General features: G+C 60.3%; 372 protein-coding genes, 9 tRNA genes, 1 other RNA gene, 5 pseudogenes and 2 riboswitches (1 of these 389 cut by a window edge). Of the genes and pseudogenes, 136 read left to right on the forward strand and 251 right to left on the reverse strand.

What is annotated here, in order from left to right; all coding sequences use genetic code 11:
• Positions 1 to 919 carry the 3' portion of an NAD(P)/FAD-dependent oxidoreductase gene (locus tag C8D92_RS03150; RefSeq protein WP_095612344.1) on the forward strand. It extends 53 nt beyond the left edge of the window, so only the last 919 of its 972 coding nucleotides appear in the window; the start codon falls outside the window, past its left edge; the stop codon is at positions 917 to 919.
• 322 nt (positions 920 to 1,241) lie between these two features.
• Here C8D92_RS03150 and C8D92_RS03155 read toward each other — a convergent pair whose 3' ends face one another.
• Complete coding sequence (locus C8D92_RS03155; RefSeq protein WP_095612019.1) at positions 1,242 to 2,717, reverse strand: HD domain-containing protein; 1,476 nt, start codon at positions 2,715 to 2,717, stop codon at positions 1,242 to 1,244.
• A 202-nt stretch (positions 2,718 to 2,919) separates the two neighbouring features.
• On the opposite strand from C8D92_RS03155, the gene C8D92_RS03160 reads away from it, so the two are divergent.
• Genes C8D92_RS03160 through C8D92_RS03175 form a run of 4 tightly spaced genes read left to right on the forward strand, consistent with a single transcriptional unit; the run spans position 2,920 to position 6,159 of the window.
• The gene (locus tag C8D92_RS03160) at positions 2,920 to 4,116 is read left to right on the forward strand and encodes a PP2C family protein-serine/threonine phosphatase (RefSeq protein ID WP_095612018.1); all 1,197 of its coding nucleotides are present in this window, start codon (positions 2,920 to 2,922) and stop codon (positions 4,114 to 4,116) included.
• Entirely contained in the window at positions 4,109 to 4,597 is a 489-nt protein-coding gene (locus C8D92_RS03165) for an STAS domain-containing protein (protein WP_095612017.1), read from the forward strand. The genes C8D92_RS03160 and C8D92_RS03165 overlap by 8 nt, the downstream gene beginning before the upstream one ends.
• A gap of 8 nt (positions 4,598 to 4,605) precedes the next feature.
• A complete protein-coding gene (locus tag C8D92_RS03170) occupies positions 4,606 to 5,688 on the forward strand; it encodes an NAD(P)H-dependent glycerol-3-phosphate dehydrogenase (protein WP_095612016.1) in 1,083 nt (360 codons plus the stop codon).
• An 18-nt stretch (positions 5,689 to 5,706) separates the two neighbouring features.
• Positions 5,707 to 6,159 carry a SixA phosphatase family protein gene (locus C8D92_RS03175; RefSeq protein ID WP_095612015.1) on the forward strand — a complete coding sequence of 151 codons (453 nt, stop codon included), beginning with the start codon at positions 5,707 to 5,709 and terminating at the stop codon, positions 6,157 to 6,159.
• Positions 6,160 to 6,183: 24 nt separating this feature from the next.
• Here C8D92_RS03175 and C8D92_RS03180 read toward each other — a convergent pair whose 3' ends face one another.
• On the reverse strand, positions 6,184 to 7,314 hold the full coding sequence (locus C8D92_RS03180) for an aminotransferase class V-fold PLP-dependent enzyme (protein ID WP_095612014.1): 1,131 nt from the start codon (positions 7,312 to 7,314) through the stop codon (positions 6,184 to 6,186).
• A gap of 133 nt (positions 7,315 to 7,447) precedes the next feature.
• Here C8D92_RS03180 and C8D92_RS03185 point away from each other — a divergent pair, with 133 nt between their 5' ends.
• Together C8D92_RS03185 and C8D92_RS03190 are read left to right on the forward strand one after the other, a co-directional pair.
• Positions 7,448 to 8,020 carry a DUF1285 domain-containing protein gene (locus C8D92_RS03185; protein ID WP_095612013.1) on the forward strand — a complete coding sequence of 191 codons (573 nt, stop codon included), beginning with the start codon at positions 7,448 to 7,450 and terminating at the stop codon, positions 8,018 to 8,020.
• Positions 8,021 to 8,245: 225 nt separating this feature from the next.
• Positions 8,246 to 8,707, forward strand: a complete 462-nt coding sequence (locus C8D92_RS03190) for an FKBP-type peptidyl-prolyl cis-trans isomerase (protein WP_095612012.1) — start codon at positions 8,246 to 8,248, stop codon at positions 8,705 to 8,707.
• Positions 8,708 to 8,737: 30 nt separating this feature from the next.
• On the opposite strand, the gene C8D92_RS03195 is transcribed toward C8D92_RS03190, so the two are convergent.
• Positions 8,738 to 9,838: a mechanosensitive ion channel family protein gene (locus C8D92_RS03195; protein WP_423837063.1), complete on the reverse strand. Its 1,101-nt coding sequence runs from the start codon at positions 9,836 to 9,838 to the stop codon at positions 8,738 to 8,740.
• Between the two features lie 223 nt (positions 9,839 to 10,061).
• Here C8D92_RS03195 and C8D92_RS03200 point away from each other — a divergent pair, with 223 nt between their 5' ends.
• The 4 genes from C8D92_RS03200 to C8D92_RS03215 all read left to right on the forward strand — a co-directional run bounded on the left by C8D92_RS03200 (position 10,062) and on the right by C8D92_RS03215 (position 13,373).
• On the forward strand, positions 10,062 to 10,700 hold the full coding sequence (locus tag C8D92_RS03200; protein WP_095612011.1) for an SDR family oxidoreductase: 639 nt from the start codon (positions 10,062 to 10,064) through the stop codon (positions 10,698 to 10,700).
• A 39-nt stretch (positions 10,701 to 10,739) separates the two neighbouring features.
• Positions 10,740 to 10,988, forward strand: a complete 249-nt coding sequence (locus tag C8D92_RS03205) for a 5'-nucleotidase (protein WP_228151282.1) — start codon at positions 10,740 to 10,742, stop codon at positions 10,986 to 10,988.
• A gap of 128 nt (positions 10,989 to 11,116) precedes the next feature.
• Entirely contained in the window at positions 11,117 to 11,860 is a 744-nt protein-coding gene (locus tag C8D92_RS03210; RefSeq protein WP_095612009.1) for a substrate-binding periplasmic protein, read from the forward strand.
• Positions 11,861 to 11,898: 38 nt separating this feature from the next.
• A riboswitch (TPP riboswitch) is annotated at positions 11,899 to 12,010 on the forward strand.
• On the forward strand, positions 12,000 to 13,373 hold the full coding sequence (locus C8D92_RS03215) for an SLC5/6 family protein (protein WP_116918386.1): 1,374 nt from the start codon (positions 12,000 to 12,002) through the stop codon (positions 13,371 to 13,373). Its footprint overlaps the riboswitch before it by 11 nt.
• A gap of 170 nt (positions 13,374 to 13,543) precedes the next feature.
• Here C8D92_RS03215 and C8D92_RS03220 read toward each other — a convergent pair whose 3' ends face one another.
• Complete coding sequence (locus C8D92_RS03220) at positions 13,544 to 15,196, reverse strand: electron transfer flavoprotein-ubiquinone oxidoreductase (protein ID WP_095612020.1); 1,653 nt, start codon at positions 15,194 to 15,196, stop codon at positions 13,544 to 13,546.
• A 433-nt stretch (positions 15,197 to 15,629) separates the two neighbouring features.
• Between C8D92_RS03220 and C8D92_RS03225 the strand changes: the two genes are divergently transcribed.
• From C8D92_RS03225 to C8D92_RS03235, 3 genes are all read left to right on the forward strand, one after another.
• Positions 15,630 to 16,379, forward strand: a complete 750-nt coding sequence (locus tag C8D92_RS03225; RefSeq protein ID WP_095612007.1) for an electron transfer flavoprotein subunit beta/FixA family protein — start codon at positions 15,630 to 15,632, stop codon at positions 16,377 to 16,379.
• The gene (locus C8D92_RS03230; RefSeq protein ID WP_095612006.1) at positions 16,380 to 17,321 is read left to right on the forward strand and encodes an electron transfer flavoprotein subunit alpha/FixB family protein; all 942 of its coding nucleotides are present in this window, start codon (positions 16,380 to 16,382) and stop codon (positions 17,319 to 17,321) included.
• A gap of 645 nt (positions 17,322 to 17,966) precedes the next feature.
• Positions 17,967 to 19,175, forward strand: coding sequence for an ammonium transporter (locus C8D92_RS03235; RefSeq protein WP_095611341.1), 1,209 nt, complete (start codon positions 17,967 to 17,969; stop codon positions 19,173 to 19,175).
• A gap of 77 nt (positions 19,176 to 19,252) precedes the next feature.
• On the opposite strand, the gene C8D92_RS03240 is transcribed toward C8D92_RS03235, so the two are convergent.
• The 13 genes from C8D92_RS03240 to C8D92_RS03300 form a co-directional block, all read right to left on the reverse strand.
• Positions 19,253 to 20,785, reverse strand: a complete 1,533-nt coding sequence (locus tag C8D92_RS03240; protein ID WP_095611311.1) for an acyl CoA:acetate/3-ketoacid CoA transferase — start codon at positions 20,783 to 20,785, stop codon at positions 19,253 to 19,255.
• Between the two features lie 10 nt (positions 20,786 to 20,795).
• Entirely contained in the window at positions 20,796 to 22,154 is a 1,359-nt protein-coding gene (locus tag C8D92_RS03245; protein WP_095611312.1) for a TRAP transporter large permease, read from the reverse strand.
• Positions 22,144 to 22,734: a TRAP transporter small permease subunit gene (locus C8D92_RS03250; protein WP_095611313.1), complete on the reverse strand. Its 591-nt coding sequence runs from the start codon at positions 22,732 to 22,734 to the stop codon at positions 22,144 to 22,146. Before C8D92_RS03250 ends, C8D92_RS03245 begins: the two co-directional genes overlap by 11 nt.
• 87 nt (positions 22,735 to 22,821) lie before the next feature.
• Positions 22,822 to 23,883 carry a TRAP transporter substrate-binding protein gene (locus tag C8D92_RS03255; protein ID WP_095611314.1) on the reverse strand — a complete coding sequence of 354 codons (1,062 nt, stop codon included), beginning with the start codon at positions 23,881 to 23,883 and terminating at the stop codon, positions 22,822 to 22,824.
• Positions 23,884 to 24,133: 250 nt separating this feature from the next.
• Positions 24,134 to 25,537, reverse strand: coding sequence for a sigma-54 interaction domain-containing protein (locus C8D92_RS03260; protein WP_095611315.1), 1,404 nt, complete (start codon positions 25,535 to 25,537; stop codon positions 24,134 to 24,136).
• An 8-nt stretch (positions 25,538 to 25,545) separates the two neighbouring features.
• Positions 25,546 to 27,519 (reverse strand): acetoacetate--CoA ligase, encoded by a 1,974-nt coding sequence (locus C8D92_RS03265; protein ID WP_095611316.1) that lies wholly within the window; start codon positions 27,517 to 27,519, stop codon positions 25,546 to 25,548.
• 33 nt (positions 27,520 to 27,552) lie between these two features.
• Positions 27,553 to 28,452, reverse strand: coding sequence for a hydroxymethylglutaryl-CoA lyase (locus C8D92_RS03270; protein WP_095611317.1), 900 nt, complete (start codon positions 28,450 to 28,452; stop codon positions 27,553 to 27,555).
• On the reverse strand, positions 28,449 to 30,452 hold the full coding sequence (locus C8D92_RS03275; protein ID WP_095611318.1) for an acetyl/propionyl/methylcrotonyl-CoA carboxylase subunit alpha: 2,004 nt from the start codon (positions 30,450 to 30,452) through the stop codon (positions 28,449 to 28,451). The genes C8D92_RS03270 and C8D92_RS03275 overlap by 4 nt, the downstream gene beginning before the upstream one ends.
• Positions 30,445 to 31,248, reverse strand: a complete 804-nt coding sequence (locus tag C8D92_RS03280; protein ID WP_095611319.1) for an enoyl-CoA hydratase-related protein — start codon at positions 31,246 to 31,248, stop codon at positions 30,445 to 30,447. Before C8D92_RS03280 ends, C8D92_RS03275 begins: the two co-directional genes overlap by 8 nt.
• Positions 31,249 to 31,250: 2 nt before the next feature.
• Positions 31,251 to 32,858: a carboxyl transferase domain-containing protein gene (locus tag C8D92_RS03285; RefSeq protein ID WP_095611320.1), complete on the reverse strand. Its 1,608-nt coding sequence runs from the start codon at positions 32,856 to 32,858 to the stop codon at positions 31,251 to 31,253.
• The gene (locus tag C8D92_RS03290; RefSeq protein ID WP_095611321.1) at positions 32,855 to 34,024 is read right to left on the reverse strand and encodes an isovaleryl-CoA dehydrogenase; all 1,170 of its coding nucleotides are present in this window, start codon (positions 34,022 to 34,024) and stop codon (positions 32,855 to 32,857) included. The genes C8D92_RS03285 and C8D92_RS03290 overlap by 4 nt, the downstream gene beginning before the upstream one ends.
• A gap of 35 nt (positions 34,025 to 34,059) precedes the next feature.
• Entirely contained in the window at positions 34,060 to 34,500 is a 441-nt protein-coding gene (locus tag C8D92_RS03295) for a MerR family transcriptional regulator (RefSeq protein ID WP_095611322.1), read from the reverse strand.
• 153 nt (positions 34,501 to 34,653) lie between these two features.
• Positions 34,654 to 35,289 (reverse strand): type II secretion system protein N, encoded by a 636-nt coding sequence (locus C8D92_RS03300; protein ID WP_095611323.1) that lies wholly within the window; start codon positions 35,287 to 35,289, stop codon positions 34,654 to 34,656.
• A gap of 182 nt (positions 35,290 to 35,471) precedes the next feature.
• Between C8D92_RS03300 and gspE the strand changes: the two genes are divergently transcribed.
• From gspE to gorA, 11 genes are all read left to right on the forward strand, one after another.
• The gene (gene gspE, locus C8D92_RS03305; RefSeq protein ID WP_095611324.1) at positions 35,472 to 36,992 is read left to right on the forward strand and encodes a type II secretion system ATPase GspE; all 1,521 of its coding nucleotides are present in this window, start codon (positions 35,472 to 35,474) and stop codon (positions 36,990 to 36,992) included.
• Between the two features lie 5 nt (positions 36,993 to 36,997).
• Positions 36,998 to 38,221 (forward strand): type II secretion system inner membrane protein GspF, encoded by a 1,224-nt coding sequence (gspF, locus tag C8D92_RS03310; protein WP_095611325.1) that lies wholly within the window; start codon positions 36,998 to 37,000, stop codon positions 38,219 to 38,221.
• A 45-nt stretch (positions 38,222 to 38,266) separates the two neighbouring features.
• On the forward strand, positions 38,267 to 38,716 hold the full coding sequence (gene gspG, locus C8D92_RS03315; protein ID WP_095611342.1) for a type II secretion system major pseudopilin GspG: 450 nt from the start codon (positions 38,267 to 38,269) through the stop codon (positions 38,714 to 38,716).
• An 18-nt stretch (positions 38,717 to 38,734) separates the two neighbouring features.
• Positions 38,735 to 39,283, forward strand: a complete 549-nt coding sequence (gspH, locus tag C8D92_RS03320) for a type II secretion system minor pseudopilin GspH (RefSeq protein WP_228151186.1) — start codon at positions 38,735 to 38,737, stop codon at positions 39,281 to 39,283.
• A 4-nt stretch (positions 39,284 to 39,287) separates the two neighbouring features.
• Positions 39,288 to 39,674, forward strand: coding sequence for a type II secretion system minor pseudopilin GspI (gene gspI / locus C8D92_RS03325; RefSeq protein WP_116918387.1), 387 nt, complete (start codon positions 39,288 to 39,290; stop codon positions 39,672 to 39,674).
• Positions 39,675 to 39,690: 16 nt separating this feature from the next.
• The gene (gspJ, locus tag C8D92_RS03330) at positions 39,691 to 40,425 is read left to right on the forward strand and encodes a type II secretion system minor pseudopilin GspJ (RefSeq protein ID WP_279338311.1); all 735 of its coding nucleotides are present in this window, start codon (positions 39,691 to 39,693) and stop codon (positions 40,423 to 40,425) included.
• A complete protein-coding gene (gene gspK / locus C8D92_RS03335; protein WP_165819223.1) occupies positions 40,412 to 41,407 on the forward strand; it encodes a type II secretion system minor pseudopilin GspK in 996 nt (331 codons plus the stop codon). Before gspJ ends, gspK begins: the two co-directional genes overlap by 14 nt.
• Before the next feature lie 69 nt (positions 41,408 to 41,476).
• A complete protein-coding gene (gene gspL / locus C8D92_RS03340) occupies positions 41,477 to 42,781 on the forward strand; it encodes a type II secretion system protein GspL (RefSeq protein WP_095611328.1) in 1,305 nt (434 codons plus the stop codon).
• A gap of 2 nt (positions 42,782 to 42,783) precedes the next feature.
• Positions 42,784 to 43,308 (forward strand): type II secretion system protein GspM, encoded by a 525-nt coding sequence (gspM, locus tag C8D92_RS03345; protein ID WP_095611329.1) that lies wholly within the window; start codon positions 42,784 to 42,786, stop codon positions 43,306 to 43,308.
• A 4-nt stretch (positions 43,309 to 43,312) separates the two neighbouring features.
• Positions 43,313 to 43,972 (forward strand): GNAT family N-acetyltransferase, encoded by a 660-nt coding sequence (locus C8D92_RS03350; protein WP_116918389.1) that lies wholly within the window; start codon positions 43,313 to 43,315, stop codon positions 43,970 to 43,972.
• Between the two features lie 46 nt (positions 43,973 to 44,018).
• The gene (gene gorA, locus C8D92_RS03355; protein WP_116918390.1) at positions 44,019 to 45,386 is read left to right on the forward strand and encodes a glutathione-disulfide reductase; all 1,368 of its coding nucleotides are present in this window, start codon (positions 44,019 to 44,021) and stop codon (positions 45,384 to 45,386) included.
• Positions 45,387 to 45,446: 60 nt separating this feature from the next.
• Here gorA and C8D92_RS03360 read toward each other — a convergent pair whose 3' ends face one another.
• Genes C8D92_RS03360 through C8D92_RS03370 form a run of 3 tightly spaced genes read right to left on the reverse strand, consistent with a single transcriptional unit; the run spans position 45,447 to position 50,519 of the window.
• Positions 45,447 to 47,396 (reverse strand): ATP-binding protein, encoded by a 1,950-nt coding sequence (locus C8D92_RS03360; RefSeq protein WP_095611332.1) that lies wholly within the window; start codon positions 47,394 to 47,396, stop codon positions 45,447 to 45,449.
• A complete protein-coding gene (locus C8D92_RS03365; RefSeq protein ID WP_133243099.1) occupies positions 47,389 to 48,381 on the reverse strand; it encodes an ABC transporter substrate-binding protein in 993 nt (330 codons plus the stop codon). Before C8D92_RS03365 ends, C8D92_RS03360 begins: the two co-directional genes overlap by 8 nt.
• 11 nt (positions 48,382 to 48,392) lie before the next feature.
• On the reverse strand, positions 48,393 to 50,519 hold the full coding sequence (locus tag C8D92_RS03370; RefSeq protein WP_116918391.1) for a TonB-dependent receptor plug domain-containing protein: 2,127 nt from the start codon (positions 50,517 to 50,519) through the stop codon (positions 48,393 to 48,395).
• A gap of 173 nt (positions 50,520 to 50,692) precedes the next feature.
• Between C8D92_RS03370 and C8D92_RS03375 the strand changes: the two genes are divergently transcribed.
• On the forward strand, positions 50,693 to 51,370 hold the full coding sequence (locus C8D92_RS03375) for a J domain-containing protein (RefSeq protein WP_116918392.1): 678 nt from the start codon (positions 50,693 to 50,695) through the stop codon (positions 51,368 to 51,370).
• A 59-nt stretch (positions 51,371 to 51,429) separates the two neighbouring features.
• Positions 51,430 to 52,332 (forward strand): cation diffusion facilitator family transporter, encoded by a 903-nt coding sequence (locus tag C8D92_RS03380; protein WP_116918393.1) that lies wholly within the window; start codon positions 51,430 to 51,432, stop codon positions 52,330 to 52,332.
• A 1-nt stretch (position 52,333) separates the two neighbouring features.
• On the opposite strand, the gene C8D92_RS03385 is transcribed toward C8D92_RS03380, so the two are convergent.
• From C8D92_RS03385 to C8D92_RS03430, 10 genes are all read right to left on the reverse strand, one after another.
• A complete protein-coding gene (locus C8D92_RS03385; protein ID WP_116918394.1) occupies positions 52,334 to 53,188 on the reverse strand; it encodes a heme ABC transporter ATP-binding protein in 855 nt (284 codons plus the stop codon).
• Between the two features lies 1 nt (position 53,189).
• Positions 53,190 to 54,227 (reverse strand): FecCD family ABC transporter permease, encoded by a 1,038-nt coding sequence (locus tag C8D92_RS03390; RefSeq protein WP_095611338.1) that lies wholly within the window; start codon positions 54,225 to 54,227, stop codon positions 53,190 to 53,192.
• Positions 54,217 to 55,071, reverse strand: coding sequence for a heme/hemin ABC transporter substrate-binding protein (locus C8D92_RS03395; protein WP_116918395.1), 855 nt, complete (start codon positions 55,069 to 55,071; stop codon positions 54,217 to 54,219). The genes C8D92_RS03390 and C8D92_RS03395 overlap by 11 nt, the downstream gene beginning before the upstream one ends.
• The gene (locus tag C8D92_RS03400) at positions 55,062 to 56,150 is read right to left on the reverse strand and encodes a hemin-degrading factor (RefSeq protein ID WP_243402334.1); all 1,089 of its coding nucleotides are present in this window, start codon (positions 56,148 to 56,150) and stop codon (positions 55,062 to 55,064) included. Before C8D92_RS03400 ends, C8D92_RS03395 begins: the two co-directional genes overlap by 10 nt.
• A gap of 2 nt (positions 56,151 to 56,152) precedes the next feature.
• Positions 56,153 to 57,334, reverse strand: a complete 1,182-nt coding sequence (locus C8D92_RS03405; protein WP_243402335.1) for an HmuY family protein — start codon at positions 57,332 to 57,334, stop codon at positions 56,153 to 56,155.
• A gap of 27 nt (positions 57,335 to 57,361) precedes the next feature.
• Positions 57,362 to 59,392: a TonB-dependent receptor plug domain-containing protein gene (locus C8D92_RS03410; RefSeq protein ID WP_116918396.1), complete on the reverse strand. Its 2,031-nt coding sequence runs from the start codon at positions 59,390 to 59,392 to the stop codon at positions 57,362 to 57,364.
• Between the two features lie 167 nt (positions 59,393 to 59,559).
• Entirely contained in the window at positions 59,560 to 60,762 is a 1,203-nt protein-coding gene (locus C8D92_RS03415; RefSeq protein WP_243402336.1) for an MFS transporter, read from the reverse strand.
• A gap of 116 nt (positions 60,763 to 60,878) precedes the next feature.
• A complete protein-coding gene (locus tag C8D92_RS03420; RefSeq protein WP_116918397.1) occupies positions 60,879 to 61,817 on the reverse strand; it encodes a patatin-like phospholipase family protein in 939 nt (312 codons plus the stop codon).
• Positions 61,814 to 63,301: a flavin-containing monooxygenase gene (locus C8D92_RS03425; RefSeq protein WP_116918398.1), complete on the reverse strand. Its 1,488-nt coding sequence runs from the start codon at positions 63,299 to 63,301 to the stop codon at positions 61,814 to 61,816. The genes C8D92_RS03420 and C8D92_RS03425 overlap by 4 nt, the downstream gene beginning before the upstream one ends.
• Positions 63,298 to 63,915, reverse strand: a complete 618-nt coding sequence (locus C8D92_RS03430; RefSeq protein WP_116918399.1) for a TetR/AcrR family transcriptional regulator — start codon at positions 63,913 to 63,915, stop codon at positions 63,298 to 63,300. The genes C8D92_RS03425 and C8D92_RS03430 overlap by 4 nt, the downstream gene beginning before the upstream one ends.
• 259 nt (positions 63,916 to 64,174) lie before the next feature.
• Here C8D92_RS03430 and C8D92_RS03435 point away from each other — a divergent pair, with 259 nt between their 5' ends.
• The 8 genes from C8D92_RS03435 to C8D92_RS03470 all read left to right on the forward strand — a co-directional run bounded on the left by C8D92_RS03435 (position 64,175) and on the right by C8D92_RS03470 (position 79,016).
• Positions 64,175 to 64,990, forward strand: a complete 816-nt coding sequence (locus C8D92_RS03435; RefSeq protein ID WP_116918400.1) for an SDR family NAD(P)-dependent oxidoreductase — start codon at positions 64,175 to 64,177, stop codon at positions 64,988 to 64,990.
• A gap of 146 nt (positions 64,991 to 65,136) precedes the next feature.
• Complete coding sequence (locus tag C8D92_RS03440) at positions 65,137 to 66,723, forward strand: aldehyde dehydrogenase family protein (protein ID WP_116918401.1); 1,587 nt, start codon at positions 65,137 to 65,139, stop codon at positions 66,721 to 66,723.
• 190 nt (positions 66,724 to 66,913) lie between these two features.
• Positions 66,914 to 68,320, forward strand: a complete 1,407-nt coding sequence (locus C8D92_RS03445; protein ID WP_116918402.1) for an aminotransferase-like domain-containing protein — start codon at positions 66,914 to 66,916, stop codon at positions 68,318 to 68,320.
• A 190-nt stretch (positions 68,321 to 68,510) separates the two neighbouring features.
• Positions 68,511 to 69,911, forward strand: coding sequence for a cytochrome c oxidase accessory protein CcoG (gene ccoG / locus C8D92_RS03450; protein WP_116918403.1), 1,401 nt, complete (start codon positions 68,511 to 68,513; stop codon positions 69,909 to 69,911).
• A gap of 169 nt (positions 69,912 to 70,080) precedes the next feature.
• Positions 70,081 to 71,538, forward strand: coding sequence for a malate:quinone oxidoreductase (locus tag C8D92_RS03455; protein WP_116918404.1), 1,458 nt, complete (start codon positions 70,081 to 70,083; stop codon positions 71,536 to 71,538).
• A gap of 991 nt (positions 71,539 to 72,529) precedes the next feature.
• Positions 72,530 to 76,267 carry an ExeM/NucH family extracellular endonuclease gene (locus C8D92_RS03460; protein ID WP_116918405.1) on the forward strand — a complete coding sequence of 1,246 codons (3,738 nt, stop codon included), beginning with the start codon at positions 72,530 to 72,532 and terminating at the stop codon, positions 76,265 to 76,267.
• Positions 76,268 to 76,331: 64 nt separating this feature from the next.
• Positions 76,332 to 76,895, forward strand: a complete 564-nt coding sequence (locus C8D92_RS03465) for a PEP-CTERM sorting domain-containing protein (protein WP_116918406.1) — start codon at positions 76,332 to 76,334, stop codon at positions 76,893 to 76,895.
• A 66-nt stretch (positions 76,896 to 76,961) separates the two neighbouring features.
• Positions 76,962 to 79,016: a bifunctional metallophosphatase/5'-nucleotidase gene (locus C8D92_RS03470; RefSeq protein ID WP_243402337.1), complete on the forward strand. Its 2,055-nt coding sequence runs from the start codon at positions 76,962 to 76,964 to the stop codon at positions 79,014 to 79,016.
• Between the two features lie 204 nt (positions 79,017 to 79,220).
• Here the strand turns inward: C8D92_RS03470 and C8D92_RS03475 are convergent, their stop codons facing one another.
• The 8 genes from C8D92_RS03475 to C8D92_RS03510 all read right to left on the reverse strand — a co-directional run bounded on the left by C8D92_RS03475 (position 79,221) and on the right by C8D92_RS03510 (position 86,601).
• The gene (locus tag C8D92_RS03475) at positions 79,221 to 80,153 is read right to left on the reverse strand and encodes an NAD-dependent epimerase/dehydratase family protein (protein WP_116918408.1); all 933 of its coding nucleotides are present in this window, start codon (positions 80,151 to 80,153) and stop codon (positions 79,221 to 79,223) included.
• Positions 80,154 to 80,328: 175 nt separating this feature from the next.
• Positions 80,329 to 80,577 carry a hypothetical protein gene (locus C8D92_RS03480; RefSeq protein WP_095610595.1) on the reverse strand — a complete coding sequence of 83 codons (249 nt, stop codon included), beginning with the start codon at positions 80,575 to 80,577 and terminating at the stop codon, positions 80,329 to 80,331.
• Between the two features lie 406 nt (positions 80,578 to 80,983).
• Entirely contained in the window at positions 80,984 to 81,457 is a 474-nt protein-coding gene (locus C8D92_RS03485; RefSeq protein ID WP_116918409.1) for a hypothetical protein, read from the reverse strand.
• A 39-nt stretch (positions 81,458 to 81,496) separates the two neighbouring features.
• Positions 81,497 to 81,955 (reverse strand): ATPase, encoded by a 459-nt coding sequence (locus C8D92_RS03490; RefSeq protein ID WP_116918410.1) that lies wholly within the window; start codon positions 81,953 to 81,955, stop codon positions 81,497 to 81,499.
• A 157-nt stretch (positions 81,956 to 82,112) separates the two neighbouring features.
• Positions 82,113 to 83,459, reverse strand: a complete 1,347-nt coding sequence (locus tag C8D92_RS03495; protein WP_116918411.1) for an APC family permease — start codon at positions 83,457 to 83,459, stop codon at positions 82,113 to 82,115.
• Positions 83,460 to 83,564: 105 nt separating this feature from the next.
• The gene (locus C8D92_RS03500; RefSeq protein WP_116918412.1) at positions 83,565 to 84,314 is read right to left on the reverse strand and encodes a copper resistance protein B; all 750 of its coding nucleotides are present in this window, start codon (positions 84,312 to 84,314) and stop codon (positions 83,565 to 83,567) included.
• On the reverse strand, positions 84,311 to 86,044 hold the full coding sequence (locus C8D92_RS03505; RefSeq protein WP_116918413.1) for a copper resistance system multicopper oxidase: 1,734 nt from the start codon (positions 86,042 to 86,044) through the stop codon (positions 84,311 to 84,313). Before C8D92_RS03505 ends, C8D92_RS03500 begins: the two co-directional genes overlap by 4 nt.
• 26 nt (positions 86,045 to 86,070) lie before the next feature.
• Positions 86,071 to 86,601 (reverse strand): cupredoxin domain-containing protein, encoded by a 531-nt coding sequence (locus C8D92_RS03510; RefSeq protein ID WP_243402338.1) that lies wholly within the window; start codon positions 86,599 to 86,601, stop codon positions 86,071 to 86,073.
• A gap of 267 nt (positions 86,602 to 86,868) precedes the next feature.
• Between C8D92_RS03510 and C8D92_RS03515 the strand changes: the two genes are divergently transcribed.
• Both C8D92_RS03515 and C8D92_RS03520 read left to right on the forward strand, forming a co-directional pair.
• Positions 86,869 to 87,531 carry a response regulator transcription factor gene (locus tag C8D92_RS03515; protein WP_116918414.1) on the forward strand — a complete coding sequence of 221 codons (663 nt, stop codon included), beginning with the start codon at positions 86,869 to 86,871 and terminating at the stop codon, positions 87,529 to 87,531.
• Positions 87,518 to 88,858, forward strand: coding sequence for an ATP-binding protein (locus tag C8D92_RS03520; protein ID WP_165819225.1), 1,341 nt, complete (start codon positions 87,518 to 87,520; stop codon positions 88,856 to 88,858). Before C8D92_RS03515 ends, C8D92_RS03520 begins: the two co-directional genes overlap by 14 nt.
• A gap of 4 nt (positions 88,859 to 88,862) precedes the next feature.
• On the opposite strand, the gene C8D92_RS03525 is transcribed toward C8D92_RS03520, so the two are convergent.
• Positions 88,863 to 89,438, reverse strand: coding sequence for an acyl carrier protein phosphodiesterase (locus C8D92_RS03525; protein ID WP_095610588.1), 576 nt, complete (start codon positions 89,436 to 89,438; stop codon positions 88,863 to 88,865).
• Between the two features lie 76 nt (positions 89,439 to 89,514).
• On the opposite strand from C8D92_RS03525, the gene C8D92_RS03530 reads away from it, so the two are divergent.
• Together C8D92_RS03530 and C8D92_RS03535 are read left to right on the forward strand one after the other, a co-directional pair.
• Positions 89,515 to 90,378, forward strand: coding sequence for a cytochrome c oxidase assembly protein (locus C8D92_RS03530; RefSeq protein ID WP_095610587.1), 864 nt, complete (start codon positions 89,515 to 89,517; stop codon positions 90,376 to 90,378).
• Between the two features lie 149 nt (positions 90,379 to 90,527).
• A complete protein-coding gene (locus tag C8D92_RS03535) occupies positions 90,528 to 91,019 on the forward strand; it encodes an SCO family protein (RefSeq protein WP_243402339.1) in 492 nt (163 codons plus the stop codon).
• 170 nt (positions 91,020 to 91,189) lie between these two features.
• Here C8D92_RS03535 and C8D92_RS03540 read toward each other — a convergent pair whose 3' ends face one another.
• Positions 91,190 to 91,852, reverse strand: a complete 663-nt coding sequence (locus tag C8D92_RS03540) for an alpha/beta hydrolase (RefSeq protein ID WP_095610585.1) — start codon at positions 91,850 to 91,852, stop codon at positions 91,190 to 91,192.
• A gap of 2 nt (positions 91,853 to 91,854) precedes the next feature.
• Positions 91,855 to 93,039, reverse strand: a complete 1,185-nt coding sequence (locus C8D92_RS03545) for a lysophospholipid acyltransferase family protein (protein WP_095610584.1) — start codon at positions 93,037 to 93,039, stop codon at positions 91,855 to 91,857.
• A gap of 140 nt (positions 93,040 to 93,179) precedes the next feature.
• Here C8D92_RS03545 and recQ point away from each other — a divergent pair, with 140 nt between their 5' ends.
• Positions 93,180 to 95,033 (forward strand): DNA helicase RecQ, encoded by a 1,854-nt coding sequence (gene recQ, locus C8D92_RS03550; RefSeq protein WP_116918415.1) that lies wholly within the window; start codon positions 93,180 to 93,182, stop codon positions 95,031 to 95,033.
• Here the strand turns inward: recQ and C8D92_RS03555 are convergent, their stop codons facing one another.
• Positions 95,034 to 95,588 carry a DUF4442 domain-containing protein gene (locus tag C8D92_RS03555; protein WP_095610582.1) on the reverse strand — a complete coding sequence of 185 codons (555 nt, stop codon included), beginning with the start codon at positions 95,586 to 95,588 and terminating at the stop codon, positions 95,034 to 95,036.
• Positions 95,589 to 95,864: 276 nt separating this feature from the next.
• Here C8D92_RS03555 and C8D92_RS03560 point away from each other — a divergent pair, with 276 nt between their 5' ends.
• Positions 95,865 to 96,773, forward strand: a complete 909-nt coding sequence (locus C8D92_RS03560) for a hypothetical protein (RefSeq protein WP_095610581.1) — start codon at positions 95,865 to 95,867, stop codon at positions 96,771 to 96,773.
• A gap of 24 nt (positions 96,774 to 96,797) precedes the next feature.
• Here C8D92_RS03560 and C8D92_RS03565 read toward each other — a convergent pair whose 3' ends face one another.
• On the reverse strand, positions 96,798 to 98,687 hold the full coding sequence (locus C8D92_RS03565; protein WP_095610580.1) for a methyl-accepting chemotaxis protein: 1,890 nt from the start codon (positions 98,685 to 98,687) through the stop codon (positions 96,798 to 96,800).
• A gap of 211 nt (positions 98,688 to 98,898) precedes the next feature.
• Between C8D92_RS03565 and C8D92_RS03570 the strand changes: the two genes are divergently transcribed.
• From C8D92_RS03570 to selD, 4 genes are all read left to right on the forward strand, one after another.
• Positions 98,899 to 100,443, forward strand: coding sequence for a bifunctional GNAT family N-acetyltransferase/carbon-nitrogen hydrolase family protein (locus C8D92_RS03570; RefSeq protein WP_095610579.1), 1,545 nt, complete (start codon positions 98,899 to 98,901; stop codon positions 100,441 to 100,443).
• A gap of 199 nt (positions 100,444 to 100,642) precedes the next feature.
• Positions 100,643 to 101,089, forward strand: a complete 447-nt coding sequence (locus C8D92_RS03575; protein WP_243402340.1) for a hypothetical protein — start codon at positions 100,643 to 100,645, stop codon at positions 101,087 to 101,089.
• Between the two features lie 28 nt (positions 101,090 to 101,117).
• Positions 101,118 to 101,915 (forward strand): helix-hairpin-helix domain-containing protein, encoded by a 798-nt coding sequence (locus C8D92_RS03580; protein WP_116918416.1) that lies wholly within the window; start codon positions 101,118 to 101,120, stop codon positions 101,913 to 101,915.
• Between the two features lie 8 nt (positions 101,916 to 101,923).
• A complete protein-coding gene (gene selD / locus C8D92_RS03585) occupies positions 101,924 to 104,194 on the forward strand; it encodes a selenide, water dikinase SelD (RefSeq protein WP_116918417.1) in 2,271 nt (756 codons plus the stop codon).
• Here selD and senB read toward each other — a convergent pair.
• A complete protein-coding gene (gene senB / locus C8D92_RS03590) occupies positions 104,155 to 105,138 on the reverse strand; it encodes a selenoneine biosynthesis selenosugar synthase SenB (protein WP_095610576.1) in 984 nt (327 codons plus the stop codon). The two genes, selD and senB, sit on opposite strands and share 40 nt — an antisense overlap.
• A gap of 111 nt (positions 105,139 to 105,249) precedes the next feature.
• On the opposite strand from senB, the gene C8D92_RS03595 reads away from it, so the two are divergent.
• The 4 genes from C8D92_RS03595 to C8D92_RS03610 all read left to right on the forward strand — a co-directional run bounded on the left by C8D92_RS03595 (position 105,250) and on the right by C8D92_RS03610 (position 108,972).
• The gene (locus C8D92_RS03595) at positions 105,250 to 106,107 is read left to right on the forward strand and encodes a putative selenate ABC transporter substrate-binding protein (protein ID WP_116918616.1); all 858 of its coding nucleotides are present in this window, start codon (positions 105,250 to 105,252) and stop codon (positions 106,105 to 106,107) included.
• Positions 106,107 to 106,757, forward strand: a complete 651-nt coding sequence (locus tag C8D92_RS03600) for an ATP-binding cassette domain-containing protein (RefSeq protein ID WP_095610575.1) — start codon at positions 106,107 to 106,109, stop codon at positions 106,755 to 106,757. The genes C8D92_RS03595 and C8D92_RS03600 overlap by 1 nt, the downstream gene beginning before the upstream one ends.
• A gap of 1 nt (position 106,758) precedes the next feature.
• On the forward strand, positions 106,759 to 108,234 hold the full coding sequence (locus C8D92_RS03605) for a PhnE/PtxC family ABC transporter permease (protein ID WP_116918418.1): 1,476 nt from the start codon (positions 106,759 to 106,761) through the stop codon (positions 108,232 to 108,234).
• 129 nt (positions 108,235 to 108,363) lie between these two features.
• Positions 108,364 to 108,972 (forward strand): hypothetical protein, encoded by a 609-nt coding sequence (locus C8D92_RS03610; RefSeq protein ID WP_116918419.1) that lies wholly within the window; start codon positions 108,364 to 108,366, stop codon positions 108,970 to 108,972.
• A 20-nt stretch (positions 108,973 to 108,992) separates the two neighbouring features.
• Here the strand turns inward: C8D92_RS03610 and C8D92_RS03615 are convergent, their stop codons facing one another.
• Positions 108,993 to 109,370 (reverse strand): PilZ domain-containing protein, encoded by a 378-nt coding sequence (locus C8D92_RS03615; RefSeq protein ID WP_165819226.1) that lies wholly within the window; start codon positions 109,368 to 109,370, stop codon positions 108,993 to 108,995.
• A 210-nt stretch (positions 109,371 to 109,580) separates the two neighbouring features.
• Between C8D92_RS03615 and C8D92_RS03620 the strand changes: the two genes are divergently transcribed.
• From C8D92_RS03620 to C8D92_RS03635, 4 genes are all read left to right on the forward strand, one after another.
• Complete coding sequence (locus tag C8D92_RS03620; protein WP_207775108.1) at positions 109,581 to 110,507, forward strand: ABC transporter ATP-binding protein; 927 nt, start codon at positions 109,581 to 109,583, stop codon at positions 110,505 to 110,507.
• Positions 110,504 to 111,265 (forward strand): ABC transporter permease, encoded by a 762-nt coding sequence (locus tag C8D92_RS03625; protein WP_095610570.1) that lies wholly within the window; start codon positions 110,504 to 110,506, stop codon positions 111,263 to 111,265. The genes C8D92_RS03620 and C8D92_RS03625 overlap by 4 nt, the downstream gene beginning before the upstream one ends.
• A gap of 110 nt (positions 111,266 to 111,375) precedes the next feature.
• The gene (locus C8D92_RS03630) at positions 111,376 to 111,798 is read left to right on the forward strand and encodes a DUF192 domain-containing protein (protein WP_243402342.1); all 423 of its coding nucleotides are present in this window, start codon (positions 111,376 to 111,378) and stop codon (positions 111,796 to 111,798) included.
• A 421-nt stretch (positions 111,799 to 112,219) separates the two neighbouring features.
• Positions 112,220 to 113,539: a methyl-accepting chemotaxis protein gene (locus C8D92_RS03635; protein WP_243402343.1), complete on the forward strand. Its 1,320-nt coding sequence runs from the start codon at positions 112,220 to 112,222 to the stop codon at positions 113,537 to 113,539.
• Positions 113,540 to 113,814: 275 nt separating this feature from the next.
• On the opposite strand, the gene C8D92_RS03640 is transcribed toward C8D92_RS03635, so the two are convergent.
• Together C8D92_RS03640 and C8D92_RS03645 are read right to left on the reverse strand one after the other, a co-directional pair.
• A tRNA-Leu gene (locus C8D92_RS03640) sits at positions 113,815 to 113,899 on the reverse strand.
• A 56-nt stretch (positions 113,900 to 113,955) separates the two neighbouring features.
• Positions 113,956 to 114,579, reverse strand: coding sequence for a class I SAM-dependent methyltransferase (locus C8D92_RS03645; RefSeq protein ID WP_116918423.1), 624 nt, complete (start codon positions 114,577 to 114,579; stop codon positions 113,956 to 113,958).
• Between the two features lie 270 nt (positions 114,580 to 114,849).
• Here C8D92_RS03645 and C8D92_RS03650 point away from each other — a divergent pair, with 270 nt between their 5' ends.
• Genes C8D92_RS03650 through cydC form a run of 4 tightly spaced genes read left to right on the forward strand, consistent with a single transcriptional unit; the run spans position 114,850 to position 120,589 of the window.
• Positions 114,850 to 116,292 carry a cytochrome ubiquinol oxidase subunit I gene (locus C8D92_RS03650; protein WP_095610566.1) on the forward strand — a complete coding sequence of 481 codons (1,443 nt, stop codon included), beginning with the start codon at positions 114,850 to 114,852 and terminating at the stop codon, positions 116,290 to 116,292.
• 2 nt (positions 116,293 to 116,294) lie between these two features.
• Positions 116,295 to 117,296, forward strand: coding sequence for a cytochrome d ubiquinol oxidase subunit II (gene cydB, locus C8D92_RS03655; protein WP_116918424.1), 1,002 nt, complete (start codon positions 116,295 to 116,297; stop codon positions 117,294 to 117,296).
• Positions 117,229 to 118,968 carry a thiol reductant ABC exporter subunit CydD gene (cydD, locus tag C8D92_RS03660; RefSeq protein WP_423837064.1) on the forward strand — a complete coding sequence of 580 codons (1,740 nt, stop codon included), beginning with the start codon at positions 117,229 to 117,231 and terminating at the stop codon, positions 118,966 to 118,968. Before cydB ends, cydD begins: the two co-directional genes overlap by 68 nt.
• A complete protein-coding gene (gene cydC, locus C8D92_RS03665) occupies positions 118,961 to 120,589 on the forward strand; it encodes a thiol reductant ABC exporter subunit CydC (RefSeq protein WP_116918425.1) in 1,629 nt (542 codons plus the stop codon). Before cydD ends, cydC begins: the two co-directional genes overlap by 8 nt.
• Positions 120,590 to 120,606: 17 nt before the next feature.
• On the opposite strand, the gene C8D92_RS03670 is transcribed toward cydC, so the two are convergent.
• Together C8D92_RS03670 and C8D92_RS03675 are read right to left on the reverse strand one after the other, a co-directional pair.
• A complete protein-coding gene (locus C8D92_RS03670; protein ID WP_116918426.1) occupies positions 120,607 to 121,842 on the reverse strand; it encodes a saccharopine dehydrogenase family protein in 1,236 nt (411 codons plus the stop codon).
• 55 nt (positions 121,843 to 121,897) lie between these two features.
• On the reverse strand, positions 121,898 to 122,311 hold the full coding sequence (locus tag C8D92_RS03675) for a hypothetical protein (protein ID WP_116918427.1): 414 nt from the start codon (positions 122,309 to 122,311) through the stop codon (positions 121,898 to 121,900).
• Positions 122,312 to 122,502: 191 nt separating this feature from the next.
• Between C8D92_RS03675 and C8D92_RS03680 the strand changes: the two genes are divergently transcribed.
• The 4 genes from C8D92_RS03680 (at position 122,503) to C8D92_RS03695 (ending at position 123,619) form a co-directional block, all read left to right on the forward strand.
• Positions 122,503 to 122,844: a hypothetical protein gene (locus tag C8D92_RS03680; protein ID WP_116918428.1), complete on the forward strand. Its 342-nt coding sequence runs from the start codon at positions 122,503 to 122,505 to the stop codon at positions 122,842 to 122,844.
• Between the two features lie 7 nt (positions 122,845 to 122,851).
• Positions 122,852 to 123,274 (forward strand): hypothetical protein, encoded by a 423-nt coding sequence (locus tag C8D92_RS03685; RefSeq protein WP_095610561.1) that lies wholly within the window; start codon positions 122,852 to 122,854, stop codon positions 123,272 to 123,274.
• A gap of 126 nt (positions 123,275 to 123,400) precedes the next feature.
• A tRNA-Gly gene (locus C8D92_RS03690) sits at positions 123,401 to 123,475 on the forward strand.
• Positions 123,476 to 123,545: 70 nt separating this feature from the next.
• A tRNA-Cys gene (locus tag C8D92_RS03695) sits at positions 123,546 to 123,619 on the forward strand.
• 445 nt (positions 123,620 to 124,064) lie between these two features.
• Here C8D92_RS03695 and pgsA read toward each other — a convergent pair.
• Genes pgsA through uvrY form a run of 3 tightly spaced genes read right to left on the reverse strand, consistent with a single transcriptional unit; the run spans position 124,065 to position 127,122 of the window.
• The gene (pgsA, locus tag C8D92_RS03700) at positions 124,065 to 124,622 is read right to left on the reverse strand and encodes a CDP-diacylglycerol--glycerol-3-phosphate 3-phosphatidyltransferase (protein ID WP_095610601.1); all 558 of its coding nucleotides are present in this window, start codon (positions 124,620 to 124,622) and stop codon (positions 124,065 to 124,067) included.
• Positions 124,623 to 124,628: 6 nt separating this feature from the next.
• Entirely contained in the window at positions 124,629 to 126,482 is a 1,854-nt protein-coding gene (gene uvrC / locus C8D92_RS03705; RefSeq protein ID WP_116918429.1) for an excinuclease ABC subunit UvrC, read from the reverse strand.
• Complete coding sequence (gene uvrY, locus C8D92_RS03710) at positions 126,466 to 127,122, reverse strand: UvrY/SirA/GacA family response regulator transcription factor (protein WP_095610559.1); 657 nt, start codon at positions 127,120 to 127,122, stop codon at positions 126,466 to 126,468. The genes uvrC and uvrY overlap by 17 nt, the downstream gene beginning before the upstream one ends.
• Before the next feature lie 297 nt (positions 127,123 to 127,419).
• Here uvrY and C8D92_RS03715 point away from each other — a divergent pair.
• The 3 genes from C8D92_RS03715 (at position 127,420) to C8D92_RS15640 (ending at position 128,570) form a co-directional block, all read left to right on the forward strand.
• Positions 127,420 to 127,510, forward strand: a tRNA-Ser gene (locus tag C8D92_RS03715).
• A gap of 149 nt (positions 127,511 to 127,659) precedes the next feature.
• Positions 127,660 to 128,397 (forward strand): hypothetical protein, encoded by a 738-nt coding sequence (locus tag C8D92_RS15750; protein ID WP_207775109.1) that lies wholly within the window; start codon positions 127,660 to 127,662, stop codon positions 128,395 to 128,397.
• A complete protein-coding gene (locus tag C8D92_RS15640; RefSeq protein WP_158222380.1) occupies positions 128,394 to 128,570 on the forward strand; it encodes a hypothetical protein in 177 nt (58 codons plus the stop codon). Before C8D92_RS15750 ends, C8D92_RS15640 begins: the two co-directional genes overlap by 4 nt.
• A 55-nt stretch (positions 128,571 to 128,625) precedes the next feature.
• On the opposite strand, the gene C8D92_RS03725 is transcribed toward C8D92_RS15640, so the two are convergent.
• The 11 genes from C8D92_RS03725 to C8D92_RS03770 all read right to left on the reverse strand — a co-directional run bounded on the left by C8D92_RS03725 (position 128,626) and on the right by C8D92_RS03770 (position 138,471).
• Positions 128,626 to 129,123 (reverse strand): terminase small subunit, encoded by a 498-nt coding sequence (locus tag C8D92_RS03725; RefSeq protein ID WP_095611736.1) that lies wholly within the window; start codon positions 129,121 to 129,123, stop codon positions 128,626 to 128,628.
• Positions 129,124 to 129,210: 87 nt separating this feature from the next.
• A complete protein-coding gene (locus C8D92_RS03730; RefSeq protein WP_116918430.1) occupies positions 129,211 to 129,438 on the reverse strand; it encodes a hypothetical protein in 228 nt (75 codons plus the stop codon).
• 232 nt (positions 129,439 to 129,670) lie between these two features.
• Positions 129,671 to 132,433: a phage tail tape measure protein gene (locus tag C8D92_RS03735; protein ID WP_116918431.1), complete on the reverse strand. Its 2,763-nt coding sequence runs from the start codon at positions 132,431 to 132,433 to the stop codon at positions 129,671 to 129,673.
• Between the two features lie 66 nt (positions 132,434 to 132,499).
• Entirely contained in the window at positions 132,500 to 134,371 is a 1,872-nt protein-coding gene (locus C8D92_RS03740; protein WP_158222381.1) for a head maturation protease, ClpP-related, read from the reverse strand.
• Between the two features lie 85 nt (positions 134,372 to 134,456).
• The gene (locus C8D92_RS15645; protein WP_158222382.1) at positions 134,457 to 134,903 is read right to left on the reverse strand and encodes a hypothetical protein; all 447 of its coding nucleotides are present in this window, start codon (positions 134,901 to 134,903) and stop codon (positions 134,457 to 134,459) included.
• 360 nt (positions 134,904 to 135,263) lie between these two features.
• Positions 135,264 to 135,665 carry a helix-turn-helix domain-containing protein gene (locus C8D92_RS03745; RefSeq protein WP_095611740.1) on the reverse strand — a complete coding sequence of 134 codons (402 nt, stop codon included), beginning with the start codon at positions 135,663 to 135,665 and terminating at the stop codon, positions 135,264 to 135,266.
• Between the two features lie 3 nt (positions 135,666 to 135,668).
• Positions 135,669 to 136,019, reverse strand: a complete 351-nt coding sequence (locus tag C8D92_RS03750; RefSeq protein WP_116918432.1) for a hypothetical protein — start codon at positions 136,017 to 136,019, stop codon at positions 135,669 to 135,671.
• Positions 136,016 to 136,234 carry a hypothetical protein gene (locus C8D92_RS03755; protein WP_116918433.1) on the reverse strand — a complete coding sequence of 73 codons (219 nt, stop codon included), beginning with the start codon at positions 136,232 to 136,234 and terminating at the stop codon, positions 136,016 to 136,018. Before C8D92_RS03755 ends, C8D92_RS03750 begins: the two co-directional genes overlap by 4 nt.
• Positions 136,231 to 136,425, reverse strand: a complete 195-nt coding sequence (locus C8D92_RS03760; RefSeq protein ID WP_116918434.1) for a helix-turn-helix transcriptional regulator — start codon at positions 136,423 to 136,425, stop codon at positions 136,231 to 136,233. The genes C8D92_RS03755 and C8D92_RS03760 overlap by 4 nt, the downstream gene beginning before the upstream one ends.
• A 121-nt stretch (positions 136,426 to 136,546) precedes the next feature.
• Positions 136,547 to 137,176, reverse strand: coding sequence for a hypothetical protein (locus C8D92_RS03765; RefSeq protein WP_116918435.1), 630 nt, complete (start codon positions 137,174 to 137,176; stop codon positions 136,547 to 136,549).
• Positions 137,173 to 138,471: a tyrosine-type recombinase/integrase gene (locus tag C8D92_RS03770; RefSeq protein ID WP_116918436.1), complete on the reverse strand. Its 1,299-nt coding sequence runs from the start codon at positions 138,469 to 138,471 to the stop codon at positions 137,173 to 137,175. Before C8D92_RS03770 ends, C8D92_RS03765 begins: the two co-directional genes overlap by 4 nt.
• A 399-nt stretch (positions 138,472 to 138,870) precedes the next feature.
• On the opposite strand from C8D92_RS03770, the gene C8D92_RS03775 reads away from it, so the two are divergent.
• The 6 genes from C8D92_RS03775 to C8D92_RS03800 all read left to right on the forward strand — a co-directional run bounded on the left by C8D92_RS03775 (position 138,871) and on the right by C8D92_RS03800 (position 142,139).
• On the forward strand, positions 138,871 to 139,596 hold the full coding sequence (locus C8D92_RS03775) for a Bax inhibitor-1/YccA family protein (RefSeq protein ID WP_095610558.1): 726 nt from the start codon (positions 138,871 to 138,873) through the stop codon (positions 139,594 to 139,596).
• A gap of 79 nt (positions 139,597 to 139,675) precedes the next feature.
• Complete coding sequence (gene tusD, locus C8D92_RS03780; RefSeq protein ID WP_116918437.1) at positions 139,676 to 140,098, forward strand: sulfurtransferase complex subunit TusD; 423 nt, start codon at positions 139,676 to 139,678, stop codon at positions 140,096 to 140,098.
• A complete protein-coding gene (locus tag C8D92_RS03785) occupies positions 140,098 to 140,445 on the forward strand; it encodes a DsrE family protein (protein WP_095610556.1) in 348 nt (115 codons plus the stop codon). Before tusD ends, C8D92_RS03785 begins: the two co-directional genes overlap by 1 nt.
• Positions 140,445 to 140,729 carry a sulfurtransferase complex subunit TusB gene (tusB, locus tag C8D92_RS03790; protein WP_116918438.1) on the forward strand — a complete coding sequence of 95 codons (285 nt, stop codon included), beginning with the start codon at positions 140,445 to 140,447 and terminating at the stop codon, positions 140,727 to 140,729. Before C8D92_RS03785 ends, tusB begins: the two co-directional genes overlap by 1 nt.
• On the forward strand, positions 140,729 to 141,052 hold the full coding sequence (locus tag C8D92_RS03795; RefSeq protein ID WP_116918439.1) for a TusE/DsrC/DsvC family sulfur relay protein: 324 nt from the start codon (positions 140,729 to 140,731) through the stop codon (positions 141,050 to 141,052). The genes tusB and C8D92_RS03795 overlap by 1 nt, the downstream gene beginning before the upstream one ends.
• Before the next feature lie 34 nt (positions 141,053 to 141,086).
• The gene (locus tag C8D92_RS03800; RefSeq protein ID WP_095610553.1) at positions 141,087 to 142,139 is read left to right on the forward strand and encodes a glycosyl transferase family protein; all 1,053 of its coding nucleotides are present in this window, start codon (positions 141,087 to 141,089) and stop codon (positions 142,137 to 142,139) included.
• Here C8D92_RS03800 and C8D92_RS03805 read toward each other — a convergent pair.
• The 3 genes from C8D92_RS03805 to nfuA all read right to left on the reverse strand — a co-directional run bounded on the left by C8D92_RS03805 (position 142,119) and on the right by nfuA (position 144,420).
• Positions 142,119 to 142,454, reverse strand: coding sequence for a hypothetical protein (locus C8D92_RS03805; RefSeq protein WP_095610552.1), 336 nt, complete (start codon positions 142,452 to 142,454; stop codon positions 142,119 to 142,121). The two genes, C8D92_RS03800 and C8D92_RS03805, sit on opposite strands and share 21 nt — an antisense overlap.
• Before the next feature lie 28 nt (positions 142,455 to 142,482).
• Positions 142,483 to 143,679 (reverse strand): DUF445 domain-containing protein, encoded by a 1,197-nt coding sequence (locus C8D92_RS03810; RefSeq protein WP_116918440.1) that lies wholly within the window; start codon positions 143,677 to 143,679, stop codon positions 142,483 to 142,485.
• 153 nt (positions 143,680 to 143,832) lie between these two features.
• Positions 143,833 to 144,420 (reverse strand): Fe-S biogenesis protein NfuA, encoded by a 588-nt coding sequence (gene nfuA, locus C8D92_RS03815; RefSeq protein ID WP_095610550.1) that lies wholly within the window; start codon positions 144,418 to 144,420, stop codon positions 143,833 to 143,835.
• 179 nt (positions 144,421 to 144,599) lie between these two features.
• Here nfuA and metH point away from each other — a divergent pair, with 179 nt between their 5' ends.
• From metH to C8D92_RS03835, 4 genes are all read left to right on the forward strand, one after another.
• Positions 144,600 to 148,295: a methionine synthase gene (gene metH, locus C8D92_RS03820; RefSeq protein ID WP_116918441.1), complete on the forward strand. Its 3,696-nt coding sequence runs from the start codon at positions 144,600 to 144,602 to the stop codon at positions 148,293 to 148,295.
• Positions 148,296 to 148,311: 16 nt separating this feature from the next.
• A complete protein-coding gene (locus C8D92_RS03825) occupies positions 148,312 to 148,542 on the forward strand; it encodes a DUF2970 domain-containing protein (protein WP_095610548.1) in 231 nt (76 codons plus the stop codon).
• A 425-nt stretch (positions 148,543 to 148,967) separates the two neighbouring features.
• A complete protein-coding gene (locus C8D92_RS03830; protein ID WP_116918442.1) occupies positions 148,968 to 150,620 on the forward strand; it encodes a nitrite/sulfite reductase in 1,653 nt (550 codons plus the stop codon).
• Positions 150,613 to 151,116, forward strand: a complete 504-nt coding sequence (locus C8D92_RS03835; protein ID WP_116918443.1) for a DUF934 domain-containing protein — start codon at positions 150,613 to 150,615, stop codon at positions 151,114 to 151,116. The genes C8D92_RS03830 and C8D92_RS03835 overlap by 8 nt, the downstream gene beginning before the upstream one ends.
• Before the next feature lie 98 nt (positions 151,117 to 151,214).
• On the opposite strand, the gene C8D92_RS03840 is transcribed toward C8D92_RS03835, so the two are convergent.
• Together C8D92_RS03840 and sohB are read right to left on the reverse strand one after the other, a co-directional pair.
• The gene (locus C8D92_RS03840) at positions 151,215 to 152,207 is read right to left on the reverse strand and encodes a YhdH/YhfP family quinone oxidoreductase (RefSeq protein WP_116918444.1); all 993 of its coding nucleotides are present in this window, start codon (positions 152,205 to 152,207) and stop codon (positions 151,215 to 151,217) included.
• A gap of 60 nt (positions 152,208 to 152,267) precedes the next feature.
• Positions 152,268 to 153,332 carry a protease SohB gene (sohB, locus tag C8D92_RS03845; protein ID WP_116918445.1) on the reverse strand — a complete coding sequence of 355 codons (1,065 nt, stop codon included), beginning with the start codon at positions 153,330 to 153,332 and terminating at the stop codon, positions 152,268 to 152,270.
• A 230-nt stretch (positions 153,333 to 153,562) separates the two neighbouring features.
• Here sohB and C8D92_RS03850 point away from each other — a divergent pair, with 230 nt between their 5' ends.
• Positions 153,563 to 153,877 (forward strand): SCP2 sterol-binding domain-containing protein, encoded by a 315-nt coding sequence (locus C8D92_RS03850; protein WP_095610543.1) that lies wholly within the window; start codon positions 153,563 to 153,565, stop codon positions 153,875 to 153,877.
• An 86-nt stretch (positions 153,878 to 153,963) separates the two neighbouring features.
• Here the strand turns inward: C8D92_RS03850 and C8D92_RS03855 are convergent, their stop codons facing one another.
• From C8D92_RS03855 to C8D92_RS03875, 5 genes are all read right to left on the reverse strand, one after another.
• The gene (locus C8D92_RS03855) at positions 153,964 to 154,641 is read right to left on the reverse strand and encodes a multidrug transporter (protein ID WP_116918446.1); all 678 of its coding nucleotides are present in this window, start codon (positions 154,639 to 154,641) and stop codon (positions 153,964 to 153,966) included.
• Between the two features lie 40 nt (positions 154,642 to 154,681).
• A complete protein-coding gene (locus C8D92_RS03860; protein ID WP_116918447.1) occupies positions 154,682 to 156,385 on the reverse strand; it encodes a FimL-related protein in 1,704 nt (567 codons plus the stop codon).
• Positions 156,386 to 156,567: 182 nt separating this feature from the next.
• Positions 156,568 to 157,275: a DNA polymerase III subunit epsilon gene (gene dnaQ, locus C8D92_RS03865; RefSeq protein WP_116918448.1), complete on the reverse strand. Its 708-nt coding sequence runs from the start codon at positions 157,273 to 157,275 to the stop codon at positions 156,568 to 156,570.
• Positions 157,276 to 157,331: 56 nt separating this feature from the next.
• Positions 157,332 to 157,781, reverse strand: a complete 450-nt coding sequence (rnhA, locus tag C8D92_RS03870; protein ID WP_095610539.1) for a ribonuclease HI — start codon at positions 157,779 to 157,781, stop codon at positions 157,332 to 157,334.
• Positions 157,778 to 158,584 (reverse strand): class I SAM-dependent methyltransferase, encoded by an 807-nt coding sequence (locus C8D92_RS03875; RefSeq protein WP_243402345.1) that lies wholly within the window; start codon positions 158,582 to 158,584, stop codon positions 157,778 to 157,780. The genes rnhA and C8D92_RS03875 overlap by 4 nt, the downstream gene beginning before the upstream one ends.
• A 91-nt stretch (positions 158,585 to 158,675) precedes the next feature.
• Here C8D92_RS03875 and gloB point away from each other — a divergent pair, with 91 nt between their 5' ends.
• The 8 genes from gloB to C8D92_RS03915 all read left to right on the forward strand — a co-directional run bounded on the left by gloB (position 158,676) and on the right by C8D92_RS03915 (position 169,028).
• On the forward strand, positions 158,676 to 159,452 hold the full coding sequence (gene gloB, locus C8D92_RS03880) for a hydroxyacylglutathione hydrolase (protein ID WP_116918450.1): 777 nt from the start codon (positions 158,676 to 158,678) through the stop codon (positions 159,450 to 159,452).
• A 170-nt stretch (positions 159,453 to 159,622) separates the two neighbouring features.
• A complete protein-coding gene (locus C8D92_RS03885) occupies positions 159,623 to 161,350 on the forward strand; it encodes a LysM peptidoglycan-binding domain-containing protein (protein WP_116918451.1) in 1,728 nt (575 codons plus the stop codon).
• 74 nt (positions 161,351 to 161,424) lie between these two features.
• The gene (locus C8D92_RS03890; protein WP_228151129.1) at positions 161,425 to 163,230 is read left to right on the forward strand and encodes an extracellular solute-binding protein; all 1,806 of its coding nucleotides are present in this window, start codon (positions 161,425 to 161,427) and stop codon (positions 163,228 to 163,230) included.
• Positions 163,231 to 163,277: 47 nt separating this feature from the next.
• Positions 163,278 to 164,366, forward strand: a complete 1,089-nt coding sequence (locus tag C8D92_RS03895; protein WP_116918452.1) for a microcin C ABC transporter permease YejB — start codon at positions 163,278 to 163,280, stop codon at positions 164,364 to 164,366.
• A gap of 10 nt (positions 164,367 to 164,376) precedes the next feature.
• The gene (locus C8D92_RS03900; protein WP_116918617.1) at positions 164,377 to 165,396 is read left to right on the forward strand and encodes an ABC transporter permease; all 1,020 of its coding nucleotides are present in this window, start codon (positions 164,377 to 164,379) and stop codon (positions 165,394 to 165,396) included.
• 1 nt (position 165,397) lies between these two features.
• Positions 165,398 to 166,993, forward strand: coding sequence for an ABC transporter ATP-binding protein (locus C8D92_RS03905; protein WP_116918453.1), 1,596 nt, complete (start codon positions 165,398 to 165,400; stop codon positions 166,991 to 166,993).
• Between the two features lie 87 nt (positions 166,994 to 167,080).
• Positions 167,081 to 167,872 carry an enoyl-ACP reductase FabI gene (locus C8D92_RS03910; protein WP_116918454.1) on the forward strand — a complete coding sequence of 264 codons (792 nt, stop codon included), beginning with the start codon at positions 167,081 to 167,083 and terminating at the stop codon, positions 167,870 to 167,872.
• 115 nt (positions 167,873 to 167,987) lie between these two features.
• Complete coding sequence (locus tag C8D92_RS03915; protein ID WP_116918455.1) at positions 167,988 to 169,028, forward strand: alpha/beta fold hydrolase; 1,041 nt, start codon at positions 167,988 to 167,990, stop codon at positions 169,026 to 169,028.
• Positions 169,029 to 169,058: 30 nt separating this feature from the next.
• On the opposite strand, the gene C8D92_RS03920 is transcribed toward C8D92_RS03915, so the two are convergent.
• Positions 169,059 to 169,460, reverse strand: coding sequence for a PilZ domain-containing protein (locus C8D92_RS03920; protein ID WP_095612035.1), 402 nt, complete (start codon positions 169,458 to 169,460; stop codon positions 169,059 to 169,061).
• Positions 169,460 to 171,307, reverse strand: coding sequence for a DUF1631 family protein (locus C8D92_RS03925; protein ID WP_243402346.1), 1,848 nt, complete (start codon positions 171,305 to 171,307; stop codon positions 169,460 to 169,462). Before C8D92_RS03925 ends, C8D92_RS03920 begins: the two co-directional genes overlap by 1 nt.
• Positions 171,308 to 171,528: 221 nt before the next feature.
• Between C8D92_RS03925 and C8D92_RS03930 the strand changes: the two genes are divergently transcribed.
• Positions 171,529 to 172,602: a 3-deoxy-7-phosphoheptulonate synthase gene (locus C8D92_RS03930; RefSeq protein WP_095612034.1), complete on the forward strand. Its 1,074-nt coding sequence runs from the start codon at positions 171,529 to 171,531 to the stop codon at positions 172,600 to 172,602.
• 43 nt (positions 172,603 to 172,645) lie between these two features.
• On the opposite strand, the pseudogene cobA reads toward C8D92_RS03930, so the two are convergent.
• From cobA to leuC, 21 genes and pseudogenes are all read right to left on the reverse strand, one after another.
• Positions 172,646 to 173,386 (reverse strand): annotated as a pseudogene (cobA, locus tag C8D92_RS03935) (uroporphyrinogen-III C-methyltransferase); the annotation flags it as partial.
• A 26-nt stretch (positions 173,387 to 173,412) separates the two neighbouring features.
• Positions 173,413 to 174,696 carry a serine--tRNA ligase gene (serS, locus tag C8D92_RS03940; protein WP_116918457.1) on the reverse strand — a complete coding sequence of 428 codons (1,284 nt, stop codon included), beginning with the start codon at positions 174,694 to 174,696 and terminating at the stop codon, positions 173,413 to 173,415.
• Positions 174,697 to 174,924: 228 nt separating this feature from the next.
• Positions 174,925 to 176,283 (reverse strand): replication-associated recombination protein A, encoded by a 1,359-nt coding sequence (locus C8D92_RS03945; RefSeq protein WP_116918458.1) that lies wholly within the window; start codon positions 176,281 to 176,283, stop codon positions 174,925 to 174,927.
• 1 nt (position 176,284) lies between these two features.
• The gene (gene lolA / locus C8D92_RS03950) at positions 176,285 to 176,926 is read right to left on the reverse strand and encodes an outer membrane lipoprotein periplasmic chaperone LolA (RefSeq protein WP_116918459.1); all 642 of its coding nucleotides are present in this window, start codon (positions 176,924 to 176,926) and stop codon (positions 176,285 to 176,287) included.
• A gap of 11 nt (positions 176,927 to 176,937) precedes the next feature.
• Positions 176,938 to 178,443: pseudogene (locus tag C8D92_RS16010) on the reverse strand (DNA translocase FtsK); the annotation flags it as partial.
• Between the two features lie 495 nt (positions 178,444 to 178,938).
• A pseudogene (locus C8D92_RS16015) lies at positions 178,939 to 179,469 on the reverse strand (DNA translocase FtsK 4TM domain-containing protein); the annotation flags it as partial.
• Between the two features lie 41 nt (positions 179,470 to 179,510).
• The gene (locus C8D92_RS03960) at positions 179,511 to 180,734 is read right to left on the reverse strand and encodes an O-succinylhomoserine sulfhydrylase (RefSeq protein ID WP_116918461.1); all 1,224 of its coding nucleotides are present in this window, start codon (positions 180,732 to 180,734) and stop codon (positions 179,511 to 179,513) included.
• Between the two features lie 39 nt (positions 180,735 to 180,773).
• Positions 180,774 to 182,297, reverse strand: a complete 1,524-nt coding sequence (gene purF / locus C8D92_RS03965; RefSeq protein ID WP_116918462.1) for an amidophosphoribosyltransferase — start codon at positions 182,295 to 182,297, stop codon at positions 180,774 to 180,776.
• Between the two features lie 56 nt (positions 182,298 to 182,353).
• Positions 182,354 to 182,899 (reverse strand): CvpA family protein, encoded by a 546-nt coding sequence (locus tag C8D92_RS03970; protein WP_116918463.1) that lies wholly within the window; start codon positions 182,897 to 182,899, stop codon positions 182,354 to 182,356.
• Positions 182,900 to 182,987: 88 nt separating this feature from the next.
• The gene (locus tag C8D92_RS03975; RefSeq protein ID WP_243402347.1) at positions 182,988 to 183,638 is read right to left on the reverse strand and encodes an SPOR domain-containing protein; all 651 of its coding nucleotides are present in this window, start codon (positions 183,636 to 183,638) and stop codon (positions 182,988 to 182,990) included.
• Positions 183,639 to 183,762: 124 nt separating this feature from the next.
• The gene (gene folC / locus C8D92_RS03980) at positions 183,763 to 185,022 is read right to left on the reverse strand and encodes a bifunctional tetrahydrofolate synthase/dihydrofolate synthase (protein ID WP_243402348.1); all 1,260 of its coding nucleotides are present in this window, start codon (positions 185,020 to 185,022) and stop codon (positions 183,763 to 183,765) included.
• Entirely contained in the window at positions 185,012 to 185,947 is a 936-nt protein-coding gene (accD, locus tag C8D92_RS03985; protein ID WP_116918466.1) for an acetyl-CoA carboxylase, carboxyltransferase subunit beta, read from the reverse strand. Before accD ends, folC begins: the two co-directional genes overlap by 11 nt.
• A 24-nt stretch (positions 185,948 to 185,971) precedes the next feature.
• Entirely contained in the window at positions 185,972 to 186,787 is an 816-nt protein-coding gene (gene trpA / locus C8D92_RS03990; RefSeq protein ID WP_095612288.1) for a tryptophan synthase subunit alpha, read from the reverse strand.
• Between the two features lie 21 nt (positions 186,788 to 186,808).
• A complete protein-coding gene (gene trpB / locus C8D92_RS03995) occupies positions 186,809 to 188,017 on the reverse strand; it encodes a tryptophan synthase subunit beta (RefSeq protein ID WP_423837067.1) in 1,209 nt (402 codons plus the stop codon).
• Positions 187,995 to 188,642: a phosphoribosylanthranilate isomerase gene (locus tag C8D92_RS04000; protein ID WP_116918468.1), complete on the reverse strand. Its 648-nt coding sequence runs from the start codon at positions 188,640 to 188,642 to the stop codon at positions 187,995 to 187,997. The genes trpB and C8D92_RS04000 overlap by 23 nt, the downstream gene beginning before the upstream one ends.
• 20 nt (positions 188,643 to 188,662) lie before the next feature.
• Positions 188,663 to 189,511, reverse strand: coding sequence for a tRNA pseudouridine(38-40) synthase TruA (gene truA / locus C8D92_RS04005; RefSeq protein WP_116918469.1), 849 nt, complete (start codon positions 189,509 to 189,511; stop codon positions 188,663 to 188,665).
• Positions 189,512 to 189,605: 94 nt separating this feature from the next.
• A complete protein-coding gene (locus C8D92_RS04010; RefSeq protein ID WP_116918470.1) occupies positions 189,606 to 192,914 on the reverse strand; it encodes a FimV/HubP family polar landmark protein in 3,309 nt (1,102 codons plus the stop codon).
• Between the two features lie 323 nt (positions 192,915 to 193,237).
• Positions 193,238 to 194,353: an aspartate-semialdehyde dehydrogenase gene (asd, locus tag C8D92_RS04015; protein WP_116918619.1), complete on the reverse strand. Its 1,116-nt coding sequence runs from the start codon at positions 194,351 to 194,353 to the stop codon at positions 193,238 to 193,240.
• A 100-nt stretch (positions 194,354 to 194,453) separates the two neighbouring features.
• Positions 194,454 to 195,527: a 3-isopropylmalate dehydrogenase gene (leuB, locus tag C8D92_RS04020; protein ID WP_116918471.1), complete on the reverse strand. Its 1,074-nt coding sequence runs from the start codon at positions 195,525 to 195,527 to the stop codon at positions 194,454 to 194,456.
• A 32-nt stretch (positions 195,528 to 195,559) separates the two neighbouring features.
• Positions 195,560 to 196,213 carry a 3-isopropylmalate dehydratase small subunit gene (gene leuD / locus C8D92_RS04025; protein WP_116918472.1) on the reverse strand — a complete coding sequence of 218 codons (654 nt, stop codon included), beginning with the start codon at positions 196,211 to 196,213 and terminating at the stop codon, positions 195,560 to 195,562.
• 12 nt (positions 196,214 to 196,225) lie between these two features.
• Positions 196,226 to 197,644: a 3-isopropylmalate dehydratase large subunit gene (gene leuC, locus C8D92_RS04030; protein ID WP_095612282.1), complete on the reverse strand. Its 1,419-nt coding sequence runs from the start codon at positions 197,642 to 197,644 to the stop codon at positions 196,226 to 196,228.
• A gap of 157 nt (positions 197,645 to 197,801) precedes the next feature.
• On the opposite strand from leuC, the gene C8D92_RS04035 reads away from it, so the two are divergent.
• Positions 197,802 to 198,671, forward strand: coding sequence for a LysR family transcriptional regulator (locus C8D92_RS04035; RefSeq protein ID WP_116918473.1), 870 nt, complete (start codon positions 197,802 to 197,804; stop codon positions 198,669 to 198,671).
• Positions 198,672 to 198,681: 10 nt separating this feature from the next.
• Here the strand turns inward: C8D92_RS04035 and C8D92_RS04040 are convergent, their stop codons facing one another.
• The 10 genes from C8D92_RS04040 to C8D92_RS04085 form a co-directional block, all read right to left on the reverse strand.
• On the reverse strand, positions 198,682 to 199,893 hold the full coding sequence (locus tag C8D92_RS04040; protein ID WP_116918474.1) for an MFS transporter: 1,212 nt from the start codon (positions 199,891 to 199,893) through the stop codon (positions 198,682 to 198,684).
• Complete coding sequence (gene aroC, locus C8D92_RS04045) at positions 199,847 to 200,944, reverse strand: chorismate synthase (RefSeq protein ID WP_116918475.1); 1,098 nt, start codon at positions 200,942 to 200,944, stop codon at positions 199,847 to 199,849. Before aroC ends, C8D92_RS04040 begins: the two co-directional genes overlap by 47 nt.
• A gap of 10 nt (positions 200,945 to 200,954) precedes the next feature.
• A complete protein-coding gene (prmB, locus tag C8D92_RS04050) occupies positions 200,955 to 201,863 on the reverse strand; it encodes a 50S ribosomal protein L3 N(5)-glutamine methyltransferase (RefSeq protein WP_116918476.1) in 909 nt (302 codons plus the stop codon).
• A gap of 72 nt (positions 201,864 to 201,935) precedes the next feature.
• Positions 201,936 to 203,015 (reverse strand): patatin-like phospholipase family protein, encoded by a 1,080-nt coding sequence (locus tag C8D92_RS04055; protein ID WP_243402368.1) that lies wholly within the window; start codon positions 203,013 to 203,015, stop codon positions 201,936 to 201,938.
• 26 nt (positions 203,016 to 203,041) lie between these two features.
• The gene (locus tag C8D92_RS04060; protein WP_095612276.1) at positions 203,042 to 203,986 is read right to left on the reverse strand and encodes a DUF4892 domain-containing protein; all 945 of its coding nucleotides are present in this window, start codon (positions 203,984 to 203,986) and stop codon (positions 203,042 to 203,044) included.
• Complete coding sequence (locus C8D92_RS04065; protein WP_243402349.1) at positions 203,967 to 204,896, reverse strand: alpha/beta fold hydrolase; 930 nt, start codon at positions 204,894 to 204,896, stop codon at positions 203,967 to 203,969. Before C8D92_RS04065 ends, C8D92_RS04060 begins: the two co-directional genes overlap by 20 nt.
• A gap of 8 nt (positions 204,897 to 204,904) precedes the next feature.
• Complete coding sequence (locus C8D92_RS04070) at positions 204,905 to 205,255, reverse strand: PilZ domain-containing protein (protein WP_095612275.1); 351 nt, start codon at positions 205,253 to 205,255, stop codon at positions 204,905 to 204,907.
• A gap of 39 nt (positions 205,256 to 205,294) precedes the next feature.
• A complete protein-coding gene (holB, locus tag C8D92_RS04075) occupies positions 205,295 to 206,320 on the reverse strand; it encodes a DNA polymerase III subunit delta' (RefSeq protein WP_116918478.1) in 1,026 nt (341 codons plus the stop codon).
• Positions 206,317 to 208,317, reverse strand: coding sequence for a transglutaminase TgpA family protein (locus tag C8D92_RS04080; RefSeq protein ID WP_116918479.1), 2,001 nt, complete (start codon positions 208,315 to 208,317; stop codon positions 206,317 to 206,319). The genes holB and C8D92_RS04080 overlap by 4 nt, the downstream gene beginning before the upstream one ends.
• On the reverse strand, positions 208,314 to 209,195 hold the full coding sequence (locus tag C8D92_RS04085; RefSeq protein WP_243402350.1) for a DUF58 domain-containing protein: 882 nt from the start codon (positions 209,193 to 209,195) through the stop codon (positions 208,314 to 208,316). The genes C8D92_RS04080 and C8D92_RS04085 overlap by 4 nt, the downstream gene beginning before the upstream one ends.
• A 243-nt stretch (positions 209,196 to 209,438) precedes the next feature.
• Between C8D92_RS04085 and C8D92_RS04090 the strand changes: the two genes are divergently transcribed.
• Positions 209,439 to 210,053, forward strand: a complete 615-nt coding sequence (locus C8D92_RS04090) for a hypothetical protein (protein ID WP_116918481.1) — start codon at positions 209,439 to 209,441, stop codon at positions 210,051 to 210,053.
• Between the two features lie 119 nt (positions 210,054 to 210,172).
• On the opposite strand, the gene C8D92_RS04095 is transcribed toward C8D92_RS04090, so the two are convergent.
• The 3 genes from C8D92_RS04095 to C8D92_RS04105 all read right to left on the reverse strand — a co-directional run bounded on the left by C8D92_RS04095 (position 210,173) and on the right by C8D92_RS04105 (position 212,774).
• Complete coding sequence (locus C8D92_RS04095) at positions 210,173 to 211,009, reverse strand: DUF6160 family protein (protein ID WP_116918482.1); 837 nt, start codon at positions 211,007 to 211,009, stop codon at positions 210,173 to 210,175.
• Positions 211,010 to 211,222: 213 nt separating this feature from the next.
• A complete protein-coding gene (locus C8D92_RS04100) occupies positions 211,223 to 212,077 on the reverse strand; it encodes a DUF6160 family protein (protein ID WP_116918483.1) in 855 nt (284 codons plus the stop codon).
• Positions 212,078 to 212,213: 136 nt separating this feature from the next.
• The gene (locus C8D92_RS04105; protein WP_116918484.1) at positions 212,214 to 212,774 is read right to left on the reverse strand and encodes a hypothetical protein; all 561 of its coding nucleotides are present in this window, start codon (positions 212,772 to 212,774) and stop codon (positions 212,214 to 212,216) included.
• 102 nt (positions 212,775 to 212,876) lie between these two features.
• Here C8D92_RS04105 and pabB point away from each other — a divergent pair, with 102 nt between their 5' ends.
• Positions 212,877 to 214,190 carry an aminodeoxychorismate synthase component I gene (gene pabB, locus C8D92_RS04110; RefSeq protein WP_165819228.1) on the forward strand — a complete coding sequence of 438 codons (1,314 nt, stop codon included), beginning with the start codon at positions 212,877 to 212,879 and terminating at the stop codon, positions 214,188 to 214,190.
• 164 nt (positions 214,191 to 214,354) lie between these two features.
• Here the strand turns inward: pabB and thrH are convergent, their stop codons facing one another.
• Entirely contained in the window at positions 214,355 to 214,963 is a 609-nt protein-coding gene (gene thrH, locus C8D92_RS04115) for a bifunctional phosphoserine phosphatase/homoserine phosphotransferase ThrH (protein WP_116918486.1), read from the reverse strand.
• A gap of 228 nt (positions 214,964 to 215,191) precedes the next feature.
• Here thrH and C8D92_RS04120 point away from each other — a divergent pair, with 228 nt between their 5' ends.
• A complete protein-coding gene (locus tag C8D92_RS04120; RefSeq protein ID WP_095612233.1) occupies positions 215,192 to 215,917 on the forward strand; it encodes a phosphoadenylyl-sulfate reductase in 726 nt (241 codons plus the stop codon).
• Between the two features lie 250 nt (positions 215,918 to 216,167).
• On the opposite strand, the gene cysB is transcribed toward C8D92_RS04120, so the two are convergent.
• Positions 216,168 to 217,142, reverse strand: a complete 975-nt coding sequence (cysB, locus tag C8D92_RS04125) for an HTH-type transcriptional regulator CysB (protein ID WP_116918487.1) — start codon at positions 217,140 to 217,142, stop codon at positions 216,168 to 216,170.
• A gap of 232 nt (positions 217,143 to 217,374) precedes the next feature.
• On the opposite strand from cysB, the gene C8D92_RS04130 reads away from it, so the two are divergent.
• Both C8D92_RS04130 and C8D92_RS04135 read left to right on the forward strand, forming a co-directional pair.
• The gene (locus tag C8D92_RS04130) at positions 217,375 to 218,151 is read left to right on the forward strand and encodes a sulfite exporter TauE/SafE family protein (RefSeq protein WP_116918488.1); all 777 of its coding nucleotides are present in this window, start codon (positions 217,375 to 217,377) and stop codon (positions 218,149 to 218,151) included.
• 144 nt (positions 218,152 to 218,295) lie between these two features.
• Positions 218,296 to 220,995: a winged helix-turn-helix domain-containing protein gene (locus tag C8D92_RS04135; protein ID WP_116918489.1), complete on the forward strand. Its 2,700-nt coding sequence runs from the start codon at positions 218,296 to 218,298 to the stop codon at positions 220,993 to 220,995.
• A 285-nt stretch (positions 220,996 to 221,280) separates the two neighbouring features.
• On the opposite strand, the gene dinG is transcribed toward C8D92_RS04135, so the two are convergent.
• From dinG to C8D92_RS04155, 4 genes are all read right to left on the reverse strand, one after another.
• The gene (dinG, locus tag C8D92_RS04140) at positions 221,281 to 223,422 is read right to left on the reverse strand and encodes an ATP-dependent DNA helicase DinG (protein WP_116918490.1); all 2,142 of its coding nucleotides are present in this window, start codon (positions 223,420 to 223,422) and stop codon (positions 221,281 to 221,283) included.
• Positions 223,419 to 224,189 (reverse strand): general secretion pathway protein GspB, encoded by a 771-nt coding sequence (locus C8D92_RS04145; RefSeq protein WP_116918491.1) that lies wholly within the window; start codon positions 224,187 to 224,189, stop codon positions 223,419 to 223,421. The genes dinG and C8D92_RS04145 overlap by 4 nt, the downstream gene beginning before the upstream one ends.
• 1 nt (position 224,190) lies before the next feature.
• Entirely contained in the window at positions 224,191 to 225,924 is a 1,734-nt protein-coding gene (locus C8D92_RS04150; RefSeq protein ID WP_116918492.1) for an ExeA family protein, read from the reverse strand.
• Positions 225,925 to 226,081: 157 nt separating this feature from the next.
• Complete coding sequence (locus tag C8D92_RS04155; protein ID WP_095609866.1) at positions 226,082 to 226,819, reverse strand: MlaA family lipoprotein; 738 nt, start codon at positions 226,817 to 226,819, stop codon at positions 226,082 to 226,084.
• Positions 226,820 to 226,913: 94 nt separating this feature from the next.
• Here C8D92_RS04155 and C8D92_RS04160 point away from each other — a divergent pair, with 94 nt between their 5' ends.
• Positions 226,914 to 227,321 (forward strand): acyl-CoA thioesterase, encoded by a 408-nt coding sequence (locus C8D92_RS04160; protein WP_116918621.1) that lies wholly within the window; start codon positions 226,914 to 226,916, stop codon positions 227,319 to 227,321.
• A 173-nt stretch (positions 227,322 to 227,494) separates the two neighbouring features.
• Here C8D92_RS04160 and C8D92_RS04165 read toward each other — a convergent pair whose 3' ends face one another.
• The 3 genes from C8D92_RS04165 to C8D92_RS04175 form a co-directional block, all read right to left on the reverse strand.
• The gene (locus C8D92_RS04165; protein WP_116918622.1) at positions 227,495 to 228,616 is read right to left on the reverse strand and encodes a beta-ketoacyl-ACP synthase III; all 1,122 of its coding nucleotides are present in this window, start codon (positions 228,614 to 228,616) and stop codon (positions 227,495 to 227,497) included.
• Between the two features lie 86 nt (positions 228,617 to 228,702).
• Positions 228,703 to 232,623: an ATP-dependent RNA helicase HrpA gene (gene hrpA / locus C8D92_RS04170; protein WP_423837068.1), complete on the reverse strand. Its 3,921-nt coding sequence runs from the start codon at positions 232,621 to 232,623 to the stop codon at positions 228,703 to 228,705.
• A gap of 85 nt (positions 232,624 to 232,708) precedes the next feature.
• Entirely contained in the window at positions 232,709 to 234,391 is a 1,683-nt protein-coding gene (locus C8D92_RS04175; RefSeq protein WP_095609868.1) for an AMP-binding protein, read from the reverse strand.
• Between the two features lie 567 nt (positions 234,392 to 234,958).
• Here C8D92_RS04175 and C8D92_RS04180 point away from each other — a divergent pair.
• A complete protein-coding gene (locus tag C8D92_RS04180) occupies positions 234,959 to 235,441 on the forward strand; it encodes a MaoC/PaaZ C-terminal domain-containing protein (protein ID WP_207775111.1) in 483 nt (160 codons plus the stop codon).
• A gap of 17 nt (positions 235,442 to 235,458) precedes the next feature.
• Here C8D92_RS04180 and C8D92_RS04185 read toward each other — a convergent pair whose 3' ends face one another.
• The 21 genes from C8D92_RS04185 to C8D92_RS04285 form a co-directional block, all read right to left on the reverse strand.
• Complete coding sequence (locus C8D92_RS04185; protein WP_243402351.1) at positions 235,459 to 236,442, reverse strand: AgmX/PglI C-terminal domain-containing protein; 984 nt, start codon at positions 236,440 to 236,442, stop codon at positions 235,459 to 235,461.
• Positions 236,435 to 236,938, reverse strand: a complete 504-nt coding sequence (locus C8D92_RS04190; RefSeq protein ID WP_095609870.1) for an ExbD/TolR family protein — start codon at positions 236,936 to 236,938, stop codon at positions 236,435 to 236,437. The genes C8D92_RS04185 and C8D92_RS04190 overlap by 8 nt, the downstream gene beginning before the upstream one ends.
• Positions 236,935 to 237,453, reverse strand: coding sequence for an ExbD/TolR family protein (locus C8D92_RS04195; protein WP_116918495.1), 519 nt, complete (start codon positions 237,451 to 237,453; stop codon positions 236,935 to 236,937). The genes C8D92_RS04190 and C8D92_RS04195 overlap by 4 nt, the downstream gene beginning before the upstream one ends.
• 21 nt (positions 237,454 to 237,474) lie before the next feature.
• The gene (locus C8D92_RS04200) at positions 237,475 to 238,116 is read right to left on the reverse strand and encodes a MotA/TolQ/ExbB proton channel family protein (protein ID WP_095609872.1); all 642 of its coding nucleotides are present in this window, start codon (positions 238,114 to 238,116) and stop codon (positions 237,475 to 237,477) included.
• A gap of 75 nt (positions 238,117 to 238,191) precedes the next feature.
• A complete protein-coding gene (locus C8D92_RS04205) occupies positions 238,192 to 238,560 on the reverse strand; it encodes a hypothetical protein (protein ID WP_116918496.1) in 369 nt (122 codons plus the stop codon).
• Positions 238,561 to 238,568: 8 nt separating this feature from the next.
• Positions 238,569 to 239,177, reverse strand: a complete 609-nt coding sequence (locus tag C8D92_RS04210; protein ID WP_116918497.1) for a tetratricopeptide repeat protein — start codon at positions 239,175 to 239,177, stop codon at positions 238,569 to 238,571.
• The gene (locus C8D92_RS04215) at positions 239,167 to 241,953 is read right to left on the reverse strand and encodes a tetratricopeptide repeat protein (RefSeq protein ID WP_116918498.1); all 2,787 of its coding nucleotides are present in this window, start codon (positions 241,951 to 241,953) and stop codon (positions 239,167 to 239,169) included. The genes C8D92_RS04210 and C8D92_RS04215 overlap by 11 nt, the downstream gene beginning before the upstream one ends.
• Positions 241,950 to 243,764: a tetratricopeptide repeat protein gene (locus C8D92_RS04220; protein WP_116918499.1), complete on the reverse strand. Its 1,815-nt coding sequence runs from the start codon at positions 243,762 to 243,764 to the stop codon at positions 241,950 to 241,952. Before C8D92_RS04220 ends, C8D92_RS04215 begins: the two co-directional genes overlap by 4 nt.
• Before the next feature lie 5 nt (positions 243,765 to 243,769).
• Positions 243,770 to 244,276, reverse strand: coding sequence for an AraC family transcriptional regulator (locus C8D92_RS04225; RefSeq protein WP_116918500.1), 507 nt, complete (start codon positions 244,274 to 244,276; stop codon positions 243,770 to 243,772).
• Positions 244,277 to 244,495: 219 nt separating this feature from the next.
• The gene (locus C8D92_RS04230; protein WP_116918501.1) at positions 244,496 to 245,674 is read right to left on the reverse strand and encodes a vWA domain-containing protein; all 1,179 of its coding nucleotides are present in this window, start codon (positions 245,672 to 245,674) and stop codon (positions 244,496 to 244,498) included.
• Between the two features lie 23 nt (positions 245,675 to 245,697).
• On the reverse strand, positions 245,698 to 246,540 hold the full coding sequence (locus C8D92_RS04235; protein WP_095609879.1) for an AAA family ATPase: 843 nt from the start codon (positions 246,538 to 246,540) through the stop codon (positions 245,698 to 245,700).
• An 89-nt stretch (positions 246,541 to 246,629) separates the two neighbouring features.
• Entirely contained in the window at positions 246,630 to 249,332 is a 2,703-nt protein-coding gene (locus C8D92_RS04240) for a VWA domain-containing protein (protein WP_116918502.1), read from the reverse strand.
• 40 nt (positions 249,333 to 249,372) lie between these two features.
• Positions 249,373 to 249,753, reverse strand: coding sequence for a hypothetical protein (locus C8D92_RS04245; RefSeq protein ID WP_116918503.1), 381 nt, complete (start codon positions 249,751 to 249,753; stop codon positions 249,373 to 249,375).
• Between the two features lie 3 nt (positions 249,754 to 249,756).
• Positions 249,757 to 250,203: a YcgN family cysteine cluster protein gene (locus C8D92_RS04250; RefSeq protein WP_095609882.1), complete on the reverse strand. Its 447-nt coding sequence runs from the start codon at positions 250,201 to 250,203 to the stop codon at positions 249,757 to 249,759.
• A gap of 4 nt (positions 250,204 to 250,207) precedes the next feature.
• Positions 250,208 to 250,492, reverse strand: a complete 285-nt coding sequence (locus C8D92_RS04255; RefSeq protein WP_116918504.1) for a YcgL domain-containing protein — start codon at positions 250,490 to 250,492, stop codon at positions 250,208 to 250,210.
• Complete coding sequence (locus C8D92_RS04260) at positions 250,489 to 251,616, reverse strand: ribonuclease D (protein WP_116918505.1); 1,128 nt, start codon at positions 251,614 to 251,616, stop codon at positions 250,489 to 250,491. The genes C8D92_RS04255 and C8D92_RS04260 overlap by 4 nt, the downstream gene beginning before the upstream one ends.
• Before the next feature lie 33 nt (positions 251,617 to 251,649).
• Positions 251,650 to 252,252 carry a recombination mediator RecR gene (gene recR / locus C8D92_RS04265; RefSeq protein ID WP_116918506.1) on the reverse strand — a complete coding sequence of 201 codons (603 nt, stop codon included), beginning with the start codon at positions 252,250 to 252,252 and terminating at the stop codon, positions 251,650 to 251,652.
• A 2-nt stretch (positions 252,253 to 252,254) separates the two neighbouring features.
• Positions 252,255 to 252,578, reverse strand: coding sequence for a YbaB/EbfC family nucleoid-associated protein (locus tag C8D92_RS04270; RefSeq protein WP_095609886.1), 324 nt, complete (start codon positions 252,576 to 252,578; stop codon positions 252,255 to 252,257).
• A gap of 63 nt (positions 252,579 to 252,641) precedes the next feature.
• Positions 252,642 to 254,492 carry a DNA polymerase III subunit gamma/tau gene (dnaX, locus tag C8D92_RS04275; RefSeq protein WP_116918507.1) on the reverse strand — a complete coding sequence of 617 codons (1,851 nt, stop codon included), beginning with the start codon at positions 254,490 to 254,492 and terminating at the stop codon, positions 252,642 to 252,644.
• A 169-nt stretch (positions 254,493 to 254,661) separates the two neighbouring features.
• Positions 254,662 to 254,758: signal recognition particle sRNA small type (gene ffs, locus C8D92_RS04280), an RNA gene on the reverse strand.
• Positions 254,759 to 254,878: 120 nt separating this feature from the next.
• Positions 254,879 to 257,368, reverse strand: a complete 2,490-nt coding sequence (locus tag C8D92_RS04285) for an acyl-CoA dehydrogenase (protein WP_116918508.1) — start codon at positions 257,366 to 257,368, stop codon at positions 254,879 to 254,881.
• A 278-nt stretch (positions 257,369 to 257,646) separates the two neighbouring features.
• Here C8D92_RS04285 and C8D92_RS04290 point away from each other — a divergent pair, with 278 nt between their 5' ends.
• The 9 genes from C8D92_RS04290 (at position 257,647) to C8D92_RS04330 (ending at position 271,802) form a co-directional block, all read left to right on the forward strand.
• On the forward strand, positions 257,647 to 258,462 hold the full coding sequence (locus C8D92_RS04290; protein ID WP_095609889.1) for a lysophospholipid acyltransferase family protein: 816 nt from the start codon (positions 257,647 to 257,649) through the stop codon (positions 258,460 to 258,462).
• Complete coding sequence (locus C8D92_RS04295; protein ID WP_116918509.1) at positions 258,462 to 259,409, forward strand: SDR family oxidoreductase; 948 nt, start codon at positions 258,462 to 258,464, stop codon at positions 259,407 to 259,409. Before C8D92_RS04290 ends, C8D92_RS04295 begins: the two co-directional genes overlap by 1 nt.
• Positions 259,410 to 259,614: 205 nt before the next feature.
• Positions 259,615 to 261,729 carry an XrtA/PEP-CTERM system histidine kinase PrsK gene (gene prsK / locus C8D92_RS04300; RefSeq protein ID WP_116918510.1) on the forward strand — a complete coding sequence of 705 codons (2,115 nt, stop codon included), beginning with the start codon at positions 259,615 to 259,617 and terminating at the stop codon, positions 261,727 to 261,729.
• 147 nt (positions 261,730 to 261,876) lie between these two features.
• Positions 261,877 to 263,253 (forward strand): PEP-CTERM-box response regulator transcription factor, encoded by a 1,377-nt coding sequence (gene prsR, locus C8D92_RS04305; protein ID WP_116918511.1) that lies wholly within the window; start codon positions 261,877 to 261,879, stop codon positions 263,251 to 263,253.
• 32 nt (positions 263,254 to 263,285) lie between these two features.
• Positions 263,286 to 265,967, forward strand: a complete 2,682-nt coding sequence (locus C8D92_RS04310) for a tetratricopeptide repeat protein (protein WP_116918512.1) — start codon at positions 263,286 to 263,288, stop codon at positions 265,965 to 265,967.
• Positions 265,968 to 268,610: an RIFT barrel domain-containing protein gene (locus C8D92_RS04315; RefSeq protein ID WP_116918513.1), complete on the forward strand. Its 2,643-nt coding sequence runs from the start codon at positions 265,968 to 265,970 to the stop codon at positions 268,608 to 268,610.
• Complete coding sequence (locus tag C8D92_RS04320; RefSeq protein ID WP_243402352.1) at positions 268,577 to 269,197, forward strand: acyltransferase; 621 nt, start codon at positions 268,577 to 268,579, stop codon at positions 269,195 to 269,197. Before C8D92_RS04315 ends, C8D92_RS04320 begins: the two co-directional genes overlap by 34 nt.
• A 19-nt stretch (positions 269,198 to 269,216) precedes the next feature.
• Positions 269,217 to 270,575: a phenylacetate--CoA ligase family protein gene (locus tag C8D92_RS04325; protein WP_116918514.1), complete on the forward strand. Its 1,359-nt coding sequence runs from the start codon at positions 269,217 to 269,219 to the stop codon at positions 270,573 to 270,575.
• 282 nt (positions 270,576 to 270,857) lie between these two features.
• On the forward strand, positions 270,858 to 271,802 hold the full coding sequence (locus tag C8D92_RS04330; RefSeq protein WP_165819229.1) for a glycosyltransferase family 2 protein: 945 nt from the start codon (positions 270,858 to 270,860) through the stop codon (positions 271,800 to 271,802).
• Positions 271,803 to 271,970: 168 nt separating this feature from the next.
• Here the strand turns inward: C8D92_RS04330 and C8D92_RS04335 are convergent, their stop codons facing one another.
• Together C8D92_RS04335 and C8D92_RS04340 are read right to left on the reverse strand one after the other, a co-directional pair.
• Positions 271,971 to 273,167 (reverse strand): hypothetical protein, encoded by a 1,197-nt coding sequence (locus C8D92_RS04335; protein WP_116918516.1) that lies wholly within the window; start codon positions 273,165 to 273,167, stop codon positions 271,971 to 271,973.
• Between the two features lie 168 nt (positions 273,168 to 273,335).
• Entirely contained in the window at positions 273,336 to 274,244 is a 909-nt protein-coding gene (locus tag C8D92_RS04340; RefSeq protein ID WP_116918517.1) for a sulfotransferase family 2 domain-containing protein, read from the reverse strand.
• 228 nt (positions 274,245 to 274,472) lie between these two features.
• On the opposite strand from C8D92_RS04340, the gene C8D92_RS04345 reads away from it, so the two are divergent.
• The 3 genes from C8D92_RS04345 to C8D92_RS15570 all read left to right on the forward strand — a co-directional run bounded on the left by C8D92_RS04345 (position 274,473) and on the right by C8D92_RS15570 (position 277,971).
• Positions 274,473 to 275,396, forward strand: coding sequence for a sulfotransferase family protein (locus C8D92_RS04345; protein ID WP_116918518.1), 924 nt, complete (start codon positions 274,473 to 274,475; stop codon positions 275,394 to 275,396).
• 54 nt (positions 275,397 to 275,450) lie between these two features.
• Entirely contained in the window at positions 275,451 to 277,034 is a 1,584-nt protein-coding gene (locus tag C8D92_RS04350; RefSeq protein WP_116918519.1) for a capsular polysaccharide export protein, LipB/KpsS family, read from the forward strand.
• A gap of 223 nt (positions 277,035 to 277,257) precedes the next feature.
• A complete protein-coding gene (locus tag C8D92_RS15570; RefSeq protein ID WP_133243102.1) occupies positions 277,258 to 277,971 on the forward strand; it encodes a hypothetical protein in 714 nt (237 codons plus the stop codon).
• Here the strand turns inward: C8D92_RS15570 and C8D92_RS04360 are convergent.
• The 18 genes from C8D92_RS04360 to C8D92_RS04445 all read right to left on the reverse strand — a co-directional run bounded on the left by C8D92_RS04360 (position 277,968) and on the right by C8D92_RS04445 (position 300,590).
• Positions 277,968 to 279,407: an oligosaccharide flippase family protein gene (locus C8D92_RS04360; protein WP_116918521.1), complete on the reverse strand. Its 1,440-nt coding sequence runs from the start codon at positions 279,405 to 279,407 to the stop codon at positions 277,968 to 277,970. The genes C8D92_RS15570 and C8D92_RS04360 overlap by 4 nt on opposite strands.
• A 5-nt stretch (positions 279,408 to 279,412) precedes the next feature.
• Positions 279,413 to 280,558: a glycosyltransferase gene (locus C8D92_RS04365; RefSeq protein WP_243402353.1), complete on the reverse strand. Its 1,146-nt coding sequence runs from the start codon at positions 280,556 to 280,558 to the stop codon at positions 279,413 to 279,415.
• Between the two features lie 3 nt (positions 280,559 to 280,561).
• Positions 280,562 to 281,416: a hypothetical protein gene (locus C8D92_RS04370; protein ID WP_116918522.1), complete on the reverse strand. Its 855-nt coding sequence runs from the start codon at positions 281,414 to 281,416 to the stop codon at positions 280,562 to 280,564.
• A 2-nt stretch (positions 281,417 to 281,418) separates the two neighbouring features.
• Positions 281,419 to 283,308: an asparagine synthase (glutamine-hydrolyzing) gene (asnB, locus tag C8D92_RS04375; protein ID WP_116918523.1), complete on the reverse strand. Its 1,890-nt coding sequence runs from the start codon at positions 283,306 to 283,308 to the stop codon at positions 281,419 to 281,421.
• Position 283,309: 1 nt separating this feature from the next.
• Positions 283,310 to 284,473 carry a glycosyltransferase gene (locus C8D92_RS04380; protein ID WP_116918524.1) on the reverse strand — a complete coding sequence of 388 codons (1,164 nt, stop codon included), beginning with the start codon at positions 284,471 to 284,473 and terminating at the stop codon, positions 283,310 to 283,312.
• A complete protein-coding gene (locus C8D92_RS04385; protein WP_116918525.1) occupies positions 284,470 to 285,825 on the reverse strand; it encodes an O-antigen ligase family protein in 1,356 nt (451 codons plus the stop codon). The genes C8D92_RS04380 and C8D92_RS04385 overlap by 4 nt, the downstream gene beginning before the upstream one ends.
• Complete coding sequence (locus C8D92_RS04390; RefSeq protein ID WP_116918526.1) at positions 285,818 to 287,080, reverse strand: glycosyltransferase family 2 protein; 1,263 nt, start codon at positions 287,078 to 287,080, stop codon at positions 285,818 to 285,820. Before C8D92_RS04390 ends, C8D92_RS04385 begins: the two co-directional genes overlap by 8 nt.
• Positions 287,077 to 288,198: a FemAB family XrtA/PEP-CTERM system-associated protein gene (locus C8D92_RS04395; RefSeq protein WP_243402354.1), complete on the reverse strand. Its 1,122-nt coding sequence runs from the start codon at positions 288,196 to 288,198 to the stop codon at positions 287,077 to 287,079. Before C8D92_RS04395 ends, C8D92_RS04390 begins: the two co-directional genes overlap by 4 nt.
• Complete coding sequence (locus C8D92_RS04400; RefSeq protein ID WP_116918528.1) at positions 288,195 to 289,322, reverse strand: GNAT family N-acetyltransferase; 1,128 nt, start codon at positions 289,320 to 289,322, stop codon at positions 288,195 to 288,197. The genes C8D92_RS04395 and C8D92_RS04400 overlap by 4 nt, the downstream gene beginning before the upstream one ends.
• A gap of 20 nt (positions 289,323 to 289,342) precedes the next feature.
• On the reverse strand, positions 289,343 to 291,169 hold the full coding sequence (locus tag C8D92_RS04405) for a carbamoyltransferase family protein (RefSeq protein ID WP_116918529.1): 1,827 nt from the start codon (positions 291,167 to 291,169) through the stop codon (positions 289,343 to 289,345).
• Positions 291,166 to 292,158, reverse strand: a complete 993-nt coding sequence (locus C8D92_RS04410; protein ID WP_116918530.1) for a polysaccharide deacetylase family protein — start codon at positions 292,156 to 292,158, stop codon at positions 291,166 to 291,168. The genes C8D92_RS04405 and C8D92_RS04410 overlap by 4 nt, the downstream gene beginning before the upstream one ends.
• A 63-nt stretch (positions 292,159 to 292,221) precedes the next feature.
• Positions 292,222 to 293,760, reverse strand: a complete 1,539-nt coding sequence (locus C8D92_RS04415; protein ID WP_165819230.1) for an exosortase/archaeosortase family protein — start codon at positions 293,758 to 293,760, stop codon at positions 292,222 to 292,224.
• Positions 293,761 to 293,780: 20 nt separating this feature from the next.
• Positions 293,781 to 294,635 carry an XrtA system polysaccharide deacetylase gene (locus tag C8D92_RS04420; RefSeq protein ID WP_116918532.1) on the reverse strand — a complete coding sequence of 285 codons (855 nt, stop codon included), beginning with the start codon at positions 294,633 to 294,635 and terminating at the stop codon, positions 293,781 to 293,783.
• Positions 294,636 to 294,664: 29 nt separating this feature from the next.
• A complete protein-coding gene (locus C8D92_RS04425; RefSeq protein WP_165819231.1) occupies positions 294,665 to 295,912 on the reverse strand; it encodes an outer membrane beta-barrel protein in 1,248 nt (415 codons plus the stop codon).
• Between the two features lie 49 nt (positions 295,913 to 295,961).
• Positions 295,962 to 296,870 (reverse strand): P-loop NTPase family protein, encoded by a 909-nt coding sequence (locus C8D92_RS04430; RefSeq protein ID WP_243402355.1) that lies wholly within the window; start codon positions 296,868 to 296,870, stop codon positions 295,962 to 295,964.
• A complete protein-coding gene (locus C8D92_RS04435; protein ID WP_095609915.1) occupies positions 296,870 to 298,393 on the reverse strand; it encodes an XrtA system polysaccharide chain length determinant in 1,524 nt (507 codons plus the stop codon). The genes C8D92_RS04430 and C8D92_RS04435 overlap by 1 nt, the downstream gene beginning before the upstream one ends.
• A gap of 130 nt (positions 298,394 to 298,523) precedes the next feature.
• Positions 298,524 to 299,168 carry an XrtA/PEP-CTERM system exopolysaccharide export protein gene (locus tag C8D92_RS04440; protein WP_095609916.1) on the reverse strand — a complete coding sequence of 215 codons (645 nt, stop codon included), beginning with the start codon at positions 299,166 to 299,168 and terminating at the stop codon, positions 298,524 to 298,526.
• Between the two features lie 9 nt (positions 299,169 to 299,177).
• Positions 299,178 to 300,590 (reverse strand): TIGR03013 family XrtA/PEP-CTERM system glycosyltransferase, encoded by a 1,413-nt coding sequence (locus C8D92_RS04445; RefSeq protein ID WP_116918534.1) that lies wholly within the window; start codon positions 300,588 to 300,590, stop codon positions 299,178 to 299,180.
• A gap of 342 nt (positions 300,591 to 300,932) precedes the next feature.
• Positions 300,933 to 301,014: riboswitch (cyclic di-GMP riboswitch) on the forward strand.
• A 29-nt stretch (positions 301,015 to 301,043) separates the two neighbouring features.
• On the opposite strand from C8D92_RS04445, the gene C8D92_RS04450 reads away from it, so the two are divergent.
• On the forward strand, positions 301,044 to 301,769 hold the full coding sequence (locus C8D92_RS04450) for a PEP-CTERM sorting domain-containing protein (protein WP_116918535.1): 726 nt from the start codon (positions 301,044 to 301,046) through the stop codon (positions 301,767 to 301,769).
• 109 nt (positions 301,770 to 301,878) lie between these two features.
• Here C8D92_RS04450 and prpD read toward each other — a convergent pair whose 3' ends face one another.
• The 6 genes from prpD to C8D92_RS04480 form a co-directional block, all read right to left on the reverse strand.
• Positions 301,879 to 303,363: a 2-methylcitrate dehydratase gene (prpD, locus tag C8D92_RS04455; RefSeq protein WP_116918536.1), complete on the reverse strand. Its 1,485-nt coding sequence runs from the start codon at positions 303,361 to 303,363 to the stop codon at positions 301,879 to 301,881.
• A gap of 127 nt (positions 303,364 to 303,490) precedes the next feature.
• Positions 303,491 to 304,666, reverse strand: a complete 1,176-nt coding sequence (gene prpF / locus C8D92_RS04460) for a 2-methylaconitate cis-trans isomerase PrpF (RefSeq protein ID WP_116918537.1) — start codon at positions 304,664 to 304,666, stop codon at positions 303,491 to 303,493.
• A gap of 16 nt (positions 304,667 to 304,682) precedes the next feature.
• On the reverse strand, positions 304,683 to 307,280 hold the full coding sequence (gene acnD, locus C8D92_RS04465; RefSeq protein WP_116918538.1) for a Fe/S-dependent 2-methylisocitrate dehydratase AcnD: 2,598 nt from the start codon (positions 307,278 to 307,280) through the stop codon (positions 304,683 to 304,685).
• An 80-nt stretch (positions 307,281 to 307,360) separates the two neighbouring features.
• Entirely contained in the window at positions 307,361 to 308,485 is a 1,125-nt protein-coding gene (gene prpC, locus C8D92_RS04470) for a bifunctional 2-methylcitrate synthase/citrate synthase (protein WP_116918539.1), read from the reverse strand.
• Positions 308,486 to 308,527: 42 nt separating this feature from the next.
• Positions 308,528 to 309,412 carry a methylisocitrate lyase gene (gene prpB / locus C8D92_RS04475; protein WP_116918540.1) on the reverse strand — a complete coding sequence of 295 codons (885 nt, stop codon included), beginning with the start codon at positions 309,410 to 309,412 and terminating at the stop codon, positions 308,528 to 308,530.
• A 66-nt stretch (positions 309,413 to 309,478) separates the two neighbouring features.
• On the reverse strand, positions 309,479 to 310,159 hold the full coding sequence (locus tag C8D92_RS04480) for a GntR family transcriptional regulator (RefSeq protein WP_116918541.1): 681 nt from the start codon (positions 310,157 to 310,159) through the stop codon (positions 309,479 to 309,481).
• A gap of 433 nt (positions 310,160 to 310,592) precedes the next feature.
• Here C8D92_RS04480 and galU point away from each other — a divergent pair, with 433 nt between their 5' ends.
• A complete protein-coding gene (galU, locus tag C8D92_RS04485) occupies positions 310,593 to 311,432 on the forward strand; it encodes a UTP--glucose-1-phosphate uridylyltransferase GalU (protein ID WP_116918542.1) in 840 nt (279 codons plus the stop codon).
• 201 nt (positions 311,433 to 311,633) lie between these two features.
• On the opposite strand, the gene C8D92_RS04490 is transcribed toward galU, so the two are convergent.
• Both C8D92_RS04490 and C8D92_RS04495 read right to left on the reverse strand, forming a co-directional pair.
• The gene (locus C8D92_RS04490) at positions 311,634 to 312,071 is read right to left on the reverse strand and encodes a helix-turn-helix transcriptional regulator (protein WP_095612115.1); all 438 of its coding nucleotides are present in this window, start codon (positions 312,069 to 312,071) and stop codon (positions 311,634 to 311,636) included.
• A gap of 76 nt (positions 312,072 to 312,147) precedes the next feature.
• A complete protein-coding gene (locus C8D92_RS04495; protein ID WP_165819232.1) occupies positions 312,148 to 312,873 on the reverse strand; it encodes an enoyl-CoA hydratase/isomerase family protein in 726 nt (241 codons plus the stop codon).
• Between the two features lie 263 nt (positions 312,874 to 313,136).
• Here C8D92_RS04495 and C8D92_RS04500 point away from each other — a divergent pair, with 263 nt between their 5' ends.
• The gene (locus tag C8D92_RS04500) at positions 313,137 to 313,367 is read left to right on the forward strand and encodes a hypothetical protein (RefSeq protein ID WP_228151289.1); all 231 of its coding nucleotides are present in this window, start codon (positions 313,137 to 313,139) and stop codon (positions 313,365 to 313,367) included.
• A 56-nt stretch (positions 313,368 to 313,423) separates the two neighbouring features.
• On the opposite strand, the gene C8D92_RS04505 is transcribed toward C8D92_RS04500, so the two are convergent.
• The 8 genes from C8D92_RS04505 to C8D92_RS04540 form a co-directional block, all read right to left on the reverse strand.
• Positions 313,424 to 313,500: transfer RNA gene (locus C8D92_RS04505), tRNA-Val, on the reverse strand.
• 117 nt (positions 313,501 to 313,617) lie between these two features.
• The gene (locus C8D92_RS04510) at positions 313,618 to 314,625 is read right to left on the reverse strand and encodes an NAD-dependent epimerase (protein ID WP_095612117.1); all 1,008 of its coding nucleotides are present in this window, start codon (positions 314,623 to 314,625) and stop codon (positions 313,618 to 313,620) included.
• 19 nt (positions 314,626 to 314,644) lie between these two features.
• On the reverse strand, positions 314,645 to 315,394 hold the full coding sequence (locus C8D92_RS04515; protein WP_341477024.1) for a TIGR04219 family outer membrane beta-barrel protein: 750 nt from the start codon (positions 315,392 to 315,394) through the stop codon (positions 314,645 to 314,647).
• A gap of 81 nt (positions 315,395 to 315,475) precedes the next feature.
• Complete coding sequence (gene purC, locus C8D92_RS04520; RefSeq protein ID WP_095612118.1) at positions 315,476 to 316,192, reverse strand: phosphoribosylaminoimidazolesuccinocarboxamide synthase; 717 nt, start codon at positions 316,190 to 316,192, stop codon at positions 315,476 to 315,478.
• Positions 316,193 to 316,262: 70 nt separating this feature from the next.
• Complete coding sequence (gene bamC, locus C8D92_RS04525) at positions 316,263 to 317,342, reverse strand: outer membrane protein assembly factor BamC (RefSeq protein WP_243402356.1); 1,080 nt, start codon at positions 317,340 to 317,342, stop codon at positions 316,263 to 316,265.
• Positions 317,342 to 318,217, reverse strand: a complete 876-nt coding sequence (gene dapA, locus C8D92_RS04530) for a 4-hydroxy-tetrahydrodipicolinate synthase (protein ID WP_095612119.1) — start codon at positions 318,215 to 318,217, stop codon at positions 317,342 to 317,344. The genes bamC and dapA overlap by 1 nt, the downstream gene beginning before the upstream one ends.
• 156 nt (positions 318,218 to 318,373) lie before the next feature.
• Positions 318,374 to 319,456 carry an AI-2E family transporter gene (locus C8D92_RS04535; RefSeq protein WP_095612120.1) on the reverse strand — a complete coding sequence of 361 codons (1,083 nt, stop codon included), beginning with the start codon at positions 319,454 to 319,456 and terminating at the stop codon, positions 318,374 to 318,376.
• The gene (locus tag C8D92_RS04540) at positions 319,457 to 319,711 is read right to left on the reverse strand and encodes a sulfurtransferase TusA family protein (protein ID WP_116918544.1); all 255 of its coding nucleotides are present in this window, start codon (positions 319,709 to 319,711) and stop codon (positions 319,457 to 319,459) included.
• 178 nt (positions 319,712 to 319,889) lie between these two features.
• Here C8D92_RS04540 and C8D92_RS04545 point away from each other — a divergent pair, with 178 nt between their 5' ends.
• Positions 319,890 to 321,356 (forward strand): M48 family metalloprotease, encoded by a 1,467-nt coding sequence (locus C8D92_RS04545; protein WP_116918545.1) that lies wholly within the window; start codon positions 319,890 to 319,892, stop codon positions 321,354 to 321,356.
• Between the two features lie 31 nt (positions 321,357 to 321,387).
• On the opposite strand, the gene nadA is transcribed toward C8D92_RS04545, so the two are convergent.
• The 15 genes from nadA to aspS all read right to left on the reverse strand — a co-directional run bounded on the left by nadA (position 321,388) and on the right by aspS (position 333,279).
• Positions 321,388 to 322,449 carry a quinolinate synthase NadA gene (nadA, locus tag C8D92_RS04550; RefSeq protein ID WP_116918546.1) on the reverse strand — a complete coding sequence of 354 codons (1,062 nt, stop codon included), beginning with the start codon at positions 322,447 to 322,449 and terminating at the stop codon, positions 321,388 to 321,390.
• A gap of 268 nt (positions 322,450 to 322,717) precedes the next feature.
• Positions 322,718 to 322,793 (reverse strand) — tRNA-Lys (locus C8D92_RS04555).
• 58 nt (positions 322,794 to 322,851) lie between these two features.
• Positions 322,852 to 322,927: transfer RNA gene (locus tag C8D92_RS04560), tRNA-Lys, on the reverse strand.
• 125 nt (positions 322,928 to 323,052) lie between these two features.
• Positions 323,053 to 323,844, reverse strand: a complete 792-nt coding sequence (ybgF, locus tag C8D92_RS04565; RefSeq protein WP_095609973.1) for a tol-pal system protein YbgF — start codon at positions 323,842 to 323,844, stop codon at positions 323,053 to 323,055.
• A 10-nt stretch (positions 323,845 to 323,854) separates the two neighbouring features.
• On the reverse strand, positions 323,855 to 324,448 hold the full coding sequence (gene pal, locus C8D92_RS04570) for a peptidoglycan-associated lipoprotein Pal (RefSeq protein ID WP_095609974.1): 594 nt from the start codon (positions 324,446 to 324,448) through the stop codon (positions 323,855 to 323,857).
• 62 nt (positions 324,449 to 324,510) lie between these two features.
• Positions 324,511 to 325,839 (reverse strand): Tol-Pal system beta propeller repeat protein TolB, encoded by a 1,329-nt coding sequence (tolB, locus tag C8D92_RS04575; RefSeq protein WP_095609975.1) that lies wholly within the window; start codon positions 325,837 to 325,839, stop codon positions 324,511 to 324,513.
• Entirely contained in the window at positions 325,836 to 326,786 is a 951-nt protein-coding gene (gene tolA / locus C8D92_RS04580) for a cell envelope integrity protein TolA (protein WP_243402358.1), read from the reverse strand. Before tolA ends, tolB begins: the two co-directional genes overlap by 4 nt.
• Entirely contained in the window at positions 326,783 to 327,226 is a 444-nt protein-coding gene (gene tolR / locus C8D92_RS04585; RefSeq protein WP_095609976.1) for a protein TolR, read from the reverse strand. The genes tolA and tolR overlap by 4 nt, the downstream gene beginning before the upstream one ends.
• Before the next feature lie 17 nt (positions 327,227 to 327,243).
• Positions 327,244 to 327,936, reverse strand: coding sequence for a protein TolQ (tolQ, locus tag C8D92_RS04590; protein ID WP_095609977.1), 693 nt, complete (start codon positions 327,934 to 327,936; stop codon positions 327,244 to 327,246).
• A gap of 22 nt (positions 327,937 to 327,958) precedes the next feature.
• Positions 327,959 to 328,411, reverse strand: coding sequence for a YbgC/FadM family acyl-CoA thioesterase (locus C8D92_RS04595; protein ID WP_095609978.1), 453 nt, complete (start codon positions 328,409 to 328,411; stop codon positions 327,959 to 327,961).
• Positions 328,408 to 329,430 carry a Holliday junction branch migration DNA helicase RuvB gene (gene ruvB, locus C8D92_RS04600; protein ID WP_095609979.1) on the reverse strand — a complete coding sequence of 341 codons (1,023 nt, stop codon included), beginning with the start codon at positions 329,428 to 329,430 and terminating at the stop codon, positions 328,408 to 328,410. The genes C8D92_RS04595 and ruvB overlap by 4 nt, the downstream gene beginning before the upstream one ends.
• Before the next feature lie 83 nt (positions 329,431 to 329,513).
• On the reverse strand, positions 329,514 to 330,131 hold the full coding sequence (gene ruvA, locus C8D92_RS04605; RefSeq protein ID WP_095609980.1) for a Holliday junction branch migration protein RuvA: 618 nt from the start codon (positions 330,129 to 330,131) through the stop codon (positions 329,514 to 329,516).
• Between the two features lie 14 nt (positions 330,132 to 330,145).
• Entirely contained in the window at positions 330,146 to 330,667 is a 522-nt protein-coding gene (ruvC, locus tag C8D92_RS04610) for a crossover junction endodeoxyribonuclease RuvC (RefSeq protein WP_095609981.1), read from the reverse strand.
• A 7-nt stretch (positions 330,668 to 330,674) separates the two neighbouring features.
• The gene (locus C8D92_RS04615) at positions 330,675 to 331,424 is read right to left on the reverse strand and encodes a YebC/PmpR family DNA-binding transcriptional regulator (RefSeq protein WP_095609982.1); all 750 of its coding nucleotides are present in this window, start codon (positions 331,422 to 331,424) and stop codon (positions 330,675 to 330,677) included.
• A 49-nt stretch (positions 331,425 to 331,473) separates the two neighbouring features.
• Positions 331,474 to 333,279: an aspartate--tRNA ligase gene (gene aspS, locus C8D92_RS04620; protein ID WP_116918547.1), complete on the reverse strand. Its 1,806-nt coding sequence runs from the start codon at positions 333,277 to 333,279 to the stop codon at positions 331,474 to 331,476.
• 171 nt (positions 333,280 to 333,450) lie between these two features.
• Here aspS and fabR point away from each other — a divergent pair, with 171 nt between their 5' ends.
• Complete coding sequence (gene fabR, locus C8D92_RS04625; RefSeq protein ID WP_116918548.1) at positions 333,451 to 334,080, forward strand: HTH-type transcriptional repressor FabR; 630 nt, start codon at positions 333,451 to 333,453, stop codon at positions 334,078 to 334,080.
• A 3-nt stretch (positions 334,081 to 334,083) separates the two neighbouring features.
• On the opposite strand, the gene C8D92_RS04630 is transcribed toward fabR, so the two are convergent.
• From C8D92_RS04630 to guaB, 6 genes are all read right to left on the reverse strand, one after another.
• The gene (locus C8D92_RS04630; RefSeq protein WP_116918549.1) at positions 334,084 to 334,524 is read right to left on the reverse strand and encodes an HIT domain-containing protein; all 441 of its coding nucleotides are present in this window, start codon (positions 334,522 to 334,524) and stop codon (positions 334,084 to 334,086) included.
• Entirely contained in the window at positions 334,524 to 335,870 is a 1,347-nt protein-coding gene (locus C8D92_RS04635) for a UDP-glucose dehydrogenase family protein (RefSeq protein WP_116918550.1), read from the reverse strand. Before C8D92_RS04635 ends, C8D92_RS04630 begins: the two co-directional genes overlap by 1 nt.
• 24 nt (positions 335,871 to 335,894) lie before the next feature.
• A complete protein-coding gene (gene galE / locus C8D92_RS04640; protein WP_116918551.1) occupies positions 335,895 to 336,878 on the reverse strand; it encodes a UDP-glucose 4-epimerase GalE in 984 nt (327 codons plus the stop codon).
• 35 nt (positions 336,879 to 336,913) lie between these two features.
• A complete protein-coding gene (gene tadA / locus C8D92_RS04645) occupies positions 336,914 to 337,423 on the reverse strand; it encodes a tRNA adenosine(34) deaminase TadA (RefSeq protein ID WP_095609988.1) in 510 nt (169 codons plus the stop codon).
• A gap of 12 nt (positions 337,424 to 337,435) precedes the next feature.
• Complete coding sequence (gene guaA, locus C8D92_RS04650) at positions 337,436 to 339,013, reverse strand: glutamine-hydrolyzing GMP synthase (RefSeq protein ID WP_095609989.1); 1,578 nt, start codon at positions 339,011 to 339,013, stop codon at positions 337,436 to 337,438.
• Between the two features lie 116 nt (positions 339,014 to 339,129).
• Positions 339,130 to 340,593, reverse strand: a complete 1,464-nt coding sequence (gene guaB / locus C8D92_RS04655) for an IMP dehydrogenase (RefSeq protein WP_116918552.1) — start codon at positions 340,591 to 340,593, stop codon at positions 339,130 to 339,132.
• Between the two features lie 170 nt (positions 340,594 to 340,763).
• Here guaB and xseA point away from each other — a divergent pair, with 170 nt between their 5' ends.
• The 3 genes from xseA (at position 340,764) to C8D92_RS04670 (ending at position 344,619) form a co-directional block, all read left to right on the forward strand.
• The gene (gene xseA / locus C8D92_RS04660; RefSeq protein WP_095609991.1) at positions 340,764 to 342,140 is read left to right on the forward strand and encodes an exodeoxyribonuclease VII large subunit; all 1,377 of its coding nucleotides are present in this window, start codon (positions 340,764 to 340,766) and stop codon (positions 342,138 to 342,140) included.
• A gap of 121 nt (positions 342,141 to 342,261) precedes the next feature.
• Complete coding sequence (locus C8D92_RS04665) at positions 342,262 to 344,136, forward strand: propionyl-CoA synthetase (protein ID WP_116918553.1); 1,875 nt, start codon at positions 342,262 to 342,264, stop codon at positions 344,134 to 344,136.
• 273 nt (positions 344,137 to 344,409) lie between these two features.
• Entirely contained in the window at positions 344,410 to 344,619 is a 210-nt protein-coding gene (locus C8D92_RS04670) for a cold shock domain-containing protein (protein ID WP_095609993.1), read from the forward strand.
• A gap of 72 nt (positions 344,620 to 344,691) precedes the next feature.
• On the opposite strand, the gene C8D92_RS04675 is transcribed toward C8D92_RS04670, so the two are convergent.
• Complete coding sequence (locus C8D92_RS04675) at positions 344,692 to 346,374, reverse strand: 2-isopropylmalate synthase (RefSeq protein WP_095609994.1); 1,683 nt, start codon at positions 346,372 to 346,374, stop codon at positions 344,692 to 344,694.
• A 245-nt stretch (positions 346,375 to 346,619) separates the two neighbouring features.
• Here C8D92_RS04675 and C8D92_RS04680 point away from each other — a divergent pair, with 245 nt between their 5' ends.
• Complete coding sequence (locus C8D92_RS04680; RefSeq protein ID WP_095609995.1) at positions 346,620 to 347,108, forward strand: Lrp/AsnC family transcriptional regulator; 489 nt, start codon at positions 346,620 to 346,622, stop codon at positions 347,106 to 347,108.
• Between the two features lie 33 nt (positions 347,109 to 347,141).
• Here C8D92_RS04680 and C8D92_RS04685 read toward each other — a convergent pair whose 3' ends face one another.
• On the reverse strand, positions 347,142 to 347,756 hold the full coding sequence (locus C8D92_RS04685; RefSeq protein WP_095609996.1) for a TetR/AcrR family transcriptional regulator: 615 nt from the start codon (positions 347,754 to 347,756) through the stop codon (positions 347,142 to 347,144).
• Positions 347,757 to 347,783: 27 nt separating this feature from the next.
• The gene (locus C8D92_RS04690) at positions 347,784 to 348,197 is read right to left on the reverse strand and encodes a PaaI family thioesterase (RefSeq protein ID WP_228151100.1); all 414 of its coding nucleotides are present in this window, start codon (positions 348,195 to 348,197) and stop codon (positions 347,784 to 347,786) included.
• 194 nt (positions 348,198 to 348,391) lie between these two features.
• On the opposite strand from C8D92_RS04690, the gene C8D92_RS04695 reads away from it, so the two are divergent.
• Both C8D92_RS04695 and C8D92_RS04700 read left to right on the forward strand, forming a co-directional pair.
• Positions 348,392 to 350,113 (forward strand): proline--tRNA ligase, encoded by a 1,722-nt coding sequence (locus C8D92_RS04695; protein ID WP_116918554.1) that lies wholly within the window; start codon positions 348,392 to 348,394, stop codon positions 350,111 to 350,113.
• A gap of 32 nt (positions 350,114 to 350,145) precedes the next feature.
• On the forward strand, positions 350,146 to 350,724 hold the full coding sequence (locus tag C8D92_RS04700) for a lytic transglycosylase domain-containing protein (RefSeq protein ID WP_207775112.1): 579 nt from the start codon (positions 350,146 to 350,148) through the stop codon (positions 350,722 to 350,724).
• Between the two features lie 74 nt (positions 350,725 to 350,798).
• On the opposite strand, the gene C8D92_RS04705 is transcribed toward C8D92_RS04700, so the two are convergent.
• The 5 genes from C8D92_RS04705 to C8D92_RS04725 all read right to left on the reverse strand — a co-directional run bounded on the left by C8D92_RS04705 (position 350,799) and on the right by C8D92_RS04725 (position 355,195).
• Entirely contained in the window at positions 350,799 to 351,776 is a 978-nt protein-coding gene (locus C8D92_RS04705; RefSeq protein ID WP_116918556.1) for a tRNA dihydrouridine synthase, read from the reverse strand.
• Between the two features lie 256 nt (positions 351,777 to 352,032).
• Positions 352,033 to 352,251: a DUF2835 domain-containing protein gene (locus C8D92_RS04710; RefSeq protein WP_095610001.1), complete on the reverse strand. Its 219-nt coding sequence runs from the start codon at positions 352,249 to 352,251 to the stop codon at positions 352,033 to 352,035.
• A 4-nt stretch (positions 352,252 to 352,255) separates the two neighbouring features.
• Entirely contained in the window at positions 352,256 to 354,172 is a 1,917-nt protein-coding gene (gene htpG / locus C8D92_RS04715) for a molecular chaperone HtpG (RefSeq protein WP_095610002.1), read from the reverse strand.
• A gap of 118 nt (positions 354,173 to 354,290) precedes the next feature.
• On the reverse strand, positions 354,291 to 354,725 hold the full coding sequence (locus tag C8D92_RS04720) for a PaaI family thioesterase (RefSeq protein ID WP_116918557.1): 435 nt from the start codon (positions 354,723 to 354,725) through the stop codon (positions 354,291 to 354,293).
• Complete coding sequence (locus C8D92_RS04725; protein WP_095610004.1) at positions 354,722 to 355,195, reverse strand: PaaI family thioesterase; 474 nt, start codon at positions 355,193 to 355,195, stop codon at positions 354,722 to 354,724. Before C8D92_RS04725 ends, C8D92_RS04720 begins: the two co-directional genes overlap by 4 nt.
• Positions 355,196 to 355,307: 112 nt before the next feature.
• Here C8D92_RS04725 and C8D92_RS04730 point away from each other — a divergent pair, with 112 nt between their 5' ends.
• The 4 genes from C8D92_RS04730 to C8D92_RS04745 all read left to right on the forward strand — a co-directional run bounded on the left by C8D92_RS04730 (position 355,308) and on the right by C8D92_RS04745 (position 359,768).
• On the forward strand, positions 355,308 to 356,600 hold the full coding sequence (locus tag C8D92_RS04730) for a M48 family metallopeptidase (RefSeq protein ID WP_116918558.1): 1,293 nt from the start codon (positions 355,308 to 355,310) through the stop codon (positions 356,598 to 356,600).
• A 157-nt stretch (positions 356,601 to 356,757) separates the two neighbouring features.
• Entirely contained in the window at positions 356,758 to 357,306 is a 549-nt protein-coding gene (locus C8D92_RS04735) for a hypothetical protein (RefSeq protein WP_116918559.1), read from the forward strand.
• Positions 357,303 to 358,490, forward strand: coding sequence for an iron-containing alcohol dehydrogenase (locus tag C8D92_RS04740; protein ID WP_116918560.1), 1,188 nt, complete (start codon positions 357,303 to 357,305; stop codon positions 358,488 to 358,490). The genes C8D92_RS04735 and C8D92_RS04740 overlap by 4 nt, the downstream gene beginning before the upstream one ends.
• Positions 358,491 to 358,853: 363 nt before the next feature.
• Positions 358,854 to 359,768, forward strand: a complete 915-nt coding sequence (locus C8D92_RS04745) for a substrate-binding periplasmic protein (protein ID WP_116918561.1) — start codon at positions 358,854 to 358,856, stop codon at positions 359,766 to 359,768.
• 126 nt (positions 359,769 to 359,894) lie between these two features.
• Here C8D92_RS04745 and C8D92_RS04750 read toward each other — a convergent pair whose 3' ends face one another.
• Positions 359,895 to 362,387: an ABC transporter permease gene (locus C8D92_RS04750; RefSeq protein ID WP_116918562.1), complete on the reverse strand. Its 2,493-nt coding sequence runs from the start codon at positions 362,385 to 362,387 to the stop codon at positions 359,895 to 359,897.
• The gene (locus C8D92_RS04755) at positions 362,384 to 363,094 is read right to left on the reverse strand and encodes an ABC transporter ATP-binding protein (protein WP_243402359.1); all 711 of its coding nucleotides are present in this window, start codon (positions 363,092 to 363,094) and stop codon (positions 362,384 to 362,386) included. Before C8D92_RS04755 ends, C8D92_RS04750 begins: the two co-directional genes overlap by 4 nt.
• A gap of 97 nt (positions 363,095 to 363,191) precedes the next feature.
• Between C8D92_RS04755 and C8D92_RS04760 the strand changes: the two genes are divergently transcribed.
• The gene (locus tag C8D92_RS04760; protein WP_116918564.1) at positions 363,192 to 363,866 is read left to right on the forward strand and encodes an arylesterase; all 675 of its coding nucleotides are present in this window, start codon (positions 363,192 to 363,194) and stop codon (positions 363,864 to 363,866) included.
• On the opposite strand, the gene C8D92_RS04765 is transcribed toward C8D92_RS04760, so the two are convergent.
• Positions 363,818 to 364,816: a YheT family hydrolase gene (locus tag C8D92_RS04765; protein ID WP_116918628.1), complete on the reverse strand. Its 999-nt coding sequence runs from the start codon at positions 364,814 to 364,816 to the stop codon at positions 363,818 to 363,820. The genes C8D92_RS04760 and C8D92_RS04765 overlap by 49 nt on opposite strands.
• Positions 364,817 to 364,887: 71 nt before the next feature.
• On the opposite strand from C8D92_RS04765, the gene C8D92_RS04770 reads away from it, so the two are divergent.
• Positions 364,888 to 364,963 (forward strand) — tRNA-Asn (locus C8D92_RS04770).
• A gap of 49 nt (positions 364,964 to 365,012) precedes the next feature.
• On the opposite strand, the gene C8D92_RS04775 is transcribed toward C8D92_RS04770, so the two are convergent.
• Complete coding sequence (locus C8D92_RS04775) at positions 365,013 to 366,311, reverse strand: M18 family aminopeptidase (RefSeq protein WP_095610013.1); 1,299 nt, start codon at positions 366,309 to 366,311, stop codon at positions 365,013 to 365,015.
• Positions 366,312 to 366,453: 142 nt separating this feature from the next.
• On the opposite strand from C8D92_RS04775, the gene C8D92_RS04780 reads away from it, so the two are divergent.
• A complete protein-coding gene (locus tag C8D92_RS04780; protein WP_116918565.1) occupies positions 366,454 to 366,954 on the forward strand; it encodes a hypothetical protein in 501 nt (166 codons plus the stop codon).
• 76 nt (positions 366,955 to 367,030) lie between these two features.
• Positions 367,031 to 367,660 carry an outer membrane beta-barrel protein gene (locus C8D92_RS04785; RefSeq protein ID WP_158222329.1) on the forward strand — a complete coding sequence of 210 codons (630 nt, stop codon included), beginning with the start codon at positions 367,031 to 367,033 and terminating at the stop codon, positions 367,658 to 367,660.
• 45 nt (positions 367,661 to 367,705) lie between these two features.
• Here the strand turns inward: C8D92_RS04785 and rlmKL are convergent, their stop codons facing one another.
• A complete protein-coding gene (gene rlmKL, locus C8D92_RS04790) occupies positions 367,706 to 369,880 on the reverse strand; it encodes a bifunctional 23S rRNA (guanine(2069)-N(7))-methyltransferase RlmK/23S rRNA (guanine(2445)-N(2))-methyltransferase RlmL (RefSeq protein ID WP_116918566.1) in 2,175 nt (724 codons plus the stop codon).
• A gap of 264 nt (positions 369,881 to 370,144) precedes the next feature.
• Here rlmKL and rmf point away from each other — a divergent pair, with 264 nt between their 5' ends.
• Complete coding sequence (gene rmf / locus C8D92_RS04795) at positions 370,145 to 370,354, forward strand: ribosome modulation factor (RefSeq protein ID WP_095610022.1); 210 nt, start codon at positions 370,145 to 370,147, stop codon at positions 370,352 to 370,354.
• A gap of 211 nt (positions 370,355 to 370,565) precedes the next feature.
• On the opposite strand, the gene C8D92_RS04800 is transcribed toward rmf, so the two are convergent.
• Positions 370,566 to 371,600, reverse strand: coding sequence for a quinone-dependent dihydroorotate dehydrogenase (locus C8D92_RS04800; protein WP_116918567.1), 1,035 nt, complete (start codon positions 371,598 to 371,600; stop codon positions 370,566 to 370,568).
• A 393-nt stretch (positions 371,601 to 371,993) separates the two neighbouring features.
• Here C8D92_RS04800 and C8D92_RS04805 point away from each other — a divergent pair, with 393 nt between their 5' ends.
• Positions 371,994 to 373,184, forward strand: a complete 1,191-nt coding sequence (locus C8D92_RS04805) for a cation diffusion facilitator family transporter (protein WP_116918568.1) — start codon at positions 371,994 to 371,996, stop codon at positions 373,182 to 373,184.
• On the opposite strand, the gene uvrB is transcribed toward C8D92_RS04805, so the two are convergent.
• Positions 373,167 to 375,182, reverse strand: a complete 2,016-nt coding sequence (gene uvrB, locus C8D92_RS04810) for an excinuclease ABC subunit UvrB (RefSeq protein ID WP_095610019.1) — start codon at positions 375,180 to 375,182, stop codon at positions 373,167 to 373,169. The two genes, C8D92_RS04805 and uvrB, sit on opposite strands and share 18 nt — an antisense overlap.
• Before the next feature lie 216 nt (positions 375,183 to 375,398).
• Here uvrB and C8D92_RS04815 point away from each other — a divergent pair, with 216 nt between their 5' ends.
• Together C8D92_RS04815 and C8D92_RS04820 are read left to right on the forward strand one after the other, a co-directional pair.
• A complete protein-coding gene (locus tag C8D92_RS04815; protein ID WP_116918569.1) occupies positions 375,399 to 376,583 on the forward strand; it encodes a pyridoxal phosphate-dependent aminotransferase in 1,185 nt (394 codons plus the stop codon).
• An 83-nt stretch (positions 376,584 to 376,666) separates the two neighbouring features.
• Positions 376,667 to 376,742: transfer RNA gene (locus tag C8D92_RS04820), tRNA-Asn, on the forward strand.
• A gap of 189 nt (positions 376,743 to 376,931) precedes the next feature.
• On the opposite strand, the gene pyrF is transcribed toward C8D92_RS04820, so the two are convergent.
• From pyrF to C8D92_RS04905, 17 genes and pseudogenes are all read right to left on the reverse strand, one after another.
• On the reverse strand, positions 376,932 to 377,657 hold the full coding sequence (gene pyrF, locus C8D92_RS04825) for an orotidine-5'-phosphate decarboxylase (RefSeq protein ID WP_116918570.1): 726 nt from the start codon (positions 377,655 to 377,657) through the stop codon (positions 376,932 to 376,934).
• A 32-nt stretch (positions 377,658 to 377,689) separates the two neighbouring features.
• A complete protein-coding gene (gene lapB, locus C8D92_RS04830; protein ID WP_116918571.1) occupies positions 377,690 to 378,859 on the reverse strand; it encodes a lipopolysaccharide assembly protein LapB in 1,170 nt (389 codons plus the stop codon).
• Complete coding sequence (locus C8D92_RS04835) at positions 378,859 to 379,161, reverse strand: LapA family protein (RefSeq protein ID WP_116918572.1); 303 nt, start codon at positions 379,159 to 379,161, stop codon at positions 378,859 to 378,861. The genes lapB and C8D92_RS04835 overlap by 1 nt, the downstream gene beginning before the upstream one ends.
• Positions 379,162 to 379,282: 121 nt before the next feature.
• Positions 379,283 to 379,582 (reverse strand): annotated as a pseudogene (locus tag C8D92_RS04840) (integration host factor subunit beta); the annotation flags it as partial.
• A gap of 135 nt (positions 379,583 to 379,717) precedes the next feature.
• Positions 379,718 to 381,406 (reverse strand): 30S ribosomal protein S1, encoded by a 1,689-nt coding sequence (gene rpsA / locus C8D92_RS04845; protein ID WP_095610276.1) that lies wholly within the window; start codon positions 381,404 to 381,406, stop codon positions 379,718 to 379,720.
• Positions 381,407 to 381,534: 128 nt separating this feature from the next.
• On the reverse strand, positions 381,535 to 382,218 hold the full coding sequence (gene cmk, locus C8D92_RS04850; protein WP_116918573.1) for a (d)CMP kinase: 684 nt from the start codon (positions 382,216 to 382,218) through the stop codon (positions 381,535 to 381,537).
• Positions 382,215 to 384,455: a bifunctional prephenate dehydrogenase/3-phosphoshikimate 1-carboxyvinyltransferase gene (locus tag C8D92_RS04855; RefSeq protein WP_423837065.1), complete on the reverse strand. Its 2,241-nt coding sequence runs from the start codon at positions 384,453 to 384,455 to the stop codon at positions 382,215 to 382,217. The genes cmk and C8D92_RS04855 overlap by 4 nt, the downstream gene beginning before the upstream one ends.
• Complete coding sequence (hisC, locus tag C8D92_RS04860) at positions 384,452 to 385,567, reverse strand: histidinol-phosphate transaminase (RefSeq protein ID WP_116918574.1); 1,116 nt, start codon at positions 385,565 to 385,567, stop codon at positions 384,452 to 384,454. Before hisC ends, C8D92_RS04855 begins: the two co-directional genes overlap by 4 nt.
• Before the next feature lie 39 nt (positions 385,568 to 385,606).
• Positions 385,607 to 386,704 (reverse strand): prephenate dehydratase, encoded by a 1,098-nt coding sequence (gene pheA, locus C8D92_RS04865; RefSeq protein WP_116918575.1) that lies wholly within the window; start codon positions 386,702 to 386,704, stop codon positions 385,607 to 385,609.
• A 2-nt stretch (positions 386,705 to 386,706) separates the two neighbouring features.
• Positions 386,707 to 387,789, reverse strand: coding sequence for a 3-phosphoserine/phosphohydroxythreonine transaminase (gene serC / locus C8D92_RS04870; protein ID WP_116918576.1), 1,083 nt, complete (start codon positions 387,787 to 387,789; stop codon positions 386,707 to 386,709).
• Positions 387,790 to 387,822: 33 nt separating this feature from the next.
• A complete protein-coding gene (gyrA, locus tag C8D92_RS04875) occupies positions 387,823 to 390,390 on the reverse strand; it encodes a DNA gyrase subunit A (protein WP_116918577.1) in 2,568 nt (855 codons plus the stop codon).
• Positions 390,391 to 390,515: 125 nt separating this feature from the next.
• Positions 390,516 to 391,370, reverse strand: coding sequence for a formyltetrahydrofolate deformylase (gene purU / locus C8D92_RS04880; RefSeq protein WP_095610282.1), 855 nt, complete (start codon positions 391,368 to 391,370; stop codon positions 390,516 to 390,518).
• Between the two features lie 175 nt (positions 391,371 to 391,545).
• Entirely contained in the window at positions 391,546 to 392,370 is an 825-nt protein-coding gene (locus tag C8D92_RS04885) for a DUF6160 family protein (RefSeq protein ID WP_116918578.1), read from the reverse strand.
• Positions 392,371 to 392,474: 104 nt separating this feature from the next.
• Complete coding sequence (locus C8D92_RS04890) at positions 392,475 to 394,286, reverse strand: choice-of-anchor D domain-containing protein (RefSeq protein WP_243402360.1); 1,812 nt, start codon at positions 394,284 to 394,286, stop codon at positions 392,475 to 392,477.
• A gap of 284 nt (positions 394,287 to 394,570) precedes the next feature.
• Positions 394,571 to 395,584, reverse strand: a complete 1,014-nt coding sequence (locus C8D92_RS04895) for an AraC family transcriptional regulator (protein WP_116918579.1) — start codon at positions 395,582 to 395,584, stop codon at positions 394,571 to 394,573.
• Between the two features lie 251 nt (positions 395,585 to 395,835).
• Positions 395,836 to 396,249, reverse strand: a complete 414-nt coding sequence (arfB, locus tag C8D92_RS04900) for an alternative ribosome rescue aminoacyl-tRNA hydrolase ArfB (protein ID WP_116918580.1) — start codon at positions 396,247 to 396,249, stop codon at positions 395,836 to 395,838.
• Positions 396,246 to 396,761, reverse strand: a complete 516-nt coding sequence (locus C8D92_RS04905) for a GNAT family N-acetyltransferase (protein WP_243402361.1) — start codon at positions 396,759 to 396,761, stop codon at positions 396,246 to 396,248. Before C8D92_RS04905 ends, arfB begins: the two co-directional genes overlap by 4 nt.
• A gap of 87 nt (positions 396,762 to 396,848) precedes the next feature.
• Here C8D92_RS04905 and C8D92_RS04910 point away from each other — a divergent pair, with 87 nt between their 5' ends.
• Entirely contained in the window at positions 396,849 to 398,528 is a 1,680-nt protein-coding gene (locus tag C8D92_RS04910) for an AMP-binding protein (protein ID WP_116918582.1), read from the forward strand.
• A gap of 30 nt (positions 398,529 to 398,558) precedes the next feature.
• Here C8D92_RS04910 and C8D92_RS04915 read toward each other — a convergent pair whose 3' ends face one another.
• Positions 398,559 to 399,425, reverse strand: a complete 867-nt coding sequence (locus tag C8D92_RS04915; RefSeq protein WP_116918583.1) for a LysR substrate-binding domain-containing protein — start codon at positions 399,423 to 399,425, stop codon at positions 398,559 to 398,561.
• 108 nt (positions 399,426 to 399,533) lie between these two features.
• On the opposite strand from C8D92_RS04915, the gene C8D92_RS04920 reads away from it, so the two are divergent.
• Positions 399,534 to 400,469 (forward strand): DMT family transporter, encoded by a 936-nt coding sequence (locus tag C8D92_RS04920; RefSeq protein ID WP_116918584.1) that lies wholly within the window; start codon positions 399,534 to 399,536, stop codon positions 400,467 to 400,469.
• 22 nt (positions 400,470 to 400,491) lie between these two features.
• Here C8D92_RS04920 and C8D92_RS04925 read toward each other — a convergent pair whose 3' ends face one another.
• From C8D92_RS04925 to C8D92_RS04945, 5 genes are all read right to left on the reverse strand, one after another.
• The gene (locus C8D92_RS04925) at positions 400,492 to 401,472 is read right to left on the reverse strand and encodes an aspartyl/asparaginyl beta-hydroxylase domain-containing protein (RefSeq protein ID WP_207775113.1); all 981 of its coding nucleotides are present in this window, start codon (positions 401,470 to 401,472) and stop codon (positions 400,492 to 400,494) included.
• 132 nt (positions 401,473 to 401,604) lie between these two features.
• Complete coding sequence (locus tag C8D92_RS04930) at positions 401,605 to 401,901, reverse strand: hypothetical protein (protein ID WP_095610291.1); 297 nt, start codon at positions 401,899 to 401,901, stop codon at positions 401,605 to 401,607.
• 53 nt (positions 401,902 to 401,954) lie between these two features.
• Positions 401,955 to 402,863 (reverse strand): NAD-dependent protein deacetylase, encoded by a 909-nt coding sequence (locus tag C8D92_RS04935; RefSeq protein WP_116918586.1) that lies wholly within the window; start codon positions 402,861 to 402,863, stop codon positions 401,955 to 401,957.
• Positions 402,864 to 403,024: 161 nt separating this feature from the next.
• A complete protein-coding gene (locus tag C8D92_RS04940; RefSeq protein ID WP_116918587.1) occupies positions 403,025 to 405,118 on the reverse strand; it encodes a TonB-dependent siderophore receptor in 2,094 nt (697 codons plus the stop codon).
• 117 nt (positions 405,119 to 405,235) lie between these two features.
• Positions 405,236 to 406,225: a helix-turn-helix transcriptional regulator gene (locus C8D92_RS04945; protein ID WP_133243103.1), complete on the reverse strand. Its 990-nt coding sequence runs from the start codon at positions 406,223 to 406,225 to the stop codon at positions 405,236 to 405,238.
• Positions 406,226 to 406,503: 278 nt separating this feature from the next.
• Here C8D92_RS04945 and C8D92_RS04950 point away from each other — a divergent pair, with 278 nt between their 5' ends.
• Genes C8D92_RS04950 through C8D92_RS04960 form a run of 3 tightly spaced genes read left to right on the forward strand, consistent with a single transcriptional unit; the run spans position 406,504 to position 412,272 of the window.
• Entirely contained in the window at positions 406,504 to 407,934 is a 1,431-nt protein-coding gene (locus tag C8D92_RS04950) for an efflux transporter outer membrane subunit (protein ID WP_116918589.1), read from the forward strand.
• Positions 407,918 to 409,126, forward strand: a complete 1,209-nt coding sequence (locus C8D92_RS04955; protein ID WP_116918590.1) for an efflux RND transporter periplasmic adaptor subunit — start codon at positions 407,918 to 407,920, stop codon at positions 409,124 to 409,126. The genes C8D92_RS04950 and C8D92_RS04955 overlap by 17 nt, the downstream gene beginning before the upstream one ends.
• On the forward strand, positions 409,123 to 412,272 hold the full coding sequence (locus C8D92_RS04960) for an efflux RND transporter permease subunit (RefSeq protein ID WP_116918591.1): 3,150 nt from the start codon (positions 409,123 to 409,125) through the stop codon (positions 412,270 to 412,272). The genes C8D92_RS04955 and C8D92_RS04960 overlap by 4 nt, the downstream gene beginning before the upstream one ends.
• Positions 412,273 to 412,319: 47 nt before the next feature.
• Here the strand turns inward: C8D92_RS04960 and C8D92_RS04965 are convergent, their stop codons facing one another.
• The 4 genes from C8D92_RS04965 to C8D92_RS04980 all read right to left on the reverse strand — a co-directional run bounded on the left by C8D92_RS04965 (position 412,320) and on the right by C8D92_RS04980 (position 418,520).
• A complete protein-coding gene (locus C8D92_RS04965; RefSeq protein ID WP_116918592.1) occupies positions 412,320 to 413,066 on the reverse strand; it encodes a substrate-binding periplasmic protein in 747 nt (248 codons plus the stop codon).
• A gap of 280 nt (positions 413,067 to 413,346) precedes the next feature.
• Positions 413,347 to 415,521 (reverse strand): catalase/peroxidase HPI, encoded by a 2,175-nt coding sequence (katG, locus tag C8D92_RS04970; RefSeq protein ID WP_116918593.1) that lies wholly within the window; start codon positions 415,519 to 415,521, stop codon positions 413,347 to 413,349.
• 354 nt (positions 415,522 to 415,875) lie between these two features.
• Entirely contained in the window at positions 415,876 to 416,856 is a 981-nt protein-coding gene (locus C8D92_RS04975) for a universal stress protein (RefSeq protein ID WP_095612334.1), read from the reverse strand.
• Entirely contained in the window at positions 416,853 to 418,520 is a 1,668-nt protein-coding gene (locus tag C8D92_RS04980) for a cation:proton antiporter (RefSeq protein WP_116918594.1), read from the reverse strand. Before C8D92_RS04980 ends, C8D92_RS04975 begins: the two co-directional genes overlap by 4 nt.
• Before the next feature lie 163 nt (positions 418,521 to 418,683).
• On the opposite strand from C8D92_RS04980, the gene C8D92_RS04985 reads away from it, so the two are divergent.
• On the forward strand, positions 418,684 to 419,070 hold the full coding sequence (locus tag C8D92_RS04985) for a DUF2750 domain-containing protein (RefSeq protein WP_116918595.1): 387 nt from the start codon (positions 418,684 to 418,686) through the stop codon (positions 419,068 to 419,070).
• Between the two features lie 18 nt (positions 419,071 to 419,088).
• Here the strand turns inward: C8D92_RS04985 and C8D92_RS04990 are convergent, their stop codons facing one another.
• From C8D92_RS04990 to C8D92_RS05015, 6 genes are all read right to left on the reverse strand, one after another.
• A complete protein-coding gene (locus C8D92_RS04990) occupies positions 419,089 to 419,787 on the reverse strand; it encodes an aspartate/glutamate racemase family protein (RefSeq protein WP_116918596.1) in 699 nt (232 codons plus the stop codon).
• Positions 419,788 to 419,819: 32 nt separating this feature from the next.
• Positions 419,820 to 420,308 carry a hypothetical protein gene (locus C8D92_RS04995; protein ID WP_095612338.1) on the reverse strand — a complete coding sequence of 163 codons (489 nt, stop codon included), beginning with the start codon at positions 420,306 to 420,308 and terminating at the stop codon, positions 419,820 to 419,822.
• A 304-nt stretch (positions 420,309 to 420,612) separates the two neighbouring features.
• Entirely contained in the window at positions 420,613 to 420,984 is a 372-nt protein-coding gene (locus C8D92_RS05000) for a putative zinc-binding metallopeptidase (RefSeq protein ID WP_116918597.1), read from the reverse strand.
• 103 nt (positions 420,985 to 421,087) lie between these two features.
• Positions 421,088 to 421,705 (reverse strand): TPM domain-containing protein, encoded by a 618-nt coding sequence (locus C8D92_RS05005; protein ID WP_116918598.1) that lies wholly within the window; start codon positions 421,703 to 421,705, stop codon positions 421,088 to 421,090.
• Positions 421,706 to 421,755: 50 nt separating this feature from the next.
• Positions 421,756 to 422,517, reverse strand: coding sequence for a TPM domain-containing protein (locus C8D92_RS05010; RefSeq protein ID WP_116918599.1), 762 nt, complete (start codon positions 422,515 to 422,517; stop codon positions 421,756 to 421,758).
• Positions 422,517 to 423,134 (reverse strand): LemA family protein, encoded by a 618-nt coding sequence (locus C8D92_RS05015; RefSeq protein ID WP_116918600.1) that lies wholly within the window; start codon positions 423,132 to 423,134, stop codon positions 422,517 to 422,519. Before C8D92_RS05015 ends, C8D92_RS05010 begins: the two co-directional genes overlap by 1 nt.
• A 483-nt stretch (positions 423,135 to 423,617) precedes the next feature.
• Here C8D92_RS05015 and C8D92_RS05020 point away from each other — a divergent pair, with 483 nt between their 5' ends.
• On the forward strand, positions 423,618 to 424,979 hold the full coding sequence (locus C8D92_RS05020; RefSeq protein ID WP_116918601.1) for a metal-dependent hydrolase family protein: 1,362 nt from the start codon (positions 423,618 to 423,620) through the stop codon (positions 424,977 to 424,979).
• 136 nt (positions 424,980 to 425,115) lie between these two features.
• Here C8D92_RS05020 and C8D92_RS15830 read toward each other — a convergent pair.
• The 4 genes and pseudogenes from C8D92_RS15830 to brnA form a co-directional block, all read right to left on the reverse strand.
• A pseudogene (locus C8D92_RS15830) lies at positions 425,116 to 425,271 on the reverse strand (antibiotic biosynthesis monooxygenase family protein); the annotation flags it as partial.
• Between the two features lie 289 nt (positions 425,272 to 425,560).
• Positions 425,561 to 425,824: a Txe/YoeB family addiction module toxin gene (locus C8D92_RS05030; protein ID WP_116918602.1), complete on the reverse strand. Its 264-nt coding sequence runs from the start codon at positions 425,822 to 425,824 to the stop codon at positions 425,561 to 425,563.
• Positions 425,821 to 426,063, reverse strand: coding sequence for a type II toxin-antitoxin system Phd/YefM family antitoxin (locus C8D92_RS05035; protein WP_095611664.1), 243 nt, complete (start codon positions 426,061 to 426,063; stop codon positions 425,821 to 425,823). Before C8D92_RS05035 ends, C8D92_RS05030 begins: the two co-directional genes overlap by 4 nt.
• Before the next feature lie 85 nt (positions 426,064 to 426,148).
• A complete protein-coding gene (gene brnA, locus C8D92_RS16020) occupies positions 426,149 to 426,415 on the reverse strand; it encodes a type II toxin-antitoxin system BrnA family antitoxin (RefSeq protein WP_116918603.1) in 267 nt (88 codons plus the stop codon).
• 62 nt (positions 426,416 to 426,477) lie between these two features.
• On the opposite strand from brnA, the gene C8D92_RS05045 reads away from it, so the two are divergent.
• Together C8D92_RS05045 and C8D92_RS05050 are read left to right on the forward strand one after the other, a co-directional pair.
• Positions 426,478 to 426,729: a type II toxin-antitoxin system Phd/YefM family antitoxin gene (locus C8D92_RS05045; protein ID WP_095611662.1), complete on the forward strand. Its 252-nt coding sequence runs from the start codon at positions 426,478 to 426,480 to the stop codon at positions 426,727 to 426,729.
• Positions 426,726 to 426,980 carry a Txe/YoeB family addiction module toxin gene (locus C8D92_RS05050; protein ID WP_116918604.1) on the forward strand — a complete coding sequence of 85 codons (255 nt, stop codon included), beginning with the start codon at positions 426,726 to 426,728 and terminating at the stop codon, positions 426,978 to 426,980. The genes C8D92_RS05045 and C8D92_RS05050 overlap by 4 nt, the downstream gene beginning before the upstream one ends.
• A 102-nt stretch (positions 426,981 to 427,082) precedes the next feature.
• Here C8D92_RS05050 and C8D92_RS05055 read toward each other — a convergent pair whose 3' ends face one another.
• The 3 genes from C8D92_RS05055 to C8D92_RS05065 all read right to left on the reverse strand — a co-directional run bounded on the left by C8D92_RS05055 (position 427,083) and on the right by C8D92_RS05065 (position 428,873).
• Positions 427,083 to 427,487: a VOC family protein gene (locus C8D92_RS05055; protein ID WP_116918605.1), complete on the reverse strand. Its 405-nt coding sequence runs from the start codon at positions 427,485 to 427,487 to the stop codon at positions 427,083 to 427,085.
• A 115-nt stretch (positions 427,488 to 427,602) separates the two neighbouring features.
• Positions 427,603 to 428,472 (reverse strand): PDDEXK family nuclease, encoded by an 870-nt coding sequence (locus C8D92_RS05060; protein ID WP_133243104.1) that lies wholly within the window; start codon positions 428,470 to 428,472, stop codon positions 427,603 to 427,605.
• A 224-nt stretch (positions 428,473 to 428,696) separates the two neighbouring features.
• A complete protein-coding gene (locus tag C8D92_RS05065; protein WP_423837066.1) occupies positions 428,697 to 428,873 on the reverse strand; it encodes an integrase core domain-containing protein in 177 nt (58 codons plus the stop codon).
• Positions 428,874 to 428,919 lie beyond the last annotated feature (46 nt).

Consider the following 428,919-nt stretch of genomic DNA (forward strand, 5'->3'; position numbering starts at 1 on the left):
CGTTTTCGAAAAAAGCCGCGGTCCGGGCGGTCGCCTGGCATCGAAGCGGGTTGACGGTGGGAGCCTGGATATCGGTGCCCAGTACTTCACAGTCCGCGACCCCGGTTTTCGTGCGTTCCTTGACCACCATACCGGTCCGGGCCAGTACGGGGCATGGCAGGCCCGTCTGTCCTATGAACGCCCGGACGGGCACTGGGAGTCGTTCCATGAGGCCGAACGTTGGGTGGGAATGCCGCGGATGACGGCGATATCGAGAGCGTTGTCGCAGGGGCTGGACTGTTGTTTTGAGACCCGGATTCACTCGATTGTCCGGCGCAAGGACGGTGCCTGGTGCCTGATCGGCCCGGATGGCGAGCAGCAGGGCGATTTTGATGCGGTTCTGGTCACGGCACCGCCGGAACAGGCCCGCGGGTTGCTGTCCGAGAGCAACCTGTGGCTGGCGGACGATCCCGTCTTCCATGAGCGCCCGCTGGCACCGTGCTGGGCGGTTGGCGTGCACTTCCCGGTGCCGACAGGCCTAGGGATGGATGGTATGTCGACACAGCACCATGCGCTCCAGTGGGCTGCCAACAATTCCAGTAAACCCGACCGGGATGAAGCAGGGGAGTGGTGGGTTCTTCACGGGCGCGCCGAATGGTCGGAGGCGAACCGGGCGAGCGATCCGGACACTGTGATCGAAACGTTGCTGGAGGCATTCACCGAAAAGACGGGTTTCCGCGGGGTGCCGGATGAGGTTCTGGCGCACCGCTGGCTTTACGCCCGGGAAACGGCCCGGGACGACGGGCCGCTGTACAAATGGTTTGACGATCACGGGATCGGGGTTTGCGGTGACTGGCTGTCTTCCGGCCGGGTTGAAGGGGCGTGGGCCAGTGCGAGTGCGCTGGTTGATCGAATCCTGAAGACAGCGACCAACGGGTAAGGCGCATCGCGAATCCAACGTAGCCGAACATTTTGAGGGTGTTGTCAAAGGCGCCGCCCAGCGGTTACTCCGTTGTCTGATCGGGATCGGCTGGTGGTCATTGCCGGAGGAGCGACAGGGATGTCGCGGTCGCATTTGGCGTCAGGGACGACCATCAAATGCAGCGTAGGCAATGACCGCCAGCCGGTCCCAGGCACCGTGTTTGCGAACAGAGATCGGTCGCCCTGGCGGGCGACTCCGAAGTTGGAGACATCGGCCACATTGGTTTGGCAACACCCTCTGAATATCCGTCGACGTTGCCTTACGGAACGCCCCTGGCACGTTATTCCGGATCCACACCCGGCGCTTCTGGCGGCAGACGGTAGAAATGGGTGATCGTGCCGTCCCCGAACTTGGTGAAAAACGCGCTCACGTCGGTGATTCGGCGGGGCGTCCGGCGTCGGGTGACCGGTTCCCGTTGCAGGACCTTGATCCCGTCGAAGTGATCGCGGATGTTGGAGAATTTGGTGCGCATGGTGCAGGTCACGACATTGTCCGGCGCCTCCCCCAACGCATCGGCGAGATAGAGACGGTGATCTTCCTGCTCCTGCGCGCTCAGATCCTCGCGCGTGTCGATGTGTCTGAGTCGGACGCGATCCACGATACAGCGTGAAAAGCTGTGTCGGGACTGGCGGGCCTTTCGCCTGAACGCCTCCCAGAAGAAACTGTCCGTCAGCTCCGTGAAGTGCGTCATATCACTCAGGCACAGGTCCACCCATTCGAACGTGTCCGGGTCTTCGAGGACTTCATCGATCGCCTTGCGGAGTAACCAGTCAAACCCGAGGGCCGTCTTGTGTGCGTATACCTTGCGGTACATCTGGTGGCGGCTGTAGACGAAATCTTCCAGCGCGCCGAGGCCTTTCTGGGTCACGGCCAGCCCGAGCCAGGGCTCTTCCACGTCCCATCCAAACCGCAGGTTGCTGAGCAGGTGGTCGAGATTGAAACCGCCGATGGTAACGGACGAGTGGAAGCCGTCCCGGAGCATGTAGTCGGCCCGGTCCGCATCAATCTCACCGGAAACGATCGAGGAAAGCAGATCCATCACCAGACGCGGTGTCGACGTCTCCCCAAGGGCACCGGTCTCGGCATCGCGACCGGCAATGAAAGACCAGAAGGTTTCAGCATGACGACAGAAGGCGTCCGAAGGCTGGACGGATGTGGTCTCCATGATGCCCAGAACGTCTTCCATGTTCAGGCCGGCGTCTTCCAGGTCGACGGCTTTCAGGACATCGTAGGCCACCCGCACGGAATAATGCTCGTGTTCGAGTGATTCAGGTACGTTCTCAAAAAACTGACGGAAGTCGATGTTTTTCCAAAGATCCTGAAAACGATCCGGACGGGCCATCAACTCCTGTATCCGGCGTGTCTGCGTGAACTGATGGGAGAAGCTGGAGTGACCGCTGTCATGCAGCAGGCAGGCCAGGCGGATGGTCTTCGCCAGGTAGTCGATGGCGTCGAGCTGCTCGAGGGTCATCGACACCTCGCTGCTCAGTTGCCGTTCCCGCAGGTAGGCGTTGACCATCGAGCGGAACATCCGGGTACCGACGTGCATGACACCGATGCTGTGCAGAAACCGCGAATGGGTGGCGCCGGGGAAGACCAGACTCAGAATGTCGTTCTGGCAGATGTTGCGCAGTCGCTGGTAGAGCGGGTGGTCGATCACCTGTATTTCGTGACGGAACAACGGAATGCCGCCGTGGACCGGGTCCATGATCAGTTTGTCGTAGGCGCCCAGCAGGTCATCAATCGCTCGTCTCATCGTCGGTTGTGCTCCGCGTTGTCGGGTGATTCAGGATGTGACCGGTGCCCCGGTGAGGTATCGCGGTTCCTTATACCATGACACCATGCCAGAATACCTGATGAAGTGTTGAATCCGCCCCCGGGGCCCCACTGTTGATTCGATGCTTTATCGGCATGCCAGATGGTGTTGGTTGGCGTGGTTGTCAAGGCAGGGCGATTGAATGAGTTCCCGCATCGAGCGGATATTGATAATCGATTCGGACGAGCGTGCGCGACAGGAACTGGACCGGTTTCTCGAGTCGCGCGGCTTCTATGTGAGCAGTTACAGCGACACTGGCCAGGCGCGGCCGTTGTTCGAGGATCAGCCACCGGATGCGATTTTTGCCGATCTGGGGAATGATCAGGTCCGGGAACTTGTGGACCGCTTGAAAGTGGAAGAGCGTGTCGTGCCGGTGATTATGTGCCACGCCGCGAGCACGGCCGGTGAGGTCGTGGAAGGCCTGCGGGCCGGGGCGTCGGATTATCTGATGAAACCCTACCGTGATAAAGCGGCGATGGATGATGTGCTGTCCCGGCTGCTGGACAGGGTGCGGGTCGGGCGACTCAATCACGTATACCGCCAGGAGCTTGAGGAGGCCAACCGGGATCTTCGTAACGGCATCAATGAGCTTCAGGCGGACCAGCGTGCCGGGCGCAAAGTCCAGATGAAAATGCTGCCCGATGAGCACCGGGACCTGGACTGGCTGGCTCTGGACCACATGATCAAACCGTCGCTTTTCCTGTCCGGCGACTTCCTCGATTACTTTCCCCTGAACGATGACCAGACGCTGGTATACATCGCGGATGTTTCCGGGCATGGGGCCAGCTCCGCCTTTGTGACGGTGCTCCTGAAAAACCTGACCAACCGGCTTCAGCGTAATCTGCGACGTCAGTCCAGCGACGATATCCTGTATCCGGACCGGTTTCTTGAACGCATCAATTCAGAGTTGCTGGATACGGGCCTCGGAAAACACCTCACGGTGTTTGCCGGCATCGTGTCCAAACGGGACAGAACGTTGACCTACGCCGTCGGGGCCCACTTTCCCATGCCGATCCTGGCGGATGATCAGGGACACTGTCGGTTTCTGGAAGGCTCGGGTCTACCGATCGGCCTGTTTGAAAAACCCGACTGGCAGGTCTATACGGTGCCCTTAGAGGGCCGTTTCCGGTTAATCCTCTTCTCTGACGGCATTCTGGAGGTCATTCCGGCGAAAAGCCTGGATGAGAAGGAACAGCGGTTACTTGAACTCGTATCAACGGGTCGTCACACTATCGGCGCCTTGAGCGAGGCTCTTGGTCTCGAGGCGATTTCCGAACTACCGGACGATATCGCGATCGTGACAGTGACGGATGATGTCGTAGCGAACCAAAATGCCTGACTACAAGATTCTGCAAGCCGAGCAACAGGGCGTTTACGTCCTGAAGTTCATTGGCGAGATCCGTCTCAACCTGTGCTCGACTCTGGATAATCTGGTGGAAACCATCACCAACAATCCCGAGTTCAAGACGGTCATGATCGATCTGACCGAAACCGACGTGATCGATAGTACCACCCTGGGCCTGCTGGCGAAGATTGCCATGGCGGCTGAAAAGCGCAGTCATTTCCTGCCCACCCTGATTTCCACCAACCCGGACATCACCCGCATTATTACTTCAATGGGATTCGACCGCATATTTATCATTGTGCGTGAACCGGCGTCCCGGATTGAGGAACTGGAGGAGATTCCCGTGCTGCGGGCCAGTGAACAACAGGTGCGGGACAAAGTCCTGGATGCGCATCGCGTCCTGATGGGGCTGAATAACCGGAACCGGGAAGAGTTCCGGAATCTCGTCAGGGCGTTGGAGTGCGAAGAACCCTGAGACACCGCATGACACAAGAAAGAACAACCCCCAAACCCAGCCCAACCGACCGCAAGGACACGTCCGAATGCCGTAACGTCGCCGTTCTTGGTGGCGGCAGCTTTGGCACCGCCATGACCAAGGTGCTGGCGGAAAACGGCCATTGTGTGCGCTTCTGGATGCGTGATGAGGCTCAGGCCCGCGATGTGCGTGACAAAGGCGTCAACGACCGCTACATGCCGGATGTCAAGCTCGAGGGCAACATTGACCCAACCACCGATCTGGCCGCGGCGATCCGCGGTGCCGAGGCGGTCTTTGTGGCGATTCCGAGTAAGGCGTTTCGGTCGGTGATCCGCGAGCACGCCGAAGACTTTGAAGCCGATCAGGCGGTGGTCAGCCTGACCAAAGGCATTGAGCGTGATGGCTTCCGGTTGATGAGTGAGATTCTGCAGGAAGAGATTCCCCGTTGCCGGACCGGCGTTCTGAGCGGTCCGAACCTAGCTGGGGAAATCGTTAACCGAGACCTGACGGCGACGGTCATTGCCGCCAAGGACCCGGATGTCCGGCGCACCGTGCAGTGTCTTCTCGGTTGTGAGTACTTCCGCGTCTACGCAAATGTGGATGTGTACGGCGTTGAACTGGCCGGCGCCCTCAAGAACATCTATGCGATTGTGGCGGGGATGGCGGCCGCGATGGACCTCGGCGAAAACGCCAAATCCATGCTGATCACCCGCAGCCTGGCCGAAATGAGCCGGTTTGCCGTCAGCCTGGGTGCCAACCCGATGACCTTCATGGGGCTGGCGGGCATTGGGGATTTGATTGTCACCTGTACGTCATCCCGCAGCCGTAACTTCCGTATCGGATACGCGGTTGGGAAAGGCCGCGCGCTGGATGAAGCGGCTGCCGAAATTGGCCAGGTCGCCGAAGGGGTGCACACGTTGTTGCTGGTCAAGGAAAAGGCAGACGATGTGGGCGTCTACATGCCGCTGGTTCGGGGCCTGTATGACATTCTGTACGGCAATGCGTCGATCAGCGCCGTAATCAATGGCCTGATGATGGCGGTGCAGAACTCTGACGTTGAGTTCATCCTGCCACGAACGGTGGCTCAGTAAGCGGAACGGGGGCGTGCCGTGCATCTGCTCATTATGCGACATGGCGAGGCCGGCTGGCACAGCCGGGATCATGATCGGGAGCTGACCGACGCCGGACGGCTCGCCTCCGGCCGGGTCGCCCGTGATATCGCCGAGTCCCGCTGGCGCCCGGAGGTCATCTGGAGCAGCCCGCTGGTCCGGGCGCAACAAACGGCGGCTTTGGTTTCTGAGGCCCTCAATGTGCCGGTACAGGAAAAGGCCTTTCTCCGGCCCGACGATGACCCGGGTGAGTGCCTGGATGCGTTACTGACCGGGAATCTTCCGGAGGCAGTATTGATTGTCTCGCATATGCCGTTCGTTGGGGCGCTGTCGACACTGATGGTGGATGCGCACCGCAACGGCATCCCGTTCATGACCGGTCAGGCGGTGGTGATTGATCTGCCCGTGGTCGGGCCTGGATGTGGGGATCTCCGGGCACAGTTTCTACCTTAAAAAGATGCGATAAGATGTTGATTCTCAGGTAATCAACTCGTCGAGCCGTTTGAGTGCCAGCTCCAGAGAAGCCCAGGGTGTGTAGAAATGCGGTGAGAACCGCACGCCGCCACCACGACCGGCACAGATCACATGTTGATCCATCAGGGCGCGATAGAGACGTTGTGAGTCCTGTCCGTCCATCCGGAACGTCAGGATACCGGAGCGACGACCGGGAGCCATGCTGGTGATCAGGTTCACTCCGGGGCGCTTGTGCAACTCCGCTGCCAGCCACTGTATCCGCTCGTCGATGGCCTGTTGTACGGCGCTCATTCCCACCTCCAGCAGCAAGCCGGTACTGGCCTCCAGAGCATGGGCGGCAAGGAGATTGGGGCTGCCACACTCGAAACGGGTAGCGTCCGGTGACAGTGTCCAGTCCTTCTGATCGAAGTCGCCCCGGTTGGCCACCATGTGCCAGCCATGCTCAATGACGCGGAGCCGATCCCGCAGATCAGGGCGCACATAGAACACGCCGAGCCCTTCGGGCCCGAGCAGCCATTTGTGCCCGTCTGCCATGGTGAAATCGATGGCCATACCCTGAACGTCCAGCGGCTGGGCGCCGAGGCTCTGGATGGCATCGACACAGAAGAGAATACCGCGCTCGCGGCACTGCGCACCGAGTTTGTACAGATCCAGTGTGAGCCCGGTCCCGTACTGAACCGAACTCACGGCCAGCAGGCGTGTCCGCTCCGTCATGGCCTCCGCCAGACGCTGTTCTGCGCCTTCCGCCGGCGTCATGGGGACGGTCCGGACCGCCACGCCCCGATCGGCCAGCGCTTCCCAGACGATTCGGTTGGAGGGAAACTCCTGATCGGTTGTGACGATCTCGTCGCCGGCCTTCCAGTCAAGGCCCTGTGCCACGAACGACAGGGCCTCTGAGGTATTTTTCACCAGGGCAATGTCCTCGACGGAGGGGGCATTCAGCAGGGCGGCCAGGTTGCGGCGCAGGGACTGCTCGACCGTCAGCCACCGGGGATAGGCGCTGGCGCCCTGGGTGGCGTTCTCCCGGGCAAAGGCGGCAACCCGCTCGGCGGCCCGCTCGGGCCAGGGGGCGACGGCCGCATGGTTGAGATAGGCCAGATCCGGGTCCTGGGGAAACTCCCGCTCCAGTTCCATGACGATGATTCCTTTGCCGTGATTGAAATCGGCGCTGTGAACGCCACAATAAAGGCATCATAACAGCGGCCAACAGGTTTCTGCTGCAACAGGCGCAGAGGCGGGCCGCAGCGCAACAGGGCAGTCAGAATTGATGACCGATAACACCAAACGCATTGCCGAGCAGATTGAAGAGGCCCGTCGGAGTTTCGATGGCCGACCGCCGATTCATCAGTGGCATCCCGAGTTGTCCGGCGAGATCGACATTGTGATCAAACGCAGCGGCCAGTGGGTTTACCAGGGGCGGCCGATCGAGCGCCAGGGGCTGGTCAAGCTGTTTGCGTCGATTCTTCGCCGCGAGCACGACGGGGCGTACTACCTGGTGACACCGGTCGAAAAATGGCGGCTTCAGGTCGAGGACACGGCGTTGCTCGCCCATTCGGTGTCGGCCACAGGCAACGACCGGGATCAGACACTCACGCTGACGCTGAACACCGGCGAAACGCTGGTGGTCGGTCCGGACCACCCGCTGTCTGTCAGTCATTATCCGAACAGCGATGAGCCGCGCCCGGTCGTGCGTGTGACGCACGGCGTGGATGCGCGACTGGTGACCAATGCGTTCTATGACCTTGCCGGGCTCGCCGTAGAGGAAGATCGTGACGGCCTGACTCGACTTGGGGTGTGGAGCGACCGAATGTTCTTTCCGCTGGATGATGACCCGGTCTGAAGAAAATCATTGGGCGGTGGGGTTGAAATCAGGTCCCCTCGTTACAAAGTCTGGTGGAACGCGCTCGTTCACGTTTGTTAGTGTGTGGAGACCTGAATCGCTGACAGGCAGCGCCTGGCAAACGAGGATGCGGGGTCGTCAGTCCCTCTGTGCAGTCCGGCTGTTCATGACCACTTTCGAGCCCTTTCAAAAACTCACAGTCATTGCGACATGCAAGGAGATTTCATGGCTCAACCTCGCGTTGTAACCATCCATTACACCCTGACGAACGATCAGGGTGAGCAGCTCGACTCGTCTCGCGAAGAGGGCCGCGAGCCGCTTTCCTACGTTGAAGGCGCCCAGAACATCATCGGTGGCCTGGAAAACGCCCTGAACGACAAGGACGCGGGTGACAAGGTCAATGTGGCCGTCACGCCGGAAGAGGGCTATGGCGAAGTCAACGAAGAACTGGTCCAGCCGGTTCCGCGCTCTGCATTCGAAGGCGTCGATCAGATCGAGCCGGGTATGCAGTTCCAGGCCCAGACTCCGGGCGGTCCGCAGATCGTTCGTGTCGTGGAAGTTGGCGAAGAGGAAGTGACCATTGACGCCAACCATCCGCTGGCGGGTCAGAACCTGAATTTCGACGTGGAAGTCGTCGAAACTCGGGAAGCGACCGATGAAGAGCAGGAGCACGGCCACGTTCACTGAACGGCGCCAGGCTTTTGTGACCGAGGGGCCTCACTCAGTGAGGCCCTTCTTGTTGGCGCCTGGAAAACCATTGGCGTCGTCCTCAGTCCGGCCGACCACCTGGGCCCTCAGCCTGGGCAGGCAATCGGCATGATACCGTTGAACAAATGTGACCATCCCTTCGCGGATCAGGCATCTCAGATCCCAGCTCCGACTTGAGTCCTGCGCACTCATCAGGAAGCGTACCTGCATCGCGCGCTCATCGGAGTCCGTCACCTGAACGCGCTCCAATTGACCATCCCAGAGTTCCGTTGTGCGCAGCAGACGGCTGAACTCGTCGCGCAGAGGCTCGATGGGCATGGCGTAGTCCACCCAAAGGAACACAGTACCGAGCATATCGGCATTATTCCGGGACCAATTCTGGAACGGATTTTCGATGAACCACTGCAGCGGCATGACCAGTCGTCTCAGGTCCCAGACCCGTAAAACGACGTAGGTTGCCGTCACCTCTTCCACCCAACACCACTCTCCCTGGACGTTGAGCACATCGTCGATCCGGAAAGGCTGTGTCAAAGCGATCTGCATCCCCGCGAGAAGGTTTCCCAGAACCGGACGGGCGGCGAACCCGAGGATGATGCCGCCGATACCGGCGGAGGCCAGCAGGCTCGTACCCAACTGCTGGACGGAATTGAACGTCATCAGTGCGGAACCTAGGCCAATGATCACGATCAGAACATTGAGTCCCCGAACCAGAAAACGGGTCTGGGTCTCGACCTTGCGAGCACGGCGCCATTCACCCTCCTGGACCGGGTTGAGGGTCACGATCACGTCACCGATCGCGGCCGTGCACCGCACAGCAGCCCAGGTTAGCGAGAGAATCAGCAGCGGTGTCGCGATGTGCAGAAACAGGCCCAGCATTGGGAGGTCTTGGGGCACCGCTCTCAGAACCCCGTGGAGTACCATGAGGCAGAGTGACACGCCGAGGGGTTTGGCCGCCGAGTCGAGAAACATGCGACCGATGGCCTTTGAGCGGGTCAGTCGACGCACAATGCGCAGAAGGATGTGATAAACCAGTACTGTGACCGCAACGGCAGCGAATGCCAGCAGCGTGGGTGTCAGCCAGTCCATGAGGTCGCCCGAGAGGGTGTCCATGCGTCATACCCTGGATAATGAATGTCAGAGTCAGTGTAGATAGCATGTCCCCAAGAAACAGCCCACCAGGCCGGAAAGTGTTGCTGCTGTCCGGTACGACGAAACGCATCGGGCTTCGGCGGGATCGGCGTGACGGTGGACGCCGCTTGTGGCACCGTCGTTTGAGTGCAACGGCGTTACCACCTCACCCAGAGTGAGTGAGCATGCGAACAAAGGAGTCAGAATGAGCAAGACACTGGTTATCGGTGCCAACGGACAAATCGGGCAGAAGCTGGTCAAGCGCCTGGTTGAGCGGGGTCATCCGGTTCGGGCGATGGTGCGCAATACCGAACAGGAGCGGGCGCTCTCGGCCCTGGGGGCTGAGGTTGTGACGGGGGACCTGGAGGGCGACTTTGAATCGACCCTGGATGATTGCGATGCGCTGGTCTTCACAGCCGGTTCCGGCCCGAAAACGGGGCTGGATAAGACCCTGCTTGTGGACGCCTGGGGCGCCGCGAAAACGATCAACGCCGCCGTCGATAAGGGCATCAGACGGTACGTTATGGTCAGCTCCCGCGGCGCCGCCAACCCCGACTTCGGTCCTGAGGCGATCAAGCCCTACTGTGTTGCCAAACACATGGCGGACCACTATCTGACCACCAGCATCCTCGATTACACCATCCTGCGCCCGGGTCGGCTGCTGGATGAGCCGGCCACGGGTCGGTTCCGGACCCAGCGCCCCGAGGCGAAGGATGAGCAGGTGATCACCAGGGAGGACACGGCCGATGCGATCGTCTACTGCCTCGAGCGTGAGCACACGATTCATCAGATCTACGAGCTCTATCAGGGACATGAGGGGCTGGAAGAGGCGCTTGGGGAGTAACCGATACCGCCATGCCGTTTCCCCATTGAACAGAAGCTCGTGATTGGGGTCGCTTCCAGCGCGCTCTTCGATCTGGAGCGCCCGTCCCATGAGCGCGCGATCAATAGGCTGGAGCAGTGGGGCGTCAGCGCCAGTGAAACCTTCTTTCTTGGCGGGATGCGCAAGGAGCGCATTCTCCAGGTGCTCCAGCCTCCCATGTGTTTTGACGATCAGCGGACCCACCTGACCGCCCATGCAGCGGGTATCCCAATGGCCCATATACCGTTTGGCATTGCCAATATACCCTGAATTCCGTACCACTCGTTCTGAGTGTTGTGAATATGTAACCGAATCGACCGCCGGTCTGTCGTATTGAATATCCGTTCAGTACCATTCCGGCCCTCAATTCGACATGGTTCTTTGAATGGAGTGCAATCATGCTGCGCAAATCCGGTCTGCTACTGACCCTGTTCCTGATGGCGGGGTGCGCTACGGCTACCGAAAAGCTGCGGATCTATACTGAACAGTATCCGCCGTACAATATGACGACGAATGGCCAGCCCTTTGCCCACAAGGCCAGAGACGTCACAGGCCTGTGTACGGACGTGATGAAAGCACTGCTTGATGGTACCGATCTTGAGTACAGCATTAAGCTGCGTGATCTGAGCTATGGGCTGAAACGAACGAAACAGCACCCGAATCACGGCATCTATTGCGTGTCCAAAACGGAGGAACGCAAGCCGTTCTTTAAGTGGATCGGCCCGCTTTCGACCATTGAATGGACCCTCTTCGCAAAACCCGGGTCGTCCATTGAGCTGGAAAATCTTCAGGATGCGCGGGACTATCAGATCGGCGGTTACCGGGGTGACGTCATGACCGGCTACCTGGCGGATAAGGGGTTTGATGTATCGGCGATCAGCAACAACGGGCTGAATGCCCAGCGGCTGGTGCAGGATCAGATTGACCTCTGGGTGGCGGACGGTCTGGCTGGTCCCTACCTGGCGGCGGATGCCTCGGATGTGACCGACCTCAAGCGGGTACTGGTATTCCGGGAAACCCCCATGTATCTTGCCGTTCACAAGGACACGGACCCGGTAATCCTGAAGGCCTTGCGTGAGGGCTACCAGAGGCTGGTACAGTCCGGCGAGAAGGAGACCATCACTCGATCTTACGGCCTTTAATGCGGATCAGGACCGTACGAGCGGTGCTGATCCGATCCAATCGTCGCCAGGGGAGTCCCGACTGTCCGTGCCGGGGCTGAGAGTGTCTCTGACAGACCCTGGAACCTGAACCGGTCCATACCGGCGGAGGAAGTGCGACATGATGATGACCCACCTTGCCGCCATCGTGGCGGCATTGTGCCTCTTTGGTTGGCTGGGCTTGCGAGCCCGAAAGACGGCCAACGGCATTGACGACTACATGACCGCCCGCAACAGCCAGGGGGCTGGCACCATTGGCCTGTCATTTCTCGCCTCTGGAATGGGGGCCTGGATTCTGTTTGCGCCGCCGGAAGTCGGCGCCTTCGTCGGCCCCGTTGCGTTAGCGGGCTACGCGTTTGGGGCGGCGTTGCCGTTTATCGTCTTTGCGGCGCTCGGGCCTTTGATCCGAAAACGCCTACCGGAAGGCCGCAGTATCAGTGAGTTTGCCGACGCCCGCTTTGGTCCCGGAGTACGGCGGTGGGTGTCTCTGGTGTCTGTGCTCTATATGCTGTGCTTCCTTGCCGCGGAGCTCACGGCCATCGGCTCGATCACCGGGCTCCTGTCCGACCTGAACGGGCAGGTCGTGGTCATCGCGGTCGCCCTGACGACCCTCCTGTACACCACCTGGGGCGGGTTGCGCGCAAGCCTCGCGACCGACCGCTGGCAGGCTTTGCTGCTCATGGCGCTTCTGGCGGCGGTCCTTTTCGTGGACTGGAAGCACCTGCCCACAACGGCGGATTCTGCGGAAATGCCTGGCATACCGTTCTGGAGTGCCGTCAGTGTTGCCGTCACGCTGGTGCTGGCAGTCACGGCGGCCAACCTGTTCCATCAGGGGTACTGGCAGCGGGTCTGGGCCGCACGGGATAATGGCGCGCTCTGGCGCGGCGCGATTCTCGGCGGTGGTACCACAATCGTCGTGGTGGCGGTGGTGGGTGCCCTTGGCATGAGCGCGGCCATGGCGGGACTCAATCTGGGCCAGCCTCCCATTCCATTCTTTGCGCTGCTGAGCGAGGCACCTCAATGGCTGGGGGCGGTCGCCCTGGTTCTGGCCGTGACGCTGGTGGCCTCTTCGGTCGACACCCTCCAGAACGGTATCGCGTCGCTGGCCGTGGCGGAAAAGGACGGTCTGACCCTGCCCGTGGCGCGCTGGATAACCGTGGCTTTGATGATTCCGGTCGTTCTCGTCGCGTTGCAGGGGGCTTCGGTGCTGCGGCTGTTCCTGATTGCGGATCTGTTGTGCGCGACCGCCATCATCCCTGTCCTGATGGGGCTCTGGCCCCGTGTCACGACGGTTGCCGCACTGGGCGGTGCGTTGGCGGGTCTGCTTGGGGCGATTCTCCCAAACTGGGTAATGACCGGGAGTCTCGCTGAAGCGTTGCTCATCGCCAGCTTTCCCGGCGGAGCGCCGACGCTGGCGCCGTTTGCGGGGGCGTTGCTGGCGTCCGGGGCTGTCACACTCTTAATAACCGTCGCATCCCGTCCCAGGTTGGGCTGATCCAGGACGACCGACACCTCCGGCATCCGCTGGATTGGATGGCGGGCGATGTGCTGTGTTGGGCTTCCTGCGCCAAGCCGCAATCTGCGGTCGTTTCAATCGGTTGTTTGCATAAAAAAAACGGCTCCCGCGGGAGCCGTTTCTATTTGCCTTTGTGTCGGTGGTGCCGATCACATGTTCGGGTAGTTCGGCCCACCCCCGCCTTCCGGCGTGACCCAGGTGATGTTCTGGGCCGGGTCCTTGATGTCGCAGGTCTTGCAGTGAACGCAGTTCTGGGCATTGATCTGGAATGCCTTGCCACTGCCATCGTCCTTTTCGACCACCTCGTAAACGCCGGCCGGGCAGTACCGCTGTGCCGGTTCGTTGAACTTCGGCAGGTTCTGCTCCAGAGGAATGTCTGGATCGCTCAGTTTGAGATGAACCGGTTGGTCTTCTTCGTGGTTGGTGTTCGAGAGGAACACCGACGACAGCTTGTCGAACGTCAGCGTGTTGTCCGGCTTCGGATAGTCGATCTTCTTCGCCTCGGAAGCCGGCTTGAGTGTGGCATAGTCCGGCGTGGTGTCGTGGAATGTGAACGGCAGGCTCCGGCGCAGGATGTTCTGCTCCAGGAACGCGATACCACCACCAACGAAGTTGCCAAACTTGTGCATGGCCGGGCCGAAGTTGCGCTCATCGAACAGCTCCTTGTAGAGCCAGCTGTTCTCGAAGCGCTCGGTGTAGTCGGTCAGCTCCTCACCCTCGCGACCCGCCTTGATGGCGTCGTAGACGGACTCGCCGCCCAGGATGCCGGACTTCATGGCAGTGTGGGAGCCCTTGATCTTGGAGCTGTTCAGCGTGCCGGCATCACAGCCCAGCAGCAGGCCGCCGGGGAAGGTCATCTTGGGCAGGCTGTTGTAACCACCCTTGGTGATGGCCCGGGCGCCGTAGGACACCCGCTTGCCCCCTTCGAGGTGCTTGCGGATTTCTGGATGCAACTTGAGGCGCTGGAACTCATCGAACGGACTGACGTGTGGATTGCTGTACGACAGGTCCGTAATCAGACCCACATACACCTGGCCGTTCTCGAGGTGGTACAGGAACGAGCCGCCCGTGGTACCGCTCTCCTTAAGGGGCCAGCCCGTGGTGTGGATGACCAGGCCCGGCTCGTGTTTCTCCGGATCGATGTCCCAGAGCTCCTTGATGCCGATGCCGTAGTGTTGCGGGTCCTTGCCGTCATCCAGGTTGAAGTCGTTAATGAGCTGCTTGCCCAGATGACCGCGACAGCCTTCGGAGAACAGCGTGTACTTTGCGCGTAGCTCCATGCCCGGCATGTAAGCGTCTTTCTCGCTGCCGTCGCTGGCAACACCCATGTCGCCTGTGATGATGCCCTTGACCTGGCCTTCCTCGATAATGGTCTCCGCAGCAGGGAAGCCGGGGTAGATTTCGACGCCCAGCGCTTCGGCCTGCTCGGCAAGCCAGCGGCACAGGTTGCCCAGGCTGATGATGTAGTTGCCGTGGTTGTGCATGTTTTTCGGCACAAAGGCATTCGGAACCTTGCGACCGTTTTCCTGATCTTTAAGCAGGAAGATATCGTCGCGTGTCACCGGCGTGTTGAGAGGAGCGCCGCGCTCTTTCCAGTCCGGGAAAAGTTCATTGAGCGCGGTCGGCTCGAATACGGTCCCGGCCAGGATGTGGGCACCGACTTCCGAGCCTTTCTCGACCACGCAGACGGTCAGTTCGTCGCCGGACTCCTGTGCTTTCTGCATGATACGGCACGCTGCGGAAAGCCCGGCGGGGCCGGCGCCGACGATCAGAACATCAAATTCCATCGATTCGCGTTCCACAATGGTCTCCTCAAGGTTCATAATTGTTTCGGCCGCCATGATAGCGAAACAGGCGGCTCACGACGACACTGATGCCTCGTGGCCTGGTTCCGAACGGGACCGTGTGGCCCCCAAGGATAACCGAACCACTAATTCAAACAAACGTTTGTTTGAAAATTGTCCGGGGCGGTGGCATTGTAGTCAACCGTTCATCCTGAAACGCGGCATAGTCGGCAGCTGCGGCGTGTCAGCGGGGCTATTGACCCTCCTGATTATTCTCGTCAGTATTATGGCGCTTTTGAAGACGGCAGGGCATTCGCCCGCACGGGCCAGTGCGCGCAAGCCGGGCCCGGGCGAACCGATGCGACAGGAATCACGAGCGTGGCATGTCACAGTCGATGTGGGCGCTTCTGATTGCGAGTCATTAAACCCATCGTAGAAGAACGAGGAATCTATGAAGGTTCTGGTCGCTGTAAAACGAGTCATCGACTACAACGTGAAGGTTCGGGTCAAGCCGGACAACACCGGCGTTGACCTCGCGAACGTCAAAATGGCAATGAACCCTTTCTGTGAAATCGCGGTTGAAGAAGCGGTTCGCCTGAAAGAAAAGGGTATCGCGAGCGAGATCGTTGTGGTCTCCATCGGTCCGAAGGCTTCCCAGGAGCAGATCCGGACGGCACTGGCGCTCGGCGCCGATCGTGGCATCCACGTTGAAACGGACGAAGAAGTCCAGTCCCTGGAGGCGGCGAAGCTGCTGAAAGGCGTCGTGGAAAAAGAAGAGCCGAAAATGGTCATCATGGGCAAGCAGTCCATTGATACCGACAACAACCAGACGGGTCAGATGCTGGCAGCACTGATGGGCTGGGGTCAGGGCACCTTCGCTTCTGAAGTGGCCGTTGACGGTGAAAAGGTCAACGTGACGCGGGAAGTCGATGGCGGTCTGATGACGGTGGGCCTGAAGCTGCCGGCGGTCGTGACCACAGACCTTCGTCTGAACGAGCCACGCTACGCCTCGCTTCCGAACATCATGAAGGCCAAGAAAAAGCCGCTGGAAAGCGTCGCTCCGGCCGACCTGGGTGTTGAAGTGGCTCCGCGCCTGTCCACACTGAAAGTGGAAGCACCGAAGCAGCGCGAAGCCGGTGTGAAAGTGGAAGACGTGGCTGAGCTGGTCGACAAACTGAAGAACGAAGCGAAGGTGATCTAAATGAGCATCCTGGTAATTGCTGAGCACGACAACAGTAGTCTGGATCAGGCCACGCTGAACGTTGTGGCTGCTGCCAAGGCTGCCGGTAGTGATATCGACGTTCTGGTCGCCGGCGAGAACTGTGGCGCCGTTGGTGAAGAAGCCGCCAAGATTGATGGCGTGAATAAGGTGCTGGTCGCGGACAACGCCGCATACGGGCACTTCCTCGCCGAAAACGTGTCCGCGCTGGTGGCGGAAGTCGGCAAGGACTATGGCCACATCTTCGCCTCTGCCGGTACCAACGGAAAAGACACCATGCCGCGTGTCGCCGCGCTGCTGGACGTGGCGCAGGTTTCCGACATCATTCGTGTCGAGTCTGAAGACACCTTCGTTCGTCCGATCTATGCCGGTAACGCCATTGCAACGGTGAAGAGCGCTGACAGCACGAAGGTCATCACGGTTCGGACCACGTCGTTCGATCCGGTGGCGGCCGAAGGTGGTTCCGCGTCTGTCGAAAACATCGACTCTGCGCATGACGCGGGCGTTTCCGAGTTCGTCAGTGAAGACAAGGCTGAGTCTGATCGCCCGGATCTGGGTTCTGCAGACATTGTCATCTCCGGTGGCCGTGGTATGCAGAATGGCGAGAACTTCAAGATTCTCGAACAGGTCGCTGATCTGCTGGGCGCTGCGGTCGGCGCATCCCGTGCCGCCGTCGACGCCGGCTTCGTTCCGAACGACATGCAGGTCGGTCAGACCGGCAAGATCGTCGCTCCGCAGTTGTACATTGCTGTGGGCATTTCCGGTGCTATCCAGCACCTGGCGGGCATGGGCGATTCCAAGGTGATCGTGGCGATCAACAAGGACGAAGAAGCCCCGATCTTCCAGGTTGCCGATTACGGCCTCGTTGCCGACCTCTTCGAGGCGGTGCCTGAGCTTGAATCAAAGCTTAAGGAAGTCGTCTGATCTCATTGATCAGTCAGGAAAAAGGGTGCCTCCGGGCACCCTTTTTTTGTGTCCTTCGCAGATCGGTGTGAAAGCGGAGCGAAGCGGCAGGTCGTCATATTAACAGTGCCGGACCTGTAGCCGATGTCTCCGACTTCGGAGCAGGCCGTCAGGCCTGCCGGGTCCACAGGACTGACCGAGCCAGTCGGAGCTTGCTTGCAGGCAATCAATCTGCTGCGCATACTCTGGTCGCGAGCAAGTTTGCTCATACAGGACGGTCGTTGACCTGAATTTGCCTGCAAGTTCTGTCGTCCTGCGGAGGACTCCGACGTCGGAGACATCGGCTACAGGTACCAGCGCGGTTTTCACGCTAATCCGCGATGAACCTTTTTGTCCTTGGGCCCCATTGATCCGGAACGCCACACAGGAGGCGAACCAATATTGTGCGTGATTGCTTTTGGAGCACTATCGTGGTGCTTAAACCCTTCCTGAAGCGGCTAGAACCAGCCTTTAACCCCCTTTAATCCCTCTCTATCTGCCTGCCATTACGTAGAACGCCCTAAAACGGAACACTGTTTGCTTGAGCTGCTCGCGAATAATGCACGGGGCACGCCGACGCGCGTGAACGCCCGTCACAGCAGTTATCAGACAGGAGAGACATCACTCGTGGATATTTCCAGTGCGATTCAAGAGCTCACGCAGAGCGCGAACACGTTTTTTATCCTGCTTGGTGCCATTATGGTGCTGGCGATGCACGCCGGCTTTGCCTTTCTCGAGGTGGGCACGGTGCGGCACAAGAACCAGGTGAATGCGCTCGTGAAAATCATGGCGGATTTCGGCGTGTCCGCTGTCGCCTATTTTTTCGTCGGATATTACCTGGCCTATGGGCAGCACTTCTTTGAGGGCGCGGCGGTGCTGACGTCCGGGCAGGGCTATGAACTGGTGAAGTTCTTCTTCCTGCTGACGTTCGCGGCCGCGATCCCCGCCATCGTCTCGGGGGGTGTGGCCGAACGCGCCAGGTTCTACCCGCTACTGATCGCGTCAGCACTGATCGTGGCCGTGATTTACCCGCTCTTCGAGGGCATGGTCTGGAACGGCAACTTCGGTTTCCAGGCCTGGCTGGAGAACCAGTTTGGTGCAGGCTTTCACGACTTTGCCGGCTCCGTCGTGGTGCATGGCGTTGGGGGTTGGATCGCTCTGGCGGCGGTCCTGATTCTCGGTGCACGGAATGGGCGCTATCGTCAGGGCCGTGTTGTGGCATTCGCGCCGTCCAACATACCGTTCCTTGCCCTCGGCGCCTGGATCCTGACAGTGGGTTGGTTCGGGTTCAACGTGATGTCGGCGCAGACGCTCGACGGCATCAGTGGCCTGGTTGCCGTCAATAGCCTGATGGCGATGGTGGGTGGCGTTCTGGTGTCCATGCTGGTCGGTGGCCGGGACCCAGGCTTCATCCATAACGGTCCCTTGGCGGGCCTGGTTGCCATCTGTGCCGGTTCCGATCTGATGCACCCGGTGGGTGCACTGATTACCGGCGGTATCGCCGGCGCGATCTTTGTCTTCCTGTTCGAGTGGGCCCAGAACCGGATCGAGCGTCTGGATGATGTGCTGGGTGTCTGGCCTCTTCACGGCGTGTGCGGTCTGTGGGGTGGCATTGCGGCCGGTATCTTTGGTCAGGCTGGTCTGGGCGGTCTTGGGGGCGTGAGCCTGATGTCCCAGATCATTGGGTCCGTCGCGGGTATGCTGATCGCCTTTGTGGGCGGCCTGATCGTCTATGGTCTGGTTCAGTTGGTCTCCGGTCTGAGGCTGTCCGAGGAGGACGAGTTCAATGGCGCGGATGTGAGCATCCATCGCATCGGCGCCACCTCCTTCGAGTAAACGGGAAAGGCCCTGTCCCGGCTGGGGCAGGGCCTGCTTCTTTCCGATCCTTCCTTTTCAGGTCCCGGTCGTCTTGTTCAGACGGATCGATACAGGGCGGTGTCTGTCACCTGTAACCGGCTTGAGATGACGGGTCGGAAGTCCATGTGTGCCAGGATGTCCCGGTCCAGATCCAGGCCGGGGGCGATCTCGATCAACGTCAGCCCTTCCTCTGTGAGCTGGAACACACAGCGTTCGGTGATGTAGAAAACACGCTGGCCCCGCTCAAGGGCAAATTGCCCATTGAAGGTCAGGTGTTCCACGTCGCTGACGAACTTGCGTCCCTTGCCGGGCTCCTCCACAGTCAGCCCTGTGTCCTCAATATGGACTTTTGAGCCGCCCGCCTGGAAGGTGCCCATGAAGAACACTTCCCGGGCGTTCTGACTGATGTTGATGAAGCCGCCGGCGCCGGCCATACGGTTACCGAACCGGCTGACGTTGACGTTGCCGTGCCGGTCCACCTGCGCCATGCCCAGGTACGCCTGATCGAGGCCCCCGCCATCGTAGAAGTCGAACTGGGCGGGTTGATCGATGACCGCCTCGGCGTTGGCGGCGGCGCCAAAGCTCAGCCCGCCGGCCGGCCGGCCACCGATGGCGCCCGGTTCGATGGTGAGCGTGATCCGGTCCAGCCAGTTGTCTTCGGCCGCGACTTCGGCGACAAGCTCGGGCATGCCGATACCCAGATTGACGATGGCATTGTCGACCAGATGTTGCGCTGCCCGACGCCCGATCAGCTTGCGTACAGAGAGGTCACTGCCGCCCTGCAGCGCAGGGAGAGTGATCTCGCCGGTGTAGGCCGGATTGTACGGCTCCGCGAACGTCTGCTGATGCTCGCCGGGGTCGGCCAGAACGATGTGGTCCACAATGATGCCGGGGACATGGACCCGTTCGGGATGCAGTCGATGCTGCTCCGTCAGGCGCTCGACCTGAACAATGACGGTTCCCCCGGAATTGTGAACCGCCTGCGCGATGGCGAGGCTTTCCAGAGGGAGCGCTTCCCGCTCCATCGTGATGTTGCCCCGGGCGTCGGCAGTGGTGCCGCGGAGGAAGGCCACATGAATGGGGAATGTCTGATAGAACAGGTATTCCTGATCATCGATGGTCATCAGACGGACCAGGTCCTCGGGGGTCCGGTCGTTCATACGACCACCACCATGACGGGGGTCGACAAAGGATCTAAGGCCCACATGAGTGAGCATCCCCGGTTTTCCGGCGGCAATGTCCCGGTAGAGCTGGGCAATCACGCCCTGTGGCAGATTGTAGGCCTCGATGCGATTGTCGCAGGCCAACGCCCCGAGCCCGGGGACCAGCCCCCAATGACCGCCGATGACCCGTCGCACCAGCCCCTCATAGGCGAAGTGATTCAGGCCGCGGGCCGCGCCATCGCCCTGACCCGCGGCATAGACCAGTGTCAGGTCACTCGGCCCGTCACCATCCTGGAAGCGGGTTTCCAGGGCAACGGCGAGGCTTTCGGGAAAACCGATGCCTACGAACCCGCCCGTGGCCAGAGTGGCGCCCGCCGGAACCAGGCGGGCGGCGTCCGATGAAGAAATCAGTTTCGGATGGGTCATGGTCCGCCTCCTAGTGTCCGGTGTAGGCCTGATCCGGTAACCAGGTTACCAGCTCCGGCCAGAGGAAGATCAGGGTCAGGACGCTGGCCTGCAGCAGGATGAAGGGCAGCACACCGCGATAGAGTGTGCCGACGGTGATCGATGGCGGCGCCACCCCCTTGCAGTAGAACAGTGAGAAACCCACGGGAGGCGTCAGGAACGACGTCTGCAGACAGACGGCGAACAGCACCGTGAACCACACCAGATCAAAGCCCAGTGACTGAACCACCGGAGCGACCAGAGGCAGCATGATGAGCGTGATCTCAATCCAGTCCAGGACGAATCCAAGCAGGAAGGTGATCAGCAGTATGCAGATCACGATGCCGGCCGGGCCGAATGGCAGACTCGACAGCAGTTCCTCGATCATGCCGTCTCCGCCCAGACCACGCAGCACCAGTGAGAAGGCGGTGGCGCCCACCAGAAGGGCGAAAATGAATGCCGTGGTCTGACTGGTTTCCCGGCAGACGTCTTTGAGAACGGACAGGCTCAGACGTCGGTTGGACAGCGCCAGCAACGTCGCACCAAAGGCCCCCACGCCGGACGCCTCAGTGGGTGTGGCGAGACCGGCGAAGATGCTGCCCAGCACGGCCAGAATCAGCATGGCCGGCGGCAGAATCGATTTGAAGGCGTCGAATACCACACCGAACGTGACCGGCTCGGCATCATCGCCTGCCGGGGCGGCGGATGGCTGGAACCAGCCACGGACCACGATGTAGATGACAAAGGCGACGCCGAGCAGGGCGCTCGGGAAAACGGCGCCCATGAACAGGTCACCAACCGACATGGCGAGCTGGTCCGCCATCATGACGAGCATGATGGATGGCGGCATGAGAATGCCCAGGGTGCCGACCGCGCACACGGTGCCGACAGCCAGATCCGGGTTGTAGTCCCGCTTGAGCATGACCGGAACCGCCAGCAGGGTCAGCAGTGCCACGGAGGCGCCGACGATGCCGGTGGAGGCCGCCAGCAGCAGGCCGATGATGACCACGGCGATGGCGATGCCGCCGTTGAGCCGGCCGAACAGGCGGGAGACGTTCAGCATCAGCTTCTCGGCGATGCCGGAACGGTCGAGCATCTGGCCCATAAACACGAACATGGGAATGGCGACCAGCACCCAGCTGCTCATCGTGCCCCAGATACGCTCAACGGACAGCGAGAAGTAACCCCAGTCCATGGCAATGAACGTGTCCAGATACATATCCGACAGCATGGCGAGCCCGGTGAACGCCAACGCGATACCGCCCAGTACCCAGGCAATGGGGAAGCCGGTGAAAATCAGCAGGATGAACAGCACGAACATCCCGATTGCGAGCATCTCGTTAATGGGCACGGCGCACCTCCCCACGAGTCAGGAACGCGATCAGCCGTGTCAGCCGGGAAAGGCCGGCCAGCAGAAGCAGGCCCATGCCGAGCAACAGGGAACTTTTTACGATCCAGCGGTGGGAGAGTCCGCCCGCTGAACGTGAGCTTTCGCCAACCTCCCAGGCCTCGACGACCCAGGGCCAGGCGTAGTACATCAGCAGTGCGGCGAACGGCATCAGCAGCAGGACCATGCCGAGCAACTCGATCACTGCCTGGGTTTTCAGGCTGAACCGCTCACGCAACAGGTCCACACGCACATGGCTGTCTCCGAGAACCGCCCAGGACAGCGCGACCAGAAAACCGAATGAGTAGATGTGCCACTGGAGCTCCTCCAACTGGATGAGCCCTTCACTGAATACATATCGGGATACCACATTGATGATGATGACCATCATCAGTACCGGCCATAGCCAGCCACTGAGCTGGCCGAACCGTTCGATCAGCCCGTCAATCGGGCGAGAGATCACCGTGTGAGGCAGGTGGGCATCGCCCAGTCCCTCAGGCCCATGGGCGGGCACCTCGGACAGCGAATCACGGGAATCCGTCATGAGTGTCTCCGGAAAGGAAATCGGGTCAAGATCCCCCGGTCCGGGCGGACCGGGGGTGTGGTTCAGAGGGGGTATCGAATCAGGACGTCAGAAGTCCCGCGGGAGATACCCGAGGTCCTGCCAGCGCTGATACTGGTCCATGAAGTCCTTCTGGCTTTCATAGACGCGGGCAAAGTCCTCGTTCTGGGAGGCTTCGCGCTCCAGAACCGTCTCGGCGACCTCTTCCAGTTCCTTCAGGACCGAATCCGGCAGCTTCCGGGTCTTGGCACCCTGATCTTCAAGGTACTCGATCGCTTCGCCCTGGGTGGCCTCCGCCTGGGCGAGGTTGCGTGTCACGCCAGCCTGACAGCTCATGTTGATGAGCTTCTTGTCGACGTCGCTGATGGCATCCCACTTCTCCTTGTTGACGGTCAGGTGGAATGCCGCAAATGGCTGGTGCCAGCCTGGGAAGTAGTTGTACTCGGCGACTTTGAAGAATCCCAGTTGCTTGTCGACAGTGGGCAGGGAGAACTCAGAGGCATCAATCGCGCCTTTTTCGAGTGCCTGAAAGATCTCTCCGCCCGCCAGGGTGGTGACCGACGCGCCCACTTCCTGGAGGATCTTGCCGCCGATGCCCGGATAGCGGATTTTCAGGCCTTCCATGTCCTGGATACTGTTGATTTCCTTGTTGAACCAACCGCCTGTTTCCGGGCCGGTCAGGCCGCACAGAACGGGGTGGATGTTCTGATCGTGGTAGATGTCCTCGGCCAGTTGCTGGCCGCCGCCTTCATACCACCATGCCATGTACTCCCATGGTTCCATGCCAAAGGGCACGGCGGAGAACAGGATGGAGGAGGGCACTTTGCCCTGATCGTAACCGATCCAGGTGAAGCCGGAGGCGATCTTGCCGGAGCGGACCGCGTCCATGATCTCCAGCGTGCCGACCAGTTTGTTGGGTTCGTAATGCTTGATGTACAGCCGGTTGTCCGTGACGTCGCGAAGGTCTTTCAGGACGGAGGGAATGGTGTCACCCAGGGCGGGCAGGTTGGTGCCGTAGGCCGCCTGCATCTTCCAGCGGACATTGTCGGCCGCCTGAACCGGAGCGGTGGCGATTGCAGCCGCAAGACCGCATGCAGACAGGACGGAAAGTCGTTTTGTCGTTGCTCGCATTATAATCACCTGTTTGTTGTTGTAAGGCAGTTTTTGTGTTCTGCGCCCGCTCCCCAATCAAAGACCATGCCGGAAACGTTAAGTCATTTAAAAACAGAAAGTTATATTGTTGTAGGCTGGGACAAAAAAGCGAGTGTCCGGAATTCCGGACACCCGGAGCCGGAAAGCATCGCTGTCAGCGCGATCGGGCGAGAAACGAGGTGTCTGGAAAAACAGACGGTGTCTGAACTTGCAGACAGTCGGTGACCGCTCAGGTCATACCCAGGCGGGTCATCTTCTCGTAGAGGTTGGCGCGGGAGATGCCAAGGGCCTTTGCCGCCTGTGATCGGTTGTTCCCCGTCGCGTTCAGGGCCTGGATGATCGCTTCCCGTTCGGCCCGGGCTACGGCGTCAGACAGCGGTTCGATCGTGGGTGCGACCGAACTTGATGAGGTGTCTTCCGGCGAGGGTGGAAGGAAATCGTCGGCCTTAAGGGTCGAGCCCTGGGCGAAGATGAATGTCCGTTCCAGCGTGTTCTGAAGCTCTCGCACGTTGCCCGGCCAGTGCCAGGATTTCAGGTAATCGACAGCATCGGCCGACAGCCATTTTCGAGACATGCCCAGTCCGTGAGCGATCCGGCGGATCATCGAATCGGCCAACAGCTCCAGATCTTCGATGTGGTCCCTCAGAGGCGGCACCTGAATGGGCAGAACGTTGAGCCGGTAATAGAGGTCAGCCCGAAAATCGCCGGCGTCCACCATGGCTTTGAGATCCCGGCTGGTGGCCGCCAGGATGCGCACGTCCACCTGGACGACTTCATTGGAACCCAGGCGTTCAAACTCCTGTTCCTGAAGCACCCGCAGCAGTTTGCTCTGGAGGTTGTGGGGCAGGTCGCCGACTTCGTCCAGAAACAGCGTGCCCTTGTCAGCAAGGTGAATCTTGCCCTTGCGCCCTTTCCGGTCGGCACCGGTGTAGGCGCCCGGGGCCACACCGAAAAATTCCGCTTCCATCAGGTTGTCCGGAACGGCGGCCATGTTGATGCTCACAAACGGCTCGTCGGTGCGGACCGACGCATGGTGAATCGCGTGCGCGAGTACTTCCTTGCCGGTGCCGGTCTCGCCCAGCAGCAGCACTGTGGTGTCGAGCTCCGCCGCCCGTCGGGCACGCTGAAGCAGCCGTTCGACGGGTTCACTCTGGCCGATAAAGTCCGCGAAGGTGTACTTGGTATCCCGGAGGCTGACCGCCTGCTGTTCGGCGCTGGTGGGCCGCCCGCTGAGCCGGCCATACTTCTCGACGAAGCCTTTGAGGTAATCCATGTCTTTGTAGAACACGAAACCAATGCCGCCGATGACCTGGTCGAACTGATCCCGAATGGGAATACGGGTGACCACCATCCAGGTCTCGTGGGCGCGGAGCAGGTCCAGCAGCATGGGCTGTCCGCTGCGCACGATCTGACGCATCATGCTGTTGGGGATCAGTTCCTCCACCGGCATACCCCTTACGTCGAGTTGTGGGTCCACGCCCAATACCGATCGGTATTTGTCGCTGATCCAGAGGATTCGCGCGTGATCATCGACGATCAGGCTGCCCTCGCAGATGTGATCCAGGAGAGTCAGCAGGGGACTGTCCGAGAGATCCGACAGATCCTTGAGTGTGAAACCGGCCGCGTTCGACACGATGTGCTTCAGTCCTTCAGTTCAGGGCGGTCCCGGAAGTGAGACAACGCTTCGGGATTGGCGAGGGCGTCCTGGTTCTTAACCGGTTCGCCATGGACCACCTTGCGTACGGCCAGCTCCACAATCTTACCGCTGAGCGTACGCGGAATGTCAGGCACCTGAATGATCTTCGCCGGAACATGGCGTGGTGTCGTGTTCTGCCGGACCGTCTGGCGGATCTGCTGGCAGAGATCGTCGTCCAGCGTCACATCGTCACGGAGGCGTACGAAGAGCACAACGCGCACGTCATCCTGCCATTGCTGGCCGATGGCGAGGGATTCCAGCACCTCGTCGACCTTCTCCACCTGGCGATAGATTTCCGCGGTACCGATGCGCACGCCCCCGGGGTTGAGTACCGCGTCCGAGCGCCCGTGAATGATCACGCCGGTCTGAGCGGGCGCGCTGTCGGTGTGCTCGTGTGGCACCAGCTCGCCATAGTCGCCGTGGGCCCAGACGCCGGGAAAGCGGCTGAAGTAGGCCTTGCGGAAGCGCACGTTGTCCGGATCGTTCCAGAACCCGACCGGCATGGACGGGAAGGCGTTGCGGCAGATCAGTTCGCCTTTGCCGGTGGGGAGGGGCTGGCCTTCGTCATCCGCAAACGCCACGTCCATGCCCAGTCCGAGACACTGCAACTCGCCCCGATAGACAGGCAGTGTGGGATTGCCCAGTGCAAAGCAGGAGACGATGTCGGTGCCGCCGGAAATGCTGGAGACACACACGTCTTCCTTCACGTCCCGGTAGAGATAGTCAAAGCTTTCGTGGGAGAGCGGACTGCCGGTGGAGAGCAGGGCATCGAGATGGGCCAGGTCGTGGCTTTCCCGAGGCGTGAGCCCGGCCTTTTCGCAGGCCGCATAGTATTTGGCACTGACGCCGAAAATCCGGATCTGTTCCCGCTCGGCCATGTCCCATAGCACGGAAGGCCCGGGTGAGAAGGGCGAACCGTCGAACAGCACCACCGTCGCTCCCAGGGCAAGACTGCTCACTACCCAGTTCCACATCATCCAGCCACAGGTGGTGTAGTAGAAGACCCGGTCCCGTGGGCGGATGTCCGTGTGCAGGCCCAGTTCCTTGAGGTGCTGTAACAGGGTGCCGCCGATGCCATGCACAATGCACTTGGGCGCGCCGGTGGTGCCGGACGAATACAGAATGTACAGCGGTGCGTTGAAGGGCATCCGTGTGTAATGGGTTTCCGGCGCGGTATCGAAGACATCATCCCAGTCAGCGCCCGGCGCATCGTCCCGCCAGGGAAGGCCATCGAGGTTGTCGACCCGGATCAGGCGGCGCAATGTTGGCAGCTCATCGCAGATGGCATCGACCCGTTCGCGGGTGTCGATCGGTTTGCCGTTGTACTGGTAGCCGTTGATGGCAATGAGGACTTTGGGTTCGGTCTGACCGAACCGGTCGATCACGCCATGCAGACCGAAGTCGGGCGAGCAGGACGTCCAGACGCCGCCGAGCTGACTCGTGGCCAGCATGCCGACAATCGCCTCAATCCCGTTGGGCACGAAACCGGCGACCCGGTCACCGGGCTGAACCCCTTCCTGTTTGAGAAAACCGGTCAGCAACTGGGACTGACGCCGCAGTTCCCGGAAGGTCAGGGTCCGGCGTCGACCGTCCTCCCGGTGCTCAATCAGGGCCGTGTCCTCCGGGTTGCCGGCGGCCAGCAGATTCTCCGCAAAATTGATTCGAGTCTCGGGGAAAAACCGTTCCCCGACGACTGGCGCTTCCGTCTCGGTCACCGGGCCGTCCCACGACGCCTGAACATTGAAATAGCGCGCAATGGCCGCCCAGAACTCTGAGTGGTTGTCGACGGTCCAGCGGTGGAACGTGTCGTAGTCGGCCTCGACCGGTGCCTGCTCTGTGGCCAGTTGACGCCGGAAGTCCATCAGCCGGCTGTTATCGATCCGGTTCTGGTCGGGTTGCCAGAGAATACGGTCGCTCATGGTCGTCAGTCGTGCTCCAGTCTCGGTAGTCGTTCAGGGGGATGGGGCCAGGGCGCGCCCCACGCGTGAGGGGTTGGCGCGGTTCAGCCGGTTGCAGATGTCATTTCCCAGCGCCGCAACGGCGTTCAGATCAACGCCGGTTTCCAGGCCTTCACCCGCCAGCAAGTAAAGCACATCCTCGGTCGCCACGTTGCCGGTTGCCCCGTGGGCATAGGGGCAGCCGCCAAGGCCGGCGACGGCGCTGTCGAAGGTCCGGATGCCGCGTTCCAGTGCGGCGTGGATGTTGGCGATGGCCTGCCCGCGGGTGTCGTGGCAGTGCAGGGCCAGCCGATCCGTCGCAACGAGGGGCATGACGGCATCCAGCAGCCGGTGGATCTCGCGCGGACGGGCCACGCCGATGGTATCCCCGAGGGACACTTCGTCGACCCCCAGGGCCATCAGTTGCTCGACAACGTCCGCGACCTGCCCCGGTTGAATCGGTCCTTCATAAGGGCAGCCCACAACGCAGGAGACATACGCCCGGACGGGCTTGCCTGCCGAGCGGGCGCCGGCGACAACGGGCCGGAAGCGTTCGATGCTCTGCTCAATGGAGCAGTTGATGTTCTTCCGGTTGAAGCTCTCAGAGGCCGCCGTGAAGACGGAAATCACATCGGCGCCATTTTCGAGCGAGAGATGGAGTCCCTGATCGTTGGGAACCAGTACTTCCGCTGTCACACCGTCCCGACGACGGATCGCGCCCAGCACCTGATCGGTGTTGGCCATCTGGGGTACCCACTTCGGGGAGACAAAACTGCCCGCTTCGATCCGGCGCAGCCCGGCGTCTACCAGCCGATTGAACCAGTTCGCCCGGCGGTCCGGTGCGACGGGAGAGGGCTCGTTCTGGAGCCCGTCCCGCAGGCCGACTTCGACGATCTCGACGCGGTCATTACTCATTCGCTTGTCTCCTGATCCGGCTCGAAAGCCACCAGTTCCTGGCCGGCGCCGACCGAATCGCCCATCCCGCAATGGATGGCCGCCACGGTACCGTTAGCCGGCGCACGCAGGGTGTGCTCCATTTTCATGGCCTCCATGACCACAAGCGCGGTACCCGCTTCCACCCAGACGTTGGCCGTACCGGGCACATCGGTAATTCGCCCGTGCATCGGCGCATGCAGCGCGTTGTCCTGGCCGTCGGATTCTTTCTGTTCCTCCGGGTGGTTGACCAGGGCCGTCCAGTGGTTGGCGTTCGCGAACACGCCCAACTGTTCGCCATGGGCACACGATGCCAGAACCACGTCGCGTCCGCCCAGTGAGACGATTGTCTCATCGGCATTGGCCCCTGGCCGCCACCGGATCGTCTGTACCGGCCGGTCAGCGTCGAGATGCAGGACCGCCCGGCCCGGCGCCTGCAGCTCGTAGTTCAGCCGCCTGTCTGTCTGACCGATGCTCAACTCGCAGGGCTGCTCCCGTGGACCGCCGAGTCGGAAGGCGTCGGCGAAGGACCACGGATCCGCATCGGGCGTTGCGGCTGTCCGCTGATACCACGCGAGCCAGGTCAGGGCCTGTTGCTCGTCGTCCGTGAAGGGTGTCGCGTGTAACGAGTCTTCATACTGCTCGATAAAATGCGTGGTCAGGTCGGCGCGGGCAAAGGCCGAATGCGACAGTACCCGGTGCACGAACCCGGTGTTCAGGGTCACGCCCTGAGCCCGGTAACGGATCAGCGCGTCTGAAAGACGCCGACGGGCCGTCTCCCGGTCCGGCCCCCAGGCGATGACCTTCGCGAGCATCGGGTCGTACCAAGGGGTGATGGACAGTCCTTCGGCGACGCCCGAATCCACACGCAGCCAATCCGTCTCCTGCGGTTCCTGGAGCCGGTACAGTGTCCCGGTTGCCGGCAGAAAACCGTTGTCAGGGTCCTCGGCGTAGACCCGCGCCTCCATGGCGTGGCCATCCCGTGACAGGTCCGCCTGCGCCCAGGGCAATGGTTCGTTGGCCGCCACGCGGAGTTGCCATTCCACCAGATCCAGTCCGGTAATCATCTCCGTGACCGGGTGTTCCACCTGAAGCCGGGTGTTCATCTCCATGAAGTAGAAGTGCCCACCAGGTTCGTAGAGAAATTCCACGGTGCCTGCGCCGGTATAGCCAATGGCTACGCCGCACCGGATCGCGGCTTCACCCATCGCCTGACGTACGGAGTCGGACAGACCGGGCGCGGGCGCTTCCTCGATGATCTTCTGGTGGCGGCGCTGCACCGAGCAGTCCCGGTCAAACAGATAACGACCGGCGCCGTGGCGATCAAACAGGACCTGGACTTCGACGTGCCGGGGATTTTCAAGGTAACGCTCAAGCAGGAGGTGAGGGTCGCCAAACCCGGATTCGGCCTCGCGTCGTGCCGAGGCGATGGCTTCGTCCAGCTCGTCCGGCCCTCGCACAACGCGCATGCCCTTGCCGCCGCCACCCGCGCTCGCTTTGATGAGCAGCGGGTAGCCGGTGTTGTCCGCCTCGGCCCGTAAACGCTCGTCGCTTTGTTCATCGCCATGGTAGCCGGGCACCAGTGGTACATCGGCCTCGGCCACCAGCGCCTTGGCGGCGCTTTTGGAACCCATGGCCCGGATCGCTGAGGCGGGCGGGCCGATAAAGTGGATGCCATGGTTGGCACAGGCGGCCGCCAGATCGGTGTTTTCCGACAGGAAGCCATAGCCAGGGTGAATGGCGTCGGCGCCGGTATCGCGGGCGGCCTTGATTATGGCATCCACGTTCAGGTAACTCTGGCTGGCCTCCGCGGGACCGATGCGAACCGCCTCGTCCGCCGCCAGCACGAACGGCGCATCGTGATCAGGGTCGGAAAAGACAGCGACCGTGTGAACGCCCATTCGGCGAGCGGTCCGCATGATGCGGTGGGCAATCTCGCCGCGGTTGGCGACCAGCAGGGTGCGGATGGGCGTCTCAGTCATACTGGCTCTCCTTTACCCAGCGGGCAGGGCGCTTGTCGAAAAAGGCGGACAGCCCCTCCTGGGCTTCATCACCGGTTCGCAGTCGGGCGATCTGGCGTGCCGTGAAGTCCATCAGATCGTCGTCGGGCTGATCCTGCCCGATGCAAGCGATCAGCGTCTTGCAGGCAGCCAGCGCTTCAGGGCCGTTCTTCAGTAGCCGATCCAGCATGGCATCGATAGCGTCGTCCAGATCGTCGTCGGGAATCACCTGATGCACGAGATTGAGATCAACGGCCCGCTCCACATCAATTTCCTCGGCGCTGAGGAAATAGCGCCGTGCCTGACGGAGCCCCATAGCGCGAACCACATAGGGGCCGATGGTGGAGGGGGCCAGCCCCAGTCGTGTTTCGCTGAGGCAGAAGCGAGTATTCTCCGCGGCCAGGACGATGTCGCAGCAGCTCACGAGCCCTAGTGCACCGCCAAACGCCGCGCCCTGGACGCGGGCGATGGTGGGGGCAGGGAACCGATCAAGCGTATCCATGAGCCGGGCGAGGGTGCGTGCGTCGTCAATGTTCTCCGCTTCGGAGAGCTGGGCGCTCTGTTTCATGTAGCCCAGGTCCGCACCGGCGGAGAAGTGTCGGCCTTCGCCGGCGAGCACGAGTGCCCGGCATTCCGGCGCGTCCCTGGCCTGGTCCAGGGCGTCAATGAGCGCGGCAATGATTGGCCCACCGAAGGCGTTGCGTTTATCGGGGCGGTTGAGCGTGACCCAGGCCACGCCGCGATCATCCATTTCGTAGAGAACGGTTTCGTCGGTCATGGTCACATCCGGAAAATGCCGTAGTGAGTGTCTTCAGGGGGCGCATTGAGCGCAGCCGAAAGGCTCAGGCCCAGTACCCGCCGGGTGTCTGCCGGGTCGATGACGCCGTCATCCCACAGCCTGGCGCTAGCGTATTGCGGCGTTGACTGGCGTTCGAACTGCTCGACGTAGGGTTGTTTGAACGCCGCTTCTTCGGCGTCCGTCCATTCCTTCCCTTTGCGTTTCAGCCCGGCCCGTTTGACGTCGGCCAGTACGCCGGCGGCCTGCTCGCCACCCATCACCGCGATGCGGGCATTGGGCCACATCCACAGGAAACGGGGTTTGTAGGCGCGCCCGCACATGCCGTAGTTCCCCGCGCCGTAACTGCCACCGATGATGACGGTGAGGCGTGGGACACGGGAGCAGGCAACGGCTGTCACCATCTTGGCGCCGTGCTTGGCAATGCCGCCGTGCTCGGCCTCCTTGCCGACCATGAAGCCGGTGATGTTCTGGAGGAAGATCAGCGGGATCTTCCGCTGGTTGCACAGCTCAATGAAGTGCGCGCCTTTCTGGGCGGATTCAGAGAACAGGATGCCGTTGTTGGCGACAATCCCCACCGGCATGCCGTACAGATGCGCAAATCCGCACACCAGCGTCGTCCCGAAAGAAGCTTTGAACTCGTCGAACTCCGAGCCATCCACCAGCCGGGCGATCACTTCGTGCACGTCATAGGGCGTCCGCAGATCCGTCGGAACCACACCGTAAAGCTCTTCCGCCGGATAGAGCGGTTCCTCCGGTGTCTTCATGGTGAGGCTCGCCGGTTTGCGATGGTTGAGGTTGGCGATGCAGTGCCGTGCCCGTTCCAGCGCTTCGGTTTCCGAATCGGCCACATGATCGGCCACGCCGGAAATGCCGCAGTGCACGTCCGCACCGCCCAGTTCTTCGGCGCTCACGGATTCGCCCGTAGCCGCTTTCACCAGTGGCGGTCCGGCGAGAAAAATGGAACTCTGACCCCGCACCATAATGCTTTCATCGGCCATGGCGGGTACGTAGGCGCCGCCGGCGGTGCACAGGCCCAGCACAACCGCAATCTGGGGGATGCCTTTGGCCGAGAGATTGGCCTGGCGGTAGAAGATGTGGCCGAAGTCGTCCTCGTCCGGGAACACCTCGTCCTGCCGCGCCAGGTTGGCGCCGCCGGAATCCACCAGATAAATGCAGGGCAGGCGGTTCTCTTCCGCAATCGTCTGCGCCCGCAGGTGTTTCTTGACCGTCAGCGGATAGTAGGTGCCCCCTTTCACGGTCGGGTCGTTGGCGACGATCATGCACTCGACGCCTTCCACACGACCAATGCCGGCAACCGCACCGGCCGCCGGCACCTCTTCTTCGTAAACGCCCTCGGCGGCGAACGCACCGACTTCCAGGAAGGGAGAGCCGGGGTCCAGCAACCGCGCGATGCGCTCGCGGGGCGGCAGCTTCCCCTTGTCCCGCTGGCGCTGTTGCGCCTGCTCACCACCGCCGAGCGCGATGCGTTCGCGCTGTTCGCCCAGCTCGGTAACGAGGGCGGTCATGTCGGCGTGTCGGTCGCGGAATTCCGCGCCGTCGCGGTCAACTTGTGTGTGAAGCACGCTCATGATGATTCCTTGAACAGTTCCCGGCCGATGAGCATCCGGCGGATTTCCTGGGTGCCGGCGCCGATCTCATAGAGCTTGGCGTCCCGTAGCAGACGGCCCGTCGGGTATTCGTTGATGTAGCCATTGCCGCCGAGGATCTGGATGGCTTCCAGGGCCATCTTCGTGGCACGTTCGGAGGTATACAGGATGGCACCGGCGGCGTCCTTGCGGGTGGTTTCACCCCGGTCGCAGGCCTGCGCAACGGCGTACAGGTAGGATCGCGAGGCGGCCAACTCGGTGTACATGTCCGCCAGTTTGGCCTGGATCATCTGGAACTCGCCGATCGGCTGGTCGAACTGTTTGCGTTCGTGAACGTAGGGCACGACCTCGTCGAGGCAGGCTTGCATGATGCCGACGGGGCCACCCGAGAGCACCACGCGCTCATAATCGAGACCGGACATCAGCACCTTCACACCCTGGTTTTCGCCACCCAGGATGTTCTCTTCCGGAATCTCAACGTCCTCGAAGATCAGCTCGCAGGTGTTGGAGCCGCGCATGCCCAGCTTGTCGAGTTTCGGCCCCCGGGAGAAACCGGGCCTGTCGCGTTCGACAATAAAGGCGGTGATGCCGTGGGGCCCCTTGTCGGCATCCGTCTTGGCGTAGATCACGTAAGTGTCGGCGTCCGGGCCGTTGGTGATCCACATCTTGCTGCCATTGAGGATGAAGCGGTCCCCCTTGCGGTCGGCACGCAGTTTCATGCTGACCACGTCCGAGCCAGCGTTGGGCTCGCTCATGGCCAGGGCACCGACATTCTCGCCGGAAACCAGCTTGGGCAGGTACCGGGCGCGTTGCTCGTCCGTGCCGTTGCGGAAGATCTGGTTGACGCAGAGGTTGGAGTGGGCGCCATAGCTCAGGCCGATACTGGCGGAGGCGCGACTGATCTCCTCCATGGCGATCACGTGGGCGAGATACCCCATGTTGCTGCCGCCGTATTCCTCGCTGACGGTCATGCCCAGCAGCCCCATCTCGCCGAGGCGAGGCCAGAGGTCGTTCGGGAAGGCATTCTCCTGATCGGTTTTCTCGGCAATCGGTGCGATCAGGTCGGTGGCGAACTGGTTGACCTGGTCACGGAGCATGTCCGTGGTTTCGCCCAGTCCGAAGTTGAGGGATGTGTATTGGCTTTTCATGATGGCCTCGACTCTTGTGGTTATTGGATGGCGCCTTACTGATCGACGGCCTGGGCCAGTCTTTGCGGCGCGGGTGCCTCGTCATTGCGGTGATCACTGCCGCGGAGGGCTTCCAGGCAGCGTTCTTCGGCCGCGTCCAGCTCATTCTGCATGTCCTGGATGTCCAGCAGCTGCTGCTGAAGTGCCTCGCGACGGTTCAGAATTTTCTCCCGCAGAGCGAGCAACTGATGGATGTTGTCCGACGTCGGGTCGTACATCTCGATCAATTCACGGGATTCGGCGAGACTGAACCCGAGACGCTTGCCCCGCAGAATCAGCTTGAGCTTGACCCGGTCGCGGTCGGTATAGAGACGGGTCTGCCCCTCCCGTTGGGGGTGAAGCAGGTCGCCTTCCTCGTAGAAACGGATCGTCCGGCTGGTGACGTCAAACTCCCGGGCCAGATCCCGGATGGTGTAGATCGCTTTCTTCTCGCCCATGTTGTGATGTTCCTCTGACGTTTACGTAAACGTAAACCCGAGGGCGGGGAATGCGCAAGCATTCTTTTCGGTTCGCAGAGGAAAGTCGTAGGAACGGGGGAGAGACCGGCCACTCTGTTGCCGATGTCCGAGTCTTTCCGCGGATTCCGTGGCTTAATTGGAGTTCTGACGCAGCCGCTCGCGAAGTTCCTCCAGCCGTTGGCGTACCTGTTCCCGGCGTGGATCGGAGCGGCGTTGGGCGTTGGTGCGGCTCTGGGAGGCAGAGGGCGTGGTGGGAGTGGTCCGGCTGGCCGTCTGCACCGAAGCGCCTTGCTCATCCTCTTGCGGGAACGTCAGCGTCTCCAGTTGACCGCGACGTTCAATGACAATGCGGCGGGGGTGGATGGCGCGAAGAGTGGCCTCTCCGGGCAGGGTGTCTCCGAGTGTGTAGGCTTCCGTCTGACCGCGTGAGTCTTCAACCAGAGCGCTGGCGGGCGCTTTCTCGTCGCCGGCCATGGCGCCCCGCAGAGTGAGTCGGAGATTGGTTTCCGGCAGATCGTCGGTTTCGACCGGCTCCGGATCGCTGTTGTCGCCTGCCTTGCCAAAGAGGTTGACCGACGTCAGTGGTGGGAGCTCCGCCTGCCCGGTTTCTGCCTTCAAGGGCTGTCCGCCGGCGTCGGGCTCGGACCCGATCGCCGCCTCGGACCTCAGTTGCATGAAGGCCCATCCCTGCCAGCCCAGTGAGGCCAACATACCGGCGGTCAGCAGGGCCGTCAGAAGCCAGGGCAGTCGTTGGGTCCATTCATTCATCGGTCAGTGGTGACTCCGTTCAGAGGTCAGCCCGGCGTTTCCGGGATGCCCGCAGTGATTGAGTGCCGTATAGTGGCGGTTTTGGGAACCAGTGAACAAGTCTGCAATACAACGGTCCAAGAAGTCTGTTAAGGGTTCCATATCCCTATGATAATCTTTGCGACCGGGTTGGAACGGATCAAATGGACGATAGATTGACTCAACACGAAGAACAACCACCCATGCAGGACGCGCCGGTGGCCCGTTTGCCATTTGCTTTCGCCCGACGGCATGGCGTCATCCTGACCTGCGACGACCACGGAGCGGCCACGATCCTCGTTCGTCCGGGGGCGTCCACAGCCGCGTTGGCGGAAGCCAACCGCATCAGTCAGGGCCAGGCACGTTTCCAGACAATTGATCCGGACTCCTTCGATGAAGCGCTGAACGAGGCTTACCAGAACGACTCCAATGAAGCCATGCAGATGGTGGAGGGGATTGGCGATGACATGGATCTGGCGAGCCTCGCGGACTCCGTGCCGGAGACCGAGGATCTTCTGGAGCAGGAAGACGACGCGCCGATCATTCGTCTGATCAACGCCATCCTCACCGAGGCTGTTAAGACCAATGCCTCGGACGTCCACATCGAAACGTACGAAAAACGGCTGGTGGTGCGCTTTCGCGTCGATGGTGTCCTCCGCGAAGTGGTTCAGCCCAAACGGGCCCTCGCACCGTTGCTGGTGTCGCGGATCAAGGTTATGGCGAAACTCGACATCGCCGAGAAACGCGTCCCTCAGGACGGCCGCATCTCGCTGCGGGTGGCCGGCCGGGAAGTGGATATCCGGGTCTCCACCATGCCCGCATCCAACGGCGAACGCATCGTGCTGCGTCTGCTGGACAAGCAGGCGGCCATGCTGAATCTCGAGTCACTGGGCATGATGCCCCGTGACCTCGAACTGATGAAACGCCTCATTCACCAGCCTTACGGCATCCTGCTGGTGACCGGGCCGACCGGTTCGGGTAAATCCACATCGCTCTACGCTGCCCTGACCGAGATCAACGACCGCAGCCGCAACATCCTGACGGTGGAGGACCCGATTGAATACAACCTTTCGGGCATCGGTCAGACCCAGGTCAACACCAAGGTGGACATGACGTTTGCCCGGGGCCTGAGGGCGATCCTGCGCCAGGACCCCGATGTGGTAATGATCGGTGAGATCCGGGATCTGGAGACCGCGGAGATCGCCGTCCAGGCCAGTCTGACCGGCCACCTGGTGATGTCGACGTTGCACACCAACACGGCGGTGGGCGCGATCACCCGGCTGATCGACATGGGCATTGAGCCGTTCCTGATTTCCTCCAGTCTGGTGGGCATCCTGGCCCAGCGTCTTGTTCGGGTTCTGTGTTCGGAATGCCGTGAGCCCCACAAGGCGGATGAAGAGGAGTGCGAATTCCTGCAGCAGGATCCCGACAATCCGCCGACCATCTACCGGGCCACCGGTTGTCCGGAGTGCAATCAGCTGGGGTATCGCGGTCGGCTGGGGATTTACGAACTGGTTGAAGTGGGGGAATCGCTGCGCAACCTGATTCACCGGAATGCCGGCGAGCTCGATCTTGAGTACGAGGCCCGGCACCATGGGCCGAGCATCCACGCTGACGGCGTTGCCAAGGTTCTGGATGGGCGGACGACAATCGAAGAAGTCCTGCGCGTTACACATCGGAGCTGATTACCATGCCAGCGTTTGATTACAGCGCGCTGGATTCGCGCGGGAAACAGAAAAGCGGCGTATTGGAAGCGGACAGTGCCCGCGCGGTTCGCCAGCAGTTGCGGGAAAAGGGGTTGACGCCGCTGTCGGTGGACGCTTCCAGCCGCTCGCGGAACGGGGGCAGGAGCCAGATCAGCTTTGGCCGTGGTGGCAGCAGTCTCAGCGCGGCGGATCTCGCGCTGGTCACGCGCCAGATCGCCACACTGATCCAGTCCGGGATTCCGGTTGAGCAGGCGCTGTCCGCAGCGGCCCAGCAGTCTGAGAAACAGAAGCTTGAGAGCATGTTGGTGGCCATCCGGGCGAAGGTGATGGAAGGGCACACGCTGGCGGACAGTCTGGCGGAGTTTCCCCGGGCATTCCCGCGGCTGTTCCGGTCCACCGTTGCCGCAGGGGAGCATGCCGGTCACCTCGATCTGGTCCTGAACCGGCTGGCGGATTACACCGAGGCCCGGCAGGAGGCCCGTCAGAAGATTCAGCTGGCGGCGATCTATCCCATCATACTGACGTTTGTGGCGCTGGCCATCGTGGTCTTCCTGCTGACCTACGTGGTGCCGGACATCATCGAGGTGTTTGTCCGTCAGGGGCAGGAGCTACCGACTCTGACGCAGGCATTGCTGGCGATGTCGGACTTCCTGGCGGGGTACGGCCTATATCTGCTGCTGCTACTGGTGGTGGCATTCATCGGGTTCCGTATGGCATTGCGCCAGGAACGGTATCGATTGCGTTACCACCGCATGTTGCTGCATCTGCCCGGCCTGTCCGGGATGACCCGTGGCGTCAACACCGCCCGGTATGCCAGTACGCTGGCCATCCTGACCACCAGTGGGGTGCCGCTGGTTGAGGCCATGCGGATTGCGGGGGAAGTGCTGTCAAACGATTATCTGCGGCAGCGTCTTTCGGAGGCGGCCCAGACGGTCAGTGAGGGCGGTAGCCTGCAGAAGGCGCTGGACAACACCGGCTATTTCCCACCGATGATGCTGCACATGATCGCCAGCGGGGAATCCAGTGGGGAGCTGGACAACATGCTCGAACGCACCGCCCGCATGCAGGAGAATACCCTGCAATCAAAGATTCAGACGATGGTGTCACTGTTCGAACCGCTGATGCTGCTGGTGATGGGGGGTGTGGTGCTGATCATCGTGTTGGCAATTATGTTGCCCATTCTGAATATGAGTAATCTGGTGGGCTGAGGACGGGTGTCCATAGCGACCAAACCCATTGCAAACAACCAAGGGATGAAGAAAACGATGCGTCGATCCGACGGTTTTACGCTGATTGAAATCATGGTGGTGATGGTGATTCTGGGCCTCCTGGTTGCCATCGTTGCGCCCAACATCATGGGCCGCAGTGACGAGGCGCGGGTGACCGTGGCGAAGACACAGATGGGCAACATCGCCAATGCCCTGGACCTGTATCGACTGGACAACAGTCACTATCCGTCCACGCAGCAGGGCTTGCAGGCGTTGGTAACGCGCCCGTCGGGCAGCCCCGAGCCCAGCAACTGGAATCCGGAAGGGTATCTCAACAGCGTGCCGATTGACCCCTGGGACAACGAGTACCAGTACATCAGTCCGGGTACGGAAGGCCCTTATGATCTGTATTCCTACGGTGCCGACGGCCAGGAAGGTGGCCAGGGGATCAACGCGGACATCAGTGTCTGGGATACCGAACAGCAACAGCAATAAGGTCTGGCCGGAGCGGGTGTGAGACGTCGGAACGCGGGGTTTACGCTGATTGAAATCATGGTGGTACTGGTCGTTGTCGGCCTGCTTGCCGTGATCGCAGTCGTGAATCTTGGCTCCGGCGGGCAGCGTCAGGCGCTGGAGAATGACATCCGGGAACTGTTCCTGCTCATGCAGACCGCCTCCGAGGAAGCGGTCTTCAATAATCAGGAGCTGGGTGTGCGCGTGACGGATGAGGGCTACCGGTTTCTCGCGCTCGATCCGCTCGAAGAATCCTGGGAGCCGCTCGGCGAGCGACTTTTCGAGCCACGGCAGTGGTCCGAGGGTGTGGTGGTGACGCTGGATGTGGACACCTCGTTACCGGGCCTCGCCTCGGGAGAGGACGATGGCGGAGAGGAGGAGGCGCTCCAACCCGACATCGTGTTCTTCTCGAGCGGCGAAAGTACCGCTTTTGAGTTGGTTTTCAGCCCGCGTGGTCGGGACGAAGTCCGCCACCGCCTGGAGACCGACGGTCTCGAGCCGATTGAGTGGCTTCGCCCCGGCGAGTCCGATGACTGGGAAGAGGAGTAACGCCATGGGTTCGGCAACGGCACCATCCGCCCAGCATGGCTTTACCCTGATTGAGGTACTTGTCGCGGTACTCATCTTCGGGCTGATTGCCACAACCGTCTCTGAGGTCGCCTCCAACTACATCGGCAGTTTTGAACGGGTCCGGGACAAGACCCGCGCGAGCTGGATTGCCCAGAATCGTATGGCGGAGCTGCACCTTGCCGAGAACTATCCGTCGGTGTCGGAGAAGACCGATGAGCTGACCTTCGGCAATACTGACTGGGAAATCGATCAGGTCGTGAGTGCCACCCAGGAACCACGCATTCGGCGTATTGAATTGACCGTCTACCGCCTGACGTCGGGGGATCGGTGGCAGGAGCTGACGTTAACGGGGTTTGTCGGTGATTTCTAACGGCTCCCCGCGCCATGTGACGGGCGTAGCCCGGCAGAACGGTTTTACCTTGATGGAGATGCTGATCGCTGTCGGTATTACGGCGTTGATCGGCATCGGCGTCTGGCAGATGGTCAATGGCGTCATCACGTCGCGGGACCGGGTGGATGCGGCGGCCGGCCAATTTGAAAGGCTGCAGAAAACCATGCTGCTGCTGGAACGGGATATTGGCCAGGTAGTGAACCGACCGGTGCGGGATATCTATGGCGACTGGCAGCCCGCCTTCAGTAGCCGGGAAGAGGCCTGGGAACTGGTCGTCACCCGACAGGGCTGGCGAAACCCGACCGGAGCGCGCCGCAGTCGGCTGCAGAGAGCCGCCTGGGAGTTCACGGGGGACGAGCTTCGCCGCCGCTACTGGCCCATGCTGGACCGGGGCCAGGACACCGAGGGCCGTGATCAGCTTTTGCTGGAAGGGGTCACGGATCTGGCAATCCGGTTCATGGATCGTCAGCGGAACTGGCGTGAGAACTGGCCTGCCGATCAGCGGACCGCTTCGGGTCAGTCCGGGGATGCGCCGGCCGACGCGCTGCCGCTGGGCGTCGAAGTGACGCTGACGCACGAGGATTTCGGTGAGATACGCCGTGTGTTCGTGCTGCCCGACTTTGACCGGAGTTCGGTTCAGTCGGCCATCGACATCGAGGCGGCGGCCCAGGCCGGGTCCGGTGAGGCGGCCAACCGCGGGAACACGGAGTCTGGCAATGGCGGCTCCTAATCAGCGTGGCGTTGCGCTTATCATGGTCCTGCTGGCCATGGCGCTGGTGGTGACACTGGTCGGTGGCATGACCCACCACCAGGCGCTGCGTGTCTATAAGGCCACTCACCAGATGGCGCGGATACAGGGTCAGGGCATCGCGTACGGGGCGGAAGCGTTTGCCAAGCAGATCCTGCGCCAGGACTATGACGAGGATCAGGAAGAAAACCTGTTCGTCGATAGTGCAGAGGAAGTCTGGGCCCAGTATTCCGCCGTCGTTCCGGTCGAGCAGGGCCGGGGTGTGGTTGAGGTCCAGATCAATGATCTCGGCGGTCGCCTGAATCTGAACAACCTGGTGGCGGCGACCGGTGAGGTCAACGAGCAGGCCCGGCAGCGGCTGGACCGGTTACTGACGCTGCTCGAGATTCAGAGCGTCCGCCCGGCAGGTGTGATCGACTGGATCGACAGCAACCGTCAAACGGTCAATGCATACGGGGCGGAAGACGGCGACTATCTGGTCATGGACCCGCCGTACCGGGCGGCGAACCAGCCGTTTGCCGATGTCTCGGAGCTGCGACTGATCGAGGGGATGACCGAGAAGGCCTATCAGGCGCTGGCCCCGTATGTGACGGCATTGCCGGTTTCCGGTACCGGCATTAATGTTAATATGGCGGCGCCTTTGCTGATTCAGTCATTGCACCCGAATCTGACGGCGTCCCAGGCAGAGTCGGTGGTCCAACAACGGGCGGATTCACCGTTCGAGAATATTGAAGAATTCATGGCACTGCCGGAATTCGCGGGGCTGGGGCTGAAGGCCGACGGGCTGGCCGTCCGCACCCGGTTTTTCGACGTCGCGTCCCGCGTGACGTACAACGACAACACGTATCGGCTGGTGACCCGGATGTATCGGGCTCAGGATGGCAGCTTTTCCGTTCTGGGACGTGATGAGGGGCAGCGGAATCTGATCACCAAAGAGCGCTTCTCCGTGTCCGGGGAGGGCTAGCGGGATCACCGGAACCGACTTCGCTCGTCCGGGTTGCGCCGGGGGAGTCTGACAAGGGATTTACCACGCATGTCATACCATCTGTTTGTCCGGCTCACATCCCGGGATCCGGAGGCCTTTCCAGACCCGGGCGACCGGCTCTACGACTGGGAGCTGGTCGATGCCTCCGGAGACAGCCAGCTGAACGGGGCCGGCGACACGCAACAGGCGATCGAGGATGAACTCGCCCGTAACAACCTGGACCAGGTCCGGCTGGTCGGACTCGTTCCCGGCGATGACGTCCTGCTGTGTTACGCCGATATTCCCGCCAAGCAGAGCCGCTTCATCCGTCAGGCATTGCCTTATGCGGTGGAGGAACAGTTGGCCCAGGACGTGGATAGCATGCACCTGGCGCTTGGCGGTCATACCGAACACGGCTACCGCGTTGCCGCAATCGACCACTCGCGAATGGCCGCTTGGCATACCCTTTTCAACGGTTGGGACGGTGCCCGCCTGGCCGCCATCTTTCCCGAACCGGCACTGCTTCCGCTGGGCGATCACGACTGGTGCCTGTGCCTGGACGGGAATCGGGTGCTGGCGCTGAGTCGTGAGGGACAGTGGTTTTCAATGGCGGTGGAAAACCTGCCGGTGCTGGCTCAGACGCTTGCGGTGCCCGATGAAGAACAGGTCAGCAGTACCGTATCGATTCGGTTGATTGGCATGGACGCGGCTCTGGCCGAGCATGATGCCAACGTCCGCGACCTGGAAGGCAATGACCGTCTGGCCATACAGAAGGAGGCCACCAGCGTTCCGCCGCTCCGCCTCATGGCCCAATCCTGGCTGGCGCACCATGGTGATGTAATCGATCTCTGCCAGGGTTCGTTTTCCAGTCGAGGAGGCTCACGGTCGCAGTGGCGTGTCTGGCGCCCAGCCGCCGTAATCGCGGCCGTCTGGTTCATCGCTCAGGTCGGCGTGGAGGTGGGTATGGGCTATTACCACCAGCAGCAGGCCGATCGACTCAACCAGCAGGCCATGGCCATCTATCGTGACGCCTTTCCCCAGGACCGTCGTGCGACACCGAACAATGTCCGGCGCATCCTGAAAGGTCAGTTCCGCCAGGCCGAGCAGAGTAGCGGTGGCACCGCTTTTCTGCCACTGCTTCGCCAGGCCGGTGCCGAATACGACCAGCTCGGTGGCGCCGAGGCGTTGCATTTTGGGTCGCTGAACTACAGCCGCCAGCGGGGTGAGTTGGTCATTGAGCTACGCGCGTCGAATTACGATCGCATGAGTCAGTTACGCAGCGCCCTCGCTCAGAAAGGGCTTAGCGCTGACATCGGTTCGGTGGTGAATGAAGACGACGGTACCCGTGGTCGTCTGACGGTGTCTGGAGGATGAGCATGCAGAAACTCAGTGAGCAACCACTGGTGCGGCACGCGGTGGCCCGGTTCGATCAGCTGCCAAAGCGGGATCAGCGGGCGCTTCAGGTGCTGGGTCTGGCTCTGGCGGTGTTTCTGGTCTATTTTCTGGTCTGGCGTCCTGCCGCGGCCTATCATGAGCAAGCCATCTCAAGTCGCGAGGCGGCAACCGAGCTACTGCGCTGGATGCGTGAGAATCGCGGTGAGATACAGGCGCTGGCCGCCTCTGGCGGGGGCGATGCTGCGTCTTCCGGGATCAGTGGCACCCGCGATCTGATGTCGACCGTCACCCGGAGTGCCGAACAGACCGGTCTGGCCCTGCAGCGCTTCGAGCCCAGTGGCGAAGGCCAGATGCGGGTGTGGCTGGAAGACGCCGATTTCAATCAGGTGGCCCGTTGGCTGGAAACGCTGAGTGCCGAATATGGCATTGTCATTGACCAGGCGGCAGTCGACCGGAACGATCAACCAGGGCTGGTCAGCGTGCGTCTGACCCTGACAACCGGATAATACGATGAAGGCAGAAGCCGATAACAGTGTGGCTGCCACACCCGAGGATGCGGTCGTGGTCCGGCTGGACCGCACGGCACTGAATGAGGCGAAAAGCGTTCTCTATCACGCCTATAGGCAGGAACCGACCTTTCAGTACCTGTTCGAGGACCGCCGTCCGGGTTACGATCAGCGCGTTCGCGCGACCATTCGGGAGCTGATCAGCCTGTACTTCGATCTCGATCAGGACGCCATTGGGCTGATGCGGGACGAAACGCTGGTGGCCGTAGCATTCGTCGGCGAGCCGGATCTGCGGCTTGATCTGGCGCACCGGTTTGCGTGGCGGCTTCGAATGATATTGACGGCCGGCTTTGCCTCGACCCGCCGGTACATTGATTACCATGAGCAGATCCGGGCCCGGCTTCCGGACCAGATGGTGCACCACCTCCCGCTGATGGGCGTCCACCCCAAGTACCAGAACCTGGGGTATGGTCGACTCATGCTCAAGGCGGTTGAGCGCCTGTGCGCGGACAATCCCAGAGGGCAGGGACTGGTGCTGGATACCGGCAACAGTCGCTATCTGCCTTTTTATGAATCTCTTGGGTTCGAGAGTCTGGGGGAAATCCAGCTCGGGAGCCTTCGTGAGTTCCTGCTTTACCGGGAAAATCTCAGCCCGATTGATTGACGGGCGTCTCCCGGCGACATCGATACCAAGCCATTAAGGAGTGATTGTGGCGGAAACATTCGATTTTGATCTGGTAGTGATTGGTGCCGGATCCGGAGGCGTGCGTCTGGCACGGCAATCCTCCCAGCGCGGCGCCCGTGTGGCAGTTGTTGAATCGCGCTATCTCGGCGGCACCTGCGTGAATGTGGGCTGTGTCCCGAAGAAACTGTTCGTCTACGGCTCCCATGTGGGCGAGGACATTGAAGACGGCGCCGGCTACGGCTGGTCCGTGCCCCAGGATCAGGTCCGGTTCGACTGGCCGACGCTGGTGGCCAACAAGAACGCGGAAATCCACCGTCTCAACGGCATCTATGGCAGGCTGCTGGAGAATGCCGGCGTGACGGTTTTCGAGGGAACCGCCTCCCTGGAGGACCCCCACACGATCCGGGTCGGGTCAAAGACGGTGACGAGCAAACACATCACCGTTGCAACCGGGACCTGGCCGGACATCCCGGACATTCCGGGCCGGGAGTGCGTCCTCAACTCGAACGATATGTTCTACCTGCCGCAGCTGCCGAAAGAAGCCGTGGTCTGGGGCGGTGGCTATATCGCCGTGGAGTTCGCCGGTATTCTGGCCGGTCTGGGGGTGAAAACCACACTCCTGTATCGCGGGGATCTGTTCCTGCGCGGGTTTGACCAGGACATCCGTGAATTCGTCGCCCAGGAAATGGCGAAGAAAGGCGTTGACCTGCGCTTCAACACCAACATTGAATCGGTCGAACCGGATGGCGCCCATTACAATGTGCGACTGACCGACGGCAGTGCCCTGAATACCGGTCTCGTGCTCGGTGCGACTGGGCGTAAGGCGCTGGTGGATGGCCTCGGTCTTGAGAATACCCGGGTTGCGTTCACAGACAGTGGCTTTATCCGGACGGATGACCACTTCCAGACGGATGAGCCATCCATTACCGCGCTGGGGGACGTGATCGGTACGCCGCAGCTGACCCCTGTGGCACTGAATCAGGCGATGGTGCTCTCACGCCGGCTGTTTGGCGACGGGCAAGGGGATATGGATTACAACGCGATTCCGACAGCGGTGTTCTGCCAGCCCAATATCGGTACAGTCGGACCGACCGAGGAAGCCGCCCGCGAACAGTATGGCCGCCTGCGGATCTACCGCACCGGGTTCCGGCCGATGAAGCACACCCTGTCCGGCCGGGATGAGCGGGCGATGATGAAGCTGATTGTTGACGATGCGTCGGATCGTGTTGTCGCGGCGCATTTCGTCGGCCCGGAAGTGGGCGAGATGCTGCAGGGCGTCGCTGTTGCTATCAAAAGCGGCGCCACCAAGGCCGACTTTGATGGCACGATCGGCATCCACCCCACCTCGGCGGAAGAGTTCGTCACCATGCGCGAGCCGGAAAGCGTCGGCTGACGCCGGTCCCTACCATCGAGCGGCAATGCCGGGGTCTTCGGCGTTGCTGCTCGACATCCCTCACTCCTCGACAAGCCAGCGGTCCACCATGGCCCGAAGACGGTCCTTGCGCACCGGTTTGGCCAGGTAATCGTTCATTCCCGCATGGCGGCACGCATTTTCGGTGCCCGGCAGGGCATCCGCCGTCAGGGCGATGATTGGCAATGGGTCGCGTTTCTGGGCGGTCTCCCAGGCACGGATGTAGCGTGTTGCTTCGTAGCCATCCATGACGGGCATATGGCAGTCCATGAGGACCAGGGAAAACTCGTGGGGGCTCTCCGTCACCATCGACACCGCGCGTTTACCATCGCCGGCACTGACCGTTTCAAAGCCGAGTTTTTTCAGCAGCGCTGAGGCCACCCGCTGATTCACCTCGTTGTCTTCGACGACCAGTGCCGTGAGACTGCGGTTGGAAGCCCGCTGTTGAGAGGGCTGATGGGTCGTGTCCCGGTCGTCTTCGGTGCCGCCGTCGGACCGCTCGAACGGAACTTCGAAGTAAAAGGCCGATCCGGTACCCGGCTCGCTGCTGACCTCCACGTGACCGCCCATCAGCTCAATGAGTCGCTGGACCAGTGCCAGCCCGATACCCGCACCGCCGAATGGCCGTGTTCCCGACGTATCCATCTGGGCAAAGCTATTGAAGATCTGGCCCACCTGCTCGGCGGGAATGCCGTCGCCGGAGTCCTGAATGCTGCATCCGAGCGCGAGTGCGGAATCGCTGATGGGGTGGTTGGTACAACGAACCCTGATCGCCCCGGCCTGGGTAAATTTGATGGCATTGTCCAACAAGCTGGAAATGATCTGTCGCAACCGGGCGGCGTCGCCGCGGACCTGATCGGAGTTGGGCCAGTCATCGGCAAACTCGACGTGGATCTCGAGCGCTTTCTGTTCGCACTCATGGCGATGGCTGGCAACGCAGTTGTTCACCAGCTCAGAGAGACGGAACGTCTGATGGCTCAGTGTCAGGGTGCCCCGGTCCGCCCGGGAGAAATCGAGGATGTTGTTGATCAGCGTCAGCAAGTCCTCGGTGGCCCGATGCGCGGTGATCATCTGCTCATGCTGACGATGGGAGAGGCTTTCCTCATTCATCAGCTGCAGCATCCCCAGAACCGCATTCAGCGGTGTGCGCAGCTCGTGACTCATCATGGCGAGAAACTGGGATTTGGCCTGGTTGGCCTGCTCGGCGCGCTCTCGCGCCTGTTCTGAACTGTCGAGCATCTTCTCGCGCGAATCCCTCAACTGCTGAAGGTGATAGGCAAGGGCGCCAATGTTCTGGTCCAGTTCCCGAATCTCCCACGATGAGTTCCCGCGTTCCAGCGGTCGAAGCTGGTACTGACCCTGGATCAACTCCCGGACGTTCTGGCTGAGCGTCCGGATGGGGTCGGAGATCCGCTGGGCGACGTGATGGATGATGAGCAGCGTCAGCAGGAGCACGGAGGTTGCGACCACCAGGGAGGTCAGGATGATCTCCAACCGCTGATCCACAAGGATCTGTTCTGAGACGGCGACAGTCACCTGGCCGACACGGACCGCCCCGGTGTCTGAGGCAAACCCGGTGCGGAACCAGTCGGCCTCGGGCCCTTCGCCATCGGAACCGACATCCAGCGGCCGCTGCAGCACATCGGCATGAAACAGGTAGTGCCCCTCGGGCGTTGTGGGTCGCCCGTCCTTGGACTCCCTGCCAAGCAGACGGTCTTCGTTGTCGGAGACCTGTACCCAGGCAATACGGTCATTGGTGAGCGTCCGCTCAAGAATGCGCTGAAGGGCATCGCGGTTTCCGGACACCACCGAGTACTCGACCGCGGGCGCCAGGTGATCGGCAATGACCTGCGTCGTGGAGAACAGGTCCCGGCGTGCGTCCTCAATCCGCGCTGAGGTAAAGAAGATGAGCAGGATCAGGAACATGACGACCGCTGGCACCATGCCGAGCCAGAGCAGTTGCCGGTTCAGTGTGGGTGGGCGCTTACTCATCGTCCACCGCCGTCGTCTGCGTCTGGCGAAGCGCTTTGATCACATCCGCCTTTTCCGGCAGGGGAATATTGAGCGAGCGCGCGACCTGCCGGTTATAGCGAATCAGAAAATCGTCCGGGTAGTCGGAGTCCCCCATACCCCCTTGCGCCCCCCATTCTCGAAGTCGTGTTGCAGCGATTCGGGCGTAGGTTTTCATGGAGGTATAAGTAGAGGCCAGTGCCCCGGCCCGCACGAAGGCCTTCTCCGGGCCAATCAGAATGCGGCTGTTGCGGTAGGTCGTCAGCAGTATTGGCTTGATCGTCTGGCGATTGTAGATCGCCGGGTCGGTGGTTCCGAGCAGAAAATCGCCGTACTGGAGTGCCCGGTTCAGAGTGGCGACGAGTCGGTCGGGCCCGCTAACGGTGAACACTTCCGCTTCCATGTCGTAGTGCCTGAGGCGTTCGAGGAGCCCTTCATACTGTCCGGCCCGGCCGCTCTGTGCCAGAACCGCAACGCGTGAACTCTGGGGCAGGATTTCACGGCCGAGCAGGGCCTGCCGGATGAGCGGCGGATTGCCGAAGATGGCGGTGAGCGGTCGGTCGGTCGTCTGGGCACGGCGCTCAAACTGTCGCCTGGTAAGCATCAGTGCGAGAACCGGGGCACTGGACGAGTGATCCAGGACGCGATCCAGTGCGTTTGCGTCCAGTGTCACGACCGGTTGGGCCGGAGAGTCGCTGGTCTGGTCCTCATCATACGGCCGGACCTCAAACCGCGTGCCAAGTCGCTGCTCCAGCAGCTTGAGGAAATACTGATTGAACGGTTCGTTGTCCGTGCCGACAAGATACACCGTGTGTGGCGCATTCGTTCCGGCATCGTCCATCGATTGCGCGACCGCCGGCCGAATGACTGCCGTTATCAGCAGAATGACCAGCAGTAGGGCGAGAATGGGATGCGCCCGGTCGATGTACCACAACAAGGCGTCATTGCCTCTGCGAGTGAAAACCATAATCCCTGTCTTCAGAACCGGAGACCAACCTCCGCAAAGAACTGGTTCCTGCCCCGGACGTTATTGTTCAGGCTCTGGGGCGGGCTGTCATGAATCTGGTGTTGCATGAGCAACGCCACATCAACGGTCTGATCCGGCCAGCGAAAGGTCTTTGACAGGCGGCCGTCGATTCTCTGGTAATCGCCGTTCCGGAACCGGTCCGTCATATAATAGGTGACTGCCGAGGAGATATCGAAGTCATAGCGTTGGATCCAGGCCAGTGACCCGGAGTGCTGGGCGGTCAGTCGACTCTCCTGTTCCACTGTACGTTGTGGATCAATCCCTGGACCGGTGTCACCAACAAACCGCCCATCCTGATCCATGTAGGCGTAAGTCAACCGGAACTTGGAATCCCGGAACTCAAGCGAGTTCTCAAGCTCAATCCCCTTCTGGTCGAGATCGACGCTGTTGTCGAGTGTCCACTCGTCCACGTTCAGTGTGCCGCTCAGCAGATTCCTCAGATCGTCATCAAAAAAACGGACCTCGGTCGAGAGCAGGCCTTCGCCCAGGCGGAACTGACCGAAGTAACTGATTTCACGGGACACGATCCGCTCTTCCCCGAGATTGCCGGCAGAGACATGCTCCGGGCCGAGCCGGGTCCCTTCGAGAGAGGAAAGTGCCGCTGGTTCCACATCATGGGCCCGATATCCCCAATCGGCATTCTGCTCAAAGGCATCAGGCGTTCGGACCGCTCTGGAATAGACAAAGCGCAGTGTCTGATTTCGCGCGATCTGGAGGTTAGCGGCCACTCTTGGAGAAAAGAAGGTGTCGTCAAGCACGCTGGTTCGCTCAAGGCTGCCACCGCTGTTGACCGTCAGCCAGGAAACGGGGGAATGCTCCAGATTGAAAAACAATCGTCCCTGGTACGTTCTTCCGCCGCCGTTGAAGAAGGTGTCGGATTCGTAGCCATCTTCCCGATACGTCCCTCCCGATACCAGACGGGTGTCGGGGGTAAAGGCGTAGGTGTCTTGGATCTGATATTCCGCACGGGATTCAGTTCGGTTCTGATCCGTGGTCGCTCTCAGAGCGAATTGAGGCGGCTCTATTGGTTTGTCGCAGATCTGTGAGCCGCTGGGGGCTGATGGATCGATGCACTGCTCGACCCGGACGCTCTGGAGTCGTTTATGGCGTTGATAGTTGACCTGGACATGGACCTGGTGTCGGGCACTGAATTCATGAGTCCATTTTGTCTGAAGATAATAGTCATCAACCTGAGTGTCGGGATCGGTAATGGCTCCGAATTCTTCGCCGATAATGTCTTTGTCTTCCTGATCGGTGCCATCAGTGACGCCTGCCCAGAACTCAACGGAATTGGAGGGGGTGACCCACCATACGGAGTCAAAGCTGGCGAACTGGTACCGATAACTGTCATGGAAGTCCGATGGCCCCGGGGGTTCGGCCTCGTAATCAAACCCGTCGTCATCGCGCCGCTGAAAGCTGAGGTGGTACTGGAAATCACCGCGGCCGGCGCCGACTGAGGCGTAGATATCCCGGTGATTATCGGACCCGTACCCAACGTTGACGTGTGCGCCCTGAGCGGAGTCGGGGCTCTTGGTGATGATATTGATCGTGCCAAGAAACGCGTTGATGCCGTAGGCGGCGGCATTCGGGCCGCGGCTGATTTCGATGCGCTGGATGTCTTCCAGGGCGACTGGCATCGCATGCCAGTCCACGTCGGCGAGGCTGGGCTTATAGGCCGTCCGGCCATCAATGAGGACCTGCAGCCGCCGTTGGTCGTAGGCGACCGTCCCATGATAGCTGACCACCGGTTTGTTGCTCCCGACATAGCCCACCGTCATGCCCGGAACAAGACGGAAGATCTCCCATAGATCCACCACGCCGAGCTGACGAATCAGGTCGCCCTGTATGACCGTCGTGGCCCCTGGGACGCGGGATTTGGGTTGCCGGAGCCGTGCGGTGGATAACACTTCCGGCATGGGCCGCTCCATCACGAATTCCCCCTCCGTGCCAGCCACGGATGACGGCGCAGGTGGAAGCGTGTCGGTCGGGTCGTCGGGGGGAGCGGTGGCTGCGTGAGTGGCAGTGACAGCGAAGAGCAGGCTGGTGGTGACGGTGTACGGGAAGCAGTCTTTCATCATCGTCAGTTATACTGTGGGATAGTGGAGCCTCAGGTTCTGGAACGATGTCCAGCGATCTGAGCGCTTCGTCGGACTGGCCCTTATCCGGGTAACGCGCCACATTCTATGAAAGCGTGGCAAAAAAATCCTGTCCCCGCGAACCGACAGCGGGGTGAAACGGAGACGAGCACGATATGACCTGTTGGGAGGTTCTGGGCATCGACCCCACGAACGACCGTACCGCCATCGACCAAGCCTACCAGTCCCAGAAGAAATTCGCCTCCGGTGACGACCTGGAAAGACTGGATGCGGCTTATCGGGAAGCCACAGGTGAGGGCAGCCGTTCCGAGCCGGGCCCGTCCGCCGCACCGGATACCGCGGCCTCGCAGGCATCTGAACGGCGTCCGGCCACGCCGGCCGGCCTGGATGCCCGTGAGGCTCAGGTCAAGCGGGAAGTGGTTCTGCAACTGGAGGCGATGCTCAATGACCGCGTTCGCATGCAGGATGTCGGTATCTGGCGAGCGATCCTGACAGACCCGCCCGCTGACCGGGATGCGATCCGGGAAGCACTTAGCAACGAACTCTACCCACGACTCTATCCACTGATTGAAAAGCGTGAGTTAGCGCCGCCTGTTCTTCATTTCCTGTCGGAATGGTTTGGCTGGGAAGAGCTTGAACAGGCCGCCGGCGAGGAACGGCGGGGCGTTCCGGACCCGATGGCAGGCCCCTCTGGATACCGTGACGTCTCGCCGGAGGAAGACTCAGACGAGTCGCAACGGCCGACATTGCCGAGCTTCTGGCCGGCCATTGTTGGCTGGATTGTTGGTCTGATCGTTCTCACCAGCCTGTTCAGTCAGATTACCGGCTCTTGACCCTGTAACGATTGCAGGGTTTACAACCTGCGGAAACGGATCGTTACGGAGGGTTGTTCATGAGTCATTCCCATACCCATCACCACCATCATCACAGCCCGGTGGAGGGCAACCGGAACCGGGCCTTTGCGATCGGCATTGTCCTGAACACGGCATTCGTGGTGGTGGAAGTGGTGTATGGCATCCTGGCCGACTCCATGGCACTGCTGGCCGATGCCGGGCACAACCTGAGTGATGTGCTCGGACTGGTCCTGGCGTGGGGCGCGGCCTGGCTGGCAGGCCGCCAGGCGACCAAGTACCGCACCTATGGCATGCGCAAGACCACGATTCTGGCAGCCCTGCTGAACGCACTGATCCTGATGGTGGCCATCGGCGGGATTGGCTGGGAATCGGTCCGGCGCCTTATGGACCCGGCGCCCGTGGCCGGTCAGACCGTCATTATCGTGGCACTGATCGGCACGGCCATTAACGCGGCGACGATGATGCTGTTCATGGCGGGCCAGAAGGAGGACCTCAATATCCGGGGGGCATTCCTTCACATGGCAGCGGACGCCGGCGTGTCACTCGGTGTGGCGGTTGGCGGCGCGCTCATCCTCTGGACGGGCTGGCTCTGGATTGACCCGATTCTGAGCCTTGTGATCGTTCTGGTGATCTTCATGGGGACCTGGGGGCTGTTCCGCGAATCCCTCAACCTGAGCCTGGATGGGGTGCCCAGTGGCATCGACCCGGATGACGTCAAGGCGCATCTGGAGGGCATGACGGGAGTGGAGGGGGTTCACCATCTCCACATCTGGGCTATGAGCACCACGGAAAACGCACTGACGGCCCATGTGGTCAAGCCCGACCCGGACGATGATGATGCCTTCGCGCAGACCATCCACGACCGCATGCGGCGCGAGTTTGGCATCGGGCATGTCACCATCCAGTGGGAGCGCGATACCCGGCAGTGCCCCGATGTCTGACTCAACCGGTCGGCATTGATCTCAGCCGGCCGGGCGCATTGGCCCGGGACTCGGACTCGGGAGTTGGAATCACCATCGGATAGCCTTCGGGGAGTGCTTCGACACGGCAGGTCAGTCCATAGACGTCCCTCAGCGTGTCAGGCACGAGGACCTCGCCTGGCGTCCCTTCAGCAACGACCCGCCCGGACTGGAGCAGCATCAAACGGTCGGCAAACTGCGACGCCAGATTCAGGTCGTGAACGGCCACGAGCAATGCCACTCCAGGGGCGGCAAGCTGCTTCAGCTCCCTGAAAATAAGCTGTTGATGCGCCGGGTCCAGAGCCGATGAGCATTCGTCCAGCAACAGAAGGTGCGGGGCAGGGCGCTCCCAGATCTGGGCCAGGACCCGCGCCAGCTGAACGCGCTGTTGTTCGCCGCCCGAGAGCGTGGGAACGAGACGGTCGGCAAACCGGGCGATGTCCAGTCGTGCCATCAGCTCACCGATGATCCGCTGACGGTTTTCGGCGCTTTCCCGGGGGCGACCCAGTGCGATCACCTCCCGGGTGGTCATGGGAAACTGCAGGTCCACCTTCTGGGGCATGACGGCGCGATGCCTGGCTATGTCTGCCCGGCGCCAGTCTCTCATCGCCCGCCCCGCGAAACGGACCCGGTCCGGTGGCACATCGATCTCGCCGGCGAGGGCCCGGATCAGCGTTGACTTTCCAGCACCATTCGGGCCGAGGAGGGCAACCAGCTCACCCGGTCGAAGCGTGAATGACAGGTCTTCGACGATCGGGTGCCCCCCAAGGCAAATGGCGATACTGTGCGTTTCGAGAATCGCGGGCTGCGGTTGCAGTGGTGTCAGGTTGTCAGGCATATCATGCAAACCGATGACGCATCAGGAGGAACAGGAAAAAGGGTCCGCCGAGCAGTGCCATCACCAGACCGATCGGCAGCTCCGCCGGGGCGACAACCACTCTTGCCAGGCAGTCCGCAAGAACAAGGAGCGCGCTTCCGCCCAGCGCACACGCCGGGAGCAGCAACCGATGTCCGGCGCCAAACAGCTGTCGAAGCAGGTGCGGCACGACGAGCCCGACAAACCCGATCAGACCAGTCACCGCCACAGCAGCGCCGACGCCCAGGGCCGCCAGCAAAACGGCACCCCGTTTGACCCAGTTGGTGGAGTAGCCCAAGTGTCCGGCAACGGGCTCGCCCATGAGAAAGGCATCCAACGGCCGAGCCAGCAGCGGCGCGATCAACAATGTTGCCACCATCCAGGGGCCCGCCACCCAGAGGTCCGCCCAACGGGCGTGGGCGAGACTGCCCATGCTCCAGAAGGTCAGTGAGCGCAGGGCGCTGTCGTCCGCGTAGTAGGTCAGCAGGCCGGTACCCGCGCCGGCAATGGCATTGATTGCGATTCCGGCCAGTAGCAGCAGCGCGACGCTGGTCTGCCCCTGTTGATGGGCGATCTTCCAGGCAATCAGCGTCGTCATGGTGCCCCCGGCAAACGCGGCGAGTGGCAGCGCCCATTGCCCGGCAAACTGAGACCAGCCCGCCAGCCCCGACCCGCCGAGGACGATCACGGCAACAGCGGCGAGCGCCGCGCCGCTGGAGACGCCGATGAGTCCCGGGTCCGCGAGCGGATTGCGGAACAGCCCCTGCAGCAGCGCGCCGGACACCGCAAGAACGGCACCGGTGAGCGCGCCAAGAAGCAGGCGGGGGACACGAACATCAAGAACCACAAAGCGTGCTGTCGTGTCGTCGGAGAAGCCCCGCAGGGCCATATCAATGATCTGCCCAACGGCGACGGGATAGGCGCCGCTCGACAATGACAGTATTGACGCGACGACGAGCGCGATCGCCAGCCCGCCATAACCCACCGGGGGTGAGAGTCGCGTCACGCTGTCAGTGTGCATGGGCCGTTGCCTCCCGTTCCGGCACAACCGACGCCAATGCCGCCATCGCATCCGCCAGTCGCGGCCCGAATCCAAGCAGGAACATGGCGTTTTCCGTCAGGTGCTGCCCTGACTGCCACGCGGGCAGGCGCGTCAGCGCCGGCCATTCCTTCGGTTTGAATTGCCCCGGGCTTGCTTCGGCAATGATCACCGCATCCGGCGCCGCGGCCAGAAAGGACTCACGGCTCGCCGGTTTGTAACCGCTGACATGGTCGAGGGCGTTTGTCAGACCGAGTGATTCCAACAATGCATTGGCCGCTGTGTTCTTGCCCGCCAGCATGACGCCGTGATTACCAGCCGCAAGCAGTACCAGCACGCGGGCCGACTGCTTTGAGGCCATCTGGTTGCGAATCCGTTGGATGTCCTCAGAAAGGCGCTGCGCCAGAGTGGCGGCCTGATCGGACCGGTCGACCAGCGCACCAACCCGTCGGATGCGCCGGATCGTCTGCTTTGGCGTTCGGGCCACAGGCAGTTGAGTCACATCCACCCCGGCCTTTTCGACGCGCTCGAGGGTCTTCTCTGGCCCGGCCTCTTCGGTCGTGATCAGGTGGGTCGGTTCCAGTGACAGGATTCCCTCGAGTGGCAGGGCGCGGAGATAGCCCACCCTTGGCAGATCATCGACAACATCCGGCGGATGGTGGCTTGTCGTATCGACGCCAACGAGTTGCTCCGATGCCCCCAGCGCCACAATGGTTTCTGTGATCGCGCCATCCGCGCTGATCACCCGAGGCGCCGTCTGCGCCACCGTTGCGATTGCCCAGAGAATGAGCAGGGCAGTGGTGCGGTGGATTCGATTCAGACGCATGGCGAATCCTCCAGTGCCGACAGTTGCTGTTGCCAAAGCGGATCTTCCGGCTGGCCGGGCTTGCGGGCACCGAAGACGGTCAGCACCAGAACACCGTCAGCATCATAGGCTTCGAGCGAGGAGACGGCCCCATCGCTGGTTGGCCGCCGGACCCGCCACCATTGTGTGATCCCGGACAGGTCCACGTGCAGGTTGAAACCGGGGTCGAGGATGTTGATCCAGTCCCCCATCGGAACCACGTGCTCCACCGGTCCGGTGTGAATCTGAACGATGCCCCGGTTGCCGACAAACGTCATGATCGGGCAGGCCGCTTCACAGACCTGGTGCAGCAATTGGGTCAGCGGGGATTCGCCTTCAGCGGAGTGGTCCAGTCGCAGGGCGTGCTCATCCCCCATCAGCTCCAGTGCGGTCAGTCGGTCACAGTCGTGTCGCTTGAGCATCGCGTTGAAGTGATGGACATCCTTGAGCGTACGCCATTCGGTGCGGAGCGATTCCGCATCGACCACCCCGGCGTCCGCCCGTTTCAGGCGTTCCGGCGCCGTAGCGATCGGGGTGGGGGACGTCTCCGGGGCGGTAAACCGACCCACCAGTGAGTCCCAGGCGTCACCGTTCGTGCGACCGGTCCGGTAGATCTTCTGGATGGCGACGCCATAGGCGTCGAAGAACTGCAGGCTCTCCCGGCGTCCGGATCGGACATGCTCAATCACCCGATAGCCGAACTGCCAGTGGCGGAAGAACACCCGGACATCGATCTCGCCTACCGCAAGTCCCATGGCGCCAGAGCCGCTTGTGCGAAACTCCCCAAAGGTTCCGGTCACTTCATGCACGACCGCATCGTTGCGGGCGAGGATCATGACCTCGCCAACGGTGTGCATCTCTGCCATCAATGCCGGGAAATCCGGTCGCAGTGGCTGAGCGGGCTCCACGGGCCGGGCCCGGACCAACGCCAACTCGCTGACGCCGAGCTGCCGGGCGGCCTCGCGAATACGCAGCCGCGGTTGAGACTCGAGAAGGCGCGACCAGTCCTGAAGAAGATCGGTCCCGCCTTTCGGCGGGACCTGTTGCATTGCCTCTGACATGGTCACTGCTCCGCCCCCAGGTCCACTTCCACCCACCGGACACGGGGATGACCGCTGGTGCCGGCATCGTTGTAGTAACTGATGACCTGCAGGGCGTAGACCGTTGACTGGTCATCCGTTGTGTCCGTGTCAATCAGGTAGACGCGGTAGTTCGGCCAAAGCTGATGCTGGCCCTGAAGGTTGTAGGCGTACCAGGACGAATCCGAAAAAACGCCGCCCGTTGTGTCCGCGCTGTAGTGCGTGGAGATATCGCCGCCTCCCGGAGTGGTGGTCGCGCTCGTGTAGGTGCTGATCTCGCTCCATGCCATGGGGCCGAATACACCGCCGTCGCCATCGCCGGAAACGCCGCTGTTACTACGCAGATAGAGACTGCGGCCCTGGACGCCGACCTTAAGGTCCCAGTTGGCCGTGTCGCAGCCCGTTGTGCTCTTTCCGTTGAAATCAAAGCAGACTTCGCCGCCGCTGGCCGGAATGTTGCCAGCGAAAGAGGCTGACTGTGTGAACTGGCTTGCGCCGGACGGCTGCACGTCAAAGTCGATGGCAAAATCCACATCGCCGTCGGCGGATGGGTAATCAAACTGGTTGACCCGCATTCGCGCGTAACTATCGCTCTCGCCGGCCCGAAGCAGCCAGCCGTTGTCTGAGTTGGCCGATACCGTATGCGTCTGGAAATCGTAGGTGTACCAGGCGTCACCGAACTCGGTGACCACCGCATCACTGGTCCATGACGACGGTTCGCTCATGGAGGCCATAAGGTGCTCGCTCTCGGAGTCGGCCGTTGCGTTCAAAAAGACGCTGGCGTTTGCCGATCCGTCGTCGTTATAGAAGTCCGCCTGTTCCGCCGCCACGGCACCGGCGACATTTCCGGGTCCGGTGTTGCCGCCATTGAGCTTGATGTCGTTCCGCTGGAACGCAAGATGCCAGTCGGTTGATGCTGACGCTTCGGCGGCGGTCAGGTTCAGCGTGCTGCCTGTGTTCAGGTTCAAGTAGATCGATTCGTTGTGATCGCTGGCATCCACCTGCTGACTGGAAACCTCGCGCTGTTGCTGATCGCCGCTGTTGTTTCCGTCTCCGGAGGCGTTGGTGTTGCCGTCATCGTTGGAGACCGTATTGTCGCTGCCGCCACCGCAACCGGCGAGAAGCAGGGCTGAAATGGCAATTGAAAGGGTGGTTCGGGTCATCATGAGAAAGTCCTTCTTTCTTGGGTGATGTCAGGGGGTCGGACCGAAGCTCAGCGTCAGGCCGGCATAGAAGAACCGACCGGACACCGGGCCAAAGTCGTTGTTGTCGTTGAAGTTGCGCTGCTCATCAGTGAGGTTGTCGACCCCAGTGAAAAGGGTGAGGTGATCGCCAATCGATTGATTGAGCTTGATATCGGCGGTGGTGAAGCCCGGCGACTCCGCGCCACTCTCCTGATCGACAAGCTCCGAGCTCTGAGCGCGCATCCGCGCCAGCCAGGAGAGGCCGGGAACCGGGGTCCCGCCGGTCAGTGAGAGGGTGCCATGATGCCGGGGGCGCCTGGTTAACCGCTGACCGGAGTCCAGATCCTCCGTCTCCAGGTAGGTGTAACCGGCGGACAGTTTCCAGTCCCCGCTGAACTGCCAGCCCATTGTGGTTTCAACGCCGCGGGTACGGGCACGGTCGACATTGGCGTACTCAAAGACCTGGACACCGTTCTCGGTGGCGGAGGGATCGCTTTCGGTCTGGATGAGCTGATCGATGTTGTTAAGAAAGGCGTTGACCTCGAACCAGGCTTCCTTGCGGTAGTTCAGCCCCCACCCAAGTTGGTAGCTGTCCGATTCCTCCGGTTGCAGGTCCGGGTTGCCCCGAACGACATACCCCAGCTCACTGTGGTCAAACCGGTAATGGCGTTCCTTGAGGTTTGGTACGCGATAACCGACGCCCCATCCGCCCCGCAGATAAACGCCAATATCCGGGCCATCAACCAGTTCATAGCGACCATTCAGCTTTGGCGCGACGTGATTGCCGAAATCCGAGTCCCGCTGCGCGCGAACGCCAGCGACCAACTCGCTGTGCTCGGTGGCGAACCAGGTGGCCTGAAGCCAGCCCTCCCGGGTGTTGCGGGTAAATGTGCCGTCTCCTGACAGCTCACTCACGCCATCCTTGTACTGCTCAAGACTGGCGCGGGACAGGTCGGTTCCAATCTGGACCTGGTGGCGGTCGAAGGGCTGGAACTGGGTCCAGCCTGACGCCCGTGAGACGGTATGGGTCGACTCACGATGGTCGAATCGACCGAGCGGCGTGAACTTGCTGGTCGTGTCGTCCAGTGTTTCGTGAACCAGGCGCCAGTGCCATTGCGGACCGCTTTCCGGCTGATGGTCACCGAGCAGGGTGCCACGCCAGCGTTCGGCCAGTTCGTCCTTGCCGGCATTCACCGGGTTGCCGGGCCGGGCCAGGACATACCGTGATCCCGCCTCCTCGCGGAAGTAACGGAGCTGGGCCGTCACCTGATGGCCATCACCGGGATGCCATTCAAGGCGGTTGGTGAGATGTGACCGCTCCACGGCGTCACCGGGGCGGGCCCAGTTGTCGGGCTCCGGGTCGATCCCATCCGTCTCCTGCCGCGCCGCCGAGAGCCGCCAGCGCCAGTGACTTCCGCCCAGCGATACCGCGGCGCGCGCATTGCGTTTTGCAACATCGTTGGGATCGCCACTGGGGTTCTGATCACGGTAGGTGCCGCCGTCGAGCGTCAGCGATCCCACCACGCCTTCGGGGATCGGGCGGGTAATGATATTCACGACCCCACCCATGCCCGCACTGCCGTACTGGGCCGATACCGCGCCCTTAACGATCTCGATGCGTTCGATTGCCAGCGTGTTCAGTTGGCTGACATCCATGGATGACCCGGTCGTTGCGGTCATCGGCAGGCCATCGATCAGCACCAGTACGCGGTCCGCGTTCAGGCCCTGGAGCCAGATTTCGTAACCGGATTTCCCGTGAACCCGTCGAAGGAGGAGGCCAGGGACATTCTCAAGGGCCTCTTTGACGGTCTTGGCGTGGGTTTTCCGAATCTCCTCGCCGGAGACGACTTCGGTGCGGACCGGCGTATCGCTGACCTTTCTTGGCGTGCGTGTTCCGGTCACCACGAGTTCATCGAGGGGGAGGCTGGCCTGTTGTTGCTGGGAGGGCTGAGACGGGGCGGCGGCACTGAGGGGGCTCAGGGACAATACCAACAGAACCGTACCAGCACCGACGATCAGATTTTGGCCCGATGGCGTCATCGGAATCTCCCTTCCACCCAATACGAATGCGAGAGATTATCATTCCAGTTCGCTCTGAAGTCAACAGGGCCGAAAAAAGGGGTTATGCGGACCACAGAGTGATAAAAGAGGAGGAAATGAAAAAGCCAGCCCGGATGAGCGGCCTTTGGGGTAGTGACTTGGGGTGATCAGGGCGCCAGAGACACCTGGGATGCTCTCTCCCGATAGGCCATGAAAAAGATCAGCAGCCCGGCGACCGCCGTCGCCGCGCCGACATAACCGGTAAACTGCCAGCCCAGCCCGGCGGTGATCGCCATGCCGCCTAGCCAGGGGCCGATCGCATTGGCGACGTTGAACGCGGCGTGATGGGAGGCGGCGGCGAGGGTCTGGGCGTCATTGGCCACGTCCATCAGCCGGGTCTGGAGTGCCGGTCCAAGCGCAACCATCTGGGCGATCAGAAAGCAGATAATCAGCGTGGTCCAGATGGACTCGGTTGCGAAGGGGAACAGGGCGAGCATCACGGCGGCCCAGAGCAGTAACAGTCCGACGCTGCGGAACTGGAAGCGATCGAAGAGCCAGCCGCCCAGGATGTTGCCGAAGAACCCGCCCAGGCCAAACACCGCCATCGCGATGGGGATCCAGCTCGGATTGACTTCAGTCTTGTTCAAAAGAGTCGGCGCCAGATAGCTGAGAATACAGAACATTCCGGAGAATCCGATGGCGCCGATCGCGAGCGCATACCAGACCTGGGACCGATTGAACGCTTTCAGCTCCCGGAGCGGACTGTTACGGGGCTCGTCCCGGTTCAGCGGCAGAAAAACGACGATCAACGCGACCGTCACCAACGCCACGACGCCGACAAACCCGAAGGAATAGCGCCAGTCGAGAGACTGACCGAGGACTGTGGCGAGCGGGTTGCCGATCATGAGCGCCAGCGTCAGCCCGATCATGACCCGACTGACGGCCTTGCCCCGCTGATGGGGCGGCACCAGTGACGCGGCGACAAGAGCGGCCACGCCGAAATAGGCGCCGTGGGGCAGGCCGGCGATGAAGCGGAATACGAGCAGGCTGTCATAGCCCGGAGCCAACGCGCTGGCGAGATTGCCGACGGCGTAGAAGCCCATCAGCAGTATCAACAGGTGTCGCCGGAAGAAACGGGCACCGAGCACGGCCAGAATCGGCGCGCCCACCACCACGCCCAGGGCATAGGCGCTGATCAGGTGCCCGACCTGGGGTTCGGAGACGCCGAGGTCGCGCGAGACGTTCGGCATCAGGCCCATGATCGCGAATTCGCCGGTGCCGATGCCGAATCCGCCCATGGCCAGGGCGAATTCGATCAAGAGAATCCGAAATCGGGACAGTTGAGACACGGACGATGTGCCGGGCGACATAGACAAGCGCACTCCCTGATCGCTTTCGTTAGCGTGCGACATTAACGAGTGCCGGCCGACGCTGAAAATAGGCGATTCTGCTCATGGCCAACCGGAATACCGGAGGGTGGCCCGGCTCAACGAAGCGCGGAAGAGACGGTCCCCGGCGATGTCCTCAACGCCGTGTTGAGAACGCGATGGCGTCGGCCCGGGTCCATCATGTTAAAGCCAAAAGCCCGCAGATCGGCCGGCCCCGGCTCAAGGCGGATTACCCGTTTGCCGGCACGTTCCAGCAGTGCCACTTCCCGGTCGACGATCGCCGTCATATACCGGCGGACGCCGCGCTCGATCTGAATCAGCGGTGACGCGGACCGGTCCAGTGTCCTGGATGCCATCGGCGCGAGGATGATGACGTCCTCCACGTCGGCGTCCACCAGAATATCGGCGGAGGTCGGGGACGCCACGCCACCGTCGATGTAGCGTCGCCCGTTCAGGGTCAGGGGTGGGCACCAGGCGGGCACGCCGTAAGACGCACACACCGCATCGCTCATCGGGATGGATGGCGCGTCGGGATGACCGAATGCCACCCGGTTTCCGCGATCGGTATCCACCGCCATGAGCCAGGTGGCCGGATGGGTTACCCAGCGCTCGCCGTTTGTGGCGCGGTCAATCAGACGTCGAAACGGCGTCATGTCGAGACGACCGCGCGGCATCAACCCGCTCAGTGCCGTGAGTGGTGACACCTGACGACGGAGGCCTTTGCGCACCAGACCAGGGCCCGTCGTGCCAATGCCGGGTAACGGCGGCAGGGCGCCGCCACTGTCCCGGTCGTGATCCCACCCGCAGCGGGTCCGGTGCTCCTGACAGGCGAGCAGTTGGTCCACTCGCGTGCCACTGCCCAGCAGAGCCGCGAGAACCGCGCCGGCAGAGGTGCCAATGAGAACGTCCGCATCACGGGCATCCCAGTCCAGTTGGCGTTCCAGTTGGTGGAGTGTGGCAATGGACCAGGCGGCACCAGCGACGCCACCACAGCCCAGAACCAATGCCCGGCGGGGTGTTTGTTTATCAGACATCATGAGAAGACCGGTTCGGTGGCCGGGGTCAGGGTGTAGTTGGCGGCGTCGAAACGCTTGAGCATCCGCTTCATTTCGAGGGTGCTCCAGGGGAAGCCCACGCTGTTGACGCCGTTCCGGTCCAGGTAGTAACTGGAGCAGCCACCGGTATTCCAGACGGTGCCCTGGAGATCTTTCTGGACCTTTCGGTTGTAGCGCGTCTGGGCGTTCGCCGTCACTTCCACCCGTTGGAGCTGCTGGTCACGCATGGTTCTGAGGGTACTGAGGATGTAGTCGATCTGTGCTTCGATCACGATAAAGGCGGAGTTGTGACCGATACCGAGATTAGGCCCGAGTACCATGAACGCGTTGGGCAACCCGTGGATGGTGGTGCCGCGGTAGGCTTCCATCCGGTTCTGCCACATCTGGCTAAGTGACTGCCCCTGATCATTGAAAATGCGCTCGGCAATGGGGGGTTCGGTGACAAAAAAACCGGTTCCGAGGATAATCGTGTCCGCCTCGCATTCGCTGCCATCCTGCCCGACAAGGGTGTTGCCGTGCACCGCCTTCAGCCCGGTATTCAACAGGGCCACATTGTCTTCGTTGAGGGCGGGATAGTAGTGGTTGCTCATCAGCACCCGCTTGCAGCCCAGGGTATAGTCCGGGGTCAGCTTGCGGCGCAGGGCCGGGTCCTTGATGGTCAGGCGGATATGGGCCTCGCCCAGCTTCTGGATCTGCCGGAGCAGGGCTGGACGACGAAAGCCCACGCCAAAGCTCTCAAAGCCGCCGTAGAGCATGTGGCGCCATGCATTGAGGGTGAAGGGCAGCTTAAAAAAGCGTTCCTCGACCTTGGGGATCGGGTGGTCTGGCTTGGGCAGCACCCACTGGGGCGTGCGCTGGAAAAGGGTCAGCTTTGAAACACGGGGCTGAATCTCCGGAACGAACTGAATCGCGGAGGCGCCGGTGCCCACCACGGCGACGCGCTCACCCGACAGGTCATGGTGATGATCCCAGCGTGAGGAGTGGAAGAGCGTGCCGTTGAATTCGTCCAGACCGGGGATATCGGGCACGACCGGTTCATGGAGATACCCCGAGCAGGCCACGATTGTCCGCGCAAGGTAGAGCCGGTCGCCGGTCCGCACCTCCCATCGCTTCTGCGCTTCGACCCACTGTGCCTTTTCGACGGCTTCGTTGAACCGGATATAACCAGGAATGCCACGGCTTTCTGCCACCTCGCGGACATACGACAGAATCTCGTCCTGACCCGCAAACGCCCGGCTCCAGTCCGGCTTCTGGGCGAAGGAGTAGGAATACAGGGCAGACGGCACGTCACAGGCACATCCCGGATAGGTGTTGTCCCGCCAGGTACCGCCCAGATCGCCCGCTTTCTCCAGGATGGTAAAGTTGGTGATGCCCGCTTCCTGAAGGCGAATACCCAGTCCAATGCCGCTGATTCCGGCGCCAATCACGAGGACATCGTAAAGGTGGGGGGTGCGGTGTGCTGTCATTGTGTGATCCCTTCGCTTTTGGGGTGATGTCTGATCGCCTGCCAGCAGGCATCCCGGGCGGTCAGCAGGTCCGAATCACCAATCGTGAGATAGCCCTGGGCCTCGGCTTTGAAAATGCCAACAAAACCTCCCCAGAAGAGGGCGATGGCAATGTCTGCGCGAAGCTGGGGGTTGAGGAGCCCGTTCTGCTGGCCCTGAAGAATCATCATGCCCATGGGCACGAGCAGTGATCGCTCGATCTGCCAGCTGTCGTTGTCCAGGTAGGCATGGTGGTCCTGCATTTCCAGAAACCGGAATGCGGCCGGGTTCTGTCGGGCAAAGCCGGTGAGACGATCCCAGAGTTCATTGAAGAGGGCCCGGGACGGCTCATTCAGGTCGACGCCGTCTGTCAGGTGATCCTTCAGGCGCTGTTTGGTATCGCGAAAGACAGCGTTCACCAGCGCTTCCTTGTTCTCGAAATAGCGATAGAGCGTGCCGACCCCGACGCCTGCCTTGCGGGCAATCGGCGGCACCGGCGTCCCGTGCAGACCATGTTCCGCGAACACCTCAAGCGCCGCCTTAATGATTCGGTCCGGTTTGTTGTCTTCGTTCCTCAGGTGCTGCGGCGCCGGCATAAAACGACTCGGGTCCGGAATGAATGTTCATTCAGGTTGCCGCAGCCCAACCCCGGGAGGAATGTCATAACGGGTCAGTATGAGTGAGGAGGCGCGGATTGGCCGTCAGGACGCCGTACCGGCGTCACTTGGCAAAGGACGGCTCAACGGCGCCTTCCTATACTGAAGCGGCTATGGCCCGATGTTCGGATGATTGAACAGTCCGGTTCGCGGTTTGAAATGAGGTGCAACAACAGTTGCCCGCAATAGGAGTTGGCTCATGCCCGTTGATCCCCGAGGCAAAACGATTGTTCTGACCGGAGCGTCTTCCGGTATCGGCGAGGTGGCGGCACACCAGCTTGCGAGACAGGGCGCAAGGTTATGTCTGGTGGCCCGTCGCGAGACGGAATTGAGGCGCGTGCGGCAATCCATCCGGAAAGAGGGCGGCGAGGTCTGGACCTATCCGGCGGACCTGACTGACGAGGACAGTCTCAACGCCTGCGCCGATGCGATCCTGGCCGATCACGACCGGGTTGACGTACTGGTCAACAATGCCGCTCATTCGATCCGTCGGCCGATTACCAAAGCCCTGGACCGCCTCCACGATTACCAGCGCACCATCAACATCAACTACATCGCGGCCGTTGGTCTGACGCTTCGGCTGCTGCCTCGCATGCTGGAGCAGGGCGATGGTCAGGTGGTGAACATCTCCACCCTGTCGTCCCAGGTTCCGATCCCGCTGTTTTCCGCCTACCTGGGGAGCAAAGCGGCGCTGGAGTCTTTCTCCCGCTCGCTGCTGGCCGAAACGGCCCACCGTGGCATCGCCGTCAGCATTGTCTATTACCCGATGGTGCGTACGCCCATGTCCTCCCGTACGAGCATTTATCAGCACATGCCCATGATGAACGTGGCGTCGGCCGCGGGGTGGATCGTCAAGGCCATTCGTACCCGGCAGGCCCGTGTGGGAAGCCCGCTGGGGGTGGCCGGGAGCATCGCACTATCGGCCGCGCCGGGGCCAATCACCCGCCTGACTCAGCCGTTGTTCCGTCAGATGGACAAGCGGTTGGCACGTCGCCAGTCCCGCTCGGATCGTTGAGGTTCTGATAGGCTTCAGAAGCGTTTGCCCACAGTTATTGGCGTCAATGTCGCGGTCAGCCACCCGGCGTATGATTGAGACAGACAAGAGTGCCTGTGATGGCCGAACAACAGACGCCACAACAACGTGACGCAAGGAGTCTGACGATGAACAACGTTGCATCCCTGCCAGCCGCCGGCGAAACGGTGGCCGTCAATCCGTCGAAACGGACCCAGATGGATACGGTGCCCAATACGCCGCTGGAACAGGTTCCGGCGATCTTTGAGCAAGCCAGAAAAGCGCAGGCGGTCTGGGCAAGCAAGTCGTTTTCCGAGCGCGAAAAGCACGTCCGGAAAATGCGCGACTACATCCGGGACAATGCCGACGAGCTGGCGCGTATTGTCAGCGATGGCAATGGCAAGACGCGCTTCGATGCGCTGGCGACCGAAGTGCTGCCGTGCATGCTGGCCTGCAGCTGGTATGGCAAGAACGCGGCTCGTGTTCTGAAGACCGAAACGCGGGAGCCGTCCAGTCTGCTGTGGATCGGTAAGCGCACCGAAATCCGCCACGAACCACTCGGCGTGGTCGGCATCATCAGCCCCTGGAACTACCCGCTGTCCATCCCCTTCGGTGAGATCGTAATGGGCCTGATGGCCGGTAACGCGGTTCTGCTGAAAGTCGCGGCGGCGACGCCGCTTGTGGGTCAGGCCATCGAGCGGATTGTCGCGGCTGGCGATCTGCCGGACGGGCTGTTTCACCACATCGTTGGCTCCGGCGGTCAGGTGTCCACGGCCATGTTCGAGAACGGCGTGGATAAGCTGTTCTTCACCGGCTCGGTTCCGGCCGGCAAGAAGCTGATGGCGCAGGCTGCCGAGACGCTCACTCCCGTCTCTCTGGAGCTGGGCGGTAAGGACCCGATGATCGTCCTTGAAGACGCGGACATCGAACGGGCGGTCAATGGCGCCGCCTGGGCCGGCTATCAGAACGCGGGCCAGTCCTGCGGCGGCGTGGAGCGGGTCTACGTTCATGAATCGATCTATCAACAGTTCGTGGACCGGATGGCCGAGAAAACCCGCCAGTTGCGCCATGGTGCTCCGGACGACCAGTGCGGTGTCGACCTGGGCTCCATGACGACGGCCAAGCAACGCGAAGCGGTCGCCCGTCACCTTGAGGATGCGATTGCCAACGGCGCCAAAATCGTCGCCCAGTCCCAGCCGGTGGGCGATCAGGACGGTGAATTCCACCCGGCCACGCTGCTGACGGACGTCCATCACGACATGACCTTCATGCGGGAGGAAACCTTCGGTCCTCTGGTTCCGATCATGCCGTTCAAGACCGAAGACGAAGCCGTGGCACTCGCCAACGACTGCACCATGGCGCTGACCGCCTCCATCTGGACCCGCAACATCCGGCGCGGCAGGCAGCTCGCCGAACGCGTGAAGGGCGGCGTCGTGGCGATCAACGACCATCTGTACACCCACGGCATGTCCGACCTCCCCTGGGGCGGGCCGGAGGAGTCCGGCATCGGCCGCACCCACGGCCCCGAGGGCCTGATGGAGATGACCAAGCCCAAGGCGGTGAACTGGGACTGGCTGCGTGCCAAGCGCAACCTGTGGTGGTATCCGCAGGACCGTGAGAGCTACAACGCCATCCGCAACGCCATGCACATGGTGGCACCACGCTCACCGGGTGACTTCCTGCGCTCGGCCGGGAAGGTGGTACCGGCGATGGTGAAGAAGATGTACCTCCAGTAGGGCAATCTTGCCTGGCCCGGTTTCTACCGCGCAAAGTCCTGGATGGCGGCGGGCCTATCGGGCTGTTACGGCCGCTATCCAGGAGTCGGCGACTGCGCAAGGCTGGTGGCTGACTCTGCAAAACCTGCGTTTACTTTTATCGAGTTCGGGTGTAGAAACCGGTGCTTGAAAGGGAACGCGGGGGCCTGGCATGGAATCGGGATATCGCTATCAGGCATTGGAACGTTGGTTGTCGCAAGGCATTTGCGACCGACGCTGGCGAGTGGGGGAGCGACTGCCATCGGTCCGCGCACTCTGCCATCAACATCGCGTCTCCAAGGCGACGGTCCAGCACGCGTTACGTCGGCTTGAAGCCCAAGGGCTGGTGGAGGCCCGCCATCGCTCGGGCTATTTTGTCGCGTTGCAACTGGGCGACATAGAGAAGCCCCAACCCGGCGACCTCATCGATGGCCCCCGCTCAGTCAGCGTCAATGACCTGCTTCTGGACATTATGCGCCGGAGCGCGGCATTTGATCTGTTGCCGCATCACGGCTCTGGCGACCTGCCGCCCGGGATCGTGTCGCTGAATCGATCCATCGGGCGGTCTTTGAGACGCCAACGAGGCGAGACCCAGCACTATTACGATGAGCCCGCCGGCGTCCCCGCCCTCAGAGAGCAGTTGGCCCTGCACCACTCACGACGTGGCTGGTCGGCCTCAGCCGATGAACTGTGTATCACATCCGGGTGCCAGCATGCGCTGTTTCTCGCGCTGATGGCCTGTTGCGATCGCGGCGATGTGGTGGCCGTTGAATCGCCGGGATTCTATGGCGTGCTTCAACTGGCCGAGCAACTCGGGCTCCAGGTGATCGAAATGCCGGCCTCAATGGAAAGCGGGTTGGATATCGATGCGCTCGATAAGGCACTGGCACGCTGGGACGTCAGGGCCTGCGTTGTTTCGCCAGCCTTCGCCACGCCGGGCGGGGCGGTTATGCCGGAACCTGCCAAACACCGGCTACTACAGCTCGGGAAGCAGCATGATCTGGCGATCATCGAGGACGATATATACGCCGACACCGCGTTCGAGAGCCCACCGGATCCCCTGAAAGCCCTGGACACGGACAACCGCGTCATACTGTGCAGTTCGTTCTCCAAGAGTCTGTCCCGGGATCTGCGTCTGGGCTGGGTGTCCGGCGCTCGCTGGCATGATCGAATTGTTCACCTGAAACTCGTTACCCAGCTGGCGGGAAGTCGTTACGTCCAACAGGGCGTGGCGTCGTTCATGGCCGACGGGAGTCTGAGCGCGCATCTGCGCAGGCAGCGTCAAGCGCTTCGCGCCAACCGCGACCACCTGATTGGCAAACTGCAGGACTGGCCTTGCGACGTGCGCGTCTGTGTTCCCCGTGGCGGGTTGTCGGTCTGGGTTGCGCTTCCTCACCATGTGGACACCCTCAAAGCCTACCGACCCGCGCTCGCCGAAGGCGTTGTCATCACGCCGGGCCCTCTGTTCTCCATATCCGACCAGTACCGCAATTGCCTGCGTATCAGCTATGCGCATCCCTGGGATGCACCGAGAGCCCGAGCGCTTGAAGGGCTCCCCCGGTTGTTACTCAGGAATTGATCAGCACTTCCTTACTGTCTCGTCTGGTTAATTCGACGACTTACTGAGCCCACTCCCTTCAACGCGACACCACCACGCTGGATCTCGCCTGAGATATCTGTACCGATTATTTCTAGAAAATCTGAGCCTGTATCGATACCCGACCAGTGAGTACGCTCTCTGCCATAGCCGTACCAGGGGAGGGAGCCTGATGAGCGAAACAATTCCTGTTCGAACGATTGAGACACCCCCAAAGAAAAAGCACGACGCAGGACGGATTCACCCGAGGAGTTTTCGTGGGCTCTATCGCCGCCTGCGAATCGCGGGCGGCTCAGCCCTGTTTGCCCTGTTTTTCGGCACCGTCTGGCTCCAGTGGGGCGATCGTCAGGCGGTGCTATGGGACCTTTCCACCAAGCAGTTCCATGTGTTCGGCAGCTCGTTCTGGCCTCAGGATCTGCTTTTGCTCTCTGCAATCCTGATTATCTGCGCGTTCGGGCTGTTTTTCATGACGGTTTGGGCCGGGCGAATCTGGTGTGGTTACACCTGCCCGCAAAGCGTCTGGATGTGGCTGTTCATGTGGGTGGAAAAGCAGGCGGAGGGGGATCGGAATCAGCGCATCAAACTGGACCGCTCACCGACAACGCTTTCCAAACTCTACAAGCGCGCCAAAAAACACGGAGGCTGGCTGTTAATCAGCCTCGTCACGGCGGTCACCTTCGTTGGTTATTTCACACCGATTCGGGCGTTGTTGCCGGATCTGCTTCAACTTAAAGCGGATGCCTCAGCGGCCTTCTGGGTGATGGCGTTTACGACCGCGACGTACATCAATGCTGGCTGGTTGCGTGAAAAAGTCTGCGTTCACATGTGTCCATACGGCCGTTTTCAGTCGTCCATGCTGGACAGCGATTCGTTAGTGATCAGCTACGATGTTGCCCGCGGGGAGCCCAGAGGGCACCGCAAGCCCGGCGCGGATTACCACTCTGCCGGTCTTGGTGACTGCGTGGATTGTCAGATGTGCGTTCAGGTATGCCCTACTGGTATTGATATCCGGGAGGGTCTTCAGATCGACTGCATTGGATGCGCCGCCTGCATCGATGCCTGCGACACGGTGATGGATAAACTCGGGTACGAAACCGGCCTGATCCGTTACGCCAGCGAGCGGGAGCTGGCCGGAGGACGGCGTCGTATTCTTCGGCCCCGGCTGGTGGGTTATGGCGCCGCCCTGATCGTGATGGTGGCCCTTCTGGCGTGGGCGATCGCTACCCGTTCACTGGTCTCGCTGGATGTGGAAAAAGATCGGTCCCTGTATCGTTTCAATCATCAGGGACAGATCGAAAACAGTTACGTCGTGAGCGTGTTGAATAAAAGCCATCAGGATCGGACCTTCCGGCTCCACGTTCGTGGTCTTGATGGCTTACACCTTGTGAACGCCGCCCCATTCGTCGTCGGGGGCGGAGAACGGGTTGCGGTTCCCGTGGCCGTTGCGGTCAGTCCGGAGGCTCTGCCGAGCGACGTGCTTGATGTCGAGTTCGAGTTGGAAGCGCTCGATGGGTCGTCACGCACGTGGCAGGAGACCACGCGCTTTACCGGTGAAACGCAGTCACCGCGATGACTTGATCCATGCGCCAATTGTCGACAAAGTAGCTGTTCCTGGTGGGAGCCTCTGGTGACGGCATCACCCGCGTATGGCAGGTGCCTCGGTGAATCCGTGAAATTGGGCGTAACGTACGTATACCCACCCGGCCCAAGACAAGCGAACTGGAAGCGAGCGAGTCGATAGTATGAAGGTAGTGATCATCGGTGCAGGGATCATGGGGACCACCTACGCCACGCTGGTGAAGGAGCTGGCCCCGGAACTGGAGGTGACCGTTCTGGAGCGTTTAGAGCGGGCCGGAGCGGGCAACTCCTGGGTCTTCAACAATGCGGGGACCGGGCACGAAGCCAACTGCGAGCTGAACTATACCCCAGTGGATGAGGAAGTCATCTCCGTCGAGAAAGCGCTAAAGATCCATGCCCAGTTCAATGTGGCGAAGCAGTTCTGGGCCTACCTGGTGGAGCAGGGCGCGATCAAGGACCCGACCACATTCATCAACCAGACCAAGCACTGCACCATCGTCTCCGAGTCGGCCATTGAGGTGCTGAGACTGCGCTACCGCGAGATGTCGGCCCACCACTTCTTCGAGCAGATGCGGTTTTCGGAGGATTTCGATGAAATCCAGGGCTGGATTCCGTACCTGATGGAAGGCCGGTCCCGCCAGGAAAAGATGGCGGCCACCGTAATCGAAACCGGCACCGATGTGAACTTTGGCCGGCTTACGGAGCACCTTTCGGCGTATGCCGAGAGTCTCGGCGTGCAGTTTGAGTACGGCACCCACGTCAAACGGGTCCACCGCAGCCCGGCCGGAAGCTGGCTGATTGAGGCGGTGCACAACGGCGTCGCGAAGCAGCACAAGGCCGACACGCTGTTTGTTGGGGCCGGTGGCGGCGCCTTCCCGATCCTCAAGAAAAGCCACCTGCCGTTCAGCCGCCGGTTTACCGGGTTCCCGGTGGGTGGTCGCTTCCTGCAGGCCCCGATCACTGCCGAACAGGCCGAGCACTACCGGGCCAAGACCTATGGTAAGGCGAAAGTCGGAGCGCCGCCCATGTCCGTCCCGCATCTGGATCTGAGGGTGGCCGACGGTCAGCACTACCTGCTGTTCGGCCCGTTCGCCTCGTTCAAACCGCTGCTGGAGAAAGGCCGCACCTTCTTTGACTACCTCCGCGCCATGCGCCTGCATGACATTCCCGGCCTGCTGAACGTCGCCCGGGAGCACTTTCCGCTGGTCCAGTATCTCGTCTCTGAAACCTTCAAGGGCGAGAAAAGCATGTTCGAGGAGCTGGAGACCTTCGCACCCGGAATGAGCAAAAAGTTCGACTGGAAAGCCGTGGAAGCCGGCCAGCGTGTGCAGATCATCAAGGACGGCGATCTGCAGATGGGCACCGAGATCCTCGTCTCCAGCGATAAAACCTATGGCACTCTGCTCGGCGCGTCCCCCGGCGCTTCCGTGTCACCAGAGGTCATGCTGCGCGCACTGGAGCAGATGCTGCCCTCAGTGTTCACGAAAGAGAACGCCCGGGAGAAACTGAAAACAATGTTCCCCGAGGACAATCTGGAGACGCTGAGCACCAACGCCGATCGCTATCGGGAGATCCGGGATTCGGTGAACAAAACGCTGGGGATTACGCAGAGCGGGGCGTAAACGACAGCGCGGAGGCAGGGCGCGGGGCGTCCTGTTTTCCAACGGCTTGACATTGCGGGTGTCGCCAGGGGTCCAAAACCTGGTACACCGAAATCGGCGAGCCTTACAGGCCACCATTAACCTGCCAACAAAGGAACCCACCGCCTCCTGCACTCTGTATTGGGGCTGTCATAAAGCGATCAGCGCATGCGCCGAGACCGTGCCAAGCTTTAATGCACTGAATGGGTGAGCGCTCAGATACGACTCTGGCACCTGATCGGTCACTCCAGAATGCGCTCCTGAGTTGGCCGGCCTCGGGGCAAGGTACCGATGATCGTTACCTGAGGAAGAGCCCAATGAAACCCACAATCAGTCTTCGTCGAAGACAAACGCCAGCCCATTCATGTTAAGGAATTGATCAGCACCTCCTTAATGCCCCAATGCCGAATTGAACCCGCCGCTCTCCACCGATACTGACTCGTGCAATCCAAGTCTGACTAAAACCTTCATTTTCCTGTCACCGTTTCTTCACAACTTTCTGCATTGCCTTCAAATCGATGCCGGTAAAGGCATTCAACGAAACTGCATGGGCGCAAACGTCAGCGGTTTTTACAGCGTCATAGTGCCGTTTCGGGCTGCCGCCTCATGCGCCCACAGAATGCTTTCAAACAGTCGTCAATTCATTGAATTTGCAATGAAGAATGCGTGACAGAAAGCCTGGTTTATTTACGTCGCAAAACAGGGTGAAGACACTCCCTTGAACTTTCTGTGTCAGATGAATTTTTTGTGCCGATTCGATGACACGTAGTGCATGCAAGTGTCGGTTATAAATACAAAAAACCACTTCCTGTCCAAGCGTCAAAGTTCTCTGAAGCCCGCTATTTGGGCCGTTGCCGCCTGTTGGTCCCGCCTTTGCTAAGCCGCACGTCGTCATGGCCTGGGGTGACGCCTTCTATCGCCCCTCGGCATGGGACACCAAAAAATGGTTTGCCCCAATCAAGGAGTTCGGCATATGCAAGGTTCGAAGTATCGGGCGTTGGCAACCTTTGGGTTGCTGGCAGCTTCTCCGGCCTGGGCGACGACGCTCTGGCAGGAAGACTTCTCCGACCCCACGCTAGCGGGAAAAGGCGCGACGGGTCCTGGTGCGGTGATGGATATGACCGGCGTCAGTAACTGGTCGATTGATGTCAGCGAAGCCAGTCTGAGTGCAGACAGTGACTGGTTCCGGGTTGAAGGGAGTGGCCTGGAGGGACGCGACCTTGACGGCCCTGCTGTATGGCTCAGCGCACCCATCGATATTAACGGACACGGAGCGACCAACCTGCGGGTCTCGCTCACCGAGGACGGTGACCACGAGACAACCGATATCATTGACCTCGCCTACGCCATCGACGGCGGCGCCTTCGTGACCGTCACCAACTGGGACAACCGCGGTGACGCAGACCACACGCTGGTTGGCGACCAGCCGGACGACGGTGACTGGCTATCGGCCGAGGTGGAGCAAACGCTGCCCAAAGGCAGCTCAGTGCAGGTTCGGATCACCTTCGATAACAACGCCGGGTCCGAACGCTTGCGCCTGGAAGAGGTTCGCGTTTCCAGCGGTAGTGAGAGTCCTTCCACAGCAGCACCCGATGTGGTCATCAATGAAGCGCTGCTCAGCCACACCGGCGCCGACAACACCGAATTCTTCGAACTGTTTGGCGCGCCCGGTACACCGTTGTCAGGTTTGAGCCTGATTGCTGTTGAAGGCGAGGGTAGCGGTGCTGACACAATTGATGAGCGCATCGATTTTGCGCCAACGGACCGCATCGGTGCCAATGGCTACTTTCTTGCCGGTAACGCCACCGGCCTCAACGACAATTATGGCGTCAGCCCCAACCTCGACCTCGACCCCAACTTTGAGAATGGCGGCGTTACCCTGGCATTGGTTGAAACCGCCAGTCTGGTGGGCGGCGTCGGCAATGGGTTGAGCGGCTCGGAATCGGTTGTCGATGCCGTGGCCGTCAAAGAAGACAACAGCGAAACCTTCTATTTCGACGCCCCGGTGGTTGGCCCGGACGGTCCTTACTTTCCGGCCGGCGTTCGTCGCGTGCAGGACGGTGCGGACAATGACGTGGCCGGCGACTGGCTGTTCGCTGACTTTGGCCTGGGCAATGACAACACGCCGAAGCCGGGCTTCGACCTGGTGATCAATGAAATCCTTGCCAGCCATTCAGGCGCCGACAATACGGAGTTCGTGGAGCTGTACGGTACTCCGGCTGCCGGTTTAGCCGGTATCAGCCTCATCGTCGTGGAAGGTGACGGCGCGTCCGCCGGTGCCATCGAGCGCCGGATCGACTTCGATGGCACCCAAAGACTTGGCGCTGGCGGCCATTTTCTCGTTGGTAACTCGGACGGATTGAGCGCCCAGTACGCCATAACGCCGGACCTGGCCATCAACAGCAATTTCTTCGAGAACAGCAGCCTGACCGTTGCGCTGGTAAAGACCAGCTCGCTGGCCGGCGATAGCGTTACTGGCGATGAATTGGTGATTGATGCCCTGGCGCTGAACGACGGTGATAGCGGTGACAGCTTCTTTTTTGACGCGCCGGTCATCGGACCGGACGGTCCCTACTTCCCGGCCGGTGCCAGCCGCAATGTTGACGGTCTGGACAGCGACAGCGTTTCCGACTTTTCCATTGCGAGTTTCAGCCTCGACGGCAGTCATTCCCCAATGTCCTCGGGCACCGATGGTGGTGATGGCGAAGGCGGCGGTTCCGTCGCTTCTTGTGGCGATCCGGCCGAAGCAATCTGGGCTATCCAGGGCAGCGGTGCGACCAGTCCACAGGAAGGCCAGGCCCGCACCGTCGAGGGCATTGTCGTCGGTGATTTCCAGAGCACCACCGACGGCCTGAAAGGCTTTTTCATTCAGGAGGAGGATGCCCAGGCCGATGGCGACCCAACCACCTCCGATGGCCTCTTTGTGTACGACAACGGATTTGGAGTCGATGTAGCGGAAGGTGATCTTGTACGCGTGAGCGGCACCGTCACGGAATACTATGGCCTGACTCAGCTGGCCAGTGTCGCCAGCGTTGAGGTGTGCGCGACCAACGCGGCCAGTGCGACGCCCGCACCGCTCACGCTGCCCGAATCCGTCAATGGCGAACTGGAGCGCTATGAGGGGATGCAGGTCGCGCTACAGCACCCCATGACCGTCTCCCAGAACTACTTCCTGGGTCGTTACGGCCAGCTCACTCTGTCGTCTCCGGACGACAGTGGCCAGGCCGGGCGCCTGTTCAAACCGACCAATCAGTACCCGGCAGGTACGCCAGAGGCCGTAACGCTGGCAGAGGCGAACGCCCGACGGCTGCTGATACTGGATGACGGCATGGATATTGGCGCCTTCGGAGACAACCCCGAGCCTGTGCCGTACCTGGGCCCGGTACCCCCGATGACACTGCGTGCCGGTGACACCGTCGGCAACCTGGTGGGTGTCATCGACTTCGGTCGCATCAATTCCGCGCCACCCGGGGAGGAAGCTCGCGATTACCGGTTACATCCGACGCAGGCTCCGGTCTTCAGCGAGGGTAACCCGCGCAAGGCAGCGCCGGAAACGGTCAACGGTGACCTGACGGTCGCCAGCTTCAACGTCCTCAACTACTTCAACGGCGATGGCCTGGGTGGCGGGTTCCCCACGGCCCGTGGCGCCGATACACCCGAGGAGCTTGAGCGACAGGAGCGCAAGATTGTCCAGGCACTGGTCGCGATGGACGCTGATGTGGTCGGGCTGATGGAAATCGAGAACGACGGCTATGGCCCCAACAGCGCGATTGCCAACCTGGTTGACGCGGTAAACGGTGCCCTTGGTGACACGGTATATGACTACGTGGATCCAGGCACCAGCGCCTGGGGTGGCGACGCCATCGCCGTGGGACTGATCTACAAGCCGGCCCGGGTCGATCTGGCTGGGGGCACCTCTGTCGTTGGGCTCGAAACCGGTGAGTTTACACAGGGACCCGACCAACGCCACCGCAAGCCGATGGTGGCGACCTTTGAAGAAAAGGGGGCTGGTGAGCGTTTCACCGTCGTCGTCAATCACTTCAAGTCCAAGGGGAGCCTGACCGGCATTCCCGGTGACGAGGCACAAGGAGACGGGCAGGGCAACAATAACCTGTCCCGGACCAACGCCGCCAACGCACTCGCCGATTGGCTGACCACAGCACCCACGGGTAGTGACGACCCCGACATCCTCGTCATTGGCGACCTCAACGCTTACGCCGAGGAAGATCCCATCCTGGCCCTGGAAGCGGCAGGCTATAGCGACCAGATCGAGGCATTCGCCGGAAAGGCGGGTTATTCCTACATCTTTGACGGAGAGGCGGGCTATCTGGACCACGCACTGGTCAGCGAAACCCTGGTGGATCGGGTAACCGGCGCCACCGAATGGCATATCAATACCGACGAGCCCGCCGTCATCGACTACGACCAGAACTTCAACCCGGCTGGCTATTACGACGGCAACACGCCGTATCGCGCTTCGGATCACGATCCGGTTCTGGTTGGACTGGATCTGGGTGGCGTTGCCCCGCTGGAAGGAGACGTCAATGGTGACGGTACCGTCGATTACGGTGACTTCTCTGCACTGTCAGGGGCGCTTGGCTCTGTAGCCGGAGACGTCACTTACCTCGAAAGCGCCGATATCGACGGTGATGGCGACGTCGACTTCATTGATTACCAGGCCTGGTACCCGCTCTACCAGGCCCGGGATTAACCAACCATCCCGGGGGCCACACGAGGCCTCCGGGACCATCACATAGTTGTAACCGAGGAACTCGATGATGTTTTCAAACGCGAAGAGAGCTATTGCAGGACTGTTTCTGACGCTGGGTATCGCCCAGAGCGCGACCGCCGGACTGATCTTGAAGGTGGTACCCGAGACGACCACCGTACAGACCGGTGAGTCTTTCCAGGTGGACCTTTGGGCGTCCATCCCCGATGCCGAGCCGGTTCTGGCCTGGGGGCTGGACCTGGAAATGAATGCTCAGTTGTTGGGGCTGAACAATGTGCTGGTTGACTCGACGTGGCTGCCTCTGGGTGGACCGGGCGACGGTGACGGCCTTGGTGGTGCGGCATTGCCACCCCAGACCGGGGAAGCGCGGCTGGCAACACTGAGCTTTTCCGCACTGAACGCCGGATCGGCGGAAATTGGCCTGTCACACACACTGACCGATTTTTCCGAAGGCTTTGCGCTGGCGGCGGGTGGCTTTGCGGACTATGAGGTGGCGTCTGCCGAGGTTGAGATCGCCGATGTGGCAGAGCCCGGAACCTTGGGTCTGCTTGCTGTGAGTTTGTTGGGGTTGGGTTTGGCACGCCGCAGCAAGGGTGATGAGTTGCACTGAAAAACCAACTCCGATCTTTCTTCCAATCTCCAGGATTCCAAAAACACATTCCCTTACAGGAGTCACATGATGAAAACCCTTATAAACAAACTCGCCCCGGTGATGCTCGGCAGCTTATTGGTGTTGCCGATGGCTGGCTGCGAGCTGAACGACGATGATGACACTCAAAGCAGCCCAGACAATTCCCAGGGTCAACAAAGCAGCTCAAACAATTTCCAGATGCAACTGCTCCATTTTGCCGATATTGACGGCCAGGGTGGGGCAGCCGACGTCCGTCATTTTTCCGCGTTAGTGGACGGTTTTCGAGCCGAATACCCCGAGAAGACATTACTGGTCAGCTCCGGTGACAACCTGATCCCGGGCCCCGAGTTCTTCGCGGCAGGCGATGACAGCATGGCGGACGTCCTGGGCGAGCCGGGTAACGGCCGCGCGAACATCGCCTGGTTGAACGCCATGGGCGTGCAGGCCTCCGTGGTCGGGAACCATGATCTGGATGCCGGTACCGAAGCGTTCGCCGAACTGATCGGTGAGGAAGGCGAATGGCCGGGTGCACAATTTCCCTACCTGGCCGCCAACATTGATTTCACCGCGGACAGCACGACGGCGCCGCTATTGGTGGATGCGGGACAATCGGCCCAGGCCAACAGTGTTGCGGCCAGTGCAACAGTCACGGTCAATGGCGAGACGATTGGGTTGTTGGGCGCCAGTGTTCCGACACTGCCAAGCATCACCAGCACCGGTGGCCTGACCATCACGCCGGATGAGTTCGACAGCAGCGTTGAGGCGGACCTGGATGCCCTGGCCGCGGAGCTGCAGCCCAAGGTGGATGAACTGGTGGATGCAGGCGTGAACAAGATTGTGATGCTGGCGCACATGCAGCAGATCGACATCGAGAAAGCCCTGGCCACGCGCTTGACCGACGTGGACATCATCGTAGCCGGCGGGTCCAACACGCTCCTGGCCGACGGTAATGACACCCTGCGAGCCGGCGACACGCCAGCCGACCATTATCCCCTGTCGTATTCCTCGCCGCAGGACGAGCCGGTGCTGGTCGTCAACACCGACGGTGATCTGCAATACCTGGGGCGCCTTATCGTCGAGTTCGACGAACAGGGTGTGCTGCAGACCGATGCGCTGGACCCGGCCGTCAACGGCGCGTACGCGACCGATATCGTCACCCAACCCTTTGACCCCAACGAGCGAGTCGTCGACATCACCGATACTCTGGATAGCGTTATCGAAGCCAAGGACGGCAATGTGCTGGGACTCACCGAAGTCTACCTGGACGGCCGTCGCAGCCAGGTTCGGACCGAAGAGACGAATCTGGGCAACCTGACCGCGGATGCCAACCTCTGGCTCGCAAAGCAGGAAGATCCCTCGGTTCAGGTATCCCTCAAGAATGGCGGGGGTATACGCAGTGATATCGGCCAGGCGTTGCAGCCGCCGGGCAGCAATGATCCGTCCGAAATCGAATTCCTGCCGCCGGCGGAAAACACCGCGATTGGCAAGCCGGAAGGGGCCATTTCCCAACTGGATCTGGAAACCAGCCTGCGCTTCAACAATGGTCTGACACTGCTCACCGTTTCCGCCGCCGAGCTTGCCGACATCATGGAGCATGCTTTCGCGGCGACCGAAGACGGCGCGACTCCCGGCCAGTTCCCTCAGATCGCCGGGCTCCAGGCCACGTTCGATCCCACTCAGGCCGCGCGGTCTGCCAACGACACCAATCAGGCAGAGGTCAACATCAACGGTGACCGCCTGCGTGAGCTGGAGATCGTTGACAGCAATGGGGCGGTGGTGGATGACATCGTCACCAACGGTGTGGTTCAAGGCTCGGCAACGCGTGAGATCCGCCTGGTCATCCTCGACTTCATCGCCAAGTGTGTTGGCGCCGTGGGCGAGTCCTGTGGTGACGCCTACCCGCTGAACGGCCTGACCAACCCTAATCGCGTGGATGTATCCTTTGATCCAGGCCAACAGGACTTCGCAGACCCGGGCAGTGAGCAGGACGCCCTGGCGGAGTACCTCAACGACCAGTTCCCGGTGAGCGGCGGCACAGGCTACAACAAGGCAGAGACCGCCCCGGGCTCCGACACCAGGATCGTGGACGACTCGTTGTAAGCATGCTGTAAAACCGCATAATCAGGTGCTGGGAATAAGCCCGCTACGCTGTCTGTTAGCGGGCTTTTTTTGTTCAGCACCCGGTGCTCAAGCAAATATTCTCAGGTTTGCACCGCCTATCAACCCATATCAGGACCTGACATAACGGCGGAGCTAGCAAGTGAAGTCCGGTCAGGGAGATTGGTCCATTTATCCGGGCTGCACTCACCGGTCCGCTTGTTCGTCCCGGATCGCGGTGAGACCCTCCTGGTAGCTCGTAACTCGGAAATCGGGAAAACGCGTCTTGAACTTGTCCGAGACAAAGACGTTGTCTGTTTTGTACCGCGGCAGCAATTCCTCCGTCTCTCGAATCGTCGGGTTGAAGCGCGACGCCAGCCAGTGTTGCCAACGCTTCAGCACGGTGTGGTGTCCGGCCACTCCGAAAACCTCCGCGGCCAGCTGGATGAACTGCCGGTAGGTGAGGCGGTTATCGTCACAGGGCAGGTGCCAGGTCTGTCCATAGGCGTCCGGCGTATTGCCCAGCAATGCCATGGCGCGGCTGGCATCGGGTGTGAAGATCAGGGTTCGCAACGTGTCGTCACGCAGGAAGACCTTGGCGGTTTTTCCGGCCAGCAGGTTGTCGATAACCGTTGAGTTGGTAATGCTCTTCGTCTTGCCCGTGCCGTAGAACTCCGGCGCGCGGCAGATCACCGCCTCCACGCGGCCTTGCGCCATGGCGCCCAGCAGCATCCGTGTGATCATTTCGCGAGCACGGCCTTTCGGGCCATTGGGCGAGAAGGGCGCTTCCTCATGTTGGGGCTCGCTGGTCTGGGGATACATGTAGGTGTTATCGAAATACACCAGCCGCGCGCCGTGGGCCTCGCAGGCGTCGATCACATTGCGCATCATCACCGGCCAGCGCTCCGTCCAGATCTGACTGTCGATCGGCAAGCCAGCGGTCATGTAAACGATCTCTGAGCCTTCCACCGACGCCTGGGTCTGAGACGCATCCATCAGGTCGGCGCTGACCAGCTCGTCCGTGTCATTGATCGTTTCAGGGTTGCGGCTGACCAGCCGGATCTCGCTCGTGAAATCCCGCTTCAGGCTCCGCGCGAGTTCGCGTCCGATCTGCCCGCTGGCTCCCAGTATGGTTTGCATGAGTCGGCTCCCAGGTCGGCATGAGGGCCCATTGACCATGTATTGTGAAGCCTATCGTATGCTTGAAGTGAACGTCAGGGTCAACACGAAATGCGACGGGGACGTGGCCGCACTGACCGCTGGGGGGCAGAATAGGCTTGTGAGCTATCCATGGCTGCGGCGCGCATGCAGCGGTTTAAGGTGACTGAAGTTTGCTCAGCCAGTCGTTAAAAATACGTTGGCGCAACTGGACATCCATCTTGGCAAACTGACTGGCCAATCCACCATAACCAACGTGCATGATGGACTCAGGAACGTGCTCATCAAAAACCGCAGAGAAAGCGTTCAAGGCTGTTTCCAGATCGTCTGATTGTTTGGCGAGCCGCATGAAGCTCAGATCATCCATCTGAACGGCTTTTTCGATGATCTTTTCGTATTGCTCCATTTGGAGTCAGCCCTCAATCACTTGTCTGGCGTCAGGTCGTCTTGATGCTGTGTGGTAACCGGTATGGGATGGTAGCAATCGGTTCCTTTCTTTGGCTAATTCCGTAGACGAACAGATAAGTGCGATGGCTCCAGATAGGTATCTTAAGTGGAGAGAGTGAATTGGGCGGTCTCTCCATGACTGCGCATAATATATATTATGTTAAATAGAGTGTGTGAGCGACGCACCGTAAATGACGCACCAACAGAATTGATGCCCTTCCTCGGTTTGCCGAATGCTGATAACGGTTGGGACGGAGGATTGCGCGTTGCACGCTGAAGAGGCGTCGGTGGCCTCCAACAGTCTGTGAATGTGACTGGCGTATGTGAGGCCGCCGACGTGTATTGGGCGAGTGTCGCCGAAATGGTTATTTGTTGGTGATCTGTTTCTGGTGCTCCAGCATCTGCTCCATCATGAGCTGCATCTGGTCCATTCGCTGCTGCATCATCTCGATGCGCTTATCCACGCTCTGAGTTCGACGCTTGTCTTTTGACTGGCTCTGGCCATTCATGCCTTCGCCCATTCCATCTCCCATCATGCCCTGATGCCCCTGCATCATGCCGGGCCCCATCATTCCCCGGTGCATGAGCTCCATCTGGTTATCCATCGCTTCCCAGTGCTCCTGCATTATTTTCCGCCTCTCAGCGGCGGAATCCGCGTCAGGTATGCGCTGCATCATGCCGTGCATGCGGGACCAGTTTTGATTCATTTGCTGCATGTGGTCTGATTCCATCATACCGGGGCCGTGGCCCTGCCAGGTGCCCTGCTCACCGTGTGCGAATGCCCACACCGGGGCGGCGCCAAGAATGGCGCAGACGACGATCTGTTTCATGGTATTCATGGCGATTCTCTCCTTCACGTTCTGCGGTGCGCTGTCCGGCTACAGGTCGTCCATTCGTCCCACTTGGCTTGCCAGACGTTTCGCCTCATTCGTTTCCATGGTCAGTAAGGACTCAAGCAGATCCCTCGCCTCAGGAATTTCCGCCCGCTCAGAGAGGTTCTGAAACAGCGTCATGATCTGATCATGAAATTCCATGACTTGCTGATAGATGGCGTCAAAGTTGAGTTGTGCGTAGTGCGGATCGCAGGACTCGTGGGAATGGACCGTTTGGTGCTTGAGGTAATCGTAAATTCGGGTTGAGAGCGTGTTTTTGGCGCTCTGGTGTTCAAATTCGTCGACAATGCGGGAAAGCTCGTTTTCGTGCGAAGCAAGGTACGTCAAAAGGGCTTTCGCGCGGTCGTCATCATGATGGGCGGCGCAATGCCTTAGACAAGTCGCCAGATTCTGGTGAAGATCGCGTGTCCAGTCGATCAATTCACCGAAGGTTTTAATATCCATACCGGGGTCCCTTTCTGCTGCGGCCGTGGCGCCTACGTTCTCACTGGACGTGCAAGACCAAAGAGTTTCTGACGATATAGCGAGTTCACCACACTCACCTTAATTCTAGCTGAATGTATCGCCTCTGCGATCCGACCGACTTGATATGTCTCTTGGATTATTGGTGACGGTGTCCGTGGTTGTCCTGCGTATCATTGAGCGCCGAACGTTTCAGAAACACATGCTCAACGCCGGCTATGACAATCATTGTTAGGACGGCCAAGACGATGACGAAGGGGTCGGTGTGCAATTTGACCCACACGAAACCGCTCAGCGCGAGTGCATCAAGCAGAATGGCGGCGACGGGCACCCAGACTCTTGCGCCGACATCGGTCCGCAGATAGCGCAGAACCCCCCAATGGATGGCGATGTCCATAATGAGATAGAACACGATTCCCAGCGCCGCAATTCGGGAAAGATCGAAAAACGCCGTGAGTATCAGGCCGAGAACCACGGTGTAGACCAGCGTATGCTTCTGGATGCTGCCGGGCATGCCGAAATGGCTGTGGGGAACCAGTTTCATTTCAGTCAGCATCGCGAGCATTCTGGAAACGGCGAAGATGCTCGCCAGAATGCCTCCCGCAGTTGCCATCATAGCGATGGCAACAGTAAACCAGACGCCGTATTGGCCCAGAGCCGGTCCCGCGGCTGCCGCAAGCGAGTAATTCCGCGTTTCGATGATTTCCGGTAGTGACAGATTGCTGGCTACCGCGAATCCAACCAGCGTGTAGATGAGAACGCATGCGGCAATCGAAATAATGATTGCACGCCCAACGTTGCGGTGCGGATCTTTGACCTCAGAGCCGCTGTTGGTAATCGTTGTGAAGCCCTTGAACGCGAGTACCCCGAGCGCGGTTGCCCCAAGGAACTGTCCGAAATCCCCGGCCTGCTCGGAGGACTGTAGATCGATGGAAACGCTATCAGCGATCCACACACCCACTAGGCCGAATACCAGGATTCCCCCGATTTTCAGGACTCCAATAAGAGAGGCCACGCCCTGAACAAAACGATTGCCAAGGAGATTAATTATAAATGCGACAAGGATCAGTGATACGCCCAGCACCGGAACCATACGACCACTCTCATCACCTCCGAAAAGCTGCATGGTGTATGAGCCAAATGTGCGCGCGAGAAAGCTTTGGGCAATCACCATCGAGAAGTACATCAGAAGTGCATTGAATGCCGTTGGCAACCGGTTGCCGTAGGCTTTATGGAGATACATGCCGATTCCACCGGCGGAGGGCCAAGTGTTGGAGATCTTAATGTAAGAGTAGGCACTGAAGCTCATGATAATAGCCGCCGCCAGAAAGGCGAGCGGAAACAGTGAGCCCGTCATTTCGGCCATCTGGCCTGTTAGAGCAAAGATCCCCGCACCGATCATCACGCCGGTTCCGAGCATCACCGTACCGGAAAGATTGAGGCTGCCCTCCCGATAGTGGGTGCTCCTGTCCTCCTCGCGGCTCATTCAACCTCCTTTATCCGCCATTAAGCCATCATGGCCACTCATATCCTTCAGTGAGTGCGCGTGGGGCTGGAGAGAGCGTTTCGCCCTCACCCAGCCCCGCTCCAATCAGAACACCATTCGCATACCGATGACGGCAAACCAGTTCTCGGGGTCACCGCCCCCGGCTTCGGTCAGGTCGGCGGTGTTGCCATATTGACGCTCATGAACGACGCCAACGTAGGGAGAAATGGTCCGATCTATCAGGTCATAGCTTGCTCTTAAGCCGGTCTCGGTTGAAACCAGGCCGGTGCCAACACCAATTTCGCGGTCGTCACTGAACGCGATCGTACCGTCCAGCGTAGCGGAGAGGATCCAGTAGTTTGTCAGAAGCAGCTCGTACTCCGCATCCACCTCAGCGGAAGCGTCGCCCTCATCGCTGATGTACAGGCTGCCATCAATTTCGAACCACTGCGGCGCTAGTCCGGCAATGCCCAAGACCGCGTAGGTCCGGTCCTGACCTTCCGGGGTATCGATTCGGATACCCGCCCTTGCATCGAAAAACCGTGAGATCGGCGTCTGGGCGACGAACTGGTTCTCCAGTGTTTCGTAGGCCTGTTCGTTGATCGCGTATTCGCCAGTGGTCAGCCAGCGGGCCTTGAGCTCGTCCGTCCCATAAAAGAGGTCCCCATTCCAGACAACGAGTTCCTCATCCGCGTCACTGTAGCGATACTCGAATTCCTCGAACTGCACCCCCCAGGTGGTAAGCGCCTGTTTCCTCGGTGTGGTGTCTTCAATCATGCTCTGCGCGGTGACAGTGGCAGGGCTCAGGAAAAGACCTGTGAGGGTCGCCAAGCTCGTTAAGCTCAATCGGTTCATGCGTCACCTCCGAGGCCTGTTTCAGCGTCTGCCTGGGATGAAGGCGCGCCTTCGACAAAGACCTTGCGGAACATACCGGCAGCGGCGTGGTACGAAAGGTGGCAATGGAAGGCCCACTGCCCTGGCGCATCGACCTCCGTTTCCATGTAGACGGTTGTGCCTGGCTGGACGTTGACGGTGTGCTTCACCGGGTTCCACTTGCCCTCACCGACATCGAGAATGGACCACATACCATGAAGATGCATGGGGTGCGTCATCATGGTTTCGTTGACGAACTTGAATCGGACACGTTCGCCATACTGCAGCCTGATTGGGTCGGCGTCTTCGTACTTGACGCCGTTGATGCTCCAGGTGTAACGCTCCATGTTCCCGGTCAGCCGGAGTTCGATCTCCCGCGTCGGTTCCCGGTCCTCATAAAGAGGCTTCTGGGCCCTGAGATCAGCGTATGACAGAAAGCGTCCGCCGTTGGCTGCATTCGGCGTGAGGCCGCTGCCTTTGGCGTAGAAACGGTCACCGGCCGTCTTGTGTGGACTGCCGTCATCGCCCATTCCGGCCATTTGCGAATGATCCATATCCGATGTCGCCATGTCGTCGTGATTCATGGCGCCCTCGCTTTCACCAGCGCTATCGGCGTTGGCATCGTCCATGGACATATCCCCGTGGTCCATATCCATCCCGGGCATGCCGCCCATGTCGGCCATGGTCAGACGAGCCGGGGCACGAAGCTCTGGGACAGAAGCCTCCATCCCCTGCTTCGCAGCGAGCGTAGCTCGTGCGTAACCTGAGCGGCCCATGGATTCGGCGAAAATGGTGTAAGCCTTATCGTCCGTTGGACGGACAAGGACATCATAGGTCTCGGCGACTCCGATACGGAGTTCATCCACCGGAACGGGCTGGACGTTATTGCCATCGGCCTGAACCACGGTCATTTCCAGACCCGGTATCCTCACATCAAAAAAGGTCATCGCAGAGGAGTTGATGATGCGCAAACGAATCCGCTCGCCCGGTTCGAAAAGTCCCGTCCAGTTCTGCTCCGGGCCTTTGCCGTTGATAAGGCCTGCGAAGCCCTGAACATCTTCAACATCGGCTTTCATCATGCGCATACCACCCCATGCGAGGCGGTCGCGGAGGCTGTTCATCAGGCCGTTTTCCGAGGCGTCCGACAGGAACTCGCCCACCGTCTGCTGTTCCCGATTGTAGTAATCCGGCATCATTTTCAGATTCCGCATCACGCGCTCGCCGGAGTGGGGGTGTTTGTCCGTAAGTTGAACCACATATTCCCGATCGTAGCGGAACGGCTCCCTCTCTTTCGGCTCGATAATGATCGCGCCATACGCGCCGTCCGGCTCCTGGAAGCCGGAGTGGCTGTGGTACCAGTAGGTGCCCGCCTGTGTGGTGGGGAATTGGTAGGTGAATGTTTCCCCGGGCGCGATCCCCTCAAAGCTGATGCCGGGAACACCGTCCATCTGGAACGGCAGGATTAGACCATGCCAGTGGATGGATGTCGGCGAGTCGAGGCGATTGGTGACGTTGATGGTCACGTCCTCCCCCTCTTCGAAACGTAATACGGGACCAGGCGAACCCCCGTTGTAGCCGATGCCTTCCTTCTTGAAGTCGCCCGTGTCGATGGTGACGCGGTCGACCGTCAGGTTGTACTCACCTGCACTGACGGACAGGGGGAGGAGCAGGGCCAGTAACAGCCCTGCTCCCTTCATTCGGGTGTGGATCATGGAAGTGGCTCTCGTGTAGTGATTGGTTACTGGACGTTGATGCTGCCGTGCATGCCGGACTGATAGTGCCCGGGAACGTTGCACGCGAATTGCAGATTGGTGTCTTTCGAGAAATGCCAGATCATTTCCCGGCTCTGTCCCGGTTCGAGCAGGACACTGTTCGGGTCGTCGTGTTTCATGCCATGACCCTCCATACCCATCCGGTCGCGGTGGAGTGTGCCGCCCTCGATGATGCCGTTCTGTACCATTGACATCATTTCACCCCGATGGGCCTTATGCATTGAAGGGGTGCCGATGTTGAATTCGTGCACGAGGCTCCCGGCATTTCGGACTTTGAATCGGATGGTTTCGCCCTGCTCGATTTTCAGACTCTTGGGTTCGTAGTAGTTATCCATCATGCGGATCTGGACGGTCCGGTCTACCGAGCGCTCTTTTCCCGGTTTTCCGATACTGGCGCCATGATGGCCGCCCTCGTGGGCGCCCGCGGCTAGCGCCGAGCTGGACGAGGCAAAGGCCATCGCGGTCATGGCAGCGGTAACAAACGTCTTTTTCACCATTATGCGGACTCCTTTCGTTTGGTCGCGTATGCAAGCGGCGATATCGCCACGTTGCTGGTATTTCCGTCGGCAACGATGCCACTTATGATGTGAGCTCAAACTGAATCCTTTCTGAACCGGGAGCGGGTCATACCGTTCAGCTTCAGTTAAGTCTGTGCTGGCAATCTCCCTGATTCGGAACGGACAGCGACGGGCTGTTTATTCCTTTTCCGGGCGGCCGCGCCCGGTGACGAATGTCCGTGCCCCTGAAACAAGTGTGGATGACTGATGCGACTGTTACTCGTCGAGGACGATGCAATGCTCGTTCAGAGCTTGAGGCCTCACCTCACAAGAGCCGGTTTTGCAGTGGATTGTTTTCACAACGCGAAACAGGCACTCGCCGTGGGTCACCGAGAGGACTACAAGGCGGCGATTCTGGACATCGGCCTGCCGGACGGGAACGGCCTTGATATTCTCCGTAAATGGCGTCAGCAAGGGGTACTGTTGCCGATCCTGCTCCTCACAGCCCGGGGAGACTGGCAGGACAAGGTCAGCGGCCTGAAGGCGGGCGCGGATGATTATCTGGCCAAACCCTTTCATGTGGAGGAACTGATTGCACGCCTGAATGCCTTGGTTCGTCGCAGTGAGGGGCATGCCAACCCCATCCTGACGGTGGGCCGCTACAAGCTGGATCAGGATCGTCAGCAGGTGTGCTGTGCGGACAGTCAGTGGCAGAACCTCACGGGAATGGAATACCGGATGCTGCGCTATTTCATGACGCACCCCGAACGCATTCTCTCGAAGGATGATCTTCTGGAGCAGCTTTACAATCTTGATGCCGAGCCAAGCCATAACCTGATTGAAGCGTATGTACGTCGCCTGAGGGTTTTGCTGGGCCGCAACGTCATTCAGACCCGCCGTGGACAGGGGTATGTCTTTGATCCGCAGTAGACTGCATCGTTACTCAATCCGGGCCGCGTTGTTGCTTCTGTTACTTCCTTTGGCGCTGGCCTTTATGGGGGTTGCCTGGGTCGTCCACGGCGCCTTGCTGGAAAGAATGTCGCGCGACTTTTTCGAGTTCCGGCTTGAACAGGAATCCGCGCTGATCCGTCAGCAACTGGAGGCGAGTTACCCGGAAGTCGAGTTTCATCGGCTGCACCACACGCTCTCCCTGCAGAGATTTCATCATACGTTCGCGATCCGTATGGGAGATCGGACGTGGTCAGCGAGCGAACCGATGCGCGTGGCTCTTTTCGAGGCGACCGACGGCCGTGTCCGTGAGTTGGTCACTCTCGAATCCGGGGGCGATCAGCTTCTCGCGTACCGGGCGGAGTTCACAGTCCAGGGCGAAGCGGTCGTCGTCGTGGTGGCCGAGGACTATGGCGCGCTCGCCGCTGCTCAGGGCGAGCTTCACCTCTGGGTCGGAGTGGTGTCGTTCGTTCTTCTGCTGCTGCTGATTATTCTGATTGTTCTTGCTGTGCAATTCGCGATGCGGCCCGTCCAGCGCTTGCGCGGCGAACTTGTGTCCCTCCGTCAGGGCGAACAAAGTCGGTTGTCCGAGCGGGTCCCCAGTGAATTCGTGGAGTTGATCCGTCAGCTCAATGCTGTCCTTGATACACTGGATCAGCGCCTCGAAACCTCCCGCCAATCCATTGCAAACCTCTCGCACAGTGTCAAAACGCCGGTTTCCGTACTCATGCAGTGGCTGGAAGATCCTGGCAAGCAGTTTGACCCAACAGATCGTCAACAGATGATCCGCCGTCTGCGCGACCTGGATGAGTATCTCAACGCCCAGATGCGCCGGAGTCGCCTGTCCGGTCCTCAGGTGGGGCAGGCCGCTCTACCTGTCGATCAGACTCGCGATATGCTTTGGATGATGGGGCGTCTGCACATCGACAAGCAATTTGACTTCGAGGCCCGTTTTGCTCCTGACACGCGATGGCCGGTTGAAGAACAGGACTTCAATGAGCTGCTTGGAAATCTTGTCGAAAATGCTGGCAAATGGGCCGATCGTCTCGTTGCGGTCTGGTTATCGATGAATGGTGAACATCTGATCATCGAGGTTGAAGATGATGGTCCTGGCGTGCCTCCAGAACAGAGAGAGCAGCTCGGAACCCGTGGTTTAAGGCTTGATGAGCAAACGGAGGGGCACGGTCTCGGACTGTCGATCGTCCGGGATATTGTGAATCGCTACCACGGTGAGCTTTGTTTCGGCGACGGTCGGTACCTCTGTGGGCTGCGGGTGCGAATCATGCTGCCCTATGGATATGTGGATTGAGGCGTTATGAAGGAGGATTAAAATTCGCCTCAAGGTCGCTGAAAAAACATAGAAACCGAGCCTCAAGAACGTCGTCATGCACCCGGATTTCCTCGATGATCCCGGAGAACCGGTTTGAAAACCGAATCCGCCCCGCGATTCGATCCAGAGCCGCCCCGATATTATCGAGATCCTCATACGAACCGAACCAGTCGTGGCGGATCATATGCTGTGTTGTGCGCTGCATGGGTTCGGGCATCAGGGGTTGGCCCCTTGCCAGGTCTTGGTAAAGCGACTCGATGAACGGGCGTTTTGGGGTGTCCGTGAACTCTTCCCAATGCCTTAGCAGGTAGTGATCAAACAGGACGTCCAGGGCGACGCCGGCGAAGCGTCGTCGCTGGCGGGAAAACAGTGTCTTGCAGGCCTGAACGTCCGGGTGGGCGTCCGTGTATCGATCCACGGCCCGATGGTTCATGAGGCCGGCGCGGACATCGTTTGGTAGCGCGTCTGGATCGATCCCCTGTGCAAAATCGCCGAGCAGGTTGCCGACACGGGATTCCACGGTCGGTCGGGATAGGTAAAGGTGAGCCAGGTGATTCATGATGGGCGTCGTTTTCGCTTTCCTGGGATTGTGGCAGACTGATCGCCATTCTGTCGCTCAGGGAGCTCTCTAACCCATGGCATTCGATGCCGCGTTCCTGCTGCCGTACGATTTCTCACCACTGACCATTTTGGCCTACATGGCCGTCCTGGCGCTTTACGGCATCGCGATACTCAAGCTTGGCCCCGGTGAGCGGCCCGGTGTTGTCCGGATCATCGCATTCCTTCTCGGTGTGCTGCTGTGTTACGCGGTGATGCAGACCCGGTACGATTACTACGCGCAGTACATGTTCTTTATCCATCGTGGGCAGCATCTGATTCTGCACCATCTCGGCCCGGTACTGATTGCGCTGTCGAATCCGCTGCCCGTCATCCGATTCTGGCATGCGCGCTTACCCTCGTCTGCTGCCCTGCTCCTGGCACCACTCAACATGATTTACAGGGTGTTGCAGCAACCCGTGATCGCTGCCGTGCTGTTCGTTGGTTTGATTTACTTCTGGTTGTGGCCGGCCGTCCACTTCGACGCCATGTTAAGCCGGAACCTGTATTGGGTGATGAACTGGAGCATGCTGATTGACGGGCTGCTGTTCTGGTGGCTGATTCTGGACCCACGTCGGCCGCAGAAAGGCCGGACCCTGAGCTATGGCATGCGAAACCTGATGCTCGTACTGGTCGCGATTCCGCAGATTGCACTCGGGGCCTGGATCGCGTTCTCCCGGGGCACGATCTATGACGTTTACGCGGTCTGCGGCCGGGCCTGGCCCATGGCAGCGGAGACGGATCAGTTCATCGGGGGCGTCCTGACCTGGGTGCCGCCGGCCATGATGAGCATTATTGGTATTTTGCTGGTGCTGCGATTCATGGCGGTTCACAGTCGGGCGGACGATCACTATCGTGCGGTGGCGGGTCATCAGCCAGACGCCACGAATCCGGTGACCTGATCAGATCGCATAACGGACATTAAGAGAGGCACGTAATGCGTTGTCAAAAGAGGTTTTTTGCGGCGGCTTCTGCTGCGCTCGCCGTCACCCTGCTTTCGGGATGCGGTTCGTCCGAGCCGAGCTTCCATGCGAAGGACATCAGTGGGCTGATGCCCGAGCTGTCGTATTCACTGACGAACTCGAAGGGCGAGCCGGCCAGCGCCTCGGACTACGAGGGGCAGGTTCGTGCGATGTTTTTCGGATTTACCAATTGCCCGGATGTCTGCCCAACGACCATGGCCGAACTGAACAAAGCGGTGAAGGCCATGCCCGATGACAAGCAGGATGATATGACCGTCCTCTTCGTCAGCGTGGACCCGGAACGGGACACGCCTGAAAAACTGGCCCAGTACACCAACTTCTTCGGCGATCGGATTGTGGGAATGACCGGCCCTGAAGCATCCCTCCGGGATCTGGCCAAGCGCTACCGCACCACCTTTGGCTACGGCGAGCCAAACGAAGAAGGCAATTACGATGTCTCTCACAGCGGTGCGATCTACGTCTTTGATGAACAGGGCAAGGCGCGCCTGCTGATGCGCTCCGACCTGACGCCGGAGCAGATGGCGGCGGATTTTGAGGCATTGATGACGGAGGCGGGGTAAGGCGTCTTCGGAAGGAATGATCCCGTAGCCGAACATTTATGTTCGGAGGAGCCGTGAGGCTCCCACAAAACAACCGGCCAAGCACACGCGATCGGCGGCCTGCCGGCCGCTCCGAACATAAATGTTCGGCTACATTAACGACCGAACCAAACCACCGCCGAGATTGGGAGTTACAGCGCCAGAATTTCCCTCAGAAACGCCCCAATGTCCTGAATCTCCTCCAGGCACACGCTATGGTCCATCGGGAACGTCTGATAGCGGACGTTGTAACCCAGCTCGCGCAGCGTCGATTCGCTATGACGGCCCAGTGCTTCGGGGACCATCGGATCCTGAGTGCCATGATAGACCCGGATCGGCAGTCCCTGGTTGGCTTCTGAACGTTGGATTGTGGCGTTGGTCGCAAAATAGCTGGATAGAGCCATCAGCCCCGCCAACCGGTCCGGATACGACAGCGCCAGCTCATACGCGACCGCCCCGCCCTGTGAAAAACCCGCCAGCACGATCCGTTCACTGGGCACGCCACGCTCGCGCTCCTGTTCGATGAACTCCCGGACCAGGTCTGCCGAATGGCGAATCTGCGCCTCGTCCACGGCCCGTTCCAGGTCCAGTGACTTGATGTCATGCCATGCGGGCATCTGCATGCCACCGTTGATGGTGACCGGCATGGTGGGCGCGTGGGGAAAGATGAAGCGCACGGCGGCCGAATCCGGCAGCTTCAGCTCCGGCACAACGGGTTCGAAATCATGGCCGCTGGCCCCGAGCCCGTGCAGCCAGATAACGGCCGCATCCGGATTGGCGCCGGTTTCCATCTCAATGGCTTGAAGCTGTGTCACGGTCACTCCTCTGAATTGCTCTGAAGGCTTTCCAGTGCGCTGCGCACCGGATTGGCGTACATATCAAGAAGATAGGGGGCGAGTGAGGGGGCCGATGTGTGCAGGTGTCGAGAGAATGCGGCAGAGGCCGCCTCGATCTCGTTCTGGTCCGGCAACCTGAAGCCCCCCTTCTCAAGCTGGCCCAACGGAGCCTCCTGGGCCTGTGCTTCATCGGTCATCAGCCAGGCCGCCAGATTGCTGGGATGCAGGCGGTAGTATCTGTGGATCTCATGGTCCACCTGCTGCGCCAGCGTCTTCGGATCATCGCCGGGCTCCTGGATCGGTGCTCCGAAGTGAACGTGCACCCGACCTTTCGGGCCACGCAGCCCCTGAAGAATCTGCGCGGTATCCTCGTCCGCGGACTTGCAGTAGTCCTGATCTTCTGCCCGACGGGCCAGCTCCCGGGCCTTTGCCTGATCGCAGGGGTCCCACTCGTAAGCGATGGACACGGGCACGATCCGAAGCGCGCGCATGGCCTCGGCGAACGCCGGCCCGCCTCGTTTCTGGCTCATATAGAGCATCTTGATGATGGCCGGGTCGGTGCCATCCCGACCGTCCTTGGCGCGCCCTTCCCGCTGAGCGATCCAGATGCTCTGGCGGTCCTGCTCAATGGAATGGTGAATGAACGCGGACAGAGTCTGAAATGCATTTCGCATTTCCCGGGGGCTGCTGAGATTGCGCTGCACCACAAAGCTCTTGTTGAGGCGCATCAGTTCGGCGAACTGGCGGTTTTCCAGCAGGTTGTCGCCGATGGCAATCCGCGCGGTGTCGTGTCCGTGACGATGCAGCAGACAGTTGACCAGTAGCGGATCGAACACGATGTCCCGGTGATTGCTGAGAAACAGGCAAGGGGCGTCCGGTAGGTTTTCCAGACCCGAACACGTCAACTCGGTGGTGGTGTGTGATACCAGCTGCTCCACCCATGGATAGAGCTTGATCTGCAGCGCGCGGATGCTGTCTGGCATTCCAAAGCGGTGCTGAAGCCACCACCGGACCATCCGCCGTCCCAGTGGCGCGAGCACGCCGGACAGCATCGGAAAACGCAGTTGCGTCACGGTATCCAGAAAACCGGGATCATCCAGAAGGCGCCGGGTGACGGCGGCCACCTCGTCGTCCCGGTAGGGTCGGATTGCGTCGAATGCCTGCATGAGTCGCTTTTGTTTGTCCGCAAAGGCCGGAATTGTACCCTCTGTCGGTGTCGGGGATAAGGGGCGGATTGGCGTTCAGGGCCTGGCGTTGCTCTGGTATCCTGTGCCCTTTCCCAGCAACCCCTGAGGAGCGCCCTTTCATGCCGGACGTGGCCGAACGCCCGCGCGCCAGCGAGAGCACGATGGAACATGCGGAGGATGTTCTGCACCGCGTGTTTGGCTTCGAGACGTTCCGCCCTATGCAGGGCGATGTGGTGCGTGCGCTGGTGTCCGGTGAGGATGCCCTGGTCCTGATGCCCACCGGGGGCGGTAAGTCGCTTTGCTATCAGGTGCCCGCCATGGTCCGCCCCGGCGTCGGTGTGGTGATCTCACCGTTGATCGCGTTGATGCAGGATCAGGTCGCGGCGCTGAATCAGCTTGGTGTCCGGGCAGCGTTCCTGAACTCGACCCAATCGCCCGATGAGGCGCGGGACATCGAGAACGCCCTGCTCTGCGGTGAGCTGGACCTGCTGTATTGCGCGCCGGAACGCCTGTTACAACCGCGCATGCTGGATCTGTTGTCATCCGCCCCGCTGGCGCTGTTCGCCATCGACGAGGCCCACTGCGTCTCCCAGTGGGGGCATGATTTCCGGGAGGATTATCTCAGCCTGGACATTCTCGAGCAGCGGTTCCCTCAGATCCCGCGTATTGCGCTGACCGCCACCGCCGACGAGCGCACGCGAACGGAAATCGCCCAGCGCCTACATTTGACGCAGGCGCGGCGCTTCATCAGCGGCTTTGACCGGCCGAACATTCAGTACCGCGTTGGCCAGAAGAACAACGCCAACAAGCAGCTGCTGGATTTTATCCGCCAGGAGCATCCCAGCGACTCGGGCATCGTCTATTGCCTTTCGCGCAACCGCGTTGAGAACACCGCTGACATGCTCGCAAAGGCCGGTTTCGACGCACTGCCCTACCATGCCGGGTTGCCCTCGGAAACACGCGCCCACCACCAGGAGCGCTTCCTGCGGGACGACGGAGTCATCATCGTCGCCACCATCGCGTTTGGCATGGGTATCGATAAGCCGGACGTCCGGTTCGTGGCCCATCTGGATCTGCCGAAAAGCATCGAAGCGTACTATCAGGAAACCGGCCGCGCTGGGCGTGATGGCCATCCTTCAACCGCCTGGATGGTGTATGGCCTTCAGGATGTGATCAAGCTCAGACAGATGCTGGAAGCGTCACCGGGCAGTGAGCACTTCAAGCGGGTTGAACGCCAGAAACTGGATGCCATGCTTGGCTTGTGCGAAGTCACCGAATGCCGTCGCAAAGCCATGCTGAGCTACTTTGGAGATCACCTCGAGGCGCCCTGTGGCAACTGCGACACCTGTCTGGAGCCCCCCGAAACCTGGGATGGCACGGTTGCGGTCCAGAAGGCCCTGTCCTGCGTGTACCGAACCGGGCAGCGTTACGGCGTCAATTACGTGATTGATGTGTTGCGTGGCAATGGGAATGAGCGCATCCGGCAGCAGGGGCACGACCATCTGTCGACCTTTGGAATTGGTGCGGATCTTACGGCCGTGAGCTGGAAATCCGTGTTCCGCCAGCTTGTGGCCGGCGGGTATCTGCGGGCGGATGCCGAGGGCTACGGGGCTCTGTCTCTGACCGAACAATGCCGGCCGCTGCTCAAGGGCGAGCGCAGCATCCAGCTGCGTCGCGATCCTGCACCTCGTAAGCGGAAAGTGGCGGAGCCCTCCGGTCGCTCCCGGCCGGAGCTGACGGTGAACGATCCGGACGGCTGGGAGCAGTTGCGTGCCTGCCGCAAGTCCCTGGCCGAAGAACAGGGTGTGCCGCCTTACATGATCTTCCATGACACGACGCTGATGGAGATACTTGAGCGCCGGCCCGACTCCCTTGAGGCGATGGCGGAGATCAATGGCGTGGGTCAGGCGAAGCTCGATAAATACGGCGAGGCATTCCTTGATGCCGTTGCGAAACTCGCGCCCCAGTCCTGATCAGCTCACCGCCTCAAACCCCTTTTTCCGGACCCGGTAATGGGCCGTTGAGCGGGCAACGATCTGGCCGCTCTCATCTTTTAGTTCACCTTCCAGTGTGAAGGAGGCGCGCCCCGTTTCATCGGCTTTTCTCTGAATGCTGTCCCGGACGCTGGCTGGCATCGTCAGCTCGATGGTGACGTCCGAGTCGGCCGGTGCCAGATACTCCATGGTCATCTCCTTGAGAATCGGGGTGTAATCCGGACCCATGTCAAACAGCGTCAGCACCCCACCCGGTATTTCGGCCACCAGGAAAGCGGCGCCGGCATAGAGGCTGCCAAAATGATTCCGGTTGCCTTTGAGCGCGATACGGGCCCGGACATAGCCCGAACGCACCGCTTCGACTGAGAACCGGTTCCTGGGGGCAAAGGGAATGGCGGCGCCAACCATGCGATTGACTATGATGTTCCCCCCTTTGCGCCTCAACCAGGCGAAAGGGCGGTCGAGCCCCGCTTCCTCTTCGGTGTCGGCGACCGCCTCCCCGGTGAGGCCGATCAGGCGATTCATAATGCCCATGTTGTGTTCCTCCTATCGTTATTGTTGTCGGGAGTCTCTGAAACCGTCCCTGCTACGGCACATTCTTATCGTTGCGCGGCGCCCCCGATCGACGCTCACCGATCAGCCAGATACGCCTCCCTTTCTGCGCTCCGTGCGCCTCGAACGTCACCGCATCAGGGGCTATTTCAGAGGCTCCTTTGTCATCGATCCCTGTCTGAAACCTGCTAAGCTGGTCGAAACACGCATAGAACACAGGGAGTCGTTGACGTGCGGAAAACGGTGTCTAGTAGTGTCATGTCCTCGATGTTCCCTCGCCTTATCGTCCTGCTGAGCCTGATTCTTCCTCTCCCGCTTAACGCGGTCCCGGCCGCGGGCGAGCCCGACCGCCAGGAAGTGATCCTCTGGTACCGCAATTATGACATGCCGTCGATTCACGCCCTGCTCCGGCTCGCCTTCGACAAAACGCCCGAATACGGGCCGGTACGCATCATCCGCAGCGCAGAAATGAATCAGGGGCGAGCGCTGCGCGAACTCCGCAAAGATAGCAGCGATGTCATTCATCTGGCGAATGTCGCCAGCACGCCCGAGCGCGAGAGCCAGCTTCGTGCGATCCCCATACCGATTGATGGTGGTCTGCTGGGTTACCGGGTCTGTCTCATCAAACCGGAAAACCAGCCCCTGTTCGAAGAGGTCCGCACGCTCGGGGATCTCAGGGAGAGCTCGATCCGCTTTGGGCAGGGCCAGCACTGGCCGGATACCAAGATCCTGCGTGCCAACGGTCTCGAGGTGATAACGAGCAGTCGCTTCAACAGCCTCTACCGCATGCTTGAGAGCGACCGGTTTGAGTGCTTTGCACGTGGGGTCAGCGAGGTGTTGTTTGATCTTGAGAAGGAACGTACATCCGGGCTGGTGGTCGAGAACCACCTGATGCTGACCTACGACATGCCCAACTTCTTTTTTCTTTCAGAAAGCAATGTGGCACTCGGCCACCGCATCCAGATCGGTCTGGAGCGCGCAATCCTGGACGGCAGTTTTGCCGTTTTTTTCGATCGTTACTTCACCCGTGCGATTCGGGCGCTGAAGCTGGGCGATCGCCGCGTTCTAAGGCTGGGCAATCCCTGGACCTGGGACCGTTACTGGCCGCCACTGACCGAAACCATCATGCAGAAAACCCGGCAACGGATTCAGCTCAATGCACACTAGGGTGCCCTCCCTGGCGTTCCTGAATCACACCTTGAAGCGGCCCACTTTTTCGGTCAGGGACTGCCCGATTTCTTCAATGCGACTGCTGTAAGTGTCGTTGTCACTGGCCGCTTGCGCCGCGTCCTGTCCCTGCTCGGCAATGCGTGTTATCGACGCATTCAGTTCTTCGGTCACTGAGGTCTGTTCCTCCGATGCGGTGGCAATTTGCGACGTCATGTTACTGATGGACGTAATCGCCTCTGCGATGCGGTTGAGTGCATCCATCGCGTCCTGCGCCTTCTCCATGCTGACGTTCGAGACGGCCTGGGATTCCTGCATCACACTGACGGAATTGTTCGCACCTTTCTGAAGTCGCTCGATCATGGCGTTGATTTCCTCAGTGCTGTCGTGGGTGCGCCGGGCCAGATTCCGGACCTCGTCCGCCACCACGGCAAACCCGCGACCGGCGTCCCCGGCCCGAGCCGCTTCGATGGCGGCATTCAGCGCCAGCAGGTTGGTCTGCTCCGCCACATCCTGAATCACTTCCAGAATGGTGTTGATCTGCGTCACGTCCTTACCAAGCGTATCGATGACCTCAGAGGCCGAGGAGATTTCGGATGCCAGCCGTTCGACCGCGTCCCGAGAGGCTTTCACCGTATCCTGGCTTTCGCGGGCATCATTGTCGGCGTTCGTGGACGCATCGGCGGTCTGCTGGGCGTTCTGGGCAATTTCATTGGCGGCCTGGGACATCTCGTTAATGGCCGTGGCCACCATGTCCACTTCGGTCTGCTGGCTCTCAACGCTCTGGCGGCTGGTGCTGGCCGTATTGCGTAGCGAGACAACCGCCTCGCTCAGTTCGTTGGCACCGGTCTGCACGTCCTGGATGACCGTCTGGAGATTGGCAACAAACGCGTTGAAATTCTCCGCCGTCTCACCGAGTTCATCCTGGGACTGAACCTCCAGGCGATGAGTCAGGTCAGCATCGCCGCTGGCGATATCCCGCATGGCATCGCGGAGACCGCGGACAGGTGCGAGGAGCTTACGAATGCCGAAATGCAGGAGAATCAGCGTGATGACCAGCGCCACCACTGCGATGATTATTCCGGTTGTTCGCGCGTCAATCACCGGCGCCATAATGTCGTTCTCGTTTGCCAGCGCGCCGAGATACCAGGTGACCCCCCGCGCATCCTCAATCTCGTGAAAACTGACGCGCCACCGCTCATCATCAATCGTGTAGTAATGGGCGTTGCCATTAAGCCTTGGTTCAGCCCCGATCAGTTCGCTGACCGGATTGCCCACCCGCTCCTTGTCCGGGTGAAACAACACAGTGCCATCGTCGCTGATCAGCGTGGCATATCCGGTGCCCGCCAGATCGACCGAAGAGAGGATTGTCTGAAGCGCGTTCAGTGTGATGTCGCCACCCACAACGCCCTCATACATTCCCCGGTCTACCGGCGCGACTGACGAGAGAATGATGTTCCCGCTAGAGGCATCGAGATACGGCGCGGTAAAGGTGCTTTCTCCGCCGTTCTTGCCAAGCTTGTACCAGGGGCGAACACGGGGATCGTACCCGGAAGGCAGTGTGCTCTGCGCCGTTTGAGTGGGCATCAGCATGAACCCGTCCGCCCGCCCCACGTAAACGTTCTTGAAGCCACCGCCCTGTGTCGCTGTCTGCAGAACCTTGCGGGCCTGTTCATCGCCGGTCACGTTTTCGAGGGCGGCTGCCGCCGCGTCGGACATGGCCAGTCGTGTGTTCAACCATTCGGCAATGGAGGCGGTCCCCTGTGCGACGGCATCGTCGATCAATGCCTCAACATAGGTGTTGGTCGTACCGACCAGACGCCGGTCTCCCATGATGGCGTAGGTGCTGATGACGATCACCAGCAGAATGGCGAAAGCGGTCAGGAGCTTCTGACCAAAAGAAAACTGTCCCATGAACTGAAAATCCCCCGCAGATGTTTGTTTCTGGAACGGAAAGCCCCTGAAACGCTCCCTGTGTGGCTTTCAGAACGTCGATATCAGTCTAGATGACGGTGGCGTGATCCGCCTGCGCTCTGTATAGCTGTCGGCGCTGTAAACAAGACCTTTAGCCGGATAATCTGTTAAAACAGGATTATGACACCTTCTTTGAATGGAGACCGCCTGAATGGCCCACGACGATCTGCAGATCAACCTGCGCGCCCTCACTCTCGAAGACTACGATCAGCTCCGGGCATTGATGGACCGGGTTTATGACGATATTGGAGGCGCCTGGCCGCGGGACACGATCCGGGCATTGGTTGAGCAATTTCCCGATGGGCAGATGTGCATTGAGGACAGCGGCGAGCTCGTCGCGGTCGCTCTGACCGTCTGCGTCAAATACGACCGGTTCTCCAACCCCCACACCTACGACGATCTGATCCTCAAGAACGAGAAGATCTGGCACAACGACGATGGCGACGCGCTATACGGATTAGACGTCTTCATTCATCCGGATTATCGAGGCTATCGGCTCGGGCGTCGTCTCTATGAAGCGCGCAAGGAACTGTGCCGGTCCCGGAATTTCCGGGCGATTCTAGCGGGCGGTCGGATACCCGGCTATCGCAAGTTTGCCGACCAGTTTACGCCGACCGAATACATTGAACGGGTGGATCGCAAAGAGATCTACGATCCGATCCTGAGCTTCCAGCTTTCCAATGACTTTCAGGTCACCCGGCTGATGCACAAGTATCTGCCGGAAGACGAGAAATCAATGGGGTATGCCACTCTCCTGGAGTGGAATAACATCCTTTACACGCCGCCCACACCCGTTCTGGAGACCCGCAAGACGCAGGTCCGCATTGGTGCCGTCCAGTGGCAGATGCGTGAGTTTCACTCGGTGGATGACGTACTGCGCCAGGTTGAGTACTTCGTGGACGCTCTGTCGGACTACAAGAGCGATTTCGCCGTGTTCCCGGAATTTTTCAATGCGCCGTTGATGGGGCTGACCGATCAGGTGGACCAGACGCGGGCGATACGTTTCCTGGCCGGATTTACCGAGCAGTTCCGGGATCAGATGTCGGACATGGCCGTCAGCTACAACATCAACATCATCACCGGCTCCATGCCACTGCTCGACGGGGAGCGGCTCTACAACGTGTCCTACCTCTGTCACCGGGACGGCAGCGTTGACGAACAGTGCAAGATCCACATCACGCCGCATGAGCGCCGGGACTGGGTGATTGAAGGCGGCAACCGGCTGGATGTGTTTGAGACGGACGCGGGCCGGGTCGCGATCCAGGTCTGCTACGACATTGAATTCCCAGAGCTTGGCCGCCTGGCTGCCCAGCAGGAAGTGGATATTATTTTCGTCCCGTTCTGGACCGACACGAAAAACGGATATCTGCGGGTTCGTCACTGCGCCCAGTCCCGAGCGATTGAAAACGAATGCTATGTGGTCATCACCGGCTGCGTGGGCAACCTGCCCAAGGTGGAGAACCTGGACGTTCAGTACGCGCAATCGTCCGTGTTCTCACCGTCGGATTTCGCGTTTCCTCACGATGCCGTTATGGCCGAAACCACACCCAACACGGAGATGATCATGTTCTCCGACATGGACCTGGAGAAACTGACGCTGGTGCGCAGTGAGGGGTCAGTGACCAACCTCAAGGATCGCCGGACCGACCTCTACGGCGTCTCATCATTCTGGGAGGAGACACCGCCCGGGGACTGAACGGCCGCCCTTCTGCCGCCATTTCCCTGGGCTATCGACCGGATTTCATAGTCCGTCTTAGCGGGCTCCACCCGGGTCGCGAACTGGCGTGATCGGGAATTTCGGTCCAAGATGGGGTACAGTGTTGGCCCTGCGAGACATCCCGGCCATATAACGGGCGTGTTTGAATGGACGTTGAATGCCAGCAGCAACAATGACGATGTCGCCGGAAACCATGACTGCGAAATCGCAAGACACGGTCCCACTCCAGGACCGCGCTCCCCTTCCTGACGTGACCGCTCGCCTGACAATCCGGCAGCGGCTGTTCCGCCGTGAAGTTGTTGAAGTGCCGGTGTTCAAGCTGGACGAACACGGCGGCGTGATCAAGACCGACCGCCTGTTTGAACCTGGCGACGTCCTGCACTTCGATCTCGTACTGGAAATGCCCTTCGACGACGTCCGCACTGACCGGCTCGAGGGCCTGGTCACGGATCGCATAAAGCACTGCAGCAATTTCTTCTATTTTGTTGATTTCCGTCAATCCTCAAGGTCCGGCCAGGGTCGTCATTACGACAGTCTTGACCGGGTTCTTGAATTGGTGACCCGTAAACAGCTCTTGAAGGAACGCCGGGACGGTGGTGCCGCCGGCCCGGTCCATAGCGTGTAAAGCCTGACCAATCCCGGGAGAGAACAGCATGGCGAAGAAAGACAAGGCCGGTGTCGATAAGCTGGTCAAGAAGATGAACAAGGAATTCGAGAAGACGTCCACGCAGGTGGAGAACCTGATCAACGATGCCTTCAAACAGTTCGATTCACTTCAGAACCAGGTTCAGGAGCCGATCCGGAAACTGGTCAACGAAATGGATCAGCTCCGTGAACGGGAGATGAAGCGCTTTAACGACGAGCTGGAGCGCCGTCTCAAGGAGTTCCAGGATCTGCAACAGAACATCCTCGAGCGCGTTGGTATGGCTCGCAAGGACGCAGAGCAGGCTGTCGAGAAAACCAACGAGCGCGTCTCGAGTGCGGTCTCGTCCGCCAAGTCGTCTTCGACCGGTTCGGGCAGCAGCGCCCGGAAAGCCGGCTCCGCCTCATCGTCAAAGAACAGCGGCAAAGGGTCTGCGTCCAGTGGCGGCAAGACCAGCAAGGCAGCGAAATCCGGTGGTGGCTCGAAGCCGGCCTCGGCGAAAAAATCCTCAGCAAGCTCCGGTTCCTCCACTGCCAAAAAGGCATCGACCGCGAAAAAGTCGGCATCGGGCAGCTCCGGTAAGACCACCAGCGGTGCGAAGTCTGCGCCCCGCAAAACCGGCAACAGCGACCTGACGCGACTGAAAGGGTTGGGCCCGGCCACTGAAAAGAAACTGAAATCCGCGGGAATCACGTCTTTGAAACAGATTGCGGATCCGTCCGAGGCCGATAAGAAAGCTCTGCAGGAGTTTGCAAAGGTTCGGGGGGCTGAAAACTGGCAGGCAGAAGCTAAAAAACTGGTGTCGTGACCCACTGAATGCAGTCTTCAACACAACCGATTCTCAGAGATATCGTACTGGTTGGGGGCGGCCACAGCCATGTGGGCGTCCTCAAGCAGTTTGCGATGAACCCCGTTTCCGGTGTGCGCCTCACGCTCATCTGCCGCGACACCCACACTCCTTACTCCGGCATGTTACCCGGTTACCTCGCCGGCCATTACACCTACGATGAGGTCCATATCGATCTCAGCCGGCTGGCCGAGTATTGCGGCGCCCGGTTTTACCGGGATGAGGCGATCGGAATCGACCGTAATCGGCAGACAGTGCGTTGCCGCAACCGTCCGGACGTGCCATACGACCACCTGTCGATCAATATTGGCTCGGCGCCGCAGGTTCAGTCCGTCGAGGGTGCGGAACGCCATGCCATCCCTGTAAAGCCCATCCACGGATTCAATCAGCGTTGGCTGGACCTGCTGAACCGCCTTGAAACCCATGATGGTCCGATGGTCGTGGCGACCGTGGGTGCCGGAGCCGGCGGTGTTGAGCTGACCCTGGCGATGCAGCACCGGCTGGAAAATGAGCTGCGCCAGCGCGGTCGTGACCCGAGACAGTTGCAGTTCCATCTGTTCGATGCCTCCGACACGTTGCTACCGACGCACAACCGGCGCGTGCGGGAAACCTTCGAACGGATTCTGAACGAACGGGGCGTGATCATTCATCTCAGCGCCTCGGTCGACCGGGTATCGGGCAGCCAGATTCACACCGACAGCGGCGGCTCTTTTGCCGTCGATGAAGTGCTCTGGGTGACCCGGGCTGGCGGACCGGAATGGTTGCGGAATACAGGACTGGCGCTTGACGATGATGGCTTTATCCTGACCCGGGACACGCTTCAGACGGAAAACGACGACCGGATTTTTGCAGCCGGGGACATTGCCACCGTGGTGCCCTATCCCAGGGAAAAGGCGGGCGTGTTTGCCGTTCGCCAGGGGCGACCGCTGGCAAGGAACCTGCGCCGAGTCGCGACCAACCAGCCACCCGAGGCCTATCGGCCCCAGTCCACATGGCTGGCACTGATCAGTACCGGTGACCAGTACGCGGTTGCCTCGCGCGGTGACTGGTCGGTTCGTGGGCGGTGGGTCTGGCGATGGAAGGACTGGATCGACCGGCGCTTCATGTCGACGTTCAATGAATTGCCCGAGATGGAGACGGCCGCCTCAAAGCCGGACACGGCGGCCGCTCAGAGCCCGGAAGAAGCGTCCCAGGCCATCTCCGCCGTGGCGATGCGTTGTGGCGGCTGCGGCGCCAAGGTTGGCAGCACGGTCATTTCACGGGCACTGGGACAGCTCGCCCCGGTTGAGCGCAAGGATGTCCTTGTCGGGCTGCACTCGCCGGATGATGCGGCCGTGGTGCAGGTGCCGCCCGGAAAGGCCTCTGTCCAGACCATCGATTTCTTCCGGGCATTCATTGACGATCCGTATCTCTTTGGGCGTATCGCGGCGAATCACAGTCTGGGTGATATCTTCGCCATGGGCGCTGAAGCCCAGACCGCCACGGCGGTTGCCACCGTTCCCTACGGCATTGAGTCGAAAGTGGAGGACGTCGTGTACCAGATGATGAGCGGTGCCGTCAGCATGCTCAATGCCGCCAATTGCGCCCTTGTTGGCGGGCATACCGGAGAGGGTCAGGAACTGGCACTGGGATTCGCGGTCAACGGACTGATCGACCCGGATGCCATTATGAGCAAGGGTGGGCTGCGTCCCGGCGATGTACTGATTCTCACCAAGCCGATCGGGACCGGTACCCTGTTCGCCGCCCACCCCCGGTTCAAGGCGCGGGGACGCTGGATTGACGAAGCACTGGAGCAGATGCTGGTGTCCAATCAACGGGCCGCGGAATGCATTCACCAGCACGGCGCCCGTGCCTGTACTGACGTCACCGGTTTCGGGCTGCTCGGGCACCTGGTGGAGATGACGCGCCCATCCGGTGTGGACGCGGAGCTTGATCTGTCCGCACTGCCCCTGCTCTCCGGTGCCGAGGAAACGGCAGCGCGGGGGATACTCAGTTCGTTACAGCCGGCCAACGTCCGCCTGAGACGGGCCATCGGCAATCAATTGGAGATGGTCAATCACCCCCGCTATCCATTGATTTTCGACCCACAGACCGCCGGCGGCCTGTTGGCCGGTGTGCCTGGCGACCGCGCCGATGAGTGTGTTGAGGCGCTGAAGGCGCTCGGTTACGGTCGGACGGCGATCATCGGGCGTGTGACCGCTCAGGGAGAAGCGCTGGAGCCCATCCGACTCAATGCCTGATCCATCGCCTGCTGGAGCGCCTTGCGCTCCGCCTCGGGCGTGAATCGATGTGCCCGCTGACCAACGGCATCGCGGAGTTGTTGCAGAAACGCCTCGTCATCCTCGATGCGAAGCAGCAGCTGGCGTAAGGCAGCGGTGTCCCGGACCGGGAAATAGCCGGGATAGTCCTCACCCAGCAGCCCGATGTTCCCCGGAATATGAGAGGCAATGACGGGAAGCCCGGCGACACAGGCTTCAGAAACCACGTTCGCACCGCCTTCCATGACGGAAGAAATCACCATGGCACCACTTCGCGCCATCAGTTCCCGAATCCGGTCGTGATCGACCTGATCAAGCCATGTGTACCGGGGATTGACACCCATTTCCTGTCGGGCCCGGGCCGCCCAGTCTTCCGAATACGCACGACCGGCGTGGATAATGCGGATCCGGGAGGCATCCGGCAGGTTTCGCACGGCCTGGGCGGCACGGAACGGATCTTTCTCGTCCCGCAGGTGGCCGATAACACAAACCTCGAACCGGCCTGGTGGCGGGGTGTCGTCCGCCCCCGGCGGCGGCGCCGCGGACTGATGAACGGTCACGAGCCGGTTATGGAAGCTCGGAGGCAGGTCGTCTCCGACACGGTCGTGCAGGCCAATCAACGCGTCGGCCGCCAACAGGCTGCTGCCAAATACATCAGGATGGGTGAACTGATCCCGGTACACATCCGTTCCCGTGAGAGCGAGAACAATCGGCCGGTCCGGTGCCCGCTCCCGGAAAGCGCGGATACAGTCAGCACTACGGTATGCGTGGAGGGCCAGCAACAGGTCAGTGCCCTGCCCGTCGTCATGGGTGGTGATCCGAACGTCGTGTCCCAGCGTCCGCACCGCGTCGGCCCAGCGGTCGGCCGTGCGGCGGTTGCCGTTTAGGGAGCCTTCGGCAGCGGGGGTCACAATCTGGATGCGCATGAGTGGATGATACCAAAGACAATCGGCTTCGTACCTTCAACTGATTCCATGGAAGCGGTAGGCTTTGGCTCTGGTACCGATTCCATCAACACCAACGACAAGGAGTGGGTCATGCTCAAGACCTTTCGACGTGCGTTTGTTCTGTCCCTGATTCTGGTCATGCCAGCCTTTGCAGACACCTTCGTTTTCACGGCAATCCCCGATGCCGACGAAACCCGCCTCAAGGAGCGTTTCCAATCCGTTGCGGACTATCTCGACAGCAAGCTGGACGTGGACGTCCGGTACATTCCGGTGAAGAGTTACGCCGCCGCGGTGTCCGCCTTCCGCAACAATCAGGTGCAGCTGGCCTGGTTCGGCGGCCTGTCCGGCGTCCGGGCCCGTGCGCTCGTCCCCGGCTCCGAGGCCATTGCGCAGGGTAAGGAAGATCAGGCATTCGAGACGTACTTCATTGCCCACGACAGCACCGGCCTCAAACCCTCTGATGACTTCCCGATGGATATCAAAGGCAACACGTTCACCTTCGGTTCGAAAGGAAGCACGTCGGGCCGGCTGATGCCGGAATACCACATCCGGGAGGCCTTCAACGCGGCGCCTGAAGAGGTGTTTGAGCGCGTCGGCTTCAGCGGCAACCACTCCCGGACGATCCGTCTGGTCGAAGCGGGCACCTATCAGGTCGGTGCGGTCAATTTCAAAGTCTGGGAAAAGGAAGTGGCGTCCGGCGATGTGAATACCGACGATGTTCAGGTGATCTGGAAGACGCCGACCTATCCCGATTACCAGTGGACCATTCGGGGCGACGCGGATCAGCGGTTCGGGGACGGATTCACCGATCGGGTTCGCCAGGCACTGCTCAGCATGAGCGATCCGGCTCTGCTCGAGAAATTCCCCCGGTCTGCCTTCGTCCCCGCCAGCAACGCGGATTACGAGCCAATCCGAAACACCGCTGAAAAGATCGGAATCATCGACTGATGGATGCGGTTCACCTGCGCAACCTGTCCGCCGCCTACGGCGGGCAGCAGGTTCTGGGGCCGCTGTCGCTCCAGATTCAGCCCGGCGAGCGGATTGGGCTCGTCGGGCGCAGTGGTGCGGGTAAATCAACCCTCCTGAATCTGCTTTATGACCAGGTCCGGGACCGGGCTGCGCTGGTTCCACAGGAACAGGGACTCGTCCAGGCGCTGTCGGTGTTTCATAACGTCTACATGGGGCGTCTGAACCACTACTCCGCCTGGTACAACCTTCTGAATCTGCTCTGGCCGCAACGGCGCGAGCTGGCGGTGATTGAACCGCTGCTCGAGCGGCTGGGCATTGGCAAGAAGCGCCGCTCCCCCGTTGCCCAACTGTCCGGTGGCCAGAAGCAACGAACAGCCGTTGCCCGGGCACTGTTCCAGAATGCACCGATGCTACTGGCCGATGAGCCGGTATCGGCGCTCGATGGGCCGCTTGCGCACGTTGTGATGGGGTTCATGACAGAAGCCTACGACACCAGCGTTGTGGCGCTCCACGACATTGATCTGGCGCTTGCTTACACCACGCGCATCGTCGGTATCCAGGACGGCCAGATTGCGCTGGATGCGCCAAGCCATACGCTCTCTCCCGCCGACATCCTGCCCCTCTATTAAGATGCTGGCTTCCCCGACCGTCCGCGTTACGCTGATTGTCACCGTCGTCGGAATCCTTTGTGCGTTTCTGGGAGACCTGGCCATCACAACGGTCAATCCCTGGCAGGATCTGAAGGACCTGTTCCTGGGCGTTGTGACGCCGGATTTCTTCTCGATCGATCAGGTGGGGGTGGCCCTGCTGCGGACCGTGGCGTTTGCCTTTGTCGGCGTGGCGCTCGGGAGCCTTGCCGGATTCCTCCTGTCACTGGTATTCGGCTCACGAGTGATCCGGATCGGATGTGCGTTCGTCCGGGCCATCCATGAGCTGTTCTGGGCACTGATCTTCCTGCAGTTCTTTGGCTTTCACCCGCTGACGGGGGTGTTGGCCATTGCGATTCCCTACGCCGGCATTTTCGCAAAAGTGTACTCGGAAATTCTGGAAGAGAATGACCCCACACCGGAACGGGTCCTGCCAGAGGGAACCGGTCGGCTTGCCCGCTTTCTGTACGCGCGGATACCCGACGCATTACCCCATCTTGTCACATACACCTCGTATCGGCTGGAGTGTGGCCTGCGGTCGAGTGCCATTCTGGGCTTCGTTGGTCTGCCAACCCTGGGATTCTATCTGGAATCCTCCTTCTCTCAAGGCTATTACTCGGAAGTCGGCGCCATTCTGATTCTGTTCTACGTTCTGATCGCAACGCTGCGGCACTGGGCCCGCCCGCGGTTGATCCCCGCCTATCTGGTTGCTGCGCCTTTTTTTCTTGGCGATGGTCTGCCCATCGTCTGGGGGAATGTCAGCCGTTTCTTTACACAGGACATTGTGCCCGCCCCGATCCGGGACGGTGACGGGCTGGGGGCTCTCGGGGACTGGCTCACCCAGCTTCTTCTCAATGAGGCGCTGCCCGGCATCTGGAACACGTTGTTGCTGACCCAGATCGCCCTGGTCTGCACCGGGCTGGTGACACTGATCGCCTTTCCGCTGATCTCCCGGCATTTCGGGAACCGGGTGAGCCGTGGTGGCGGGCATGTGCTTCTGGTCATCGCCCGTTCCACACCGGAATACATGCTGGCCTATATCCTGCTGCAGCTCTGGGGACCATCCATGCTGCCGGCTGTTGTGGCGCTCGCGCTTCACAACGGCGGCATCATCGGTCACCTGATCGGACGCCGCAGCAACGAGATCCAGCTACGCCCCGACGCCCCGAGCGGCTTCAATCGGTACAGCTATGAGCTGATTCCCCGCGTTTACCCGCCCTTCCTTGCTTTTCTTTTTTACCGCTGGGAAATCATTATGCGCGAGACCGCCATTCTTGGCATCCTCGGCATCCACACACTGGGGTTTTATGTCGACAGTGCCATACAGGAAATCCGGTTTGACCGGGCGATCCTGCTGATCCTTGTCACGGCATTGCTCAATATTGCCATCGATGTCACCTCAAGGCGTGTCCGCCGCTATCTGCGCCTGCAGACACGGGTTACCTGTGAGGGCCATTGAGAAGCAGTCGTGAAACGTGGATTTCACAACAATTTTACGAATGAACCGAGATTTAGCGGCCCTTGTCTCAGTAACATTCTGTTACCCCCGATATACTTTGTGAAACATTACTGAGTAAGGGCACACTGGATGCTGGACTTCGTGGTTTTGGGACTGGAAATCGGGCTGGCGCTGCTATTTCTGGTACTGGCCGGGCGCATCATCGTCTTATCGCGCCGGGATGCCGTCGCCCAGCCCTCCCGGTCCCCGTCGGATTCCCTGGCGCGACCCGCCGCAAGCTTCTGGGCGTATTTCCAGGAATCCACGCCAGTGGAAGGGCCGGCGGCGGCCGCTCACCAATCAAAGCCCTCTTGGGAAGGGGACCTGACCGCCGCATTGCAGATCATTATGAGTATCCAGATAACCCAGGCGCGTCACCATGAACTGGACCTGGCGACAGCGGATGGCTCGCTGAAGTCACTGGCTGCGGCCTGGGGACTCGGAGCGGCTGTCGCCCTGTCGCGCTACCACGGTGTGGATCAGGCCTCAGCCAACCGGATCGCCGTCAACCTGCTCGCACGCCGCCTGTCGGTGAGCACCCTTGCCATCGAACAGACCTTCAGCGATCTGACCGGCAGCACCAGCCTTCTGTACTGCTATCGGATGGGGGTTGAGGGCGCCGAGTCCTGGGTCTGGGCGCGTTTCGTACCCCGGGATCGGAGCCTTTATGAGGCGATTACGGCCAACGCACTTATCTAGTGTCCCGTCTGGTTAATTCCCTAGGTCTGCATGCGTTCCGTCACCCGGTTATAGCGCGACAGAATATTCTCGATACGCTCGAGACTGCTGGCCACCGGCCCTTTCAAGTCCTGGAACTCAACGCCGAAAATTGTGCCCTCGTCTCCAACACGCGAATTACGGATCGTCGCGCTGGCCTGCTCTACCGTGATATTGCCTACTTCCGTCGCCAGGTTCAGGCTGAACTGGACTCGTTGCCCCTCATCGAATTCGTGGTCGCCAACAAACGCCATGCCCAGGCTGCTGAAATCCATGACCTGTACGTTCACCCATTCTTTCGACATAAAGCCTTTTCGAACCTGAACGCGGGCGTACATCTGGATAAAGGGCAACCGCTCCCGGCGACGACGCTCTGTCATTTGGATCTCCTGATGGTGTGTGATCATCGGTAAGGCCGTGACAGCCGACACGCCATTCACTGTAGCAAACCGCCGGAGGCCGGGCGCGGTACGAGTCACACATTTCGATAATCACGCATGGGTCTCAGTGAGTACATGGTCACCGCCCTCACCTCTCTCCAGGCCGTTTCGTATAGAATGGCGGTTTTGCCGTGCCGAGAGGAGATCAGGGTGCATCCGGATATTTCCGTTCAGGGACTCAACAAGATCTACGAGGGGGGCGAGCAGGCTCTAACCGATGTGCATCTCGATATTCACCGTGGGGAGATCTTTGCCCTGCTCGGCCCGAACGGGGCTGGCAAGACCACGCTGATCAACATCATCTGTGGTCTGGTGAATCTCAGCAACGGTCGGGTTCTCGCCAACGGGTACGACATCATCCGGGAGTACCGGGAGGCCCGCTCCCAGATCGGCCTGGTACCTCAGGAACTGCACACGGACGCCTTCGAACGGGTCTGGGACACCGTCAGCTTCAGCCGTGGTCTGTTTGGCTGCCCACCAAACCCGGCCCATATCGAACGGGTGCTCCGCGATCTGTCGCTCTGGAACAAACGCAACACCCGCATCATGGATCTGTCCGGCGGCATGAAACGGCGCGTCATGATTGCCAAGGCGCTGTCGCATGAACCCCGCATCCTGTTTCTGGACGAGCCTTCCGCCGGAGTCGATGTCGAGCTGCGCCGTGAAATGTGGGAAATGGTGCGTCGCCTGCGGGAGAACGGTGTCACCATCATCCTTACTACCCACTACATCGAGGAGGCCGAGGAGATGGCCGATCGTGTCGGGGTGATCAGTCAGGGTGAGCTGATTCTGGTGGAAGAAAAAGAAGCTCTCATGCGAAAGCTGGGCAAGAAGGAACTGAGGCTGCATCTGCAGACGCCGCTCGACACCCTCCCGGAATCGCTGGCGGACCTCGAACTGACACTGTCCGAAACCGGCGACGAGCTGGTCTACTCGTTCGATGCGCACGCTGACGAAAGCGGCATCACCACGCTGCTGAAACGACTGGGCGAGCAGAACATTGATTACCGGGATCTTCAGACCCGGGAAAGCTCGCTGGAAGACATCTTCGTGAACCTGGTCAGGGCGAATCCATGAATCTCTACGGTATCCGAGCAATCTATCGTTTCGAAATGGCCCGCATGTGGCGGACCCTGATGCAGAGCGTTGCCTCGCCGGTCATTTCCACGACGCTGTACTTTGTGGTCTTCGGCTCCGCCATCGGTTCCCGGATGGGCGACATCCAGGGCGTGAGCTATGGCGCGTTCATCATTCCCGGGCTGGTCATGCTCTCGCTGTTGATGCAAAGCATCTCCAACGCCTCGTTCGGGATTTACATGCCCAAGTTTTCCGGGACCATTTACGAAGTGCTTTCAGCGCCGGTCTCCTATCTTGAAGTGGTGATCGGGTACGTGGGCGCCGCTGCCACCAAATCCACGATACTTGGGGTGATCATCCTGCTGACGGCCAATCTGTTCGTCGATTACTCGGTACTCCATCCCGTCTGGATGGTGGTGTTTCTGATCCTGACCTCAATTACCTTCAGTCTGTTGGGGTTCATTATCGGGATCTGGGCGGACACATTCGAAAAGCTCCAGATTGTACCGCTGATGGTGGTCACACCCCTGGTGTTTCTCGGAGGCACCTTCTACTCCATCGATATGCTGCCCGGCTTCTGGCAGACCGTTACCCTCTTCAACCCGGTGGTGTACCTGATCAGCGGGTTTCGGTGGGCATTCTACGGCATCTCTGATGTTCACATCGGAATCAGTGTCGCCATGATTCTGCTCTTTCTCACCGCCTGTCTGGGTCTGGTTGCATGGATCTTCAAAAGCGGCTATCGACTGCGTCCGTGATGAGGCCCCATCGTTGGCGGCTGGCCCTCGCGCTGTTTTCTTCCAGCGTGTTGGCTGGCACCCCGCAACACTTACCGCGCCAGCCGGCGTGTCTGGTGACCAGTGATCACATGATCCCCATTCAGGTGGAAGTGGCCATGTCACCGGACGAGCGTCAGATCGGTCTTATGGAACGCCCGTTTTTACCGGCGACGGCCGGTATGCTGTTCCGCTACCCGGAGTCTCAGGCGGCGACCCGTGGATTCTGGATGTACAGAACACGCCTGCCGTTGGACATCGCTTACCTTAACGAAGAGGGCGTGATCGTCAGCCTTCATCAAATGACGCCCTGCCCACCGAAAAAGGGGCGACGCTGCCCCCGTTATCCATCGGGGCGGCCTTTTTCTGCCGTGCTTGAAATGAATGAAGGGTTCTTCGGTGCTCATGAGGTCGATGTCGGAGATCAGCTCCTGCCTCCGATGACCCCACCGAGAGAACACGCCTGTCCATCGTCACGCCACGCAACGCCTCGCGGCTCGTCTGCTCAGGATTGATGAGTTCACCCCGATGGATGACTCCTGACCCGCCTGTGCCTCCCAGGCGTAAAGAATTTCTTGAATCAGCCGTCTACACTGAAACGAGAATGAACAAAAAGCGCTTAAGGCCGTCATTATGCTCCGTATGAAAAGTATTTCCCGCCAGGTACTGTTGATCATCCTGCTGGTTAACATCGTCGTGGCAGGCGTCGCCGGCTCCTATCTGACCTATTCACTGAGAGTCGCCGATGACTTCTCGGAGGTCACGTCCAGAGACATACAGGGTGCTCTGGAAGCCCAAGTAGTCCTCGCCAACTTCAAGACACAGGTTCAGGAATGGAAGAACGTGCTCCTTCGCGGTCATAATCGGGACGATCGGGAGAAGTACTGGTCTCAGTTCAAGGATCAAGAAGCGGTGGTTCAGGACCATGTCGAGGAAATGCTGCCGCTGATCACCGATGAAGAATCGAAACAGCTGTTGGAGCGCTTCGCAAAGGCGCATCGCCGAATGGGCGACGCCTATCGTGAGGGCTATCAGCGCTTCGTTGATTCGGGATTTGATCACACGGCGGGTGATTCGGCGGTGAGAGGCATTGATCGGGAGCCCGCAGCGCTGATCAACGAGGCCACTCAGAGGATCGCCAAGCTCTCGCGAGAGAAGGCCAACACCCTGGAATCCAGTGCCCGCTCCAATACGATGCTCGCCGGCACCGGCCTTTTAGCGGCGGTTATCCTCGGCACGATTGTCAGCGTCGTGATCATTAACCGCCAGGTCATTCGCCCAACGGTGGCGATTTCCTCCCAGCTCGAGCAGCTCGGTGAGGGCGATCTTGGCCAGAAGTCGACAATCCACCGAGCTGACGAGCTCGGCCGACTCGCTGACGCAGCCCGCAAGCTTCACGACTTCCTCAACGAGATTAAACAGACAACGCAAACCAACGCAGCCGATCTGGCGACGATCAAAGAGACGATCACCACAGGCGCCCATGACATTGCTGACAAGTCGACTCAAGCGCATGAACGGATCGATCAAATGGCGGCGGCGATGAATGAAATGTCGTCAACGGCCAATGAAGTGGCACAACATGCCGCGAGTGTTTCTACGCGTGTTGATGAAACAACATCTGAAACCGGGCTGGCAGACCAGAACATCGCAACATCGGTCGACAGCATGGGACGGCTTTCGGAACAAATTCGTGCCACTTCGGAAACGGTCACAACACTGGCCGAGAGCAATAAAAAGGTGAGCAGCGTCATGGAGGTCATCCGGGAGATCGCAGACCAGACGAACCTGCTGGCTCTGAATGCGGCCATTGAAGCGGCACGAGCCGGTGATGCTGGCCGGGGTTTCTCAGTGGTCGCGGACGAAGTCCGTAGCCTTGCCGGGAAAACGCAGGAGGCGACCGTGGAAATCGACGCCATCGTCAGCAGCATTGCCTCCGGTTCCGAGCAAGCAACCCAGTACATGCAGACCAGCGAATCGGTCACGGACGATTGTGTTCAGCAGGTCTCCGAGGTACAGCGGATCGTTAAAGACATTAACGAGCGTATGAGCGAGATACGTGAAGCGACAACGCAGGTCGCCACCGCTGCGGAGGAGCAGACCAGCGTCAGCGAAGACATCAGCCAGAACATCACGGAGATTGCGAACCTTTCCGAAGACATGAGTCAGGCTTCCAAGTCGAACCTCAAGACCATACCGGAGCTTGAGGCCATGGCCTCAACGGCTAACAACCTCGCTCACCGCATTCGCGGGTAGTCCGGGGATCAAGTCCTGGCCCGGCCCTCTCAGTGGCTCACATAGCGAATGATCTGGGGGTGCCGGTCGCCTGGGGCGACCATTGGTGTTCATGAGTCCGTCATTCGGAGGAAGGCCCCGTGAGCAATCTCTCTGACCGTACTGAGCAGACCTGTCATGAAGTGGTCCCCGCCTGCGAGGCCATCAAGGCCTTAATGAACCGATTCCTCTGGCCTGATGCCAGGCGTGGAAGCGCCTTAATAAAGCACTCTATCGTTTTAATAAACCGGTAAATATGGTGCGGCTGGCCGGACTTGAACCGGCACGCCCGAAGGCAAGGGATTTTAAGTCCCCAGTGTCTACCAATTTCACCACAGCCGCACACACTGGCAAGGAGCCGGATTGTATCGACGGGCCTGTCGGGATGCAATTCCCGCTCAGGCCGTCGGAGTGGCCTCCCCGGAATAGATATAGCCAGCGAACCGCGGCGCTTTCGGCAGATACCGGGTTTCCATGGCATCGATGGTGAATCCGGCCTCGGCAATCAATCGGTGGATCGGCCGATTGAGATGGCACCCACCGGCCAGCCGTTTCCAGCCGGGCGTAAGCCGATCCTGCCACCGCCGCACGCCAGGATCGGGCGACTGGCCATGTTCGCAGAACAGGAGCCGACCTTCCGGTCGGAGCACGCGCTTCATTTCCTTCAGTGCCTGAAACCAGTCCGGAATCGTGCACAGGGTAAACGTCAGCAGTACGGTGTCGACGCTGTTGTCCGCCAGAGGAACCGTCTCCCCAGGCAGATCAAGCCATTCAACGCGTACAGGAGACTGCGCGAGATGGGCCGCCGCTTTGCGACGCATGCCCCTGGATGGCTCAAGGCCGTACACCAGGCTGACCTTATCGGGGTCATAGAACCCGAGGTTGATCCCGGACCCCATGCCGACTTCCAGCACCTGACCCCGAGCGTTTGGCACGATCGCCTTTCGCAGTTTCATAACCTGCCCGTTCGAGCAGGCGCAGTCGATGAGATGCGGCAGTATCCGTTCTTCATAGAAATTCATGGGTGCTGTGCCTTCTTGCGTCTTGGGGTGTAGTACCCATTGTTTTTGTGTGGTTATAAGCTTATATTACTTTTGATCAGGGAGAGACGTCTCGCCTGATTGTTTGGTTCTCGTGACGGTACAACAAACACTCAAAGCCGTCAGTCGATACGTTTGATGCCCTCGCGAGCCTCGACCAGCATTTCGGGTTCGAACCCGATGCCTGACCGTTCTTCCGGATCAGGCGGTGGCTTCGGGAATCGCGAGGCAACAGTCCATCGGAGGTTGGCTGTGGATCTCGATCCTCTCTTCCTGTCGCGACTCCAGTTCGCGTTTGTTGTCAGTTTCCATGCAATTTTCCCCGTGTTCACCATCGGTCTGGCATCGTTTATCGCGGTGCTCGAAGGGTTGGCGTACAAAACGGAGAACTCGGTATGGGTCACTCTTTCCGCTTTCTGGACCAAGGTGTTCGCGGTGGTATTCGGCATGGGGGTGGTGTCCGGCATCGTCATGTCGTTTCAGTTCGGAACGAACTGGAGCAATTTTGCCCTTGCAACGTCCAACTTCCTTGGACCAGTGTTGAGCTATGAGGTCGTCACTGCCTTCTTCCTGGAGGCCGCGTTCCTCGGCGTACTGCTTTTCGGGCGAGACAAGGTGCCAGCGGGTGTCCATCTGTTCGCGGCTGTCATGGTCGCGCTCGGCACGTTCATTTCCTCATTCTGGATCCTCTCGGCCAACAGTTGGATGCATACTCCGGCTGGCGCGGAACTCCGGGACGGTTTCTACCACATTACCTCCTGGTCGGAAGCCATCTTCAACCCGTCTTTTCCCTACCGTTTCGCCCACATGGGGCTCGCCTCGTTTCTGACCGGCAGTTTCGTCGTCGCTGGCGTCAGCGCCTGGTATCTGCTGCTGAACCGGGAAGTCGAGGCCAACCGAAAAGCACTGTCGATGTGTCTGTGGCTGATTCTGTTCCTCGCCCCGACCCAGGCTGTCGTCGGCGATTTCCACGGCCTCAACACCCTCGAACACCAGCCGGCAAAGGTGGCGGCGATGGAAGGCAATTGGGAGACCCAATCCAACGTGCCGCTGCTGTTGTTCGCCTGGCCTGATCAGGACGCTCAGTCCAACCATTTCGAAGTCGGCATCCCCGGCCTGGCAAGCCTGATACTGACCCATGAATGGGACGGCGTCGTCCCGGGCCTAGACGCCGTGCCGGAAAACGAGCAGCCCCCGGTCGGCATCGTGTTCTGGAGCTTCCGGATTATGGTCGGGATGGGCGTGCTGATGATCATCGCCGGGCTTGTTGGCCTTGCGCTTCGTCCTGGCGGCCGTCTCTACGAGACCCGCTGGTTCCTTAATAGCCTCAGGGTGATGAGCGTCGCGCCCTTTTTGGCGGTTCTCTCGGGTTGGTTCGTGACGGAGATCGGCCGTTTCCCCTGGGTCGTCTACGGAGAGATGACACTCAGCGAAGGGCTCACCCCGTCGCTGAGTGGCTGGATGGCGCTGGTCACGCTGATCGGGTACGCGGCCGTCTATGCCGCCGTTTTTACGGGTGGCACTTATTACCTTTTCAGAGTACTCCAGGCCGGACTTGAGGCCAGTGTGGAAGAGTCATTCGACATCGATCATGATCGCCCGAAACGGCCCATGTCTGCCCCTCACGTTTCGTTTGAGCATGAACCATACCCTGGTGAACAGGGTGGTAATACCAGCTATCAGGGAGGCCACTAATCATGGAAGCCTTTGATCTGTCTGTTATATGGGCCGGAATCATCGGTCTCGGCGTCATCATGTATGTCCTGATGGATGGCTTTGACCTGGGCCTGGGCATTCTTTTCCCTTTCGCGCCGGATGAAGGTACCCGGGATGTCATGATGAATTCCGTCGCACCGGTGTGGGATGGCAATGAAACATGGCTGATTCTTGGCGGAGCGGGCCTGCTCGCCGCATTTCCGTTGGTCTATACCATTTTTCTGCCGGCGTTATACCTTGGCGTATTCCTGCTGCTGGCCGGGCTGATTTTCCGAGGCGTCGCATTCGAGTTCCGCTTCAAGGCCAATACATCGAAATATCTCTGGAACTGGGCCTTTGCCGGTGGCTCGATGCTCGCCTCCTTTGCTCAGGGAGCCGTGGTTGGCGCCTACATCCAGGGTTTTGAAACCGAGAACCTGCGCTACGTTGGCGGTGCCCTTGACTGGCTGACACCGTTCACCGTACTGACGGGTCTCGGCCTCATGGCCGGTTACGCGTTGCTGGCCAGCACCTGGCTGATCCTTAAGAGCGAGGGACGCATACAGGACTGGGCCTACCGGATCACCATTCCGCTGCTCGTGACGGTGCTGGTGGTGTTTGCGATCGTGAGCGTCTGGACACCCATGATCGACCCGATGGTCCGCGAGCGCTGGTTCTCGAATCTGTCGGTGATCTGGTTGTTGCCGGCGCTTGGACTGCTGTGCGCCTTCCAGATTGTTCGATCGGTCCGAAACCGCTTCGAAGGCATGCCTTTTGTGGCCACAATGGGGCTGTTCGTGTTCACGTACCTGGGTCTGATTGTCAGTCGGTGGCCCTATGTGGTCCCGCCGGATTACACCCTCTGGGACGCATCATCCGCCTGGCAGTCGCAGCTGTTCCTTCTGATCGGAGTGCTCTTTGTGATTCCGATTGTTCTTGGCTATACCGCTTGGACCTATTGGGTCTTCCGCGGCAAAGTCCGAGAGGGAGAAGGCTATCACTGAAGCCCGCCGTAACAGGCCCGGCCAGGCCCTGCTCCGCCGGCTGTGCGAAGGCAGTCGGGGTCTGGTCCACCTGAGTGTGGTTGCTGGAGCCCTGTCGACGGTCGCTCTGGTAGTGCAGCTTGGGCTGGTTGCCTGGATTGTGGATCAGGTGGTGATGCGCGGCCAGCCGATTGCCCATCAGGGACCGCCTCTTGCGGGTGTCGCGTTGGCCATTGCCATCAGGGCAGTCGCTCAGCTGGCTCGTGACTGGATTGCTGTGCGCGCCAGCGATCGGGTTCGGGACGACGTCCGGCGGGAGCTGCTCAGCCGGTGGGCCACCCTGGGGCCGGTTGCAACCAATGACAGCCCAGCCGCCAGGGCGAGCGCCTGGGATGACCAGGTGGAAGCCCTGCACGGCCATATTGCCCACTATGTGCCACAGAGCCGGCTCAGTGTTCTTTCCCCTCTGCTCATCGTCGGGGTCGTCATGACACTGGATGCCGTTGCAGGCACCTTCCTGCTCTTCGCAGCACCGCTGATTCCGTTGTTTATGGCGCTCGTCGGAATGGGCGCAGAGCGGTACAACCAGCAGCATTTCGAAACCCTTGCCCACCTCTCCGGCCATTTTCTGGATCGGATGCGGGCGATGACGACGCTACAGCTTTTCGGGCATATCGGCGCCACGCGTCGGGACATTGCAAGGCGGACCGACGATTACCGGCGGATTACGATGAAGACGCTGCGCATCGCGTTCCTGTCGTCTGCGGTGCTGGAGTTTTTTGCGGCGGTATCGATCGCCGTCATCGCGATGTACGTGGGGTTCGCCCTGCTGGGCAGTCTCTCGGTCGGCCCGGCGAAGGATCTCACCCTATTTTCAGGCCTGTTTATCCTGTTGCTTGCGCCAGAGTTTTTCCAGCCACTACGCCAACTCGCCCTGCACTATCACGACCGGGCGGCGGCACTGGGAGCAGCAGCTAACCTGGAGCGCCATCTGTCAGTGGCGCTGCCGGTCCCGACGACACCGCCCGAAGCCATTCAACCCGACCGTATTGCGGATGGTATCGAGCTGCGGCGTCTGTCCCTTGGCTTTCCCGGTAAAGCGATGGTGCTTGACGGCGTCGACCTGACAGTTGCCAAGGGCGAGTGCCTGGTCCTGACCGGGGCCTCCGGAGCGGGTAAAAGTAGCCTGCTGCACCTGATCGCTGGATTCCGTCAACCTGATGCTGGCGAGGTCCGAGTGTTTGGGAATCCCCCCGGAACTCAGCCATTTGGCTGGCTTGGCCAGCACCCGTATCTCATGCAGGGCAGTTGGGCGGATAACCTGCGTCTTGTGTGCCCAAAGGCCAGCGACGATGATATTGAGGCCGCTCTCACCCGGGCGGGGCTGGGGGCACTGGTTGCGGAGCGGCCCGCGGGCATCCATTCCCCGCTGTCCGAAACAGGCGTCGGTTTATCGGGTGGCCAGGCCAGACGCCTGGCCCTGGCCCGGACGTTTCTCGCCGATTATCCCCTCGTACTGCTGGATGAGCCGACCGCAGCGCTGGACCGGGAAACCGAGGTACTGGTGCTAGATGCGATCCAACGCCTGATTGATGGCCGCCGGACCATCATCATTGCGAGCCATCACCCGGAAGTGCTGACGCTCGCATCCCGGGTACTGGCGATTGAAGACGGTGAGGTGCGCGATGCGTGAGTTATGGCCCTGGTTACGTACGCTTGATCGTTACCGCTGGCGGCTGGCCGGGGGCGCCGTGCTGCTACTGCTGACGGTGCTGTCCGGCATTGGTCTGCTGGGTCTTTCCGGCTGGTTCCTCACGGCCACTGCTATGGCGGGAGCGGCCGGAACCATGCTGAACATCTATCTGCCAGGTGGCGGAATCCGGTTCTTTGCCCTGAGCCGAACGGTGACACGCTATCTGGAGCGGCTCGCCAACCATGACACGGTGTTGAGGTTACTCGCCGACTTCCGGGTTCGTCTGTTTGACCGGTTTGCCCGCCAGTCCCACGAGCAGCGTAATCAGGAACGAACAATGAACCGGCTCAACCGAATGACCCGGGATCTGGATGCGCTCGACAACCTCTTTCTTCGGCTGATCGCCCCCCTGGGCGTTGCCGTGCTGGCATCTCTGGTGGTGTCTGTTCTGTCGCTGCTGATTGACCGCCGTCTGGCAGTCGAAGTGGGTGTCGTTCTTCTGAGCACCACCGCCGTGGTGTCAGTCGGGTGCGCCCTGCTCAGCCGTCGCCAGGCGCGCCGCGAAAGCACAGGACGTGAGGCCCTTCGTGCCGAGCTTGTTGCCTCGCTTGATGGAATGGCGGAGCTGCAGGCCGCCGGCCTGTTAACCGCCGATCAGGAACGCCTTCTTGAGCAGGACCGACGGATACGACGGGACCAGGCAGGACCGGCCCGGCTAGCCGCATTGGCTCAAAGTCTGGCAACCATTGCCGTGCAGGGGCTGGCCGTTTGGGCGCTTGTTCGGGGACTGGCCGCCGACCAGACAGCCATCGCGGTACTGGTTGCGCTCGGGATTCTCGGGGCGGGTGAGGCGCTGGCCGCCCTCCCACCCGCCTTCTCTCGCTGGGGCGCGACGGTCGCCTCCGCGGCCCGGCTTAACAACACCGAAGCCGAGTCCGCAGAGGGTTTGAGGCCATCCCCACCCGAATGGCCCGGTAACGATGCACTGATTCTCGACAATGTCAGCGTGCGAACGCCGGATGGGCTCTACCGTGTCCGGGATCTGTCCCTCACCGCCCAACCCGGGGAATGGGTTGGTATCGTCGGGCCGTCCGGGTCCGGAAAGTCCACGGTGGCGAGCCTGATCGCAGGCCTCATGCAACCGACAGAAGGACACGTCCTACGGAACGGCCGGATAGTGCCTCCGGTTCATGACGGATACCTGGTGGACCAGGCCGCTCAACTGGCCTGCCTGATGCAGGAAACCGAACTGATCAGCGGCACCGTTCGGGACAACCTCTGCCTGGGTGCTCCCAACGCCACTGACGCGGCGTGCTGGTCAGCACTGGAAACGGCGGAGCTCGCATCGACGGTTCGTCTCTGGCAGGACGGTCTGCAAAGCCGGGTTGGCCCTGCCGGCCGGCAATTATCGGGTGGTGAAGCGCGCCGGCTGGCCCTCGCGCGGACACTGATGCCGGGCTCGCCGTTTGTTCTCCTCGACGAGCCGTTCACCGGGATTGACCGTCCGACGGTTGGGCAGATTCGGGCCAACCTCCGCCGTGCGCTTCAGGGAACGACCGGCATCGCACTGGCGCACGATGAGGCGGCCCTTCCTCCGGTCGACCGGGTGGTTCGACTCTGAGGCGGTTCGTTAGCCGGTCAACGATTCTCCAGCACTTCGAAACGCAGACCGGCATTGTCCTGCAGCCGATCAATCAGCTTCTGCCCCAGATAGGATGACGGCGTCCAGAAACCACCGGGCCGATCCTCGCCGGCATCAAAGGCCAGGCACATGGCGGCTTCGCCCAGCATCTTACCGGTGGAGCCATACCCGGGGTCCCGGTCACCGGTCACCTTGGTGCGGATGACCCGGCCATCACTGGCATGGCCAACGAAACGCAGGTCATAGAAGCCCGATTCCTGTGACTGGCGACTGGGGCCTTCACCCGGTTTGGGAACGACGAACGTCTCCAGTGCCCAACGGGTTGGCGCAATCGCGCTGGCCGCCAGAAATCCCCCGATACCGGCGGCCATGGCCATGCCCTGAAGACGCCCCTTGAGGCCTTTCCCGGTAAGCATGGCCTCGTCGTAGGCGAACTCCTGACCGTAGACCGCATCCTGTATCGCGTTGGATCGATGGACAATCCGGGTATTGATGGCTGCCATGACGAACGGCGCGGTCCAGGCACCGAAATCCGGATCAAACTCGGCCGACTTCACGTTGGGTTGGCGTCGGCTGGACTTGAAACCGGAGGGGCACAGAGAGAACGGGTTGGCCAGTTCCTTTCTGAGAGCCGGATCGCTGGCTGCCTCTTTCGCGACATTCATCAGACTGGCGACCGTGCCGCCGGAAAATTCGCCTTTTGCCGCCCGAACTCGCATCTTGACCGTGGGACAGGCGCTGCCGATCTGCGCCATGGCCTGCTGCTGGAGAAAGTGAACGCCCATATCGGACGGAATGGAATCAAACCCGCAACAATGTACGATGTGGGCACCGCTGGCGCGGGCATCGTCCTCGTAGCGGGCGATCATCTGCCGAATCCACTGGACTTCTCCCGTAAGATCGCAATAGTCCGTGCCCTCCTGGGCACACACGCGAACCAGCGGCTCACCGTAGAGCGCGTACGGGCCGACCGTGGAGACCACGACGCGCGTCCGCTGAACCATGGCGCGCAGTGACGATTCATTGCCGGCATCGGCCACCACCACCGGGAGATCAGCCGCCGCATTGCCCAGTTCCGCCCGGGTCGCTTCCAGTTTGCTCTCGTTCCGCCCGGCAATGGCCCAGCGAAGCGTCCCACCGGTTCCGTACTGCTCCAGCAGGTAACGTGTCAGTATCTGGCCCACGAAACTCGTGGCGCCAAAGACGACGATGTCGTACTCAGGCTGCATCATTCCATTTTCCTTATTGGTGTTGCTGTGGTATCGAAGGTATCCGCATGGTAGCGGGTTACGTCCGTTGAGACGACCGGGCCACCATCACGAGCATGAACAGGGCCACGCCAAGTCCCCAGAAGCCGTTCAGCAACAATCCGCCGGCCCAGGTCTGCGCCGTCACATCGATGCCTTTGAGCGGAAAGACCACGAGCATCGCCACCACAGTCGGCCCGATTGCCCCTGCGATGATCGCCAGGGACCAGTATCCGGCCGTCCCGAGACCGCGGATCAATGCCCAGACCGGAAGGCCCCAAAGACCACCGAAAAACGCCAGTGAGAGGACGGAGGGAACGCCAAGCGGGGGCACGGGCGTCATATTGAATGGCGGAGCGGGGACGACACCGGCCAGGTAAAACGCCGCAAACAGGCCCTGATGGAAAATCAGCGTTGCCAGAAAACCGGCCACAAAGGCTTTGAACCACGTCATGATCGAATGTCTCCCTGGTTGAGTGTGCACGGTGCTACGAACGCAAATGCTCTTTGGACCGGGGTGTCGCCGGATACGGTACGGCCCCGGCAGCTCGGCCAATCGAAAGTGCAGTGATGTCCCCCACACTATGGGCGTTTGGGCGACCACCCTGCAGACAACGACAAAACCGCAGGAGAGGTGACAATAGCATGTTAGTCGGTCTGGTCATTGTATTGCTGGTCCTGATTGCGGTTCAGGCATGGCTGCTCTACGCCGCCCGCCGCCAACGCCAGAATCTGGAAAAAGCGCTGGAAACGGTCGAAAGCCTATCGGACGGCAGCGTCAGTGATGCCGAACCCGAAATGGTCCTGACGTTACGGGTCATTGATCCGATTGGGGTGGCCAAGCGGGAGTCCCGCTCCGCCCGGGTCGTCGCAGATTACCTGCCCGTGCTGGTTCGGAAGCAGGTCTACCAGCAGGTGATCCGCGAAGTCGGTGCTGAGTTGTCCGAGCGTGGTATCGATGCGGACCTGAATATTGAGTACCGGTGAGGTGGGAATGATTACGATGGCACTGGTCCTGACAGTCGTGGCGGTGATTCTCAGCGCGGTAACGGCCCGCTCTTTGATGGTCGGCCGGCACCGTCTGCGGCATCTGGAAGCCCAGTTGGCCGCCGTGCGCAGCCGCATACGAAAGTCCGATCAGGATGCGATTGAGGCGGACAACAAACGGCGTGCCCTGGAGCAGTCTGTGGAAGGGGGTGCGACAGCCGTGGAAGTCATTCACCGGGCGATCTCGGAAACCACCTTCTCGGTCATCGACCGGCTTGCAACCAGTGAACGCATCCGCGCCGGCAGCCAACAGGCCCGGGAGGTTCACGACGAGACCGCGCGTGGCGTCTACCGGACGATCCGGGTGGCCAATAAGCAGATCCACTCACTGGCCGAGGCGCTGCGCAATTCCAGTAACAAAAATGACTGAAGGTGTTGACGGCCCGCCGTTTATCGGTAAAATGCGCGCTGTCCTGATCGAGCGCAACGCGCTCACGAAGGGGCTGAGGCGGCCATTCTTTGGAATGTGATCTGCCCTGCCCCATTCAGGCGTCAAGCGGGAATAGCTCAGTGGTAGAGCATCGCCTTGCCAAGGCGAGGGTCGCGAGTTCGAATCTCGTTTCCCGCTCCAATTTCCAGTTTGTCTCGACTGGAGATGAAGGTGACTTCAGAGACCCCCCAACCTGATCCAGGTTGCACCCGGCGCGGTGGCAGAGTGGTTATGCAGCGGACTGCAACTCCGTGTACGCCGGTTCGATTCCGACCCGCGCCTCCAATTTCTTTCTTCCGGTTTCCTCATCTGACGCCAATGCGTCTGCATGGTTTGCCGACCCACGCCTGAACCACCCGCAGCTCTGACAGGACCCGCCATCCTTAACGTAGCCGATGTCTCCGACTTCGGAGTCGCCCGCCAGGGCGACCGGTTCCGGCTCTCGACGAAGGTGCCTGGGACCGGCTGGTAATCATTGCCTACGCTGCATTTGATGGTCGTCCCTGACGCCAAATGCGACCGCGACATCCCTGTCGCTCCTCCGGCAATGACCACCAGCCGATCCCGATCAGACAACGGAGTAACCGCCGGGCGACGTCTTTTGCAACACCCTCTTGATGTTCGGAGGAGGCGTCAGGCTCCCTGGAAACAATAGGTTGAAGAGCATCGCTCGGCGGCCTGAAGGCCGCTCCGAACATCAATACTCGGCCACCCTCGCGGGATGGCTGCCCTACTCCTGCTCTTTCGCGGGAAACAGCTCAGGCCATGCCGCATTGATATACAACACCATCGACCAGAGCGTCAGGCCGGCAGCGAGGTATAGCAGCGTCAGGCCGACCCAGGCACCGGGCTGACCGACCGGGAACGCCAGCAGCAGGATGATGGCCACCATTTGTGCAGTGGTCTTGATCTTGCCGATATACGACACGGCGACACTGGCCCGCTTACCCATCTCCGCCATCCACTCCCTGAGGGCGGAGATGACGATTTCCCGGCCGATAATGACCGTCGCGGGTATGGTCATCAGAAAACTGTGATGCGCTTCAATCAGAACGGTCAAGGCGACAGCGACCATGACCTTGTCGGCAACCGGGTCCAGAAAGGCACCAAATGGCGTGCTCTGATCCAGGCGACGGGCCAGATACCCGTCCAGCCAGTCCGTCGCGCTGGCGATTGCAAAAATGGCAGCACTGGCACTAAAGCGCCACTCGAACGGTAGATAGAAGATGATCACGAAAGCCGGAATCATGACGATCCGGGACAGTGTCAGTATGTTCGGTAGATTCATCATCCGTTACTCATTGTGCAGCGCCGCGTAAATGGTGTCGGCCATGGCCCGGCTGATGCCTTTCACCTTGGCGATTTCTTCCACGCCCGCTTTGCGAATTTCCTGAAGTCCGCCAAAGTAGCGGATCAGCTCCCGGCGCCGCTTGGCTCCAACGCCTTCAATGCCTTCCAGTGTGGACTGACGGCGCTTTTTGTCACGCCGCGCCCGGTGACCACTGACCGCAAAACGGTGCGATTCGTCCCGAATGTGCTGAATCAGGTGCAGTGCCGGGGAGTCGGAGGGTACCCGGAATACGTCTCCTGTCAACGCATCAATCAGCTGCTCCATGCCGGCTTTACGGGTGACCCCTTTGGCGACACCAATCAGTGTTATGTCGCTGACACCCAACTCCTCAAACACTTCGCGGGCGACGTTGAGCTGCCCTTTGCCCCCATCGATGAACACCAGGTCCGGGCGCTTGCCCTCGCCATCACGAACGCGTCGATAACGGCGGGTCAGTACCTGGCGCATGGCGCCATAATCGTCACCAGCCGTTTCACCTTCAATGTTGTATAGCCGATAGTCGCTTTTCAGGGGGCCATTGTCGTCAAACACGACGCAGGACGCGACTGTGTTCTCACCATGGCTGTGGCTGATGTCGAAACACTCCATGCGGGCTGGCGTATCAGATAATTCCAGCAAATCCCGTAACGCCAGAAGACGGCGATAGACGGTTTCTTTGCTGGCCAGATGCGTCTGCAGCGTCTGCCAGGCATTGGTCCCGGCCAGCTCCAACCAGCGCCGGCGCTCACCCCGAACACGATGGCGGACAAGGACCTCCCGCCCTGCCGCCTCAGTCAGCGCCGACGAAAGAATGTCCTGTTCGGCCACTTCGAACGGGACCAGGACCTCTTTGGGGTATTCCCGCTGGGTGTCACTACCAAAATAGAACTGTCCGAGAAACGCCCCAATCAGTTCTTTCTCGGACTGCTCCAGTGAGAACGTCGGGAAATAATCCCGGGTGCCCAGTACACGTCCGCCCCGGACAATGATCACGACAATGCAGACGATACCGCCTTCCTGGGCCAGCGCCACCACATCCGCGTCCCCGCCGGAAGCGCCTTCGATCGACTGCTGTTCCTGAACATGCCGCAAGTCATTGATCTGGTCCCGGTAAGCCGCCGCCTTCTCAAATTCCAGGTTCGCGCTCGCCTGCTCCATTCGACTCATCAGGTCGTCGATGATCGCCGGATTGCGTCCCTCCAGGAACATGGTGGCGTGGCGAATGTCTTCCCGGTATTGGTCTTCGGAGATAAACCCCACGCACGGCGCGGTACAGCGGTTGATCTGATACTGGAGGCACGGGCGGCTTCGGTTGTTGAAATAACTGTCAGAACAATTGCGTATGCGGAAAATTTTCTGCAATACATTAAGGCTTTCGCGGACCGCTCCGGAACTGGGAAACGGACCAAACCAGGTCCCTTTGGCGCGCCGCGTCCGGCCACGACGAAACGTCAGAGATGGGTACGATGGGTGCCCGGAAAGATAAATGTAAGGGTAGGATTTGTCGTCGCGGAGGAGGATGTTATACGGGGGGCGCAACGATTTGATCAGGTTCTGCTCAAGCAGCAACGCCTCGGTCTCGCTCCCGGTGACCGTCACTTCGACATTGGCGATCCGGGAGACCAGCGCCATGGTTTTCGCGGACTGGCCACTACTCCTGAAATAGCTCCCAACGCGGTTTTTCAGATTCCGGGCTTTGCCGACATACAGTACGTCGCCCCCAGCGTCGATCATCCGGTAGACACCGGGACGCTGCGTGAGCTGTTTCAGGAAAGATTGGCTGTCGAATTCCGGGGGGTGATCAGGCTTTGTCGGCATCAAGCAGTCCGAGTCTCACGGCCATAAGGGCCAGCTCTACATCGCTGGATATGTCCAGTTTTTCGAAGATCCGGTAGCGGTAACTATTGACCGTTTTGGGGCTCAGGCACAGTTTATCGGAAATGTCCTGAACTTTCTGGCAATCGACCACCATGAGGGCGATCTGAAGCTCGCGTTCCGACAGTCGGTCAAAAACGGTCTGATCGTCGTCGTCCTGGCCGTCGCTGAGCTGCTTCAGAGCCATTTTCTGGGCGATTTCCGGGCTGATGTAGCGCTGGCCGGTGTGCGCCATCCGAATGGCCCGCTCCATCTCACGCAGATCACCGTTCTTGGTGATGTAGGCCGTTGCGCCCGCCTGCATGACACGCGTGGGATAAGGATCATCGGCAAAGGCCGTAACCACGATCACCTTGATCTCGTCGTCAATCCGAAGGATGCGCCGGGTGGCCTCCAACCCGCCAATGCCGGGCATGCGGATATCCATCAGCACAATGTCCGGCGGATCTCGCCGGGCTATGTCGATGGCATCTTCTCCTGAAGCCGCTTCACCAATCACGTCGATGTCCGTGTCATCCGCCAGCATTCGTGTGATGCCCGAGCGCACGAGCTCATGGTCATCCACTACGAGTACCCTGATCAAAACGCACCTCTCTGCCTATGTCGTCCATCTCGGCACGGGAAACCGGCATGGCCTGCCACGTGTTGAGTGGCAGTCCGTGGCCCCCTGGCTTTCCTGTCGCCGCCGGTGAACCTACATAGTCATGGATTTTACCCGGATATACGACTACGTGATACCCGAAAGGTCTTCTCGCGCAAGCCGAGCGGCCTGCCACACGCCAAGTCCCGGAAACAGAAGCGGATTGGCGTTGACAGAGCAAGTGATTCCGGTATCATTCGCTCCGTTGTCGCAACGGCAACACGCCCTCAAGGGCTCAGCGGTGGGCTGGCAGAGTGGCTGAATGCAGCGGTCTTGAAAACCGCCGAGGGTTAGTAGCCCTCCCGGGGTTCGAATCCCTGGCCCACCGCCATTTTTCCCTTTCTTTCAGTGTCTTACCGACCAAAAACGACCTCGGCCCACATCGTGGCCCACATCCCTGAATCGCTTGTGAACGGTCCTGTATCCAAGGGCCCAAACGTCTGATTTCACGAGGTACAAGCGATGAGCCTATATCAACGCATGGAGCAAGCTGCCAATTTTCGCAGTGACCGTGATGTTCTTGGCGGATACGTCATTTTCTACGGAGAAGAAGTAGCCGGTTGGGCTGCTGATCTGGCCAGACCCGAGGCGTGGGCGCCTGGTTGTATTGCGGTTGATGACTCGGGAGGTGAGTGGGAGACCGTCGGCGGTGACGAATATAATGGCGCTGCGAACTGGGTAAAGACCGAGCAACAGCCTTATAGCGAGGTGGTGTCGCACGAAAGATCAATCCTGACAGAATTCGCCCGCGACCCGATGACGAACGAGCTCAGCTTCAAGCCGGAAAAGGCAGAGATTGAAGAGCGGCTTCCGTTTGTTGATGTCGTCCCGGACTCGGGCAAGCTTTCACGCTGGGCAGTCCCTGCGACCGGCGGTTATTTTGGAGGGGCCGCGACCGGACGGCACCTGGCGAAGATCTACCTGAAACACCTGCAGGAGTTCGGTTTTCCGACTGGCGGCATGCTTCAGAACATCGCGCTGGACATGCTCGACAGTGAAGAGCTTTCGGGACAGGGGGCTGCCACCAGGGCACGCTCCGGCCAAGTGACTGGTTTCTTCTCAGAGCTTGAACGCCTGATACAGACCGCACTGGATGCCGGCGTGGAACCCGCCAGCTTCGGGAGCTCAGAACAGATGCTCTGGCGCGCCAATGCTGGCATCAATTTCGACGAGGAAGCCTATTTGAACTTTGTTGAAGATAGGAAGGCTCGCTCATGATTGTTGACGCTGACAAATACACGGGCGTTATGTATTACGTGGCCCGCGACACGGATAGGGCTGGCGGCATTCCTGTGTCACCGTTCTTCAGCCTGCCGTTTGAGGCGAAGCTCTGGATGTACCTGTGGGGAGATCCAGAGAAATACTGTGTGGCCCGTCAGCAATTTCTGTAAGCATACAAAGCCCGGCATCAGCCGGGCTTTTACGATGCCGCCGTAAAACCAGCCCCTACCCATCCTGGTCTTCCAAGTATCCCCGAAGACTGTCTTCCAGGACCTCATCGATTCGCGCGATCTCGTTCTGAGACTTCACGCACTCCCGTTTGATGGCCTCGACCATCTGGTTATCGAGTTCCGGGAACCGCCGTTTGATGTTGAGCGGCAGGCTGTCGAGAATCCCGGACGCTCCGCCAGCCACGCGGCTGAGGACCTGGGTGATGATCTCAATAGGGACCGTTCGACCCCGGGCCAGCTCGTTCTTGATTTCTTGCCCTTCTGCCTGGGCCCGAGTCAGGCGAAGCCGCTCGTCTTCGATGTTCCCGGTACCGACGGTTTCGCTCATGTTCGACAGCCGGTTATCCAGAACGGACTGGACGTCGTAGAACACCTGCTTGCCGATCCGGGCGACCGGCGTCACCTCCCACCTGGCGAAGGCAGAAACGGTGATTCCGAGGCTTCTTGCCATCTGCTGCTGGTTCAGCCAGTGCTTTTCAGGTTTCTCAATCATAGTACAACCCGCTTATAAAATTTTCGTATGAAGCGAAATTCCGCGCTCAGCGACACCCATGGGGGCCTACCTGCCAGAAAGGACCCGTTAGGCGCTGCCGGCGCCGTGTACTTGCACGCGCTCTTCTAGGTGGTTAACCAGCACATCTTTCTCATCCTCACTGAGCTCTTCCTGCCAGCGAAGAAGTAGAATCATTGATTGAGCTGACATGTACATTCGATGTTGAACATTGATGTCGCTGGTTTCATTGAAGATCTTCAGGGCATGCCCCAGGGGGTGGTGGCGATAATGCTCGAACAGCTCAGCCTTCGTCATTTCTATGTCCTCTCACGTGATGGGGGGAGGTAGGTCGAGAAAGCGGCAGTTTTTTTCGGATGGTCTGCCAACATCGGCCCGCGCTGGTACGGTCACGAACCGCAAAGCCTTTTTCTGGTGTCTCTGCCATCACCATTGGAGAAGCCGGCATGCCGAACCGGCGTAGACACATTGTGAGGCCATGTGTCAGAGCCATTGCGACCCCGCTGCAAGGAGAGGCGGGGAGGCGCAATTACTCGCTGAGTCCGAGCAGCATCTCTCCGCCCTCGGCACTCACCCGAACCTGGATTTCTCTCAAGATCTCGAACATGAACGCTTCCAGGTGCGGCTGGAGGCCGGCGCCGTCGATTTCTATCAACGAGTCGCCCTGCCGGATCGCCCGGGTTCGCTCTTTAATCTGTTCGATCTGCGCCTTGGTCAGTTTCTTCTGGAGCTCGAACGCCTCTTCCCTGAGCTCGTTTTCTTTCCGGATCTGCTTTTCAATGGCCATTTCCTTGAGCCCGCTGGCATCTGACAGATCGCCGAACAGGTCGGATATGGAACCGGTGGTTTCGCTGAACGCCGTGCCGATAGTTTCCGCCAGCGCTTTGACCTTCTCGGCATTGGCCTCGACTTCGGCAATGTCGAGTCTTACCTCTGCCTCAACCGTTTTGATCCGCTCGTTACTCTGGAGCTTCTCCATCTGAATCCGGAAGTTTTCGGATTCTGTAATGACTTTTTTGGTCTTCTCGGCGTTGTCGTCCATCGCGCCGGTGTTCTCGATGACTTTGCCGGTCCAGCTGTTGATCTTGCCGCTGGCCTTGTCGTAGCCGACAACGAGGGTCTTGTTATTCTCAGCGAGGTTGCGCGTCGCTTCCCCAACATCCCCCAGGGCCCCCCTGCTATCGGACATTCGTTGGTTCAAATCTTCGACGGCGGTGGTCGTGTCACGCTGCTGGCCTGTATATTCGTCCAGCTCTTCATTGAGAGCCCCTTGGGCGTTGGCGTTGTTCACCAATTCCTGAGCCCGCTTGTTCAGGGCGTCAATGTCCAATCGGGCGGCCTGTTTCGTGTTGTCGAGCGAATCCGCCAGCCGCGTGTTCATGTCGCGCAGATCCGAGGTTTCCTCCCTCAGCTCTTTCTGAGCATCGGTCAGCGGTTTCATCTGCTTCTTGATCTTCTCGATCTCGTCCGCGTTGAATTGCTCGTAGAGCCAGGCGCCAATGGACGTCCCGAAGGCGTCCTCCATCGGTTCTATCACCAGGTCGTTGATGACCTCGCCGATCGCGAAACCGCCGGTCAGGGCCACGCCAATCAACCCACCCTTGCCGAGTCCCGTTTTGCCGATCTTCTTGATGTTCTCCAGATTCCCCGCGATGGCCTTGAATCCCTGTGCACCCGCCAGCGCCGTGAGACCGGTGCCGATGGAACTCAGCCCGCCAGCGAGGGATGAGATTGCCGGCAGAACCGTGTCGATGGCCTTGGAGAGCCCGAGCAGTTCCCCCACGCTTTTCTGGGTGGCCGCGTCCAGGTCCTGGAATTCCTCGACACCCTTGCCGATCCCGGCAAACAGCGGCTCCAGCCCGCTGATGATCCCCCCGGAGACGTTCACCAGGGCGGTCAGCGTGTCCACAACCTTCTGGAGGGCGTCTTCCAGTCCCTGGACGGTGCTGAGGTCAATATCACCGAATAACGCGGTCAGAGCGCCTTCAACCTCGTCCCCGAGCCCCTCAAACGATTGGAGCAGGTCCGAGAAGTCGAGCCCCTCAAAGGCTTCCGGAAGGTTCTCCGCCACGACGTTCACCTGCTCGGCAAACGACTCCAGACCGTTTCTCAGGGCCTCGAACAGCACATTGGCGTTATCCCCCTGGATGGCGGTCCGGAACGAATCAACCAGGTTTGTGGTCGCCTGCGTGACCTGCTTCGTCTGGTCGATGTACTCCACCCCCGCTGTGGCGGCTGCCGCGTTGAAGGCACTCTGAAGCTGCTTCATGGCGAACTTCGCCGATTCTGTCTTGGTCTCGAATTCTTCCATGGCAGAGCCCGACGAATTCAGCGCCGTGTTGAGGACCTCTTCGGAACGCTCCGCACCATTGAGGATGGCCAGGAACCGGCTCATCTGTTCGGCGCCGGCGATAACCGAGGCCACCCGCTGCTTCTCGTTCTTCGTGAGGTCCTGCGTCACATCGATGAGCTCATACAGGACGTCTTTCGTGTCCCGGCGCTCGCCATTCAGCTCCAGTTGAATCCCCAGCTCGTTCTCGAGAAGCTCCTGCTGTTTCTTCGTGGGATCGATGAGGTTGGAAATGGCCGTTTTGAGTGCGTTGGCGGACTCGGAGCCCGAGCGGGTCACTTCCACCATGGGAGTGAGCAGGGCCGCTGTTTCCTCGAAGGTCAGACCGAGCGTCTCAGCAACCGGGCTGAGAATCTTGAAACCATCCCCGAGCTCCTTAACCGACGCTCCTGCCTTGTTGGAGACGCCATTCAGAACATCCAGCAAGTGAGCGGCTTCCGATGCGGGAGCATTGAACCCCGCCAGCGTGCCGATGAGAAGCTCGGATGATTGCACGGTCGTGAGATCGGCCGCGTTGACGCCGAGAAGCGACTGCTCCACCAGCGTCAGCGATTCATCGATGTCGTAGCCTGCCTGGCGAAAGTCCGCCACGCTCCCCACGATGGAATCCAGACCGACGCCGAAACGGCTGGCGAGGTTGGTGAATTCGTCCGCGTAGTCGCTGGCCTGGCCTTCGCTGTCGCCCATGACCTTCTGAAGATCGGTGAGCGCCGCTTCAAACTCCACCGCTTCCTTCGTCGCGAAAGCGGCGGCGGCCGCAGCCAGAGCCGCCAGCGCTGTGTCGAGCTTGGCAATCATGTCCGTGGCGCTCGACAGCGGCCCGGTGATGCCCCCGACCCGATCCTGAAGGCTGTCGAGGTTCCGGCCGACAGACTGGACAGCCTGGCCGGTCCGGTCCACCCCGCCGAAGATGATCTCAACGGTTTTCTGTTTGTCGGCCATGCTTGTTCTCCCGTTGCTGAGTGGCTTAACCCCTCCACTGGAGAGGTTAAGAACTCTGTGCCGCGTTTACGCGAAGTCGATCCGGACAAGTCCCCGGTAGTCGATGGGAACCGCGGCGAACTCCAGCCGGGCCTTCACGTGCATGCCATCCACTTCCCAGCCCTCGCGCTGCTCGTAGTAGGGACGGGGCGTGTCCGCCAGGTAGGCCCGGGTAATGGTGTCCACCTGAGTGGGGCTGGCTGCCAGATAGCAGACTGACTCGGACACTTCGTCCAGCCGACTATCAACAACCAGATGAAGGCTGCGAACGAAATTCGGGTTCACCGTATCGTTCGACTTCGACGGGTCCACGGTCGAAGCCAGCAGCTGTTCTGCTTCGGTCTCCCGGGAGGCGGGCACAATGAGGAACCGAGGGACGACATTGATGGGAGCCTTGCTGTTCACCCCTTTCTGTTTGCGCATCAGGGTCCGGGCGTCAGCCAGGGGCGCAACGGTCAGCCCCGACCATCCCCCTGAAGAGATGTTGCCGTGGTCCGCGTGAAACAGCGCTTTGTTGTCGTTCAGTTTCGGGTTGCCGGTCAGCACCTGGTAAACCAGATCCGCCTCTTTACGCTTCGCCGACTTGCCGAACGCCTGCGGGAGTCGGGTGAAGGCGTTGAGGTCGTCGTTAATCATGGCCTCGTAGGTCAGGGAGAAGAGCTTGCCGAACTTCTCGATTCGGAAGGTCATGCCGTCGTCGGAGAAGTAGCCGTGTTTGTACTCCGCACCCTCCTTGATGGGGTCGAGGTCTGGGGCCTCGCTCAGCTGGACCAGGCTCTGGTCTTTGAAGTCAGGTACCTCAACATCACCGGTCCAAACCTCATGGGAGCCGTACTCTTCTTCATACGCCTGGCGGAGCGATTTGCCGGCCGCGTTCCCGAGCAAGGAGGCAAAGTCGCTGGTGGACTGCATTCCAAGACCAAAGGCCCGGTCAAACACCTGGCGCTTGCTCATCATGTTGGTGGAAATGCCATGTAGGTTGAGGTGTTTCTCAGCCAAGCCCGCCAGCGGGAGCCCTGCCAGTTCCCGGGCGCCGTTGGTGGGCGCTTTCACCGGTACGTTGTGGCGCATCAGAATGGCGTCTGCCGCCTCGTTCATGAAGTTTTTCAGCTGGGTGTTTTCGTCCATTGGGATTGCTCCAGACCAGATGGGAGAGTGGTTTTTTCCGATTTCCGCCAGCAGGTGCTGACGAGCGGCTTCGGGCGTCGTCATGCCGGCCTGAATGAGGCTGTTTGCTGTGACGCCTTTGAGACTCTCATGGTCTTTGAATAGCGCCAGCATGTTCTCGATTTCCTGACGGTTGGCCGCGTTCTTCTGGGTGGTCGTGCTGATGTGTTCCGGGACGCTGTTGAAAACCGACAGGTCTACCGAGGCCGCGATTTCCAGGGATTCGGACACCTCGTCAATGAACCCCTTTGCCAGCGCTTCCTCAGCGGTGAACCAGGTTTCCTCCGCCAGCATTGCGTTCACTTCGTCGTCAGGGAGGCCGGTCTTCTGCGTGTACGCCTTCGTCAGCTGCGGCTGGAACTTGTCGAGCACGTCACCGGCCTTGCGCATGTCATCGGCATTACCGGCCGCCATGCTCCAGGGGCGGTGAATCATCAGGATCGCGTTGTCAGCCATCACCGTTTTGCCGGCCATGGCCACGACCGACGCGGCGCTGGCGGCAAGGCCGTCGATGTGGGACACCACGTCGTCCAGCTCCTGGAGCGCGTTGAACATGCCCAGGGCGTGGGCCACGTCACCACCCGGGGAGTTGATCCGGACGTGCACGGTCTGACTGAGGTCGAGCGTTTTCAGCGTGTCGATGAAGCGTTTTGCGGATACGTCCAGTTCACCGATCTCGCCATAGATATAGATCTCGTTCTTGTCGAGAATGGCTTTGATATTTCGAGCCATGGCTGGTTCTCCTTTCGGGACTTTCTGTGAGGTTAGTGAGCCCTTCCGGGGTCTGAAATACCCGGCATTTCGTCGCAATGCTGGGTCACCTGAAGCCGTCGCCGTTGATGATTTCCAGGGCACGACGCCACCCAATCGCCAGCGCCGGATCACCCCCGCCGTCGATGCAGACGTTCCGCAATTTGATGAGCGCAATGGTGGCCTGGTGGTCTTTGACGTTCGGCACGGCATCGGCCATCGAGTCGGCAATAATGCCGGCGGCTTTGGTCTTGCCGACGTGCTTCAGCAGGTGGCCGGCTGCCTCTTTGATGAGCTGATCCCGCTGGCGGGTCCGCCACACATAGCAGGGCTTCTCCCGGGCCTGACCGGGGCCAACGGCAAGCCCCAGAGCCTCGTCGAGCGTCCGGGCCGTGCCGGATCGATAGGCCTTCAGTCCCGACAGGTACCAGGACTTCAGAGGCGCGGGCGGTTCTTCGTCTCGTTCCAGGTGGTCGATGAGCTGGAGGAATGCGTCTGGTGGTGTGATGTTCATAGCGCATTCCCCAAAACCCGGGTAGCCATGAAAGGCACCACAAAGTTTTTGCAGTCAGACCCGCGTTGGGTGTGCGCCCTGATATTCCGTATGGAAGAACGGGCCGGTGGCCCTTGGTAAATTATAAAGGTGTACACATAGTGACTACTGAAAGGCCTCAAAATGGCCTGACAGATACACATAGTGACTACATTAGGGGGGCCGCCAACCCTTTCAGCCCGTTTGGTAGTCGATATATGACTACATTGATACACATAGCGACTACCGTTTTTGTTTTTGGCGGGTAGGCGCTGGCGTTGAGGTTTCACGGTGAAGTCACCGTTACAACCGTTACAGATACCGTTACCAGTGCTCATGACATCAGCCCTCGTAATCTTTGAATCGGTTGCTCGGGGTATTGGTTGGGCCCACATCGAGCTTCCCCCGGCACTCGTCGATTGCTTCCCAGGTCAGCGCGTAGAGCGTGCATCGGTGCCGACCGCCTTCGCGGGTCTCCTGAATCAGGCCCACTTCCAGAAGGCCCTTCAGGGCCTTGCTGAGCGTGCCGGGGGATTTCCAGCCGCGTTCCTTCATCACTGACCAGGCCGCGCAAAGATCGCCGTTGTTCTTGCCGTTGAATTGCCCGCCTATATCCACCAGAAGCTTCACTTCCCAGCCTCCGAGCGAGCGATAGGCCGGACTCCCCAGAACGTCCTTGGGGAGCCCGAGAAACGGCCGTTTGCTCCGGCGTCCCTTCTGCCGGGCTCTCCGATCCTTTGCCATGGATCACCCCGCCAGCGATGCCCGGAGCAGCGATAGCGCCAGCGGCCGTGAACTCTCATCGATGAAGTAGATGCCCGGGCGGCACACCTGGCCGTCCGCGTTGGTAAAGCGACGCCGGCAACACAAGATGTTGAGGCCGCGCTGGCGGAGGTCCGCGATGTAGGCGGGCCCGTTGCTGACCGGGCCGGCCCTGTCGATTTGCTCGCGGGTCTGCGGACCGTTCAGCAGGGCCTTCAATATCCGGGCGTGACGGCTTGCCAGCGGTCGGATCTGAGGGGTATTCTTCTTGGCGGTAGTGCTGGTTTGAGCCCCTGTTTGGTTGGCGCCTTCGGGGGCTTTCTCTTGATCTATCATCGCTTCCCTCCCCGCATGTCGATGTAGTGGAACAGCTCGTTCACAGCGACGGCCTTACACCCGGAGATCCGTTCAATCTGCAATTCCCCGAGAGTCACGGCGTCCTGGACTTCTTGAGATGGGATGTTGAGCGTTCTGGGAACCTCGCTGAGGGCGAGGTACTGGCGTCGGTTCCGGAAGAACCAGCCAGGTCTGACCGGGCGCTGGGCTTTCATGCAGCACCCCCGTTTCGGTTCTCCCAGGCAATGATGTCCGAGAGTTTCCAGCGGGTGCAGTTATCTCCAAGCTTGATTGGGGCGGGGTACTTCCCTTCTCGAACCCAGCGCCACGGCGTGATTCTTGAGACGCCGTATCGAGCGGCAAGATTCTTGTCGGAAAGATACTTCTCGTCTGATAGTTGAGTCATGGTGTGGCCTCGCGTGTTTTGCTGTGTCACGAGCCACGTTATTCAGGAGGGTTAGGGAATGCTTTCTTAGAAGATGCTGAAACGGCAAAGAAACCGTTTTTTCAAGAAGATGCAGGGGCGCTTACTCGGAATGCCGTAATGTGCCGTGAATATCGCCGCAGTCAGGCAAGCGCGAACCCGTTTTAATCTGAATCCGGCCAGCATCGGTTATTAAGGTAGTGATAGGAAAGGTTTTTAAGTATTCGTAGTACCATTCTCGGAGCTTTTCCATCGAAACCGCGTACTCACCTGCGACGTGACTCAGTGCTTCCATAACCGGCACAGGGTTCTCTCTTTCCCTCAGACTCAAGACTTGTCGGATTGCCGGCGGCTTGATGTTGGCTTCTCGCTTCAAGTCATGAATTCGGCGTCCTTTGTGCGGGGCAGCGAATATTTCGTTCCAGTTTCGCACCTCGAACGACTTAATCTTGCTAGATGCATCTTGCACGGCATCGACACACCAGGGAGGCATAGGCAAACCCTGTTCACCGCACATAGAGAGCGCTTCAAACAGAGCCTTTGAATCACCTTCCTGCCAGCGCTTCTCAAGCGGAGGCAGCCAGTTTTTCCACACTGACCATTGATGGGCTGGCGAGTCATCGCAGACCCCTGAGCGAACACATTCCTCACCTATTTCGATTGCTTCTTCCAGCGACCAGCTTTCTAGGCTTTCCATAGCCTCTTGCAAGTAGCCGTATGGTTTGCCACTCATGGGCTGCCCCCACCAATTGGCACGATTTTATCAGTGTCCGCCAGCGGCTGCCTTTCGTAGCAAAACCGCTCCCAATCCCCCATCATCAGGCGGCGCTTCTCAATCAGCTCTGAGCGAGCGTAGGCGGCCCGTGTCGCGTCGTCGTTGACGTGGGCCAGGGCCAGTTCGGAAACCTCGTCTGCATAGGCTGTGTTCTCCCGTGCCCAGTCCTTGAAGGTGGACCGGAAACCGTGGACTGTATATGGGGCGTCCATGCGCTTCATCACGGCTGACAGGAAGTTGTTCGATGGAATCTGGCCTTTCGGGCCCGGGAACACCGGCTCGGTGCCCTCCCCTGGCCCGATGGCTTCGAGAATCTCAACCGCCCGACTGCACAGGGGAACACGATGGACCTTCTCTGACTTCATCAGCTCGGCCGGTATGGTCCAGATTCGGGCAACCAGGTCCACGTCTCCCCATACGATCCCCCGCTTACCAATTCGCTTGTCACCGATGACTTCGTTCGTCCTTGCAGCGGTCAGAATCAGAAACTCCAGGGCCTTCGCTGCCGTCCCCTTCCGTGCGGAAAGTTGCTGCATGAACTCTGACAACTGACTGAGAGGCATTGCCTTGTGATGCCCCTTCTTCTTGATCTTCTCCGGGGATGGGTAAACCTCATCGAGGTAGCCTTGCCAACGGGCGGGATTGTCATTGGAGCGGTATCCGTGGATTGCGCACCAGCCCAGGATGTTCTCGAGCCGGGCCCGGACTCGGTTGGCCGTTTCGGTCTTGCTTTCCCATATCGGATCAAGAACCGCCTTGATGTGGGCCAGCTCGATTTCTCTGACCGGAGTCGCACCGATGCGCGGGACCGCGTAGGTCTTCAGGCTGTTCCGCCACTGTTGGGCCTGGCGGGGATTTCGGAACTCCTTCGCCTTCATGTCGATGTACTGCTCCATGGCCTGTTCAAAGCTCATGGTGCTGAGCTGAGCGGCGACAAGAGCACGCTTGGCGGCCCGCTTCTCTTCTACTGGATCCGCACCCGCCCGAATCTGCTCTTTCAACTCCCTCGCTTTATCTCTCGCCTGAGCCAAAGACACTTCGGGGAAAGGACCCAGGCCAATATCGGGCCGCCGCTTGCCGACCTTGGTCCGGAGAATCCATTGCCTCGCGCCGCTGGGCGTCACCTTCAGCAGCAGGCCAGAGACTCCGCCCACGGGGTGGCGGGACTCCATAGGCTCCCCCGTTTCAGGATTAACCCGACAGGTGAGGCGTTTCACCTCAATCGCGGAAAGCTCTTTGGCAACTCTCGGCATCCTTTGGCCCACATCCTGGCACACATAAAATGTTGTTATTCGATGCTACAAGGTGCTATCGTAGGTTACAAGCGTTTCAGGTATGTTCCTGTTTTTGGATGGATAACGCTGGCACGAAGGTTGGAAAATCAGGTGGTTATGGTGCTTTTTGACGGACTGGCCCACCGCCATTTCTTTATATCGTCCTCTTTTCGCCCCTGCCTCTTGAACGGCTGAGCGCTTCAGGTGTTCACCCTCTGATGATAAAGAGCCTTATTTTTTATTCCGTCGGGAACGCAATCCCATTGATTCCTGTCGAAACGACATTATGATTGAGAGTATCAGGGAATCGCTGAAAGCGGCTTCCCCAATTGATTTCCGGGATTTCCTGAAAGACTGACACCAGTATTGGAGACAACGATGGTAGACAGACGGTTTGACATCCAGCAGGGCCATAATCAGGCCGCTGTGCAGGCAGGACGCCAGACGGGTACGGGCATCGACGCCAATGCCATGAAGGTGTTGCGCAACACGTATTCCCTTTTGGCGATGACACTGCTGTTCAGTGCTGCCATGGCGGGGGTTTCCATGGCCATGGGCGTTGGTCACGGCATCAGCCTCATGTGCAGTCTGGGCGCTCTCGGCCTCATCTGGCTGGTACTGCCCCGGACAGCCAACAGCTCAGCCGGCATCGCTGTGGTGTTCGCCTTCACCGGGCTTCTCGGCTTCGGGCTTGGGCCCATCCTGAACTACTATCTGTCCATGGCAAATGGCGGCAGCATCGTCATGCAGGCCCTTGGCGGAACCGCCGTGGTGTTTTTCGCCCTGTCCGGCTACGTACTGACCACCAAGAAGGATTTCAGCTTCCTGGGTGGCATGCTGATGGCCGGCATGGTCGTTGTGATTGTCGGGATGCTGGGCATGTTTGTCGCAAGCCTGTTCGGCGTGGACGTCAGTGCTTTCAGCCTGGCGCTCAGCGGGGCGATCGTCCTGCTGATGTCCGGCTTCATCCTGTTCGACACCAGTCGGATCATCAATGGCGGTGAAACCAACTACATCATGGCCACCACGGGCCTGTACCTGAGCATCTACAACCTGTTCGTCAGCCTGCTGCACATTCTCGGTGCATTCGCCGGCGACGACTGAGCGACTGTCAACGCATGACGGTAAGAAACCCCGGCCTCGCCGGGGTTTTTTCTGATGTCCCACAAACCGCTGGAACCCCATGACGGCACAGCCTGCCACCGCCCGCTTTACACTCGTGATCTCCGGTGCGCCCTACACCAGCCAGGCACCGCAATCCGCCCTGCGTTTTGCCGAAGCGGTCCTCTCTGCCGGGCACGCCATTGAACGGGTGTTTCTGTACGGAGACGGTGTCCACCTCGCATCTTCCTATGCCGCGCCGCCGAGCGACGAGCCGGACTGGCCTGAGATGTGGGCGGAATTTCTGCAACAGCACCGTATTGCCGCCACCTGCTGCGTCGCCTCAGCGCTTCGGCGCGGCCTGCTGGATCACACTGAGGCCAGGCGTTACCAGCGACCGGGGGTCAATGTCCGCTCGTGCTACACCGTGGCAGGACTGGGCGACTGGCTTGAGGCAGAGCAGGCCGCAGACCGGACGCTCTATTTCAAGGATGGAGGCGGCTGATGCAGTATCTGTTTGTCTTTGATCGGGCGCCGTACGGGAGCTGGAAAGACCGGGAGCTTCTGGACATGGCGTTCTCGGCCGCCGCCTTCGATCAGAGTGTGGGACTCTATTTCACACGGGATGGCGTCAACTGGCTGCGGGACGACCAGGCACCGTCCGTGATCGATCAGAAGTCGGTGGCACGACACCTTGGCGCCGCCGAACTGTTTGGCCTGGAAGGGCTGTTCGCCGATCAGGACAGTCTCGATCGCTTTGGCCTGGACGAGGCATCCATAACGCTGCCCGTGTCCGTGGTCACTGACCTGACCGCCCTGGAATCCAACGAAACCCGGATCATTCGTCTGTAATGGCTTCACTGCATGTCATCAACGTCTCCCCGGACCATCCGCGTCTGTCGGAATGCCTGGGATACCTTCGTCACGGCGATACGCTGCTCCTGACCGAGGACGCGGTGATGGCACTGGCGGATCAGCGCATCGACTGGCCTGCCGGGATCACGCTGCGAGCTCTCAGCCCAGACCTGGCCGCACGCGGCCTTGACCCGGGGCGCTTGTCTGTCGACGCCACGCCGGTCAGCTATGGGGAATTTGTTACCCTGACACTTGAGTCCAACAAGGTGATTTGCTGGTAATGACGACACAGCCTCAACGAAACAACGAAGGGTTCCTGGAAAATCCCCACGAGTGGCGCCCCGACGTTGCCGAGGAAATTGCTGCGGAAGCCGGGATCGACCTGACGGAAAATCACTGGGAGATCATCTACTTGCTTCGTGATTTTTACACTGAGCATGAGATGGCACCACCGGCCCCACGCTTCTTCGTGAAAGCCGTCAAGCAATCTCTCGGCGCCGACAAGGGTAACAGCATCTACCTGATGCAGCTGTTCCCGGGAAGCAGTGCCCTGAAGGTTGCGAGCCGCATTGCCGGACTGCCCCGCCCGGCGAACTGCCTGTAGACGCCGGGCGATCGCCTGAAACGAGAGAACCACTATGGCCACTGAACACGACGAACTGCCCCAACCTTTTGCCGGCGAACATCCGTTTGCTCCGTACGTCCGCATCCTCGGGCGTGGACGTCACGGCTCCCGCTCGCTCTCCCGTGCCGAAGCACGCCACGCGATGGGGATGATTTTGCGCGATGAGGTGGATCCGGTTCAGCTTGGTGCATTCCTGATGCTGATGCGCGTCAAGGAAGAGTCCCCGGACGAGCTGACTGGGTTTATTGAGGCCGTCCGTGAGCAGGCCGAGCCGCCAGAGGGGCTGTCTGTCGATATCGACTGGTCTTCCTATGCGGGAAAGCGACGCCATGCGCCGTGGTTCTTCTTCTCCGTACTGCTTCTCGCCGAGGCCGGATTCCGAGTATTCATTCACGGTGCCGAGGGCCATACTCCGTCTCGGACCTACCTGACCGGCGTTATGGCGGATTTTGGCTTTGACACCGCCGAAAACTGGTCATCCGTCTCCAGGGAGCTCGACGAGCAGGGGTTCAGCTACCTACCTCTGTCACGCTTTGCTAAACGCCTGGCGGAGCTGATCGAACTGAGGCCCATTCTGGGGCTGCGTTCACCGGTGCATTCCCTGTCCCGACTGATTAACCCGTTGGACGCACCTCTGGTGATGCAGGGAATCTTCCACCGGCCCTATTCCGGTCTGCACCAGGCCGCTGGTGAGAATCTGCGATACCCCCGGGTGGCGGTGATTCGTGGTGAAGGCGGAGAGATTGAGCGGGCGCCTGACAAGCCGCTCCGAGTGTACCGTGCCTGGTCGAACGGCAGCGATTCGGGAGCCGACGAAGAGCGCTGGCCGCCCTTTTTCGAACGACGTCAACCCGTTCCGGAAGCGATTCGAACCGAGGAAATGCTGGCTGTCTGGCGGGGGGACGCGTCTGACGAGTATGGCGAAGCGGCGCTGGTCTCGACCACTGCTCTCGCCCTCTACGAAGCAGGGCGATGTGACTCGCAGTCCGAGGCCCTGGAGCTGGCAAGCGCTCTGTGGGCCGGACGTGACCGGGCCCGGTTTGACTCAGCGCCTGTCGCGGCCTGACCCGTCTCGCGCACTGGTCTCCACCTCGCCAAGGAACGCGCTTAACCCGTTCTCCATCAGGCCAGAGCCAAAACGCATCAGGTTCCGGGTTGATTCGCGAACGGTATTCTCTGGGAGGTCCTGCAGGGACTGGCGGAACCCTTCGCGAACGCCCCCCGACACACGATCCGGCATGGCATCGGCCGCTTCCTGCAATTCGCGAACTTTCTGGTTCAGATAGGGTCTCAGCACCCACCGGAAAAACCCAAAGAGCACCGCCGCCGTGGTGCCGCCAACGGCGATGATCGTGATCAACAGTTCCTGCCAGAACGCCATGGCGCCCTCCTTTCCTGACGAATGGCCATCAGACCAGCATAAAGGCCATCTGACCAGCTCCGGCCAACGCGCCAAAGAGGCCGCCGACCAACATGAGAGACAGCTCTTCCTCACGAAACGCGGGACGAAGAATGTCCTGAAACTCCGCCGGCGCCAGACGCTTCATCTGCGCAGACAGAACCGAAGCCACAACGGGAGCCCGCTCCCGATTGAATGTGGGATCGTGAAATACCTCGTTCGTGGCGGACGCCGCCTTCTGATTGATGGCTTTCTTGATATCGGTGTAGCCCGTCATGCCAACGGCCACCTGGGTACTCAGCTTCATGACCATGGAATGATCCAGCAGCGGGCGCAGGTGCTTCTGGATAATGGCGCGGGTCCGGGCGCCCTCTGAGCCATTCACCATGGCATCGGCGACTTTTTCGACCGTTAAAAGCTCTTCCGCCACCAATCGGCTCCACACCTCACTGATCTCCTCCTGGCGTCTCAGAAACAGCCCCTGAAGGCGCCAGAAAAAAATCCGTTTCGGGTTCAAGGGGCGAAATATCAGGTTGATGGCCAGCCAGTTGGTAATAAATCCAACAAAAAAGCCACCGATCGGCAGCGCCCAGAGGACCGGCCATTCGCTCCAGGCCGGAACCATTGCAGCACCCAGCAGCCCCCCGATGATGGCCCCTTTGTTGATCACCGACTTGAGCTCAACCTGGCCAGCCTGCTGGAAAATGCGATTCATCAGATCCGGGTGGTGCTTGAGCTCCCGGCTGAGTAGCGCCTTCAGGTCCACCAGGTCGCTCAGATCATCACCAAAGTCCTCAACAAGCGCCTCAACCCGGTCAGGGAGCTGGTCCGCTGCCCAACGGTAGATACGCTGACGCACGAACAGTGGCAGGTTGTCCCAGAGGACGGGCTGAACCTCATACATGATCTCGTCCACGTACTCATCGATGCGAGGAGTCACCTGGTTGAGCACATGCTGCACGATCCGTTGGGGTTCCAGTTTGTTATACACCACCGCCAGGTCGCCGAACTGCTGAAGGGTTCGATCAATACAAATGTGCGCCATTTTCTCGGCTTTGCGGGGAATCACGCCCTGCCAGCCCAGCCCCGGTGCAATCCCGAAATACCGGACCGGGTAAAAAGACATCTTGATCGCCAGCCAGTTTGTAAACCAACCCACGAATGCGGCGACTGCCGGTAATGACCAGAGGGCAGCGTCGTTAAACATAGAACCCCGGTAGAAAAGCCCATAAAAAACCGCTACCCGAACATGGCCGGTAGCGGCTGATGATTCATACTACAGTATCATGACGGACTGTCATGGGCGGGACATTGGCCCTCCCGCCGGGAAGTTACGGACACACCAGTTCGTTGCCCGCCATTATTTGTAGTAGGCGTTTTCCCGGTAACTGTGGTCGGTGACGTCCTGAACGCTGGTCAGCTCCGGAATCCGGTCCGTCAGGGTGCTCTCGACCCCCTGCTTCAGCGTCAGGCTGACCGCACTGCAGCCCTGACACCCCCCGCCGAAGCGAAGGACGGCGACGGATTCGTCAACAACGTCCACAAGAGACACTTCGCCGCCATGGGAGGCCAGGCTCGGATTGATCTCCGAGGCCAGGATATAGTTGATCCGATCAGGCAGCGGTGCGTCGTCATCAATATTGGGAACCTTGGCGTTCGGCGCCTTGATCGTCAGCTGCCCGCCCATCCGGTCTTCGGAAAAATCAACGTAGGCCTCCTCCAGGAACGGCACGGAACTGTGATCGAGGAACAGCGTGAATTTCCCCAGATCAATCTGTTCGTCTGTCGGCACGACTTCATTGGGCGGGCAATAGGCCAGACAGGTTTCCGCGTGCTTGGTCCCGGGCTGCGTTACGAATATACGGACTCCCATGCCCTCGACATCCTGCTTGCCGATCAATTGAGCCAGATAATCCCGGGCGGAATCCGTTACGGTCACGTTTGCCATCAATTCACCCTGTTTCGAAGTTTCCCCTAGTTTAAGGCTTCCGCTCGGCGCATAAAAGACCCAGTGTTTTACTCGGATTTATCAGGGCCATGGTCAGGGCCAAGGATAGCAACGACGGAATGGTCCAATTTTGCTATCATTCCGCGCCCTGATACCAGCACAACCAACCCGGACATCTTATGACGAACCGGCAACAGCGGATCGAACAACTCCATAAAGCCCTGCGTGAGCGCATTGTCATTCTGGATGGCGGCATGGGCACCATGATCCAGAACCTCCAGCTGAGTGAGGACGCGTTCCGCGGCGAGCGGTTCAGGGACTGTGACCAGGAAGTCCAGGGCAACAATGATCTGTTGAACATCACGCAGCCGGAGAAGATGCAGGCCATCCACGCGGATTATCTGGAAGCCGGCGCGGACATTATTGAAACGAACACGTTCAACAGCACCCGGCTGTCCCAGTCCGACTACGCCATGGAGTCGCTGGCCTATGAGCTGAACGTCGAAGGCGCCCGGATTGCCCGGGAGGTGGTGGATGAGTTCACCGCAAGAACACCGGAGAAACCGCGTTTCGTCACAGGCGCCATCGGTCCGACGTCCCGCACAGCCTCCATATCGCCGGATGTGAACAACCCGGGGTATCGAAATGTGGATTTCCAGACCCTCTACGAGAACTATTACGAGGCGACCCAGGGTCTGGTTGAGGGTGGCGTTGACCTGCTGCTCATCGAGACCATCTTCGATACGCTGAACGCCAAGGCCGCCATCTTCGCAATCCAGCAGTACTTTGAAGACAGCGGCGAAACACTGCCGATTATGATTTCCGGCACGATCACTGATGCATCCGGCCGCACTCTGTCGGGGCAGACGACCGAAGCGTTCTGGAACTCAGTGAGGCATGCCAATCCTCTGACCGTGGGTCTGAACTGCGCCCTCGGCGCCGATGCGCTGCGCCCCCACGTCGAGGAGCTCTCCAACTGCGCAACCAGTTACGTCAGCGCCCACCCCAACGCGGGACTGCCCAATGAGATGGGCGAGTACGACCAGACGCCGGAGGAAATGGCCGAAATCATTGAAGGCTTTGCCCGGGATGGTTTCCTGAACATTATCGGCGGTTGCTGTGGCTCGACACCGGAGCACATCCGCGCCATTGCCGAAGCGGTCAGCCGTCACCCGCGCCGGGTACCGCCAGAGATTCCCCCTGCCCTGCGCCTGTCCGGCCTTGAGCCCTTTACGGCCGACGGCTCATCGCTGTTCATCAATATCGGCGAACGAACCAACGTGACCGGTTCCAAACGGTTCCTGCGTCTGATTCGCGAGGAACAGTACGAGGAAGCGCTGAGCGTTGCGCTGGACCAGGTTGAGAACGGCGCCCAGATCATCGACGTCAACATGGACGAAGGGATGCTCGAATCCCGGGACGTGATGGTGACGTTCCTCAACCTCATTGCGTCTGAACCCGACATCTCCCGCGTTCCCATCATGATCGACTCGTCAAAGTGGGAAGTGATCGAAGCCGGGCTGCGCTGTGTCCAGGGCAAGAGCGTTGTGAACTCCATCAGTCTGAAAGAAGGCGAAGAGGACTTCCTCGCCAAAGCCGAATTGTGCCGTCGCTATGGCGCAACCGTCGTGGTGATGGCATTCGACGAAAGCGGCCAGGCCGACAACTATGAGCGGATGACCGCTGTCTGCAAACGCTCATACGACCTGCTGATGGGGATCGGCTTCCCGCCCGAGGACATCATTTTCGACCCGAATATTCTTGTGATCGGCACCGGTATGGCCGAGCACGACAACAACGCCGTGGACTTCATCGAAACCGTTCGCTGGATCCGCCAGAACCTGCCTTACGCGTCGGTATCAGGCGGTGTCAGCAACGTGTCATTCTCGTTCCGTGGCAATAACGTCGTGCGCGAGGCGATCCACTCGGTCTTCCTGTACCACGCCATTAAGGCCGGTCTCAGTATGGGCATCGTTAACCCGGGCCAGCTGGTTGTTTACGATGAGATCGACCCGGCATTGAAAGAACTGGTTGAGGACGTCGTGCTCAACCGCCGTGAAGACGCCACCGAGCGTCTGCTTGAAGCCGCCGACCAGTACCGGGGGCAGGCGGGCCAGCAGAAGGCCGAAGACCTGGCCTGGCGGGAGTGGCCGGTCGAGAAACGCCTTGAGCATGCGCTCGTCAAGGGCATCACCAGCTACATCATCGACGACACCGAGGAGTGCCGCCAACGCGCCGAGCATCCGATCGAGGTGATCGAAGGCCCGCTGATGGACGGCATGAACGTCGTCGGTGACCTGTTCGGTGACGGCAAGATGTTCCTGCCCCAGGTGGTGAAAAGCGCCCGTGTGATGAAGCAGGCCGTCGGCCACCTGATTCCCTACATCGAGGCCGAGAAATCCGCCGGTCAGCAGGCCAAGGGCAAGATCCTGATGGCCACTGTCAAAGGCGATGTTCACGACATTGGCAAGAACATCGTGGCCGTGGTACTGCAGTGCAACAACTACGAGGTCATCGATCTGGGCGTGATGGTTCCCTGCGAGAAGATTCTCGAAACCGCACGTGAGCAACAGGTCGACATCATTGGGCTGAGCGGGCTGATCACGCCATCCCTGGATGAGATGGTCCATGTAGCAAAAGAGATGCAACGCCAGGACTATCAGGTGCCGCTGATGATCGGCGGCGCGACGACGTCCAAAGCCCACACGGCGGTCAAGATTGAGCCGCAGTACGACAACGATCTGGCACTCTACGTTTCAGACGCCTCACGTTGCGTGAACGTGGCCTCGAAGCTACTAAGCCAAAAGGCGAAGGAGGCGTTCGTCGCCCAGACCCGCGAGGAGTATGACACCATCCGCGAACGCCGGAAGAAGAAAGGCAGCCGGATGAAGCTCATTGGACTGGACGAGGCCCGTCAGCGTGACACGGGCATCGACATGGCCTCTTACGAGCCGGTCCGGCCCTCGTTTACAGGGCTGAAGGTCTTCGATGCGTACGATCTCGAGACCCTGGTCGACTACATCGACTGGTCGCCGTTCTTCATCTCCTGGGACATGTCCGGAAAGTATCCCGCCATTTTCGACGACCCCAAACGCGGTGAAGCGGCGCGGACGCTATTCGACGACGCGCAGCACATTCTTCGCCGGATCATCGACGAAAAGCGCCTGACGGCACGGGCCGTGATCGGGTTCTGGCCGGCAAACCGCCGGGGGGACGACATTGTCGTCTATACCGACGAATCCCGTTCCGAGGAACTGACGACCCTGCACCACCTTCGTCAGCAGGATGAAAAGTCCCCCGGCAAGCCCATGCTGGCACTGTCCGATTACCTGCTGCCTGAGGACGATGAACGCTGTGACTACATTGGCGGGTTTGCCGTCACAGCCGGGATTGGCGCGGATGAGTTGACGGAGGAATACAAGGCCGTCAATGATGACTACAGCGCCATCATGGTTCAGGCACTGGCGGACCGCCTCGCGGAAGCGTTCGCCGAGCACATGCATGAACGTGTGCGTCGCGAATTCTGGGGCTATGCGCCTGCCGAAGCGCTCGACAATGACGCACTGATCAAGGAGAAATACCGGGGCATCCGGCCAGCGCCTGGCTATCCGGCCTGCCCGGATCACACCGAGAAGAGCACGCTCTTCGAGTTGCTCGATGCAACGGACAACGCCGGGATGACGCTGACCGAGCATTACGCCATGTCGCCCTCTGCGGCGGTTTCCGGCTGGTACTTTGCCCACCCGGAGGCCCGTTACTTCTCGGTGGGACGCATCGGCCGAGATCAAGTGGTGGATTACGCAGAAAGAACCGGCATGAGCGTCGCGGAGGTGGAGCGCTGGCTATCGCCCAGCCTCGGTTACGAGCCGGAATGATGCGCGAGAGAGACCTATGACGGAACAGCAGCAGGACAATCAACCCCAGCGCCGGAGACCGGGCATCCTGAAGATCATTCAGAGCATTCTGGCCGGTGCGTTCGGCGTGCAATCAAACCGTCGCCGGGAAGAAGACTTCCGCAGCGGCAACGCCCTCCCCTACATCATCGCCGGCGTCATTTTTACCGCCGGCTTCGTCATCACCATCGCCCTGATCGTGCGCTGGGTCCTCAGCACGCAGAGTTGACAGCGACGCGGAAGCGGACGGCGGGATCGGCACCCGGCGCCGCCCCGAAACGCCGGCCCGTTACTGCCCGGCAACCCAGAACACGGCAAAAGACACGGTCAGGGCAATCAGCACAATGGCCGCGATCGCATCCACCTGCCCGTCTGTCATCGTCGACTTCTTGCTCATGGATCTCACTCCTCAGCCTTTTTATGAGTCTTGTCTGGAGACGTGGATTGTCCCGAAATCCGAACTGAGTGTAGCACGAGGCTTTCGACGATTGGCATGGGCTGAATCGCGATTTATGCCGCCTGAAACGAAAGCAAACAGTTATTAGCATATTGTTAAATAATCGTTTTGTGCATAAGCAGATCCTAGTATCATCTCCCTCAAATTAGGGGTATTCCCACCCATCTGTGATTTCCGACAGACAGAGATTTCGGACTATGTACGTCTACGACGAATACGATCGTCAAATCCTGAAAGAGCGCGTCGTCCAGTTCCGGCACCAGACCGAGCGCGCGTTGCGGGGCGAGCTCGAAGAGCACGAGTTTCTGCCACTACGGCTGCAAAACGGCCTGTATGTTCAGCGCTTCGCCCCAATGCTTCGCATGGCGATTCCGTATGGCATGCTACGCTCGCGCCAGCTTCGGCGCCTGGCGGAGGTAACACGGGATTTCGATAAGGGCTACGCCCACTTCACGACCCGTCAGAACCTGCAACTGAACTGGCCGGCCGTTGAGGACGTGCCCGACGTGCTTGAGGCGTTGTCTGAAGTGGAAATGCACGCCAACCAGACCAGTGGCAACTGCATCCGTAACACCACGACGGACCAGTTTGCTGGCGTGCAGAAGGATGAAATCGTCGACCCACGCCCCTATTGCGAGCTGATCCGGCAGTGGTCGACCTACCACCCGGAATTCGCGTTTTTGCCGCGGAAGTTCAAGATTGCCGTGAACGCCTCTCCGTCCACCGATCGCGCGGCGGTTCAGGTTCACGACATCGGGCTGGAACTGCACCGGAATGACGCCGGCGAACTCGGTTTCCGCGTCTACGTTGGCGGTGGTCTGGGCCGGACACCGATGGTCGGCCCCGTGATCCGGGAGTTCATTCCCGAGCGGGATGTGCTTACCTATCTCGAGGCGATTCTGCGCGTTTACAACCGCTATGGCCGTCGGGACAACAAGTTCAAGGCCCGGATCAAGATCCTCGTGAAGGCCACGACACCGGAAAAGTTTGCCGAGTTGGTGGAAGCGGAGTGGGAGCAGATCCGCAACACACCGACGCGCCTGACGCCGGAAGCCATCGAACAGATGAAGGGCTTTTTCACAGAGCCGGACTATGAGGATCTGGAAGACAATCCGCCGGCGCTGACGGAGGCCCTGTCAGCCAGCAAAGCGTTCAGTAACTGGCACACGCGCAATGTCAGCGAGCACAAAAAGCCGGGTTACGCCATCGTGACGCTGACCCTGAAACAGACCGGCGTCCCAACAGGTGACGTCAGTGACCGGCAACTGGAAGCCATTGCCGATCTGGCCGATGAGTACAGCTTCGGCGAGGTCCGCGTGACGCACGAGCAGAACGTGGTGTTGGCGGACGTCCGTCAGGACCGCCTCCAGGAGCTCTGGGAAGCGCTTCGCCCGCTGGGCTTTGCCACGGCCAACCTGGGGACACTCACGGACATGATCTGCTGCCCGGGCGGCGACTTCTGCGCCCTGGCCAACGCCAAGTCCATTCCGGTCGCCGAAGCCATTCAGCGCGAGTTCGATGACCTGGATTTCCTCTATGACCTGGGCGACATCGACCTGAACATCTCAGGCTGCATGAATGCCTGTGGGCATCATCACGTCGGCAACATTGGCGTTCTGGGCGTCGATAAAAAGGGGCAGGAGTTCTACCAGATCTCCCTTGGCGGTTCGTCCAGAAGGGATGCATCCGTCGGCAAGATTCTCGGGCCGTCGTTTGCCCGTGAGGACATGCCGACCGTGGTCAAGGATATTATTCAGGTGTACGTCGACCATCGGACAGAAGAGGAAACCTTCCTCGACACCTATCGTCGAATCGGTATGAGCCCCTTCAAGGAGCGCGTCTATGCCTAATCTCATCCGCCACGACGGCATTCATACAGATAATTGGACGATCGTTCATCCGCCAGCGGAAGGGGAAGCCGTTGAGGTTCCGGAAGGCCCCGCCCTTCTCCCAGCTGCGATCTGGAAGGACAAACGCCAGGAACTGACCGGTCGCAATGACATCGGGTTCTGGCTCGACAGCCACGAGGAGCCGGAAGATCTGGCCGATTACGTGAACGAGGTTCCGGTCATCGGCGTGAATTTCCCGAAGTTCAGCGACGGTCGAGGCTACAGCATTGCGCGGCTGTTGCGCGAGCGGTTCGGGTTTCGGAACGAGCTCCGCGCCGTTGGTGATGTGCTGCTGGATCAACTGTTCTACATGAAGCGCTGTGGGTTTGACGCATACGCCCTACGTGAGGACAAGAACCCGGACGATGCCGAATACTGCCTGAATGTGTTCAGCCACGCCTATCAAGGCGCCGTGGATGACGACACTCCGCTCTTCCGTCGCCGTTGGGCGTCCTGAGCACAGCGTTTTCGGGTGTTAGGGTCGCCTTATGACCCCGCCCACAGACCCAACAAGGGGCGCTCCATCCGGGGCGCCCCTTGTTGTTCGCGATTCGTCTACAGACTGTGGTCGAGCACGAGGCTGCCGACGGAGTCGCCTTTGAGGAATCGCCCGAGCGCATCGCCGAGCCCTGATTTCCCCAGATCCCGGGCGCTGGCTTCGGTTTTCGGGCAGGCCCAGTCGCCTGCAAGGCGGCTCCAGACATAGGCTTTCTCGGACAGCGGAATCTCGACCGAATCAACACCAAGCAGATTCACGCCGCGCAGAATAAACGGAAATACGGTGGCGGGAATTTTCGGACCGGCCACCAGGCCGCAACAGGAAACAGAGCCACCCGGCTTGATGTGCTTGAGCAATTCGGCAAGTGGTTCACCGCCAACCGTGTCGAGTGCTCCGGCAAATGCCGGCTTTTCCAGCGGCTTCTTGCCCGGTTCCAGGCGATCCCGCCCGACGACGTCGGTCGCCCCCAACGACTTGAGGTGATCGGCCTGATCGGTTTTGCCACTGATCGCCACCACATCAAACCCCAGTCCGGCCAGGATTTCCACGGCGATGGTTCCCACCGCGCCGGTCGCGCCGGTGACGGCCACCGGGCCCTGATCAGGCGCAAGCCCCATTCGGAGCAGCTTGTTGACGCTGAGACCCGCTGTCAGACCGGCCGTGCCGTAGATCATGGACTGACGCGCATCCCAGGCCGAAGGCATCGCAATGCACCAGTCGGATGGCACGCGAATATACTCACCGAACCCGCCTGCGGTGTTCATACCGAGATCATACCCGGTCACGATCACGGTCGAACCAGCCGGAAACGCCTCCGATGAGGACTCGACGACCTCACCAGCGGCATCGATACCCGGCGTGTGGGGGTATTCGCGAGTCACCGCCTTGCTGCCACTCGCCGAAAGCGCGTCCTTATAGTTCAGGGACGAGTGGCTCACCCGGATCAGCACCTCCCCGGCCGGAAGATCGGACGTATCCTGAGTGTCCACCCGGCCCTCAAACTGCCCGTCTGCGACTTCATGGACTCGCCAAGCCTGGAATGCCGTCATAAAGACTCCTATCTCTTGTGGTGCCGGTATCAGACTACTGCTTGTGGTGCCGGTATCAGACTACTGAAAGTAGCGATGGCGAAGTGAGCCAAGCAAGCGCCATACTGTCGCCTCCGCCGCGTCGCTGGCTGCCAGCCCCAGTTTCTCCGGCAGGGATTTGCGGCGCCGGTAACTGACCGCCATCACATCCGCACGGTCACACGCCTCAATCAAATACTCATCGGATGTGCGAACCTCGTCAATGAGCTGAACGTCGAGGGCCCGGCGACCGAACCACACGTCTCCGTTCGCAACGGCTGCCAGATCAACCGAGGGACGCCGTTCGCCCACATAATCCTTGAACAGCTGATGGGTGTCTTCCAGATCGTCCAGGAACTTGGCCCGCCCCTGCTCCGTGTTCTCGCCGAAGATTGTCAGCGTGCGCTTGTGCTCACCCGCTGTCAGCACTTCGAAATCCACATCGTTCTTCTTGAGGAAGCGATGGAAATTGGGCAGTTGTGCCACCACGCCGATGGACCCGACAATCGCAAACGGGGAGGCGATAATTCGGTCCGCCACACACGCCATCATGTACCCGCCGCTGGCCGCGACTTTATCGACGCAGGCCGTCAACGGGACCCCTTTGCTCCGGATGCGATCCATCTGGGCGGCTGCCAGCCCATAGGAATGCACAAGGCCGCCGCCACTCTCAAGACGGACCACGACTTCGTCCCGTTGCGGATCGGCGACGCTCAACACCGCCGTAATCGAACGACGGAACGCATCCGTGTCACTGGCTTTGATATCGCCATGAAAATCCAGCACGAAAACCCGGGCACGCTCCTCGCCGTCATGGCTGTCTTTTGCTGACTTCGACTTCTTCGCCTTTTTTTCAGCCTTTTCCTCCTTCTTACGGGCCTTGAGCCACGATTTCTGCCGGGACGCATCAAGCATGCGCTTCTGGAGCGTCTCCTTCAGCTCGCGGTACTGGTCATTCAGTTTTTTGAGATGCAGTTCGCCATCCTCATGATCGCTGTGGCGGGTCTTCTGTGCAGCGGACACAATGCCAGCGACAATCACGAGAACAGCGGCCACCAGTGTGACTGCCTTGGCAAGGAACAATCCGTAATCGGTCAGGAACTCCAAGTTGCTCTCCCTGAAATGCGGTGAATGGGTTTGGGAATCGTTGAAAGCCTCTCAGCATAACAGCCAGCCCCGACCGAAACAGCCCGTTCAAACAAGCGTTCGATCAAAGTTGACACGGCTCGGACACCTCCCTAAAGTCGGTCGGAACCCGCCGGAAACTGGACACGGACCGGCGTGGCCATACAAGGCACCCAAGCCAAGCTTTTGGACGACACGAAAAGGGTATAACAATGTCTACAGCGCAGGTATTCGACAAGCTCGAAAAGAACTTCAATGCGGACGCCGCCGCCGGCCTCGACCTGGTCTTCCAGTTCGACATCGAGGACGATAAGACCTATCACCTCGTGATCAAGGACGGCACCTGTACGCTTAACGAAGGGGCACACGATGATCCGTCCGTGACGCTGATCATGAACGCTGAAACCCTGCAGGGCATCGTTTCCGGTGAAACGGACGGCATGCAGGCGTTCATGGCCGGTCAACTGCGCGCCGAGGGCGACATGATGCTGGCAACCAAGCTCGGCGAGCTGTTCGACATGGGCTGATACCCGGCATCCGGCGTCGCTTTTTTTCCGGTCATCCGGTGGGAAGGCGACGCGCTCCCCCCTGCCAGTTCCCTCGATTGCTGCTCTCAGTATCCAGCCTCTGACGACGAGTCCGGCGGCATGATCCAGTCATCCATGGCCTGCCCGGCCCGACGGTTCGCCGGCAATGCGGCAAGCCCGGTCGACGACAGACGGACATCAAACACGGCACCATCCGCCATCGGCATAAAGGTGGCGTTGCCATACAGCGCGTCCAAAAACGGCAGTCCGTGTTCCCGATCCAGGTGCCAGCTATCGAACCAGCTGCCTCCGCTGAGACCGTATACCGTCCGCTTGGCGCTGCGAGCCTGATCAAGTCGGGCATACCGACCGCTGATACGCTCCAGGCGGTATAGCGGCCCGATGCCCAGCCAGGAGAGCGGTTTTTTCAAATGCAGGATCCGCGCATCCACCTGCCACTGGTCACCACGTACCATGAAGGTGCTGGCGTCCTGCTCTGGCTGCTCAACCCGAACCCGCCAGGTCTGTGGGCCACTTTTCGTCATGCCGATGGTGGCGACCGTTTCGAGGTCAGAAAGGGTCTGATAGTGGCGCAGATCCAATGCCAGAAGTGCCGTATAGCCCCCTACGAGGATGATCAACAGGCCGACGCTGCCTCTGAACCATGGCAACAGGATGTTCGGGCGGAGAAACAACCAGAGACCGGGCAGGACGAGCAGTCCGCCAAGAACGCCCAATACGATCATGCCTGCCTGGTCGAGCATAGGAAGGGGTCCGTATCAGCCCGAGATTGGCGCAGCGCCTTTACAGGCCCGCATCCGACAGTGACTGTTCCGCCAGTTTCAGAAGGTCCGGATTGCCGGTCTCGCCGGCGCCCAGCGTCTCAATATAGTATTCCAGAGAGGTCAGCGCATCCGCCAGGGCTTCCAGCATCCCTTCGGCAGGGGGCTCGCGACTCTCGAGCAGGCGCTCCTCAATGGATTCAACAATGCGCGAGAGAATCTCCGAGGCCTCCCGGTCTTCCAGCATGGCAAAACCACCCCAGATACTGCGCAGGGTTCCAGGCACGTTGGCCAGATGCATCTTGTCGTAGTCGGATTCCAGGAATGCCGTGATGGCGCGTTTTGCCAGCGTCAGTGCGGCTCTAGCCTCGTCAGCCACCACAATGAGCGCCTCACGGAGATACAGCGACTGTTCGTCGGCAGGCTTGACGGTGGCCAGCGCATCGGTCTCGGTGGTGATCCCACGCGTGACCATCTGCATGGCGGCATCTTCGATGCTGAGAACGGCATTCGCCAGCCCGTAGAGCTCGTCATCACCCGGGAGATGGTTGTCTGCCTCCCAGGCCTTCAGCTTGGCCGCTTCCTTGCCGGCCAGTTCGGACAGCTTCTTAAGATCCAGCACCGAAAGGGTGTTGGAAAGACTGTCGAGAGACGCTGAGATACTCGAAAGCTCACTCAGATCCGGCTCAATACCACGCTCAATAATGTCCACCTTGTCCTTGAGCTGGTTCAGCTCTTCCTGCAAGGCTTCGGACAGGGACTGAAGAACATCCTCGCCCGGTCCATACAGTCGCTTCCGATGGGCTTCCATCAGGTGCTCGGGAAACTCCGCCGGGGCGAGCCCGTAATCCTGAAGCACCCGCGAGACTTCCGGGTTCGCCGAGCCACTCCGGTAAAGAATGTATACCAGATCGCGGACCAGTGAGTCTGGAACGTCTTTGCGGGAGGCCACCGGTCCGACATAGACCAGTTCGCGAACATAGCGCTCAATGCGCATCATCAGCCGCTTACGGATCTTGCCAAACGCCATGGCGCGGTCGAGCATGGTTTCCATGGTTAACGTCATGAGGCACCAGAACGGCCCCATGTCGGCATTCCGGCACAGTCGTGCAAGCCCTTTCGAGGCTCGGCCAAGCAGTTTCAGGCTGATGGTTTCGTCCCGGTCACGCAGGATCCCCAACAACCCAACCTGGTACATCAGCCGCATACGCCGGGCATAGACCTCGAACTGGACATCCTCGCCGAGAGGATCGATCGACAGCACGTCACAGAAATCAGGCTTGCTCTCAGACGGAATGTCGAAGAAGCACGATTCGGGATAGGGTTTCTCGCGGCGCGCTTCCCGTAGATCGTTGGTCACCGGCAATAGGAGCTCGGGGTGATCCACACGTTGCTGGTGATAGTATTCAACGTATCGGCGGAGAATGAAAAGCGCACTGCTTAATGCGGTCAACAGATGATTCTTGTCGTCGTTGGCACCCACCGGAACATCATTCGCAACCGCGACGGCCTCCTGACAGAGCATCATGCCACCCCGCAGTTCGACCAGCACAAAAATACCACGAAGCTGGTTCAGAAAATCAACGCAGTTCTGGAGGTCCTCGCCGCTGTCCCGGTTTTCCTGAAAGCGCTCAAGGCTCGCCTCGGCCTGTTTGATGGTCTGTTCGATTTCCGATTTGACCAGATCAAACGACTGCGATTTCGTCGCTAGAGACGACTGCACCATAGATTCGTATCCCTCGAGCCCGAGCGTTTCTTGTAGGTCAGGGCTTTATTCTCGCCAATTGCCCGCCCGCATAACGTGACGTTTTCCACACCTGTCCCGCGTCACGGAATCGTCACTCCAACAATTACTTATAACACAAAATTCAGGCGTCTCAAGAAATTCGCCTCTTTACCGATAGCCGGCTACTCGTGCTCCAACCGGTGCCAAAGGGCCTCGCCGGAGGCCTGACCGACCACGTCCAGGAACTCATCATGGGCGGCCACCTCCTCCTGGGACGCGCGCACGACCCGCAGTGGCCGGCGTTCCGGGGACAGTCGCTGGATACCGCTGGCACCCCCTGCTCCGTCCTGCGAGGCATCCAGCGACAGGGCGGTCTGTCCGCCGGTCATCAGGAGATAGACGTCAGCCAGGATCTCGGAGTCCAGCAATGCCCCGTGCAGCTCCCGGTTGCTGTTGTCGACGCCATACCGTTTACAGAGCGCATCCAGGCTATTGCGCTGGCCCGGATGTTTGTCCCGGGCAATCACCAGTGAGTCGGTGATCTTGCAATGGTCGGCGACGCGCCAGTCCTTGCCCAGCCACTGGAATTCGTGATCAATGAATCCCACATCGAATGGCGCGTTGTGGATCACAAGATCACTGCCCTGGATAAACTCAAAAAACTCCTGGGCAATATCGGCGAAGCGGGGTTTGTCGGCCAGGAACTCGTTGGTAATGCCGTGAACCTCAATCGCTTCTTCCTCAACCTCCCGGTCCGGATTGATATAAACATGGTAATGTCGGCCAGTCAGTTGCCGCTCTTCCATTTCCACGCAACCGATTTCAATGATCCGGTGGCCGTCCTGCGGATCAATACCTGTGGTTTCCGTATCCAGTACAACCTGTCGCATTCGTCGTTGGGTCCTGTATCTCAGATCAGCATTCCGGGCACGGCACCGTGCCGTCGTTACGACGCCCCCACCACGGCGTCGACGCCTTCATTGGCCAGTTCGTCCGCACGCTCGTTCCCCGGATTACCGGCGTGGCCTTTGACCCAGTGCCACTCGACATCATGGCGACGGGCCAGCTCATCCAGCTGTTGCCAGAGTTCCGCGTTCTTGACGGGCTTTTTGGCGGCGGTTTTCCAGCCGTTGCGCTTCCAGTTCGTCATCCACTCAGTGATGCCCTTGCGCACATACTGGGAGTCCGTGTAGAGCGCGACCCGACACGGCCGCTTCAGAGCCTTCAGCCCCTGGATCGCCGCCATCAGCTCCATTCGATTGTTGGTAGTGCTCTCTTCGCCACCGCGAAGTTCGCGTTTCGCGTCCCCGTAACCGAGCACCGCCCCCCAGCCTCCCGGGCCGGGGTTTCCACGGCAGGCGCCATCGGTATACAGCGTGACGGTGGCATCGGTCATGAGCGGGGCTCTCCTGGTCGGTTAAACGGTCGGACGTTGGCGCTGCGGCGGATGATCGGTCGGGGCACGCGGGCGGAAACCGGTCCGGCGGCTGGCAACGGTAACACTTTGGCGGGCCGCCAGTAACGCCGGCGATCCGTTGGCGCCAGAACCCGTTTCTGGGCCAGCAGGCAATAATAGGCGCCCCCGGGCATGACCCGCTGAGCCGGCTCGCGGCCTTCCAGTATACGGAGCCGGTCCAGCGTCTGTTCGTTCTTCAGCGGCGGACGGAAGAACCCCGTTTCCGCGTGCTCGACTTCCGATTCCAGCAGGTTCAGCCAGTCCTCCAGACGAAACCGCGTCATGAACCGGCCGCACCAGGGTGCCTTCTGGTCGCGGGAGACCAGCTTACACAACCCCCAGTAGCTCAGCGCATTGAAGCCGACCATCACCAGATACCCACAACTCCGCAGAACTCTGGACGCTTCCCGGACGACCTGGTGGGGCCAGCCGGAGAAATCCTGAGCGTGATGCACAACGACCAGGTCCATGGATTCGCTCGGGAACGGCAGCTCTTCACTTCGGCATACCACCACGTTATCGGACAGGCCGGAGGTCCAGATTGGGGTGGTCCGCATACGCTGGGTAAAATCGCTGTTGGCTGCAAGCGGCAAGTCGTGGCTGACGCCAACCACCAGTTGGCGGGCACCCGTGAGCGACTGGGTCAGATTGGCGACCCGGTCCTGCTGATCGCGAAACACCGCCCGCCCCAGAGGGCTCTGGAACCAGGATTCGAAGGCCTGCTGTCGCTGCAACTGTTTCAAGGTGCCTCCCACTGATTCCGGGCGGTGTCGCCGATGCGGTCTGTTGCTCTATGATAGCAGGCACTCACTCAACGGTTACAGGGAGTCCGTCATGCTGACGATTCATCCGGTGCCCGCGTTTTCCGACAACTACATCTGGTGTCTGGCCAATCACGATCGCAAGACCGCGCTGATTGTGGACCCCGGCCAGGCCGCGCCTGTTGAGGCATTTCTGGAAAGCAATGGCCTGACTCCAACGGCCATCCTGGTGACGCATCACCACCCCGATCATGTGGGAGGTGTGAATCAGCTCGCCGAGCGTTACGGTGTAGACACCATCTACGGACCGGACGGCTCGCCATTTGACGGCATCCTGCAGCCGGTCGGTGACGACGATAACGTAACCTGGGAATCCCTCTCCTTCCGCGTCATCCGTGTCCCCGGGCACACGCTGGACCACATCGCGTTCTTCTGCGACCAGGCCGCCGTCGACAATGCACCGGTTCTCTTCTGCGGTGACACCCTGTTCGCCTGCGGATGCGGTCGTCTGTTCGAAGGCAAACCGGCACAAATGCACCAGTCGCTGTCCCGCCTTCGCGCGCTTCCGGACGCAACACGGGTTTACGCCGCTCACGAGTACACGTTGGCCAACCTGCGCTTTTCCCGGCATCTGCTCCCCGAAGACGACGACCTGGCCGCGTTCGAAACCCAGTGCAAGCGTCTTCGTGAAAGCGACCAACCAACGCTTCCCACACCGTTGTCCCAGGAAAAGGCACTCAACCCGTTTCTGCGGTGGGACGACCCGGCCGTGATCGCGGCCGTGTCCGGTGATGGACTGCAAGCGGACGAGGTGTTTGCCCGGGTCCGCCAGGCCAAGGATCGGTTTTAGCGCCCATCTGGTTGCATTTCCTAACCACGTCGTAACCTGATACCAACGGTTCTCTGTTGACCGCTTCAGGGCGGCTCCATAGAATCCGGAACGATTGGCTGCCGCGTCGTTGACGTGGTGGCCAGGCCGATCCGCGATCGGTCTGTGCCCACTTTTGACCGGAATCAATTATGCCGTTGGCCCGTTTCACGTTTGCCTTTGCCATCATCACCTTCCTGACTGCCTGTCAGCATTTTCAATCCGCTGATACGCCATCGGAGGAGGAGCTGATGACGTCGGAGTCCGTCACGGTGGCAACCGGTGACGAGGCTCTGAAGGCGTCCGTCTCGGAACCGACCGACGTCAAGACGCAGACGCCCCAGCGGGCGATGGATGACGCGATTGATACGGCCCTCAAAGACCGGGTCTCGAAAGCCCGTGACCGGCTGGACGAGCCGAAGCCGGCCGGCACCCGTGAGGCTGAGAAGCCCCGGCCGGATCTCTGGGATCGCCTTCGATCCCTTTTTGCCCTCAATCTCGACCAGTCCAACCGCCGCATTGAACAACAGCTCAACTGGTATGCGAACCACCCCCGTTATATCGAACGAGTGGCGAATCGGGCACAGCGCTACTTCTATCATGTCGTGAATGAGGTGGAAAAACGCGGGCTGCCCGGCGAATACGCACTGCTCCCGGTTGTGGAGAGCGCTTATGACCCGTTTGCCTACTCCCATGGCCGGGCAGCCGGGCTCTGGCAGTTCATTCCCTCCACGGGCCGGGCATACGGGCTGGATCAGAGCTGGTGGCATGACGGTCGTCGTGATGTCATCGCCTCGACAGACGCCGCTCTGCGCTATCTCGATGCGCTGAGTCAGCGGTTTGACGGCAACCACCTGCTGGGGCTCGCATCGTACAACAGTGGTGCCGGTACGGTGCTGCGGGAGCAGCGCCAGAACCGCCGCCAAGGCAAGCCGACGGACTACTGGTCGCTGCAGTTGCCAAAGGAAACAAGGGCCTATGTTCCGAAGCTCATCGCGATTTCAAAGCTGATCCGGGATCCGGAAAAATACGGCATCGAACTCCCTCCCATGCCGGACAAACCCTATTTCGAGGTGATTAACACCGGGGGCCAGATGGATCTCGCGCGGGCGTCTGAAATGAGCGGTGTCGACATCGAGGAGATCTATCTCCTCAACCCCTCCTACAATCGCTGGGCCACCCAACCGGATGGCCCACACCGCCTTCTTATTCCGGTTGCCGAGGCTGACACATTCAGGAAGGCACTGTCGGAGATGCCCCCCTCCGAACGGGTGTCATGGCGCCATTACAAAGTCCGCTCCGGTGACACGCTGATTCGCATCGCGGACCGGTACAACACCACCCCGGACGTGATCCGCCGGGTCAACGAAATGCGTTCGAACCTGATTCGCGTGGGACAGCGTCTGCTGATTCCCACCGCGTCGAAGGGGACTGACCAGTATGCAATGAGCGCCAGCCAACGCCTCGCAAGACAACAGGCGTCGACCGATCGGCGCGAGGACGGCACCCGTATTGAGCACATCGTGCAAACCGGCGACACCTTCTGGGATATTGCCCGGGACAATGGTGTCAGCGTACGGGAACTGGCGAAGTGGAACGGCATGGCCCCGGGCGACCCGCTGGTCCCCGGTCAACGACTCGTTATCTGGTCGGAACGTGACAGCTCGACGCTGGTCGCCGCCCGCCAGGCCTCTTCCGACCGTGACATGGTGCGCCGCGTCGGCTATGAAGTCCGCAAAGGCGATTCACTGGCCCGCATCGCCAGCCGGTTTAATGTGAATGTGAGGGACATCGCGGACTGGAACAGTCTGGACATCGACCGGTATCTCCAGCCCGGCCAGAGTCTGGTACTGTACGTGGATATCCGGCGCAGTCCCTGAATGGGCGAACCTTACTGCCCGCGAATAAGAAGCCTCCCGCCGGGGGCAATAACAACCAGAAGTGAGTCGAATCCATGAGGCACCCATACAATGCCCTGAGCGGGCTTGTTCTGTCCGTCCTGTCGACCCTGGCCGTTCACGCTGCCGAGCCAGTGGAACCGGTCCACGCCCTGGCGATGCACGGGGAACCCAAATACGGTCCGGGCTTTGAGCACTTCGGCTACGTCAACCCGGAGGCACCGAAAGGCGGTACGCTCCGTCGGAGTGTCGTGGCCAATGGCTTCGATTCGTTTCATCCCTATGCCCTCAAGGGCGTGGCCGCCGCTGGCATCCAGCAATACGCCTACGATTCCCTCCTGGTCTCATCGGATGATGAGCCCTTCACGATGTACGGACTGATCGCGGAGTCCGTCGAGACGCCGGAGGATCGCAGCTACGTGATCTTTAACCTCCGCCCCGAGGCGCGCTTTTCCGATGGCGAGCCCATTACCGCCGAGGACGTGGTGTTCAGCTATCAGACGCTGGTCACCGACGGACACCCCTTCTACCGGAACTACTATGCCAACGTCGGTCAGGCAACGGCCCTCGGCAAACACCGTGTCCGATTCGACTTTGGCGAGGATACCAACCGCGAGCTGCCTCTGATTCTCGGTCAAATGCCCATCTTCCCCAAACACTTCTGGCAGGAGCATGACTTCACGGGCCCCGGCCTGACGGTGCCTGTAACCAGTGGCCCGTACACCATTGACGAGTTCGAGGCGGGTCGCTCCGTCGTGTTTCAGCGGCAGGAGGATTACTGGGCCGAGGATCTGCCGGTCAACGTCGGCCGACACAACTTCGATCACATCCGGTTCGACTACTACACCGACAGCACAGTCGCGCTGGAAGCGTTCAAATCCGGCAACTTCGACCTGCGCATCGAGAATTCCGCAAAGAACTGGGCCACCGGCTACCAGAGTGACGCCCTGGAGAATGGCCGAATCATCAAGGAAACCCTCGAGCATCAGCGCCCTGCGGGCATGCAGGCGTTTGTCATGAATACGCGCCGGGCGCCGTTCGATAACAAACACGTTCGCAAGGCACTGGCCTATGGGTTCGATTTCGCCTGGACCAACAAGAATCTGTTCTACGGCCAGTACAAGCGCACCGACAGCTATTTCGAGAACAGCGAACTCGCCTCTTCCGGCCTCCCGAGTGATGCTGAACTCAAGCTTCTCGAACCCCATCGGGATGCGCTTCCAGATGCCGTGTTCAACAAGGCGTATCAACCGCCCTCGACTCAGGGCGACAACACCCTTCGGGACAACCTTCGTCAGGCATTGAAACTGCTCAATGACGCCGGCTATGCGATCGAGGACGGGACCATGACGCATCAGCAGACCGGTGAGCCGTTGGCTTTCCAGATCCTGTTGCGGCAGAAGACGTTCGAACGGGTGGTCCTGCCCTTTGCCAGAAACCTGGAAAAACTGGGCATCCAGGTGGATGTACGGCTGGTGGATACCAACCAGTACGTCCAGCGGGTTCGACAGTTCAACTACGACATGATCGTTCAGACGCTGCCCCAGTCCCGTTCACCGGGGAACGAGCAGCGGGACTACTGGCATTCCGTTAACGCCGACGTGTCCGGCTCCAAGAACTACATGGGTATTCAGGACCCGGTGGTCGACGACCTTGTATCGAAGATCATCCAGGCGCCGGACCGGGAGGCGCTCGTCACACGCACCCGTGCGCTGGATCGTGTGCTGCTCTGGGGGCACTACGTGATTCCGCAGTGGTTCCTGGATGTCGACCGGGTGGCCTACTGGCAGAAGCTGTCTCGTCCGGACACGATCCCGGAGAGCGGCACGGACCTGAGCACCTGGTGGTCCGACGAATCGTGATGGTCCGATCGCCCTCCCTGTCCATGACCCGCACCGGAGGTTGATGCATGGGCGTCTACGTCCTCCGACGCCTGCTGCTGATGATTCCCACGCTGATGGGGATCATGCTCCTTAACTTTGTGATCGTTCAGGCGGCGCCCGGCGGTCCCATTGAGCAACTCGTTGCGGAAATGGAAGGCATTCATGGCGGTGCCCTCGATCGGGCAACCGCGCAGGGGGGCGGAGAGGTGTCTGGCAGCGAGGGTTCATCCGGGGAATCCCGGGGCAGTCGCGGTATTCCTCCGGAACTGATCCAGGAGATGGAAAAGCTGTACGGCTTCGACAAGCCGCCCCACGAGCGTTTCCTGAAGATGCTTGGTGATTACGCCACGTTTGACTTCGGCGATAGCTTCTACCGTGACCGGTCCGTTGTCCAGCTCATCATCGACAAGCTTCCCGTGTCCATTTCACTGGGACTCTGGTCAACCCTGATCATCTACCTCATCTCGATTCCGCTCGGGATACGGAAAGCCGTTACCGATGGCTCCCGGTTTGACGTCTGGACCAGCTCGGTCATCATTGTCGGCTACGCCATCCCGGGTTTTCTCTTTGCCATCCTCCTGATTGTGCTGTTCGCCGGCGGCACCTATTTTGACTGGTTTCCTCTTCGTGGCCTCACATCGCAGGGCTTTGACAGCATGCCCTGGCACGAGCAGGTACTGGACTACCTCTGGCACCTGGTGCTCCCGGTCACGGCGAACGTGATTGCCGGGTTCGCCACCCTGACTCTGCTGACCAAGAACTCCTTCCTGGACGAGATTGGCAAGCAGTACGTCGCCACCGCCCGCGCCAAGGGCCTTTCCGAACGGCGCATTCTCTACGGCCATGTGTTCCGCAACGCCATGCTGATCGTCATCGCCAGTCTGCCCGGTCTGCTGATCCAGCTGTTTTTTACGGGGTCGTTACTGATCGAAGTGATTTTCTCGCTCGACGGTCTAGGCCTGCTCGGTTTCGAGGCCGCACTGAACCGTGACTACCCGGTGATCTTTGGCACGCTGTACATCTTCACGCTGATGGGGCTGATCCTGAAGCTGATCAGCGATCTGACTTACGTGGCTGTCGATCCACGCATCGATTTCGAGAGCCGGGAGGGCTGACGTGGCCGGTATGACACTCTCCCCGATACAGCGCCGCCGCCTTCGGAATTTCCGCGCCAACCGACGGGGATTCTGGTCGTTATGGATTTTCCTCGTGCTCTTCGGGCTGTCGCTGTGCGCCGAGTTCATTGCCAATGATCGGCCGCTGGTCGTCTCCTATCAGGGTGAGTGGTATTTCCCGGTTGTAGAGACCGTGCCCGAAACCACCTTCGGCGGTTTTCTGCCCACAGAAGCGGATTACCGGGATGATTTCATTCGTGACGAAATCAATGGCAGTGGCTGGATCATCTGGCCGCCCATCCCGTTCCACTACGACACCATTAACTACAAACTCGACCACCCCTCCCCCGCACCACCTTCAGCGGTTAACTGGCTGGGTACGGACGACCAGGGCCGGGATGTCGTTGCCCGCCTGATCTACGGTTTCCGGATCTCGGTCGTATTTGCCCTGACCCTGACGTTCTTCAGCTGCCTGATCGGCGTTGTGGTGGGCGCGGTGCAGGGCTTTTACGGTGGCAAAATCGACCTGTTGGGCCAACGACTCGTGGAAATCTGGTCGGGACTGCCCGTGCTCTATCTGCTGATCATCCTCTCCAGCATCGTCCAGCCCAATTTCTGGTGGCTGCTGATCATCATGCTGTTGTTCAGCTGGATGCAACTGGTCGACGTGGTGCGGGCCGAGTTTCTGCGGGCCCGGAATTTCGAGTACGTTCGGGCGGCCCGCGCCCTGGGCGTCAGCAATCGCGCCATCATGTTTCGCCATATGCTGCCCAATGCCATGGTCGCGACGATCACGTTCCTGCCATTCATTCTCACGGGCGCGATCACCGCGCTGACCTCACTGGATTTTCTGGGCTTTGGCCTGCCCCCCGGGTCACCCTCCCTGGGGGAACTCATCGCCCAGGGCAAGGCCAATCTGCACGCGCCCTGGCTCGGCATCAGTGCCTTTGTAACGCTGGCGATCATGCTGACGCTGCTCGTGTTCGTCGGCGAAGCCGTCCGCGATGCCTTTGACCCCAGGAAGAACTGATATGACGGACCTGCTGGATGTACGCAATCTGTCCATCGCCTTCAACGGCCAGCCTGTTGTTGAGGATTTCTCGTTCCGGGTGCCCGCCGGAACCACGGTCGCCCTCGTTGGTGAAAGCGGCTCAGGAAAATCCGTAACCGCCCAGTCGGTGCTGCGGTTGCTCGACCGTCATCCCGTCAGCTACCCCTCGGGAAAGATTCTCTGGCACGGTGAAGATTTACTGAAAGCCTCAGAGCGCCGCATCCGGCGCGTTCGGGGTCAGAAGATCAGCATGATCTTCCAGGAGCCGATGACATCCCTCAACCCACTGCATACGGTCGAAAAGCAGATCGGTGAAACGCTGGCCGTGCATCAGGGTATGCGCCCGGCAGCGGCACGGGAGCGAATCCTCGAGTTATTGAAGCTGGTCGGCATTCCACGCCCGGAGCAGCGGCTGAAAAGCTTCCCGCATCAGCTTTCCGGTGGGCAGAAGCAGCGGGTGATGATTGCCATGGCCCTGGCAAACGAGCCCGACATGCTGATCGCGGACGAGCCGACCACGGCCCTCGACGTGACCGTCCAGCATCAGGTTCTGGAATTATTGCGCTCCCTGCAACACCGTCTTGGTATGGCGATTCTGCTCATTACCCATGACCTGTCGATCGTGCGGCACTATGCCGAGGAGGTCGTGGTCATGCAGTCCGGTCGCCGGGTTGAGGCCGGACCGGTCGCGCAGGTCTTCGATTCGCCCCGCAGCGACTACACGCGCATGTTGCTCGACGCCGACCCGAGTGGCACGCCACATCCCTGCCCCAGACCGACCCGCGCACTGTTGCAATGCGAGGAACTGAGCGTTCATTTTCCCATAACGCGCGGCTTTCTGGGCCGCCCCAAAACCTGGTTGACTGCGGTGGACCGGGTCGGGTTCACGCTGCATTCCGGTGAGACGCTGGGCATCGTCGGCGAGAGCGGCAGTGGCAAGACCACCCTGGGCATGGCCCTGTTGCAACTCGTCGATAGCGAGGGACGCGTGCATTTTGATGGGCGCGATGTGTCGCACGACAACCAGAAACAGTTCCGGGCGCTGCGACGCCAGATCCAGATTGTTTTCCAGGACCCCTTTGGCAGTCTCAGCCCCCGCATGTCAGTTGCCCAGATTGTTGGTGAAGGGCTCGAGGTCCACGAACCGGATACGCCGGAGGCCCACGACGAGCGGATCGTTCAGGCGCTGAAAGACGTCGGACTGAATCCTGAGAGTCGTCATCGCTACCCCCATGAATTCTCCGGCGGGCAACGCCAGCGGATCGCCATCGCCCGGGCGTTGGTACTGCAACCGGCACTGATCGTGCTGGATGAACCCACCTCCGCCCTGGATCGGACCGTGCAGAAACAGGTAATCGATCTGCTCAGAGGGCTGCAGAAACGCTATGGCCTGGCCTACCTGTTCATCAGCCATGACCTGGCGGTGGTTCGTGCGCTCAGCCATCGCGTGATGGTGATGAAATCCGGCGAGGTAGTGGAGTCCGGCCCGACCGAGCGAGTCCTGTCCGATCCGATTACCGAATACACGCAGCGACTGCTGGAGGCCGCATTCTTTTATCAGGGACGCCCCGCCTGACGGCGGGAGCGCCTACGACGAAGATCGCCTTAACCTGGCCGTTCAAGTGCGAAAGAATGGCCATATTGGACAACGAGGAGCAATCCGATGGGAATTCTGGACGGAAAAAAGGCCCTGATTGTCGGGGTCGCGAGCAAGCACTCCATTGCCTACGGTATCGCCGATGCCTTTCACCAGCAGGGCGCGGAACTGGCATTCACCTACCAGAACGAGAAACTGCGGCCCCGGGTTGAGAAATTCGCCGAGGCTTGGGACAGCACCCTGACGTTTCCCTGCGATGTTGCCAGCGATGAGGACATTGAGCAGGTGTTTACCGACCTGAAAAAGCACTGGGACCAGGTTGATATCATTGTGCATTCGGTCGGGTTCGCGCCCGCGGAAGAGCTGGACGGCGATTACGTCGACGTCACCACGCGCAGTGGATTCCGTACCGCCCACGACATCAGTGCCTACAGCTTCGTCGCGCTGGCGAAGGCGGGCCGGCCTATGCTCTCCGACGGCGGCGCCATGTTGACGCTGACCTATCTCGGTGCGGAGCGTGTGCTCCAGAACTACAACGTCATGGGCCTCGCAAAAGCCTCCCTGGAAGCCAATGTCCGCTACATGGCAGCCAGTCTTGGAAAACAGGGGGTCCGGGTGAATGGCATCTCAGCCGGTCCGATCAAGACGCTGGCCGCTTCGGGAATCAAAAGCTTCCGCAAGATGCTTGCCGAAAACGCACATCGCGCCCCGCTTGGCCGGAACATCACCAAGGAAGAAGTTGGCAATTCCGCCGCGTTCCTGTCGTCCGACCTGGCCAGTGGTATTACCGGCGAGATCATGCACGTCGATGGCGGTTTCAACATCACCGCAATGAGCCAGGAAGACCCCGAGGCGTAACCCCCCCCGGTGCTGGCTCCCCTGCCGGGCCAGCGCCATTTCTCGAACTGCATCACTGTTCCGGTTTGTAAAAACACGTAACGTCGGGCGGAAAACTCAAGAAGAGTCCGACCGTATGACCGCGAACGTCCGTCACATCCTGCTACTCCTGCTGGTCACGTTGATCCTGAATGGCTGCGCCAGCATGGGGCAGGCCATGAAAGCCAGCCCGTCACTCGCCAATCTCGGCGGCATCGTGACGATTTCTGATCGCTGGCTTGAAGAGCGCTACGTCAACGACGAATCGCAATTCATGAGGGTCAACGGGTACCGGATTCATTACCGGGACATCGGCCAGGGTGAGCCCATCATCCTCATGCACGGGATATTCTCTTCGCTCCAGACGTGGGACAGCTGGGTCCGGGAACTGAGCCGAACCCACCGTGTGATCGCGCTGGATATGCCGGGATACGGCATGACCGGAGCGCCGGAGAATCCGGACAACTTCGACGAGGACAATATCGTCAACACGGTGGCGAAATTCGTTGAACGTCTCGATCTGGACGGCATCACCCTGGTCGGCAATTCACTTGGCGGGTTTGTGGCGTCGCAGTACGCCGCCCAGTACCGGGACCGCGTGGACCGCCTGGCACTGATTGATCCGTTCGGCTACCCCCAGCAGACCCCGTTTCTGCTCGATCTCGGCACCTGGTTCCCGGTCCAGTTCATGGGGCAGTGGGTGCAGCCTCCCTTTTTCGTGACGTTTGCGCTCAGCACGGCCTATGGCGACGCCGACCGGATCAGCGACAGGGACGCTTACCGCTATGTGCACATGTCCCAGCGTGAGGGCGCGAAGCCAATCTACATGGAAACGCTGAAGATGGTGGAGGCGCGGGCGGAAAACAACGATCCATTACCCTTCTACCGGATCAAGGCTCCGACACTGTTGATGTGGGGAGAAGATGATGAGTGGGTGCCGATATCACTGGCGGAACGGTGGCTGGCCGACATTACCCGCTCCGCGCTGGTGACGTATCCAGGGGTTGGTCACATTCCCATGGAAGAGTCGCCGGAGGCCACACTTGAGGATTTCCGCCGCTTCCTGCGCAGCGGTCTCTCCCCCTTCTCAGAGTCCGTTGCCGGGACGCGGGACAAGGCAGGGGAAGAAGGCAGCTGATCGACGCCGCCTCTGAGCGTGGTCGCAGCGCTAATCATCCATCGCGTCCGCGACGGCATCCAGCCAGTCCGCCAACGAGGTGTCGTCCGACTCAAGAACCCGCAGGCCGGATCGATGACGTCCATCTCCGTCGTCCTGCGACCAGATGGTCTCAAACATGAGCGTGTAGTCGGCGCGACCACCGGGACGGGCCAGTTGAACAACACCCACGATCAGGGCGCCGACAGAGAGCGGCTCCGTTGAACAGACCCTCAGACCGTTCGCTGAAAAGTCATGGCCGTCGCAGGCCAGCCAGCGCCCATCGCCAGATTCCTCCGGACCCGGGGCCTCGACCTGCAGCCAGACCCGCGCCCGGCCGCTCAAACGAAACTCATGACGCTGCTCAGTCTCCGTTTCCGGTTGCTCACCAAAGCGATAATCTGGTTCGTTCATCAGCGCCCCACCCTGATTCGCCCGACAACCCGTGACAGAGTGTCCTCAAACTCTGCTTCCTGGCTCAGCAACCGTGCTGAGCCCTCATAAATCCGTTCCTCAAGATCGGTCTCGGTCATCTCTGTGCGGTTCAGTCCCAACCGGTCCACAAAGACCAGCTTACGACTGGCGTTAATCCGCACCGCCAATTTGAGCTTTGTCGGATCGGCTCCCGCCGACGACCGCTCAATCCAGGCGCCCAACTTGAGTTTGCTGATCGCTTCCCGAATCTCCTTCCGGGCCGCTTCCTCCTGGCGCGCTGCCTCGGCTTCCTCAGCGGCCTGGCGCTCCGCCGCCTCGACCGCCACCCGTTTCTCCTCGGCCTCCCGGCGTGCCTGTTCCTCAGCCTCACGCCGCCGTGTCTCTTCCTCCTTCTTTCGACGGATCGCCTCAGCGCGTTCCCGGGCCTGGCGGCGTGCCTCTTCCCGCTGTCGTTTCTGCGTCGCCAGAACCTGTCCGAGCGCCTGAACAGCCTCACGGACGACCTGGCCAAACGGCGTCACGGCAGGCAGCGGTTTCAGCTCCCCACGTTCCAGGGCGGACTCAAATGCATCCCACGCCATAACGCCCAGTTTGACGCCCTCGCCGTTCGTCCAGAGCACATCGGAGGAAGGTTCGAGGTACGCAAAAAAATACCGTCGCTGTTCGTCTGCTCCGGAACCACTGACATACCACTGATGCGACAGGGCGTCGACACGAGCCGGGTCGACGGCTTCCGGATTCAGCCACCTCAGGTCAAAATCTCCCGCGTCGGCGGTTTCCAGAGCCGGGGATTCTCCCCGTATCCGGGCCACCAGCAGCTCATCCAGGCCGGAAAGGGTCTGGCGGTCAAGCGGCTTGCCCAGAATCTGCTGGCCAATTTCCGAGAGGTGGTCGGTGAGCTTCTCACCGACATGATAAAGGCGTTGCCGGTCCCCGTCGGAGAGTGTCGGGTCACCAATCCAGACCAGCCATTCAAGCAGGCGGGAGGCGCGGCGCGCCGAATCACTCTCCATGCCCTGTGACCAGATGGCCTGGCGCAGCAGGGGCAGCCAGATGTGATGAATAAAGTCGAGAATAACGGTGGGCAGGCGACGATCACGGATGGCACGGCCGATCAACGCCCGGGCAGTCTGGTCCGCCGCACGCTGGCGTGATGCACCCTGCTCGGTTTCAAGCAGGCGTTGGCGGAGTTTTCCGATACGGCTCTGTCGCCGTCGTTGGTCCTCCGCCCATTCGTTCACAAACCGGGTAAGTGCGGTGGTCTCTCCGGTGCCGAAGCACTCATCAACGGCCGGCATGAGGTCATCGAGCCGGCGCAGCAGCTGGCGTGCGGACCGTCCGCCGGAGTCGCTCCATCCCCTCAGGGAAACCAGTCCGTCCAGCCAGTCGTGAATCGGATTATCGTGACTCAGCGCCAGTGCCCCGGAACGGTTCACTTGCCAGGCCAGCAGGAATCTCAGGCGTGCCGCCCGGGTGACCAGTGAGGGGTGCAGCCCGGACGTGCTGAGAAAGACATCCATCACCCGATCCGCGAGATAGGCCGCATTCACCTGACGAACGGACCAGAGCCGTTCATCCTGGCGCAGGAGTTCGATCACCCGCGCATCATGCTGCCCCTGCCAACTCTCGCGAAGTATCTGGGTCCAGTCGGCAGCATCTTCCGGCAAGGTCCGGCCGGCCGGATACGGCAGCTCCGGAACCCGAAGCCCCTCGAGAATCGCGTCGACAACGTCAGCCTGTGACTCCGGTGTCTGATCCGGTGCGTGCATGAAAACGGCGTTCCCTTCACTGATCCCGATGCCTTCAAAACCCGGAATGGGAGGCATGGACCACCCATTGCAGCACGTCCGGTTGAAGGCGTCCAATGGCGCTTTCCGAGGTCGTCCGGCAATTGCATTGGACCGGTAAATGCCGCAGTATGACGGGCCTTACCCCAAAGCAACAGGCGGTTTCCGGCGCCGGGCCGACAAGAGCACTCTTGTCCGTCACCTTAATCCTGTTTATCAGGAAACCGCAATAAGAATCTGATTTCGGAGAGATCACAAGAATGGCCGACAAGCAGCTTGAGAACATCAATATCGCGAGTAACGAGGCGCTGATTACGCCCGAGGCCCTGAAAGCCGAGATGCCGCTCGCGGACAAGGCGGCGGAGACCGTCGAGCAAGGACGTGACACGATTCGCAATATTCTGGATGGAAAGGATCACCGGCTGTTCATCGTTGTGGGCCCCTGCTCCATTCACGATGTTGCGGCGGCGCGCGAATATGCCGAAAAACTCAAAACGCTGGCGGACGAGCTCAGCGACACGCTCTACATCGTCATGCGGGTCTATTTTGAGAAACCGAGGACAACCGTCGGCTGGAAAGGTCTGATCAACGACCCGCATCTGAACGACTCCTTCGACATCGAGGAAGGTCTCCAGATCGGTCGTCGGCTGCTGCTGGACATCAACGACCTCGGCCTGCCTGCGGCGACCGAAGCCCTGGACCCGATCTCTCCCCAGTACCTGCAGGACACGATTGCCTGGTCCGCCATCGGGGCGCGAACCACCGAATCCCAGACGCACCGGGAAATGAGCAGTGGTCTGTCCATGCCCATCGGCTTCAAGAACGGGACCGATGGCAGTCTGGATGTGGCCATCAATGCCATGAAGTCCGTCTCCCACCCCCACAGCTTCCTGGGGATTGACCAGAAGGGCCAGGTGTCCATCGTCCGGACCCGCGGCAACGAATACGGTCATGTCGTGTTGCGTGGTGGCGGTGGCAAGCCGAACTACGACTCGGTTTCGGTGGCATTGTGCGAGAAGGAACTGGAGAACGCGGGACTGCGGCCATCACTGATGGTCGACTGCAGCCATGCCAACTCCAGCAAGGATCCGGCCGTTCAGCCGCTGGTGATTCAGGATGTGGCGCACCAGATCATTGAAGGCAACCGGTCCATCCATGGGCTGATGGTGGAGAGCCATCTCAACTGGGGCAAACAGTCCATCCCGGACGACCTGTCCGAGCTCAAGTATGGGGTCTCGGTAACCGACGCGTGCATCGATTGGGAAACCACCGAAAAGGCCCTCCGGGACATGCGGGACAAACTCCGGGACGTCCTGCCCAAGCGCCTGGACTGACGTCCTTGACGGGCTCCGTGGAACGGAGCCCGTCCTGCCCTGCTTACTGCCCCACCCAATCGAGCTGGTCGCGCAACCGGACCACGTCACCGATGATGATCACAGTCGGCGCCCGCACACCACGGTCGTTCACGGTTCCGACGATGGTTTCCAGGGTCCCGGTAACCGTCTGCTGATCGGGTAGTGTGCCTTTGGAAACCAATGCGACCGGCATGTCGGGCCGCATTCCGTGGGCCACCAGCTCCCGGACGATGACCGGCAGTCCGACCAGCCCCATATAGAACACCAGTGTCTGGTGCGACTGAACGAAATCATCCCATGGCAGGTCACAGCTGTCGTTCTTGAGGTGGCCTGTCACAAACCGCACGGACTGGGCATGATCCCTGTGGGTGAGCGGGATGCCGGCATACGCCGCACAGCCGGAAGCGGCCGTGATGCCCGGCACGACCTGGAAGGGAATCCCGGCCCGGGACAGCCATTCGATCTCCTCGCCGCCGCGACCAAAAATAAATGGATCGCCTCCCTTGAGACGGACAACACACAGTCCCTGGCGGGCCAGTCCAATCAGACGCTCATTGATCTCATCCTGAGGCAACGTGTGTTCCGAACGACGCTTACCCACATGGATCAGACGCGCCTTCGGATTGATCCGAGCCATGATTGCATCAGACACCAGCCGGTCGTACAGCACCACATCGGCCTTACGTATCAATCGATCCGCCTTGAGTGTCAGCAGATCCGGGTCGCCAGGCCCGGCGCCCACCAGAAAAACCTGCCCTTGTGCGGTGTCTGATTCCTGCATGGTATCCCTTATTGGCTGGTCAAACGCTCCACGCCGCCCATGTAGGGTTTCAGCGCATCAGGCACAACGATGCTGCCGTCCGCCTGCTGGTAATTCTCCATGACCGCGATCAACGTCCGGCCAACGGCCAGGGCCGACCCGTTGAGCGTGTGCACGTACTCGTTCTTGCCAGTCTCTGGATTCTTCCAGCGTGCGTGCATCCGACGCGCCTGGAAATCACGGGTATTGCTGCAGGACGAAATTTCCCGGTATTGATCCTGCCCCGGCAACCAGACCTCGAGATCGAGCGTGCGGGTCGCAGCAAAGCCGAGATCACCGCCGCACAGCTCGACAACCCGGTACGGCAGGTCGAGCTTTTTGAGAATGGTTTCTGCATTACCGGTCAGTTCCTCCAGCGCCGCTTCGGACTCTTCCGGACGGACCACATGGATCAGTTCCACCTTGTCGAACTGGTGCTGACGGATCATCCCACGCGTATCCCGCCCATACGACCCGGCCTCGCTGCGGAAACAGGGCGTATGACTGACCATCTTCAGCGGCAGCTCCGCGTCCGCGAGGATGGCGTCCCCGACCAGGTTGGTGACGGGCACCTCCGCCGTGGGGATGAGGTACAAATCGCGTTCGGCCTCTACCTTGAACAGATCGTCCTCAAATTTCGGCAACTGCCCCGTCCCGTACAGGGCATCGGCATTCACAATGTACGGAACATACACCTCGGCATAACCGTGCTCGGCCGTGTGAGTGTCCATCATGAACTGGGTCAGCGCACGGTGGAGACGGGCAACCGGCCCACGCATCACCGCAAAGCGCGATTGGGCCAGGTGGCTTGCGCGGTCAAAGTCCAGTCCGTGGTTCAGGGCTTCGCCAAGGCTCACGTGATCACGCGCCTCAAACTCGAAGGCCGGCGGTGTTCCCCAACGGCGCAGCTCCACGTTATCGCTGTCGTCTTCGCCTTCCGGAACGGTTTCTGCCGGGATGTTCGGAATGGCCGAGAGAAAATCGGTCATCTCATGCTGAAGGTCGCGCAGGGCCTCCTCCGCCTCGCCTTTCCGGCGTTTGAGATCCTCGACTTCCTGCAGTAGCGGTTGGATGTCCTCCCCAGCTGCCTTGGCCTTGCCAATGCTCTTGGACCGGCGGTTCTGCTCACTCTGGAGTTCTTCGGTCTGAACCTGCAGGGAGCGACGACGGTCCTCCAGGCGGCGGAAGGTTTCCAGGTCAAACCTGTAACCGCGCACGGCCAATCGTTCAGCAATGGTTTCGGGTTCGCTACGAACGGTCTTCGGGTCGAGCATGTCGTCCTGTCCGGGTCGTTGATCGGATTTCGGCGGGGCGCTCCTGCGCCGCCCGCCAGCGCAAAATCAGGGGCGCCCTGCGATGTCGAACGCTCTTGGGGCACCATTACAAAAAAGGCCCAGTATAGCGTTCTGGAAACGGATGGACCACGCCCTGTCCGGGGTCCGCGTAAAGCACGCACTCTGCCTTGCTCAGGACAGGCTATGGATCAGAATCGGCCTCCCGATTCAGGCGCCTGAGCCGGAGGAATCCCGGTAGCGTTTGCGGGGGCTCGCCTCATTGCGGGCATCCAGACGTTGTCGCTTCTCGGAAAGTTTGATTTCCAGACCGCGCTCAACGGGATGGTAATAGCGTACGTCAGCGAGTTGCGGCGGTAAATAGACTTCTCCGGCTGCAAAGGCATCCGGCTCATCATGGGCGTACCGGTATTCATCGCCGTGGCCCATGGATTCAAGCAGCTTGGTTGGCGCATTACGCAGGTGGATCGGGACCTCGTAGTCCGGCTGTTTCCGGATGTCCGCCACACACCGGTTGTAGGCGTTGTAGACGGCGTTGCTTTTGGGAGCCAGGGCCAGGTAGGTGCTTGCCTGTGCCAACGCCAGCTCCCCTTCCGGCGATCCAAGTCGCTCCTGGGTGTCCCAGGCATCAAGACTGATCCTTAGTGCCCGGGGGTCGGCATTGCCAATGTCCTCACTGGCAATTCTCACCAGCCGCCGTGCCACGTATACCGGATCGCACCCGCCATCGAGCATCCTGCACATCCAGTACAGGGCTCCGTCCGGGTCCGAGCCACGTACGGACTTGTGGAGCGCCGAAATCTGGTCGTAGAAAACATCACCGCCCTTATCAAAGCGGCGCAGACTCGACTGCATGACCTGCTCAAGCACGTCGCCTGTGATACGGGGCGAACCGTCGGACTCCGGCTCCGCCAGATCGGAGGCAACCTCCACGATATTCAGCGCGCGCCGGGCATCCCCATCCGCCGCGGCGGCAATGGTTTTCAGCAGGTCATCGCTGGCCGTGACGCGCCCGTCCAGGCCTTCCGGCTGTTCGATGGCACGTCTGAGCAGTGCCACCAGATCGTCCTCGTCGAGGGTCTTGAGAACATAGACGCGGGTTCGGGAGAGCAGCGCGCTGTTGAGTTCGAAGGAGGGATTTTCGGTAGTGGCACCCACAAAAATCACCGTACCCGCCTCAATGTGCGGCAGAAAGGCATCCTGCTGGCTCTTGTTGAACCGATGAACCTCGTCGACGAACAGCAGCGTGTCCCGCCCTTCCGTCTCACGCCTATGGCGGGCCCGCTCCACCGCATCGCGGATGTCTTTGACGCCGGAGAGGACCGCCGACAGGCTCTCAAACGTCACATCCGTACACTCGGCCAGCAGACGGGCAAAAGTGGTTTTCCCGACCCCGGGCGGCCCCCACAGAATCATCGAGTGGAGGTGGCCTTCCTCCACCGCCCGGCGAAGCGGCTTGCCCGGCCCCACCAGATGCGACTGACCGGCATAGTCAGTGAGCGTTCTGGGTCGCATGCGGGCCGCGAGCGGCTCAAAGCCCGCGGTGTCGGTGAACAGCCCGGGCTGCATGTCAGCGGGTGTCCCGGATCACGTCCACCGAGTCCGGGTAGTCGAGTTCGAAAACACCGTCACTGATCGGATCATTCAGCAGGACGTTCTCAAAGGCGATGATCGTTCGCTGCTCCAGGGAGTCGGTCAGACGCATCTCACGGACCACGCCATCCCGGAAATGCAGGCGCAGCGACAGAAACAGAGCATCCTGACTGCGCGGGACCAGTTTAAACACCGTCGCGGCATTGTCGGTCCCGACCCGCGATACCCGGTAGTTCTCCGAGAGACTGCCCACTTCCCCACTCAGCAACAACGCCGGCGTCTTGCTGACGCGCTGTGTCATGTCGCGGATCGTCACCTGCTTGAGGTCCGGGTCGTAGACCGTCACCGTTTCACCATCCGCCACGATCGTCTGATTCATGGGCGGATCGCTTTTCCAGAAGAAAAGCCCCGGACGCTTCGCGCGCACCCTGCCGCTCGTTTCCTGAACGGTCGAGCCGGAGCCATCCACCACCACCTGACGAAAATCGGCCTCGAACGACCGGTAATCGGACAAACGATCCGCCAACGCACTGGCATCGTCATGGCTTCCGTCAGACTCAGCCGCAGCAAGCGGTAAGGCCAGCAGGAGCCCGAGCAGGACTCGCCCTATCAACGTCATTCACAACTCTCCTAGTCTTTGGGGGGTGGCGGCGCCAGCACCTCGCGGGCCCCGTTATGCCCGGCAGCGCTCACAACGCCCGCCGCTTCCATGGCGTCCACCAGGTTCGCAGCCCGGTTGTAACCAATCTTGAACTTCCGCTGAACGGAGGAGATCGAGACGCGGCGCCCCTCGGTGACGAAGTACACCGCCTCATCGAACAGGGCATCCTGCTCATTGTCGCCATCGTCGGACAGGGTCGGTACGCCCGGCAGACTCTCTCCCTCGGCGCCTGAGAGGACGTTGTCCTCGTAGATCGGTTCGCCCCGCTGTTTCCAGGCCTCGACAATCCGATGCACCTCGTCGTCGTCCACGAAAGCGCCATGCACCCGTACTGGGTGACCCGAGCCGGGTGGCAGGTAAAGCATGTCGCCATGGCCGAGCAACTGCTCCGCTCCGCCCTGATCCAGCACCGTCCGTGAGTCGACCTTGGACTGGACCGAGAACGAGATCCGGGTCGGGATGTTCGCCTTGATCAGCCCGGTGATCACATCCACCGACGGCCGCTGGGTCGCCAGGATCAGGTGGATGCCCGCCGCCCTCGCCTTTTGCGCGATCCGTGCAATCAGTTCTTCGACCTTCTTGCCGACAATCATCATCATGTCGGCGAACTCATCAATCACAACCACGATGTGTGGCAGGGCTTCCAGTTCGGGGCGTGCGTCTTCGGTCCCTTCCAGGCTCTCTTCCGGTTTCCAAAGCGGGTCGCCTATGGGCTCGCCGGCCGCGGCGGCGTCACGGACCTTGCGATTGAAGCCGGCCAGGTTCCGCACGCCGAGCGCGGCCATCAGCTTGTAACGCCGCTCCATCTCCGCCACACACCAGCGAAGTCCGTTCGCAGCCTCCTTCATGTCCGTCACGACCGGCGCCAGCAGGTGGGGTATGCCGTCGTAGATATTCAGCTCAAGCATTTTCGGGTCCACCATGATGAAGCGGACCTCTTCCGGGGTGGACTTGAGCAGAATGCTCAGGATCATCGCGTTGACGCCCACGGACTTGCCGGAGCCGGTTGTGCCCGCAACCAGCAGGTGGGGCATCTTGGACAGGTTCGCCACCATGGGGTTACCGCCGATGTCATTCCCCAACGCCATCGTCAGTGACGATTTCGAGCCAATCCAGGCGTCGGACGACAGCACCTCCTTGAGGCGAACCATTTCACGCTGCTCGTTGGGAATCTCAATCCCCACCACCGATTTTCCGGGAATCACCTCCACCACCCGCACACTGATCACGGCCAGTGAACGGGCCAGGTCCTTCGCCAGGTTCGTGATTCGACTGACTTTCACTCCTGGGGCCGGCTTGATTTCAAACCGGGTGATCACCGGGCCGGGGTTCACCTCGACGACCTCGACTTTCACACCGAAATCGCCAAGCTTTTCCTCCAGCAATTCCGACATGTACTGGAGCGACTCCTTGGAATACCCCGGCTTCTGATCCGGGTCCGGGGGGTCGAGAAGATCGAGGGACGGCAGCGGGCTGTCCACATTATCGAAGAGCGACGGCTGTTTTTTCCGGGCAGCCGGTTTTTTCGCTTTCTTCTTTCTGGGCGCTTCGGTCGGCGCCGGCTCCGCGTCGTCACGGGAGTACGGCGTGATTCGCAGGTCTTTTTCAGACTGCCCGGGGGCATCGGCATCCGGCTCTGCACTGATGCCTTCAGCCAGTCGAGCGGGCTCAGCGCTCTCTGTCGTTGCGCCTTCCAGTTGCGGCTCAACACGAGCTTTTCGGATTCTCACCCGGCGACGGAACCAGCCCAACGGCGACCAACGACCTTTCTTCGGCGGCGCTGGCACCACCCGGTCGTTCACAATGGGCGGTTCCTGCCGCGCTGGGGTCTCCTGATTGGCATCCGACACCTCCTTCGGTTTGGGGCGCACGGCGTCTTTCAGCCACGCGAGAAACCGGAGGGTCCAGGCCCCCAGGGTGTCCATCACACGAAACCAGGACAGGCCCGTGAACACGGTCAGTGCGAACAGAAAAATCGCGACCAGCAACAGGGTCGCCGCAGGCAGATTAAAGGCCGACACCATGGCATCGGACACTTCCCGCCCCAGAACACCGCCGGCATCGGCGTCCAGGCCCATCACGGCATACAGAGACAGCAGACTGGTTCCGCTCAGAAGAATCAGGACAAAGCCGCCCAGCCTCAGGGCCGCCAATGGCGCGTGGAAGCCGCCGGCATCACGGCGCTGGCGAATGAGATGGATCACCTGAACCGCTACCAGTGCTGGGAACAGGAAGGCGACCTTGCCAAAGAAGTCCATCAACAGGCTGGCAATCCAGGCTCCGGTCCGACCGGCATAGTTGGTGACATTGAGGTCATGGCCGATACTGGACCAGCCCGGATCGGCCGGATTGAAAGACACCAGCGCCATCGTCAGATAAAGGCACAGCGCGATCAGCGCAATGACCGCTCCTTCCCGACCCCCCTGGGCCAGCAACCGGCGGAATCGCCGCTGTTTTTCAGTCAGCCCGGACTGGGCCTGGGCACTGTTTTCTTCCGACATGGATCTCCGTGCTTCGATGGTTCCGCCCGGGAACCGGGTCGTCAGGTGCTGAGCTGGTCCAGTCCTCGTGCGAGGTCCGTCTTGAGGTCGTCCAGCGACTCGAGCCCGACGGACAGGCGCACCAGATTCTCGGTAATCCCGGCCGCTTCCTTATCCTCCGGCGACAGCCTCCCGTGCGTTGTGGTCGCCGGGTGGGTGACGGTGGTTTTGACGTCGCCCAAGTTCGCCGTGATCGAAATCATCCGTGTTGCGTCCACCAATTGCCAGGCTTCATCACGACCGCCTTTCACCCGGAAAGACACGATACCGCCAAACCCGGACTGCTGTCGGGCCGCCAACGCATGTTGTGGGTGTGACGGGAGCCCGGCGTAGAACACTTCCTCGACCTCAGGACGCTGCTCCAGCCACTCGGCCAACGCTAACGCATTTTCGCAGTGAGCGCGCATACGAATTGGTAACGTTTCCAGCCCCTTGAGGAACACCCAGGCATTGAACGGACTCATGGTCGGCCCGGCCGAGCGCAGGAAGCCGTAGACCTCTTCCATGGTCTTGTCGTCACCAACCACGCAGCCGCCGACGCAACGCCCCTGCCCATCCAGATACTTGGTGGCCGAATGGATGATGATATCCGCGCCGTGCTCCAGCGGGCGTTGCAGGATTGGTGTGCAAAAGCAGTTATCCACAACGAACCACGCTCCCTGCTGCCGGGCAAGGTCCGAGATGAACGCCATGTCCGCCACTTCGCACAGCGGATTGGAGGGCGTTTCGAGAAACAGCATCTTCGTTTCAGGTCGGATGGCAGCTTGCCATTCCGCCTCGTCGGTCAGTCGAACGAAGGTGGTGCTGACCCCGAAACGTCCCAGGTATTTCTGGAGAAGCACGTTCGTGGTACCGAAAACACCACGGGAACACACCACATGGTCCCCGCTCTGGAGCAGCGCCATGCATGTGGCAAGGATCGCGGACATACCGGAGGAAGTAGCGACCGCCCGTTCGCCACCTTCCATCGCCGCGATCCGTCGTTCGAAGCTTTGTACCGTCGGGTTAGTGAACCGGGAGTAGATGTTCCCCGGCTCGTCACCGGCAAAGCGGGCAGCCGCCTGGGCGGCACTGCCATAGATGAAGCTGGACGTTGGATAAATGGCGTCGCTGTGTTCGAGTTCCGGCGTTCGGTTCTGCCCCGCACGAAGCGCCAGCGTTTCGATGGACGCGCCCTGCATGTCGGACTCCGGAATCGTCGTTTGCTGGTATCGAATGCGGCTCATGGCTGTCTCTCTCTCACCGGACACATGGCTATGGTGCCCTCAGTCATCATTGTGCAGGTCGATGACATCGCTGTCTTCGAGCGTATGGCGACTCTCGCGGCGTTCCTTGTTGTCGTCACTGCGTTCGCGCTCCAGTGCCGTCAGATAGTCCGAATGGACATCGCCGGTGATGTACTGACCATTGAATACTGATGTTTCCCACCCATCGATGTCCGGATTCACATCGCTGACACACTGAATGAGATCGTCCAGATCCTGATAGAGCAACCAGTCCGCGCCGATCAGTTCCTGAATTTCTTCAATGGTCCGCCCATGCGCAATCAATTCGCTGGCCGCCGGCATATCAATGCCGTACACGTTCGGATAACGGACCGGCGGTGCGGCCGACGCAAAATACACCTTTTTCGCACCGGCATCACGGGCCATTTCGACGATTTCGTCACAGGTCGTTCCGCGAACGATGGAGTCATCCACGAGCATCACGTTCTTGTCGCGGAACTCGAGATCAATCGGATTGAGCTTCTGACGGACCGACTTCTTGCGCATGGTCTGGCCCGGCATGATGAAGGTCCGGCCAATATAGCGGTTCTTGATGAACCCTTCCCGGAACTTCACACCCAGACAATGGGCCATCTGCATCGCCGAGGTGCGGCTGGTATCGGGAATCGGCATGACCACATCGATGTCATGATCGGGGCGCTCACGCTGCACCTTGTCGGCCAGCGTTTCCCCCATCCGCAGGCGGGCCTTGTATACGGACACCTGATCGAGGATGGTATCCGGCCGTGCGAAGTACACATGCTCGAAAAGACACGGGTACAGACGCGGATCGTCCGCACACTGTTCGGTGTGCAGCGTGCCATCGGTTTCGATATAGATCGCCTCACCCGGCGCGATGTCCCGGACCAGTTCAAAGCCGCCAGCGTTCAGCGCCACACTCTCCGACGCGATCATGTATTCGGTGCCCTCGTCCGTCTCGCGGACGCCATAACAGGCCGGTCGGATACCATTGGGATCACGGAAACCAATCACGCCGTAGCCGGTGATCATTGCGATCACGGCATAGGCGCCCCGGCACCGCTTATGGACAGCACGAACCGCCGCGAACACATCATCCCGGGTCGGGTTCAGTTTGCCGATCGCCTGCAGTTCATGAGCAAAGACATTCAGCAGGACTTCAGAATCCGAGTTCGTATTGATGTGGCGAAGATCCGTCCGGAAAAGGTCCCGGCTCAGTTCGTCCGCGTTCGTGAGGTTGCCGTTGTGGGCGAGCGTGATGCCGTAGGGACTGTTCACATAAAAAGGCTGCGCTTCGGCGGAGCTGGAGCTGCCCGCGGTCGGGTAACGGACATGCCCGATCCCCACATTACCGACCAGCCCCTGCATGTGGCGGGTACGGAAAACATCCCGCACCAGCCCATTGTCCTTTCTCAGGAAAAAGCGGTTGTCTTCGTATGTCACGATGCCGGCAGCGTCCTGCCCCCGGTGCTGTAGAACCGTCAACGCGTCATAGAGCGTCTGATTGACGTTCGAGGTGCTGACCAGACCGACAATGCCACACATTGATTGACTGTTTCTCCTGCAGTTGTTGCTGCCCGATGCGGGGATCGGGCGTGTACTCAGGTCTGCTGCTCGCCGGTTTTACCGGACGCCGTTTCCGGCCCCGGCTCCGGGCCCAGCAGTCGCTCGAATTCATCTCCCAGCATTCGCCGGGACCAGGACTCGACCAGCGCCAGCCGGTCAATCATGATCGACTGCTGCCACCATGCCCCCTGGGACAGCGGCGTATACCGTGTCAGTGCGATCGCAACGATCACAACGATAAGGCCACGAAGCAGCCCGAACCCCATGCCCAGCACCCGATCCGTCGGCGACAGCCCGGTCGCCCTGACCAAGTGACCGATCAGGTTATTGATGACGGCGCCAACAATCAGGGTACCAAAAAACAGAATGGCAAATGCGGCCACCAGCCGTACCAGAGGCGTTTCCACGGTACCCTGCAGGAGGGTCTGCATCTGGGGATGGAACGTGCGCGCAATCAGGAAGGCAGCCACCCACGTCACCAATGATAGCGCCTCGCGGACGAACCCGCGTTTCAGGCTGATCACGGTTGAGACGGCAATGATCGCAATGATGACCCAGTCAATCCAGATCAGCGCTTCCATCAGGCACTCGGCTGCATGCTGAGAAAGGACGCGATTCTAGCAGGATCACCAGCAACACTAAAGCAGACGCCGGCGCCATCACGCCGGCTCACTGATCGCCCTGAATCACCAGGCTGTTGACGGAAAAGGCCTCGTCCAGCGACTGTTTCGCTTCCTTCGCCATGGCCTCACTGGCAAAGGGTCCGGAGAAGACCCGGGTCAGCGTCGTCCCCCCGCGCTCGATCTGCTGGAGATGGGCGTCGTATCCGGCTTCGCGGATGCGATCCCGCATGCCCGTCGCGTTACCACGGTTGCCAAAACTACCGAGCTGGACGAGCCAGCCCCCTTCGAGAACCTCGCTGAATTCACTGGCCGATGCAGATGCCTGCTGAGCGCTGGATTCCGGTCCCGCAGCGCCACCCTCCGAATCCGGAGAGTCGACTGAGTCGGTGTCTGAAGTGCCGGCGACGTTTTCAGAAGCCGCCACCGTCTCCGATGCCGGTTCTCCGGAAGCCGGTTCGCCGTCATCACCGGATTCCGGCGTCTCGGGGAGCGCCTCTTTCGCCGGGCGCTCCTCCAGTTTGAAATCCGGCGGCTCTTTGGCAGAAGAGGTCGTATTGGCGGTGTCCGATGAATCGCCAGGCTGAGAGACTTCCGGAAAATCGGGCTCCTCCGGAATATCGACGGCCTGGGTCGTCCGCTCCTGACGGGGTTCATCAAACAGCATCGGCACAAATATGACCGCCAGGGAAATCAGCACGAGAGCCCCGACAACTCGCTGTTTCAGTCCGTCCAAAACGTTCGACCTCTACCCATCTCCGTGTATCCTGATACTAACCCTCCGGGTGATCGCCCGCCAAGTGACGGTCCCGTAAGCACCCTCATCAGTGTCGGTCGAGCCACGCTCTGGCTTCCGCTACCGTGTAGAAGGAACCGAAGACGATCACCTCGTCACCGGGGGAAGCGCCCTTCATAGCCGCGCTCAACGCATCACCAACGGAATCGCAGCAATGCATTGGGGCTGACACCCGGCCTCGCCCCCGGGCTTCCAGCGCAGCGGCTGGGAGAGCCCGGGGACCTCGAAGTGAGGCCAGATACCACACGTCAACGGCGTTAGCCAGCGCTTCCATGACACCACCGGAATCCTTGTCTTCCAGCCCGGCATATATGGCGTAGCGCCGGCCGCGACAGGGCATGCGGTGAAGCCGGTCCGCCAGCCAGCGAGCGGCATCGGGATTGTGCCCAACGTCAAGAATCACCGCCGGTGCGCCTGAACGAACTTCAAATCGGCCGGGAACGACCGTTTGCGCCAGGGAGGCGCTGATCGAATCGTCCCGGATTTCCGGCTCGATCAGCCAGGTGGCCTGTACCGCCGCCGCCAGGCTCTGCTCGGGGAGACCACGATCAGGCAGAGCAACCCGGCGGGCACCGTCCGCATCAATCACTTCGAGTCGTTCGCCGTCGCGCTCGATCCGATAGGCCTCGCCATGCCGGTACAACGAGACGCCCTGCGCCCTTGCCTGGTTCACCACCGACCGGGGTGGTTCCAGCTCCGCACAGATCGCCACGCCACCGGCCCGGAGCACACCGGCCTTCTCATAACCAATCGTTTCACGGTCGTTGCCAAGCCAGGCCGTGTGATCAAGCCCCACGGAAGTGATGACCGCCATGTTTGGATCGAGCGCGTTGACGGCGTCCAATCGACCGCCCAGACCCACTTCAAGCAGCCAGTTCTGGCTGCCAGCTTCTTCGAAAGCCACAAACGCAGCCAGTGTCCCGAACTCAAAGTACGTCAGGCTGACCGAACCGCGCGCCGACTCGACCCGCTCAAAGGCGCGGACAATCCGGGCATCGTCCAGCTCCTGACCGTCGATACGGATGCGTTCGTTGTACCGCTCGATATGGGGGGAGGTGTAGGCGGCGACCGTCTGACCCGCATCACGGAGTATGGACTCAAGCGCCGCAATGGTGCTGCCCTTGCCGTTCGTGCCGGCGACGGTGATGATCCGCGCGCTGGGCGGCTTTGGGAACAGGCGACGGAGGACCAGCAGGACGCGATCAAGCCCAAGCTCGATCTCGACCGGGTGACGGTGCTCCAGTGCCGCGAGCCACGACTCAAGCGTGGCACCAGTGTTACTCGTCACTCTCAGCCTGGGCGTCCGGTTCGGCCGGGGTGACCGCGGGCTCACCCTCCTCATCGTCGATCACAGGCGGCTCCGCTCCTGTGAACTTCGCCAGTTGGCGGGCGATGGTCGCACGCATGTCGTGACGGGAGACGATCATGTCCACTGCGCCGTGCTCCAGCAGAAACTCACTGCGTTGAAACCCCTCCGGCAGCTTTTCGCGCACCGTCTGTTCAATGACGCGCGGGCCAGCGAACCCGATCAGGGCGTAGGGTTCGGCAACGTTAAGATCTCCCAGCATGGCGAGACTGGCCGACACCCCCCCAAAAACGGGGTCGGTCAACACGGAAATGAACGGAATCCCCTCTTCCCGGAGACGTTCCAGAGCGGCGGCGGTCTTGGCCATCTGCATCAGGGACAGAATGGCTTCCTGCATGCGGGCTCCGCCACTGGCCGAAAAACAGACCAGGGGAATACGCTCTTCCAGAGCGACATTGGCGGCGCGAACGAACTTCTCACCAACGACCTGCCCCATGGAGCCGCCCAGGAAACTGAACTCGAAAGCGCACGCCACGAGCGGCACATCGAGGGTTTTCCCCCGCATGGCGATCAGGGCGTCTTTCTCACCGGTGTTCTTCTGGTTCTGACTCAGGCGTTCCTTGTAACGCTTGCTGTCCTTGAACTTCAGTCGGTCCCAGGGTTCAAGCTCCGCCGCGATTTCCTCCCGGCCTTCCGGGTCAAGAAACAGCTCAAGACGATGCCGCGCGCTGATGCGAAGATGATGGCTGCACTTGGGACACACATCGAGATTCTTGTCCAACTCCGGCTTGTAAAGGAAACCGCCACACTTGGGGCACTTTTTCCAGAGGCCTTCCGGCACACTGCTGCGTTGCTTCGCATCCGACCGGATGCTTCCCGGCATGATCTTATCCAGCCAGTTACTCATGGTCGCTTCCCGTCCGGTTGTCGGTCACTGACTTGCCCGAGCGTCCAGCGCCTCGCGCATCGGGCGCAGTCGTTCATCCAGCGCCCGGTGGAGGGCGTCAGGATCCGTCTGATGCTCTGCAATTGTATTCACCAGCACGCTGCCGACAATAACACCATCGGCTACCCGGCCGACCGATGCGGCGGAGTCGGCATCCCGGATACCAAACCCGACGGCCACGGGAAGGTCCGTCAGGCGGCGGATTCGCTCCACGTTCTTCGACACATCGTCCACATCGAGACCAGCCGCGCCAGTCACTCCCTTGAAGGAAACATAGTAGATATAACCGGACCCGTGGCCACTAATCGCACTGACCCGATCATCGGTGGTCGTGGGTGCCAGAAGGAAAATAGCGTCCAGTCCCGCATTCCGGAACAGTGGCGCCACGTCGGCGGCCTCCTCTGGAGGCAAGTCGACGGTCAGCACGCCGTCCACTCCCGCCTCACGGGCTCTGGCGGCAAACGTCTCGTAGCCCATGGCTTCCATCGGATTGAGATATCCCATCAGCACGACCGGCGTGTCCGGATCGTCCTCACGGAACTGCTCAACCATACCCAGTACCTGCCGCAGCGATGTGCCATGGACCAGCGCACGCTCACAGGCCTGCTGGATGACAGGGCCATCGGCCATCGGGTCCGAGAATGGCACTCCAAGCTCCAGAATGTCCGCACCGGAAGCCACCAGACGGTGCATGATGGCAACGGTACTGTCCGGGTGGGGGTCACCCGCTGTAATGAAGGGAATCAGGGCCTTACGGCCCTGTTCACGAAGGGATTGCAGTCGTTGCTGGATTCGGCTCATTCGTTCTCCTGACTGGCGCGTTCAGACGTCGATGCCGTCGATTCGGGCCATGGTATTGATGTCCTTGTCGCCACGGCCGGATATGTTGATGACCAGATTCTGATCCGGACTCATCCCGGCCGCCATCTTCAGTGCGTACGCCACAGCGTGAGCCGTTTCGAGCGCCGGCATGACGCCCTCGGTGCGCGTCAGGCGCCGGAACCCGGCCAGCGCTTCCTCATCGGTGACCGAGACATACTCGGCCCGACCGACGTCCTTCAACCAGCTGTGCTCCGGGCCGACACCCGGATAGTCCAGTCCCGCGCTCACCGAGTGGGTACCGGCAATCTGGCCGTTCTCATCTTCCATCAGGTAGGTACGATTGCCGTGCAGCACCCCCGGACGACCGGCGCTGAGCGGCGCCGCATGCTGGCCGGTCTCGATCCCGTAACCACCGGCTTCCACGCCGATCATGCGCACGTCCTCATCGAGGATGAATGGATAGAACATGCCAATGGCGTTGGAACCGCCGCCCACGCAGGCGAGGACGGCATCGGGAAGCTGGCCGGTCTTCTCCAGACTCTGGCGGCGGGTTTCACGGCCAATCACTGACTGAAAATCCCGTACCAGCAGCGGATAGGGATGGGGACCGGCAACCGTGCCGATAATATAGAAGGTGTCATCCACATTCGTGACCCAGTCGCGCATCGCCTCGTTCATGGCGTCCTTGAGCGTTCGGGTGCCGCTGGTCACCGAGTGCACCTCGGCGCCGAGCAGCTTCATCCGGTACACATTGACCGATTGCCGCTCGATGTCTTCCGCACCCATGAACACATGACACTCGAGCCCCAGTCGCGCGCAGACAGTGGCGGTAGCGACGCCATGCTGCCCAGCGCCGGTCTCGGCAATAATCCGCTTCTTGCCGAGAAAGCTCGCCAGCAACGCCTGTCCGATCGTATTGTTGATCTTGTGGGCGCCCGTGTGGTTCAGATCCTCACGCTTGAGCCAGATTCTGGCTCCGCCGATCTCACTCGTCAGGCGCTCTGCCAGGTAGAGTGGCGTCGGGCGCCCGACGTAGTCCTTCAGCTCTTCATCAAAGCGCGCCAGGAATTCAGGATCCTTGCGCAGCTTCATATACTCTTGCTCAAGCTGCGCCAGAGAGTCCATCAGCGTCTCGGAAACAAAACGGCCACCATAGACCCCAAAATGTCCCCGCTGATCCGGGAGCTCACTGAGCATTGCTTCTGTCAGTTTTACCGACACGATTCACCTCGTTGATAAAATCAACAACCCGTTTCGGGTCCTTGATGCCCTTGTCGCGTTCCACACCACCACTGACATCGACGCCCCAGGGCGCCACACGCGCAATAGCGGCGGCCACGTTAGCAGAAGTCAAACCACCGGCCAATATGACCGGCATCGGGCGTTCCGGCGGGATCAGGGACCAGTCAAAGGTTTCGCCGGTTCCGCCGTAACGTTCCGGAGAATACGCATCCACAAGCATCCCGGATCCGCCGGCGTACTGCCGGAATGCTGAACCCAGATCCGTACTGTCACGCATACGGATGGCTTTCATCCAGCGCCGCCGGAATTGGTCGCAGAACGACGGCGATTCGTCACCGTGAAACTGAAGCAGGTCCAGGGGAACCGACGCCAGGGTCTCGCGGACCTCGGATTCCGTCGGGTTGACGAATAGTCCGGTCACGGTCACGAACGCCGGCGTGGCCGCCACGACCGCCCTGGCCTGTTCGAGTGTGACGGCACGGGGGCTGGGTTCATAAAACACCAACCCGATGGCATCGGCTCCCGCCCTGGCGGCAGCCCGGGCATCCTCGGGGCGAGTCACACCACAGATTTTAACGCGTGTTGACGGCATGCGGTCTCCCGATTCCGCGATCAACATAGTCTGTCCACTGGCGACAGAAACGCCGGTCCAACTGGCAGGTCTGGCAGCCCGAATCCGGGCGGATACGTCACCTCCACCATGTGGAGCCCCTGAGCCGGTGCGGTCATACCTCCCTGGCGACGGTCCCGCGCTTCCAGTATCTCATGAATCCAGTCCGGCTGCCGGTGACCGCTCCCGACCGCCATCAGCGATCCCGCAAGATTCCTGACCATATGATGAACAAACGCATTGGCGGTGACATCCAGCTCGACAAAAGGTCCTGACCGACGCACGGCAATCGCATGGATATTCCGGAAAGGGGTCCGCGACTGACAGCCCGCTGCCCGGAACGTACTGAAATCGTGCTCACCCACGAGCACCTGTGCGGCGTCATTCATGGCCGCCGCATCCATTGGCCGAAACGTCCAGGCCACCTGATGGCGAAGTAACGCGGGCCGCACCGGGTGACTGTAGATCACGTACCGATAGCGACGAGCGGTCGCGGAGTGGCGAGCGTGAAAATCCTGACTCACAGGCCCGGCCCAGCGCACGGACACGGAGGAAGGCAGATTGGTGTTGATGCCCATGACCCAGGATCGTTGCGAGCGACGTGCCTGGGTGTCGAAGTGCACAACCTGAGCGCAGGCATGGACGCCGGCATCCGTTCGACCGGCGCATACCGGAATAACGGGTTCATTCGCGACACGACTGGCGGCCGCACGGACCTCCGCCTCGACTGACGGCACGCCGGGTTGCTGCATCTGCCAGCCATGATAGGCCGCCCCGTCATACTCAACGATCAGGGCCACACGGCCCGGCCCGACAGAGAGGGCTTCTGACGGTGGTTCTGGGAAGGACAAATCGGGTTCCGTTATCAGGATTCAGTGGGCCATAAACGACAATACCGCCGACGCCAGAACTGGCGGTCGGCGGCGTTGATTTCATTCTACCCGATCAGGAGAGATTTTTAAGCAGATCCTGTGCTTCGGCTTTCTGCTCGTCGCTGCCCTCAAGCGAGACCTCTTCAAGAATCTCACGAGCGCCATCGGCATCGCCCATCTCGACATAGGCTCTTGCAAGGTCCAGCTTAGTGGCCGCCTCGTCGGTGCCGGACAGGAAATCGAACTCATCGTCTTCCAAATCCTCACCGGACAGATCCGTGACCTCCCTGTCGTCGGACTCGACCTGTGCCTGCTCCGAGCCGGGTTCGTCGAGGACGTCGTCAGCGGTATCTTCCGCGAGCGGGATCTCATCCTCCCCATCCGGCGTCTGCGGCTCTTCGAGAGCCTCTTCGTCGGATGCTTCGTCACCGGCGACGGGTTCCTCAGAGGGCTCGGCGCCTTCACCCTCATCGGCATCCCCGAGCGTTACTGCATCCGCCGAATCACCCCCCGTCACTTCTTCCATAACAGCCAGATCGTCGTCCGAAATATCCAGCTCCAGGTCGTCCAGATCTTCGGCCGAGGCATCATCGGAGCCGGCGTTGTCACCCGTCTCCTCTTCACTGGCCACTTTGTCCAGCTCGGCGTCCAAATCATCCAGGAAGGACTCGTCCGGCGCCCCATCATCACCGCCTGAGAGGTCCAGCTCCTCATCCAGCAGAGATTCTTCCGTACCACCGTCGGATGTCGACGTCGCTACGGCATCGCTGGCCTCACCTGAACCCTCCGCCCCTTCTTCCAGCAGGCTTTCATCAAGCTCCAGGTCGCCCAGTTCGTCTTCCAGCGACGTTAAATCCGACTCACCGGCCTGCTCGTCATCCGGCGCCGCTTCGTCGTCGGATGGCAACTCGAAGTCGACCGACAGGTCCTCCGACTGTTCATCACTGTCTTTCGGTTCCGGGGCGGCGCCTGCGTCTTCCAGCGCCTCTGAGGCGTCGCTGCCATCACCTTCCAGGTCCAGGCTGGACAGGTCGTACTCGATGGGCGAGTCCGGGTCGTCTGCGGCTTCTTCCGCTTCCTCGCGCTCGATCTCGGGCTCGCCAACATCCAGGGAATCAATATCAAGCTCGTCGGCGACATGACTTTCCGATGCCTCCGCCTGAGAAGGCGATGGCTCATCAGACGCCGTCCGGTCGGTATCCAGGCTGCTGAAGGTGTCACTGAAATCGAACTCATCGTCGGAAGCCGCCGCATTATCGCCACCAGCGGGCGAATCCGATCTCAGCTGCGATTCCAGATCATCAATGCTTGGCATTGACTCGGCATCACGCAACCGTTCTTCAAGCGCTCGCGCTTCTTCGGTCGCCTCCTCTTCCTCCAGCGTCCGGAGTTCGCTGAACTGCTTCTCGAACGCGTCACGGTTGCCCGAGTCCGCGTAGATGGCGAGCAGCTTCAGTCTCAGGTCGGTGCGGCTCGGCTCCCGGGAAATGGCACTCTCAAGGACTTCAGCGGCCTGATCATATTGGCCGTATGAAGCGTAGCCATCCGCCTCGGAGATCGCGTCCTCGGCGTCACCAGCCTCACCGGATTCGTCTTCGTCACCAAGAGAGAGCGGCTCGTCGTCAGCATCGGCGTCCCGATTCAGCTCCTCATAGAACGCCTTTTCGCGATTCGCGTTCCGGCGCGCCACCAGGCCGAGAATGACGAGTAGTGCAACCACGCCGCCACCAAGACCGATCTGATAGGCGGGGTTGTTCTTGAGCTGGTAAATCAGCTCCTGGACGGTACTGCGCTGCACATCATCCTGAGCGGTGGTGGCCGGCTGAGCCGGCTCACCGGAATCTGGGGCACCGTCGGCCTCGGTCACGCCATCACCACCGGTTGTCCCCGTGGCCTCGCTCGCCACAGCCGGTGCGTCGGCCTGCTCACTCGGCGCCTTGTCTGATTCGCCCGTCTCGGTTGTGGCCGGCTCACCCTCACTGGCCACCTCGTCCGTCTCCTGAGCATCCATGTCGGAGGCCGGAGCCGTTTCATCCGCCGCGTCTCCGGCCGCTATCTCCGGCTCGGTTCCGGTGGGCTCCTCGCCCGCGGCGTCCGCATCCGAGTCCGTGGCCATCATCGGCTGATCGTCTTCCGGACCGGCCTGCGCCTGGTCAGCCGCCGTTGGTTCCTCATCAGGCACGGCGGTTTCCGCCGCATCGCCCATCGTGGCATCTTCGGCCGGAGAATCACCGTCACCGCCCTGCTGCTGTATCCGGGCAAGCTGATTGTTCTTCAGCTCAAGCAATCGCTGAAGGGTATCGACCTGTTCCTCCAGATCTTCCATTCGGGAGTTGAGCTCTTCATTGTCCCGACGCAGGCGATCCAACTCCTCCTGAGCAACCGCCCCGGCCCCGGCATCGGCACTACCGCCGGCCGCACTGGCGCTACCGGCCGCCGACCCCTCGCGCTGGGTCCCGGACCCGCTTTCGTCCCCTGCAATGAGCTTCAGCTCGGCTTCCCCGGCCCCGGGCGCGTCACTGGGCGCCTGAGCCTGTTGGCCAGTCGCATCAATCTCAGGCTCGGGCTGCTGAAGGGCCTCGTTCTGGGCAACGACCTGACGACTGGCCTCAGTGGGTGAGCGCTGGCCGATCTGCTCCGGGGTCGGAATCCGCAACACCTGCCCCTGTTTGAGGCGATTGATATTGTTGCCGATGAAGGCATCCGGATTGAGGTCCTGAAGCGCCAACATCGTCTGCTGGGTGGTGTACCCGGTTCCGGCACGGACCTGCTGAGCGATACTCCACAGGGTGTCAGACGAATCGGTCGGGCCATAGTCCCGACCCGCAGCGGGCGTCGTCCGGGCAACGTCATCGCCGGAATCAACCTCATCACGCGCTGCCCGCTCGCGCCGGCGGGATTCGGCGCTGCGCTCAGCGGGTTCGTCGGTCGGCTGAGCGGTCTGCGCTGGCGCGACCTCCGTGTCGACACCCGATTCCTCTGCATAGGTCGGCGGGTCGATCAGCAACGAATATTCCCGCAGCAGACGACCGTTCGGCCAGGTCACTTCCACCAGAAAATTGAGATAAGGCTCACGAACCGGTTCGTCACTGGTGATATCGATAACGAGCTGACCATCCGGCGCCGTGGAAACGGAGAACTGGAGACTGTTAAGGAAAAAGCTGCGCTCAATACCGACCCGCTCAAATGCGGAATTCGGTGCCAGATCAACCAGCACTTCATCAGCGCTGACGCCATTGGCCTCACGCAGGGCAACCTGTGCATCCAGCCGTTCGTTCAGGTAGGACTGAAGCTCCGCATCCCCCAGCCCCAGCGCATTCGCCACATTGGAGCCGAGCCCCCCTACCAGAGCCAGGGCAACCGCGAGTTTACGTACCTTCATGCTTTTTCCTTACCAGTCTCCGTTTTTGATAACAGCGTGCGAGGAACCGGATGACCAATGACGTTGCCTTTGCACGGAAAGGGGAACAGACGGCAGACCCCCAGTGTGTGCAAAAGTATTGATGATAAACCCCGATTTATCAATTATTCAGCGTTATTGTTTCGAGATTTACCCGAGATACTTATTTCATTCGTCTGGCAACGACCATCCTAAGGATTGGTGGCGTTTGCCAAGCGCACAAAATAACAGGGGCGGTGACCGTTTTCAGCCACCGCCCCTGATATTCGTGCCAGAAATCCGACACAGTTTGCATTTCCGGGAGCTTACCCGTCCTGCAGGATCTGCAGCATGCGGCGCAGCGGCTCCGCTGCCCCCCATAGGAGCTGATCGCCCACGGTGAAAGCGGAAATGTATTCCGGCCCCATGGCCAGCTTGCGGATTCGCCCGATCGGCACGGACATGGTGCCAGTCACACGGGTCGGGCTCAGTTCTTCCATGCTGGCTTCCTTCTCATTGGGCACCACTTTTACCCAATCGTTGGCCTCCGCCAGGATGGACTCGATCTCACTGACCGGCAGGTCCTTTTTCAGCTTGATGGTCAGGGCCTGACTGTGGCTGCGCATGGCGCCGACCCGGACACAGATGCCGTCGATCGGGATCGGCTGATCACTGCGCCCCAGAATCTTGTTGGTCTCACTTTGCGCTTTCCACTCTTCCTTGCTCTGACCGCTCTCCATGGGCTTGTCGATCCACGGAATCAGGCTGCCGGCCAACGGCACGCCGAACTGGTCCGACGGGAAGTCCTCTGACCGCATGGTGTCGATGACCTGACGGTCGATATCGAGGATGGCCGATGCCGGATCGTCCATCAGTTCACCGGCCCCATCGCGGATCCGCCCCATCTGGTTGATCAGCTCGCGCATATGCTGCGCACCGGAACCGGACGCCGCCTGATACGTCATGGGAGACACCCACTCGATCAGGTCTTTCTCAAGCAGCCCACCAAGCGCCAGCATCATCAGGCTGACGGTACAGTTACCGCCGACGAAATCCTTGACGCCATCCCGGAGACCAGCATCGATTACATCACGATTCACCGGGTCCAACACGATGATGGAATGGTCCGCCATCCGCAGCGTGGACGCCGCGTCAATCCAGTATCCATCCCAGCCTGCGTCGCGCAACGGTTGATAGACCTTGCTCGTATAATCGCCACCCTGGCAGGTCACAATCACATCCATCGCTTTCAGCGCATCCAGGTCGAACGCGTCCTTCAGCGCCGGAACATCGGATTTACCCACATCCGGCGCCGGCTTGCCCGTCTGGGAAGTGGAGAAAAACACCGGATCGATGTCGGCAAAATCATTCTCTTCACGCATGCGCTGCATGAGGACAGAGCCCACCATGCCACGCCAGCCAATCAGTCCAACTCGCTTCATGCGATTCATGAACCCCTTGTTGTCTGGGAGCCGCAGTCCCCGATGGGGAGCGGCTCCGGTATGAATGGTGTGCCGGTAAGCGTCAAGTCACCGGCCAATCTCAGAGTGCCGCCAGAACGGCGTCACCCATTTCACGGGTGGTCACCCGCTGAGTGCCTTCTGAATCAATGTCCGCCGTACGCAGCCCCTGGTCCAGCACACTGCTGACGGCGGATTCGATGGCAACCGCAGCCTTTTCGGCACCCAGGCTGTATCGAAGCATCATCGCTGCAGACAGAATGGTTGCCAGTGGGTTCGCAGCGCCCTGACCGGCAATGTCCGGGGCTGAACCGTGGCAGGGCTCATACATTCCCTGCTTTTCCGCGTTCAACGCCGCCGATGGCAACATGCCAATGGAGCCTGTCAGCATGGCCGCTTCGTCGGACAGAATATCACCGAACATATTGCCGGTCACGATCACGTCGAACTGCTTCGGGTCCCGAACCAGTTGCATGGCGGCATTATCCACGTACATGTGAGACAGCGTGACGTCGGGGTAATCGGCCGACAGCTCTTCCATGATGTCGCGCCACATGCGCGTCACTTCCAGCACATTGGCCTTGTCAATCGAGCACAGCCGGCCATTACGCTGCCGGGCCGCTTCGAACGCCACCCGACCAATCCGGCGGATCTCCGACTCGCTGTAGACATAGGTGTTGTAACCCTGGCGCTCTCCGTCGTCCGTTTCGCGAACGCCCCGGGGCTGGCCAAAGTAAATGCCCCCCGTCAGCTCCCGGACAATCAGTATGTCGAGACCGGAAACGACCTCGGGTTTCAGCGAGGACGCGGAGGCCAGCTGCGGGTACAGAAACGCCGGACGGAGATTCGCAAACAGCTCCAGTCCGGAACGCAGCCCGAGAAGCCCTTTTTCGGGCCGCTGAGCCATCTCCAGATGATCCCATTTCGGGCCACCGACGGCACCCAGCAGAATGGCATCGGCGCGCTGCGCCTTTTCCATCGTTTCGCCCGGCAGCGGCTCACCGGTGGCGTCGATGGCCGCGCCTCCCACCTGCCCCTGCTCGAACTGCAGCCCGAGACCAAAGCGCTCGTTGATCCGCTCGAGCACACGCTCGGTTTCAGCAATGATTTCCGGCCCGATGCCATCACCGGGCAGTGTGAGTACGGTTTTTGTCATGGTATCGAAATCCTGTTTCCAGTTAGGGAAGATCAGCCGGCGCTCAGGTCGCGGAACAGCCAGGGGGCGGTTCGTCGCCGTTGATCCTCATACGTCCTGATGTGATCCGCGTCCTCGAGCGTCACGCCGATGTCATCAAGGCCGTTGAGCAGACAGTGGCGCTGGAAATCATCCACCTCGAAGGAATACGCCTCGCCGGACGGCGTTGTGACGGTTTTTGCCTCCAGATCCACGGCAAGCTCAAAGCCGTCTTCCGCCCAAGTGGCCTGAAACAGTTTTTCCACTGTTTCTTCCGGAAGAACAATGGGTAACAGGCCATTCTTAAAGCAGTTATTATAGAAAATATCCGCAAAGCTCGGCGCAATGATGGCCCGGAAACCGAAATCCTCCAGCGCCCAGGGCGCGTGCTCCCGGCTGGAACCACACCCGAAGTTGGACCGCGCCAGCAGAATGCTGGCATTTTCGTAACGCGGTTGGTTGAGGACAAAATCGGGGTTCTTCGGTCGCTGAGAACAGTCCTGATCCGGCTTACCCTCGTCCAGGTACCGAAGTTCATCAAACAGGTTCGGCCCAAAGCCGGTCCGCTTGATCGACTTGAGAAACTGCTTCGGGATGATCATGTCCGTGTCCACATTGGACCGGTCCATGGGCGCGACAACGCCCTTGTGCTGTGTGAATGCGCGCATGTCGTCGCCCCCTTATTGCATCAGTTCGCGGACATCAGTGAAGTGACCGCTGATCGCTGCGGCCGCCGCCATCGCCGGGCTGACAAGGTGCGTACGACCACCGAAGCCCTGACGTCCCTCGAAGTTCCGGTTGGAGGTGGACGCACAGTGTTCGCCCTGCCCCAGCTTGTCCGCATTCATCGCCAGGCACATGGAACAGCCCGGTTCGCGCCACTCCAGACCCGCGTCGATGAAGATCCGGTCCAGGCCCTCCTGTTCGGCCTGGGCTTTCACCACACCCGAGCCGGGAACGACCATTGCCTGTTTCAGTCGCGGCGATACCTTGCGTCCCTTGACCACCGCCGCCGCTTCACGGAGATCCTCAATGCGAGCGTTGGTACAGGAGCCAATGAATACCCGGTCCAACTCGATGCCGGAAATCGGCGTGTTCGGCGCCAGCCCCATGTACTGCAGGGCGCGCTCAATGCCGCCTCGCTTGATCGGGTCCTGTTCTCTCTCGGGATCGGGCACCTCACCGCCCACACCGGTCACCATTTCCGGGGAGGTCCCCCAGGTGACCTGCGGCTGAATGTCTTCTCCCTGCAGATCGACGATCTTGTCGAACGCGGCGTCGGCGTCGGAATGCAGATTCCGCCAGCTTTCCACGGCCTGATCCCACAATTCGCCGGTCGGGGCGAACGGACGGCCCCGGACATAGTCAATCGTGGTGTCATCGACCGCCACCATGCCTACCCGGGCGCCCGCCTCGATCGACATATTGCAGATGGTCATGCGGGCTTCCATCGACAGATTGCGGATCACCTCACCACCAAACTCGATGGCATAGCCGGTACCGCCCGCCGTGCCGATCTTGCCGATGATCGCCAGCATCACGTCCTTGCCCGTGACGCCGGGGCCAAGTTGCCCGTTCACACGCACCAGCATGTTCTTCATTTTCTTCTGGATCAGGCACTGGGTGGCCAGCACGTGTTCGACTTCCGAGGTTCCGATACCGTGAGCCAACGTCCCAAACGCCCCGTGGGTGGACGTATGGGAATCGCCACATACGATGGTCATCCCCGGGAGGGTCGCGCCCTGCTCCGGTCCGATCACGTGGACAATGCCCTGACGGCGGTCCTGAATGCCAAACTCGACAATGCCGAACTCATCGCAGTTCTTATCCAGCGTTTCGACCTGTGTTCGGGACACCGGATCGTCAATTCCGGCAATGCCCTGCTCACGGTTGGTGGTTGGCACATTGTGGTCCGCCGTCGCGAGATTCGCCCCCAGCCGCCAGGGCCGCCGATCCGCCAGCCTCAGCCCCTCGAAGGCCTGGGGTGACGTCACTTCGTGCAACAGGTGACGGTCGATGTAGATCAGGCAGGAACCATCGTCCCGCTCCTTGACCAGGTGGGCATCCCACAGTTTGTCGTAAAGGGTTTTTCCAGCCATGGTTGTCTCTCTCATTCAGTCAGCGCCTCCTGAAAAGCCCGGGAGGGGCGTTCGGAGCGCGTTCACTTTGATTATGGCTTGATCATAACGCCGCCCCTGGATAACCTCAATTCATGTTTATTATATTTGGCATTCCATTTTGGAATGGCTGGTGCCGATGGATACACAATTACTGAAGGCGTTCGTGACCGTGGTGGACCAGGGCTCGTTCTCTGAGGCGGCCGAAACGCTTCACCTGACCCAACCGGCGGTCAGCAAGCGACTGGCGACACTGGAACAGCAGCTCGGCGGCCCGCTCATCGAGCGGGGAGCCCGACAACTCCGCCTGACCGATGCCGGAACCCGTCTGCTGCCACACGCTAGACGGATTCTCGACGAACTCCACAACGCCCGCCTGTCACTGACCGATCCGGGCAGCGAGGTCGCCGGCCCTCTGCCGTTGATTGCGAGCCACCACATCGGCCTGCACCACCTGCCTGCGTGGCTTCGCCGACTGAACCGTGAACACCCCGCCGTGAATGTCGCGCTCCAGTTCATGGACTCGGAGAGTGGCTACGGCCAGATGCGACGCCGGACTGCGGAGCTGGCCTTCGTGACCCTCAACGACAGCATGGACCGCACCTTCGAAGTCCACGCGAGTTGGCTGGACCCCATGGCCTTTGTCTGCAGCCCGGACCACCCACTGGCACAGATGGTAGCCCCCGGGCTGACCGAACTGGCACGCTACGACGCCCTGCTACCTGAGGCTGGCACCGCGACCTACCGGACCATCAGTCGGCTGTTTCTGGAAGCGGACCTGACGCTGCGCCCCCAGATGCCAACGAACTATCTGGAAACGATCAAGGTCATGACGGGCGTCGGCCTGGGGTGGAGTGTGTTACCGCAACGCATGGTGGACCACTCGCTCAAGACGATGCCGATTCCCCATCCGGTCACGCGGCGACTGGGCGCCGTCGGACTGAGGGGCCGGATACTGAGCCCGGCGGCGCATGCCCTGCTGGCCATTGTTGAGGATGAAGCGCCATAGGGAGCCGGCCTCAGTGGTCGAAATCCGGGGTGGGCGGCGCCTGCAACCCCCGCCACGCAATGATCAGCGCCAGCACCATCGACAGCGCCGCGCCCCAGAATGCCGCTTCCGTGCTGATGCCATCGACCAGGAAACCGGACAACCAGGAGCCGACTGCGCCGCCCGCACCGAACGTCAGACCGCTATAAAGCGCCTGCCCCTGCCCATGATGGTGATGACCGAAGAAGCCCTGGATGTACTGGACTGAAATCGCGTGCAACGCCCCGTAGGACGCCGCGTGAAGGCACTGGGCGATCACCAGCAGGACCAGATGCTCGGTCAGCTCGGCGATCATCACCCACCGGACCATCGTCAGCGCCAGCGCCGCCAGGGCAATCTGCCGCACCGTGAAGCGACGGAAAACATGGTGCATGACAAGAAACAGTCCGATCTCTGCCAGCACACCCAGCGACCACAACAGCCCGGTCGCCAGCTTCCCGTAGCCGTACTGCTCCAGATGAATACTGAAGAACGTGTAGTAGGCGCCGTGGGAGACCTGAAGCAGGAAATTCATGGCGAAAAAGGCGATCACCGACGAATGAAGCACAATCGCCTTGAGGCTGCCGGCGGGGGCCAGGGGTTTTGGCTGGGGGTTCTCCGCCCGAACCAGCAGGGTCGACAGGATGATGCCCGCGAAAAGTGGCAACAATATCCAAGGCAGCAGATCGACGGGCACCCAATCGAGCACCGCACCGACGCCGGCCACCGAGGCGATGAATCCCACCGAACCCCAGAGCCGGATGCGCCCGTATTTCTCGCGACGCCGCCCCAACCCCTGCAGCGTAATCACCTCATAGAGAGGCAGAATGGCATTCCAGAAAAACGTGAAGGCCAGCATCACGAGCAACAGTCCGTAGAAGCCAGGCTCGAGAAACACGCCCAGGAAACACACCGAGCCGATGACAGCACCCAGCCGCACCAGCCGGACTCGTTGCCCGGTCCGGTCGCCCAGCCAGCCCCAAACGCTGGGCGCCACCACTTTGGTGAGCTGGATGGTGGCCATCAATGTCGCGATCTGGAGGTAGCTGAATCCCCGGTCCTGAAGATACAAAGACCAGTACGGCAGCAACGCTCCGAGTAGCGCGAAAAACCAGAAGTAGAGACCCGACAGTCGCCAGTAGATGTCGACGCTCCGGTTATTGCCGGTTTTCGATGTCCGGCGTCGTGGTAGTGACGTCGGCATTCTGCCCGCGTTGGCGCAGGTAGTGATCCATCAGCACCAGCGCCATCATGGCCTCTGCGATCGGTGTGGCCCGGATGCCGACACACGGATCATGACGCCCGGTGGTGATCACCTCAGACTCCGCGCCCGCCGTATCAATACTCCGCCCCGACAGTCGCAGACTGGATGTCGGCTTGAGCGCGATGCTGGCCGTAAGGGGTTGTCCCGTGGAGATACCGCCAAGAACGCCGCCCGCCTGGTTCGACAGGAAGCCCTCTGGCGTCATCTCATCCCGGTGCTCCGTGCCCTTCTGGGTCACTGCCTCGAAACCGGCGCCGATCTCAACGCCCTTGACCGCATTGATGCTCATCAGCGCGTGGGCGAGTTCGGCGTCCAACCGGTCGAACACCGGCTCACCGAGCCCCGGCGGGACCTGGTCGGCAACCACGTTGATACGCGCACCAATCGAATTACCCTCTTTGCGCAGGGCATCCATGTAGTCTTCCATCTCGGGCACTTTGGCCGCGTCCGGACAGAAAAAGGGGTTCTGCGAGACCTGATCCCAGTCGAAGGCCTCGGCGCGGATCGTCCCGAGCTGGGACAGATACCCCCGCACCTTAACGTCCAGCCGTTCCGCCAGGTACTTGCGGGCAATGGCGCCGGCCGCAACCCGGATGGCCGTTTCGCGGGCCGACGAGCGACCACCACCGCGGTAATCGCGGACGCCATACTTGTGCATGTAGGTGTAGTCGGCATGGGCCGGCCGGAACTGGCCCTTGATCTTCGAGTAGTCCTTGGAGCGCTGATCCGTGTTCTCGATCACCAGGCCGATGGGCGTTCCGGTGGTACGCCCCTCGAAGACGCCGGAGAGAATGCGGACCTGATCCGCTTCGCGCCGCTGGGTGGTGTGACGGGATGTCCCGGGTTTGCGACGATCCAGATCCACCTGCAGATCCGCTTCCGTCAGCGGGAGCCCCGGTGGGCAGCCGTCAACAACGCCACCAAGCGCCGGACCATGGCTTTCCCCGAAGGTCGTCAGCGTGAACAGCTTTCCAAAGGTATTTCCCGCCATTTTCAGAGCCTTACTTTGAATGATTCACAAATTGCCTGAGGTCTTCCTCCTGAAGCAGGAAGACGCCGTGACCGCCCTGCTCCAGTTCGATCCAGGTGAATGGAAGCATCGGGAAGGCGGCCTCCAGCGCGACTTCACTGTTCCCCACCTCGCCGATCAAAACACCGCCAGGCGTCAGGTGGTCGGCCGCTCCGGTCAGTATACGACGCACCACATCCAACCCATCATCCCCTGCCGCAAGGCCGAGCGACGGTTCATGACGGAACTCGGCGGGAATGTCCGCCATGTCCTCCGCATCCACGTAGGGCGGATTCGCCAGAATGACGTCATAGCGCCCTGTTACCCCCTCAAACACATCCGATTGGATGGCGTGAACACGATCCTCGACACCGTGGAGAACGATGTTCTCACGAGCGATGCCGAGGGCGTCTTCAGAGACGTCCGTCAGATCCACCTGCGCTTCGTCGAAAACGAGTGCCGCACCAATACCGATGCATCCACTGCCCGTGCACAGATCCAGAATGCGCTCAACCGGCCGGCCGCCGACCCAGGGTTGCAGTTCGTTCGCCAGCAGTTCCCCCAGAGGCGACCTGGGAATCAGCACCCGTTCATCGACATGAAAGGGAATCCCCATGAACCAGGCTTCGCCAATCAGGTACGGGACGGGAACGCGGTCATGGACCCGACGGTCGATTCGCTCGGCCAGGCGCTGGCGCTCCTCCCGTGTCAGCCGGGCATCGAGAAAGACGGCGTTGTCATCCAGCGGCAGAGCCAGACTGCGGAGCACAAGAAACACCGCCTCGTCCCAGACATTGTCCGTGCCGTGCCCATAGTACAGGTCGTGAGAGGCAAAGCGGGTGCAGGCATAACGCAGCCAGTCCCGGATGGTCAGCAGATCGTCGCAGGGTTGTGTCGTCACGTGGCAAGTCCCGACCAGGTTATCAGTGAGCGGGCATTATACGCACTTGGCGCCAGTTCGTGTCTCGTCGGGTTAATTCGGGCCCATCAGCCCCGAGCTGTTCCCGCTGTCCTCGAATCGATCCAGTGCCTGGGTCATTTTCTGACGGCCCAGCTGAATCAACTCGGGCGCCTTGTGATAATCGTAGGTCCGACAGGCGCTTTTCGGCAGGTTGACGACCATGTCCGGCGGATAACCGGCAATCTTGTACTGGATCAGCGCGCTCTGCATGGTTTCGATCGACAGGTTCATGATGTCGAACTTGCCGATGTTCAGTTTGTCCCAGTCGATGCGGGCGGGATCATCGACGACGCCGTCGTCACTCTCCTGAACCGCCTTCTGCCGGCGTTTGCGCGCCTGGGCATCGGCCGCCTCTTCCGCGGTGGTCTGGGTCCTGCCACCGAGCGTTCGCAGCACATCCCAGTCGAACCAGCGCGACGCCTTGCTCCGGACCTTATCCAGCCACTCATCCAGGTCACTGTCCTCATCATCCTGGCGAAGCGACTCGGGCATCGATGGGCGACGCTGATCCTCCCCACCAAGGTTCACGGCAAAGATGTAGTCGGCGTGGGAGGCAATCGTCGGGATAATGGGTAGCGGATTGAGCAACGCACCATCCACCAGCACCCGTCCGTTCAGCACCACCGGCGTGACGACACCGGGAATCGCAATCGATGCCCGGATGGCCTGATGAAGCGACCCCTCCTGGAACCAGATTTCCTTATGGGACAGCAGGTCCGTGGCCACCGCTGTGTACGACGACGGCAGGTCTTCAATCAGGGTATCGCCAATCATGTCCCGGACCACCGAGAACACCTTGTCACCCCGGATCGCCCCCGGAGTGGACCAGGAGACATCCAGCAACCGCAGCACGTCAAACTGCCCCAGCCCGGTCACCCAGTCCTTGTAGTCCTGCATGCAGCCTGCGGCATGCAGACCACCGATCAATGCCCCCATGGAGCAGCCGGACGTGGCAACCACCTGATACCCCCGCTCCTCGAGCACCTCAATCGCGCCGATGTGGGCGTAACCACGAGCGCCACCGCTTCCCAGCACCAGCGCGACGGTTTTTGCTGGCACATCGCTGTGCCGATCCCGTGCGTCTGGCGACACCTGTTGTTCCGGATGATCCTGGTCGGTCACTGGTCTTCGTCTTCCGTTGTCTCTGCAGCCGATCCCGGCGGGCCAACCACCGTCAGCTCCACACGATTGCCCGACAGTCCAGTGCTGGCCGGTGAGATCGCCGGGCCGTTGTTCACGACGATCTGCTGGGAGGGCGGCACACCCAGTTTCTCGAGCAGCTTCTGGATCGCCTCTCCCACGCTGTCACCGCGTTCAAACGCGGCATCAAGCGACTCATCCCGGTCCGCTTCGGTGAAAATCGCAACAACGACGTGAGAACCGTCAACGCGCGCGTGACGCTGGAGGCGGTCACGCATCCGCGCGGTCCAGTCGAAGCGGTAGGTCCGTCCGTTTTCCCAGGGAATGACGAACGGGCCGGTCAGTCGTTTCGGCCCAAGGTCGAGCACCGGCAGTGCCTTCTCGTCCTCGACCGTGAAATGCTCCAGCCACAGGAAATCCCGCAGATTCCCGCGCGTGACGGTGTATATGGCGGCCATATTCAGCTTATCGGCCTCATCACGCCATGCATGTACCTCATAATGCTGGTTCTCGTCACGCCCATACAGCTTTGACTGACTGAACACATCGTTCGCCCACACATTGCTTCGACCACAACCCCGACCCTCACACGAAAAGAGTTCCCGGGCATCGCGATCAGCCAGCACCTGACGGTAGTGCTTACGCGCCGCGCTCAACGTGGCCTCTTCCCGAATCTGATAGAGATGCGCGTAACCCTCCACTGGAACGCGGGCCATCTTCTCGGACCGAATCTCACCACCGATTTCACGCAGCGGGCTGAGCATGATGAGATGGCTTTGTTCGTCCAGCGACTGTTCCTTTGACAGACTGGATGCCGAGTATGCCGGCAGGTCCGATTGAGGTGCCGCCATGACCGGCATCACTGCGAGGGCGCAGGCCGTAATGAGGGAAATTCGCAACCAGTCAGTGATCGATTTCGGCATTCAGAAACTCCGTAATGGTGGTCGCCACCGCTTTGGGTGACTCGTCCAGATGACAGTGATGGCCTCCGGTCACAACCCGTTCGGTCAGGTGCGCAATCGCTGCCCGCCGCTCGTCCATTGTTTTCAGACGGCCCAGCAGGCTGGACTCGGCGCGCACCAGCAGCACCGGAGCCTGGATGCGCGACAGGATGCCAAGAATCTGCGCTTCGTCAAATCGCATCAGCGAGGGATAGCGCAGTCGCGGGTCCGTGCACCATCGGTAACCGCCAGCACAGGGCTCCAGATTCCGGGACACCAACACATCAGCGGCCGACTCCGACAGCGGACTGAAACCGCCTGCCCGATCGGCGATGGCTTCGGCAACCGACGGGTAAACCTTCGGAGCGGAGCGCCCGCGCAATTGGCGCTCTATGCCCTCCCGCAGGTATCGCGACGATTCCTCCGGCTGTGCGGGCGGCGGCCCAAGACTGTCAATCAGAACAAGACGCCGGACCCGTTCCGGAAATGCCGCCGCGTAAAAGCTTGCAACAATGCCGCCCAGTGAATGGCCGACCAGATCCACCGGCTCCTGGTGATACCGGTCAAGCAAGGCCGCCAGATCACCCACGTAGTCGACAAGGCGGTACTCGGCTCCGCTCGGACGATGCCCGGAGTGGCCATGACCGGCGAGATCGATCGCGTGAAACCGCCTCTCGCGCGCCAGATCAGCAGCCAGCCGACGATGGGTCGCGGCATTGTCGAGCCAGCCATGCAGCCCGAACAGCGTCGGACGAGAGTCCATCTCGGGCCCGTCAGGCGACCAGCTCAGTCCCGCAAGCGACAACGAGGGCAGCTGCCACCGGACCTCACGAGCGGACACCGTCGTGGCCTCCGTGGCAGAGGGGGATTCGATGGAGGGGGTGTCCGGCACGCCAGACCTTACATTGTGTGAGTGGGACGGTCGGAGCCCAACGACCCGGCCAGATAGGACTCAATCTTATTCTTCGCCGTTTCGTCGTCCGCGTTGAATTGCACACCGATACCGGCCGCCCGGTTGCCCTGCGCACCCTTCGGCGTAATCCAGATGACCTTGCCGGCGACTGGGATCTTCTCGGGCTCATCCATCAGGTTGAGCAGCAGGAACACCTCATCGCCGACGTGATACTGCTTCTGGGTCGGGATGAACAGCCCACCATCACGGATGAACGGCATGTAGGCGGCGTACAGGACCGCCTTGTCCTTGATGGTCAGTGTCAGAATGCCGCTGCGGGCGCCAAATCCGGGACCCATAACCGTGTGTCCTTCTCTGTCTCAGTGTGTGCTCTGCTGTCAGGCTCGCTGCTGGCGCCGGGGCATCAGTGACTGCCAGTGGACCAACAGGCGTTCCGTTTCCAGTGCCGGACTGAGATTATAGCTCAGTCCACGGCGGCTCTCAGTAATCGCGTCCCGGAGCGTGTGAGCAGCGCCCGGGCTGTTGTGCCCGGCCAGGAACCGGAGGACCGGTGCGGCATCCGCATCGCGCCCGCAACCACCCGCCGCGAAACGGGCCATGTCCAGGGTCCAGTCTTCCATGAGGTCCAGTGTCGCTTCAATACCAATACTGACAAAGGGTTTGCTGGCTTCGTCGACCGGTTGCTGGGATTTAAGGAACGCCCGGAACGCGTTCAGGCACTCATCCCGCTGCGCCAGCATGCCCTCCCGTAGAAATGACAGGGCCTTCAACGGCGCGCCGCCGGCCATCCTCAGCGCCCGTTCCGGGTCTTCCTCCCCGACCGTCATTGAGTCAGCGGCGAGGGCATCGTGAAGCCAGGTACGAGCCACATCTGTCTCCGGTAGCGGCAATGTCAGGGACTGGCAGCGTGAACGAATCGTCGGCATCAGCGTCTGGCCAGCCCGCTGAAGCAGAATCAGCGTGACATCCTCCACCGGCTCTTCCAGCGTTTTCAGCAGTGCGTTCGCGGCACTGGTATTGAGCTGGTCCGCCGTTTCGAGAACGATGATTTTCCGGGCCGCCACCTGAGGGGATGCCACCGCAAACTCCCCCAGCGCCCGCACCTGATCCACCTTGATGACACGGGATTTTTCCGGCCGGTATCGCCGGATGTCGGGATGCGAGTCGCCATCGATGAGCTGGCACTGACGGCACTGGCCACACCGTGCCGGGCCATGCGGCGAATCACAGACAAACCGCTGAGCCAATGCCATGGCAAACAACGCCTTGCCGACACCGGAGCGCCCTTCGACCAGCAACGCATGGGGCAATCGACCGCTCTCAAAGCGTTCCACTAGACTCTGGAACGCCGGGGCCAGCCAGGGCATGGCGGTTGAGAGATTCAGGGGGGTTGTGTCTGTCATCCTGGCGTCCGCCCGGCTCCTTTCATCCGTTTCAGTAACCAGCGTAACCGGCGCCGTTCGCTCCCGCTGGCCTCGCCATAGTAATAATTGTTGATCGTGCGGGCAAAAGCCTGATGCAGCCGTGACTGTTCGGGGAAGCGTGCCGAGGCACGATCCGCCAGTTGAACTGGCGTATCGATGTGGGACGAGTCGACGCCACGACGCGCCAGCTGCCGCCGCCAGCGATGGAACAGTCGCTGAACCGGGTCCCGGTGACGCCCGGTCCGCTGACGCCAGGCCGTCACGATGCCCGCCACAAGCAGCGCTGCGCCAACCACCCCTGCCGACAGGTAGCCCAGCTTCGTCAGGCTCCAGTTCCCGGGCAGACGCCCCATCAGGTCCATCTGCGTCTGGCCCTGGTACCCCACAACCCAGCGCTGCCAGTGGTAATTGATGCGATCGATCTGCAGCGACGCCCACCGGACCAGTTCAATGTCGTGGTACTTCTCCGGCGACGCCCACTCGCCGGAGAGAAACGATCCCTCATCGGCCACCGCCTCCTGCAGCCCCTGCTCGATTCGTGCCGGCGATATGGCAGCGGTTGGGTCGATCCGCCGCCACCCCGCGCCGGGAATCCAGGCTTCCACCCAGGCATGGGCATCGTACTGGCGCACAATCAGATACTCATTGTCGGCACCGGGACTGCCGCCCTGGTAGCCCACGACGATACGGGACGGAATGCCGGCGGCGCGCAGCACGAACGCCGTCGCGCTGGCGTAATGGGCACAGAATCCCCGCTGGGCATCGAAAAGCAGTGTGTCCACCGGATCGTCCGGCATGGCCGGAGGCTGGAGCGTGTAATAGTACGGCTGATTCCGGAATCGCTGCATCAGGGTGCGGATCAGCGCCCGATCCGAGTCGTGTGCGCGGTCAAGCCGGCGGGCCAGTTGCCGTGAACGGACTTCCCCGGAGGCCGGCAGCCGAAGGTAGCGATCCCGTTCCCGCCCGGACAAGGCGGGCGCCCCGGTGGGCGCGCCATCCCGGGCAAGACGGTACTGCACCGCGGTATCGGCCGGGCGGCGAAACCGGAAAAGACCATCCTCCGTGCGCTCGACGTTGTTGGACACCGCGCGGGAATTTGCCAGACCAAAGGCCCAGCGCCGGTTTGTCGGCTCCATCAGCACGTCGTACTCGTCGTCTTTCAGGGAGCCAATGCTGCCTTCGGTCATCACCTTTCCCGCCGGTTCCGCCGGCCGGTCCCGGCTGGGGGTCCATTCCGTTCCGTCGTAGCGGTCGAGAATCAGTGCCCGCCAATACCGTTCGCGATGGGGTGGCGGCTCTCCCGGGAACGTCACGCGAAACGCCCGCTCGCTGCTCTGCGCCAGACTCGAGATCGTCCCGGGCGCCATGGTGTCCGAAATGCCGGTACGCGCCTGGTCGGACACCAGCGGGACGCTCCAGAGCGGAGAAAGCCTCGGGAAAAAGATGAACAGCAACACCACGACGGGCAGGGTCTTGAGGAACAATCCCGCGAGCCGTTTTCCACCAGAACGCAGCGGATGCGACAGATCCGGGGCATTCAGTACCTGAAGACCGATCAACAGGACCAGAATGGCGAAGAAATTCAGCAGCGACCAGAGAATACCCTGCTGGAACAGGAAGTTCACCGCCGCGAGATAGCAGAGGATAAAAAACAGAACGTAAAAATCCCGGGCGGTCCGCGTCTCCAGCCATTTGAGCGCAACCGCCAGCACAAAGAACGACCCCGCCGTTTCCACGGTAAATCGCCCGCCCACTGACGCCGTGTAGGCGGTGATCAACGCCAGCATGACCGCGCCTTTGAGGATACGGCCCGGCAGCCTGACCCGACCGGCCTGGGCCAGCCAGCGCCAGATCACGAGGAGGAGACAGGCTGCGAGCAGCCAGAGCGGCAGGCGCTGCCATTGCACGGCCAGCAGCATGGCAAACCCGCCCATGAGCCAGACCAATGCCCGGGCTGGTAACAGGCCTGCGGTCATGCGGCCTCCCGCGACGTTCGATGGCTCGCGTTTTTCGTCGATGCCGATTGCGCTTCAAGGCCAAACCGGCCGAGGGCTCTTAACCCTTCCCGACGATGCTCGGCGCCATTGTCCGGCCCCCGCTCGAAACCGGGGAACCGCAATCCCCAGGGCTGTCCGGCCCGCTCCCGGTCTTCCAGCAGCCACGCCAGGTAGCTCAGGCGTAGCTCACGATCGGCACCCGGCCAGGCTTCGAAATCAAGCCAGACCGGATCGCTGGCATCCCCTTCCCAATCGGCGATGACGAGTTCTCCAGTCCGGGCGTATCGCTTCCATTGCACACGCTGACTGAGATCTCCCTGGCGCCAGGGCCGAATGTCCACGTGATCCATCGCATCTTTTCGGCGCTGGTCACCGCTATCGCCCAAATGGTCAGCTCCGGACTCCGGTGCCGGACGAAGCGGGGCGGGATAGCACAATCCCTCCGACGCCGGTCGTATCCAGGACCAGGCACGGAGCAGACCAAACGGAAACCGTGTCTCAATCCGGATGCGGCTCACACGGACCGGACCACGTCGTGTGCCGCGGATGGGCAACCGAACACTGATGACTTCCTCATGGGTCACAGACACCGATCGCTCCGTGCCATCCTCCGTCATGAGCATCAACTGAATGGCGTCCCCACCGGCACGTCCCAAATGGAAGACGAATCCCAGCTCCTGGCCGGGAAAGCCCTCGCCCGCTTCCACCAAGGTGATTTCCGTGCCGGCAAGGTTGCGGTGAGTCTGGTGCATTGCCGCGACGAACAGCGCCCCTAACATGAACACCAGCAGGTAGATGAGGCTGTTCTGATAATTGATACCGGTGATCAGCATGATCACCAGCAGAAGGCCAAACACGACACCCGCACCCGTAGGCAAAATGAACACATTGCGTTGGCCCAGGACCTGATGGTCCGACCGCGGAATGCGTCGATTCACCCAACGACGCCACCGGTGTCTCAATGGATTCTTCATGGTCTCAGCGGGCATCCTGCAGTGTGTTCACAAATTCACCAAAAACCCCTTGAAAGGCCGCGAGGGGACACCGATACTCTAACAGAGGCGCCGTCTCTTCTTCTTACCAGTCAACCGAGGTCCCCGATGATACGCAGGAACGCCCTCATTGGTGCTGTCGTAACCGCACTGACCACGCCCGTATGGGCAGGCGTGGAGACGCTGACATCCGACGAGATGGTGGAGACCTATGTCGAGGATTCGACACTGATCGTCGTGCCGAAGGATCAGCGGAAAACGCGCGAGGAACGCAAACGGGTCCTTCAGTCCCTCACGATTTCCCCTGGAGAGCCGGTCGTGAGCGAATCCGAAGAGCAGGCCTACTCCTTCCTGCTTCGCGAAAGCGAGCGGACGGGACAGGACGACGCACTGACCAATGCGCAGGACCAGTTCGTCCGGAACGCCCTCCTCTTCCCCTCGGATCAGGTCCGCCAGGCACAGCCGGTCGCGAACCTGACACCCAGAACCATTCCGGTGATATTCGGTCAGCAGCCGGAAATCCCGGAAGCACCGTTCGTCCAGAATTTCCTCGGTAACCAGTTGGGCATCGGCTTTGACGGACAGAACGTCAACTTCTCCATTGGCAACCCGCCGGGTATCGATCAGATTCAGGTACCGAAAGCCATCAACGAAGGCCCCGTCCAGTTGACACCGAGGGCCGGAGGCGGGTTTGACCTGTCGATTGCCGTACCGGATCGCTGAGTGATGACATAACAACGGGCCTGCCAGAAAAGCCCCGATCCGTGAATGACTGTCGTGCGGTCACCAACTGATCGGGGCTTTTTTTTACAAAACGAATGGTATTTATATGACGAGCGGCCTTAGTGGCCGTAGATGACCATCTCGCTCTCGATCACCTTCATGTTGTCCATGGAGATTTCACCGATCGAATCACCACCAATCTTGATGGCGCCAATCCGTGTGTCAGAGATGTAACTCTCCGTCTTGATCGACAGCCCGTCTCCATTGGAGCTACCAACGCCCGACACCTTGGAGATGGTTCGGGTCGCCCGGACAAACTCGCCATTTAGCGGGTCACTGGCCTCATTCGGGTCCGGGTTGCCAAAGGTGCTGGCGCCCGTCACTTCGACATCCTCGATGGTCACGCCCAAAAAGTCGATCGTGGCATCCATGTCCGTGATCTTGAATGCGGACTCCACCTGGAGTTCGTCAGTCGCAGTGTCCACCTGCAGATCCAGTTGAGCGATCTCGCCTTCCAGACCGATGTTTGACGCCAGCAACGTCGAGTCACCGGACCCATCTGTGGCATCAAGCGATGCCGAGCCGATGCTGGCCCCGAAGTCGATCGGCACAGCGTTGCCGCTGCCATCCGTTTCCGTCGATGCCACCTTGATGAGAGCATCCCCGTCACCGGCCACGTCGATGTCAATCTTCAGGTTGTCCAGCTTACCCTCGACGCCGGCCTGCCCGGCCGTGTCATCACGACCACCAATCTGGATGTCGGAAAGGTTCAGTTCCCCTTCATGCGTGTAGGTCACGGTGTCCACACTCACCTGCGTTTCCAGCTCGATCGTCACGCCGGACTGGCCGGTGACATTCGACATGGAATGCTCATCCAGTGCCTTCAATTCCGCATGCGACGCCAGGGGGACGGCAGCGACTGCCGTCGCTAACGCCAATCGATTCAGACCTTTCATATACTTGTTCTCCCGTCAGTCATTCGATCTCAACGCGGCCTTTCCCGATGGCCACACCCGCACCCTATGGCGACACACCTCATGACACTGTGATGTAGGACATATTGAAATTCGGTAGTCCCCTAATGACAAATGGCAGACGTAAAAAAACGCCCCGGCGGACCGGGGCGTTTACTGTTTCCATCGCGCTTCTACACGATAGCTCCGTCAATATTACGGACGGATGGGCTGAGTGTTGCCGTCGGCGTGGCCATACACCACCATTTCCGTATCGGTAACGTTCAGGTTGTCCATTGCGATGGTACCAATGGACTCGCCACCAATGATCGTTGCACCAACCCGAACATCCGCCGTGATGTCATCAACGGAAATGCCCAGACCTTCTGTCGATCCATCAGCCGCAGTTGTTTTAGCGATTACCAAAGAGGCATTTGCAAACTGTGCAGCCGCGGTAGCGTTGGCCTGAGTTCCTTCAGTTTCGAAGAAGTCTGCACCCATGACTTGCATGTCTTCAACGGTTACGCCGAGGAAGTCCACGGTCATGTCCATGTCCACTACGTTGAACGACGTATCCACCAACAGCTCATCCGTGGCCGTGTCGACCTGGATGTCCAGAGCGGCGAGGTTACCCTCGATACCGATGTTGGAAGCCAGCAGTGTACTGTCGTTAGTATCGGTTCCGTCAAGAGTCGCCTTGCCGATACTCACACCGAAATCAATTGGCTCCGGATTGCCGTTAGCATCCGTCTCGGTAGTACCAACGTGAATCAGGGCATCCCCATCACCAGCGACGTCGATCTCAACCTTCAGGTTGTCGAGCAAACCGTCAACGCCATTGGACGCATCGCCGTCGCCACCGCCAATGTTGACGTTAGAGAGGTTGAACTGACCCTCGTCAGTGTACGTCACCGTGTCGATTCCGACTTGGGTTTCAAGCTCAATGGTCACACCAGACTGACCGGTGACGTTACCCATGGAGCTGTCGTCCATCGCCTTCAGCTCGGCTTGAGCAGCGAACGGAGCCGCCGCAATTGCGGTTGCCAGTGCGAGTTTATTCAGGCCTTTCATACTTATTCTCCTTAAAGGATTGTTATTTCCCGTACAGCTTGTTGGATTTTGTTGCCGTACGGTTAAACGGTAGTCACATAACGTAACTGTGTCCGTGACTCCTTTCACATCCTCGATACTCCTATTGTCAGACAAGCTACTCGCCGCTTTCACTGCCCTTTCTCTCGACCTTGAAAATCATCGGCTCCATGGAGGTCACCACGGGTTCTCCGAACTTCGCATCGCCGGATTTCATCGTGTACGGCGTGATTTGAGCCAGGGTTGGCCCGAAGACGTGCTCCATTTGTGCCACCAGCACATACTCTGCCTTGGCGTCTTTGTTCGGGTTCCTAGAAGAGTACACCATGCAGACTGCCCCAAAAGATCCCTTCTTGGCGACCAGCGCACGCAGGCTGCGTTTCAGGACTTCCAGGGCCACATCCGCCGGCATTTTCTTCAATTGCTCAATCTCAACGACCCTGACCTCGTCTTTTCGACTGACGACAACAGCAAACGCCTTCACGGGCGTCCCGTTTTCCAGCTTCTCGCTGGCGCGCTCCACTGCTTTCTTGTACATACGCTCAAAATGTTTCTGAACATATTCCTGTTTACCTTTCTGATCCCCCGACTCGGTTCCGGACTGCGCGAATACGCTGCCCGCTGTCGCAGACAGGACCAATACACAGACGAGGGATTTGATAAACTGGCGATACGTCATTGTTCCGGCTACCTCATTGTTGTTGGTTGACCACCACCGGGTCCGCTTCCGCGGATGGCCGGTTCTATCCAAAGAGCCTCTGCGAGCACAGGATGTACCATCGTGCAATCTGCCACTGAACACCACCCGATTTCTGTCGAACAGCTTGCACTTTGGGAAGATGCCCTGAGCCGGGAGTCCGGTTTTATCAACGGCTTCCATCCCAACGGACGGTTCCTGACCGCACACCCGGACCGTTGCTGGACCATTGAGAGCAATGGGGAATTGGCCCGGTCGCAGATCCGGGAGGCGATCGACTGGCATCAGCAGTATCGGTCGGAGCAGGGTGAGACGGCGTTCCTGGGTGGGCTCGCCGGGGTGCTTCATTATGAGCTCGGCGGCATCACCGTGCCCGGATTCCAGTCCAGACGCCCGGACGCCGATGACTCCCGAGGATGGATCGGTGCCTATAGCTGGGCACTGGACGTCTCCGTTGATCGGGCACCGACGCTGACCATCCAACCGTTCTGCCCCGAACCGACACGACGCTGGCTCATGTCGCTGCTGGAGCGCGGGCCACAGGCGGCTTCCCCATCACCACTTGCCCTTTCCGCACCCTTTCAGGCGGACGAGTCCGGCGACCAATACCAGCAACAGGTCGGCCACTTACTGGACTGGATTCATGCGGGCGACTGTTACCAGGCGAACCTCTCCCGTCGCCATTCGGCGCATTTCACCGGATCACCGTACGACGGGTTCCGGCGTTTGATGGGGGCGATTCCGGTGCCATTTGGCGCGTATATCGACACCGGACGCCGCCAGGTCCTGAGCATCTCCCCCGAGCGGTTTCTCAAAATCGACGGCAGTCAGGTCGAGAGCAAGCCCATCAAGGGGACCCGGCCCAGAGGTGCGACACCCGGTGACGATCAGGCACTGGCGGAGGCGCTCCGGACACACCCCAAGGACCGGGCCGAGAACCTGATGATCGTGGATCTGATCCGGAACGACCTGTCCCGTTTCTGCGAACCACACTCCGTCCGGGTCCCCCGGCTTTTCGACGTGGAAAGCTATGAGAACGTCCATCAGCTCGTCAGCACGGTGACCGGCACGCTCCGGGAGGATGTCACCCCTCTGGACGCCCTGCTCTCCGCCTTTCCCGGAGGCTCCATCACCGGCGCGCCCAAGCGGCGGGCCATGGAAATCATCGATGAACTGGAAGACCACCGCCGAGGCCCTTACTGCGGGAGCGTCTTCTTCTGGAATCTGAGCGACCACCTGGACAGCAACATCGCCATCCGGACGCTCGAGACGGATTCAACCGGCGAGATTCGCTGCTGGGGCGGCTGCGGGATCGTGGCCGACTCCGACCCCGCCGAAGAGCTGGCGGAGGCGGAGACGAAGGTGAGGCGGTTGATGGAGACGTTGGAAAACGGGTGAGTCGCCGCGGAATTCGCGGCCAAACACGCGGTCGTCCGTTGGACGACTCCGAAGTCGGAGACATCGGCTACAGGTGCCCGCTTTCAGGCCTTCCGGCTTTAAGCCCCTCAGACCTTAGAAATTTCTTTTTTCCGTGCTTTCCCTTTCTTTCCGTGGCGAACCAATCAGTTCTCTGTACTGAGCTCCAGAAACTTCTCCCGCAACGCGTCGTAGTCGTGGACGGCCGGGAATTCGGGGAATTCGTCGATGACGTTCTGCGGCGCGTGGAAGAGGATGCCGGCCTCGGCCTGTTTGAGCATGGTGGTATCGTTATAGGAATCGCCGGCGGCAATGACACGGTAGTTCAACAGCTGGAAGGCACGGACGGACTGGCGTTTCGGGTCGGGCTGGCGCAGGTGGTAATCGGTGATGCGCCCTTCGTCGTTGACCGAGAGCTTGTGACAGAACAACGTCGGATGACCGAGCTTGGCCATCAATGGCATGGCAAACTCGTAGAAGGTGTCCGACAGGATAATGACCTGAAAACGCTCACGCAGCCAGTCGATGAACTCACGCGCGCCCGGGAGCGGGTCCAGCGTGTCGATGACCTCCTGGATTTCCTGCAGGCCGTACCCGTTTTCGTCGAGCAGGCGCAGGCGCTGCTGCATCAGCTCGTCATAGTCAGGCACATCCCGGGTCGTGGCCTTGAGCGCCTCAATCCCGGTTTTTTCCGCAAACTTGATCCAGATTTCAGGAATCAGGACGCCTTCGAGATCAAGACAAGCCAGTTCCACAGATCGCTCCCCTTATACCCAGCTCTTTATTGATACAGGGCGTTATCACCCTACTCTAAGCCCCGCGTCGGGCACCGCATCATGCACGCTACGAGCCTTTGACAGGCTCGCATGATATGGCAACCGACGCCGGATTGCACCACCGCTATAACGTTATGCAACCCTGTTACTTCTGATAAGTGCCTGTCAGTGGTAGATTATCCCCACATTTCACGGGCGCTGATAAGAATGGAAGACATTAAAGCACTGAATGAGAGCCTGAACGACCAATCGCCCCGCTCGATCCTGAAGCACGCGCTTAAGAGCTATGACAACATCGCCATTTCCTTCAGCGGGGCGGAGGATGTTGTCCTGATCGAACTGGCCCACAAGCTGACGGACAACCTCCAGGTGTTCACGCTGGACACAGCCCGTCTGCACCCGGAGACCTATCGGTTCATCGATCGGGTCCGGCGGCACTACAACATCAACATCGAGATCCTGTTTCCGGACGCAAAAGAAGTGGAAGATCTTGTCACTCGCAAGGGCATGTTCAGCTTCTACGAAGACGGACATCACGAGTGCTGTGGCATTCGAAAGGTCAACCCGCTCAAGCGCAAACTGGCCACCGTGGATGCCTGGATTACCGGTCAGCGCAAAGACCAGAGCCCGGGCACCCGCAATGACGTGCCGGTGGTTCAGGTGGATGACGCGTTCTCAACAGACGACCACGAACTGATCAAGTTCAACCCGCTGGCCAACTGGACCTCCAAGGAGGTCTGGGACTACATCCGCATGGCGGAGGCACCCTACAACGAGCTGCACGAAAAAGGCTTCGTCAGCATTGGGTGCGAACCCTGCACACGGCCCATCCTGCCCGGTCAGCACGAGCGCGAAGGTCGCTGGTGGTGGGAGGAGGAAACCAAGAAGGAATGCGGGTTGCACGCGGGGAATGTGATCGCGAGCGAGTCTTAAAGACCATTTTCGCCCTGGAAAAGCGCGCTTCGGGCAGAAGGGATGACAATGGGTTCTAAGGTTTTAAAGTCTGAAAGTTTTAAGGCGTGAGATCTGAGCTTGAGCCCGCTCCGGGGGTTCGGCAGCCCATCGGGCTGCTCCGAAGTCGGAGACATCAGCTACAGGTGCCAGCTTTCAGACCTTCCGACTTTAAAACCTTCAAACCTTAAAACGTCTTTTTTCCGTGCTTTCCGTGGCCTAAAACGCCATTTCAATGCGTCGGCAGTTCAATGTCCTCGAACAACGCATCCACATCCGCCCGACTGGTCTGCGCCGCCGCCTCTTCCACGCGCTCCCGGGTCAGGTGTGGCGCGAACCGCTGGATGAAGTCGTACATGTAGCCCCTCAGGAAGGTGCCTTTCCGAAAACCGATCTTCGTCACACTGGGTGCGAACAAGTCCTTGGCATCGAGAGCCACCAGATCCGGATCTTTCTCCGGGTCAAAGGCCATACTGGCAATGATGCCCACACCGAGGTTCAGCCGCACGTAGGTCTTGATCACATCCGCATCGGCGGCGGTAAATACGACGTTCGGTGTCAGCCCCTTTTCCCGGAAGGCTTCATCCAGCCTTGAGCGCCCGGTAAAACCAAAGACATAGGTCACCAGCGGGAACTCCGCCACGTCTTCCAGGCGCAGCGGCTTGCGCTCGGTCAGTGGATGGTCTTTGGGGACGATGATGCTCCGGTTCCAGCGATAGCAGGGCATCATGATCAGGTCGTTGAACAGCTCCAGCGCCTCCGTGGCGATCGCAAAATCCACCGAGCCATTGGCCGCCATCTCGGATATCTGCATCGGTGTGCCCTGATGCATGTGGAGGGACACCTCCGGATAGGCCTCAAGGAACCCTCTGATAACCGGTGGCAAGGCGTAACGCGCCTGAGTGTGCGTGGTCGCGATACTGAGGTCACCCTTGCACTGATTGCTGAACTCCTGGGCAATTTTCTTGATGCCCTCAACCCGGCGCAGAATCTCCCCTGCCTCCCGGATAATGATCTCACCGCCCGGCGTGATCCGCGTTAGGTGCTTGCCACTGCGCGCAAACACCTCCACCCCCAATTCATCCTCAAGCAGCCGGATCTGTTTCGAAATACCGGGCTGGGAGGTGAACAGGCTCTGTGCGGTTGCCGAAACGTTCAGGTCGTGATGAGCCACTTCCCAGATGTAACGCAGTTGTTGTAATTTCATCGGCCTTCTCGCCCTTCCCGCAGTTCCGCATAAAAATATAAGTAATAATTCTTTTTAAGAATAGATCCTAACGTCTAAAGTGGGAAGCCATGTCGGGACACCGATGCTCACCTGCCCCGCAGGAACGGGCTTCCGGATCAGGTTCCGATACCGTCAGACGTCCTGGACGCTGAGCACAACGGAACTGTTCCAGAGGTTCCAAAGCCACTGTTGGGTAGTGTAGATCATATAAATGGACATTCTTCTCTACATACTGGCGGGCGCTGGCGTTGGGTTGGCCGTGGGTCTGACCGGTGTCGGCGGTGGTTCATTGATGACGCCGCTGCTGCTTATGTTCGGCTTTCCACCGCACATTGCCATCGGGACCGACCTGCTCTACGCGGCGATCACGAAAAGCTCCGGCGTCTTTGCCCATCATCGGCTCAAAACCATTGAATGGTCCATCGTTCTAAGGCTGCTGGCCGGGTGCGTTCCGGCATCCCTGCTCGCCATCTTTCTGCTGTCCCGCTTTTTTAACGAGCCCGGCGACTATCAGGGATTGTTGGTTACGGTACTCGGGGCAATGCTGCTGCTGACCTCCGTCGTGCTGATCTTCCGACCCTGGATTCTCCGGCATCGGGGCGAGAACACCGATGGGGCCTTCCTCGTGCGGTATCAGGGGCCCTTGACCGTTGTGGCCGGGCTGTTCCTCGGCTTCGCCGTGACGCTGTCGTCAGTTGGTGCGGGTGCATTTGGGACGGCCCTGTTGATGCTCCTGTATCCTCGATTGAGCGGCGTTCGTATCGTGGGAACCGATCTGGCGTACGCTGTCCCACTCACGTTTCTCGCCGGCATGGGACACTGGCACCTCGGCAACATCGACTGGCAACTGCTGGGCGCTCTTCTGATCGGGTCCATACCGGCCATCCAGGTCGGCACCCGGATCGCCCGGAAGATTCCCAACCGGGTACTGCAGTCGACGCTGGCCGGTATCCTGTTGATGATTGGCCTCAAGTACACCTTCTTCTGACCGCGTCCAGTGTCTGGCATACTCTTGCGGAATGGATCAGCACTTCCTTAACCCCTTGACTTGACGCCCCATGGAACGACAATCGTCGCTGCGGTGTCCGATCTGATACGGACGCTCCGACGCACTGGCTAAACACGGACGCTCATGCTGCTGACCACCAAATTTTTCCGGCCGGCTCCCGACCCGGACGCCATTCGTCGTCCCCGTCTGCTGGAGCGGCTTGCGCCGCGCACGCGAAAAAGACTGAATCTGGTGATCGCGCCTGCCGGTTTCGGCAAGACCACCCTGGTCAGCCAGTGGTGTGATGAACAGGAGGGCCGTCTCGCCTGGTTATCCCTGGACAGCAGCGACGATGACCCGCGTCGTTTCTGGCAATACCTCTGCGGCGCGTTCGAACAGGCCGGGGTCGATGGCCTGGGCGATTGCCAGTCCGCATTCCAGACGTGCGCCCTTCATGAGATCGAGGGCGCGATCACAGGGCTGATCAACGCTCTGGTCGCGTCGGCCGAACACCGCCTGCACCTGGTGCTGGACGACATGCACGAGGTTGAGGACCCGGCGATTCACCGCCAGCTGACGTATCTCGTCGACTATCTCCCGCCGACCGTGATGGTAACGCTGGTCTCCCGCACGGAACCTGCGCTGCCGGTGGCCCGCTGGCGCGTCCGGCACTGGGTCGACGATGTACCACCACAAATGCTTGCGTTCTCGGAAGAGGAGTGCCAGCGCTTTTTCAGTGATTACATGGCGATTCCACTCGACGCCGACCAGGCGCGGACCATCTGGCAACGCACGGAGGGCTGGGTCGCCGCGATGCAGCTCAGTGCCCTCTCCGCGCCCGACGACCCGGTGAACCGCGGGGCCGACGCCGCGCCCTCCCCGATCTCGGGGCGGGAAATCAGTGACTACATCCTGACCGAAATCCTTGAACAACAGTCCGACGAGATTGCCGAATTCCTGCTCGCGACCGCCTGCTGCCTGCGCCTGACCGCGTCGCTGTGTGACAGCATCCGCGGTGCCACGGACAGTCAGACCATTCTCGAGTCCCTCAGTCGGCGGCATCTGTTCCTGATTCCTCTCGACACGCGTGATGAGTGGTTCCGTTACCACGACCTGTTTCGTGAAGCACTGTTTCTGCGTCTCGAACAGACGGACCCCAAGCAGTTGGCCGAACGGCAGTCACGCACCATTCACTGGCTTCTCGAACACGACCACATTCAGGAAGCCATCGCGCAACTGATTCAGCTTGAGGACTGGTCCTGGCTGGCCAACGTCCTTGAACAGCATGGCAACAACCTGATTCAGGGCGGTTTTCACCTGCCTGTTCTGGAATGGCTGGACCGGCTTCCGCCGGGGACGGTCGACGACAATCCGCAGCTGGCCATGCTGCGCATCTGGGCCAACTTCTTCGCCAACCGCCTGGACGCCGTTGAACCCCAACTGGATCGCCTGGAGGACCTGCTTGATCGGCGTGTGGCGGAGTCTCACCCGGACGCCGAAGGGGCCCTGGGCCTGAACAGCGAGATCTCCCTGATGCGCTCGTACCTCGCCCGGACCCAGAGCGATCTGGAAAGCGCGGCAGACCTGACCCGACAGGTGTTGCAGGATCTCGACCACACCCAGATGCCCCTGAAATCGGTCACCTATTACGGGATTGGCCTCGATTACTTCAGTCAGGGGGACCTGCCAGCAGCCGAGGAAGCCCTGCAGTCCGCCGTCTCCTATGGGCAGATCGAACGCAAGCCCTCAACCGTGCTGTCCAGTGGCGGGCTGCTGTCGTGGATTCAGTTCAACCGGGGGCACAACGACGTTGCGCTCAAGACCGCGGTCAGTATTCGCGAGTGGATTGACCGGCATTACACCGACCCCTCCCAGCCGCGACTGATTTCCTGCTGGCAAAACTGCTCACTGATTGAGATCTATCGCGAGCGGGACCAGCTTGACCTGGCCGAAACCTATCTGGCCCCCCTGACCGGACACCTGCAGAGCGGGACCGAACCGGGCCAGCACGTCATCATCCAGTATGCCCGTGCCCATCTGGCGTTCACACGGGGTGACTATCAGACCGCCATTGAGGCGCTGGACGATGCGGAAGCCGTGCTTGAACGCCGCCGCGATCACATCATTTTCGAGCCGCCCAGTCTGTCCGCGCTTCGGGCCCGTTGCTGGTTGGCCCAGAATCGCCTAGACGACGCCCGGGGCTGGCTGGATAGCCGCGAGAACGTCACTTTCCGGAATCCGCTCAATCGAGAACAGAACCGGATTACGGCGGCCCGGGTGTTGATTGCACTGGGCGAACCCAAGAACGCCATCAGCCAGCTCAGCCCCCTACGGCTGTCCACGGAACGCGATCAACACCACCGTCACCTGATCGAAGTGCTGACCGTCTACGCCGAAGCGATGGACGCGCTGAACCAGCCGAACGAGGCGCAGACCGTGCTCACAGAAGCCCTCAAACGCGGCGCCCGGGAGCAGTTCTTCCGTCTGTTTGTCGAGGAGAGTCCGCGAATCCACCGGCTGATCGGCGACAATCACCACGCAGCGATTCCTCAGGAGTACCTTGAGGCATTGAAATCGCGGTTGCCGGAAAGCGACGAGGAAACCGCCGCCCCATCCGAGGACGGTCCGGTCGCGGTTGACGGGTTGGTCGAGCCCCTGTCCGCCCGTGAAATGGAGGTGTTGCGGCTGATCAATGACGGGCTCGCCAACCGGGAGATTGCCGAATCCATGAACGTGGCCGCCACGACGGTAAAGGCGCACATCCGGAACCTCTATGGCAAACTGGACGTGAAAAGCCGCACCGAGGCGCTGGCACGGGCACGGAAGCTGGGCGTGCTGTCGTGAATCATCAGCAATTTCGTGACATGGCTCACATTTTCTCTTCCTTTTTTGAGCCCACTACGCCCTTTGGACGATCCCCTACGCCCCTCCTCCCCCCTAGAATTTCCATTAACGGTGAGGGCACGCCCTCCCACGGAATTTGAAATCAGGCCTTTCACTTTCCGCTTTTTTGTTGCTTGTTTTCAGGGACCTTTCACGAGCCCTGTTCCCGAAGGCGCCTTCCAGCTGGAACGGCGCCTTTTTTTATGGATGTCTGCGGGAGCGCTGTAAGCGAGCTGTGGCGAGTGACTACTCAATCACCCGGCGGAAGGGAGGCAGCGCGTCCAGCAATAGCTGGCCGTATCGGCGCGTGACAATGCGGCGGTCGAGAATGGTGATGCGGCCCTGATCGTCTTCTTTACGCAGTAACCGGCCGGCCGCCTGAACCAATTTGATGGACGCGTCCGGCACCGTGATCTCCATGAACGGGTTACGCCCCTGGGACTGGACCCACTCGCTCAGACTGGCCTCGATGGGGTCGTCCGGCACCGAGAACGGCAATCGCGTGATCACCACGTGCTCCAGATACTCTCCCGGCAGATCAATCCCTTCCGCAAAGCTGGCCACGCCAAACAGAACGCTTGGCTGACCGGCATCGATCCGCTCCCGATGACGCCGCAGCACTTCCGCACGCGCGTAATCGTCCTGAGTGGTGATCCGGCCCGGCCAGTCAGGCGACAATCGCTCATGCACCGTTCGCATCTGTTTGCGGGACGTGAACAGCACGAGAACGGCCTGATGGTCTTCCCAGATACCCGGCAGCTTCGCCACCAGCTCACCAGTGAACGCCTCGGTGTCGTTAGGCATCGCCGTCATCGCCGGCACCTCAACGGTGGCCATTTCATCGTAACGAAACGCGCTGGGAACGACGAGGTAGTGGCTCTCTTCCGGCAATCCGGCACGGGCCTTGAGCCGATCGAACCGCCCGAGCGCCGTCAGCGTGGCACTGGTCAGGATGGCGGCCCAGGCCCGCGACCAGAGTCGGGACTGAAGAAGGCCGCTGGCCATGACCGGGCTGCTGTAGAGAGTGATGTCCTCAGCCTGATCATAGACCTGGCGCACCACCCAGCGGGCCGACGGCGGGCCGTCACCGGAGCGGTCCTCGCGCCATGCCGACCACAACCGGAGCTGATCCTCTGCCCGGGCATGAAGGGTCCCGGCCACCGGATACCAGTTCTCCGCCGTTTCACGGTCGATGTCGTGCTCACGGTTCTCGTCAAACCCTTTCTGGAATTCGTCCACCAGGGCATCGAGCTGGCGGGTCAGTGTCGCCGTCGCCGTGGCCGCTTCATCCGCCAGACCCGCCAGCACTTCCGGAAGCTCGCCGTCAGGATAACGCCAGCGCCCATTTCCACGGTCATCGGCATTCTCCCAATCCGTGTTCCCGGTGATGTCGTCAAGGACGCGTTGTAGAATCGGGTCCAGATCCCGCGCCGCATCACTGATCCTCGTGACCGTTTTCGCGGCCTGAGAGTCCGGTGCGAGCCAGGGCTGAAGCTTCGTCAGGATCTGGGACAGTTGCTTCAGCCAGCTCCGGGTTCCACCGAGGCTGACGGAGGCGGCAAAATGCCCCAGCGCCTTTTCGGGCAGATGGTGCGCCTCATCGAAGATGTAGATGGCGTCCTCGGGTTTGGGCAGGATCGCACCGCCCCCAAGCGCCAGATCAGCCAGCACCAGATCATGATTGGCGACGATGACGTCGGTGTCTTCCAGACCATCCCGGGCCTTGAAGAACGCACAGCTGTCAAAATAGCTGCAGTGCCGGTTGGTGCACTGTCGGTGGTCCGTGGTCACCCGGCGCCAGGTTTCATCGGTGATGGGCTCCGGCCAGTGATCCCGGTCCCCGTCCCAGTGCCCGCTGGCATAGCTGGAGAGCATGTACTCAAGGAATTCCCGGGTGTCGCCGGAATCCTCATCGCCACGCCCCTCCAACAGCTCGAGCGGCATGGTCTCACTTTCGGTATTGCCCTCGTCATGGAGACGACCTTCCAGGCGGGACAGACACAGATAACGTCCCCGTCCCTTGGCAAGTGTCCAGTTGAAATCGAGCGACGCGTGCTGGCGAACATCGGGCAGATCCTTCTGGACGATCTGGTCCTGCAGGGCGACCGTCGCCGTCGAAATCACCAGTTTCTTCCCCAGAGCCTGGGCCATGGGAATGGCGGCCATAAGATACGCCAGCGTCTTTCCCGTGCCCGTGCCCGCTTCCACCACGCAGGCGGACGGCGGTGACGTCCGTTCGTCGCCATCGCTGGTAATACCGCCCAGGTACCGGGCGATCTCAGCAATCATCAGGCGCTGGCCGTAGCGGGCCCGGATCGACTTACCGGCAAGTACGTCGCGATACGCCTGCTGAATCTGTTGTTTAACCTCCTCCGAAAGCGCCTTCATTGGGGACTGCTCCAGTCCCGGACCACGCCGACCCGGAACCGCTCCCCATCGGCGAACAGAACCACCCCGTTTTCCGTGATGCCCTCCACCCGGACACCGGAGAACCGGTCCCCGGGTCGCAGATAATGGCCGTTGATCATCACGCGACGGGCATCGGGGTCGGACGCATACACATGGCTGCTGAAGCGCAGATCCGGAATGCCGCGCTGGAACGACAGCGGCATTTCATTCAGCGATGGCACCGATGCGGACGGCTGCCAGCCGGACCCGCCACCGTTTGAAGAGGCACTCGGGACAATCAGTGTCGGCTTGTCACCGGACGGCTGGTCCCCGGAGGTTTCAGTCGCCGCCGGTTCACTGACCGCTTGAGAGCCCGAACTGGCCCGCGGCGAGGGCACCGGGTCCGGTTCGTTCTCTTGTGTTTGCGGCGGACTCGCAGGCGCCGAAGAGACCGCCGTCTGTTGGTTCGCAGTCGATGTCACTGCCTGATCCGATGGTGGTGGTGAAGGCCTGGATTCAGACGATGGAGCCACCGGCGGGCGGACCTCTGCCCCCGTTGACGACGGCAGCAGGGAACCGGCCTCCGGCCAGAAAATCACGCCGAGAACCAGAGCATTGATCAGTAACGCCACTGCGACCCACACGACGCCCAGGCCACGCTTGCGCTTCGACCCCTGGGCCATCTGCAGCGGACGGTTAATATCCGGCACTTCGCCGCGACGGCGCTCCGCTTCGGACTTCTGCAGGGCATCGAGAATATACGACATACTATCCCTGCCCCCCCGGGCTCAGCCGCGGAACATTACGGCCCAGATCGCTGTTCATCCGGATCAGTGTGCGGGTGCCGGGAATGCCATCCGGTACCAGCCCGGCCTGCTGTTGATACCAACTCACCTGCTCCTCCATGCTGGCTCCCATCAACCGGTCGGCCTCATCGCCCGGCGCTTTCCCGGCGATCAATTCCATCAGACTGGCGGTCAACCAGGCCTCGCGGGACGGGCCTGCGCCGTCGGCGCGATCGGCCTTGTACGGCGGCATCCGCCAGATCACGGTGAAGTCGCCCAACCAGACCGCCTCGACCGCATCGAGAGGTAACGTCTGCTGACGGCTCCCCGCTCTCAACCGGACCGTGTCCTGCGTCATGGCGGTCGCCGTCAGGTGATGCGTGCGGCCATCGTCCGTAAACACCCGGAGCACGACCGGCCGATCCAGACGCCGGATGCGCCCCCAGTTGCCCTGCTGGTGAAGACACGACAGACCGCTGGCCTCGGCATGCCGGCATGCGCTGCCATCCCGGTTCTGCTGATAGTCGAGGTCCCACTCGGCGAGCAGCGTCTGATAGGCCGTGCCCCGGGAGGTTGCGTCATCCGGCAGGGACTGGATCCAGTCCGGCAGTGACCTCTCCGGGCGCTCCGGTTGTGAGTCCGCCACCGGTGGCCCACTGTTCGAGGCCTCCGTGGATTGACTCTCCGGCGTCGGGCTTTCTGCGATTTCAAGGGCGGGTATCGGTGGCTCTACGCGTTCAACGGTGCCGGAGAGAACGTGGGATGACCCAGCCGCAGCCTGCCCTTCCGGCTCCGCCGCGCTCAACATGGACTCCCCGAGATAGCCGAAGAGCGATGTCGTCAGGACCGCCATCAGCGCGATACCAGCCACTAACGGCCCGATCCGGCGCAGTGCCGTTGATGATCCCCCGGGGGCATCGAGCACTTCCCGGCCGGCCTGACGGACATGATGCGCTTCCACTTCATGAACGCCTTCCGCGTAAGCTCCCAGTAGCGCGCGATCACAAATCAGATTGATCAGCCGGGGGATACCGCCACTCAGACGATAGACAACCTTCAGCGCCCGGTCGGAAAAAAACTCAGAGCGTTGACCGGCAACCCGCAGGCGATAGCGAACGTAGGACGGCAGCTCTTCCCGACTGATGGCCGCCAGGTGGTATCGCGCCGTGACCCGCTGGGAGAGCTGCCTCAGCTCCTTTCGGCCCAGCATGTCACGGAGTTCCGGCTGCCCGAGAAGCACAATCTGGAGCAGTTTCTTTTCAGCCGTTTCCAGATTGGTGAGAAGCCGTAGCTGTTCCAGCACATCGGCTGACAGGTTCTGCGCCTCATCGATAATCAGAACCGGATGGCGGCCCTCGGCATGGGCCGAAAGAAGGTGCTCGTTGATGGCGTCGATCAGGTCCCGGATCGTGCCATCAGCGGCGTGCTCAATCCCGAACTCACGACAGATGCCGGACAGCAGCTCCGGTGCGGAAAGACGGGGATTGAGGATCAGCGCAATGTCCACATGATCAGGGACATTGCCAAGAAATCCTCGACAGACGGTGGTTTTACCGGTACCGACTTCCCCGGTGATCACGATGAAACCACCCTGCCCCTGAACCCCATAGAGCAGGTGTGCCAGCGCTTCCTTATGGCGCTCGCTCAGGTACAGATAGCGGGGATCGGGCGCAATCGAGAACGGCGGTTCCCGAAAGCCGAAGAAGTCATCGTACATGCGTCGGGTCAGATCGAGGTGACGAGAAACAGACCGATGATACCGGGCCCACGACCGCTTTGTCATTAAAGCCGGGTAACGCTCTTCACCCCATCAGAAGGCCGCGTCCGACCAGCGGCAGGGGTTTTCAGAGGGTCCCTGATGCTCGCCCAGACTCCTAGAAGTCCTCAAGCATCAGATCGTCGTCACCCTCAGTGAACGGGTCTTTCTCAATTTTTCCATCATTGATGAGGTACTCACGACGCTGGAGGTAGGCGTTCCGAATAAAACTGTAGTCGTCCCCGCCACCAAGGAAGCCCTCCGCCGCAATCAGGTCCGCCCGGGTATCCACAATCTGAAGGCCCCGCAGGTACCAATGTTCCGGTTCCTCGATGTAGTCCCAGGAGCTGGGCATGACCGCAAATTCCCCGGCCAGACCGGCCGCATCCCGACCGGTCGACGGTCCGAGGAACGGCAGCATGATGTACGGACCGGAATCCATCCCCCAATAACCCAGTGTCTGACCCAGATCCTCAGGCCGTTCCGGAATGCCAAACACCGTCGCCACATCAATCAGACCACCCAGGCCAAACGTGGTGTTGTAGGTGAAGCGTCCAACGGCGACAACGGACGACTCCAGCTTACCCTGAAGCATACTGTTGAGGAGGTTCTCCGCTTCGCCAAGATTCGCGAACACATTGGTGATCGCCTGATCCACCAGATCCGGCGTCACGAACCGATAAGCTTTTGCGACCGGCTTGAGAAACCAGGTATCGACGAACACATTGAACTCATAGACATCCCGGTTCCAGTCTTCATAAGGGTCCTCTTCCGGCGCATCCTGCGCGTGGAGCGGACCCGCCAGCAGCAGAGCCGTGCTTGCCATCAGCACCGCTCGGGAGATAGCTTGTCTCATGAAATCCTTCCGTGATTGACCTCAGGTTGGAATGGACGACAATACGGTGCCGATTGGTTCAGTCGATTCCATTGTCGCTTATCAGGAGTCCTCAATGTCCGAGTTTGGCAATCTCGTCCACACCCTCACCCTGTCGCTGAGATGGGGAGACCAGGATTCATACGGCCACGCGAACAATACGGTTTTTTTCCGGTTTTTTGAAGAAGCGCGAATCACATGGCTCTCGGAAGCCGGCCTGAACACGCAGGCCGAAGGGACGGGGCCGATCATCATCAAGACCAGCGCCACGTTTCTCAGGGAGCTCAACTACCCCGCCAACGTGACCATCGAAACCTACGCGGGTAAAGCCGGCCGGACCAGCCTGGAGACCTGGCACCGAGTTCTCGATGCGGATTCCGGCGATCAGTATGGTGAAGGCGACGCCAAGATCGTGTGGTTTGACCACGAGACGCGGAGGTCCTGCCCCTTGCCGGACGAGCTCCGGAAACTGGCGGCGGAATAAGAGTCGCAAGTCGCAAGTCGCAAGTCGCAAGTCGCAAGTCGCAAGTGTCAGTCTGGCGGGTCCGCTTGACGGCTTGTCGTGCGTTTTGTCACAACCCGTTTCGTTCCTTTCGAGAGCTTACTCTGAACGGCGCTCACTTGCTTCTTGCGACTTGCCACTTTCGACCCGGCGACTCACCGCTTCTTGACCACCACATTCCCGATCGAGTAACCCGCACCGAACGAGCAGATAACGCCCATATCGCCGCTGGTCAGGTCCGACTGGTGGAGGTGAAAGGCGATGATCGAGCCCGCCGAACTGGTGTTGGCGTATTCGTCCAGGATCACCGGCGCTTCCTCGGTGGTCGCGTCACGGCCCAGGATGCGCTTCGCGATAAGCTGATTCATGTTCAGGTTGGCCTGGTGCAGCCACATGCGACGCAGCGCCGAGGCCTCAAGAGACAGGGCATCCAGATGGCTGTGGATGGTTTCGGCCACCAGCGGTGAGACTTCCTTGAACACCTTCCGCCCGTTCTGCACAAACAGTTTGTCCGGCTGGCCGATGCCGTCCTCATCCGCGCGGTTCAGGAAGCCGAAATTATTGCGGATATTATTGGAGAACTTCGTCTTGAGACGGGTGCCCAGAATGTCAAAGCCCTGCCCCGGCTCAACGCGGTCTTCCGACTCCACCAGTAGTGCCGTGCAGGCATCGCCGAAGATGAAGTGACTGTCCCGGTCCCGGAAGTTCAGGTGGCCGGAACAAATCTCAGGGCTGACCACCAGCACGCTTCTGGCCGCACCGGAGATGATCGCCGAGGACGCCGCCTGGAGGCCAAAGGTGGCCGAACTGCAGGCCACGTTCATATCGTAGGCAAAGCCGTCGATGCCAAGCGCTTCCTGAACCTCCACCGAAATGGCGGGGTACGGTCGCTGCATGTTGGAACAGGCCACAATCACGGCATCCACGTCACTCGCCGATCGACCGGCGGCTTCCAGAGCCTGATTCGCGGCATCCACCGACATCTCGCACTGGACACTGGGCTCATCGTTGGCCCGCTCCGGGATATGAGGGCACAGCCGTTCCGGGTCCAGGATGCCGTCACGATCGATCACATGACGGCGCTTGATGCCGGACGCCTTTTCGATGAATTCCGGTGATGAGGGCTGCAACGCGTCCCGCTCCCCACGCGCGATCTCATCGGCGTGTTGACGGTTATGGCGATCGACATACGCGTTGAAGGCCTTGACCAGGTCTTCATTGTCGATATAGGCAGGTGGCGTATAGAGCCCAGTGGCGCTGATGACCGCTTTTGTCACGAAGTCCCCCACAATGTCAGTGAAACGTCACGGCGTTTGCACCAAAGCGTAACACAACGCACCGGGCTTGGCCGCTCGCCAAAAGTCTACTGTCGAACCCGCTCCCACTGGCGCTCGAGGCGCTTAACCGATACCGGTACCGCGGTTCCCAACTGCTGGGCGAACCAGGAGACGCGGAACTCCTCAAGCATCCAGCGGTAATGGGTCAGTTCCGGGTCCCGGGTGCCCTGCTTGCGGTGATTCTCCAGGCGTGTGGCGTAACGGGACCAGAGCCCCTCGAACTGGTGCAGGAACTCCCGCTCATGCCCCATTTCCCGGGGCATCTTTTCGAGCCGGATGTCCGCCGCCTCCAGGTAGCGCGGAAAGCACGCCCACCACTCGTCTGGCGTCTGGACCAGAAATCCCGGAAAAACAAGTTGGTTCAGCTGAAACTTCAAGTCCGCCATGCTGTTGGCCATGGACAGCGGGATCTTGCCCTTCAGGGACTTCATCAGCTGATTGTGCGCTTTCATCATGCGGTGCAACCGCTCGGCACGCTCTTCCAGCGCGGGCACAAAGTCGCCCCGCCCCTGTTCGAGCACTTGCTCGAAGGCCTGTTGGTCCCGTGGCACGGCCCCGGAGAGAAAATGCGCCATGGCCCCTGCCAGCAGAAAGTCATCGTAGAGCTCACGCGCCTGGCCCAACGGCGCAAACAACAGCGCGGCTTCTTTCAATGCCGGAAAGGTTCGACCGGGGTCCGACAGGGTGTTGCCCATCCGGTTGAGAACCAGCCGGGCGACCGCCTGCCGATGGCTGTCACCGGCGGCCACGGGATCGAGAAAGCGGGTCGGACGGACGGCCCTCCCTTCATCCTCCAGCGCTGGCCAGACCTGGATTTCCATGCCGTGTTTCCGGGTCGTTTCGGACTCGGGCATGGCCCCGAACGCCCAGTCGGTCGCTGCGGATACCGTCTCCGCCCGGTCATCCTGCGGCGCATCCGCCAGTGCCTTTTCCGCCCGTTCATCCAGGCGTCCCTGCAACTCGGTCAGATTACGGCCTTCTGCAACCGTTTCCTCGCGGTCGTCCACGACGCGGATGTTCATACGCAGGTGATTCGGCAACTCCGTGGCGGGCCAGTCATCCGGGCGGATCGTGACGCCGGTCATTCGGCGCAACTGATCGGCCAGCTTTTCCGTCAGCGGTTCATTGCTCGGAGAGAGATTCTCGAGCGCGGCGTCCACGAAGTCCGGCACCGGCACAAACTGTCGCCGCAGGGACTTGGGCAACCCTTTGATGAGGTGAATGCATTTTTCTCGGAGCAGCCCCGGCACCAGCCACTCCACGCGATTGGAAGGCACCTGTTTCAGCGCCATGAGCGGGACGCGAAGCGTTACCCCATCGTCCTGTCCGGTCGGATTGAACTGATAGTCCAGCGGGTAGCGTACGCCCTCCCACTCCAGTTCATCGGGATAGGCATCATGCAGCCCTTCCTCCGGCTCGCGCTGAAGGATGTCCGCCTCGGTCAGCTCCAGCTGCGCCAGAGCGTCCTGATCCAGGGTTTTCCACCACTTCTCAAAGTGAGCCCCGCTGACAATCGACTCTGGCAGGCGCTCGTCGTAGAACGCCACCAGCGTCTCCTCATCCACCAACAGGTCGCGCCGGCGGGTCTTGCGTTCCAGATCCTCGACGGACTCCAGGCGCTCCTGATTGACCTGAATGAACGGCGCCCTGGTGTCGTAATCGCCCTCCACCAACGCCCGCCGGATGAACAGGTGCCGGGATTCCACCGGGTCGATCCGGGCGTAGCTGATCCGGCGGCGCGGCACCACGTCCAGCCCATACAGCGACACGCGCTCATACCCCACGACCTGGGCCCGCTTGCGCTCCCAATGGGGCTCAAAGTAGTGGCGGCGGACGACATGCCCGGCCAGCGGCTCGACCCACTCCGGCTCGATCCGCGCAATCATCCGGGCAAACACCCGGCTGGTTTCCACAATTTCACCGGCGACAATCCATTTTGGCGGTTTTTTCGCCACCTTGGAGCCGGGAAACAGCATAACCTTGCGATTGCGGGTCGCCAGGTATTCGCGCTTTTCATACTTCATGGCCACCTGGCCCAGCAGCCCCGCCAGAACCGCCTTGTGGATGGCCGGGTAAGAGGCATTTTCGGACGCGCCTTCCGGCATCAATTTCTGTTCTCTGCAGAGCAAAGTCAGTTGACGGTGAATGTCCCGCCACTCGCGCATGCGCATGTAAGACAGGAAATTCCGCTGACACCACTTGCGGAGCTGATTCTGGGACAACGCCTGGCGCTGTTCTTCGTGGGCATGCCAGACGTTGAGCAGGGTGTTGAAGTCCGACTCCGGATCGTTGAACGGTGCGTGGGCCTGGTCCGCCGCCTGTTGCTTGTCCTGTGGGCGTTCGCGAGGGTCCTGGATGCTCAGACCGGCGATGATCACCAGCATTTCGGGCAGGCTCCCCTGCTCCGATCCCGCGACCAGCATCCGGGCGAGCCGTGGATCCACCGGCAGCCGTGCCATGGTCCGGCCCATCCGCGTCAGACGGCGTTTACGGTCTACCGCACCGAGTTCCTCAAGCAGCTTATAACCATCGTTGATCAGCTTGTTTTCCGGTCGCTCGAGGAAGGGGAAATCCCGAATGTCACCCAGCCCGGAGACCGCCATCTGCAGAATGACCGACGCCAGATTGGTACGAAGGATTTCCGGGTCGGTAAATTCCGGTCGGCTGACAAAATCATTCTCGTCATAGAGCCGGAAACAAATGCCCGGCGCCACCCGGCCACACCGACCCTTGCGCTGATTGGCGCTGGCTTGGGAGATCGGCTCCACGGGCAGCCGTTGAATCTTCGAGCGCACGCTGTACCGGCTGATGCGCGCCACGCCGGTGTCGATCACATAGCGAATGCCCGGCACCGTCAGTGAGGTTTCCGCCACGTTCGTGGACAGCACGATCCGTCGTCCCGGATGCGACTGGAAGACCCGGTTCTGCTCCCGATTGCTTAGCCGGGAATAGAGCGGCAGAACCTCCGTGTGGCGAAGGTCGGCATGACGCAGCTCTTTGCTCAGTTCCCGGATTTCCCGTTCACCCGGCAGGAACACGAGCACGTCACCGGGCGGCTGCTTCTCCGCCCGCTCATAGTCCTCGATCTCCGACATGACGTCGACGACCGCGTCCGGCCAGCCCTGGTCCCGGTCGTCACCCTCGCCCGCCAACGGACGGTAGCGCACGTCGACCGGGTAGGTTCTTCCGGAGACCTCCAGCACCGGCGCGTCGTGGAAGAACTGACTGAACCGGTCGACCTCTATCGTGGCTGAGGTAATGATGACCTTCAGGTCCGGTCGCCTGGGCAACAGCTTCCGCAGGTAACCCAGCAGGAAATCGATGTTGAGGCTGCGCTCGTGTGCCTCATCAATGATGATCGTGTCGTACCGGTCGAGAAACCGGTCGTGCTGGATTTCCGACAGCAGGATGCCATCGGTCATCAGTTTGACCAGCGTGTCCGGCGACGAGCGATCCGTAAACCGAACCTGGTAACCGATCCGGTTGCCCACCGATTCACCCACCTCCTCGGCGATCCGGTCCGCCACACTACGGGCGGCAATCCGGCGGGGCTGAGTGTGGCCGATCAGGCCGCGTTGCCCCCGTCCCGCTTCAAGACAGATCTTGGGGATCTGGGTGGTCTTGCCGGAGCCGGTTTCCCCGGCAATGATCACCACCTGATGATCGGCAATCACCCGACGGATGTCCTCTACCCGCTCAGAGACGGGCAACACATCCGGATAGCTCAGCGCCGGGACCAAGTCCGCACGTCGTTCACGCTCGGTTCGCCCCGCCGCCAGCCATTTGCCGATATTGGCCCGATCCTTGTCTCCGGGCTGGCCACGATGGCGGGCCATGCATTTTTTGATGCGCGCGGCCATCGGCTGACTGATCACCGGCAGCCACTCATCAAGCAATGCCTGGAGCGGTTTTCCGTTCTCGGGGAGGGAATCGGGAAGCTGATTCATGGTCGGCTCGGTCATACTCTGAGATCATCAAAAAAGCCCCATCCGGCGGCCGGACAGGGCTTCTGGGTTCGCGCCGGGAACCGGATCAGGCGCTCTTCTTCTGGTCCTCGTCCCGGAGCTCGCGACGCAGCACCTTGCCCACATTGGTCTTCGGCAGCTCGTCACGGAACTCGAAGTGCTTGGGCACCTTGTAGGCCGTCAGGCGTTCGCGACAGAACTCCTTAAGCTCAGACTCGCTCAGGTTGCTGTCGTTAACGACCAGGAAGACCTTGACGGCTTCGCCGCTCTTGTCATCCGGAATGCCAACCGCGGCGCACTCGACCACTTTCGGATGCGCGGACACCACATCTTCAATCTCGTTCGGGAACACATTGAAGCCGGACACGATAATCATGTCCTTCTTCCGGTCCACGATGCGCAGGTACCCGTCTTCCTGAATCAGCGCCACATCACCGCTGCGGTAGTAGCCATCATCGGTAAACGACTTGGCCGTGTCCTCTGGGCGCTGCCAGTACCCCTTCATAACCTGCGGGCCTTTCACGCACAGCTCGCCGGGTTCACCAAAGGGCGTTTCATTGCCTTCATCGTCAATCGTCTTGATCTGGGTTCCGCAGATCGGCAGGCCGATCGTACCCAGCTGGATCGCGCTTGGCGGGTTGAAGCTGACAACCGGAGAGGTTTCCGTCATGCCATACCCTTCGGTGATCTCACAGCCGGTCACGTCCTTCCATTGCTTGGCGGCGGAACTGGTCAATGCCATGCCGCCCGACGCCGTCATCTTGAGGGCGCTGAAGTCGAGGTTTCTGAAGTCCTCATTGTTGCAAAGCGCCACAAACAGCGTATTCAGGCCAAGGAACGACGTGAACCTATGCTTCTTGAGCTCGCCAACAAAGCCGTCGATATCACGCGGGTTGGGAATCAGCACGCTGTGGGCGCCGGCTTCCAGCATGATCCCGCAGTTCAGCGTAAAGGAATAGATGTGGTACAGCGGCAGCGGCGCGATAACGACTTCCTTGCCTTCCTCCACAGTGTCTTCCAGCATCGGGCGGGTCTGGATCAGGTTCGACACGAGATTGCCGTGGGTCAGCATGGCGCCCTTCGCGACGCCGGTCGTTCCACCCGTGTACTGCAGTACCGCGATGTCCTCACGGTTGACCGTCGCCCGGCTGAACGAGGCTTTCGCGCCGGCTTTGAGAACGTCAGGCAGGCTGTGGGCATTCGGCAGGTTGTAGTCCGGCACCATCTTCTTGAGATGCTTGACCGCCAGATTCATCAGCGTCCGCTTGAGCGGCTTGTGCATGTCGGCCAGCTGGGTGACGATCACATGCTCAATGCCAGTGTGGGGGATCACCTTCTCGGCGTTATCCGCCATGTTGGCCAGAACCACCAGGGCCTTCGCACCGGAATCGTTGAACTGGTGCTCCATTTCACGCTGGGTATACAGCGGGTTGGTGTTTACAACGATGAGTCCGGCGCGCATGGCACCGAAGACGACCACCGGGTACTGGGTGACGTTCGGCATCTGTACGGCGATTCGGTCGCCCGGCTTGAGATTCGTCTTGTTCTGAATCCAGGCCGCAAAGTTCCGGCTCTGTTCATCCAGGTCCCGGTAGGTGAGCGTCACACCAACGCCACTGAACGCCGGCAGATTCGCGTACTTCTTAACGGCCGAGTCAAAAACCTCGACCATCGTGGCGTATTTGTTGACGTCGATGTCGGTGTTCACGCCGGGTGGGTATTTATCCTGGTAGAACTGGTCCAAATCCATCACACCATCTCCTGAGTTTGCCTTTTGTGCTTATCGTGACTGTGGCTTGAAACCCCTGAACATTGCCCGGTTGACGCCCTTTTCAGTAACGGCCGTGCGCAGGCTGGCTGTTGGAAGGGATTTCCCAAGATCGAACGGTATCGCCCCCAGGCACCGGGCAGCATCCCGGAACCAGAGCCGGAGCGCTGTCATCCGGCTCCGGCGTTCGTGTTGTTATCGTAACCTCAGGAGCCTGCGAGGTAGACGGTCGCACCGCTTCGACCACCCCACTGCGGCCACTTTTGAGCGCTCATTGTCGTTACACAGAACCACCATGCGCCTCAAATGACCGTCAGAATAATCTCGCCGCCGGACGATCTTGCCTGGCACGATTTCCACCGCCCAGACTCCTGAAACAAGCACTGGCACCGTCAGCCCGTTTGACGAGGTGTCGGCGTCAGCGCCTGGTTAAACGGCGCAAGAATACCAGTTTTCGTCATACAGAGGTAGGAGGGGCAACCGGCCATGCTTGCCCGGCGCCGGGAGTGCCAACCATACTGGTCCGGTTGCGATATGAGGGAGACGAACATGGAACAACTCGAAAACATCACCTACAACGAACTGTCGGTCGGTGACAGTGCCACCTTCAGCCGGACCCTGACCGAGCGGGAGCTGTTGCTGTTCGCCGCCGTGTCAGGTGACGTGAATCCAGTGCACCTCGACAGTGAGTTTGCCGCGAACAGCCTCTTCGGTGAACGGATTGCCCACGGGATGTGGAGTGGCTCGTTGATCTCGGCGGCATTGGCGACCGTTCTCCCCGGTCCCGGCACCATTTACCTCGGCCAGGACCTGTCCTTCCGCCAGCCGGTCCGATTGAATGACACGCTCACAGTGACGCTAACGGTTGCCGAGAAGAAACCCAAAAACCGGGTCATCATTGAATGCGTCGTGACCAATCAGAACGGTGAGGCGGTGACACAGGGCAACGCGACCGTTCTCGCGCCCTCGGAGAAACAGAGCGTAGACGCCCCCCGTCTCCCCGAGATTACCATCGAGAACGATGCGGGCTAGGAGTCTTTCTCTTACCCTCATGAGGGCAGGAACTCATAGGAGAAGCGAACCGTGCGTTCCTCAACATCCGCCTTTCCGAAGTTGAACAGCCTGACCCGGTTGACGATTTTCTGCTCCAGGGTCGGGCTATCCAGCTCCGAACGGACAATTCGGCAGTCGGAAACCTGTCCGTTCGGTTTGATCACCACCTCCAGCATCACCTCGCCGGAAAGCGAGGGGTCCCGACGAAGCTGCCGGTTGTAGAGCGCGTACAAGACGGACTTCCGACGATCAAACGTGCGTCGGATGTCGTTCATGGGCCGCTGTCCCGGTCCACTGACCGACGGCTCTGCGTCTGGCGCGGGCGCGGACGCTGTGGCCGATGGCTCGTCCGGTGCCTCCACCGTCCTGGTCTGGTGCTCGGCCAGAGCCACTGTCTCCTGAGCGGCGGCCCCGTCGTCGACACCATCGCTGCCCTGCGTCACATCCCCGGGCTCACCCGGGCTTTCTGCGGACGCGTCGGCCGTGTCGACGTTCGCCTTTAAGTGCTCACTCCCCGAGTCCTCTGGCGATTCCAGTTCCTGCATGGCCGACAACTGATCCTGCATGGCGAGAAGCCCGGATTGGGAAGCACGTTCTCGGGCTTGCGAAACCGTCTGCTCCGTGGATGAATCCTCCGCCGGCTCCGGGGGTGTCTGGGGTCGCTCCACGACGGTTGGCTCTGCCGGTTCCGGTTTTTCGGTGGGTTTGGGCTCCGGTTCCGGTTCGGGCTCCGGTTTGGGTTCGGGCTCGGGCGTCGATTCCAGCAGTCGCGCCTGTTGGGGGTCCGGTGTGTCAACACGGGCGGGACGGGGGTCCGGTAACTCCAGCCGGGGGATCCAGAGCGCCGCTGGCAGGAACAACAGAAACAGAACGGTCAGGCAGACATAGAGGCGCCGGGATTCGCCGGGCTCCGGCTGCCAGGGGAGCCGGGTCGCCCACGCGGTATCCATAGACGACGGACGCGCGACCGGATCAGCCACGGGCAGCCTCCCCACTGTCCTGGCGGGCCTGAACCGCCAGCCGGACCTGACGGTACTCGGCGTCCACACAGGTCTGCATGATCCGGCGAAGGCGGCGGTACTCGGTGCCGCGGTCCGCCATGACGGTCACCGCCAGCCCTGCCTCGGGAATGTTCCCCTTGGGGCCACGGCGATCAGAGAGTGCCTGGTACAGACCGTCAATCCGGTCACCGGCCGACGAATCGGCATCCAGGCGGGCAACAGAGCGCCCCTGAATCAGGATGGTATCGCCGACCACTTCCACCACCAGCGTCTGCTCTGGTGACTCGCGGGATTCAGAGACCGGCAGCGCCACATCCGCAGCCTGTTGCATGACCTTCACGTCCGAGGAGTTCACCATCAGGAAGAACACCAGGATGGTGAAAATGTCCATCAGGGACACAAGATTCAGGCCACCGGCCCGGTGCATGCGATTGTAGTGGCGCTCGATTCGGCGGGCGCGTCGGGACCGCTTCATGGCTGACCTCCCTGCTCCGCCAGTTGCACCTCATACCCCTCCGGGGCGTCCGCCAGCGAAACGTCGGGAAACAGTTCCGCCTCGACCTTGCTGGCGACGACCACAGCCGGCCGTGAGCGCACGTGATCCATGGTTGTCACCAGCGTCTGATAATCCACCGAGGGTGCGACGCGCAGTATCAGATCGCGTTTCTCCGGCATTCGCTGCTTGATCTGAGCCAACAGAGACTGAACCCCATCAAAGTCCTGACCGTCGACATTCGGAAAGGCCCGGATCAACCCCCGTTCACTGTCGGCCACTTCCATACCAGAGGGCGTCAGGACCACTTCGAGCTGAAAGGCCTCCGGTTCGGGTGCTTCCCCGGCCGGCATCCCGGGGAAGTCCAGCTCAATCATCCGCACCTGGGTGAACACCATGCCCAGAAGCAGAACAGGCACAAGAATGATCATCAGGTTGAGGAACGCGGTGATGTCCAGGTCCGGGTTCCCCTGGAGCCGGCGATGTCGGCGTCTCATAGGCGTCGTCCAGACTGTCCGTCAGGCGTTCTGCGGATTGTTCTCGGAAATGATGTTGAGCAGTTTGACGCCCGCCATCTCGAAACTGTCGACAATCTCGTTCGTCCGGGTCTGCAACAGGGCATGGAAAAGCAGTAGCGGGATGGCGGACATCAGGCCAAACGCGGTGGTGTTCATCGCCACGGAAATGCTCTCAGAGAGCATGGTCGCCTTTTCGGCGGGGTCCGCATTGGCAACCGCCGTGAATGCGGCGATCAGGCCAATGATCGTCCCCAACAACCCCAACAGTGTGGCGATATTGGCGAGCGTGGCCAGATACTGAGTGCGCTTCTCAAGCCGGGGCAACACTTCCATCAGGCCCTCTTCCATGGCGTATTCGATCTCTTCACGGCGGTGATCGCCAAGCAGCCGGCCGATGCCGGCACCAACAACCGAGGCAATAGCGCTGTTGGAATTGTTGGCCGCCGTCATTGCACGCTGCCAGTCCCGCTTCTGCATCAGCGGCAGAATGCCCCGCTCAAACGCCCGGCGGTTCGCGCGCCGGACCTGGCCGAGGTACAGAAACCGTTCTAGGGCGATCGCAAGACCAATCAGCAACACGACCGCAATCGGGTACATGAACGGTCCGCCGTTCTGAAAAAAGCGTAAGACGGTTTCCAGCATAACCAGTGCTCCGACGTCTGAATGTGCCTGAATTCCCGTCACAGGACGGGCTCGTTGTTGTTATTTGGGTCGTTGTTATTTGGACAGTTGTCCGGAATCGAGCGTGCGACGAAAGGACCGGTGGCGCCGGAACGCCTCCGGATCGACCGTCTCAAGCAGATTCCCTGCCCGGGGCGACAGGGGCTCACGCTCGTTCCGGCGGATGGTCGGTGGCTGCCACGGCAGGATATGCAGCACCCGTGGGGACTCGTCAGCCGCCCGGATGGCAATCCCCTCCACCCGCAGCGCCTTGCGCGCATCGCTCCCCCGTTCCGCAACCGGCGCCTTCCCGGTGCCACTCTGTCCATCCGATGCCTGAACGCCGAACGGTACGATCGTTCCAAACAGAACCAAGAATGCCAGCCTTCGCCCGGCCCGTCCGCGATGGAATTCAAAGAATTGCATGCCTGCTCCTAGTTGATGCGCCGTTCAAGATCGGCGATCCAGCCCGACACAGTGGCGTCCTCACCCGAGCGCAAGGTCTGATAACGTCTGTAGTGGGACAGCGCCTGCTCAAGCTCCAGCAGGTGCAGTTCCAGAAGCACCGCCAGGTTGTAGTGAAGCCGCGCCGAACCGGGGTGCCAGCGAAGCCCCTGCTCGAGCCAGCGCCGAGCCTCCTCGAACCGGCCCCGCTGGCGCTCCAGCAGGGCCAGGTTATTCAGTGCCAGACGTTGGCCCGGGTCGATGGTCACAGCATCCCGGTAGAGCGCGATTGCTCTCTCCCGCCGGCTCTGTTGCTGTCGCACCCAGCCCATCCTCGCGATCACCGATGCGGCATCAGGCCGTTCGGCATGGAGTTGCTTCAGGTGCGCCAGGGCGACGTCATAGGCATTTTGACTCACGGCTTCCCGGGCCTGACGTTCCAACGCGGCCTGTGTCTCTGTCAGCGGTTCCGTGCTCGGGCGTGCCTGAGACGCCTCCGTTTTGCTGGCGGTGCCAGAGCCGCCACCCCCGGTCGCTGCGCATCCCGACAGCAGTATCGGTATGAGCACCAACCAGACCACCCAACCATCACGACGCATCGTCCTCTCCTGCCGGTTGCCAGCTCATCCAGCGCACGTCCCGCTGATAGCGAGCGGGGAACAGGGTCGCCAGAGCCTCAATGCTTCGTTCAATCCAATCATCGTGAACACCGTTCGCCAGTCGTCCATGATTGCGCTCGTGCAGCGCGATCGCCTTCTCCTCAAACGGATAGGCCTGTTCCTCCAGCAGAATGCGATACTGGGACTGTTCCAGATCGTTCAGCTCCGCGGGGACCGGCGAGGCCATGATGTCCGCCGCCAGCGTCCGGTAGAGCTCCGCCCGGCCGTAAAGCGCTCGGGACTGCACCGTGGCATCGCCGAGTCGTCCCGCCTGGCGAAACCGCTTCAACGCCGTCTCCAACGCCGCCCGTTTGCCTTCAAGCGACGCCTGGAGTGGCGGCTCCAGCGTGATGGACGCCATAGTGGTTGCCGCCTCATCGGCCATGAACAAAGCGGCCTGCGACGCCCATGCCAGCGTTTCCTGGCTATGCCAGTCGCTGGCCAGCTCCCGTTCGAGCAGCGCTGCCCGATACGGACTCGAGCCCGAGTCATCAGCGGTTAGCAACCGATGCCGCAGCGTCTGCCGCTCCACGTGCTGCTCGGCGGTCCGGGCGGTCGGCGTTGCCTCGAGGTAATCGCCATAAATGACCAGTGCCCGGTTCACCTCGCCACCCTTCTCCAACAACCGGGCGGCCGCAAGGCGTTCCTTCCAGGGATGGTCGGATTCTGCCGCCCCCGCCAGCATTATGTTCGCGGCTTCGATGGGCTGGCCGGACTGACGATAGGCGTAGACCAGCTTTTCACGCGCCGATCCGGCCAGTTCGTGGGTCTCGTGGCGGCGGGTGAACCGCTCCAGTGCGCCAATGGCCTGCTCCCACTGTTGGGCGGCCAGCATCGCGGCGGCCGCATCGTGCCGCGCCGTGACAGTCAGCATCCCGGAGGCCGCCACATCGGCGGCCCGTTCGAACAGCGCCACCGCAGCCCCCGGCTGACCGCTCTTGCGCTCGGCCTGCGCCTGCCGGTGCAGGCTGGTGGCCAGCCGGTCCTGGATGGTCGTGGTATTGGTCTTTTCGGACGCCTGCCCAGCCAGTGCCAGGGCGTTGTCGTAATGCGTGGCTGCCGTCTTCCAATCCTCGTCGGCAAAATGATGCTCAGCCATGACCAGGTGGGCTGAGCGGCGTGCCGCAATCGAGGCCGTCCCGTTTCCGGTGACCTGGGTCGCTGTCGTCAGGGCGCGATCGGGAAATCCGGCCGCCACGAGCCGCTGTGAAAGGTCGGCCTGAAAATCCGGGCCCCTCGTGTCCTCCGGGAACCGGCGCGTAAACCGCCGGGCGGCGGACATCAGTTGGTCCGCCTCGGCCACCTCGGCAATGCCCTGCCCGGCTATCAGCTTCTCGCGACGCGTCTTCAGGCCAGCCCAGGCCGCATCGGCCGCCTCGCGGTAGCCCGGATGGCGGTACGCCGCCTTGTCGTAAGCCGTGACCGCCAGCGCCAAAGCGCCACCCTGATACCAGGCGTCGCCCGCCAGACGCCGCCACTCACCGGAATCCTCCGGTGCCCGGTCCGCCAGACGGTCATAGAATCGGGCGGACTGCCGGAATCTCCCGGCCTGCACTTCCGAACCCGTGCCAGCGCTGGCATAGAGACGGTCCGCGACATTCCTGGTGACGCGACGCCACTGCGATTGCTCATCGGCTGGTAGTGAACGGTAGGCGGAAGACGGCATAAACGCCTCCGCATAGTCCTGTCGTGCCTGTCGGGCTTCCTCCGGGAAACGGCCACTCTCCCAGATGCGCACCAGCTGACGGTACATTGCCGGCGTCCGCGAGTGATCCGGTTTCTTTTCGATGAATGCCCGGGTGACTCTGGCGCTGTCGCTGTAGCGCTCCCGGGACAGGTGGAAATCCGCCAGGCGGTCATACAACAGGACGTCCCAGTGCCGATCACCCGTCGTCGCCATCCATTGTTCCAGACTGGCAACGCCCTCCCGCCGGGAGGCCATAATCGCCAGAATCCGGAAGGAATCCTCCACCAGGTTGGCGGCGCCCCCCTTCAGGGACTCGAAGCCGTCCGAACGGGCATACCAGTCATCGAGTACGCGCAGGAACGCAACGCCGGCCGATTCGGATTGCCCGAGCTTGAACTGACTCCACCCCACCATGTACCGGGACTTATCAACCAGTTCCTGACGGGCATCCCCCGCCAGGACCCGCTGGTACCCGCGGAGGGCTCTCTGGTATTCCCCCTCGGAGAAGGCCGACTCGGCGATTCGGAAACGCGCTTCCGGAGCCAGCCCGGAGTCAGGGTAAAGGCCGACAAGCTGCTCCAGACGGTCGATGGACTCCGAGTCCCGACCGACAAAGGCATGCGCTTTGGCGGTCTGGTAAAGCAGCTCATCGAGACGACCGTGATACACGCCCGAGCTGGCAATTGACTCGTAACTGTCGAGCGCCTCTCGGTAGAGAGCCACTTCCTGCTCCACCGGCAATGACAGGTCCTGACCGGACAGCGAGTACAGATTGTTGAGACGGTGTAACGCGTCAATCCGGACCTCCGGATCGTCGGCCTCTGCGAACAACGCCCGGTAACGGCGAATGACTTCCTTGAGGGAAATGTCCGGCAGGGGCTGAGGCTCCATTCGGAGAAAAACGGGACGCATATCGGCGATGGTCTTGCCGTCTTCATTGAGCGTCAGTTCGAAACTCTGGGCCGTCACCGCCATCGGCAGAGCCAGACAGACGGCCAGACAATACCGGAGAGGCCAGCGTGCGATCATTCGGCCTCCCCGCTGTTCTGTTGGTGATTGCGGATCGCCAGGTCCTCATAGATCCGGGCGATCTGCTGTTCGGACGCGTCCAGCGTCTCGGCCATGCGCACCGTCTGGTCGCCAAGAAACGCGATCAGGTCCGAATCCAGCGCCGACTCGGCGCGCTCGACAAGCTCATCGGCTTGTCCGAGCAGATGGTCCACCCGAGCGGCTGCCTCATTCACCCGCTTCAGCAACGCCTCGAACCGGGCGGGAGCGCGATCAAGACGTCGTGTGAACGCAGCCTCACTGTCCCGGGCCGCCGCGAGCGATTGCTCAACACTGGAAAGCGCTTTTTCAAGCGCCCGGCTGGACAGTTCAAATTGCTCCTGTGCCCGCCACTCAAGAACGCCCTCAAGCCGTCTGATACGCCGGGTCGCCTGCTCGGGGAGATCCCCGGCCGATTTCATGCGCTCCACGGTTGCCAGCTTCCGCGCCAGCGCCCCACTGACCACCACCCGACTGCGTCCATTGGCAACGGCGTCCTCGAGTGTCTGACGGGCCTCTTGAACACGCCGACTGAGCGTTTCAATCCGTTTTCGGATCCGCGTCATGCGATCCGATCCCTGCCTCTGAAGGACCTGCTCCAGACGGTCCTCCAACATGGTTCTGAACGTCTGAAGTGTCTCCTTCCGCCTCTCCAGGGACTGCCGGATGCGTCGCCCTTCCCGCACCCGACGCACGCGCTGCTGATGCTCACCGGACTCCAGGTAGCGCAGCAGGTAGGCAAGCCTGGGGCGCGCCAGCCCCTTGGTATCCTCCAGAAACCACTCAACGTCCTCGCCTCCGACCGTACCGACGAGGGCGTTGTAGGCGCCATCCGAGCGCACTTCACCAATCAGTTCCTCCAGCGTGACCTGCTCGCCGCGAAACGCCGAGATGGCCTTGAGGTAGGCCTCACCCGCCTGCCCCGGGTAACCGCTGGCGTCATACGCCCGACCCATCCCCAGCATGGCTTCGGCAGCGCCCGGGAAGGCCAATGGGAACTTCCTCGCCCGGTGCCATGACTGCATGGCGGCGCGTTGATTGTCCCGGCGCGCGTGAGTCAGTCCATGGAGCCACAGAGCCTGTGGGCTGCGGTAGTCCCGGAGCGATACCTGTTCGAGAAACCCCGCTGCCTTTTCCGGCTGATCCGACCGCAGTGCCATCAATCCTGCGGTCATCAGGGTGCGCTGGCGCAGGTCGGCCGCTCCCGACGTTCCCTCGGCACCATTCAGCATCGACAGGGCGACGCGGAGCGCGATAAGACTTCTCGACGGCGCTCGGTCAACCCGTCCATAGGCAATCCCGAGGTTGAGGTATCCCAGAGCCGCCCAATAGCCGTCGGGCATCCTGGCCAGACGGCGGCCCGCCCGATCAAAGGCTTCATCGGCCATATCCCGGATCGCCAGCCGATAAGTCGCTTCCTCAGCGGAAACACCAGTGCCTTTGGCCAGTGTTTCAAGAACGGATGTCTGCTCCACGGCGGGCATGCCGCCCAGGGAATCGACGAGCGCCTGCCGCCCGGTCTCTGGCAACGCGCGGTGGCGCAGCCTGTTCATGAGGGTGTGTCGGGCTTCCGCTTGCCGCCCGATGGCCGCCTGAGCGCGGGCAACAATCGTCTCGCCTTCGGGCGTCGAAGAAGCCCAGCGCAAGGCGCGCGCCGGTTCGCCTGTGTCCAGCCACCAGAGCGCGAGCGGATCACGCAGCGCCTCGGGGACACTGGCCACTGCTTTGCCGGCCAGCGGCAACCACAACACCAGACAGAGCCCGAGCCAGCTTCCAACGTGCCGAGCGACCATGGTGTCTACTGCCACTCCTGCAGCTCAAATGTCGGCTCGCGGCCGGGCTGATCCGCATCCACTACCAGCTGGTACTGAGCCTGGTCACTCCCTTTGCTGATCCGGAATTCGGATTTCTTCCGGAAGTAGTGGCTGTCGTCGCCCTGTCCGTTCAGTACCGCGCTGAGCGTGTGCTCGCCCGCTGGCAAATTGCCCAGGTAAAGGCGCTGCACGCCACCGCGTGCCAGGGCCTGACGTTCACGCTCCGTATAGAGATGGGAAACTGCTTGGCGACCGTCGATCTGTAGCTCGACCGAATCAAGACTGAAGCCTTCGCCGGCATCCACCGACAGATAAACGGCAACCTGGGTGTTGGCCGGATGGAGAATATCTTCTTCCAGCTCGAACAGTGTCTGGTTGAGGGCGGCCACATCGCCTTTGAGGTCCGCAATTTGCTGATCCAGTGACTCCGCACGCAGTGATGAGGTCAGGACCAGGAGCGACAGTGCAGCGACGAAAAGAGGCAGGCGCATGGATGGCGTTTCTCCTTCTGCCGGGCCAGCGCCGCGGTGCGGTAAAGGGCAACCGCAAGCACGACGATGGGCGGCAACACGGTGTTACAGGATGCAAGCAAGCGTAACACCGCGCTTTTCCCAGAAACGCTATCCATTTCACCAAACGCGGATTCCGTCACCGGGATTGTGAAAATGTGACGAAATCCGCGCCGGTGCGGTCCGTTGACCGGGTTTCTTCTACTTGCTGAGGTACTTCATGGCCGACTCAAGCCCCTCGATGGTCAGAGGGTACATCTCCTCCTCGGCGAGCTGACGGATCATGCCCATGGAGCCACCATGACTCCAATACGCCTCGGGAAGCGGGTTGAGCCAGACCACTTTGTTGAAGTGATCCTTCAGCCGCTGGAACCAGGTCGCACCGGCTTCCTTGTTCCAGTGCTCTATGGCACCGCCCGGATGGGACACCTCGTAGGGTGCCATACTGGCATCCCCGACGAAGATGACTTTGTAATCCGGGGTGTACTTGTGAAGGATATCCCAGGTGCTGGTGGTCTCGTTCCAGCGCCGGAGATTGTCTTTCCACACGCTTTCATAGATGAAGTTGTGGAAGTAGAAATACTCCATGTGCTTGAACTCGAGCTTGGCGGCAGAGAAAAGCTCTTCGCAGACCTGGATGTGCGGGTCCATGGAGCCGCCGACATCGAAAAAGAGCAGCACTTTCACTGCGTTGTGGCGCTCTGGCACCATCTTCAGATCGAGATAGCCGGCATTTCGAGCCGTCGAGCGGATGGTGTCGTCCATGTCCAGCTTTTCCGCCGCGCCCTCGCGGGCAAACTGGCGCAGCCGACGCATGGCCACCTTGATGTTACGGATACCGAGGGTGACGCTGTCGTCCAGGTCCCGGAACGTCCGCTTCTCCCAGACCTTGATCGCCCGGCCGTGGCGGCCGCCGTCCTGACCGATCCGGTAGCCCTCGGGGTTGTACCCATAGGCACCAAACGGAGACGTGCCTCCGGTGCCGATCCACTTGTTTCCACCTTCGTGACGCTCGTTCTGCTCTTCCATGCGCTTTTTGAAGGTTTCAATCAGTTCTTCAAGCCCGCCGAGGGATTCGATCTGGGCTTTTTCTTCCTCGGAGAGCTGTTTTTCGAATTCCTTGCGCAGCCAATCATCCGGAATGAGCTGGTCCAGCAGTTCATCCAGGTCTTCAATGCCCTTGAAGTAGCTGCTGAAGGCCATGTCGAACTTGTCATAGTGGCGCTCGTCCTTGACCAGGCACAGACGCGCCAGGTAGTAGAACGCTTCCATGTCCGCGAAGACCAGCTGTTGCCGCAGGGCATCAACCAGATCGAGGTATTCGCGAAGGCTGGCCGGAACCCGTGCCCGGCGCACCTCCATGAAAAAATCAATCAGCATGGGTCCTCCTGCCAGAGGCCGTGTCACGCACGGCGACGGGCCATGAACGCCAGTTTCTGAAGCAGATGCACGTCCTGTTCGTTCTTGACCAGAGCCCCGTAAAGCGGCGGCAGTGCCGAGCTGGTATCACCCTCCTGCAGGGCCTTGGCGGACAGTTCATCGGCCATCAGCAACTTGAGCCAGTCAATCAGCTCGGAGGTGGAGGGCTTCTTCTTGAGACCCGGAATCTTGCGAACGTCAAAGAAAATCTCCAGCGCATTGCGCACCAGCTCCTGCTGAACGCCCGGGAAATGCACATCAACGATTTCCTTCATCGTCTCATGCTCCGGGAAGGCAATGTAGTGGAAGAAACAACGGCGCAGGAACGCGTCGGGCAGTTCTTTCTCGTTGTTACTGGTGATGACAACGATCGGCCGTTGCTTTGCCTTCACTTCCTGCTGGGTTTCATACACATAGAACGACATGCGGTCGAGTTCCTGCAACAGATCGTTCGGGAACTCGATGTCCGCCTTGTCGATCTCATCGATCAGCAGCACCACCTGCTCGTCGGCCTCAAACGCCTCCCAGAGTTTGCCTTTCACGATGTAGTTACCAATATCGTGAACCCGGTCGTCACCCAGCTGCGAGTCCCGCAGACGCGACACCGCGTCGTATTCGTAAAGCCCCTGCTGCGCCTTTGTGGTGGACTTGATGTGCCAGGTGATCAGGCGGGTGCCAAGGCCCTGAGCGATTTCTTCGGCCAGCATGGTCTTGCCGGTACCCGGCTCGCCTTTGATCAGGAGCGGGCGTTGAATGCCGATCGCCGCATTCACGGCCATCTGCAGGTCGTCGGTGGCAACGTACTTCTCGGTGCCGGTGAATTTCATCGTTATCAGTCCTGTGTTGCTGTCGTGAATTCTTCTGGAACGGCGATGTCCCGTGGTATCCCGACGTCCGCTCTGATCGCGGACGCCTGTCAGTTATTACGGGAAGGCGGTGGCTCCTCTCCGTCATTCGATTCATCCCACGTCTTGGATTGCCCGGGCTGGGTCTCGTCTGAGGCAGATTTTGACTCGTCATCATCCAGATCTGGCAGATCATCAATATCCGACAGGTCGAAGTCCTCCAGACCGAACTCCTCGACGTTGCCCTCTTCGTCCGTGTCCAGGAGGGTATCGTCTTCCTCATTGTCCCTCAGCATACGGTCCAGTTCGTCAACGTCCCCGGCCGTCACGTCCGCTTCAGCAGTCGGCGCATCCGCCTGCCGCTCCGGGTCGGCTGCCGGTTGCTCGCTCTCCCCGACCGTTTCGCTGGCGACCGGCGGCTCCGGCTCGTCAGACTCAGCCACCCCGGCCTGCTCTGCTGGCTCATCGGCCGCCGGCGCGTCGGTGCTGTCGTCAAACTCGCCTGAGTCTTCAACTTCCTCGGACACCGTTGGCGGTTCCTCCGCAGACGCCTCCTCTTCAGACGCCTCTTCTGGCACCCCGTCAGTGCCGGAATCAGGCTCGTCAGCCGGTGTCTCGCCAGCGCCCGCTTCCGGTTCCGTGGCCTCGCTGGCGGGCTCCGGTTCGTCAGCCTCTGGTGGCTGCTCGGGCTCCGGCTCCGGCTCCGGTTCGGGATCCGGCTCTTCGCTCAGCGATTCGTCTTCTTCCGTCTCCGGAGTGTCACTGATAACCGGCGGCTCCTCGTCATTCGTCGAGCCATCCTCATCTGAGTGCTTTCGCCGACGCGCCACCATGACAGCACCGCCGACAACGATAAGCGCCCCTGCAACGCCCGCCGCGACCCAACCCCAGAAGGGCATCAATGGGTCATCCTCCGACGGCGTCGACGTCTCGTTCTCCGGCTCATCAGATGGTTCCGGCGACTCAGAGGCGTCTGCCTCCGTGGCCGCCGACTCCACCGGGTCGGACGCGTTGTCCGTCGACGGATCGGACGCAGGCGCCGGTTCCGATTCAGCTTTTTCGGGACTGCTCTCCGGTTCGTCGTCCGGTACGGGCGGATCAATCGCTTTCTCAGAGAGATCACCCGGTAATGGCGCCTGTTTGTCATCCTTTGCGGGCTTCGGCGTGGCATACCCGGCGCCATTGTCGTCCGTGCGCGGGAAGCTGGCCACAAGGGGCGCCGATGTGTAGTCGATTGTCGAGCCCCCGGCTGTTTCGCCCACCACACGGACCGCCACCTGGTAATCGCCGTCACTCTGACCCGACTCAATGGCTGTTGACCAGCTGCCGGTCGCCTTATCATACGCAATGGTGCGAACGGCCGGCTTTTCGCTCTCAAGGGCCTTTACCGCGACCTGAACCTCCGTAGCCGCCGTATCGAGATCAGGGTGTTCCGGTGAGACGGACAGCCGGTAACGCGTCTGATCGCCTGAGCCTTTACCGGCCATTTCAATCGAAACCGGTGGTCGGAGTGTGATTTTCCGTTCCGCCTTCCGGGAGAACGTTTTGCCGTCAGCCAGAAGCGTCAGCGTGTATGTGCCGGGCTGACTGAGAGTGGAAAGGGTGTCCGTGTAAACACCGTTCCGGGGGGGCGTTTCCCCGGACAGGTTTTTTTCGCCAGAACGGCCATCCTCCGTTGTCAGCCGCAGAGACAGGTCGATGACACTCAGGAAATCCGGATCGGTGATCGGCTGCCCCTCCTCGTAGAAGGCGGTTTCCACCACCACATCCTGCCCCTTGTAAAAGAACGCTGGCAGGTCCGATACCGCCATCTTCAGATCGCTGACGACGGTAACGCGGCTGTCTTCAGACAGATCGCCCTCGATCTGCCAACGACCAGGCATCGGGTCCTGGATGGTGATCAGGTCGTAGGGGCCTTCAACGGCCCAATTGACCTGATCGGAAGCAACGGCCTGGTCGAGCACCATGCCATCGGGTCGGCGCATTTTCAGGCCGCTGCTGGTGTCATGAAAGATCAGCGCCGTGAACTCACTCACACCGTCGTCCACCTGAAACTCATTGCCCTCAATCGGCACTTCGGTCTGGGGTGCGGTCGTATTCAGCGTTTCGGCGAAGAGCCGGTTCAGGGCTTCGGAGTCTTCCGCCACCGTAAAGCTGCCGCCCGTCCGGACGGCCAATTGCTCCATCAGGGCCCGGTCGCTGTTCTGCGACAGCGCGATGGTATGGATATCAGCGCCCCGTTCGCGAATGCGCGCGACGACATCCTTGAGAATACGTTCCCGTTCGCTCGCGTTCGCGTCCGGATCATCGGCGATGTCCACCTTGCCGTCGGTCAGCAGGATGAAGTGGGTGTTCTCGAACCGACGGTCACCGTAGAAATCGTCGCTGGCCACCTCCAGCGCTTCCCCAATGTTGGTGCGCAGCGCGACGGAATTGATCTGCTCCGAACGCGCAATGGCCTGTTCACGCCACTCTGGCGTCACCTGACCGGACGGCACGAGCATATTGACGTACTTCCCGAAGGTCCAGACACCGCCCCGGGACCCTTCCGGCAGCATACGTGCGAGCATCCTGACGGCAGGCTGCCGCAGATTGTTGGGGTCCGTCTCTTTCATGCTCCCCGAGATATCGACCACGGCCCGAACATCAGCGTCCGGCGGCAATGAGGGGGTGCTGCCATCAACTTCCTGGGCCACCGCCCGCATTGGGCAGGCCAATAGAGCGACAACCATCAGAACGCAGACGACGCGGTTTTTTTCGTTTTGTTGTGTCATGTGATCTCGACTACCCGGGTGACAGCAAATGGAAAAACGGTTAGGAACTCTGACGGGAGAAGATGGCCCGGTCACCCCTGGTTGGATGGCGCCAACGGTACCAGACCAGATCCAGCAGCCAGACGATGAACATGCTCCCGCCTGCCAGAGTCAGGTTAGAGAACGCCCGAGCGGCTTCCTCAGCGTGCCCCTGAATCACCTCGTAGCCACCATGCAACCAGGCCGGTATCCACCAGTTCGCCGCCTCAGTCGAGGCGACCGGCGTCAACAATGCAGCAATCAGGGCCGCTTTCAGCAACGAGCGCATCCCATACAGTGGCAGTGACCGGATGGCCCGGCTGAATACCCAGAAAAAAAGTGCAAAGCCGGCGACATACAGGGTCCAGAAAACGCCATATGCCAGTTCGGATTCCGGTGTCATAACCTAGATTACCCAGTGAATGATGTGTTCTTCCCAGTCGTCCTCGGCCACCTGGCTGTTAGGCACCGTGCGCTGGCGCATCGAGATCTGTGCCTCGTGGACGCTCGACGGATCGCCCGTTATCAACGGGTGCCAGTCCGGCAGTGGCCGCCCCTCTGAAAGCAACCGATAGGCGCAGGTGGACGGAAGCCAGTGAAAATCCTGCAGGTTTTCCGGGCTCAGTACAATACAGTCCGGTTCTTTGTGCTGCCGTTCACCGTAGACGGTGCACTGACACGAATCGCCGTCCATATACTGACAGGCCAGGTCGGTATACCAGACCTCGCCGGTATCCTCATCCTCCAGCTTGGTCAGGCAGCACTTGCCACAGCCATCGCACAACGACTCCCACTCCTTCGGTGTCATCTCCGTCAGCCGTTTGCGCTGCCAGAAAGGAATGGTGGCGGCCATGGTGTCAGTCCCCCAACTGGCGCCCGAACTCCGGAACGAAGTTCTCATGCTCTTCCGGCAGCTGCAGGTAGAAGTCCTTGTCCGCGATGGCATCCAGAACGTCACGTCCGGTCACCCGCGCAAGCTGGCGCTCGGGCTTCAGCAACAGATCCATGGCGTGAACCGGCTGGCCGAAAAGATGCCGGAATTCCCCGGGCAGCTCATCCCAGGCCTGGCCACGCCGGACGAAAACATAGGTGTCGGCCTTGCGGGTACTTCGGTACACGGAGATAAACTGATAGTCGCTCATGATTCAATGATATCGCGAATGTCGTTGGTGCAGGGCGCCAGCAGCTCACCGCGCCAGCCCTGAGTCAGGAAAGACGGTAATGACCCGCCATCGTGTCCATTCAGGCAGGCCTCAAGATGGCGCCTCGGCGCCACCAGTTCGATCGGGATGTCCCGTGAATCCGCCTCATGGCGAATGACGTTCTTGAGCTGCTTGAATCGTTGCTGATCCTGCCGGTCCAGCGGACCGGCAATCGGCGGCGCGGCCAGAGGCGTCCGACCGGCGTTGGCCACCAGGCCAAGGATCGTCTCACCATAACGACGCACCACCACCGGCGGGATACCGTCAATCCGACTCAGTGCCTGACGGTTCTTTGGCTCCTGCCCGGCAATCTCGATCAAGACCTTGTCCGGCAGTATCCGGTTCCGCGGCCGGTCCCGGAGACGGCACTCCCCTTCCCGCCAGATAGCCAGCTCCCGGAGAATGTTCTGCTGCTCCGCCGACAGCTGCCAGCCACCCCGGATGCGCCGGTAATACTGCGTCGGCTCCGCCTGTGCCCGCAGTTCGTCGGAAACACGCTGACACTCCTCCCGCCAGGCATGACTCAGCGCGCGTTCCTCCAGAATGGTCTCTACATGGCGATAGAGGGGTTCAAGAAAGCGGATGTCGTCAAGGGCGTAGTGAAGCTGCGCCTCGGAAAGCGGTCGGGCCAGCCAGTCGGAACGGGTCGCACTCTTATCGAGCGAAACATCAAACACCTGTTCAACCATTCGGGCATAACCGGCGGAAAAGCCAAGCCCGGCCAGCGCGGCACCAATCTGAAGATCGAGGAACCCAACCGGTTCCAGTTCCAGCCAGTGGCGAAACAGGTCGAGATCTTCACTCATGGCATACAGGAGCTTGGCACGATCGGCGTCGACCAGGGCAGCCCGGAACCCCTTGGATTGCTCGGCCACCGAAGGCTCCACCAGGCGGAGATCCTCGCCCACGCCCAGCTGAACGAGGCCCGGGATCGGGAAAAACGTGCTGACACGCTCGAACTCGGTGTCCAGTGCCAACGGGCCGGTATGCCCGGCCAACCAGGCATCAAGGTCGTCGGGCGTTTCAAGCCACAGACCGGATGCGGATTCGGATTGATGAGTCATAAACAGAAAAAGGTCCGGAAGTGAAACGGTGGGTCAGTCCGCCAGCGGTTTACGGCCCCGGAATGCGTGTCCGAGTGTAAACCCGTCGACATAGCCCAGCTCGCCACCCACCGGAATGCCGTGGGCAAGGCGGGTAACCAGAACCGGACGGTCTGCCAGTCGGTCGGCAATATAGTGGGCGGTCGCGTCCCCTTCAACCGTTGGATTCGTTGCCAGGATAATCTCGGTGACGTTCTCGTCCTGAACACGTCGGAGCAGGCGCTCAACGCCGATTTCCTCGGGCCCGATTCCATCAATCGGCGACAGATGCCCCATCAGGACGAAGTAACCGCCCTGATAGTCGCCGGCCTGCTCGAGCGCCAGCAAATCGGACGGACTTTCCACAATGCAGAGCGTGCCGTTACGGCGGGAGTCATCCTGACAGATCGGGCACAGCTCCGTATCGGCAAAGTTCTGGCAGGAGTCGCACCGACGCACACCCGACATCGCCTGTTCCAACGCCCCCGCCAGGCGCTCGCCGCCCTGGCGGCCACGTTCCAGCAGGTGAAACGCCATGCGCTGGGCCGTTTTCTGGCCGACACCAGGCAGGCACCGAAGGGACTCCACCAGTTCGTCAACGAGGGGACTGAAAGCCATCGTCAGAACGGCATCTTGAAGCCGGGCGGCATCCCCATGCCCGAGGCCATGCCGGACATGTGCTCCTTCTGGTTCTCCTCAACCCGGCGGACCGCGTCGTTGACCGCCGCTGCCAGAAGGTCCTCAAGGACTTCCCGATCTTCGGTCATCAGGGAGGGATCGATATCCACGTTGCGCACGTCGTGACGGCCATTCATTGTGACCTTGACCAGCCCGGCGCCGGACTCCCCCGTCACCTCCGCTTTCGCCAGCTCTTCCTGGGCTTTCTTGAACTTTTCCTGCATTTCCTGGGCCTGTTTCATCAGGTCGCCCATACCATTCATCATGGAATCACCTCGATCTGTGTCGTCGCTTGCCACTCTCTGCTCTCAGGGCAGACCGCGCAAGATTCAAGTGCTCTGTCGCTCCAGCGGCACCGTGCTGCCATCAATGATACGCCCGTCGAAACGCTCGACAATCCGCTGCACGTGAGGGTCGGACGAAATGGCGGCTTCCGCCGCTTCCTGACGAGCGGCCTTCTGCGCTGCATTGTAACGCGCCGGCGTGTCCTCGCCGGGCTCGCCCTCCTGCACCGTCAACGCAATGGTCTTGCCGGTGTAGTCCGACAATGCGTCGCGAATCCGATCCCGGTGACGATCAGTCAGCAGGCCAACATGACCGCCGGACAGGGTCAGCGTGGCCTCATGATCGGACAGCGCCAGCGCCCCCTCGCTTGCCAGACTGCCGGCCATTCCTTTCAGGCCCATGGCGTAAAAATCCCGGGGCCAGTAGAAGCTCTCCGACTCTTGCACCGGCTCTGCGGAATCCGGCGAAGGGGACGCATCGTCCTCAACCGCCCCGGCGGGAGCGGGATCAGGACGGGAGTCGACAATGGTCTCGGGCTCCGGTGCCACCTGAGGCACTTCCTCCGGGGGCATCGGTGGCGCAACCGCCGGCTCCTCCATGGCGCCGGAAACCGCATCGTCCGCTGCCTCAAGGGGCGGCGGTGGTGCTGGTTCTGGCTCCGGTTCCCGTTCCGATTGTGGGACCGGTTCCGATTGTGGAGCCGGTTCCGCGGCTTGTGAGACGGCGGCTGGCGCGGGTTCGTCGGCTTCCGGGTCTTTGCTGCCTCCCTCTGACTGGCCGGAACCGCCGGCCGGTGGCTCCCGGCGCTCACTCCCCGGGCGGAACGCCAGCATGCGTAACAGGGCCATCTCGAAGCCCATTCGGGCGTCGGGCGTCACGCTGAGATCCTGACGTCCAATCAACGCCGCCTGGTAAAACAGCTGGGCGTCTTCCCCGCTGAGTCTTGACGCCAGATCCCGCACGGCGTCGGCGTCGCCCATGGCGTTATCAGTGCTCCCCGGGACCACCTGCTCAAGCGTGACGCGATGGAAGACCGACAGCATGTCCGCGAGAATTGCCGCATAATCCGGCGAGAATGCCGCAATCCGGTCAATTTCGCCGAGCATCCCCGCGCCATCGCCCGAGGCGAGCGCGGACACCAGCGTCCAGATGTCACGCTGGTCAATCGTGCCAAGCATGGTGCTGACATCGGCCGCATTCAGGCGCTCATTGCCAAAGGCGATGGCCTGGTCAGTCAGGCTGAGGGCATCGCGCATACTGCCGTCCGCCGCCCGGGCAAGACTCCAGAGCGCGGCTTCCTCGAACTCAATGCCTTCCTGCCCGAGCACCTCACTCAGGTGGCCCACAATGTGCTCGTGGGTCATGCGTTTGAGGTTGAACTGGAGGCAGCGTGACAGAATCGTGACCGGCAGCTTCTGCGGGTCGGTCGTGGCCAGCAGGAACTTAACGTGCTCCGGTGGCTCTTCCAGCGTCTTCAGGAGTGCGTTGAAGCTGTGGCCCGAGAGCATGTGCACTTCGTCGATCAGGTAGATCTTGTAACGACCGCGGGTCGGCGCGTACTGGACGTTGTCCAGCAGCTCACGCATGTCCTCAACCTTGGTTCGTGAGGCGGCGTCAATCTCAATGAGGTCAACGAACCGGCCATCACGGATCTCCAGGCAACTGTCGCACTCGCCACACGGGTTCGAGGAAATCCCCTGCTCACAGTTCAGGCATCGGGCCAGCAAACGACCAATGGTGGTTTTCCCCACCCCTCGGGTGCCGGTAAACAGATAGGCGTGATGAAGGCGTTCATGGTCCAGCGCATGGATCAGCGCCTTGAGGACATGTTCCTGCCCGACCATGTCCTGAAATGTCGTCGGCCGCCACTTCCGGGCCAGTACCTGATAGCTCATGGAGAGGTGTCTAATGTCCCGTGTCGTCGGTTGATTTGCCGGCGCGTCGTCGCCACCCGATGGGGCAGTTTTGCTGACACAACCTTAGCACGGCGGCCGATTCAGAAGAAGCTGGGGAAAAGCTCAGAGACTAACGAACAATAACGGGAGTCAGATCGGATGGGGGTGACTCCATCAGCGACACTCCGGCACCCAAGTCCACCGCTACGGCTGCTCCCTTCCGGGCCTGACCGGGTTCACGGTTTATTGTTGCGGAGGCACCAATGGAGCCACCATAACGATTCAGGGCCCGACCGTGATGCCGGTAACCCCGAATGAGGCGCGTATCCTAGCAGGCGGAGCCTTGCGCATCAACGACGTCTGCGCCTCATTTTACAGGGGGACCCTCAGGGCCGCTCGACTTCCTTGAGCTTGCCTTTGGAACAACGCGCCAGGCTTTCAATCGCCTTCCCATCGAACGCATCCACCCGGATGACGTCGTACATCGCCTCCAACGCTTCCACGAGCTTGTCACGCTCTTCCTGGCGGATCACGTTCTGCTCGACGGCCCAGTCCACCAGCTCTTCGCGCTGGTGCGCCATCAGCATCTCAACGTCCTGGAGCTCGTCCGGATCCGCCTTGCGGATGGCATCATGCAGGCGGTCCCGGGCGGGCCGGGTTTCATTGGCCAAACGGTAGGCGTGCAGCACCCGGCCCACCGGGTCGTCTGGCTCCTCGTTGCGGTAGACGCCCTGGACCACCCGGTCACGGGGCGGTCCACTCTGGACGATGGACATCGCCACTTTTTCACCGAGGCGATCATCCGGCGGACGAAGGCCGGTGCCCGTCGGGAAGACCAGAAGACGCAGGGGCCAGCGCAACGGCCGTACCGGGAAATTGTCGATGACGGCCTTCATCTGGTTCTGAAAGTCATATAGCGATCGCTCCAGCGCCCACTCCACCAGCGGCCGCTGATCCTCCGGATACCCGTCCTCATGCCATTGCCGGATCGCTGCCGAGGCATAGTAAAGGTGTACCAGGCAATCGGCCATGCGGCCGGACAACCGCTGCCGGGCCTTCAATCCGCCCCCAATCGTCAGCAGTGACACGTCCGTCAGCACGGAAAACGCCGACGAGAACCGCGCCAACTGGCGATAGTAACGGCTGATGCCCCCCTGCGCGGGCACGGGTTCGAGCCACCCCTGACTGAGGCCAAGAACGAAACTCCGCAGGGCATTCCGTGTGGTGTGCGCCATGTGGGCATAGAACACCGAATCGAACGCGTCGACGGCCGCGTTCTCGTCTTCCATGCCAGCCGCTTCAATCTCATCGACAATGTACGGGTGGCAGCGGATCGCGCCCTGCCCGAAAATCATCAGACTGCGCGTGAGAATGTTCGCCCCCTCGACCGTGATGCCGATCGGCACCGCCTGGTAGGCCCGGGCCAGGAAATTGCGCGGACCGGTAATCACGCCCCGCCCGGCAACAATGTCCATGGAGTGGTTGATGACCTCGCGCATCAGGTCGGTATTGCGGTACTTGAGGACCGCCGATGGCACGGACGGTTTGACGCCCCGATCCAGCATTCCGGCTGTGAGCAAACGTGCGGCGTCCATCATGTAGGTGTACCCGGCAACCGGTTCCATGGCTTCCTGAACACCCTCGAATTCGCTGACCGACCGGCCAAACTGCTCGCGCACGCCCGCATAGGCGCCGGTTGTCAGGCTCGCCAGCTTGCCCGCACCGGTGCCAAGCGCCGGCAGAGAAATCGACCGTCCAATGGACAGGCACTCCAGCAGCATGGTCCAGCCCTGACCAATCATCTCGCGACCGCCGATGACCTGTTCCAGCGGGATGAACACATCCTCCCCCCAGGTCGGCCCGTTCATGAACACCGTGTTCATCGGCAGGTGCCGCGCGCCGGCGTGCACGCCGTCCAGCGCCCGCGGCACCATCACACAGGTGACGCCCAGATCCTCTTCCTCGCCGAGCAGTTGGTCCGGATCGTAGACCTTGATGGCCAGCCCAATGATTGTGGCCACCGGCGCGAGGGTGATGTAGCGCTTGTTCCAGGTGACCTTCAGCCCCAGCACCTCTTCGCCGTTCCACTGGCCTTTGCAGATCACGCCACGATCCGGAATGGCACTGGCATCAGAACCGGCGACCGGCGATGTCAGGGCAAAGCACGGAACTTCCTCACCTTGGGCCAACCGCGGCAGGTAGTACTGCTTCTGGTCCGTCGTCCCGTAGTGCATCAGCAACTCACCCGGACCGAGAGAATTCGGCACCATGACGGTCACCGCCGCCGACACACTGCGGGTGGAGATCTTCATGACGATCTCGGAATGCGCCGTCGCGGAAAAGCCTTTGCCGCCGTACTCTTCCGGGATCACGAGGCCGAAAAACCCCTCCTTGCGGATGAAATTCCATGCCTTTTTGGGGAGGTCATACAATTCATTGGTGATCGACCAGTCATCGAGCATGGCGCAGAGCTTGTCGACGGGACCATCCACAAATGCCCGCTCCTCCTCGGTCAGACGACCGTGGGGCGCGTCCAGCAATCGCTGCCAGTCCGGTCGCCCGGAGAACAGCTCACCGTCCCAGTCCACACTCCCGGACCGGAGCGCCTCGGCTTCGGTTTCGGAGAGTTTCGGCAACCGGCTTCGCACCCAGCTCAACAGCGGCCGACTCAGTCGCTCGCGCCGCAACCGGCCCGGTAGTACCACGGCGAGGCTCGCCGCCAGCAACAGGCCGCCGACGATCAGACTCGCAAAGTGCCAGCCATCCTCGAACCAGCCGACCAGGGCCGATGCAACCAGAACAACGGCCGCCACCTGCCCCCCGATCCCGAAATAGATCAGGACCAGCGCGGCGATCAGCAGAAACAGAATACTCATGGGGTGCCTCCTCTCCTCTGGCGGCGCTTTTCCGGAGCGCGGGCCTGTACACGGCGCATCGACCAATGGCGGCCTCTGTCTGAAACGACACATGCTCAACCCATCAAGGAAGTGCGGGTCAATTCCTTAAGACAACAAGCCCGATAGTCAATATACAATCCTGAATGTGCGATCTATGGTTATAGCACGATTCCGTGACAGAACCTCGACATATTCAGGGGCGTTTGACCGCTCGGCCATCGCGCGGCGATGGATCACTCTTTGGACAGGATAGCAGCATGAGTTTTCGTTCGTTCCTGCGCGAGAAGCTGGTTCCCGAGGCACTTGACCGGCAGATTGATCGCGTCCGAAAACCCACCGGAACGCTGGGATACGACCCGTGGGGCTACAACAACGATGCGGTCAAGATTGGCTACACACTGGCCCGGCAGTTGTATGAAAAGTACTTCCGCGTGGAAGCCGATGGCGTGGATCGGGTCCCATCCGAGGGCCCGGTTCTGATCGTTGCCAATCACAGCGGTCAGCTCCCGCTTGATGGGCTGATGATCGGGATTGCCCTCGCCTCACGGGAAAAGGAGCCACGGGTCCCCAGAGCCATGATCGAACGGTTCTTTCCCACCGTCCCGTGGCTGGGCAACGTGCTCAATCAGGTGGGTGCGGTGCTCGGCGACCCCGTCAACTGCGCGAAAATGCTGGCAAACAACGAGGCCGTGATCGTGTTCCCCGAAGGCGTGCGCGGCTCCGGTAAGCTTTACCGTGACCGTTATCAGCTCAAGCGTTTCGGAAACGGGTTCATGCACCTGGCCATGAAGTACAAGGCGCCGATCGTGCCCGTGGGCGTGGTCGGCTGTGAGGAAACCATCCCCGCCATTGCCAACATCAAACCACTCGCGAACACCCTTGGCGTCCCGTACGTGCCTGTCGCACTCCCGGTCGTGCTGCCAGCCAAAGTGCACCTGCGGTTTGGCGAACCGATGGTTTTCGACGACGCGGATATTCCCGAGGAAAACGTGACCGAGCGCGTGGAGGCGGTCAAATCACAGATCAGTCGTCTGATTGATGAAGGGCTGAGCAAGCGAAAAAGGCTGTTTTAATGGCAAACGAACAAAAACCCCATATTCTCGTCACCGGTGCCGCGGGCGCTCTCGCTCAGCAGGTCATCAACCGGCTCCGAGACAACTATCACCTGGTGGCGGTCGATTTCCGGGAACAGGTCTATCTCGGCGACGATATCCCAAGCTACTGCATCGATTTCAACAAACGGGTGTTCGAGGACCTTTTCCGGCGTTATCACTTCGATGGCGTCATTCACCTTGGCCGGATCATGTCCAGCCAGCTGACCCCGATGCGCCGCTACAATGCCAACGTACTGGGCACACAGAAGCTTCTGGACCTCAGTCACAAGTATGGCATCCACCGGGTGGTCATCCTGTCGACCTACCACGTCTACGGTGCCATCGCCTACAACCCGGCGCTGATCGACGAGGAAGCCCCCCTCAAGAGTGCCGGGCTCAGCATGGACCTGGTGGATTCGGTCGAACTGGAAAACCTGGCGAACATCTATCTCTGGCGCTACCCCGACCTGAACATTTCGATCCTCCGCCCCTGCAACATCGTCGGCCCCGGGGTCCGAAACTCCATGAGTCAGCTCCTGGCGAGCAAGCGTGCGCCTGTGATGGCCGGATTTTCCCCCATGATGCAGTTCATTCATATCGATGACATGGCTGACGCCATTGTGCTGGCCTACGGGCAGCCCCGTCGCGGCGTCTTCAATGTGGCCCCGGACGACTGGGTGTCCTACCAGCACGCCCTGACATTGTGCGGCTGCACGCGCATTCCACTTCCGTCGGTACCGCCGATCCTGCCCCGGAGCCTGCTGCGGCTGCTCAATCTGCGCAGCTTTCCGTCCTATCTGATGGATTTCTTCAAATATCCGGTCGTGATTGATGGGCACACCTTCCGCGAAACGTTCGGTTTCAGGCCACAACGGCCACTTCGGGAAATTTTCCGGTACTATCGCGAGACCAAACACACCCTTTAGACAAGCGACACACACTGTCAATTCGCTGAAAGGTTGTGACGGTGGTGGCAAAAAGGTAGTGTCGCCTGCGTCGGCTCTCGGCTACAATCTGTTACATACTTCCACAACTCGCTGGGAGCACCACGCGACGCCGAGATTCGCCGTTGCCGTGCCTTCGTAAAAGGTTACCCGGGTGCTTCCCGCCTCGCACAGGAAGTGCTGCTGTATGGTGTTAAGCTTCAGTCTCGTCAGTCATGCGGCGGCGACGCTGGCCTTTGCGCTGCTGGCCATTCTGATCGTCTCCAAATACTTGCGCCGCAGCACGGATCGCGCCCTGCTTGTCGCAACCCTGGCGTCCGTCATCTGGGCCGGCTCACTGGTCACGCAGGACCTCTTTGGGCAGCCGCCGTTCCATGTCCGCTACCTGCTGGAGCTGGTCCGTGACGGGGGCTGGCTGCTCGTCCTGTATTCCCTGCTCAATGATCCCAAACGGTCTGTGCCGCTCACCGAGCGCCTCCGAAAGCTGCTCACCGGCGCCGGTGCCCTGCTGCTGGGCCTGCTGTTTGGTGCGGCCTTCCTTGAACTGCTCCTCGACCTGCCCGCGCTCGGGGGTAAGAGCAAGATTATGGGGCAGGTCGGGCTGGCGTTGCTAGGTCTCTGCCTGGTGGAACAGATTTGGCGCAATGCGTCCCAGTACGGCCGCTCGAGCGTTCAGTATCTGTGCATCGGGGCGGGCAGCCTGTTCGTTTATGACTTTTTCATGTATTCGGACGCGCTGCTCTTCGGCCAGATGTCCGATTCGTTCTGGAACGCTCGCGGGGCAGCCAATGCCCTCTTCGCACCGCTGTTCGCCATCAATATGGTGAATACCCGCCGCCAGCCGGTGAACTTCCAGCTTTCGCGGAATGCCGTTTTCCATGTCGGCACCCTGACCTTTGCCGGCATTTACCTCATCTTCGCAGCGGCAGCCGGCTACTATGTCCGTGCCCTTGGTGGGCAATGGGGTGAGGCGCTTCAGGTCCTGTTGCTGACGGCTTTTCTCGTGCTGTTCGCCACGCTGCTGACGTCGGTCCGTTTCCGCGCGCGCATCATGATGTTCATCAGCCAGAACTTTTTCGACTACAAGTACGATTATCGCGAGGAATGGCTGAAAATGACCCAGATCTTCGCCGATTTCAGCGACGACCCACCCCTGCCGGAGCGGGTTGTCAGAATCATGGCGGACCTGGTTGAAAGCAACGCCGGCGCGCTCTGGGTCAAGGACAACGAAGACAACTATGTGCTTCAGTCGTCTGTAAACCTGCCAGCGCCCCGCTTCACCGACATTGATGGCAAAAGCGAGCTGATTCGGTTCTTCAACGAGCGGGAATGGATCATCGACCTGCACGAGTATCGGGATAACCCACTACGATACGACCTTCTGGAAATCCCGGACCCCATCCTGAAGTTCGGAGAAGGCTGGCTGATCATTCCCCTTTACCTTGGCGAGGACCTGTACGGCCTTTGCCTGATCGGAAACCCCTATGCGCGAGTTGAGTTGAACTGGGAGAACTTCGACCTGATCCGCGTGGTGGCCCGCCAGACCTGTAACGTGCTCGCCCAGGCGGATGCCCAGAACCGGCTGTCACGGGCGATGCAGTTTGAAGCCGTCAATAAGGCCTCGGCGTTCATGGTCCATGACCTGAAGACAATGATCGCCCAGCTGTCACTGCTCGTTAAAAATGCCCCGCGGCATCGCGATAATCCGGAATTCATCGATGACATGATCCAGACGACCGACCATGCGGTCCGGAAACTCAGCTCGCTGGTTGACCACATTCGCAAACCGGCTCAGGAGCAGACACAGAGGGAAATCATCGAGCTGTCAGAGTTGGTACAGGAACTGGCCAACGACAAGGGCGATCGCCCACCCGTACCCATCGTCGATGGTGGGCCATCCCCCGTCTGGGTCGAAGCCGACCGCCGGCAGTTGCGCAACGTGCTCGGGCATCTTATCCGCAATGCCCAGGAGGCCACGCCGCCCGATGGCGACATCTCACTGACGATCAAACAGAGTTCGGATCATGCCGTCCTGTTTATTCAGGATACCGGCAGTGGCATGAGTGAGGAGTTCATCCGGATGCGTCTGTTCAAGCCGTTCGAGAGCACCAAGGGGCTGGCCGGAATGGGCATCGGTGCCTATCAGGCGCGGGAATACCTGAACGAGATCGGTGGCTCGATCGACGTCACCAGTGAGCCGGGCACCGGGTCGTGTTTCTCAATCCGGTTTCCGTTGGCCAGCGCCCCTCGAAAAACAGCGGCTGCGACCGACGAGGAGCCACCGCGCGCCGCCGGTGAATAGCATTCAAAATCCGGACTCAGTGGTCAGTGACAAAGGCGGGAACATGTTACATTCTGTGAGGCAAGGACATGGGGAGAATCCAGAGGCCTGCAGGCGCCTTCGGATTTCCGGATTCAAGCAGGGAAAACGAAAGGAATTCAGGCTGCCGTGAGTAAGACACTCCTGATTGTTGAAGACGACCCGGGGCTTCAAAGCCAGATGCGCTGGTGCTTCGGAGACGACATCAGCGTCTCCGTGGCGTCGGATCGGGAATCCGCCATCGCGATGCTGCGCCGCCATGAGCCCCGGGTGGTGACGCTCGACCTTGGGCTGCCACCGGACCCCGGCGGCGCCACCGAGGGTTTTGCATTACTGGACGACATTCTGCGGCTGAGCCCCGAGAGCAAGGTCGTCGTGGTTACCGGGCGAGAGGACAACGAGAACGCCGTCCGGGCCATCGGCATGGGAGCAAGCGATTTTTACCAGAAGCCACTCGACGCGGACATTCTCACATTCGTGGTGAACCGGGCATTTCGACTGGCTGAGTTAGAGCGTGAGAACCGCGACCTGGCGCGCCGGGGAAACGGCACCACCATCAAGGGCATTGTCGCCGCCAGCCCTCAGATGCTGTCCGTCTGCCGCACCATCGAAAAAGTGGCGCCGGCGGACGTGACGACCCTCATCAATGGCGAAACGGGCACCGGCAAGGAGTTGCTGGCACGCGCGATCCACGATCTGAGCCATCGGGCGGAGCAACCATTCGCCGCTATCAACTGTGCTGCGATCCCCGAGAACCTGCTTGAGAGCGAACTGTTCGGGTATGAAAAAGGCGCTTTCACCGGCGCGACCCAGAGCAAGAAAGGCAAGATCGAGATGGCCAACGGCGGCACGCTGTTTCTCGATGAAATCGGTGATATGCCGATGAGCCTGCAGGCCAAACTGCTGCGCTTTCTGCAGGAACGCATCATCGACCGGGTTGGCAGTGTTCGCGGTATTCCCGTGGATGTTCGCGTGGTCTGTGCGACCCATCGCAACGTGGAAGAACTGATTGGGTCGGGCGATTTCCGCGAGGACCTTTACTACCGGCTAAGCGAGATCACCATCGACGTCCCCGCACTGCGCGAGCGCGACGGTGATGCCATTGTGATCGCCCAGTCACTGCTCAAGGGCCTCGCCAATCAGATGGACCGGCCTCAACTGGCCTTCACCGACGACGCCATTCAGGCCATTCAACAGCACCAGTGGCCAGGCAACGTCCGGGAGATGATCAACAAGATCAAACGGGCCACTATCATGGCCGAAGGCAAACGGGTGACGGCCGACGACCTGCAACTCGACTGTGATCAGGAGCCCGCTGACAACCATGTGCTGAACCTTCGCCAGGTGCGTGAAGAAGCGGAAAGGCACGCCATCGCTCAGGCGCTTCAATCCAGTCACTACAACATGGCCCGGGCCGCACGCCTGCTTGGCATCACGCGGCCAACACTCTATAACCTGACCGATAAATACGGTATTGCGACCTCGGCCGAAGTCAGCAATGTCTGACGATGGGAACCACCACTAACAGGGAATTGACCATGAGTAAGCACCCCGCGTTTTTCGCCGCTCTCCTGATCATGCTGTTCTCACTCAGTCTCGCTGGGTGCGGCGACAACGGCGATGACATGAGTCAGGCCGAAGTTGAGTATCTCAGCCACATTGACCAGGCGCGGTTCTTCCAGCGCCAGGGAGAACTCAAGGCCAGCACTCTTGAAGCCCGCAGCGCCATTGAGCTCAATAACGCCAACGCGGAGCCGTACTTCATCATCGTCGATAACCTGTTAACGGCCGGTGATGCCAAGAGCGCCCTGCAACAGGTCAACCGCATCGCCGAAGAACTCGGCGACCAGGCCGGTCCCCGAACGCATAACCGCATCGCCCTGATCCGTGCCCGCGCCAAGATGCTGCTTGGCCGGGCCGACGAGGCGCTCGCTGACCTCGAGACACTGCGTGACCCCGACCGCACGGAAACGCTGCAGGCGGCGACACTTCGCGGGGACATCCACCGTCGGGCGCAGAACATTGATGACGGCATTGCCGCCTACCAGGACGCCCGTGATATTGACGACCAGGCCATTGAGCCGGTCATCGGCCTGTCCCGACTGCACTGGGCCGATGACAACCCGGAGCAATCCCGGGCCCTGATCAAGGAGGCCGAGGAAATCGATAAGCAGGACCCGGAGCTCTGGCTCTGGAAGGCGCAACTGGCGCATTCCCAACAGCAGTATGAAAAGGCCGAGGAAGCGTATATCCGCGCGCTCGAAGACATCGGTCAATACGATGTCATGACCTATCGCAAATACACGACCATTTCCGCGCTCACCGACGTGCTTCGTCAGCAGGGGAAATCGGCAGAGGCCTTCGTTTACGAGGAAATCCTTGCCAAATCAGCGCCTGGGACGATCAAGAGCAACTTTGAGGCCGCACAGACCGCGTATCAGGAAGGCAACCTGGCCGAAGCCGCCCGTTTTCTGGAAGAGAACCTCAAGCAGGCGCCTGACCACACCCGCAGTGCTGCGCTGCTGGGTATGATCCGCTTTCGGCAGGGACGTGTGAGCGATGCCGAGGAGCTGCTCGCGCCCCTCGCGGACGGGAGCGCCGGCGGTGGCATCAACCGATTGCTGGCTGCCACCCAGCTTCAGCTCCAAAAACCGGAAGAAGCGCGAAAGCAGCTTGAACGCATGGAAAACAGCGACTCCGACCCTGGCACGCTTGCCCTGATTGGTATTTCGGCACTGGCCATGGGTGATACTGACACGGGGCGTGACTACATCCAGCAGTCCCTGGAAATGGCGCCGGATAATCATCAACTGCGTTTCCGCTATGCCTCCTGGCTGGTGAGCCAGGGTAAGACCAACGAGGGCATTCAGCAGGCCGAGCGGATCAAGGAGACCGAGGCTTTTGGCGATCAGGCCCGCGCACTGATTATCAAAGCCCACCGGGATGCCGGAAACCAAACCGCAGCACGGGAAACCGCATCGGCATGGGTCAAGGCGGCGCCGGATAACATCAATGCCCTGATGGTGCGTGGCGACATTGCCCTTTCGCAGGGCGATGTCGAGGACGCACGACAGTATCTGGAACAGGCGCGATCCGTCGCCGATGGCAACCCCGGTCCGGACATCGCGCTGGGCGTCCTGGCCTCACGGGAGGACCGCAGGGAAGACGCCCGCCGCCACTTCAAAACAGCAGTTGGTCTGGCTCCCAACAACCGGCGAGCACTGAAAGGGCTTCTGGACGTGACCGACGAATCGGAAGGCATCGCGTTCCTCCGCGAGACGCTTAACAAGCACCCGGATGCCGCCGGCCCGCGATTACTGCTGCTCGAACATGCCCTCCGAGAGAACAACATGGATGAGGCCAACACCCTGACCGCCCCGCTGCTCGAGCGGGAGGCGCCGGATACCCCCGCCCCCGCAGAGCGCCTCGTGGCCGGCATCTATAACGGCGTCGCCGCCCAGAAAATCCAGAACGCCCCGGCGCAGGCAAAAGCCATTCTCGAGCGGGCACAGGCGCTGTTCCCGAAACACGAAGACATTCAAATGCAGACCGCACGCCTGCACCTGAGCCAGAACGACCGACAGAAAGCACGAAGCATACTGGATCAGGCCAAGGTGGATCACCCGGACTCCGCACGCCCCTATCTCCTGGAAGCCCGTTACGAGGTTAGCCAGGGGAACACCGAGGCCGGGATCGAGCTCTACCAGCTCGCCCTGGAGAAAGAGCCCTCTCCGCAGATCTACCTCAATTACGCCCAGACCCTGCGGAAGACGGATCAACCCAACAAGGCCCTGGAAACACTGAAGAGCGCCGTGAACGACTTCCCCGACAGCGCCGCCGTTCGCCTGGGGCTGGCCGTCTCCTACCAGAACCAGGGCGAGAACGAGAAAGCCGTCCGCGAATATGAGGCCGTCCTGGAGGCGTCGCCGAACAACGCAACGGCGCTGAACAACCTCGCCTGGCTGCACCACCAGTCCGGCAAACCCGAAGCGCGGGAGCTCGCTCGACGGGCCTACGAATTGGCGCCGAATTCTGCGGCGGTGGCCGACACCTATGGTTGGATCCTGTTCCAGCAGGGGGATCACTCCGAGAGCGTCACGATCCTTGAGAAGGCCCATCAACTGGACCCGGAAATGCAGGAGATCGCCCTCCACCTGGCGGAGGCCTACAAGGCCACCAACCAGCAGAGCAAAGCGAAAGCAATACTGGAAAAGATGTAAGTGAGCCCGACCATCGACGCCGAAAACACTGTGACCGAACCGGACGCCTCTGCCGATCCAGCGCATGCCGGGAACCCATTGGCTACCATTGCGTTCTGCCGTCAGGGGGCGACCGCCGCCCCCTACCCGCATCCCGTTTGCGTCGGCGTCCCCCTCGCGGAAGGACAGCTCTCGCCGGATCAGCCTCTGGCCCTGTCTGACCGGGAAACCACGCTCCCCTTGCAGACAGCGCCACTCGCGCACTGGCCGGACGGTTCCGTACGGTGGCTCCGGGTAGAGTCGCTCGTCGCCTTCACCGGCGATTCAATGCCAACGCTGACGTTGAGCCCATCCGGGCCGGATGCCAGCGGGCCCCCGATACGCGTGACTGAAACAGACGACGGGATCGACGTCTTCAACGGGGTTCGTCATTTTCACTTCCCCAAACAGTCGGCAGAGTGGCACTCCCGCTCCGAAGAGGGCATAAGAATCGCCGCGCCAGAGCTGACCACAGCCGACGGGCAACCCTGTGAGGCCCAGGTTCTGACAGCCTGGCACCTCCTTGACCAGGGCCCCGTCCGGGTACGGCTCTCGATGACGGCGAACTGGCGCACGGCCCAGGAAGGCATGCTCGCGAAATCGACCATCACGGTGGACATTTTCCGGGACAGTGAAACGGTCCGATCCGCGATCGATCTCCATAATCCCCGCCGGGCGCGCCACCCCGGCGGACTCTGGGATCTGGGAGATCCGGGCTCCGTTCACTTCCAGTCATTAGTGATCCGGCTTCGTAGTGATCGAATGAGCCAGAGCTGGGTCCGCCCTCACCCGGATGACGCCGGTATCGAGGGCGATGGCGAACTCCTCATCTACCAGGATTCCAGCGGCGGCGAACACTGGGACAGCCGCAACCATATTGACGCGGACAGTCGCGTCACCACCACCTTCCGGGGGTTCAAGCTCGTCCGTCAGGGCGAAACGGTCTTCCGGGGCGACCGCGCCGAGCCAGTCCTTGGCGTGGCGGATCGTCTTGGCGAAGTTCAGGTCTGCATGGACCACTTCTGGCAGAACTTCCCCAGTGCGCTGGAAGCCGACCGCGAAGGCATTCAGATTGGCCTGTTCCCCCGACAGACCGCAACGCCCTATGAACTCCAGGGCGGCGAACGCAAGACCCAGCAGTGCCATATTCATTTCGGGACCGATCGGGACGCTCTCACCGGATGCTTCCATCCGCCGGTTCCGGTCATCGACGCGTCCCACTATGAACAGACCCAAGCCTTTCCCTGGTTTGCTGCCCGCGAAACACACGGCCCGCTGGAAGACCTGATCCAGGCCGGCATTGACGGCCCGAACAACTTTTTTGCCAAGCGGGAAGTCATCGACGAGTACGGCTGGCGGAATTTCGGTGAACTGTTCGCCGACCACGAAACACTCTACCAGGCGCCCGGCGAAGCGCCCTTCATCTCCCACTACAACAACCAGTACGACCCCATCTACGGCTTTGCCCGCCAGTTCGCCCGCACCGGCGATCCACGCTGGTTCGAACTGATGGACGATCTCGCCCGCCACGTCCGGGACATCGACATCTACCACACGGACGACGACCGCGTTGAGTACAACCACGGCCTCTTCTGGCACACCGACCATTATCTGGATGCGCATACGGCGACCCACCGGACCTTCACGCGACACAACGACACCAGCTCCACGCCGGGGCAGACCGGGGGCGGGCCCGCAGCCGAACACTGCTACACCACCGGCCTTCTCTATCACTACTTTCTGACGGGCGATACCGATTCGAGGGACGCCGTGCTGGAACTGGCCCACTGGATGGTCGCCAACCAGGAGGGTCAGGGCGGGTTTCTCGAGCAGGTTCTGGCCCTGAAAAAGCAGGATCTGCCGCGGGTGAAAGCCAAACTGCGTGGCGAGACCGTTACCGCCCATCAGTACCCGTTTACCCGGGCGACCGGGAACTACCTGAACGCCCTACTCGACGCCTGGACGCTGACGGGCGATTCGCAGTGGCTGAAACGGGCCGAGGCCGTCATCGCCAAAACCATCCACCCGGCCGATGACCCCGATCTCAGAAACCTGCTCGACGTGGAAACCGGGTGGTCGTATCTGGTGTTTATGGCGAGCCTGGCGAAGTACATCGATCTCAAGCGCGCGAATGGTGATACCGGCGGTTTATTCTCATATGCGGTGGCGGCCTTTCGCCAATACGCCCGGTGGATGGTCGAACACGAGCGGCCGTTTCTGGAGGACCCGGAACCACTGGAGTTCCCCAACGACACCTGGACCGCCCAGGAAATCCGCAAGATCCTCATCATGCGCCTGGCGGCCGCCTTCGACCCTGAGAACCGCACACACTACGAGGGCAAGGCGCAGGAATGGACCGAGGCGATGACCATTCGACTGGCAGACAGCCCGGAATCGGGATTCACCCGGATTCTCTGCATTCTGATGCAGAATTATGGGGCGTATGACCGCATCCAGCCCATCGCCCTCACCGATTCGACGCCAAACACCGGCGACTCAACGCCAATTTTAACCTGGCGGACATTAACGCTCAGGATCATACAACGGATGATGCGAGGCATAGGGACCTTTCAGCCGGCCAAGGAGAGAGCATGGCTCAACGCACGCCTGGAGCGGGGGTCATGACTGCCAAACGAGCCGTCAAGACCGTTTTCCGACTATTGATGCTGCCGATCTACGGCGCTTTCTGCCTGCTGACCCTGTTCGGCAACACGGACTCGGTATTTCAGGGATTCTCACAGGCCCTCAGCCTCATCCCCGGAAAAATTGGCACCTATTGCCGGGCAGCTTTCTACTCCCTCGCCTGCCCGGGCACTTCTGATGAGATTTCGATTGGGTTCCTGACATTGCTGTCCCATCAGGATACGACGATTGAGAGGGGCGTCTATATCGGGCCGCAGTGTAATATCGGAAAATGTACCATCGGCGAAGATACCCTCATCGGCAGCGGCGTACACATCCTCAGCGGCAACCGGCAACACCACTTCGACGACCCGGACACCCCCATCCAGCAGCAGGGGGGGACCTATGAGAAAGTAACCATTCGTCCGGATTGTTGGCTTGGGAATGGGTGCCTTGTAATGGCAACCGTTCCAGCGCAGACGATTATTGCTGCGGGAAGCGTTGTAACGCGATCCCCCAATGGTTCCGGCGGAATCGTCGCTGGCAATCCGGCGGAATTGGTAAAACAGCGTATCAAAACGAGAAACTGAGTTTCTGGTAGGAAATTCAATGCGTAGTCATCTACCCGAAAAAATTTATCTCTCAAGCCCAGTGTGGCTACAAAATCTGCTTGTTAGTGTCTACGGCGTCATGGAACACCGGCGGCGTTACGCTGGACTATTTGATGAGACCTGCAACACTCTCGAAAAAACAGAATTCCTGAAACAACATGAACTTCAAAAGTTCGTAGATTCCCGGCTATTTGAAACGCTAGAAAGGGCGCTAACAGAAGTACCCCATTACCGGAGGCTGACTGTCAAAAAGCCAGTTCTGACTGACTTTCCCGTTCTGGATAGATCTACCGTTGCGAACAATCCCGAGGATTTTGTATCAGACGCGTATAACAAAAGTAAGCTGCTGACTATTTTCACCGGTGGCAGTACAGGTACACCTTTGAAAATCTATATTTCAAAATCCGTTCGGCAGCAAACATACGCTTTCTGGTCACGATTCTACAGAACCATGGATTTCAGAATCGGTGAAAAGAAAGCTTCTTTTGTCGGCCGGAAGGTTCAGGACCCGGACAATAATCATCCCCCCTTCTGGCGCTATAACGTGATTGACCGACAGCTGGTTTTCTCTTCCTTTCACCTGACAGAGGAAAACCTACCTTCCTACATAAAGAAACTTAACCAGTTTAAACCAAAGCTCATTGAGGGGTATCCTCTCTCCATACTCCGCCTGGCCGAGTACATCCGTGACAATCGGGTTGCGCTGAGCTTCAAGCCGGTTGGTCTAAGCACCAGCTCAGAGAATTTCACGTCTGAGCAACGGAAGACTATGGAGAACGCCTTTGACTGCGGTGTATTCGACCAATATGGGTCGGCAGAGTCCGTAGTTTTTGCTGGCGAGTGCGAGCATGGCACGATGCACATTGCACCAGAATATGGTGTTGTCGAGGTCTTGACAAAAAGTGGGGAAATTAAATCGGAGGGCGAAGGGGAGTTCATCGTAACCACCCTTTTGAACCATGTGATGCCGCTGATTCGCTATCGGATTGGTGATCTGGGCAAACTAGGCTATAAAAGTTGCCCGTGCGGGCGTGAAACTGCCGTCATTGAAGAGCTTCATGGTAAGGTCGGTGCTACAATCGTAACTGAAGGAAGAAGAGTTTCCGCTGCGGCAATTGCTATCGCATTTGAGTACATTGAAAACATTAAAAAGGCTCAAATTGTTCAAAACGAGCCCGAAAAAGCTATCGTTAAATTAGTAACTAAAAGAGATTTTACTGCTAGCGATGAAGACTTTATGTTGTGGGAGCTACAGAAGATGCTTGGAGAAAAAATTCAAATAAGCGTGGAGTATGTAAAAGACATACCACCATCAGAAAACGGAAAGTACAACATGGTTGTTCAAAATTTTTACTAAATAATCAGCAATCAAAACCAATCAAATCCCATTCCACGACTAATTTTTGGAGATGCCAACCACGGCAAACACTTTATCTATCTTGGACATCGCACGTTTAACGATTTACCAAGCAATAACGCATTGAGCAGATTCAGGAAATATTCAGAAATTCTAAAGGTAAATTCGAAGTTTCATTGCCCAATGCCAACCTCAGTCACCATAGGGCTGAGAGCGTGGCTCGACCCCATATTTTATTTTATCGGGTACCTATTAACATCCAGAAAACCCAAAGATATCATCGTGACCGAAATCAAACCTTATCTTTCAGTTGTGATTCCTGCTTACAACGAAGCAGACCATATTGGCGAATGCCTCAATGCCTTAAGAGATCAAAACTGCGCACAGGAGAAATATGAAGTAATCGTTGTTGATAATAAGTCAACTGATGGCACACTAGAAATAGTTCAACAATATAATGTTGAGCTTCTAGCACGCCAGGCCGGCAATGTTGGCAAAATAAGAAACCTCGGTGCACAGAAAGCGAAAGGTGCCGTACTTGCCTTTATCGATGCTGACTGCATCGTTGACTCGGACTGGATTACGCGGGCGATTAAACTTTCAACTGACAATCCGACCACGGTTTTTGGAGGTGGTTGTTTACTTCCACCCAACCCGACAGCAGTCGAGAAATATTGGCTCCTCGGGAACTCCGAAACAAGGTTACCGAAAGACCTGATTGGGGCATCTATCGTTTTAAGAAAAGAATCTTTCAAAAAAATTGATGGGTTTGACGAGAGCGTGACCTCAGGAGAAGACACGGCTCTGAGCAGGAGCGCTACCACCACAGGACTAGTAGTCAGAATCACAGGCGAGCTTTCAGTTGTTCACAACGGAAATGCCAAGACCTATAGTGAGTTTGCCAAACGCCAAGCATGGCACGGTGAAAATTACATAAGGGACGTCGCAAGCAGCATGAAAGACCCAACATTCATAATAATACTATTTAGCTTGGCATCGTTATCGCTAGCACTCTTAACCGCCATTTTTAGCCTTATCGAATGGCGCTTTTTATTTATTGTCTTATTTTTTAGCGCTCCAATTGTATTCTCAGTTAAAAGAATTGTGAGGGGCAGAGTGACTCCACCCCTCACAGCGTTACCGATAATCTACGCTTTGGATTTCGTATATGTTCAGGCTCGTTCCTACAGTTTATTAAAATCGATTTTCTCAACTTTCCGACCTTGACCCTTCCGCACTTATGCTGATAATGGCCTCGGATTATTCGTTGCAGAATCAGTAGGCCTTTCGCCAAGCAGCGGGGCCGGCTGGTCACACCTTTGGTGTGCCCTGTTTGTCAACGTAGTTGTCGACTCATTATCCCGAGTTCAGGGTTCAAGAAGACAACCACCTATTTCACTGAACGCTTGGATCAACTGGGGGATTCGGTTTTGCTGATGAACCGGACTGAAGCCTTTCCGGGAGTGAATTTCTTATGACTATATCGTCATAGGCGCGCCATTCCGTGCGCTGAACGGACTTAAGATACTCGTGGAAATTGGAGTTGCCGCCAAACCCGACGTGTGTCCATTTGCGCCCTCCCGAAGACTCATGCCCCTGCCACGGCACGGTGGTGTTACTGAAAATGAGCTGGCCATCCATCCACTGCTTAGCCACTCCGTCCAAGGCACCTGGAGCAGAGTTCATCTTCAGGTAGAACTCCATTTTTCGCCAGGTTCCGCCTCCCCAAATCTCATCGTGGAGAACAGGGCCGCCGTCTGCCCCGACGGGATTTCCAGTCGTCAGACTGGTCAGCGTAACAGTGTTATCGTCTACTCCGTCGCCATCCAAGTCCCTAATATTGCCAACAAAATTATATGAATTATTGGATCTGGATCTGTTGGCCATTGGCGGATTGTCCATACTGTAGTTGGTTTCCTGGGGATGAGCCCGGAACGCAAGCACATTCCTCAAACCAAGGTTGGCGCTGTGCTGGTAAACCCACAGAAATATCGGTGCGGAGTCTCCATTAGTAAATCCGCTGAAAGGACTGCCCCCTTTATCGACAGATGATGCCCGAAATAGCTTTGTAAGGCCCGTCGCCACCGTGTCTACCGGAGTCCAATTATCTGAAAACCGTATCCAGAAGCGAACAAACAGCTCGTCTGTTGGGGTGGCCAGCTTTGCGTCCAGTTGACCGTCGCTTGGCCAATTATGGCCATCCACACCCGTGGACTGGCGATAAACGACTAAGGACTTGCCCGTCCCCCCTCGTGCCTTGTCGGCGTTTGCAGCCAGAATCTCGACGTTTTCGGGGAATCCGGGGTCACCGATTGATTCCGCCCAAACCGGGCCTTGTCGCGCCGCATCCCAGCCTTCTGGAAGCGTATGACCACGTTCTCGGAACTGTTCATTGTCAGCCCCGTCGGGATTCTCACCCCTCACGTTAAAAGGATTGAGGTACTTCAAGTCGTTAATTTCTAGCCCACTGTGCCAGTCTGGCTGATCGTCAAAACTCTCCTCGAACAGGACTTCGGCCGAGGCAGCGCTAAACACCAGCGTCCCGACCGCTGAAAGCGCGAGCTGCTTCAGTACGTTTTTCGAATCAAACATTGTTTCCTCCAGCGGAACTCCGCGTTAGTACGCTTGCAAGGTAGCGCGGATTGCTCCTACAACCCTGTGACCCTTGTCCAACTATAACGTAAAATCATGTAAAACAGGTCGGGATTTTCGTTACTCAAACCGCCCGGAATGGGCATGGCTACCGCCGGGCGCGCTGGTTTACGAGTTGACCAATGCCCGCTTCATGGACCGGAGGGCCCGCCTACGACTTGGGCACCGCTTCTGTGATGCCTTGTTAGCGTGGATCAGGTAGTCGTTAAACGCATCTTGCATTGATCGGGCGTACTCAGCGCGGAAGTCATCGTCTTCCAGATCGCGACTGAGGTTTACCATTCGTCGTCGACGATCTTCGATGTCGAGCCTCAGTCGCTCCAATTCTTCTGATGAGAGTGGCCGCTTCGCTTTTCGAACGGCTACCGTATCGTCCGCACATTCCGGCTTTTCATAACCAAACAGCTCAAAATCCTCTTCATAGTATCGCGTCAATGCTGATAGGGCCGCATCACTCACGCCTGAGAGATCGTCATTGCTACCTGTGACGTTCTTTTTACCGTCGATCGTGAATTCGCTGAGAGACAGGGCCTCAACGACCGGCCAGTCATCTGCCAGAGTTTCAACTTGACCGATGAAGTCGGGAATCAGTTCACCGTCCTTCAGCACGATCCGGTGTTGAGGTTGGGCATGATGCTCCATCCTCTCCACCGGGATCGTCATCATGTGCTCTATCACCTCTTCAAGCGACATCTCCGGGTCAAACTTCAGGTCTCTGAGGTGGTCCAGTTCGAAGCCTCTCCCCCTGGCACGCACAAACTTGTCCTTGTAATAGGAGAGGAACTTTCGGATGGGGTGGCGAGTGAAGGTGAATATCGGTAACGACGGATGCGGCGCACTGGCCGGTCGCCAGTTGGTCAGCGCCTTGCCCTCGCGACTGTGTTCGCTCATGGCCTCGTTCGCAGTCGGCTGCCTCACCATCATGGCATGGCTGATGGAACTGCTGGCGACCTTGGGGATTGACAGGTAAATCACATAGACCCCAGGCACGAACTTGATAAAGCTATGATTCTCCATTCACTGCTCTCCAGGACAACGTTATTCACTCCTTTGATCGGCAGCACCATCCAACGCCGCAACATTTTGGCCAACGGCTTGCGGCGGTATACCTGGTTGATGGATCGCCGGTCATTTCACCCTCTATTATCAACGTATAACAGACGTTGTGAAACGTCCGGTTTCGCTTGAACTCACCCGGCAAACGTGTAACATCTTAAATCTCTCGCTAACGGACTGACGCTTGCCATGGACCGCTACGCCCAACTATTCATTCTTGGGTCCCCACGATCCGGGACCACGTTTCTTTCCCGCCTTCTCGAACAAACGCGCTATGGAAAGCCGATCGAAACGCACTTCATTACGAAGTATCACAAAAAGCTTCCCCAGTATGGGGATCTGTCGAAGAAATCGAACTTCAATCGGCTGATGCGAGACATCCTCGCAGAGAGGCCTGTTCAGCAATGGCGACTGGACCTTGACCTGAACGACTTCTTCGACCGCGTGAGTCCTGATTATCGGTACGGCAATATCGTCAACCAACTGATGGTATACCGCCACGGGGGCCGTGATGGTGTGTCCTGGGGCGATAAGACGCCACATTACATCGGCGATGCCGAGCGGCTGTTCGACCTTTTTCCAGAGGCGCGATACATCTACATCGTTCGGGATGGTCGGGATGTCGCCCTATCGCTATTGAAAAAAGAGTGGGGCCCATCCAACACGGTCAGTTGTGCAGAGTACTGGGCCCGACAAAACAGTCACCCGGCCGTTCAGGACCGACTCTATCGTGGGGAATCGGTCTATTTCCTCACCTACGAGGATCTCCTCGCAAAACCGGCCGAGACGATCCGCTCTCTTTACGAATTTCTTGGAGAATCCGTCGATCCTGACAAATTGGATGCCCTTATTAAAGAGACCCAGGCCGCCAACAGCTTCAAGTGGCGACAAACAATGAGCCCACGGCAGATCCGTCAATTCGAGGCGCTGGCCGGGGGCGTGCTGAAACGTTTCGGATACCCGGTTATCTCGACCAATCCCCGGCTGAGATTTCTGGAAAAGCCACTGTTCCATATTCACGAGAAAGTCTCCAAATGGCTTTTCCTGCTCAAGACGAACCTGGTCGACGGCGCACTGATCCGATTCTTCGGAAAGGAGCCCTTCAACAAATAACTGACGTCCGCGTTGTCTGTGGTCGTCATAAGCCGACGAGATGGAGAAGGAAACGTGTCGGACAGCCCCACCCCAAAGATCATCGTACTATTCAGTTGGCACTCACAAAAGAATATTGCGCTGATCGAGCCACTGCTCCGATACCTCTCAGACAACTGCGGGCATCAGGTCCATGTCGTCACATCGGACGCCACGGGTAAGATCGGGCTTCTGAAGCAGGGATTCAGAGCGTACACCGTCAACGAACTGCTCGTGCACTACCCTACGGAAAACGTGGTTGAAGACACTGTCCCTGATGGCGACCACACACCAATCGATCTGTCTCTCAATTGGTTATACACACCCACCGATCCGCCTCAACTGCCACACCCCAAACGCGACCAATCGATCGGGTATTACCATTGGAAGAGAAGTCAACTGATCAGCGCCTACCGGGGTTTTCTGAACGACCTCGGGGCCAATGCGGTCATGACCTGGAATGGTGCTTTGCTGGTCACCGGCGCATTAGCCGACGCAGCGAAGGAACTTGGTCTGGAATCGTTCTACCTTGAGCGCGGGCTGCTCCCTCGTTCCCTGGTCTTTGATCCTTGTGGGGTGAATAACGAGAGCTCACTGGCCGGTGAAGGCTGGCTCTCAAACGCGCCACGGGAACCGGACGAGGCAGAGGTGAACGCCCTGAAAGCATACTGCAAGACGATAAAGACAACCGGACAGTCGATCGTCAACACGGCGAGTCAGCGTCAGGCCGAATCTGTCTATACGGAGCTGGATCTCGACCCGAGGCGACCGGTCGTGCTGCTCCCGCTGCAGATTGAGAGCGACAGCAACATCATCAATAATTCACCGTTTTTCAAATCAATGGAGCGGTTGATTCAGGACGTGCGAGAGACCCTGTCCGATTCGGATGCTCAGCTCATCGTCAGGCCCCATCCGGAAGACCGCTTACGGCGGGACACCATTGAAGCGCTGTGCGAAGGCCCCGATGTGCGGTGCTGCTGGGACCTGTCGCTATCGTCTCTGCTGGACGTCACGCAGCTCGTTGTCGTGATCAACTCGACGGTCGGACTGGAAGCACTCATGCAGAACATTCCGGTCGTCGCACTGGGACGTTCCATCTACGATCGAAAGGGGTTCACACTCGATCTGACAGAGGCAACTGCCCTTCCCCCGCTAATACATAGAGGGCTTCAGTCACCTCTGGAACCACATGCCCATTTCGGGTTCTGGCACTTCCTTTTCACACTGATCACCCAGTCAAGCTTTTTCTTCGAAGATTCCAGACTCCCGGATGGGCGTGAATCGCTCAATCAGACCCTCGCGAATCTTCCAAAACGCACACCCTCAAACAGCCACTCATTATCACCGTCAGTGCAGATGGCCGAAACCAACGACATCCTCAAAATGTTAATCACCGGAACCAGTCAGGACCAGAGTCTCGTCATCGGTTCTCTCGATACGGTTTTCGACGAGCTTCCCGAGGGTGTGAGCGTTCTTTCAAAACGCTCGGCTTTTACAAGGCTAGTAGCTTCACTACTTAGGCGTCATGATTATGTTATCTGGATGGAAATACCGTCAAATCGTTTATTAAGAGTACTATATATCCTACTCAGGGGTGACAGGAAGCTGGTTATAGGATAAAACGTCGTGAACGAGTGTCGATTAGGGCTAAATCCGAAAATATTCTGATATCAGCGTTATTCACCACGAACAGAAAACTAAGTACTTTTTGACGGCTAGGCTATACAAAAACTTTAACAACGTGAGACCTCCACTTTTTAACGAGAAGGACCTACAAAAAAATAACATTAATTGACTGAAAATTATCACCTATGACTTTTTGAAACCTAAGAAGGAAAGCCCAATGAAAAGATATGTTATATCAACCCAAAGAAGCGGCTTGAACTGGCTTCGCTATAACATTGAGTATCACACAGGATTGAGAACACCTGGAAAAGAGCTTCTGGTAAGCAAGGATACTCAGAAAGAATCCTGCTTTATCCGATCCCACGACCCTATGGGTGTTAGCTACACCAGATCACAATACCTAAAAGAGGTATTTTCATTATCTAAAAAAATAAGTGATTCTGCATGGAACATCATAAACCCACAACGGACAAAAAATGATGTCGTCATACTGTTGCTAAGAGATTATAGAGAAGTTTTCGTTAGAACAGCTAATAAAAATTACCGAAAATTTGACGTCTACCTGTCGAACATACGCTTCCTGAACAAAGCAAACACCAATAGAAAAAAGGTATTTTATTACGAAGATTTTGTTAAGAACCCTGAGACCATGAGTGAAATGCTCTCTTTTTTACAGCTTCCCGAAACTGAGGGTGACCATTTAAGCCTGGACAATATCTCCAACACCTGGGATAAGAAAGCCGCTGCCAGCGTTGATAAATATTCTGTCAATCAAGCTGCCGGAGGCGGCGCCATGACAAAAAACAATCGATATGATTTCAAACATCATCAACAAGAATTAAACCAAGAAGAGCTTGATAGTCTGGACAGATACATAAATGACTCTTTGACGGATTCAGAGTTAAGTTATCTTTTTCGTTATCGGAGTTAGTTGTTTCTTGTTAGAGGAATAGCGTCCCGGATTTCAAAGTATAGCGGGTTTCGGAAAATACCGAGCGTTCCCAACCAAACAAACGGGGTTGTTAGCGCTAAGAGGAGCACGACCGTAACCGGAGGTGTTGCCTGGAATGAAACGACTTGACTCCAAGCCCAAGTTGTTCCCATGCAAGACATTAGAGTAGCCACATTTCCTATCCAGGATCTAAAAAAATAGATTAAATTCAGCCCTGTCACTTTCCAAAGGAGAACCGACGTAAAAATAACATCAACAACACCAGTCGCAAGAAAACTCACCGCAACTGCCTGTAGGCCATAGGGATACGCCAGTAATATGAGAGGTATCAGAATAAAAAATGGCAATGCCTCTCTTAACAACATCAGATCTTCTCGCCCCGAGCCCATAAGAAGCTCTCTGGAGAACCAGTGAACACTGCGGCACATAGCCCATATCGCTACAATTGATGCCAGAGGTGCCGCCGCGTCCCATTGATCTCCGAAGAACAGCCGAATTGTTGGCAAACTGGCGATACTTCCCACACCGAGAATCGGGACAACAAAAGCACCTAGCATAACACTTGCTCTGGTGTACGCTTCCAAAAGATTACCACCCTCCCTCCGAACTTGGCTGAGGTACGGAAAAGCAACCGGTTGAACGCCCTTTATAACCGTTTGTGACACAAACTCGATAAATCCCAACCCTCTGGAAAACATCGCAACATCACGAGTAGATCCTGCTTTTCCGATGATCATATCTGGAGCAGCGACTGTCGCCCTACGAATAAGAAAAGTCAGGGAGTTGAAAATACCAATCCTCGCTATCGGCTTCAGGTTTCTAAATGAAGGCCAATACTGCATCAGATACGGGCGATACAAGCAGAAAATCAGGAACTGGCTTAGAGGATTCAGGAGCTGGCCAACGGCTAATGACCAAAAGCTGAACCCGGAAAGAACCATCCCGATCGTTGTGGCCGACGAAATTATGCTTGATGCAGCCAATATCCGAAATTGATGTTTAAAACATAGGTTTCGCGCCAACAGCGTCATCGGAATGCTGATGTAAGGAGCAATGAAGAAACTGATTGATAATATAGCGAAGATCCACCCAAGCTCGCTCAATTCGTAGAAACGTGCTGCAGGCAAAGCACTCAGCAGAACCAGCAAGCCCATAGACCAGGAAACGATTAGCGTCAGCCCGAGCGTTGAGCGCACCTTGGCGGGCGTGATTTCAGACTCCCGGATCAGATACGCCCCCGCTCCCAGGAGACGGATTTCCGCCATCACCATGACGATGGCGCTGGCGATGGCAAATGTGCCGATCTCCTCCGGCGTGAGCAGCCTCGCCACCACCATCGTCGTCCCAAGACCGATGAACCGCATGAAGAAGCGGGCCAATGCCGAATAGATAACCGCCGCTCGAACCGTTCCCATAGAGCTCAGCGCCCCAGACAACGCTGGTAACAGCGACGGTAGGCATCCGTCATGACCTCGACGGAAAAACGATGATTAAAGGTCTGTTTCGCCGTGGCCGACAGGGACTGCTGAAGCGCGGGGTCCGAAACGATGTCCTCAAGCGCCTGCGCCATCGGCTCCGGTTCCTCAGTCGGTACGAGCATTCCGTCCTGCCTGTGAGTGACGATTTCCGGGTTACCGCCGACATCGGTGACCACCGGCGGAATGCCAAGGCTCATCGCTTCCAGTAAGGTCATGGATGTGCCCTCGGTGTGGGACGACAGCAGAAAGACATCCATTGCCTGCAAATAGGTTGAGGGCCTGGACTGGAATCCGGTAAAAATGACCTGATCGGAAACCGCCAATTCCTGAGCATAGGCCTCCAGCATGCTGCGATCCGGCCCGTCGCCCACCAGAAGCAGCCAACTGTCCGGATGTTGCTGGTGAAATTGCTGAAACGCCCCAAGCATCATGCGTTGATTCTTGACGGGATCGAGACGGGACACCGTCCCGAGAACCGTATCGGACGCCGGAATACCAAGCTCACGTCGCAGCTCTGCTGCGCCAGCCGCGTCCGGATCAAACCCCTGAATGCCATTGTAGATAACGTCGATCCGGCGCCGGGGCATGAACTCATACTCAACCAACGCCTCGCGGGTCGCTTGCGAAATGGCCACCAGCGCCGGTGTCAGTCGCGCCATCAATGGGTTGATCCATCGTGCCTTGTATCGATAGCGGTCCGGGTGGAAACGGCCATGTTCTGTAAAGATAACCCGGGCGCGGAGCCCCAATGACGCAAGCCATCCATAGAAGAACGGCGTGTACTGGTGGCAATGAACAAGGTCGATCCCACCTCTCCGTATGATCCTTCGAAGCCGCCATGCGAGCCTGATGTCCAAACCCTGTCCCCGTGACAGCGTGTGGACAGTCACCCCTTCGGACTGCAACTGCTGACCCATTTCTCCGACAAAGCCATCAATACAAACGATCTCGTTACGATACGCGTCGACAGGCAGGTTCTGAATCAACTGGCGTATCACCTGCTCGGTTCCGCCAAACCCCATGTTGAACGTGACGTGGAGAACACCCGTTTTTCGGTAGCGCGCGCGATCATCTTGTCTGGAAACCACCAATCAGCTGTCCTTCCCCCGCAAAAAGTAAAATCCAACTAATCCGAAAATCACAAGTAGTACGGGAATCAACCATTTGAAAATATATGTTGCATACTCAAACCAATACCGTTTTGTCATGAAATGATAGGTGTCATCGAATATCGAGTAAGGCGTTTTATATATATCTACAAGATTTTCTACCTCTTTCTCAGAGTACCCTTTTTCATAATAAACATTTTTTATTTTTTGAGGATCAGAGACAAGCACCTCTAATGATCTTCCTATCACTACCCCAAAATCCGGATCCAAAAGAAAATGACGACCGTTCTCATCTTTATACTCAACGATAACATGCCCTTTAAAGGATACAATCCTATTAGACACACCGAATTTATCTAAAATAGAGGAAAGAACCATCGATGCATCACCACATATCCCTATCCCTCGCTCAATGCTTCGTTCATAATCAGCAAAATGGTACCTATTAAATTGAGGAAGCGAGGAGAATTCACCTATTGCATACAAATATGGATTCTCCCATAAAGGAATGAGCTGCCTATATTCATAAGGGTCCACCCTAAACCATTTTGGATGAACCAGGCTTTTATTAACAATATAATTTGCCTTCTCTGCCAAATCTGAGTACGACTTTTTTTCTTTTAAATTCTCTATTTTTTCGATCGATTTTTCATAACTCCAAACATTATCAGGAACAAAACGCAGTAACTGAGAGTCACTTCCAAGATCGGGCTTTCTGATACTTTGACTCAAGCCATAGACATTCACCCCCAACAACACAAAACCAACAACAAAGAGGGATACGCATAGCCTATAAAGCCATTTTGACCTAAAAAAAACCCGACTCCCCTTTCCCATATCTACCCTCCGTAATTATCAAACCACAATGAAAATGCAATCAATGTCCACAATTCTTGAGTGTATCGATCACTTCCGTTTACATGACGCTCCCAAAGGGTTCTAACTTCAGGCATACGAAAAAAATCACCTAGTCCACCTTTCTCAGTAGTCAGTATAAGCTCGGCTAGTGGACGGATCTCTGTGCGAAGCCATTCCGCCAGCGGCACCGAAAACCCCATCTTTTTACGATACAGCGTTTCGTCGGTGAGGCGGCCCTCAAAGGCCTTTTTCAGCAGATACTTGCCTTCGGAACCACGCAGTTTCAGCTGTGAGGGAACGCTCGCTGCGTATTCAACGACGCGATAGTCCAATAGCGGCGCCCGGGTTTCAAGCGAATGGGCCATGCTCATCCGGTCCACTTTAACCAGAATGTCGCCGGGCAAATAGGTTTTGAAATCCGAATAAAGCACCCGTGACAGGTGATCATCGGTGTCCGCGCGGCGGTAATGATACCGGGTCAAATCGGCCGGATCGTAACCGTCCGTGTCGCGCCTGAGTGCCGGGCCGGCGATGTAATCCCAGACGGCGGGGTCGCAGAACCGATTGCTGATATAGAACCCGGTTGCCGGATCACAGGCCAGCGTATTGAGCAGCGACCGGGCACGACGAAACACCGGTTGCCGGAAACGCCCCGCCATCCCGGCAAGCCCCGGAAAAAGAACGCTCCTTGCCCAATGCGGGAAACAGCGGCGCAATCGGTTTTCAAGCGCGTCGACACGATACTTCCCGTAGCCCGCAAAATTTTCATCGCCACCGTCTCCGGCCAGTGCCACCGTCACCTGCTGCCTGGCAAGCTGCGACACGTAATAGGTCGGGATGAATGACGGGTCGGCAAACGGTTCGTCAAAATAGCGGGCGATCTCGGTGAGATGGTCGGAAACGGTTTCCCGAACGGTAAATTCATGGTGATTGGTCCCGTACTGTCTGGCGACTTTCTCCGCATACGTCACCTCATCGAACCGTTCCGAATCAAACCCAATGGAGCACGTCGTCACCGGCTCCGGCGACTGAGAGGCCATCAGGTCGACAATGGCACTGGAATCGACACCACCGCTCAGGAACGCCCCGACGGGCACGTCACTCACCAGACGCAACCGGACGGCGTCCGCGAGTGTGTCACGGAGCCCTTCCGCCCACTCCGATTCCGTTCTGGAATCAGACTCACGAAACCGCACATCCCAGTACCGATGAGTCTCGACCTCGCGATCGGTCACCCACATCCAGTGCCCGGGCGCCAGTTTGTGCACATCGCGATAGATACTCTTGGGGTCCGGCACGTACTGGTAAAAGAAGAAATCCTTGATCGCATCCGGCCGCAGGGTTGTCGTCACAAAAGGCGCCTGCTGAAGCGCCTTGATCTCTGATGCGAAAGCAAACTGGCCGCTCTGCCGATAGTAGTAGAGCGGCTTCTTGCCAAGCCGGTCCCTGGCCAGGAATAGCCGACGGTCCTGTGTATCCCAGATGGCGATGGCAAACATTCCGTTCAGGTCCTGCAGGCAATCCGGTCCACGCCGCTCAAACAGTTCCAGGAGCACTTCGGTATCGGTGTGGGTACGAAACGAGACGCCTTCCGCCACCAGAGCGGTTTTCAGATCGGGGAAATTGTAGATCTCCCCGTTGAAGACAATGACATAGCGACCGGAGGCGGAGACCATGGGCTGGTTGCCCGCTTCGCTCAGGTCAAGAATACTGAGACGCCGGTGGGATAACCCGACACCGTCATCCAGATACACGCCCCCGGCATCCGGCCCCCGGTGCCGGATCGCCTGCCCCATGGCCTCCAGCCAGTCGCGGTGCGCGTCGCGGTTGGGTGTGTCATTTGTCCTGAGGAATCCGGCAATGCCACACATATCAGGAGACGACTCCCTGAGCCGCAGGCGCGGTCAGACGGCCCTGATCCCGCAGCTCCCGAAACAACTGTTCATACTCCAATGCCATTCGGCGGGCGGAATACTCTTCCTCGATCAGCTGTCGAGCCGCCCTGGAACGCGCTGACGCCGCCCGTGAATCCTCCAGAACCGCTTCAAAACACTGGCTCAACCCCACATCATCACCATGTTGAACGGACAGACCGGTAACGCCCTGTTCAATCAACAGGTCGACACCCGGAATGTCGTAGGCGACGACCGGCGTGCCCACGGCCATCGCTTCCATCATGCAGCGGGGAATGCCCTCCAGAGCCGAAGTCATGGCAAACACATCAAACTGCCGTAACAACCTCAGCCGGTCCGCCCGGAATCCCGCAAAGTGGATCGCCTGACCACTGGCCATTGATTGGGCCACTGCCTCAAGCTCGGATCGTTCACTGCCGTCGCCGACAAGCACAAGCTGACTTTCCGGGCATTTGGCGTGGAATCGGTCAAAGGCGCTCAGCAGATGCCGAAGGCCCTTTCTCGGAATCATCTGCCCGATATAGCCAATCGTAAAGCAACCTCGCTTTTTGAGGTCATGTTCTCCAACATCGGCCGCAAGCGCTTCGTCTATTTCCTTCAGATCAACCCCATTCTGGATCATCCGGGTTCTTTCGGCAGGAACCTTCAGGCGTTGCATGTCCCGTTGCAGCGCTTCAGACAGTGGCGCCACCGCATTAAAGTATCGAAGGAGGAATGAACCTGCCCCGATGAAGAGCTGCATCTTCAAACCAGCACTGGTTGGAAATCCGTGGGGTGTGCTGACGCAGGGGATGCCCGCTTTTCGGGCCGCGATCCACCCAACGATGTCGGACTTGTAGCCGTGCGTGTGCAGAACATCGATTTTTCTATCGCGAATAACCCGGCTCAGCCGATCAATGGCCCGCCAATCGAAGCGGCCATTCATTGCGACGCGGCTGATCTCGCCCTTCTCGTCAGGCCAGTAGTCCAGAAAGGTCAGATCCTGCCCCCCGCCTTCATCAGTGACAGCCAGAGACGACGTGACATGCTCTGAATCCAGATTATTGACCAGGGCAAGAATCCACCGCTCGGCCCCATAGAAGCCGGCCGGGGTAATAAACTGAAGAACGCGTACCGGTTTCAAGGTTCCCTCCTCGGCAGCCTGGGTCCATAGCGCATTGGCATCGTCTCCTCCACATTCTCCGGCTCTTTGCTCTCCGAAACCTGCAGGTAGTGCACTTTACTGGCCACGGCGACCAGCAGAATCATCCAATAGAGGATTTCTGCCCGGAACTGATTAATGAATGAGGCCGTCACCAGGTAGCCAACCAGGGCGCATTCCAGTGCCAGCACCTTGAAGTAGCCAGAATAGTCCCTTGAATCAATCAGGTATTGTTTGGTTCTTCTGGAAAGGCGATAGAGGGAGAACAGCAACAGAACAAAAAACAGGAAGCCATGAACCCCGATCTCCGTCAGCGCCTGGAACCACATCGAGTGGACAGCACGGAATCGGGTGCCACCCCGCTCTTCGTCAGAGAGATAAAAAGGAGCAAGCCTGTTGAATCCCTTAACACCAAGCCCTTTCGGGTCCTGCGCGATCATCTCAACGGATGCCCACCAGTAGGCCATCCGACCGGCACCGCTTTCCCGGCTCTCCAGATTCTCCAGCGTTCCCATGCGTTCCCAGAAGACGTCATCCGTAACGTAATAACCGCCACTCAGCCCGGCAATCACCACGACGACGGCGATACCACGCTGCCCTTTCTGCCGGTGCCGAGAAAACATCATTGCCATCAGATACAGGCCAACGCTGACCACGATTCCAAGAAACGCCCCGCGGCTATTGAACAGGACCAGGGCATTGGCCACCAACGCCCCAGCGACCATACAAATCACTTTCGTTGTCTTGTTGCCCATCCAGACCTGGTAGAGCAGGAGAACACCAGCTGGCACGATCGCCGCGGCGACCGGATTGACATCCCCTGTCTCCGGCAACTTAATGCCTTCCAGCCGATAACCGGCGTTACGTCCCATGGATGTGGCAAGGTAGCCAATGTAGGTCGCTCCGATAACATAGGCCCAGATCGATGCGTTCAGCGCTTTCTGACTGTCGAGCAGCTTGTAGGCCACCAGGATCACAACGGTCAGCTTAAGAAAAATAAAGGTGAACTTATCGTGCGCACTCGGAACCAACGCCCAGAGGTACGCCAGATAATAGGAAGCCAGGATCGCCACGAGCCATTTGAGCGATGGGTGCTGTAACCAGGGGCCCTTTTCCGTCAGGCTCCGGTAGCGAAACGCCAGTACCAGAATCATCAGAACAGCCGCGACAAAGGAGTAGCTCGATCCCGGAAGCTGACTCCCCCACCATCGGTCTACCGGGTTCAGGAAGTAGGTAATCTGGTAGACCAGAAACGCGAAATGGCTGCTGTAAAAAAGCGCCGCGACGCTTCCGCCGACAAAGACGAGCAGGAACAGCAGGGCAACCTTAGACATACCCCAGCCCCAACCCGACTATCATCACGCCAACCACGAGCCACCACCAGCCACTGACCGCCGTCGATTGATCTGACGCACCACCGGTTGGCGAGCCATTGGGACGCGCGCTGTTCCAGGTGACCTGAGTCTCTCCCCGAAGGGCTTTCAGAGTGCCTTTCACGGCGTACAGGTTCACCATCACGAAGTAATACGGCAGTGAGAGCCAGGGCGGTAGTGTGTGTTTTTCCGGCGTCCGTTGCCCCTGCAGGGCCAGAAGAATCATCACCAGACTGCCGGCGGTGACAAGCTGGAAGAAGCCCATCCCGGTGGCCGCCAGCACGGTACTACCCGCGACTCCCACAGCCATGAACAGCGGTATCAGCCACCGAAGCAGTTTATGGGAGATCACCTCAAAGGCGAACACACCACTACGTGCCGGATTCATCACGGATTTGACCCGCATCAGTCCCCGGATGCTGCGGTTGACGATGCGTTCCTTCCGGGCGATTTCCCGGTCATAGCTGCCGGCGGTTTCTTCAAAGCAGCGCGCGGCGGGCTCAAAAATACCGCGATAGCCCTTGGCAATGATCTGGAGCGGATTGACGAAGTCATTGATGTCGCGCTGCTGCAACGGTTCCCAAAGCGTTCGACGGATCGCATAGATGGCGCCATCGCCCCCCACGACGGAATGCAACCGGGACTCCATGGATTTGATCGCCAGCTCATACCGCCAGTACAGATTCTCGTTGTGAGCGCTGCCACCGGCCTCGCTGTCCGTGTACAGCGCGGCCCCCACGACGTACCCCACCTGCCCATCACTGAAATGAGTGACCAGACGGCGAATGGCCTGGGGCTCGTACAGGGCGTTGGCATCGCTGAAGACCACGATGTCCGAATCGATGGTTTCCAGCGCCCGGTTCAGACCCATGGTCTTGCCCAGACGGCCTTCCTGCCTCACCAGCCGGACACCGCGGCCGGCAAAGGAATGGACAATGTCGTCCGTTCCGTCGTCCGAACCGTCGGAGACGACCACCACACCAAACCGGTCCGCCGGGTAATCGGTCTTCAGGGCGTTGTCGAGCTTGGCGGCGATGACGGCCGCTTCGTTGAAGCAGGACACAACCAGTGTGACGGAGGGCGGCGGTTCGTCCAGTTCCGGAGCGGCCGGCGGACGTTGTCGGGTCAGCAGCCACAGCAACAGCGGATACCCGGCATACACATACACGGGCATCGCCATGCACACCAGCGTGACAACAACCAGCATTTCGATCATAGCGTGATGTACTTCCGTATACGGGGACCCAGCCATCGGGTGACCGACAACGGCAGTTGCCGCCAACCTCGCTCGACCAGCTCACGCACCCATCGTGCGATCGGCGACGGCGCAGCCGGGTGTTCGTTCTCATTGAGACCATCAAGGGTCCACTGTTGCCAGTCCAGTTGGAACGGCGCCGCGCCCCACTGCTTTTTGAAGCGGTAGGTGCCCTCACCCAGGGTCGAACGGCCAAAATCAAACCATTCGGCGCCGTCATCGCAGACATGACTCAGCAACCGCCAGTAAAGCAGCATATTCGGGGCGAGACGATTGTATTCCGGCAACGTCGACGCCCAGGGAATACAGGCAGACCGAGCGTTCATGAGCACAATGCCGCCGCCAACCACCTGATCCCCATAGTACACCAGGCCGATGCGGAAGCGATCGCCGTACGCGGCAAGCAGCTCACGAAACCAGTCAATACCATGCACCGGTGACCCGAGGCGTCGCATATTCTCGGCGAACATGGGATAGAATGCATCCAATGCCGACACATCCGTGCGGACTTCCCCCGTCAGGCCGTTCTTCTCGGCTTTGCGAATCTGGCTTCTCAGTTTCGCCTTGAACTGGCCAAGGAGCGTGTCACTGTCCCCGGGCAGGGCCCGCTGCATGCTTACTTTGATGGGAGCCGTTTCCCCGTCACCGGGGATCGCCGCCCCCCGGTGACGCAGTTCGAAACCGTTCAGCCCACAATCCGCTGCCAACCCCCGGGCCGCCTCAATCAGAGCATGATGCACCACTTCGTCCCCCGCAAGGGTGCCGCCGACATCACAGAATGGCAGCGAAACAAGGACGCCCCGCCCCACCGGACGGCGAATGTAGGTCAATGGCAAAACACCACACAGGGTGCTGCCCCGATACGCCATGACCGCATAGCACTGATGTCCATAGGCTCGCTCTACCCCTAAGATCCAGGCACTGAGGTGGTAAGGCGTCGCCGCCTCATGCTCGGACACAAACGCGTCCCAGGCGTCGCGATTCAGTGTCTGGGGCGATTCCACACGGATATCGATGCCGACAGTAGTCGGTACCGTTTCGGGAGTGAGCTGGCCGTTGTCCATCGAGGGGCTGCTCATGACTGCTGCCCCGCCCCGAATTCGTGTCGGATCCGGTGGCGCGCGCGGCGGGCGACGTCCTCAAGCCGCAGCTTGAAACGGTCGCGCTGCAGGGCGACCTGGACCAACCGGCAGTGAAGCTGGCCGAGATTGGACTTGTAACGCTCTTCTCCGCCCATGAAGTCGTAGTACTGAAACCCGTGATGCCGGTAATCCTCAATACACAGGGCGTGACCGACAAGCCCCGGCTTCAGACGGTTATCCGTCTCGACATGCATGCCCCCCAGGTAGAAGTACACCGTCTTCTCGTGTAGCAGATTATAGAAGGAGGCAATGACCTGTTCGCCAACTTTAACGGCAATGACGTCCACGCCCCCGTTTGCCCACTGGTTGCTGATCAGCGTCCGGTGGAAGCGAACAAAGTCCGGGTTGGCAAAACCGCTTTCGTCCGGCCCACTGCCCCAGCGCCGCAGGTGCCATGGTCCGATTTCGTCGAACATCGCCAGAGCCTGGTCCACCGAATCGGGGCGTACCAGCCGCACCTCGCCCCGCTCCTCATAAAGTCGCCGGGCCCTTCGTATCTGGTGACGGGTATTGCGCGATAACAAATCCAGGTAGCCAATTCCGGAACGTCGCAGGGCATTGAGGTCCACACCGTAACAGGGCGCCTCCCAACGAATATGGGGATGGAGCCCCGTGACGGTCGCATAGTGATCCGCTTCCTGCTGCTCAATGGCGCCCAGGATGAATTCATCCCAGTCCCGCCACTCCCGGCAGATGTACGCGAGACAGGCTTCGGACACGGCGTCCTGGTAGCCGTATTCCGCCAGAAAGCCATTGTATTCGATCCAGATCTGGTCCAGGAAACGATCGCCCATCTGATGCAAGCGCAGGCACCGCGAGTGCAACACGCCATGCCGGCGCTCGGTGGTCTCGACCACAATGCCGAGCCCGACGACACGCCCCTGCTCCTTAACACGGAGTAGCATGGCGTTGGGCCGGTAGACGGCAAGCCATTCACCGATCCACTGCCAGGACAGAAACACCGTCGGCCGGGAGCGGCTCTCCAGGTCCTGCCATTCGGCGGCCAGTGTGAGTGCCTCAGGCACTGGCTCACCGCTCACTGTCAGGGCGTTCCGTGACATCCCGTACTCCATCAACGAGGTCAGTGAGCAGGGTTCGGCTGCTTGACGAGGAAGGGCCCAATGGCCAGGTAATCGAGGGCCCCCTGAACAAACGCACGCACGGCATCTTCCGGCGAATTGACGATGGGCTCCTCGTGCATGTTGAAACTGGTGTTGATCAGGCTGGGGACGCCACTGATCTTCTCGTATTCCTTCACGATGTCGTAATACCCCGGGTTGACCTCTCGCCGGATCAGCTGTGGGCGGGCGGTACCATCAATGTGCACCGCGGCGGGACAGTGCTCCTTCATGAACTCTGTGCAGTCGAACGTAATGGTCATGAATTCGGCGGCGTGCTCCGCCCCCTGAATGTTGTGGTAGCACGTTTCCCGGGCCTCGTAGAGCGTTACCGGGGCAAAGGGCATGAATTCCGTCCGCCCCAGGCGGCTGTTCAGCCATTGGTTCACCTCGGGCTCGCTGGCGTGGTACAGGATTGAGCGGTTGCCCAGCGCGCGGGGACCGTACTCCATGCGTCCATCGAACCGGGCCACCACTTCCCCGCTGTGGATCAGAGCAGCCACCTCGGCGGCGAGGTTGTCCGGGCGACGGTACTCGAGCCCCTCTGCCTTCAGGGCGTTCTCCATACGCGACTCGCTGTAGTCGGGCCCCATGTAGGCACTCTGGATGCTCTCGCGAATACCGCCCGGCCAGGCGTGGTAAAGCGCGGCACCACTGGCACAGCCGCCATCGCCCATATTGGGGTAGACAAAGATATGATTCACGCCTTCGATTTCAAACAGCCGTTGATTGAGTTTGACGTTGGCGACGACACCGCCGGACAGCACCAGCGTATCGAGCCCGGTCTTCTCAACCCAGTACCGGACGTAGTCCGTGGCCACCTTTTCCAGCGCGTATTGGTAGGCGGCCGCGACATCAATCTTGGGGAACTTCGACGCCAGATAGCGCGAGAAATACACGTTGTTGGCCTCATAGACCCGGAAGTCGCCCGGCTCCTGCTGAATACGGGACAGCAGGATGTTGCCGAGAATGGACGGATCGCCGTACGACGCCAGACCCACGATTTTTCCCTCATGCCGACTGGGCTTGAACCCCAGGCTGGACGTCACGTGCTCGTACAGTGTGCCCAGTGAGTTGGGATAGGGAATGCTGTGTCGCCGGTGGATCTTCCCGTTCCGGGCCTCGCTGACCGAGCCAGCCAATCCCGAGCCGTAGCCATCCAGAGTGACGCAAAGCGCGTTCTCAAATCCACTGCACAGGTAACTATTGGCGGCATGAGACAGATGGTGTTCCATTCGCTTCACCGGGCCCGTCCAGCCCATTTCTGTCAGCCCCTGCTCCAGCTCTTCCTCGTAATGCCGGAAAGAGGCTGTCGCGCCTTCCGCCCACCGTTTTGACCCTTTTAGGGCAGCGCTGTTGGACGTCAGTCGCTGAGCACCCGCCATGTTGTAAAACGAGTTGTAAGCGAAGTTCTTCTCCATGATGACATTGGGGTGCGAAAGGCCATGAATCCGCTCATTCCGGTCAGGGACCCGCGTCTGCGCTTCCCGGATCTGTTCACTGAGATCCGCCGGCTGGAACGACTTGATAAAGGCCTTCTCATCCTCAAGGTTCTGGGTGTAAAGCTTGCGTTCGTTTTCCCAGGTCAGGAACGGATAGCAGACGGTGTCGAAATCGCTCATCGACAGCCCGGTGTAGTCGAGCGCCTTTTCCAGCGCCTGCCGGGGGAAACCGTCCTGTTGCTTGTTACGCGTGAAGCGCTCCTCGCCGGCCGCGTAGAGGATCTCGCCATCCTCAACAATGGAGACCGTTGCGTCCTTGTCCAGTGGCGATATGCCAAGCACCTTCATGTTATCGACTCCAGATGGGTTCGTAGCCGGGAAGGCGTGGTCGCCTCGCCGCCCAGCTCGTTAAAGAAAAAATCAAAGTAGCGCCGGAAAGAGGCCAGGAACCGGTCCAGATCCTGCTCCGTCTGGACGTAATCGGTGTACCCCGGGACCACACTGGGGCTGTGGAAACTCCAGGTGAACGTTCGAACGCCCTCCGCCATCAGAAAACGGGTCAGCCGGATGTGTTCGTCGGACGAAAAACCCTCGGGTGAGAGCATCAGACGATCAACCGCGCCAAGCCTGGCGAGAATTCCTGGCGCCCGGAATCGCCTCAGCCGGGTCGCCAGGTCGAACAGGGGCACGGCAAACCGATGGGCCCAGCCGGTAAAGGCTCCGGTCACCGGCAATTCAAGCAGTTCCCGGGCCGTTCCGAACCAGAACGGCCGTGCATCATAACGCCGATAGTCCGGGCCGCCATCGCCGCGAGAATCCAGCGGCGGGCAGACGGACAGGTCAGTGCGAAAGCCCAGCTCCTGAAGGATCTCCGTGGTGTTCGGACCAAACCCATACCGCCCGGCCTTGTAGATGGTGGGGGGCGCTCCGAAGGCATCCTGGATCGTGTCCCGCAGATGCCGCAGTTTTTCATGCTCGAGCGCTCGAGGCAGATTGCCCGGATAGGTATTTGGCTTGGTCAGCGCCTCTTCCACGGGCGGATTGACCCAGGGGTGGAGATGGGCCCCAATCTCACAGCGCCCTTCCGCGTAGATGGACCGGAGCGCATCAATGGAAAGGCTCTGACTGGCAATCGGATAGTCAATCACATAGCACGGCTGGATGCCATAATCGTCAAAGATTGACTGGACCCGTTCAATATGGGCCATTGCCGAAACCTGAGTCGCCTCCGGATCGGGCTCGCCGTGCCAATCGAACTCTTCTTCGGTGTCCACGACCACCATGAGCCTGGGCGTCATGTCCGCCGAAGGCTGAATGTATCGTCGGTTTTGAAACATGTGCCATTCCTTGCCCATTCCAGACCTGTGCTTCCTCATCAGGTCACCATAACCTTATCGACGTCAGCGGTACTGACGGTTGAGATAGTCCTCAACCCGCTCCCGGTATTGACTGGTGATATCTGCCAACGTGTCACGAACCGCACAGTCCGGACACGTCATCCCCAGAATCATCAACGATGCGTCCCGCCTGCCCTGGAAGAGCGCTGTCAGTTGTGCGACCTTGGCACCGAACTCCGTCGCTTCCCAGTGCCCGCCCACGAAATATCCGTATGAGAGATGGAGCCGTTTACCGGTCCCGTTGTCACGCAGGGTAACGCCGGAGAACGGTGCTCCCCCACTATTCAGCCGAAAGCGCTCGACGGGCGTAAACTGTTCCACATCGTACAGACGGTTGGACCATTGGATCACCTCAGCGCCCTGCCTCTGATGGTCATAGCTGTAGAGCCCCGCCAGTAACCGGGTCCGATCCGACGCGGAGCTGTCCGCTCCTCGGAGGCGCGCCAGGGTCAGCAGCGATCGTGCGTCGGGATTGGACATGACCGGGCGCCACCCCATCAGGTTGGATTGATAGAGAGGTACCCATCCCTCCTGTTTCAGGAGCCCCTTGTCGTGAGTCCGTGCCGTCATCGCCTGCGCCGATTGCCAGGGCTCACCAGTGACCAGTTCCGCTGCCACGACCAGTGCAACTGTCACGACCCAGCCCCCCCAGAGCCGCGCCGGCGCGGCTCGATAAGCCATCGCCCGGTGCGGCGCCCCGTGAGTGCCGTCGTTCTGCTCGAGCCAACGCACCACGAGAAACACCGGAACCAGCGCCACTGCAAATACCACCCAGCCAAACGTGGCGTGGTTTCTGACGAGCGGGGACGCCATCTCAGACTCATGCCCCACGTATATGATCACCGACACGCGGACCCAGTTGGCCAGCAGTGACATCAGTAGGGCCATGACCACGATCAGCGCCCGTCTTGGCCACCGCAGCCCCAGAACTTCCCCATACAGGAAAGCGATGGTCAGACCCACCAGGAAGTAGTTGAGCCCGGAACAACCGCGGGCCACTTCGAAGGCCCCGATCCCGGGCAGGGTCACGAACAACCCCTCGACGACCGCATGTATATCAATGGCGGACAGGGCGAATTCGGTGACCGCCGTCGTCAGAAACTGCAGCGGAAGCCGAAGCGCCTCCCAGACCGGGAAGGCAAAGAACAGGACACCAACCGGCACCAGAAACCAGCGCGCCTGACGCCAGCCCCAGAATAAGGCCAGGGACAGCCAGAGGAGCGGAACGACCATCAGCTGCTGAAAGGCCTGTACCACCAGCAGGTCGCCGCCAACGTAGATCAACAACCCCGCGGCAAACGGGCCCAACCATCCGGGGTAAAAGTCCGATTGCGGCCTAATTCGTCGATACTGGCGTGCGCACAGGGCCACCGACACCGCCAGCAATAGCAAGCCCTGGGAGTAGGCCTGCTCGAAGACGAGCCAGCGCCCAACCACGTTTTCCACCGTCGACCAGGCCAGGCACAGGACAGTCGCCATGACCAGGAACGGTGCCATCGCGCCGGCCACACTGATCATGGGCGATTCGCCTGAATCACTCACACCGGTTGCCTCTTGAGGATTCATGTCGTCAGGAGCTGCTTTTCATTCAGGACGTCCTCCACCGCTGTAAACCGGAACCGTTTTATGAGCCGACGCAGCCGGTATTCGCATTTGTCGAGATTGTTGTAGTGACGGAATCGCGACAACGCACTCACATCAAAGCGGGGCTGACCCGGGTCGATTTCCCAGGGGTGGAGATAGAAGATAAACGGCTCGCCTTCCCGATTGACCCGGCCAAGGCCCCACTGGGAGAACCAGTACGGGAACAGGCGAAAGTACCCACCTCCGGCGATTGGCAGTGTCACGCCGGGCAGCTTGAGGGTCGTCAGGGGGAATTCCACCAGCGAATACCCTTTGTCCGTCTCCAGGCGGTGCGGCCAGCGTGGGGTTCCCGGCATGCCGTACCGATCATGACGAACCGGGAAAATCGAGGAGTCCCAGACAAACCCCTCCTCGGCCAGGATATCAAGCGCCCAGCGGGACTCGTTGGTAATGGAGTAACTCGCCGCCCGGTACCCGGTCACCGGCGCCCCGGTAATCTCTTCCAGCAACCCCTTGGACCGTCTCGTTTCCTCGCGAAAGGTGTCTGGCGTCTGGTTGTAGACAAGCTGATGGCTGTAGCCATGACTGGCAATTTCATGACCGGCGCGATGAATGCGCCGGACAAGGTCCGGTGATTTGTCCGCGACCCACCCAAGTGTAAAGAAGGTACCGCGCGTATTGTGTTCGTCCAGCAGGGACAGCAGATGGTCGGTGTTGCGTTCGACACGGTATTCCATCGACGACCAGTCATCACGGGAAATGGCTTCGGCCAACGCGGCCACCTGGAAGTAGTCCTCCACGTCGATGGTCAGGGCATTCGTGATTGTTTCCATGGCTGGTTGGCCTTCCCCGTAATCGGTTCCTACTGGAACTGGTAATTGAGACTGACGGATGCCCAGTTTTCCGTGTATTCACGACTTCTCACGTCACTGAAGCGCCGCTCACGACCCACATAGGACGACACACGAAGCGCCCTGGTGACATGCCAGACCAGACCCGCCTCAGCGTTGGCGACCTGGTCTTCCGTCTCGTTGATCGCATACCGGATGACCCGATAGCGCCCCTCTGTCGACAACGTCAGCAGCGGGGTGATCGGTCGAGTGTAGCGCAAGACGCCATAGCCAGACTCTTCCTGAGTCGCAGAACCGATGTAGTCCGACCGGCTTCCCCCGACAGTCAGCCCCAGAGTCCCGCCATCGCTGAACCCGGTCTGAGCGCCGGCCTCCAGAGCCGTCACCTCCACTGTGTTTGTTTCCTGGACATCAAAGCTGAAGTCGCCAAACGCCAGGTCAAACCCGGACGTCTGGTCGGTAATCTCCCGGTTCAGATTCAGGAAAGCGGATGTGGACGAGTTGACCTGGCGGTCCAGGCGCAGATCGCCCACCGTTCCCGTGGTACTGATATCGATATTACGGAACCGGGTTTCCTGGCGCGTGACGCCGTAAGATCCCGAAATCGATGTGGCCTGATACTCACGGGAGAAAAAGACCGTACCGGTTGCCGAGTCCACTTCCTCCCCTGAATCATACTCGACCCGCTCGCCGCTTGCCTGAAGGCCGCCGGAAAGACGCGGACTGAACAGGTGCGTCCAGGCCGTGGAGGCGCTGATACGGTCACTGTCGTCCTGCTCCCGGTCATCGAACGTTGTGTTCTGGTAACGACTGCTTAACCGCCAGGTGTCGCGGGGGCCGAGCCTGAACTGGTAGTCGGGGCCTGTCCGAACGGTATTGCGTCGGCTCGTGTTATCCGGGCGCGCCGGACGTGTGGAACGGCGTCGCACATCCCGTAGGCTGTCTGTCACGTGCCAGGACAACCGATCAGTGAGCTGACACTGCCCCGTGGCATCCGCCTGGGTATAAAGCGTCGAATCAAACGTGTCCTCCAGGAACACCCCGTAACCAATATCTGCTCCCAGAGTCGTTTCGCATCGCCCCGGCTGGGCTTGATGTTCGATCGTGATGTTCGCCCGGGTCTCAAGATCGGACTGCGGGTTATCGCGGGACGCAGTCATGTTGTCGCTGTAGCGACTGGTGAGACCCACGCCGACCTGGACCGGGTCCGCCATCGCGGCACCCGATCCAAGGATGGCGGCCCCCAGGCTCGCACTCATTACCCCCCTGGCGAGAGCACGGCACGGAATCACGCAATAAAGAATCCCTTCAGCCATTGATGATGGCACCCGCAAATTTCTCCCGTTGGAACGCGCCCGCCGCCTGTTCGACCACCGAGGGCGTGACACGCCCATGGGGCACGACCAGCAGCGAGTAGTCACAGAGCTCAGCCAGAATCCGTGCATCCGGCGATTCACCGACAGACGCTGTGTCGAGAATAATGAATCGATCCGGGTAACGGCGGCGAACCGCCTGCATGAACTGACGCATCCGGAAAGAGGTGAAGAATTCGCCGGGCGACTCCCGCCGGCTACCAGCCGGAATCAGGCGAAGCCGCGGGATGCCCGTGGGATAGATGATCCGGGCGATATCATACTCGGGCTCTTCCAGAAAATCCGTCAGTCCGGCCTCTGGCGCCATGTCCAGAGCGGTATGCAACGACGGTTCCCGCAGGTTGCAGTCGATAAGCAATGCGGTCTTGGACTCATCGAATGCAAACGCGGCGGCCAGATTCATGGCAATGTAAGAGGCACCGGCGCCCTCGGTTGCGCCGGTCACCACCAGCGCAAAATTCCGGTGCCCGGACATTTCGAGCAGCTTGGTCCGGAGATTACGGAATCGGTTCACCAGTTTCCGGTCCGGTGAATCCGGATAGATGATCCGTCTCTCTGCCAGATCGTCCGGCGTCAGATACCGGGGCTCCTGCATTTGACGGATCTGTTTGCTGACCACGTAGCGATTGACGGCACCCGGTTCCATCGCGCTTGGAACCAGCATGTTGGAACTGTCCAACTGGTCAACGGACGAATGGCCGCCCCCCTGGGCATCGCCTGTATTGGTCTGCTTTTCAGACTCGACCGGGGATTCCTCCCGGGGGCGTTCAGATCCCTGACGCTTAAAACGGTCTTCGAGTGTCTCGTCGCGCCCGGACGACCGGGACTCTCTGGATTCGGTCATTAAATGACTCCCAGCAGGACTGCTCCCGCTACTGCAATGTACGCGGCCGCCACCAGCAGACAGCAGAAGATGATTCCCACCGTCCGGCGGCGATCACGTCGCCGCTCAAATGGCGTTCGGACTTCCGGCACTTCACCAATCACCATCAGACCCAGCTCTTTCTCGAGCTGGGATCGGCCACGCACCCGGGGGTCGAGGTGAAGCAGACCACCAACGGCCCCGAACGGCGCGACAATCCCCAGAAGAAGCCCGGCGGCGGCGAAGTATGAGAACTTCAGTCCGGACGGGCCGAGGGGATACTGGGCGGACTCGTTGATGTCAAAATTCAGGCCCTGCCCCTCCACATCCAGGTGCATCGAAACACGGGCTTTCTCGCGGCGTTTAAGCAAATCATTGTAGATTTCCTTGTTCACTTCCATGTCGCGTGTCAGCTCAGAATATTCTGCCTTATTCTTCTGAATGCGCTTCATGCGCTCGCGCTGTTCCGCCAGCAGCTGATTCAGGGAATTGATTCGCGTATCGATGGCTTCAATGTTCGTTCGAGCATCGGAAAGTGACGCGCTCAGCTCCTGATAGAGAGGATTCATGACGTCCTCCCCTTCCGTCGACTGCGCCGTCGTGCCCTGCTCGGCCGCACTCTCACGCTGCTTCTTGAGCTCCGCGATCTGCTCTTTGAGAATCACGATGTCCGGATAGGAGTCGTGGTATTTCAGACGAAGCTGGTCCAACTGCTCCTGCATCGTCGTGATGCGCTGCTTGTAGGCATCCCGTGTTTTCTCCTGGCGCAGAGTCGGGCTGACCCCCTGCAACTGGCGCTCCAGAGACTGCACCCGGGTCTGGAGTTCCTGTCGCTCGAGGCGGGCCAGCTCCAGCTTGCCCCTCAAGCTGGCGATCTTCTTGTTGGCCTCTTCCTCAGTGCCATCGACGTTTGTCGAGAGAAATTCCTTGAGGCGGGCCTCGGACTGCTCGAGTTCCCGCTCGTAGCTCTTCACCTGTTTGTCGATGAAATCGTACGCGTTGCGGCTTTCCTCTCTTTTTCTCTCCGCCGATTCCGCGATAAACGCCTGACCAAGGCGTTGAGCAAGACGGAAGGAACGCTCGGCAGACGTTGACTCATAGCCGATCCCGAAATAACTGTCGCCGCGCGTGCGAACGAACAGGTTCGAGCGCATGCGATTGAGGCGCTCCTCGAACTCGCGCTTGGTGAGCGTTGCCGTTTCAGGCCCGAAGATACTGGCATCCCGCGCAATCGGCTCCAGAACCTTTCGACTCCACAGCAGCTCTTCTGCAGCCGACGCCCGCTGATTGATCTCCGTCGTCACGGCACTGCCCTGCATCAACGGCCGAATGATGTTCTGGTCATCCACATAAATGACGACTTCGGATTGATACTGGTAGGGATAGAGAAACCCGACGCCGAGCACACCAAAGCTGACGGCCGCGAATACGAGAAACGCGAGCCACTTGCGTGCACGGATCTCACGGAGCACTTCAAAGGGTAGTTGCGTTAATGGAAGCGCCATACATTCCAGCCTGTACTGCCCGATCCTTGACCCGGCGACTCCTGCCGGGCACTTGTTCCACACGACGGCCGCCCCGAAGGGGCGTTCACATCGTCACGACTGCGCCAGACCCATCATTCGGGGTATCCCATCAGAAACTCCGTTCCGGCACGGTGAGGATGTCACCGGGCTGAAGCGCATAATTGGTCTCGATGTCCCCTTTGTTCAGGATATCGTCCAGTTTGACGGGAATGGCCACGACCTCACCGTCCAATGGACGGTACAGCATGGCATCGTTCAGGGCGGCAAATGATGTCGCTCCACCGCTGCTCAATACCATGTCGAGCACCGTCATTCCCTCGCGATGGGCGACGGACGTCGGTTGCTGAACGGCACCGGTCACACGGACGCGATCGGTGAATTCATGACTGCCCATCCCCGTGACGACCACACTCACCTGGGGCTCCCGGATGTACTGTTCCAGATCATCCTCAATGCTGGCCGCCAGGGCCTCCGGACGCTCGCCACTGGCCTGAACATCCCCGACCAGTGGCACGGAAATCCTGCCGTCCGGCCGGACGGGCACCGATACGCTCAGATCCGGGTTGCGCCAGACCGACACCTGAACCACATCGGTCGGACCGAGGATGTAGTCGTCAGGCTGGCCCGCCTGCGCATTCAGCGCCTTACGAATCTTTTCCGGAGACGATGCTGGCTGAGATGCGCAGCCTGACAGCATCAGGGTTAACAGGGCGGCAAAAGCTAGGGTAACTGGGGCAAGTAACGTCCGTGACATGGTGCTTCCTCAACGGGATCCTTTTCTGAATAGTATCACTTCGACTGTCTGAATTATAATCAACAGATCAAGCAGGAGGCTGTGATTCTTGATGTAGTAAAGGTCATATCGTAGCTTTTCACGGGTATCTTCCTCGTTGTCGGCATAGGCAAAACAAAGCTGAGCCCAGCCGGTGATACCCGGCTTGACCCGGTGACGCTCGTTGTACAGCGGAATGGACTCCACCAGTTGATCCACAAACATGGGTCGCTCCGGCCGGGGCCCGACAAACGCCATGTCGCCAGTCAACACATTAAAGATCTGCGGCAACTCGTCAATACGAAGGCGACGGATCACGTCGCCGACCCGGGTAATTCGGGTATCGTTCTGCTGAGCCCAGACCGCACCGTCCTTTTCGGCGTCAGTTCGCATCGAGCGGAACTTGTGGACCCTGAAAACGCGGCCGTTGAGCCCGACCCGCTCCTGGCTGTAGAACACGGGTGCCCGCCAGCCGTCCTCCAGCTTGATCGCAAGCGCTGTCAGCAGCATCACGGGCGATGTCAGCACCAACAGCATGAATGATGCCAGCAGATCCAGCCCCCGCTTGCTGCCCCCCTGAACCGACGACACCGAGAACCCCGGAGAAAAGACCAGCCACCCCTTGGAAATCATCTCGAGAGCGACTTTCCGGGACTCGCGCTCATAGAAAGTGGCTGCGTCGACGATTTTGACGCCCTCCATTTTGCACTCGAGGAGGTCTTCCATTGGCAACCCCCGCCGCCGGTCGTCGACACCAACCACGATTTCCCGTACCGGATGCCTGAGAATATACCGATGCAGGGTATGGTGGAGATGAATCAGCTTTTCTCCCGATACTTCGACCGCCTCATCCGGCATGGGGACAAACCCGACGAGATGGAATCCCTTGCGATTGAACGGGGTCGTCAGATCTTCAAGAAGCTGGCGCGCCCGCCAACCGGCCCCGAGAACCAACACCTTCCGTTTGAATGCATCGTCACCGGCGAGGCGGAAGAAAACGCTGCGAACAATACCGAGCATGAAGAACCCGAACACCGACGCGGTTGTCACCACGCCCTCACCGCCGAGGTACCACAGCCAGTCCTCAAACAACAGGAAGGCACTGAATGACAGCGGCAGACTGAGAATCAGGGCCATGATCGTCCGCAGCATCATGCCCGAGAGACCTTCTTCAATCCGCGCCTGGTGGACACCCAGCGCAATCATCACAATGATGTTGAATGTGCCGAACACCAGCGCAGATGGCCAGACGTACTGGAAGTGCTCAGCGAAAAAAGGAAAGTCGCCAAAATAGCGAAAGAAGGCGCTCAGACAGAACACGCCAAACAGGATTCCCAGGTCCAGAATCCCAAGGATGAAGAACGGAAGGTGAATGTAGTGACGGAAAATACGGACGTGGGCCACCCCGACTCCTTTCTGTTGCTCAGACCAACCGCGTCTTTACAGCCAAACGAATGCGTCCAATGCGCCGAATCATGATTCGCGGGCGAAAAGTGTACTACGTCAGCTTGGTTTATCAATTACTTTGTCAACGTCCGGCCCTCTTTCTCTTCGAGTGACAGCCTGCTTTACACCTTCCACAGGAACTGTGGCGCAATTTTCGCCATTCAGCGTCGATTTACTTTACATTGCTAGTGAGCCCCCACCAGAAACAACCAAAAATCAGGGGCATAAAACCCGGCACGGAAACTGCTAATAGAAAAAAAGCACGTTCAACGAACCCCGTTGACGCTGTGTTGAAGTTTTCAGGGAAAGGGCCAAACCGGCTGCGAGGCCGGGACGGAAAGCCAGGGGTCTCAGGAGGGCCTGAGACAGCCCGGTTGCAAGCCCCGAAGCATAATATCAGGGAGATACGAAATGACTTTTAAAAAAGCAATCCTTGCCTCATCGCTGTTCGCGTTCTCGGCCGGGGCGTACGCGGTCCCAGATCTGGGAACAGTCCTTGACGGATCGCCGTATGACGATGCGTCACTGGACGGCGTCACTGACACCGGTGCGGAAACGCTGACTCTGACCGACACGGACGGCAATACAGATGCCGCAACAGCTGCCCTGTTGTTTGAGCTCGCGGGGTATGCCCCGAACAATGAGTTCGGCATTTACGGTTATACTCTGGATGGCGGTGGCAATGCGGTTCTGGGTGACATGCTGAAACTGTTCGACGGAAGCGACGACGACAGCCTGCCCAGCGAGACAACAACGGTTGATTTTGATCTCGTGAACGGCACTGCGACCGCCAATGGCGTGACAGAGGATATCGGTGCGCAGTTCGGCGTCTATCTCAAGAACACCGTTAACGATGGCGGTTTCACTTGGTATAGCCACTCCGAACTCAACACCGACGGATACGACCACTCACTCATTTTCGACACACTGGGTGATGGCGTTCAGGATGAGGTTGGCGGCGCCAATGTTGTTGTCGCATTTGAGGATCTGTGTGACACAGACTGCCAAAACGATGGCGATTTCAACGACATGGTAGTTGGCATTGACGACGTACTGCCAGTTCCGGAGCCAGGCACCATTGCCCTGCTTGGCCTTGGTCTCGCCGGAATGGGTGTGGCACGTCGCCGCAAGGCGTGATGAACGGTTGACTGACAGCCGCTTAACAAAAAAGGCGGGCCGATTCGGCCCGCCTTTTTTGTGCCTGGAAGAACCACCAACCCTTGGCTGGTGGTTTCCATGGCCTTTCTCAGATCACAAACAGGTCCACAAACTCGTGGACCGGCGTGTTGTCAAGGGTCTTCTGATCCTTGCACAGGTCGAAGATACGATCACACTGCTGCCCCGGGAATCGGGTCGCGAGGTTGTTGCGGAACTTCTGCTCCAGCAGCGGAATGCCCTCTTCGCGCCGACGCCGGTGACCGATCGGGTATTCGACCGCCACATTCTCCGTCTTGCTGCCGTCCTTAAAGAACACCTGGATGGCATTGGCAATGGAACGCTTGTCCTGCTCCAGGTACTCACGGGTATAGCGCTCGTCTTCGACGATCTCCATCTTGTCCCGGATCTCGTCAATGATCGGGTTGGCTTCGTGGAAGCTGTCCTCGTAGTGCTCCGCCTGCAAGCCGCCGAAGATCAACGGAACGGCTGCCATATACTGCAGGCAGTGATCCCGGTCGGCCGCGTTGGCGAGCTTGCCAACCTTGGAGATGATCCGGATCGCCGACTCGTGAGTCGTGATGACGATTTTATCGATCTCGTCCAGACGGTCCTTGACCTCCCCATGCAGCTTCACGGCCGCCTCAGCAGCGGTCTGCGCATGGAATTCCGCGGGGAAAGAGATCTTGAACAGAACGTTTTCCATTACGTAAGAGCCGTACGACTGCGGCAGTGAGAACTGGCGCTTGTCTTCCGGCTTCAGGGCCTGGTCCTTATTGGTCTTGCTGAACAGGACATCGTAAAAGCCCCACTGCGGCGCGCTCAGCACACCCGGAATGCCCATTTCACCACGGATGGCAATGTCGGACAGGCGAACGGCGCGGGAAGTGGCATCACCCGCCGCCCAGGACTTCCGGGAGCCCGCGTTCGGCGCATGGCGGTAGGTCCGCAGCGACTGACCGTCCACCCAGGCGTGGGACAGCGCGGAGAGCAGCTGTTCACGATCCGCCCCCATCAGCTTCGCCGTGACGGCGGTGGAGGCGACCTTGACCAGTACAACATGGTCCAGACCAACGCGGTTAAAGGAGTTCTCCAGCGCCAGTACGCCCTGGATCTCGTGCGCCATGATCATGCCTTCCAGCACATCCCGCATGGTCAGCGGCTCTTTACCCTGCGCCACACGCTTCTGGGACAGGTGATCCGCCACCGCCAGGATGCCACCCAGGTTATCGGAAGGGTGCCCCCACTCGGCGGCCAGCCAGGTATCGTTGTAATCCAGCCAGCGGATAATGCAGCCAATGTCCCAGGCGGCCTTCACCGGATCGAGACGATAGGGTGTGCCGGGAACTCGCGCACCGTGAGGCACGGTGGTGCCTTCAACAATCGGGCCCAGGTGCTTGGTGCACTCCGGGAAGCGCAGCGCCAGCAGACCACAGCCCAGCGTGTCGATCAGGCAGTTTCGCGCGGTGTCGAATGCTTCATCACTGTCGATGTGATAATCCAGAACGTAGTCGGCAATGTCCTGAATCACCTGGTCATAATCCGGCCGTTCGTTGGTATCGACATTCTGACTCATCAGCCTTACCTCCTGAGGGATTGTCTCTCAAACGTATCAGCCACTCCCGCTGACGCATAGCGACAGCGGAAACAAAAAAGGGCCGCGAAACACCCCGCAGCCCCTTTAGAGTCCAGCCACACTCTGATCAGAAGGCATCCCCGGGAATACGAACCCAGCCCTCCATCAGAATGCGGGCACTTCGGCTCATGATGGCCTTGTCCACCACCCATTCGCCTTCCGATTGGGACGCTTTCGCGCCGACGCGCAAGATGCCGGACGGATGGCCGAATCGCACGTCGGTCCGGTCCCCGCCACCGGCGGCCTCATTCACGACGGTTCCGGGAATGGCCGCGGCGGCGCTGATGGCGACGGCAGCCGTGCCCATCATCGCATGGTGGAGTTTTCCCATGGACAGCGCTCGGACCAGTACGTCCACATCCGTTGCTTTCACCATCTTTCCACTGGACGCTTCATAGTCCGCCGGCGGCGCGACAAACGCCACCTTGGGCGTGTGCTGGCGGCCCGCCGCCTCCGAAACATCCTCGATCAGCCCCATCCGGACCGCCCCATGAGCGCGGATGGTCTCGAACATCGACAGCGCCTGCTCGTCGTTGTTGATGTCATCCTGCAGCTCGGTACCGGTGTAGCCAACGGCTGCGGCATTAACGAAGATCGTGGGGATTCCGGCGTTGATCATGGTGGCCTGCAGCGTCCCGACGCCCGGCACCTCAAGCTCATCGACCACATTCCCGGTCGGGAAAATCGCACCATCGCCTGCCGGATCGACGAATTCAATCTGGACTTCCGCCGCTGGGAAGGTGACGCCGTCCAGTTCGAAATCGCCGGTTTCCTGAACGGCACCATCTGTCATCGGAATCCGCGCAATGATGGTCTTGCCGATGTTCGCCTGCCAGATGCGTACGGTCGCGGTGCCGTTCTCCGGCAACTGATCCGCATCGACCAGACCGCTGTTGATCGCAAAGGCACCAACCGCCGCGGACAGATTGCCGCAGTTGCCACTCCAGTCCACGAACGGCTTATCAATGCTGATCTGGCCAAACAGGTAATCCACATCGTGCTCCGGCCGATCACTTTTGGCCAGGATCACGGTTTTGCTGGTGCTCGAGGTTGCCCCGCCCATTCCGTCGGTCTGCTTGCCGTAGGGGTCCGGGCTGCCGATCACACGCTGGAGCAGCGCGTCCCTGGCATCACCCGGGCGTTGAGCCGCTTCCGGCAGGTCACTAAGGGCAAAAAACACCCCTTTGCTGGTCCCGCCACGCATGTAAGTGGCGGGTATCCGGATCTGAGGTACGTGCGTCATCGCATTATTCTCCCACTCAGGCCGTCGCGTCCGCTTCCATGAAGTCCTTGGCGAAGCGCTGAAGCACACCGCCGGCTTCATAGATGCTGCTTTCTTCCTGCGTGTCCAGTCGGCAGATGACCGGTACCGCCAGCTCTTCGCCGTTGCGACGACGGATCTTCAGGGTGAGTTGCCCCCCGGGGATCAGTTCGCCCTCGACGTCATAGATTTCGCTGCCGTCCAGCTCCAGGGTCTTACGGGTTGTGCCTTCTTCGAACTGGAGCGGCAGTACACCCATGCCAATCAGATTGGTCCGGTGGATGCGTTCAAAGCCTTCTGCAACAATCGCCTCCACGCCCGCCAGTCGGACGCCTTTCGCCGCCCAGTCACGGGAGGACCCCTGACCGTAGTCAGCACCGGCCACAATAATGAGCGGCTGCTTGCGATCCATGTAGGTCTCGATCGCCTCCCACATCCGGATTTCCTGGCCTTCCGGCTCCAGGCGCGTCAGCGATCCCTGTTTGATGTCGCCGTTCTCGTCCCGAACCATCTCGTTCAGAAGCTTCGGGTTGGCGAAGGTGGCGCGCTGAGCCGTCAGGTGATCGCCCCGGTGCGTGGCGTAGGAATTGAAGTCTTCTTCCGGCAGCCCCATTTTCGCCAGGTACTCGCCAGCGGCGCTGGTCGGCAGGATGGCATTCGACGGTGACAGGTGATCCGTCGTGATGTTGTCGCCCAACACCGCCAGCGGGCGCATGCCCTGCAGCGTCGGCTTGTGGGCCAGCGCCCCTTCCCAGTATGGCGGACGACGAATATAGGTACTCTGCGGACGCCACTCATAGAGTGGGTCGGCCATCGCCTCACCCTTGTTGGTCATGTCGAACATCGGGATATACACGTCACGGAACTGCTCGGGCTTGACGCTCTCGTTCACGATGTCATCGATTTCCTCATCACTCGGCCACAGATCCTTCAGCGTGACAGGATTGCCATCCGGATCCGTGCCCAGAACGTCCTTCTCGATATCGAAGCGGATGGTGCCCGCAATCGCATAGGCCACCACCAGCGGCGGTGACGCCAGGAACGCCTGCTTGGCATAGGGGTGAATCCGGCCATCAAAGTTCCGGTTGCCGGACAGGACGGCCGTGGAGTAGAGATCCCGGTCCACCACCTCTTTCTGGATCTCCGGGTCGAGCGCACCGCTCATGCCGTTGCACGTGGTGCAGGCGAAAGCCACAACACCAAAACCGAGGTCTTCAAGCTCCGGCAGAAGCTCGGCCTCTTCAAGATACATCTTGACGGTTTTGGAACCCGGTGCGAGCGAGGACTTCACCCACGGCTTGCGGGTCAGCCCCTTGCGATTGGCGTTTCTCGCCAGCAGCCCCGCCGCGATCATGTTGCGCGGGTTACTGGTATTGGTGCAGCTGGTGATCGCCGCGATGATGACCGCGCCATCCGGCATCTTGCCCTCTTCCTGCTCCACCTTGCCGGCAATGCCGCGCTCGGCCAGCTCGGAGGTGGGCAGTTTGGCGTGGGGACGGGACGGGCCGGCCAGTGTCCGCGTCACTTTTGACAGGTCGAAGGTCAGTACCCGCTCGTACTCGGCGGTCTCGAGGTCGTCCGCCCAGAGCCCGGTTTCCTTCGCGTACTGCTCCACCAGGCGCACCTGATCGTCATCACGCCCCGTCAGCGTCAGGTAATCAATGGTCTGTTCGTCGATGTAGAACATCGCGGCCGTCGCCCCATACTCGGGCGTCATGTTGGAGATGGTCGCCCGGTCGCCCACGGTCAGTGCTCGGGCGCCTTCACCGAAGAACTCCAGATACGCACCAACGACCCGCTCTTCCCGCAGGAATTCGGTGATCGACAGAACGATGTCGGTCCCGGTAACTCCCGGCTGAGGCTTACCGACCAGCTCGACGCCCACGATGTCCGGCAGACGCATGTAGGAGGCGCGGCCCAGCATGACGCTTTCGGCCTCAAGACCACCCACGCCCACTGAGATCACGCCCAGCGCGTCGACCATCGGGGTATGACTGTCCGTTCCCACCAGCGTGTCCGGGAACGCGACACCGGCTCGGGCCTGCACCACCGGCGACATCTTCTCCAGGTTGATCTGGTGCATGATGCCGTTCCCCGGCGGAATCACATCCACATTCTCGAAGGCGGTTTTGGTCCAGTTGATGAAGTGGAAACGATCATCGTTGCGGCGCTCTTCAATCGCCCGGTTCTTCTCAAACGCGCCCTCCTCGTAGCCGGCGTGTTCGACGGCCAGCGAGTGGTCAACGATCAATTGTGTCGGCACCACCGGGTTTACCTTGGACGGATCGCCGCCTTTTTCGGCAATGGCATCGCGGAGCCCCGCCAGATCGACCAACGCGGTCTGCCCGAGAATGTCGTGGCAGACAACCCGCGCCGGGTACCAGGGGAAGTCCTGATCACGACGACGCTCAACGATCTGCTTCAGCGCGTCCGTCAGCGATTCCGGATCACACCGACGCACCAGGTTTTCGGCGAGCACGCGGGACGTGAATGGCAGGGTCTTGTAGGCGCCCGGTTGGATGTCTTCCACGGCCGCGCGGGTGTCAAAGTAGTCGAGATCCGTTCCGGGAAGGGATTTTCGATAATCGGTATTCATGGTTCAGGACTCAGTGAGGAGATTCGGTTCAACGGCGGAAAGGGAATCGAGGGGGCAGTCAGCCCCCTCGCGATCTGTCATCAGCGCTTGTCGATCGGCAGCCAGTCGCAATGCTCCGGGCCGGTGTAGTCGGCGCTCGGGCGGATGATGCGATTGTTCTCACGCTGCTCTTTCACGTGAGCGGTCCAGCCGGCGGTCCGTGACATGACGAAGATCGGCGTGAACAGCTCGGTCGGAATGCCCATGAAGTGATAGGCCGACGCGTGGAAGAAGTCCGCGTTCGGGAACAGCTTCTTCTCGCGCCACATGACCTCTTCCATGCGCTCGGAGACCGGATAGAGCACGGTATCGCCCACTTCCTCGGCCAGCTTCTTTGACCACTGCTTGATCAGCGCGTTGCGCGGATCGGAGTCGCGGTAGACGGCGTGACCGAAGCCCATGATCTTGTCCTTGCGCTCCAGCATGCCCAGCAGCCCCTGCTCGGCTTCGTCCGGACCCGCAAACTTCTCGATCAGCGCCATTGCTGCTTCATTCGCACCGCCGTGCAACGGACCGCGGAGAGACCCAATCGCACCCGTCACACAGCTGTGAATGTCCGACAGAGTGGACGCACAGACCCGAGCCGTGAACGTCGATGCGTTGAACTCATGCTCGGCATACAGAATCAGGGACACGTTCATGACCCGCTCGTGAAGCTCACTGGGGGTCTTGCCGTGGAGCAGCTCGAGAAAGTGGCCGCCAATGGAGTCGATGTCACTCTGGGTATCGATCCGGACGCCATCCTCGGCATAGCGGTACCAGTAACAGATGATGCTTGGGAAGACGGCCAGCATGCGATCGATCTTGTCATCCTGCTGGCTGAAATCGGTCTCTGTTTCCAGATTCCCCAGCATGGAACAGCCTGTGCGCATCACGTCCATCGGGTGCGCGTTGCGCGGAATCTGCTCCAGAACGGTCTTCACCGGATCCGGCAGGGTTCGCAGGCTCTGAAGCTTGCGCTTGTACTCGTCGAGCTCCTGTCGATTCGGCAGTTTGCCGCGCAGTAGCAGGTAGGCGATCTCTTCAAACTGGGCGTTTTCCGCCAGATCGGTGATGTCGTAGCCCCGGTAGGTCAGGCCGGTGCCTGACTGACCGACGGTACACAGTGCTGTGGTCCCGGCGACCTGACCGCGCAGGCCGGCGCCGCCGCTCTTCTGTTCCGCCATGAGCGCTCTCCTTCTATTCGTTAATCGTTATAAGCCCGTCTGTTAGGAACGACTTTTGAAAAGATCATCGAGTTTTTGCTCGAACTCGTGATAGTCCAGATAGTCGTACAGCTCCATCCGGGTCTGCATGTTGTCCACCTGCGAGGCCTGGCTGCCTTCTTCCAGAATGGTGCTGTACACCTGCTCCGCCGCCTTGTTCATCGCACGGAAGGCACTCAGCGGGTACAGAACAATACCGGCACCGGCCTGGGCAAGCTCTTCTTTGGTGAACAGCGGCGTTGAGCCGAACTCTGTAATGTTGGCCAGGATCGGCACATCCAGTGCGTCGGCAAACGCCCGGTAGTCGTCCAGATCTTTCACCGCTTCGGCGAAGATGCCATCGGCACCCGCCTCGACACAGGCTTTCGCCCGATCAATGGCGGCCTCAAGCCCTTCCTGCTGAAACGCATCGGTCCGGGCCATGATAAAGAAGTTCTCGTCCTGCCGCGCGTCCGCGCAGGCCCGGATGCGGTCGACCATCTCATCTTTCGAGACGATTTCCTTGTTGGGCCGATGACCACAACGCTTCTGGGCCACCTGGTCTTCGATATGGACGGCGGCCGCGCCCGCCCGTTCCATTTCCTGAATGGTCCGGCCAATATTGAAGGCACCGCCCCACCCCGTGTCGATATCCACGAGCAGCGGCAGCGACGAGGCCGCGGTGATCCGGCGTACGTCCTCGATGACGTCATTCATGGTGGTCATGCCCAGATCGGGCAGCCCGTAGGAGGCATTGGCCACACCACCACCAGAGAGATAAATGGCTTGATGACCGATCTTTTCGGCCATGATCGCCGAATAGGCATTGATCGTTCCGACAACCTGCAACGGCTGGTTCTGTTTGAGCGCCTCTCGGAACCGGGCACCCGGTGAGCGTGTTGTGGACATGGCGGTTCCCCTTCCTCTATCCAATCAATAACTCCCCGAAACCGGATTCCGAGGATCGTCTGCAATTCAGAACGTTAGCGCGCCTTCCTCAATCCGTTTCTCAATATTGAGGCGGGCGGCGTTAATGTGACGTTTCATGAGAAACTCAGCCAGCTCGCCATCCCGATCGGCAATGGCCTCGACAATCCGGCGATGTTCGGACAGCGCACGATGCGGGCGCCCTGACGCTGTACTGAGACGATAGCGATACAGCCGAACGAGGTAATACAGATCGCCTAGCAGCATCTGGGCAAGCTTTGCATTCCGACTGCCCGTCGTTATCCGGTGATGGAAGTCATAGTCCCCTTCCGCCTGGTAATACGCCTGACCCTGCGCTTCCTCAATCATGCGCTCATGGCTGTCCAGGGTAGACAGAAGATCCGTGATTTCAGCATCGGTCATGCGGTCGGCCGCCTGACGAGCTGCCAGCCCTTCCATCACTTCTCGGATGCGGTAGAGTTCCAGCAGCTCGTCGCCACTGATTGAGACAACCTTGACACCGGCATGAGGGCGCCGGACCAGCAGACCTCTGGACTCCAGTCGCCCCAAAGCCTCCCTGAGCGGCCCACGCGTCAGCTCGAAGCGTTCACAAAGCTCCACTTCACCGATCTTTTCACCGGGGGCCAACTCACCTTTGACGATCGCCGTTTGCAGACAGTCAAAGGCGTCATCGGCGCGGGTACGGGTCTGTTGAGAGGCTGCCAGCATTTTTGTCGACAATTTCGAGGTATCTGGAGCGAAAACTACGCCAGCCTTCACGGATTGTCAACAAAACCGGAGGTGAATATCTGTTGCCGATGTCTCCGACTTCGCAGCAGCCCTCAGGACTGCCCGATCCCCGGGGAATGGTTCGCACGGTAGGCGCATACCGGTAAGATCGGTCGCCCTCGCGGGCGACTCGGAAGTCGGAGACATCGGCTACGGGTTCACCAACGGTCAACATTGGAACTGGCCGCCTTCCTTGCACTTTCACGGTGATCTGCAAACAACCCAAAAAAGAGGCCACCAGGAAAACCGAGAACGAATGGAGGCAGTCGCCGGAGCATCGCTCACTGTTGGCTTTTCTGCGGCTGCTCTGGACACACGGATTCAGGTACAATCGCGATGATTTCACCCCCTGAGCAAGCAACAAGGAATGAATATGATCAGGAAGTGTCTTTTCCCAGTCGCTGGCTACGGCACCCGTTTCCTGCCGGCCACCAAAGCCATGCCGAAGGAAATCCTGCCGATCGTCAACAAACCGTTGGTGCAGTATGGCGTTGAGGAAGCGTCCGAAGCCGGTGTTCATGAATTCGGGTTCGTCACCGGTCGTGGCAAGCGGGCGCTGGAGGATCACTTCGACATCAGCTTTGAGCTGGAGCACCAGATCGCCGGCTCCGGCAAGGAAGACCTCCTGACCTCCATACGGGATCTGATTGACAACAATTCCTTCGCCTTCACCCGTCAGAATGAGATGAAGGGCCTTGGGCACGCCATCCTGACCGGCCAGAACCTGATGGGTGATTCGCCCTTCGCGGTCATTCTGGCCGACGATTTCTGCGTTCCCGAAAAAGGCCACGACGGTGTACTGGCCCAGATGACCGCGCTGTACAACCAGTTCCGTTGCTCCATCGTGGCGATTGAGGAGGTACCGGCCGACCAGACCCACAAGTATGGGGTCATTGCCGGGGAGCCCATGAAAGACGGCCTCTATCGAATCACCGACATGGTGGAGAAGCCCAACCCGGAGGATGCGCCGACAAATCTCGCCATCATTGGCCGCTACATCCTGACACCCGACATTTTCGAGATCCTGTCGCGGACGGAGCCTGGGAAAGGGGGTGAAATCCAGATTACGGATGCGTTGCTGGAGCAGGCGAAGAACGGCTGCGTGCTGGCGTACCAGTTCAAGGGTCGCCGGTTCGACTGCGGTAGCATTGATGGTTTCGTCGAGGCGACCAATTACGTCTACGAAAACATCTACAAGGAAGGCAAGAGCTAGGAGTCTACGCTGTAGAAAGTCGCACCGCTGCGACCGCCCCACTGCGGTCCCTTTTGAGCGCTCATTGTCGTTACATAGAACCACTATGCGCCTCAAATGACCGTCAAAATGGCCTCGCAGTGGGACGATCTCGCCTGGCACGATTTCTACCGCGCAGACTCCTGGGAGTCTGCGCTCGAGGGGCACTGGTGTCCCGTCTGGCTACTCCTTCGTGCTCTGAGCACCATCCCCCAGTAACTGAAGAATCATGCGCCGGCTCTCGGGAGTCGCGTTCCGGAACCGGCGCAGCAACTCGACCTCTTCCTCGCTCGGCTGAAGGCGGCGGACTTCCCGCTCCAGGGTTTCCAGCACCCTGGACAGATCATTCCCTTCCGAGAACGTCAGACCCGGCAGTTCCATCTGCCCCGCGTCATCCCCATCCTCCAGATCCAGAAGCGAATCCAGCGACGTGCCGGTGGCGAAACACAGATCCATGAGTTCCTCGACATTGGGAACGCAGCGCTGCTTGCTGTCCGGCTGTTCCCAGCTCCGGACGCGTGAGTCGTCCACGTCGATCATTCGGGCCAGGTCCGAAATCGACAGGCTCTGTTTCTGGCGGAGCGCCTCAAGGCGGCGGTTGAACGTGGTGAGATAGCGCATGGTATGGCGTCCAGTCACTTCCAGTGAGAGGCATTACCCTCTCCAGAATCCAGCATCCTCGACCGATGGCCTTGCGTCAATCCCGCGACGGACCAGCCAGTTCGTTCATCCAGTCCCGTTCCGTGGCAAAACCCGTCTCCAGCGGGCGCGTGCGGGCATGCTCGATCAACTGTTTGGACGCCGTCAGGGCAACCGGGTCCAGTTCCAGTGAGCGCGATGCCCATTCCGTGGCAGTTGGCAACAACGCTTCTGCTTCGACGAGCGCATCGACGATACCGGTTTCGAGCGCCCGAGTGCCGTTCAGTGTCTCGCCAAGCATCAGCAGGCGTTTGGCGACGGACTCCCCGGCCAGTCGCGGCAACAGCTGGCTCGCACCCCCCTCTGGGACCCGCCCCTCCCGCGCGGGCGCGAATGCCACGGACAGCGCGGGCGTCGCGATACGGAAGTCACAGTTCAGCGCCATCTCAAGGGCCAGCCCCCGCAACGGCCCGGGAACCGCTGCAATCGTCGCCCCCGGAAAACGACGAAGCGCGCTGAACACCGTCGCGACCTGCCGCATCCGGGCGGCCACAGACACCGACGACTCACCAGCTTCCCGGTTTGACGTCTCCAGACTAAAGCTCTCCGGCGTTGATCCGGTCAGGATCAGCGCACGAACCGCCGGTTCTCGCCGCTGCAGGCCGGCAAGGCAGTCACCGAGACATTCCAGCCCGGCGTCCGAGCCAACTCCCTCTTCTCCGACGCCCAGTGTGATCCGCGCCACCCGATCGTCACAGCAGAGCGTCACTGACACCTCACTCATTCGGCCGTACTCCAACGTTCCCACTTCATGTGACGGAATCCACAAAAACCGCAGCAGGCATGGTGACATTCCGTTACACGTTTGCCCGTTATGACAAGGGCATGTGTTTTTCGACGAGACGCAAGCCTATACCGGTAACCAATATACCCCAACCACCCTGCCTCTAGGAGTCTGGTTCATTCGCTGATCGACTGAGCCTGGCCGGTAAGGTCAGCGCACAGGACGGCCCGGATGACCTGTACTGGAACCACTACCCGATCCTGATGAGCGAGGGTGTCTCCCACAGCGGTGTCCTCGGCTCTGAGTCGGGAAACATCGCGGTCCCGGTCATCAACGACACGACACTGAATGGCCTGCGGGTGGATTTTGCCAGCCGCACCTATACCGAGCGGCCCTGGTGGCAATTCTGGGGCAGCGGGGATGAGTACATTGAGGTACCGAACTCCGACGATACCCACGTGTCGGCGCTGGTTTATAACACCCTGAACCAGTAGCTGGGGCAGAAACAAAAAGAGCGCCTTTCACAAGAAAGGCGCTCTTTTCAGGAATCTGGTAGGACCGGGCGGATTTGAACCGCCGACCTCTGCCATGTCAAGGCAGCGCTCTAACCAACTGAGCTACGGTCCTGCTGTGCAACGGGGTGGAAATATACTGATCGCGGCCGGGCCGGTCAACCTCTGATAGCAGGGATTTCCAGAAATTTTCCGGCCTGCTCAGGCTTTGTACAATCGCCTGCCGGGCGACTCACACCTGATAGTACGAGCGGTACCAGTCCACGAATCGTGCAATGCCCTCTTCCACCGGCGTGTCCGGTTTGTAGCCAACGTCCTGGATCAGGTCGTCGACATCCGCATAGGTGGCGGGTACGTCGCCGGGTTGCATGGGCAGCAGGTTCTTCTCGGCCTTGCGACCAACCCGCTCTTCAATGATCTCAATAAACCGCGACAGCGCCACCGGGTTGTTGCTACCGATATTGTAGACGCGATACGGGGCCTTGCTCGTGCCCGGATCGGGCTGATCCCCACGCCAGTCCGTGTTCGGCTCAGCGACGTGATCCAGCGTCCGGATCACGCCCTCGACGATGTCGTCAATGTACGTGAAATCGCGCTTGTGGTGACCGTAATTGAACACATCGATGGGCTCACCCGCGAGAATCTTACGGGTGAAAATGAACAGCGCCATGTCCGGACGGCCCCAGGGACCATACACGGTGAAGAACCGCAAACCGGTCGTTGGCAGGCCATAAAGGTGGCTGTAGGTATGCGCCATCAGCTCGTTGGCCTTTTTCGACGCCGCGTAAAGACTCAGCGGATGATCAACGTTGTCATGGACCGAGAACGGCATGGCCTCATTGGCGCCATAGACAGAACTGCTGGACGCGTAGACGAGGTGCTCTACGTCGTTATGCCGGCACCCCTCAAGAATGTTCATGTGACCCACCAGATTGGCGTCCACATAGGCATTCGGATTCTCGATGGAGTAGCGGACACCGGCCTGGGCCGCCAGATGAACGACCCGCTCAGGCCGATGGTGGCGGAATGTCTCCGCCATGATGTCCCGGTCGGCAATGTCGGCCCGCACCTCCGTGAACCCGTCGTGAGCCAGCAGAGGGGCCAGTCGGGCCTCTTTCAGGGACGGATCATAATAGTCATTGACGTTGTCCACGCCAATGACCTCATCCCCCCGCTCAAGCAGTCGCTGTGCGACATGTGAGCCAATGAATCCGGCGGTGCCGGTGACCAGGACTTTCACCTCACGTGCTCCTTACTGATCAGAAATCGACGCCGGCGCTGACGTAGGGGCCATCCAGCGTGACATCCAGCGCGTCGTTACCATCCTCGTAGTCGACGTCCATCCGGCGGTAGCCGGCCTGCAGACGCAGGACCGCGATGTCGAGCTGGCCATAGGCCCGGGCATCAAAGATGGAATCGCCGTCGAAGCTGATACCATTACCCTCAGCGCCGATGGATGCGCCGGTGAACGGCAGATCGAATCGAGCGGAGGCGTACGCCATGGGAATCACGCCGCTGATGTCGGTCCGATCCTCAAGATTCCGTGTCTGGTCCTGGACGATCAGCTCGCCATCAATATCACGGATGGTCAGCCCCCCATCGAGGTTGACCCAATTATCAAGCAGCTCGTAATAGAGCGTCAGATCCAGCTGCTCAAGGTCCAGGTCGGACCGGACATCCACGGATGTCGTTCCGGGCGTAATCAGGCCGAAACCAGTGTTGGCTTCCAACTGGCCATCACCACTCTGCTCAATCAGTGTGTAGTTCAGGCGAATATTCGGCAGAACCGGCACAGGATGCTCCACCAACGCTGTCAGGTTCACGTTACTGTCACCATCCAGATTCAGGTCGTTCTCAACGTCGACCGTATCCGTGCCGTTCGTCGCCGTGCCCGACAGACTGGAGTCCCAGTAGCTGACGCTGGCTCCGGCGCCCACCGTGTCCGCCATGGCCAGAGGCGTGGTCATTGCCAGTACGCTCGCCACTGTCATTGCCGTTTTACGCATCATTGTTCGGTCACCTTTCACGTTTTTGTTGGTGTCAGGCCCCGGGCGTGGACGAAACGCGTTCACGCTCCGATCCTGGCCTCATCAAGCGTCGAACGGAATGCCGAGCCGCCGCCCGACTTCTTCGTACGTCTCGATGACATCGCCCAGACCCTGCCGAAAACGGTCCTTGTCCATTTTCCTGCGGGTTTCCCGATCCCAGATCCGGCACCCGTCGGGACTGAATTCATCACCCAGCACGATCTCGCCGTTCGCACGGCCAAACTCCAGCTTGTAGTCCACCAGCAGCATACCGGCCTCGGCGAACAGGTTGCGAAGCACCTCGTTGACCTTGTAGGTCAGCGTTTTCATGGTTGCCAGATCGGCCGCGCTGGCCCAGCCAAAGGTTTCGGCAAGGGACTCGTTGATCATCGGGTCGTGATGCGCGTCGTCTTTCAGAAACAGTTCGTAGGTCGGCGGGTTGAGGTCCTGCCCCTCGGCGACACCAAGCCGGCGGCAGAGGCTTCCCGCCGAGACGTTCCGGACAACGCATTCGACCGGCAGCATATCCAGTCGGCGAACCAGCGATTCGGTCGGCGACAGCACCTTCTCAAAATGCGTCGGGACGCCCGCCTCAGAGAGTTTTTCCATGATGAAGGCATTGAAGCGGTTATTGACCATGCCCTTGCGGTCGAGCTGTTCCTTCTTCTCACCGTCAAACGCTGAGGTGTCATCGCGGAACAGAAGGACGAACCGGTCCGGATCGTCCGTGGTGTAGACCGATTTGGCCTTCCCCGCGTAGAGCGGCTCTCGTTTTTCCATCCGTCGTCTCCTTGCCCGGGACCCTGATTCCCGGCGGGCAGGGCCGGCCCCGGCGGGCCGGCTCCGGTGTTCAGTATAGATAATCGAACAGTTCCGACAGCAGCCCCTGGGACCGGTCGTTCCCTTCATACTCCGGCGCCTGACGCGTCGTCAGATGGACAGCACCATCGGACTGGTCAAGCTCGACCAGATAGGTTGCCTCCGGTTCGGGGGCATCACCGAACCAGTTCCACCAGGCGGCTTCACGGGCTTCTTCCGAGCGGAAGTCCACATAGAACGTGCCGGCGCTCCGGTCGAAGTCGACCAGAGGGATGTCGGCTTCCTCAATCGCTCGCTTGACCTCCACCCAGGCCCGGTCGTCGTCCAGGTCCAGTCGGATATAGGGTGCTTCCCCTTCACGAGCCACCAGCTTCACTTGAGGGCGGCTGTCGATATTCAGTGCCGCTCTGGAATAGGACTTGGTGTCTTCACGCGCCTCCAGGAAATCGCCGAGATCCGCCAACAGGTTCTTTTCCTGCGGCCTCCGGTCCGACTGCGTCGGCCATGGCAGCAGGCTATCCGGCGCCGTGGCCCGCTCGCGCAGGCGCAACTGGATCTCGGTGGTCTTGCGCCGGACACCGGGTGATATCCGGGCCTGGAGCAGCGTCACACCGCTGGCCTGCTCCTCATCGGGCAGACCCACCAGATCCCGGGCGCTGCGACTGTAGTTGACGATGTCGGACTGCAGCAGTCCAGCGGCCGGATTCTCCTCATTCACCCCAAGATTGCGCTCCGTCATCCAGGCGGAGACGGCGGGCCAGACACGGCCCGGCACTTCGTTGACCAGCAGCCAGGTCTGTCCGCTGACCTCCTGAACGACGTAGTTCTCTTCAAGAATCTCTGACGTCATGTCCGGCGGCCGAGGCAGCTCGAATTCACCGTCAGACAGGGCCCCGCCGGCCGTGGCGGTCGGTATGGGGAAGGCGGGCTGGATGCGCCCGGAAGACATGCCTGGCCCAACCTTCAGGGGCTCACCGGCTGGCGCATCCTGGTAGTCGTCCGTGGGGGTCAGTGTGCAACCGGCCAACGTGGCCAACAACACAACAGGTGCGAGTACGCGAAGCGGTGCCCACCCGGGGACACCGCTGCTGGCCCGTTCCATCTCTAACATCACAGAACGCCTGATTCGGCCAATGCTTCCTCGACCTCAGCATGGAACTTCGGGTCCAGAGGTGTCAGAGGCAGGCGAATGCCTTCATCAATCAGTCCCATCCGATGCAGAGCCCACTTCACCGGGATCGGGTTCGCTTCCAGGAACAGCTTGCGATGAAGCGGCATCAACCGGTCATTCAGTTCATTGGCACGCTCGTTTTCACCGGCTACCGCGGCGGCACAGAGGTCTGCCATGCCACGAGGGGCAACGTTGGCCGTGACCGACACGTTGCCCTTGCCACCAGCCAGCATCAGGTCGGTGGCTGTGGCATCATCACCGGAGTAAACCACCATGCGCCCTTCAAGGCGCTGGATCAGCTCCGCGCCGCGGGGAATATTCCCGGTCGCGTCCTTGATACCAACGATGTTCGGGATGTCTGCCAGACGCTCAACCGTGTCGTTCATCATGTCGCAGGCGGTCCGGCCCGGAACGTTGTACAGCACCTGATCGACCGGCACGGCCTCGGCAATGGTCCGGAAATGACGATAGAGCCCCTCCTGACTGGGCTTGTTATAGTACGGAACCACCTGCAGGCAGGCGTCCGCGCCCAGCGTGTGGGCTTCACGGGTCAGATCGATCGCTTCCCGCGTCGAGTTGCCGCCGGTCCCTGCCAGCACCGGAATCCGGCCGTTCACGCGTTTGATGATGTGACCAATGACACGCAGGTGCTCGTCCGGGTCAAGCGTGGAAGACTCGCCAGTCGTACCAACGGCAACAATGCCGTGAGTGCCGTTCTCCAGATGGAAATCCACCAGCCCATCGAGCTGTTCCCAGTGGATTTCGCCGTCCGGGTGCATAGGGGTCGCCAGAGCAACCAGGCTGCCAGTGATCATAATCGCTCCGTTCCGGTAAAGGGCCAATGGTAATTCCGCCCGCCCACCGAAACAAGCATTTGCAGCGCCGGGAGCGGGTCATACAGGGACAATAGCAGGACGCCCGGACGGCCAGAAGATCGTGATTCCACGGACCAGCACAGGCGTTCGGCGCAGTCAGGACGGATCGGCGTCCGCCTCATTCTCAGGTGGGCTTTCGTGAACCGGCCAGGCCGCCATAACGGCCTTCAGCAGCGTGGCCAGGGGGATCGCGAAAAACACACCCCAAAGCCCCCAGATTCCGCCAAAAAACAGCACGGCGATAATAATCACCACGGGGTGCAGGTTGTTCACTTCCGAAAACAGCAGCGGTACCAAGAAGTTGCCGTCCAGCGCCTGAATAATGCCGTAGATGATCATCAGCCAGATGAAACTGCTGCCCCAGCCGAAGGCAAACAGGCCAATGATCGCCACAGGCACGGTCACCACCGCCGCGCCAATGTAGGGAATGACCACCGACAGCCCCACCAGTAACGACAGCAGGGCCGCATATGGCAGCTCCAGAATCCGGAAGGCCACAAAGGTGACGCCGCCGACGATCAGGATTTCCAGCGCCTTCCCCCGGACATAGTTCGCGCACTGGAGATTGACCTCTTCCCAGATGCGACGCATCAGCGGACGTTGGCGGGGCAGCGTTGAGGCAATTGCCGAGAGCAGAACGGCACGGTCTTTCAGGAAGAAGAACACCAGAATGGGGACGAGCACCAGATAGATCAGCAGGGCCAGAATATCGGGAATGCTGGATAGAGAGAACGATACCAGCCACTGGGTGAAGCCGGCCGCCTCACCGGCAATCTGGCGGTACAGGGTGTTGAGCGTGTCCGAGGAGACGAGCGCGGGATACTCCTGCGGCAGCAGCTCCACGTAGGTCTGAACTTCCCGGAATATCCGGGGCGCTTCCCCGGCCAGAGAGGTCAACTGCCCCCAGACCAGCGGCATCAGGCCGAAAAGAAACCCGAACAACACGCCCATGAACAGCACGAAAACCAGCATGACAGCCAGTGACTCCGGCATCCGCGGACTCAACTTCGTCACCAGCCCCTGCAGGATGAACGCAATTATCACCGATGCAATCACTGGCGCCAGCATGTGACCGAGCCAGATGATCCCCAGCGTGCCGGCGACAAGGATCAGGAACAGAATGACCGCCTCGTCATCCGAGAAATACTTATGCGCCAATCCCTTGAGAATGCGGACCATTCATTCGCCCCCGTCGCTATCCAGTTCGGCAGCCCGGCAGCTTATCACGAAGCGATAATGCGATTCGCTTACCTCACTGTCATCCAGTCGGTGCGGGGATTGGGCAAGCCATTCAGGGATATCCCGTGCTGAACCCGGGTCGGTGGCAATCACGATCAAACGCTCGCCCGCACTCATCGACTGGAGCTGCAGTTTGGTCTTCAACAGCGGCATTGGGCAGGTCAGCCCGCTGGCATCAAGGGTCTGGTCGGTCACAATTGATCCGATGGCATTACTGGTGACTGAGGAACAGGATGTCGGAATCGTCATCCCGTCGAGCGGGGGTGATGCGCTACACTGGCGACAGGTCCGATTCCGGTCCCGCCGACATCCGACAGGGCCATCCTCACAGACGGATGCGCCCCAACCCGGTACAGGAGTATAACAGCTTCCCATGGGATGCCTCTCCATCATTCGCAAACAGGGACGATGCCTTGCGTTGACAGCCATGCTGGCCTGCGGACTCACTGGCCACCCGGTCTCGGCGGATTCGTCCGGGCTGCCAACTCTGGGCGGCGTTGGCGGGGGCCTGGTTTCGGAGCAACAGGAAGCGGCCATTGGGGAGCGGGTACTGCAGTCGATCCGCCGGTCCGACCGGCTGGTGCAGGATCCACTGGTCCGCGACTATCTGAGCGACATCGTCCACAACCTCGTGCCCTATGCGCCGCTGACCGACCGCGACCTCCACCTTGTGGTGGTCGACAGTGCCGGCATTAACGCCTTTGCAGTGCCCGGCGGCATCATCGGCGTGAACGGCGGCCTGTTTCTCAATGCCAAAACGGAGCAGCAGTTTGCCTCAGTCATTGCCCACGAGATTGCCCACCTGAGTCAGCGGCATTTCGCCCGCCGGATGCAGCAGCAGGAGACGAGCGCCCCGATGACCGTTGCCGGCATGCTGGCCGGCATCATCCTCTCCGCCGTGACCCAGTCCGATGTGGGCATTGCCGCGATCGCCGGCTCGCAGGCCATGGCCGTCCAGAACATGCTTCAGTACAGCCGCGCTCACGAAAAGGAAGCGGATCGCGTGGGCCTGGACATTCTGGCCCAGGCGGGAATGGACCCCAAAGGCATGCCGAGGATGTTCGAGATCATGATGGACCGCAATCGGCTGCAGGGCGGCCAACCCCCTGAGTACCTGTCGACTCACCCCCTGACGCCAAGCCGTGTCTCCGATACCTGGAACCGCGCCCAACAGTACCCGGAGCGCGACGTCTCGGACTCGCTGGAGTACCACCTGATGCGGGCCCGGCTGCAGGTCCGTTACGCCCGGTCTGACAAGGCGGCCCTGAATGCATTCGGGGCATTGGTCCGGGACGATGACGCCTCCCCCGCCGCCCGCTATGGCCTTGCAGTGGCCCACCTGGCCAACAACCAGCCTGGAGAGGCCGAACCCATTCTGCGTCGGTTGCTCGATCAGTCATCCGGACGGATCACGTTCACCGTTACGTTGGCCAAAGCGCTTCAAAGGCAGGGCCAATACGATGAGGCGCGAGAGCAACTGGAGGCCGCCCTCAGGCGGAACCCGGAAAACGACCCCATCACCCTGCAACTGGCGGATGTGGAACTGGCCGCCGGAAACGCCTCAGTGGCCGCCAAATACTACGCGGAGGTCAATCGTCGGCACCCGGATAACGCCCATCTGTGGCAGAAGCGTGCTGAGGCGGAAGGCCAGGCCCGCAATATCGTGAGCGTTCATCGGGCCCGGGCCGAGTTCCACCAGCTCACCGGCGATCTGGAAGCCGCCGAGCGCCAGTTGATGGAAGCGTTGGGCAAGGTGCCTGGCGGCTCCCCCGTCCAGGACGTCATCCAACAGAGGCTGACCAGCGTCCGGGAACGTCTGACCAGGCAGCGACAGTTCTGAGCCCGGACTCCCGACTCCCGCACCACAGTGATCAGGCGTTCCCCGCGGCCTTGAGGTTCATACTCGCGGTAAAGTCCAGCATCCGGTGCAGCGGACGCAGCGCCGCCTCGCGCAGCTCCGGATCCACATCAATGGTCTGGTCACCGCGTTTGAGCACGGCAAGCAGGTTTTCAAGCCCGTTCATGGCCATCCAGGGACAATGCGCGCAGCTCCGGCAGGTCGCGCCATTGCCGGCCGTCGGTGCTTCGATCAGCGTCTTGTTCGGCGCCAACTGCTGCATCTTGTAGAAGATGCCATTGTCCGTTGCGACCACAAATGTCTCGTTGGACATGGTCTGAACGGCGTGGATCAGCTGGGAGGTGGAACCCACCACATCCGCCTTTTCCACTACCGATTCCGGTGATTCGGGATGAACAAGAATCGCCGCGTCTGGATAGAGCGCTCTCAGGTCGTCGACGCCCCGGGACTTGAACTCCTCATGAACGATGCAGGAACCATCCCACATCAGCATGTCAGCGCCGGTCGTGCGCTCGATGTAGCGCCCCAGGTGCTTATCCGGCGCCCAGAGGATCTTCTCACCCCGGGAATCGAGATACTCGACGATGCTCTGCGCGCAACTGGATGTGACAACCCAGTCCGCGCGCGCTTTGACCGCCGCGGATGTGTTGGCGTAGACGACAACGGTCCTGTCCGGGTGCTCATCACAGAAAGCGGCGAATTCATCGGGCGGGCAGCCCACATCCAGCGAGCAGGTCGCTTCGAGTGTGGGCATGAGGACGGTTTTTTCCGGCGTCAGGATCTTTGCGGTTTCCCCCATGAATCGCACGCCAGCCACCACAACCGTCGAAGCGGGGTGGTCTTTGCCAAACCGGGCCATCTCCAGCGAGTCCGCCACGCAACCGCCGGTCTCCTCCGCGAGGCGCTGGATGTCCGGATCGGTGTAATAGTGCGCCACCAACACCGCATCACGCTCGGCCAGAGCCTCCCGGATATCGGATTCCAGCCGGTCTTTCTCATCCCGGCTCAACGGGCGCGGCTCGGCCTCGTGTGCCAGATGTTCCTGAACCAGAATTCTTTCTTCCGCCTTGGTCATGAAGCCTCTTCCCGTATCACAATCGAGACGGCGGCGCTCTTGCCGCCTCCCCTGCACACTATGGGGTCATCTCCTCATTATACCAACCTCTGGCGCCACCGGATTGGCCTGTCATCAGAGTGACATCATCATAAGCCAGGCTGAGGGACGACTGGACCATCACTTCGGCCCGTCGCACGCCATGGTGCGACGAATCCGCTACCCATAAAAAAGGGGGAGCCGCGGCTCCCCCTCATGGTGGCAGATGCGTCAGCGATCTGCCGTCTGTTGGTGGGTCGTGGAGGATTCGAACCTCCGACCAATTGGTTAAAAGCCAACTGCTCTACCAACTGAGCTAACGACCCGAAAGCGCGGTCGGATGTCGACCAGTGAATGCCCGTTAGGCACCCATCGATAATCAGGTGGTGGGTCGTGGAGGATTCGAACCTCCGACCAATTGGTTAAAAGCCAACTGCTCTACCAACTGAGCTAACGACCCAAACGAGGCGCATATGGTACGGATTTTTTTGCCCTTCGCAACCCTTAATTTATGCGCGTAAACCGCGACCGGAACGCGCTGGACAGTCACTGATCAACGCGTTCAAAAATGCACCAGATGGGACGCTAACTCTCGCTACCTGACGCACCCATTCCCGCCAGATAGTCCTTGGCCAGTCCCGCTGCATTGCTGCCCGGATATTTCTCGCCAACAGACCTCAACGTCTCTCGAGCCGCCTCAGACTCATCCATGCGGGCCTGAGTGACGCCCAGCTTGAATAGAGCATCAGGCCCTTTGCGGTGATCCTCAAAGCGATTGGTAACAATGGAAAACGCCTGCCGGGCCTGTTCCAGTTTCGGCATCGCCAAATAGACCTCGCCCAGCCAGTAATAGGCATTCACCGTCCGATCCCCCTGCGGATAGGTGTCGAGAAACTCGTACAGCGCGTCCACCGCAGCCGGAAAGTCTTTCTTCTCCTGAATCAGCGTCATGATCGCCTGATACGCCTGTTTTTCTTCCGCAGACGGCGCCCGGTACTCGGTCATCTCGACGACACTGGCCCCGCCTGTGTTCGCGCCATCACTGGCAGAAGCGGACGTTGCAGCACCGCCAGCATCCGACGTCTGGGCCTGTTGGCTGGAAAGATCCAGCAACCGCTGGTCCAGGTCAATGTAGCGCTCGCGAGCCTGGCGACTGAGCTGATCCAGCTGATGCTGCTGCTCCTCAACCCGCCCACGCAGCTGACTGACCTCACGCTTGAGTTCCTCAACCAGGAAGTACAGTTCCGCCACACCCGGATTGGAGGACGCCTGGCGGCGCGCCTCCGAATCGGCACTCTGATAGGCCGGGACCGATTGCTGGGCAATGGCGGCACCACTGATCAGCAGCGCCACCAGACCAAACCCCCACTGATTCATGAGCAGGACCTTACTGGTAGATCAGTTCCACCCGACGGTTCTGGGCGTGCGCGCTCTCGGACGAGCCCATTTCCGCCGGCTTTTCTTCACCGTAGCTGACCGTCTCGATCTGACTGCGGGAGGCCCCGTTAATCACCAGGAAGCGCTGTACCGCATCGGCCCGACGCTCGCCCAGGGCCAGGTTGTATTCCTTGGTCCCGCGCTGGTCCGCATGGCCTTCCAGCCGGACTGACCGGTTGGGGTTCGACGCCAGGAATTTCGCGTGCGCGATCAGCACGTCCCGCGCCTCGGACTTGATCTCGGAGGTATCAAAGTCAAAGTAGAATGTGGTGATGTCACGCAGGGCCGCCTGCTCTTTCTTGGCAGCTTCCTGAGCCTGTTCCCGACGCTCTTCTTCCGTCAGCGTTGAGGAATCCACGCCGGACGATCCGTCGCCGCTGTACACCTCGCTGCCACCGTCCTGATCGACGGCAGACACATCGGACTCGTAGCCGGCATCCGCTGTGCCCTCCTGGCCGTCCTTGGTGCCACCGGTGGAACTGCAGCCTGCCACCAGGCCAAACGCAACGAGCATGGCCAGAAGGCCGGATTGATGTCGAATCATGGTCATTCTCCTTTATTGAATGTCAGTGTCTTTCAGGGCTCTGTCCGTATCAACTGGTTGTATCAGGAATTTCCGGTCCACGGCGACCAGGCCGGGTCCCTGACCTCGCCAAACCGCGCCGGCAGGGTATACGTGGATTCGCCGTCGGCCGTTACAACGGCCAGGACGCCTTCGTCGTCTTTCTGCGTGGCATAGATCAGAAGACGACCGTTGGGCGCCAGGCTTGGCGACTCATCGGAGCCGGTGCGGGTCAGCACAACCTCCTCGCGATTATTCAGGTTCAGGCGCGCAATCGAAAACTGCCCCTCACGCTGATGGACGTAAAAGACGTAGTCGCCATCCGGACCAAGCCGTGGGCGAGCATTGTAACGGCTGCCAAACGTCAGACGCTGGGGCTCACCGCCGTCGGCGTCCATACGATAGATCTGCGGACCTCCGGAGCGATCCGATGTGAACACGAAAGAGCTCCCGGCGCTCGACCAGCTTGGTTCGGTGTCGATCGCCCAGTGGTTCGTCATGCGGGTCAATCGCCGACTGGCAATGTCCATTTTGTACACTTCCGCGTTGCCATCCCGGGACAGCGTCAGCAACAGGGCATCCCCATCCGGCGACCAGGCCGGGGCGGAATTCAGCCCCGGAAAGCTGGAGATTTTCTCCCGTTGACCGGACGCCAGCTCATGAATGTAAACCGCCGGGCGCCCGGTCTCAAACGAGACGTAAGCCAGCTTGCGCCCATCCGGTGACCAGGCCGGCGACAGGATCGGTTCGTCGCTTTTGAGCCGGACGCGCGAGCGCTGCCCATCCACATCACTGACATGAAGGCGGTAAACCGGCTCACCCTGCTCCTGCTCCAGCGTGACGTACGCCAGACGGGTGGAAAACACACCCCGGTTGCCAGTGATGGTCTGGTACACCCGATCACTGATGTGGTGCGCCAGCGTCCGGAGATTATCCCGGGCGACCGTTGCCGTCTCCCCCAGCAGCCGTTCCTGGCGGTTCACATCATAAAGCTCGAAGCGAGCGGACACCCGCTCTCCTTGACCAACGGGACTGAGCTCCCCTACCAGAACGTACTTCTGACCGAGCAGACGCCAGTCGCGGAAAAAAATGTCCTTACCACGTGAGGGCAGGCTGAGCATCTTGTCCACGGACAAAGGACTGAATTCGCCAGTCATGCTCAGGTCACTCCGCACGATGGAAGCGACGTTCTCCTGAAACGAGAGGTTGCCGGTTTCACCGAATGGCACCACGGCCACCGGAATCGCATCCTCCGCGCCTTCGGTAATGCGGATGACCAGTTCCGCCCGTACCGGGGCGGACATCGCCGCGACCAGGAACAACAACGTGGCGAGGCGAGCAAACAATGGCAGTCGGGAGATGGTTTTCATCATTGAAACTCTTCCGGATCGAATTCAATCGAAAAGGTTCGGAAATAACGCTCGAACGTATCACGGCTGTCCGGGACCGGGAAGCGCTCGAGACCGCGCACGGCGCTCAGTGCCGAATTATCGAAGGCCTGGCTGCCGCTGCTTTCGGTGATGCGCACGGAAGAAAGCTCGCCGGTCGGCAAAAGCTCAATCTCCAGTATCGCGGTCAAATCTTCCCGGGCGGAGGACGGGATGTACCAGTTCTGCGACAGCCTCTGGCGAATCAGTGCCCGGTATTTCTCACTCTCCGACAGCATTCGCTGCTCCTGCTGGCGTGCCGCCGCTGCTTCATTCTGACGTTGTTTCTCCGCCTCTTTCCGGGCTTCCCGGGCCTCTTCGGCCATCGCTTCGAGCCGCTGCTCCCGTCGCTGGCGCTCGGCTTCCCGTTCCTGGCGGCGTTGCTCTTCCTGGCGGCGTTTTTCGGCCGCCTCAGCCTCCTTTCGGGCCTGCTCTTTTTCGCGCTGGCGTTTTGCCTCCGCCTCGCGCCGGGCTTTTTCCCGTGCCTTTTCTTCCGCCTCGCGCTTGGCCTTGGCCGCTTCTTCCTCCGCAACCGACTGTGACTGAGGCTCGGGTTCTGGCTCCGGCTCTGGTGTCGGTTCAGGTTCAGGCTCTGGCTCCGGTTCGGGCTCTGGCTCCGGTTCGGGCTCTGGCTCCGGTTCAGGCGGCGGCGCGGGGGCCGGCTCCGGAGCGGGTTCGGGCGCTGGCGCCGGCTCAGGTGCCCGCAGCTCATCCGGCGTCACCAACGACGCCTGAATGCTGCGCGGTGTCGGCTCCGGAGGCGGCTCTGACCAGCTCCAGCCCACGAGCGCCAACAACGCAATGCTCCCGTGAAGTACGGCAGAGATGGTCAGCGGGCCGGTCCAGGCGGGCCGATTGGCAGGCGGACGACGGTCGCGGATTTCCTCGCTCACGGCTTGTCCGGGTCCTCCGTGATCAGTCCGACGCCGGTGGCTCCGGCATCCTGTAACCGCGCCATCAACCGCACCACCACGCCGTAGTTCACGTTTTCGTCACCCCGAACGAGAACGTTCCCGTCGGACCGCCCGGAGAGCACTTTGGAGACACGTTCCTGCACGTCCGCAAGGGACATCGGCTCACTGCTGTCATCACCGACATCCACGTAATAGGCTCCGTTGGCGTCTACCGACACAACCAGTGGCTCCACGTTCTTGTCTGCGGTCACTGGGTCGGCGGCCGTCTCTGGCAGATCCACGTTCACCCCCTGGGTCAGCATCGGCGCAGTGACCATGAAGATCACCAGCAGCACCAGCATCACGTCGATATAGGGCACCACGTTGATCTCCGACATGGGCCCCTTGCGATTGCTGTCCGATATGCGTACGCCTTTCATCACTGACTCTCCCGGCCTCAGGCCGCCCGTGTCGATTCACTGGCGTGAACCCGCCGGTGCAGGATGCTAGAGAACTCCTCGGCAAAGGTCTCGTAATTCTTGATCAGCGCCTCGGACCGGGCCGCGAAACGGTTATACGCCACCACCGCCGGAATCGCCGCAAACAGACCCATTGCCGTGGCGATCAAGGCCTCCGAGATGCCGGGGGCAACCGTGGCCAGCGTCGCCTGCTGGACCTGGGCGAGACCGCGGAAGGAGTTCATGATGCCCCAGACAGTCCCGAACAGACCGATGTACGGGCTTGTGGAGCCAACGGTCGCCAGGAACGGCAGATGCGCTTCAAGTGACTCCTGCTCCCGGGAGAGCGCCACCCGCATGGCTCGCTGGGTGCCGTCCATAACGGCATCCGGATCACGGCTCTGCTGGCGCAGCCTCGAGAATTCCCGGAAGCCCGCTCGGAACACCGACTCCATACCGCTGTGGGGCGTTGGCTGGTTGGTGACGTCTTTATAGAGCTGGCCCAGGTCCATCCCGGACCAGAACTGCTCTTCAAAGTCGAGCTGGGCCCGGCGGGCTTTTTTGAAGACCTGCAGGCGCTGGAAAATCAGGGCCCACGACACCACCGACGCCGCAACGAGCAGCAGCATGACGAACTGCACCAGCAACGTCGCTTCGGCAATCAGACTCCAGATTGACAGCTGTGACTCCATGGGTACTCCTATACCAGCAAACTCAGCCCGTTGACCGGGCACTTTCATGCGACTCCGTGTTCCGCGACGCCGCGTCCACGACGGCTTTCATGGTTTCCGGCAACGGTCTGGGACGCCCCGAATCGAGCGCCACACAGGCCACACGGACATCCGCCTCCGCCAGAACCTGGCTATCCCGCTCCCGAACCACCCGTTGGCGAAAGCCCATCCACACCCGACCGCGCCCCGTCAGTTCCGCTGTCGCGACCAACTCATCGTCCAGAAATCCGGGCGCCGCGTAATGAATGTTCATTTTCTGGACCACGTAACTGATGTTGTCCGACAGCCCTTCACGCAGCGCCACACCCTGACTGCGGACCCACTCTGTCCGGGCCCGCTCCATGTAATGGAGGTACTTGGCGTGAAAAACGATACCGCCGGCGTCCGTATCCTCGATATAGACCCGGATTGGCCACTGGAACACCTCATCGCTCATCCATTGCCTCCTTCGGAGGCGGGCGGAGTCACACCAAAGTGAAGATAGGCATGGGATGTCACCATTCGCCCACGCGGGGTGCGGACCATGTAGCCTTGCTGGATGAGGAAGGGCTCCAGCACATCCTCAATTGTGCCACGCTCCTCGCTGATGGCCGCCGATAGGCTTTCAACGCCCACCGGGCCACCGTCGAATTTCTCGATCATTGCCAACAGCAGGCGGCGGTCCATGTGGTCGAAGCCCTGCTGGTCCACCTTGAGCATGTTCAGGGCGCGGTCGGCGACGGATTCGGTAATCACCCCGTCGGATTTGACCTCCGCGTAGTCCCGAACGCGACGTAGCAGACGATTGGCAATCCGCGGCGTCCCCCGCGACCGACGGGCAATTTCAAGGGCCCCGCCGGACTCCACGTTGACGTCCATCAGTGTGGCAGAGCGCTGGATAATGCGGGTTAGATCGGTGGTGTCGTAAAACTCCAGCCGCTGCACAATGCCAAATCGATCCCGCAGTGGCGCGGTCAGCAGCCCCGCTCGTGTCGTCGCTCCGACCAGTGTAAAGGGCGGCAGATCCAGCTTGATGGAACGGGCCGCTGGCCCTTCACCGATCATGATATCGAGCTGGTAATCCTCCATCGCCGGGTAGAGCACTTCCTCGACGGCGGCGTTGAGACGGTGAATCTCATCAATGAACAGGACATCCCCCTGCTCCAGATTCGTCAGCATGGCCGCCAGATCGCCGGCCTTTTCAAGAACGGGGCCTGAGGTGGTCTTGATCGCCACGCCCATTTCATTGGCGATGATATTGGCCAGTGTGGTCTTACCCAGGCCGGGCGGGCCAAAAATCAGGGTGTGGTCCAGAGCCTCGCTCCGGCGACGGGCCGCCGGGATGAAAATCTCCATCTGCTCCCGAACGGAGGGCTGACCGACGTACTCATTCAGCAGCGTGGGCCGAATGGCGTGGTCCTGTCGTTCTTCACCGTCGCTGTGTTCCGCGGAGATCAGGCGATCCGATTCGATCATGCGATTCCTGTTCTGACGTTGTTTCGCCGCCGACATTTTACAATGCCGTCAGCCGCTGTCACGTTACGCGCCGGCAATCCGGGTCACGCCATCATGTTCCGCAACGCCAGACGGATCAACTCCTGGGAGGTGTGGCCTTCGCCATCCACCTGGCTGAGCGCTTTGGCCGCTTCCTGCGGACGATAGCCAAGCGCGATCAGGGCCGCTTCCGCTTCCTCGCCGGGGCGCTCGCCCTGGGACACGGGCTGCTCCGGGCGCACCGCTTCCAGTGATACCTGGGCGTCGCCTGTGCCTTCCAGTGACCCCAGCTTGTCTCCCATTTCCATCACCAGCCGTTCGGCGGTTTTCTTCCCAACGCCGGGAATCTTGACCAGCGCGCTGGCGTCCTTGTTGTCGACGCACTGCACAAACTGCCGGGCGTCCAGACCGGAGAGAATGGTGAGCGCCAGTTTGGGGCCAACCCCGTTCACACGGATGAGCAACCGGAACAGATCCCGATCCAGGCGCGAGGCGAACCCGAACAGGTTATGGGCATCCTCGCGAACGGCAAAATGGGTATGCAGGGTCACCGCCTGCCCGGTCTCTGGAAGATGAAAGAAGGTCGTGTAGGGAATGTCCACTTCGTAACCCAAGCCGCCGCAATCCACCAGAGCCTGGCCAGGTGTTTTCTCAATCAGTTCGCCGCAGATACGACCGATCATGCTGTTTTTCTCCTTCAGGACCGAATGCGCCCCTGGCGGACACGGTCCCCACCGGGTACGCGGGCCATGCTCTCGCTCATGTGGGCGTGACACAGGGCAATGCCGAGGGCGTCGGCAGCGTCGGACTGGGGGCGTTTGCGCAGTTTCAGCAGGCTTTGCACCATGTGCTGGACCTGGGTTTTATCGGCCCCGCCATTGCCGACCACCGCCTGCTTGACCTGACGGGCGGAATACTCGTGAACGACCAGCCCGCTATTGGCGGCGGCCACCATGGCCACACCCCGGGCCTGGCCCAGTTTCAGGGCGGAATCCGGATTGCGTGCCATGAATACCTGTTCGATGGCGAACTCCGTGGGCCGGTACTCGCCAATCAACGTGGCCAGACCCTGGTAGATGACCTGCAGGCGTTCCGCCATCGGACGATCACCGACACGGATACAGCCACTGTCCAGATATTCAATGCGGCGCCCCTCGCGACGCAGGACCCCATAGCCCGTGACCCGGGAGCCAGGGTCCACGCCGAGAATGATGCTCACGTGCGCCTCACGCGCTGACCTCGTCCATCACCTCCGCCGGAATGTCGGCGTTGGTGTAGACATTCTGAACGTCGTCCAGATCTTCGAGCATGTCGATCAGCTTGAGGATCGTGCCGGCCTGATCGCTGTCCAGCGTCACGTAGCTGGCCGGCACCTGGGTCACTTCGGCATTGTCGGGCGTCAGGCCAGCCCTCACCAGTGACTGCTTGACGTCCAGAAACTGGTCCGGTGTGGTGACGATTTCAAACGAACCGTCGTCCTGCTCGGCTACGTCCTCGGCCCCGGCCTCCAGGGCCGCTTCCATCAACGTTTCCTCCTGATGGTCCGGACCATAGGAAATAATGCCCTGTTTGGTGAACAGGAAGGCTACCGAGCCGTCGGTGCCGAGGTTGCCACCCATTTTATTGAAGCAATACCGGACGTCTGCCACCGTCCGGTTCTTGTTGTCGGTCATGGCCTCAACGAACATCGCCACGCCAAACGGGCCATACCCCTCGTAGGTCAGTTCGTCGTAGTTGTCACCCTCACCACCACCAGCACCGCGCTCAATCGCACGGTCGACCGTGTCCTTCTTCATGTTGGCGGTGTAGGCCTTGTCCATGACCGCCCGGAGGCGCGGATTGTCTTCCGGATGCGGCCCACCCTCGCGGGCCGCAACGGTCAGTTCACGAATCAGTTTCGTGAAGATCTTACCCTTCTTCGCATCCTGTGCCGCTTTGCGGTGCTTGATGTTGGACCACTTACTGTGTCCTGCCATGCCTTACTCCACTCTGCTGTCACGGATGGGACGGCATCACCGCCGATCCCTACGCCTGATCGCTACCCTTCGAATCGTCGCTTTCGACCTTCTGGGCCGGCTTGCGGCGACGGATGTGCAGCTCCTTGAGCTGTTGGTCGTCCACATCACCGGGCGCCTGCGTCATCAGGCAGGTCGCGCTCTGGGTTTTCGGGAACGCGATCACGTCACGGATGGAGCTGCTGTCGGTCATGAGCATGACCAGCCGGTCCAGGCCAAAGGCGAGACCGCCATGGGGCGGACACCCGTACTTCAGGGCGTCCAGCAGGAAGCCGAACTTGCCGCGCGCCTCTTCCTCGCCGATGCCAAGCACGCGGAAGACGGCTTGCTGCATGTCTTCATTGTGGATACGAATGGAGCCACCACCGAGCTCGGTACCGTTGAGCACCATGTCATAGGCCCGGGACAGTGCGGTTCCCGGCGACTCGGCCAGTTCATCGGCACTGCACGCCGGTGCCGTGAACGGGTGATGGATCGGCGTCAGCGCCCCTGCGCTGTCTTCCTCGAACATCGGGAAGTCCACAACCCACAGCGGTGCCCACTCGCTGGTCAGCATGTCGAGATCGTGCCCCAGGCGCACGCGCAGGGCACCCAGCGCCTCGTTCACGACCGACGCCTTGTCGGCACCGAAGAACACGATGTCACCGTCGTCCGCCCCGACTCGCTCAATGATGGCGTTGGCCACATCATCGCCCAGGAACTTGATGATGGGTGACTGCAGCCCATCGACGCCCTGACTCAGGTCATTGACCTTGATGTAGGCGAGGCCTTTCGCCCCGTAAATGCCAACGAATTTCGTGTACTCGTCGATCTGCTTGCGGGTCAGCTCACCGCCGGCCGGTACACGCAGCGCGGCGACCCGGCCTTTGGGGTCGTTGGCCGGCCCGGAGAAGACCTTGAAGTCCACGCCCGACACGAGATCCTCGACATCAATGAGCTCCAGCGGAATCCGCAGGTCCGGCTTGTCCGAACCGTAGCGGCGCATCGCCTCGGCGTAGCTCATGCGCGGAAACTCCGGCAGGCGGACCTCGAGCAGATCATTGAACAGGTCGCGGATCATCGACTCGGTGATGCCCATCAGATCGTTCTCGTCGACGAACGAGGCCTCCAGGTCGATTTGGGTGAACTCCGGCTGTCGGTCGGCCCGCAGGTCCTCGTCGCGGAAACACTTGGCGATCTGGTAGTAGCGATCCACGCCGGACACCATGAGCAGCTGCTTGAACAGTTGCGGCGACTGCGGCAGTGCAAAGAACTGGCCGTCGTGCGTCCGGCTGGGCACGAGGTAATCCCGGGCGCCTTCCGGCGTCGCGCGGGTCAGGATGGGCGTTTCCACGTCCATGAACTCATGCCGGTCCAGGAAGTTGCGGATGTATGTGGTGATCCGGGAACGGGTGCGCAGCCGGTCAATCATCTCCGGGCGACGCAGGTCCACATAACGGTAGCGCAGGCGCACGTCCTCACCCACGTCCTTATGTTCGTCCAGCGGGAACGGCGGCGTGGCGGCCGCATTGAGGATGTCCAGCGACTGACAGAGCACTTCTACCTGACCGGTGGGCATGTTGTCGTTCTCGGTCCCGGCCGGCCGGCGACGGACCCGACCGGTCATCCGAATCACGAACTCACTGCGGATCTGCTCAGCCCGCTCGAAGCTCTCCGGGGTATCGGGATCGACGACCACCTGCGCGAGGCCATCCCGGTCACGAAGATCGAGGAAGATCACGCCACCGTGGTCGCGACGTCGGTGAACCCAGCCGCACAGGGTCACGTCCTGATCAATGTGTGATTCGTTGATTGCACCGCAATAGTGACTGCGCATTACCGTTCCTGTTTGTCTGATGTGATCTTGAAACCGGCCATTATAACCACATCGGCACGCAAAATCAGGCAGCGGGATGTGATCGGGAACCCGCGCCGCGAAAGATGACGCCAGCGCACTCGGGAGGTAACATGGCGAACCGATTCAACACCAGCGTCGGGAGTCCTGTGAGTGTCCGCACGAGCCGAACAGAAATTGAGAACCCGCCGCGCCCTGATGGACGCGGCCCTGCGCCAGCTCAGCGCCGACCGGGGGTTTGGCAGCCTCAGTCTGCGGGAAGTCGCTCGCGAGGCCGGCATTGCTCCGACCTCCTTCTACCGCCATTTCGCGGAACTCGATGAGCTGGGGCTGGCACTGGTCGATGAAGGCGGCGTTGCGCTACGCCAGCTTATGCGCCAGGCCCGCAAACGCATTGCCCGCAACGGCAGCGTCATCAACACGTCCGTTGATACCTTCATGGAATATCTGGGGGACAACGCCAACCTGTTCCGGCTGATGCTGCGGGAGAAAACCGGCGTCTCGAAGTCCTTCCGGACCGCCATCCATGCCGAGATCGATCATTTCGTCACAGAGCTGGCAGACGACCTGCACCGCTTTGGTGAAGAGGAAAACAAGCCACTGGCGGACTCAAGGATGGTGGCCGAAGCCATGGTGACGCTGGTGTTCAACCAGGGCGCTGACGCGCTTGATGCGACCCGTCAGGAGAAAGAGGCCCTGAGCCATCGGCTCAAGCTGGAGCTGCGTATGGTTCTGGTGGGAGCGCAATCGCTGGCGCGCCGCGGCGGCGCCTCCAGGCGATAAATGTCACGCTCCGGTGCCGCCCGCCTGTTCAAAACAGTCGATCACGGGCCGGAGGCGTTCTTTCACGGTCGCCAGCGTCTGCTCATCGTAGGCCAACGGCGGATGCACGCCCCAGATCGGCCCCGGCCAGGCCGGGTCTTCCTCAAACCGAACGACGTGATGGAGGTGGAGCTGCGGCACCTGATTACCCAGCGCCGCCACATTCAGCTTGTCCCCACCGAATTCCGCCAAGAGCGCCCGCCCAATGGCACTGGACTCGTTCAGTAACTGGTGCTGGTCGCCCTCGGTAAGCTCATGAATCTCTCGAACATCCAGGCACTTAGGAACCAGTAACAGCCAGGGGTACTGCTGGTCGTCCATCAGCCGCAGTAGACTCAGACGGCTCTCCGCCAACGGCCAGGTGTCGGCCGCCAGCCGCTCGTGCAGTGCGAATTCACCCGCCATTATTCCGCCACCGAGAATTGGTTACATCCCCGGCCAATGGCGTAATACGTCAGCCCGTGACGGGTCACCATCTCCGGCGCGTAAATGTTGCGCCCGTCGAACACCACCGGCGAGGCCAGAGCGGCGGCCACCTGGGCAAAGTCCGGCGAACGGAACTCCTTCCACTCGGTGCAGACCACCAGAGCATCGGCGCCTTTCAGGGCCTGCTCCTTGGTGCCGCATAACTGCAACCCGGCCTCATCCCCGTACAGTCGCTGGGTTTCCTCCATGGCTTCCGGGTCGAAGGCCTGGACGCGCGCACCGGCCTGCCAGAGCTGCTCCATGAGCGTGCGGGACGGCGCCTCGCGCATATCATCCGTATTGGGCTTGAAGGACAGCCCCCAAAGCGCAACCGTCCTGCCGGACAGCTCGCCCCGGAAATAGTGGCTGACCTTGTCGAACAGCACATGCTTCTGGGCCTCGTTGACCTTTTCCACCGCGTTCAGCAGATTGGCCGGATAATCGCAGTCGCGCGCCGTCCGGGCCAGTGCCTTGACGTCTTTCGGGAAGCAGGAGCCACCGTAACCACAGCCGGGGTAGATGAAGTGGTAACCGATCCGCGGGTCGGAGCCGATGCCCCGACGGACATCCTCCACGTCGGCGCCAAGGCGCTCCGCCAGGTTCGACACCTCATTCATGAAGCTGATTTTGGTGGCCAGCATCGCGTTGGCCGCGTACTTGGTCAGCTCCGCCGAGCGGATGTCCATGAAAATGGTCCGGTCGTGACTGCGGTTGAACGGGTAGTAGACTTCCCGCAACAGCGCCCGGGGGCGTTCGCTGTCGGTGCCGATGATGATCCGGTCCGGCTTCATGAAGTCGGCCACCGCCGCGCCCTCTTTCAGGAACTCCGGATTCGACACCACATCGAATGGCAGCTCAACGCCCCGGTGGTCCAGTTCGGACTGTACGGCCGCCTTCACTTTGTCGCCAGTTCCGACCGGCACCGTGGACTTGTCGATCACCACCTTGTAATCACTCATGTGACGCCCGATCGTCCGCGCGACGGACACAACGTACTGAAGATCCGCCGAGCCGTCTTCATCCGGCGGTGTCCCCACGGCGATGAACTGAATTTCCCCATGGTTCACCGCTTCCTCAGTGTCCGTGGAAAACGTCAGCCGACCGGCCTCGGTGGTGTGCTGGATGATGGTTTCGAGCCCCGGCTCGTAAATGGGAACGATGCCATCACGCAGCTTGTCGACCTTCTCCTGATCCACATCCATGCAGAGCACGTGATGACCGACATCCGCCAGACAGGCGCCTGTGACAAGGCCGACATACCCGGTGCCAAAAATGGAAATCTTCATAACGTTGTGCGTTCCTTCAGAGGATTATTGCTTGTTGCGTTGCCAGCACTCTTCCCAGGCCAGCGCCGTGCGAACGATCGTGGTCAGATCATCATGATCCGGCTCCCACCCCAGAACCTGCCGGATGCGCCGGTTGTCCGCCATCAGTGCTTCCGGATCCCCGGCACGCCGATCGGTTGTCTCCACGGGAAAGTCCACACCGGACACCCGCTTGACCTCATCGATCACCTCACGGACCGTAAAGCCCCGGCCATAGCCGCAATTGAGCACCTGCGACTCGCCGCCGGCGGCCATATGGTCCAGCGCCATCACGTGAGCTTTCGCGAGATCCTCCACGTGGATATAGTCCCGGACGCAGGTGCCATCCCGAGTCCCGTAGTCGGTCCCGAAGATTTTCATGCCGTCACGGGCTCCGGTCGCGCATTCACAGGCAACCTTGATCAGATGCGTCGCCTCGGGCGTTGCCTGTCCCAGGGACGCATCGGTACTGGCACCGGCCACATTGAAATAACGCAGGACGACGTAACGCAGATCCGACGCCGCGGACAGGTCCATCATCATCCGCTCACTCATCATCTTGGACGCGCCGTAGGGGTTGATCGGCGCCAGCGGCAACTCTTCGGTCAACGTGGTCTGATCGGGCATGCCATACACGGCCGCCGTGGACGAAAACACCATATGGCGGACATCGTGGCGGTCAATGGCCCGTAACAGGTTCAGCGTATTGCGGGTGTTGTTACTGTAATATTTCAGCGGGTCGGCCACCGACTCCGGCACGATGATGTGCGCCGCAAAATGCAGCACGGCCTCAATACCACGCCCCTCGAAAACCTGGTCAAGCGCCGACTCATCCGCCAGGTCACCGACCACGAGTTCGGCGTCGCCCACCGCCCAGCGATAGCCGGTGGACAGGTTATCAAACACGGTGACATCGTGCCCGGCCGCGACCAGTTGCCGCACGACATGACTGCCAATATAACCGGCTCCGCCGGTCACCAGTACGTTCATGGCTTTTCCTTCCCTGCTCCGCGTTGGCGTTCGAGCTACCGGGACGTGCGCCTCGCCTCCCGACGGCTCGCAAAAAACTGCGTCATCCTTGAGCGACAGCGCGACTCCAGAATGCCACCGGTGACGGCCACCTCCCAGTTCAGACTTTCCCGCTCAAGCAACCGATCCGCCGACGACACGGCCCCGGCCTTGGGTTCCGGCGCGCCGTAGACCAGCCGCGATATTCTGGCATGAACCAGTGCACCCGCACACATGGTGCAGGGCTCGATCGTAACGTACAGCGTCGCACCGCTGAGGCGGTAGTTACCAGTGCGCGCCGCCGCATCGCGCAGTGCACGGACCTCAGCATGCGCGGTCGGATCGCATCCGCTGATCGGAGCATTGAACGCCGCGCCGATCTCACGACCATCGGCGACGACAACGGCACCGACAGGCACCTCATCCTGCGACGCCGCCTGATCCGCCAGCGACAGTGCCCGGCTCATCCAGTGCTCGTCCGTACGCAGCAGATGACTGACACTCTCACTGCCCTTCCATTCGGCCATGGACACCGGGCACTACTCCCATTCGATTGTCGCGGGCGGCTTGGAGGAAATGTCGTAAGTCACCCGGGACACGCCCGTGATTTCGTTGATGATCCGGCTGGAGACGGTTTCCAGCAGCTCATAGGGCAAGCGGGCCCAGCGGGCCGTCATAAAGTCTACGGTCTCAACCGCCCGGACCGCGACCACATACTCATAGCGACGCGAATCACCCACAACGCCCACCGACTTGACCGGGAGAAACACGGCGAAAGCCTGGCTGACCTTGTGGTACCAGTCGGCCCGATGCAATTCCTCCAGGAAGATGGCGTCCGCCCGGCGCAGGATGTCCGCATACTCCTTGCGGACTTCGCCAAGAATCCGCACACCCAGACCCGGCCCCGGGAAGGGGTGGCGATAGAGCATGTCGTAAGGCAGCCCCAGCTCAAGACCAATCCGGCGCACCTCATCCTTAAACAGTTCGCGCAGCGGCTCGACCAACTTGAGCTTCATCTTCTCGGGCAGGCCGCCCACATTGTGATGGGATTTGATGACGTGCGCCTTACCGGTCTTGGACGCGGCCGATTCAATCACATCCGGGTAGATCGTGCCCTGGGCGAGCCAGTTGACGTCAGTAATCTCCGCCGCCTGCGCATCGAACACCTCAATGAAGGTGTTGCCGATGATCCGGCGTTTGTCTTCCGGATCTTCGACGCCTTCCAGGCGGGAGAGAAACAGATCCTCTGAGTCGGCACGGATCACCCGAACGCCCATACTGCGGGAAAACATGTCCATCACCTGGTCGCCCTCGTGCAGGCGCAGAAGGCCATTGTCCACGAACACGCAGGTGAGCTGATCGCCAATGGCCCGGTGCAGCAGTGCAGCGGTGACGGAGGAGTCCACGCCACCGGACAGCCCCAGAAGCACCTTCTCATCACCAACCTGCTCGCGAATGCGGGCAACGGCGTCCTCGACGATCTGGGCCGGCGTCCACCAGGCCTCGCATTCACAGATATCAAGCACGAAATGCTCCAGAATGCGGCGCCCCTGCAACGTGTGCGTCACCTCCGGATGGAACTGCACGCCGTACAGATGACGGCTGGTGTCCTGCATGGCAGCGATCGGCGCACTCTCGGTTGACGCCAGCAGCTCGAAGCCTTCCGGCATCTTCACCACCTTGTCGCCATGACTCATCCAGACGTCCAGCAGTGAGACCCCCTGATCCGTCAGATGATCCGTGATGCCCTGAAGCAGTTTCCCGGACGCACGGACCTTGACCTGGGCATAGCCGAATTCCCGTGTCTCCGAGGAGGCAACGCGACCACCAAGCTGTTCGGCCATCGTCTGCATGCCATAACAGATCCCCAACACCGGAACACCACGATCAAACAGCCCCTCGGGCGCCCGCGGCCCGCCGAGCTTGGTCACCGACTCCGGTCCACCGGCCAGAATGATGCCCCGCGGCTGGTATTCATCCAGCTCGTCGGCGGAAATATCGTAGGGGCGGACTTCGCAGTAAACACCGATCTCCCGGACGCGACGGGCGATCAACTGCGTGTACTGGGAGCCGAAATCGAGAATCAGAATGCGATGATCGTGGATGTCTTGAGCCATGAATGCCTCTACGCTGAAAACAGAAACGGGGCAGAGAGCGCCCCCCTGCCCCGGTTATTCAGAAAGGACTGACGGCGCGTCGCGAGATCACTCCTGCACTCCACGCCGCGCAATCGTCAGCCAACCCGGTAGTTCGGTGCTTCCTTGGTGATGGTCACGTCGTGAACATGACTCTCACGCATACCAGCACTGGTGATCCGGGCGAACTGGGGCCGTGTCCGCATATCTTCCATGGTTTCACAGCCGGTATAGCCCATGGAAGCGCGCACACCGCCCATCAGCTGGTGGACAATGGCCCGCATCGGACCCTTGCAGGCGACACGGCCTTCGATGCCCTCCGGCACCAGCTTGTCCACACCTTCGCTGGCATCCTGGAAGTAGCGATCGCTGGAGCCCTGCCCCATCGCGCCAATGGAACCCATGCCCCGGTAGGCCTTGTAGCTCCGGCCCTGGAACAGCTCCACTTCGCCCGGCGCCTCGTCGGTGCCCGCCAGAAGGCTGCCGGCCATGACGCTGTAGGCGCCGGCGGCCAGCGCTTTGGCCAGATCACCGGAGAACCGCACACCACCGTCCGCAATCAGGGGCACGCCACGATCTTTCAGGGCGGCCGCGACGTTGGAAACAGCTGTAATCTGCGGAACACCGATACCAGCCACGACGCGCGTTGTGCAGATCGACCCCGGACCGATGCCCACTTTGACCGCATCCGCACCGGCGTCCACCAGCGCGATGGCGGCATCGGCGGTGGCAATATTGCCGCCAATGACCTGAATATCGGGGTAATGCTCCTTGGCCCACCGAACCCGCTCAATCACCCCGACGGAGTGACCGTGCGCGGTGTCGATAACCACCACGTCGACGCCGGCTTTCACGAGCGCTTCAATCCGCGCTTCGGTGTCACCGCCCGTGCCAACGGCCGCGCCGACACGAAGCCGACCCTGCTCATCCTTGCAGGCCAGCGGGTAGTCCTTGGCTTTCTGGATGTCTTTGACGGTGATCAGACCCCGAAGCTGAAAGTCATCGTTCACCACCAGCACTTTCTCGATCCGGTGTCGGTGCAGCAGATCCTTAACCTCGTCGAGACTGGCGCTTTCCGGTGCTGTGACCAGTTTCTCGCGGGGGGTCATGATGTCGGAAACCCGCGTGTCCAGACGGCTTTCGAAACGAATGTCACGGCCGGTCACAATTCCCACCAGATCGTCCCCGTCGACAACCGGCAGACCGGAGATACTGTTGGCATCGGTGATTCCAATCAGTTCGCTCACAGTGGTATGGGGCGATACCGTGATGGGGTCCTTGACGACGCCACTCTCATACTTCTTCACTTTGCGAACAGCGGCCGCCTGCTGCTCCACCGTCATGTTCTTGTGGACAATACCAATGCCGCCTTCCTGGGCCATGGCGATTGCCAGATCAGAACCAGTCACCGAATCCATAGCGGCCGATACAAGGGGGATATTCAGCTTGATATCGCGTGTCAGGCGGGTTTCAAGGTTGACGTCCTTGGGCATGACCTCGGAGTATCCGGGGATCAACAGCACGTCATCAAAGGTAAGGGCTTCTTCAGCAATTCGCAGCATGGAACCTGCCTTTTCACAACCGGATTGACATGAGTGCGGGTTAATCGACGTATTATAATGATCCAGGCCCTCTCAGTAAACTCCGGATATCAGCGACTGAAAAGCCATCTTATTGAAATTCTGGCCGTTTCCCGGCACCCTGTTTCTTTTCGGAAAGCCCGTATACCACCATGATCAACGAACGGCCTCCCCAACAGCCCCGCGCCCTCTCGGTCAGCGAACTCAACCAGCAGGTTCGACACCTTCTGGAGGTGAGTTTCCTTCAGGTGTGGGTGGAAGGCGAACTGTCCGGCTTCGCACGCCCGAAGTCCGGCCACTGGTACTTCACTCTGAAAGACAGTCGCGCCCAGGTGAGCTGCGCGATGTTCCGAGGGCATAACCAGAAGGTTCGCCAGATTCCGGCCGAAGGCGACCAGGTGCTGATCCGCGGCAAAGTGTCCCTGTATCAACCCCGCGGTAACTATCAGATCATCGTCGAGAGCATGGAGCCGGCCGGGCTCGGCGCTCTCCAGCAGGCATTCGAGGCGTTGCGCGCCCGCTTACAGGACGAAGGGCTGTTCAACGCGGACCGCAAACGGGCGCTACCCACCCTGCCACGACACATCGGCGTGGTGACCTCTCGCTCGGGCGCCGCCATCCACGATATTCTGACGGTTCTGAAACGCCGCTGCCCGGGCATTCCGATCACGCTCTACCCCACCTCGGTCCAGGGGGACAACGCAGCGGGCGAGATCGTTCAGGCGATCGATCTCGCCGTCCGGCATGGCCAGGCGGACGTGTTGATCATCGGTCGTGGTGGCGGCTCGCTGGAAGATCTTTGGCCCTTCAATGAGGAAGTCGTCGCCCGGGCGATGGCGAACTGCCCGATACCGACAGTCAGCGCGGTCGGCCACGAAGTGGACGTCAGCATCGCCGATTTCGTCGCGGATCACCGGGCGCCCACGCCCTCGGCCGCCGCCGAACACCTCGCGCCGGACCAGCAGCGCTGGCAGCAGACGCTGCAGCACCAGACCGCGCGCCTGAACGCGCTGATGCAACGCCAACTGCGCCAGTGGCGGCAACGCCTAGATCAGTTAGCCGGTCGCCTGCGACACCCCCGCCGTGATCTCCAGCTCTGGCAACAGCGACTGGATGAACTCGAGAGCCGGCTCTCCGGACAGATGCAGAGCCGGCTGCGCCAGCACCGCGAGCGCCTCGACCAACATCAACGTCGGCTCCACGGCCAGTCCCCCGATCAGCGGCTCAAAGAGCGCACGCAGCAGCTTTCCCAGCTCCGGGATCGACTCGGACGGGAAGTCAACCGCCAGCTGCAGCAACAACAGGCCCGCCTCCAGCACACGGCCGAAAACCTGCACCTGGTCAGCCCGCTGGCGACGCTCGAACGGGGTTACGCCATTGTCAGTACAGCGGAAAAGCCCGTCATCCGCGACGCCGCCGCCCTCGCACCCGGTGATGCGATTCAGGCAAGGCTTGGAAAAGGCCATATCGACGCGACCGTGTCAGCGAGCCATCCTGAAAATGACTCAGGGGACTCATCCGGAACGTAGCCGCCCGCACCCTCGACATAGCTACCCCACACCCTCTTAGCCTATCGTCTAGTAGCGCTCCCCGCTGACACCTCCGACAGTGACACCATCGTTCGCTGAAAAAAAACAAGGTGGTGTCCTGATGCGTTACCGCGAAGTCTTTCAGCAGTCCATCGAACAACCGGAAGCCTTCTGGCGGGACAAAGCGTCCTGGATTGACTGGTTCCAATCGCCAGAAACCATTCTTTCCCAACGGGAGGACGGTCACTACGACTGGTTCCCCGACGGCACGCTGAACACGGCGGATCTGGCGCTTGACGCCCATATCCGGGCCGGCCGGGGCGATCAGCTCGCGCTCATCCATGATTCTCCCGTCACCGGCACCAAACAGCAGTTCACCTACCGGGAACTTACCGAGCGCGTCGCCCGATTCGCCGGCGCACTCCGCGACCAGGGCGTCGGACCCGGCGACCGGGTCATCATCTACATGCCCATGGTACCGGAGACGGTGATCGGTATGCTGGCCTGCGCCCGTCTGGGCGCGATTCATTCAGTGGTGTTCGGCGGCTTCGCCTCGCGGGAGCTGGCCGTCCGCATTGACGATGCCAGACCGACGCTCGTGCTGACCGCTTCCTGCGGTATCGAAGTGGATCGGGTGATTGAATACAAACCGCTGGTGGACGCCGCCCTGGAAGAAGCGACCCACAAACCGGACACCTGCGTCGTCCTCGCGCGGCCACAGGCCCGGGCCGATCTGAAGGACGGACGGGATCTCGACTGGCAGACGCTGGAGCAGGCAGGCAACCCCGTTGACCCGGTGCCAGTCCGTGCCACCGACCCGCTCTATATTCTTTACACGTCCGGCACCACCGGCAAACCTAAGGGGGTCGTCCGGGACAACGGCGGACATGCCGTGGCCATGCGATACAGCATGTCCCTGGTCTATAACGCCGAACCCGGCGACGTGTTCTGGGCAGCATCGGATGTCGGCTGGGTCGTCGGTCACAGCTACATCGTTTACGCCCCCCTCATCACCGGCTGCACCACCGTCCTGTATGAAGGCAAGCCCGTGAAGACACCGGATGCGGGGGCGTTCTGGCGCGTATGTGCCGACTACGGGGTGAACATCCTGTTTACCGCGCCAACCGCGTTCCGGGCGGTTCGCAAGGAAGACCCCGAGGCCGACGAACTGGCTAAATACGACATCCGGTCCCTCAAGCGCATTCTCCTGGCCGGCGAGCGCCTCGATCCGCCGACCTATGACTGGCTCACCGAGAAGACCGAACTGCCAATCCTGGACCACTGGTGGCAGACCGAGACCGGCTGGGCCATCTGCTGCAATCCCATCGGCATTGAAACGCTGCCGACCAAGCCGGGATCGGCGACGGTTCCCTCACCCGGATTCGACGTGGACATTCTCGACGTTTCCGGTGAGCCCGTCGGCCCCGGCGAACAGGGCCAGGTGGCGGTTCGTCTTCCGCTGCCTCCCGGCTGCCTGACCACTGTCTGGGGCGATCCTGGCCGATTCCGGCGCACCTATCTCGATCCCGCCCCCGGCTATTACCACTCTGGCGACGGCGGCTTCATCGACGAGAATGGCTATGTGTTCATCATGGGCCGGACCGATGACGTGATCAACGTTGCCGGCCACCGTCTTTCCACAGGCGAGATGGAGGAGGTCGTCGCCGGCCACCCGGCGGTCGCCGAATGCTGTGTGATCGGTGTCCGTGATGAGATGCGCGGCCAGGTACCGGTGGGCCTCGTTCTGCTCAAGGATGGTGCCACCATCGGCGCCGATGAACTGGAGGACGAGTTGGTCGAAATGGTGCGCGAGCAGATCGGCGCGGTGGCATGCTTCCGGCGTGCCGAGGTAGTGGACCGGCTGCCCAAGACGCGCTCCGGCAAAATCCTCCGCCGGGTACTGCGGGATATCGCGGACGGTGAGGATTACGCAACACCGTCCACGATCGATGACCCGGCCATACTGGGGGAAATCGAAAACCAGTTGCGCCCGTGAACAGGGGGGCCAGCCTCCTGTTCCGTCATCCGTTTTTCACTTTTGACGGGTATTGTTCAAAGACTATACTGAATTTGTTCCCGGCTCCTGCCGGGAGCATCGATATTGCTGTGAATCGACAGCGGTCATCGGTGTAAGCGTGGCAATGACCGGTTCCTGCCGTTCGGTTGACGCCTTCCTGATCTGCCCTGCCTGTTTACAGCAAAACCGGGCACCCACGTCACGAGCTGACAAGGCCCGGCTCTCTCGGAAAGGCAATAACAGGAAAGACTCATGTCAGAAACGAAAACCGGTCAGGTGAAGTGGTTCAACGAAGCCAAGGGATTCGGCTTTATCGAACAGGAAGGCGACAAGGACGTGTTCGTGCACTATAGCGCGATCAATGGCACAGGATTCCGCACGCTGACGGAAGGTCAGCAGGTGTCCTTCAATGTCACTCAGGGTCCGAAAGGACCTCAGGCGGAGAACGTGACGCCCATGTAAATGCGCAGGGCACGAACCGGGGAGTCCAGTGAGACTCCCCCCGTCCGGACGCCGGCCTCAGGGCCGGCGTTTTTATGCGGTCTTCTCGGCCTTATGGGAATCCGTTGCGGTGACCCGGTTGGCGACGGCCGACAACAGGGCCTGAAGCGTCGCAGACGTAGTGTCCTCCGCCAGCGCCGCCGAACTGTGGGTATGGCCATCGACCTGGATGCGGATACAGGCCAGTGCGTTGGCGTTGGTTCCTTCTCCAAGCGCGAATTCGTCGTAGTTCTCCACTGCCAGCTGGAAGCCATGACGCTTTTCCAGGGCTGCGGCGACCGCTTCGACGGCACCAAGACCTTCTCCTTCCAGCCGTGTGCGCTGCTCGTCCTCGCCAAACTCGATGACCGCGGTCACCCGATCGTCAGTGCGATGCAGATCGTAGGTTCTCAGGCGCCATTCGGGGCGCACGGCAAGATAGCGATCACCGAACAACCGGTGAACGGTTTCCGAATCCACTTCTCCCCCGTCGAGTTCGGCAGTCTGCTGGACCTCGCGGGCAAACTCGATCTGCAACCAGCGGGGCATCGAGATGTTGTAGTCGCGCTCCAGTACGTAAGCGACACCGCCCTTGCCAGACTGGCTGTTGATCCGGACCACCTCTTCATAGCGCCGCCCCAGGTCGCGCGGATCAATCGGCAGGTACGCAATCTCCCACTGATCCCCTTCCTGATACTGCGCCAGACACTTGCGAATCGCGTCCTGATGACTGCCAGAGAACGCCGTGAACACCAGTTCGCCGGCATAAGGGTGGCGCGGGTGCGTTGCAATCTCGGTGCAGGCCTCCACGACATCGGTGATCTCCGCCATACCGGAAAGATCCACCCGGGGATCCACACCCTGTGAATACAGGTTCATGGCCATGGTGACCAGGTCCATGTTCCCCGTACGCTCGCCGTTACCCATCAGCGTGCCTTCCACCCGGTCCGCGCCCGCCATCACGGCCAGTTCCGCCGCTGCGACGGCACAGCCCCGGTCGTTGTGCGTGTGGACGCTGATGCGGAAATGGTCCCGATACCTGACGTTGTCGTTGATCCATTCGATCTGGTCGGCAAAGACATTTGGCGTTGCCATTTCGACCGTCGCCGGCAGATTGATGACCACCGGCTGCCCCTGGTCCGGGCGCCAGACGTCGTTGACGGCATCCACGACTTCCCGTGCGTAGTCCAGCTCGGTGCCGGTGAAACTCTCCGGTGAGTACTGGAAGATCCAGTTGGTATCAGGATCCTTGTCCGCATGGGATTTGACGATCCGGGCGCCGTTGATGGCAATTTCCTTCACACCCTCGCGGTCCATGCGGAAGACTTTTTCCCGCTGGACGGTGGAGGTGCTGTTGTACACGTGGACCACCACGTTCGGCGCCCCCTTCACAGCCTCAAATGTCCGCGCAATCAGCTCCGGACGGGCCTGGGTCAGCACCTGAATGTAGACGTCCGACGGGATCCGGTCCTCTTCAATCAACCGTCGGCAGAAATCGAAATCGGGTTGGCTGGCCGCCGGAAAGCCCACTTCGATCTCCTTGAATCCGACCTTGACGAGCAGATCGAACAGGCGCGTTTTCTGCGCCACCGTCATGGGCTTCACAAGCGCCTGGTTGCCATCCCGAAGGTCCACAGCACACCAGTCCGGCGCTTTGCGGATGACCTGATCGGGCCAGCGGCGGTCGGTTTTCCGGACCGGTTCAAAGGCAACGTATTTGCGATGATCAAATCCCATAATCGATCCTCTCTGTTCATCCTGCCCGCAGTCGGGCGCTCTCGACAGGCTTGTGGCCATTTCCGGTGCCAGGGTTGGCACCCTGGGAGTCTGCACCAACCTGAAAACGGGTGGGTTTTCAGCGGCTTTGCCCATTGTCTTCAGATTACATCACAGGCGGCGCAATGTGCTTGCTTTTTTGCACCCACGGCCCGTTATTTTAGTCTATCCTGTCCGAAATACGCCATTTATTGACCGAACCTGCCATGTCAGACAAGAAACTCGTCAAAATCGACCGAACGGACCGACGCATCCTGGAAGAACTTCAGCACCACGGCGAACTGACCAACCAGCAGCTCTCGGAGCGGGTGGGACTGTCCCCATCCCCCTGCTCGCGCCGGGTCCGGGCGCTGGAGGACGCCGGCATCATTCTGCGCCGGGTCACGGTGCTGGATCACAAGCAACTGGGCCTGTCGCTGACCGCCATCATCCTGATCGGCATGGATCGGCACACACCGGAGCGCTTCGGCGCCTTCGAAAGCCGGGTCGCGACCTACCCGGAGGTTCAGGAGTGTTATCTCATTACCGGCCAGGATGCGGACTACATGCTCAAGGTCGTGGTGCCGGACATGGACCACTATCACGCGTTCCTGCTGAACAAGATCACCCGCATTCAGGGCGTGAGCGGGGTTCACTCCAGCTTCGTGCTTCGGCGGGTCATCGACAGCACGGCGCTGCCGCTGGGCTACCTCTGACAAGCGCCACCCCGCCGGCCCGGGAGTCAGCTTCTATGGGTCGCTGACGGTGGCCAGGTACTGGTGAATCATGCGCTTCAGCTCTGAGAGCAACCGATCCGCCTCCGATTCCGGCAGGGTCATTGCCAGTCGCAGGATAGTGCCCGCCGCGCGGGGCACCATCAGGCTCGCGGACCAGCGGCGGTCTTCCGGTGAGTCCGGGAAATGGTGGGTCAGCCACTCATAGAGATCCCGGGCGTTGGTGTGGAGCTCGCGGAGATCCAGCGCCTGCAGTTCCGGCATCGATTCCACGCCGGTCCAGATGGCGCGGTAGGCCGGCTCATTGCAATAGAAGTCGTAATAGAGATCGATCAGTGTATCGACCACGTCAGCCGGTGTCAGACGGTGAAGCTGCTCACGCATCGCCTGCTCCATGCGCTCCACATGGTCCTCGGCAAGTGCACAAACGATGGCCGATTTGTTCGGGAAGTAGCGATACAGCGACGCCAGCGACATTTCCGAACTCCGGGCGATGGCGGACATACTGACGCCATCCACGCCCTTCTCGGTAATCATGGACGCGGCGTGACTCAGGATGGCCTCCACCCGCTCCCGGCTGCGCGCCTGGACGGGGCGCCGCCTGGGGGCCAGATCGTTCTGCTCACTCATGAATGGCCGTCGACTCCTTCGGAACCGTTATTGTTGCGGGGGTAACGCATAACTGCCGGTGACATGCGCGACGATAGCCTGCGGATCATCATCGGACATTACCCGCACCTCACAGAATGCCAGCCGGCGACCATGCTTGAGCACCACGGCTTCAGCCACCAGGTCCGTCGGGGCCGGCTTTTTCAGGAAATTGATGTTCAGGTTACTGGTCACCGCCATTTCCGCCTTGCCTGATGAGGCCAGGATGGCCGCATACATGCTCGCGTCCGCCAACGCCATCTGTACCGGACCGGACAGGGTGCCGCCCGGGCGGAGATGGCTGCTGGAGAACGGAATGCGGGTGCGGGCAAACCCCGGCGCGACCGACTCCACCCGGAAATCGAGATCGCTGGCCATGGGCAGGCCACCCTCAATCAATTCCTGCACGTCCCCGGCACTCAGGCTCATTGGGTCACTCCGTCTATTGGCATGAAACGGCTCACCTGTACGTTACTGATCGTGCTCCGTACAATACCGTTCCGATTGCCTGAAATAAAGAAAGCGCCGGCCTGAGCGCCCGGCACACCATCATCACCCGGCCCGCCGGACACCCGTCACGGGTCGGAGTTTTCCTCAACAAGAATGGAACAGTGACCATGCGAGCGAGCCGCTATCTGATTGCCACTCTCAAGGAAACGCCTGCCGACGCCGAGATCATCAGCCATCAGCTGATGCTGCGCGCCGGCATGATCCGCAAGCTGGCAGCGGGCCTGTACACCTGGCTGCCAATGGGGCTGCGCGTGCTGCGCAAGGTCGAGCGGATCGTGCGCGAGGAGATGGACCGCAGCGGCGCCCAGGAACTGTTGATGTCCGCGGTCCAGCCCGCCGAGCTCTGGCAGGAATCCGGGCGGTGGGATGAATACGGTGATGAACTGCTCCGGATCAAGGACCGGCATGAACGGGACTTCTGCTACGGGCCAACTCATGAGGAAGTCATTACCGACCTCATCCGCAATGAGCTGAAAAGCTACAAGGAACTGCCCGCCAACTTCTACCAGATCCAGACCAAGTTCCGGGATGAGCGTCGCCCACGATTCGGCGTCATGCGGGCGCGTGAGTTTCTGATGAAAGACGCCTATTCATTCCACCCGGACGATGCCTCGCTGGACGACATGTATCAGGTCATGCACGACACCTACTGCCGCATCTTCGACCGGCTGGGGCTGGACTACCGGCCGGTCCAGGCCGATTCCGGCGCCATCGGCGGCAGCGCGTCCCACGAGTTCCATGTGCTCGCGGATTCGGGCGAGGACGAGATCACATTCAGCAGCGGTGGCCGGTATGCCGCCAACATCGAAAAGGCGGAAGCCCTGGCACCGACCGGGGAGCGCCCTGCTCCGACGGAGTCGATGACTGAGGTCGACACCCCGGGGCAGCGAACCATCGCCGACATCAGTGAGTTCCTGCACGTGGACGTCACACGGACCGTGAAGACGCTGGTCGTGAAGAGCGATGACGAAGACAACCCACTGGTCGCGCTGATCCTGCGCGGCGACCATGAGCTCAACGACGTCAAGGCGGAAAAGGTCGGCGGGATTGCCGAGCCGCTGACCATGGCCACAGAGGAGGAAATCCGGGCAGCGGTCGGTTGCGGCACCGGTTCGATTGGCCCGGTCAGACTGCCCATTCCGGTGATCGTCGACCGCAGCGCCGCCCATCTGGCGGATTTCGTCTGCGGCGCCAACCGGGATGACGCCCACCTCACCGGCGTCAACTGGGAGCGCGACGTCAGACTGGATCGCGTTGAAGACCTGCGCAACGTCGTGGCCGGCGATCCGAGCCCGGACGGTGACGGCACTCTGGAAATGTGTCGCGGCATCGAGGTGGGTCACATTTTCAAGCTGGGCCGCAAGTACAGTGAAGCCATGAACGCCACCGTGCTGGATGAAAACGGCAAATCCGTCACGCTCGCGATGGGGTGCTACGGCATTGGCGTCTCGCGGATCGTTGCGGCCGCCATCGAACAGAATCACGACGACCGGGGCATTATCTGGCCCGGCAGCATTGCCCCGTTCAATGTCGCCATCGTGACGCTCAACGCCCACAAATCCCCGGAAGTGATGGAGGCGGCGGAAAAGCTCTACGATCAGCTTCGTCAGGCCGGTTTCGATCCGTTCCTGGACGACCGCAAGGAGCGTCCGGGGGTGAAGTTTGCGGATCTGGAATTAATGGGCATCCCGCATCGCGTGGTCGTTTCCGACCGCGGCCTCCAGGCCGGCACGTTCGAGTACAAGGGCCGGCAGGACGCCGAGAAACAGGATCTGCCGGTGGACGAGGTCCTGCCCTTCCTGATCAACACCATTCCGGTGAATCACTGACCCGCTTGCGGGCGGCCGGGGGCTGATCAAAAATGAGTGGTATGTGGCGCTCGCTGATTCTCGTGGCTGGCCTCCTTGTCGGGGCCGGCCCGGTCCAGGCCAATTCCACCGATTCCGACCCGGAGCTTCGCGCCGAGCTCAAGGCGGCGGCGCGCAGTGCCGGCAGCTTCACTGATCGCTTTGAAGCCGAAGTCTGGCTGGTCGACATGTCCCAGCGAATTCAGGACTGGGTCGGAGACACCGGTGAACGGATGCGCATCCTGAAACTCGTTCACCGGGAAGCCACCCGAGCTGGTCTGGAACCCGAGCTGGTGCTGTCAGTGATTCACGTCGAGAGTCTGTTCAACCGCTTTGCCATTTCATCCGCCGGAGCCCAGGGCCTGATGCAGGTCATGCCGTTCTGGAAACGGGAAATCGGGCGTCAGGGCGACAACCTGACCCGCATCGAAACCAACCTGCGCTACGGCACCACCATCCTCAAACATTATCTGGAACGGGAGGACGGGGACCTGATCCGCGCCCTCGCCCGTTATAACGGCAGCCTCGGTCAGACCTGGTACCCCGAACGGGTGATGAAGGCCTGGGATGCGCATTATTTTGTGGACCACTGAACCGGTAGCGTCCTCAATCCGGCCAGCGCCCCGGCTGATTCGCTTGCCGACCGGCCGCGGTTGACCCTCACGGGTCATTCTCCAAGAGGCTCGGCCATCGGCATCCGGACCGTTTCCCGAAGGGCCTCGTTGAACGGAGCCAACGCCTTGTGGCGTTTCAGGGAGGGCCACCCCGCCTCGGCTTCCGGAAAGTGTCGGCGTGTGTAATTAACCCATTGCTTGAGCCGGCCGGTGACATGGCGCTCCTCCACATGGTCCGCCAGCCGCTCCCCGTAACGCTGGATCAACCCGACCACGTCCGGCCACCCCATGGGGGTCGTCGGCTCACCGCGCTGCGAGGCACGGATCTGCCGTGCCAGATCCGGACGGGCAATCAGCCCCCGGCCGATCATGACCTGATCGCAGCCCGTCACCTCCCGGCAGCGCCAGTAGTCATCGACACTCCACACATCGCCGTTGGCAATCACCGGAAGGCCGACGGACTGTCGGATCTCGGCAATGGACTCCCAATAGGCCGGCGGGCGATAGCCGTCCACCTTACTCCGGGCATGCACACACAACTCTGCCGCACCCGCCGCTTCCACCGCCCTGGCGCAGGCCACGCCCATCGACCGATCCCCATAGCCCAGTCGAATCTTGGCCGTGACAGGAATGTGCGACGGAACAGCGCCGCGGACGGCAGACACCAGGTCCGCCATCAGCGGCGGGTCATCGAGGAGAACGGCACCACCACGGTGTTTGTTGACGGTTTTCGCCGGACACCCGAAGTTCAGATCAATCTGCGGCGCGCCGAGCGCCGCCGCCCGCGCTGCATGGCGCGCCATCTGCTCACAGTCGGATCCGAGGAGCTGGAGCGCAACAGGAATGCCCCGCGGGGTCTGCCAGCCCTGATCCATTTCCGGGGCGTAACGATGGAAAACGCGCGGGGGCAAAAGCCCGTTGGTAACACGGACAAATTCGGTGACACAGCGGTCAATACCGCCAACATCGGTAAGCAGATCCCGGACAAGATCGTCGACAAGCCCTTCCATGGGGGCAAGAAAAAGGCGCATAAACAGGTCGCTTTGATGACTGAGGCGCCTATTCTATCCCGACAACGCCAATAGAAAAGAGATTACTGGGACAGCGCGAAATTCCCGTACAGATCCAGCCAGAAGCGAACGCTTGTCGGCCGGGCGTTTTGTGCGGCATTGGACTGGTTTTCCATGATGACATCCCTCCCTTCACATTAATGAGCATAGCCCATCCGGGAGAGAAAGGGACAATCAATCGTTTCGAGAACCTCGAAAGGGAATGACTATAAAAAAATCAGATCTGAACGATGCCCTGAAAATGGCCCTCGCCATCAAACTCGATGCGAAAGCTGCCATGAATCCCGTCCCGCAGGGCATAGCGGGACAGGATGCGGGCCGGGAAGCGGACACTCCGTCCGTCCCGGGCCACAGCGTGAACATCATGGGCCGAGCCCTCGTAGAGCTTGACCCACTCGTCAGGGTCAATGGCGATGTCCACGATCACGTGCGGCATGGCATCAGCTTTCCGTACCGCTCATGTCCAGCAGCAGCCGGTTCAGGCGGCTGACATAGGCCCCCGGGTCGGTGAGTTGCTCACCACTGGCCAGGGTCGCCTGGTCAAACAGCACCGCCGCCAGTTCCCCGAACCGGTCGTCTGACGACTCGCTTTCCAGACGCTGCACCAGCGGGTGCTCGGTGTTGATCTCGAAAATTGGCTTGCTGTCCGGCACGGGTTGACCGGCGGCTTCCATAATTTTCTTCATCTGGGCACCGAGGTCGTAGTCACCGACAACCAGGCAGGCCGGTGAGTCTGTCAGGCGATTGGTGACACGCACTTCCTGAACGCGGTCTTCCAATGCCGTCTTGACCCGATCCAGCAGATTCTTGTGCGCCTCAGTGGCCTCCTCCTGCTGTTTTTTGTCATCTTCGGTCTCGACTTCATCCAGATCCAGCTCGCCACGCGCCACGTCCTGCAGGTGATGACCGTCGAACTCGCTGAGGTAGCCCATCATCCACTCATCAATGCGGTCGGAGAGGATCAGCACCTCGATGCCCTTCTTGCGGAAAACCTCAAGGTGCGGGCTGCTCTTGGCGGCCTGGAAGCTGTCGGCGGTAATGTAATAGATCTTCTTCTGACCGTCTTTCATGCGCTCGACATAGTCGGCTAGGCCGACATTCTGGGTCGGCTCGCCGGAGTGCGTGGACGCAAAGCGCAGCAGACCCGCGATCTTTTCGCGGTTGCCGAAGTCTTCCGCCGGGCCTTCCTTCATGACCGTGCCGAATTCGTTCCAGAACGTCTGGTAGGCCTCTGGGTCCTTTTTCGCCAGTTTCTTCAGCATGTCCAGAACGCGCTTGGTCAGCGCCGTCTTGATCGTCTCAACGGTGCTGTCGTTCTGCAGGATCTCCCGGGAGACGTTCAAGGACAGGTCGTTGGAATCGAGAACGCCCTTCACGAAACGCAGGTAGAGCGGCAGGAACTGCTCGGCGTGATCCATGATGAACACGCGCTGCACATACAGTTTGATACCCCGCGGCGCCTCACGGTTGTAAAGGTCGAACGGCGCACGGCCCGGAATGTAGAGCAGGCTGGTGTAGTTGAGCTTGCCCTCAACGGTATTGTGGGACCAGGTCAGCGGATCCTCGAAATCGTGGGCAATGTGCTTGTAGAAGCCCTTGTACTCGTCGTCGCTGATTTCATTGCGCGGCAGCGTCCAGAGCGCGGTCGCCTCGTTGACAGTTTCGTCCTCGGGCGTCTCGTCGTCGCCCTCGTCATCGCTGCTCTTTTCGGCCTTCATGATGACGGGGAATGAAATATGGTCGGAGTACTTCTTGACCAGGTGGCGCAGACGCTGGCCGTCCGCAAACTCGGACGCGTCTGATTTCAGGTGCAGAACGATGGACGTGCCTCTTTGTTCCAGCTCCACCGGCTCCAGCGTGAACTCCCCATCGCCTTTGGAGTCCCAGTGCACGCCTTCACTGACCGGTCGCCCGGCGCGACGGGTAAAGACTTCAACCCGGTCGGCCACGATGAAGGAGGAATAGAAGCCCACACCGAACTGGCCGATCAGCTTGCTGTCTTTTTTCTCGTCACCCGTGAGCTGATTCAGGAACTCCGCTGTGCCCGAGCGCGCGATGGTGCCCAGGTTTTCCACCACGTCCTCCCGGGTCATGCCAATACCGTTGTCACTGAGCGTGACCGTGTTGGCCTCGGCATCGTAGTCCAGACGAATATTGAGTTCCGGATCGTTCTCGAACAGGGATTCATCCTTCAGGGCCGCGAAGCGGAGCTTGTCTTCCGCGTCAGACGCATTGGAAATCAGCTCCCGCAGGAAGATTTCCTTGTTCGAGTACAGGGAGTGGATCATCAGGTGAAGCAGCTGCTTCACCTCGGTCTGAAACCCGAGGGTCTCTTTCTGTGTCGTTTCAGCCGTCATCGTGGCGTCGTCTCCTTGCTGTCAGACTTCGGACTCACGACCAGCCCGCGGACTGGTCACCGGATCATGACGGAAAAGTGGGGACGGCGTGACGGTTTTCAAGAGGCCGGGCGGCCAATCAGTCTTCCATGATGAAGTGCGCCCGCGCCGTGGCGATCGGCTGCTGGCGGGATTTCTGCCAGGCCGTGACCATGACATTGGCCACACGGTTACCCTGGCGGGTGAGATGACACTCGGCGTAGCTCTCGCGGTCGAGGCCCGCGCGGAGGTAATCGAGTGAGAAGTCGACAATCCGGGGCATCCGCAGCGACTCCTGGGACATCATCAGGTAGATGGCCGCAGACACTTCCATGAAACCACCGATGACACCACCGTGAAGGGCCGGCAGAATCGGATTGCCCAGATTCTCTTTCTTGCGCGGCAGACGGAAGATCAGGTCGTCTCCGAACTGGTCGCACTGCAGTCCGATCGTTCGGGCATAGGGGATGCTGTCCAGCATGCGGGAGAAATCGCCGGTCTCCTGGGTGTAGTGCAGAATCGACGGGCTGGTCACTCGCTCTCTCCGGTAATCAGGTCTCGGTAGGATTTGGGCGTCGCTTCCGGGCCGATCCGCATGAAGGTGCCCACACAGTTGGCGACGGTCCGGCTTCGCGAGCCCTGATAAGCCTCACAGCGGGTAAAGATGATGTTGCGGGTCACCCGATAGACTTCCGCATGAGCGTACACAGGTTCATCGGGCTCCGCCGCCCGCATGTAATCCACCCGGAGGTCCAGCGTGGGGCACAGCTCGAACTCCGGCAATGCGCAGATCACGACCGACCCGCAGGCCGTGTCCATCAGCGTCGTGATGGCGCCGCCATGGATGACCCGCGACTCCGGATTGCCGATGATCTTCTCACTGTAGGGCAGCCTCAGCGTCAGCGCGTTTTCGGTCGCATCAGTCACCTCAATACCCAGCTCAGTGGCATGCGTCAGGGTGCCGACAAACCGGCCGACCCGCCCGAAACGGATAGCGTCATTCATGCTGATTCGGTCCTGAGGATTCATGAAAACGCGCTAATGATACGCCATCCGCGCCCCCCATCACAGTCGTATACAATAAGGCCCAAACCTCAGGAAGAAGGAGTCTGTTCCCATGGAATCGCTGTCGAGAGGCTGGCGTTGGCTGATTGCCGTTTTCGGTCTTGTCCTGCTGCAGGGCTGTACTGTCAATCCCGTTACCGGCGAACGGCAGCTTTCACTGATCCCGGAAAGCCAGACCCGGGAGATGGGCGTTCAACAGTACGAGCCGACCATCCAGATGCAGGGCGGCCAGTACTACACCGATCCGGAACTGACCGTCTACGTCAACAACATTGGCCAGAAACTGGCCGCGGTGAGTGATCGCCCCGACCTGCCCTACGAATTCGTTGTCCTCAACAGCGGTGTCCCGAACGCCTGGGCCCTTCCCGGCGGCAAGATCGCGATCAACCGGGGGCTTCTGACCGAGATGGAAAACGAGGCGCAACTCGCCGCCGTGCTGGCCCATGAGATTGTCCATGCCGCTGCCCGTCACAGCGCCCAGCGCATGCAGCAGGGCATGATTATCAATGCGGGCATGGCGGGACTGGGCATGGCCCTGTCAGACAACGACTATGCCGGTCTGATCATGGGAGGCGCGGCGCTCGGCAGTCAGCTGACCATGGCCCAGTACAGCCAGGACCATGAGCTGGAATCGGACAGGCACGGCATTCGCTACATGGCGAAAGCCGGTTACGATCCCCGGGCCGCCGTTGAGCTCCAGAAGATTTTCCTGCGGCTGTCCGAAAACCGGGAAAGCAGCTGGATCAACGGCCTCTTTGCCTCACACCCGCCTTCCCAGGCGCGAGTGGACGCCAACCGGGAAACCGTCCAGTCCATGACGGACCTTCCCGACTTCAGGGGCACCGAACGGTTCAACAAACGCCTCGCGTACCTCCGTGACAGGAAACCGGCATATCGTAAAGCCAAACAGGCCCGGGAAAAGGCAGAAGACGGTCATCTCGATCAGGCAATGACCCTGGTGAACGAGGCCATCGCCATCGAATCCGAGGAGGCCGCATTCCACGCGCTCAAGGGCCAGATACTGTCGAACCAGAAGCAGCCCGAAGCGGCCCTGTCGGCCTTTGATCGGGCGGTCAACCTCTATCCACAGATGTTCAGCTACCGCCTGGAACGAGGGCTGCTCCATCTGGAGCAGGACCATCTTGAGCTGGCCCGCGAAGATCTCGCAACAGCCAACGAAACGGTACCGACATCGATCGCCACCCTGCGGCTGGGGGACATTGCCCGCCAGCAAGGCGATACCAAACAGGCCATTGCCTACTATCAGCGCGCGGCCGAAGCCGGCGGCGAGGTGGGACAGGAAGCGCTCCGGAAACTTCAGAATCTGACCAAAGCCGGGTCCTGATCCCAAGGCCCGCTGTTGCTCCCGACAGCGGGCCACCCCCACGACGTTTCACACCCCCTCCCTGGCCCGATACGACTGATCGACGACCTGATTCTGGTTGACTTCTAGAGCAAAAACTCTAAAAATTGACGCCACAGTTAATGAATGGAATGGGCACATGTTGGCAAAACGCATCAAACCCATGGCTCTTCAGGCCAGACGGCTTTACGTGGAGACCATGTTTCAGGTCATGGGCCGGGCCCTGCAGGCGGTCAGCGAAGTGGATCGCTCAGTGCAGGAGGAGGCGCGCGCCTTGCCGGACGGATTCCTCTTTGAAATGACGGTCATGCCGAACGGGCCGAAACTCGTCGTGGAGCACCAGGGCGACGGCCGGTTCCAGTACCTGACGTCGGAGCCACCCCGGCCCGTCGATCTGTCGATTCAGTTCAAGCACATCGCTCACGCGTTCCTTGTGGTGTCGTTCCAGGAGAAGACCTCGGTGGCGTTTGCAAATGACCGGATGCTGGTCGACGGCGACATTGACCGGGCCATCCGGATGACGCGCATCCTGAATCGTCTGGAAGCCTTCATCCTGCCGAAACTGATCGCCGAACGCGCCGTGAAGGAATACCCGCAGAGCCTCGGTCTGCCGGAAAAAGTCCTCAGCGCCGCACGGATCTACCTCAAAGTGGCGACCCATTTCGTTGAAACAGCGAGAGCATCATGAGTCAGCACTATTACGAGTTCTTCTGCCCCGTCAAAGTCGTGGCCGGCAAAGCGGCCCTGGAGCATATTCCCTACGAGCTGTCCGGGTTGTCCGCTTCCCGGCCGATGGTCATTACTGATAAGGGCGTCCGCGGCGCAGGTCTGCTTGACCCGGTGATCGAAGCCTGTGAGGAAGGCGGCCAGGAAATCGTGACGATTTTCGACGACGTACCGCCGGATTCCTCCAAGGAAGTGGTCCGTCAGATCGCCAGCGCCTATCGGGAAGCCAAGTGTGACTCCATCATCGCTATTGGCGGCGGCTCGCCCATCGATACCGCCAAAGCCGTGAACATCCTTGTATCCGAAGGCGGCGATGACATCGCCGCCTATGCGGGCGCCGGCGTACTGAAACGGCCCCTGCGACCGTTCTTTGTCGTGCCAACGACCGCCGGTACCGGCTCCGAGGTCACGGCGGTCGCGGTCATCGCGGATACCGAGAAGTCGGTCAAACTCCCGTTCACCTCCTCGTTCCTGTTACCGAATGCGGCGATCATTGACCCCCGCATGACACTGACACTGCCGCCTCACGTCACGGCCATGACCGCCATGGATGCCATGACCCATGCCACGGAGGCGTTTACCTGTCTGGCGAAAAACCCGCTGAGCGATGCCCACGCCACGGCAGCGGTGCGCAAGATCAGCACCAACCTGCCCAGAGTGATGGAAAACCCGAAGGACAGCGACGCCCGGCTGGAGCTGGCACAGGCCTCAACCATGGCCGGAATCGCGTTTTCCAATTCGATGGTGGGCATGGTCCACTCACTGGGGCACGCAACGGGCGCGATCTGCCACCTGCCGCACGGGCTGTGCATGAGCCTGTTCCTTCCCTATGTGTTGGAATACAACCTGGAGGCCATTCGTGAGCCCCTGGGAGAACTGCTGCTCTACATGGCGGGGCCGGACGTTTACGCGACGACGCCCACCAGTCGCCGGGCGGAAACCTGCATCGCCGCGATCCGCAAGCTTCGGGACCAGCTGTGGCAGTACTGCGAGCTGCCCCGGACCCTTCAGGAAACCGGTAAAGTCAGCGAAGATCAACTGGAAGCCATCGCTCACAGTGCGCTCGACGACGGCACCATCATGTTCAACCCGAAGGAAACCAGCATCGAGGACATCCGCAACGTCCTTCGTCGAGCCTGGGGATAACCACTCCGCCTGCATCGTTTGGAGGCATCCGTATCGACGGAGAATCGTGGAACACGCTGCCGCTGGTCGTTTCGCGGAAAATCGCGGCCTGTCAGCGGCGCGCCCTTCTGGGGCCCCTGAAAGGTCTGACAGCCGCGTTGCGCTGACTCGATTTGGAACCGCCAAACCGTCGCCATCGCGCGTTGCTCTCGGAGCGTTCAGAGGCTCCGTCAGCGAATGAACCAGACGAGACACTCCCCCCAAGACGCACGCCACTCTTTCTGGCAGAATACCCCGCCGAACCGGTCGGTTCATGATTCGTTAGACTCTAGTGTCCCGTCTGGTCCATCGCTGAGGGACTGACAGGTTTGGAACCAAAGCGCGATGGCGACGGTTTGGCGGCTCCAAATCAAGCCAGTGAATGAATCAGAAGAGACACTGACCAGCCCGTCTTTTATGGATGCGCCCCTGCCCTTCGGTATTGCGGAACGACAGATGATGTCAAAGCCCATAAAACACGCTCTATTTGCCTTGGTGCTCATTCTGGCGGTCTGGGTCTCGATCGCGAACGCCGCGCAGTCTCGCCACAGCGACCTGAGCCAGACTCACCCAATTCCGGAAGTGATCCGGTTCAACGTCTCTCCAGACGGCTATCCGCCCTATATCATCGTCGATGATACGTCCGATAAATCCGTCGAAGGCATTGTCTGGGACATTGTCCATTTGGCATGTCAACGACTTGGTTGCCGCCTTAAGCCCCGACGGGTTCCCAGAAAACGCTTGGAATCGCTGCTGCTCAAAGACTACGTGAACGTCACAGCAATGGCCCCTTTATGGATGGAGGATCCGGACAAATACCTTTTCTCCAATCCGCTGGTTCCCATTCGGGAGGTTCTGTTTTTCCGCGCCGGCGATCGATTTGCGTTTGAATCTCCTGACGACATCAAAGGGAAGACCATTGTCACGCACATTGGTTATCGATACCCGGCGGTACAGCACCTGTTCCGGAGTGGACAGGCCAAGCGATTCGATGTGCCACAGGACAAGGATATGTTCCGATATTTGCTCCACGGCTCACGCTTTGACGCCCTGATTGCCGACAACCTGGTTGGTCGTTGGCTGATGGAACAAAACCAGTGGGATGGTCAATTCGTCGTGTCTGACAATCACCTCAGCCGCATTCATTACCGCCTAATGGTCCGCCCGGACATGAAAGGGTTCATCGACGCTTTCAATCAAGTCCTCTCCGACCTGAAAGACACGGGTAAAATCAAGGCGATTATCCAACGTTACCTCTAGGGAATTTAGGGAATTGATCAGCTCTTCCCTTGTGTCCCGTCTGGTTAATTCGTTGACCTACTGCGTACCGCTGACGCCTCTGGTCAAGGCGCTGGCACGACGTCTATCGCGCAGACTCCCAGTTGGCTACTCCAAGCGGCGCAGCAGCAGCATGGGCGACACCTGCAATACCGGGCGCAGTTGCCAACGCCCGAACAGCGAGAGAACCACCGCACTCAGGACTGGGAAGGCGATTAGAACCGGCCAGTGCCAGCGGAACGCACCTTCAAACATCCGGTACTGAAGCGCCCAGACCGCCACCTCTGCGGCCATGACTCCCAACAGCCCGGCCAGCCCGCCAAGCAGCGCGAATTCCATCATGGTACTGCGAGTCAGTAACCGCTGATGGGCGCCAAGCGTGCGCAGCAACGCGCCTTCCCGCTGGCGATCCTGGAGCGTCGCACTCACGACCGCCGCCATAACGACCAGCGCAGCGGCCAGTACGAGGGCCAGAATTGCCTCAATCGCCTGGGTGACCTGACCGACGATGTCCCGTATACGGTCAATGATGTGGTCCAGCTCGAGAACCGACACGGTGGGGAACGATGCGGTGAAGTCATTCAGGACCGACTTTCTGGACGGGTCCAGGTAAAAACTCGTGATCCAGGTCGCCGGGAGGTCCGTCAGTGCCCCCTCGGGCGGGAAGACCATGTAAAAGTTCGGACGCATGCTGTCCCACTGGACAGTCCGAATGCTTTTCACCGGCTCGGCGATCGTCTCCGATCCGATCGTAAACCCGAGGCGGTCACCCACATCCACACCAAGACGCTCCGCCAGCTCCGCCTCGATGGACACGCCTCGACGCTGCCCGGCATCAAACCAGTCACCGGCAACGATCGCGTTGTTGTCCGACAACGCCTCCATCCATGTCAGGTTCAGTTCCCGGTTCAGGGCATTGACCTCCTCGTCCTTGCTGACGGCCTGACGCACCGGTTGCCCGTTGATCTCCGTCAGTCGCCCCCGAACCATGGGGTACAGCCGCCCCAGCGACACATCCCGTTCAGTGAGAAAATCCCGCACGTCTTCGACCGCGTCGGGGGCGATGTTGATCAGGAAATGGTTCGGGGTGTCTTCCGGGAGCTGCGACTGCCAGTCGTCCAGTAACGACGAGCGGACCAGCACGAGAATCGCAGCCAGCATCAGGGTCATCGCGAATACCGACATTTGCGCGAGGCTCGCCCGACGGTGGCGATACAACCCAACCAACGCCAGTCGCCAGGCGTTGCCGCCACCGGACACCCGGCGCAGGGCCATCATCAGACACCACCCCATCACCGCCAGAACCCCCAGCAAGGCCGCCAGCCCGCCCAGCAACGCCAGCACCAACTCCAGTTCCCGCGCATACAGCCAGACCAGACCAAACACCGCGATTAGCGCCACCAGCCCATCCCGGAGAGCGCCCTGCCCGGTTTCGCCAGGCTGGCTGCGCAGTACACGCATCGCCGGCACATGCCGCAAACGACGAATGGGCGGATAAGCGAAGGCGAACAATGCGACGAGCGCCGTCGCCAGTGCCGGACCGAGTGCCAACCAGTCCATCCGGTACGCCATGGGCTGGTCCAGCAGGCGACTGATGAGGAGAGACAGCCCCCAGGAAAGAGGGATGGCCAGCAGAATGCCACCGATCAGGCCACATACGGCCCAGGCGGTCAGCCGCGCCAGGTAGCCCCGGGCGATGTGGGGGCCGGCCTGGCCCAGCGTTTTGAGCAGTGCCACGGTGTCCCGTTGACGCAGCGCATACTGCCGACTCGCCACCGCCACGGCCACCGACGACAGCAACACGGCGAGACTGCCGCCCAGCAACAGGAATCGCTCGGCCTTGCGCAGGGAGTCGGACAGCGTCTGACCATCCCGGATCGACGCCCACTCATGACTGGGGGACAGCCTTGGCCGGAGCCACTCATAAAAGGCATCCAGCGCCGCCTCCTCACCAGCAAAGAAGTTCTCGTACTCCACCCGCGATCCGTCCTGAATCACGCCGGTGGACGGCACATCCGTATCGTGCATGAGAATCCGGGGGGCCAGCGCGGACATCGCAAAGCCGCCATCCGGCTGGCGCAGCAGGAGCCCGGTCACGGTCAGCGCGCGGTTGCCGACCTCAATGGCATCGCCGATCTGGATTTCGAGCAGGCGCAACAGCCTGGGATTGATCCAGACCTCCCCGGGTGGTGGCCCAGCGCTGACCTGACGCCGGGGCGCCTCCGGCGTCGCCTGCATCTCGATCTGACCCCGCAGCGGGTACTCATCACTGGCGGCGTTGACACTCACGAGCTGGAACCGCCCACCGCCATAGACCATGGTGGAGAACTCCACCACGCGAGCGGTCGCAATGCCACGTTGATTCGCCTCATCCCGCCAAGCCTGAGGTACAGGTTGACCGTTTTCCGCCTCAAGCTGGCGGTCACCGGCCATGAAGGCACTCGCGGAGGTCACCAGGGTGTGCTGCAACTGGCTGGCAAACAGCGCAATGGTGGCGACAGTGGCCACCGCCACAACCAACGCGGAGAGGACAATCCGAACCTCCCGTTCACGCCAGTCTCTCAGCGTCTTGCGAAACCAGCCTGCCGGCGCGGATCTCATTCGTCCACCTCCATCCCGGCAGCAAGCGCCGGTTCGGACAGACGACCCGCCTCAATCGAAAAACGGCGTTGGCAGCGCTCGGCCAGTTGCTCATCGTGCGTCACCATCACCAGCGTCGTGCCCTGCTCACGATTCAGCGCCATCAACAGATCCGAGACGGCCTGGCCCGTATCGTTATCCAGGTTTCCGGTGGGTTCATCGGCAAACAGAATTCGGGGTTGTGCGGCGAACGCCCGGGCGATGGCCACGCGCTGCTGCTCACCCCCAGACAATTGCCGGGGCGTGTGCTGAAGCCGCTCCCCCAGCCCCACACGCTCAAGCAACTCCCGCGCCTGGTGCGCGGGTGACGGATGACTGGCCAGCTCAAGAGGCAGCATGACGTTCTCCAGCGCAGTCAGCGACGGCAGTAACTGAAAGGACTGGAAAACGAACCCGACCCGATGCGCCCGCATACGCGCCCGGTCATCCTCGTCCATCTGGCTGATGACTTCCCCATCCAGGGAAACGGCGCCTTCCGTCGGGGTATCGAGACCGGCCATCAGCCCGAGCAGCGTGGTTTTGCCCGATCCGGAGCGACCGACGATGGCGGCGGACTCGCCGGTCTCAATCGCCAGCTCAATGTCCCGGAGTATCGTCAGGGACTCGTTGCCGGGGTTGACCCGATGGGTCAGTTGGCGGACTTCCAGAATCGGGTGGGTGGTTGCCACGGAACCTCCTGTTGGATAATGTCTCGGCGAATTAATGCCTCTCCGAGACGGGACGCTCGTATTGGTGAAGACGCTTGTCAGAACTTCAGGAATGACAATGAATACGCGAAAAATGTTCCCGGGATCAATCATTTTGCTGTTCTTCTGCCTGCTGGCCGGGCCTGCCCTGGCGGATGATCAGCGCCTGCTCATTCTCGGCGACAGTCTCAGTGCCGCCTACGGTGTGCCAACAGAGAAAGCCTGGGTCGCCCTGCTCCGGGAGCGTCTCGATCAACAGGGGTATACCGGCTGGCAGGTTGTGAACGCCAGCATCAGCGGGGAGACCACGGACGGCGGCGTCCGTCGGTTGCCCGATCTGCTGGAGAAGCACTCACCGGCGGTTGTTGTGATCGAACTCGGCGGCAACGATGGTCTCCGGGGATTTCCGCCACGCGTGACCAGAGACGCTCTGGCCACCATGATCCGCCGTTCGCGTGAGAGCGACGCACGGGTGCTGCTCGTTGGTATGCAGATGCCGCCCAACCTTGGTAAGCGCTATACCGAGGCTTTTCGCGCGATCTATCCCGACCTGGCCAAAGAGTATGACACCGCCCTGGTCCCCTTCTTTCTCAAAGGCATCTACAACCAACAGGCCATGATGCAGAGTGACGGTATCCATCCGACCGCCAGCGCCCAACCGACACTTCTGGACAACGTCTGGCCCCATCTGGAGCCGCTGCTCGCTCAGGCGTCCTCCGAGAGAAACGCAACGGCGCGTCGTTCCGACCAGTAATACCCATCCGGGTCCCGGTCCACAAACCCCACATGACCACCCCAGGGAGGCGCCTCCAGCCGCACCTGCCGGCCCAGCACCTCCGGGTCGGACGGATAGCATTCCCGGGACAGGAATGGGTCATCTTCGGCGTTGAGGATCAGCGACGGCACGGCGATGTCATTCAACCTCCCCAGGCAGGAACATCGTGCCCAGTACGCCTCTGCATCCCGGAAGCCATGCAGCGGCGCCGTATAGCGGTCGTCGAACTCCCGAAACGTCCGGATCCGGTCAAACCCGGTCACGCTGATCCGATCCGGGAATGCCGACGCCTTATGAGCCATTTTCCGGCCCAGATCCTTCAGAAACCGGTTCATGTAGATCCGTCGGCTGGGCAGGGCCAACACGGCGGCGCTGCCCGCCAGATCGCAGGGGACCGAAAAACCGAGGCCATGGGTAATCCGTTCGTCCAGCCCACTCCCCTGCTCCGCCAGATACAGCATCGTCAGATTCCCGCCCATTGAGAATCCGGCAAGCGCCAGCTGTTCATAACCCGCCGGGTCCGCCAGGGCCCGCCGGACGACGCAGTCCAGATCCTCCGTCGCTCCACTGTGGTAAAACCGCGGCTGATGGTTCATCCGCCCGCCACAGGACCGGAAATTCCAGGCCAGAACATCCCAGCCGCCGGCCAGCAACGCCCGCGCCAGCCCCAGCATGTAAGGTCGTCGGCTGTGCCCCTCCAGGCCATGACTCAGGATGGCCAGGCGGCGATTGCCCGCCCGGTACCAGTCCATGTGCAACCGGTCATCGTCCGGCGTGGCGACCACATCGCTCTGCGGTTCGAAGAGCGTGACCCGTCGGAATAGCGTCGGCCAGATCGACTGCAGATGGCCATTGCGCAGCCAGACAGGTGGTCTATAGTCCGATCCCGCGTGCGCCACGGGGTCCGGCTGGGGTTCGATGATGCTCATGGCGAATTCCCGCATGGGAGGGTTGACCGCCTCCCGGAAGTTGCTTACTATGCGCGCCGTCTTACCGACAGTCCCCGATAGCTCAGTTGGTAGAGCGCCTGACTGTTAATCAGGTTGTCGCTGGTTCGAGCCCAGCTCGGGGAGCCAGATTCCGGAAAAGCCGCTGTGATCACAGCGGCTTTTTTTATGCCCGGCTTCAGGACGTCACCTCACTCAGAGCCAGATACCGGCGCAACACCTGATACAGCGTGTGGCCATCCCGGGCACCGCACATCTCACGGATGGAATGCATCGCAAACTGGGGCACGCCGATGTCCAGTGTCCGGACACCCAGATTCCCGGCCGTCAGCGGGCCGATGGTGCTCCCACATCCCATGTCGCTTCGGACCACAAAGCTCTGACACGGCAATCCCAGAGAGTCACTGATGTGCCGGTACAGGCCCGCAGTGCGACTGTTGGTCGCGTAGCGCTGGTTGTTGTTGATCTTGATGACCGGTCCCTCGTTCAACAATGGCCCGTGGTTATCGTCGTACCGGTCCGCGTAGTTCGGGTGAACGCCGTGGGCATTGTCGGCCGAGACCATCATGGAGCGTGCGATCACCTGCGGACGGGCGTCCGCGCCGACCCAGCGATCCAGTACGTTGGCCAGAAACGGCCCCTGGGCCCCTTCGGCCGACATGCTGCCAACTTCCTCGTGATCGTTACAGACCAGCAGTGCCGGCTGTTCCGGATCGGTATCCAGCAGTGATTGCAGACCGATAAAGCAGCTCAGCAGGTTGTCCAGACGCGCGGAGGCGATGAACTCATCCTGCAACCCCACCAGCGACGGCGGCTGGGTGTCATAGAGGCTCAGCTCGTAGTCCAGAACCTGGCGCACATCACACCCCGGATACTGGGCACAGAGCTGCTGGCGCAGCAGATCCCGGAACGGCCTGCGCTCATCGCCGCCGGACTGCATCAGGACCGGCGGGAGGTCGGTCTGGGGGTTCACGCTGCGGTTGCTGTTCGCTTCCTTGTCGAGGTGAATCGCCAGACTCGGAATCGTGACCACCGGGCGACGGAAGTCCACCAGCGCATCACGGACCTGCCCTTCCCGGTCGACGTAGCTGACGCGGCCGGCAATCGACAGATCCCGGTCAAACCAGGGGTTCAGCAATGCACCGCCATAGACCTCCACCCCCAATTGATAGAGCCCCTTGGCGGTGAGCTCCGGGTTGGGCTTCACCCGCAGGCAGGGGCTGTCCGTATGAGCCCCGATCATGCGGACTCCAGCCTCCGTGGGTGCCCGTGAGCCGGTCTGAAAGGCAATGATGGAGGAGTCATTACGGGTCACGTAGTACCGGCAGCCCGCCTCCAGCGTCCATGGTTCGGCCTCGTCCAGGCGGTGGAAACCGTGGGCCTCCAGACGATGGCTCATCTGTTCGACGGCGTGGTACGGCGTGGGGGACTGGCGGAGAAAGTCGAAAAGTTGCTCGTTGAAAACAGCGTATTCCATAGCGTATGGGCGTCCCGAAAATCGTCAGAGAAGGTGCGAGTATCGCATGTTGTCGGGCCCAGCCAAACACCATCGAACCACGACCCACGGGCCGGTAGAATAGTGGTTCTATCCACCGGATCCCGTCAGGAGAGTCACCACCATGGGACTGCCCCAGTTTCTTGATATCGAGTTTGCCGCCACCGCTACCGGCTATCTGCCCACGGCCATGGCCTGGTCGCTGGCAGACGGCCGCATGAAAACCGTGGTCGTGACCCCGGAGGACGACTGGCTCCCCGACGATCCGGACGATCACGAACTGGACCTGACCTATCTTCAGGAACAGGGCGCCCCCGCGCTGGATGTTGTGCAGGAGCTGAGTGAGGACCTGGGCGACACGACCGTTTTCGTTGATGGGCTCGACCCGGACGAATCGCTGCTGGAATGGCTGTTCGAAAGTCTGGGCCGCCCGCTGCCGTTCGAGGTCACGACGGTCGACCGGTTGATCCACGGAGTCGATTCTGGCGAGCTGGAAGACTGGCGTCGGGAACTGATGGTCACCCACGGCCTGGAACCCCAGCTCCCCGAGAGCGGCGTGTATGCCCTGCTGCTGCTGGCAAGGGATGCGGGGCTCATACAGGGCATGGAAGCCGGCGAATTGTGATGTGCATCGACGCAAGGACCGACGTCAGCCGTCACAATCGGTGATCCGCATTCGCAAGGCCAGGATCGCCGATACTATGAATAACCCCCGATCGACCGCCCGACTGCTGGCAGCGCTTCTTATCGCCCTGCCCATGGCTGTTTCGGCCCAGTCCGCCCGACAGAAGGCCCCCCAGGCGCCTGAACCGGAAGACCGCACGGACCGGACCTACGTGGGTGTGTATGGAACAGCTCTGGAGTTCCGAACCCTCGGCGCGGACGGTGTCTCTGAATGGGGTGATGCGGCAACGGTCGTACTGGGCTCACACCTGTCGGAATACGTCCACGTTGAGCTTCGATACACAAAAGGGCTGGGCGACACCAAGGTCTCGGAGGCGTTCACGATCGATTTCAATCGGGCGGCTTCGTGGTATATGGGCCTGCACTACCCGATCACCTACTACGCCAATGTCTACGCGCAGGCGGGGTTTTCACACATGGACGGCGAAAGCCGCCTCACCCCTGCCGACGAGGACACCACAACGCCCTTCGACGAGTTCCCGGAGGAATACCCGGAACAGTCCTTCGCCGTCAGCTGGATTGCCGGAATCGACCTGGAAATCATCGACAACGGTTACTTTGTCCTGGAAGCCGGACGGTTATTCGAGGACACCGAATCCCGGAGTCACGCCTTCCAGTTTCACAGCGGCCTTCGATACGAGTTCTAGGAGTCTGCGCGGTAGAAAGTCGCAGACTCCTCGTGTTCCGTCGGATTAACCATCGTGTCGGATCCGCCAGCACTGGTGGATCCGCTCGTTTCGGCGGAAGTCGCGGTCAATGGTCTCCCGTGTGATGTCCGTGACCTCGTAGCGCTCACTGATCACGTCGGACAGCCGAAAACGACGGAAGTTGGTGGAGAAGATCAGCACCCCGCCCGGCGCCAGCCGCAGCATTGCCCGGTGCACCAGCCACTCGTGATCGCGCTGAATGTCCAGCACATCCTCCATTCGTGCGGAGTTGGAGAAGGTCGGCGGGTCCATGAAGATCAGATCGAACCCCGTGTCGGCGCCTTCCGGTCGCTGTGACAGCCACTGGAGACAATCGGCCTGTTCCAGTCGGTGCGCCTTCTCATCAAGGCCATTGAGCTGCAGATTGTCCCGCGCCCAGTCCAGGTAGGTGCGCGACATATCGACGCTGAGGGTCTCGCGGGCGCCGCCCATCGCCGCGTGCACCGAGGCGGCGCCAGTATAGGCGAACAGATTCAGAAAGCGTCCGCCGCTGGCATGACGCTGAATCCACTGACGGATCGGACGATGGTCCAGAAAGAGGCCGGTGTCCAGATAATCCTTCAGGTTGACCAAAAGCTCGCAGCCACCCTCCATGACAACCTGTCGGTCGCCACTGCGATTCTGCTTCTCGTATTGCTGGCGTCCGACCTGCCGCTGACGCTGCTTGCAGATCACATCCTCCGGCGACACACCGAGCACGTCCGGGATCATCGCCAGTGCTTCACCAAGCCGCTCACGGGCCGAACGGGGATCGACCGATTTTGGCGGTGCGTATTCCTGCACGTGCACCCGGTCGCCATAGCAGTCGATGGCCATGGCGTACTCCGGCATATCCGCATCATAAACGCGGAAGCACTCGATCCCCTGTTTTCGGGCCCATTGCCCCAGCGCTTTTCGGTTCTTGCGCAGGCGGTTCGCGAACATGTCCGCCCGCTCCCGGTTGGCGATCCGCGGCGTGACGGGCTCGGCCTCGCCAGGCTTCCTGACCCGGGTCTCGTTGGCCGGCTGCACATCGAAAAGGAGCAGTTGGGCGGGAATCCGACCGTTGAACAACCGGTACTGGCGATCACTGCGCAGGCCAATGGCATGCCCCAGCTCCGGCTTGCCGGTAAACACGCCCAGGCGCCAGCCCTGTGCCTCGGACCGGACCATGTTGCCCAGCACTTCGTAGACGCCGGCCAGCTCACCATCGGCCTTCAGGCGCTCGCCATAGGGCGGATTGGTCAGAATCAGGCCCGACGCCGCGCGGGACTCGTTACGGAAATCGCTCAGCGCCCGACGCTCCACGTGCACCACATCACCAAGACCGGCCCGCTCAATGTTGCGCCAGGCTGTTGCAATGACCCGGCGGTCCTGATCGTAGCCGCGCAGGCGGGCCCGCACCGTTCGTCGCCCGTTCCGGGCCCGTTCCTGCGCTTCTCTGAGCACGCGATCCCAGACCATGGGCTGATGCCCCGGCCAGCGCTCAAACCCGAACTGCTCCCGGTTCAGGCCCGGCGCCTGATCCATGGCCATTAACGCGCCCTCGATCAGCAGCGTACCGGAGCCGCACATCGGGTCGGTCAGATCCCCACCCTGGCGGGCAATGTCCGGCCAACCGGAGCGCAGCAACAGCGCTGCGGCGAGATTCTCCCGTAACGGTGCCTGCCCTTTCTCCGTCCGGTAACCGCGCTTATGGAGACTGTCGCCACACAGGTCGAGACCGATGTGGGCCTCGTCACGATGCAGGCGGACGGTAATGCGCAGGTCCGGGTCCCGGGTGTCCACGCCAGGGCGGACGCCGGAGGGCTTGCGCAATGCGTCGACAACGGCGTCCTTCGTCCTCTGGGTGCCGTACTGACTGTTTCGGATCGCCTTGTTGCTTCCCAAAAACGTCACCAGAAACCGCCCGGAGACCGACAGGTGCTGACGCCAGTCCACCTGCTGGACACCGTCGTAAAGCGCATCACCATCGGTCGCATCCACCGTCGCCAGGTGGAGGACCACCCGGTTGGCGAGACGGGACCACAGGCAGCACCGGTAGACGGATTCGAGCGACCCGCGTGCCCAGACTCCGGCCGGAGCCTGCCGCACCGGAGTCAGTCCCAATACCTGAAGTTCCTCCTCAAGAAGGTACTCCACGCCCTTGGGACACGTAATAAAAAGATCCGATTCGGACACGATGGCTCACCTGCGATATGTCATAAAAAAATAAACCCACTGACATCTAGACGAAATCAGTAGTGTACAACAGCCCGGAACTGGTCTTACCTTAATCAGTGACGCGTCTTTTCAAAGCCGGTTATAGGTGACCGGTGACAGGATCCTGCGTGCCGATATCCATGTCCAGTAACGGACATGATCGTTTCCGGCTTTTGGCCAGGCGAAACGATTCGGCGCGGTGTGCGCACTCATGTTCCCGAAAACCATGAGGTGAGGACCAACATGAAAAGACAGAAAAGAGATCCGAATGCCCGCGCCTTCAAACGAGGCTATCTGGCCGGTGTTTCCGGTAAACCCAAGGACAGCTGCCCTCTCGAAAAACTGGAAACTCGACAGGAATGGTTTAACGGCTGGCGGGAAGGACGAACAGACCAGTGGGAAGGCCTGACCGGCGTCTCAGGTATCCACCGAATGCCTAACATGACCACCTGAACCCAATCACTCACTGATCTGTCAGAAGGAACCACGATCTCTTTCGTTGTTGATCAACACAAACTGGATAGCATCGAAAAGACAACACAACCCTAGGGGGCCACTCGCCCCCTCTCCAAAAAATGATGTCATCGCCACGGGGTTTATTCCCCGCCCGAGCCCGCTTGGCGGACTCATCCCAGAGGGGCTTTCGACCGAGGTTGAAAGCCCCTCACTTTTTTCCGGCCCCGGCAATCGCCTCGACCGCCTCCTGCACCAGGGCAGGTCCTTTGTAGATCAGTCCCGTGTAGATCTGCACCAGCGATGCGCCGGCCTCAATTTTCTCCCGCGCCGAGACCCCATCCTCAATCCCACCAACACCTATAATGGGCATCTGGTCTCCCAGATGGCGCCGCAACGCGTGAATCATGCGCAGGGACGGCTCCCGCACCGGGCGACCGCTCAGCCCGCCCGCTTCGCCAGCCAGAGGGTGCCCCTTCACGGCGGCACGGTCCACGGTGGTATTGGTTGCGATCACCGCATCCAGGCCGGACGCCAGCAACGCATCAGCGACAAACGCGATGGCGGCGTCGTCCATGTCCGGAGCGATCTTGACGGCAATCGGGACATAACGGCCAGTTTTGTCCTGCTGTCGGGTCTGCTCTGCTTTCACGGACGCCAGAAGATCCCGAAGCGCATCCCCGAACTGGAGATCACGCAACCCCGGCGTGTTGGGCGACGATACATTCACGGTGATGTAATCCGCGCAGGGATACACCGCCTCAATACCCGCCCGATAATCCCCGGCGGCCTGGTCTTCCGGCGTGCTCTTGTTCTTGCCCACATTGATGCCCAGAACGCCCCGATAGCCGGATTGGCGAACATTCCCGACCAGCGCTTCCAGGCCGTGGTTGTTGAATCCCATTCGGTTGATGATGGCGCCATGCTCCGGCAACCGGAACAGACGCGGTTTCGGGTTCCCAGGCTGAGGCTGCGGCGTCACCGTTCCGATTTCCACAAAGCCGAATCCCAACGACCCAAGTGCATCGATGTGTTCGCCATTCTTGTCCAGCCCGGCCGCCAGACCGACCGGGTTGGGAAAGGTCAGCCCCATGACGTCAACGGGATGGGCCGGTACGCGACGTTGCCACCCCGTCAGCAACCCCAGTCGGTGCGCCCCGTCGAGCGCCATCAGGGTCACCCGGTGCGCCACCTCTGCGGGCAGGCAACGCAGGCAAAAGAGTAGCGCTCGGACCAGTGAAACCATAAAATCCCCGAGTGGTTTGGTCATTCCTGAGATGGATTGAAGAAGCGCGGATTATACCGGAAGCGACGCCGGGGACGAACCATCCGGTCAGACGGAACTTGTCCACATGAGCGTCAATGACGTCTAAATGACTGTCTCGTGAAGATCTTGCGACATTGTCCACGAAATCTGTGGATAACTCTGTTGAAAATCCGGCTTCAGCGTTCCTGATCCCTTGTCACTGGCGGTCATCTGCAAATTGGTTACTTTTTGATCAATTATTAATCTCTTAAAAATCAGTTGGTTATGATCCGAAAAAGCCTGTTTGTGACAAGGTTTAACGATTATTCAACAACGCCCTCCTGGTCGGGCACTTGTGCATAAATGTCAACAGAGGAACGGGGCAAACGATCGATGTCAACAGCTTCCGGGCCTGATCGCACCTGGCGGCGCCGGGATGCGGCCGCGGCCACTCGCGTCACCCTCGTCGGCATGGTGCTTGATGCACTGCTTGGCGTCTTCAAGTGCGTTGTCGGGATGGTGTTCCATTCCCAGGCGCTGGTGGTGGACGGCATTCACTCCTTTTCGGATGTGCTGTCGGACACCGTCGTTCTGGGGCTCATGCGCGCCTCGAGACGCGCCCCGGACTGGAATCATCCCTATGGCCATGAGCGCTTCGAGACCATTGGCACCCTGCTGCTGGGCAGCTTTCTGATCGCCATTGCCGGCGCCGTATCGTGGGACAGCCTCCACCACCTCATTGCCGCCCCCACCGACATCGTCGCGCCCGGCTGGCCGGTGCTGGTTGTCGCCCTTGTGTCGGTCCTCAGCAAGGAGTGGATCTATCACTACACACGTCGCGTCGGCTTGCGGATCGAGTCAGACCTGATTGTCGCCAACGCCTGGCACAGTCGGACGGACGCCCTGTCCTCCATTGTGGTGCTGATCGGCGCCGCCGGTGCCATGGCGGGCTACCCCTGGCTGGACGCCGTCGCGGCCATCGTGGTCGGGCTGGTCGTTGCTCACATCGGCTGGCAGCTCACCTGGGCCAGCCTTCGGGAACTGGTCGACACGGCACTCGATGGAGAAACCACCCGAACCCTGTACCGACTGGCCGGGGAGACCGAAGGCGTCGCCGATGTGCATGCGCTGCGCAGCCGGCGAATGGGCAGCGGCGTGCTGCTGGATCTGCATCTGCGGGTCAATCCGCGCATCAGTGTGTCCGAAGGACACGAAATTGGCGTGAACGTGCGGGAGCGGGTGAAGCAGGCTTTCCCTAAAATCCGGGAAGTCACGTTCCACATCGACGCCGAGGACGATTCGCACGGCGAGCCGGACCGGACACCAACACCCGGCCGCCCGTCCATTGAAGCCTCTCTGCGTCGGCGCTGGGAGCCACTACTTGGCGATGCACACCTGCACGACCTGATTCTCCACTATCTGGATCACACGGTTTCCGTGGACGTGTACATCAGCGCCAGTGACCGGCTGGATCGCGCGGTCACGACGCAACGCTTGCAGGACGCCTCATCCGACCTGCCCTGGCTGTCTGATGTAAGCATCTGGTACGACAAGCCACCCATTTCTTCAGGCAGTGCGGATTGACGCTTCCTTGAGCGCCTGAACCTCATCCCGAAGCCGGGCGGCTTTCTCGAAGTCCAGGTCGGAGGCGGCCTTGTACATTTCGTCTTCAAGTTTCGAAATGTCCTTGAGCAGCTCTTCCGGGGCCTTGTCGCCCACTCTTGCACGGTAAGCTTCCGCCTCTTCCGCGGCTTTCTCCCCCGGCCGCTCAGGCTGTCGCCCGGCGGCTCCTTCCATGATGTCTGCAACCTTCTTGTTCAGCCCGGTGGGCGTGATGCCATGGGCCTCGTTATGGGCCTGCTGCTTGGCCCGGCGCCGGCTGGTTTCGTCAATCGCGCGCTGCATCGACCCGGTAATCTGGTCGCCATAGAGAATGGCCTTACCACGCACATTCCGCGCGGCACGGCCAATGGTCTGGATCAGGGATCGCTCGGAGCGCAGAAACCCTTCCTTGTCGGCGTCCAGGATCGCCACCAGGGCCACTTCCGGCATATCCAACCCCTCCCGGAGCAGGTTGATCCCGACCAGCACATCAAACTCACCGCGGCGCAGGTCACGGATGATCTCCACCCGCTCGACGGTGTCGATGTCGGAATGCAGATACCGCACGGCAACATCGTGCTCCTGAAGGAAATCCGTCAGATCCTCTGCCATGCGTTTGGTCAGGGTCGTTACCAGAACCCGTTCCCGGGCCTCGATACGCTGATGGATTTCGGACAGCAGATCATCGACCTGTGTCGACGCACTCCGGACCTCGATTTCCGGATCCAGCAGGCCGGTTGGACGCACGACCTGCTCCACGACCTGACCACTGTGCCGTTGTTCATAATCAGCGGGGGTAGCGGAAACGAAGATCATCTGCGGCGCGATGCGCTCCCACTCATCGAATCGCATGGGCCGGTTGTCCAGTGCCGATGGCAGGCGGAAGCCGTATTCCACCAGCGTCTCCTTGCGCGAGCGGTCGCCCTTGTACATGGCACCGATCTGGGAAATGGTGACGTGGGATTCGTCCACCACCAGCATCGCGTCCGTTGGCAGATAATCAAACAGCGTCGGAGGGGCCTCGCCCGGCGCGCGTCCAGACAGGTATCGGGAATAGTTCTCGATGCCGTTGCAGTAGCCCAGCTCCAGCATCATTTCGATGTCATAACGGGTCCGTTCCTCCAGTCGCTGCGCTTCCAGCAATTTGTTGTTGTCGCGCAGTTGGGTGAGGCGCTCGTCCAGCTCCACCTTGATCCTTTCGACCGCATCGAGCACCACCTGGCGCGGCGTCACATAGTGCGTCTTCGGGTAGATCGTCACGCGCGGCACGCGTCGGAGAATCTCGCCGGTCAGCGGATCGAAGTAACTGAGGTTCTCGATCTCGTCATCGAACAGCTCGATGCGGATCGCCTCATTCTCGGATTCGGCCGGAAACACATCGATCACATCGCCCCGGACCCGATAATTGGCACGATGGAACTCGACGTCGTTCCGGGTGTACTGCAGCTCGGCCAGACGACGAAGGATGGCCCGCTGGTCCACTTCGTCGCCGCGGTCGAGGTGCAGCATCATCTTCAGGTAGGACTGTGGGTCGCCCAGACCGTAGATGGACGACACGGTGGCGACAATGATCGCATCCTGACGCTCCAGCAGCGCCTTGGTCGCCGACAGGCGCATCTGCTCAATGTGCTCGTTCACCGAGGCGTCCTTCTCGATGAAGGTGTCCGACGACGGCACATAGGCCTCCGGCTGGTAGTAGTCGTAATACGAGACGAAGTACTCGACCGCATTGTCCGGAAAGAACTCCCTGAATTCGCCGTACAGCTGGGCGGCCAGGGTCTTGTTGTGCGCCATGATAATGGTCGGACGCTGAACGCGCTCAATCACATTGGCAATGGTGAAGGTTTTCCCGGAACCGGTCACACCGAGCAGCGTCTGGTGGGCAAGACCCGATTCGATACCATCCACAACCCCATCAATGGCTTCCGGCTGATCGCCGGCCGGACGGTAATCGGACGCCACTCTGAATGCCTGACTCATACCCTCTCCTCTTGGGAAAACGTCGCCAATAACCGGCAAGCCCCTTGCGAATCCACCATGACGACAACGGCGATCCGTCTGGGTTTCCTTATCCCGGCGCAGTCGACATGGTAACATTCCCCCCTGAGCCACGGAGTCATTCACTCCGACAGCGCAGACCCGGCCCGGATGGGCCGTCTGTGATTGCCTCTAACGACTCATCGAAGGAGCGCTAGTTTGGACCGTCAACTGTCAAACCGAGTACAAGCGATCAAACCCTCCCCGACCCTCGCTGTCACCAACAAAGCGGCGGAACTAAGGGCCGCGGGCCAGGACATCATTGGCTTGGGCGCCGGGGAGCCGGATTTCGACACCCCGGACCACATCAAGGAGGCCGCCATTGAGGCCATCCAGGGTGGCCAGACGAAATACACGGCAGTGGACGGCACTCCGGCCCTGAAGAGCGCGATCATCGACAAATTCAAGCGGGACAACGGACTGGAATACGAGGCAAACCAGATTCTGGTCTCCAGTGGCGGTAAGCAGAGTTTCTTCAACCTGGCTCTGGCCACACTGAATCCCGGGGATGAGGTGGTGATCCCGGCGCCCTACTGGGTGTCCTATCCGGATATGGTCAAGGTGGCGGAGGGCACCCCGGTGATCCTTGAAACCTCCGCGGACACCCGTTTCAAGATCACGCCGGAGCAGCTTGAGAACGCCATTACCGAGAAGACGCGCCTGTTCGTGATCAACAGCCCGTCCAACCCCAGCGGCATGGCGTATTCACTGGAGGAGCTTCAGGCCATCGGCGCGGTGCTGGAAAAGCATCCGGAGATCATGATCGCCACCGATGACATGTACGAACCGATCCTCTGGACCGGTCGACCGTTTGCCAACATCGTCAACGCGACGCCGTCACTCAAGGATCGGACGTTCGTCCTGAATGGCGTCTCCAAAGCGTACTCCATGACCGGGTGGCGGATTGGCTATGCCGCGGGGCCGGCCGACGTGATCGGCTCCATGAAGAAGATCCAGTCCCAGAGCACCTCCAACCCGGCGTCGATTTCCCAGGCCGCCGCCCAGGCAGCGCTCGAGGGGTCCCAGGACTGTGTTGGCGAAATGGTCAGCGCCTTCCGTGAACGCCATGACTGGCTGGTTGATGCCCTGAATGAGCTGCCCGGCGTTGAGTGCCTCAAAGGCGACGGTACCTTCTACGCCTTCCCGAGCTTTCAGGCGGTTATCGACGCGCGCGATGATGTCGACACCGACGTGGAACTCGCCGAACTGTTGCTGAAAGAGGCCGGAGTCGCGCTGGTTCCGGGCTCCGCGTTCGGCTGCCCCGGGCACATGCGCCTGAGCTTCGCGACCGGTTTGGACACGTTGAAGAACGCGGTCAGCCGTCTTGCCACGGCATTGGGGTAATCGTCTTGGGTCTCTTTTTTCAGAGGTTCCCTTGACCGCCGGCGAAGGCCATCGTAGTATACGCGCCTCGTCGCTGACGATGCTCCCCGATAGCTCAGTTGGTAGAGCGCCTGACTGTTAATCAGGTTGTCGCTGGTTCGAGCCCAGCTCGGGGAGCCACTATTCCGAAAAAAGCCGCTGAGTCTGATCAGCGGCTTTTTTTTATGTCTGTTCGAAAAATGGCCGGAAACCGTCGAACCGTCGGTTGGGCTGACAACGGACGCCCAACAACGCACCGGGTTGCCCTCATGCGATCGTTGGGCTCCTTCGTCAACGCAACCTCCCCGGTTCGCCGACCATCCCGGCGATTCAGTTCAACGCCGTTGTCACTTCCGCCTGAATCTCTTCCAGCGCCTCCAGCGGCCGATCCGCCTGGGTGATCGGCCGCCCGATCACCAGATAATCACTACCGGCATACAACGCCTCGCTGGGCGTCATGATGCGCTTCTGATCGTCCGTCGCGGCGAATGCGGGACGAATGCCGGGGGTCACCAGCTGGAAGCGCGGCCCTCTCGATTCGCGCAATATCGGCGCCTCCTGAGCCGAGCAGACCACACCATCGAGACCGGCGTTATAGGCGAGAGACGAGAGACGGTCCACCTGCTCCTCCGGCGACCCCGCTACACCGATCTGGCGCAGATCGTCCGCCCCGAAACTCGTCAGCACCGTGACCCCGATCAACAACGGCCGGTCATTACCAGCGACCTTCTCCAACCGCTCCCGACAGGCCGCCATCATCGTCTCACCACCCGAGGCGTGAACATTCACCATCCAGACCCCCAGATCGGCGGCGGCCTCCACCGCAGCCGCCGCGGTGTTGGGAATGTCATGGTATTTCAGGTCTAGAAAGACACCGAAGCCCCGGCGGGTCAGTTGCCGCACAAAATCCGGACCAAAGCGGGTGAACATTTCCTTGCCGACCTTGAGCCGGCACAGGCCAGGATCGAGTTGGTCAACCAATTCCAATCCGGGGGTCTGATCCGCAAAGTCCAGGGCGACAATGACACGGGGGCCGGTGACGTCGGCGTACAGCATGATTCACTCCAATGGGGGGTCAAACGTTGGGATTATTCGGCTTCCACGCCCTGAATCGGCTGGATGGTTTCCCAGTTCTTGCAGCTCGGACACAGCCAGTGCAACTGGCGTCCCTCAAAGCCGCAGTTCGTGCACCGGTACGTTGGCCGGCTCGCCAGCAGCATCTGACCGATCCGGCTCACCAGCCGGCCCTCGTCCGTGGTCATCCCTTTCTCATATCCAGCAAGCGCCACCAGACGAAGCAGGCCACGCACACTCGGGCGCTTTTCCAGCTCCTCACGCAACAGATCAATAGCAGCCCGCCGGCCAGACCCCCGCTCCACCGACTCCACCAGAGCCAATAACAGGCTGGTGCTGGGCCAGGCTTCATACAGTTTTCTCAGGCGGCGGGTCAGGCGCCCCACCTGGTTCCGGGCCCGCGCCTGCTGCATGAGCTGTTCGATGGCTTCCGGACCGAACGCCGGGTTCTGGTCGAAGACCTTCAAAAGAACCTTGGTGACTTCCCGATCGTTTCCCTGACGCTGCTGAATGTCCGCCAGCAGAAAGTTCGCGCGCACGCAGGTCGGGTCTTTCTCAAGCGCCTCCCGGGCCAGCCGCCGGGACTCCCAGCGGTCATCCCGCTGCAGGGCCTCGTCCGCCATCTCACAGGTCAGGTACCCTAGCTGCTTTTTCAGGGCGTCGTCCGACTCATGGCTGGCAAGCACCTCGGCCACCTGCCGGGCCTTGTCCCACTCGCGCTCCTGCTGATAGAGCTCGATCAGCTGGTTGGACGCCTTACGACTGTAGTCCCGGCTGCCAAGCAGCTCCTGCAGTAACGCTTCGGCACGGTCCAGAAGACCAGCCTTCATGTAGTCCTCTGCCAGCTCCTGAGTCACCTGAGGGGAGAATCGGGACGGTAGTTCAGGGCGGGCCAGCAGGTTCTGGTGGATCAGAATGGCGCGGTCGGTCTCACCTTTCAGGCGAAAGTGGGCGCCGACGGACAGGTGCAGATTGACGGTATCGCGGTTGACTGCCAACGACTGAACAAAATTCTCAATCGCCTGATCGGAATAGTTGGTAAAGAGGAACTGAAGCCGGTCCCGAACCGACGGCTCGTCATGAATGCCGCGGCCACGCCGGGTTTCACTGCGCCCCCACCGGCCCATGAACCAACCCGCCGCAACCGCTATCACCAGTAACAGCCAGTGCAATACGGTGTCCATCAGTGCGTCCGGGCGGGCTCCGAGCTCGCCTTGTTCAGGGATTTTTCAGCCTGGGACAGTTTACGCCGAAGCTGACGACGCTCGGCGGAAACTTTCAGAGTGGCAACAGTCGTCACCAGAATGCCGATCACCGCCCCGGCGACAAACGCCAGTATGAGCCAGAAGGCCACACCGTAGGACGCCGTCTGAAAAAACAGGAAATTCAGTGACACGGTTTCCTGATTATTCAGGGAAAAGATCAGTGCCACCAGAATCAAAAAGATGACAACCAGAGCAAGTATGACTTTCTGCAGCCAGGCCATTGGTCAGCGGCTCCCTCTCATCATTGTGACCCGCGCGATGTCAGCACATACTACCACACCGCAGGCGGGCGTCGCCTGACGCGTCGTGCCGGTCCGGGACCATTATCGGCGTCCGACGCCCTCAGTAACCACGCTTCATGCTGGCATCGACCCGCTCACGGAGGGTTTTGCCGGGCTTGAAATGCGGGACGTATTTGGCGGGAAGCTGCACAGGGTCGCCGGTTTTGGGGTTCCGCCCGGTCCGGGCTGCCCGGTAATGCAGCGAGAAGCTACCGAAACCGCGAATTTCAATACGCTGCCCTTCGGCCAGCGACTGCGACATGTGTTCGATGATGGTTTTGACCGCCAGCTCCACATCCTTCACCGAGAGCTGGGTCTGCTTGGAGGCAATCAGCTCGACCAGTTCCGATTTTGTCATTGGTTTTTCCTTCTCATTCTCGACAGGAAATCCGGTCCGGACTTCTCTTCCATGAGACTAGTTTAGCCAAAGCCAAAAAAAAGACAAAAAAAACGGGCTGTTACAGCCCGTTTTTTTCATTTCGGCGACAGCGCCCCGTTACTCTTTCGGGTTCTGCTGCTGCATCTGTTCCTTGATCAGATCGCCGATGGTCGTCGCACTGGACGTGTCAGCGGACTTCTCACGAACGCTCTGAAGCGCCGCCTTGTCGTCCTCGACATCCTTGGACTTGACCGAGAGGTTGATGACGCGGTTCTTGCGATCGATGCTGATGATCTTCGCTTCCACTTCATCGCCTTCGTTCAGCACGTTGCGGGCGTCTTCCACCCGGTCACGGCTGATCTCGGACGCCTTCAGGACCGCTTCCACTTCCTCGTTGAGAGACACGGTCGCGGACTTCGCGTCGACGCTCACAACAGTGCCGCTCACGATGGAGCCCTTGTCGTTGAGCTGAACGAACTCGGCGAACGGATCGCTTTCGAGCTGCTTGATGCCCAGGGAAATGCGCTCGCGCTCCGGATCCACAGACAGGATGACGGTTTCAACTTCGTCGCCCTTCTTGTACTCGCGGACCGCTTCTTCACCGGACTCGTTCCAGCTGATGTCGGACAGGTGAACCAGACCGTCGATGCCGCCTTCCAGACCGATGAAGATGCCGAAGTCCGTGATGGACTTGATCTTACCGGTGATGCGGTCGCCCTTGTTGTAGTTCGCGGAGAACTCTTCCCAGGGGTTGGCCTGACACTGCTTGATACCCAGCGAGATCCGACGACGCTCTTCGTCGATGTCGAGGATCATCACTTCGATGTCGTCGCCGACCTGGACCACCTTGGACGGATGGATGTTCTTGTTGGTCCAGTCCATTTCGGACACGTGGACCAGACCTTCCACCCCTTCTTCCAGCTCGGCAAAGCAGCCGTAGTCGGTCAGGTTGGTGACATTGGCCGCAACACGCATGCCTTCCGGATAGCGATCCTTGATGTTGACCCAGGGATCTTCGCCCAGCTGCTTCAGACCCAGAGATACCCGGTTCCGCTCGCGGTCGAACTTCAGGACCTTGACGGTGATCTCGTCACCCACATTGACGATCTCGCTCGGATGCTTGATCCGCTTCCACGCCATGTCAGTGATGTGCAGCAGGCCGTCAACACCACCCAGATCAACGAACGCACCGTAGTCGGTCAGGTTCTTGACGATACCCTTGATTTCCAGACCTTCGGTCAGGGTCTCAAGCAGTGCTTCGCGCTCGGCACTGTTCTCGGCTTCCAGAACCGCGCGGCGGGAAACCACCACGTTGTTGCGCTTCTGGTCGAGCTTGATGACCTTGAATTCCAGTTCCTTGTTTTCGAGATGCGCGGTGTCGCGCACAGGGCGCACATCCACCAGCGACCCCGGCAGGAACGCCCGGATGCCACTCAGATCGACGGTGAAACCGCCCTTTACCTTGCCGCTGATCATGCCCTTGACGACTTCTTCGTCCTCGAAGCGCTTCTCCAGCACCTTCCACGCTTCGGCCCGCTTGGCCTTTTCGCGTGACAGGCGTGTGGCGCCAAAGCCGTCCTCAACTGCGTCGAGAGCCACGTCAACTACGTCACCGACCGCAATTTCCAGCGTTCCTTCCTTGTCCAGGAACTGGCTGGCCGGGATGGTCCCCTCGGACTTGAGACCCGCATTCACGGTGACCCAGTCGTTATCGATATCCACCACGGTCCCCTGGACGATGGAACCGGGCTGCATGTCAATGTCTTTTAAGCTCTCTTCAAAAAGATCCGCAAAGCTCTCGCTCATTCTATGTCCTATGATCAACGCAAGTGTTCCCCGTGCTACCAGCGACACGGTCTGTTCAAAATCACCGGAATCCGCTCAAGGCTGGCGATTCGTCCGGATTTCCGGTGGCCAATAACAAAAAGGTGCGGTCAGGCGCGACTGGCGGCGGCCAATGCCCTTTCCAACACCTCTTCGATGCTTAAACCTGTCGAGTCAATGACTTGCGCATCCCCGGCCGGTTTAAGAGGAGCACTCGACCGATTCATGTCGCGGTCATCACGTGCCCTGATATCCTCTAAAAGGTCGTCAATACTAACACTCACACCGGAGTCCAGCAACTGACGATGGCGCCGCTGGGCCCGCTCCTCGGCGCTTGCGGTCAGAAACAGCTTGACCGGAGCATCGGGGAACACCACGGTCCCCATGTCACGTCCGTCCGCCACCAGACCCGGCGACACCCGGAAATCCCGCTGGCGTTGCAGCAGGGCATCCCGCACTGACTGGATCACCGCGACCCGGGAGGCATTATCGCCACACTCTTCTGTGCGGATAGCCCGCGTCACGTCGACACCATCCAACAGAACCCGGGCCGGCTCGCCGGGTGGCGTCGGCTCAAACGCCACGTTGAGATCCTGCGCCTCCCGCGTCAGTGCCGCTTCATCGTCCAGATCAACGCCATGTCGCATGGCCGCCAGAGCCGTCAGCCGGTAAAGCGCCCCGCTGTCCAGCAGATGATAGCCCAGCTTCCGGGCGAGCATCTGGGTGACCGTGCCCTTGCCGGAACCGCCCGGCCCGTCGACGGTGATCACTGGAATTTCCTTCGCATCGCTCATTCGCAAGCCTCTACTGTCAGCCGGATGCCGACCTCCTGGGCCAGTCGGTCAAATCCGGGAAATGAGGTGGCGACGTTGGCACAATCGGTGATCGTTATCTCGCCTTCCGCCCGCAGCGACGCGACGGCGAACGCCATGGCAACACGGTGATCGCCGTGACTGTCCACCGTGCCGCCCCGCAGTGCCTGTCCACCAGGGATCTCGATGCCATCGTCGGTCACCGTACTGTCCACGCCAATCGCCGCAAGCCCATCGGCCATCACCTGAATACGATCGCTTTCCTTGACCCGCAACTCTTCCGCGCCCGTCAGCAGTGTCGTTCCTTCAGCGCAAGCCGCTGCGATGAACAGCACCGGGAACTCATCAATGGCCAGCGGCACCTGATCCTCGGGAATCCGAATACCCCTGAGCGGCGCGTACCGAACCCGGAGGTCCGCGACCGGCTCACCCCCGATTTCGCGCTCGTTCTCCAGCGTGATATCCGCCCCCATCTCGCGGAGAATCGTGATCACGCCGGTACGCGTGGGGTTGATACCGACATGCTGCAACCGGAGGTCAGCCCCCGGTGCCACTGACGCGGCCACCAGAAAGAACGCCGCCGAGGATATATCCGAAGGCACATCAATCGGGCCGCCTGTCAGTCGGCCACCACCGCTCAGGCGCGCGGTGTTCCCGTCACGCGTCACCGGATAGCCAAACCCGTTGAGCATCCGCTCGGTGTGATCCCGGGTCGGCGCCGGCTCCGCGACCGATGTGTCTCCGTTGGCATAGAGCCCCGCGAGAAGCAGGCAGGATTTGACCTGCGCGCTGGCCACCGGCATGTCATAGTGAAAACCCGTCAGCGTCTGTCCGCCCCGCAGACGCAGCGGCGGCTTCCCGCCCTCGCCAGTCTCAATGACGGCGCCCATCTGACGCAGGGGGTCGGCCACCCGGTTCATGGGACGACGGGAGAGACTGGCGTCCCCGGTCAGCTCCGTGTCGAACCGCTGTCCGGCGAGCAGTCCCGCAAACAGTCGCATGGCGGTCCCCGAATTCCCCAGATAGAGCGGGCCGTGGGGAGGCTGAAGTCCATGGAGACCAACGCCATGGATACGGACAACCCCCTGATCCGGCCCCTCAATGGTGACGCCCATGTCCCGGAAAGCCTGCAGGGTCGCGAGACTGTCCTCACCCTCCAGAAAGCCGGTCACTTCGGTCGTCCCTTCCGCCAGCGCCCCGAGCATGATGCTGCGATGGGACATCGACTTGTCGCCGGGAACCCGGATGTCCCCCTGAGCGGCGCCGCCCGGCTGGAGCCGGAAGGTCACCTGGTTCTGTTGTTCTGTGTTCACGTACGCCTGCCCTGACAGCATTTTTGAGAAGTGTTCCCGGGCCGCCCTGGCCCGGCTGAAAACCTGCAACAACCGTTCACCATCCTGTGATTCGATCGCCTGGCGAAGCTGGCCTAGATCGGCCGTGAAGTGATCGATCATGTTGAGCACGGCCTCCCGGTTAGAGAGGAAAATGTCGTGCCACATGATCGGATCACTGGCTGCGATGCGGGTAAAATCCCGAAACCCGCCGGCCGCATACCGGAAAATGTCGAGATTGTCGTCTTCTCCGGCCAGGGTGTCGACCAGAGAAAAAGCAATCAGGTGGGGAAGATGGCTGGTCGCGGCCAGAACCTCGTCGTGGCGGTCCACCGACATAGTCAGCACCCGGGCGCCACACCCTTCCCAGAGCCGGGTCAGCTGATCCAAGGCCTCCGGCGCCACCGAGTCCGGGGGCGTCAGAATGATCTTATGGCGATCGAACAGATCGCCGTGCGCGGCCCGGATGCCGCTTTTCTCGGACCCGGCAATCGGATGGCCGGGAATCACCCGCTCCGGCCACTCCCCGAAGACCGCCTGTACCGACTGAATGAAGCTGCCCTTGGTACTGCCCACATCGGTCAGAATCGCATGGTCACTGAGGGCCGGACGAACCGCCTCAAGGACGTCGCGTGTTGCCCGCACCGGCACCGCCACCACCACCAGATCAGCCTCTTTCACGGCCTCGGCGGCAGAAAAGGCCATCTCGTCAATCACCCCGTGATCCCGGGCCCAAAGCGTCTCGTCATCCCGGCGATCGGTCCCGACCACCGTACCAGCCAACCCGTGTTCCCGGATGGCCAGCGCCAGTGATCCCCCAATGAGGCCGAGGCCGACGATGGCGACGCGCCGGAATACCGGCCGGTTCGGCATGTCGCCCGTGCTCATGGCGCCGCTCCCAGCGCACGTCCGAGTGCCGCGATACAGCGGTCGTTTTCATCAGTCAGCCCGACCGAAACCCGAAGGTGGCGGGGCATTCCATAGCCCCCCAGCGGCCGGACGATAACGCCATCGCCCAGCATGGCCTCAAACACCGCATTGGCATCGCGCCCGGTATCCACGGTGACAAAATTGCCATGGGACGGAATTGCCGTCAGCCCGAGCCGCTCAAAACCGGCCATCAACTGATCGCGACCGGCTTCGTTCACCCGTCGGGATTCTGCAAGATAGTCCTTGTCTTCGAGTACCGCTGTCGCCGCCGCCTGGGCGACATTATCCACGTTGAACGGCTGCCGAACGCGATTCATCAGATCGGCAATCTCCGGGGACGACAGCGCATACCCCACCCGCAGACCTGCCAGCCCCCAGGCTTTGGAGAAGGTCCGCGCGACAATCAGGTTCGGGTAATCCGACAGCATGGCCAGACCGTCCGGGTAGGCCGGATCGGTCATGTACTCGCAATAGGCCTCGTCGAGCACCACGGGGATATGCCCGGGCACCCGCTCCAGAAAGGCCACCAGCGTGTCCCGGTCGACGGCCGTGCCCGTCGGGTTATTCGGGTTGGCCACGAAAATGACCCGGGTCCGTTCGGTAATGGCCGCGGCCATGGCATCCAGATCGTGTCCCCAGTCCCGGGCGGGAACGGCCACGCCAGAAGCCCCGACGGCCCGGGTCGCAATCGGATACACGGCAAAGGCATACTCGGAGAAGACAACCTCCGCTCCGGGACCGGCAAACGTGCGTGCCGCCAGCTCCAGAACGTCGTTCGAGCCGTTACCGAGCGTGATCTGGTCGGTGTTGATCCCGAAGCGTGCGGACAGTGCATTTTTCAGTTGAAAGGCGTTGCCGTCCGGGTAGCGTGCCAGCTCCGAAAGCGCCTCGCGCGCCGCCGCCATGGCTTTCGGGCTGGGCCCCAACGGATTCTCGTTGCTGGCCAACTTGATGATGCTGGCGGGATCAAGCCCATGCTCCCGGGCCACTTCATCGATCGGCTTGCCCGGCTGGTAGGGCTGCAATCCGCGGACGCCCTCAACGGCGCGCTGCTGAAAATCCACCGGCATGCGTACTCCCAATCCAGTCTTTAAAGTCGTCAGGGTCTGTTACAGGACACCCACGGGATAGGAGCCCAGGTGCTTGAGCTCCACCGCCTCGCCGTCGATCGTCTGAAGCACCTTCTTCACAGGCGGATCCTCGGCATGCCCCTCGAAATCGATGTAGAACACATACGCCCAGGTCCCGCTCGGTGACGGGCGGGTTTCCAGACGCGTCAGGCTGATGTCGTTCTCATGGAACGGCGCCAGCAGGTGGTAGAGTGCCCCGGGTTTATTACGCATCGACACGAGTATGGACGTCTTGTCCTGACCACTGGGTGGAACGGACTCGCGACCCACAATCAGGAACCGTGTGGTGTTGTCCGGGCGATCCTCAATGGTCCCGGCCATGGTCGCCAGGCCATACAGCTCGGCCGCCATATCGCCGGCGATCGCCGCCGTCCCCGGCTCTTCGCTGGCCCGGCGCGCGGCCTCGGCATTGCTGCTCACCGCCACCCGCTCGATGCCGTGCCAATGGGTATCCAGCCACTTGCGACACTGGGCAAAGGACTGCTGATGCGAATAGATCCGGCGAATCGACGACGGATCGCTGTCGGCGGACGCCAGCAGATGGTGATGGATCCGCAGCTGGACCTCACCGCAGATTTTCAGGGGGGAGGCCATGAACATGTCCAGCGTGTGGTTGATCATGCCCTCGGTGGAGTTCTCCACGGGGACGACGCCGTACTGGGCCGCCCCGGACTCGACCTCCCGGAACACGGCATCGATCGCCGGCAGAGGGACGCTGATGACCGAATGACCGAAGTGCTTGAGCGCCGCCGCCTGGGTAAACGTCCCTTCCGGCCCGAGGAACGCGATGTGCATCGGCTTTTCCAGCGCCAGGCAGGCCGACATCATCTCCCGAAAGAGGCGCGCCATCTCTTCATCGGACAGCGGGCCCGGATTGCGTTCCTTGATTCGCCGCAGCACCTGAGCCTCACGCTCAGGACGGTAGAACACCACATCGTCGTCGGGATTCGCGACCGTCTTCGCGTGAGCGACTTCCTGCGCACAACGCGCCCTCGCGCTGATCCGCTCCAGAATCTCTCGATCCAGACGATCGATCTCATCACGAAGCTGCGCCAGACGGCTCTGCTCGTCACTCATGGTCAGCCCCGCTCCTTCTCGAAGGACGCCATGTAGTCGATCAGGGCATCCACGCCAGACTCCGGCATGGCGTTGTAGATCGACGCCCGCATGCCACCCACCGAACGATGGCCCTTGAGGTTCAGCAGGCCGCGGGCCTCCGCGCCTTGCAGAAACTCACTGTCCAGTCGGTCATCCGGCAGCGTGAATGGCACGTTCATCCAGGACCGGAACGCCGGCACGATGGGGTTCGCGTAGAAGTCGCTCTGATCAATGAACCCATAGAGCTTGTCGGCCTTGCGACGATTGATGGTTTCCATCGCCTCCAGACCGCCCTGCTCCTTCAGCCACTGGAATACCAGCCCCGCCAGATACCAGGAATAGGTGGCCGGCGTGTTGTACATCGATCCGCTGTCCGCCTGTACCTTGTAATCCATCATGGTTGGGGTGGCTGGCGAGGCGTGCCCCAACAGGTCGCGCCGGACAATCACCACCACCAGGCCCGAGGGCCCGATATTTTTCTGGGCGCCGGCATAGATCATCCCGAAACGGGAGACGTCCAGCGGCCGCGACAGGATGGTAGACGACATGTCCGCCACCAGCGGCACGTCGCCACTGTCCGGCAACCGGTCATACGCCAGCCCGCCGATGGTCTCGTTGGGCGTGACGTGCAGATAGGCGGCATCGGAGCGCGTCTGCCAGGTGTCCGGGTCCGGCACGTCGATGAACCCGTTGGCCTCGCTGCTCGCCGCCACATTGACGTCGGCAAACCGGCGGGCTTCGGCGATGGCTTTCTTCGACCAGTTGCCGGTGTTGATGTAGTCCGCACTCTCGTGACCGCCCAGGAGATTCAGGGGGATGGCGGAGAACTGGCTGCTGGCGCCGCCCTGCAGGAACAGGACGGCGTAATCATCGGATATCCCCATCAGGTCCCGCAGGTCCTGCTCCGCCTGCTGGGCAATACCGACGTAGGTCTCGCTGCGGTGACTCATTTCCATCACCGACATGCCTGTGCCACGCCAGTCCAGCATCTCCTCTCGGGCCCGCTCCAGCACTGCCGTCGGCAGTGCGGCGGGACCGGCGCAAAAATTATACTGTCTGCTCATGCACCCTGCTCTCTTGTGCTCATCAGTCGGCGGTTATTCTTCTTCGCCGTCGACGTCTTCCTCATCCATACCGTTTTCGGCAATACGTTGAACGCCGACCAGTCGCTCGTCTTCCTGAGTCAGACGGATCAGCCGGACGCCCTGTGTATTGCGCCCCGAGACGGACACTTCTTCCGTGCTGGAACGCACCAGCGTGCCCTTATCCGAAATCAGCATCATCTGATCGCCTTCAAAGACCTGAAGTGCGGAAACCAGGTTGCCGTTGCGCTCGGTGCACTGCATGGCGATCACACCCTGGCTGCCACGGCTGTAGCTCGGGAACTGATCAAGCTGGGTACGCTTGCCGTAGCCATTCTCGCTCGCCGTGAGAATCAGGCCATCGTCCTGCGGGATAATCAGTGACACCACCTCGTGGCCGTCCGGCATATTAATGCCTTTCACACCCCGCGCCGTCCGACTCAGCGGCCGCACCTGATCCTCTTTGAACCGGACCGCCTTGCCGGCCGAGGAGAACAGCATGATTTCCGACTGCCCTTCGGTGATCGCCGCGCCAATCAGCATGTCGCCTTCATCCAGCGACAGCGCAATCAGGCCGCTACTGCGCGGACGGGAGAAGTTCGGCAGGGCGGTCTTCTTGACCACGCCATTGGCCGTGGCCATCAACACATACTGATCTTCCGGGTAGTCCTTCACCGGCAGGAAGGTCGTGATGCGCTCACCTTCCTCCAGCGGCAGAATGTTGACCATCGGTCGGCCACGGGCAGCACGACTGGCCTGGGGAATCTCGAAGACCCGTAGCCAGTACACCTTGCCACGGTCGCTGAAGCACAGGATGGTATCGTGGGAATTCGCCACCAGCAGCCTCTCGATGAAGTCCTCTTCCTTCATCGTCGTTGATGACCGGCCACGGCCACCGCGACGCTGCGCCTGGTAAGCGTCCACCGGCTGAGTCTTGGCATAACCACCGTGGGAGATGGTCACAACCAGGTCTTCCTCGTCGATCAGGTCCGCCACGGTCAGGTCCCGGCGGGAACTGATGATCTCGGTCTTGCGGTCATCGCCATAATCGTTGATCACCGCTTCCAGCTCTTCCCGGATCACCTCCATCAGGCGCGCCGGTTCGCTGAGAATATGGATCAGCTCGGCAATACGGTCGATGATTTCGCCATATTCCTTCTGGAGCTTTTCGGTCTCCAGACCGGTCAGGCGATGCAGGCGCAGATCCAGGATGGCCTGGGCCTGCTCCGGTGACAGATGGTACTGGCCGTTGCGCAGACCATAGATCTCCGGCAACTCATCGGGACGACAGGCGTCCTGACCAGCACGCTCGAGCATGCTCTCGACCTGACCGGGCTCCCAGCCGCGGGCCACCAGCTTCTCTTTGGCTTCGGCGGCGGTCGGCGACTGGCGAATCAGCTCAATGACCGGATCGATGTTGGCCAGCGCGACCGTCAGGCCTTCAAGGATATGCCCCCGCTCGCGCGCCTTGCGCAGCAGGTAGATAGTCCGGCGGGTGACCACTTCGCGGCGGTGGCGGACGAACGCTTCCAGCACATCCTTGAGACTCAGCACCTTCGGCTCGCCGTTGATCAGCGCCACCATGTTGATACCGAACACGGTCTCAAGCTGGGTGTGGGCGAACAGGTTGTTGAGCACGACGTCCGCGTTCTCGCCACGACGCAACTCAATCACCACGCGGATGCCTTCCTTGTTGGATTCGTCCCGCAGCTCGGTGATGCCTTCGACGCGCTTGTCCTTCACCAGCTCGGCGATCTTCTCGATCAGACGGGCCTTGTTGAGCTGGTACGGCAGCTCCGTGATGATGATGGCATCACGGCCGGTCTTCTTGTTGTGCTCGACCTCGTGGCGGGCCCGCACATAGATCCGGCCCCGGCCCGTGCGGTACGCCTCCACAATCCCCGCACGGCCGTTGATAATCCCATTGGTCGGGAAATCCGGCCCCGGAATGTATTCCATCAACTCATCCACGGTCAGGTCCGGGTTGTCGATCAGCGCCAGACAGCCGTTTATAACCTCTGTCAGATTGTGCGGCGGGATGTTGGTCGCCATACCGACGGCGATGCCTGATGAGCCATTGACCAGCAGGTTCGGTATCCGGGTCGGCAGGACTTCAGCAATGTTCTCCGTGCCGTCGTAGTTCGGCACAAAGTCAACGGTTTCCTTGTCGAGATCCGCCAGCAGCGAGTGCGCGATCTTTTCCATGCGGATCTCGGTATAACGCATCGCGGCCGCATTATCGCCGTCGATGGAGCCGAAGTTGCCCTGGCCGTCGATCAATGGATAGCGCAGCGAGAACGGCTGCGCCATCCGGACGATCGTGTCGTAGACTGCGGAGTCCCCGTGGGGGTGGTATTTACCAATCACATCACCGACCACGCGGGCCGACTTCTTGTACGCCTTATTCCAGTCGTTACCGAGCTCCGACATGGCGTACAACACCCGGCGATGCACCGGCTTCAGACCATCCCGGACATCGGGCAGCGCCCGCCCGATGATGACGCTCATGGCGTAATCCAGATAGGACTGTTTCAGCTCTTCTTCAATATTTACGGGCAGGATCTCTTTGGCTAGTTCACCCATCGAGAAAGGTTCCTTTGCAGTCTTTTTATTGGCGCCGGAAGCGTTGAATCAAACGATGAATCATACCACATTCACCCGATTCGACGGCATCGCGGGCCCAGGCGCATGGTGGGTCTCCGCTGCGGTCAGTCGAACACCACGGTCTTGTTCTCGTGAATAATCACGCGATCCTCAATGTGAGCCCGCAACCCCCGGGCCAGCACGTACTTTTCCACGTCCTTACCAAGACGGACCATGTCATCGATGGTGTCGCTGTGGCTGATCCGCATGACGTCCTGCTCGATGATCGGACCTTCGTCGAGATCTTCGGTAACGTAATGACAGGTCGCCCCGATCAGCTTGACCCCCCGACTGTAGGCCTGATGGTAGGGGCGGGCACCAGCAAAGGACGGCAGGAAGCTGTGGTGAATATTCATGATCCGGCCGGAATACTCCTCACACAGCGACTGCGGCAGAATCTGCATGTAGCGGGCCAGCACCACCAGATCGGCCTCATAGTGGGCAAACAGGTCACCGATCTCAGCAAAGGCCTCTTCACGGGTGTCTCTGGAAACCGGCACATGGTGGTAGGGAATACCGTGCCACTCCACCATGCTGCGAAGGTCGTCGTGATTGGAAATCACGGCCGCGACCTCCGCATTCAGCTCGCCGCTGTGCCAGCGGTGCAACAGATCCGCCAGGCAGTGGGACTCCCGCGAACACATCAACACCACCTTCTTGGGCGCCGCGGAGTCCGCCACATGCCACTGCATGTCGAACTCCCGGGCGATGGGCTCAAACGCCGCGCGGAACTGATCCAGACCAAAAGGAATGGTATTGGCCCGGATCTCATGGCGCATGAAGAACCAGCCGGCCTGGTTGTCGGAGTGGTGGCTGGCTTCGGTGATCCAGCCGTTGTAGGTGGTCAGAAAATTACTGACCTTGGCGACAATACCCACCCGGTCCGGGCAGGAAATGACCAGACGATATGTGTGTTCCATGACAAGGCGCTCTCGGGGCACTGGTGAACGGACTCGGAGGCGACAGAAACCGTCGCTCCAAAACCATCGATAATACCCGATTCGGCGCCATGAATCAGCATGCCACGACCGTCGTCTCTGCGGCCGCCCACAGTAAAAAGCCCCCACCGGAGCCGGCAGGGGCTAGTGTCCCGTCCTACTGGTGACCGTATACCCGCATCTGGGTGCCTGTGACGGACAGGTTGTTCATCTTCAGCGACCCGATCGACGTACCGCCGATCAGCACACCACCCACTTCAACGTCCGCGCTGAAGTCGTTGATGTCGACGGCGAGGCTGTCCGTGCCGGCAGCATTCGGCGCGCTGTAGATGTCCATATCCAGTTGCGCGAAGGCGGTGACGACGTTGGGGTTGTCGTCATAGCCCGACCCGGTGATCCGCAGATCCCGGATGCCCACGCCCAGGAAGGACACGTCCGCATCGAAGTCGTCAATGGCGAATCGCGTGTTGAAGTTCAGTGTGTCGGTCTCTGTGTCCACACGCAGATCCATCGAGCCGAACATCCCTTCCATCGAGAGATTGTCCATCAGTAGCGTCGAGTCACCGCTGCCGTCCGAGGACTCCAGGTTCCACTCACCCGTGCTGATTCCGAAGTCGACCGGAGAGCCAAAGAGCGGCAGAACATCAATGACTGCGTCGCCGTCCGCCTCAACGTCCACCACCAGTTTCAGGTTGTCCAGCTTGTCACTGGGGTCGTTGGGAATCCCGCCCGGCACATTGGCACCGGGGAACAGATCATCCCGATCCGCGCCGCCGATGGTGATATCGCTGACCGAAAGCGACCCCTCATCGGTGTATCGGAATTCATCCATGGCAACCCGGGTTTCCAGCTCAATCGTGACACCGGACTGACCCGTGACATTGCCCATGTCCGCATTGTTCATTGGCTTGAGCTCAGCGTGGCCTGCCAGAGGCAGACTCGCGACAGCCAGCGCCAGCGTACTCAGTTTCAGACCCTTCATTGTTCAGTTCCTTTTTTGTTGGGGGCCGGGCGATATGCCCGGCCTTCATTACGCCTCTGGGAGAGCGACAGGGGAGGCTCCGAAGAACCTCCCTGCTCTTCCGGTCAGAGTTGCGGAGTCAGTGACAGATCAATGGTGTTACCCGGGCCGGCCATCAGCTGGTTGATGATATCGGTCAGGGCACCACAGTTCTCGAGCGGCGGCAGTTCATAGGTGCCGGTCAAGTTGCCCCCTTCCAGCGGCTTGAACGTCTCGCCCTCGGGAGACTCGAGGTTGATCGTGACCGGCTCGGCTGTGCGGCACTCATCGCCACCACCGATCGGCAGACCAAAGCCGAACAGGCTCACCCTGACCTTCGGCACCTCCACATAGGCCTTGGACTTGGAAGTCAGCGTGCCGTCGATCAGCGAACCGGTGGTCTTGCCAACCTGCTCGAACGCCACGTCAGCCTGGGCCTTCAGATGGCTGAAGAACCGGATGATCCGAAAGGTCCCGCTGGTTTTCTCCAGCGTGAGGTCCGCCTCGTACATGCGGGTGGAGAGGTTCAGGACGGCATCGATCGTGCCGTTAAGCGGCAGGGTGCCACCATTGGCCTCGATCATGCTCTGACCTTCCACGTCCAGGAGGAAATCCACCGTACTGCCGGTGCCGCCCTCGCCTGTCAGCGGCACGGTCAGAACCGGATTGCCGTCAGCGTTGGACTCGATGGTCAGATCGGCGGTATTCGTACCTTCGGTTGTCGGCGCATAGGCCACGGTGACCGGGCAGGTGGCGCCCGCATTCACGTTCACGCAGCCGTTATTGACCAGTGACAGGCTGGTATCGCCGTCAACCGACACGCTGGTGACGTTCAGAACGGCCTCACCGGTGTTCTCCACGGTCAGATCCTGCTGCTGCGTCTGGCCCACCGTCACCGTGCCGAAGTCCACCTCGGTCGGATCAACGCTGATCATCGGCACTTTCTCGGTGAAGCTCTCACCGGAGAGCGGCACCTCAACACTGGACTCATCGGCGTCCGTGGAATCGATGGTCAGCGTGGCATTGTGGGTCGCATCGCCTTCCGCGAAGTAGGTCACGGTCACCGTGCAGCTCTGCCCACCGGCAACCGAAGTGCAATCACTGGACTGCATGAAACGGTCGGCGTCCGGGCCACTCAGAGTCACGTTATTGATCCCCAGTGACAGGTCGCCCTCATTGGCCACAGTGACTGTCTGCTCGGCTGTCAGACCGTTCTGGGTCCGCTCGAAGTCAACGGCTTCGGGCGTGACGGCAATGTCGGCCGGATCCTCGGTCGGGCCTCCGGGAACCACCTCGAACGTGTGTAGCAGCGGATCCTGATCCGCATTCAGCGTACAGTCAGCAACAAACTCACCGATCGGATCGGGCGCGATGCTGCCATCGGCCGTGCGGGCCGTGATGTCCAGCGTCAGGTTGCCGAGCTCAATGGTGTTGTTTGAACCGACATCCGCGTCGTCAAAGCTGACCTCAGGCGCCTGACCGCTCGCCGGCACCTCGAATGAGCCAGTCGTCTGCGGAATATCGGTCTCGGGAATGGTCAGGCTGACATTCAGCGGCTCCGAGCCCGCCGGCGTGATAATCGTCTGTTTGGCCTGAGCCGTGCCTTCCAGCGTGGTCGACCCGACCAGTGTCAGGCCGGTGCGGGAGTCTTCATTGATCAGCGTTGTTGCTTCGACCTGGAATGGGCCTACCGTTTCACCGACCTCCACCGTTTCTGGCAGCTCGGTCGTAATCTCCGCCACGATCGGCTGCTCATTAATCAATGGAAAGGGACAGGTGTACTCCGCGCTCTTTGAGACGGTGGCGGCCTGCGCCGTCCCGCCCGCCGCCAGCAGAGCGGCAGCAGCCATCGCGGTCCTCAACTGACGCGACTTAAGACTGAAATCCATGGAACTCATGAGGTTGTCCTCTAGATTGTCATCTGACGATTTATGGTTGTTAAGCCAGGGACTGGCCTTCTCGGCAGACTGCATCGACTAGAGAATGGTTCGAACTTGCCGGCCCCGAGTTCCATCCGGCCGCGGGATGACACGACCGGGGACTCACGGGACTGGCTTCATGGTGCGGCGGAGGAGGAAAGTCGGTCTTGCCAAAACCGGCAAGACGTTTGTCAAAAACGGAAAGGCAGGCGGGGAATTGCCAGGAATGTGATGGATGTCATACGCCAGTCGGAAACCGGTCGTCACTCGCCGTGTCGGCGGACCTCACCCGGCGTGCGCCCTTTCCAGGAACGGTAAGCCCGGGTAAAGCTCGCCTGATCACTGAACCCGAGTTTGTTGGCGATCACTTCCAGCGGGACGGAAGTCTCCGTGAGGTAGCGCGTTGCATAGTGAAACCGGATGTCGTTTCGCATGGACCGAAAGGACACCCCGGCCAGCTTCAGATGATGACGGAGCGCCCGGGCGCTCATTTTGAGAGATTGCGCGGCCCGATCCAGAGTACATTCGCGTCCCAGATTGGTCATGATGTGCTCACGGACCTGCCCGACCAGATCCACCACCCTGCCCTGAGTCGGTTCGTCATCCAAGGGGCTTTCAGCCATCACTGAGGCCATGCCACCCGCATCGCTGCGGATCGGACCGCTCGGTAGCGGCAGAATAGCACGACTCTGTTCCGCCCCGAACCGGAAGCGGGTTCCCGGGGAAATGGCTTCCCAGTCATCAATCGGGAGCGCCGTCCCGGAATCCAGCTCGAACTCCAGATGGTCACAGGCGAGTGACGCCAGTGTATGGATACTCCCCATGTAGATGCGGGAGATGAACGAGCGTTGCTCTCCAAGAGACCAGTTATCAACCAGACGAATGGACAACGCCGACCCACGGCGGGATACCTCCATGTCCATGATCGGCAGACAAACGCGAAGATACTGGACAATCCGGCTTACCAGCTCCTGATAGCCCTCATGACGAATGAACGCAAAACCGAGCAGACCATGGGCCTCCAGATCCAGCCGCTGGCCAAACTGGAACGGCATGCGCTCATCCTGAATCGCGCTTTGCGCCTCATCGAACAGGCGATGAAGCTGGTTGATGGACAGAAACCGCTCGGGCTGACCGAGCATCTGTTCGCTGAGCTGGCTGCCGTCGAGCAATGCCCGGCTTCCGACGCCCCGACTTTCCATAAAGTCCAGAAAGCGGCGGGCATAGGCGGCCGAAATAACGGGTACGTCGTAGGACACACCGCGGGGTGAGGCCATGAAAGAATCCTTTCCTGAACGGGTAAACCTGCTACTGCCACCGTGTCGGAACCTCAAACAGGCTCCTTCAGGAAGTGTAAATCGGTGACAGTCGCTCCTTGGTTAAGACTCTCAAGTTTCATGAGCGACGGCCCTGAATGACAACCAGGCCTCGCTGATTCTGTGAAACAGCTTCCGTCCCGGCACCCCGGAGGGAACACACCTGTACGCAAAAACGACACCACTGCGCTATCTCAGAGCGCTTTCTGGCCTCAGTACCGGACCGGACCGCGCAGGGCCTTGGTGCGTCCGCGCTGCTTCTTCTTGTCCATACGACGTTGGCGGGCACGCCTCGAGGGCCTGTTTGGCTTGCGGGTTTTGCGGGGTTTGATGGCTTGGCGGATCAGCGCCTTCAGCCTCTGGAGAGCGTCTTCCCGGTTCAGTTCCAGCGTCCGGAACTGCTGGGCCTTGATGACGACCACGCCATCTTTATTGATGCGACGATCCTCCAGCATCAGCAGGCGCGTCTTGTCATTGTCAGGCAGACTCGATCCGGGGATATCAAAACGCAGATGAACGGCGCTGGCCACCTTATTCACATTCTGCCCACCGGCGCCCTGGGCCCGGATCTGATGGATTTCAATCTCCGATTCGGGGATCGTCACGCGGCTGGAGATCTCCATCATGACCCCGTTCCCGACATCAGGCTCTTGTACAGGAGGTGCGCATCCACATCACCCAACTCGGGGTGCTGGAATGCGCCGGGCAACGTCCCGACGATCTCGAAACCGTGTCTTCTCCATACCCGGAGAGCACCCTGGTTGGTGGCGACCACCAGATTGTACTGCATCGCCCGGAACCCCAGCTCAACCGCGACCGTCTGGGAATGGCCGCACAAGGCCGACGCAAGTCCCTGGCCCCGTGCGGATCGGTCCACGATGTAGCCGCAGTTACAGACGTGTGATCCCGGTCCCGGATGATTGGCTTTGATGTAGTATGTCGCCAGAACGCGCCCCCCGTCGTCCTGTGCAACATACGCCGCGGCTGGCGCCTCAATCCAGAGCCTATGGGCATCGGCTTCGGCGATGTCGGTCGGGATGGCATAGGTCTCACCGGCCCGGAAGACGGGCCGGATGATCGACCAGACCGCTGCCCAGTCCGACGGACGATAGGAACGGATGAGGGGAAATTCAGACAATGACCTTCTCCGAATGATGGTACAGCGACCGAAAACCATCATAGAATACCGACGGATCACACAATAACAATGAATTGGAGATTATTGATGCCGATTCCGAGCGAGAAGCAGACGTCCCTCCACTGCCTGTTCCACTGGGCGAAACAGACACCGGACAAGGTTTATCTGACTCAACCCTACCCGGACGGTCATACCGAAGACATCACCTGGACGCAGGCCGCCGATCAGGTTCGACGCATGGCCGGTCACCTGCGCAGCCTGGATCTCCCGGAGCGCAGCCATATTGCCATTCTCGGCAAGAACAGCGCCCACTGGATTCTCGCCGATCTGGCGATCTGGGCAGCCGGCATGGTGTCCGTGCCCATGTACCCCACACTCAACGGCGAGACCGCCGAGTACATTCTGGAGCATAGTGAAGCCCGCTTGCTGTTTCTCGGCAAGCTCGATGGCACGGCCGATGGCTGGGACGATATCAAAGGCCAGCTGCCGGCCGACCTCCCGCTCATCTCACTGCCCATGTCCCCGCGCCCGGATACGGACCAGTGGACCGACATCACGGCGCGCACCAAGCCGGCGGACCCCATTCTGCCGGATCCGGACGACCTGGCCACGCTGATCTACACCTCCGGCAGCACCGGCCGACCGAAGGGTGTGATGCACAGCTTCAGAACAATGATTTCCGTTGCAGAAGGCCTCCAGCAGATCTTCCCCGTCGGACCGGAGGACCGGATGCTGTCCTACCTGCCGCTGGCGCACGTGGCTGAGCGTGCCGCGGTCCAGACCCTGTCCCTGTATTACGGGTTCCGGCTCTACTTCGCCAACTCACTGGAGACCTTCCAGGAAGACCTGCAACGGGCCCGGCCCACCCTCTTCTTCTCGGTGCCGCGGCTCTGGATGAAGTTCTACATGACCATTAACGAGAAACTGCCGCCGAAGAAGCAGAAACTCCTGTTCAACCTCCCGATCCTGAACCGGGCCGTGAAACGCAAGGTACTCAAGCAGCTCGGGCTGGATCACTGCCGGGCCGCCCTGACCGGTGCCGCCCCGCTGTCCGCCGAGATCGTTCACTGGTACCGGAACCTGGGGCTGGAGCTGCTGGAGGTTTACGGCATGTCCGAAAACTTCGGCTACTCTCACGCCAACCGCCCCGGGCAGACCCGTATCGGCACGGTCGGCGTCGCGAGTCCGGGTGTCGAACACCGGCTGGGCGACGGTGATGAGGTGCAGGTGAAAAGCCCGGGGCAGATGCTCGGCTATTACAAGAACGAAGAGAAAACCCGGGAGGATCTGACCGATGACGGGTTCCTGAAGACCGGCGATATGGGTGAGATTGACGCCAGCGGCTTTCTGCGTATCACCGGCCGGGTCAAAGACCTGTTCAAGACGTCCAAAGGGAAGTACGTGGTACCGGTTCCGATCGAGGGGCGCTTCAATCATCCCCAGGTGGAAGCCGTCTGCGTGGCGGGCGCCAACCAGCCTCAGCCCTGCGTCATGGTGCTGCTCTCCGAGGAAGCCCGTGCGGCACTGGATAATGGCAGCCAGAAGGATGATCTGGAGCGGGAGCTGGCCGCGGAGCTGGACGCCGTCAACGCCGAAACCGAATCCCACCAGCAGCTTGCGTTTGTCGCCGTGGTCCGCGAACCCTGGACCATGGAAAACGGCATGCTGACGCCCACCATGAAAATCAAGCGCAACGTGATCGAGAATCACTATGCGGACCGCATTGACGGTTGGTATCAGCAGAAACGGAAAGTGATCTGGGAATAACGCCCCGCCCCTGCCGGCGCAGTGGGGGATTCATACCCCCTCGCCGGCCAATTGCTGCCTGAGCAGCTCCGCGAGTTGTTGGACGGCCTCAGTCGGGCGCCCCGGCGGTCGATGCAGTGCGATCTCCACGACGGGAAGGGGTGGCAGGCCGCTGCTTTCATCCAGCACACGAAGGCCCGCCGTCACCATATGGCGGGTGACAACGGCAACCGCAAGACCGGCGTCAACGATCGGTCGTAGCCCCACCATGGACTGGCTCCCATACGCCACCCGCCATCGGCGACCGGCACTTTCCAGTGCCTGCTCCGCTTCTTCACGAAACACGTCCGCACCGGGGGAATAGAACGCCATGGGCAACGGATCTTTGAGCGGGGGCTGATGGTGCAGACCCACGGCCCAGACCAGCGGCTCCCGACGGATGACCTCACCGCCCGGCGAGTGACGCTGACGGGTCACCAGTGCCAGATCCAGATCGCCCTGGCGGACCTGGTTCACCAGCGATTCACTGTTGCCGCAATGGACCTCCAGGTTCAGCGATGGGTAAAGCTGGGTAAAATGAACCAGCGCCGATGACAGCAGCGTTGCATAGTCCTCGGGAATGCCCAGCTTCAAAGTCCCCTGGACCACCGGTCGTTTCAGATCTGCCAGCGCCTCGTCATTCATCGCCAGCATCCGACGGGCGTAGCCCAGCAACCGCTCCCCATCCGCCGTCAACCGGACCTGCCGCCCCGCTTTCTGGTGCAGCGCCATGCCCACAGACGTCTCCAGCCGCTGTAACTGCATACTGACCGCGGACTGGGTGTATGACAGCCGCTCCGCCGCCCGGGTCACGGTGCCCAGGTCCGCAACCGCCACCAGCGTTCGGAGCTGATTCAGGTCCAGATTTCTCGGCCTCATAACACATCACACTCTGTGATGACTTCAAGAAAACATTGTCGATATTGTGATACATCATTGAGCATTAGCATAGCCCTGTCACTCATTCACACCGACAGGAGATTCGCTATGACGGGGTTGCTGACCGCTCAAGGAGCCCGGGGATTGTTTGCCGCGCTTTTCGCTGTTCTTCTCTGGAGCATCGCGCCGCTTCTGGTGGAGTGGGCAGCCGCCCTGCCGCCGCTCAAGCTCACGGCGATTTCACTCTTTGCCGGTGCGATGGCGACCATTCCCATGAGCCGCAAGGCACGCCCGGTGGAGAAACCGCGCCTGTCCAGAACCTGGCAGTTGGTGATCCATCTGCTGTTGCCGCTGTTGGTCCTCGGCGCCGTCAGCTTCTATCTGATGGGGCTTGGCAAGGCGCCCACGGCGAAAGCCGCGCTCGTCACCTACACCTGGCCGGTTCTGTTCGTACTACTCAGTGATCTGGTGCTGCGCAAGCGACTCTCGCTGACGGTTCTGGCGGGCACAACCATTGCCTTCAGCGGCACGGCACTGGTGCTGGGCCCGCAGTCCTTCAACGGGGAGCTGTCGGCACACGGTGTGGGGTATGCCCTCGCACTGGGTTCCGGTCTGTGCTGGGCACTGTATTCCATGATTTCACAACTGGCCCCCGTGTCCATCACGCCGGTATTGCCGGCCCTGTTCCTGACAGCCGGCGCGGGCGCTGCGGGCGCAGACGGCCTGTCCGGCGGGAGCATAGCATCGGTCTCCATCCTCGCGGTCACCGCCGGCGTCGTTCTGGGTCTGGGGCCCTATGGGCTGGCCATGGCGGCGTGGAATCTGGCGCTGCGGGTAGGGTCAACGGCCGTGGTGGGGCCTCTGGCGTACCTGGTACCGGTTCTGGCCGCCGTATTCATGGTGTTGGCCGGCGTCAGCGCGCCGGACTGGCGTCTGCCGCTCGCCGGCGTTCTGGTCGTCACGGGGTGCTTCGTGGCGTCGTCCGGTCGCACCCCGCAGGGCAGAGCTCTACCGGCGAAATCCACGACGGCCCGCTCTCAATGAAGCCGGTAACACAGTGGCATGATCAGATCACGCTGTCGGCCAGCGAATACAGACCATACACGGTGCCGACAATCGCAGCAGAGACAACCAGGCCCAGCGTCGCATTCACGGAGTATTTGATCGTCTGGTAACGGGCCGGATTGGATGTCTTCAGGGTTCGGACATTGGCCAGCGTCGGCGACACCCGCGCAAAAATGGTGTTGGCCAACCCGCGTTTGTCGCGCTCATCGTTGGGGACCACGGTCAGGCGCATCAGCCCCTTGTAGAAGAAGTTGACGATACGGCCCACAATCCACGTGGGTCGCTCCACGTCGCACATCAGGATCAGCCGGTCCGCCGCGGCATCATTGCGCGCGTAATGCAGATAGGTTTCATCGAACAGCAGATCGTCACCATCGCGCCATGAATAGTCCATGCCGTCGATATTGATGTAGCACTGCGAATCGTTGGGGGTCGCCAGTCCCAGATGGTAGCGCATCGAGCAGGCCATCGGGTCGGCATGCCGGGTCAACTTACTTCCCACCGGCAGCACCGAGAACATGGCACCATTAACGCAGGGAACCTGATCCAGTATCCGCAGTGTTTCCGGGCAGGACGACAGAGCGGACCGGTGACGGGTGCCATACCACTTCAGGTAATACTTGCTCCAGCCGTACTTGTAAAACGTCCGGAAACCGATGTCGTAATAGGCGCTCGAGTTCGGATCGCTGGTCTGATCAAACACGCGGCTTTCATGCAGGGCCAGGGCCTCTTCCCGGATCGTCTGCCAGTTCTGGCGGATCACATCCAGTTCCGGGAACTGGTCCACATCCATGATGGGCCGGCGACCGCGGCGCTCTGTAAACAGATAGAGGAGGCAGTTCAGGGGGCTGAACAGCGGCCAGCCTTTTCGAAGGTATTCACGCAGACTGTCATATCGAACCTGACCACGAAATCGATAGACGTACACCATCGACCCCGCGACAAACGCGGCCAATAGCGCCGCAATGACGCCAACCGTCATGACTGCCCCCGGCATTTGTGATAATCAGTTATGTTTGTGGACCCTAACAGCACGGGTTGTGCCTGTCATCAACGGATTGTTACAGGATCGGCGGGCGAAAAAGGAGCCCCGTCAGGAGCGTATCCAAGGCGATTACTGATCGTCGAATACCTGATAACGGCGGAAGTACCAGACCATGAACGGCGCTTCAATGGCGAAGAACGTCAGCAGTGTAAACCAGAACCAGTTCAGGTCGATGACCAGGGCATTGAACGACTCATCGGTTCCCCAGAAGACGGACCCCACCACTGTCAGCGGGATCGCCGTCGCCACCAGGTCATTGACCGCGAGCCTGCGAAGATTACCCGCCGCGAAGGCGGGATACACCAGACCGTATGCCACCACAATCACGGCGACATTCAACAGAAGAACAGCGGCTTCAGGTGCCATTGTGATCCCATACCCGTGAATGACTGGGGAATGCGCATTGGCGCAGGCACATCCTAACAGCTTCCGGGCGGTCGAAGCCGGTCGAGGACAAGGGATAACGTCTCGCCAATGCGGGCATTGAGGGTCAGATCAGCGATTGGGTCGGCCCGGGTTCGTCCCAGGTTGAGCGTCGCAATCGGTTTGCCCCACTCGCTGGCGTAACGACAGAAGCGGAAGCCCGAGTACACCATCAGCGAGGATCCGATGGCGAGCAGACCGTCACTGGCCTGAAGGGCCTCTTTTGCCGCATCCACCCGTGCTTTGGGCACAAAATCACCAAAGAAGACGACGTCCGGCTTGAGGACGCCATCGCACCTGGGACAATTCGCAACCTTGAACGCTGAAAAGTCCCGTTCGAGATCCGCATCACCATCCGGCGCGTGCTCAGCTGAGAGATTGCTGAACGACGGGTTCAGTGCCGAACACCACTCGTGGACGTCATCCCGACGGCATCGGTACCCACAATGCATGCAGAGCACTTCGTCAGCCCGACCGTGCAAATCGAGGACTCGCTGACTTCCCGCGCGCTGGTGCAGCCGATCCACGTTCTGGGTCACCACCTGGTGGATGTGGTTCCGCTGTTCGAGCTCCGCCAGGTGGTGATGGGCCGGGTTCGGCCGGGCGTTGCGGATGACCGGCCAGCCCACCAGGCTGCGCGCCCAGTACCGCCGCCTCAGGTGCTCATCCGCCATGAACGCCTGGTGCTGGACCGGCTGCTTGCGCTTCCAGCCGCCCTCGTCATCCCGATAGTCCGGAATGCCCGATTCGGTACTGATCCCGGCCCCCGTCAGTATGAACAGCCGGGGATGACGCTGGATAAAATCAGACAGGGCCTCCGCCGCCACACCAGCCGGCAGGGTCTCCGGTCGGCCCGAGGATGGGGGAAGGGCGACGGCATTCACTGAAGATCGGATTCTCGGCATGGTTCCCTGACCGACAGATGACGACACATCTCAAAGATTATAGTGGGCCGACCGCATCATCAAATGATCCTGTCGCACAGATGGAACGGATGCGCTCGCCTGATTATATGGAAGGAGGGAGCACCACCCCCGTCAGACCGGAGGTGGTGCGTTGTCGGTGATCAGAAGCGGTAGGAGGCGGTCGCGGTCACGTTCCGCTCCGCACCGAAGTAGCAGAAATTCGTGCTGTTGAAGCAGGACGCGACATATTCCTTGTCCAGCAGGTTGTTCACGTTCAGGCGGGCCGACACCCCAGGCAGGCCAACATGACGGAAGTCATAGCCCAGAGCCAGATCCACGAGCGTGTAGTCCGGTACCTGACGGGTATTGGCGTCGTCGGCCCAGATGTCCGCCATGTGACGCACGCCCAGCCCCGCACTGGCGCCATTCAGAGCACCTTCAGTGAAGCGGTAGTCTGCCCAGGCCGTCACCTGATGCTTGGGCACCTGACTCGCATCATTGCCTTCACGATACGCCTCGGACTTTTCGAACATGACGTCCGTGTAAGCGTACCCAACCTGCAGCCCCAGGTTCTCGCTCACCTGCGTCTTCGCCTCAAGCTCTAAGCCCTGCGACTGAATCTCACCGATCGCCCGGTAGAAGGGTTCCTGAGGCAACTTGGTGGCCAGATTCTCCTGATGAATACGGAACAGCGACAGCGTGTACAGATCGCGGGATCCGACCGGCTGGTACTTCAGACCGGTCTCAATCTGACGCCCTTCGGACGGCTCGATCAGATTCCCGTCAGCATTTCTGAACGCGTTTGGTGAGAAACTCGTGGAATAAGAGGCGTACGGCGCGATGCCGTTGTCGAAGTAATAGAGCAGACCCGCGCGACCGCTGAACTGAGTCTCATCCAGCTCCGCCGCCGCGTTGGTATCGCGGTTGGTATTCTCGATGTCCACCCAGTCATAACGTCCTCCCAGATTCAGGCGCCAACCGCCGATGGCCATCTGGTCCTGCAGGTAGAGACCGGTCTGACTGACTTCCCGCAGGTTACGCGAGGGCCCAGAGAGAGCCGTTGGTTCCGCCCCGTACTGCGGATTAAAGGCATCAATCGCGGGAAACGCCCCCCTGGGCCAGACCACATCATTCCGACGCTGCTGATAATCCAGCCCAACCAGCAGGGTGTGGTCAACCGCGCCGATCGCCAGATGGCCTTTGACCTGGTTGTCCACGGTGACGGCTTCCAGATCCTCCTCTGCGGCGGAGTAAAAACGAAGCAGCTCGGTATCGGACGCCCAGCCAAAGGCATAGACCTGCTGGAGTTTCACATCGGAACTCAGATGACGGAACTTCTGGGTCACAGACCACTGGGAATTGAGCTGATGCTCCAGGTCGTAACCGACCATCGCCATGTCGCGGCTGAAGCGTTTGTAGTCCGGTTCGCCCTCGAAGAACGTGTTGTCAATCTTGCGCCCGTTGCGGGGCACGACGGTCCCTTCGTATGGCAGACCACTGTGGTATCCACCCTCCGGATCGCTCTGCAGGTAGGCCAGCAATGTCAGTGACGTGTCATCGGTGATGTCCCACATCAGTGAGGGGGCGATGGCCCGGCGCTCTTCTTCCACAAAATCCTGTTGGGCATCGGCTGCGGAGAGAATGCCGGTCAGCCGGTAGGCAACGCGTTGGTCGTCATCCACCGGCCCGGTCACATCAAATGCGAACTCACGCTGCGCATTGTTACCGAGTCGCGCACGCACCTCACCGCCAAACTCGTATTCCGGACGCTTGCTGGTGAGCGCCACGATACCACCGGGCGAGCTGCGACCGTACAGAACCGACGTCGGGCCCTTCACGATTTCAATCCGGTCGAGGAACCAGGGATCGATGGCGAAGGAACTGAAGGAGCCGCCATCGTTCATGACCTTCAGGCCATCCAGGAACGTGTTGTTGATGCTCCCGCTGGAGAAGCCGCGCAGGATCAGATAATCATAGCGGTTTGACGACCCGATCTGATTGGTCCCCACACCGGGTGTGTAGTTGGCGGCCCGCTGCACGCTCTCGGCGTCCTTCTCCTGCCAGTCTTCGCTCTCGATCACAGAGACAGACTGGGGCGTCTCCACAACCGGGGTCTCCGTCTTGGTCGCGCCTTTCGTCGCGGTAACAGTCAAGGCATCCAGCCGTGTTGTGTCATCGGCAACAGCATTCGCGGATGCCGACAGCCCCAATACAGACAGCGCGACAGCCCGCGATAGCCGGGACGGTTGGAACATGGACAACCTCCATTAATCAAACGTTGATATTCGGTAATGAGAATTATTCTATTTCACGACACCACAAAGGTATGCGCGCTGCCAGAAAATCTATGCGGCGTGACAGAATGGACCGGGTCAGGCGGGGGCAGACGGGGGGTCGCCGGCAATATCGCTGGGCGAGCACCGGAAATGCTTCCGGAATGCGGTGGCAAAGTTGGTCGCGTGCCGGTACCCAGACTGATGCGCCGCCTGCTGCACACTGTGGCCTTGCTCCAGGAGGCTCCAGGCCAACTCCAGACGACACTTGCGTAGGTACTCAAACACGGAAACCCCGTAGGTCCGGCGGAACTTGTCCCGCAAGCTGCTTGGGCTCATGGCCGCATGCGCGGCGAGATCCTGAAGTGAGTACGAATCGCCCGGCGCGAACGCCATCAACTGACGGACGGTTTCCAGCCGCTGCCTGGAGCCCGACGGGAACACGGGTACCCGATGGCGGGGAGGCGCCGGATAGCCATGCCCGACCAACTGAAGGGCCAGACCCTCCAGAATCAGCCGACGCTGGGAATCCGCCCCGCCCTCCGACAGGGTTTGCTGAAGCAGGCCGAACAGGTCCTTGGGCACCCGCCAGGGATGGAACGGCAGCCGAGCCTCGTTCAGAACCTGTGTCAGCAGGTCGTTGTGGGCACTGCTCTCGGCCAGATGGGCCGGGTCAAGCGCCAGGGTGGCTGTCTTGAGCCGCTGACCGGAGAGATGGATGGCGTGCAGCGACTGCCCATCGCCCAGTCGAAGACTCAGCGCCATACCGGGATGGAACTCCCGTTGCCACGCGCCAACTCGCAACGTCACACACCCAGACAGAATAACCACGATCAAAAGAGGCGAGCGGCCCTGCGAAATCGATTCGTAGGGCTCCAGAACATCCAGTTCCGAGCTGGTAAACCAGAACCCGGAACGCAACAACCATTCCTGAACACACCCCCTAGCCACCGTCGGACTCGAAGCCCGGGCGTCATCACGCACACCCAGAGAGGGAAACTGAAAGCGAATGCCGTAATGCCGGCCAAAGCTCAGGAAGTCATCGACACAGAACGGTTGCGGCTGGAAGGCCAGCTGAGTGTCCGACACGGGCGGGCGCCTCGATCTGAAACAACAGAAGCAGTTTACCAACCCGAACCAACCACAACAATAATACGAATGATTCGTAACACGCCTTGTTCCTTTGGCCGAATGAGGATGGCAGTCTCACCGATCAGCGCTTTTCGGGGAACTTTTGTGTTCGGTATGGTCCATGGGGTCACCCGCGTCGTCATCGTGGACACGATATCGTTCGTATCGATTGGACGACGCAGAGCCGACGCGCGGCCGACTCTGACCAACGACGATGCAAGGAATCCGGACGCCCCATGCCCAAGGCCAGCCACAGCACTGACAACAGGACGGGCCGATTCGGCCCACTGCTGCTGATCCCGGCGCTGTTGGTTGGGTGCGCAACGACTGGCCACTCACCAGACCAGACGCCCCCTCCCGTCACCGTTCCGGAGTCGTTCAGCCAGACCGGTGATCTGACCGCTCCGGGGCGCTGGTGGCGCGCCTTCGATGACAACGCTCTGGAACAGCTGATTCAGGACGCGCTGGGGCAGAATCTCGACCTTCGCGCCGCCTACGAACGACTTCGACAATCCCGGGCCGTTCTCGAACGGGAGTCCGCTTCGCTCTACCCCAATCTGAGCGGTAACGCCAGTGCCGAAACCCGGCGAAGCGACACCGCCAGCGCCGACAGCGAGACCGTGACCCTGGGACTGAGCTCGGAATACGAAGTGGACCTGTGGGGCCGGATCGACGCACAGGTCGACGCCCAACAGTTCCAGGTTCGGGCCTCCCGGGCCGATTACCAGACGGCCGCCCTCTCCCTGGCCGGAGAGCTGACCAATACCTGGTTTCAACTGCTGGAACAGCGGGCCCAGCTGGATCTGGCGCATGATCAGCTTGAGACCAACCGGAACGTCCTGTCCCTGATCCGACGGCAGTTCGCCAGCGGGCAGGCCAACAGCGCCGACGTCCTCCGCCAGCAACAGCTCGTGGAGTCCTCCCGGGAGCGGATACTCACGGTGGAATCACGCATCGGGGTGCTCAGGCACCAACTGTCGGTGCTCCTCGGGGAAGCACCGCTGGACGAAACACTTCCCGACGGTCGCTCGCTCCCCACCGCCGGGCCTCTGCCCGATACCGGCATCCCGTCCGAGCTGGTCCAGCGCCGCCCGGATATCCAGCAGCGCTACAACGCCCTCAAGGCGGCGGATGCCGAGCTGGGGGCCGCCATGGCGAACCGATGGCCCCGACTGACGCTGACCGCATCGGTCACCACGCGGGAGAACAGCGTCAACGACCTTTTCGATAACTGGACCGCCGGCCTGGCGGGCAATCTTGTCGCGCCGCTGATTGACGCCGGCCAGCGGGATGCGGAAGTCGCCCGGACCCGTTCCGTCCGCCAGCAGCGACTGTACGAATTCGGTCAGTCCATCCTGATCGCATTTCAGGAAGTCGAAGACGCCCTCATTCAGGAACGCAAGCAGCGGCGGCGCATCAAAAGCCAGTCACAACAACTGAAGCTGGCAGACGCCACCTATGACCAGCGCCGAAGCCAGTACGTCAATGGCGTGGTCGATTACATCGATGTGCTGACCGCCCTTCAGGACCGACAGGAACTGCGCCGCGCCCTGCTCTCGGCCCGCCGCCAGCTACTGGATTACCGGATTGCCCTGTACCGGGCCCTTGCCGGTCCGCTAGCGAGCGCCCCTTCCGACGGAGAAACCCCGAATGACACAACCGATTAACGAGGAGGCTGCCCGCCCGGAAACCGGTCGTGCCGGGCGCCTGAAAACCGCTCTGATTTCGCTGGTGATCCTCGTCGTTGGCATTGGCCTGATCTGGCTGATCTTCCGAACCGAGCCACAGGCGACCCGACAGGACGCTGCCCGGGACACCGCCATGCTGGTGGACGTTACCCCGGTCACCATCAGTGACTACCGCCCCATCATCGACGTCATGGGCCGGGTGACGGCAGCCCGGGAAGTCGCCCTGAGCCCACGGGTCGGCGGACAGGTCATTGAGCAGTCAGACGCCCTGTCCCCCGGCGCCTCCGTCTCTGACGGGGAAACGCTCGCCCGCATTGATCCGGCGGACTACCAGGCTGCGCTCGCCCAGCGCCGCAGCGAACTGAAACAGGCCGAAGCGGATCTGGCCATTGAGCAGGGGCAACAATCGGTCGCCCGCGAGGAATTCCAGCTCATGGGCGACGACATCGAGGGCATGAATCGGGCCCTCGTTCTTCGCGAACCGCAACTCAAGCAGGCCGAAGCCGCCGTCCAGAGCGCCGAGGCGGCTGTCCGCCAGGCCGAGCTGAATCTGGAGCGCACCACCGTCACCGCCCCGTTTGATTCCCAGGTATTGAGCCGGTCGGTCACAGTCGGGTCTCAGATCAACGCCGGTGAGACCATGGCGCGTCTGGTAGCCACTGACCGCTACTGGGTGGAAGCGACGGTGCCCCTGTCCAGGCTGAGCCGCCTTCAGTTCGGTGGCGATCCGGGTTCGAACGTCCGCATCCGCAACCAATCCGCGTGGGCCGACGGCCAATACCGGGAAGGCCATCTACTGCGCCTGGTCGGGGAGCTGGATGAACAGTCCCGAATGGCCCGGGTTCTGATCACGGTCGATGATCCGCTCGCGCTGTCCGCGTCCAAGAACCGCAAACCGCCCCTGCTGCTCGGCAGCTATGTCAGCAACCGGATCGAGGGACGAACCATCGAGAACGTCGTACGCATCGACCGCGATCTTGTGAGGCGTAACGAGACGGTCTGGGTGATGCAGGACGGGGCGCTGAGCATCCGCGATGTGAACATCGTATTCCGCGATGGCCGGTATGCCTACATCGACCAGGGGCTGAACGATGGCGACCGGGTCGTCAGTAGCGATCTCGCCAGCGTGGTCGAGGGGGCTGCACTGCGGGTTGAGGCCAGCGACTCATGACCGAACCGTCCAACCAGAGCCCCCAACGCCAGGGCTGGGTCGGTCCCCTCGAGTGGATGGCCCGCAATTCCATTGCCGCCAACCTGCTGATGATCCTGCTGATCGGCAGTGGTGTGTGGATGGCCTTCCAGATTCAGAAAGAGGTCTTCCCCGAGGCGCAGCTGGACATCGTTCAGGTCCAGATGAGCTACCCGGGCGCCGCGCCCAGCGAAGTCGAACAGGGCATTCTCCTGCCTGTTGAGGAAGCGGTTCAGGGCATCGAGAGCATCAAGGAGATGACGTCCACCGCCTGGGAGGGCGCGGCCCGCATCCAGCTCGAACTGGTGGCCGACGCCAATCGGATGCAGGCCCTGCAGGACATTGAGCAGGCCGTGGATCGTATCCGCACCTTCCCCCAACAGGCCGAAGAACCCCGGGTAAGCCTGCAGACCCGGACCCGCGACGTCATGGAGCTGGTTCTCTACGGCGACGTCGATATCTGGACGCTGCGCCAGTTGGGCGAACGTGTCCGGGATCGTCTGCTGGGCGAAAACGACATCACCCGCGCGGTCATCAGCGATGTGCCCGAATACCTCACCAGCATTGAGATTCCCCAACGGGAACTGCGCGAACACGGCCTGACGCTCGACGAAGTCGCCACCCTCATCGAACGAAACAGTCAGGACATTCCGGCCGGCCGTATGGCCACCGATCAGGGGGACATCCTGCTGCGGCTTCAGGAGCGCAAGCAGTGGGCGAATGCGCTGGAGCGCATCGTTGTGCGCCGCTCAGAGTCCGGCGCCACCGTCACCCTCGGGGACCTGGCCCGGGTGGAAGACGGTTTCGACGAGGCCGGTTTTCACTCCCGTTTCAACGGTCAGCCGTCGATCGAGATCGAGCTGTTCCGCACCGGCAGCCAATCGCCCCTGGACGTGGCCGCCGCGGGCAGGCGGGTCATGGACGAACTCCGCGACACCCTGCCCGACCGGGTCAAGGTCCGCATCGACGGCAACCGGGCCGAGCATTTCCAGGACCGGATGACGATGCTGCTGGAAAACGGCGTCTTTGCGATTGCCATCGTGCTGGTCATCCTCAGCCTGTTCCTCGAATACCGCCTGGCGTTCTGGATCATGATGGGCATGACCATTTCCTTCGTCGGCAGCATCGTGTTTCTCCCCATGCTCGGGATCAGCATCAACATGATCTCCATGTTCGGTTTCCTGATGGTGCTGGGCATCGTGGTGGACGACGCCATCGTGGTGGGGGAGAACATCTATGAGTACCGGGAACGGGGCATGGACTTCATGAGCGCCGCCATCCAGGGCGCGAAGGACATCGCCGGCCCCGTCACATTCAGCATCCTCACCAACATCGTGGCATTCCTGCCGCTGCTGTTCATACCCGGCGTGACGGGCAATTTCTGGTGGCCGCTGGGTGCTGTGGTGATCGTGGTGCTGGCGATTTCCCTGTTTGAGGCACTGTTCATTCTGCCCGCCCATCTGGGCCACAGCGGCAAAGGCACGGTGACCATTTACGGCGACGCCCTGCATGCCATCCAGCGCGTCTTCTCACGTGGTTTCCAGCGCGTGGTGGATGGCATCTACCGCCCCCTGCTCGACCGTGCACTGCGGTACCGCTACGTCACGCTGACCAGCGCGGTGACCATCATGCTGGTGGTCGGCGCCTACGCCAGCAGCGACCACATGGGCATGATCATGATGCCGGAGGTGCCGGCGGACGAGATCGAAGCCGGCGTAACACTTCCGGTCGGAACCACCACACGACAGGCCGGTGAACTGGCACTGGCCGTCACGGGGACAACGCGCCAGATGCTCGATAACAGCCCGTCACTGCAGCGCAATGTCGAAGGCATTAAAACCAATGTCCGCGGCGAACAGAAGATCGATGTGGAGCTGGTACTCCGGCCCGAAGCCGAACGGGACATGACCGTCAACGCCATCGTCGAGCTCTGGCGCAACCGGATCGGCGATTTCAAGGGCGTGGATCAGATCACCTTCGAGGCGGAACAGGGCCCCGGAAGCTGGCGTGATGACATCAGTGTCGACCTGAGCCACGCCGACATCGACATTCTCGCCACGGCCAGTGACCGACTCGTGCAGGAACTGAAGTCCCTGTCCCAGACTCGAAACGTCAACGACAGCTATACCTCCGGTAAGCCCCAGCTTGATTTCCGCCTGACCGATCAGGCGCACGCGCTCGGCCTGACCGGTGCCGACATCGGTCAGCAGATCCGCGATGCTTTCTATGGATCGCTCGCGCTGCGTCAGCTTCGCGGCACCAACGAGAACGAAATCCGGGTCCGGCTGCCGGAATACCAGCGTCAGGACACGCAGTACCTGGAGAACCTGATCATCCAGACACCCGATGGTGGTGAGGTCCCCCTGATGGACGTGGTGTCGGTCACGGGCAGTGAGGCGTTCCGTTCGATCAGTCGCCGGGACGGGCGCCGGGTGGTCACTGTAGGGACCGATGTGGAACCCAAGAGTGCGACGGTGCAGGTGCTCAACGAGCTGCAGACGAACGTCCTGCCCACGCTGCGGGCCGACTACCCGGGGCTGACCTGGACGTTCCAGGGCGGGCAGGCGGACATGCGCGAATCGACACAGGCCCTGTGGGGTGGCTTCGCAATCGCCATGGGCGTCATCTACGCCCTGCTGGCCGTAGCGTTCAGCAGCTACTTACAGCCGCTCATCGTCATGCTGGCCATCCCCTTCGGTGCCGTAGGCGCCATCATGGGTCATATGGTGCTGGGGCATGACCTGTCGCTGGTCAGTTTCATGGGGATCATTGCCCTGTCTGGGGTGGTGGTGAACGATTCGCTGATCATGGTGGATTACGCCAACCGACGGCGCGGCACCGAAAGCGCGTTCCAGGCGATCTACGAGGCGGGGCTACGACGCTTCCGCCCCATCGTGCTGACCACGCTCACCACGTTCGGCGGACTGACGCCCATCATTCTGGAGACGTCGCTGCAGGCGGCCTACCTGATCCCCATGGCGGTGTCTCTGGGCTTCGGCATCGTGTTCGCGACGGCGTTGATCCTGTTCCTCGTACCCTGTTTCTATCTGGTGCTGGAGGATGGGCTTCGACTGACCCGTTGGATGCATCATGGACCAGAGGGCCAACGGGGGCACTCTCAGGGTTAGCGTTCCGTCAAGGGGCCTGTGTCGATCGGCGTGGCGACCGTACCGGCCTAATAGACCAGTTCCTGCGTCGAGTCTTCAAAGATCCGGTGGTAGGTGCCATCCAGAACCAGCTCGGAAATGGCCACATTGAACAACGCCATGAGCCGCGCACCCTGGCGCGTTAAATGGAAACGATAGGCCAACCGCCGGCCGCCGAACTCGTCCCCGATGTTCAACTGCTCGGACAGGTCCCGGCGCGCCAGCAACGCCATTACATCCTGACGGTACTCAATGGTCGCGTCGATTCGTCCATAGAGCAGCTTATCCACGTTCTGCTGAAACGATCTGGCTTCCTCAAGCTCAATGGACGGGTCGTTACGCAACTCAGATGGGTAGAAGCGCCCCCGGACCACCCCGACCGTTTTACCAGCAAGACCGCGGATGCCGTCAATGCGCGAAGCGCCTTTCGCGGTGACCAGAACGAAACCATGAGTTCGGGCCACGGGCATGCCCGTCATACCAGGCTGAGTCCGATCGCCGACAATCTCAGGAAACAGCACCTCGGCTTCTCCATCAGCAAACATCTTGTTTGCCCTCGCCCACGCATTAATCACGTAGAGCTCGCAAGGCGTTCCCATGGCTTCAACCCGATCAAGCACGGTCCGGGTCCAATCGAGATTAGCCTGCGTCAGCGCCTCATCGCTGGTCGGCCCTACCACGACGTCACACGCCCCGGGCAACGACTGACCTCGGGCCCCCAGGCTGACAACAAAAAGCATGGCGGCGACCGCCATGCGAACAGCAGGAGCACGCATTCACAACGCCTCTCATACAAAACCGACCAATCTACAGCGTAGCAACGGTCGCGGGTATTGAGTAGCGGAGGCCGAAGAGCCAGTCTCACAACGGCCCCAAAGGACAGTCGCGATCACAAAACCACTAACAATATGAAAAATCGATTATTCGACTTGAAAAAGCAACTCAGAGGAGGGGGCTTGGCCGGATCATCGTTTTTGGTTGACGGGGCGAAAAGGCGCTCTGGAATACACCAGAGCGCCTTTTGCTATCGCCTTTGAGAAAACGTCCTTCCGGGAGTCATCCGTCAAGATCGAAGCGATCCGCGTTCATGACCTTCACCCAAGCGGCAATAAAATCGTTGATGAATTTCTCCTGATTGTCGTCCTGGGCATAGACCTCAGCATAAGACCGAAGAATGGAGTTGGAGCCGAACACGAGATCGACCCGCGTCGCCGTCCACTTCGTCTTGCCGGAGGCACGATCGACCACCTCATACTGGTTATACCCTTTGGGTTCCCAGCTGTTGGCCATGTCGGTCAGGTTCACGAAGAAATCATTCGTGAGCTGCCCTTCCCGATTCGTGAACACGCCCTCTTTGGCGCCACCAAAGTTAGCGCCCAGAACGCGCATACCGCCAAGGAGCACGGTCATTTCAGGTGCCGTCAGTCCCATTAGCTGAGCGCGGTCCAGCATGAGTTTCTCAGGCGACACGGAATAGTCTTTCTTAAGCCAGTTTCGGAACGCGTCGTGAACCGGTTCCAGCCATTCGAAGGACTCCGCGTCCGTCATTTCATCTGTGGCATCACCACGACCAGGCTCAAACGGCACAGAGACTGGGTGACCCGCCGCAGCCGCTGCTTTTTCAATGCCAACGTTACCGGCAAGAACAATCACGTCAGCCAAGCTGGCGTCAGAGTTCGCGGCGATCCCTTCCAGCACGTCCAACACCTTTTGCAGGCGTTTTGGCTCGTTGCCTTCCCAGTCTTTTTGGGGCGCAAGGCGAATGCGCGCGCCATTGGCACCGCCACGCATGTCAGAACCACGGAAAGTCCGCGCGCTGTCCCAGGCTGTTGCGACGAGTTCGGCAACACTCAGGCCACTGTTGGCGATCTGAGTCTTGATGCCCCCTACGTCATAACGCGTGTTACCGACCGGAATGGGATCCTGCCAGATCAAATCTTCCTTGGGTACTTCCGGACCGATGTAACGATCTTTTGGCCCCATGTCCCTGTGGGTCAGCTTGAACCATGCCCGAGCAAAGGCATCCTCGAATTCTTCCGGGTTGTCGCGGAACCTCTCAGAAATTTTCCGATAGGATGGGTCGACCTTCATCGCCATATCGGCATCAGTCATCATGGGCATGCGTCGGATCGACGGGTCTTCCACGTCTACCGGCATATCCTCTTCCTTGATGTTCTTTGGTTGCCACTGGTTGGCGCCAGCCGGACTCTTTGTCAACTCCCATTCATAGTCAAGCAGTATCGCAAAATAACCATGATCCCACTGGGTCGGGTTGGTCGTCCAAGCACCTTCCAGACCGCTCGTCACAGCATCGCGACCGATACCACGCGCACCTTTCATGTTCCAGCCGAGCCCCTGCTCAGCAATGTCCGCCGCTTCCGGTTCAGGACCGACTTTCTCGGCATCACCATTACCATGGCATTTACCAACTGTATGGCCACCGGCAGTCAGTGCCACGGTCTCCTCATCGTCCATCGCCATCCGCGCGAAAGTCTCGCGCACATCATGGGCGGTTTTCTGGGGATCGGGGACACCGTCAACGCCTTCCGGGTTCACGTATATGAGCCCCATCATAACGGCGGCGAGGGGATCTTCCAGGTCCCGCTCTCCAGAATAGCGACTCTTCTCATTATCACTCGTCGCCAGCCATTCCTCCTCGGCACCCCAATAGATATCGTCTTCCGGGTGCCAGATGTCTTCGCGGCCAAAGGCAAAACCAAACGTTTTAAAGCCCATCGACTCGTAGGCCACATTCCCAGCCAGCACGATCAAATCAGCCCAGCTGATCTGATTCCCATACTTTTTCTTGATCGGCCAAAGCAAACGCCGCGCCTTATCAAGATTCCCGTTGTCTGGCCAGGAGTTAATCGGAGCAAACCGCTGGTTGCCCGTTCCGGCACCGCCGCGACCGTCCGCTACCCGGTAGGTACCAGCGGCGTGCCATGCCATACGAATCATCAGACCGCCATAATGCCCCCAGTCAGCTGGCCACCAGTCCTGACTGTCGGTCATCAGGTCAGTCAGGTCTTTCTTGAGCGCATCCACATCCAGTTTTTTCAGTTCTTCGCGATAGTCGAAATCTTGACCCATCGGGTCGGATTTTCGGTCGTGCTGATGCAGAATTTCCAGACGGAGATTGTCAGGCCACCAACTCATGTTCGTCCGATCTGCGCTGGTATTGCCGCCATGCATCACCGGGCACTTTCCTGCGCCTGTGTTGTTGCCACTCATTCAGTCTCTCCTGCTATCTCTCGATCATTTAAAGTGAGCGCCCAGGAGTCTGCGCGGTAGAAATCGTGCCAGGCGAGATCGTCCCACTGCGAGGCCATTTTGACGGTCATTTGAGGCGCATCGTGGTTCTATGTAACGACAATGAGCGCTCAAAAGGGACCGCATTGGGGCGATCGCAGCGGTGCGACTTTCTACCGCGCAGACTCCTCGGCACCCCAATAGCGTAGATCAACTAACCCGCGCCTGCCTCATTTGCTTTTTCTAATAAACTCATAGGGTGAGTCAGCTATTGAATGCCTCACAGCCTACAGATTCGACCGTTTCAAATGTCCTGCATGGGAAGTCTCTTCCGGCTCATTCGCCAACTGGAGACACAAAGCCGTCAGGCTTCACCGCAAGGACAGAGCATGGCAACTGGTCCAGGATCGCCTCCGCCGTATTGCCGATGATCAGCCCACGAATCCCGGTGCGCGCCACCGTTCCCATGATGACGAGATCTGCCCCAATGGCCCTCGCCTGTTCCGGAACGACCGTGCGCGCAGCGCCTTTGGGTAACTGCACACGCGGGGACAGGTACTGGTAGGACTCTTCACCGACTTGCTGGCGCAGCTGGTGGGTCAGCGCTTCCATCCCCGCGTGATGTCGAGCCCGTTCGGCCTCCAGCATTTTTACCTCGGCCACTTCGGGATCGTCCGTCCACATGGAGGCAAAACCGGTCTCCGGCGCATCCCACGCGTGGACGATGTGCAGTTGTGCAAAGTCCGATAGCGATATGGACGCGCCAAGGCTAACGATCTGTTCATTCAGGGAGCGGTTCTTGGCGTCCGACTCCGCCACATGGCCACCGTCCGGCGGATCAAAATCCACTGCCGCCATAATGTTCGAATAGTTGGTTTTCTCATCCGCCCGCATCATCCAGACGGGGCAGGGGCATTTGCGCAACAGGTGCATGTCATCGCTGCCGAACAGACGCTCGCTCCAGTTCGGGTTTTCGGCTGCCTTCATCACGAGGTCGTAACCGTCGCGTAACACCGCCCGGATGACTTCCAGGAACGGGGTACCGAACAGAATCTGGATTTCCACGTCGGAGCCACCACCGGCCGACTCAACCAACGATTCCAGCTCCTCACTCCGGTTCGTAACCAGCCGGTCCCTCAGATCATCCACCGACGGCGCCCCGGGGAGTCCGCCAGCACTCAGTATCCACTCCGGAACGACCTCCACAACCGTCAGTCCGGCCTGGTTGCTCTTCGCGAACGAGACGGCCCGGACAATGGCATCGGACTGAGGCACCGATGACTGAGCCACGTACAGGATGTTCTTGAAACGCTTCATAACGCTCTCCCTGTTTCTGGGGCCACGCTGCCGTCGAGTTCCGACAGCAGCCACTCGGACGCTTCTTTGGCCGCATCAGCATACGGAATCAACACCAGATCAACGCCCGCATCGCGAAGATCCTGTGCATGCCGTTCGCTTGACGTGGCAATGGCGACCCGCCCCGGATAATTCGACTGCTTAAGACCATGCAACAGCATCCGATTGATGGTCTGGTCACGAACCGTGCTGACCACCCAACGGGTGTGTTCAAGCGGCAATGTCGCGACAAACTCCGGATCCTCCGCATCCCCATAGTGGACGTAATAACCATCACGATCATGCTTTAGAACGGTTGTCGGGTCGAAGTCCACCACCAGAAGCCGGCATCCGCGATCCCTCAGGTTGGCCGCCAGAGCCGCCCCATAACGCCCCAGCCCCACCAGCAGGATATCGACACCCTCTTTGATATCGAACGGCGCATCGAGTTCCCGGTGGGGCACCCGGCGCTCGAAAAGGGTCAGCCACGGTGCAAGGCGCTCGTAGATCGCGTGCGAGTAGAGAATCATGTAGGTGGAGACGCTGATCGTGATCAGCCCGACCAGCGTGATCAGCCCCACGGTTTCCTGCTCAAGGTGGCCAAGACTCAGACCAAGGGCTGCGAGAATCAGAGAGAATTCGCTGATCTGAGCGACCGTCAGCCCGGCGAGAAACCCGGTTCGTTTGCGGTACCCCATCACGCCCATGATGGCCATGACGATCAGAGGATTCCCCACCAGCACAAAGACCGAGAGCACGATGGCCGAACCGACCTGAGCCCCGAGTGAACTGAGGTTCAGCGTCGCCCCCAGCTCAATGAAGAAGAACAGCAGCAGAAAATCCCGCAGACTGACAAGGCGGGCCGCCACCTGCTCACGGTAGGGAGTGGATGCGATGGACACTCCGGCGAGAAAGGCCCCAACTTCACGACTGAACCCGAGCGCATCACCCGCAACGGCGCCCAGTACGGCCCACGCAATCGCAAAGAGCATCAACAGTTCGGATGAATGCGCCAGCCGGTGCAGCACCTTGGGGAGCACGTAGCGCATCAGCAACGCGACGGCGACGAGCATGAAGGCCCCTTTAACGAGAACCTGCAGGGCTTCCCAGCCGAGATCGACGTCATCACCGCCCTGCCCGAAAGCGGTGAGACCGATCATGACCAGCACCACCACGATGTCCTGAACGATCAGGAACCCGACCGCGATGCGGCCATGCAGCGAGTCCACTTCGCGCTTGTCCGTCAGCAGCTTGACGATGATGATGGTGCTGGAGAAGGTCAGCGCGACGGCCACGTACAGGGCCGTGACGGGCGCCATGCCGAGCGTGATCGCAATCAGGTAGCCGATCACGGAGGTGAACACAACCTGCCCGAGACCCGACGCCAGGGCAACCGGCCCGACGGTCCGGATGATGTGGAGGTCGAGCTTGAGCCCGACGATGAACAACAGCAGCGCGATGCCGAGTCTCGCAAACAGCTCGACTTCACTGCTGTGAGCCACCATGCCGGATACCGATGGCCCGAGCAGAATCCCAACCGCGATAAAGGCAACGATCAATGGCTGGCGCAGCCGCTGAGCGATACCGCCCCCGATGACCGCCAGACCCAGAATGATCCCGATCTGTACGAAGGTGTTTTCGAACATCGAGAAAGTGCCTCACGTCCGCTGCAAACCACTCCCCGCCAAGCTTAGCCGCTTCACATTCCAGTGGTCACCTTTTTTCGGAGAGAAAATCGGGAGCGGAGGGTATCCTCCCCGGCCACGGTGGCGTAGCCTCTGTCCAAAAGCACCAGCAGTGAGACCCCTTATGAGCAACAACGACCTGAATGACGTACTTGGCTGGAGCGCCGAAGAGCGGTTCGACTTTTTCCTGGATCAGGTGGTTGAGGAGAAGGAAATCTGGATCCTCGTGAATGACGAGAATCAGTTCCTGAAGCTCTATTCCGAGGAAGACGGCCTGGAATACCTGCCGGTCTGGCCACGCGCCGAGTTCGCCGCCGACTATTCCAGCGACACGGATGAGTTGCAGCCCAAAAGCGTTCCGCTGCCCCAGTTCCTGAAAAAGTGGGTTCCGGGGCTGACAAAAGACGGGCTGGAAGTCGGCGTCTTCCCCGGCGCGGACGATACCCTGTGGGTCACCGGGCCGGCGGAGCTGGAAAGCGACCTTCAGGAGGCGCTCTCCGCCGCTTTCTGAGCGCCGCCAGCGGTCTGGTTACGGTTCGTCGTCCAGTGCGAACCGGACGGCCTGGTCGGCGTGGATCGCCGTCGTGTCATAAAGCGGCACGTCGGTATCCGCCCCCTGAATCAGCAGGCCGATTTCCGTACACCCGAGGATGACACCCTGGGCACCGGCGTCGGACAGTGATTGGACCACGTCCAGATAGGCGGATTTGGACTCCGGGTTCACCGTGCCGAGACACAGCTCCTCGTAAATCACCCGGTGAACCAGCGCCCGCTGGGCCTCATCCGGGACCAACACCCGAATCCCCCGCTCTTCCAGGCGCTCCCGGTAGAACGCCTGCTCCATCGTGAACGCTGTTCCCAGCAGGCCAACGCAGGTCACCTCGTCCTGATGCAGCACGTTGGCCGTGGCATCGGCGATATGCAGCAAAGGCACATCCACCGCATCACCGATGGCCGGCGCTACCTTGTGCATGGTGTTGGTACAAAGCACGAGAAAGTCCGCACCGGCGGAGACGACGGACCGTGCCGCCGAGGACAGAATATCCGCCGTCGCGTCCCAGTCCCCACGATGCTGCAGGGCTTCCATTTCCGCAAAATCCACGCTGTAGAGAACACTCTTTGCCGAATGCAATCCACCCAAATGGTCGCGGACACCCTCGTTAATCAACCGGTAGTAGGTCTGGGTCGACTCCCAGCTCATGCCACCGATCAGGCCGATGGTCTTCATAATGACCCTCCCTGTTTGTGTTGTTTGCGGGTTCAGGAACCATGACTGTCAATCACACGCACGGCCACACTGGTGTGCTGTACGCCGCTCTCGCTCTTGTGTTTTGAGCCAAAGACATGAAGCCACTCCCCCTTGACCAACGTCAGATCCCCCTGGCCGGTCATCTGGCCATTGTGCGTGCGGAACGCGCCGGCGTACCCGAACCGGACGGTCTGCGGGGCGTCTCTGACCCCCTCAAGGGCATAGCCCATCGAAAACCCCGCCACGGATAGAAAGCCCGTCTCTTCCGGCGAGACAGTCACAGTGACGCGACGGGATTGGTCCAGAAAGTCGGGCAGGACACCCGACGGACCCACTTCCGGACCGGTCGCCCGACACCCACAGTAGCGGATATCCAGAAGCAGCGGTTTACTGGCGCGGAACGCCGCGAGGTCACGCGGATCCGCCTGCAGATGCCCCGCGCTCATCAACAGAACCAGTAGAACGGACGAGAGAAGACGGTTGGACAGCCATCCTGGCACAGGACCTCCTTGTTCGACATGAGCATCATGAGACTCGCCAGCATAGCAAACAACAGCAATGCCCCGCCCCGTTGCATCGCCGCTCAGTTGCCGTCACCGGCGATCTGGCGGCCTGTCGCCTGATGGAGGCCTAATCGTCCGCAGACCCGACTCCGGGAAACGCCTCCAGCGAGTCGACCGCCTGCTTACATACCCGCCATGCCAGCCGCCTCAACTCGTTTGGCGATCCAGTCCCGTTTGTGCCATGGGTGGACGCCGGCATCCGCAGACACCCCACACTCACATCGGATCCTGGGCGCCCCGGTTATAAGCCCAGCGCCCCCCGCCTCAGCCAGTCGTGTACAAACGCCAGCTTGTGCCGCGCATGCTCGGATAGCACGAACGGATACAGGTCGGACAACCCCATGGAGCGGGCCGCCTCGGTCTGGGCCCAGTTGGGAATCGCATTGGGAATCGACGGATCCGGCGCCAGCGCCGTCATGGCACAGGAGCGGCAGAAGTGCCCTTCTTTGGGGGCAATCCAGTTACACCCGATCCGGTCCCGGTTGGCACAAAACGGCGGCGTCGGCAGAAACGACCGGGCCTGGGGGTCATAGGCGACGGGTGTGCCGTTGGCCGTCGCGAGGTTGTCAAAGTAGAGAGCCCCGGAGCCGACCGGGTTCGTGAAAACACGCATTCGGGCGACTCCGTGAACGAAGGATGGTCACTGCCATCATGTGGGTCTCCGGGACTCGAAGCAAGTCACCCGGCAGCCGGACGTCACACAACCGCTATACCGATCACGGCAGAATCACCAGATGATTGGGCAGTTCGTTGCGCTCGTGAGTCGCCGGTATGTGCTCTTTCAGGAGCGTGCCGCAGGCGGCAATGCAGTCCAGAAACCCCTGCCGGGTCTGGCCCTGGCGCACCTTCGCCGTAAAGTCCGCCACGATGTCTTCCCATACTTTATTGTCCAGAACATCGGCAATGCCCTGGTCCACCAGAATCTCCACATAGCGTTCGGCTTCTGAGACGAAGATCAGCACGCCGGTATCGCCTCTGGTGTGGTGCAGGTTCTGCTCCAGAAACTGCCGCCGCGCCAGATTGGAAGCGCGCCATTGCCGCACCTGCCAGGGAATCAGGCGGGTATTGATGGCCGGGATTCGAAACAGCAGGCTGAGCAGGATGAACGTGCTCCACTGCACCAGCAACAGCATGTCAGCACTGAGCCAACTGCCGAGGTAGTTGGCCATCCCCGGCACCAGCAGCGCCAGGATGCCCGCCCAGACCAGCGGGATATAGCTGTAGTTGTCGGACTGGGCCGTCAGCACGGTCACCAGTTCGGCATCGGTTTCCCGTTCCACCTCGTTAATGGCGGCGGTAACGGCTTCCTGATCGCTCTTGCTCAGTAGTGTCATGATTCTGTGACTCTCAATGTCAGGTATCGGGATTCAGCTCGGGTGCGGCGCTACCAGCCACCGGAGGCACCACCGCCGCCGAAGCCGCCTCCGCCGCCGCCAAAACCGCCACCGCCGAAGCCTCCGCCACCGCGGCCGCCCATCAGGCCGCCAAGCAACACCGCGCCCAGCAGAGCCGCGCCCCCTCGCCCGCCGCGGCCACCGCGACTACCGATCACGAATATCACCGACATGATAAGGATAAAGAACAGCCCCACCACGCCGGCATTGGGCTTCTCCTGCACCGGACGGGAAGGCTGATTCTGGGGAACCGCCATGGGCTCGCCGCCGAGGACCTGAATCATGGCGGCGGCGCCATTGACGATCCCGGCCTGGAAATCGCCCTGACGGAACGCCGGGGTGATCACGCGATTGATGATGACCGACGAGTCCGCATCGGTGAGCTTCCCTTCCAGGCCATAACCCACTTCGATGCGGATCTTGCGTTCCTCTTTGGCCACGATCAGCAGGGCGCCGTTGTCCACACCCTCCTGACCGATCCCCCAGTGCCGGCCCAACTGATAGCCATAGTCTTCAATCGCAAACCCCTGAAGGTTCGGCAGGGTGACCACCACAACCTGTTCCGTGCTGGCCTGCTCATGGGCCTGGAGCATCTGGCTGAGACGTGCTTCCACCTTCTGGGGAAGCATGTCCGCCCGGTCCACCACCCGGCCGGTCAACTCCGGAAAATCCGGCGTCGACTGGCCCCAGACCATGGCCGGGACGAGCAGCAGTAGCGCCAGCAGGACTCGTGGTTGGAAACGCATTGCCATCAGAATTCCACCGCGGGCGCGTCGTCGGCATTCTCGGTGGTGGCCTCAAAGTTGGCGCGGGGCTCCAGATCGCTGTACAGAATGCTGTGCCAGATCCGGCCCGGGAAGGTGCGCAGTTCCGTGTTGTAGCGCTGCACCGCCTGAATGAAATCGCGACGCGCGACGGCGATACGATTCTCCGTCCCTTCGAGCTGCGACTGCAGGGCCAGGAAGTTCTGGTTTGATTTCAGGTCCGGATACCGCTCGGACACCGCCATCAACCGGCTCAGGGCACTACTCAGCTCCCCCTGGGCCTGCTGGAACTGCTTCAGCTTTTGCGGATTGTTGAGAATGCTCTCGTCCACCTGGATCGATGTGGCTTTGGAGCGTGCCTCAATCACCGCCGTCAGGGTCTCCTGCTCCTGGGACGCGAAGCCCTTGACGGTTTCCACCAGATTCGGGATCAGGTCGGCACGACGCTGGTACTGGTTCTCCACCTGAGCCCAGGCCGCGGTGACCTCCTCATCGTAGGTGGGGATGTTGTTGATTCCACAGCCGCTGAGGAACAGAACCAGCGCCATCAGCGACGACAGCTGCCAGAAAGTCCGATGTTGAAACGGTGTTCGAAGGATTCCCATGGTGCTCTGCCCCGAAGGTGTTTGCGTTGAAAAAGAAAATGCCCGGCCCGCAGACGGGGGCATTAAACTACCACTTTTTATTGGGCCAGAGCGGCGGTTTTCAAGGCCACCAGCGGCTTACGCGGCAACTTTCAGGCGTTTCTGCCGCCACTCACGTTCCGCCATCGTCCTGCGTTTTACCGGCTTGCTTTCGCGTGCACGGAGCGGCCTGGGCCATTTGTTTCGATGCCGTAGTCCCGCTCTACCCTGGCAACCCGAACCTTGAACTCCGAGTACCAGACCTTGTGACCGAGCCTTTGCGCCTCTTGTGTGCTGCTTCCAATTTCTGATGGCCTCAAGTCTGTAGTGGCAAGTGCACGGATCTTTCATACTTAAAAAGTTGTCGTATTCGCTGGAAATGCCATAGTGGTATTACGTGGTCGAACTCGCGCCACCGGCATAGCCACGCCTGATCTTGTAGCCCGATATCCAGGGAGAAAGGAAATGCTCATCGTTCGCGCTCTTCGCACCGCCACTATGCTACTGGCACTTGGCGTTATCGTCTCAGGCCCGCTATCAGCTCAGCAGAAAAAACCAGCCAGCACTCTCTTCGAAAATGTTCGCATCTTCAATGGCACTGATTCGGAACTCTCGCCGCCTTCTAACGTGCTGGTGAGAGGCAATGTTATTGAGGCTATATCGACCGATCCCATTGCCACGGACAAAAGCGTGCGCACCACGGTGATCGCCGGCAATGGCCGTACACTGATGCCGGGGCTGATCGACGCCCACGTTCACATCATCATGTCGTCAATTCCACTCATGGTCATGATGAGGGCCGATCCAAATTACATCACGCTGGTCAGCGGTCAGGCCGCCGAGGGCATGCTGATGCGCGGTTTCACCTCGGTGCGCGATTTGGCGGGGCCGACCTTTGGGCTCAAGCTGGCCATCGACCGGGGCGTTATTTCCGGGCCGCGCATCTGGCCGTCGGGCGCCATGATCACACAGACCTCGGGGCACGGAGACTACCGCACGGTCTACGACATACCCCGCGGTAATAATGATTCGCTGCATTTCACGGAACAGCGGGGCTTTTCCGCCATTGCGGATGGGCGGGCCGAGGTACTGCGACGGGTGCGCGAACAGCTTATGCAGGGCGCAAGCCAGATCAAGCTGGCCGCAGGCGGCGGTGTTGCATCGGACTACGATCCGCTCGATGTCAGCCAGTACACCGAAGATGAGCTGCGTGCCGCTGTCGAGGCCGCGGAGGACTGGGGCACTTATGTCACGGTTCACGCCTACACCCCGGATGCGGTGAAAACAGCCATCAAAGCCGGCGTGAAGGTGATCGACCACGGTCAACTGCTGGACGATGAGACCGTCAGAATGATGGCCAAGCAAGCCATATGGTGGAGCATGCAACCATTCCTCGACGACGAGGATTCTGTTCCCTTTCCTGAAGGTTCAGCCAACCGCGCCAAGCAGATTGAAATGACCACGGGCACCGATACCGCCTACAAGCTGGCAAAGAAACACGGTGTCAAACTGGCATGGGGCACGGATACGTTGTTTGACCCGCAACTGGCGACACGGCAAGGTGCGCAACTGGTTAAGATGAAGCGCTGGTTTGAGCCGGCTGAAATACTGAAAATGGCAACGTATGACAACGCGCAGCTTCTGGCTCTGTCGGGTAACCGCAGCCCCTACAAGGGCAAACTCGGTGTAGTGGAAGTAGGCGCACTCGCCGACCTGCTACTGATCGAAGGCGATCCGCTGGCTGACATCGATCTGATCGGGGACTCGGAAAACATGGCTGTCATCATGAAGGACGGGCGGATATTCAAGAACGCTGACGCTGAGTAGTTAAAAACTCGGCGGTCTCCAACCCATGGCTGGGTCTTTTCCTGTTTTCTTGGCAAGCCGCCGTTTAACCGACCACTGCCGGGCCCTGATGCGCCCCATAAAAGGGTGTCCGAAAGTTCCGGACTGTATAATCCCTCCGGACGGACTCCGTACCCAGGAAGCCGGGTTGGGTTGCAGCCAACTCAACCATCCTGTCTGCCATTTCCTCGTAACCATTGTCGCCCTCGGTGCAGTGGCTACTGAAAATGACCGCGTAATACGGTGGCTCAGGAGTTTTGGCTATCTCTGAGATAGATCCCTCTATGCATTTAACGCGGAGCACAGCGGTGGGCCATCAGGGAAGGCTGGGGAGACCCCTGCCACCCTCCGTTTGTAGAGCATAAAGCGATTGGCCTGCCATTAGCACCCAAACCCCGTCCTGCTCCTGAACAGAGGTGATAAATTCGCGATCACCGATGACTTCTACGTTCATTCAAACACTTGATGCGTTGTCGACGACGAAACGTAATGCAGGGCTTTGCGGCAATTTTTGAGCCGCGAAGCGTTGGAAAAATTGTCCGGCAACAGCGGTTGGTTACGCATTATTCGTAGTGGCTCCAGAGCCTAAGAACTTTCACCACTCGCTCATCCTCGAGCACTTGGTAAACCAGACGATGCTGAATATTGATGCGGCGTGAATAGGCCCCCGCCAGATCGCCAATGAGCTTCTCGAACGGAGGCGGCTTGAGGTATGGATCTTCCGCTATCAGCGCTAACAGTTCCTGGGCGTTTGGTTTAAGGCCGCTGGAGGACAACTTCTTTGCATCTTTCTGGGCTTGTTTGGTGTAAACCAACTTCCATGTCACCAGTCCAGCTCCTCATCGCATTCATCCACGGGGGTTTCCATTCCCTCACGAATAGACTCCCGCATACCCGGTACAGAAAGAAGGTAAAGCGTTTCCTGAATGGCCGACCAGTCCTCCTCGGATACCAGAACGGCTTTGTTCCGCTTACCCATGATGACGATTGGTTGGTGGGACTCGGCGGTCTCGTCAATCAACCGATAAAGGTTACTGCGCGCCTCAGTAGCTGTGATTCCGGTCATGACGCACCTTTTGCGTGTCTAACTTTTAATCGAGTGTACGCTTATAGGTACGTACGTCAAGACGAACGTTCTGCATGACGCAGAGCTAACGTGCGCCGCTTGCGGCGTCACCGTTAAGCGCCTTGCTAGCAGCATCAGCTTCCAGGCGCTCAACCAGCCAGACCCTGATAATCGACTGCCTGGTAACACCTATTCGTGCGGCTTCCCGATCCAACGCCTCGACAACCCAGGATGGAAAATCAACGTTGATCCGCTTCTGTTCCCGATTCACCCGACGCGCTGTCGAAAGGTCCAGATCACGCGCCGGTCTGGAGCCGCGAAGCGGCGAAAAATCGATCGCTGTGCAGCCGATTGTTAAACCCTTTGGCGTACGGTATCCTGACCATGCTCAACATCCTGTACAGGAGCAACCTTATGGATGCCATTAGCTACACAGCCGCTAGAAGCAATCTAGCAAAAACCATGGAACAGGTCTGTGAAGACCATTCCCCCGTGATCATCACCCGGAGCAAGTCGCAGTCAGTGGTCATGATCTCACTGGAGGACTACGAGGCGCTGCAAGAAACTGCATACCTTCTGCGCGCACCCAAAAACGCGCGGCGTTTGCTGGAATCCGTTGCCGAGCTGGAGCAAGACGGTGGTCAAGAAAAGGAACTTCTTGAATGAAACTCATCTTCTCCGAGAACGCCTGGGAAGACTATCTGTACTGGCAAAAAACCGACAAAAAGATCCTTAGCCGAATCAACAAGCTGATCAAAGAGACCAAACGAGAACCGTTCGAAGGTGTTGGCAAACCGGAGCCCCTCAAACACAGCCTCGCCGGGTACTGGTCTCGCCGAATCAATGAGGAACACCGAATGGTGTACAAGGTCACGGATGACGCCTTACTTATCGCCCAGGTTCGATATCACTACTGATTTAACGCCGCCAGCATGCGCGGCTACGGAATGGAGGCGAAGCCGCAATGTAGTAGCCATCGCCGTGCTTGGCATGGTTAGGAACTGCCGGTGGCCCCGCCATTACGTCAGATCCTGATAAGGATTATAAGCGACTTCCCAGTAATGCCCTTCCGGGTCTTGGAAATAACCGGAGTAGCCACCCCAGAAAACCTCTACCGCTGGTTTGATAAGTTGAGCTCCGGCTGATACTGCCTGACTAAGGACAGCGTCAACTTCCGACTTACTCGCAACATTATGGGCCAACGTGATGCCGGAAAAACCGGCCTGAGTGGGAACGGGTAATCCAATGTCCTTAGCCAACTCCTCCCAAGGATAGAGCGCTAACCAGGTTCCTTCCAGACTGAAAAAGGATATATTGCCGCCTTCAAAGTCACTCTTTGGCAGGCCGAGACCTTCGCCATAGAAACGGGTGGCCCTATCCAAGTCCTCCACACCAAGCGTGACAATGCTGATTTTCGGTTTCATGATTCCCTTCCTAACGTGAAGACTTACGCGCCGGCTTGGAGGCGCGCCGCCTCGGCGCCGAGCTACTTGGCACTACCTGCACCGGCGTCGCCTTCAGCAAGTGGTTAGGCATCTACTACTCTTCCGGTGCGTATGTTGAGGGTGTGCAATACACGATGGGAAGACCTGTTAGATTCCGAATGTACTCCAAATACTTGTGGTCGGCAGATGCAGGCTCGGACGGTCCGGCCACCACGAACCTCAATTGACGCGGATTACAGGAAAGCCGATATCCGTAATACAGGAGCTGCCCCAACGCTTCACGCACGCACGTCACTGGGGAAGGGGACGACTTTACTTCGACCAGTATCGTCTTCGCATCTAACCAAACGGCCAGATCTATGTAGTTGTGTTCCTGCTCCACCGCGGCGCTCCCGTAAAGGGCCTCCAGGCGCTTCCGGAGAGCATTTTGTAAGTGGTTATGCGTGCGCGACATGATGTATTGGCCACGTGACCGTGCCTCAATGCTTCCTGTTGGCTTGTCGGCAGCCAACTCTCCCGCATTGGTGTCGGTTCCGGCTTCAACGGAGGTTCTGTAAGCCTCAAAGATGTTTTCTATGTGATCCCGATCAGTGAGGCGGTGGACCGTTTTCCCGTAGCCATACGGGAATTCGATATGCTCTTGCTCTGCCAGGAAATCGACGGCAATTGTATGCCCCAATTCCTTAATACGACAGTACGATGGTAGGTCTTGTCCCCGCACCACGGCATACCGTGCGATCACCAGTCTTGGACGACTTCCTGAGGGTGCACTGTGCGCCTTGAGTGCAACTAGATCGCCTGGACGCAAGGCCAAAAACTTGGCAAGAGTCGATTTTGCGTCCCCGCTTTCCTCTGGCATCCGCTGCTCAAGTTCAGAGCGAAGGCTTTCTTCATCCATTCCGACGAGGTCAGACAGATCAAATTCCGATGCGAATCCGGTACTGACAACTTCGTTCTCAAGCATGAGTGGGAGCATGTCGTCCGTGCGCCCGTACTTCGTCCCGATTATGTAATAGCTTGGTTCTAGTTTAGTCACGTCGGTACCGTCCCGCTCTGATCCCGATTCCGGTCCTCACTGGACTCATGTTGCCTCGTCGCTAGGCCTAACGCTTGGGCTAAGCGGCCGATTTGGAGGCGCACCACGCCGGAAAAGCGGTGGAGTTCCCCCAAAAAAGTGGACACGCTCCATCACTGAGCCCCCTCGAACTCCAGCGGCGTCCTGTAACCAAGGCTGCTGTGGAGTCGTCGGGTATTATAAAAGCCTTCAATATACCGATTTATATGTTTCCGTAATTGTCGCATCGTCACGAAGCTAGGGAACCTCTGAAAAAGCCCTTGGATTTGCGACAATAGCACCAGAGTCACCAACCGGGAAGGTCGCTACCCCATGAGCCAGATCAGCTTTGCCGAA

It is taken from the genome of Tamilnaduibacter salinus (assembly GCF_003096655.1).
GTDB classification, from domain to species: domain Bacteria; phylum Pseudomonadota; class Gammaproteobacteria; order Pseudomonadales; family Oleiphilaceae; genus Tamilnaduibacter; species Tamilnaduibacter salinus.

Bases quoted from the DNA above. Each gene is read 5' to 3' on its own strand.
- C8D92_RS03155 (WP_095612019.1), bottom strand. From the start codon at position 2,717: ATGAGACGAGCGATTGATGACCTGCTGGGCGCCTACGACAAACTGATC.
- C8D92_RS03160 (WP_095612018.1), top strand. From the start codon at position 2,920: ATGAGTTCCCGCATCGAGCGGATATTGATAATCGATTCGGACGAGCGT.
- C8D92_RS03165 (WP_095612017.1), top strand. From the start codon at position 4,109: ATGCCTGACTACAAGATTCTGCAAGCCGAGCAACAGGGCGTTTACGTC.
- C8D92_RS03170 (WP_095612016.1), top strand. From the start codon at position 4,606: ATGACACAAGAAAGAACAACCCCCAAACCCAGCCCAACCGACCGCAAG.
- C8D92_RS03180 (WP_095612014.1), bottom strand. From the start codon at position 7,314: ATGGAACTGGAGCGGGAGTTTCCCCAGGACCCGGATCTGGCCTATCTC.
- C8D92_RS03185 (WP_095612013.1), top strand. From the start codon at position 7,448: ATGACCGATAACACCAAACGCATTGCCGAGCAGATTGAAGAGGCCCGT.
- C8D92_RS03190 (WP_095612012.1), top strand. From the start codon at position 8,246: ATGGCTCAACCTCGCGTTGTAACCATCCATTACACCCTGACGAACGAT.
- C8D92_RS03195 (WP_423837063.1), bottom strand. From the start codon at position 9,838: ATGGACACCCTCTCGGGCGACCTCATGGACTGGCTGACACCCACGCTG.
- C8D92_RS03200 (WP_095612011.1), top strand. From the start codon at position 10,062: ATGAGCAAGACACTGGTTATCGGTGCCAACGGACAAATCGGGCAGAAG.
- C8D92_RS03210 (WP_095612009.1), top strand. From the start codon at position 11,117: ATGCTGCGCAAATCCGGTCTGCTACTGACCCTGTTCCTGATGGCGGGG.
- C8D92_RS03215 (WP_116918386.1), top strand. From the start codon at position 12,000: ATGATGATGACCCACCTTGCCGCCATCGTGGCGGCATTGTGCCTCTTT.
- C8D92_RS03225 (WP_095612007.1), top strand. From the start codon at position 15,630: ATGAAGGTTCTGGTCGCTGTAAAACGAGTCATCGACTACAACGTGAAG.
- C8D92_RS03230 (WP_095612006.1), top strand. From the start codon at position 16,380: ATGAGCATCCTGGTAATTGCTGAGCACGACAACAGTAGTCTGGATCAG.
- C8D92_RS03240 (WP_095611311.1), bottom strand. From the start codon at position 20,785: ATGACCCATCCGAAACTGATTTCTTCATCGGACGCCGCCCGCCTGGTT.
- C8D92_RS03250 (WP_095611313.1), bottom strand. From the start codon at position 22,734: ATGACGGATTCCCGTGATTCGCTGTCCGAGGTGCCCGCCCATGGGCCT.
- C8D92_RS03255 (WP_095611314.1), bottom strand. From the start codon at position 23,883: ATGCGAGCAACGACAAAACGACTTTCCGTCCTGTCTGCATGCGGTCTT.
- C8D92_RS03265 (WP_095611316.1), bottom strand. From the start codon at position 27,519: ATGAGCGACCGTATTCTCTGGCAACCCGACCAGAACCGGATCGATAAC.
- C8D92_RS03270 (WP_095611317.1), bottom strand. From the start codon at position 28,452: ATGAGTAATGACCGCGTCGAGATCGTCGAAGTCGGCCTGCGGGACGGG.
- C8D92_RS03275 (WP_095611318.1), bottom strand. From the start codon at position 30,452: ATGACTGAGACGCCCATCCGCACCCTGCTGGTCGCCAACCGCGGCGAG.
- C8D92_RS03280 (WP_095611319.1), bottom strand. From the start codon at position 31,248: ATGACCGACGAAACCGTTCTCTACGAAATGGATGATCGCGGCGTGGCC.
- C8D92_RS03285 (WP_095611320.1), bottom strand. From the start codon at position 32,858: ATGAGCGTGCTTCACACACAAGTTGACCGCGACGGCGCGGAATTCCGC.
- C8D92_RS03290 (WP_095611321.1), bottom strand. From the start codon at position 34,024: ATGAAAAGCCAATACACATCCCTCAACTTCGGACTGGGCGAAACCACG.
- C8D92_RS03295 (WP_095611322.1), bottom strand. From the start codon at position 34,500: ATGGGCGAGAAGAAAGCGATCTACACCATCCGGGATCTGGCCCGGGAG.
- C8D92_RS03300 (WP_095611323.1), bottom strand. From the start codon at position 35,289: ATGAATGAATGGACCCAACGACTGCCCTGGCTTCTGACGGCCCTGCTG.
- gspE (WP_095611324.1), top strand. From the start codon at position 35,472: ATGGACGATAGATTGACTCAACACGAAGAACAACCACCCATGCAGGAC.
- gspF (WP_095611325.1), top strand. From the start codon at position 36,998: ATGCCAGCGTTTGATTACAGCGCGCTGGATTCGCGCGGGAAACAGAAA.
- gspG (WP_095611342.1), top strand. From the start codon at position 38,267: ATGAAGAAAACGATGCGTCGATCCGACGGTTTTACGCTGATTGAAATC.
- gspI (WP_116918387.1), top strand. From the start codon at position 39,288: ATGGGTTCGGCAACGGCACCATCCGCCCAGCATGGCTTTACCCTGATT.
- gspK (WP_165819223.1), top strand. From the start codon at position 40,412: ATGGCGGCTCCTAATCAGCGTGGCGTTGCGCTTATCATGGTCCTGCTG.
- gspL (WP_095611328.1), top strand. From the start codon at position 41,477: ATGTCATACCATCTGTTTGTCCGGCTCACATCCCGGGATCCGGAGGCC.
- gspM (WP_095611329.1), top strand. From the start codon at position 42,784: ATGCAGAAACTCAGTGAGCAACCACTGGTGCGGCACGCGGTGGCCCGG.
- C8D92_RS03350 (WP_116918389.1), top strand. From the start codon at position 43,313: ATGAAGGCAGAAGCCGATAACAGTGTGGCTGCCACACCCGAGGATGCG.
- C8D92_RS03360 (WP_095611332.1), bottom strand. From the start codon at position 47,396: ATGAGTAAGCGCCCACCCACACTGAACCGGCAACTGCTCTGGCTCGGC.
- C8D92_RS03365 (WP_133243099.1), bottom strand. From the start codon at position 48,381: ATGGTTTTCACTCGCAGAGGCAATGACGCCTTGTTGTGGTACATCGAC.
- C8D92_RS03370 (WP_116918391.1), bottom strand. From the start codon at position 50,519: ATGATGAAAGACTGCTTCCCGTACACCGTCACCACCAGCCTGCTCTTC.
- C8D92_RS03375 (WP_116918392.1), top strand. From the start codon at position 50,693: ATGACCTGTTGGGAGGTTCTGGGCATCGACCCCACGAACGACCGTACC.
- C8D92_RS03380 (WP_116918393.1), top strand. From the start codon at position 51,430: ATGAGTCATTCCCATACCCATCACCACCATCATCACAGCCCGGTGGAG.
- C8D92_RS03385 (WP_116918394.1), bottom strand. From the start codon at position 53,188: ATGCCTGACAACCTGACACCACTGCAACCGCAGCCCGCGATTCTCGAA.
- C8D92_RS03390 (WP_095611338.1), bottom strand. From the start codon at position 54,227: ATGCACACTGACAGCGTGACGCGACTCTCACCCCCGGTGGGTTATGGC.
- C8D92_RS03395 (WP_116918395.1), bottom strand. From the start codon at position 55,071: ATGCGTCTGAATCGAATCCACCGCACCACTGCCCTGCTCATTCTCTGG.
- C8D92_RS03400 (WP_243402334.1), bottom strand. From the start codon at position 56,150: ATGTCAGAGGCAATGCAACAGGTCCCGCCGAAAGGCGGGACCGATCTT.
- C8D92_RS03405 (WP_243402335.1), bottom strand. From the start codon at position 57,334: ATGATGACCCGAACCACCCTTTCAATTGCCATTTCAGCCCTGCTTCTC.
- C8D92_RS03410 (WP_116918396.1), bottom strand. From the start codon at position 59,392: ATGACGCCATCGGGCCAAAATCTGATCGTCGGTGCTGGTACGGTTCTG.
- C8D92_RS03415 (WP_243402336.1), bottom strand. From the start codon at position 60,762: ATGTCGCCCGGCACATCGTCCGTGTCTCAACTGTCCCGATTTCGGATT.
- C8D92_RS03420 (WP_116918397.1), bottom strand. From the start codon at position 61,817: ATGATGTCTGATAAACAAACACCCCGCCGGGCATTGGTTCTGGGCTGT.
- C8D92_RS03425 (WP_116918398.1), bottom strand. From the start codon at position 63,301: ATGACAGCACACCGCACCCCCCACCTTTACGATGTCCTCGTGATTGGC.
- C8D92_RS03430 (WP_116918399.1), bottom strand. From the start codon at position 63,915: ATGCCGGCGCCGCAGCACCTGAGGAACGAAGACAACAAACCGGACCGA.
- C8D92_RS03435 (WP_116918400.1), top strand. From the start codon at position 64,175: ATGCCCGTTGATCCCCGAGGCAAAACGATTGTTCTGACCGGAGCGTCT.
- C8D92_RS03440 (WP_116918401.1), top strand. From the start codon at position 65,137: ATGAACAACGTTGCATCCCTGCCAGCCGCCGGCGAAACGGTGGCCGTC.
- C8D92_RS03445 (WP_116918402.1), top strand. From the start codon at position 66,914: ATGGAATCGGGATATCGCTATCAGGCATTGGAACGTTGGTTGTCGCAA.
- ccoG (WP_116918403.1), top strand. From the start codon at position 68,511: ATGAGCGAAACAATTCCTGTTCGAACGATTGAGACACCCCCAAAGAAA.
- C8D92_RS03455 (WP_116918404.1), top strand. From the start codon at position 70,081: ATGAAGGTAGTGATCATCGGTGCAGGGATCATGGGGACCACCTACGCC.
- C8D92_RS03460 (WP_116918405.1), top strand. From the start codon at position 72,530: ATGCAAGGTTCGAAGTATCGGGCGTTGGCAACCTTTGGGTTGCTGGCA.
- C8D92_RS03465 (WP_116918406.1), top strand. From the start codon at position 76,332: ATGATGTTTTCAAACGCGAAGAGAGCTATTGCAGGACTGTTTCTGACG.
- C8D92_RS03470 (WP_243402337.1), top strand. From the start codon at position 76,962: ATGATGAAAACCCTTATAAACAAACTCGCCCCGGTGATGCTCGGCAGC.
- C8D92_RS03475 (WP_116918408.1), bottom strand. From the start codon at position 80,153: ATGCAAACCATACTGGGAGCCAGCGGGCAGATCGGACGCGAACTCGCG.
- C8D92_RS03480 (WP_095610595.1), bottom strand. From the start codon at position 80,577: ATGGAGCAATACGAAAAGATCATCGAAAAAGCCGTTCAGATGGATGAT.
- C8D92_RS03485 (WP_116918409.1), bottom strand. From the start codon at position 81,457: ATGAATACCATGAAACAGATCGTCGTCTGCGCCATTCTTGGCGCCGCC.
- C8D92_RS03490 (WP_116918410.1), bottom strand. From the start codon at position 81,955: ATGGATATTAAAACCTTCGGTGAATTGATCGACTGGACACGCGATCTT.
- C8D92_RS03495 (WP_116918411.1), bottom strand. From the start codon at position 83,459: ATGAGCCGCGAGGAGGACAGGAGCACCCACTATCGGGAGGGCAGCCTC.
- C8D92_RS03500 (WP_116918412.1), bottom strand. From the start codon at position 84,314: ATGAACCGATTGAGCTTAACGAGCTTGGCGACCCTCACAGGTCTTTTC.
- C8D92_RS03505 (WP_116918413.1), bottom strand. From the start codon at position 86,044: ATGATCCACACCCGAATGAAGGGAGCAGGGCTGTTACTGGCCCTGCTC.
- C8D92_RS03510 (WP_243402338.1), bottom strand. From the start codon at position 86,601: ATGGTGAAAAAGACGTTTGTTACCGCTGCCATGACCGCGATGGCCTTT.
- C8D92_RS03515 (WP_116918414.1), top strand. From the start codon at position 86,869: ATGCGACTGTTACTCGTCGAGGACGATGCAATGCTCGTTCAGAGCTTG.
- C8D92_RS03525 (WP_095610588.1), bottom strand. From the start codon at position 89,438: ATGAATCACCTGGCTCACCTTTACCTATCCCGACCGACCGTGGAATCC.
- C8D92_RS03530 (WP_095610587.1), top strand. From the start codon at position 89,515: ATGGCATTCGATGCCGCGTTCCTGCTGCCGTACGATTTCTCACCACTG.
- C8D92_RS03535 (WP_243402339.1), top strand. From the start codon at position 90,528: ATGCCCGAGCTGTCGTATTCACTGACGAACTCGAAGGGCGAGCCGGCC.
- C8D92_RS03545 (WP_095610584.1), bottom strand. From the start codon at position 93,039: ATGCAGGCATTCGACGCAATCCGACCCTACCGGGACGACGAGGTGGCC.
- recQ (WP_116918415.1), top strand. From the start codon at position 93,180: ATGCCGGACGTGGCCGAACGCCCGCGCGCCAGCGAGAGCACGATGGAA.
- C8D92_RS03555 (WP_095610582.1), bottom strand. From the start codon at position 95,588: ATGGGCATTATGAATCGCCTGATCGGCCTCACCGGGGAGGCGGTCGCC.
- C8D92_RS03560 (WP_095610581.1), top strand. From the start codon at position 95,865: ATGTCCTCGATGTTCCCTCGCCTTATCGTCCTGCTGAGCCTGATTCTT.
- C8D92_RS03565 (WP_095610580.1), bottom strand. From the start codon at position 98,687: ATGGGACAGTTTTCTTTTGGTCAGAAGCTCCTGACCGCTTTCGCCATT.
- C8D92_RS03570 (WP_095610579.1), top strand. From the start codon at position 98,899: ATGGCCCACGACGATCTGCAGATCAACCTGCGCGCCCTCACTCTCGAA.
- C8D92_RS03575 (WP_243402340.1), top strand. From the start codon at position 100,643: ATGTCGCCGGAAACCATGACTGCGAAATCGCAAGACACGGTCCCACTC.
- C8D92_RS03580 (WP_116918416.1), top strand. From the start codon at position 101,118: ATGGCGAAGAAAGACAAGGCCGGTGTCGATAAGCTGGTCAAGAAGATG.
- selD (WP_116918417.1), top strand. From the start codon at position 101,924: ATGCAGTCTTCAACACAACCGATTCTCAGAGATATCGTACTGGTTGGG.
- senB (WP_095610576.1), bottom strand. From the start codon at position 105,138: ATGCGCATCCAGATTGTGACCCCCGCTGCCGAAGGCTCCCTAAACGGC.
- C8D92_RS03595 (WP_116918616.1), top strand. From the start codon at position 105,250: ATGCTCAAGACCTTTCGACGTGCGTTTGTTCTGTCCCTGATTCTGGTC.
- C8D92_RS03600 (WP_095610575.1), top strand. From the start codon at position 106,107: ATGGATGCGGTTCACCTGCGCAACCTGTCCGCCGCCTACGGCGGGCAG.
- C8D92_RS03605 (WP_116918418.1), top strand. From the start codon at position 106,759: ATGCTGGCTTCCCCGACCGTCCGCGTTACGCTGATTGTCACCGTCGTC.
- C8D92_RS03610 (WP_116918419.1), top strand. From the start codon at position 108,364: ATGCTGGACTTCGTGGTTTTGGGACTGGAAATCGGGCTGGCGCTGCTA.
- C8D92_RS03615 (WP_165819226.1), bottom strand. From the start codon at position 109,370: ATGACAGAGCGTCGTCGCCGGGAGCGGTTGCCCTTTATCCAGATGTAC.
- C8D92_RS03625 (WP_095610570.1), top strand. From the start codon at position 110,504: ATGAATCTCTACGGTATCCGAGCAATCTATCGTTTCGAAATGGCCCGC.
- C8D92_RS03630 (WP_243402342.1), top strand. From the start codon at position 111,376: ATGATCCCCATTCAGGTGGAAGTGGCCATGTCACCGGACGAGCGTCAG.
- C8D92_RS03635 (WP_243402343.1), top strand. From the start codon at position 112,220: ATGCTGCCGCTGATCACCGATGAAGAATCGAAACAGCTGTTGGAGCGC.
- C8D92_RS03645 (WP_116918423.1), bottom strand. From the start codon at position 114,579: ATGAATTTCTATGAAGAACGGATACTGCCGCATCTCATCGACTGCGCC.
- cydB (WP_116918424.1), top strand. From the start codon at position 116,295: ATGGAAGCCTTTGATCTGTCTGTTATATGGGCCGGAATCATCGGTCTC.
- cydC (WP_116918425.1), top strand. From the start codon at position 118,961: ATGCGTGAGTTATGGCCCTGGTTACGTACGCTTGATCGTTACCGCTGG.
- C8D92_RS03670 (WP_116918426.1), bottom strand. From the start codon at position 121,842: ATGATGCAGCCTGAGTACGACATCGTCGTCTTTGGCGCCACGAGTTTC.
- C8D92_RS03675 (WP_116918427.1), bottom strand. From the start codon at position 122,311: ATGACGTGGTTCAAAGCCTTTGTGGCCGGTTTTCTGGCAACGCTGATT.
- C8D92_RS03680 (WP_116918428.1), top strand. From the start codon at position 122,503: ATGTTAGTCGGTCTGGTCATTGTATTGCTGGTCCTGATTGCGGTTCAG.
- C8D92_RS03685 (WP_095610561.1), top strand. From the start codon at position 122,852: ATGATTACGATGGCACTGGTCCTGACAGTCGTGGCGGTGATTCTCAGC.
- pgsA (WP_095610601.1), bottom strand. From the start codon at position 124,622: ATGAATCTACCGAACATACTGACACTGTCCCGGATCGTCATGATTCCG.
- uvrC (WP_116918429.1), bottom strand. From the start codon at position 126,482: ATGCCGACAAAGCCTGATCACCCCCCGGAATTCGACAGCCAATCTTTC.
- C8D92_RS15750 (WP_207775109.1), top strand. From the start codon at position 127,660: ATGGAGCAAGCTGCCAATTTTCGCAGTGACCGTGATGTTCTTGGCGGA.
- C8D92_RS15640 (WP_158222380.1), top strand. From the start codon at position 128,394: ATGATTGTTGACGCTGACAAATACACGGGCGTTATGTATTACGTGGCC.
- C8D92_RS03725 (WP_095611736.1), bottom strand. From the start codon at position 129,123: ATGATTGAGAAACCTGAAAAGCACTGGCTGAACCAGCAGCAGATGGCA.
- C8D92_RS03730 (WP_116918430.1), bottom strand. From the start codon at position 129,438: ATGACGAAGGCTGAGCTGTTCGAGCATTATCGCCACCACCCCCTGGGG.
- C8D92_RS03735 (WP_116918431.1), bottom strand. From the start codon at position 132,433: ATGGCCGACAAACAGAAAACCGTTGAGATCATCTTCGGCGGGGTGGAC.
- C8D92_RS03740 (WP_158222381.1), bottom strand. From the start codon at position 134,371: ATGGCTCGAAATATCAAAGCCATTCTCGACAAGAACGAGATCTATATC.
- C8D92_RS15645 (WP_158222382.1), bottom strand. From the start codon at position 134,903: ATGAACATCACACCACCAGACGCATTCCTCCAGCTCATCGACCACCTG.
- C8D92_RS03745 (WP_095611740.1), bottom strand. From the start codon at position 135,665: ATGGCAAAGGATCGGAGAGCCCGGCAGAAGGGACGCCGGAGCAAACGG.
- C8D92_RS03750 (WP_116918432.1), bottom strand. From the start codon at position 136,019: ATGATAGATCAAGAGAAAGCCCCCGAAGGCGCCAACCAAACAGGGGCT.
- C8D92_RS03755 (WP_116918433.1), bottom strand. From the start codon at position 136,234: ATGAAAGCCCAGCGCCCGGTCAGACCTGGCTGGTTCTTCCGGAACCGA.
- C8D92_RS03760 (WP_116918434.1), bottom strand. From the start codon at position 136,425: ATGACTCAACTATCAGACGAGAAGTATCTTTCCGACAAGAATCTTGCC.
- C8D92_RS03765 (WP_116918435.1), bottom strand. From the start codon at position 137,176: ATGAGTGGCAAACCATACGGCTACTTGCAAGAGGCTATGGAAAGCCTA.
- C8D92_RS03770 (WP_116918436.1), bottom strand. From the start codon at position 138,471: ATGCCGAGAGTTGCCAAAGAGCTTTCCGCGATTGAGGTGAAACGCCTC.
- C8D92_RS03775 (WP_095610558.1), top strand. From the start codon at position 138,871: ATGGTAGACAGACGGTTTGACATCCAGCAGGGCCATAATCAGGCCGCT.
- tusD (WP_116918437.1), top strand. From the start codon at position 139,676: ATGACGGCACAGCCTGCCACCGCCCGCTTTACACTCGTGATCTCCGGT.
- C8D92_RS03785 (WP_095610556.1), top strand. From the start codon at position 140,098: ATGCAGTATCTGTTTGTCTTTGATCGGGCGCCGTACGGGAGCTGGAAA.
- tusB (WP_116918438.1), top strand. From the start codon at position 140,445: ATGGCTTCACTGCATGTCATCAACGTCTCCCCGGACCATCCGCGTCTG.
- C8D92_RS03795 (WP_116918439.1), top strand. From the start codon at position 140,729: ATGACGACACAGCCTCAACGAAACAACGAAGGGTTCCTGGAAAATCCC.
- C8D92_RS03800 (WP_095610553.1), top strand. From the start codon at position 141,087: ATGGCCACTGAACACGACGAACTGCCCCAACCTTTTGCCGGCGAACAT.
- C8D92_RS03805 (WP_095610552.1), bottom strand. From the start codon at position 142,454: ATGGCGTTCTGGCAGGAACTGTTGATCACGATCATCGCCGTTGGCGGC.
- C8D92_RS03810 (WP_116918440.1), bottom strand. From the start codon at position 143,679: ATGTTTAACGACGCTGCCCTCTGGTCATTACCGGCAGTCGCCGCATTC.
- nfuA (WP_095610550.1), bottom strand. From the start codon at position 144,420: ATGGCAAACGTGACCGTAACGGATTCCGCCCGGGATTATCTGGCTCAA.
- metH (WP_116918441.1), top strand. From the start codon at position 144,600: ATGACGAACCGGCAACAGCGGATCGAACAACTCCATAAAGCCCTGCGT.
- C8D92_RS03825 (WP_095610548.1), top strand. From the start codon at position 148,312: ATGACGGAACAGCAGCAGGACAATCAACCCCAGCGCCGGAGACCGGGC.
- C8D92_RS03830 (WP_116918442.1), top strand. From the start codon at position 148,968: ATGTACGTCTACGACGAATACGATCGTCAAATCCTGAAAGAGCGCGTC.
- C8D92_RS03835 (WP_116918443.1), top strand. From the start codon at position 150,613: ATGCCTAATCTCATCCGCCACGACGGCATTCATACAGATAATTGGACG.
- C8D92_RS03840 (WP_116918444.1), bottom strand. From the start codon at position 152,207: ATGACGGCATTCCAGGCTTGGCGAGTCCATGAAGTCGCAGACGGGCAG.
- C8D92_RS03850 (WP_095610543.1), top strand. From the start codon at position 153,563: ATGTCTACAGCGCAGGTATTCGACAAGCTCGAAAAGAACTTCAATGCG.
- C8D92_RS03855 (WP_116918446.1), bottom strand. From the start codon at position 154,641: ATGCTCGACCAGGCAGGCATGATCGTATTGGGCGTTCTTGGCGGACTG.
- C8D92_RS03860 (WP_116918447.1), bottom strand. From the start codon at position 156,385: ATGGTGCAGTCGTCTCTAGCGACGAAATCGCAGTCGTTTGATCTGGTC.
- dnaQ (WP_116918448.1), bottom strand. From the start codon at position 157,275: ATGCGACAGGTTGTACTGGATACGGAAACCACAGGTATTGATCCGCAG.
- rnhA (WP_095610539.1), bottom strand. From the start codon at position 157,781: ATGACCGATGCCACCGTCACGCTGTATACCGATGGCGCCTGCCGTGGA.
- gloB (WP_116918450.1), top strand. From the start codon at position 158,676: ATGCTGACGATTCATCCGGTGCCCGCGTTTTCCGACAACTACATCTGG.
- C8D92_RS03885 (WP_116918451.1), top strand. From the start codon at position 159,623: ATGCCGTTGGCCCGTTTCACGTTTGCCTTTGCCATCATCACCTTCCTG.
- C8D92_RS03890 (WP_228151129.1), top strand. From the start codon at position 161,425: ATGAGGCACCCATACAATGCCCTGAGCGGGCTTGTTCTGTCCGTCCTG.
- C8D92_RS03895 (WP_116918452.1), top strand. From the start codon at position 163,278: ATGGGCGTCTACGTCCTCCGACGCCTGCTGCTGATGATTCCCACGCTG.
- C8D92_RS03900 (WP_116918617.1), top strand. From the start codon at position 164,377: ATGACACTCTCCCCGATACAGCGCCGCCGCCTTCGGAATTTCCGCGCC.
- C8D92_RS03905 (WP_116918453.1), top strand. From the start codon at position 165,398: ATGACGGACCTGCTGGATGTACGCAATCTGTCCATCGCCTTCAACGGC.
- C8D92_RS03910 (WP_116918454.1), top strand. From the start codon at position 167,081: ATGGGAATTCTGGACGGAAAAAAGGCCCTGATTGTCGGGGTCGCGAGC.
- C8D92_RS03915 (WP_116918455.1), top strand. From the start codon at position 167,988: ATGACCGCGAACGTCCGTCACATCCTGCTACTCCTGCTGGTCACGTTG.
- C8D92_RS03920 (WP_095612035.1), bottom strand. From the start codon at position 169,460: ATGAACGAACCAGATTATCGCTTTGGTGAGCAACCGGAAACGGAGACT.
- C8D92_RS03925 (WP_243402346.1), bottom strand. From the start codon at position 171,307: ATGCCTCCCATTCCGGGTTTTGAAGGCATCGGGATCAGTGAAGGGAAC.
- C8D92_RS03930 (WP_095612034.1), top strand. From the start codon at position 171,529: ATGGCCGACAAGCAGCTTGAGAACATCAATATCGCGAGTAACGAGGCG.
- serS (WP_116918457.1), bottom strand. From the start codon at position 174,696: ATGCTCGACCCGAAGACCGTTCGTAGCGAACCCGAAACCATTGCTGAA.
- C8D92_RS03945 (WP_116918458.1), bottom strand. From the start codon at position 176,283: ATGCAGCCCGGGCTGTTCACCGACACCGCGGGCTTTGAGCCGCTCGCG.
- lolA (WP_116918459.1), bottom strand. From the start codon at position 176,926: ATGACGTTGATAGGGCGAGTCCTGCTCGGGCTCCTGCTGGCCTTACCG.
- C8D92_RS03960 (WP_116918461.1), bottom strand. From the start codon at position 180,734: ATGAGCCGCATTCGATACCAGCAAACGACGATTCCGGAGTCCGACATG.
- purF (WP_116918462.1), bottom strand. From the start codon at position 182,297: ATGTGTGGCATTGTCGGTCTGGTCAGCACCTCGAACGTCAATCAGACG.
- C8D92_RS03970 (WP_116918463.1), bottom strand. From the start codon at position 182,899: ATGGAAGCGCTGATCTGGATTGACTGGGTCATCATTGCGATCATTGCC.
- accD (WP_116918466.1), bottom strand. From the start codon at position 185,947: ATGAGTAACTGGCTGGATAAGATCATGCCGGGAAGCATCCGGTCGGAT.
- trpA (WP_095612288.1), bottom strand. From the start codon at position 186,787: ATGAGCCGAATCCAGCAACGACTGCAATCCCTTCGTGAACAGGGCCGT.
- C8D92_RS04000 (WP_116918468.1), bottom strand. From the start codon at position 188,642: ATGCCGTCAACACGCGTTAAAATCTGTGGTGTGACTCGCCCCGAGGAT.
- C8D92_RS04010 (WP_116918470.1), bottom strand. From the start codon at position 192,914: ATGAAGGTACGTAAACTCGCGGTTGCCCTGGCTCTGGTAGGGGGGCTC.
- asd (WP_116918619.1), bottom strand. From the start codon at position 194,353: ATGAAGCGAGTTGGACTGATTGGCTGGCGTGGCATGGTGGGCTCTGTC.
- leuB (WP_116918471.1), bottom strand. From the start codon at position 195,527: ATGACAAAAACCGTACTCACACTGCCCGGTGATGGCATCGGGCCGGAA.
- leuD (WP_116918472.1), bottom strand. From the start codon at position 196,213: ATGCGCGCATTCACACAGCACAAGGGCGTTGTCGCGCCCATGGACCGG.
- leuC (WP_095612282.1), bottom strand. From the start codon at position 197,644: ATGGCTGGAAAAACCCTTTACGACAAACTGTGGGATGCCCACCTGGTC.
- C8D92_RS04035 (WP_116918473.1), top strand. From the start codon at position 197,802: ATGGATACACAATTACTGAAGGCGTTCGTGACCGTGGTGGACCAGGGC.
- C8D92_RS04040 (WP_116918474.1), bottom strand. From the start codon at position 199,893: ATGCCGACGTCACTACCACGACGCCGGACATCGAAAACCGGCAATAAC.
- aroC (WP_116918475.1), bottom strand. From the start codon at position 200,944: ATGGCGGGAAATACCTTTGGAAAGCTGTTCACGCTGACGACCTTCGGG.
- C8D92_RS04060 (WP_095612276.1), bottom strand. From the start codon at position 203,986: ATGCCGAAATCGATCACTGACTGGTTGCGAATTTCCCTCATTACGGCC.
- C8D92_RS04070 (WP_095612275.1), bottom strand. From the start codon at position 205,255: ATGGGTCCCGGATTTGGCGCCCGCAGCGGCATTCTGACACTGACCATC.
- holB (WP_116918478.1), bottom strand. From the start codon at position 206,320: ATGACAGACACAACCCCCCTGAATCTCTCAACCGCCATGCCCTGGCTG.
- C8D92_RS04080 (WP_116918479.1), bottom strand. From the start codon at position 208,317: ATGACCGCAGGCCTGTTACCAGCCCGGGCATTGGTCTGGCTCATGGGC.
- C8D92_RS04090 (WP_116918481.1), top strand. From the start codon at position 209,439: ATGATACGCAGGAACGCCCTCATTGGTGCTGTCGTAACCGCACTGACC.
- C8D92_RS04095 (WP_116918482.1), bottom strand. From the start codon at position 211,009: ATGAAAGGTCTGAATCGATTGGCGTTAGCGACGGCAGTCGCTGCCGTC.
- C8D92_RS04100 (WP_116918483.1), bottom strand. From the start codon at position 212,077: ATGAAAGGCCTGAATAAACTCGCACTGGCAACCGCAATTGCGGCGGCT.
- C8D92_RS04105 (WP_116918484.1), bottom strand. From the start codon at position 212,774: ATGACGTATCGCCAGTTTATCAAATCCCTCGTCTGTGTATTGGTCCTG.
- C8D92_RS04120 (WP_095612233.1), top strand. From the start codon at position 215,192: ATGGAAGACATTAAAGCACTGAATGAGAGCCTGAACGACCAATCGCCC.
- cysB (WP_116918487.1), bottom strand. From the start codon at position 217,142: ATGAAATTACAACAACTGCGTTACATCTGGGAAGTGGCTCATCACGAC.
- C8D92_RS04130 (WP_116918488.1), top strand. From the start codon at position 217,375: ATGGACATTCTTCTCTACATACTGGCGGGCGCTGGCGTTGGGTTGGCC.
- C8D92_RS04135 (WP_116918489.1), top strand. From the start codon at position 218,296: ATGCTGCTGACCACCAAATTTTTCCGGCCGGCTCCCGACCCGGACGCC.
- dinG (WP_116918490.1), bottom strand. From the start codon at position 223,422: ATGAAGGCGCTTTCGGAGGAGGTTAAACAACAGATTCAGCAGGCGTAT.
- C8D92_RS04145 (WP_116918491.1), bottom strand. From the start codon at position 224,189: ATGTCGTATATTCTCGATGCCCTGCAGAAGTCCGAAGCGGAGCGCCGT.
- C8D92_RS04150 (WP_116918492.1), bottom strand. From the start codon at position 225,924: ATGTACGATGACTTCTTCGGCTTTCGGGAACCGCCGTTCTCGATTGCG.
- C8D92_RS04155 (WP_095609866.1), bottom strand. From the start codon at position 226,819: ATGAGACAAGCTATCTCCCGAGCGGTGCTGATGGCAAGCACGGCTCTG.
- C8D92_RS04160 (WP_116918621.1), top strand. From the start codon at position 226,914: ATGTCCGAGTTTGGCAATCTCGTCCACACCCTCACCCTGTCGCTGAGA.
- hrpA (WP_423837068.1), bottom strand. From the start codon at position 232,623: ATGAATCAGCTTCCCGATTCCCTCCCCGAGAACGGAAAACCGCTCCAG.
- C8D92_RS04175 (WP_095609868.1), bottom strand. From the start codon at position 234,391: ATGGATTTGGACCAGTTCTACCAGGATAAATACCCACCCGGCGTGAAC.
- C8D92_RS04180 (WP_207775111.1), top strand. From the start codon at position 234,959: ATGGAACAACTCGAAAACATCACCTACAACGAACTGTCGGTCGGTGAC.
- C8D92_RS04190 (WP_095609870.1), bottom strand. From the start codon at position 236,938: ATGAAGCGGTCCCGACGCGCCCGCCGAATCGAGCGCCACTACAATCGC.
- C8D92_RS04195 (WP_116918495.1), bottom strand. From the start codon at position 237,453: ATGAGACGCCGACATCGCCGGCTCCAGGGGAACCCGGACCTGGACATC.
- C8D92_RS04200 (WP_095609872.1), bottom strand. From the start codon at position 238,116: ATGCTGGAAACCGTCTTACGCTTTTTTCAGAACGGCGGACCGTTCATG.
- C8D92_RS04205 (WP_116918496.1), bottom strand. From the start codon at position 238,560: ATGCAATTCTTTGAATTCCATCGCGGACGGGCCGGGCGAAGGCTGGCA.
- C8D92_RS04210 (WP_116918497.1), bottom strand. From the start codon at position 239,177: ATGCGTCGTGATGGTTGGGTGGTCTGGTTGGTGCTCATACCGATACTG.
- C8D92_RS04215 (WP_116918498.1), bottom strand. From the start codon at position 241,953: ATGATCGCACGCTGGCCTCTCCGGTATTGTCTGGCCGTCTGTCTGGCT.
- C8D92_RS04220 (WP_116918499.1), bottom strand. From the start codon at position 243,764: ATGGTCGCTCGGCACGTTGGAAGCTGGCTCGGGCTCTGTCTGGTGTTG.
- C8D92_RS04225 (WP_116918500.1), bottom strand. From the start codon at position 244,276: ATGCGCCTGCCTCTTTTCGTCGCTGCACTGTCGCTCCTGGTCCTGACC.
- C8D92_RS04230 (WP_116918501.1), bottom strand. From the start codon at position 245,674: ATGCTGATTGATTTTTTCATGGAGGTGCGCCGGGCACGGGTTCCGGCC.
- C8D92_RS04235 (WP_095609879.1), bottom strand. From the start codon at position 246,540: ATGAAATTCACCGGCACCGAGAAGTACGTTGCCACCGACGACCTGCAG.
- C8D92_RS04240 (WP_116918502.1), bottom strand. From the start codon at position 249,332: ATGACACAACAAAACGAAAAAAACCGCGTCGTCTGCGTTCTGATGGTT.
- C8D92_RS04245 (WP_116918503.1), bottom strand. From the start codon at position 249,753: ATGACACCGGAATCCGAACTGGCATATGGCGTTTTCTGGACCCTGTAT.
- C8D92_RS04250 (WP_095609882.1), bottom strand. From the start codon at position 250,203: ATGGCCGCCACCATTCCTTTCTGGCAGCGCAAACGGCTGACGGAGATG.
- C8D92_RS04255 (WP_116918504.1), bottom strand. From the start codon at position 250,492: ATGAGCGACTATCAGTTTATCTCCGTGTACCGAAGTACCCGCAAGGCC.
- C8D92_RS04260 (WP_116918505.1), bottom strand. From the start codon at position 251,616: ATGACTCATCAATCCGAATCCGCATCCGGTCTGTGGCTTGAAACGCCC.
- recR (WP_116918506.1), bottom strand. From the start codon at position 252,252: ATGGCTTTCAGTCCCCTCGTTGACGAACTGGTGGAGTCCCTTCGGTGC.
- C8D92_RS04270 (WP_095609886.1), bottom strand. From the start codon at position 252,578: ATGATGAATGGTATGGGCGACCTGATGAAACAGGCCCAGGAAATGCAG.
- dnaX (WP_116918507.1), bottom strand. From the start codon at position 254,492: ATGAGCTATCAGGTACTGGCCCGGAAGTGGCGGCCGACGACATTTCAG.
- C8D92_RS04285 (WP_116918508.1), bottom strand. From the start codon at position 257,368: ATGAGTATTCTGTTTCTGCTGATCGCCGCGCTGGTCCTGATCTATTTC.
- C8D92_RS04290 (WP_095609889.1), top strand. From the start codon at position 257,647: ATGAGTTTTCGTTCGTTCCTGCGCGAGAAGCTGGTTCCCGAGGCACTT.
- C8D92_RS04295 (WP_116918509.1), top strand. From the start codon at position 258,462: ATGGCAAACGAACAAAAACCCCATATTCTCGTCACCGGTGCCGCGGGC.
- prsK (WP_116918510.1), top strand. From the start codon at position 259,615: ATGGTGTTAAGCTTCAGTCTCGTCAGTCATGCGGCGGCGACGCTGGCC.
- C8D92_RS04310 (WP_116918512.1), top strand. From the start codon at position 263,286: ATGAGTAAGCACCCCGCGTTTTTCGCCGCTCTCCTGATCATGCTGTTC.
- C8D92_RS04320 (WP_243402352.1), top strand. From the start codon at position 268,577: ATGGCTCAACGCACGCCTGGAGCGGGGGTCATGACTGCCAAACGAGCC.
- C8D92_RS04325 (WP_116918514.1), top strand. From the start codon at position 269,217: ATGCGTAGTCATCTACCCGAAAAAATTTATCTCTCAAGCCCAGTGTGG.
- C8D92_RS04335 (WP_116918516.1), bottom strand. From the start codon at position 273,167: ATGTTTGATTCGAAAAACGTACTGAAGCAGCTCGCGCTTTCAGCGGTC.
- C8D92_RS04340 (WP_116918517.1), bottom strand. From the start codon at position 274,244: ATGGAGAATCATAGCTTTATCAAGTTCGTGCCTGGGGTCTATGTGATT.
- C8D92_RS04345 (WP_116918518.1), top strand. From the start codon at position 274,473: ATGGACCGCTACGCCCAACTATTCATTCTTGGGTCCCCACGATCCGGG.
- C8D92_RS15570 (WP_133243102.1), top strand. From the start codon at position 277,258: ATGAAAAGATATGTTATATCAACCCAAAGAAGCGGCTTGAACTGGCTT.
- C8D92_RS04360 (WP_116918521.1), bottom strand. From the start codon at position 279,407: ATGGGAACGGTTCGAGCGGCGGTTATCTATTCGGCATTGGCCCGCTTC.
- C8D92_RS04370 (WP_116918522.1), bottom strand. From the start codon at position 281,416: ATGGGAAAGGGGAGTCGGGTTTTTTTTAGGTCAAAATGGCTTTATAGG.
- asnB (WP_116918523.1), bottom strand. From the start codon at position 283,308: ATGTGTGGCATTGCCGGATTCCTCAGGACAAATGACACACCCAACCGC.
- C8D92_RS04385 (WP_116918525.1), bottom strand. From the start codon at position 285,825: ATGTCTAAGGTTGCCCTGCTGTTCCTGCTCGTCTTTGTCGGCGGAAGC.
- C8D92_RS04390 (WP_116918526.1), bottom strand. From the start codon at position 287,080: ATGATCGAAATGCTGGTTGTTGTCACGCTGGTGTGCATGGCGATGCCC.
- C8D92_RS04395 (WP_243402354.1), bottom strand. From the start codon at position 288,198: ATGAGCAGCCCCTCGATGGACAACGGCCAGCTCACTCCCGAAACGGTA.
- C8D92_RS04400 (WP_116918528.1), bottom strand. From the start codon at position 289,322: ATGTCACGGAACGCCCTGACAGTGAGCGGTGAGCCAGTGCCTGAGGCA.
- C8D92_RS04405 (WP_116918529.1), bottom strand. From the start codon at position 291,169: ATGAAGGTGCTTGGCATATCGCCACTGGACAAGGACGCAACGGTCTCC.
- C8D92_RS04410 (WP_116918530.1), bottom strand. From the start codon at position 292,158: ATGTTTCAAAACCGACGATACATTCAGCCTTCGGCGGACATGACGCCC.
- C8D92_RS04420 (WP_116918532.1), bottom strand. From the start codon at position 294,635: ATGGAAACAATCACGAATGCCCTGACCATCGACGTGGAGGACTACTTC.
- C8D92_RS04425 (WP_165819231.1), bottom strand. From the start codon at position 295,912: ATGAGTGCGAGCCTGGGGGCCGCCATCCTTGGATCGGGTGCCGCGATG.
- C8D92_RS04430 (WP_243402355.1), bottom strand. From the start codon at position 296,870: ATGACCGAATCCAGAGAGTCCCGGTCGTCCGGGCGCGACGAGACACTC.
- C8D92_RS04435 (WP_095609915.1), bottom strand. From the start codon at position 298,393: ATGGCGCTTCCATTAACGCAACTACCCTTTGAAGTGCTCCGTGAGATC.
- C8D92_RS04440 (WP_095609916.1), bottom strand. From the start codon at position 299,168: ATGTCACGGACGTTACTTGCCCCAGTTACCCTAGCTTTTGCCGCCCTG.
- C8D92_RS04450 (WP_116918535.1), top strand. From the start codon at position 301,044: ATGACTTTTAAAAAAGCAATCCTTGCCTCATCGCTGTTCGCGTTCTCG.
- prpD (WP_116918536.1), bottom strand. From the start codon at position 303,363: ATGAGTCAGAATGTCGATACCAACGAACGGCCGGATTATGACCAGGTG.
- prpF (WP_116918537.1), bottom strand. From the start codon at position 304,666: ATGACGCACGTACCTCAGATCCGGATACCCGCCACTTACATGCGTGGC.
- acnD (WP_116918538.1), bottom strand. From the start codon at position 307,280: ATGAATACCGATTATCGAAAATCCCTTCCCGGAACGGATCTCGACTAC.
- prpC (WP_116918539.1), bottom strand. From the start codon at position 308,485: ATGGCGGAACAGAAGAGCGGCGGCGCCGGCCTGCGCGGTCAGGTCGCC.
- prpB (WP_116918540.1), bottom strand. From the start codon at position 309,412: ATGTCCACAACACGCTCACCGGGTGCCCGGTTCCGAGAGGCGCTCAAA.
- C8D92_RS04480 (WP_116918541.1), bottom strand. From the start codon at position 310,159: ATGCTGGCAGCCTCTCAACAGACCCGTACCCGCGCCGATGACGCCTTT.
- galU (WP_116918542.1), top strand. From the start codon at position 310,593: ATGATCAGGAAGTGTCTTTTCCCAGTCGCTGGCTACGGCACCCGTTTC.
- C8D92_RS04490 (WP_095612115.1), bottom strand. From the start codon at position 312,071: ATGCGCTATCTCACCACGTTCAACCGCCGCCTTGAGGCGCTCCGCCAG.
- C8D92_RS04495 (WP_165819232.1), bottom strand. From the start codon at position 312,873: ATGAGTGAGGTGTCAGTGACGCTCTGCTGTGACGATCGGGTGGCGCGG.
- C8D92_RS04500 (WP_228151289.1), top strand. From the start codon at position 313,137: ATGAGCGAGGGTGTCTCCCACAGCGGTGTCCTCGGCTCTGAGTCGGGA.
- C8D92_RS04515 (WP_341477024.1), bottom strand. From the start codon at position 315,394: ATGATGCGTAAAACGGCAATGACAGTGGCGAGCGTACTGGCAATGACC.
- purC (WP_095612118.1), bottom strand. From the start codon at position 316,192: ATGGAAAAACGAGAGCCGCTCTACGCGGGGAAGGCCAAATCGGTCTAC.
- bamC (WP_243402356.1), bottom strand. From the start codon at position 317,342: ATGTTAGAGATGGAACGGGCCAGCAGCGGTGTCCCCGGGTGGGCACCG.
- dapA (WP_095612119.1), bottom strand. From the start codon at position 318,217: ATGATCACTGGCAGCCTGGTTGCTCTGGCGACCCCTATGCACCCGGAC.
- C8D92_RS04535 (WP_095612120.1), bottom strand. From the start codon at position 319,456: ATGGTCCGCATTCTCAAGGGATTGGCGCATAAGTATTTCTCGGATGAC.
- C8D92_RS04545 (WP_116918545.1), top strand. From the start codon at position 319,890: ATGGGATGCCTCTCCATCATTCGCAAACAGGGACGATGCCTTGCGTTG.
- nadA (WP_116918546.1), bottom strand. From the start codon at position 322,449: ATGACCAAGGCGGAAGAAAGAATTCTGGTTCAGGAACATCTGGCACAC.
- ybgF (WP_095609973.1), bottom strand. From the start codon at position 323,844: ATGAATCAGTGGGGGTTTGGTCTGGTGGCGCTGCTGATCAGTGGTGCC.
- pal (WP_095609974.1), bottom strand. From the start codon at position 324,448: ATGATTCGACATCAATCCGGCCTTCTGGCCATGCTCGTTGCGTTTGGC.
- tolB (WP_095609975.1), bottom strand. From the start codon at position 325,839: ATGATGAAAACCATCTCCCGACTGCCATTGTTTGCTCGCCTCGCCACG.
- tolR (WP_095609976.1), bottom strand. From the start codon at position 327,226: ATGAAAGGCGTACGCATATCGGACAGCAATCGCAAGGGGCCCATGTCG.
- tolQ (WP_095609977.1), bottom strand. From the start codon at position 327,936: ATGGAGTCACAGCTGTCAATCTGGAGTCTGATTGCCGAAGCGACGTTG.
- C8D92_RS04595 (WP_095609978.1), bottom strand. From the start codon at position 328,411: ATGAGCGATGAGGTGTTCCAGTGGCCAATCCGGGTCTATATCGAGGAT.
- ruvB (WP_095609979.1), bottom strand. From the start codon at position 329,430: ATGATCGAATCGGATCGCCTGATCTCCGCGGAACACAGCGACGGTGAA.
- ruvA (WP_095609980.1), bottom strand. From the start codon at position 330,131: ATGATCGGTCGTATCTGCGGCGAACTGATTGAGAAAACACCTGGCCAG.
- C8D92_RS04615 (WP_095609982.1), bottom strand. From the start codon at position 331,424: ATGGCAGGACACAGTAAGTGGTCCAACATCAAGCACCGCAAAGCGGCA.
- aspS (WP_116918547.1), bottom strand. From the start codon at position 333,279: ATGCGCAGTCACTATTGCGGTGCAATCAACGAATCACACATTGATCAG.
- C8D92_RS04630 (WP_116918549.1), bottom strand. From the start codon at position 334,524: ATGGCGGGTGAATTCGCACTGCACGAGCGGCTGGCGGCCGACACCTGG.
- C8D92_RS04635 (WP_116918550.1), bottom strand. From the start codon at position 335,870: ATGAAGATTTCCATTTTTGGCACCGGGTATGTCGGCCTTGTCACAGGC.
- galE (WP_116918551.1), bottom strand. From the start codon at position 336,878: ATGAACGTACTGGTGACCGGCGGAGCCGGTTATATTGGCAGTCATGTC.
- tadA (WP_095609988.1), bottom strand. From the start codon at position 337,423: ATGGCCGAATGGAAGGGCAGTGAGAGTGTCAGTCATCTGCTGCGTACG.
- guaA (WP_095609989.1), bottom strand. From the start codon at position 339,013: ATGGCTCAAGACATCCACGATCATCGCATTCTGATTCTCGATTTCGGC.
- guaB (WP_116918552.1), bottom strand. From the start codon at position 340,593: ATGCTGCGAATTGCTGAAGAAGCCCTTACCTTTGATGACGTGCTGTTG.
- xseA (WP_095609991.1), top strand. From the start codon at position 340,764: ATGATCAACGAACGGCCTCCCCAACAGCCCCGCGCCCTCTCGGTCAGC.
- C8D92_RS04665 (WP_116918553.1), top strand. From the start codon at position 342,262: ATGCGTTACCGCGAAGTCTTTCAGCAGTCCATCGAACAACCGGAAGCC.
- C8D92_RS04670 (WP_095609993.1), top strand. From the start codon at position 344,410: ATGTCAGAAACGAAAACCGGTCAGGTGAAGTGGTTCAACGAAGCCAAG.
- C8D92_RS04675 (WP_095609994.1), bottom strand. From the start codon at position 346,374: ATGGGATTTGATCATCGCAAATACGTTGCCTTTGAACCGGTCCGGAAA.
- C8D92_RS04680 (WP_095609995.1), top strand. From the start codon at position 346,620: ATGTCAGACAAGAAACTCGTCAAAATCGACCGAACGGACCGACGCATC.
- C8D92_RS04685 (WP_095609996.1), bottom strand. From the start codon at position 347,756: ATGAGTGAGCAGAACGATCTGGCCCCCAGGCGGCGCCCCGTCCAGGCG.
- C8D92_RS04695 (WP_116918554.1), top strand. From the start codon at position 348,392: ATGCGAGCGAGCCGCTATCTGATTGCCACTCTCAAGGAAACGCCTGCC.
- C8D92_RS04700 (WP_207775112.1), top strand. From the start codon at position 350,146: ATGAGTGGTATGTGGCGCTCGCTGATTCTCGTGGCTGGCCTCCTTGTC.
- C8D92_RS04705 (WP_116918556.1), bottom strand. From the start codon at position 351,776: ATGCGCCTTTTTCTTGCCCCCATGGAAGGGCTTGTCGACGATCTTGTC.
- C8D92_RS04710 (WP_095610001.1), bottom strand. From the start codon at position 352,251: ATGCCGCACGTGATCGTGGACATCGCCATTGACCCTGACGAGTGGGTC.
- htpG (WP_095610002.1), bottom strand. From the start codon at position 354,172: ATGACGGCTGAAACGACACAGAAAGAGACCCTCGGGTTTCAGACCGAG.
- C8D92_RS04725 (WP_095610004.1), bottom strand. From the start codon at position 355,195: ATGAATGACGCTATCCGTTTCGGGCGGGTCGGCCGGTTTGTCGGCACC.
- C8D92_RS04730 (WP_116918558.1), top strand. From the start codon at position 355,308: ATGGAATCGCTGTCGAGAGGCTGGCGTTGGCTGATTGCCGTTTTCGGT.
- C8D92_RS04735 (WP_116918559.1), top strand. From the start codon at position 356,758: ATGTTGGCAAAACGCATCAAACCCATGGCTCTTCAGGCCAGACGGCTT.
- C8D92_RS04740 (WP_116918560.1), top strand. From the start codon at position 357,303: ATGAGTCAGCACTATTACGAGTTCTTCTGCCCCGTCAAAGTCGTGGCC.
- C8D92_RS04745 (WP_116918561.1), top strand. From the start codon at position 358,854: ATGGCGACGGTTTGGCGGCTCCAAATCAAGCCAGTGAATGAATCAGAA.
- C8D92_RS04750 (WP_116918562.1), bottom strand. From the start codon at position 362,387: ATGAGATCCGCGCCGGCAGGCTGGTTTCGCAAGACGCTGAGAGACTGG.
- C8D92_RS04760 (WP_116918564.1), top strand. From the start codon at position 363,192: ATGAATACGCGAAAAATGTTCCCGGGATCAATCATTTTGCTGTTCTTC.
- C8D92_RS04765 (WP_116918628.1), bottom strand. From the start codon at position 364,816: ATGAGCATCATCGAACCCCAGCCGGACCCCGTGGCGCACGCGGGATCG.
- C8D92_RS04775 (WP_095610013.1), bottom strand. From the start codon at position 366,311: ATGGAATACGCTGTTTTCAACGAGCAACTTTTCGACTTTCTCCGCCAG.
- C8D92_RS04780 (WP_116918565.1), top strand. From the start codon at position 366,454: ATGGGACTGCCCCAGTTTCTTGATATCGAGTTTGCCGCCACCGCTACC.
- C8D92_RS04785 (WP_158222329.1), top strand. From the start codon at position 367,031: ATGAATAACCCCCGATCGACCGCCCGACTGCTGGCAGCGCTTCTTATC.
- rmf (WP_095610022.1), top strand. From the start codon at position 370,145: ATGAAAAGACAGAAAAGAGATCCGAATGCCCGCGCCTTCAAACGAGGC.
- C8D92_RS04800 (WP_116918567.1), bottom strand. From the start codon at position 371,600: ATGGTTTCACTGGTCCGAGCGCTACTCTTTTGCCTGCGTTGCCTGCCC.
- C8D92_RS04805 (WP_116918568.1), top strand. From the start codon at position 371,994: ATGTCAACAGCTTCCGGGCCTGATCGCACCTGGCGGCGCCGGGATGCG.
- uvrB (WP_095610019.1), bottom strand. From the start codon at position 375,182: ATGAGTCAGGCATTCAGAGTGGCGTCCGATTACCGTCCGGCCGGCGAT.
- pyrF (WP_116918570.1), bottom strand. From the start codon at position 377,657: ATGCTGTACGCCGACGTCACCGGCCCCCGTGTCATTGTCGCCCTGGAC.
- lapB (WP_116918571.1), bottom strand. From the start codon at position 378,859: ATGGACACCGTATTGCACTGGCTGTTACTGGTGATAGCGGTTGCGGCG.
- C8D92_RS04835 (WP_116918572.1), bottom strand. From the start codon at position 379,161: ATGGCCTGGCTGCAGAAAGTCATACTTGCTCTGGTTGTCATCTTTTTG.
- rpsA (WP_095610276.1), bottom strand. From the start codon at position 381,406: ATGAGCGAGAGCTTTGCGGATCTTTTTGAAGAGAGCTTAAAAGACATT.
- cmk (WP_116918573.1), bottom strand. From the start codon at position 382,218: ATGAGCGATGCGAAGGAAATTCCAGTGATCACCGTCGACGGGCCGGGC.
- C8D92_RS04855 (WP_423837065.1), bottom strand. From the start codon at position 384,455: ATGAGCACGGGCGACATGCCGAACCGGCCGGTATTCCGGCGCGTCGCC.
- hisC (WP_116918574.1), bottom strand. From the start codon at position 385,567: ATGCCGGTGGATTTTCAGCAGCGCGCCGTTGAGGGCGTCCGCGGATTG.
- pheA (WP_116918575.1), bottom strand. From the start codon at position 386,704: ATGAGTGACGAGCAGAGCCGTCTGGCGCAGCTTCGTGATGAGATCGAT.
- serC (WP_116918576.1), bottom strand. From the start codon at position 387,789: ATGAGCAGACAGTATAATTTTTGCGCCGGTCCCGCCGCACTGCCGACG.
- gyrA (WP_116918577.1), bottom strand. From the start codon at position 390,390: ATGGGTGAACTAGCCAAAGAGATCCTGCCCGTAAATATTGAAGAAGAG.
- purU (WP_095610282.1), bottom strand. From the start codon at position 391,370: ATGGAACACACATATCGTCTGGTCATTTCCTGCCCGGACCGGGTGGGT.
- C8D92_RS04885 (WP_116918578.1), bottom strand. From the start codon at position 392,370: ATGAAGGGTCTGAAACTGAGTACGCTGGCGCTGGCTGTCGCGAGTCTG.
- C8D92_RS04890 (WP_243402360.1), bottom strand. From the start codon at position 394,286: ATGAGTTCCATGGATTTCAGTCTTAAGTCGCGTCAGTTGAGGACCGCG.
- C8D92_RS04895 (WP_116918579.1), bottom strand. From the start codon at position 395,584: ATGGCCTCACCCCGCGGTGTGTCCTACGACGTACCCGTTATTTCGGCC.
- arfB (WP_116918580.1), bottom strand. From the start codon at position 396,249: ATGATGGAGATCTCCAGCCGCGTGACGATCCCCGAATCGGAGATTGAA.
- C8D92_RS04910 (WP_116918582.1), top strand. From the start codon at position 396,849: ATGCCGATTCCGAGCGAGAAGCAGACGTCCCTCCACTGCCTGTTCCAC.
- C8D92_RS04915 (WP_116918583.1), bottom strand. From the start codon at position 399,425: ATGAGGCCGAGAAATCTGGACCTGAATCAGCTCCGAACGCTGGTGGCG.
- C8D92_RS04920 (WP_116918584.1), top strand. From the start codon at position 399,534: ATGACGGGGTTGCTGACCGCTCAAGGAGCCCGGGGATTGTTTGCCGCG.
- C8D92_RS04925 (WP_207775113.1), bottom strand. From the start codon at position 401,472: ATGACGGTTGGCGTCATTGCGGCGCTATTGGCCGCGTTTGTCGCGGGG.
- C8D92_RS04930 (WP_095610291.1), bottom strand. From the start codon at position 401,901: ATGGCACCTGAAGCCGCTGTTCTTCTGTTGAATGTCGCCGTGATTGTG.
- C8D92_RS04935 (WP_116918586.1), bottom strand. From the start codon at position 402,863: ATGCCGAGAATCCGATCTTCAGTGAATGCCGTCGCCCTTCCCCCATCC.
- C8D92_RS04940 (WP_116918587.1), bottom strand. From the start codon at position 405,118: ATGTTCCAACCGTCCCGGCTATCGCGGGCTGTCGCGCTGTCTGTATTG.
- C8D92_RS04950 (WP_116918589.1), top strand. From the start codon at position 406,504: ATGCCCAAGGCCAGCCACAGCACTGACAACAGGACGGGCCGATTCGGC.
- C8D92_RS04955 (WP_116918590.1), top strand. From the start codon at position 407,918: ATGACACAACCGATTAACGAGGAGGCTGCCCGCCCGGAAACCGGTCGT.
- C8D92_RS04960 (WP_116918591.1), top strand. From the start codon at position 409,123: ATGACCGAACCGTCCAACCAGAGCCCCCAACGCCAGGGCTGGGTCGGT.
- C8D92_RS04965 (WP_116918592.1), bottom strand. From the start codon at position 413,066: ATGCGTGCTCCTGCTGTTCGCATGGCGGTCGCCGCCATGCTTTTTGTT.
- katG (WP_116918593.1), bottom strand. From the start codon at position 415,521: ATGAGTGGCAACAACACAGGCGCAGGAAAGTGCCCGGTGATGCATGGC.
- C8D92_RS04975 (WP_095612334.1), bottom strand. From the start codon at position 416,856: ATGAAGCGTTTCAAGAACATCCTGTACGTGGCTCAGTCATCGGTGCCT.
- C8D92_RS04980 (WP_116918594.1), bottom strand. From the start codon at position 418,520: ATGTTCGAAAACACCTTCGTACAGATCGGGATCATTCTGGGTCTGGCG.
- C8D92_RS04985 (WP_116918595.1), top strand. From the start codon at position 418,684: ATGAGCAACAACGACCTGAATGACGTACTTGGCTGGAGCGCCGAAGAG.
- C8D92_RS04990 (WP_116918596.1), bottom strand. From the start codon at position 419,787: ATGAAGACCATCGGCCTGATCGGTGGCATGAGCTGGGAGTCGACCCAG.
- C8D92_RS05000 (WP_116918597.1), bottom strand. From the start codon at position 420,984: ATGCGTGTTTTCACGAACCCGGTCGGCTCCGGGGCTCTCTACTTTGAC.
- C8D92_RS05005 (WP_116918598.1), bottom strand. From the start codon at position 421,705: ATGACACTACTGAGCAAGAGCGATCAGGAAGCCGTTACCGCCGCCATT.
- C8D92_RS05010 (WP_116918599.1), bottom strand. From the start codon at position 422,517: ATGGCAATGCGTTTCCAACCACGAGTCCTGCTGGCGCTACTGCTGCTC.
- C8D92_RS05015 (WP_116918600.1), bottom strand. From the start codon at position 423,134: ATGGGAATCCTTCGAACACCGTTTCAACATCGGACTTTCTGGCAGCTG.
- C8D92_RS05020 (WP_116918601.1), top strand. From the start codon at position 423,618: ATGCTCATCGTTCGCGCTCTTCGCACCGCCACTATGCTACTGGCACTT.
- C8D92_RS05035 (WP_095611664.1), bottom strand. From the start codon at position 426,063: ATGACCGGAATCACAGCTACTGAGGCGCGCAGTAACCTTTATCGGTTG.
- C8D92_RS05045 (WP_095611662.1), top strand. From the start codon at position 426,478: ATGGATGCCATTAGCTACACAGCCGCTAGAAGCAATCTAGCAAAAACC.
- C8D92_RS05050 (WP_116918604.1), top strand. From the start codon at position 426,726: ATGAAACTCATCTTCTCCGAGAACGCCTGGGAAGACTATCTGTACTGG.
- C8D92_RS05055 (WP_116918605.1), bottom strand. From the start codon at position 427,487: ATGAAACCGAAAATCAGCATTGTCACGCTTGGTGTGGAGGACTTGGAT.
- C8D92_RS05060 (WP_133243104.1), bottom strand. From the start codon at position 428,472: ATGCTTGAGAACGAAGTTGTCAGTACCGGATTCGCATCGGAATTTGAT.